The sequence below is a fragment of the Burkholderia pulmonis genome, assembly GCF_984667975.1.
This window is the reverse complement of the sequence record NZ_OZ480186.1, coordinates 3010948-3462394: the sequence shown is the minus strand read 5'-3', so window position 1 is coordinate 3462394 and position 451447 is coordinate 3010948. Positions and strand designations below refer to the sequence as shown.

Here is a 451447-nt window from a genome sequence, read left to right as displayed (position 1 = left end):
CTCGAATTGTTGCGTCAACAAGGTTACAGCGTCGACGCGAACTGACCGCGGCCGTCACGCGCGAATCGATCCTCCCCCGTTTGATCGGTGTCTTCCACACAACGTCAAACGCCTGTATGGGCACGCGTTTCGATAAGGAAAACCCTCGAATCGTCGGAAAATAGCGTTTCAAACGATTGACATCCCGTTCTGCCAATATCTATTCTTCGATCCACAAGTTGAAAAAATGAAAAGAATAGAAAAGTTCTACGGGGTAGCAGAAAACAAAGCGCGGGGTTAGCGCGTTGCCGGCACGTGGTGCACACGTGCCGGCCGCGGAAGTGTCTGCATGTACGGCGGGGCCAATCATCGTCGGACAACAAGAATGCATGCAGGCCGACTTGCGAATAAGCAACGTTCCGTCGTCTGACCGGGGAATGCAGTAATCGGGCGGCGGCGGACGTTTTTTAATCCGGAATATTTTTCCGGTCACCGTCGAAAGACGGTTTTCGGGGAGCGAATCGACAGACGGCGAAGCCGCAGCGATTGCGCCAACGGAAAAGCGCCACGAGGGCGCTTTTTTCTTTTGTGCGGCGGGTTTCGTGCACGGCGTGCGGCCGACGCGCAGCGCGCGCGTCGCCTGTCCTATGCGCCTTCGTCGGCCTGCACCGTCCCGGGTGCGACCACGTCGACGCCGGCGGCCTCCAGCGCCGTGCGGATCCGTTTCGCGAACGCCAGCGCATGCGGGCCGTCGCCGTGCAGGCAGACGGTCTGTGCATTGAGCGGCACCCATTCGCCGCTCAGCGCCCGCACCTGCCGGTTGCGCACCATGTCGAGCGTGCGCGCGAGCACCGCGTCTTCATCGTCGATCAATGCGCCGGGCTGGCTGCGCGGCACGAGCGAGCCGTCCGCGCGGTAGCCGCGATCGGCGAACACTTCTTCCACCGCGGCGAGCCCCGCGTGCCGCGCGGCCGCGACGAACACGCTGTTCGCGAGCCCGAACACCGCGAGCGACGGATCGAAGTCGTGGATCGCGGACACCACCGCGTCGGCGATCATCGGGTCGCGCGCGGCCTGGTTGTACAGCGCGCCGTGCGGCTTCACGTGCGCGATGCGCCCGCCTTCGGCCTGGGCGATCGCCGACAGCGCGCCGAGCTGGTACAGCACGCCCGCATAGATGTCGCCGGCCGGCAGCTGCATTTCCTTGCGGCCGAAATTCTCCGGATCGTGAAAGCTCGGGTGCGCGCCGATCGACACGCCTTTCTGCACGGCCCAGCGCACGCAGTCGCGCATCGCATTCGCGCCGCCTGCATGCCACCCGCATGCGATGTTCGCCGACGTGACGAGGTCGAGCAGCGCCTCGTCCGATCCGCATCCTTCGCCGAGATCGGCATTCAGATCGATTTCCATATGTTCCTCGTCCACTGATTGCGTGGCGCGTCTTTCGTTACTGCTTCCGCCATTGTCACGCTGCGCGCGATTGGGCGCGGCGGCGCGCTTCTTCTCGCATGTCGATCGCGACGTCGATCTGCCGCAGATAGGCACGTTCGGCGGCGAGGGCGACGCGCGCGGCGTCGGGGGTCGTGCGCACGAAGCGGATCGGCAGGTTGAGCCGCGCCTGTGCGAGCTTCCACAGATCGGCGCGGATCACCGTGCCGATCTTCGGGTAGCCGCCGGTGGTCTGCGCGTCGTGCATCAGCACGATCGGCTGGCCGTTGGGCGGCACCTGGATCGTACCGGGCAGCACCGCGTGCGACAGCAGCTCGACCGGCCGCTCGCGCGCGAGCTCCGCGCCGGCGAGGCGATAGCCCATCCGGTTGCTGTTCGCGGTGACGAGCCATTCCTCGTCCCAGAACGCCTGCTGCGAATCGGCCGCGAACGATGCGTAGTCGGGGCCCGGCAGCACGCGCACGGGCATCGCCCACGGCGCATGCGCGGGGCGGTGGCGGCGCGGCGGCTCGTCGACCCGCACGAACGCGCACCACGCGGGCGCCTTCACGCCGAATTCGGGCGCATCGGCCGCAAGGCAGCCGGCGCCGGCCGGCGGCACGCCGACCGGCAGCCGGTCGCCGTCGCGCAGCGTGCGGCCGCCGAGGCCGCCGAAGCGCGAGGCGAGATCGGTGCTGCGCGAGCCGAGCATCGGCAGCACGTCGATGCCGCCCGCGATGCACAGGTAGCCGCGCATTCCGCGTTTCGCAGCCGGCAGCACGAGCGTCTGCCCGGCCTCGACCGGCAGGCTCCACCACGAATACACGCGCCGGCCGTCGAGCGTCGCGCCGAATTCGGTGCCGGTGATCGCGATGCGCGTGGCACGCGGGAAGCGGAACGTGGCGGGGCCGATCGTGATCTCGACGGCCGCCGCGTCGGGGCGGTTGCCGACGAGCCGGTTGCCGACCTCGAGCGCGAGGCTATCGAGCGCGCCGCCCTGCGCGACGCCGAGATGGCGTGCGCCGCGGCGCCCGAGATCCTGCACGGTCGACAGCGGGCCGGCCCGCACCACCTCGATGGTGCCCGGTGCGTTGCTCTGGGTCATCGTGCGTCGACTCCCGCAATGGTGAAGCGCACGCGGTCGCCGGGCAGCAGCAGGGTCGGCTGCGGTCGCGCCGGATCGAACAGCACGTGCGACGTGCGGCCGATCAGCTGCCAGCCGCCAGGCGACGTGGCCGGGTAGATGCCCGTCTGCGCGCCGCCGATGCCGACCGAGCCGGCCGGCACCTCGAGGCGCGGCGCGGCGCGGCGCGGCGTGTGCAATGACGCGTCGAGGCCGCCCAGATACGCGAAGCCCGGCTGGAAGCCGACGAAGAACACGACGTATTCGCCGGCCGCGTGGCGCGCGACGACCTCGTCGGCCGACAGGCCCGTATGCGCGGCGACGGCGGCCAGGTCGGGGCCGGCGGCACCGCCGTATTCGACCGGGATCTCGACTTCGTGGCCATCCGCATGCTCGACGTCGGCCGTCTCCCACGCATCGCGCAGCGCGGGCGTGAGCGATTCGGCCGTCGTGGCGAGCGCGTCGAACACGATGGTCAGGTTGTTCATGCCGGGGACGACGTCGATCACGTCGGGCCACGCGCGCGCGGCCTCGGCAACGGCCCAGACGCGGCGCTGGCAGTCGAGCGTGGCGGGCGGCGGCACCTCGCAGACGAGGGCGGCATCGCCGAGCGGATAAATGCGGGGTTGCGTCATCGGACTGGCACGGTTCGGACGGCAATGTTAGCGCACATTGTCAATAAAATATCGACAACTTCCCAATAAGCGTTTTCGCCTAGCTCGTATGCGGGGGCTTCTGGCGTACACTCGGCACACCCTGTCATCCGGCTTGCGCCGCCTTTCCATGAAGCGTCCTGCGACCAAGATCGTGTCATCCGAACACCTCGTTTCCGATTCGAGCGCGGAGCTGTCGGAGCTCGAATACGGGCTCATCATGGCGGGCAACGCATTCAACCGCTGGATGGTGCGCTGCATGTCGGCGGCCGGCGCGAAGGACATGACGGCGGTCGAGGTATCGCTGCTGCATCACGTCAGCCATCGCGAACGCAAGAAGAAGCTCGCCGACATCTGCTTCGTGCTCAATATCGAGGATACGCACGTCGCGACCTATGCGCTCAAAAAACTGATCGCCCGCGGCTATGTGAAGAGCGAGAAGAACGGCAAGGAAGTGTTCTTCTTCGCGACCGACGCGGGCCGCGACCTGTGCCTGAAGTACCGCGAGGTGCGCGAGCACTGCCTGATCGAGACGCTGAAGGACAGCGGCCTCACCAACCAGCAGATCGGCGACGCGGCGCAGTTGCTGCGCCACGCATCGGGCCTCTACGACACGGCCGCGCGGGCGGCGGCGTCGCTGTAAACGATTGCGGAAACCGTTGCGCGCGGTCATGCGCTGACGGGCGCGCGGAGACGACCGCGGCGCCGCGCGCCGCGTCATCCGGCGGCCGGATAGAGCGCGCCGTCGGTCACGATCCAGTGCAGCGCGAGATCGTGCGCTTCGGCCGGCAGCGCGTCGACGCGGCATGCTTCATAGGCGATGCCGACCGTCACGGGCAGCGCATCGCCCGGCCACGCGGCGAGCGTGCGGTCGTAGTAGCCGCCGCCGTAGCCGAGCCGGTAGCGCTGCGGATCGAATCCCACACAGGGAATCAGCAAAAGGTCGGGCACGACGACGATTCCCGACGCCGGTTCCGGAATCCGGTGATGCCCTTCCCGCATCGGCGTGTTCGCATCCCACGCATGGAACGCGAGCGGCGTGTGACGCTCGCCGATCACCGGCAACGCGGCGCGCCGGCCGGCGCCCGCCGCGCACCAGGCGAGCACCGCATCGCGCGCATCGAATTCACCCGGCAGCGGCCAGTAGAACCCGATCGTGCGCGGCGCCAGACGGTCGAGCAGCGCGCGCAGCCGCGCGTCGAGCGCGGCGTTCGCGGCGGGCTGCGACGCGGCGTCGCGACGTGCGCCGGACAGCATTTTGCGCAGCGCAACCTTCGGGTTCGGCACAGGGTTGCGTGCTATGCTTTCGCTCACTTCGTGCTCCATTCAAAACGATGTCCAACAGCCTTTTCCGAGTATATCGCGCGGTCGCGCTGACACTTTCGGCCGCCGCGCTCGTCGCGGGCACGGCCGCGTGCGCCGCACCGAACGACGACACGCTCGCCGGGGATGACCAGATCTTCGTGCAGCTTCGCGAAGCCGCACGCCGCAACGACGCCGCAAAGGCCGCGCAGCTCGCGTCGATGATCCCGAACTATCCGGTCCCGTCCTACGTCGAGTATTTCCAGATCAAGCCGCAGCTGTTCGATTCGACGGGCCGCGCGCGCGTCGATGCGCCGGATGCGCCCGTGCAGTCGTTCCTGCAGCGCTACGACGGCCAGGCGATCGCCGACCGCCTGCGCAACGACTACCTGCTCGTGCTCGGCGCGCGTCACGACTGGCGCAATTTCGACGACCAGTACAAGCGCTTCGTGCTCGACGACGACACGCAGGTCAAGTGCTATGCGCTCGAATCGCGGGCGACGCGCGGCGAGAATGTGGCCGATGCGGCGCGCGCCCTGCTCGTCGAGCCGAAGAACTACGGCGACGCGTGCGTCGACCTGATCACCGCGCTCACCGTCAACCAGCAGTTCACGAGCGACGACGTGTGGCAGCAGGCCCGCCTCGCGTACGAGCAGAACTACACGACGCTCGGCGGCAAGATCGTCGACGCGCTCGGCCCGCGCCCGGTCGGTTTCGACCAGGCGACGAGCGCGCCGCCGCTGTACCTCGCGCGCGGCGTCGGTCCCGACGCCGCGTCGCACCAGCTCGCGCTGATCGCGCTCGGCCGCATGGCGCGCAACGATCCGGACGCAGCCGCCGGCATGCTGACGACGGTTGCGCCGTCGCTGACCAAGCAGGAACAGGCGATCGCGTGGGGTGCGATCGGCTACCAGGGCGCGATCAAGCGCTCGCCGCTCGCGTCGGTCTGGTACGCGAAATCCGCGAATGCGCCGCTGTCGAATCCGGGCTACGAATGGCGCACGCGCGCCGCGCTGCTCGCCGGCAACTGGCCGATGGTGCGCTGGTCGATCGAGCAGATGCCGCCGTCGCTGCGCGACGATCCGGCCTGGATCTACTGGCATGCGCGCGCGCTCAAGCAGAGCGGCGACACGTTGCAGGCGAACCAGGAATTCGAGCAGGTCGCGGGCCAGTTCAACTTCTACGGGCAGCTCGCCGGCGAAGAGCTCGGCCAGCGTACGACGATCCCGCCGCGCACGAAGGTGAGCGACGCCGAGGTCGACGCGATGGGCAAGATCCCGGGCTTCGCGCTCGCGCAGCGCTTCTACGCGCTGAACCTGCGCCTCGAGGGCAACCGCGAATGGAACTGGCCGCTGCGCGGGATGACCGATCGCCAGCTGCTCGCGGCCGCCGAATACGGCAAGCGCGTCGAGCTGCTCGACCGCACGGTCAACACGGCCGACCGCACGAAGGCCGAGCATGACTTCACGCTGCGCTATCCGTCGCCGTACCGCAGTATCGTCGAGCGCTACGCGCAATCGACGGGCCTCGACATCGAGTGGGCGTACGGGCTGATCCGCCAGGAATCGCGCTTCATCATCAGCGCGCGTTCGTCGGTGGGCGCGGGCGGCCTGATGCAGCTGATGCCGGCAACGGCCCAGATGGTCGCGAAGAAGCTCGGCATGGGCACGATCACGCGGGCGCAGATGCACGACATCGATACCAACATCCAGCTCGGCACCTGGTATCTGGCGGACATCTACAACAACTTCGACAGCTCGCCGGTGCTCGCCACCGCCGGCTACAACGCGGGCCCGGGCCGGCCGCGCCAGTGGCGCCAGGTGTTGACGCAGCCGGTCGAAGGCGCGATCTTCGCGGAGACGATTCCGTTCAACGAGACGCGCGACTACGTGAAGAACGTGTTGTCGAACACCGTCTACTATGCGGCGCTGTTCGAGGGCAAACCGCAGTCGTTGAAGAAACGTCTAGGCATGATCTCGCCCTGATCCACACTCTTCACACTGCCGCGCGAGACGCGGCAGTGTTCTTTTGAGGTTACGAACATGGACCGCCAGACCGTCGCGCTGCTGGGCGGCACCGGCTTCATCGGCAGCCGGCTCGTCAATGCGCTGATCGACGCCGGCAAGCAGGTACGGATCGCCACGCGGCGGCGTGACCACGCGCGCCACCTGCAGATGCTGCCGGTCGAAATCGTCGAGCTCGACGCGCTCGATACGCGCACGCTCGCGCGCTTCGTCGCCGGCGCGCAGGCAGCGATCAACCTGGTCGGCGTGCTGCACGGCGGCCGCGGCACGCCGTACGGGCCGGGTTTCGAGCGCGCGCACGTCGCGCTGCCGGCCGCGCTCGCGACCGCCTGCACCGAGGTCGGCGTGCGGCGCCTCGTGCACATGAGCGCGCTCGGCGCCGATTCACGCGGGCCGAGCATGTACCAGCGCTCGAAGGGCGACGGCGAGGCCGCGCTGCATGCGATCGCGGCGACCGATTCGCTCGCGCTGACGATCTTTCGCCCGTCGGTCGTGTTCGGCCCCGGCGACGCTTTCCTCAACACGTTCGCCAATCTGCAGCGCACGGTGCCCGTGCTGCCGCTCGCGATGCCCGACGCGCGCTTCCAGCCCGTGTTCGTCGGCGATGTCGTGCGCGCGTTCGTCAATACGCTCGATCTCGCGGCCGCGCACGGCAAGACCTACGAACTCGGCGGCCCGACCGTCTACACGCTCGAACAGCTGGTGCGTTATTGCGGCACGCTGGTCGGCCGGCAGGCACGCATCGTGCGGCTGCCCGACGCGCTCGCGCGGCTGCAGGCGAGCGTGTTCGAATGCCTGCCGGGCGAGCCCGTGATCACGCGCGACAATCTCGCGACGATGTCGGTGCCGAACGTGCTGTCGGGGCCGCTCGCGCCGGAACTCGGGATCTCGCCCGCGAGTCTCGAAAGCATCGCGCCCGGGTATCTCGGCGAAGCCACGAAGCGCTCGCGGTTCGACTGGTTCCGCTCGCGCCGATAACGCCCGCGCGGAGCGCGGCCGTACTGCCCCTTTCTTTTCCTTTTCGCGTTTTCCGGAACATCGTCATGAAACTCGTCATCGGAGACAAGAACTACTCGTCGTGGTCGATGCGCCCGTGGGTGCTGCTCACCCATTTCGGTATCCCGTTCGACGAGATCGCGGTCGAGCTGCATCGCGACGACTCGACCGCGCGCATCCTCGAATACTCGCCGACCGGCAAGGTGCCGTGCCTGGTCGACGACCACGGCATCGCGATCTGGGATTCGCTCGCGATCGCCGAGACGCTCGCCGAGCGCTACCCGGACCTGCCGATGTGGCCGGCCGATCCGCTCGAGCGCGCCCATGCGCGCTGCGTGTCGGCCGAGATGCATTCGGGCTTCGCGGCGCTGCGCACGCATATGAACATGAACGTGCGCGCGTCGTTGCCGGGCCGCGGCGCGACGCCGGATGCGCTCGCCGATGTCGCACGCATCGATGCGTTGTGGAGCGCGTGCCTCGAGGCATCGGGCGGCCCGTTCCTGTTCGGCGAATTCGGGATTGCCGATGCGATGTACGCGCCCGTCGTGATGCGCTTCAACACGTACGAACCGGGCCTGTCGCCGGAAGCAGCCGGTTACGCGGCGCGCGTGACGGCGTTGCCCGCCGTGCAGCGCTGGATCGACGCCGCACGCCGCGAAACGACCGTGATCGCCGACTACGAGCCCCAGCCATGAACATCTACGCGGTAGGCGGAGCGATCCGCGACGAATTGCTCGGCGTGCCGGTGCAGGACCGCGACTACGTGGTGGTCGGCGCGACGCCCGAGCAGATGGCCGCGCAGGGCTTCCGGCCGGTCGGCAAGGATTTCCCGGTGTTCCTGCATCCGCAGACGCAGGAGGAGTACGCGCTGGCGCGCACCGAGCGCAAGACGGCGGCCGGCTATCACGGCTTCCAGTTCCATTACGCGCCGGACGTGACGCTCGACGAGGATCTCGCGCGGCGCGACCTGACGGTCAACGCGATGGCGCGCGAGGTGAGCCCGGAAGGTGCGCTGGTCGGGCCCGTGATCGATCCGTTCGACGGGCAGGCCGACTTGCGTGCGCGCGTGTTCCGGCACGTGAGCGACGCGTTCGTCGAGGATCCGGTGCGGATCCTGCGGATTGCGCGCTTCGCCGCGCGGTTCGCCGATTTCACGGTGGCGGACGAAACGCTCGCGCTGATGCGGCGGATGGTCGACGCGGGCGAGGTCGACGCGCTCGTGCCGGAACGCGTGTGGCAGGAAATCGCGCGCGGGCTGATGGAGGCGAAGCCGTCGCGGATGTTCGCGGTGCTGCGCGAATGCGGCGCGCTCGCGCGCATCCTGCCCGAGGTCGATGCGCTGTGGGGCGTACCGCAGCGCGCCGACTACCACCCGGAAGTCGATACCGGCGTGCACGTGATGATGGTCGTCGACTATGCGGCGAAGCAGGGTTATTCGCTGGCGGTGCGTTTTGCGGCACTCACGCACGATCTCGGCAAGGGGACGACGCCTGCGGACGTGCTGCCGCGCCACATCGGCCACGAGGGCCGCAGTGTCGACCTGCTCAAGCCGTTGTGCGAGCGGCTGCGGGTGCCGAACGAATGCCGCGATCTCGCGCTGGTGGTCGCGCGCGAGCACGGCAACCTGCATCGCGTGATGGAGATGGGCGCGGCCGCGCTGGTGCGGCTCTTCGAGCGCAGCGACGCGCTGCGCAAGCCTGCGCGTTTCGCCGAGCTGCTGCAGGCATGCGAATCGGATGCGCGCGGGCGGCTCGGGCTCGACGCGCAGCCGTATCCGCAGGCCGAGCGGCTGCGCGTCGCGCTCGCCGCCGCGCGCAGCGTCGATGCCGGCGCGATCGCGCGCGACATCGGCAACGATACCGGGCAGATCAAGGACGCCGTGCATCGTGCGCGGATCCAGGCCGTCGCGCAGGCGCTCGCGATCGGCGAATAGGCGCGGGAACGGCGCGCGGCGGGCGCGCCCCGTCAGCCGTTACGACTTCTTCTTGCGTTTCGGGGTGGCGGCGGCCGGGCGCTTGCCGGTGGCGGCGCGCGGCTTCGCCGACGCCTTCTTGCCCGTCGCGCCGGCTTTGGCAGGCCGTGCCGCATCGGCGTCGCGATCGCCGCGTCTGGGCGCCGGCGCGCGACGGCTCACGCGCGGCTCGCCGGGCGCGGATTGCCTGATTTCCATCGTCGCGGACACGAATTCCGCACAACTGTCGTCGAACAGCGGCAGTGTGCCGACCGCGATCAGCTCGGCCGGCCCGTCGCCGACGTTGGCCACGCGATGCCGCTTGCGTGCATCGAAGTGCAGCGAGTCGCCGGGCGCCAGCGGGTAATCCTTCTTGCCGACCGTGTAGCAGACGCGGCCGGTCAGCACGTAGACGAATTCGTCGCCGCCGTGCGCGACCCATTCCGAGCGGTAGCCTTCCATCATCTGCACCTTGAGCGCGTTGATCTGGCTGCCGTCGAACGTGGTGGAGAGCCGCTCGTACCACTGCGACGTGGCGTCGAGCGCATACGGCTTGCGGCTGCCTTCGTGCGAATCGGGCTGCGCCTGGCGCGGCTGGTCGATCAGCGTGCCGAGCGGCACGTCCAGCGCTTTCGCGACGTTGACGAGCGACGACAGCGAGATGCCGGTGAGATTGCGCTCGACCTGGGACAGGAACCCGACCGACAGTTTCGCTTCGGTCGCGACCGCCAGGAGCGTCTTCTTCGCTTCCCGGCGCAGGCGGCGAATGCGCTGGCCGATACGCATGATGTCTGAATCCATGAATCTCTTTCGTGGCAACGAGTCGGGAGGCGAGCGGAGGGGCAGTCGCCGGGACGTTGCTTTCCGCGCATGGCGCGAAGCACGGCCGCCGGGACGACGATGCCGGCGCATTGTACCGTGCGGTGTCGTCGGACGAATTGTCGTTGTGCCCGGATCCGCAGGCGATTCGCCGATTTTAGCCCTGCGAAAATTTTAGCTTGACCTCAATTTCGGCGTGTTCTAGATTCTGTCGCGCATCAAACAAAGTTAAGTGAGACAAAAATTTTTCAGGAGCCTGCCGCCTGAATGGCACGCCGCTCCCGCGCCGTGCCGGACCGAACGACGACCGTGCCACGGCGCCGTGCCGCGTCAGGCCTGCTTCGCGCCGGCACCCCGCCGCGCCGCCGGCCGCCGACAACAACGAATAACGGGCATCCGATGATCGACCGACTGAAATACAGCTTCTCCGGCCTTCCCCAGTACGACGCATCCGTTGCCGACACGCAGGCCGGCCTGTCGCGCCTGCTCGACGCCGCGCGGCTCGACGCGGTGGTGATCACGTCGCAGGATGAATACGTGACCGAATACCTGCCGCGCAGCAACAACCCGCGCTACGCGGTGTCCGGCTTCGACGGCTCGGCCGGCTGCGGGATCTTCCTGAGCGCGGCGACTGCGCAGGCGCTCGGCCTGCCGCCGTTCGTGCTGTTCGTCGACGGCCGCTATCACCTGCAGGCCGAGCAGCAGTGCGATCCGGCGCGCGTGCGCATCGAGAAGCTCGGAATGAACGTGACGATCTGGCAGGCGATGGCCGACTGGCTGGTCGCGCATGCCAGCTGGCTCGCGCGGGTCGGTTACGACGCGCTGCGCATCAGCGTCGGGCAGCGCGACCGGCTGTTCGAGCAGGCGCAGGCCGCCTCGCTCGACTGGACGAGCCTCGCCGATCGCGAGATCGACCGCGCGATCGCGCTGCCGGGCTGGATCGTCGAGCGGCCGATCTTCGAAGTGCCGGAAACGATGACCGGCCTGAGCGTCGCGCAGAACCTCGACACGCTGAACCGCCGTCTCGCCGCGCATACCGGCGCGGCCGACGGCAAGACCGCGTTCTTCACGTGCGCATCGGACGATCTCGCGTATCTGCTGAACAGCCGCGGCTATCACATCCCGAATGCGTCGTCGCACCTCGGCTTCCTGTTCGCGGTCGGCGGGCAGGTTGCGCTGTTCTTGCCGGAAGGCTGCGACCGCTGCGAGGTCGCACTCGATTCGTATCCGGCGCTGCACGTGATCCGGCGCGAGGTGGCGGCGCTCGAGCGCTTTCTCGCGCAGTTCGCGGTCGAGCACGTGTGCTACGGCTTCGAATCGGTGAACTGCGCGCTCGTCGACGCGGTTCAGCGCGTGTGGCCGCATGCGCGGCATGCCGATTTCAACCCGGTCGAGGCGATGCGGGCGAGCAAGACGCCGGCGGTGCTCGACCGGTTCCGCGACGCGTTCGCGCGCAGCTCGGCGGCGATCGCCGAGACGATGCGCTGGGCGAAGGGCGGCGAGCCCGGCGCACGCCACACCGAATACGACCTGGCGCGCACGATCAACGACGCGTACGGCGCGCGCTCGGCCGTTGCGCTGACGTTTCCGTCGATCGCGGCGAACGGCGCGAACAGCGCGTTCGCGCATTACACGGCGGCGAGCGCCGACGTCGAGCTGACCGAGGGCGAACTCGTGCTGCTCGACAGCGGCGCGTACTACGAAGCCGGCTTCGCGACCGACTGCACGCGTGTCGTGCTGCGCCGGACGCATCCGGATACGGTCGCGCAGCCGTGGCAGCGCGAGATCTACACGGTCGCGCTGAAGGCCTGCATCAAGGGGCTCGTCACGCGCTTTCCGGCCACCGCGAAGGGCGGCGACGTCGATGCGCTCGTGCGGCAGGTGTGCCGCGACCACGGCCACGATTTCGGTCACGGCACCGGGCACGGCGTCGGGATCCACGTTCACGAAGGCGGCGTGCGGTTCGCGCCGGGCGCGACGTACGGGCTGGTGCCGAATGCGGTGATTTCGGTCGAGCCGGGCATCTACCTGGCGGGCAAGGGCGGCGTGCGGATCGAGAATATCGTGATCGTCCGGCCGGACGACGCGCAGCCGGACACCGTGACGTTCGAGAACATCGTGGCGGTCGGCTACGACTGGGACCTGATCGATCTCGACCTGCTCGACGACGACGAGCGCGCGTACCTGCGCGACTACGAGCGGCTGTGCGTGGAACGCGGCACGCAGGTGACCGCGTGTCCGCTGTTGTAAGCACCGCCGCCCGCGACGGTCAGTTCAGCAGGCGCGTACGCACGAACGGCGCGATCTGCTCGGCGAGCCACGCGTGCGTGCGCGTCGTCGGGTGCAGCGTGTCCCAGAACACGAAGCGCGCCGGATCCCGACAGTCCGCACGCGGCGTCTGGGCGGCCATGTAGGTGAGCGACGACGGCTTCGGAATGTCGAGGCACGAGCGCTTCGCGTCGTCGAAGCCGTATTGGGCCGGGTGGCTCAGCAGGTCGTCGAACCGCGCGTACGCGTCGAACACCTCGAGCCGCAGCGTCGCGCCGTAGCGGGCGCGCAGCGCGGCGGCCGCGTCGACGAGGCGCCGGTTGTAGTCCTTCACCTGCGCGGCGACGCTCGCCGTGTCGGCACGGGTCGCGAACACCGGCGCGCGCGACACGTCCGGCAGCGTGACGAGCATGATCCGCGTCGCGCCGGCCGCGGCGAGCCGGTCAAGACTGTCGCGCACCGCATTCGCCGCCTGCTCGGGCGAGCGCCCGTAATTCACGAGATCGTTGCCGCCCGCGAACACCGCGAACAGCGTGTTCGCGGGCCGGTAGTCCGGCGCGCGCTCCATGTATTCGCGCCACGAGTCGATCTGCTGCACGAGGCCCGGCACGACGAGGTGCTGGTCGGTTGCCGCACCGCCGATCGCCCAGTTGTAGAACGGCAGCCGCAGCGTGTTCGCGAGATATTCGGCCCACACCGGGCCGTTGCTGAAGCGCCCCGCATGCCAGCTCGTGCCGTTCGGCAGCTTCCACTGGCTCGCGTTGAACATGTTCTGGGTGTCGGACAGGCTGTCGCCGAACACGATCAGCTTGTTGACGCGCGCGTCCTGCTGCGCGGCGTCGATGGTCCATACCGTGTAGTTGAACGACAGCGCGTTGTTGGCCGCGACCGCCTGCGTGAGGCCGGACTGGATGCCTTTCGCCGCCAGCGTCTTGCGGCACACGTCGGCGAGCGCGTCCTGCGACGTCGTGCTGTAGAACATGTTCTTCCACTGCGTGACGCCGTCCGCCCACCAGTAGCCGGACACGCGATACCAGTCGCCGCCGGCGGGGTCGCGCGCCCATTCGTAGGTCGCGGCCGGCTTCAGCGGATCCGCGTCGATCCGGTACCAGCAACGCAGGTACGTGTAGGTGTCGGCGCCGCGGCGCGATGCGCGCGGCATCGCGCCGGGCGTGCCCGATGCGGCCGGCGGCACGACGTCGGGGCCGGCCGGCGACAGCGACATGTCGCCCGTCGGCGTCGGCAGCGGCGCGGGGCCGGCGGCATGGGCGGCGGGGAGCGCCAGCGCGGCGCCCAGCGCCGCGACGGCGGAAACGGCGACGACGCGGGATGACAACGGAATGCGGAAATACGGCATGCGGCCCTCTTCTGATTGTTGTGGCAGGACGGCGGCGCGGGTGCGCGGCCGTGTATCGGAAGGGACCGTGGGTGCCGGGCTCGGGCCCGGTCTGTCGAAACGTGAAATGCCCCGAAGGGCGGCGAGAGGCGGTCGGTGCGGCGGCGGTGCCGCCGCCAGGTCAGCGCGTCAGCGCCGAGACGCGCCCGTCGGGGCCGTAGACGCCGGCCGGTGCGGGTGCGGAGCGCAGTACCGCGAGCGCGCGCTCGTTGTAGTCCATCCGGATCCGGATCAGCATCCCGTTGTTCGCGTTGGCCTGGCGTGCGCGTTCGGCGGACTGTTGCAGGAGTTGCCAGCGGCCGGCGAGGCGCGCATCGCGTTCGGCTGCCTGGTCCATGCCCTTCTTGCCGGCCGGAAAGCCGAGCGCGGAAAGCTGCGTGTCGCGCGTGCGTTCGAGCTGCGCGAGCCGGTCGATCAGCTCGCTTTTCTTCTCGACGATCCCGGGCAGCATCTCGAGCGGCTCGGCCGTCGTCAGCGCCTTTTCCTCGTAGGCGAGCAGGGACGCGAACGCTTCGATCGTCGCGTGTTCGTCGTTGACCGTGGCCAGCAGCTCTTCTCTCATCGCGTCATGCTCGTCACGCCGGCGCATGCAGTGCTGCGCGCGCCGGCAAACCGGGGGAACCGGCCGCGAGGCCGGCTTAGCTGCCCGGACGCTGCTGCTGCAGCAGTTCGCGGGCGGTGTTCAGTACGCCGTCGGCAATCTTGTTCGCATCGATCGTCAACGTGCCGTTGTTCAGCGCGTCCTTGATCGACTGGACCAGGCCCGTGTCGATATCGGCGTCGCCCGACGCGGATACGGAACGCAGCTGGCCGGACAGACCCGACAGGTTCACGCTCGTGTCGCCGCCGGTCGATCCTGCGTCGGCCGCCTGCGCGGACGACTGGGCCGTGCCGGACTGTGCACGGGTCGCGCCGTTGCCGGTTGGTGCGACGGGGCTCGGGTTCGGAGTGGAATCGATCTTCACGATGGGTTTCCTGTACGGTTTGACCCAGATAACGGCCGGGTCGGCCCGAACTTTAGCATCGCGAGCCCGAAATGCTCCGAATAAACAATTCTTTACATTCTTGCTGCGTATCCGTCCCTACAGCGGAATTTCCACGGTGCCGGCGTCCTTGACGATCGCCGTGACGATCTGCCCCGCGGCCATCCGCACCCGCACCGACTGGCCCGGCGCCGCATTCGCGAGCACGCTGCCCTCGGCCGAAATCGTGAAACCGGGGCCCGCCGCGACGACCCGTACCGTCTGGCCGGCCGACACCGATGCCGCGCTCTTCAGCATGTCCTGCCGCAGCGGCAGCCCAGCCGAGATGCGGGCGAGCGAGGTCGCGCCGATCGCCTGGGCCGGATCGGTGATCACCGCCAGCGGCATTACCGTCAGGTCGCCGTCGCGCGCGAGCAGGTCGGCCGCCGTGAGCGGCTCGCCGGGCGCGATCTGGCGCGCGGCGACGTAATAGGTCGCCTGCACGGCGACCCTCGCCTGCAGGTAGACGGTCCACGGTCGCTCGCCCGCGCAGCGCACGCCGACCGTCGTGCGGCCCCACAGGCGCGCGCCGGTCGGCAGGAATGGTTCGAGCGTCGTGCATGCGGCGAGCCCGCGCGGAAAGGCGGTCGTGACCGTCGCGGTGGTCTTGCCGGGCAGGCCGGCGATCTGCTGCTGCAGGAATGCGAGGGCCGCGCGCCGGATCGTCTCGGGATCCTGCTGGCCGGGCGGCGTCACGGGCGGGGTGGCCGAAGCCGCCGGCGCCGGGTTGGCCGACGCCGCCGTCGCGCGCGGCGCCGGCAGGGCTGACGCGGCGCGGGCCGCGGCCAGGCGGGCGGCGGCCGATGGCGGCGCCGGTCGTGCCGGCGATGCCGGCTCGGCCGTGCCGGCGACGACCGTCGCGATGGCGGCGGGATCGGTCGCGCGTGGCGGCGGCGCGCCGTAACCGGCGTTCGCGCGGGCGGCGGCGTAGGCGGGGGCCGGTGCGGGAACCGCCGGCGGCGGCGGGACGTTCGTCACGACCATCGCGCCGGCCGGCTGCGCGGCGTAGCCGGTGCCGGCCGCCGCGCTCGCCGCACCCGAAACCATGCCCGCATTCCCGCCGCTCGCCGCATTGGCGTGCGCGAGCGCGGTTTCGGCCGTCTCGCCGCGTCCGGGAATCACGATCATCCCGTCGTCAGCATGCGCGGCCGGGGCCGCGATCCACAGCGCCGCGGCGAGCGCAAACGCACGCCGGACGTGCGTGAGCCGCCCGTTCCTGTCGCGAAGTGCGTTGCCAGTCATCGCCGTGTCCCCGATCCGTTGATCCGCTTCGCATTCTAGGGAGCCGGGGCGTCGCGCAAACGATGAATAGAGGGGGCCTTTGCCGCGTTATTCGCCCGATTGCCGGTTGCGTCCCGCGCCTACCATCGCTGTCATGGAAAAAAGCCTCTCGGGTCGCCATCCGGTGCGAGGGGCGTGCAGCGCTTCATACGGAGAGACGCACACATGCTGGACAAACTCGATGCGGAATTCGCGTTCGGCCGACAGGCGCTCGACGTGCGCGCCTACCGGCAGGAACTGCTGTCGTCGAACATCGCGAACGCCGACACGCCCGGATACCAGGCCCGCGACGTCGATTTCGCGTCGACGCTCGCGCGCTCGCTGAAGCAGACGAACGGCGGCCTTGCGCCGAGCAACGCCGCGCAACTGCCGATGGCGCAGCCGGCCGGCGTGACGAGCGGCATGTCGATGGTGTCGACGGCGCCGGGCCACATGGCCGGGACCGTGAAGCTGATTCCGACGGGCGGCCCGTCGGACGACTACGGCAACGCGCAGTACCGGATGCCGCTGCAGCCGTCGCTCGACGGCAACACGGTCGATCTCGACGTCGAGCGCGTGCAGTTCGCGAACAACGCGCTGCACTACGAAACCGGGATGACCGTGATGACCCAGCAGATCAAGTCGATGATCGCCGCGATCACGACGAATTCGTAAGCGCCGCAACCGAAACCGAGCACAAGCACCAGGAGCCACCATGCCTTCGTTGATGAACATCTTCGGCGTCGCCGGTTCGGCGCTGTCCGCGCAATCGCAGCGCCTGAACGTCACGGCGTCGAACCTCGCGAACGCCGACAGCGCCACCGGCCCCGACGGCAAGCCGTACAAGGCCAAGCAGGTCGTGTTCGCGACCGACCCGATCGGCGGCGCGCGCACCGCGTCCGGCCAGGGCGTGGGCGGCGTGCGCGTGACGAAGGTGATGGACGATCCGTCGCCGATGAAGTCGACCTACGACCCGGCGAACCCGGCTGCCGACGCGAACGGCTACGTGCAGATGCCGAACGTCGATCCGGTGCAGGAGATGGTGAACATGATCTCGGCGTCGCGCTCGTACCAGGCAAACGTCGAGACGCTGAACACCGCGAAGACGCTGATGCTCAAGACGCTGACGATCGGCTCGTAAGCCGCCCGCCGCCCGACCTTACAGACCCGACAGTTCCGACAGAAGGCCACCCAGGATGACTTCCTCCAACACGACGATCGGCAGCAACGGCACCAGCGTGTCGAACCTGCCGACCGACACGATGAACACGAACAACGTGTCGTCGACCAACGGCACGTCGGCGAGCGACCTGCAGGCGACGTTCCTGAAGCTGCTCGTCACGCAGCTGCAGAACCAGGATCCGACCAGCCCGGTCGACAGCTCGCAGATGACGTCGCAGCTCGCGCAGATCAACACGGTGAGCGGCATCGCGCAGCTGAACACGTCGCTCACGTCGCTGTCGACGCAGCTCGCGGCCGGCCAGCAGACGCAGGCCGCGCTGCTGATCGGCACGAACGTGCTCGCGCCGGGCAATTCGGTCGCGGTGAAGAGCGGCGCGGCGTCGCCGTTCGGCGTGTCGCTCGCGAGCTCGGTGTCGAACCTGACGATCACCGTGAAGAACTCGGCGGGCACCGTCGTGAACACGATCAATGCGGGCGCGCAGTCGGCCGGCACCGTGCCGTTCAACTGGACGCCGACCGACGCGGCCGGCAATGCGCTGCCGGACGGCAAGTACACGGTCAGCGCGACCTACACCGACAGCAACGGCACGCCGCAGGTGGCCACGACGCTCGCGGCCGCCCAGGTACAGAGCGTGGTCAAGCAGGCCGACGGCACGGCGGGGCTCGTGCTGTCGAACGGCACGACGGTGGGGCTCACCCAGGTCGCGTCGATCTTCCCGAACACCAAGTCGTCCACGGCATCCACGTCCTCGTCCGGCGACACCTCTACCAACTGATCGAGCTTTCTCGAAACGGAGACCGAAATGGGTTATCAACAGGGTCTGAGCGGCCTCGCCGGCGCCTCGAACGCGCTCGACGTGATCGGCAACAACATCGCGAACGCGAACACGGTCGGCTTCAAGTCGAGCACCGCGCAGTTCGCCGACATGTACGCGAACTCGGTCGCGACGTCGGTCAACACGCAGATCGGCATCGGCACGGCACTGAACTCGGTGGAGCAGAATTTCGGCCAGGGCACGATCAATACGACGAGCTCGTCGCTGGACGTCGCGATCAACGGCAACGGCTTCTTCCAGATGTCGAACAACGGCGTGACGACGTACTCGCGCGACGGCACGTTCCAGCGCGACAAGAACGGCTACATCGTCGACTCGCAAGGCCGTAACCTGATGGGCTACGCGGCCAACGCGGGCGGCGTGATCAACACCGCGCAGACCGTGGCGCTGCAGGCGCCGACCAACAACATCGCGCCGACCGCGACGACCAAGATCGCCGGCCAGTTCAACCTGAACTCGCAGGACACGGTGCCGGCCAAGACGCCGTTCAGCGCGACCGACAACACGACGTACAACTACTCGACGTCGATCCAGGTGTACGACTCGCTCGGCGGCTCGCAGGCCGTCAATATGTACTTCGTGAAGTCGGCGGCCGGTACGTGGGAAGCGTACGCGGGCGTCCAGGGCGGCTCCACGACCGATCTCGGCACGGTCACGTTCAATTCGTCGGGCGGCATCCAGAGCACGACGACGGGCACGCCGCCGACGCCGACCACGTCGCTTGGCCAGTTCCAGTTCACGGTGCCGAACACCGACGGCTCGGCGACGCCGCAGAGCCTCACGCTCGACCTGACGGGCACGACGCAGTACGGCGGCAAGGACGGCGTGAACAACCTCGCGCAGGACGGCTATGCGAGCGGCACGCTGACGACCTACACGATCGGCACCGACGGCAAGCTGACCGGCAACTACTCGAACGGCCAGACCGCCGTGCTGGGCCAGATCGCGCTCGCGAACTTCAACAACCCGAACGGGCTGGTGAACCTCGGCGGCAACCAGTATGCGGAAAGCGCCGCATCGGGCGTGCCGCAGGTCTCCGCGCCGGGCAGCACGAACCACGGCACGCTGCAGGGCAGCGCGCTCGAGAACTCGAACGTCGACCTGACGTCGCAGCTCGTCAACCTGATCACCGCGCAGCGCAACTACCAGGCGAACGCGCAGACGATCAAGACGCAGCAGACCGTCGACCAGACGCTCATCAACCTGTAAGCGCGGATAACCGGCAGCCATGGACCGACTGATCTATACGGCGATGACGGGCGCGTCGCAGTCGCTCGACCAGCAGGCGATCGTCGCGAACAACCTCGCGAACGCGTCGACGACGGGCTTTCGCGCGCAGCTCGCGACGTATCGCGCGGTGCCGATGAATTTCGGCGACGGCAGCAACATCGACCCGACGACGACGCGGACCTACGTGCTCGCATCGACGCCTGGCGCGAATTACGCGCCGGGTCCGATCACGCGCACCGGCAATCCGCTCGACGTCGCGGTGCAGGGCGCCGGCTGGCTGTCGGTGCAGGCGGCCGACGGCAGCGAGGCGTACACGCGCGCCGGCAACCTGCACGTCGACGAGAACGGCCAGCTCGTCAACGCGAGCAACCTGCCGGTGATCGGCAACGGCGGCCCGATCTCGGTGCCGCCGAACGCCGAAGTGACGATCGGCAAGGACGGCACGATATCCGCGCTGATGCCGGGCGACCCGCCGACGGCGGTCGCGATCGTCGACCAGATGAAGCTCGTCAATCCGGATCCGGCCACGCTCACGCGCGGCAACGACGGGTTGTTCCGCACCGCCGACGGCAATCCGGCCGATGCCGACCCGAACGTGGTCGTCGCGCCGGATTCGCTCGAAGGCAGCAACGTCAACCCGGTGACCGCGATGGTCGCGATGATCGACAACGCGCGCGCGTTCCAGCTTCAGTCGAAGCTGATCCAGACGGCCGACCAGAACGAGCAGTCGGCGAACCAGCTGCTCAACTTCAGCTGAGCGCCCGCGCCAGCCCACGCAGGAGAATCGACAAGTGAACCGTTCGCTCTACATCGCCGCCACCGGCATGAATGCGCAGCAGGCGCAGATGGACGTGATTTCGAACAACCTCGCGAACACCAGCACGAACGGCTTCAAGGCGTCGCGCGCGGTGTTCGAGGATCTGCTTTACCAGACCATCCGCCAGCCCGGCGCGAACTCGACGCAGCAGACCGAGCTGCCGTCGGGCCTGCAGCTCGGCACCGGCGTGCAGCAGGTCGCGACCGAGCGCCTGTACACGCAGGGCGGCCTCACGCAGACCGGCAACTCGAAGGACGTCGCGATCAACGGCGCGGGCTTCTTCCAGGTGCTGATGCCGGACGGCACGAACGCGTACACGCGCGACGGCTCGTTCCAGACCAACGCGCAGGGCCAGCTCGTCACGTCGAGCGGCTACCAGATCCTGCCGGCGATCACGATCCCGCAGAACGCGAACTCGCTGACGATCGGCAAGGACGGCGTCGTGACGATCACGCAGGCGGGCTCGACCAATTCGGTGCAGATCGGCTCGCTGCAGATCGCGACCTTCATCAACCCGGCCGGCCTCGAGGCGCGCGGCGAGAACCTGTTCTCCGAGACGACCTCGTCGGGTGCGCCGAACGTGTCGCAGCCGGGCCTGAACGGCGCGGGCGTGCTCAACCAGACCTACGTCGAGGCGTCGAACGTGAACGTCGTGCAGGAACTGGTCAACATGATCCAGACGCAGCGTGCCTACGAGATCAACAGCAAGGCCGTGACGACGTCCGACCAGATGCTGCAGACCGTCACGCAGATGAAGAGCTAACCGGAAAGTCCCGTCGTCGCCATGAAGCAGGTTCGCCTCCTCCCGTCAGCCACCGTCCGCGCCGCGTGCGCGGTCGCGGTGGCGGCGCTCGCCGGTTGCGCGCAGATCCCGCGCGATCCGATCATCCAGCAGCCGATGACGGCGCAGCCGCCGTTGCCGATGTCGATGCAGGCGCCCGGCTCGATCTACAACCCCGGCTACGCGGGACGGCCGCTGTTCGAGGATCAGCGGCCGCGCAACATCGGCGACATCCTGACGATCATGATCGCGGAGAACATCAACGCGACCAAGTCGTCGGGGGCGAACACGAACCGGCAGGGCAACACCGACTTCAGCGTGCCGACCGCCGGCTTCCTCGGCGGGCTGTTCGCGAAGGCGAACCTGTCGGCGAGCGGCGACAACAAGTTCGCGGCGACCGGCGGCGCGAGCGCGGCGAACACGTTCAACGGCACGATCACGGTGACCGTCACGGGCGTGCTGCCGAACGGCAACCTCGTGGTCAGCGGCGAGAAGCAGATGCTGATCAACCAGGGCAACGAATTCGTCCGTTTCTCGGGGGTCGTCAACCCGAACACGATCTCGGGCGCGAACTCCGTCTACTCGACGCAGGTCGCCGACGCGAAGATCGAATACTCGTCGAAGGGCTACATCAACGAAGCCGAGACGATGGGCTGGCTGCAGCGCTTCTTCCTCAACATCGCGCCGTGGTGATGACGATGCAGACGACCCTGTTCAACCGCCTGTCGGCCCGCGCGCATGCCGCCGCGCGGCTCGCCGTCGCGTTCGCGGCCGTGGCGGCCGCGTGCGTGTTCGGCGCGGCGCCCGCCCATGCGGAACGCCTGAAGGATCTCGCGCAGATCCAGGGCGTGCGCGACAACCCGCTGATCGGCTATGGCCTCGTCGTCGGTCTCGACGGCACGGGCGACCAGACGATGCAGACGCCGTTCACGACGCAGACGCTCGCGAACATGCTCGCGAACCTCGGCATCTCGATCAACAACGGTTCGGCGAACGGCGGCCCGTCGTCGCTGAGCAACATGCAGCTGAAGAACGTCGCGGCCGTGATGGTGACGGCCACGCTGCCGCCGTTCGCGCGGCCGGGCGAAGCGCTCGACGTGACCGTGTCGTCGCTCGGCAACGCGAAGAGCCTGCGCGGCGGCACGCTGCTGCTCACGCCGCTGAAGGGCGCGGACGGGCAGGTGTACGCGCTCTCGCAGGGCAACATGGCGGTCGGCGGCGCGGGCGCCAGCGCGAACGGCAGCCGCGTGCAGGTGAACCAGCTCGCGGCCGGCCGGATCGTCGGCGGCGCGATCGTCGAGCGCGGCGTGCCGAACGCGATCGCGCAGATGAACGGCACGCTGCAGCTGCAGCTGAACGACATGGACTACGGCACCGCGCAGCGGATCGTGTCCGCGGTCAACTCGAACTTCGGCCCGGGCACCGCGACCGCGCTCGACGGCCGCACGATCCAGCTCGCGGCGCCGGCCGATTCGGCGCAGCAGGTCGCGTTCATGGCGCGGCTGCAGAACCTCGACGTGAGTCCGGACAAGGCCGCGGCGAAGGTGATCCTGAACGCGCGCACCGGCTCGATCGTGATGAACCAGATGGTCACGCTGCAGAGCTGCGCGGTCGCGCACGGCAACCTGTCGGTCGTCGTCAACACGCAGCCGGTGGTGTCGCAGCCGGGGCCGTTCTCGAACGGGCAGACGGTGGTGGCGCAGCAGTCGCAGATCCAGCTGAAGCAGGACAACGGCGCGCTGAAGATGGTGACGGCCGGCGCGAACCTCGCCGACGTCGTGAAGGCGCTGAACACGCTCGGCGCGACGCCCGCGGACCTGATGTCGATCCTGCAGGCGATGAAGGCGGCCGGCGCGTTGCGCGCCGACCTGGAGGTCATCTAAATGGCTGCGAATCTTCCGAACGCGAACGACCTCACGCAGCGTTTCGCGCTCGACGTGCAGGGTTTCGACGCGCTGCGCGCGCAGGCGAAGCAGTCGCCGCAGGCCGGCGCGAAGGCGGTCGCGGGCCAGTTCGACGCGATGTTCACGCAGATGATGCTCAAGAGCATGCGCGACGCGTCGCCCGACGGCGGGCTGTTCGATTCGCATACGTCGAAGATGTACACGTCGATGCTCGACCAGCAGCTCTCGCAGCAGATGTCGAAGCGCGGGATCGGCGTGGCCGACGCGCTGATGAAGCAGCTGCTGCGCAATGCGGGGCAGGGCGCGGGCAGCGACACGGCGGCCGACGTCGGCGGCCTGGGCGGCGGCGGCCTCGGCGCGTCCGGCAACGAAGGCAGCCTCGCCGCGATGAACGCGATGGCGAAGGCCTATGCGAACGCGGCGAACAACGGCGGGCTCGCCGGCGCACGCGGCTACTCGGCCGGCAGCGCGCTGACGCCGCCGCTGAAGGGCGCGAGCGGCGTGCAGGACGCCGACGCGTTCGTCGACCGGCTCGCCGGCCCCGCGCAGGCGGCCAGCGCGACGACCGGCATCCCGGCGCGCTTCATCGTCGGCCAGGCCGCGCTCGAATCGGGCTGGGGCAAGCGCGAGATCCGCGCGACGGACGGTTCGACCAGCTACAACGTGTTCGGCATCAAGGCGAGCAAGGGCTGGACGGGGCGCACGGTGTCGGCGCTGACGACCGAATACGTGAACGGTTCGCCGCGCCGCGTCGTCGCGAAATTCCGCGCGTACGATTCGTACGAGCACGCGATGACCGATTACGCGAACCTGCTGAAGAACAACCCGCGCTACTCGGGCGTGCTGAGCGCGAGCCGCAGCGTCGAAGGTTTCGCGCACGGCATGCAGAAGGCCGGTTACGCGACCGACCCGAACTACGCGAAGAAGCTGATCTCGATCATGCAGCAGATCGGCTGACGGGTACCCGCCACCGGTTCATTGTGTCTCTCGGACCGCGCCCGGCAGCCCGCCGCGCGCGGTTTCAACGTTTGCGCGAAAAAAATCGCCAATTCGATCTAAACTTTCGGTCAGCACTGCCGCTAAGTGTGAGAGACCTGTGACCGGGCCCCCGTTCTGGCCCGGTTTTACTGCGCTCCGGTTGCCCCGGGCGCCCATGACAAGAAAGACCGGCTAGCCATGAATATCGAAACGTCGACGGACCCCAGCCTGGATGCAGGCCACTCCGGGCCCGACTATGCCCGCCGCAATCCGCTGGAAATCGGCGTGCAGCTGCGCAACCTCGTGAATCGCGGCGATTTCCTGACCGTCCAGTACCCGGGCGGTCAGCTCGTCACGCGCCTGCTCGAGGTCGATGTCGGCGCGCGGACGTTCACGTTCGATTGGGGTGCGCTGTCCGAGCAGAACGCCGGCATCCTCGGCGCGTCGCACTGCACGTTCGCGGCCGCGCCGGAGGGCGTGCGCGTCGAATTCACCACGGGCACGCCGCGCGAGACGCGCTACGAGGGGCTGCCCGCGTTCGTCGCCGATTTCCCCGACGTGCTGGTCTGCATCCAGCGCCGCGAATATTTCCGCGTCGATGCGCCGATCGTCGATCCGTTCCTGTGCCGCGGCAAGCTGCCGGACGGCGAAAGCTTCCTGTTCGAGGTGCACAACCTGTCGCTCGGCGGCGTGGGGCTGCGCACGGCCGACGAACGCGTCGAGGCGCTCGAGGTCGGCACGCTGCTGCCGGACGTCGAGCTCGAGCTGACCGGCCACGGCAAGCTGTCGCTCGACCTGCAGCTGGTGTCGCAGCGTTCGACGCAGATGCCGAACGGGTCGCGGCGCTACCAGCTGGGCTTCCGTTACATGTCGCTGCCGGGCAGCGCCGAGAACACGCTGCAGCGGCTCATCACGCAACTCGAAATGAAGCGCCGCTCGCTCGCGCGGGCCTGACGCACACGCGCCGGCCGGCCCCGCGCGGGCCGCCCGCGCACCGCCGCCGGGGCCCCCCGCCGGCCGCTTCGACCGGCGACGCACGCCCGTGCGTCGCGCATGCATTTTTTCCTCAATTTTTTCAATTCGCGGCCGTTATACCGGGAGTCACGCAACCCGGCGGCCGCAGTGCGGCCGGCTCATCAGGATCGCGCATGTCCAATTCACTCATGAACCTCGGCGTCAGCGGCCTGAATGCCGCGCTCTGGGGCCTCACGACGACCGGCCAGAACATCAGCAATGCCGCGACGCCGGGCTATTCGGTCGAGCGTCCCGTGTATGCCGAGGCAAGCGGCCAGTACACGAGCAGCGGCTACATGCCGCAGGGCGTGAATACGGTCACCGTGCAGCGACAGTACAGCCAGTACCTGAGCGACCAGCTGAACGGCGCGCAGACGCAGAGCGGCGCGCTGTCGACGTGGTATTCGCTCGTCACGCAGCTGAACAACTACATCGGCAGCCCGACGTCCGGCATCTCGACCGCGATCACGAGCTACTTCACCGGGATGCAGAACGTCGCGAACAGCGCGTCCGACTCGTCGGTGCGGCAGACCGCGATGAGCAATGCGCAGACGCTCGCGAACCAGATCACGGCCGCCGGCCAGCAGTACGACGCGCTGCGCCAGAGCGTGAACACGCAGCTGACGAACACCGTCACGCAGATCAACGCGTACACCGCGCAGATCGCGCAGCTGAACCAGCAGATCGCGTCCGCGAGCAGCCAGGGCCAGCCGCCGAACCAGCTGATGGACCAGCGCGACCTCGCGGTGTCGAACCTGTCGAACCTCGCGGGCATCCAGGTCGTGCGCAACAACGACGGCTACAGCGTGTTCCTCGCGGGCGGCACGCCGCTCGTCGTGTCGAACACGAGCTACCAGCTCGGGACCGTCACGTCGCCGTCCGATCCGAGCGAGCTGACCGTCGTGTCGCAGGGCATCGCCGGCGCGAACCCGCAGGGGCCGAACCAGGCGCTGTCCGACGCATCGCTGTCGGGCGGCACGCTCGGCGGCCTGCTCGCGTTCCGCAGCCAGACGCTTGACCCGGCCGAAGCGCAGCTCGGCGCGATCGCGACCAGCTTCGCCGCGCAGGTCAACGCGCAGAACGCACTCGGCGTCGACCTGTCGGGCAAGCCGGGCGGGGCGCTGTTCACGACCGGCTCGCCGACCATCTACGCGAACCAGGGCAATACCGGCAACGCGGCGCTGTCCGTGTCGTTCGCGAACGCGTCGCAGCCGACCACGGGCGATTACTCGCTGGCGTACGACGGCACGAACTACACGCTGACCGACCGCGCGAGCGGCACGGTGGTCGGCACGTCGACGTCGATGCCGGCATCGATCGGCGGGCTGAACTTCTCGTTCTCGTCCGGCGCGATGAATGCCGGCGACAAGTTCACCGTGCAGCCGACGCGCGGCGCGCTGAACGGCTTCGGGCTCACGACGTCGAACGGCTCCGCGATCGCGGCGGCCGCGCCGTACGTGCCGTCGGCCTCGACGACGAACACCGGCAACGGCACGATCGGCGGGCTGTCGGTCACGAGCGCGACGGCCGCGGCCAACGCGCACAACTACACGATCACGATGGGCGGCACGTCGGCCGCGCCGACTTATACGGTCACCGACAACACGGTCGTGCCGCCGACGACGAGCGCCGCGCAGCCGTACCAGTCCGGCTCGCCGATCACGCTGACGGCAGGCGTCACGGTGACGGTGTCGGGCACGCCGGCCGCCGGCGACACGTTCAAGGTCGCGCCGAACACGGGCGGCACGAACGACGGCAGCAACGCGCTGGCGCTGTCGAAGCTCGTCAACTCGACGGCGTTCGGCAACGGTACGACCACGCTGACGGGCGCGTACGCGAACTACGTGAACGGCGTCGGCAACACGACGGCCCAGCTGAAGTCGTCGAGCGCCGCGCAGACCTCGCTGATCGGCCAGATCACGCAGGCGCAGCAGTCGGTGTCGGGCGTGAACCAGAACGAGGAAGCGGCCAACCTGATGCAGTACCAGCAGCTCTACCAGGCGAACGCGAAGGTGATCCAGACCGCGTCGACGCTGTTCCAGACCGTGCTCGGCCTGTTCAACTGATTTCGGGGATCGAAGCCATGCGGATTTCCACCACGCAGTTCTACCAGATGAACGTCGCGCAGATGAACGATCAGCAGGCGCAGCTCTCGCAGCTGTACCAGCAGATCTCGAGCGGCGTGAGCCTCGCGACGCCTGCCGACAACCCGCTCGGCGCGGCGCAGGCCGTGCAGCTGTCGATGACGTCGGCGACGCTGTCGCAGTACGCGTCGAACCAGAACACCGCGCTGTCGTCGCTGCAGGCGGAAGACCAGTCGCTCATCAGCGTCAACAACCTGCTGAACAGCATTCACACGGTCGTGATCCAGGCCGGCGACGGCTCGCTGTCCGACAGCGATCGCGCGGCGCTGTCGACGCAGCTGCAGGGTTATCGCGACCAGCTGATGACGCTCGCGAACTCGACGGACGGCGCGGGCAATTACCTGTTCGCGGGCTTCAAGACGGGCACGGCGCCGTTCTCGAACGCACCGGGCGGCGGCTCGACCTACAGCGGCGACACGGGTTCGCGGCAGGTGCAGATCGCCGACACGCGCTCGATTGCGCAGGGCGACAGCGGCGCGAGCGTGTTCCTGTCGGTGCCGATGCTTGGCAGCCTGCCGGTGCCGCTCGCCGGCGCGAGCAATACGGGCACGGGCACGATCGGCGCGGTGACGATCACGAGCCCGTCGGCTGCGACCAATACGCACCAGTTCACGATCGCGTTCGGCGGCACGGCCGCCGCGCCGACCTATACGGTCACCGACAACACCGTCGTGCCGCCGACCACGACCGCCGCGCAGCCGTATTCGAACGGTGCCGGGATCACGCTCGGCAACGGCCTGTCGGTGGCCGTGTCGGGCAAGCCGGCCCCCGGCGACACGTACACGGTCACGCCGGCGCCGCAGGCCGGCACCGACGTGTTCGGCGCGCTCGACACGATGATCGCCGCGCTGAAGGTGCCGATCAGCAGCAACACGACCGCCGCGACCGCACTCGCGAACGCGATGACCACCGGCACGACGAAGCTGAACAACATGATGACGAACGTCCTCACCATTCAGGCGTCGGTCGGCGGTCGCGAGCAGGAGGTCAAGGCGATGCAGACCGTGAACCAGACCGCCACGCTGCAGGTCAGCAGCAACCTGGCCGACCTGACGAGCACCAACATGGTGACGACGATCAGCCAGTTCCTGCAGATGCAGAACGCGCTGACGGGTTCGCAGAAGGCGTACGCGCAGCTGCAGAACCTGTCGCTGTTCCAGTACATCAACCCCTGACACACGACGCGCCGGCAACGATGTGAGCGCACGCTTGCGTCGCGGCCGGTGCGAGCCGCCCTCCGCGCATCGCGCGCGGACGGGCGCCTCACCGGGCCGCGCGGTCGCGCACCGGTTCCCGCACTCGGCCAGCCGCGCGCCGCGCTTGCCGGCCTCGCGTATCTGCCTGCTTGCCAGCCCCATTTCCGCTCCGTAAACTCGCGCCAGATTCCAGACCGGCGCCCCCTTGGCAGCCGGCGACCGACAGGAGCCCTTTTTCCCATGTCCGATTCCTATTTCCCGCGCTGGCGGGTGCAATCGACCGGCGCGGCGTCGCGCGTGGTCGGTACCGACGAGCGCCTGCCATGGCCGCAGATGGTCGCGATGGGCGTGCAGCACGTCGTCGCGATGTTCGGCTCGACCGTGCTCGCGCCGCTGCTGATGGGCTTCGACCCGAACCTGTGCATCTTCATGTCGGGCATCGGCACGCTGCTGTTCTTCGTGCTGGTTGGCGGCCGCGTGCCGAGCTACCTCGGGTCGAGCTTCGCGTTCATCGGCCTCGTGATCGCGGTGACGGGCTACGGCGGCAGCGGCCCGAACGCGAACATTCCGGTCGCGCTCGGCGGGATCGTCGCGTGCGGGGTCGTGTACGTCGCGCTCGGCGCACTGGTGCAGGTGATCGGCACGCGCTGGATCGAGACGCTGATGCCGCCCGTCGTGACCGGCGCGGTCGTCGCGGTGATCGGGCTGAACCTTGCGCCGATCGCGGTCAAGGGCGTGGCGGCTTCAACCTTCGACTCGGTGATGGCGCTCGTCACGGTGCTGTGCGTCGGCGGCGTCGCGGTGTTCGCGCGCGGGATGATGCAGCGCCTGCTGATCCTCGTCGGGCTCGCGATCGCCTACGCGATCTACGCGATCGCGACCAACGGCATGGGCCTCGGCAAGCCGGTCGACTTCTCGATCGTCGCGCATGCCGCGTGGTTCGGGATGCCGGCGTTCACCGCGCCGGTGTTCGATCCGCACGCGATGCTGATGCTCGCGCCGGTCGCGGTGATCCTCGTCGCCGAGAACCTCGGCCACATCAAGGCCGTCAGTGCGATGACGGGCACCAGCCTCGACCGCTACATCGGCCGCGCGTTCATCGGCGACGGGCTCGCGACGATCGTGTCGGGCAGCGTCGGCGGCACGGGCGTCACGACGTATTCGGAGAACATCGGCGTGATGGCCGTCACGCGGATCTACTCGACGCTGGTGTTCGCGGTCGCCGCGGTGATCGCGATCGTGCTCGGCTTCTCGCCGAAGTTCGGCGCGGTGATCCAGACGATTCCGGGCCCCGTGCTCGGCGGCGTGTCGATCGTCGTGTTCGGGCTGATCGCGGTGACGGGCGCACGGATCTGGGTCGTCAACAAGGTCGATTTCTCCGACAACCGCAACCTGATCGTCGCGGCCGTCACGCTCGTGCTCGGCGCCGGCGACTTCTCGCTGAAGATCGGCGGCTTCGGCCTCGGCGGGATCGGCACCGCGACGTTCGGCGCGATCATCCTGTACGCGATCCTGCGCAAGGAAAAGGAACCTGGCCCGGTGGTCTGACCGGGTGCGGGCGGCGCAACGCCGCCCGCCGGCGCCCTCACGCGCCGGTATTCGACTGCGCCTGCAGCCACGCGCAGAACTGCGCGACGAGCGGATCGTCGGCCGGCGCGCCGGGCGCGATCCACCAGTAGCTGCGCGTCGCGATGCGGGGGCCGGGCAGCGGCATCACGAGCCGGCCGCTCGCGAGTTCGTCGTCGATCAGCGGCAACGGACCGAGCGCGACGCCCAGCCCGTCGACGGCCGCCTGCAGCGCCAGGTAGAAATGGTCGAACGACTGCCGCTTGCGCCCCTTCATCGTCACACCCGCCGCCGCGAACCAGTCGCGCCAGCCTTCCGGCCGCGTATCCGAATGCAGCAGCACGTGTCGCGCGAGATCGTCCGCGCGCGCGATCGGCGCGCGCCTGAGCAGCGCCGGGCTGCAGACCGGGATCACGCTTTCGTCGAGGAAGTGGCCGCTCGCGCAGTTCGGCCAGTGGCCGGGGCCGCGGCGGATCGCGACATCGAAGCCGTTCAGCGTGTCGAGCGGCGCGTTCGACGTCGACAGCTTCAGCTCGACGTTCGGCACGTCGCGCTGGAACCGCGACAGGCGCGGCAGCAGCCATTTCATCGCGAAGGTCGGTAGCGCGTTGATGCGCAGCACGCGTGCTGCCCCCGTGTTGCGCAACTGCTCGGTCGCGTGCGCGATGCTGTCGAACGCCGCGCGCACGGTGTCCAGGTAGCGGCGGCCTTCGTCGGTGAGCTTCACGCGCTTGCCGTAGCGGTGGAACACCGGCTTGCCGAGCCATGCCTCGAACGCGGCGATCTGCCGGCTGATGGCACCGTGAGTCACATGCAGCTCATCGCCAGCGGCGCTGAAGCTTTCATGTCGTGCCGCGGCTTCAAAGGCCCGAAGCGCGGAAAAAGGCGGGAGATCGCGTGCCATGCTTGTGATTCTAGATCACAAGGGAGTGCCGATAAAATCGTTTTGCCGGAATCCTGAACGGCGGTAACCTCGGTTCACCGTTTGATGAGGATCCCCATGCAATCCGTTTCTTCGCCGCCTGCCGCGGCGCCCCGCAGCGTCGGCCTCGCCGAGCTGTTCACCGGTTTCCTGTCGCTCGGCCTGATGTCGTTCGGCGGTGCATTGCCGTTCGCGCGGCGCACCATCGTCGACGAACGCAAGTGGCTTTCCGCCGACGAATTCACCGATCTGCTCGGCCTGTGCCAGTTCCTGCCGGGCGGCAACGTGATCAACCTGTCGGTCGCGGTCGGCATGCGTTTTCGCGGCGTCGCCGGTGCGTTCGCCGGCATTCTCGGGCTGATCGCGGGCCCGACGCTCGTCGTCGTCGCGCTCGGCGTGCTGTATGCGAAGACGCAGAACGATCCGCACGTGCAGCACCTGTTCGCGGGGCTCGCCGCCTCGGCCGCCGGGCTGCTCGTCGCGATGGCCGTGAAGGTCGCGAAGCCGTTGCGCCACGCGCGCGCGGCGGCCGGCATTGCCGCGCTCGCGTTCGTCGCGATCGCGGTGCTGCGCATGCCGCTGCTGACCACGATGCTCGTGCTGACGCCCGTCAGCATATGGCTCGCGTCGCGTCGCCGCGAGCCGGGCACGCCGCAACCGGCGCGGGCTGCCGCGCGCGATACGCAGCCGGGAGGCCGGTCATGAGCGAGACGCTGGTCGCCATCGCGACGATCTTCAGCCAGCTGTCGCTGCTCGCATTCGGCGGCGGCAACACGATCCTGCCGGAGATGCAGCGGCAGGTCGTCGACGTGCATCACTGGATGAGCGCGCACGAGTTCACCGCGCTGTTCGCGCTGGCCCAGGCGGCGCCCGGGCCGAACATGATGATCGTGTCGCTGGTCGGCTGGCACGTGGCCGGCTGGGCCGGGCTGCTGGTCGCGTCGCTCGCGAAGTTCGGGCCGTCGTCGATCGTCACCGTGCTCGCGCTGCATGCGTGGGAACGCTTTCGCGACCGGCCGTGGCGCCGCTACGTGCAGCAGGGGATGATGCCGGTGACGGCCGGGCTTGTCGCGGCGAGCGCGGTGCTGATTTCCGAGGCGTCGAACCGCACCGCGATCCAGTGGGGCATCACCGCCGCCTGCGCGGTGCTCGCGTGGCGCACCCGCATCCATCCGCTGTGGCTGCTCGCGGGCGGCGCGCTGATCGGGCTCACGGGCATCGGGCAGTGAGCGGCCCGCGGCCGCGGGCTACCGCGATGCCGGCAGGTCGCTGTTCACGAGGCCGAGCAACCGGCCGCGTTCGCCGCCGACATCGTCCGTCGCATCCGGCCAGTCGACCACGAACCCCGCATCGAGCGCGTCGCGCATGATCGTGCCGTAATCGGCCTTCCCGAGCCTGCCGCCGCGCAACGCGTCGGCCACCTCGTGTTTCAGCTTCGGCGTGAACGACGGATAGGCGTCCACCAGCGCCGCATACTGGCGCGCATCGATCTCGCCCGATTCGCGGTTGAATGCCCAGACGGCCACCAGCACGATCGCGGCGAACGGGATGACCGTAAAGCGCAGGAAGAACTTCGCGAGTGTCATTCGAAGGCCCGGTGAAGAGAGGCGGGGAGGCGGCCGGGCCGCAGTCGGGCCCGGTATACTCGGCCGGTCCCGCGGCGATGCAACCCGCGCTGCCGGCCCGTTCCGGGCGGCAGCGATGCGCGGCGGGCGCCCGTCTCCCGACGACGAGCATTATATTGGCGCGCGGCACGCGGCGAAGCCCGGCCGCGCAGCGCCGGCGGTGTGTCGCACCCGCCGGCTGGATCGAATTTCGCACCGCCCGCCGCGCGCGGCCGGGCGGCGCGCACCACGGGAGGATCGATGGATCTCGACGGCGCCAGCCGCAATCTCACCGTCGCCGCATTGCTGACGCTGTCCGGCGGCTACCTCGACGCGTACACGTACGTCGGCCACGGCCACGTGTTCGCGAACACGATGACCGGCAACGTCGCGCTGCTCGGCATCAACCTGTCGGCCGGCGAATGGGCCGCCGCGCTGCATCACGTGCCGCCGCTCGTCGGCTTCGTGATCGCGGTGTTCGTCGCGCACCTGCTCGGTCTCGCCGCGCAGCGCGGCTGGATGCGGCATACGGCATTCGTGAGCCTGATCGTCGAGATCGCGTTTCTCGGCGTCGCCGCGAGCGGCCTCGTCGGCGCGTCGAGCGCATGGCTGATTCCGGGCATTTCGTTCGTCGCGACGCTGCAGACGCTGTCGTTCACCCATCTCGAGGAACTGTCGTACACGTCGGTGATGACGACCGGCAACCTGCGGCGCGCCGCGCAGAAGCTGTTCGTCGGGCTGATCCCGCGCTACGACGCGGGGGCGCTGCACGACTCGGCGCTGCTCGCGACGATCAGTTTCTGCTTCCTGGCCGGTGCGGTGGTCGGCGGCCTCGTGACGCGGCTCGTGCCGGACATCGCGCTGTGGGGCGCGGTGCTGCTGCTCGTCGGCGCATTCGCGGAGATCGTGCGGCGCGCGTGGCGCCGGCATACGGCCGACGGCGGGCCGGCGGCGGCATGACCGCGCATCCCGCGGGCGCCCCGGTGCGCCCGCCCCTTCCGCGGCGCCCGCCGCGCGATCCTTACAGACCCGACGCCTCGTAAGCTGTGCGGCCGCGAGCGGCCCGGCCGTGCCGGATGCCTGCCGGACGCCCGCCGGGCGTGCGTTGCCGTGCGTAACGTTGTGCGTGGGCGACAGTTCCGCCATTACCGCGCATTTCAATTTCTTTCAGCGATCGCACTCGTCATATGATTCAGGCCACATCGCGCGCGCCATGAACGTGTGCGATCGCCACCCGGCTGCGCACGCGGCCGGCCATGAATGGAGACACCTACAAAAAGGAAAGCTCATGAAGCAGACCACCCGACTCGCAGCCATCGCAGGGGGCGCCGCGCTCGCATTCGCCAGCCAGTACGCGGCCGCACAAAGCTCGGTCACGCTCTGGGGCGTCGCCGACGCCAGCATCCGTTACCTTACCAACGCCAACGCCAAGAACGACGGCCTGCTGTCGATGACCAACGGCGCGATCACGAACAGCCGCTTCGGCATCTACGGCACGGAAGATCTCGGCGGCGGCCTGAAGGCCGTGTTCAACCTCGAAAGCGGCGTGAACCTGCAGAACGGCGCATTCGCCGACAGCGGCCGCCTGTTCAACCGCGCAGCGTACGTCGGCCTGCAGAGCCCGTACGGCACGGTGACCCTCGGCCGCCAGAAGACGCCGCTGTTCGACCTGCTGTCGGATACCTACGATCCGCTGACGGTCGGCAACTACCTCGAAAACGCATGGCTGCCGGTCGCACTCGGCGGCGGCCTGTATGCGGACAACCAGATCAAGTACACGGGCAAGTTCGAAGGCCTGACCGCGAAGGCGATGTACTCGACCGGCACCAACTACGAATCGACCGGCGCCGGCGGCTTCTCGGGCCAGGTGCCGGGCTCGCTCGGCAAGGGCAATGCGTGGGGCGTATCGCTGTCGTACGTGATGGGCCCGCTCAGCATCGCGGCCGGCGCGCAGCAGAACAGCGACAACTCGGCGCGCAAGCAGACGATCTACCACGCGAACGTCGTGTACGCGTTCAGCAAGGCGAAGATCTACGCGGGCTACCTGCGCTCGAAGGACGACACGGGCTTTGTCGACAGCCTGCTCGCCCAGCAGACGATTCCGGTCGCGAAGGGCACGGGCCGGATCGACGACGGTCCGTTCGCGGGTGTGAGCTGGCAGGTCAGCGCGCCGCTGACGCTGACGGGCGCGTTCTACTACGACCACATGCGCAATGCGATGACCGCGAACGGCACGCTCGCGAGCGGCAACCGCTACGCGGTCGTCGGCATCGCCGAGTACGCGCTGAGCAAGCGCACCGAAGTCTACGGCACCGTCGACTTCAACAAGACGAGCGGCGCGGCGAACGTCGAGCTGCCGGGCCGCAGCAACCAGACGGGCATCGCGATCGGCCTGCGCAACATCTTCTGATCGACGGACGGTTCGTCCGGTCGCATTCCGAAAGGCGCCGCAAGGCGCCTTTCGGTTTTTGACGGACGCGTCGCGGGTTCGCGCAGGTTCGGTGCAGACAGGCAAGTCATGCCGCACGGTCATGACTTTTCGCCGAATCGGCAATTTTCAGCAAGGTTTCGTCTTCGGATAATGCGCCAGACAGCCGGATCGCCCGTCGCGGCGCGTGCCCGTGCGGCACGCAATCGCCATGCAATCGATTCGGACTCTGAAATAAAATGACCGGAGACGAAAACCATGAAAGCATTCGTTGCGGCGGGCGCCGCCGTGCTGGCCGCGTTCGCGTGCGCGCCGGCGTGCGCGCAGAGCAGCGTCACCCTGTACGGCGTCGTCGATACGGGCATCGAATTCGTGTCGCATGCCGATCCGGCGGGCGACAGCGTGGTGCGCATGCCGGGCATCACCGGCGAGCTGCCGTCGCGCTGGGGGCTGCGCGGCAACGAGGCGCTCGGCAGCGGCTGGCGCGCGAACTTCGTGCTCGAAAACGGCTTCAACCTGCGCAACGGTGCCGCGAACCAGGGCGGGCGGCTGTTCGGCCGGCAAGCCTGGGTCGGTCTCGACGGCCCGTACGGCAGCCTGAGCTTCGGCCGTCAATACACGATGACCTACTGGGCCATCACCGACGCCGATCTGCTCGGGCCGGACATCTACGGCGGCCTGGCGTCGTTTGACCAGTACCTGCCGAGCGCGCGCAGCGACAACACGGTCGCGTACAAGGGCGCGTTCGGCGGGCTGACCGTCGGTGCGACCTGGTCGTTCGGCCGCGATGCGGCCGGCACCGGCAATTCGCCCGGGCAGGGCACGTGCGCGGGCCCGGTGCCGGGCAGCGCGCAGACCTGCCGCGAATGGTCGGCGATGCTGCGCTACGACGCGCACGGCTTCGGCGTGGCCGCCGCGTACGACGAGCAGCGCGGCGGCCCGGGCGCGGCCGCGAACTTCTACGACGGCGTCGCGCCGATCCCGTTCACGCAGCCGGGCGACAAGGACGTGCGCATGCAGCTGAACGGTTACGGAGAATTCGGCGCGTGGCGCTTCGGCGGCGGCTGGCTCGGCCGCCGCGTGCGGCTCGTGTCTTCGGGCACGCCGAACGTCGGCTACGACCAGTTCTTCCTGACTGCGTCGTGGCGGGCCGCGCCGTTCCTGATCGTCGACGGTGGCGCATACCGGATCGTCAACAGCGAGCACGACGCGCGCGGCACGATCGGCGTGCTGCGCGGCACCTACCTGCTGTCGAAGCGCACGGCTGTCTACCTGCAAGGCGCGTATCTGTGGAACAGCGCGCACGCGCAGTACACGGTCAGCCAGGGCGGCGGCGGCACGACGCCTGCGCCCGGCATGACGCAGCTTGGCGTGATGGCCGGTATCCGGCACCAGTTTTGAGCCGGGCGGGCGGCCCGGGTGCGCGCTATTCGGCGTTTGCTTCATCAGGTTGCGTAATCCGTAAGCGATCCGTCGGCATACCAGAACATACTTTGACAATGCGCGCGCGTGCTTTCCGCTACGCTGCGTGCATGGTCCGCGTGTGCCGCAATGCTTGCGCGGGCGTCGTTCCGGCGCGCGCTTCGCGTGCGGCCGGCCTGGTGCGTAACTTGTGTATCCGGTGATGACAATCGCGGTCTGCCGGTTTTTTTCGTGGGACGATGCGCTCACGATTTTCTTGAAAGGGGATGACGATGGGTATCCTGGACACCGTGGGTGAAATCGCTGGCGCAGTCGCCGCCGTTGAAGGCGCGGAAAAGCTGGATCCGGATGCGGGCCTGCTGACCAAGGCGGCCGCGGCCGTCGCCGGTTTCAAGGGCGCGGAAGCGCTCGAAGGTCTCGTCGAAAAGAAGAAGGACGACGAGCAACCGGCAGACGACACGCAGGCGACGGACGGCAGCGACACGTCGCAGGCATGAGCATGGCGGCTGGTCCGGCCGTGGGCGCGCCCTTCGCGCGCCCGGGCGGACCGGTGCCGCGCAGCCGGCAGGTCGGGCATGCGGTCGATCGGTGACGCATGGCACACCCGGCAGCTGGTTTGACCGGCGAGAGGCAACGTCTCTCGCCGTTTTTTATTGGGCGCGCGCCTGGTTGGGCCGTGCGCCGCACGAATCCCCGAATCTTGCTATCGTGCCGTCATCCGAACTGCGATGAGGGAATGCGATGGATTTCGACTACGACCTGTTCGTCATCGGCGCCGGCTCGGGCGGCGTGAGGCTTGCGCGGATGTCCGCGTCATACGGTGCGCGCGTCGGCATCGCGGAAGAAGAGCAGATCGGCGGCACCTGCGTGCTGCGCGGCTGCATCCCGAAGAAGCTGCTCGTCTACGCATCGCACTATCCGCATGAAGTCGAGGACGCGAAGGGCTTCGGCTGGACCTTCGGCGCCGGCACGCTCGACTGGCCCGCGCTGATCGCGGCGAAGGACCGCGAAATCAACCGGCTGAGCGACATCTACATCAACCTGCTGCGGCAGTCGGGCGTCGACATGCACGCCGGCCGCGCGACGCTCGTCGATGCGCACACGGTCGCGATCGGCGGGCGCACGATCCGCGCGCGCCACATCGCGATCGCGACCGGCTCGCGTCCGTCGTTGCCGTCGCGGCCCGGCATCGAGCATGCGATCACGTCGCGCGAGGCGCTGTCGCTCGCGACGCTGCCCAGGCGCATCGCGGTGGTCGGCGGCGGTTATATCGCGGTCGAGTTCGCGGGCATCTTCAACGGCTTCGGCAGCCATGTCGACCTGTTCTACCGCGGCGAGAAAATCCTGCGCGGCTTCGACGACGACGTGCGTCAATTCCTGACCGACGAGATGACGAAGCAGGGCGTTGCGATCCACGCGCGCGCGGTGGTCGAGTCGATCGAGCGGGCGGACGACGGCACGCTGAGCGTGCGCGTCGGCGACGTGCGGCACGGGCCGTACGACGCAGTGCTCTATGCGACCGGCCGCGTGCCGAACGTCGACGGGCTCGGGCTCGAACAGGCGGGCGTGATGCTCGATGCGCGCGGCGCGATTGCCGTCGATGCGTATTCGGCGACGTCGGTTCCGTCGATCCATGCAATCGGCGACGTCACGTCGCGGCCGCAGCTCACGCCGGTCGCGACGCGCGACGGCGGGCTGCTTGCGCGTACGCTGTTCGGCGGGTCGCGCGTCGCGGCCGATCACGCATACGTGCCGTCGGCCGTGTTCAGCCAGCCCGAGGTCGCGACGGTCGGCCTGACCGAGGCCGATGCGCGTCACGCGCACGGCGAAGTCGACATCTACCGCACGTCGTTCAAGGCGCTGCGCCACACGCTGTCGGGCCGCGACGAGCGCACGATGATGAAGCTCGTCGTCGCGCGCGACAGCCAGCGCGTGATCGGCGCGCACATGGTCGGCCGCGACGCGGGCGAGATCATCCAGGGCATCGCGATCGCGATTCGCGCGGGGGCGACGAAGGCGCAGTTCGACGACACGATCGGCATTCATCCGACCGCGGCCGAGGAGTTCGTGACGATGCGACAGAAAGTGGCCGACTAGCGGGAACGGCACGCGCGCGTCTGCATGCGCGCGTGCGGCTCGATTACCGGATCACGCATTGGCCGGCGAGCCGTCCTGTTTCACGGTAAAGCCGAACGCGTTTCGGCGATTATTTTCGAGATATTGATAATGCCGAACAGGCATGCCGGGAATGCATCTTGATATTGCCGGATTGAACGCGGGTCGGGCATTGCGGTGCGCGGAAATCGGCATGCTCCGGATGATTCCCTTGCAAGCCTTCCCCCGTGGTGGTTTGCGCGCGATATTGCCGTGTATTTAATATAAGTACGAAAATCGTCAACTATTATCAAGAACCCCCGTCTCGATAATCAGGCTTGATATGATCGCGCAAAATCATATACGGGGCCGGCCATGCGCGATCAACAGCGCAGTAATCAGAATAACGGGGTAATCCACGTGCGCGAGGCAGTCGCGCATCGATTTTCCCGTCCGCTTTTTGCCGCAACCCATCCGTTGCGCGTACCCATCCATCCGATACCGCGATCGCCGGCCCGGCGATGACGGTGCACGCGCGCATCGCGCCGATGCGCGCGTATCCGCTCGCGCCGCAGCCGTTTCGAGCGCCGGTTCGCCAGCGAGCCGGCGCGCCCGCCCGGCGCCATTTTTCCATGCAAGGAGACCAGCAGTGAACATTCAGACACGACGCACCGTCCTCGTGGCGGCGGCGGCCGTCGCCGTGCTGTCCGGCTGCGCGACCGAATCGTCGCGCACGCTCGACGTGCCACCCGTCAGCAGCGCGCAGAAGCCGTATGCCGGCAAGCCCGTTGCGATCGCCGTCGGCAAGTTCGACAACCGCTCGAGCTACATGCGCGGGATCTTCTCCGACGGCATCGACCGCCTGGGCGGACAGGCGAAGACGATCCTCGTCACGCGCCTGCAGCAGAGCCGGCGCTTCAACGTGCTCGATCGCGAGAATCTCGACGAGATCAAGCAGGAAGCCGGCTTCATGAAGAAGGCGCAGGCCGTGAAGGGCGCGAATTACGTGGTGACCGGCGACGTCACCGAGTTCGGCCGCAAGGACGTCGGCGATCAGCAGCTGTTCGGCATTCTCGGCCGCGGCAAGACGCAGGTCGCGTACGCGAAGGTCAACCTGAACATCGTCGACACGACGACGTCGGAGGTCATCGCATCGAGCCAGGGCGCGGGCGAGTTCAGCCTGTCGAACCGCGAGGTGATCGGCTTCGGCGGCACGGCGGGCTATGACTCGACGCTCAACGGCAAGGTGCTGGACCTCGCGATCCAGGAAGCCGTGAACCACCTCGTCGACCAGGTCGACGCCGGTGCGCTGAAGGCGGCGCAGTAAGTCCCGCGCGCAGGACGGCGCGGACGAATCATTTCATTACCAGAAGAGACAAGACCATGAAACGGGGAATCTGGCTGCCGGCGACGGCGGCTGCATTGCTGCTCGCGGGCTGCGCGGCGCCGACCACGCCGCCGCTTTATCAATGGACCGGCTATCAGCCGCAGGTGTACGAATACTTCAAGGGGCAGCAATCGCCACAGCAGCAGATCGACGCGCTCGAAAAGGCGCTGCAGGAGATCCGCGCGCAGGGCCGCACGCCGCCGCCGGGTTTCCACGCGCATCTCGGAATGCTGTATGCGAGCGTCGGCAACGGGCAGCAGGCCGAACAGGAACTGCAGGCCGAGAAGCAGCTGTTCCCGGAATCCGCTGCGTACATGGATTTCCTGATGAAGAAGAAAGCCGGCGCATCGAACGCCGCGAATCCGGCGGCAGCCGGCCAGACGGTCGCCGCCCAGAAGCCTGCCGATTCGAACCCCGCCAAACAGTGACGCGCCCGCCATGTTCAAGACACTTTCATTCAAGCTGCTGTCCGTGCTGTCGATCGCCGCACTGCTGAGCGCATGCGCGCAGCCGGTGCAACGCCCCGATTACACGGCGTTCAAGAAGAGCCAGCCGCGCTCGATTCTCGTGCTGCCGCCGGTCAACGAAACCACGGACGTCGGCGCGACCTACGGCGTGCTGTCGCAAATGACGCAGCCGCTTGCCGAGTCGGGCTACTACGTGGTGCCCGTCGCGGTGATGGACGAGACCTTCAAGCAGAACGGCTTGACGAACGCGACCGATATCCAGGCCACGTCGCCCGCGAAGCTGCGCGAGATCTTCGGCGCGGACGCCGCGCTCTACTCGAAGGTCACGCAGTACGGCTCCGTGTATCAGCTGGTCGACAGCACGACGATCGTCTCGGCATCGGCGAAGCTTGTCGACCTGAAGAGCGGCGACGTGCTGTGGCAGGGCGAGGGCCGGGCGACCGGCAAGGAAATCGGCAACAGCATGAGCGTCAATGCGTTCGGGATCGTCGGCGCGCTGGTGCAGGCGGCCGTCAAGCAGGTCGCGCACTCGCTGACCGACGAAGCGCATGACGTGGCGGGGCTGACGAGCAGCCGGCTGCTGTCGGCCGGTCCGCCGAACGGGCTGCTGTACGGGCCGCGCTCGCCGAAGTACGGCACGGACTGACGCGCGACGGCCTTCTCGACGGCCTGACGTCAGCCCGGCCGGCCGCGCGAAAGCGCGGCCGTTCTGCCTCCGCGCGCCGATGCTTCGTGATGCTCAATGCACACCGAACGCGTCGAGCATCCGGTACCAGCCCATCGCGAGCACCAGCGCCGGCGTGCGCAGCGCCTCGCCGCCGGGGAAGTCCCGATGCCGGATCTTGTCGAACAGGTCGAAGCGGCTCGCCTGCCCGTCGATCGCCTCGGCGATCAGCTTGCCTGCGAGCGCGGTCGTGTTCACGCCGTGCCCCGAAAATCCCTGCGCGAAGTACATCGTCGGCGCGATGCGGCCGAAGTGCGGCGCGCGGTTCATCGTGATGTCGACGAAGCCGCCCCATGCATAGTCGACCTTCACGTCGGCGAGCTGCGGGAACGTCTTCAGCATGTCGGCGCGCATCGCTGCGGCGAGGTCGCGCGGCTCCCGCGTCGAATAGCTGACCTTGCCGCCCCATACGAGCCGCGTATCGGGCGCCGGGCGGAAATAGTCGAGCACGAAGCGGCTGTCGCAGATCGCCGCGCGCGCGGGCATCAGCGCGGCGGCGCGCGCTTCGCCGAGCGGTTCGGTCGCGATCACGTAGGTGCCCACCGGCATGATCTTCTTCGACAGTGCGGGGGCGAGCGTGCCGACGTAGGTGTTGCAGGCGAGCACGACGAAGCGCGCGCGCACGTTGCCGCCGCTCGTCTCGACGACGTGGCCGCCGGATACGTCGCGCACGCGCGTCACGCAGCTGTCCTCGTGGATGCGCACGCCCGCATCGGTTGCCGCGCGCGCGAGGCCGAGCGTGTAGTTGAGCGGATGCAGGTGGCCGCTGTCGGGGTCGTACAGGCCGCCGCAATAGCGCGCCGACTGCACGTAGTCGCCGAGTTCGTCGGCTTCGACGAAATGGAAGCGGTCGTAGCCGAACCGCTTCGCGGCTTCGTCGCGCCAGCGCTTCAGCGAATCGGCGTCGCGCTCGGTGTTGGCGGCGGTCAGGTAGCCGGGCACCAGTGCGCAGTCGATGTCGTGCTGCGCGATGCGCGACTTCACGAGCGACAGCGTTTCGAGCCCCATGTCCCAGATCCGCTTCACGTCGCCTTCCGGCATGAATTGCCCGAACGTGTCGATGTCGCACGCAAAGCCGCCGATCAGCTGGCCGCCGTTGCGGCCGCTCGCCGCCCATCCGACCCGCGACGCTTCGAGCACGACGACCGAATGGCCGCGTTCGGCGAGGTTGAGCGCGGCGGACAGGCCCGTGAGGCCCGCGCCGATCACGCATACGTCGGCGTCGGTCGTGCCGGCGAGCGGCGCGTGGCGGGTCGTATCGTTGGCGGTCGCCGCGTAGTACGACGCGACGTGCGGCTGGTTGGCGAATGTCTGCATGGTAGGAGAAAGGAGTGAGAGGGCTCAGAACAGTTCGCGCACGCGGTGGTACAGCATCCCGAGTTCGAGCGCGGGTTGCCACCACGCGTCGCCGCCGGGAAAGCGTCGGTGACGCACGCGTGCGAACAGATCGAACGCGCGCGTGTCGCCCGCGATCGCGCCGGCGACCGCGCGGCCGGCGATGCCGGTGAGCGCGACGCCGTGTCCGCTGAAGCCCTGGACGTAGAAGAAGTTCGGATCGATCGCGCCGAAGTCCGGCGCGCGGTTGCGCGTGACGTCGACGAAGCCGCCCCACGCGTGCTCGACGCGCACGTCGCCGAGCTGCGGGAACACGCCGACCATGCGCTGCCGGATCGCTTCGGCGAGCACGGCGGGCGATGCGCCGGCCGAGTTCGCGCGGCCGCCGAACAGCATCCGGTGATCGGCCGACAGCCGGAAGTAGTCGAGGAAGAAGTTGTTGTCGCACACGGCTTCGCGTCGTGCGATCAGTGCATCGGCGCGTGCCTGGCCGAGCGGCTCGGTCGCGATGATGTACGACGCGATCGGCGCGATGCGCGCGGCGGTCGCGGCCGGCAGCACGCCGCCGGGCCCCGCGTTGCAGCACGACACGACGAAGCGGCAGCGCACTTCGCCCGACGGCGTGCGCACGATGGGTCGCGCGCCGCGCACGATATCGAGCGCCGGTGTGTGCGCATACAGCGCGACGCCTTCGCGCCGTGCCGCATCGGCGAGGCCGAGGCAGTACTTGAGCGGATGCAGGTGGCCGGACAGCGGATCGTGAACGCCGGCCAGATAGCGCGTCGACGCAATGCGTGCGTGGATCTCGCCGGTGTCGAGCCACGCGAGCGACGGATGGCCCCAGCGCGACGTGGCCGCGTTCATCCACGCGTGCAGGTCGTCGATGCGGCGCGGCTTCGTCGCGACCGTCAGGTAGCCGCGCGTGAAGTCGCAATCGATCCCGTGGCGCGCGATGCGCTCGGCGATCAGCGCGACACCGTCGAGCGACAACGACCACGCGGCACGCGCGCCGTCGGCGCCGAGCTGCTGCTCGATCACTTCGTCTTTCGCGAAGCCGGTGATTGCCTGGCCGCCGTTGCGGCCCGACGCGCCCCAGCCGGGCCGGTGTGCATCGATCACGGCGACGGACAGCCCGCGTGCGCGACAGTCGAGCGCCGTCGACAGGCCCGCGAAGCCGGCGCCGATCACGCAGACGTCGACGTCGATCGCGTCCTCGAGCACCGGGTCGTCAACCAGGGGCCGCGTGGCCGTTGCTTCGTAGTACGAGTCGCGCGCGAGCGCATCGGCGCGGCGGGTGAAAGACTGCGTCATGAAACCGACTCCCTCGAAAAGGCTGCCACCTGCGCGCAGCCGCCCGGAAAACGGCGCGGGACGCCGTGCGCGCGGCACGGCGTCCCGCGTGTGCTGCGTCAGAACGAATAGATGAACTGCGTCGCGAGCAGATCGTTGGACTTGCCGTACGACCCGTCGTTGCGCAGGAACACCCGGTTGTTCGCCCAGTCGTGCCGGTATTCGACCTTCACGGTGATCTGCTGGGTCGGATAGAACAGCAGGTCGAGCGCGACATCCTGGCGGATGGCGCCCTTGCAGTCGAAGCCGAGACCGCCGTTCGCCTGCGACGTCGCCACGCAGTTCGCGTCGACGCCGAAGCCGTTGTTCGGATCCATCCCGTTGCCGTTCAGACCGATGCCGCCGCCGCCGCCGCCGTTCTTGCTGTTCACGAGGGCATCGTAACGCAGCGTCACGCCCATGCGGCCGACCACCGGTGCATTGAACTTGCGGTGCGCGAGCAGCGACAGGCCGTACCACTGCGCGAGGCCGCCGTTGAATGCCGCATGCTGTTGCTGGCCGTAGTCGACTTCCGCGTTGTACTGGATGTCGGCGAGCGTGTAGGTCGCGTCGGCTTCCGCGAAGAAGAACGTGCCGTAGCCGCTCGGCGCTGCGCCGCCGGGGCCGTAGTGCACGACGCCGTTCTTGTCGATCGAGCTCGACAGCGTCTGCCGCCCGATGTTGAACGACCCGCCGAGGTCGAGTGCGCTCGACCACGTGTAGTCGGCACGCGCGGTGAAGGTCGGCACCTTGTTGCTCGTCGTGATCGGATCGCCGAGCGCATTGGTGCCGGTCGTCGTGACCGAGCCGTACGTGCGGTACTGCTCGTTGCCGACGAAGAACTTCCACGCCCAGTTGCCCTTCGTGTAGTTCGCACCGGCGCCGACGTAGCTGCCCGGATCGGAGAAGTCGTACAGCAGGTTGTGCGTGAGCGTGAGCATCTGGTTCGACTGCTGCACCTCGTAGCCGCCGAAGCTCGGGATCAGGCCGGCGACCAGCGTCGTTTCGGCGGTGATCGGCACGTTGATGACTGCCGTGTTCAGCAGGTTGTCGGTGATCGAGCCGCGCGAGTTCTGCAGCAGCGTGATGCCGTTGCCGCGGTTCGGCATCAGCGTGATCTCGGCCGACGGCGCCATCGGGCCGACACCGAACGTCTTCTTGATGTCGAGGTAGAGGTCGCCGAACGTGCTGTTGAAGTAGTTGTACGCGTTCTCGTGGTTCGCGAACAGGAACGACGACGTGCCGGCCGCCCGGTTGTACATGTAGGTCGGATCGATGTAGCCCGTGACCGACAGGCCGGCGAGCGGGCCGGTGTTGGCCGCGTCGGTCAGCGAGTCGACCTTCAACTGCTGGTTCGCGATCTGCTGCTTCATTTCGCCGACTTCATCGTTGGTCAGCGTGGCCTGCGCCTTGCCGTAATCCGGCGAGCTCGGGTCGACGGCCACCGCGACGGCCTTGCCGCCGCCGGCGGTAGCGGCGCCTGCACCGGACGTCGCGACCGTCGCGCCACCCGGCTTCGCGGCGAGCTGGGCCTGCATCGCCTTCATCTGTTTCTGCAGCGCCGCGACCTGCGCCTGCAGCGCCTTGATCTCGGCGGAGGTGGAACCGGCCAGCGCGATGCCCGGCAACGCGCCGGCCACCAGCAGGCAGATCAGTTTCTTCTTCATTGCGGATTCTCCTTGTCGTGCGCCTGTCAAATCGGGATCGAATCGCGCGCCCCCCCTGGGGCAGCGCGTCTTGCTTGTCTGCAGTGCTTGTTATCTTTGAAGCAGGAGGGTGGACGTCACGCTGCCGCGAACGCCGCCTTCAAGTCAGCCATGCGGCGTCGTTCGCGCGCGATCATCATCCGGTTCACGACGATCACGCCGATCGTCACGGCCGTGATGAACAGCGTCGCCAGCGCGTTCATCTCCGGGTTCAGCCCCAGCCGCACGCGCGAGAACACCACCAGCGGCAGCGTCGTCGATCCCGGCCCCGACAGGAACGCCGACAGCACCAGGTCGTCGATCGACAGCGTGAACGACAGCAGCCACCCCGACAGCAGCGCCTGCGAGATCAGCGGCAGCGTCACCACGAAGAACACCTTCAGCGGCGTCGCACCCAGATCCAGCGCGGCCTCCTCCAGCGACTTGTTCATCTCCTTCACGCGCGACTGCACGATGATCGCCACGTACGACACGCACAGCATCACGTGACCGATCCAGATCGTCACCATCCCGCGACCCTTCGGCCACCCGAACATCTGCTCCAGCGCCACGAACAGCAGCAGCAGCGAGATGCCCTGGATCACCTCCGGAATCACCAGCGGCGCGTTGATCATCCCCGTGTACAGCGTGAAGCCACGGAAGCGGCCGAAGCGCGCGAGCACGAAGCCCGCCCACGTGCCGATCACCACCGACGCGGTGGCCGTCAACAGGCCGATCTTCAGCGACAGCCACGCGGCCGTCAGCAGCTCGTCGTCCTGCAGCAGCGCCGCATACCACTTCAGCGAGAAGCCCGACCACACCGTCACCAGCTTCGACTCGTTGAACGAGTACACGATCAGGCTGATGATCGGGATGTACAGGAACAGGAAGCCGAAGGCGAGAACGCCCGTCGACAGCGGTTTGCTCGGCTTGATCATTTCGCGTCCTCCAGTTCCTTGACCTGGTAGTACTGGAACAGCGCCATCGGCACCAGCAGCAGCATCACCATCGCGACCGTCACCGCGGACGCCATCGGCCAGTCCATGTTGTTGAAGAATTCATCCCACATCACGCGGCCGATCATCAGCGTGTCGGCGCCACCGAGCAGCTCCGGAATCACGTACTCGCCCACCGCCGGGATGAACACCAGCAGGCTGCCGGCGATGATCCCGTTCTTCGACAGCGGCAGCGTGATGCGCGTGAACGCGACCCACGGCTTCGCCCCGAGGTCGTATGCGGCTTCGAGCAGCGTCAGGTCCATCTTCACGAGGTGCGCGTACAGCGGCATCACCATGAACGGCAGGTACGAATAGACCATCCCGATGTAGACGCCCGCATCGCTGTGATAGAGGCGCAGCGGCGTGTGGATGATGCCGAGCGCGATCAGCGTGTGGTTCAGCAGGCCGTCGTCCTTCAGGATGCCGATCCAGGCGTACACGCGGATCAGGAACGAGGTCCAGAACGGCAGCATCACGGCCATCATCAGCACGTTGCGGCGGTTCGGTTCCGAGCGCGCGATGTAGTACGCCATCGGGTACCCGATCAGCAGGCACAGCACCGTCGACACGGCGGCCATCTTCAGCGAGCTGAGGTAGGTCGCGATGTACAGGTCGTCCTGCAGCAGGAACGCGTAGTGCGACAGCTGCAGCGCGAAGTGCACGACGCCGTCCTTGAACTCGACGAGCGACGTGTACGGCGGGATGCCCATCACCTGGTCGGCGAAGCTGATCTTCAGCACCAGCACGAACGGCAGCGCGAAGAACACGGCGAGCCACAGGAACGGCACGCCGATCGCGACGCTGCGGCCCGACGGCAGGAAGCGCGACAGCACGGCGAAGCGGCCCGGGCGCGACCGGCCGGCGCCGGCGCTCGCGGCGCCGGTCGACACCGGCGTGGAGGGCGTGGAAGCGGAGGTTCTCATCGTGTCGTCCTCATTGCGTCAGCACGACGCCGCTGGCGGGCGACCACGACACGAACACGTCGTCGTTCCACGCCGGCGCATCGTCGCTCATCAGGTGCGAGCTCGACAGGTTCGACACGACCGTCTTGCCGCTCGGCAGGCGCACGTGGTACAGCGAGTAGCTGCCCATGTACGCGATGTCGGTCACCACGCCGCGCGCCCAGTTGTGTTTCGAGCCCGGCTTCTCGCGCGACACGTGCACGCGCTCCGGGCGCACCGAGATGCCGACCGGCATGCCGAGCGGGCCGGTGATGCCGTGGCTCACGTGCATGCGTGCTTCGAGGTCGTCGCTCTCGACGAAGATGTGATCGGGTTCGTCCTCGACCACGCGGCCTTCGAACAGGTTGGTCGATCCGATGAATTCGGCGGAGAAGCGGCTGTTCGGAAACTCGTACACCTCGCCCGGCGCGCCGATCTGCACGATCTTGCCTTCGCTCATCACCGCGAGGCGGCTGGCCATCGTCATCGCCTCTTCCTGGTCGTGCGTGACCATCACGCAGGTCACGTCGACCTTCTCGATGATGTTCACGAGTTCGAGCTGGGTCTTCTGACGGATCTTCTTGTCGAGCGCGGACATCGGCTCGTCGAGCAGCAGCAGCTTCGGGCGCTTGACCAGCGAGCGGGCCAGCGCGACGCGCTGCTGCTGGCCGCCGGAGAGCTGGTGTGGCTTGCGCTTCGTGTACTTGCTCATCTGCACGAGCGCGAGCGCATCGGCCACGCGCTCCCTGATCTCGTTCTTCGGCGTGCCTTCCTGCTTCAGGCCGAACGCGACGTTCGATTCGACCGTCATGTGCGGGAACAGCGCGTAGGACTGGAACATCATGTTCACCGGGCGGCGGTACGGCGGCAGCGACGCGAGGTCCTCGCCGTCGACGAAGATCTTGCCGGAGGTGGCCGTCTCGAGCCCGGCGAGCATGCGCAGCAGCGTCGACTTGCCGCAGCCGGAGCTGCCGAGCAGCGCGAACAGCTCGTTCTTCGCGATCGTCAGGTTCACGTTGTCGACGGCCGTGCTGTCGCCGAATTTCTTCACGACGTTCTCGATTCGGACGAATGCGTCGTTTTGCGTACGGGCCGCAGCGGCCGGTTGGGTCTGTCGTGCAGCAGCGGAAGAGGGTATCGATTGCATGGGAGTCACCATTCGTTCTTCACGGATTGCAGGCGTGAGCGTCCCCGCACGAGGCGCGCAACGCGACTCGCGGACAACGGCTCGTGCCGGATGGAACAAGGCGCGCGGTACGCGCGGGCGGACGGAGGTCCGCGGATCTCAGGCGGGCAGGCGTACCGCGATGCCTGCGCCGCCGTGATGCATGACGGTCAGTGGCCCGTCTTCAGCTGGGCCCACAGACGGTTCTGGAGGCGCAGGATGTCGGCCGGCATCGGCTTCATCAGCACCATCTTCTTCAGCACGTCTTCAGGCGGGTAGACGGTCGGGTCCTGCGCGACGGACGGCGTGACGAACGGGTGCGCGGCCTTGTTCGCGGTCGGGTAGAACACCGTGTTGGTGATCGCCGCGTTGACCTTCGGGTCGGATACGTAGTTGATCCACTTCATCGCGGCTTCCGGGTGCGGTGCGTCCTTCGGGACCACCATCACGTCGAACCACAGCAGGCCGCCTTCTTTCGGGTTCGAGAACTTGATGTCGTACGAACGCTTCGCTTCGGCGGAGCGGCGGTGCGCGATGCCGACGTCGCCCGACCAGCCGAGCGCGACACACACGTCGTTGTTCGCGAGGTCGTTGATGTAGCCGGACGAGTTGAATTGGGTAATGTACGGGCGGACTTTCTTCAGGACTTCGAATGCAGCCTGGTAGTCGCCGGGGTTGGTGCTGTTCGGGTTCTTGCCCATGTACTGCAGCGTCGCCGCGAACACGTCGACCGCCTGGTCGAGGAACGATACGCCGCAGCCCTTCAGTTTCTCCATGTTGGCCGGGTCGAACACCAGCGCCCAGCTGTCGACCGGCGCCTTGTCGCCGAGTGCCTTCTTCACTGCCTGTACGTTGTAGCCGATGCCGTCCGTGCCGTAGGCCCACGGGACGCCGTACTGGTTGCCCGGATCGGCGTCGGCGATCATCTTCATCAGCAGCGGGTCGAGGTTCGCGAGGTTCGGGATCTTCGACTTGTCGAGCTTCTGGTACACACCTGCCTGGATCTGCTTGGCCATGTAGTTCGACGTCGGCACGACGATGTCGTAACCCGAGCTGCCGGCCAGCAGCTTCGCCTGAAGCGTGTCGTCGCTGTCGTAGTTGTCGTACTTGACGTGGATGCCCGTCTGCTTCTGGAAGTTCGGGATCGTGTCCGGTGCGATGTAGTCGGACCAGTTGTAGACGTTCAGGTCCTCGGCATGTGCCGATGGACTGGCGACTGACGTGAACGCTGCCGCGGCGGCAAGGGCGGCAACAGAACAGGCTTGGCGAAGAAAGCAGGCACGCATGGTGATTCCCCTGGTTATGGCGGCATGCGGCGCCTGCCGCACGCCTGTAGGCAAGGCCGTTACGAAATACCCAGTTGCTGGGCGGTAGCATCGACGGCTTTCTTTGCCTTCGACACGAGTTCATCGATTTCCGGACGCGAGATCACGAGCGGCGGCGACAGCAGCATCCGGTCGCCGGTCGCACGCATGATCAGGTTGCCGTTGAAGCAGAAGTCGCGGCAGATCGTGCCGACGTCGCCGCCGTTCGCGAAGCGGCGGCGATCGGCCGGCGATTCAGCGAGCTGCAGGCTCGCGACGAGGCCGTGACCATGCACCTCGCCGACGATCGGGTGATGCGCGAAGGTCTCGCGCATCAACGCCTGGAAGTACGGGCCCGTGTCGTTCTTCACGCGCTCGACGATGCCTTCGTCACGCAGCAGCTTCAGGTTCGCGACCGCGACGGCTGCCGCCACCGGGTGACCCGAATACGTGAGGCCGTGATTGAATTCGCCGTTGTCGATGATCGGCCGCGCGACGCGCTCGTGAATGCCGACCGCGCCCATCGGCACGTAGCCCGACGTGAGCCCCTTCGCCATCGTGATCAGGTCCGGCTCGAAGCCGAAGTGCTGGTGTGCGAACCATTCGCCGGTGCGGCCGAAGCCGCCGATCACTTCGTCGGCGACCAGCAGGATGTCGTACTTGCGGCAGATCCGCTGGATTTCCGGCCAGTACGTCGACGGCGGGAAGATCACGCCGCCCGCGCCCTGGAACGGCTCGCCGATGAATGCGGCCACGTTCTCCGCGCCGAGTTCGAGGATCTTCGCTTCGAGCTGCTGCGCGCGGGCGAGGCCGAACGCTTCCGGCGTCTCGCCCGGCTGCGCTTCGCCGAAGAAATACGGCTGGTCGATGTGCACGATGTGCTCGACCTTCGACGGCATCTGCTCGTGCATGTAGCCCATCCCGCCGAGCGTGCCGCCCGCGATCGTCGAGCCGTGATAGCCGTTCTTGCGCGAGATCACGTATTTCTTTTGCGGCTTGCCCTGCACGCGCCAGTACTGGTGCACGAGGCGCAACACCGTGTCGTTGCCTTCCGAGCCGCTGTTGCAGTAGAAGAAGTGGTTGAAGCCGGCGGGCGTGACTTCCGCGAGCATCGCCGACAGCTCGATCACCGGCGGGTGCGTGGTCTTGAAGAAGGTGTTGTAGAACGGCAGTTCCTGCAGCTGGCGATACGCGGCGTCGGCGAGTTCCTTGCGGCCGTAGCCGACGTTCACGCACCAGAGGCCGGCCATCCCGTCGATCACCTTGTTGCCTTCCGAGTCCCACAGGTAGACGCCGTCGGCCTTTACGATCACGCGGCTGCCGGCGCGGTTCAGCGCGCCCATGTCCGAGAACGGGTGGATGTGGTGCGCGGCGTCGAGCGCGCGGTATTCGGCGGTCGAGCGTGCCTGCGCCGCGCGCGGCGCGGCGGCCGGCGCGGCCGGCTGGATCCAGGCAGATTCGTTGCGGTACGTCATGTTTCCTCCGTGATTCCGTATTCGGTTGTGTGCGCGCTCAGACGTGCAGCAGCAGATGGCGGCGTTCCCACGAGCTGATCACGCGGAAGAACGCTTCGTATTCGGTTTCCTTCAGCGCGAAATACGCCTTCAGGAACTTGTGGCCGAGGATCTCGCCGAGCGGCTCGCACGCGGCCATCAGCGTCAGCCCTTCCTCGAGGTTGCGCGGCAGCTGGTACGGCAGGTCGTAACCGTCGCTGACGAGCGGCTCGGTCGGCTCGAGGCGCTGCGTCATGCCGAGGTAGCCTGCCGCGAGCGTCGCGGCGAGCGCGAGGTACGGGTTGCAGTCGACGCCCGGGATGCGGTTCTCGATGCGCCGTGCCGACGGGCCCGAGTGCGGAATGCGGAAGCCGACCGTGCGGTTGTCGTAACCCCACTGCACGTTGATCGGCGCGGCCATGAAGCGCGACAGGCGGCGGTACGAGTTGATGTACGGCGCGAAGATCGGCATCAGCGCCGGCGTGTACTTCTGCAGGCCCGCGAGGTAGTTGTAGAACATCGACGTCGCGCCGCCGGTTTCCTGCGACGTGAACAGGTTCTGGCCCGTTTCCTCGTCGACGATGCTCTGGTGCACGTGCATCGCCGAGCCCGGTTCGTCTTCCATCGGCTTGGCCATGAACGTCGCGTACATGTTGTGACGCAACGCGGCTTCGCGCACCGTGCGCTTGAACAGGAACACCTGGTCGGCCAGCGACAGTGCGTCGCCGTGCATGAAGTTGATCTCCATCTGCGCGGCGCCGACTTCGTGGATCAGCGTGTCGATGTCGAGGTTCTGCGCTTCGCAGTACTCGTAGATGTCCTCGAACAGCGGATCGAACTCGTTGACGGCCTCGATCGAATACGACTGGCGGCCCGTTTCGGGGCGGCCCGTCCGGCCGACCGGCGGACGCAGCGGCAGGTCGGGGTCCTTGTTCATGTCGACGAGGTAGAACTCGAGTTCCGGCGCGACGACGGGCTTCCAGCCCTTCGCCTTGTACAGGTCGAGCACGCGGCGCAGCACGTAGCGCGGCGAGATCTCGACCGGCGAGCCGTCGAAGTGCACGCAATCGTGGATCACCTGTGCGGTCGGGTCGATGGCCCACGGGATCAGGCGGATCGTCGACGCGTCGGGCACGCACACCATGTCGGGGTCGGTCACGCCGGTCAGCGAGCCGTCTTCCGGGTATTCGCCGGTGACGGTCTGCACCATCACGGCTTGCGGCAGGCGCATCGACTCGCCGGACGTGAACTTGTTGCGCGGCGTGATCTTGCCGCGTGCGATACCGGCCATGTCGGGAATGATCGCCTCGACTTCGGTGATCCGGTGTTGTTTCAGAAAATCTTCGATGTCATGCATGTTTGTTCTCGTTGGTTGGGTCGGCGCGCTCAGGCGAGCGCGGCGGCGGCCGCGGTGCGCGTGCGGGCGGCACGGCGGGCGCGGCAGGCGTCGCCGAAGGCGCGGAAGATCGCGCTCGACAGCGGGTCCTGCGCATGGCGCCATTCCGGATGCCATTGCACGGCGAGGGCGAAAGCCGGTGCATCGACGACGCTGAAGGCTTCGACGAGACCGTCCGGCGCGACGGCTTCGACGGCGAGGCCGGAGCCCAGCTGGGCGATGCCCTGCTTGTGCAGCGAGTTCACGTGCACTTCGTCGCGGCCGCCGGCGAGCGCGTGCAGCTTGCCGCCGGGCGTCAGGCGCACGACGTGCGCGGGGCCGTATTGCGTATCCATCGGCGCGTGGTCGTCTTCGCGGTGATCGGCGAAGCCGGGCACTTCGTGCACGCGCTGGTGCAGCGTGCCGCCGCAGACGACGTTCAGCTCCTGGAAGCCGCGGCACACGGCGAGCACGGGCACGCCTGCGACGATCGCCGCGCGCAGCAGCGGCAACGTCGTCGCATCGCGTGCCGGGTCGTGCAGCGTGCCGGGCGCGCTCGGTTCGCCGCCGTACAGGTGCGGCTCGACGTTCGAGTAGCTGCCGGTAAACAGCAGCCCGTCGACCGTGTCGAGCACGTCGTCGACCGACTGGCGATCGCCGAGCGCGGGCAGCACCATCGCGAACGCGTGCGCGCCGTCGACGATCGCGGCGACGTATTTGTCGCCGACCGTATGCGACGCGTGTGCGCCGATCCGGGTGAGGTCGGCGGTGAGGCCGACGAGGGGTTTCCTTTCCATGACGTCAATCAGTAATCCGTAGGGCTGTGGCGTGCGCCGGGCTGAATGCGGCAAAACGCAGGCACGACACGACCCCGCAGCCTGGCGCAAAGCGCGAGGCCGCTGGTGAATGGGCGCAACGGGATGGCGTGGCGATCCGCGCTGCGCGCGACGATCAGGCCGTCGTTCGTTGCATTGCGATACGCGACGCGGCAACGAATGCGCGAACGCGTTCCGTCACCGCACGGACGATGCGGTTGGCGAATCGGCAAGCAAAACGAACGACGTGAAGAAAGGAGAGGCGCTACGGCAGCAGCGACGCCACTTCGTCGGTATCGACGGCGACGAATGCGCGTGCGGAAACGGCGTTGTGACGCCGAACGGAACGGCGGGACAGGATGGTGTAGATCGACAGGTGAAGCAGGCGAGGACTATGCCAGCCGCAACTGCCATCGGAAGCGGGAACGGCGCTGCGCAAACTTCGCACATCGCCTCGATCCCACCTCACCAGAGGGCCACGGACTCTCACGATTACACTCGACTGGTTTGTTGAAAGTATTGAACACCCGACTGTTTCGACGCGCTGGGCGTTTAAAATAATCAAGGCGCCGGTCCTGCATCATTCACATTGACGGGCATCAATTGTTGCGTTGCGATAACGTTTTTTGATGCCGATGAAAGCTTGATGACGCTGACCTGAGAGCCAGCATATACGAGCCAAAAACGGCGTCAAATGTTTTTTAACGGTCCTGCATCAGGGGTTTCCCGAGCAATGCGAACAAAAGATTCGCAAAAGGAATAATCGACACGGTGTTCATTATTTCGAACGGCTTTCAGGGTTTTCCCCGCTGATGGACGGCATAAAGTGATTAGAATATTCAACGGCTGTCCACTGCGTCGTTTCACTTTGTCATCGCACTTATCGTGTCCGAAACCGAATCGATGTCCACCGAAGTCGCCGAGCGCCTGCGTTTCGTGCGCAACAAGCATGGCCTGTCGCAGCGCGAACTCGCGAAGCGCGCCGGCGTCACCAACGGCACGATCTCGCTGATCGAACAGGGCCGCGTGAGCCCGTCGGTCGGCTCGCTGAAGAAACTGCTCGAATGCATCCCGATGAGTCTTGCGGAATTCTTCACGTTCGAGCTCGTCGAATCGCGGTCGGTCGTATCGCGTCGCGACGCGATGCCGAACCTGGGCAACGACACGCTCGCGTTTCACCTGGTCGGCGCGAGCGTGAAGGATCGCAACATGTGCATCCTGCGCGAGATCTACCAGCCGCAGGCCGACACGGGGCCCGAGATGCTCGTGCACGCGGGGCACGAGGGCGGTGTCGTCGTGTCGGGCCGGCTCGAGCTGACCGTCGACGGCGCGACGTGGCTGCTCGACCCCGGAGACGGCTACTACTTCGAAAGCCGTTTGCCGCACCGTTTTCGCAATCCCAGCGCGGATCTGATCTGCGAGGTCGTCTCGGCCAATTCGCCGGCGACCTTCTGACCGCGCGTCACCGCATTCGCTGACGGCCGGCCGCGCGCCAGGCACGCGGCGTGCCGCATCGCGAATGTCACAACATTGAGGCATCCTGATGAACAAGTTGACTTTGGCTGACTGGCAGGACAAGGCGGCGTCGCTCGAGATCGAAGGGCGCGCATTCATCGACGGCGCATCGCGCGATGCGCACGGCGGCAAGACGTTCGACTGCGTGAGCCCGATCGACGGCCGCGTGCTGGCGAAGGTAGCCGACTGCGGCGAAGCGGACGTGAACGCCGCCGTCGCGGCGGCACGCCGCGCGTTCGACGCAGGCGTGTGGGCCGGCCTGAACCCGCGTGCGCGCAAGGCCGTATTGTTGCGCTGGGCCGCGCTGATGCGCGAGCACCTCGACGAGCTGTCGCTGCTTGAAACGCTCGATGCGGGCAAGCCGATCGGCGACACGACGACGGTCGACGTGCCGGGCGCCGCGTACTGCGTCGAATGGTTCGCCGAAGCGATCGACAAGGTTGGCGGCGAAGTCGCGCCGGCCGATCACCATCTGGTCGGGCTCGTCACGCGCGAGCCGGTCGGCGTGGTGGCCGCTGTCGTGCCGTGGAACTTCCCGATCCTGATGGCCGCCTGGAAATTCGGCCCCGCGCTCGCGGCCGGCAACAGCGTCGTGCTGAAACCGTCGGAGAAATCGCCGCTGACCGCGATCCGCGTCGCACAGCTCGCATTCGAAGCCGGCATTCCGGCCGGCGTGTTCAACGTCGTGCCGGGCGCGGGCGAACCGGGCAAGCTGCTCGCGCTGCATCGCGACGTCGACTGCATCGCGTTCACGGGCTCGACGGCAGTCGGCAAGCTGATCATGCAGTACGCGGCGCAGTCGAACCTGAAGCGGGCGTGGCTCGAGCTCGGCGGCAAGTCGCCGAACATCGTGCTGTCCGACTGCCCCGATCTCGATCGCGCGGCGCAGACCGCGGCCGGCGCGATCTTCTACAACATGGGCGAGATGTGCACGGCCGGCTCGCGGCTGCTCGTGCATCGCGACATCAAGGACGCGTTCATCGAGAAGCTCGTCGCGGCTGCCCGCGCGTACGTGCCCGGCAATCCGCTCGATCCGTCGGTGTCGATGGGCGCGATCGTCGACGGCATCCAGCTCGAGCGCGTGCTCGGTTACATCGACGCAGGGCGCAGCGAAGGCCGGCTCGTGACCGGCGGTGCGCGTGTGAAGCAGGAGACGGGCGGCTTCTACGTCGAGCCGACGGTGTTCGAGGTGAAGCCCGATGCGAAGATCGCGCGCGAGGAAATCTTCGGGCCCGTGCTGTCGGTGATCGTGTTCGACGATGTCGACGAGGCCGTGCGGATCGCGAACGACACGGAATACGGGTTGGCCGCGGCCGTGTGGACGTCGAACCTGACGACCGCACACGACGTGTCGCGCCGGCTGCGCGCGGGCACCGTGTGGGTGAACTGCTACGACGAGGGCGGCGACATGAACTTCCCGTTCGGCGGCTACAAGCAGTCGGGCAACGGCCGCGACAAGTCGCTGCATGCGCTCGAGAAGTACACCGAGCTGAAGTCGACGCTGATCCGGTTGCGCTGACGCGCAGCCGGACGCGGGCGCGTCGCCGTGCGGCGGTGCGCCCGCAGTCGTCGTCGCGCGTTATGCGGTGCGCAGCGCCGGGTGGAAGCCGGCGGCTTCGATGATCGACTGCACGCGTTCGGCGCCTTGCGCCGATTCGACCTTGACGATCTTCGCCGCGACGTCGATGTCGAGCTTCGCGGCGGGATCGGCTGCCGTCACCGCGCGCGTGATCGCATTGGCGCAGCCGCCGCAGGTCATGTCCTGGACTTCGAATTCCATCGTGTTCTCCTGAGTTGACGATTGACGAACACCGTCAGCATGAAGTTTGCCACGGTGGGAAGGTCAAGCATATTCGTGCGGTGTTCGGGTGCGTCGTGACGGCGTGCGGGGAAGGGCGATGCGCGCGGCCGGCAGCGGGGTGGCCGCCGTGCCGAGACGGGAAGGGTGAGGCGGGTTCGTGCCGCGCGGACGCGCGATCAGCGGTGGTTGTCGATCCACGCGCGGGCCCATTCGAGCCCCGCATTGCGGGCGTCGTCTTCGGTGTCGAATACGCCGAGCACGCCGGACGCTTCGACGAGCCGGTTGTTCTGCGTGATCGTGCCGCTTGCCGCGAAACGATCGGGCTGCATGATTTCGTCCTGCTGCAGGATCGCGTGGCCCCAGATCTGGTAGCCGTGGTAGGTCTGCGCTTCCATTATCGAGTCACCTCCGCGAAGCGGTTGTGCGTGCCGACGCGCAGCACGTTGCCGTCCGGTGTGTATTGACGCGGAATGTCGGAGAAATTGAGTGCGTGCGTCGCGTCCGGCGCAGCGGGTTGCATCACCGTGAGCCGGCCGGGCGCGGGTTGCGCGACCGGGCGCGGGGCGACCGGCGTTTCGGTCGCGGCTGCGGCCGGGCGATGCGAGCCGGCTTTCACGGCCTGCGCGACGCGGCGCTTGTGCGGCTTCGCGGCGGCTTTCGGCGTGGCGCTCGCGTGCTTCTCCGCGCTCTTGCCGGCGTGCACGTCGGCGCCCGTGTGCGCGGTCGGCGTACGGGCATCCGGCGTACGGGTGGCCGGCGTACGCGCCTCGGGCGGGTTCCAGACCTCGACGTAATGCTCGGCAGCCCAGCCCGTCGATGCGAACGTCAGCGCCAGCAAACCGCATCCAAACAGTCTTACCATTGTTGCTCCGTCAAATTCCTTGAGGCCTGTGTCGCGGTATCCGGTGCGGCCCGCGGGTCGGCCGTGCATGCGTATTCGGGCAAGCCGGCTCAGGAGAACACCTCGAGCCCGTGTTTCTCGACGATCTGGAGCATTCGCGCGGCGATGCCGCTGGGTCGCTTGTCGCCCTGTTCCCATTGACGGATCGTCGACGTTGTCGTGTTCAGGTAGAGCGCGAACACGCTCTGACTGACATTGACGGATTTGCGGATGCGGGCGATGGCTTCCGGATCGAACTGCGGGGCGGCATCGATGCAGAGATCGTCGTATTCCCGCATCGTCTTCTTGTCGATCAGTTGCGCGCGATAAAGACCCGATGCCGCGCTGTGGATCGCTTCCGTCGCGTCGCTCTTGAATCGACTCTTAGCCATTGCAAATCTCCACCCACTCTTTCAGTGCGACCAGCGTCGCGATGTCGCTGTCGGTGTGTCGACCCACATCCGCGGCGAGCTTTCTGAAAACGCGCAGCTCGCATGCGTCGATGTTGTCGCGATCGCATTTCGCGAACAGGAACACGAACACCCACGTATGCCCGATCTTGCCCAGCACGATCCCGCGCCGGCGATTCCCGTCCAGACGCTTCTTCCAGACGTTGCCGCCAAGATCGATGCCCTGACCGCGGGCCAGTTCCCGCACCGTGCGGCAGAGTTCGGCATCGGCGATGCCCGCTTTTCCGGCTGCCTTGTGAAACCACTTCGTCTTGAAGACGCGTCGTACGGAAGCAGACATGTCGAGCAGGTCGAGTTAGCACAGGATTATATACCACTAGGTGGTATAAGTTTCGACCTGGCCGTATGGCTTGCTTCGTGCCGATGCGACATCCGGGCGGGCCTTTGAGGACCCACCCGGCAAACCGGCCTTACTCCACCGTCACCGATTTCGCGAGGTTCCGCGGCTTGTCGACGTCGGTGCCGCGCGCGCACGCGGTGTGATACGCGAGCAGCTGCAGCGGCACGACGTGCAGGATTGGCGACAGCTGGCCGTAGTGCTCCGGCATCCGGATCACGTGCAGCCCGTCGTCGTTGACGATCTGCGTGTCGGCGTCGGCGAACACGTACAGCTCGCCGCCGCGCGCGCGCACTTCCTGCATGTTCGACTTCAGCTTCTCGAGCAGCGTGTCGTTCGGTGCGACCGTGACGACCGGCATCGCTTCCGTGACGAGCGCGAGCGGCCCGTGCTTCAGTTCGCCGGCCGGATAGGCCTCGGCGTGGATGTACGAGATTTCCTTCAGCTTCAGCGCGCCTTCCAGCGCGATCGGGTAGTGCAGCCCGCGGCCGAGGAACAGGGCGTTTTCCTTGCGCGCGAATTCTTCCGACCACGCGATGATCTGCGGCTCGAGCACGAGCACGCTGTTCAGTGCGGCCGGCAGGTGGCGCAGCTGCTTCAGGAATTCGGCTTCCTGTGCGGCGTCGACGTGCCCGCGCAGCTTGCCGAGCGTCGCGGCCAGCACGAACAGCGCGACGAGCTGCGTCGTGAACGCCTTCGTCGACGCGACGCCGATCTCGGTGCCCGCGTGCGTCAGGAACTGCATTTCGGTCAAGCGGACCATCGCGCTCGTCGCGACGTTGCAGACGGCGAGCGTATGCGTGTGGCCGAGCGACTGCGCATGCTTGAGCGCCGCGAGCGTATCGGCCGTCTCGCCCGACTGCGAGATCACGAGCACGAGCTGGCGCGGGTTCGGCACCGATTCGCGGTAGCGGTATTCGCTGGCGATCTCGACCTGGGTCGGGATCTTCGCGATCGATTCGAGCCAGTACTTCGCGGTGAGGCCGGAGTAGTAGCTCGTGCCGCATGCGAGGATCAGCAGGCTGTCGATTTCCGCGAACGCGGCAGGTGCGGCGTCGCCGAACAGCGTCGCGTCGAAGGCTTCCGTCTGCGGCACGGTATCGCTGATTGCGCGCGGCTGCTCGAAGATTTCCTTCTGCATGAAGTGACGATACGGGCCGAGCTCGACCGCGCCGCCATACGCGCTGACGACGCGGATTTCGCGTTGCACGGTGGCGCCGTGTCGGTCGACGATCGTCACGCCGTCGAGCGACAGCTCGCACACGTCGCCTTCCTCGAGGAACGTGAAGTGGTCGGTGCTGCCCGCGAGCGCGAGCGCATCGGACGCGAGGAAGTTCTCGCCGTCGCCGTGACCGACGACGAGCGGCGAACCCTGGCGTGCGCCGATGACGGTGTGCGGCTGGTCCTTGTGGATCACGGCGATCGCATACGCGCCGTGCAGCTGGTGCACGGCCTCGCGCACCGCGTCGAACAGGTTGCCGCGATACAGGCTGTGCACGAGGTGGGCGATCACTTCGGTGTCGGTCTGCGACACGAATTCGTAGCCCTTCGCGCGCAGCGCTTCGCGCAGCGGCTCGAAGTTCTCGATGATGCCGTTGTGCACGAGTGCGAGCGCGCCCGACGAGAAGATCGGGTGGGCATTGTGCGTGACGGGCGCGCCGTGCGTGGCCCAGCGCGTGTGCGCGACGCCGGTCGTGCCTTCGAGGTGCGACTCGCGCACCTGCGTGTCGAGATCGGCGACGCGTGCGACGCTGCGCGCGCGCTTCGGTGCGTCCGGCTCGAGTACGGCGACGCCGCACGAGTCGTAGCCACGGTATTCGAGGCGCCGCAACCCTTCGATCAGCACCGGAACGATATTACGCTGCGCAACTGCGCCGACAATGCCGCACATGAAATCTACCTTCTCTGTGGAAGCGGATGCCGTAGGGCATCCGCATGATGTTAAGTTTTCTTCTTGACCGGGCGGACGTAACCGCTCTTCGCGGTCTGGGTCTTCTCGTTCAACGCGAGCAGGCCGTCGGCCACGTCCTTCCAGACCGTCGTGCCGGCGGCGATCGTCACGCCGCGGCCGACGCGCACGGGCGCGACGAGCTGCGTGTCGGAGCCGACGAACACGTCGTCCTCGATCACGGTGCGGAACTTGTTCGCACCGTCGTAGTTGCAGGTGATCGTGCCCGCGCCGATGTTCACGCGCGCGCCGATGTCGGCGTCGCCGATATACGTGAGGTGGTTCGCCTTCGAGCCGTGGCCGATTACCGCGTTCTTCACCTCGACGAAGTTGCCGACGTGCGCTTCGTCCGCGAGCTGCGCGCCCGGGCGCAGCCGTGCGTACGGACCGATCACGGTGTTCGCGCCGAGCGACGCGCCGTCGATGTGCGTGAACGCGTCGATGCGCGTGCCGGCGCCGACCGACGCGTTGCGGATCACGCAGTTCGCGCCGATCGTCACGTTGTCGGCGAGCGTCACGTTGCCTTCGAACACGCAGTTCACGTCGATCGATACGTCGCGGCCGCAGCGCAGCGTGCCGCGCACGTCGAGGCGCGCCGGATCGGCGAGCGTGACGCCGTCGACGAGCAGCGTGTCCGCGACATTGCGCTGGTGAATCCGCTCGAGTTCCGCGAGCTGCGCCTTGCTGTTCACGCCGAGCGTTTCCCATTCCTCGTCGGGCTGCGACGTGACGACCTCGAAGCCGGCCTCGATCGCGAGTTCGACGACGTCGGTCAGGTAGTACTCGCCCTGCGCGTTTTCGTTTTTCAGCGCACCGAGCCACATCGACAGCTGGGCCGTCGGCGTGACGATGATGCCCGTGTTGATCTCGGCGATCTTCAGCTCTTCCGGCGATGCGTCCTTCTGCTCGACGATGCGGGTGACGAAGCCCGACGCATCGCGCACGATGCGGCCGTAGCCGGTCGGGTCGTCGAGCGTGACGGTCAGAATTCCGTAGCGGCCTTCGCGTGCGGCGTCGACGAGGCGTTGCAGCGTCGATGCGCGCGTGAGCGGCACGTCGCCGTACAGCACGAGCGTCGGTTGGGCGGGATCGAGGAGCGGCAGCGCCTGGCGCACCGCGTGGCCGGTGCCGAGCTGCTCGGCCTGCACCGCGAACTGGACATCGGGGGCGGCGACGGCGGCCTGGACCTGCTCGGCACCGTGACCGACGACGACGACGAGCCGGGACGGCTGCAGCGTGCGCGCGGTGTCGATGACGTGGGAGAGGAGCGGCCTGCCGGCCAGGGGGTGAAGCACTTTCGGCAGCGCGGAACGCATGCGCTTGCCGGTGCCTGCCGCCAAAATCACGATATTCATGGCGCCAGCTTGTCAGAGGAGTTCGAAGCCGTCCATTTTAGCATGCGGCCCCCGCCGTTCCGGGCCTGTCGCGGCGGGGCGACAGCGCCGGAAAAGGGGCCGCCGGCCCCTGTTCCGGCGGGGTTCGGGCCCCGCTTACAGGTCGTCGAACTGGACGATCGAGATTGGCTTGGCGCCGCCCGGCGCCGCGGTGTCGTCGCCCGATGCGCACGGTTCCTCGTCGAACGCGATGTCGCCTTGCGGATCGGCTTCGCCCGTCGCGCGCAGCGACTGGAACGGATACAGCGTCGTGTCCATCAGGTGCGACGGCACGACCTTCGCGAGCGCGTTGAACATGTTCTCGACGCGGCCCGGGAAGCGCTTGTCCCATTCGCGGATCAGCGCCTTCATTTCCGCGCGCTTCAGGTTCGGCTGGCTGCCGCACAGGTTGCACGGGATGATCGGAAATTCGCGCAACTCCGCGTATTTCTCCAGATCGGTTTCCTTCACGTACGCGAGCGGGCGGATCACGATGTTCTTGCCGTCGTCCGACTGCAGCTTCGGCGGCATCCCCTTCAGCTTGCCGCCGTAGAACATGTTGAGCAGCAGCGTCTGCACGATGTCGTCGCGGTGGTGGCCGAGCGCGATCTTGGTCGCGCCGAGCTCGCCGGCCACGCGGTACAGGATCCCGCGGCGCAGCCGCGAGCACAGCGAGCAGGTGGTCTTGCCTTCGGGCACGAGCCGCTTGACGATGCTGTAGGTGTCCTGGTTCTCGATATGGAACGGGATGCCGACCTGTTTCAGGTACTCGGGCAGCACGTGCTCGGGGAAGCCCGGCTGCTTCTGGTCGAGGTTCACCGCGACGATGTCGAAGTCGATCGGCGCGCGCTCGCGCAGGCGCAGCAGCACGTCGAGCATCGCGTAGCTGTCCTTGCCGCCCGACAGGCACACCATCACCTTGTCGCCCTGCTCGATCATGTTGTAGTCGCCGATCGCCTGGCCGACCTGGCGCACGATCCGCTTGAACAGCTTGTTGTTCTCGTACGCCTCCTTCTGCTCGCGACGCGTCAGCGCCTGGCGGCCGGCCGGGGCGGCGGTTTCGTCCAGCGCGGCGGCATCGGCCGCCGTGTCATTCATGTGGGGGGCGTTCATGCGCGCTCCTCGTCCTTGATGCGAAAGACTTCGACGCCGACGGCGTCGCAGTCCGGATAGGCGTCCGGTTTCTCGGTACAGACGCGTACCGCGCGCACGGCATCGTGCGCCAGCAGGCGCGCGGCGATCGCGTCGCACAGCGTTTCCTGCAGGTGGATGTGGCCGCGCGCCACGCATTGCGCGACGCTCTGCTTCATCAGGTCGTAATCGACGACTTCATGCAGCCGGTCGTCGACGGGGGTGGACAGCGCGAGCGGCACGAACAGGTCGACGTTGATGACGACGCGCTGCTCGCCGCGCTTCTCGTGTTCGAAAGCCCCGATGTTGATGTGCACCTCGTAGTCGCGCAGGTAGAGCCTGCGGCAATCCGCGAGGCGGGGGTGCAGGAGAGCGGAAAACATGGTCGTTCCAGTCAAATTGGCGTGCGCGCACGCAAAGCGGCGCGGGCGGCGGCTGTCAGGCCGCGCGATCCGCGCAGTTCATTCATTCGGGCCGGCGGCGGGCGGCACGAGGTGCTCGCCGCCGTCGACGGTCAGCGTCGCGCCCGTGACGCCGGGCGCGCTCGCGAGATAGCAGGCGGCCGCCGCGATGTCGTCCGCATGCGGCGCGTGGCCGCGCACGAGCGCCGCGACCCGCACCTTCGGCGCGAGCGCCAGCGCCAGCGCCGACGTCGCGCGGTTCAGCGCGGCCTGCATCAGCGCGTGCGACAGCTGCGCCGGTGCCGGGTGAAACAGGGCCTGATCCAATACGTGGATCGCGCATGCGCGCTGCGCTTCGTGCTCGCGCGCGGCGTCGGGCGTCGCGTCGGCGAGCGCGCGGGCCAGTGCGAGCGGCGCCGTCACGTTGCGCGCGAGCGCGCCGGCGAGCGACGCGCCGTCCACCGTGTGGGCGTCGTCGGTGCCTGCGCTGGCGCTGACGAACACCGCGCACGCGGGCCGGCCGAGCGTCGCGCCGCACGCGGCGACGAGGGCGGCCGCATCGGCTTCCAGGGACAGATCGGCGTCGAGCACGGCCGCGCGGCGGCCGTGCGCCGCGACTTCGGCGACGAGCGCGTCGGCCGCCGCGCGCGGCGCGCCTTGGCAGCGCTGCAGCGCGACGTCCCAGCCGCGGCGGGCGAAACCCGTCGCGAGCGCGCGGCCGATCGACGCGGCGTCGGCCGCGCTGCCCAGGGCGCCCGTGACGAGCACCACGCGTTGGGTCGACGTATCGGCTGAAACGGTCATTTACAATGCCGGGATGAACCCGAAAGCTCACGAACCCGCTAGTTTACCTGCTCCCGGCCCTGACGCGCTCGCGCAGTCCGAAACCCTTGGCGCGCAACTGCGCGACGAGATCGCGGCGGCCGGCGGCTGGCTGCCGTTCGACCGCTTCATGGAGCGCGCGCTGTATGCGCCGGGCCTCGGCTATTACAGCGGCGGCGCGCGCAAGTTCGGGCGCCGCGCCGACGACGGCAGCGACTTCGTCACCGCGCCCGAGCTGTCGCCGCTGTTCGCGCAGACGCTCGCGCAACCGGTCGCGGAAGCGCTTGCGGCGAGCGATGCGCGCTGCGTGATGGAATTCGGCGCCGGCACGGGCAAGCTCGCGGCCGGGCTGCTCGCGGCGCTCGACGCGCAAGGCGTCGAACTCGACGAATACCTGATCGTCGACCTGTCCGGCGAGCTGCGCGAACGGCAGCGCGACACGATCGAGGCCGCCGCGCCGGCGCTGGCCGCGAAGGTGCGCTGGCTCGACGCGCTGCCCGAGCGGTTCGAGGGCGTCGTGGTCGGCAACGAGGTGCTCGACGCGATGCCGGTGCGGCTGTTCGCGAAGGCGGGCGGTGCGTGGCACGAGCGCGGTGTCGCGCTCGACGCGCAGCAGGCGTTCGTGTTCGACGACCGGCCCGCCGATGCAGCCGGCCTGCCGCCGGTGCTCGCGGGGCTCGATGCGGACGACGGCTACGTGACCGAAACGCACGAGGCCGCGCTCGCGTTCACGCGCACCGTCTGCACGATGCTCGCGCGCGGCGCGGTGCTGCTGGTCGACTACGGTTTCCCGGCGCACGAGTACTACCACCCGCAACGCGATCGAGGCACGCTGATGTGCCACTACCGCCACCACGCGCACGACGACCCGTTCCTGTACCCGGGCCTGCAGGACATCACCGCGCACGTCGAATTCACCGGCATCTACGATGCGGCCGTGTCGACCGGCGCCGACCTGCTCGGCTACACGTCGCAGGCGCGCTTCCTGTTGAATGCGGGCATCACCGACGCGCTGGCCACGATCGATCCGTCCGACATCCGCGCCTTCCTGCCGGCCGCGAACGCGGTGCAGAAGCTGATCTCGGAGGCCGAGATGGGCGAGCTGTTCAAGGTGATCGCATTCTCGCGCGGCATCGACGGCACGCTCGACGCATTCGCGCGCGGCGACCGCTCGCACGCACTCTGACGGAGCCCGGCATGCTGCGCTGGCTGTTGACGACGTTCATCGCGGTGATGATCCTGACGCGCTGCTGGCCGTGGCTCGGCAAGCTCGGCATCGGGCGGATGCCGGGCGACGTCACGCTGACGCTCGGCGGGCGGCGTTATCCGTTCCCGTTCATGTCGACGCTCGTGCTGACGATGCTGGTATCGATGGTGGCGCGGCTGCTCTGAGCCGCGCCGGAATGGGGGGCGTTACAGCTCGATCTCGCCGAGGATCCGGTGCGCGAGCGCCTTCGCCTCGTCGAACGCTTCCTCCTCGCTGGGGCTCGTCGAGTGGACGTCGTAGCGCGTGTTCTCGGTGTCGTCACCGTCGTCGCGCGCGAGGATCACGTAACCCTGGAACTGCCCGTTGCCCGCATGCTGGGTATGCGCCTTGGCCGTGTAGATGCCTTTCGTGAACGTGTTCGTGTCCATCGTGCTCTCCCGCAAAAGGACACTTCATCGTAGCACTGCGGCGCAATATGGTCAGCGTCGCTTATCGGTGACCGAACACCGTCCGGCCACCGTCTTTCCCCTCAGCGCTCGATCAGCGCGACGACTTCGTCGAGCGTCGGCGCATGCGCGCCCGTATGCCGGCATGCGGCGGCGCCGGCCGCCAGCGCGAACACGAGATGCTCGCGCCACGTGCGCTGCGGCGCAGCCATCAGGCTGAACAGCATGCCGCCGATCGACGCGTCGCCCGCGCCGACGGTGTCGGCCACCTCGACGCGCGGCGGGCCGGCCTCGTGCACGTCGCCGTCCGCGTAGAGCGTCGCCGCCTGCGCGCCGCGCGTGACGAGCACGGCCGCGCGCGGGTTCAGCGCGCGCACCGCCGCGATCGCGTCGGGGCCGTCGCCGCCGAACAGGTGCCGCAGGTCTTCGTCGGACACCTTGATCAGATCGGCGAGCGCGGCCATCTTCTCCAGCGTCGGCCGGTACGCGGCCGTCATCAGGTTCCGCACGTTCGGGTCGAAGCTGATCTTCACGCCGCGGGCGTGCAGGTCGGCCGCGAGCGCGGCCAGCGTGCCGGCCAGCGGTTCGCGCACGAGGCTGATGCAGCCGAAGTGCGCCCATTTCACGTGATCGCTCCAGCCGGCCGGCAGCCGGGCGGGATCGAACGCAAGATCGGCACTCGCTTCGCCGATGAAGAAGTAGGCGGGCGGCCGCGTCTCGTGGACGATCGCGAGCAGCGGCGGCCGTGCGACGCGCTGCAGGAAGCGCAGGTCGAGCCCGGCCGCTTCGCTCGTGCGCCACAGCGCGTCGGAGAAGCAGTCTTCGCCGATCGAGCCGGCCAGCGCGCTCGGTACGCCGAGCCGTGCGACCGCGCGTGCAACGTTCCAGCCGGCGCCGCCCGGCACCGACGTCCATTGCGCGTCGCCCGCGCGGACCATGTCGGTCAGGATGTCGCCCGCCGACACGAACGCCGGAAACGTGCCGCCGCTCATTGCGTCGGCTCGCTGCGCTGCGTGCGCCCGAGGGTCGCGAGCACGTCGTAGCACGCGCCCATCGTGTGATAGTCGGTCTTGCCGGCCGGGCTTTTCTCGTCGCTGTACTTGCGGTTGTCGCAGGTGAGGATCCGGTACCACGCGCCGTAGCGGTGATCGACGAAATGCGTCCAGCTATAGCGCCAGATCTCGTCGTACCAGTCCCAGAAACGCTCGCTGCCGGTGCGCGCGCCGAGCATCGCGGCCGCCGCGAAGGTTTCCGCCTGCACCCAGAAATACTTGTTGTGGTCGCAGATCGTGAAGTCGGGGCCGAAGCCGTAGTACAGGCCGCCGTGATCGGCGTCCCACGCGTGCGTGAGCGCCGCGTCGAACAGCTCGGCTGCGCGCGGCACGAGCCAGTCGAGCGGGCGGTGCCGCTCGAGGATCAGCAGCAGCTTCGCCCATTCGGTCTGGTGCCCGGGCTGGAAGCCCCACGGACGGAAGATGTTCGAGCTGTCTTCCTTGTTGTAGTCCCAGTCGACCGACCAGTCCGCGTGGTAGTGCTCCCACACGAGCCCGCCCGACAGCGCGGCCTGGCGCTGCGTGATGTGAGTCGCGAGCTTTTCCGCGCGGTCGAGGTACGTGAGGTGGCCGGTCGCCTCGTAGGCCGCGAGCAGCGCTTCCGTCATGTGCATGTTCGCGTTCTGGCCGCGGTACGACGACACGATCCAGTTCGGTGTCGCATCGTCCGCATACAGGCCCGCGGCTGCGTCCCAGAAGCGGTGCTCGGCCAGCTCGAAGGTCGCGGCGATCAGCGGGCGCGCCTCGTCGATGCCGGCCATCGTCGCGTGCGCGGCCGCAAGCAGCACGAACGCGATCCCGTAGCAGTGGCGCGTGCCGTCGAGCGTCGCGCGCTTCGCGCCGTCGCGCCAGTCGAGTTCCCAGTCGTAGCCCTGCAGTTCGTCGTCCCAGTGCGCGTCGCGCAGGAAGCGCAACCCATGGCGCGCATATTCCAGGTGACGCGGGTCGCCGAAATGCCGGTACGCCATCGCGTAGTTGAAGACGAACCGGCAGCTGCTGACGAGGTGGCGCGACGTACGGTTGTAGATGCTGCCGTCGTCGCGGAAGTAATGGTAGAAGCCGCCCGTCGGGTCGAACGCGTTGGTCGCGTAGAAACGCAGCGTGTCCTCGATGTGCGACAGCAGGAACGACGGGGCGCGGAAGCTTTCGACGAACGGTGCGGCTTGCGTGTGGGCGGCCGGCGCGGCCGTGCAGGGTTGGACCGGGGGCATGTTCATGATGCGGTGACCGTGGCGGTATCGAGTGCCGGGGAGCCGGCGGGCTGGCTGCTGGCCCGCACGATCAGCTCGACGGGCAGGGAAATCTCGGTGCGCTCGGGCGAGTCGGCGAGCAGCAGCTCGACGCCGCGGCGGCCGAGCGCTTCCTTGTCGACCGACAGCGTCGTGAGCGGCGGGCTGGCATGCGCGGCGGCCGGGATGTTGTCGAAGCCGACGATCGCGATGTCGTCCGGAATCCGCAGGCCGCGCGCGGTACAGACGCGCTGCGCGGCGAGCGCGGCGGCGTCGTTGTACGCGAACACGGCTTCGGGGCGCGGGCCCGGTGCGTCGAGCAGTTGCTCCATCGCACGCGCGGCGCCCGTGTCGGGGTCGAGCCCGGCGTCGATCGTCACTTCGTAGGCCGGATCGAACAGCCGTCCGGCCTCGAAGAACGCACGCCGGTAGCCGATCGCGCGCTGCGCGATGCTGTAGTGCGCGGGCGAGCCGCCGATGAACGCGATCCGCGAGCGGCCGGTGGCGAGCAGGTGGCGCATCGCGAGCGCCGCGCCCGTCGCGTTGTCGATGTTGACCGAGCGCAACCCGGGCGCCCACAGGTCGATCAGCACGAGCGGCCGGCCGGTCGCGGCGAGCGCCTCGATCGTCTCGGGCTCGATGAAGCCGGCGACCGCGATCGCGTCGGGCGCGTGCGGGCGCATCTGGCGCAGCACGTCGTCGTTCGGGCCGACCGTGAGCAGCGTCGGCACGATGCCGCGCTCGCGGCACGCGTCCTCGACGCCGTGCAGCACGTGCGAGAAGAACGGGCTGGCGGGAAAGCGGTTGTGCTGGCGGTGCAGCAGGAAGGTGAGCCGGCGGATGCGCGGCCGCAGCTGCGCGGGATCGTAGCCGAGGTGCTGCGCGATCTCGACGATGCGCGCACGCGTTGCTTCGGACAGGCCCGGCTGGTTTTTCAGCGCGCGGGAGACGGTGCCGATCGAGACCTCTGCCGCCCGCGCCACATCGCGAATGGTCGTACCCATCGTTCGGGGTCCGGTTTGTTTAGGGTGAAAGCGATTGTATAGTAAAACGTATCGCGGAATTCGGGCCGGATAGCCGGGGAATACCCGCGAATAATGGGTTTTTAAGCGCTAATCTGCGAAAACGACGTTACTAAAAATACTAAACAAAACGCGAAAAAGGCAAGGTGGACGTGCAGGTCTCCGGCGGCGCGCACGGCGGACGGGAAAGGCGCGAAAGCGGTGCGGGAGCGGGCCGGCTGCGCACGCGGAGGCCGCGCGCTTCGCGGCGGGCGCGTGCGACGGGAAGCCGTTACGGCTTCGCCGAACCGTGCGGCAGAGGGGCATTCGCTCCGTCGCGCGGCGTGCCGCCGTCTCGGCCCTTCCCCGCCGGCTGTCCGCCGCTCAGCCCGCCGCCGCGACCGGCGGCTCGCCGCGCTGTCGCAGCGCGGCGCGGCCCGCATCGAGATCGACGACCGCGAGCCCGTCCGGCTGCTGTTTCGCGCGCCGCTTCGCGAGCGCCGCGACCGACGCGATCTCGTCGCTGCCGTAGCGCTTCGCGCCGTGCGCGCCGGCCGGCACGCCGACCGCGCCGATCGCCATCGTCACGAAGCCGAAGAACGCAGGGTTGCCGTGGCGGTCCTCGCCGCGCAGGCCGCCCGCCTGCCGATCGGCCTGCGTGTAGAAGAGCTGCGCGCCGTCGTTGAAGCGCGCGATCGCGTCGGTGGCGCGCTCGCGCCAGTCGTCGCGCTGGAACAGCACGAGGAAATCGTCGCCGCCGACGTGGCCGAGAAAGTCGCGCTGCGGGTCGCACACGCCGGCCAGCACCGTCGCGGCGAACTTCAGCACCTCGTCGCCCTGCCAGTAGCCGTACTGGTCGTTGAACGGCTTGAACTGGTTCAGGTCGACGTAGCACGCATGAAAGCCGGCGTCGCGCTGGAGCAGGCGGTCGATGTGCGCGCTGATCGGAATGTTGCCGGGCAGGAATGTCAGCGGATTCGCGTAGCGCGCGGCCTCGATGCGCATCTCGGTCACCGCGCGCACGAGGCTTTCGCCGGTGCCGAGCCCGACGTAGCGGCCGTGCTCGGTGATCACGAAGCCGTCGGCGAGATAGCGCTGGTCGTGGCTCGAGAGCAGCATCGCGAGCTGCTCGAACGTCGTCGCGTTGTCGATCATCAGCGGCGCGTCGTTCGCGAACTGCAGGCACGGCTTCTTCCCGAACACCTCGCGGTGGTACGGCAGCGCGAAGCGGTCGATGAAGCCGCGGCGATTCACCAGCGCGACGGGCCGCCCGCGTTCGACGAGCGCGACCGCATGCAGGTCTGGCATCCGGTTGAACAGGTCGAGCACGTCGTTGCTGGTCGCGTCGCGCGGCAGCGCGGGGGCGGGAACCAGCATCTTCCCGGCGATCGTGCCGGCCGGCCGCACCGAGCGCGTCGCGCCGGGAAACACCGCGATGTGCGGCGCGCGGATCGCATCGCGCGCGGCCGGCGCGACGACCCGCGACGGCTGCGCGTTCGGCCGGCCGAGCAGGAAGCCCTGCACGCAGCAGATGCCCATGTCGCGCACGACGATCAGGTCGCACTCGTTCTCGATGCCTTCCGCGATCAGTTGCGCGCCGCTTGCCTGCGCAAAGTGCTGCATCGCCTTCACGGCTTCGAACTTGAGCGGGTCGCGCGCGATGTCATGGATGAAGAAGCGGTCGATCTTCACGACGTCCGGGTGCAGGCGCAGCCACAGGTTCATGCTCGCGTTCGCGGTGCCGTAGTCGTCGAGCGCGAACTGGATGCCGGCGTCGCGCAGCGACGCGACCGCCGGCCCGATCTGCGCGACGTCCGGTATCGCGTTCTGCTCGGTCAGCTCGATCACGATGCGCTCGGCGGCGACCCGCGCGCGGCCGAGGAGCTGCCGCGCGCGTTCGCGTTCGCTGGCGAGCTTGAGGATCGTGCCCGCGCTGAAATTGAGGAACAGCTTGCCGTCGCAGCCCAGCGCCGCGAACGCGTCGAGGCAGGTGAGGGCGGCGGCCTGTTCGAGCGCGATGGTTTCGCCGTCGCGCGCGGCCTGCGCGAACAGCGCGGCGGGCGATTCCAGGTCGGTGCCGCGCGGGCCGCGGATCAGCCCTTCGTAACCGACGACCGTCCCCGACCCGAGGTCGACGATCGGCTGGAAAACGGCGGCGAGCGCGCGATCCTCGATCAGGCGCGTGGTGCTGGCGACAGCGGAATCGGAGTGGGGCGCGGGCATGGGCGAGGGCAGCCGAATCGACGGGACGCCCGGCTTAACGGCACCGCTCGCGGAGAATTGAATGAAGATTTTGTGACGCGGTGGACACCGCTGGTGCATCGCGCCGGCCGCACATCGGAGCGCATCCGGCGGGTAAGGTGAAGTGCGGAAGTGCGGAAGTGCGGAAGTGCGGAAGTGCGGAAGTGCGGAAGTGCGGAAGGCGGAAGGCGGAAGGCGGAAGGCGGAAGGCGGAAGGCCGCCATCCCGGCGGCCGTCGCACCTCGGGCGCGTCAGCGCTTGCCTGCGCTCAGCGCGCCGGGCGCGGAGGTCGCGTCGCCCTCGTCGTGTTCGCCGCTCATGTCGCGCGCGCCCCAGCGCTGCGCGAGCGCCGCGCACGCCATCAGCTGGATCTGGTGGAACAGCATCAGCGGCAGCACGACCGCGCCGACCGCATTCGCCGAGAAGATCACCTTCGCCATCGGCACGCCGGCGGCGAGGCTCTTCTTCGACCCGCAGAAGATGATCGTGATCTGGTCGGCGCGGTTGAAGCCGAGCCGCTTGCCGACGAACGCGGTCAGCAGCAGCGCGATCACGAGCAGCACGAGGTTGACGACGAGCAGGCCGCCGAGCGCGCGCGCCGGGATCTGGTGCCACAGGCCTTCGTTGACGGCCTCGCTGAACGCGACGTAGACGACCAGCAGGATCGAGCCCTGGTCGACGAAGCGCAGCACGCCGCGGTTGCGGTCGATCCAGCCGCCGATCACGGGCCGCAGCAACTGGCCGGCGATGAACGGCACGAGCAGCTGCATCACGATGCTGCCGACGGTGCTCCACGGCGACGCGGCGCCGCCCGACTGCGACGTGATGATCAGCCCGACAAGCGCCGGCGTGACGAAGATCCCGAGCAGGCTCGATGCGGAGGCCGCGCAGACGGCGGCCGGCACGTTGCCCTTCGCGATCGACGTGAACGCGATCGACGACTGGACCGTCGATGGCAGCGTGCACAGGAACAGCACGCCCGCATACAGCGTCGGCGTGACGAGCGGCTGCAGCACGGGCTTCAGCGCGAGGCCGAGCAGCGGGAACAGCGCGAACGTGCTGAGCAGCACGACCGCGTGCAGCCGCCAGTGGGTCGCGCCCGCGACGACGGCTTCGCGCGACAGCTTCGCGCCGTGCAGGAAGAACAGCAGGCCGACGGCGATGTTGGTTGCCCAGTTGAATGCGTGGGCGGCCTGGCCGCGGCAGGGCAGCAGGCTCGCGAGCACGACGGTGCCGACGAGCGTGAGCGTGAAGTTGTCGGGAAGAAAACGGGGACGGGCCATCTGGAACTCGATTCGGAAGCGACGAGGGCGCGCGTCGCGCGCGCGGATGACGCTATTGTCCCGGTTGGTGATTCACCACACAAATTCATTGTGAGAATCGATTGATGAGTCAAGTGCATGATTCGACGGCCGTCGCACTCGCCCCGGGATGCGCAAAACGGCAGAAGAATGTTCTGTCGCGATCGCGCCCTGCAGTGAAAAAACCTAGCAGTAACATGGTGTTACACCGATGCCCGCGACATAACACTTTTGGGCTCGACACCGTTTCGGAGCGCTCATAAATTACTGCTGAAAGCCTTGGGTCGGCCGAAAGGAACCGGCGGCGGGCATGGACAGGCACTGAACGATGACGGAACGGGTGAAACGGAAGATCGGACGATGGGTGGCAGGCGTGCTCGGCGCGCTGCTGATGCCGCTCGCGCTCGCCCAGCCGCCACACGGCGGCCACGGCTTCGGTGGCGGCGACATGCACGCGTACGGTGCGTACGGTCAGCATGCCGGCGGCGCGCCCGTCTGGCGCCGCGCGCCGCCGCCCGCCGGCGTGCGCCCCGGCGGCGTGAGCGGCTCCGGCTCCCGCTGGGGGTTGCGGCCGACGCCGTCGTACGGCCACTACGCCGCACAAAGCCCGTATCGTCCGATCAGCGCCGACGCGCGCCAGATGCCGCGCCCGCCGGGCGGCGGCAACGTGCCGCTGCGCGCCGGGTCGATCCGCGCGGACGTCGCGCGCTACAACGAGGAGCGCGGCGGCCGCCCGATGCCGCCGCCCCGCTCGCAGGAAGAGCCTGCGCACTCGCCGTTTTTTTCCCCGTTCTACCGAAACTGAGCGCCCCGGCGCTCGCCCCCCTGCCGGCTGATGCGAATTCGCCACAGTCGCGCGCAGATTTCCGCTGATTTTCCCGCCACATTGCGCTATCTTTCGCGCCCGGCTCGCGTGTGCCCCGCCGCCGCCCCGCCGTGCGACCGCGTTCGCGCCGGGCTGCCGCCATGCATCCGGCCATGTATCCATTCCGCGAAGTTAATGCTGCCGCTATACCAGCAATAAGTGTGCGCAATTTTGACCGGACGAATGATCCGTAAAGATGGCTGCGCCCCATACGACGCAAGCACTCGGCTCCAAAAAACAACGCTCGCGCCACTTATCGACAATTCGACAAAATCTGGAGATCCCATGAAAGCATTCGCTCGCCGTGCGTCGCGCACATCCGTCAAGCTGATCGCCGCAGCCGCCTGCGTGGCGGCCACCGCTCCCGTCCATGCACAGTCGAGCGTGTCGCTCTACGGTCAGGTCGACGAATGGGTCGGCGCAACCAAGTTCCCGGGCGGCAACCGTGCGTGGAACGTGGGCGGCGGCGGGATGTCGACGTCGTACTGGGGGATGCACGGCGCCGAGGATCTCGGCGGCGGCTACAAGGCGATCTTCACGATGGAGAGCTTCTTCCGCGCGCAGAACGGCCAGTTCGGCCGCTTCCAGGGCGACACGTTCTTCGCGCGCAATGCGTATGTCGGCATCAGCTCGCCGTACGGCACGGTGACGGCGGGCCGCCTGACGACGCACCTGTTCCTGTCGACGATCCTGTTCAACCCGTTCTACGACTCGTACACCTTCTCGCCGATGGTGTACCACGTGTTCCTCGGCCTCGGTACTTACCCGACCTACCCGAGCGACCAGGGCGCGGTCGGCGATTCGGGCTGGAACAACGCCGTGTCGTATACGTCGCCTTCGTTCGGTGGCCTGAACTTCGGCGCGATGTACGCGCTCGGCAACCAGGCCGGCGACAACGGTTCGAAGAAGTGGAGCGCGCAGTTCAACTACGCGAACGGCCCGTTCGCGGCGACTGCCGTGTATCAGTACGTGAACTTCAACAACGCCCCGCAGGATCTGGGCGCACTCGTCGCCGGCATGAAGAGCCAGGGCATCGCGCAAGTCGGCGCGACCTACGACCTGAAATACGTGAAGCTGTTCGGCCAGTACATGTATACGAAGAATGACCAGGTCGCGGGCAGCTGGCACGTGAACACCGCGCAGGGCGGCGTGTCGGTGCCGATCGGCGTGGGCAGCGCGATGGCGTCGTATGCGTACTCGCGCGATGCGGGCGGTCTCGACCAGACGCGCCAGACCTGGGCGGTCGGCTACGACTATCCGCTGTCCAAGCGCACGGACGTCTACGCGGCGTACATGAACGACCACATCAGCAACCTGTCGTCCGGCAACACGTTCGGCGCAGGCATCCGCGCGAAGTTCTGACGGCCACGCGCGACCGGTGCGCCGGCCGTGCGCATCAATCGCGCGTTCCGGCTGCATGTTTTCCCGCCCGCAACGGCGCCGCCACCCGCGGCGCCGTTTTGCCTTTCTTGACCTTTCTGTTTCCTCGCCTTTGTTACCCTATCTCGTAATTGGACCATTCCCCGTCATTACGAGCTAGTTCGATGGATACCCTCGTCAGCATGAATGTGTTTCGCTACGTCGTCGAAGTGGGCAGCTTCGTCGGCGCGGCCGAACGCATGCAGATGTCGGCTGCGATGGCGAGCAAGCACGTGATGCATCTCGAGCAGCAGCTCGGTGCGCGGCTGCTGCATCGCACGACACGACGCGTTGCGCCTACCGAGGCGGGACGCGAATACTATGAGCGCCTCGTGCAGGCGCTGTCCGAACTCGATGAAGCCGGGCAGGCCGTCGGCGCCGCGAGCGTGGTGCCGCAAGGCAGGCTGCGCGTCACGTCGCTGTCCGCGTTCGGGTTGCGGCACGTGATGCAGGCCGTCACCGATTACGCGGGCCGGTTCCCGGACGTGACCGTCGACATGACGCTGTCCGATCGCGTGGTCGACCTGATCGAAGAGGGCTACGACGTTGCGGTGCGGGCGGCGCCGAACGGACTGAAATCGTCGTCGCTGGTCGCGCGGCAGATCGCGACCGCGCACATCCTGCTGGTCGCGTCGCCCGAGTATCTCGAGAAGCACGGCACGCCCGAGACGATCGCCGATCTCGCGCACCACAATTACCTGCGGCGCGACTCGAATTCGACGATGCTCGATTCGCTGGTGATCGATGCGGCCGCCGCGTCGCGCGTGAGCCTGAACGGCAACATGATCGTGAATCATCTCGAAGGGCTGCGCGCAGCCGTGCTCGCCGGCGCGGGCATCGCGCTGCTCGGCACCGAGGTGGTCGGCGACGACATCGAATCCGGCCGGCTCGTGCCGGTGCTGCTCGATTCGGTGCCGCCGCACGAGGCGCCGATCTATGCGGTGTACGCAAGCCGTCGCCACGTGTCCGCGAAGGTGCGTTCGTTCGTCGACTTCCTCGCGGCGCGCTTCGAAGGGCAGTCGCTGTGCCCGTCGATCGAATCGCACTTGCGGGTGCTGCCGATCACGCGGATGAAGCGCGCGGTCTGACCGATGTCTCCCGCGTTGGCGGGGCGATAAAAAAGCGCGAACCGCTGCGGTTCGCGCTTTTTGTTTTGTCCGACGGCTGGTGCGTCGATGGCGGCCCCGACGGCCGCCGTATCCGTCAGCGCGGGATGCCGAGCCGTGCCTTCGCGTCGTCGTACTCGCGTTTCAGCCGCTCGACGAGCGCGCCCACGCTCGGCAGGTCGTCCATCAGGCCGACGCCCTGGCCGGCACCCCAGATGTCCTTCCACGCCTTCGTCTTGTCGCTGCCGAAATTCATCTTGGTCTTGTCGGATTCCGGCAGTGCGTCCGGATCGAGGCCGGCCTTCTCGATGCTCTCGCGGATGTAGTTGCCGTGCACGCCCGTGAAGAGGTTCGTGTAGATGATGTCCGACGATTTCGCGTTCACGATCGCATGCTTGTAGTCGTCGATCGCGTGCGCTTCCTGGGTCGCGATGAAGCGCGTGCCCATGTACGCGAAGTCGGCGCCCATCGCCTGCGCGGCGAGGATCGAGCCGCCGTTCGCGATCGAGCCGGACAGCACGATCGGGCCGTCGAAGATCTTGCGGACTTCGCCGACGAGCGCGAACGGCGACGTCGTGCCCGCGTGGCCGCCGGCGCCGGCCGCGACGAGGATCAGCCCGTCGACACCGGCTTCGAGCGCCTTCTGCGCGTGGCGCAGGTTGATCACGTCGTGCAGCACGATGCCGCCGTAGCTGTGCACCGCGTCGACGATCTCGCGTGCCGGTGCACGCAGGCTCGTGATGAAGATCGGCACCTTGTGCTCGACGCACACGCGCACGTCGTGCTCGAGCCGCGCGTTCGACTGGTGGACGATCTGGTTGACCGCGATCGGGCCGATCACCGCATCGGGGTGTTTCGCCTTATGGTCGGCCAGCTCCGACTGGATCTGCGTGAGCCACTCGTCGAGCAGTTCGGCCGGGCGCGCATTGAGCGCGGGGAACGAACCGACGATGCCCGCCTTGCATTGCGCGAGCACGAGTTCGGGGTAGCTGACGATGAACATCGGCGACGCGATGACGGGCAGCGTCAGGTTCTGCAGGACAGTGGGCAATGCCATGTGAAGTCTCCAGTCTCCAGGGGCGGTCGATGCCCGCGCGATCGCGCCGGCATCGACGGCAAGCGTTGCGGTCGAACGGTGATTCGAGTGTAGCTGCGGAACGCGTTCGTTCATATTAATACGAACGGTCGTGCGATTCTACGCGAGCTTAACAAATTGCGCGGTGTGGCGGCAATCGAGTGAGTGTTCTCTTTCTAGGGTTTCTGGCGGTTACCCCGCTGTGAAGACGCGCGAGCGCTCCTAAAATAGCCGCCATAACAAACCAACGAGAAATAAACCATGTCGTTTGAGGCGTTTGCACCGTTTCGCGTGACGGTGCAGGACACCGACATATTCGGTGTCAAAGGAGGCGCGGGTCCGCCGCTTCTGTTGCTGCACGGACATCCGCAAACCCACATGATCTGGCATCGCGTTGCCGCGACGCTCGCGAATCACTTCACGGTGATCGCCACCGACCTGCGCGGTTACGGCGCATCCGGCCGGCCGCCGAGCGACGCGCAGCACGTCCCGTATTCGAAACGGGCGATGGCGGCGGACCAGGTTGCCGTGATGCGGCATTTCGGCTTCGAGCACTTCCATGTGTGCGCGCACGATCGCGGCGCGCGGGTCGCGCACCGGCTCGCGCTCGATCATGCGGACGCGGTCGAGCGGATGATGCTGCTCGACATCGCGCCGACGCTCGCGATGTACGAGAAAACCGATCGTGCATTCGCGACCGCGTACTTCCACTGGTTCTTCCTGATCCAGCCGGAGCCGCTGCCCGAAACGCTGATCGGCGCGCATACCGATGCGTACATCGAGCGCGTGATGGGCAACCGGTCGGCCGGGCTCGCGCCGTTCGCGCTCGAAGCGCTCGACGCATACCGGGCCGCGCTCGCGCAGCCGGGCGCCGTGCACGCGATGTGCGAGGACTACCGCGCATCGGCGACGATCGATCTCGAGCACGATCGTGCGGATCTCGAGCGCGGCAACAAGGTTGCGTGCCCGCTGCGCGTGCTGTGGGGCGAGCACGGGGTCGTCGGCCGCTGCTTCGATCCGCTCGACGAATGGCGGCGCGTCGCGCGCGACGTCAGCGGCCGCGCGCTCGACTGCGGGCACTACATTCCGGAAGAGGCGCCCGTCGCGCTGATCGACGAACTGCTCGCGTTCTTCGAGGCGCGCGACCCGGCTGCGTGAGCGCGCTTGCGGGCGGCGCGTGCTGCCTGCCGCTCAGCGGTGCGCGTCGTCGTCTTCGACGAGCGGCGGCAGCCGGCGCGGCACGGGTGTCGATTTCACGATCGCGGTGCTCGTCTCCGCGCGCTCCGTCACCTTCGACAGGATGTCGTCGAGGTGCCCGATCGTGCGCAAGTAGAGCCGGCAGATGAAGCAGTCGTCGCCGGTCACCTTGTCGCATTCGACGAATTCGGGAATCCGCCGCAGCAACTCCTCGACCAGATGCAGCTGGCCCGGCAGCGGCTTCACGCGGACGATCGCCTGCAGCGTGTAGCCGAGCGCGCGCGGATCGAGATCGACGGTGAACGCGGCGATCACGCCTTGCGCCTCGAGCCGTCGCACGCGGTCGGCGGTCGCGGGCGCCGACAGCCCGATCTGCCGGGCGAGTTCGCTGGTCGCGATGCGCGCATCCTCGGCAAGCGCGGCGAGGATTGCACGGTCGGTCGCGTCGAGCGACGCGACGGCGGGCGGGGAAAGGCGTTTCGGCATGATCGCTTTGCTTTCGAAGGTGAATCGGTCGATTCACTTCAGTTTAGCCATGGTTGTCGCGAAAGCAAGTTTCTAGAATCGAAGTCATCCACTCTCTTCAACGGAGTTCATGATGGCCTCGAATGAAATTCGCCGTGGCGCCGCCGAGATGATCGTCGCGATGCTGATGTCCGGCACGATCGGCTGGCTCGTGATGTCGTCGCGGCAACCGCTGACGAACGTCGTGTTCTTCCGCTGCCTGTTCGGCGCCGCGACGCTCGCGATCGTCTGCGCGGGGTTCGGCTTTCTGCGCCGCTCGCTGTTCTCGCCGCGGATGCTCGCGCTGGCGACGCTCGGCAGCGTGGCGATCGTCGCGAACTGGCTGCTGCTGTTCGCCGCCTATTCGCGCGCGTCGATCTCGATGGCGACCGCCGTCTACAACACGCAGCCGTTCATGCTCGTCGCGCTCGGCGCGATCGTGTTCCGCGAGCGGATCACCGCGTCGACGGTGGCGTGGCTCGCACTCGCATTCGCCGGGCTCGTGTTCGTGGTGCGCGTCGAGCCGGCCGTGCTGGCGGTGCCCGGCGAATATCTGGAGGGCGTCGCGCTGTCGCTCGGCGCCGCGTTCCTGTACGCGATCTCGTCGATCGTCACGAAGCACCTGAAGGGGACGCCGCCGCATCTGCTCGCGCTGCTGCAGGCCGGCCTCGGCATCGTGATGCTCGCACCGTTCGCGCACTTCGACACGCTGCCCGCGACCGCCGCGCAATGGTTCGACCTGATCGTGCTCGGCGTGGTCAATACAGGTCTGATGTATGTGTTGCTGTACGGCGCGATCCAGAAGCTGCCGACCGCGATGACGGGCGCGCTGTCGTTCGTCTATCCGGTCGTCGCGATCGTCGTCGATCACGTTGCGTTCGGGCAGACGCTCGCGTGGACGCAGGTGTTCGGCGCGCTGCTGATCCTGCTCGCGGCGGCCGGCGTGAATCTCGGCTGGCGCATCGTGCCCGCACGCCGCGCGGCGGTCGGCAACTGAAACGGTCGTGCGATTCGGCGCCGCTGCGCCGGCTCGTCGCGGCGCGCCGGACGCGCATGTCGGGAATGAGGATTGCGCGCGCGGGCATGAAAAAGGGCCGCGCGCGCATGCGTGAAAAATGCTGTAAGAAGTTGTAGGGAAACACCCGATGCAACGCGGCCGCGTCGCTCGTATGATGCGGGCTGTGACGTTGATCACGTTCACAGGATTCCGATCTCGATGCCGTTCGCCCGTGAGGCTGAACGGCTTTTTTTTTTATGTCTCGCTTCCGGCGAGCAGGCGCCGCCGCGCGTCGAGCCGCGCGAGCAGCGCACGTCTCGCGTCGTCGTCCGACGTACGCCATTCCTTGATCTCGCCGCGCGTGCGCAGGCAGCCCGCGCACCAGTCGGTGCGCGGATCGATCCGGCAGACGTCCGTGCACGGCGACGCGACCGTGGCGACCGGCACCGTCACGTCGCTCATGCGTCGTCCCGCAACGCAACGTCCGCGACCGGCGCGCCCGTCAGCGACACGAGTTCGTGCGGCGACAGGTTGAACACCGCGTGCGGATGGCCCGCCGCGGCCCACAGGCTGTCGAGCGCGAGCAGGTCGGCATCGATCAGCGTGACGGGTTCGACGAGATGGCCGATCGGGCAAACGCCGCCGATCGCATAGCCGGTGTTGTCGCGCACGAACTTCGCATCCGCGCGACCGACCGCGCCGACCTGCGCGGCGACCTTCTTTTCATCCACGCGGTTGACGCCGCTCGCGACGACCAGCACGGGCGCGCCGTCCGACTGCCGGCGAAACAGGATCGACTTCGCGATCTGCGCGACCGAGCAGCCGAGCCCGGCCGCGGCTTCGGCCGACGTCTTGCCGGTTTCGGCGAGCATCACGATGCCTTTCGCATGGCCGCGCTCGCGCAGCAGCAGCGCGACGCGTCGCGCGGAGTCGGGGAGGGAATCGAATGAAGCGGGTGTCGTCATGTCGAGGAATCCGTGGAGGGGCGCGGTCAGACGCAGTTCGCGGCGTCGGCCGCGCTCCGCGCCTTGGCGAGCAGTGCGCGGCCGGCGCGCGATACGTTCGCGCGACCGATCGCGTTCGAGATGAAGTCGCCGGCGGCGACGACTTGCGCGAGATCGATACCGGTGTCGATGCCGAGGCCCTGCATCAGGTACAGCACGTCCTCGGTCGCGACGTTGCCGGTCGCGCCCTTCGCGTACGGGCAGCCGCCCAGGCCCGCGACCGATGCGTGGAAGATCTCGATCCCTTCGAACAGCGCGGCGTAGATGTTCGCGAGCGCCTGGCCGTAGGTGTCGTGGAAGTGGCCCGACAGGCGTTCGCGCGGGAACACGCGCGTGACGGCCGCGAGCACTTCGCGCGTGCGCTTCGGCGTGCCGACGCCGATCGTGTCGGCGATGTCGATCTCGTCGCAGCCGAGCGCCGCGAAGCGTTCGACGACGTCGACGACCGACGCGACCGGCACCTCGCCCTGGTACGGGCAGCCGAGCGTGCACGACACGCTGCCGCGCAGCCGCAGGCCCGCGTCCTTCGCGGCCTTCGCGACGGGCTCGAAGCGCGCGATGCTCTCGGCGATGCTGCAGTTGATGTTCCGCTGCGAGAACGCTTCGCTCGCCGCGCCGAAGATCACGACTTCGTCGGCGCGTGCGGCGACCGCGTTCTCGAAGCCTTTCAGGTTCGGCGTCAGCACCGAGTACACGGTGCCCGCGCGGCGCTCGATGCCGGCCATCACGTCGGCGCCGTCGGCCATCTGCGGCACCCATTTCGGCGACACGAACGATGCGGCCTCGATATTGCGGAAGCCGGCGCGCGACAGGCGGTCGACGAGCGCGATCTTCACGTCGGTCGGCACGAAGGTCTTCTCGTTCTGCAGCCCGTCGCGCGGGCCGACTTCGACGATCTTGACGGCGGTGGGGAACGTCATGGTTGTCTCCTGGGGTCTCTTTGGGGCGGAATTCAGTAGCCGCGCGTGTAGTCGACGACGCCGCTGATCGCTTCGCCGCGCTCGAGTGCGCGGATCTTGCCGGCGATCTGCCCGACGGCTTCTTCGCGCAGCGTCTCGGCCGAACTGTGCGGCGTGATCGTGATGCGCGGCGCATGCCAGAACGCATGGTCTTCCGGCAGCGGTTCGTGATGGAACACGTCGAGCGTGGCCGCGGCGATCCGGCCGCTCGCGAGCGCGTCGAGCAGGTCGGCTTCGACGAGATGCGCGCCGCGCGCGACGTTGACGAGGTACGCGCCGGGCGCGAGCCGCGCGAACGTGCGCGACGACAGGATGCCGTCGGTGTCGGGCGTGCTCGGCAACAGGTTGACGAGCACCTTCGCCCCGTCGATGCATGCGTCGAACGCGCCTTCGCCGGCGAAGGTCGCGATGCCGTCGAGCTGCTTCGCACTGCGGCTGTAGCCGCGCACGGGCAGGCCGAGGGCGGCGAGTGCGCACGCGACCTGGGTGCCGAGCACGCCGAGGCCCAGGACGGCGACGGTGAAGCGTGCACGCGCATGCGGTTCGAGCGGCTGCCAGCGGCGCTCGCGCTGTTGCAGGTCGTATTCGTCGAAGCGGCGCAGGTAGCGCAGCACCGCATGCGTCACGTATTCGACCATCTGCTGCGCCATGCCCGAATCTTCGAGCCGCACCAGCGGCACGTGCGCGGGCAGCGTGCCCGGATGCGCGCGATCGAGCGCGAGCAGCGCATCGACGCCCGCGCCGAGGTTGAAGATCGCGCGCAGGCCGTCGCGCGGCGCGAAGAATTCGCGCGGCGCCCGCCACACGAGCGCGTAGTCGGCGGCGGCCGTATCGCCCGGCTGCCACACACGCAACTCGGCTTCCGGCAGCGCGTGCGCGATCTCGTCGCGCCACGCGACGGCTTCCTGGTGCGGGGAATGGAACAGGATCTTCATTGCGTGACGGTGCGCGCGCCGGCGAGGCGCGTCACGGGAGCGGTGAGCGGAGCCGGGCGCAGCGCGCCGGCGGACGTAGCGGACATCGGGCGTCTCCTGACGACCGGCCCGGCGCGTCGGCGCCCGGACCGGTTCCGTGTGAAGCTGACGGGAAGCCCACATTCTACGGTTTCGCGGCGCATCGCGCCGTCGTGCGGGGCGTGCGCCCGGCGTGGTCCGCCATCGGGCAACCGGCTGGCGGCCGGCCGCGCGAAAGCAAAGCACAAAATATTGGTTCGGCCGCCGCGTACGCCGCGCCACAATCGAACCTCGTCTTCAAGCAAGCGAGGGCAATCATGCGCGCATGCAGCAAATCGGCGTGGCCGCCGAGGCTCGTCACCGTTCCGGGCCTGCACGGCAGCGAAGGCGCTCACTGGCAGACCTGGCTCGAGCGGCAGTTTCCGCGTTCGCTGCGCGTCGAGCAGGACGACTGGGACGCGCCCGATCTCGCACGCTGGGCGCAATCGGTGCGCGCGCTGCTCGATCGCGAGCGCGGCCCGTTCGTGCTCGCCGCACACAGCTTCGGCTGCCTCGCGACCGCGCATGCGCTCGCGCAGGGGCCGCATGCGGGTAACGTCGCGGGCGTGCTGTTCGTCGCGCCGGCCAGCCCGAAGAAATTCACGTTTGCCGGGCCGTTCGACGCACGCCGGCTCGCGGTGCCGTCGATCGTGATCGGCAGCGAGACCGATCCGTGGATGCCGCTCGCCGACGCGCGTACGCTCGCGCAGCGCCTCGGCAGCGCGTTCGTGAACCTCGGCGACGCCGGGCACATCAACACGGCGGCCGGCTTCGGACCGTGGCCGCGCGCGAAGTACTTCATCGACACGCTGGTTCACTGCGCGGCGCCGTTGCGCTTTCGCGATGCGGACGACGGCTTCGAGGCCGCGCTCGTCGACCGCGCGCTCGCGCACGCGGTCTGACGGCGAGGCCTGGCGGGTTACGCCGTCGCGCTTACGACGCGGAGACGGGTTTGACGGCGGCCGGGTCCGAATAGCTCGGCCGGCCGTTCTCGACGTGGCCCGCGAAGCGGCGCGAGAACGTGCCGTTCGCGCCGTCGCTGACCGTCACGTCATACCAGTGGTGGCTCGACGCGAGCGCCCACTGCTCGACCTGCTCGTTGCCGCCGTGCAGCGTGACCTGCCGGGACGGCGTGCCATACGCGTTGTCGGTCAGCGTCAGCGTGACGTGGGCCCCGCCGTGGTTGCGCAGCTTCAGGTACAGGTTCCCGTTCGCGATGTCGTAGCCGGCCTTCACCTCCGGCTGGGCCGGGTTGCGGTGATGCGCGGCCGTGGCCGACACGTTGCCCGAGAACACGCGCACGAAGCCGTTCGGCCCGTACACCGAGAACGCATACGCGCCGTTCGTCACCGTCAGGTCGAAGTCCGCATGCAGCACGCGACGGGCGCCGACCGTATAGCGCCACGGGCCGTCGGTACGGTTCGTCGCATACACGTGGAAGTGCGCGCCCTGGTTGCCGCGGTTCGCGAACTCGATGCGCAGGGTGGTCCCGCCGTAGAGGCTCGCGTTCACGTGCAGTTCGTACGGCAGTGCACGCGCGGGCCGCACGCCAGGCTCCTGCGGATCAACCGGCGACGGTGTCGCGGGCACGGTCGGCGCGGGCTGCGACGTGCACTGCTGGTCCGCGATCGTGCGGTACTGGCTGGTATCCGGCAGCGGCGGGAACGATGCGTCCGACGAGCGGAAGTCGAACGCGGCGGTGAGGTCGCCGCACACGGTGCGGCGCCACGGCGTGATGTTCGGTTCGTCGATACCGAAGCGCTCGCCGATGAAGCGGATCACCGACGTGTGGTCGAACACCTGCGAACACACGAAGCCGCCCTTCGTCCACGGCGACACGACCGTCATCGGCACGCGCGGCCCGAGGCCGTACGGCAGGCCGTCGGCCGTGTAGCTGCCGCCGCGGCCGGGGTTCACGACCGTATGCAGCTCGCCGTCGGTCGTCACGGTCGACGCGCCCTGCGCGGCCGACGTCGGCGGCTGCGGCGGCACGATGTGGTCGAAGAAGCCGTCGTTCTCGTCGTACATGATGAACAGCACGGTCTTGCGCCACACGTCCGGGTTCGACGTGAGCGCATCGAGGATCTGCGACGTGTAGTTCGCGCCGTACGCGGGCGTGTATTTCGGATGCTCGGAGAACGCGGCGGGCGGGCACAGCCACGACACCTGCGGCAGCCGGTCGTTGATCACGTCGTCCTTCAGGTTGTCGAGCGTGCGCACCGTCTGCGCGCGCTGGTACAGCGACGAACCGGGTTTCGCGTTGATGAAGTTCGCGAAGTTTTGCAGCACGTTGGTGCCGTAGTTGCCGTTGTACGGATCGTTGCCGGTCGTCCCTTGCTGATAGATCTGCCACGACACGCCGTGTGCTTCGAGACGCTCGGGAAAGGTCGTCCACGACAGCAGCTGGTACGCGGGCGGCCCGTCGCCGTCGACATAGTCGCTGTTGTCGAGCAGCGGGCCGCCGAACTTCCCGGTCGGGTCGACCGTGCCCGTCATCAGGTACGAACGGTTCGGGTGCGTCGGCCCCGGCAGCGAACAGAAGTAGTTGTCGCACACGGTGAACGCATCGGCGAGCGCGTAGTGGAACGGGATGTCCTCGCGCACGTGAAAGCCCATCGTCATGTCGGTCTTGTTCGCGGGCCACTGGTCGTAGCGGCCGCCGTCGATCGCCGCGTGCGTCTTGTACCACGAGTGATCGAGGTCGCCCACGCACTGCGCGCTCGTCGTCAGCGTGTTCAGCCGGAACGGCAGTACCGGCTTGCCCGGATCGGCCTTCGACGGCTGGTACCACACCGGCTTGCCGTTCGGCAGCGGAATCGGGAAGCGGTCGTTGTAGCCGCGCACGCCGCGCAGGTGTCCGAAGTAGTGGTCGAACGAACGGTTTTCCTGCATGAACACGACGATGTGCTCGACATCGCGGATCGTGCCGGTGCCGCGCGCGGCGGGAATCGCGAGCGCGCGGCGGATCGATTCGGGAAAGGCGTTGAGCGCAACGGCGGCGCCCGCGGATTGTGCGACGGTATGCAGGAAACGGCGGCGGCTCGATGACGTCATGTTGTTCACCTCGGTTCTGCGGTCGGGGGACGGAAGCGGCGGGATCAGCCCGGCGACGATGCGGCGGCACTCGACGCGGCCGCGTTCATCGCGGGCCTGGCGTCGTCGTCGTCATCGGGCGGGTAGTGCACGACGGGTGGCGCAAGCGGTGCGGCATCGGACGCAGCGGCATTCGCGGTGGCGTCGCTGTTGAACGCGCTGGCGGAACTGCTCGATGCGCCGGCCTGCTGCGTGCTGTCGGCCGCATTGGCGTCGTGCGGTGCGTCGTCGCTGCAGGCGGCGACGAAAACGGCGGCACACAGAACCACGGCGACGAAAACGCGACGCATGACTTCTCTCCTGGCAGGCTGATCGGGAAACGTTTTCGAGTATGCCGACGCGATGCGACGTTTCGGTGAATCGTTTGCGATCGGAGGGGGATCGCGGAATGCTTTCGTCAAGCCGACCAAATGCTTTCGGATGGGTTCGGGCGCCGCCGGCCGTTGTCGGTCAGCGCCGCGGCGTCCTGCGTCGCACTTCGCTGCGCAGCCAGTCGAGCCAGATGCGGATCGCCGCTTCGTGAGGATGGCCGGGGCGCCACACGACGTAGTGCGCATACACGTCGGTGATGCGCACCGTCGACACGCGCACGAGCGTGCCGTCCGCGAGCTCGGGCTCGATCAGCGAGCGGCGCGCGAGCGCGACGCCGCGGCCTTGCAGCGTCGCGTCGATCAGCGCGTTCGCATCGGTGAAGCGCGGTGCGCGCGCGGATTCGGTGAGGTCGAGCCGCGCGGCCTGGAGCCACGGTTCCCACGGCTGCGCGGGATGGCGCAGCAGCGTCGCGCGGACGAGATCGGCCGGCGTGCGCGGCGCGACGCCGTCGCGATTGCGGTACGCGGGGCTCGCGACCGGGAAGACGGTTTCGTTCATCAGCTTCTCGGCCATGACGCCCGGCCACGTGCCGGGCCCGTAGCGCAGCGCGACGTCGATACGGTCGCGCTTGCGCAGCGGTGCGAGCGCGACGTCCGGGTGCAGCGCGATCGCGATGTGCGGATGGGCGGCGGTGAAGCGCGGCAGGCGCGGGGCGAGCCAGCGCTCGGCGACGCTGGGCAGCACGCTGACGTTCAGCGTCACGTCGCAGGTGCGTGGACGGTTGCGCACCGCGAGTGCCGGTTCGAACGCGCGTTCGAGCACGCTCAGGCCCTGCCGGACCTGCAGCGCGAGTGCGTGTGCGGCGTGCGTCGGCGTCGCACCGTTGCGTTCGCGCGTGAAGAGCGGATAGCCGAGCTGCGCTTCGAGCGCGCGGATGTGCTGGCTGACGGCACCTTGCGTGAGCGCGAGTTCATCGGCCGCGCGCGTGAAGCTCTGCAGCCGCACGGCGGTCTCGAACGCGCGCAGCGTCTGCAGCGGAGGGAGGTGGATGCGTCGCATGCGGGTATTAGTAACACTAATGTCCGAGCACGACAATTCATCGTTTGCGGCACACCGGTACGCGTTCCTACACTCGGTCCCGTCTTCCACAGCCTCGTCGGAACCCTCACCATGAACGCATATCGTCTCTATCTTTCGCCGGGCGCCTGCTCGCTTGCCGCCCACATCGCGCTCGAGGAAACCGGCGCGCCGTTCGACGTCGAGATCGTCTCCGTGCAGAAGCAGCAGAACCTCGATGCGCGCTATCTCGCGATCAATGCGAAGGCGCGTGTGCCTGTGCTCGCGATTCCGGGCGAACCGCGCGTGCTGACCGAAACGCCGGCGATCCTCACGTATCTCGCGCGTCGCTTTCCGGATGCGCAACTGCTGCCGCTCGGCGATCCGCTGCGCGAGGCGCGCTGCCACGAATGGCTCGCCTGGCTGGTCGGCTGGGTGCATGGCGTTGGCTACGGCGCGCTGTGGCGGCCGGGCCGCTTCATCGACGATCCGGCCTTGCATGGCGCGATCAGGGTGCACGGGCGCGGCACGATCGAAGCCGCGAATGCGTCGATCGAAGCCGCGCTCGCCGACGGTCGCACGTGGGCTGAACCGGGCGCGCATTCGATCGTCGATCCGTTCCTGCTGGTGCTGTATCGCTGGGGCGTCGCGATCGGGCTCGACATGGCGCAGCATCCCGCATGGACCGCGCATGCGCAGCGCGAGGCCGAACGGCCGGCCGCGCGGCGCGCGCTGGCACGCGAGGCGGCCTGACGGGCGTGCGGGTGTCGTGACGGTGGCCGCGACACCCGCGCGAAGCGCAGAGGGCCGAAACGCAGGCCGCTATTTCGCGACGAACAGCGGATAGGTTGCGCCCGCGACCAGTGCAGCCGCGAGCCACACCACGCTCCACGAGCTGACGGCGAGCAGCGGCGGAATCGCGAGCGGCGTCGCGAACAGCCCGAGGTAGACGACCGTGTTTGCCATCCCGAGCGCGGTGCCCGCGTGGTTCGCGCCAGCGAGCGTCGCGAGTTCCGTGTACGCGACGCCGTGCCATGCCGACACGCAAATGCCGGCGAACACGAGAATCGCGACGATCGCGGCGAGCGGGACATGCGGGCTGCCGGCCGTCGCCGCGGCGAGCAGCGTGAACGACCCGGCCGCGACGAAGACGGAACCGCGCAGGTAGGCGCGCCGATTGCCGTGCCGGTCGGTATGGCGGCCGCTCCACACGCGCATCACCATCGCGCCGAGCTGCAGCGCCACCATCGCCGCACTGATGCCGGCGAGCCCGAGCCGGCCGAAGTCGTGCAGGAACACCGTCGCGAACGTGAGCACCGCGAACTGCGGCGCGCACAGCAGGCCGATGCCGAGCACGATGCGCCACACGGGGCCGCTCGCGAGCGGGTTACGCGCAGGCGCGGCGGACGGCTGCCGCTCGACCGGACGATGTGCGGCGAGGCGTACCGCGGCCGGCTCGGCGGGCGGCTCGTGCAGCCAGCGCCAGGTCAGGGCGGCCGATCCCGCGCACAGCAACATCAGCGCGCCGAACACCGCGGCGAAACCGAGATGCGACGCGAGCGACGGCAGCAGCGCCGCGCCGACGCCGCCGCCGAGCGGCACGGCCGTCTGGCGGATGCTCATCGCGAGCCCGCGCTCGCGCGCGCCGAACCAGCGCATCACCGCGCGCCCGCTCGAGCCGTTCACGCTGCCGCCGAGCAGGCCGACGCAGCACATGGCCGCGACGACCCGCATCAGCGGCGGCACCGCGTGCGCGGTCGGGACGATCGTGCACACCATCAGCGCGAGCATCGCGGCCGTCGCGACGAGCCCGGTCAGCAGCACGCGGCGATCGCCGAAGCGATCGGCGGCCATCCCCCACGGCAGCTCGGACAGCGCGACGCCGAAACCGAGCGCGCCGAGCACGAGGCCGAGCGCGCCGTTGTCGAGGTGATAGGCCGTGCGCATCCACACGGCGGTGGTCGGAATGCCGGCCGCGGCCGCCGAGAAGCTCATGTTCGCGGCGACGCCGGCCGCCAGCACGCGCCAGCGATGGGCCGGGCCGCGCACGTCGCGGGCAGGCGAAGAGGGGGAAGCGATGCACGAGGTATCCATGACGGCGGGCCCGGTTGGAAATTGACATCCACAGTCTGGCGGCCTACATTCATCCTGAAAATCGGAAAGTTTTTGATTAATCGTTCGATAAAACAGGATGATTGAAATGCCCGGACAAGACATTCCGCGCAGCGGCGGTGAGGCGCTCGCGGTGGCCGATGCCACGCTGGCGCGGCCCAACTTCGACGTGGCGGCGCTGCGCAGCCTCGTCGCGGGCGTGGATCTCGGCAGCTTCGCGAAAGCGGCCGACCGCGTCGCGCGCTCGTCGTCGGCGGTGAGCGCGCAGATCCGCAAGCTCGAGGAGCAGGCCGGCACGCCGCTGTTCGTGAAAGCCGGGCGCGGGCTTGCGCTGACGGACGCCGGCAACGCGATGCTGCGCTATGCGCGGCGGATGATCGAGCTGAACGACGAGGCGGCGGCGGCCGTGCGCGGCGTGAATCTCGACGGCTGGGTCCGTGTCGGGCTGCAGGAGGATTTCGGCGAAGCGATCCTGCCCGACGTGCTCGGGCGGTTCGCGCGCGCGCATCCGAAGGTGCGGATCGAGGCGCGCGTGGCGCGCAATGCCGACCTGCTCGACCGGCTCGATGCGAACCAGCTCGATCTCGCGCTCGTGTGGGGCGATCCGGCGTCGGCGGCGCTCGTGTCGCGGGCGGGAATCGACAGCGAAGTGATCGCGCAGGTGCCGATGCAATGGGTCGGTACGGCGGGGGCCGGTGGTTTCGGCGTGCCGGACGGCGGCGCTGACGAGGGGGCCGAAAGCGGTGCGGGCGAAACGGGCGGCCATCCGGTGCGCATGCCGGGCGAGCCGTTGCCGCTCGTCGTGTTCGACCGGCCGTGCCGGTTCTTCGGCGCGGCAGCCGATGCGCTCGATCGCGCGGGCGTGCCGTGGCGCGTCGCGTTCACGACCCCGAGCCTTGCCGGGCTGTGGGCGGCAGCGGCGGCCGGCCTCGGGCTGACGGTGCGCACGCACTACGGGCTGCCGGCGTCGGTGCGCGTGCTCGACGCGTCGTCGTACGGGCTGCCGGCGCTGCCGGGCCTGCCGCTGATCCTGCTGCGGCGCACGTCGTCGGCGACACCGACGGTCGACCGGCTCGCGCGGATCGTGACGCAGGCGGTGCGGGATGCGACGGAGGACGTGGTGCTGGCGGCCTGACGGAGCGTTCGCGATGGTCTCGCCGGGCTGTCGCCCGGTATCCCCTCTGCCGATCGGCTGAATGGATCGATCGGGTGAACCTGACTACAGTGATGATCATCTTGAACGGAGGTCGTCATGCAAAAAGAGAACATTCCCGGCGCCGGCGCGATCGATCCGTCGCAACGGGCGGATGTTTCGATCGGTGGAGGGGGGGCAGTCGAACAGTGCGCACCCGCTTCGCGGCCTATTCGGTTCGGCGTCCTGCAGGGGCAGGTCCGGATCGCAGATGATTTCGATGCGCCGCTGCCCGATTACCTGCTGGGTGCTTTTGAAGGGCGGTGATGCGACTGTTGCTCGATACCCACATCTTCTTGTGGATCGTGACCAACGATCCCAGGCTCAGCACACGGGCGCGCAGACTGATCTCGGCTGCCGACGAACGTTTCGTCAGCAGCGCGAGCATCTGGGAGGCCGCCATCAAGGCAGGCCTGGGGAAACTCGACATCGACATGGGCAAGCTGATTCGCGCAATCGGCGCGAGCGGGGTTCGCGAGTTGCCGGTTCGGGCCGTGCATGGGGCTGCGGTGCGCGATTTGCCTCACCACCATCGCGATCCATTCGATCGATTGCTGGTCGCGCAGGCACGGCACGAGCCGCTTCAACTCGTGACGGCCGACGCGTATCTCGCACGGTACGGAATGCCTTTGGTTCTGACAGTTTGAAATAATCCGTCGGATCGGAATTCATCTGTCGTCAGCGACATGCGCGATGTAGCGGCCTATGCCGCTGCAACGCTTGGCTCAATGGCTTCGAGCGCCGAGCAGATCGCGGCCAACCGCTCCCGCAACGCGTCGCTGGCCGGCACGAACGGCAACCGCAACCCGTCCTCGCACCACCCTTGCGCCGCCAGCACGGCCTTCACCGGCGCCGGATTCGGCTCTGCGAACAGCGCCGCGACGAGCGGCTGCAGCGCGACCGACATGCGGCGTGCTTCGGCGAGCCGCCCGTCGCGCAGCAACGCGTGAATGCGCACGTGCCACTCGGGCAACACGTGCGCGCTGCTCGCGATCGCGCCATGCGCGCCGGCGCACATCGCCGCGAAGTTCTGGTTGTCGTCGCCGGACAGGATCGCGAGTGGCGTGTCGTGCACGAGCCGGCTCATCCGGTCCAGCGTGCCGCCGCATTCCTTGATCCCGGCGACGCGCGGGTCGCGTGCGAGCGCCTGCAGCGTGTCCAGTTCGACGTTCACGCCGGTGCGGTACGGGATGTTGTAGACGAGCACCGGCATGTCGGCCGCCTCGACGATCGCCTCGACATGCAGCCGGATACCGTCCTGCGTCGGTCGCACGTAGACGGGCGGCGTGACGAGCAGCCCGTCGGGCCGCAGTGCCGCGAGTTCGCGTGCGCGGGCGGCGGCGAAATGCGTGGCGCTCGCGGTCAGTCCGACGACGATCGGCAGCCCGGGCGCCGCGTCGCGCAGCGTCGCGAACACCGCGTCCTGTTCGCGCGCGTCGAGCAGCACGCCTTCACCGGTCGTCGCGCCCGCGACGAAGCCCGCGATGCCCGCGGCCGCATAGTGGCGGGCGAGCCGGGCGAGCGCCGCATGATCGACTTCGCCGTGGTGGAACGGCGTGATGATCGGCAGCCAGATACCTTCGAAACGTGTGTTCATGCAAAGCCTCATGGTGGAAACGGAGTGGGAAGGAACCGTTCCGCCGGCGGAGTGCCGGAGCGAGGCGTGCGTGCAAGGAGAATGAAACGACCTGCGGGCATCCCGTCCGGCATTCGCCTGACGGGACGCGACGTCCCCGTCAGTCGAGGAGTCGTTTTTTCAGTTTCAGCCCGGCCGCGCGCGTACCTGCCGCGATGGCGGCGAGGATCGGGAGCGAGCGCAGGGTAGCGGACATGGGTGAACCGTGAGTGGGCTGAGCGGCGATCTTAACACCGGACCGGCGGCGTGCGCGAGCATCGGCCGCCGTTTAGCAGGATTCGAGATTTGCTTTCCACGACTGATTGGAAAGCGCGCCGCGCCCGGCCGCTAGAATGCCCGCTTACGTTTCGATGACAGCGCGTACACGTGCCGTCACGCACATTCACTACCACTGGAAACGGGGCATATCACGATGGCAAGCATCAAGGGGATCGGCCGCTGGCTGCACACGGGCGCGGCGGCGGCGCTGGTCGTGGCGGCGACGGCCGCGCACGCGGACACGTCGATCCTGAACGTGTCGTACGACGTGACGCGCGAGTTGTACAAGGACATCAACACGGGCTTTGCCGCCGCCTACAAGCAGAAGACCGGCGAGACGGTCGCGATCAAGCAGTCGCACGGCGCGTCGAGCGCGCAGGCGCTGTCGGTGCTGCAGGGGCTGCAGGCCGACGTCGTGACGATGAACCAGCCGAACGACATCGACCTGCTCGCCGAGCGCGGCCAGCTGCTGCCGAAGGACTGGCGCGCTCGCTTCCCGGACAACAGCTCGCCGTATTCGACGACGATGGTGTTCCTCGTGCGCAAGGGCAATCCGAAGGCGATCAAGGACTGGAGCGATCTCGCGAAGCCGGGTGTCCAGGTGATCATCGCGAACCCGAAGACGTCCGGTAACGGCCGCTACGCGTATCTTGCCGCGTGGGGTTTCCAGAAGCAGAAGGGCGCGACCGACCAGCAGGCGCTCGATTTCGAGAAGGCGATCTTCCGCAACGTGCCGGTGCTCGATTCGGGCGGCCGCGGCGCGACGACGACTTTCACGCAGCGCGGCATCGGCGACGTGCTGGTCACGTTCGAGAACGAAGTGGCGCTGATGGACACGGGCGCGTCGGGCGCGCAGTTCGATGCGGTGTATCCGTCGGCGAGCATCCTCGCGGAGCCGCCCGTCGCCGTCGTCGACAAGGTCGTCGACAAGAAAGGCACGCGCAAGGTCGCGCAGGCGTATCTCGACTACCTGTACACGCCGGAAGCGCAGGAGATCGTCGCGCAGCACCATCTGCGCCCGCGCGACGCGAACGTGCTGAAGAAGCATGCAGCGGAGTTCAAGGCATTGAAGACGTTCAGCGTCGAGCAGGTTTTCGGCAGCTGGGCGAACGCGCAGAAGACCCATTTCGCCGACGGCGGTACGTTCGACCAGGTGATCGTCGACCGGAAGTGACCGCGGCGCGGAGCTTGCGGGTCCGCATGATGACGACGCAGCCGGCCGCTTGAGCGGCCGTTTTTTTTCGACCGCGCGGCGGATGTCCGTTCCGCACCGGCCCGCATTCCCGGCCGCCGTCGCGCGTGCTACGCTCATCGCCTCCCTGCAACCGGCCCGCGCGATGAACGTCGATTCGTCCTCCTCAGCCTCCCGCGGCCGTGGCCGCAAGATCTGGTCGGGTACCCGCCAGGTGATCGCGTACGGGATGCCGCCGCTCGGCTGGCGCGATTTCTACCATCGCGCGCTGACGGTGAGCTGGCCCGTGTTCTTCCTGTCGCTCGCGGTGCTGTTCCTGCTGCTCAACGGCGGTTTCGCGACGCTTTACCTGCTCGGCCACGCGCCGATCGCGAACCAGTCGCCGGCCGGCTTCGGCGGCGCGTTCTTCTTCAGCGTCGAGACGCTCGCGACCGTCGGCTACGGCGACATGCATCCGCAGACCGTTTATGCGCACCTCGTCGCGACGTTCGAGATCTTCGTCGGGATGTCGAGCATCGCACTGGCCACGGGGCTCGTGTTCGCGCGCTTTTCGCGCCCTCAGGCGAAGATCCTGTTCGCGCGCTATGCGATCGTGCGGCCGCTGAACGGCCGGATGACGCTGATGGTGCGCGCCGCGAATGCGCGCCAGAACGTGATTGCCGAGGCGCAGGCGAAGTTGCGGCTGATGCGCGTCGAAGGCTCGCACGAGGGCTACTTGCTGCGCAAGATTCACGACCTGCCGCTTGTGCGCAACGAGCATCCGATCTTCCTGCTCGGCTGGAACCTGATGCACGTGATCGACGAATCGAGCGCGCTGTTCGGCGAGACGCCCGAATCGCTCGCCGCGCGCGACGCGTCGCTGCTGATCACGATCGAGGGTTCGGACGAAACGACTGCGCAAATCATGCAGGCGCGTCACTCATGGGCGCATGGCGAGATCCGCTGGCGTCACCGCTACGTCGACCTGATGCACGACGAGGACGGCATCACGCACATCGACTACACGCATTTTCACGAAGTCGTGCCGATCGACGCCGACACCGGCGAGCACGGTGCGCCGGGCGTGGTGGCCGATACGGGCGCCGTGGCGCCGGGGCCGGCCGCGCAGGCGTGATCGAGGGGCGGGTACCGCCCCTCGTGCATCACGCGTGCAGCAGACGCGCCGCTTCGCGCTGTTCGATCGCGACCGCGCGGCGGAACGCGTCGCGGTCTTCGGCGCGCGCGATGTAATCGCCGAGTACGCCTTCGTGCGGCAGCAAGTGCGCGTCGAACGCGATCTTCAGCGTGCTGGCGAGCAGCAGGTCGGCTGCGGTGAAACGGTCGCCGACGAGCCAGGGGCTGTGGGCCAGCGCTTGCGCGAGCGCGCGCTGCACGCGTGCGATGTTGCCCCAGCCGAATGCGACCGGATTGCCGGACGCGCCGGTGAATTTCTCGGCCATCGCCGGTTCGAGGCAGGTCGGCGTGAAGAACATCCACTGGAGGAAACGGCCGCGCAGCGGATCGTCGGGCGCAATGCCGAGCCCGGCACCCGGGCAACGGTCGGCGAGATAGAGCAACACCGCGCCCGATTCGGCGAACGGCGCGCTGCCGTCGTCGAGCGCGGGCAGCTTGGCCATCGGGTTGACCTGCACGAACGCGTCGCTGCCCTGTTCGTGCGAGCGCAGGTCGATCGGCACGAGTTCGTACACCACGCCGATCTCTTCGAGCATCCACAACGCCCTGAACGCCCGGGTTTTCGGCCAGTAGTAGAGCTTCATCGCGCCTCCGCGTCTGGGTGCTGGTGTCGGTCCCGTGGATGCTCAAGCGTACCCGAGCGCAGGCGGTTCGGACAGGGGCGCCCGGCCAGGGGGCGGTTGTTCGTGCCTGATCTGGCGTGTCGTGCCGACGACGAATCAGGCGAAACATCCGGAAATGCCTTTGGTGACGGTGGGTGTATGAATAACTAGTAATTCAATTACTAGTTATGAAAATAATGGGTGATCCGGGCGTGAATCCGATATCACTACAATGTGCTGCGCCGCTTGCGCCGTGCCCGATAAGCGGCAACGCAATCGTTCGGCCGTGCGTCGCCGACGCGTCGCGCAACGCCGTCATCCCTGGAGACAGTCACGCATGGCAAACGACGATCGCACGACGATCATTCCGAGAAGAACGCCCGAATCGGCGGCCATGGTGGCCGAGGTCAAACGAGCGATGGCGATCACCGCGCGACTCAACCGTCTGACGTTCGACGATGCGGCGGACGTGCGCATATTGTTCGGAGAACTGATCGGGACGCAGATGGACGACAGCTTCGTATTGATCCCGCCGTTCCATGCGACGGGCGGTACCGGCATGAAGCTCGGGCGCAACGTGTTCGTCAACCAGAACTGCACCTTCTATGACCTTGGCGGGATCGAGATCGGCGACGACGTGATGATCGGGCCGAACGTCAGCCTCATCACGTCCGGCCATCCGGTCGAGCCTTCGCGGCGCCGCGATTGCGTTGTCGCAAAGCCGATCGTGATCGGGCGGAACGTGTGGATCGGCGCGGGCGCGACGATCATCGGCGGTGTGACGGTCGGCGAGAATTCGGTCGTAGCGGCCGGGGCCGTCGTCACTCGTGACGTTCCGCCGAATACGCTGGTCGGCGGCAATCCGGCAAAGGTCATCCGGTCGATTGCGGAATAACGGCGCCCGGGAGTGAATGTCGTTGCGATGGGTTTCGTCGGACGGGTGTGGACAACCGGGCCTCACGGCCACTCGAAACGCTGTGCATTTGAGCGGTGAGGGCGCCGCCGAGGCCTGCTGGACAAGCCTTTGCGGCTTTCCCCGATTTCCCCCGAAAGTGGCACACCGGTGCGCGCGCCGATTGGCAGGTGAGGATTTCGTCGCGCGCCGGGTTGTGGATATCCGCGCGTCGAAACGACTCGGCACGCTGTGGATTTCACCGGTGAGGGTGGCCGGATGCCGCGCGATACATGCAGCGGGGTGTGGACAACTCGCCGCGAAATGAAGCGAAATGCTGTGAAATTCAACGGTGAGCGTCGCGCCCGATCGCGCGGCGAGCCCGGTCTGGCGCGGGTTTCCGGCCTTTTCCGCGATTCGGGGCGCCGCGCATTCTAGCCGAATGCGCGCGCGCGCGACGATACCGGGAGGCGGTCGCGACACGGATTTCCGGTTCCCGAGGTCACTCGAAAGGCCGTGCATTCTAACGGTGAGTGGCGGCGCGTGGTCCGCCGCGCGCGGATTTCGATGTGCATCTCCACCTGCTCAGGCGATTTGGCGCGTCGTGCAATTCAATGCTGAGCGTGAGCCCGCGAACGGCGTGCAGCCGGCGACGATGAGCCCGATCGACCGCCAAAGTCGCGTGAAGCATCGTTCATTCCAGCCACTCGGCGTGCCGTGCGATTCTATGCCGGGCGCGAATCCGCGCTAGGCACGCCGCCGGCGACGATGAGGCCGATCGACCGCCAAAGTCGCGTGAAGCGTCGTTCATTCCAGCGATCTGGCGCGTCGTGCAATTCAATGCCGATCGCGAATCCGCGACAGGCGCGCAGCTTTTGAGGATGTGACGGATCGGCCGCCGAAACCGCGCGAAACGTCGCTCATCTCAGGCGCGATTGCGAGCTTGCGAACCAGGAACATGCGCGTACGCGTGTGGATATCCGGTCGTCGAAACGACTCTCGGCACTGTGTATTCCGACGGTGAGTGTCGGTGTCCGGCCGGGTGAGGCGCCGCTTCCGGCATGGATTGCCGGTCGACGATGCGCTTCAGGGCGCGCATCCTCCGGCGATCGGAGAACGGTCGGGCATGTGGATATCCAGCCCTCCAATCCACTCGGAGCCCTGTGTTTTTCAGCGGTGAGCATGAAGGAGGCGTCGCGCAATGCGCGCATTCCGGCGTCGATATCCGCCTGACAAAACCCACTCTCGATCCTGTGTAATCGAACGGTGAGGGTGAGCGGCGGATCGACGAAAGTCGCCGGTCGGATGTGGATATCCGCCGCACAAACTCACTCGCCGCACTGTGCATTTCAACGGTGAGTATCGACATCCGGGCGAGCCGAATGCCGTTTCCGGGTGTGGACATCCCCGCCTCGACGCCACTCGAAACGCTGTGCAGTCGAACGGTGAGCGCGCCCGTCCGATCGGCCGAAGAGCGCGGCGTTGTGGACATCCGGCACTATCGATCAATCGGAACGCTGTGCATTTCAACGGTGAGGGTCACCGCCCGATACCCCGGAAACCCTTGTCGCACGGGGTTCGAGCGCCGACAGCAGGGCAGGCGGCGAGCCCTCCGGCCTGTATCGGCCGTTACACCCGTCCACCCGGCCGCGCCGCACCCCGCCAATCCCGCTCCCGCCACCCGGCGCGAAAACTCTCTCAAATCCCTGCAAAAACCTGCGCAGTTTTTCTCACTGGAGCCTCGTTCGAGCAAGATGAGAAAAAACATTCTCGGCTGCGCACGAAAAAATAGAGCCATTCGCTGCCGCCGGTCACACGTCGCCCGACGCCCCGCCGCGCAGCCCAGAACAGCACAATCCGGAGACATCCCCCATGACCGCCCGCCTGCCCGTCGACGGCACGCCTGCCCTGTCCGACTACCGCCTGACCGACAACCTGACCGCGACGCGCGGCCGGATCTTCCTGACCGGCACGCAGGCGCTGGTCCGCCTGCTGCTGCTGCAGCGTACGGTCGACACCGAACAGGGGCTCAACACGGCCGGCTTCGTCAGCGGCTATCGCGGCTCGCCGCTCGGCATGGTCGACCAGCAGCTGTGGAAGGCGAAGAAGCTGCTCGACACCAGCGGCGTGCGCTTCCTGCCCGCGATCAACGAGGAACTCGGCGGCACGGCCGTGCTCGGCACACAGCGGGTCGAAGCCGATCCCGAGCGTACGGTCGAGGGCGTGTATGCGATGTGGTACGGCAAGGGCCCGGGCGTCGATCGCGCCGGCGATGCGCTGAAGCATGGCAACGCGTACGGCTCGTCGCCGCACGGCGGCGTGCTCGTCGTCGCCGGTGACGACCATGGCTGCGTATCGTCGTCGATGCCGCACCAGAGCGACTTCGCGATGATGGCCTGGCACATGCCGGTCGTGAACCCGGCGAACATCGCCGACATGCTCGAATTCGGCCTGTATGGCTGGGCGCTGTCGCGCTACTCGGGCGCCTGGGTCGGCTTCAAGGCGATCTCGGAAACGGTCGAGTCGGGCTCCACCGTCGATCTCGATGCGCTGCAGACGCGGTGGCCGGCACCGGAGGGCTTCACGCCGCCGGCGGGCGGCCTGCACAACCGCTGGCCCGACCTGCCGAGCCTGACGATCGAGGCGCGCCTTGCCGCGAAGCTCGATGCGGTCCGCCATTTTGCGCGCACCCACAGCATCGACAAGTGGATCGCACCGGGTACGCATGCGAACGTCGGCATCGTCACCTGCGGCAAGGCGCACCTCGACCTGATGGAAGCGCTGCGCCGTCTCGACCTGACCGTCGCCGATCTCGACGCGGCCGGCGTGCGGATCTACAAGGTCGGCCTGTCGTATCCGCTCGAGATGACGCGGATCGAGACCTTCGTCGACGGTCTCGCCGAAGTGCTGGTGATCGAGGAGAAGGGCCCCGTCATCGAGCAGCAGATCAAGGACTACCTGTACAACCGTACGGAAGGCGCGCGCCCGCGCGTGCTCGGCAAGCACGACGCCGTCGGCGCCTGCCTGCTGTCGGAACTCGGCGAGCTGCGCCCGTCGCGCATCCTGCCGGTGTTCGCCGAATGGCTCGCGCGGCACAAGCCGGCGCTCGATCGCCGCGAGCGCGTCGTCGATCTCGTCGCGCCGCAAATCCTGTCGAACGAGGCGGACGCGGTGAAGCGCACGCCGTACTTCTGCTCGGGCTGCCCGCACAACACGTCGACGAAGGTGCCGGAAGGCTCGATCGCGCAGGCCGGCATCGGCTGCCACTTCATGGCGTCGTGGATGGAGCGCGACACGACCGGGCTGATCCAGATGGGCGGCGAGGGCGTCGACTGGGCCGCGCACGCGATGTTCACCAACACGAAGCACGTGTTCCAGAACCTCGGCGACGGCACCTACTTCCATTCGGGCATCCTCGCGATCCGCCAGGCAGTCGCCGCGAAAGCGAACATCACGTACAAGATCCTCTACAACGATGCGGTCGCGATGACGGGCGGCCAGCCGGTCGACGGCAGCATCTCGGTGCCGCAGATCGCCCGGCAGGTCGAGGCGGAAGGCGTGTCGCGCTTCGTCGTCGTGTCCGACGAGCCGGAGAAGTACGACGGCCATCACGGGCAGTTCCCGGCAGGCACGACGTTCCATCACCGCAGCGAGCTCGACACGGTACAGCGCGAGCTGCGCGAGACGCCGGGCGTCACGGTGCTGATCTACGACCAGACCTGCGCGGCCGAGAAGCGCCGCCGCCGCAAGAAAGGCGAATTCCCCGACCCGGACAAGCGCCTGTTCATCAACGACGCGGTGTGCGAAGGCTGCGGCGACTGCGGCGTGCAGTCGAACTGCCTGTCGGTCGAGCCGCTCGAGACGCCGCTCGGCCGCAAGCGCCGCATCGACCAGTCGTCGTGCAACAAGGATTATTCGTGCGTGAACGGCTTTTGCCCGAGCTTCGTGACGGTCGAAGGCGCGGCGCTGAAGAAGGCCGCCGGCGCCGCGTTCGACGAAGCGGCGCTTGCCGCGCGCGTCGACGGGCTGCCGGTGCCGGCGACGCATCTCGACGCGGCGCCGTTCGACATGCTCGTGACGGGTGTCGGCGGCACCGGGGTCGTGACGGTCGGCGCGCTGATCAGCATGGCCGCACACCTCGAAGGCAAGAGCGCATCGGTGCTCGACTTCATGGGTTTCGCGCAGAAGGGCGGCTCGGTGCTGTCGTTCGTGCGGATCGCGTCGAGCGACCGGTGGCTGAACCAGGTGCGCATCGACACGCAGCAGGCCGACGTGCTGCTCGCGTGCGACATGGTCGTCGGCGCCAGCGCCGAGGCGCTGCAGACGGTGCGTCACGAGCGTACGCGGATCGTCGTCAACACGCACCGGATCCCGAACGCATCGTTCGTGCAGAACCCCGACGCGAACCTGCATGCGGACGCGCTGCTCGAGAAGATGCATCACGCGGCCGGCGACGGCTACCTGTCGAGCTGCGACGCGCAGGCGCTCGCCGCGAAGTTCCTCGGCGATTCGATCGGCGCGAACATCCTGATGCTCGGCTACGCATGGCAGCTCGGCCTCGTGCCGGTGTCGCTCGCCGCGATGATGCGCGCGATCGAGCTGAACAACGTCGCGGTGCCGATGAACAAGCTTGCGTTCTCGATCGGCCGGATGGCGGCCGGCGACGCGGCAGGCCTCGATGCATTGTGGAACGCGCGTCACACGGTGGCCGCGCACGCCGCGCCGGAAACGCTCGCGGAGCTGGTCGCCGATCGCGAAGCGCGGCTCGACGCATACGGCGGCGCGCGTTACGTCGAACGCTACCGTGCGCTCGTGAACGCCGCACGCGCGAAGGGCGACGACGCACTGACGCGCGCGGTTGCGACGACGTTCTATCGGCTGCTCGCGGTGAAGGACGAATACGAGGTCGCGCGGCTGTACACGGACGATACCTTCCGCACGGCGCTCGAGGCGCAGTTCGAAGGTGTGCCGGGACAGACGTATCGCGTGAAGTTCAACATGGCGCCGCCGACGGTCGCGAAGGCCGGCAGCGACGGCAGCACGCCGAAGAAGCGCGTGTTCGGCCAGTGGATGTGGCCGGTGCTCGGCATGATGGCGCGTGTGCGCAGCCTGCGCGGCACGTGGCTCGATCCGTTCGGCCGTACCGTCGAGCGCAAGATGGAGCGCGCGCTCGCCGACGACTACGAGACGACGCTCGCGCGTGCGTTCGCCGCGATGACGGCCGGCAATGCGGCACAGGTCGCGCAACTGGCCGACCTGCACGCGCGCGTGCGCGGCTTCGGCCACGTGAAGGTGCGCAACCTGGCCGGCGTGAAGCGCACGGAGCGCGAGCTCGCGCTGCAGCTCGGCATCGATGCGGCGACGAGCGCGGCCGTGCAGCATGCGCTCGACGAGATGAAGGGCGCAGGCATGCTGAAGGGGATTCCGGTCGTCGTCGCGAAGTAACGCGTACGCGAGCGGATGTGAAAACGGCGACGCATATGCGTCGCCGTTTTTTATGCGCGGCAGCCGGGCGTCGATCGCTGCCGGCTCGTCAGAGAATGCCTTTCTTGCGCGTCGACAGCGCGGTTTCCGACAGGTCGATCTCGCGGATCAGCTTCGTCAGCGTCTCGTCGGAAATCTTACTGTCGCTGCGCAGCCGGTACAGCGCCGAGCGTTCCGCGCGCACGGCCGCGATCCGCATCTGCAGTTCCATCGTTTCGGCCTGCTTCGCTTCCGCGCGCGGCGTGGGGCCGTCCTCGGCGAGCGCGGAGAGCCGGCGGCGGTACTGGTCCATCACGCGGGCGGAGATGTCCGCGCAGCGTGCGGCGCCCGATTCGTCGAGATCGACCGAAATCGCATCGTGCGACGCGTCGATCGCGCGGATCGCGGCCTGCGCGGCGGCCGAGCGCGCGGAGCGCTCCTCGTCGCCGAGCGGGTTGCGCGTCGAGCGCACGCCGCGCAAAAGCAGCGGCAGCCCGATCACGGCGACGATCAGCGAGCCGAGGATCACGGCCGATGCGACGAAGATCGCGGTGTCGCGTCCGGGCAGCGGCGCACCGTCCGACAATGCGACCGGGATCGACAGCACACCGGCGAGCGTGACCGCGCCGCGCACGCCGCCGACCGTCATCACGGCGATCGTGCGCACACCGGCCATCGTGCCCGCGAGGCCCTGGCGCGCGGCGCGGCGGCTCGCGAACCAGCGCAGCAGCCACACCCACGTGAAGCGGATCGCATACAGCGCGAGCATCATCGCGCACACGTTGAAGATCATCCGGCCCACCAGCGCGTCGCTCGTATGGTGCGCATCGACGAGCGCACGGCCGATGATGTGCGGCAACTGCAGCCCGAGCATGATGAACACCATGCCGTTGAACACGAACTCGATCATCGCCCACGTGCTTTCGGCACGCACGCGCGACGCGACGGTGCTTTTGCGCGAGAAGCTCGTGTAATTCATCATCATCCCGGCCGACACGGCCGCGAGCACGCCCGACAGGTCGAGATGTTCGGCGAACAGGTAGGCCGCGAACGGCACGAGCAGCGTCATCACGATGCCGGGGGCCGGATCGCCTTCCTGCTCGGCGTTCAGGAAACGCGCCGACAGCGCGCTGAACACCCACGACACGATCGCGCCCGTCGCGAGCCCGCCGGCGGCGACGATCACGAACGTGACCGACGCGGCGCGCAGCGAGAACACGCCCGTCAGCGCGGCCGCGATCGCGAACTTCAGCGCGACGAGGCCCGACGCGTCGTTCATCAGCGCCTCGCCTTCGAGGATGTGCATCAGCTGCGGCGGGATCCGGCCCTTGCCCGCGATGCCCGACAGCGCGACCGCGTCGGTCGGCGACAGCACGGCCGCGAGCGCGAACGCGATCGGCAGCGGCAACTCGGGAATCAGCCAATGCGCGAAGTAGCCCACTGCGAGTACCGTCATGAACACGAGCCCGAATGCGAGCATCAGGATCGCGCGGCGCTGCAGGTACAGCTCGCGTTTCGGAATCCGCCAGCCGTCCGCGAACAGCAGCGGCGGAATGAACAGCAGCATGAAGATCTCGGGGTCGAACGTGACGTGCAGGTTCAGCTTCGGCCATGCGAGCATCGCGCCGAACGCGATCTGCATCAGCGGCAGCGGCAGTTGAAACGGCAGATTGCGCGTGACGGCGCCGGACAGCGCGACGGTCAGCAGCAGGATGAGGACTGTGAAGACGATTTCCATCGATACGGCGAATACGGGGAATGAAACGATCGTACGGAGTGTAGCGTGCTGACGTGACGGCTGCGCTCGAGTGGCCGGTGCGCGCGCACGAAAGTGGTGCATCGGGCGTGCGCCGTGATGGTGCGAAGACCCTGCGCAGCCGCATGGCGCACGGGTTGTCGGTACCTTGCACGGAGCTTGCTTGAAGGTGGACAGCCGTCCGGCATCGACCGGGCAACCGAGGGTCCAACCATGACATTGCGCGCGCTGTCCGTTTTGCCGGGCAGCGCGTTCGAACGCATCACGAGGAGGAAGGCATGACGATCGTTCAACAGGAGCGTCCGTCCGCCGCGTCGCCGTATCGGTTCGAACGGGAGATGAGTTCCGGCTTCGAACGTCTGGCCACGCAGCATCGCGACCTGACGCTGACGACCGTGTTCCAGCCGATATTCAGCCTGTCGCACCAGCGTGCGGTCGGCTACGAGGCGCTGCTGCGGGCGCACGATGCGCTCGATCGCGCCGTATCGCCGCTCGACGTGTTCGGCGAGGCCGCGCGCCAGGGCGAACTGCTGCAGCTCGACCGGCTCGCGCAGGCGCTGCATCTGGAAAACTTCGCACTGCTCGGCGCCGAGCGCGAGTGGTTGTTTCTCAACGTCCATCCGGGCGTGCTCACCGACCCGTTCCAGGCCGCCGCGCTGCTCGCGAACCTGAAGCGGCTCGGCATGCCGCCGCGCCGCATCGTGCTCGAAGTGCTCGAACAGCGCGCGGACGACGTCGAGCGGCTCGCGGAGGCCGTGCGCGAATTCCGCACGCACGGGTTCCTGATCGCGCTCGACGATTTCGGCGCGGGCCACTCGAACCTCGAACGGATCTGGCAACTGAACCCGGACATCGTGAAGCTCGACCGGATCATGCTGTCGCACGCGGCGCACCGCACCGGGCTCACCGCGATCCTGCACGGGCTCGTCACGTTGCTGCACGAGGCCGGCAAGCTCGTGCTCGTCGAAGGGATCGAGACCGAGCACGAGGCGCAGATCGCGCTGTCGTGCGAGGCCGATTTCGTGCAGGGCTATTACTTCGGCCGCCCGGCGCCGGGATTGCCCGACAGCGCGATGGCGAACGGCTGCATCGGCGAGCTGACCGAGCGCTTTCGTCAGCAGACCGAAGCGCGCGAGCGGCGCGATGCGCAGCGGCTCGCACCGTACCTGCGCGCGTTCGAGCGTGCGGCCGAGCGTCTCGCGGCCGGCGAGCCGCTCGATGAGGTGTGCTGGAACTTCCTCGCGCTCGACGCGGCCGCGCGCTGCTTCCTGCTCGACGCGCACGGCCGGCAATCGGGCCGCAACGTCGTGCTGCGCGCCGATCGCGCGCTCGCCGAGGCGCGCTTCTCGCCGCTGGCGGATGCGCAGGGCGCGAACTGGCTGCGGCGGCCGTACTTCCGCTCGGCAATCGCAGAGCCGGGGCGCGTGCAGGTCACGCGGCCGTACCTGTCGATCAACGAGGCGCAGCCGTGCGTGACGCTGTCGGTCGCCGTGCGCGTCGGCGATACGCAGCGCGTGCTGTGCGGCGATATCGACTGGATCGACGACGAAGCGGACGCGGGCTAGCGACGGGCGAATCATACGTGGCGACCGGGGCGCGGCGGGGCGGGGCGGCCGTTGCGTTCGTCACGCCCTTCCCCGACAATGGCGCGGCCGCGGCCGTCGTGACCGCGATCGCGCCGTCCCGGGGGCCAACCATGGCGGCGAATAAAAAGGAAAACACAATGAAAAGACCGATTTCGCTGACCATCCTCGCGTGGATCATCATCGTGACCAACGCGATCACGTGCGTCTATACGCCATTCTCGATCGGCATGCCGACCACCCAGGCGCTGCTGTCGCACTACCTGCTGCCCGTCTGGGCGACGCTCGGCATCAGCGTGATCATCGAAGCCGCGAACGTCGTGATCGGCATCGCGATCCTCAAGGGGCGCGAGTGGTCGCGCAAGGCGTATATCGCAACGTCGGTGTTCAGCTTCGCGTTCTCGTTCGTCAACATGCCGCCGTCGATGTTCGCGGTGCTGATTCCGGGCTTCCTGCTGTTCGCGGTGTTCGTCTACCTGCTGTTCCGGCGCCCCGCGACCGCGTATTTCCGCCAGGCCCTCGCGTGAGGAGCATGCGCAACGCGCTGGCGATCGTGCTGTTCACGATCGCCGGCTTCTGCGTGATCGCCGCGCAGATGTTCGCGTTCATGAGGGTCGGCCATGCGGGTGTGGCCGTCGTATTCGGCGCCGTGCTGTTCGCGGTGTCGGCCGTGCTGCTGGCTGCGGGCGCGTTTGCCGGTGCATTCCGGCCGCGGGCGCGCGGTGCCGGCATCGCGCTGCTCGTCGCGACCGCGACCACCGCGCTCGGGATGATCGGCTGGGCGACGCTCCTGCTCGCGCCGGGGATCGTCGACGTGATGCAGCAGCAGGGCGTGCACGTCGATGTGCGGATGTTCCGGTTCGCACCCGGTATCGCCGTGACCGGCCTGTCCGCGCTCGTCGGCGTGTGGCTCGCGCGGCGCGGCTGACGAGCGGGGGCGCCGGCACGCTGGCGTCCGTCACGCGGCTCGGCTAGGATGCGCGAATTGTCCAGACGATTCGCGGGCCGCCCATGAACCGAAACGCCGCTTCTTCCGTCCTCCTCGAAGTGATCGCCACGACCGTCGGCGATGCGAAGGCCGCTGCCCGCGCGGGCGCCGACCGCCTCGAGCTCGTGACCGCGATCACCGAAGGCGGCCTGACGCCGAGCGTCGGCCTGATCGAGGCCGTCGTGGCCGCCGTGCCGATTCCCGTGAACGTGATCGTGCGCCCGCACAGCCGGTCGTTCGTCTATGACGCCGACGACCTGCGCGTGATCGAGCGCGACGTGCGTGCGGCCGTCGCGGCCGGCGCGAACGGTGTCGTGTTCGGCGCGCTCGATGCGCGCGGCGACGTCGATCTCGGCGCGCTGGCCCGCATCGCGGCCGCCGCGGACGGCCGCGCGCTCACGTTCCACCGCGCGTTCGACGTCGCGCGCGACCTCAACGCTGCATTCGATGCGCTGCTGCGCGTGCCGGCCGTGACGTCGGTGCTGACGTCGGGCGGCCATCCGTCCGTCCTCGACGCGGTCGCGACCGTGACGCGGCTGGTGCGGCAGGCGGCGGGCACGACCTGCACGGTGCTGGCCGGCTCGGGGCTCACGATCGACGCAGTCGGCGATTTCGTCCGTGCGACCGGTGTGCGCGCGGTGCATTTCGGTTCGGGCGTGCGGCCGCGCGGCGAGGTGCTGGCGCCCGTCGACGAACAGCGCGTCGAGCGCGTGCGCGCGGCGCTCGACGGCGCGGCGGCGCACGTGTGACGCATTCGGCGGCGGCGGCCGCCGCACGCACCGTGCACGACACACTGCAACATCAAGCGGGGGAGAGGGCCACATGACCGACGCAACACACGACACACAGGATGGCGCGGACGATGACGCGGCGCCGGGCTGGGACGCGATCGACGGCGCACTCGCGCACCTCTATCCGGGCCAGGAGCCGAAGCACTTCGGCACGCTGGTCAAGTGGCGGCTCGGCGGCCCCGATCCGCTCGACGGGATCAGCGTGTGGAAACGCGCGGACCCCGTCCCGCACTGGCACTTCGTCACGTACGGGCTGAGCGAGCTGTATGCGAAGGAGTCCGACGATCCGGACGTCAGCGGCTTCGGGTTCGAGCTGACGATGCGCGTCGCGTGCGCGGCCGGCGAAGACGAGTCGCCGCGCTGGGTGTTCAGTTTCCTGCAGAACCTCGCGCGCTACGTGTTCCAGAGCGGCAACGCATTCGACGACGGCCACTGGATGACGGCCAACGGCCCGATCGCGCTCGATACCGGCACGGCGCTCTGCTCGATGGGTTTCGCGTTCGATCCTGAACTGCCGGAGATCGACACGCCGCACGGCAGTCTCGCGTTCCTGCAGATCGTCGGGCTGACGCTCGACGAGGAGCGCGCCGCGAAGCGCTGGCGGACGCGCGCGCTGCTCGACACGCTGCTGCCGTACATGCCGCTCTGGGTGACCGATCTCGGCCGCGCGTCGCTGCTCGAGCGTGCGGACGTGCGCGCGCAGGTCGACGCCGGCACGCAACGCGACGGCTCGGCAAGCGGCTACCTGTTCACGGACGTGCTCGGATGGGAAACGCGCAAGCGGTTGCTGCGCGCGCCCGTGATCGAGATCACCGTCGGCGCGAAGCAGGTCGACGAACTCGCCACGTTGCTGCCGCTGCGGTTGCCGTTCGACCGGCCGTTCAACCTGGTCGGCCACGACGGCGCGGCGCGGTTCGTGCGCGGCGACGCGAACGCCGTGACCGACGAAGACGGCACGCTGACGCTGCGGCTTACCGACGCGACGGTGCAGGCGCTGGCCCGTACGCTGAAGCCGCTTGCCGGCGAGTATGCGATCGACGGGCTCGACGGCGTGCGCTGGCGGGTGGCGAAGACGGTGATCCGCGACGCGCAGGGCAACCCGGTGCAGACGATAGGGTAAGTCGCCGCCGCGTCACGTATTCCGCACGAACCAGGTCCGTTTCGCGGTGCCGAGCAGCGCCCGATAGACGACCCACGACACGACGAAGGTCGCCGGCGCCGACAGCGATGCGGCAAACCCGGTCGCCTGGTTCAGCGCGAGCCCCGCGAACGCGCCGGCGAACCACGCGGTCAGCCCGCCCGGGTTGAATACGGGCACGTGCGCGTCGCGGCATTCGACGTCGTCGCCGACGAGCTGCCCGTAGCGTGCCGACAGGATGTGCGCGAGCGCGACGCCGACCCATGCGACGACGAAGATGCCCTGGTACGCGAGCGCCTGCAGGATCCGCGAGAAGATGTCGGCCATCATCAGCGCGTAGACGACTGCGCCGACCACGAGCGCCCACACGAACTTCGGCGCGCGCAGCCCGGCGACCTTCTGGAAGAACGCCTGCATGTTGACGGTCGCGAGGTAGTAGTTCGCGGTATTGATGCGCGACTGCGTGACCCACACGAACAGCAGCCCCCACACGCCCATCAGCTTCAGCAGCGCGAGCACGACCGACACTTCCGACAGCGTGCCGAGCCCGGGAATCGTGCTGACGAGATAGATGCCGGCCGCGCCGTTGACGAGGAACGTGACGAGATAGAACGGCATCCCGAAGTTGAAGCGGCCGTGATAGCGGGCGTCCTCCTTGCGGCCGAAGCGCGCGTAGTCGAACGTGAACATCATCAGCACCCACACGCCCATGTAGTAGACGAAGCACTGCCACCAGCCGCCGGCCGGCGCGCCGCCCGCCGGCCCGAAATCGAGCCACGCGGCGTGATAGCCGTATTCGGCCGTCGCGAGCCCGACCGCCGCGAGCAGCCCGAGCAGGTAGAACGGCAGCAGCACGCCGTTGAACTTGTCGAGCCAGTGCTGCACGCTGCCGAACACGAGCGGCACGCTGTAGCAGACGACGATCAGCGCGGCCCACTTGTAGTCGAGCGCCGGAAACTGGTGATGCGCGGCGACCGCGATCACCGAGCCCTCGAACACCGCGTAGTAGATCGCCGTCGCGAAGAAAATCAGCGTCGCGAGCGCGGCGCCCGCGCTGCCGAACAGCACGCGCGAGAACAGTGCGACCGACAGCCCGGTGCGGATCGCATAGCGGCTGATGATCGAATTGACGATGCCGTACGACACCACCGACAGTGCCATTCCGATCAGCGCGTTGCGCGCGCCGTAGGTGAGCGCGAGCGTCGCGCCGACGACGATGTAGAACACCGCGCTGCAGACGGCCCACCACGCCATCGTCAGCGAAAAGGGCGGCATGCGCGCGTGATCGGGAATGGCGAGCGTCGACAGGTCGAGATCCTCGTCGGTGCGGGCCTGAGCCAGGTTGGCCATGAGCGTGCTCCTCGATGAAGCAAAACAGCGGACGACGTCTGGGCCGCGGCACATGCGATCCGCAGGGTTGCCCCGACGTCGGGCGGGCAACCGGTCCGGCAGAAACGGCGCGCAAGCGTCCCCGCCGCGCCGCGCGCGGGCGCACGGGAGGGAAACGAAAGCGAAGGATGAAAGAGGCGGGCGGCGAACGGCGCCCGGCACGCTGGCCGGGCGTCCGGCGCTCAGTCCTGCAGCACGGCGCGCAGCAGCGCGAGGCGTCGCTGGTACTCGCGGCGTGCCGCGAGCGCATCGGCCATCGTCACGCGCACGAAGCGCGCGCGATGGTTCGGCTGCATCTGGCCGATCAGGTCCAGGTCGGCGCTGATGACCGTGCCGATCGTCGCGTAGCCGCCGCCCGACACCGCGTCGCGGTGCAGGATGATCGGCTCGAGCCCGGCCGGCACCTGGATCGAGCCGATCGGATAGCACGCGTCGACGATGTTCGACGGGTCGGCGCCCGCGCCGAACGGCTGTTCGCGCGGCCTGAACTGCAGCGGGCGCCCGTTCTTGTAGCGGTAGCCGATGCGGTCGGCTTCGGGCGCGACGGTCCATTCGTCGTCGAAGAACGTGTGCGCCGATGCGTCGGTGAGCCGGTAGTGGTACAGGCCCGTCAGCACGCGCAATTCGACCTGGCTGTCGAGCGGCCGGACGACCGCCGCCGGCAACTCGCGTCCTTCGCGATGCATGCCGCGCGCGGCGCCGATCGGCAGTCGGTCGCCCTTCTGCAGGCGCCGGCCCGCGTGGCCGCCGATCGCGCCGAGCGCGTAGGTCGAGCGGCTGCCGAGCACGACCGGTACGTCGATGCCGCCCGCGACGGCCACGTAAGCCCGCGCACCGCCCTTCACGTAGTTGAACGACAGCACGCTGCCCGCACGGATGTGCAGCGCGATGTTGCAGCACTGCCCGACGCCGTCGATCTTCGGCGTCATCTCGGCGCCGGTGACGGCAACGAGCGCGTCCGTATGGAACAGCAGCTCCGGGCCGAGCAGCGTGCATTCGAGCACGGCCGCTTCTTCGGGATTGCCGACCAGCAGGTTCGCCGCGCGCGACGCGTACTGGTCGAGCGCGCCCGACGGCGGGATGCCGACGTGGTAGTAGCCTTGCCGGCCCATGTCCTGGACCGACGTCGCGAGGCCGGGCTTGATGACCTCGATCAGGTTGTGCGCGTCAGCTGGCATGCAGCACCTCGACGAGAGAACGGTTGACCGCATCGGGATCGCGCCGGAACGCGTCGAGCGAGAATTTCACGGGGCGCACGCGCAGCGAGAACGTGCCTGCCTCGACGGCCGCCACCGCCGCGTCGTATGCATCGCGATCGATCGGCTGGAATTTCACGATGTCGCCGGGCCGGAAGAACACCATGAAATCGTGCAGGTAGTCGAGCCGCTGCGCGGGATCGAAGATCGGCGCCGGCGTCACGCCGAACATCTGGTAGCCGCCCGCGCCGCGTACCGAATAGATGCAGCCGAAGCAGCCGCCGTGGCCGACCGTCAGCTTCGGCGTGTCGGTGCGCGGCCGCAGGTATTTCGGCACCTCGAGCTGGCGTTCGCGCTCGACCATCTGGTACATGAACGGCAGGCCCGCGACGAAGCCGACCATCGACACGAACCACGGCGAGCCCGAATGCGCGGCGATGAATTCGTCGACGTCGCGCTTGCCGTTGATTCGCGCCGCATATTCGAGATCGGTCGACGACGGATCCTGGTGACGCTCGCGAAACCGCATCAGCGTCTCGTGCGTCCACGGGTCGTTGTAGAGCACCGGCACCTCGACGATGCGCGTGTCGAGTTCGAGCGGCGCGTCGCCGACCTCGGCCTCGACCGTCTTCAGCAGCGCGACGAGCGCGTCGGGCTCGATCACGTCCGGGTCGTAGCGCACCTGGTAGGACGCGTTCGCCGGGCAGATTTCGGTGATGCCCGGCACCGCGCGCCGCTGCAGCTCGCGCGTGATCGCCGTGCCCTTGAAGAACGCGTCGAGCGACATCGCCTCGCTGATCTCGACGAACACGAACTCGTCGCCGCCGAACGTATAACGGGTCGTCACAGGGCCTCCCCGACGCGCGCGGCGTCCGCGGTTGCGTGCTGCCGGGCGGCGGCCGTCGCGACCTCGCGCCATTGCGGCATCCATGCTTCGAGAAAATTCGTGTGATAGCGGCCCGCGCGCACGTCGTCGTCCGCGAGCAGCGCGACGTGCAGCGGCGCGGTGGTCTTCAGGCCGCCGACGTGCAGCTCGCCGAGCGCGCGCGACAGGCGCCGCAGCGCGGCCGCGCGGCTTTCGTCGTGCACGATCAGCTTCGCGAGCAGCGAATCGTAGAACGGCGGCACGACGTAGCCCGGATAAAGCAGCGAATCGACGCGCACGCCGGGGCCGGTCGGCCACACCAGTTCGTCGATCCGGCCGGGATTCGGGCGGAAATCCTGCAGCGGATCTTCCGCGTTGATCCGGCATTCGAGCGCCGCGCCGCGCATCGCGATGTCCGGCTGCGCGAACCGCAGCGGCTCGCCGTCGGCGATGCGCAGCGTCTCGCGCACGAGATCGATGCCGGTGATCGCCTCGGTCACCGGATGCTCGACCTGGATGCGCGTGTTCATCTCGATGAAGTAGAACTCGCCGCGCGCGTCGTCGAACAGGTATTCGAGCGTGCCCGCGCTGCGGTAGCCGACTTCGCGCGCGAGGCGCGTGGCCGACGTGCACAGCGCGTCGCGCTGCGCCGGCGTGAGCGACGGCGACGGCGCTTCCTCGAGAATCTTCTGGCGGCGCCGCTGCAGCGAACATTCGCGCTCGAACAGATGGACGACGTCGCGGCCGTCGCCGAGCACCTGCACCTCGATGTGCCGCGCCCGTGCGATGAAGCGTTCAAGATAGACGCCGCCGTCGCCGAACGCGGCCTGCGCCTCGCGCTGCGCGAGCGGCAGTTCGGCGTCGAGCTGCGCGGCGTCGTGCGCGACGCGGATGCCGCGCCCGCCGCCGCCCGCGGCCGCCTTGATCATGATCGGATAGCCGATGCGCGCGGCGACCGTGCGAGCCTCGTCGAGCGACTGCACGACGCCGTCGCTGCCGGGCACCGTCGGCACGTTCGCGCGCCGCGCGGTGTCGCGGGCGCGCGCCTTGTCGCCCATCGTCGCGATGACCTGCGAGTCGGGGCCGACGAAGATCAGCCCGGCCGCCTCGACCTGCGCGGCGAACGCGGCGTTCTCGGACAGGAAGCCGTAGCCGGGATGGATTGCGTCCGCGCCGCATTGCCGCGCGGCATCGAGGATCGCGGCGGGATTCAGGTAGCTCTTCGCCGCATGCGACGATCCGATGTGGATTGCTTCGTCGGCCATGCGCGCGGCGAGGCTGTCGCGGTCCGCGTCGCTGACCACGGCGACCGCGCGCATGCCGAGCTCGCGCGCCGCGCGGATCACGCGCACCGCGATTTCGCCGCGGTTCGCGACCAGCACGGTCTTGATCCGCGACGGGCGATAGAACGTGTCGGGGGAGGTGGCCGGTTTCATCGCGTCACCCCTCGATCCGCATCACTACCTGGCCGGCATCGACCGGCTCGCCGTCCTCGACGAGCAGCTCGACGACGCGGCCGGCCGCATCGGCCTCGATCTCGGTGAACTGCTTCATCACTTCGACGAGGCCGACCACGGCGCCGGCGGCGACCGTCGCATCCACCGCGACGTAGTAGTCCGCGTCGGGCGACGGGCGCCGGTAGAACGTGCCCGGCAACGGGCTGACGATATCGTGCAATGCCATCTTGCGTCTCCTTGAATCGGGTTCAGTGATGGGCGGCGAGCGGTCGCGGGCCGGCGGTCCGGATGCCTTCGCGCACCAGCGCGTGGCGCGTTTCGCGGACGAGGTCGAGCGCGCCCGGCGTGTCGCTGTGGATGCAGACCGAATCGAAATCGATGTCGATCTCGTCGCCGTCGACCGTGCGCACCTTGCCGTCGATGCATGCGCGCAGCACCTTGTCGGCGACCTGGTGCGGATCGAGCCGGCCCACGCGGCGCGTGAACACGATCGAGCCGCTGCGGTCGTAGTCGCGATCGGCGTAGAACTCGCGGATCACCGGCTGCGCGTACTCCATCGCCACGCGATAGGTGACCGATGCTTCCATGCAGTACAGCCACAGGCCCGGGTCGACGCGCTGCAGCGTCTCGATCAGCAGCCGCGAGAACGCTTCGTTGCCCGCCGCATGCATGTAGAGCGCGCCGTGCGGCTTGATGTGCTGCAGGCTCACGCCGTTGAGCCGGGCGAACTCGCGCAGCGCACCGAGCTGGTACAGGATGTCGTTGACGAGCGCCTGCGGCGTTTCGGTGATCGTGCGGCGGCCGAAGCCGGCCAGGTCGCGAAAGCCCGGATGCGCGCCGATCCCGACGCCGGCGTCGCGTGCGAGCTGCACCGTGCGCGCCATGATGTTCGGATCGCCGGCATGAAAGCCGGTGGCGATGTTCGCCGAGCTGATGAGCGGCATGATCTGCTCGTCGACGCCGTCGCCGATCGTCCACGGGCCGAAACCTTCGCCCATGTCGGAATTCAGGTCGACACTGTGCTTCCTCATACGGTTCGTTCCTCCAGGTTCTCCGGCTTGGCCTGCGCCGGAGCGCGGGCCTGGACCGTGTTGAACGCAGGTTAGCCGTGCGGGGTGCGTCAAAATAGTTCTATTTTTATATACGACCGTATCGATTTTTCAGATATCGGCCGAGTCGGCCGCGCAGCGCCGCCACAGGCCGATGTGCGCGGGTCGGGCGGCCCCGGATTGCCGCCGGCGGGGCGGTTGATATGATGTTTGCCGTGTGCCCATCAGTTTTCCACCGGACATGGCCCTGACCCTCAGACAGCTGAAGTACTTCGTCGCGACCGCCGAGCTCGGACAGATCTCGCAGGCCGCGATCCAGCTCACGATCTCGCAGTCGGCGGTGACGAGCGCGATCAAGGAGCTGGAAGACAGTCTCGGCACGCAGCTGTTCCTGCGCACGTCGGCGGGCGTGACGCTCACCGATACCGGGCGGCGCTTCCTCAATCACGCGTACACGATCCTGTCGTCGGTCGACGAGGCGATGCGGATTCCGAACCTCGAAAGCACGCTGACCGGCACGCTCGCGATCGCCGCGAGCTACACGGTGCTCGGCTACTTCCTGCCGCATCACGTGCTGCGCCTCAATACGCTCTATCCGCGCCTGACGATCCACCTGCACGAGCTGAACCGCGAGTCGATCGAGGAAGGGTTGATCGCGGGCCGCTACGACATGGCCGTGCTGCTCACGTCGAACGTGTCGAATCCCGAGCTCGTGCTGGAGCCGGTGATCCATTCGGTGCGCCGGCTGTGGGTCGGCGCGCATCATCCGCTGCTCAGGCGCGAGAGCGTCACCTTCGCGGAGGTCGCGCACGAACCGTTCGTGATGCTGACGGTGGACGAGGCCGGGCAGACGGCGCTGCGCTACTGGAACGAGACGCCGTACCGGCCGAACGTGATCCTGCGCACGTCGTCGGTCGAGGCGGTGCGCAGCATGGTCGCGAACGGCAGCGGCGTCGCGATCCTGTCCGACATGGTGTATCGCCCGTGGTCGCTGGAAGGGCGGCGGATCGAGACGATCGTGCTGCGCGACCCGGTGCCGCCGATGAGCGTCGGCCTCGCGTGGCGCAAGAACATCGAGCTGAGCCCCGCGATGCACGCGGTGCGCGACTACTTCCGGCACACGTTCATGGAGCCGCGCACACTGGGCGGCGCGACCTGAGCGCGCGGCGAGCCCGCATGAAAAAAGCCGGGACGCATCCCGGCTTTTTCCGTATGGCGGGCGACCCCGCCGTGCGTTGCGCTTACGCGCCGGCCGACATCGCGTCCGCGTCGCTCGCGCGGATACCGAGGCGTTCGAACAACGCACGATCCTTCTGCGATTGCGGGTTGCTGGTCGTCAGCAGCTGGTCGCCGTAGAACATCGAGTTCGCGCCGGCGAGGAAGCACATCGCCTGCAACCCGTCGTCGAGCTGCTCGCGGCCGGCCGACAGGCGCACGACCGCCTTAGGCATCGTGATGCGCGCGACCGCGATCGTGCGCACGAACTCGAACGGGTCGAGCGGCGCGGTGCCTTCGAGCGGCGTGCCTTCGATCGCGACCAGGTTGTTGATCGGCACCGAATCCGGATACGGGTTCAGGTTCGCGAGCTGCGAGATCAGGCCCGCGCGTTCGCGGCGCGATTCGCCCATCCCGATGATGCCGCCGCAGCACACGTTGATGCCCGCGTCGCGCACGCGGTCGAGCGTGTCGAGGCGGTCCTGGTACGTGCGCGTCGAGATCACCTGGCCGTAGAACTCCGGCGACGTGTCGAGGTTGTGGTTGTAGTAGTCGAGGCCCGCGTTCGCGAGCTGCTGCGCCTGTTCGTCCTCGAGCATGCCGAGCGTCATGCAGGTCTCGAGGCCGAGTTCCTTCACGCCCCGCACCATCTCGGTCAGCGCCGGCATGTGGCGCTCCTTCGGGTTGCGCCACGCGGCGCCCATGCAGAAGCGGCTCGCGCCGTTCGCCTTCGCCGCGCGCGCGGCGTCGAGCACCGTGTCGACGTCCATCAGCTTCTCGGCCTTCAGGCCCGTGTCGTGGTGCGACGACTGCGAGCAGTAGCCGCAATCTTCCTCGCAGCCGCCCGTCTTGATCGACAGCAGCGTCGACAGCTGCACCGCGTTCGCGTCGAAGTGCTCGCGATGCACCTGCTGCGCGCGGAACAGCAGGTCGTTGAACGGCAGCGCGAACAGCGCGACGACGTCGGCGACGCGCCAGCGCTGCGAGGCCGGTGCAGCCACGGGAATCGCGTCGGGTTGCACGGCGGCGGTCTGGGCTTGGGTCATTTCGTTTTCCTGTCCTGGGCGGGATTGGGGGATCGGTAGGGTCAACGCTGCGCGGCGCGCAGCGTCTCGACGAGCGCGGAGATGTCGAGCATCGCCGCGGCGGATTCGGGGGCGGCCGGGCTCATGTGCGGAATGCGGCCGAGCAGCGGTGCGCCGTGCTCGCGCGCGAGCCAGTCGCGCATCGTTGCGATGTTCTCGTTGGGGAACGACATGGCCGGGTCGACGTGGTTCGCCACCCAGCCGGCGAGCTTGAGGCCGCGTGCGGCAATCGCGTCGGCGGTGAGCAGCGCGTGGTTGATGCAGCCGAGCCGCACGCCGACCACGAGCACGACCGGCACGCCGAGCGCGACCGCGAGATCGGCCATGTCCCGCGTGTCGTTCATCGGCACGCGGAAGCCGCCGGCGCCTTCGACGACGACGATATCCGCGCGCGTCAGCGCTTCGCGGTGGCACGCGACGATCGTGTCGATGTCGAGCGTCACGCCTTCCTGCGCGGCGACGATGTGCGGCGCGGCCGGCGCCTTCAGCAGGAACGGCGTGCGCAGCTCGGGCGGCAGCACCACGTTCGCGGCCGCGTCGAGCTGGTCGGCATCCTCGTTACGCCAGACGCCGTCGCGTTCGTACGCACCGGCCGCGACGGGCTTCAGCGCGGCCGCGCGCAGGCCGTGCCGTGCGAAGCCGTGCAGCATCGCGGCCGACACGAAGGTCTTGCCGATTTCGGTGTCGGTGCCGGTGACGAAAAGGGACAGGGGGGCCGTCATGCTGCGTCCTTGCTTGCTTCCGTCAGCGCGGTGTCGAGCCGCGCGAGATCGTCGAACGAATGGGCGGCCGACAGCGACACGCGCAGCCGCGACGTGCCGGCGGGCACCGTCGGCGGCCGGATCGCGGGCACCCACAGGCCGTGTGCGTCGAGCGCGCGCATCGCTGCGAGCGTCGCGTCGTTGCTGCCGATCACGAGCGGCTGCACGGCCGTGTGCGAATCGACCGGCTGCCAGCGCGTGTTGCGCAGCAGTGCGCGCGTACGCTCGATCAGCGCGGCGAGATGTGCGCGTCGCGCGTCGCCTTCGTCGCCCGCGATCACCTTCAGGCTTGCCGATACCGCATGCGCGACGGCCGGCGGCGCGGCCGTCGTGAAGATGTAGCTGCGCGCGCGCTGGATCAGCCATTCGATCACGGTTTCATGCGCGATCACGAACGCACCGGCGACGCCCGCGGCCTTGCCGAGCGTGCCGACGTACACGAGATGCGGCGAACGCAGTGCAGCGGCGGCCAGTGCACCGCGACCCTGCGGGCCGAGCACGCCGAAGCCGTGCGCGTCGTCGACGACGAGCCATGCGCCGTGGCGTTCGGCCAGCGCGACGAGTTCGGCGAGCGGCGCGATATCGCCGTCCATGCTGAACACGGTGTCGCTCACGATCAGTTTCGTTTCGGCATCCGATGCGTCGAGCAGCGCGGCGAGCGCGGCCGTATCCGCATGCGGATAGACCTGCACGTCGGCACGCGACAGCCGCATGCCGTCGATCAGCGAGGCATGGTTCAGCGCATCGGAGAAGATCGTCGCGCCTTTGCCGGCGAGCGCCGTGATCGCGGCGAGGTTCGCCATGTAGCCGGTGCTGAAGTACAGCGCGCGCGGCGCATCGGAGAAGCCGCCCGAGAAGCTCGCGAGCTCGTCTTCGAGGGTTGCATGGGCGCGCGAATGCCCGCCGAGCAGGTGCGAGCCGCCGCTGCCGGAGCCGTAGCGCTGCGCGCCTTCGGCGAAGGCGGCGACGAGCGCCGGATGCGCGGCGAGGCCGAGGTAGTCGTTGCTCGCGAAGCCGACGATCTCGCGGCCGTTCACGGTCATGCGCGCATCGCACGCGGTGTCGGCGATGCGGCGCACGCGGCGCAGCCCTTGCGCGTCGAGATCGGCGAGGCCGCGTTGCAGGGTGTCGAGCAGGCTCATCGGCCGATTTCCTCCAGCGTGGCGTCGAGCGTGTCGCGCGTGCGCTGCGCGAGCCACGCGATGTCGTCGTCGCTCATCACGTACGGCGGCATCAGGTATACGGTCGTGCCGATCGGGCGCAGCAGCAGCTCGCGCTCCAGCGCGCGCTCGAAGAAGCGCCGCGAGAAGCCGCGCGCGGCGTCGCCGTCGAGCGCGACGTCGAACGCGAACAGCGTGCCGCGCTCGCGCAGGTGGCGTACTTGAGGATGTGCGTCGAGCGGTGCGAGCGCGGCGCGCAGCGTCGCCGATTTGCGCACGTTGCTCGCGAGCACGTCGTCGCGCGTGAACAGGTCGAGCGTCGCGACCGCCGCGCGGCACGCGAGCGGGTTGCCGGTGTACGAATGCGAGTGCAGGAAGCCGCGCGTCGTGTCGTCGTCGTAGAACGCCGCGTACACGTCGTCGCGGGTGAGCACGAGCGACAGCGGCAGGTAGCCGCCGCTGATGCCTTTCGACAGGCACATGAAATCGGGCCAGACGCCGGCCTGCTCGCACGCGAAGAAGGTGCCCGTGCGGCCGCAGCCGACCGCGATCTCGTCGGCGATCAGGTGCACGCCGAATTCGTCGCACAGCGCGCGCAGCCCGCGCACGTACGACGGATCGTGCATCGCCATGCCGGCCGCGCACTGCACGAGCGGCTCGACGATCAGCGCGGCGATCCGGTCGCTGCGTTCGGCGAACAGGCGCCGCACGTCCGCGAGCGCGCGGCCTGCAACGTCGGCGGGCGTTTCGCCCGGCAGCGCGCCGCGCGCATCGGGCGACGCGACGACGTGCGCATGGCGGATCAGCGGATCGTACGCATCCTTGAACAGCGCGACGTCGGTCACGCCGAGCGCGCCGATCGTCTCGCCGTGATAGCTGTTCGCGACGCAGACGAATTCCTGCTTGTTCGCGCGGCCGCGGTTGCGCCACGCGTGGAAACTCATCTTCAGCGCGATCTCGACCGCCGACGCGCCGTCCGACGCGAAGAACGCATGGCCGAGCGTGCGCGAGGTGAGCGCGTGCAGCCGCTCGCCGAGCTCGATCGCGGGTTCGTGCGTGCAGCCGGCGAGCATCGCGTGTTCGAGCGTGTCGAGCTGGTCCTTCAGCGCCGCGTTGATGTCCGGGTTCGCATGGCCGAACAGGTTGACCCACCACGAGCTGATCGCGTCGAAGTAGCGGCGGCCGTCACGGTCGTACAGCCACACGCCCGCGCCGCGCGCGACGGGGACGAGCGGCAGGCGCTCGTGGTGCTTCATCTGGGTGCAGGGGTGCCAGACCGCGCGCAGGCTGCGCGCGACCCAGTCGTCGGTGGCTGGCGTACTCAAGGCGACTCCGGGGGTAAAACGGCCGAGCGGCATCGACGGGATGCCGCGCGGCGGGATTCGAAACGCGCTGAGATTAGCGTGTTCCGCGGCCCGTTGCACTAGCGGTTACAAACCCCGCAAAGCCTTGCCGGGCGGGAGTTCGGCGCAGTTCCGGGGTGCTCGGAACGGAACGCGGCGGAAGCGGGGAAATGGCCGTAGATGACGACGTTCGAGTGACGCCCCCCGACAGAAAAAAATCGCGGGACGGCGCGCGGCGCAATCGTGAAAAATCGGGGATCGAAGGGAAATGCGGGCGAGCGGGGCGACGTCATGCGCGAAGGGCGGCCGATGGGGCGGTGGAATCAGACGCAAAAACGGGCGGCCGGAACGGCATGTGACGGCGTGCCGCGAGATGCGCGCCAACAGGAGAAAAACGAAGGAAGGATCGTCAGCCGGGACGGCGTGGGCGGGTGATCCGCCGCGCGTCAGCGCGAAGCCAGCGCGCGCGTATCGGTGTCGCGCGGGGTGTCGTCGCCGTTGTCGGCCGTCTGCGTCGTGTTCGTGTTCCACACGACGCGGTCGTTGACCGCATACAGCCGGCACGCGCCTGCGCCTTGCTTCGCGCAGTTGTCGAGCGCGAGCGCCATCGGATCGTCGCCGCCTTCGGCCCACGACCACGCGCCTTCCGACGACACCGCGAACGCGCGGCTCGGATGCTGGTTCAGGAAGCGGCGATAGCCTTCGCGGCCGGCTTCGTCGACGTACGGCACCGCGCCGACCGCATCGATCGATGCATAACCGGTGGCCTTCGGCTCGTGCGGGTTCGCGACTGCGTAGCGCACGCTGGTCGGCAGGTTCAGTTGCGCGAGGAACGCATTGACGGCCGGCCACCACACGGGCACGCCGTCGCGATCGACGATCAGCCGGTGCGCGTCGTCCTTGTAGCGGCCGAAATCGATGAACTGGGCCTGCGTGCCGTGCGACACGTATGCGTCATGCATCTGCGCGACGAGCGCCGGCGTCCACACCGAATCGTTGTCGCCGTACAGCCACAGCGACCGCACGGCCGTATGGGCGCCGTACTGGTCGAACGCGTCGACGAGATTGTGCTGCCAGCCGTCGCACAGGTCCTGGCGCAGCCCGCCGGAGAAGTTGATGATGCCGCGTACGCCCGGTGCGGCTTCGGTGCCGTATGCGACCGATACGAGGCCGCCGTGCGACGTGCCGGCGACGACGATGCGCGACGCATCGACGTACGACTGGCGCGACATGTAGCGCACCGTCGCATCGACATCGGCAGCCTGCGCGAGGCCGTTCTTGCCGACGTCGCAGCCTTCCTGCTGGTACGTGCCGCCCGAGCCTGCGAAGCCCTGGCGGTTCGGCGCGATCACCGCATAGCCGCGACGCACGAATTCGCGCGCGAACGCGAGCGGCCGGCTGCGCGGCTGCAGATGCAGATCGCCGGTGTTCTTGCCGTGATTGAAGACGACGAGCGGGAACGGGCCGGGGCCGTCCGGCTTGAAGAGCGTCGCCTCGAGCGTAACGGAGCCCGAAGCATCGGCCGGGATGCGGAGAATCTGTTCGTTGAGATCGGCCGCGACCTGCGGCAGGTTCGAGTCGCCGTAATCGAAGCGCTCGGCATGGGCGAGCGACCCGCTGGTGCCCGCACCCGTATTTGCGTTCGGCAGCGTACCGGCCTGAGCGGCCGACAGCGCACAGGCCGCCATCCATCCCACCAATACCTTGCTGAACGCCATTCGTAAGCCCTGCCATGCAACATGACCAATCCGAGGTCATCGTAGCCCGACAAAATCGGGTTGTGCAATGCGGGAATTACCCGGCGTCTGACACAGCAACTATTTGTCAGCGTTCACTTACTTCGCCGTCGACATAGCGCCAGAAACCATGCTCGTCGCGCTCGAAACGGCTCGTCTCGTGAAGCCGGTAAGCGCGTCCGCCGACCTTGTAGCGGGCCACGAATTCGACCTCAGCGTGGCCAGCGTCGAGCGGGACGTGGCGTTTGACGGCGAGGCCGAGCCAGCGCGGTGCGTCGGGCGCATCGGGGTCGGTGTCGAGATCGGGCGGGCAGGTGCGCGCGGCCCACGTCGCGCGCAGGTAGTCGGTCGCGCCGAGCACGTACGCGCTATACCGCGAGCGCATCAATTCGAGCGCGGTCGGCGCGGCTGCGCCGCCTTCGATGAAGCGGCCGCAGCAGGCCGCATAGCGCGGCGCCGGGGCTTTGCCGGCGGGCGCGGGGGACGCGCCGCCGCACGGGCACGCGTCAGGTCGGTTCGAAATCATGCGAAACGGGAATTAACGACGATCGGTTGTCGGTTCGGCTCACCAGCTCAGCTCGATGCCGTCGTACTGGAAGAAACGGCCGTTCGCCTGCGACACGTCCGACCCGGATTCGGCGATCACGCGGCGCATGCCGGTCACGCTCGTTTCCGGATCGATCGCGGCCTGCGCGCCGCCCATGTCGGTGCGTACCCAGCCGGGATGCAGCGAGATGCACGCGGCATGGCGGGTCTGTAGCGACGCGATGCGCAGCGCATCGTTCAGCGCGGCCTTGCTCGCGCGATACAGCCAGCCGGTCGTGCCGGTCGCCTCGGCGATGCTGCCCATCCGGCTCGACACGACGGCCAGCACGCCGCGTGCGTCCTCGACGAGCGGCAGCAGGATCGGCAGCAACTGCATCGGTCCACGCACGTTCGTATGCATCACCGCGTCGAAATCCTCGGCGGTGATTGTCTCGACGCCTTCGGTGCGCGGCCCGTACACGCCGGACACGAGCACGGCCGCATCGAGCCGCTCGCCGTCGAGCTTCCAGCCGAGCGCCGCGATCTGCTCGGGCTGCGCGATGTCGAGCGCATGCGCCTGCGCGCCGAGCGCACGCAGCGCATCGAGCGACGCTTCGTCGCGCGCGGTCGCGATCACGTTCCAGCCGTCGCGCCGGTATTGCCTGACGAATTCGCGGCCGAGGCCGCGCGATGCGCCGACGATCAATACGGTTTTCATGCCCGTCGCTCCTTTCCATGGCGCCGCCGCGGCGGTGCCGGTGTCAGATCCGTTCGATGCAGGTCGCGGCCGCGCGGCGGCGGCCGCCTGGCGGCTTGCGCGTTACTTCGCGTCGTCGCACGGCTTCAGCGTCGCTGCGACCGACTGCGCGACGCCTTCGAGCCGCGCGGCGTCCGCCGCGATCATGTCGTTGTCCGGCGCGTGCTCGCCGCCGGCGGTGAGCGCGGCCACGCAGCGCTTGTAGGTTTCGTCGAGCGTCTCGAAGTTCGACACGGCCATCCCGAGGTTGCGCATCCGGCCGTCGTGCACGCCGTACACGAGCCCGTGCACGGTGAGCGACTGGCCGCGTGCCCACGCGTCGTTGACGATCGTCGTGCGGCACACGTTGACGACCTGCTCGATCGCATTGAGCTCGATCAGGCGGCGATAGCGCGCTTCGCCGACAGGCCAGTCGTCGAGCAGGTCCGCATGGCGCTCGCGCACGTCCTGCACGTGATGCAGCCAGTTGTCCGCGAGGCCGACGCGCCGGTTGAGCAGCGCCGCGTTCACGCCCGAGCAGCCGTAGTGGCCGACGACCATGATGTGCTTCACGCGCAGGATATCGACCGCGAACTGGATCACCGACAGGCAGTTCAGGTCGCTGTGCACGACGACGTTCGCGATGTTGCGGTGCACGAACACTTCACCCGGCGGCAGGCCGATGATCTGGTTCGCGGGCACGCGCGAATCCGAGCAGCCGATCCACAGATATTCCGGCGCCTGCTGGTCGGCGAGGCGCGCGAAGAATTGCGGATCGTCTTCGAGCTTGCGCTTGACCCAGGCTTCGTTGTTGTCGAACAGATGTGAAAGCGGATTGTCTTGGGTGTTCATCGGTGTGGCTTCCGTTGGCGGAAATCGGGTCGATATCGGGTTCGGTGTCACCGGCGTCAGGCGGCGCGCTGCGCGTCGCCTTGGCCGTCGTTCTGGTCCGTTGCGCCGAAGCGCGCAGGGTAGCGCACGCAAAAGCGCAGCGCTGCGTCGTACGGATAAAAATCGGGCAACTCGCCCTGCATCAGCTTGTCCTTGCTCGCCTGCCACAGCGCGGGATCGAAAAAGTCCGCGTGGTGTTTCATGAACACGCTGCGCACGCGCGGGTCGCCGAGCAGGAACGGTCCGTAGGTCTCCGGAAAGATGTCGTGCGGGCCGACGGTATACCACGGTTCGCCGGACAGCTCGTCTTCCTCGTTGCGCGGCGGCGGCACGCGGCGCACGTTGCAGTCGGTCAGGTACTCGATCTCGTCGTAGTCGTAGAACACGACGCGGCCGTGGCGCGTGACGCCGAAATTCTTGTACAGCATGTCGCCGGGGAAGATGTTCGCCTTCATCAGCTCCTTCACCGCGTTGCCGTATTCCTTCACGCCGTGCTCGACGTCCGCGTCGCTGCCGTTCTGCAGGTACAGGTTGAGCGGCGTCATCCGGCGCTCGATGTACAGGTGCTTGATCACGAGGTTGCCGTCCTCGTATTCGAGCAGCGACGGCACTTCCTTCTCGAGTTCGCGCACGAGCGCGTGGTCGAGCCGCGCGAGCGGCAGCGCGACGCTCGAATACTCGAGCGTGTCGGCCATCCGCCCGAGGCGGTCGTGGCGCTTCACGAGCTGGTACTTCTCCATGATCTGCGCGCGCGTCGTTTCCTTCGGCGGCGGGAAGTGATCCTTGATGATCTTGAACACGTACGGGAACGACGGCAGCGTGAACACGAGCATCACGAGGCCCTTGATCCCGGGCGCGATGATGAAGCGGTCGCTCGAATGCGACAGGTGGTGCAGCAGGTCGCGGTAGAACAGGTTCTTGCCCTGCTTCTGCAGGCCGACCGACGTGTAGATCTCGGCCCTCGGCTTGCCCGGCATGATCGTGCACAGGAACTCGACGTACGCGGACGGCACGCCCATGTCGACGAGGAAATACGAGTGCGAGAAGCTGAAGATGATCTGCAGCAGGTCGCGGCGCAGCAGCACGGTGTCGAGCGCGAGCAGGCCGGGACGCAGGTGGCGGATCGGCACCGCGAACGGCAGCACGCGGTCGGCGTTGATGATGCGGCCGATGATGTACGCGCTCTTGTTGCGGAAGAACAGCGACGACAGCACGTGGATCTGGAAATTCGGCGCTTCGTCGAAGTGGCCGAATTCGTCGTCGATCGCCTGCATCACGCAGCCGATGTCGCGCGGGAGATCCTCGAACGCCGGCTCGAGCTGGAAGTTCGTGACGATGCGCTCGAGCGTGGTGGCGAGGCCGTCGGTGCCCGGGTAGTACGCGCGGTAGGTCGGTTTCGCGGCCGGCTCGTCGTTCTCCAGATACTCGGTCGAGATCGCCGGGCGCACGAAGATGAAATCGTTGCTGAAGTACGAGCGGTGCAGGATCTTGCAGCACACCGAATTGAAGAAGGTTTCCGCGCACTCCGGCTGGCGGTGCGACGTGAGCAGGCCGATGTAATGCAGCTTGATCTGCTGCCACACCTCGTCGTCGATGTTTTCCGCGTCGTATTCGTCTTCCAGCACCTCGACGCATTCCTTCACGCGATCGTCGTACGACGTGATCCGCTCGCGCGCGAGCCGCTGCAGCCCGTGCCAGTCGCAGCGCTCATAGAGCGTCTTCGCCTCGACCGCCGCTTCACGGAAGATCCGGTAGTGGCGATCGAAGTATTCGAGCATCGTCTGCGCGACGTCGAAACCGATCTGCGACGACAGCAGTTTGGGGAAGTGATTCATCGCGTGCAGGCTCGTTCGGGAGGGGCTGTAAGCACTCGCCATTTTAGCGCCCAAGTCGGCGTTTCAATGACTTTCGGGGTGACGCGCTGGCGGCCGCCGATCGGTGCGTTGTTCGCCGTTGAGTGCCGTTCGGTGCATCTTCGCGTAAAGATACGGGTACGGAACCGATTCTGGCACGAACTTTTTTTGACCGGCCCGCGGCCGCCGGGCGCGCGTTTCGCGCGGCGGCGATAGAATCGACGCACCGCCCGCCGTGCCAGCCGCCGGCGCGCATTCGCACCGATAACGACGAGACGCCCCACCGATGAACGCACTGGAACACCAACTCGACTACCCCTTCGCCGATACGTTGCCCGCCGCGGGCGACACGTTCGAGGTCGCGCCCGGCGTGCGCTGGCTGCGCATGCCGCTGCCGTTCTCGCTCGACCACATCAACCTGTGGCTGCTGCGCGACGAGATCGACGGGCAGGCCGGCTGGACGATCGTCGATTGCGGAATCTCGTCGGATGCGATCCGCGCGCACTGGGAACAGATCTTCGACACGCATCTCGACGGCCTGCCCGTGCTGCGCGTGCTCGTCACGCACTGCCACCCCGATCACTTCGGCCTCGCGAACTGGCTGTGCGAAGGCGGCGACCAGGGCCGCTGGAACGTGCGGCTGTGGATGACGCTCGGCGAATACATGTTCGGCTGCCTGATGGCGGCCGGCAACGGCTCGAACGCGGGCGGCGCGGCCGCCGCCGATCACTTCGCGCGCCACGGGCTGACCGATCCGGCCGCGCTCGACAAGCTGCGCAACCGCCGCAACTACTACTCGGATCTCGTGCCGGCCGTGCCGCCGCGCTATCGGCGCCTGCGCGAAGGCGACGCGGTGACGATCGGCGCACGCACGTGGCGCGTCGTCACCGGCTTTGGCCATTCGCCTGAACATTGCGCGCTGCACAGCGACGCGGACGGCGTGCTGATCTCCGGCGACATGGTGCTGCCGCGCATCTCGACGAACGTGTCCGTATTCGACCTCGAGCCGGAAGGAAACCCGCTCGCGCTGTACCTGCAGTCGCTCGGCCGCTACGAGACGATGGCGCCCGACACGCTCGTGCTGCCGTCGCACGGCAAGCCGTTCCGCGGCGTGCGCACGCGCATCGCGCAACTGCGCGAACACCACGACGCGCGGCTCGCGGAAGTCCGCGTCGCATGCGCGGAGCAGCCGACGAGCGCGGCCGACATCGTGCCGATCATGTTCCGCCGCCGCGAGCTCGACATCCACCAGATGACGTTCGCGCTCGGCGAGGCGCTCGCGCACCTGAACCTGCTGTGGCTCGCGGGCGAGCTCGTGCGCGAGCAGGGCGACGACGGCGTGTTGCGGTTCCGCACCGCCGGCTGACCACGCTTCGTTGTCCTTACACGACGGGTTCGTAGCGCCACCCGTCGTGATGCCATTGCATCGTGTGCGTCGGTGCGAGCGCCGCGAGAAACGCGGTGTCGTGCGACGCGACCACGATCGCGCCCGGGAAGCCGGCCAGCGCCGCTTCGATCGCGCGCACCGATTCGAGATCGAGGTGATTGGTCGGCTCGTCGAGCAGCAACAGCTGCGCGGGCGTGCCGCGCCACAACGCGCATGCGAGCGCGGCCTTCAGCCGTTCGCCGCCGCTCAGCTGCCGCGCCGGCTGCGTCGCGCGCGTCGCGTCGAGCTGCAGCAGCGCGAGGCGGCTGCGCAGGTCGCCTTCGGCGAGCGGCGTATCGAGCAGGCCCAGTTGCTCGACGATCGAGTGGTCCGGATCGAGCAGCGCGAGCCGCTGGTCGAGATACGCGGCGCTCACGTGCGTCGTGCAGGCTCCCGAGCGGGGCGCGAGTTCGCCCGCGAGCATCCTCAGCAACGTCGATTTGCCACAGCCGTTCGGGCCCGTCAGCGCGATGCGCACGGCGCCGCTCGCCGACCACGTGATCCCGTTGGGGTCGCCCGCGACACGCCACGGCAGTTGCGCGCGTTCGAGCGTGAACAGCTGGCGGCGCGCGCTGACTTCGGTACCCGGCAGCGACACGAGCACCGGCGCATCGGTTTCGACGCGCGCGGCCGCTTCCTGCACGCGTTCGTCGAGCGTCGCCTTGAAGTCGTTCTGATGGCGCCGGACCGTTCCCATGATGCCGCGCGCCGCGCCCTTGCGGCTCTGACGCGCTCCCGACGACAGATTGGCCGTCTTCGCGTCACGCAGCGACGCGGCTGCATGGCGCTGGATCGTGTCGTGTTCCTGTTCGAGCCGGCGCCGCACGCGCCCGCGCTCGGTACGCGCATGGTCGAGCGCCGCCAGCGCGGCGTCCTGCTCCGCGTCGCGCTGAGCGCGGTACAGCGCATAGTTGCCGCCGTAAGCGCGCGCACCGTGCGGCGTCAGCTCGACGATGCGCTGCACGCCGGCGAGCAGCGCCCGGTCATGGCTCACGATGACGATGCCGCCGCGCCAGCCTTCGAGCGCCGCGCGCAGCCACGCGCGGCCACGCGCGTCGAGATGGTTGGTCGGTTCGTCGAGCACGAGCAGGCCGGCACCGGACAGCAGCGCGCCGATCAGCGCGACGCGCGCGAGCTGGCCGCCGCTCAGCGCATGCGCGGGCGTGTCGGCGTGCACGTCGTGCAGGCCGGCCGCGTCTAGCGCCGTGCGCAGGCGTTCCGCGAGATCCCAGCGATCGCCGATCAGGTCGAAGTCGTGCGGCTCCGCGCGGCCGTCCGCGAGACGCGCGAGCGCGCCGAGCGGCGCATCGAGCGCGGCGATCTGCGCGACGGTCCGCGCAGCGGCTGAGTTGTCGTCGTCATGCTGCTGCGCGACGTAGACGACGGGCGCGTGCCGTTCGATCGTCCCCGCACTTGGCGCGCGGCGGCCCGCGATCAGTTGCGCGAGCAGGCTCTTGCCGATGCCGTTGCGGCCGACGATGCCGGTCGGCGTGCGATCGATGGACAGGTCGAGCGAATCGAACAGCGTGACGCCGTCGTCGAAGCGGAAGGAAACGTGATGAAGCGCGACGAGCGCGCCGGTGGGCGTGGCTGCAGCCATAAGCACCTCCAAAAATGCGTGAAGACCTTCGCGCGCGGCGTGCGTGGCACGGGCGGCGAAAACATTTCGGGAAGGCTTAGTTGTTCACTTTGGCTGGCGTCCGGTATGAGGAATAGGCGCGCAGTGTAGCAAGCGAAGCGCGCGGGCCGCAAGCGGCCGCCGCACGCACCGTCGCTTGCGCGCGACGCGCGGCGGGCCCGCCATGGCATCGTGACGGGCGTGATGTCCCGACGGTCGGGCGGCCTCGCGTGCGGGCCGTTCAGGTTCGTTCACGCGCGTGCGCGCAAGTGCGATCGCGTCGCGCGTCGACGTATGCGTGCGCGGGTGTGTGTCAGTTCGCGGCGCGGCCCGCTGCCGTTGCCCGGCGTTCGAGGAGCGCATGGAACGCCTGCCGGATGCGTTCGACCGCGGCCGTCTTGTACAGGAATTGCGCGTTGTTTCCGTGCACCAGCATGCTCGCATTGACCTCGAACACGACGACCGCGCCGTCCCGGTCGAGCCCGCAGTCGATGCCGAAATAATCCAGCCCGATCGCATCGCGGATCGCCTGCAATCCGTTGCGTTGCGCGGTGCCGAACACGTGCCACGGATTGTCGAGGAACGCGCGCTCCTCGTCCTGCATCCACGCGTGGCGCGCCATGTCGGTGGTCGCGTGGTGGACCTTCCACTGGCGGTCGATCGCGAGGTGATACGGCAGGATCTCGTCGTCGACATAGATGAACCGGTACTTGCGGAAATGGCCGTCGGCGGACCGGTAGTCGACGTACGGCGTCAGGTAGAAATGCGCCGCATCGAACCGGTCGATGAACGCGAGCAGTTGTGCCGCGTCTTCGATCCGTTCGAAATCGTCGCCGCCGTGCGTGCCGGCCGGTCTCGCAAGCAGCGGAAACGGCAGCGCCGGCGACGCGCCAGACAGCATCGCGCGCAGCCCGGCCTGGTGGTGAAGCGACGTCTGCGGCACGCGGCAGCCCGGCATCTTCGCCAGTTGCCGCGCCATTGCATCGCGACTCGTTTGCGCGATCACGGCCGGTGAATTCACGACGGGACGGCCGATGCCCGTGACGAGCGCTTGCGCCGGCGCGAGCAGCGCCTGCCCGCGATCAACGTCGGATATCAGGTTGACGACGACGTCCGCATGGCGGCGCAGCCGGTCGACGTCGTACGCCATGTCGGGCAGCAGCGTGATGACGTTGCTTTCGAAGCGGGCCTGCTCGATCAGGAACTCGAACGGTGTGTTGCCGGCGCCGGGCGCGAACACGAACAGCGCGCGGAAGGCCGGCGGCGCGAGGGTGGCCGGAACGGTGATCAGCGGCTTCAGTTTCAACGCGCGGCGGAAGCTCGCGTCAGCTTCGGGAGCGAGGCCCAGCGCCTGCTGGAGATTCGCGACGGTATGCGCGAGCGCGGCGTCGTCCGGATCATGTTCGAGCGCGCGCTGGAAATGCGCGAGCCCGCGTGCGTGGCGGCCTGCGCAGGTCTCGGCGAGGCCGAGCTGACGACTGACGGCGGGGTGGTCGCCGGGGCGCTCCAGCAGCGGCGTGAGCCAGCCGATGGCTTCGTCGAAGCGGTCCTGCCTGATCAGCACCCTGGCGAGTTCGAAGCACGCGTCCCAGCAGCCGGGCTCGAGCGCAAGCACGTCGCGGTAATGGCGTGCGGCCTCGTCGAGGTGGCCTGATTGTCGGCAAGCGAAGGCGAGTGAAAGAGCGGTATCGATGCGCATGACGGCGGCGCGCCGCGCGCGGCCGGATGACGCGGCGCGTGCAGGGCGATTGGGCGAACGTCGGGAAAATCCCGGCCTGAACGAACGCCCGAACGATAGCAGCGCGCCGATCCGTTCCGATCGCACCCCCAATCCGGAAAATTACCGGCGATTACGACGCGCCGTCGGCGTAATTCGTCGTAACGCGACGCCGTCGAACGGTGCCGTTTTCGCCTTTATTCGACCGATTGAACGGCGCGGGCCTGCGGCACGCTGCGATGACGCTCGCAAGGCGGTGCATCGCGGCGGGTGTCCGTTCATCCAACCCAGAGGAAAGTCATGTCCATTTCCAGCATTTCGGCCAGCGCCGGCACGTCCCCGGTCTCGCAGGGCGGCACCGCCCAGCCTGCGGGCAGCAGCACGCCCACGTCGTCTCCGGCGCGGGTGAGGCACGCGCACGGCCATCACCATGCGGCCGAGGCCGCGTCGTCCGACTCGACCGACGGCACGACGTCGTCGACCGGCAGCACGACCGACGCGGCGAGCAGTACCGCGCCGACCGTATCGCTCACCGGTGCCGCGCTCGGCAGCCTGATCAACACCAGCGCGTAACGACACGGTCGACCTGGAGGACGCGGGCGGCACGGCAGCGCCCGCGGAAAGCGTCGCGTCGCCCCGCGGCCGCGCGGGTTGCGCGGTCCGCGTGACACGGTCAACCGGGCCGCACCCGCGCATCGGCATGCGTGTCGGCGCCGCGCGGGAAGCGCGACGCCGGCGACGCGACGGGCGTTCGCTGCTGACCCGTTACTGCACGGCGACGGCCGTGAAGTTCTGTCGCCCGAACGGGCTCACGTGATAGCCGCTCACGTTCGTGCGCGTGAGCGCGGCAGCGGTCGGGTAGCCGAGCGGGATCCACAGCGCCTGGTCGTGGATGATCTTCTGCGCGGCTTCATACAGCTTCGCGCGCTTTGCCTGGTCGGCGGTCGACTTGCCGTCGGCGATCAGCTTGTCGAGCTGCGCATCGCAGAAACGCGCGAAGTTGATGCCCGACTTCACCGCGTTGCAGCTGAACAGCGGCGACAGGTAGTTGTCCGGATCGCCGTTGTCGCCGGCCCAGCCCATGAACAGCATGTCGTGCTGGCCGAGCTTCGCCTGCTTGATCAGTTCGCCCCATTCGATCACTTTCACTTCGGCCTTCACGCCGATCTTCGCGAGGTCGGCCTGCAGCAGTTCCGCGCCCACCTTCGGGTTCGGGTTCAGCACGCTGCCGGTCGGGCGCGTCCAGATCGTCGTCGAGAAGCCGTTCGGGAAGCCGGCCTGCGCGAGCAGCTGCTTTGCCTTCGCGGGATCGTACGGATACGGCGCGATGTCCTTCGCGTAGCTCCACGTGTTCGGCGGATACGGGTTGTTCGCGGCCGTCGCGGTGTTGTCGAACACGACCTTCAGGTAGGTCGCGCGGTCGAACGCGAGGTTCAGCGCCTCGCGCACCTTGTCGCTGTCGAGCGGCTTCTTCTGCGTGTTCAGCGCGACGAACGCGGTCATGAACGCGGGCGTCTGCACGACCTTCAGCGCGCTTTCGCCCTTCGCGGCGAGCACGTCCTGCGGCTTCGGCGACAGCGCGATCTGGCATTCGCCGGCCTTTACCTTCTGCAGGCGCACCGACGGGTCGGGCGTGATCGCGTAGATCAGCCGGTCGACCTTCGGCTTCGTGCCCCAGTACGTCGGGTTCGCGTCGTAGCGGATCAGCGCGTCCTTCGTGTAGCTCTTCAGCACGAACGGGCCCGTGCCGATCGGTTTCGCGTTCAGGTCGGCCTGCTTGCCGGCCTTCAGCAGCTGGTCCGCGTATTCGGCCGAGTAGATCGATGCGAAGCCCATCGTCAGGATCGGCACGAAGGTCGCGTTCGGCTCGTTCAGCACGAATTTCACCGTGCTGTCGTCGACCTTCGTGACCGACTTCACGAGCTTCACGAGGCCCATCGACTGCGCGTGCGGGAAGCCGCTCGCGCCGGCCACCTTGTGCCACGGGTTCGAATCGTCGAGCATCCGCGTGAAGGTGAACACGACGTCGTCCGCATTCAGCGTGCGACCCGGCTTGAAGTAGTCGGTGGTCTGGAACGCAACGTTCGGGCGCAGGTGGAACGTGTACGTGAGGCCGTCGGCGCTCGCTTCCCATTTGTCGGCGAGCGCGGGCACGACCTTCTTCGCGGCTTCGTCGTAGGACACGAGCGTGTTGAAGATCACGTCGGCCGATGCGTTGGTCGTGACGAGCGAGTTGTACTGCACGACGTCGAAGCCGTCCGGGCTCGATTCCGTGCAGACGGTGAGCGGCTTGGCGGCGGCGAGGCCGGGGGCGGCAAGGGCGGCGGCGACGGCGGCCGCGGCGAACAGCTTGACGTGCATAGGATCTCCCACGTGGCTTGTGTTTTTTGCTGGGTGACGGAATGCGGGCGCGGCCCGGAAGCGGGCGGGGCGGCGCGGCTGGCGAATAGCATACCGTCAAAGCGCGGAACGCGTGAAAAAAGGCGCCGGAACGCGGGGAATTGACCGAAAAACGGCTGCGTTCGCGACGGAACGGGTGCTGATGCGGCGGAAAGGGCGACGCAGGCGGCGGGAGAGCCGGGCGGCGGAGAAAGGGAGGGGCGCGTCGAAGCGCGAGACTGGCGCGGCGAAACCGGTGCTGGGGAGCTGCAGAACCGACGCCTCAACGCATCGGTGCAGCGATACGGCCCGGCGCACGTCGCGCAGGGCCGCCTCGACGGATCGTCAGTGCGCGCCGGCCTTCGGCTTGCGCGGCGCCTTTTCGAACAGGCGGTCGTACAGCCAGCGCGGCAGCACGTGCAGCACCTTCGCGACGACGCCCATCTGCCACGGAATCACGCGGAACGCGTGCTGCCGTGCAATTGCCTGCGCCGCGCGTGCGGCGAAGCGGTCGGCGTCCATCAGGAACGGCATCCGGTACGGGTTGTGCGCGGTCATCGGCGTGCGGATGTAGCCGGGCGCGATCGTCACGACGCCGACACCGGCCGGGCGCAGTTCGACGCGCAGCGATTCGAGATACTTGATCGCGGCCGACTTCGACGCGCTGTATGCGCCGGAGCCGGGCAGGCCGCGCACGCCGGCGACGCTCGCGACACCGACCAGCGTGCCGTGGCGCGCGGCCGTCATCGGGCCGACGAACGGCTCGAACGTCGCGACCATCCCGTAGTAGTTGATGTCCATCACGTCGCGGAACGCCGCGAGATCGCCCTGGCCCGTGACGGCGCCCTGGCTGATGCCTGCGTTCGCGATCACGACGTCGGGGCAGCCGTGCGTCGCGATGAACGATGCGGCGGCCGTCGCGAGCGCATCGGCGTCGCGCACGTCGGCGGAATAGACGGAGATGGACAGCTTCGGGAAACGCTGCGCGAACGCATCGAGGGCATCGGTGCGTCGCGCAACGAGTGCGAGCGTGGCGCCCTGGCGGGCGTATTCCTCGGCCATCGCGAGGCCGAGGCCGCTCGACGCGCCGGTGATGAAGACCTTCAGCGGAGTAGTCATGCCGGCGCGTGGACGGGGATCAGAGCTTCTTGTCCTGAACCTGCTTCACGAGGAAATCGAGCACCTGGGCCGTGCCCGGGATGCTGTTCGTGTAAGCGGGACCCGTCTTGTACTTGCCCTGGACGACGACCGTCGGCACGCCGTCGATCGCGTAATCCTTCAGCAGCTTGGCCGACTGGTTCACTTCGCCCTGCACGCTGAACGAGTTGTACGCGTCCATGAACTGCTTCTTGTCGACGCCTTGCGTGGCCAGGAAGTCGGCCTGCGCCTGCGGCGTCAGCAGGTAGTTCTTCTGCTTGTGGATCGCGTTGAAGATCGCCGGCGTGACCTTCTCGGAGATACCGAGCGCGGACACCGCGTAGTACAGCTTCGAGTGCGGGACGAAATCGTCACGGAAGGCGACCGGCACGCGCTTGAAGTCGATGTTGTTGCCCTGCTTCTTCACCCAGGCCTCGATCGTCGGCTCGAATTCGTAGCAGTGCGGGCAGCCGTACCAGAAGAACTCGATCACCTCGACCTTGCCGGCCGGTGCGGACACCGGCTGCGGCGACTTCATCACCTCGAAGTCCTTGCCGGCGACCGGTGCGGCGGGCGAAGCCTGGGCGAGGCCGGCGGCCAGGCCCAGGGACAGAAGGAGCGTGCTAAGCAGTTTTTTCATGTTGTGAACGTCGAATCAGTTGCTCGGGTTACGGAACGTAGCGGGTTCTGCGTGGGCTCGGCCGGTTGGCTTACTGCTTCGTGAAGCGGATCACCGCCGTGTCGACACCTGCATCGGACAGGCGCTGACGGGCCGAGTTCATATCGTCGAATTTCGAGAACGGGCCGACGCGCACGCGGAAATAGGTCACGCCGCTGACGTCGCGCTTCGACACCTTCGACTCGAAGCCCTGGAAGCCGAGGCGCGCGCGCTGCTGCTCGGCGTCGCCTTCGGTCTTGTACGCGCCAACCTGCAGGAAATAGCCGGTGTTCGCGTCGGCTGCGGTCGGCGGCTTCGCTGCCGCGGCGGCGGCCGACGACGTCGGCTTCGGCGTGTTCGCGGCCAGCTGCTGTTGCTGCTTCTGGGCGGCGGCCTGCTGCGCCTGCTTCTGCGCGGCGAAGCGGGCGAGATCGTCTTCGCCTCCTTGCTGCTGTTGCTGCGCCTGCTGCGTCTTCTTCGGCGGCGGCGTGTTGTCGGCCGGTTTCGGTGCGACGGCGACGCCGTTGCCCGACGACGTGTTGTTCGACGCGGTGGTGTTGTTCGAGCTGCCGGTGTTGTTCGAACCGCTCGACCCGTTGGCCGACGGCGGCACTTCGACGATCTGCGGCTCGGGCAGCAGGCCGCCCTGGGTCTGGTTCGCGGCCTGGCCGGGCGCGGTGTTCGGCGGCGCGGGCTGCGCGGCCTGCGGTACCGGCTGGCCGGGCGTCTTGCCCTGCAGCGCGCGGTTCGGGTCGAACTGCTGCGGCTGGCTCGCGCCGTTGTCGGCCGGCGGCGGCGCGACCTTCGACACGAACGGCGACGGCGAGCGCGTGATGTAGAGCGCTACCACCACGGCGATCGCGAGGCCGACGATCAGGCCCAGCACGATTCCAAGAAATGTCCCTCCGGCTTGTTTCGATTGCTTCGAAGTTCGGCGTGGTTGTGCCATTGCTTGAGTCACCTGCAAAAAGAATCGTGAAAAGGCCGCGGCGGGCACCCGGCGACGGGCGCTGTCGCGGCCATTTGCTGCCCGGTTCGGGCCGCTTGCATCCTTACATCTTGGCGGGCGCGGACACGCCGAGCACCGCCAGACCGTTCTCGAGCACCTGCCGGGTCGCGGCGAGGAGCGCGGCGCGCGCATTGCGCGGCGCTTCGTCGTCGACCAGCACGCGCTCCGCATTGTAGAACGAGTGGAATTCGCCAGCGAGATCGCGCAGGTAGAACGCAACCGCGTGCGGGGCCAGCTCGTTCGCCGCGTGCGTGAGCATGTCCGGGTACTCGGCCAGCTTCTGCATCAGCGCCGCCGCCTGCGCGCTCGTCAGTTGCGACAGGTCGGCGCCCGGCAGCTGCGCGACGTCGACGTTGTAGCGCGACTTCAGCTCGTTGAGCACCGAACAGATCCGCGCATGCGCGTACTGGACGTAATAGACCGGGTTTTCGTCGTTCTGTTTCAGCGCAAGGTCGATATCGAACACGAACTCGGTATCGGCCTTGCGCGAGATCAGGAAGAAACGCACCGCGTCGCGGCCGCGCGTGATGGTCGCCTCGTCGATCAGGTCGGGGGCCGCTTCCTGGCCCGCCGCCGCGCCGCCCGACCATTCGATCAGGTCGCGCACCGTCACGTAGCTGCCCGCGCGCTTCGAGATCTTCACTTCCTGGCCGTCGCGCATCACGGTGACCATCTTGTGCAGCACGTAGTCGGGATAGCCCTTCGGGATCCCGATGTGCAGCCCCTGCAGGCCGGCGCGCACGCGCGCGATCGTGCCGTGGTGGTCCGAGCCCTGGATGTTGATCACCTTCGTGAAGCCGCGCTCCCACTTCGTCACGTGGTACGCGACGTCCGGCACGAAGTACGTGTACGTGCCGTCCGACTTGCGCATCACGCGATCCTTGTCGTCGCCTTCGTCGGTCGTGCGCAGCCACAGCGCGCCGTCCTGCTCGTAGGTCATGCCGGCCTTGATCAGCGCGTCGACCGTCTTCTCGACGCGGCCTTCGCTGTACAGCGACGACTCGAGGTAGTACTGGTCGAACTTCACGCCGAACGCCTGCAGGTCCATGTCCTGTTCGCGACGCAGGTAGGTGACCGCGAACTTGCGGATCGCGTCGAGATCCTCGACGTCGCCCGTGCCCTTGACCGGCTCGCCGTCAGACGCGGCAACCGTTTCGCCGGCCAGGAAGTCGCGCGCGATGTCGGCGATGTATTCGCCGTTGTACGCGGCTTCCGGCCAGCCCGCGTCGCCCGGCTTCAGGCCGCGCGCGCGCGCCTGCGTCGAGATCGCGAGGTTGCCGATCTGCACGCCTGCGTCGTTGTAGTAGAACTCGCGGTGCACCGCGTAGCCCTGGCTCGCGATCACGTTCGCGAGCACGTCGCCGAGCGCGGCCTGGCGGCCGTGGCCGACGTGCAGCGGGCCGGTGGGGTTCGCCGACACGAATTCGAGCAACACTTGCTTGCCTTTCTCGCGATCCGACGTGCCGAACGTGCGGCCCTGGTCGAACACGGCGGCGATCACCGCCTGCTTCGCGGCGGCCGCCAGGCGCAGGTTGATGAAGCCGGGGCCGGCGATCTCGGCGGCTTCGACGAGGCCTTGGGCCGCCGGCTGGGCGGTGAGCGCGGCGACGATCTGCTCGGCGAGCTGGCGCGGGTTCGTGCCGAGCGGCTTCGCGAGCTGCATCGCGACGTTGCACGCGACGTCGCCGTGCGCGGCAACCTTCGGGCGCTCCAGCGTGATGGCCGGGGCGACGAACGTGGCGTCGGCGCCTTTCAGCGCGTGTGCGACCTGCTTGACGCTATCCGCGAGCAGGGCTTCGAGGGTCTGTTTGTGTGCTGGCAGCATGCTGGTAGAAGGCTTCGTTGGTGGCGGCCGGAAACGCCGGCCCGCCGGCGCGCTTTTTAAGCGCGCGTTTCAGGGATCGCAGAATTTTAACAGGTGCTAATATGCCGCTCAGGCGGCCCGTGTCCGCGAGGCCGGACGCCGGTCTGCCGGCGTTCCCCAACCGCGCCGCGCAGGCACAACAAGATGAAAAGGGAATTGTCATGATTACGTTCAAGAGCAAGGCGGCACAGGATCTCGACGTGCTGAAGGATTTCGCCGTATACGTGCTGAGCCTCGTCGGCAAGCAGTTGGGCGAGCGTGGTGTCATTACGCACGACGAACTGGACCACGCGATCGCGAAGCTGGAAGGCGCGGTCGCGCAGGCGAAGCAGGAGCGCGCCGAGCACGCCGGCCATTTCCACGAGGACGATGCCGACCACGCGCATCACGAACTGCCGCCGAACCTGGCCCAGCGCGTCGCGCCGTTCCTCATGATGCTGCGCGAAGCGAAGGCCGGCCAGGCCGACGTGCACTGGGGTTTCTGAGCTTTCTTGCCCGGCGGATCGAAAGATCGGCCACGCAAGGAAAAGCCCGCTTTCGAGCGGGCTTTTTATTTTGTCTGACAAATAGGGCGTTCAGTCGCCCGGTTGAATCGATCAGAGCTGCGGCGCGAGCGCGCGGCGCGCGTCGTCGAGCGACAGCGCCATGCGCTGCGCATAATCCTCGAGCTGATCCTGCCCGATTTTCCCGACCGAGAAGTAGCGGCTGTCCGGATGTGCGAGGTAGAAGCCCGACACGCTCGCGGCCGGCAGCATCGCCAGCGAGTCGGTCACGCTCATGCCGATCTCGTCCGCGTGCAGCACGTCGAACATGTCGCGCTTCACGAGGTGGTCGGGGCAGGCCGGGTAGCCGGGCGCCGGGCGGATGCCCGCGTACTTTTCCGCGATCAGCGCGTCGTTGTCGAGCGTCTCGCCGCTCGCATAGCCCCACAGCTCGCGTCGCACGCGCGCGTGCATCGCTTCCGCGAACGCTTCCGCGAAGCGGTCGGCGAGCGCCTTCAGCATGATCGCGCTGTAGTCGTCGTAGTCGGCCTCGAACTGCTTTTCCTTCACGTCGACGCCGAGGCCGGCCGTGACCGCGAACATCCCGATATAGTCGGCGACCCCCGATTCCTTCGGCGCGATGAAGTCGGCGAGCGAGCGGTTCGGCCGCATCACGCCGTCGACCACCGGGCGCACGCTCTGCTGGCGCAGGTTGCGCCACGTGAGCAGCACTTCCGAGCGCGACTCGTCGCTGTAGATCTCGATGTCGTCGTCGTTGACGGTGTTCGCCGGCAGCAGCGAGATCACGCCGCTCGCGGTCAGCCAGCGGCCCTGGATCAGGCGTGCGAGCATCGATTTCGCGTCGGAGAACACGCGTCGCGCCGATTCGCCGACGATTTCGTCGTTCAGGATCGCCGGGTACGGGCCCGCGAGGTCCCAGGTCTGGAAGAACGGGCCCCAGTCGATGTAGTTCGCGAGCTCGTTCAGGTCGTAGTTCTTGATGACGCGGCGGCCGATGAACTTCGGCTTCACGGGCTGGTAGCCGGCCCAGTCCACCTTGGTCTTGTTCGCGCGCGCCTCGGCGAGCGTGACCATCGGCTGCTGCTTGCGGTTCGCGTGCTGGTCGCGGATGCGTTCGTAGTCGGACTTCAGCTCGTCGAGGTACTTCGTCGCGCCTTCGTCGGACAGCAGGCTCGACGCGACCGACACCGAGCGCGACGCGTCGGGCACATAGACGACCGGGCCTTCGTAGTGCGGCGCGATCTTCACGGCCGTGTGCACGCGCGACGTCGTCGCGCCGCCGATCAGCAGCGGGATCTTCTTCACGCGGAAGTAGTCGTCGCGCTGCATTTCGGACGCGACGTAGGCCATTTCCTCGAGGCTCGGCGTGATGAGGCCCGACAGCCCGATGATGTCCGCGCCTTCGACCTTCGCCTTCGCGAGGATCTCGTTGCACGGGACCATCACGCCCATGTTGACCACTTCGAAGTTGTTGCACTGGAGCACGACCGACACGATGTTCTTGCCGATGTCGTGCACGTCGCCCTTCACGGTCGCGATGACGATCTTGCCCTTCGCGCGCACGTCGCCGCCCGCTTCCGCGAGCAGGCGCTTTTCTTCCTCGATGAACGGGATCAGGTGCGCGACGGCCTGCTTCATCACGCGCGCCGACTTCACGACCTGCGGCAGGAACATCTTGCCCTGGCCGAACAGGTCGCCGACGATGTTCATCCCGTCCATCAGCGGCCCTTCGATCACGTTGATCGGACGGCCGCCGGCCGCGTCGATCTTCGCGCGGACTTCTTCGGTATCCTCGACGATGAAGTTCGTGATGCCGTGCACCAGCGCATGCGAGAGCCGCTTCTCGACCGGCTGGTTGCGCCACTCGAGGTTCTCTTCCTTTTTCGCGCCCCCGGCCTTGAACTTGTCGGCGATCTCGAGCAGGCGGTCGGTGGAATCCGCGCGGCGGTTCAGGATCACGTCCTCGACGCGCTCGCGCAGCTCGGCGTCGAGATCGGCGTACACGCCGAGCTGGCCCGCGTTCACGATGCCCATGTCCATTCCGGCCTGGATCGCGTGGTACAGGAACACGGTGTGGATCGCCTCGCGCACCGAGTCGTTGCCGCGGAACGAGAACGACACGTTCGACACGCCGCCGCTCACCTTCGCGTACGGCAGGTTCTGCTTGATCCAGCGGGTCGCCTCGATGAAGTCGACCGCGTAGTTGTTGTGCTCCTCGATGCCCGTCGCGACCGCGAAGATGTTCGGGTCGAAGATGATGTCTTCCGGCGGGAAGCCGACTTCGTTCACGAGGAAGTCGTACGAGCGCTTGCAGATCTCGGTCTTGCGCTCGTAGGTGTCGGCCTGGCCCGTCTCGTCGAATGCCATCACGACGGCGGCCGCGCCGTAGCGGCGGATCAGGTTCGCGTGGTGGCGGAACGCGTCCTCGCCTTCCTTCAGCGAGATCGAGTTCACGATCGCCTTGCCCTGCACGCACTTGAGGCCGGCCTCGATCACGTCCCACTTCGACGAGTCGATCATGATCGGCACGCGCGCGATGTCCGGCTCGGAGGCGATCAGGTTCAGGAAGCGCACCATCGCCGCCTTCGAATCGAGCATCGCCTCGTCCATGTTGATGTCGATCACCTGCGCGCCGTTCTCGACCTGCTGGCGCGCGACGGCGAGCGCCTCGTCGAACTGGCCGTTGAGGATCATCCGTGCGAACGCCTTCGAGCCGGTGACGTTGGTGCGTTCACCGACGTTGATGAAGAGCGTCCCGGGTGTGACGTTGAACGGCTCGAGGCCGGCAAGGCGCATCATGTGATCGGTCATGGCGGTGCGGATTCTGGTGATGAGGGACGTGGGGCGGTCGGGTCAGGCGTTGTCGCTGTACTGGTTCGGCCAGCGGCGCGGCTTTACGTCGGCGAGCGCCTTCGCGATTTCGGCGATGTGCTCGGGCGTCGTGCCGCAGCAGCCGCCCGCGAGGTTCACGAGCCCGGCCTGCGCGAATTCCTTCAGCAGGCCCGACGTGACGTCCGGCGTTTCGTCGAAGCCCGTGTCGCTCATCGGGTTCGGCAGGCCCGCGTTCGGGTAGCACGACACGTAGGTGTCGCACAGCTTCGCGAGCTCGGCGATGTACGGGCGCATCAGCGCCGCGCCGAGCGCGCAGTTCAGGCCGAACGTGAGCGGCTTCGCATGGCGCAGCGAATTCCAGAAGGCCTCGACGGTCTGGCCCGACAGGATCCGGCCCGATGCATCGGTGACGGTGCCCGAGATCATGATCGGCAGGCGTTCGCCGGTATCCTCGAACAGTTCGTCGAGCGCGAACAGCGCGGCCTTCGCGTTCAGCGTGTCGAAGATCGTCTCGACGAGGAACAGGTCGACGCCGCCGTCGAGCAATGCCTTCGCCTGCTGGTAATAGGACGTGCGCAGCTCGTCGAACGTGACGTTGCGCGCGCCCGGATCGTTGACGTCCGGCGAGATGCTCGCCGTCTTCGGCGTCGGCCCGATCGCGCCCGCGACGAAGCGCGGCTTGTCGGGCGTTGCATATTTCACGGCCGCTTCGCGTGCGAGCTTCGCCGATTCGACGTTCATCTCGACGACGAGTTCTTCCATCCCGTAGTCGGCCTGTGCGACGGTCGTCGCACCGAACGTGTTGGTCTCGACGATGTCGGCGCCGGCCGCGAAGTACTGGTCGTGGATCTCGCGGATGATCTGCGGCTGCGTGAGCGACAGCAGCTCGTTGTTGCCCTTGATGTCGCGCGCGAAATCCTTGAAGCGCTCGCCGCGATACGCGGCTTCGTCGAGCTTGTAGCGCTGGATCATCGTGCCCATCGCGCCGTCGAGGATCAGGATGCGCGATTTCAGCAGCGCGGGCAGGGCGGCGCCGCGCGTGTAGGGCGCGTCGAGCGGGACGGAAGCGGCGAGAGGAGTCGCAGACATGGGCGAGAGACCGGCGAAGACGGGAAAACCGTCATTGTATCCGGTGCGCCTGGGCGCCGCCCGGCCTCGCGCCGCGCCGGCCGGGCGGCCCGCCAAATGAAAACCCCCGCCGGCGAACCGGGCGGGGGCGTGATCGGAGTGCTCGCGGCGCCGCGTCGGTGCGCGGCGAATGGCCCGGCCGCGCAAGGCGCCGGACCGCGGGTCGTCAGTGCAGCACGACGGGCATCATCATCAGGCTGTCGAATTGTCCGAGGAATTCGTCGACTTCGTCGAGCGACGGCTCATCCTCGATCAGCTGCTTCACGTGCGCGCGGAATCGTTCGGCAAGTTCGCCGTCGATGAAGATCTCGCGTTGCGCGTTCTTGTCGACGATTTCGTATCCGCCGGCATTCATCAGGTGATGGCCGGCCTGCGGCGCAAATTCGACGACGCAGTAGTTGGGGCTGTTGTAGATCATTTGCATGGCGGCACTCCTCTTCGCAGTGGCATCTGGCCTTGTTGTCCCCTAGGTGGGGCGAGCCTTGCCGGTTTCAAGGGGCTTGCGCTGCACACCCCGGTCCCGTTTGCGTGGGGTGTATCGGTTAGAAGCCGATGTCTATGAAACGTTTCTTATTGTCTGCCGGTGGACTGAAATAGTTGTTAAAGAGTGTCATCGGCCATTTCGAGGAAATCTGTAATCGGTCGAAATTGCCGATCCGTGCGCGTTCACTGTGTGACAGCCGGCGACGCAGGCGGTTGCACGTCGGCAGGTGGCGCGGGTTGTGCCGGTTCTGCGGGCGCTGCGGCCGATGCATCGTGTGGCGTTGTGCCGGCAGGCGCATGTGTCGTGCCGCCTGTCGACGCGGCGTCGGCAGGCACATCCGGTGCCGCAAGCCGACCATGCCATAGTAGCTCGATCTGCGCTCCGTTCGGTTCGGTTTGCACGAGCCGCGCGGGCAGCCAGCCGAGCGACGGCGCGAGCCACATGTCGATGCGGCGCGTGTCGCCGTCACGGCGCGGCAGGCGCATGAAGTGCCGCGCCTCGATGATGCCGGCCTGCGTCTGCACCTGCTCGTCGCCGATCACGGCGATCGGCCAGGTCTCGCCGCTGTTGTTGTCGATCACGAAGAACTGCTGCGTGACACCCGGCTTGTACGCGGCGGGATTGCCGCGCACGAGCCCCGACAACTGCATCAGCATGCTGAAGCGGTCCTGCACGCCGTCGGGCAGCGGGGCGTTGTTCGGTGTGCGCGTAAACACGACCTGGTGGATCTCGCGATTGAAGATCGCGATGTCTTCGGGCCGCTTGCCGCGTTTCTCGACGTACCGGTCGGGTGCGACGCCGAACGCGTCGATGCGGCCTTCGCTGCGATAGGTGAACGGGCCGACGAACGGCACGGGCATCGACACCGACAGGTCGTAGGTGTGACCGTCGGTGCGCCAGCGGATCGTGCCGATCATGTTCTGCATCCCGTTGTAGAACGTGTCGTACTGCAGGTCGCCGGACGGCGGCGCGGCGAACTTCACGCCGCTCGTCGCGGGGCCGGGCGTCGCCGCGCTGCTGGCGCCGGCGGCCGATGCGGCGTGCGCGCCCGACGCGCCCGGTACGCCGCTCGCAGCGGATGCGGCGGCCGGCGGCGGTTCGCCGTGCTCGGCCGTCTGCGTCGAGGTCAGGACCGGCGCGGGCGACGGCGCGGGTTTCGGCGCGGCAGCCCTGGGCGCCGCCGGTGCGGCGTCGGCCGGATGTTCGGCCGGCTTCGGCGCGGGCTGGCGCTCGATCGGTTGCGGCTTCAGCAGTTCGATCTGCACGGGAATCGCGGCGGGCGGCGGCGGCGTGAACGACTCGCGGTTGCGCATCAGCCAGAGCGCGGCGAGCGCGTGCAGCACCAGCACGACGACGAGCGCGATGCCCACCCGCAGCCAGCGGCGGGGCAGGGCGTGACTCGGGCGGATGTCGGCAGGCTGCATGGGCATCGGAACAGGATCGGGCGGTCGCGTGATGTCGGGCGCGCAAGCGCGCCACAGGAATCGGACCGTCGGATGCGCTACGCGTTCGCGATGCGTGACGTCGGGGTGAACCGGGGGCGTCAGGCGTCGCGTGCGTCGGGACTATAGCCGAGTTCGTAAGACAGTTTTTGCGCGCAGGCCCGCAGCGCGGTGTCGATCTCGCCGCCCCACGCGATGTCGAACGAGCCTTCCTGGCCGAGCGCGACGATCGCGAGCGCGAGTTCGCCGACCGCATCGAACACGGGCATGCAGAACGCGTGGATCGTCGGCAGCAGCATCCCTTCGACGCGCGCGGCTTCGTGCAGGCGCACGTCGGCGAGCACCGCCTCGACTTCGTCGAGCGTGCGCGGGCCGCCGTGGTGCGGCGAGCGGCGCGTATCGGCGAGTTCGCGCTCGAGCATCGCGGCGGTCTTGCTGCGCGGCAGGTACGCGGCGAACAGCAGCCCGGTCGCGGAGCCGAGCAGCGGCATCACGTCGCCGAGCTTCAGCGACGCCTTCGCCGGGTGGCTCGATTCCATCCAGTGCACGACCGTCGGCCCCTGGTTGCCCCACACCGCGATGCCGACCGTCTGGTCGAGCCGGTCGCGGAATTCGGTCAGCGCGATCCGCGCGAGCTTCACGCCGTCGACGCGCGCGAGCCGCGCGAGGCCCATCTGCAGCGCGAAGCCGCCGAGTTCGTAGCGGCCCGAGACGGGGTCCTGCGACACGACGCCGAGCCGCGCGAAGCTGACCAGGTAGCGGTGCGCCTTCGCAGGACTCATGCCCGCGCGCTGCGCGAGGTCGCGCAGCATCATCGCGCGCGGCTCGCTCGTCAGCACGTCGAGCAGTCGGAAGCCGACCTCGATCGACTGGATGCCGGAGCGGACCTTTTCGCCGTGCTCGCCGGAGGAGGCGTCGTCAGTGTCGGAGTCGGCGAGATCGTCGTCGGGGAGCGGGTTGGCGGGCATGGGCAGCGGTGCGCGAGAATGCGGCAGGAATCGGGGTGAAAACGGCATGCGCGATCGTCGCGCGCCGCATGGATTCACCATCGTAAAATAGATTCCCTCCATCGTCACTACAACGGCAGATACCCCCATGAAACTTGCATCGCTGAAGGACGGCACGCGCGACGGCCAGCTGATCGTCGTGTCGCGCGACCTGCACACCGCGGCGATCGCCGATGCGATCGCGCCGACGCTGCAGCGCGTCCTCGACGACTGGGCGTTCTACGCGCCGCAGCTGCGCGACCTGTACGACGCGCTGAACCAGGGCCGCGCGCGCAACACGTTCGCGTTCGATCCGGCCCACTGCATGGCGCCGCTGCCGCGCGCGTTCCAGTGGGCCGACGGCTCCGCGTACGTGAACCACGTCGAGCTCGTGCGCCGCGCGCGCGGCGCTCAGATGCCGCCCGAGTTCTGGACCGATCCGCTGATGTACCAGGGCGGCAGCGACGATTTCCTGGGGCCGCGCGACGATGTCGTGTGCCCGTCCGAGGAATGGGGCATCGATTTCGAGGCGGAAGTCGCGGTGATCACCGGCGACGTGCCGATGAGCGTGTCGCCCGACGCCGCGCTGAAGGCCGTGCGGCTCGTCACGCTCGTGAACGACGTATCGCTGCGTAACCTGATTCCGGCCGAACTCGCGAAGGGCTTCGGCTTCTTCCAGAGCAAGCCGGCCACCGCGTTCGCGCCGGTCGCCGTGACGCCCGACGAGCTCGGCGACGAATGGCGCGAGGGCCGCGTGCACCGGCCGATGATCGTCCACTGGAACGGCAAGAAGGTCGGCCAGCCCGATGCCGGCACCGACATGGTGTTCCACTTCGGCCAGCTGGTCGCGCATGCGGCGAAGACGCGCAACCTGCGTGCCGGCTCGATCGTCGGCTCGGGTACGGTGTCGAACAAGGATGCGAAGCGCGGCTACTGCTGCATCGCCGAGAAGCGCTGCCTCGAGACGATCGAGCACGGCGCGCCGCAGACCGAATTCATGCGTTACGGCGATACCGTGCGCATCGAGATGTTCGACGCGGCCGGCAAGTCGATCTTCGGCGCGATCGAGCAGTCGGTCGCCCCGCCCGACGGCGCGGCTTAATCCGCGCGGGGCGCGCACGTACCGCGAAACCCGGCTCCGGCCCGCGCGCCGGGTTTCGCCCGATGTTTGCCCGCGCGGGCTTGGCTACACTCGATTCAAGAGCCTCGAACAAGGAGCGGCACATGGCCGATCTCGCCGCATATGGCGGTTACGAAGCACTGAAGGTGACGCGCCGCGACCACGGCGTGCTCGACATCGTGATGAGCGGCGAGGGCGCGAACCGCAGCGGCCTCGCGACCGCGAACGCGCGCATGCATCGCGAGCTCGCCGATATCTGGCGCGACGTCGACCGCGATCCCGACACGCGGGTCGCGGTGATCCGCGGCGAAGGCAAGGGCTTTTCGGCGGGCGGCGATCTCGCGCTCGTCGAGGACATGGCGAACGATTTCGACGTGCGCGCCCGCGTGTGGCGCGAGGCGCGCGACCTCGTCTACAACGTGATCAACTGCAGCAAGCCGATCGTGTCGGCGATGCATGGCCCGGCCGTCGGCGCGGGCCTCGTTGCCGGGCTGCTCGCCGACATCTCGATCGCCGCGAAGGATGCGCGCATCATCGACGGCCATACGCGGCTCGGCGTCGCGGCCGGCGACCACGCGGCGATCGTGTGGCCGCTGCTGTGCGGGATGGCGAAGGCGAAGTACTACCTGATGCTGTGCGAGCCCGTGAGCGGCGAGGAGGCCGAGCGGATCGGGCTGGTATCGCTCGCGGTCGAGCCGGCCGACCTGCTGCCGAAGGCGTACGAAGTGGCCGAGCGGCTCGCGCACGGTTCGCAGTCGGCGATCCGCTGGACCAAGTACGCGCTGAACAACTGGCTGCGCACGGCCGGGCCGACCTTCGATACGTCGCTCGCGCTCGAATTCATGGGTTTTTCGGGGCCGGACGTGCAGGAAGGCATCCGTTCGCTGCGCGAGCGGCGCCCGCCCGCGTTCCCCGGTGACGCGCCGTTCTGACGCGCGCGCTATGATCGAACCACGCGCGGCTGCGCGACGCATGGCGGCCGCCTCGCTCCCCCAGTCAACCAGGATGCCCGTATGACGACCGATGCTTCCGGCGCCAACCCGTTCGCCGGCTTTGCCGGCTTCAAGCCCGCCGACATGATGGACCGGATGTGGGACATGATCCGGATGTCGCCGTTCGGCGGGATGGCCTCGTTTCCGGGCGCCGCCCAAGGCCTGCCGCCGTCGCTGTCGAGCATGTCCGACATGATGTCGCCGCTCACGAACGTCGAGGAACTCGACAAGCGGATCACCGATCTGCGCGCGGTCGAGCAGTGGCTGAAGCTCAATCTCGGGATGCTGCAGTCCGCGATCCAGGCGCTCGAGGTCCAGCGCGCGACGCTCGCGACGCTGCGCGCGTTCGGCGCGTTCGCGCAAAGCTCGATGTCGGCGGCCGAGGAAGCGGCGGCCGCCGCCGCGCAGGCGGCGAAGGCCGCGCCGTCGGGCGATGCGTCGCCGGCGCAGGATGCCGCGGATGCGCCGGCTGGCGACGCCCAGGCGTTCGACCCGGCCGGCTGGTGGAACCTGCTGCAGTCGCAGTTCAACCAGCTCGCCAGCCTCGCGATGACGCAGCCGGGCATGCAGTCCGCTGCGCCGGACGAAGCGCCGCCGGACGCGGCAGCCCCGCCGGAGCAGGCCGCGAAGCCGGCGCCGGCGGCTGCCGCGCCGCGCAAGCCCGCCGCGAAGCGCTCGAAGCCGTCCGGTTCGGCCGCGGCGCGCGCCGCCGCCGCTTCGTCGCCCGAGACGCGCCCGCCGAAGCGCTCGACGTGACGCGGCGCAGGTAGCAGGTCGATCATGCGGCTCGCGCTCGTTCTGATGGGGGGCGGTGCACGCGCCGCTTACCAGGTCGGCGTACTGAAGGCGCTGGCGGAGATCGCGCGCGAGGCCGATCCGCAGCGGCACACGCTGCCGTTCGCGGTCATCTGCGGCTCGTCTGCCGGGGCGATCAACGCGACGTCGATCGCGAGCCACGCGGACGATTTTTCTCACGGCGTGCGGCGTCTGCTCGAATTCTGGGAGCCGCTGCGCGCCGACTACGTGTACCGCAGCGACTGGCTCGGCATTGCGGCCGCCGGCGCGCGCTGGCTCGCGGCGATGACGTTCGGCTGGGCGGCCCGCCGCTCGCCGCGCGGGCTGCTCGACAACACGCCGCTCGCCCACCTGCTGCAGCGCGAACTGAGCTTCCACCGGATCGAGCAGATGCTCGAGGCACGCCTGCTCCACGCGCTGTCGGTCACCGCGCTCAGCTATTCGAGCGGCCGGCACCTGACGTTCTACCAGGCGGCGCAGCCGATCCAGGCATGGCGGCGCGCGCAGCGCACCGCGCGGCTCGTCGACCTGTCGGCGTCGCACCTGCTCGCGTCGTCGGCCATTCCGTTCGTGTTCCCGGCCGTGCCGCTCGTGCTCGACGGGCAGATCGAGTACTTCGGCGACGGCTCGATCCGGCAGATCGCGCCGCTGTCGCCGGCGATCCACTTCGGCGCCGACCGGATCGTCGTCATCGGCGCGGCCGACCCGCGGCCCGAGATTCCCGCCGCGAACGGGGCCGGGCTGGTGCGCGGCTACCCGACGCTCGCGCAGATCGGCCAGCAGGTGCTCGCGAGCGTGTTCCTCGACTCGATCGGGTCGGACATCGAACGCATCGAGCACATCAACCGGATGATCGAGCACCTGCCGCACCAGGTCGAGATCGACAGCGGCTGGCGGCATGTCGACGTGCTGGCGATCGCGCCGTCCGAGCGCATCGAGCTGATCGCCGCGAAACACCTGAAGCAGATGCCGGCGACGATGCGCGGGCTGCTCGGCGCGATCGGCGGCAGCCAGCCGGCCGGCGCGTCGTTCGCGAGCTACCTGCTGTTCGAGGAGGCGTTCACGCGCGAACTGATCGAGCTCGGCTATCTCGACGGGCGTGCGCAGCGCGACACGCTCGCCGGCTGGATCGCGCAGGCGGACGGCGGCAGCGCGCCGGCGGCCGGCATGCCGCCGGAAGACGGTCTCGCTGCCGGCAAAATACGGGTCTGACGCGCGCAAGGAAATGTAAGGTTGCGTTTTCGCGACGGTTGGCCGCGACCGATCGCCGCACTGCGGCTGGCGGCGCACGGCCGGGCTGGCGTCTCGGAACCGTCATGGACGCGTGATATCATGGCCGCCGCCGTATACACCATATCGAGCAGCCCGCCGATCCGGCATCCGCACGGGACCTTTCGGGGAACCCGCCTGGGGCAGGGGACGGGCGCGCCAACGAGCCGGCCAGCGCCGGCCCCCACTCAGGCAAGCCCGGCCGGTTTCGTTCGAACGGAGCGAGGCTGCGGCATGCCGCAACGGCGGCGCGCGGCCGCCTGGCTGCCGGACGAGGAATCAGCGTCCGGTTGGCCGGTTTCCCGCGTAAAATTAGAGTCTTGGCTGCAAAAAGCGCGTTCGGCGCGCTTGCGCGGCAACAGTCACGTTTAGAGAAGTCGCATTGCGCAGAACAGGGGTGGGACCATCATGAACACGATGCTTTATCCGGAACTTTACAGGTCGCTCGAAGCCGTCCGCTGGGACATGGAGAAGGACATTCCGTGGGACAAGTTCGACGCTTCGTTGCTCACCGACGAGCAGGCGAAGACGATCAAGATGAACGCGATCACCGAATGGTCGGCGCTGCCCGCGACGGAGATGTTCCTGCGCGACAACCAGCACGACAGCGACTTTTCCGCGTTCATGAGCGTGTGGTTCTTCGAGGAGCAGAAGCATTCGCTCGTGCTGATGGAATACCTGCGCCGCTTCAAGCCGGAGATGGTGCCGACCGAAGAGGAGCTGCACGCGGTGCGCTTCCAGTTCGATCCGGCGCCGCCGCTCGAGACGCTGATGCTGCACTTCTGCGGCGAGATCCGCCTGAACCACTGGTACCGCTGCGCGGCCGACTGGCACACCGAACCCGTCATCAAGCAGATCTACGAAACGATCTCGCGCGATGAAGCCCGTCATGGCGGCGCCTACCTGCGCTACATGAAGAAGGCGCTGAACAACTGCGGCGACGTCGCCCGTGCCGCGTTCGCGAAGATCGGCGTGCTGATGGCGTCGGCGCGCCGCACCGAGAAGCCGCTGCACCCGACCAACCTGCACGTGAACCAGGCGCTGTTCCCGCGCGACACCGTGCAGTCGCGCCTGCCCGATCCGGAATGGCTCGAGCGCTGGCTCGACGAGCAGATCCGTTTCGACGGCGAGTGGGAAAAGAAGGTCGTCGAGCGGATCCTGCACAACCTGTCGATCCTGTTCGAGCGCACGTTCGCGACCGCACAGGAACTGAACCGCTACCGCAAGGAAGTCACCGGCCGCCTGCAGGCCGAAAGCGGCCCGTCGTCGGCCGCGCAGCCTGCCTGAGGCCGACAGGCGCCGCCGCCCGCGCGAATCGCGCCGGGCCCGTGCGGCGCCGTGTCGTGTCCGTTGCATGAAGCCCGCCAGGCCAGTCCGGCGGGCTTTTTATCTGGCGCCGCCGTCGCGCGCGCCGTTATTCATTCCATCCGACCTTCACCATGTCCGCCACTTTCGAACGCAAGCTGATCACCCGTGATGCCCTCGTCGCGCTGCGCGCCTCGCTGCCGTCGCCCGTCGTGTTCACCAATGGCGTATTCGACATCCTGCATCGCGGTCACGTCACGTATCTCGCCGATGCGAAAGCGCTCGGCGCGTGCCTGATCGTCGGCGTGAACAGCGATGCGTCGGTGCGCATGCTCGGCAAGGGCGACGACCGGCCGATCAATCGCGAAGAGGATCGCGCGGCACTGCTCGCGGCGCTGGAAAGCGTCGACTGGGTCGTGACGTTCGGGGAAAAGACGCCCGTGTCGCTGATCGAGGCCGTCCGTCCGGACATCCTCGTGAAGGGCGGCGATTACGACATGGATGCGCTGCCGGAGTCGGCGCTCGTGCGCGGCTGGGGCGGCCGTGCGCTGGCGATTCCGTTCGAGCACGACCGCTCGACCACCGCGTTGCTGAAGAAGGTGCGCGCGCAGCAGTCCTGAGCGCGGCTCCGCGCCGTCAGGGGGCGGACGCCGCGAGCGGCGCGGCCGTGACGGCCGGCGGCGCGATCGGGCCGCCGACGACGGGCTGGTCGGTCGCCTGCGCGAGCGGCGTCACGCGCAGCGCGTCGGGCTGCACCTGCCGCGACAGCACGCCGGGTTCGCGCGGGCCGGCCGACGGCAGCGGCCCGAACACGCCGCGCGCCACCACGAACGCGAGCATGTTGGCGAGAAAGAGGACAGCGATCAGCCAGCGCAGCATCGTCGAAACTCCTTGTCGTCATCGACGTGGTTCACGTCATTCAGTCGAGCCGGCCGCATGGCCGGCTTTTTCATGGCATCCGCCGACCGTGCGGGCCGCCGGCGCGATGCCGGTGCCTTTGCCTTCCCGTCAATCCTGCGCCGCTTCCGCGGCAATCAGCGCGAGCCCGGACAGGATCAGCGCGTCATGCCGCGTATGCGGGACCGTCAGCGCACGCGCGACGTCGTCCGCCGCGCCGCCGGCCAGCACGAGCCGCACGGGCGCCTGCCATGCATCCGCGAGGTCGTGCCAGGCGCGCTCGATCAGTCCGGCCTGCGCGAACAGGCAGCCGGCCGACAACGAGCGCGGCGTATCGACCTGGAACGGTTCGGCCTGCGTGAGCGCGAGCAGCCCGCTCGCGATGTCGGTGGTCAGCGTCGGCAACTGCGCGGTGTGGGTGCCGAGCGCGCGCATCATCAGCGCCCAGCCGGGCGCGATCAGCCCGCCCGTGAAGCGGCCGTCCGCGCGCAGCGCCTCGAGTGTCGTCGCGGTGCCGAACGTCGCGATCAGCAGGTGCTCGCCCGGAAACGCCGCGTGCGCGCCGATCAGGCCGGCCCAGCGGTCGCTGCCGAGCTGATCGGGCGTCGTATAGCCGTTCGTCACACCGCACTGCGCGGGCTGCGAGCGGATCGTCGTGCGCGGCAGGCCCGGCCAGCGCGCATCGAGCAGCGCGTCGATCCGTGCGGCCGCGTCGGCGCCCGCGACGTTCGAGATCCACGCGCCGCGCGGCCGCGGCAGCTGTGACCAGTCGGGGTCGATGCCGCCGTCGCGCGTGTGGCCGAATGCGCCCGTGCCGACGAGCGTGCGCTGCGCATCGGCGAGCGCCCACTTGATCCGGCTGTTGCCGGCGTCGATCAGCAGGTACGGCTCGTTCATTGCGCTTCGCGCAGCGACACGTCGCCGGCCGCGATCGTCTGCACGCCGTTCGGCGTGTCGAGCAGCAACTGTCCGGTCGCATCGATGCCGGTCGCGATGCCGCGCACGCGTTCGACGCCCTGTTCGAGCAGCACGACTTCGCGACCCGCGTACGCGTGCAGCGCATGCCAGCGCGGCAGGAACGGCGCGAGGCCGTCGGTGCCGAACTGGGCGAGCGCGGGCGTGAGCGCGTTGAGCGACGCGGCGAGTGTATCGGTGAGGTTGGCCGATGCGCACGCGATCGACAGCGCGGCGGGCGGCAGCCCGCTCGCGAGCGTCGCTTCGCGCGCACGCAGCGCGTCGACCTGCGCGGCGACGGCTTCCGCGCCGCGCACGTTGATGCCGAAGCCGATCACGACGGCGGTGGCGTCGGCGGTGGTCCAGACGGTTTCGATCAGGATCCCGGCGAGCTTGCCGACGATGCGCGGCGTGCCGTCGTCGTCGGCCGCCAGCAGCAGGTCGTTCGGCCATTTGAGCGCGACGCGCATGCGGGCGTCGAGCGGCAGCGCGGCCAGCCCTTCGGCGAGCGCGACGCCGATCGCGATGCTGAGGCCGCCGAGCGCATCGATGGCGCGCGGCACGATGCAGCCGACCGAGCACAGCAGCGCATTGCCGGGCTGCGCGAACCACGGGCGGCCCTGCCGGCCGCGGCCGGCCGTCTGTTCGAACGCGACGCGCACGAGCGGCGCGGGCAACGCGTTCGCGCTGCGCGGCAGCGCCTTGAGTCGCGTCGCGACGTCGGCGTTGGTCGAGCCGGTGGCGGCGACGATGTCGAGCGGCCACGCGCGCGGCGTGGCGTCCAGATGGGCCTCGAGCCGGTTGCGCGCGATGTGCGCGTCGCCGGATTCGGGCGTGTCGGAGGAGGTGGGGGCGTTCATGGCGCCTATTGTAGCGACAGGGGGCGTCGGCGCGCGCCGGAGACGGGTGCGCGCCGCCCGGCACGGCGCCGGGGCGCCGTGGCGCGGCTCAGTGCTTCTTTTCCATCTGCTCGAGCGCCTTGATGTCCTCTTCGGACGTCATTTCGCAGGCGAGCAGCGTCTTGCCCTTCAGCGCGGGGCCCTGGCGGGCCGACACGAGGATCAGCGCGCCGCCCGGGCCGCGGACGGACAGCCGGCGCGAATAGCCGACGGACGATGCGCCCAGCAGGTGGCCTTTCTCGAGCGTGAGCTGGTAGCGCTCGGCGAGCCGGTCGGCGACTTCGCCGTCGACGAGCACGCCGATCCCGGTGCTGACGAATACCACGTGCTGCGTGGTGAAGCCGTCGCGGCGGATCGGCTCCGGTAGGCGATAGACCGCGGCGCCCAGCATCGACTCGTCCGGCTTCGGGTCGGCCGCCTTCGCGGTGTTGTAGATCGAATCCATCAGGTCCGATGTAAACGGCGGTTTGCAGAGCGCGGCGTTGAAGATGTCGTAGTGGGCGGGCGTGGCGGCGAGTGCCGCGAGCGGGGTGGCCGTGACCGAAATGACGGCCACGCCGAGGGCGGCGCGAAGCCGGGACAGGCGATCGAGCATGATGCAGTTCTCTCAGGTTTTATTGTGAGGCTGCATGTTAAGGCATTGCCGCGCGCGCATCGACGGGCGTGCTCGAAACGACGCCCTGCGATCGATGCTCGGCGTGCGAGGCGCGGGTCTTGAGTGTCATGCAGCCGCGGTCCGGCCAGATCACACTCGCGTGCGACCTGGCCGAACGGCCGTTACGGCGCGACGACCGGGTGCTTCAGCGCGTGCGCGGTCTCGATCCACTGCGCGTGGAACTCGTCCGCGTCGGGCTTGAGCCCGAGTTCGCCGTTGCGATAGGCCATCGCGAGCGTCTGCACCGCTTCCGGCAGCTCGTGCTCGGCGGCGCGGCGATACAGCGCCAGTGCGCGCGCGTCGTCGCGCGGCACGCCGCTGCCGTCGCGGTACGCGTTCGCGAGCATGAAGTCCGCGGCCGGGATGTCGGCTTGCGACGCGACCTCGAACCAGTGCGCGGCCTGCACGGGATCGGCGGCGACGCCGTAACCGCTGCGGTAGATCAGCCCGAGATAATACGCGGCGGCCGGGTCGCCCTGTCCGGCAGCCGCGCCGAGCAGCGCGCGGGCGCGTGCATAGTCTTTCGGGACGTCGCTGCTGCCGAGCAGTATCGCCTTGCCGAGTGCGAGCTGCGCGCGCCGCGCGGCCGGTGCGTCGGCCTTGCCGTCCGCCGTCGCGGCCGTTTCCAGCCAGCCGCGCCCTTCGTCGCGCAGCCCCGGTTCGCGTGCGTCGACGAGCGCGATGCCGAGCGCCGCCTGCGCTGCGCCCGAGCCGCGGCGCGCGAGCGTGCGCAACTGGGCCAGTGCATGCGGCTCGGTCGCCTGCGTGACCATCGCCTGCCATTCCTCGAGCTGCGCGGCGCTCGGCGCGGGGCCGGCACCGCGCAGGCCCGCCGTCGCGACGACGGCCGCGACGGTCACGGCCGCCGCCGCGAGCAGCGCGGCCGGCGGGAGTTTCGCGCGCAGCATGCGCCGCGCGGCGGCGGCCAGGCCGGTTTCGGCCGGCCGCATCGTCCGGATCGGTTGCATCGCGTGTCTCATTGCGTCAGGTCGATCTCGTAGGTGGCGAGGTTCTTGCCCGAGCCGTCGTCGGCCGCGACCTGCGTGATGCCGGTCAGGCCGGCCGCCGCCGCGTCGCCGAGGCGGTTCGGGGCGGACGCGAACTGCACGTGCGCGACCGAGCTCGCGAGCTTCGTGAAGCGCCAGCTGCGCTGCGCGCCGTCGGCCGCGCGCGTGATCTTGCCGCGCTGCTTCACGAACGCGATCAGCACGTCGCGGTTCGCATCGGGCGACGCGAAGATCGTCTTGCTGCCGTCGAGGCCCGGGAAGTTGCCGCCGCCGCTCGCGCGGTAGTTGTTGGTCGCGACGATGAACTGCGCGTTCGGGTCGATCGGCGCGCCCTTGTACGTCAGGTTCTTGATGCGGCTGCCGAGCGGCTGCGCGACGTCGATTTCATACGCGAGATCGGCCGACGTGAACATGTCGAAGTTGTAGCCGGGGAACGTGCTGACGAGCGGCTGCACGGTCGCCTTCGTCGGGTCGATCCGGTTGAAGCGCTTCGCGGCCGTCTCGAGCCAGTTCTTCACGTCGGCGCCGCTCACCTTCACCGCGTACACGGTGTTCGGATACAGGTACAGGTCGGCCGCGTTGTTGATCGCGAGCGCGCCCGGCGCGACGTCGGTGTAGTCGGTGCCGCCGCCGAAGCCGCTCTTGAACGGCGCGCTGACCGACAGCACCGGCAGCGACGCGTACTGCGGCAGGTTTGCCTGCACGTAGGTCTTCACGTAGTCGGCCTGCGCCTCGTTGACGATCTGGATCGCGCCCGGATCGCCGACATCCGCGAAGTACGAGTTCATCCGGTAGTCGGTCGAGCCGATCGGCGTCTTCACGTAGTCGATCGTCGCCTGGTGCTCGGCCGCGATCGCGGCGGAGACCGACGGGTCGGCCGCGACGTAGCTCTTGTCGGCGTTCTGGGTCGAGCGCGCCTCGACGGTCGTTTGCGACTTGTCGACGCTCCACGCCTTGCCGTCGAACTTCAGGCCGAGCTTGATCACGCCGAGGTGCTTGCCCCAGTAGTTGGCCATCACGGTCGGCACGCCGTTGACGGTGCCCTTGACCTTGTCGACGCCCGGCAGGTTGAACTGCGACACGGTGCTGTTCGCGTCCGGGAACACCTGGTGCGAGTGGCCGATCAGCATCGCGTCGATGCCGGTCACCTTCGACAGCCACCAGCTGCCGTTCTCCATCGTCGGCGAGTACGTCGAGTTGTCGAGGCCGCCGTGCGAGATCGCGACGACGAGATCGGCGCCCTTCGCGCGCATTTCCGGAATGTACTTCTCGGCCGCTTCCTTCAGGCCGGTCGTGTAGACCTTGCCGTCGAGCCAGCGCTTGTCCCAGTTCATGATCGCGGGCGGCGTGAAGCCGATGATGCCGATCTTCACCGGCGCGCTGACGGTCTTGCCGTCCGGCGTCGTCGCCGTCACCGTGCGCGTCAGGATCGTATACGGCGTGAACAGCGGTGCGTTGGTCTTCGCGCTGATGACGTTCGCGAGCACCTGCGGGAAGTTCGGGCCCGCGCACTTCTTCTGCTGGGCCGGCGCCGGCAGGCCGTCGATCTCGAACGTGTTGCCGGTCACCTGCGACAGGTACGGCAGCCCGTAGTTGAATTCATGGTTGCCGATCCCGCCGCCGTCGAATTTCGCGGCGTTCATCACCTTGTAGATCGCGAGCGTCTGGTCGCAGCCGACCGGCTTCACGAGCGCCTGGTAGTCCGACAGCGCGGTGCCCTGGATCGTGTCGCCGTTGTCGAGCAGCAGCGTGTTCGGAAACTGCGCGCGCGCCTGCGCGATCAGCGTCGACACGCGCTCGAAGCCGAGCGAATTGTCGGCGGCGAGCTTGAAATAGTCATACGACAGCACGTTGGTGTGCAGGTCGGTCGTCTCGAGCAGCGCGAGCGTGGCCGTCGTGCCGACGGGCGTCTGGGCCTGCGGCTGCGACGGCGGCGTGGCGGTGACGTCGTCGCCGCCGCAGCCGGCGAGGGCGAAGGCGAGGCTGGCGAGCGCGGCGGCGGCCGGTACGTGGCGGCGGGAAAGCGGGGGGAAACGCATCGGTTGTCCTGTTCGGTGTTCTGTTTTATGAAACGCGAGGGATGCAGCGAATGGCGGCGCGAGGCGCCGACGGCCTGATGTGCGGCGCGTGAGAGTATCGAAAGGAAACGTGACGGAAGAATGAAAGGTCGCGACGCCGGCAACGGGCCGCGGCGCGCGGCGGCGTCGGGCGGGCCCGTGCCCGCTGCCCCGGGCCCCGCGCGCCCGGCTGCGCGCCCTCACGGAAATCCTCACGTCGCGGCGCCGGGCGGTTCGCTACAATGGCCGCTGTCATCCTTTTGCAAACAACCTGCCCTTGGACTTCGAGACTCCTCCCGGCCTGTCGGTCGACGCCGGCGGTCAGGGCCAGACGGTGCGCCTCTACGGCCAGTGGACCGCGCTCGCGCTCGCGCGCAATCGCGGTGCAGTCGCACGCCGCATCGCGAGCATCGCGACCGGGCGCGTGAGCGAATGGGATCTGTCCGGCATCGAGCGGCTCGACCACGTCGGCGGCCAGGCGCTGTGGCGCGTGTGGGGCCGCAAGCTGCCGGCCGGCGTCGCGTTGAGCGCCACGCAGCGCACGATCTTCGAGCGCATCGAACGGCTCGACAGCGAGCGCGAGGCGCCCGAGCGCGTGGTGCGCGTCGATCCCGTCACGCGGCTCGGCCAGGCGATCTTCGCGTTCGGCGAACACCTGAAGGGCGGCATCGCACTGTTCGGCCTCGTGATCCTGGATGCGCTGTCGGTGCTGCGCCGCCCGCAGACGATGCCGTGGAAGGAAACCTCGGCGAACATCTACAGCGCCGGCGCGCAGGCGCTGCCGATCACCGCGCTCGTTGCGTTCCTGATCGGCATCGTGCTCAGCTACCTGTCCGCGCAGCAGCTGCAGATGTTCGGCGCGAACCGCTACATCGTGAACATCCTCGGGCTGTCGGTGATCCGCGAGCTCGGCCCCGTGCTGTCGGCGATCCTCGTCGCGGGCCGCTCGGGCTCGGCGATCACCGCGCAGATCGGCGTGATGCGCGTGACCGAGGAACTCGACGCGATGCGCGTGATGGGCATCCCGCACGGGCTGCGCCTGATCCTGCCGCGCGTGCTCGCGCTCGGCGTCGCGATGCCGCTGCTGGTGATGTGGACCAACATCGTCGCGCTGACGGGCGGCGCGCTTGCCGCGAAGCTGGTGCTCGGCATCGACGTCAACTATTTCGTGCGCTCGCTGCCGGGCGTCGTGCCGATCGCGAACCTGTACATCGGCGTCGGCAAGGGCGTCGTGTTCGGCATGCTGATCGCGCTGGTCGCGTGCCATTTCGGCTTCCGGATCAAGGCGAATTCCCAGAGCCTCGGCGAAGGCACGACCACGTCGGTCGTGTCGTCGATCACGGTCGTGATCCTCGCCGACGCGGTGTTCGCGATCCTGTTCCAGAACGTGGGGCTCGGATGAACGCATCGAACGACCCGATCGCGCATGCCGCGGCAACCGGCGCCGCGACGGCCGATGCCGGCGACCTCGTGATCGAGGTGCGCAACCTGACCAAGCGCTACGGGCGCAACATCATTCACCAGAAGCTCGACTTCGACGTGCGGCGCGGCGAGATCGTGGCGATCGTCGGCGGCTCGGGCTCCGGCAAGACCACGCTCGTGCGGCAGATCCTCGGCCTCGAGCGGCCGACGTCGGGCACGATCAAGGTGTTCGGCGAGGACACTGCGACGATCGACGCCGCGAGCGCGCGGATGATGCGCACGCGCTCGGGGATGCTGTTCCAGCAGGGCGCGCTGTTCTCGTCGATGACGGTGTTCGACAACGTGGCGCAGCCGCTGCGCGAGCTTGGCCGTGTGCCGCCGGACCTGCTGCACGATATCGTGATGCTGAAGCTCGAGATGGTCGGCCTGCCGTGCAAGCACGCGTCGAAGATGCCGGCCGCGCTGTCGGGCGGGATGGTGAAGCGGGTCGGCATCGCGCGCGCGATCGCGCTCGAGCCCGAGCTGCTGTTCCTCGACGAGCCGACGGCCGGCCTCGATCCGCAGGCATCGGACGAATTCGTCGAGCTGATCGCGACGCTGCACCGCACGCTCGGGCTGACCGTCGTGATGGTGACGCACGACCTCGACACGATGGTCGCGCTGTCGACGCGCGTCGCGGTGCTGGCCGACCGCAAGGTGCTGGTCGCCGCGCCGGTCGAGGAGGCCGCGAACGTCGATCATCCGTTCATCCACGAATATTTCCTGGGGCTGCGCGGGCGCCGCGCATTGCAGGCGCTGCCGCCCGAGCGGCGCGCGAAGCTGCCGAAGGCGGCCCTCGAACCGGCGCTGTCGAGCGTCGAGCTGTAGGCAAGGCAAGAAGGAAGGAACCCGCGAATGGAAAACAAATCACATGCGTTCTGGGCCGGCCTGTTCACGATCGCGTTGACGCTCGCGATCGCGGGCACCGTGTTCTGGTTCAACGTCGACCGCACCGTGCGCGTGCCGTACGACCTGCTCGCGCGCACCAACGTGACGGGGCTGTTCCCGGACGCGGCCGTGCGCTTTCGCGGGCTCGACGTCGGCAAGGTGCAGTCGATCGGCTTCGATCGCACGCATCCGGGCCAGATCCGGATCCGCATCCTCGTCGATCACGATGCGCCGATCACGCAGTCGACCTACGGCAGCCTCGGCTTCCAGGGCGTGACGGGCATCGCGTTCGTGCAGCTCGAGGATACGGGGCGCGATCTGGCGCCGCTGCCGTCGTCCGAGAAGACGATCGCGCAGATCCCGATGCGGCCGAGCCTGTTCGACCAGATCCAGGAGCGCGGCGACGTGCTGCTGCGGCAGCTCGAACTGGCCGCGAAGAGCGCGAACGCGCTGATGTCGCCTGAAATGCGCGAGCAGTTGCGCGCGACGGCCGAAAGCTTGCAGCACGCGGCCGACGGCGCCGCCACGCTGACGAAGCAGCTCGGCCCGGCTGTCGCCGCGTTGCCGGGGACGATGCGCGACGTGGATCGCACGATGGCGTCGGCGAACACGCTGCTGCAGCCGAACGGGCCGCTCGTGTCGAACCTGAACAAGGCCGGCACGGCCGCCGAGCAGGTCGGCGTCGCGCTGAACGACCTCAACGCGCGCGTGCAGTACGACACGCTGCCGCGCTTCAATGCGCTGGCCGGCAGCGTCGGCGACGCGTCGCGGCAATTGAAGGACGTTGCCGGTGAACTCGGCCGCAACCCGCGCAGTCTGTTGTTCGGTTCGCCCGGCGCGGCGCCGGGGCCCGGCGAAGCGGGCTTCGTCTGGCCGGGTGCCACGGCCGGGAAGTGACATACGGCAGCAGTTGATCGATCGTCCGGCTGCTTGTGGCCGGACCTGACGTCCATCGAAACCGGAAACATCATGCAGGAACACGCCATGCCACGAATCCTTGACCGCGCGCTGCGTCCCGCCGCGGCCGCGCTTGCCGTGCTGACGCTCGCGCTGGCGGCCGGCTGCGCCGGCAACAGCGCGGTGCTGTCCAATGTCCGCTACGACCTCGGGCCTGCGTCTTCGGTCGTGACGGCCGGTTCGGGCCCCGCGCTGAAGGTGCTCGACGTCGCCGCCCCCGACGCGCTCGACTCGGACAAGTTCGCGTACCGCCTCGCGTATGCGGATGCGCAGCACGTGGCCGTCTATCGCGACAGCCGCTGGACCGCGCCGCCCGCGCAACTGCTCACGCAGCGGCTGCGCGGCGCGCTGTCGTCGCGCGGCGCGGTGCTCGAAGGGTCCGACGGCGTGCGCGCGCCGACCCTCAAGGTCGACCTGAACGAATTCGAGCAGGTGTTCGACGGGCAGTCGCAGAGCCACGGCGCGGTGACCGCGCGCGCGACGCTGACGCTCGACGGCAAGGTGCTCGGCCAGCGCACGTTCGTCGCGCGGGCACCGTCGAGCACGCCCGACGCGGCTGGCGGCGCCCGCGCGCTCGCAACGGCGAGCGACGAACTCGTGTCGCAGATCGCCGCGTGGGTCGGCATGCAGGCGTACGCGGGCACGCCGTGACGCACACCGCGCAGCCGCGATGAACGCGACCGGCGCGCATCGCGCATCGCCGCTCGCGCGGCAGGCCTTTGCCGCCTACGCGGCGCTCATCGTCTACGCATCGCTGTATCCGTTCGAAGGCTGGGTATCGCTCGGCATCGGGCCGTTCGACTACCTGTTCGCACCGATGCAGCGCTACGTGACCGCGTTCGACGTGGTCACGAACGTGCTCGGCTACCTGCCGTTCGGCGCGCTCGGCGTGCTCGCGCTGCACCCGCGCTGGCGCGGCGTGGCCGCGACGCTGATCGCGGGCGGGCTCGGCGTGCTGCTGTCGGGATCGATGGAAGCGCTGCAGACCTACCTGCCGACGCGCGTCGCGTCGAATCTCGATCTTGGCGCGAACGCGCTCGGCGCGCTGCTGGGCGCGGCGCTCGTCGCGCCGGCCACGGGCGCGCTGCTCGACCGCGGCGCGCTGCGCCGGCTGCGCTTCGCGTGGTTCGAGGCCGACGGCGCGACGCCGCTGCTGCTCGCCGCGCTGTGGCCGTTCGCGATCCTGTTTCCGTCGCCGTTCCTGTTCGGCATTGGCGACTGGCCGGCCGCGCTGTGGGAGCGCGCCGACGCGTCGATGCAGGACGCGCTGCTCGCGTGGCTGCCGGCCGCGTGGCAGGTCAGCGAATGGCCGGAACGGGTCGACGGCTGGTTGTCCGATTCCGCGTGGGAGGCCATGCTCGGCGGGCTGATGCTGTTCGCCGCGCTCGCGATCGCGTCGCTCGCGATGCGGCCGAACGCGCCGCGCATCCGGCTGCTGATCGCGCTGGTGGCCGCCACGCTCGTGCTGAAGGCGGCCGCGACGTTCATGCAGTCGGCCACGGGCCTCGTCGTCGTGTGGGCGACGCCCGGCGCGCGGCTCGGCATCGAGCTCGGCTTCGCGGCCGCGCTCGTCGCGCTGCGCGTGCCGGCGACCTGGCGCGCGACGCTCGCGGTGCTCGCGCTGCTGGCCGGCGTGGCGCTCGTGAACCTGCTGCCGGTCAATCCGTTCTTCGATTTCACGCTGTCGGGCTGGCGGCAGGGCCGCTACGTGCACTTCAACAGCATCGCGCGCTGGCTCGCATGGATCTGGCCCTATGCTGCGCTGATCTGGCTCGGCCAGCGCGTCGAGCACGCGTGGCTGCCGGCCGCGCTGCGCCGCTGACGCGGGGCGAGCCGAAGCGGCGCGGCGGCGACCGTATCACGGGCAGCCGCGTGCGCCGGTCGCTATAATCGTCCGCATCCTCCGTTGCCGCTTCGCGCAACGGCACTCCATCGCCCCTCTTTCCGCACGGCCTCGCGCCGGGCCGCTCGTCACCATCATGGATTCCTACTACCAGCACCACGTCTTCTTCTGCCTGAACCAGCGCGAACCGGGCGCCGAGCGCCCGAGCTGCGCGCAATGTGACGCGCAGACCATGCAGGAATATGCGAAAAAGCGCGTGAAGGAACTCGGCCTCGCGGGCCCCGGCAAGGTGCGCATCAACAAGGCCGGCTGCCTCGACCGCTGCGAGGAAGGGCCGGTGATGGTCGTGTATCCGGAGGGCACGTGGTACACGTACGTCGACCAGGCCGACATCGACGAGATCGTCGAATCGCACCTGCGCGACGGCAAGGTCGTCGACCGCCTGAAGATCTGAGCGGGCCGGCCGAATGAACGTTCATACGCAGAAGTCGCTGATCGCGGGCCCGGTCGGGCAGATCGAAATCGCGGTCGACCTGCCCGACGCCGTGCGCGAAGACGGCGCCGCGCCGCGCGGCATCGCGCTCGTCGCGCACCCGCATCCGCTGTTCGGCGGCACGATGGACAACAAGGTCGCGCAAACGCTCGCGCGCACGCTCGTCCAACTGAACTACGTGGTCTACCGGTCGAACTTCCGTGGCGTCGGCGCGACCGAAGGCGTGCACGACAACGGCACCGGCGAGGCCGACGACCTGCTCGCGGTGCTCGCGCACATGCGCGCGCAGCCCGCCTATGCGGATCTGCCGCTCGTGCTCGCGGGCTTCTCGTTCGGCACCTTCGTGCTGTCGCACGTCGCGAAGCGGCTGCGCGACGCGGGCGAGACGATCGAGCGGATGGTGTTCGTCGGCACGGCCGCGAGCCGCTGGCAGGTGGCCGACGTGCCCGAGAACACGCTCGTGATCCACGGCGAAACCGACGACACGGTGCCCATCGCGTCGGTGTACGACTGGGCGCGGCCGCAGGAGCTGCCGGTCGTCGTGATCCCCGGCGCCGAGCATTTCCTCCATCGCAAGCTGCACGTGCTGAAGCGCATCATCGTCGACGCATGGCGCTGACCGGCAAGCGGCTGCCGGCGTAAGCGGCCGCCGGCGGCCCGTCCCGCGCACCGGCGCCCGGCCGGATGCGCACCCCTTCCCGACACCTCGCGCGACATCGCGCCGCATCGCGCGGCGCAACCCGACTTGCACACCGCCTGCGCGCGCCTTTCGCGCGGCTTCGAACGCGCTTGCCCGCGGCATGCCCGCGCTATGCTCCAGGAGCCGGTATGCGGCCGTCCGGCGCCCGGTTCGCGAAAACGCCGTTCGCGGCCACGTATAATGGCCGCATTCCGCGTCGCCCGCGGCCCGGCTGGGCCCATGCGGCGCTCGTTTCGCCGCCTGTCCGCCCGCTCGCGACGGCCGCGAACCGAACGCGTCCGCACGAGTCCAACCGGCGCGTTTCGCGTCGCCCGACGATTGTCGGGCGAGTGCCCGAAACGCCCGCCGCCTTGCCGTTCAACCCTGCGCGTTTCGCACCGCACTTTCTGCCATCAGCCTGAATCGATCATGCGTCTGTCTCCCCAAGGCCTCAAGTCCCTCGCTTCCTCCATCGCCTTCGGCACCGTCGCGCGCAACGTTGCGCTCGGCGTGATGCTGCCTGTCGCGCTCGCGTCGACGATCGTCGTCGCCGAGGCGAAGCCGGCCGCCAAGGCCAAGGCCGCGCATGCGGCGCCGGCCGCCGAGCAGTTCACCGGCGCGCCCGCGACCTACATGCCGGGTGCGGTGCCGCCGCCGGGCGTGAATGCGCGCTCGTGGGTGCTCGTCGATGCGAGCAGCAACACGGTGCTCGCGTCGGGCAATGCGGACGAACGCGTCGAGCCGGCATCGCTGACGAAGCTGATGACCGCGTACCTCGTGTTCGAGGCGCTCGACAAGAAGAAGATCTCGATGGAGCAGATCGTCACGCCGAGCGACGCGGTGCGCCGCGTCGGCCGCGACGAGTCGCGCATGTTCATCGAGGCGAACAAGCCGGTGTCCGTGCATGACCTCGTGTACGGGATGATCATCCAGTCGGGCAACGATGCGGCGATCGCGCTGGCCGAACTCGTCGGCGGCAGCGAAGGGCAGTTCGTCACGATGATGAACGACGAGGCGGCGCGCCTCGGCATGAAGGGCACGCACTTCGCCGACGTGAACGGCATGCCCGACCCGAACCACTACACGACGGCCGGCGACCTCGCGAGGCTGTCGGCGCACCTGATCCGCGATTTTCCGCAGTACTACAGCATCTTCTCGGAGAAGGAATTCAAGTACAACAACATCCGCCAGGGCAACCGCAACCGTCTGCTGTGGCTCGACCCGACGGTCGACGGCCTGAAGACCGGCCATACGCAGGCGGCCGGTTACTGCCTGATCGCGTCGGCGAAGCGCCCGATCCCGGGCGTCGACGGCCAGCGCCGCCTGGTGTCGGTGATGATGGGCGAGCAGAAGGAAGGCGAGCGCACGCAGGACAGCATGAAGATGCTGAACTACGGCTACAGCGCGTTCGATTCGGTGCGCCTGTTCAAGGGCGGCCAGGCGATCTCGACGCCGCGCATCTACAAGGGCAAGGAAAACACCGTGCAGGTCGGCGTGAAGGGCGACCAGTGGGCGACCGTGCCGCGCGGCCTCGGCGACAAGGTCAAGACCGAAGTCGACATCAACGCGCCGCTGATCGCGCCGCTCGCGGAAGGCCAGCAGGTCGGCACCGTGAAGATCGTCACCGACGGCAAGACGCTGTCCGAATTCCCGGTCGTCGCGCTGCAGGCCGTGCCGGAAGCGGGTATCTTCGGCCGTATCTGGGATTCGATCCTGCTGATGTTCAGCAAGAAGAAGTAAGCACGACGGGCCTTTGTTTTCACGACTTCATCCCCATCTGTCATAGCTATGAGCCAAGCCGAATTCGAACCGATCGTCTACCTCAGCGTCTCGTCGCAGGAGGAACTGGTGCCGCTGTCCGAAGCCCGTGTCCCGGTGCTCGACCGCGGGTTCATCTTCGGCGACGGCGTGTATGAAGTCGTCCCCGTTTATGCGCACGACGGCGCGCACGTGCCGTTCCGGATCGAACAGCATCTGGAGCGGCTCGCGCGCAGCCTGAAGAAGATCGGCATCGACAACCCGCACGATGCGGCCGGCTGGCGTGCGCTGATCGAGCGCGTGGTCGCGGCGAACGCCGAAGGCCTCGGCGACGGCAACGCGCTCGTCTACCTGCAGGTGACGCGCGGTGTCGCGAAGCGCGGCCACGCGTTCCCGGCGAACGCGGTGCCGACGGTGTTCGCGATGGCGAGCCCGCTGCGCCTGCCGCCGGAAGAGGAGCGCGCGAAGGGCGTGCGCTGCGTGACGGCCGAGGATCGTCGCTGGCTGCATTGCGACATCAAGTCGATCTCGCTGCTCGGCAACGTGCTGATGGCCCAGCATGCGGCCGAACGCGATGCGTTCGAGACGCTGCAGCTGCGCGACGGCAACCTCACCGAAGGTTCGTCGTCGAACGTGTGGATCGTGAAGAACGGCGAGCTGATCGCACCGCCGCGCAGCAACAAGATCCTCGAGGGGATTCGCTACGCGCTGGTCGAGCAGCTGGCCGACGAATGCAATATCCCGTTCGTCGCGCGCGAGATCAGCGAAGTGGAGCTGCGTGCCGCCGACGAGATCATGATCACGTCGGCCACGAAGGAAATTCTGCCTGTCACGTCGCTCGACGACCTGCCCGTGCAGGGTGGCAAGCCGGGCCCCGTGTTCGCGGCGTTGTATGACGCGTACCAGCGTGCGAAGGCACGCGAGTTTGAACAGTTTGACCTAACCCGGAGAAAATGATGAGCGAACCGACCAAAACCATCGAGGTCACCGGCGCGATCGATACCCGGAAGGAGTCGCTGCTGGAGTTCCCGTGCGATTTCCCGATCAAGATCATGGGCAAGGCGCACCCCGAGTTCAGGGACACGATCTTCAAGGTCGTCGCCGTTCACGACAACGAGATCGATGTCGAGAAGATCGAGGAGCGCGCGTCGAGCGGCGGCAATTACACGGGCCTCACGATCACCGTGCGCGCGACGAGCCAGGAACAGCTCGACAACATCTACCGCGCACTGACCGGCCATCCGATGGTCAAGGTCGTCCTCTGAGCGCGGTCTTCCATCCGCCTTCCAGCGCGCACTCGGCGGGGGTCTTCCCCGCCGCGCGCCGCGCGTCCAGTTCGTCACACAGCCGCTGATATTCGTCGACCTGCTCGAACAGCCAGGTCCTGAATGCCTGCACGCGCGGCGTGCCCAGGAGCGGTGGCGGACACACGAAAAAATAGTGCCACGGGCTCTGCCCGTCGATGTCGAACAGGCGCACGATGCGCCCGTCGAGCAGGTCGTGCACCGCGAGCGAGCGGCGCACCAGCGCGATGCCCTGGCCGTCGATCGCGGCCAGCAGCAGGTTCGACGAATCCTGGTACAGCACCCCCCGTTTCGGCTCGGTCAGCGTATCGAGCCCGGCCGCGTCGAACCACGGCCGCCACAGCTCGTCGTCCGAGCGCAGCAGGTTGTAGTGCACGAGATCGGCGGGCGTCTGCGGCAGCTTGCCGCCGTTCAGCGTCGGCGCGCACGCCGGAAAGAACACCTCCTCGAACAGCGGCTCGACGTGCAGCCCCGGATAGCTGCCGGAGCCGAAGCGGATCGCGAGGTCGACGTCGTCGCGCGCGAAATCGGTGAGCGAATTGGTCGACTGCAGCTCGACGTCGATTTCCGGGTGCCGCTCGATGAACGTGCCGATGCGCGGCGTGATGAAGCGCGCCGCGAACGACGACAGCATCGACACCACGAGCCGCCGGTCGCGGTCGCTCGAGCGCACCTCGCGTGTCGCGTCGGCGATCACCATCAGCGCGGTACGGATCTGCTGCGCGTAGCGCATGCCGGCGTCGGTCAGGCACAGCCGCTTGCCGTTGCGCGTGAACAGCTGCACGCCGAGCTCTTCCTCGAGCGCGCGAACCTGGTGGCTGACCGCGCCGTGCGTGACGAACAGCTCGTCGGCGGCGCGCGAGAAATTCTCGTGACGGGCAGCGGCTTCGAACGCGCGAACCGCGTTCAGCGCAGGTAGCTGGCGGAGGTCCATTTGCTAATTTTCCTCACATCGACGTGAAAATTGGTCGTTTTGTCGGACGCCTTGAAATGACTACGATTGTAGCCATCGAAGCACTTATTGGCGGAGTCGATCATGCAAGAAATTTCCTCAAGCATCACCTTCGAAATCCCCGCGGGCGAAACCGTGCCGATGAAGGTGCAACGCAGCACGCGGCTGATCGTTCAATGTGGGCCGGTCTGGGCGACGCGCAGCAACGACGTCGACGACTACTTCCTGGCCGACGGCGAGACGCTGAAGCTGCGTCGCGGCGAGCGGCTGTGGCTCAGCGCGGAAGGCCGCGAGGGCGCGCATGTCGCATTCTCGGTGTCGCGGCCGCCCCGGGAAGTGGCGCTCGGCGGGCTGGCACGGCTGCGCGAACGCGTGACCGCGCTGATTCATGACGGCTGGCGCACGGTCTGACCATCATTTCCTCCGACGGATACTGACCATCCGTCCCCTTCCACGGCCGGCGAGACGCACGGGTTTTCGGTAAACTACCGCCCATGTCCGTTTCGCCGGTTTCCATCGTGTCCACGCCTGTCGCCGTTCCCGCATCGCCCGCCGAATCGCCGGCCCAGCCGGTCACCGTGCGCTGGCGGGGCCTCGAGGCCTACGAGACGAGCTTCGACGCGATGCGTGCGTTCACCGACACGCGCACGACCGACACCGGCGACGAGATCTGGGTGGTCGAACATCCGCCCGTCTACACGCTCGGCCAGGCCGGCGACCCGGCCCACCTGCTGGTGGCCGACAGCGGCGTGCCGCTCGTGAAGGTCGATCGCGGCGGACAGATCACCTACCACGGCCCCGGCCAGATCGTCGTCTACCTGCTGCTGGACCTGCGCCGGCGCAAGCTGATGGTGCGCACGCTCGTGACGAAGATCGAGGAGGCCGTGATCGAAACCCTCGCGGCGTATAATCTCGCTTCGGTCCGCAAGGCGGGCGCGCCCGGGATCTACGTGGCGTCCGGCGTGCACGAGGGCGCGAAAATCGCGGCCCTCGGCCTGAAGATCCGCAACGGCTGCAGCTATCACGGGCTGAGCCTGAACGTGAAGATGGATCTGCGCCCGTTTCTTGCGATCAACCCGTGCGGCTATGCCGGACTGGAAACTGTCGACATGGCGAGCCTCGAGGTTGCCGCCGACTGGAACGACGTCGCCCACACGCTGGTGCACCGTCTGATCGCCAACCTCGACGGCGCATCCGCGGCCGCCGACAAGCCGCAGGCACTGGAACAATCGAATGACTGACGTTACCGCTTCTCCCGCACCGGCCGATTCGGCCGCGACCGCTGCCTACGATCCGACCGCCAAGCAGAAGGCGCAGGCGAAGACGGCGCGCATCCCGATCAAGGTCATTCCGATCGAGAAGCTGAAGAAGCCCGAGTGGATCCGCGTGAAGGCGGCCACCGGCAGCTCGCGCTTCAACGAGATCAAGACGATCCTGCGCGAGCACAACCTGCACACCGTGTGCGAGGAAGCGAGCTGCCCGAACATCGGCGAATGCTTCGGCAAGGGCACCGCGACGTTCATGATCATGGGCGACAAGTGCACGCGCCGCTGCCCGTTCTGCGACGTCGGCCACGGCCGTCCCGATCCGCTCGACGCCGATGAGCCGAAGAACCTCGCGCGCACGATCGCCGCGCTGAAGCTCAAGTACGTGGTGATCACGAGCGTCGACCGCGACGACCTGCGCGACGGTGGCGCCGCCCACTTCGTTGAGTGCATCCGCGAAGTGCGCGAGCAGTCGCCGGACACGCGCATCGAGATCCTGACGCCGGACTTCCGCGGCCGTCTCGACCGCGCGATCTCGATCCTGAACGCCGCGCCGCCCGACGTGATGAACCACAACCTCGAAACGGTGCCGCGCCTGTACAAGGAAGCGCGTCCGGGTTCGGACTACGCGCACTCGCTGAAGCTGCTGAAGGACTTCAAGGCGCTGCACCCGGACGTCGCGACGAAGTCGGGCCTGATGGTCGGCCTCGGCGAGACGGAAGAGGAAATCCTGCAGGTGATGCGCGACCTGCGCGCGCACGACGTCGACATGCTGACGATCGGCCAGTACCTGCAGCCGTCCGAGCACCACCTGCCGGTGCGTGCGTACGTGCATCCGGATACGTTCAAGATGTACGAGGAAGAAGCGTACAAGATGGGCTTCACGCACGCGGCCGTCGGCGCGATGGTGCGTTCGAGCTATCACGCCGATCTGCAGGCGCACGGCGCCGGCGTGGTCTGAGCGTCGCGATCCCGCTGCTGTCCCATGCAGTCGAAAAAAGCCCGCAGCGATGCGGGCTTTTTTGTTGGTGCGTCGGCCATCCGCGCCGCGGCATGACAATCGCCACCCGACCGGACGCGCAATCCGGTCGAACGTGGAAAGCAAAGCTGAAACGGCATCGATAGCTTCGCAGGATAAGTTGGCTCCCGCCGTGCGCAAAGCTCCTATAGTCGGCTCTCCCGCAGCAATGCCCGCATTCCGAAGGAGAGCCGCATGTCCCGTTTCAGCTTCATCCGCCGCGCCGTCGTCGCGCTGACCGCCTTTGCCGCGCTCGGCGCGGCGCACGCCGAATCGCGCGAAGTCGTGATCGCGTACCAGGACATGGTCGTGCCGTGGCGTTACGCGCAGGCGAGCGGTGAAGTCGAAAAGGCGACCGGCTACAAGGTCACGTTCCGCAAGCTCGACAGCGGCGCCGACGTGATTCGCGCGCTTGCATCGGGCTCCGTGCAGCTCGGCGAAGCCGGGTCGAGCCCGATCGCGGCCGGCCTGTCGCAGGGGCTCGACATCTCGCTGTTCTGGGTGCTCGACAATATCAACGATGCCGAGGCGCTCGTCGCGCGCAACGGCTCGGGCGTGACGAGCGTCGCCGCGCTGAAGGGCAAGAAGATCGGCGTGCCGTTCGTGTCGACGTCGCATTTCCATACGCTCGTCGCGCTGCAGGCCGCGGGCGTCAATCCGAACGACGTGAAGATCGTGAACCTGCGTCCGCCCGAAGTCGCGGCGGCATGGGCGCGCGGCGACATCGACGCGACCTACATCTGGGATCCGGTGCTCGCGAAGGTCAAGCAGTCGGGCACCGTGCTGACGACGTCGGGCCAGGTTGCGAAAGAAAGTGGCAAGGCGACCTTCGACGGCTTCGTCGTGAGCCGCAAGTTCGCTCGCGACAACCCCGAGTTCGTCACGCGTTTCGTAAAGGTGCTCGCGGCCGCCGATGCCGACTACCGCGCGCATGCGGCGGCGTGGAAGGTCGGCTCGCCGCAGGTCGCCGCGGTGGCGAAGGTGTCGGGCGCGAACGCGCAGGACGTGCCGGCCAGCCTCGCGCTCTACGCATTCCCGACGGCGGCCGAACAAGCGTCGCCGACGTGGCTCGGCGGCGGCGCGCAATCGGGCGCCGCGAAGTCGCTCGCGGCCACGGCCACGTTCCTCAAATCGCAGGGCACGATCCAGACGGTGCTGTCCGACTATTCGGCCGGCGTCGATCCGCAGTTCGTGCAGAAGGCCGCGCGCTGAGCGCGGCGATCATCGCGGAGTCCTGAGCATGAGCACGCTGGAAGTCCGTCAGGTATCGGTCGCCTATCCGGGCGAGCGCGGCAGGCCGACGACGCAGGCGCTCGCGCGCGTCGACCTGCGCATCGATGCCGGTGAATTCGTCGTCGCGCTTGGCGCATCCGGGTGCGGGAAGACGACGCTCCTGAACTGCATGGCCGGCTTCGTCGCGCCGACGACGGGCGACGTGCGCGTCGACGGCGTGCCGGTCACGGGCCCCGGCGCCGATCGCGGCGTCGTGTTCCAGAAATACGCGCTGCTGCCGTGGCTCGACGTGCTCGACAACGTCGCGCTCGGGCTGCGCTTCGCGCGCGTGTCGAAGGCCGAGCGCGAGGCGCGGGCGCGGCAGATGCTCGCGCTCGTCGGGCTCGACAACCATGCGCATGCACGCGTGTACGAGTTGTCGGGCGGGATGCAGCAGCGCGTCGGCATCGCGCGTGCGCTCGCGAGCGACCCGCGCGTACTGCTGATGGACGAGCCGATGGGCGCGCTCGACGCGATGACGCGCGGCACGATGCAGGCGCTCGTGCTCGACGTGTGGGCACGCACCGGCAAGACGGTGTTCTTCATCACGCACGACGTCGAGGAGGCGCTGTTCCTCGCGACGCGTCTCGTCGTGATGACGCCGGGCCCCGGCCGCATCGCGGAAACCTTCGAGCTGCCGTTCGCGCGCCGCTACGTCGAATCGCGCGATGCGCGTGCGGTGAAATCGTCACCGGACTTCATCGCGTGGCGCGAGCGGCTGATCACCTACCTGCATCGCGACGAGGCGGTTGCGGAGCCTGCGTGATGAGTGAACTCGCGCGGCACGGCGTGGCCGTCGGGCGCGGCCGGAACAGTACTTTGCACAGGCAGGACAGCATGAGCACACAGGATTCGTGGACGGCAGACCGAGCGGCCGCAGGTTTCGAACAGGGCGATCGCACGCGGCCTCGGGCCGAGGCGCGTCGTGCGCCTTCGTCGCGTCGTTACCGGCTGCCGGGCGAAGGGAAGACCGCAGGGTTGAGCGTCGCGACGATCGCGGTGCTGGCTGCGCTGTGGTGGGTCGCGACGCACCGGCAATGGCTGCCGCCGCTGTTCCTGCCCTCGCCGGAAGCCGTGTGGGCGGCCTTCGTCGATGCGTGGCATGGCCGGATCCAGGGCGGGCTGCCGCTGTCCGAACATCTGCTGTGGAGTGCGGCGCGCGTATTCGGCGCGTTCCTGCTGGCGACCGCGATCGGCGTACCGGCCGGCATCCTGATGGGCGTGAGCCGCGTCGCACGCGGCGTGCTCGATCCGCTGCTGGAGTTCTACCGGCCGCTGCCGCCGCTCGCGTATCTGCCGCTCGTCGTGATCTGGTTCGGCATCGACGAAACGGCGAAGCTCGTCGTGATTTTCCTCGCGTGCTTCGCGCCGATCGCGATGGCCGCGCGCGCCGGCGTGCGTGCGGCGACGGTCGAGCAGATCAACGCCGCTTATTCGCTCGGCGGCAGCTTCGCGCAGATCGTGCGCCACGTGGTGCTGCCGGCCGCGCTGCCGGAGATCCTGACGGGGCTGCGGATCGCGATCGGCTTCGGCTGGACGACACTCGTCGCGGCCGAGATGGTCGCGGCGACGGCCGGGCTCGGGCAGATGGTGCTCAACGCGTCGAGCTTCCTGCGCACCGACATCGTCGTGATGGGGATCCTGATCATCGGCGCGATCGCGTGGCTGTTCGACCTCGCGATGCGGTGGGTCGAGCGGCGGATCGTGCCGTGGAAGGGGCGAGGCTGAGTCACGCAGGCGGTGCGGGCGTTGCACGCGCGCCCGCCGGTGACGGCCGCACTCAATCCCCCATCGCGACGCCTTCCCGGCGTGGATCCGCGCCGCCGAACCACACCGTCTGACCCTGCACGTTCAGCCGCTGGATGCCCTGCAGCCCCGAATTCATCTCGACGACCTGCACGTCGTGCCCGCGGCCCTTCAGCCCGTCGACGAGCGCATCCGACACGCGACCGCGCTCCAGTTGCGTCGGCCCGTTCATCGACCCGAAGTTCGGCAGCGCGATCGCCTGCTGCATCGTCATCCCCCAGTCGAGCACGCCGACCAGCGTCTTCGCGACGTGATTGATGATCGCGGGGCCGCCGGCCGAGCCGACGATCATCGTCACCTGCTTCGTCTTCTGGTCGAACACGAGCTCCGGCGACATCGCCGAGCGCGGCCGCTTGCCCGGCTGCACGCGATTCGCGACCGGCCGGCCGTTGTCGTTCGACACGAACGAGAAATCGGTGAGCTGGTTGTTCAGCATGAAACCGCGCACCATCAGCCGCGAGCCGAACGCATCCTCGATGCTCGTCGTCATCGACAGCGCCTGCCCGTAGCGGTCGACGATCGCGATGTCGGACGTCGACGGCAGTTCCGGGCTGCGGTCGTCGGCCATCGCGAGCGTCGCGCCCTGCGGCGTGCCGGCCTGCGCGACGCCCATGCTGTTGTCGCCGATCAGCCGCGCGCGCTGCGCAAGATAGGTCTTGTCGGTGAGGCTCGCCCAGCTGCCGCCCGGCAGCGGCACGAAATCGGGATCGGCGACGTAGCGTGCACGGTCCGCATACGCGAGGCGCCCGGCTTCGCTGAACAGGTGCGCGGCAAACGGCGTCGGCTCGTAGCCGACATCGTTGCGCACTGGTTTCTGCGCGCCGATCTGCTGCCAGTCGGGCATCGCCTCGAGGATGCCGAGCATCTGCGCGATCGCGAGGCCGCCCGACGACGGCGGCGGCATCCCGCACACGACCGAGCGCCGGTAGTCGGTGCACAGCGGCGTGCGCACCTTCGCCTTGTAGCGCGCGAGATCCTGCAGCGACAGCAGGCCCGGGTTGGTCGGGTGCTTGCGCACCTTCGTGACGATGTCGCGCGCGATCGCGCCGCTGTAGAACGCGTTCGCGCCGTGGTCGGCGACCTGGCGCAGCACGGTCGCGAGCGCGGGGTTCTTCAGCACCGTGCCGGCCGCCTTTGGCGTGCCGTCGGCGTTGTAGAAGTACGCGCGCGCGGCCGGGTCGTTCTGCAGGTACCGGTCGTTCGCGATCAGCATCGCGAGCCGCGGGCTGATCGTGAAGCCGTGCTCGGCGAGCCGGATGGCCGGCTGGAACAGCCGGCGCCACGGCAGCTTGCCGTGCGCGCGGTGTGCGGCGTCGAGCATGCGCAGCACGCCCGGCGTGCCGACCGAGCGCCCGCCGACGACGCCTTCGTAGAAACCCATCGGCTGGCCGGTCGGCCCGTAGAACAGCCGGTCGGTCGCGGCGGCCGGCGCGGTTTCGCGGCCGTCGTACGCCTGCGTCGCTTTGCCGTCGAAGTACAGCATGAACGCGCCGCCGCCGATTCCCGATGATTGCGGCTCGACCAGCGCGAGCACCATCTGCGTTGCGATGGCCGCGTCGATCGCGGTGCCGCCGGCTTTCAGCATCTCGTAGCCGGCCTGCGTCGCGAGCGGGTTCGCGGCCGCGATCATGAAGCGCTGCGAGGTCCAGCCCGGCTTGTCGGTCCAGCCGGACGACAGTTCGGGCGCGTGAACGCCGGGCAGCGGGACGGCCGCGCCCGACGCGGCGGCGACCGGGACGACGGCACCCGACGGCGCGGACGGGGACGTGCAGCCGGCGTTGAACGCGACCAGCGCGACGGCGGCGAGCAGCGTCCAGGGACGCGAATGCGGACGAATCCGGTCGAACATTGAACCCTCGGCAGCAGTGAATTCGAAGGAGAAGGCGACGTTGGCGCAGGCGCCGCGCGGCTGCCCGCCCCGGCGCGCTATTGTCACCGCGCGGCCGGCGGGTTGTCACCCGACAGGAAACCCTGACGCATCCCGTCGGGCCCGCCCCGGCCGGTCTTCCCGGCCTGTTCGAGGATGAACTCTATGAATGTCGACGTCGCGCGCGTGTGGTGCCGGTTCGGCATGTAGAGCATGTACATGTGCGTGCCGAAGATGCTGAGCCGGTACGCGTCGAGCGACGTGACGACGGTGCCGCGCCGCATGTCGTCCTGCATCACGTAGTCGGGCACGATGCCGACGCCGATCCCCGCGAGGATCGCCTGGCGCAGGAACAGGAAGTTCTCCGAAATCAGCGTGGGTTCGAGCAGCACCTCGTGGCGCTCGTCGCCGAGATACGCGGCGATCCGCAACTGGCGGCCCATCACGGTCGCGGTGACGACCGGCGCGGCGGCCAGCGCGCCGAGGCTCGACGGCATCCCGTGCGCGGCCGCGAACGCGGGCGACGCGCACGCGACGTAGCGCACCGCGCCCATGTCGCGCGCGACGAGGTTCTGCGGCGGCTCGGACATCACGCGGATCGCGATGTCGACTTCGTCGCGCATCAGGTCTTCCACGCGGTTCTCGAACACGACGTCGAGCACGATGCCCGGGTGCAGCCGCTTGAACGCGAGCAGCCATTCCGACATCACCATCTGCCCGTAGCCGCTCGGTACCGACAGCCGCACGCGGCCCTGCAGGTCCTGGCCGAGCGTCGTCACCGATTCCTGCGCGGCGAGCAGTTCGTTGCGGATGCGCCGGCCGTGCTCGTACAGCTTCAGCCCGATCTCGGTCGGCTCCATGCGCCGCGTCGTGCGCCGCACGAGCTGCTGGCCGATCGAGCGCTCGAGCTGGTTCAGCCGGTAGCTGACGTTCGCGCGGCTCATCTTGAGCCGTTGCGCGGCCTTGCTGAGATTGCCTGCGTCGAGGATCTCGACGAGCAGCGTCAGCGCGTTCAGGTCCATGCCGTATCTCCTGATCCGTCCCGTTTAACGGTCGGAAATCATCCAGTGTCAAATCACACTTGACAGCTTGTAAAGGCGGGAGGGAATTGTCAATGAATCTGGATCAATCGAGAATCGGGTCATGCCTGGTGCACAGATCGCCGTGGGGTTGGAGTAGGCGCTGAAGCGCCGACTCTGGCCATTCACGGCATGGGGCTCGAGTAAGCGCTAAAGCACGTAGTCGGGCCGACCGCCGAGGGGGGGAGTAGGCGCTGAAGCGCCTACTCCAACCATCCACGGCATGGAGCCTGAGTAAGCGCTAAAGCGCTAACTCGGGCCGACCGCCGAGGGGTTGGAGTAGGCGCTGAAGCGCCAACTCCCACCATCCCCGGCATGGGGCCCGAGTAAGCGCTAAAGCGCTAACTCGGGCCGACAGGAGAAACCATGAATTCCCCCGCCATTCCCCAAACCGGCACGGTCACGCGCGAGCGGCGCGACAAGGTGCTCGTCGTCACGATCGACCACCCGCCCGTCAACGCGCTGTCCGCCGACGTGCGGCACGGCCTCGCCGATGCGATCGACGCCGCGCAGGCCGACGACGCGATCCGCGCGGTGCTGATCGTCGGCGCCGGCCGCAACTTCATCGCGGGCGCCGACATCCGCGAATTCGGCAAGCCGCCGGTGCCGCCGTCGCTGCCCGACGTGTGCGAACGGATCGAGTCGGGCGGCAAGCCGGTCGTGGTCGCGCTGCACGGCGCGACGCTCGGCGGCGGCCTCGAAGTCGCGCTGGCCGCGCATTACCGGCTCGCGGTGCCCGGCGCGAAGCTCGGTCTGCCGGAAGTCACGCTCGGCCTGCTGCCCGGCGCGGGCGGCACGCAGCGCGCGCCGCGACTGATCGGCGCGAAGGCCGCGCTCGACCTGATGCTGACGGGCCGCCATGCGAGCGCCGAAGAAGCGCTCGCGCTCGGCCTCGTCGATCGCGTCGCGCACAGCGACGACACGCTCGCCGAAGGGCTTGCGTACGCGCAGGAACTCATCTCGCTCGGCGCGCCGGTGCGCCGCACGCGCGACGCGCAGGGGCTCGCCGATCGCGCGGCCGCGCAGGCCGCGATCGACGCGGCACGGGCGGAACTGCCGAAGAAGTCGCGCGGGCTGTTCTCGCCGGCGAAGATCGTCGACGCGGTCGAGGCCGCGCTCACGCAGTCGTTCGACGCGGGCGTGAAGTTCGAACGCGGCCTGTTCCTGCAGTGCATCGACAGCCCGCAGCGCGCGGGCCTCGTCCATGCGTTCTTTGCAGAGCGCGAAGCGGCGAAGGCGCCCGAGGCGCGCCGCGCGAGCGCGCGGACGGTCGAGCGGATCGGCGTGGTCGGCGGCGGCACGATGGGCGCAGGCATCGCGGTCGCGGCGCTCGACGCCGGGCTGCCGGTGACGATGATCGAGCGCGACGACGCATCGCTCGCGCGTGGCCGTGCGCACGTCGAGAAGGTGTACGACGGCCTCGTCGCGAAAGGGCGGATGACGCCGGCCGCGCATGCGGCGCGGCTCGCGCGCTTCAAGGGCAGCACGTCGTACGACGCGCTCGCGCAGGCCGACGTCGTGATCGAGGCCGTGTTCGAGGACATGGCCGTGAAGAAGGCCGTGTTCGCCGAGCTCGCGCGCGCGTGCAAGCCGGGTGCGGTGCTCGCGACCAACACGTCGTATCTCGACATCGACGAGCTGGCCGCGAGCATCGACCGGCCGGCCGACGTGATCGGCCTGCATTTCTTCTCGCCGGCCAACGTGATGAAGCTGCTCGAGATCGTCGTGCCGGCGCGCGTGAGCGCGGATGTCGTCGCGACGGCCTTTGCGCTCGCGAAGCAACTGAAGAAGACGCCGGTGCGCGCGGGCGTATGCGACGGCTTCATCGGCAACCGGATCCTCGCCGTCTACCGGACGGCGGCCGACTACCTGATGGAAGACGGCGCGTCGCCGTACCAGATCGATCGCGCGGTGCGCGAATTCGGCTTCCCGATGGGCCCGTTCCAGGTCGTCGATCTCGCGGGCGGCGACATCGGCTGGGCGACCCGCAAGCGCCGCGCGGCGACGCGCGATCCGAATGCGCGCTACGTGGAGATTTCCGACCGGCTGTGCGAGCGCGGCTGGTTCGGGCAGAAGACCGCGCGCGGCTACTACCTGTACCCGGACGGCGCACGCGTTGGCGCGCCCGATCCGGAAGTCGAAGCGATCGTCGCGGAAGAACGTGCAAAGAAGGGCGTCACGCCGCGCACGTTCACCGACGACGAGATCCTGCGCCGCTACCTCGCCGCGATGATCAACGAAGGCGCGAACGTCGTGCACGAGAAGATCGCGCTGCGCCCGCTCGACGTCGACGCGGTGTTCCTGTACGGCTACGGCTTTCCGCGCTATCGCGGCGGCCCGATGCACTACGCGGACACGGTCGGCCTCGCGAACGTGCTCGCCGATATCCGCGCGTTCGCGAAGGAAGATCCGCTGTTCTGGAAGCCGTCGCCGCTGCTTGTCGATCTCGTCTCGCGCGGCGCGGATTTCGCGAGCCTGAACCGCATCGACTGAACGCCAACCGCATTCGCAACGGACACAAGATGGATCTCAATTTCACTCCCGAAGAGGAAGCCTTCCGCACGGAAGTGCAGCGCTTCCTGCAGGCCGAACTGCCCGAACGCATCGCGCGCAAGGTGAAGGGCGGCCTGCATCTCACGCGCGACGACATGCGCGAATGGCACGCGATCCTCGACGCGCGCGGCTGGCTCGCGAGCCACTGGCCGAGCGAGTACGGCGGCCCCGGCTGGAGCGTCGCGCAGAAGTTCTTGTTCGACAACGAATGTGCGCTCGCCGGTGCGCCGCGCATCGTGCCGTTCGGCGTGAACATGCTCGGTCCCGTGCTGATCAGGTACGGCAACGAAGCGCAGAAGCGCCACTGGCTGCCGCGCATCCTCGACGGCACCGACTGGTGGTGCCAGGGCTACTCGGAGCCGGGCGCCGGGTCCGATCTCGCGGCGGTGAAGACGAGCGCGGTGCGCGACGGCAACCACTACGTCGTGAACGGCCAGAAGACGTGGACCACGCTCGGCCACTACGCGAACATGATCTTCTGCCTCGTGCGCACCGCGACCGACGTGCGCAAGCAGGAAGGCATCAGCTTCCTGCTGATCGACATGAACACGCCGGGCGTCGAGGTTCGCCCGATCATCACGCTCGACGGCGAGCATGAAGTGAACGAGGTGTTCTTCACCGACGTGCGCGTGCCGGTGGAGAACCTCGTCGGCGAAGAGAACCGCGGCTGGACCTACGCGAAATTCCTGCTCACTTACGAGCGCACCAACATCGCCGGGATCGGTTTCTCGACGGCCGCGCTCGACCGGCTGCGCGCGGTGGCCGCGAAGGTCACGAAGAACGGCCGGCCGCTCGCGGACGATCCGTTCTTCGCGGCGCGCATCGCGCGCGTCGAGATCGAACTCGAGAACATGCGCACGACCAACCTGCGCGTGCTGGCCGCGGTCGCGGGCGGCGGCGCGCCGGGCGCGGAAAGCTCGATGCTGAAGATTCGCGGCACGCAGATCCGCCAGGAGATCACCGCGCTGATGCGGCGCGCGATGGGGCCCTACGCGCAGCCGTTCGTCGACAACGCGCTCGATGCGGACTACGCCGGCGAGCCGGTCGGCCCCGACGAAGCCGCGAGCGCCGCGCAGCAGTACTTCAACAACCGGAAGCTGTCGATCTTCGGCGGCTCGAACGAGATCCAGAAGAACATCATCGCGAAGATGATGCTCGGGCTGTAACGAGGAGCGCGACGATGGATTTCCAGCACACAGAAGACCGCCGGATGCTGGCGGATACGTTGAACCGCTTCATCGCCGAACAGTACGCGTTCCCGGTGCGCGATCGCATCGCGCAGTTGGCCGAAGGCTTCGACCGCGCGATGTGGCAGCGCTTTGCCGAGCTCGGCACGGTCGGCGCGCTGTTTGCCGAAGCCGATGGCGGCTTCGGCGGCGCGGGTTTCGACATCGCGGTGGTGTTCGAATGCCTCGGGCGCGGGCTCGTCGTCGAGCCGTTCCTCGGGGCATTGCTCGCGGGCCGCGCGCTGGCGCTCGCCGGGGGCGATGCGCATCGCGACAGGCTCGCCGCGCTGATCGACGGCAGCGCGAGCGCCGCGTTCGCGCACGACGAGCCGGGCTCGCACTACGAACTGACGACCGTGCGCACGCGCGCCGAACGCTCGGGCGACGGCTGGGTGCTGACGGGCGCGAAGGGCGTCGTCGACCAGGCCGCGCAGGCGGCGTTCTTCGTCGTCAGCGCGCGCGTGTCGGGGCAGGACGACGACGCGGCCGGCATCGGCCTGTTCGTCGTGCCGGCCGATGCGCCGGGCGTGTCGCTGCGCGACTACCGGAAGATCGACGGCGGCCGCGCGGCTGAGGTGCGCTTCGAGCGCGTCGCGCTGCCGGCCGATGCGGCGCTCGGCGCACACGGCGGCGAAGCGGGCGCCGAGCTGCTCGAACGCGTGCTCGGCTACGGGCTGCTCGCGCTGTCGGCGGAAGCGCTCGGCGCGATGGATGTCGCGAAGGAGCACACGCTCGAGTACCTGCGCACGCGCAAGCAGTTCGGGCTGCCGATCGGCAGCTTCCAGGCGCTGCAGCACCGGATGGCCGACCTGCTGCTCGAAGTCGAGCAGGCGCGCTCGGCGGTGATCAACGCGGCCGCGCAGCTCGAGGCGCCGCGCGTGGTGCGCGAACGCGCGCTGGCCGCGGCGAAGACCACCATCGGCCGGATCGGCACGCTCGTCGCCGAGGAGAGCATCCAGCTGCACGGCGGGATCGGGATGACGTGGGAGCTGCCGCTGTCGCACTACGCGAAGCGCCTCGTGATGATCGATCACCAGCTCGGCGACGAGGATCACCATCTCGCGCGTTACATCGCGCTGTCGAAACAGTAAAGGCGCACAGCGCGAATGGAGGAGACAACGATGACGAACGAACCGCGCGCATTGCCGCTGGCCGGCGTGAAGGTACTCGATTTCTCGCGCGTGCTCGCGGGCCCGTGGTGCGCGATGGTACTTGCCGATTTCGGTGCGGAAGTGATCAAGGTCGAGCATCCCGCGCGCGGCGACGATACGCGTGACTGGGGGCTGCGGATCGGCGACACCGAAACCACGTATTTCAACAGCGTGAACCGCAGCAAGCGGTCGATCTGCGTCGACCTGCAGACGGAAGCGGGGCAGCGGATCGCACGCGAGCTGGCCGCGCAGGCCGACGTGGTGATCCACAACTTCAAGTTCGGCGGCGCGGAGAAGCTCGGCCTCGGCTACGAAGCGCTGGCCGAACTGAACCCGCGCCTCGTGCACTGCGCGATCTCCGGCTACGACCGTTCCGGCGCCGAGGCCGCGCGGCCCGGCTACGACCTCGTCGTGCAGGGCGAGGCCGGGCTGATGGCGCTGAACGGCGAGGCCGGCCAGCCGCCGCTGAAGTTCGGCGTCGCGGCGGTCGACCTGTTCACCGGCATGTATTCCGCGCAAGCGATCCTCGCCGCGCTGTACGAACGCCATGCGACCGGGCGCGGGCGGCGCATCGAGATGGCGCTGTTCGACTGCGGGCTGATGATCACCGCGTACTACGGGCTCGACGCGCTGCTGATGGGCGAGGATCCGCCGCGCTACGGCAACGCGCATCCGTCGATCGTGCCGTACGGCGTGTTCGACGCGGCCGACGGCCCGCTCGTGATCACGGTCGGCAACAACACGCAGTTCGCGCGCTTCTGCGACGCGATCGAGCGGCCCGACCTCGCGGCCGACGCGCGCTACAAGACCAACCTCGGCCGTTCTGAAAACCGTGCAGACCTGCTGCCCGAGATTCGCCGCGAACTCGCGCGGCGGTCGCGCGCGACGCTGCTCACGGCGCTCGCCGACGCGGGCATTCCGTGCGGTGAAGTGCTCGGGCTGCACGAGGCGCTGTCGTCGGAGCGCGCGGCGAGCGCCGGGCTCGTCACGCGGCAGCCGCATCCGGTCGCGGGCGGCGTCGACGTGCTTGCGCCGCCGTACCGCTTCGACGGGGCACGGCTGCCGGTGCGCGGTGCGCCGCCGGTGCTCGGCGCCGATACGGAGGCGGTGCTCGGCGGCTGGCTCGGGATGTCGGCCGACGAGGTCGCGCGGCTGCGGGCGGATCGCGTCGTGTAATTCGATTTGCCGCCACGGCGCGGGCGGGGCAGTCGACGCGCCGACCATCCACAAGACACTCCCTCGCGACGACGAGCGGAGACAGGAGACAACATGGAGCTTTCCGTCATCGAATCGGTCACGGCGCGCCGCGACTACCAGCAGCTCGTGCGCGCACGGCGCCGCTTCAGCTTCACGCTCACGGCACTGATGATCGCCACGTACTACGGCTTCATCCTGCTCGTCGCGCTCGCGCCGCACGTGCTCGCGACGCCGCTGTACCGCGGCGCGACGACGACGGTCGGGATCGCCGCGGGCGTCGCGATCATCCTGGTCGCGATCGGCCTGACCGCGTGCTACGTGCTGCGCGCGAACCGTACGTTCGACCGCCGCGTCGACGCGATCCTGCAGCGTTCGTGACGGAGGCCGGCATGCGACACATCTCACGCGCGCTCGGCGCGCTGGCGGCTCTCGCTTCCTCCGCCGCCCATGCAACGTCGGTCGCGGGCCCGATGCCCGACAAGGTCGAACTGAACCCGGTCGCGATCGGGATGTTCTTCGCGTTCGTGTTCGCGACGCTCGCGCTCACGCGCTGGGCCGCGCGGCGCACCCGCTCGACGCGCGACTTCTACACGGCCGGCGGCGGCATCACCGGGCTGCAGAACGGGCTCGCGATCGCCGGCGACTACATGTCGGCCGCGTCGTTCCTCGGGCTGTCAGGCATGGTATTCATGTTCGGCTTCGACGGGCTGATCTACTCGATCGGCTTCCTGGTCGGCTGGCCGTTCGTGATGTTCCTGATCGCCGAGCCGCTGCGCAACCTCGGCAAGTTCACGTTCGTCGACGTCGTCGCGTACCGTTTCGCGCAGCGGCCGATCCGGCTGCTGACGTCCGCGAACGCGCTGACGATCGTCGTGCTGTACCTCGTCGTGCAGATGGTCGGTGCGGGCAAGCTGATCCAGCTGCTGTTCGGGCTGTCGTACGGCACGGCCGAGCTGATCGTCGGTGTGCTGATGGTCGTCTACGTGTTCTTCGGCGGGATGACCGCGACCACCTGGGTGCAGGTGATCAAGGCCGTGCTGCTGCTGTGCGGCGCGACGGTGCTCGCGTTGCTCGCGCTCGGGGAATTCGGCTTCAGCGTCGACGAGATGTTTCGCCGCGCGGTGGCCGTGCATCCGGGCGCGCTGTCGATCATGGGGCCCGGCAAGCTGATCCGCGATCCGGCCAACGCGCTGTCGCTCGGCATCGCGCTGATGTTCGGCACGGCCGGCTTCCCGCACATCCTGATGCGCTTCTTCACCGTGCCGAACGCGAAGGAGGCGCGCAAGTCGGTGCTCTACGCGACCGGCTTCATCGGCTACTTCTACCTGCTGACCTTCGTGATCGGTTTCTCGGCGATCGTGCTCCTCGCGCAGCATCCGGAATTCTTCCGGCTCGGCGCGAACGGCACGTTCAACCTGACGCACGACCTGCTCGGCGGCTCGAACATGGTCGCGGTGAAGCTCGCGCAGGCGGTCGGCGGGAACTGGTTCTACGGGTTCATCGCGGCCGTCACGTTCGCGACGATCCTCGCGGTGGTCGCGGGCCTGACGCTCGCCGGCGCGACGACGATCTCGCACGACCTGTACGCGCAGATGTGGGCGCGCGGCAAGCCCGACGAACGCCTCGAGATGCGCATCTCGCGCGCGGCGACGATCGTGCTGTCGGCCATCGCGATCGCGCTGTCGATCCTGTTCGAGCACGTGAACGTCGCGTTCATGGTCGGGCTCGTCGCGGCGGTGGCCGCGAGCGCGAATTTCCCGGTGCTCGCGATGTCGATCTTCTGGCGCGGGATGACGACGCGCGGCGCGGTGCTCGGCGGCGGCCTCGGCCTCGTGTCGGCGGTGGCGCTCACGGTGCTGTCGAAGTCGGTGTGGGTCGACGTGCTGCACCACGCGCACGCGCCGGTGTTCCTCGACAACCCGGCGCTCGTGTCGGTGCCGCTCGCGTTCATCGGGATCGTCGTCGGCTCGCTCGCGGATCGCGGCGAGCGCGCACGGCGCGAGCGCGCTGCGTTCGAGCAGCAGGAGTTCTACGCGCAGACGGGCGTGCTGGCGAGCCGCGCCGTGCAGCATTGATTCATCGGGAGAATGTGCAAATCCGTCCGGATCGCCGGACGGATATTTTCCGGAAATCCGGAATCCCGGATTTCCTTGCCTGCCGCATTATGAGAAATACAATAAAAACAATGGCTTGAGGGCGTCCGGAAACCTGGCATCGACCTTGCAATATAAAACGCACGGCCGTCCCCCGGCCTGACTATTAAACCAAGGAGACAATCGATGACCAATGCCTTCCTCCCCCTCCGGATGTCCTGAGGCATCGCTTGTTGCGGCACGGCAGCCGCGCAGGCGAATGGCTCCCCCTGACATTCGCCTGCGCGCGTGACGCCGTTTCCACCGGCTCATCTACTTCAGCAGGAACCATCGTGAAGAAGAAACCCTTCTACAAAGTGCTCTATGTGCAGGTGATCTTCGCCATCATCGTCGGCGTGATCCTCGGCCACTACTACCCGGCGCTCGCCACCGACATGAAGCCGCTCGGCGACGGCTTCATCAAGCTGATCAAGATGGTGATCGGCCCGATCATCTTCTGTACGGTCGTCACCGGCATCGCCGGCATGGAGGACATGAAGAAGGTGGGCCGCGTCGGCGGCAAGGCGCTGCTGTACTTCGAGATCGTGTCGACCTTCGCGCTGCTGCTCGGCCTCGCGGCCACGCACCTGCTGCGTCCGGGCGTCGGCTTCAACATCGATCCGGCGACGCTCGACGGCAAGGCCGTCGCGTCGTACGCGGCGAAGGCGCACGGGCAGTCGACGGTCGACTTCCTGATGCACATCATTCCGAACACGATGGTCGATGCGTTCGCGCAGGGTGAAATCCTGCAGATCCTGCTGATCGCGCTGCTGTTCGGCAGCGTGCTCGCGCACCTCGGCGAGCGCGGCAAGGTCGTCACCGACTTCATCGACGGGCTCACGCGCGTCCTGTTCGGCATCGTGCACATCGTCACGAAGCTGGCCCCGATCGGCGCGTTCGGCGCGATGGCGTTCACGATCGGCAAGTACGGCGTCGGCTCGCTGGTGCCGCTGCTCAAGCTGATCGGCACGTTCTACCTGACGTCGGTCGTGTTCGTGCTCGTCGTGCTCGGCACGATCGCGCGCTTCACGGGCTTCTCGATCATCCGCTTCGTGTCGTACATCAAGGAAGAGCTGCTGATCGTGCTCGGCACGAGCTCGTCGGAAGCCGCGCTGCCGCAGCTGATGGAAAAGCTCGAGAAGGCGGGCTGCTCGCGTTCGGTCGTCGGCCTCGTCGTGCCGACCGGCTATTCGTTCAACCTGGACGGCACCAACATCTACATGACGATGGCCGTGCTGTTCATCGCGCAGGCGACCAACATCGAACTGACGTGGATGCAGCAGCTCACGCTGCTGGCCGTTGCGATGCTCACGTCGAAGGGCGCGAGCGGCGTGACGGGGGCGGGCTTCATCACGCTCGCCGCGACGCTGGCCGTCGTGCCGACGATCCCGCTGTCGGGCATGGTGCTGATCCTCGGCATCGACCGCTTCATGAGCGAATGCCGCGCGCTGACCAACATCGTCGGCAACGGCGTCGCGACGGTCGTCGTGTCGGCATGGGAGAAGGAGCTCGACCGCAACAAGCTGCGCCAGGCGCTGAAGGGCGGCAGCGAAGTCACGCCGACCGAGACGGCCGGCGTCTGACGCGATGAAGGAGCAGGCGGCGGCACCGCCCGCCGGCGGCGCGCCCCGCGGCGGCCGGGGCATCGATGCGGAGGCCTATGACACAATAGGCGATCCGCATCGCCAGGAAGCCTCGACCGTGACGCGCCGCCTGCTCATCCTCGTCGTGCTTGCCGCCGCGCTCGTCGCGGCGTGCGCACTCACGTGGACGATCACCTGGCGGCGCGGCGTCGCCGAGCTGCAGCGCAATGCAGCCGTGCGCATCGACCGCACCACCAACGCGCTCAAGAGCACGCTCGACCGCTACGAATCGCTGCCTTATCTGCTCGGCAGCCATCCGTACGTGCAGGACCTGCTCGCCGAGCCGAAGCGCGCCGACTACACCGCGCGCGTCAACCGCTATCTCGAAGATCTCAACGAACACGCGCACGCGACCGTCACCTACGTGATCGGCGCGGACGGCCTGTGCGTCGCCGCCAGCAACTGGCGCGCGCCCGACAGTTTCGTCGGGATCGAATACCGCTTCCGCCCGTATTTCCTCGACGCGATGAACGGCCAGGTCGGCCGCTTCTTCGGGATCGGCACGATCTCGCGCGATCCCGGCTACTACATCTCGCAGCCCGTGTGGCGCGACGGCAAGATCGCGGGCGTCGTCGTCGTGAAGCTCAACCTCGAATGGTTCCAGGGCGCCGATGCGTCCGAGGCACTCGTCGTCGCGGACGATCACGGCGTCGTGTTCCTGTCGTCGGTGCCCGCGTGGAAGTACCACACGCTGCGCCCGCTCACGGGCCCCGTTGCCGCGTCGATCTACGAAACGCGCCAGTACGCGCAGCAGCCGGTCACGCCGCTGCCGCTGCGCGTCGAGCAGACGCTCGGCGCCGATGCGGAGATCGTGCGCCTCGGCCCGGGCCTGCGCGCCCCCCGCTTCCTCGCGAGCAAGCGCCGGATCGGCGAGCCCGACTGGCTGCTCGTCACGCTCGCGCCGATCGCGCCGGTCGATGCCGATGCGCGCAACGCGACGATCGTCACCGGCTTCGGCTTCGTGTCGGTCGCACTGCTCGCGTTTTACTGGCGGATGCGCCGTGCGCGCGTGCGTGAAATGATCCGCGGCCGCGCGCTGCTGCAGCAGGCGTACGCGGAGCTGAACCGGCGCGTCGAGGAGCGCACGGCCGACCTGTCGGAAGCGAACGAGCAATTGCAGAAGGAAGTCGGCGACCGGATCCGAGCGGAGCAGGAGCTGCGCGCCGCGCACGACGAACTGATCCAGGCGAGCAAGCTCGCCGCGCTCGGCCAGATGGCGGCCGGCATCACGCATGAACTGAACCAGCCGCTCGCGGCGCTGCGCAGCTTCTCGGACAACACGCGCGTGCTGCTCGATCGCGGCGAGCAGTCGGCCGCACGCGAGAATCTCGAGGCGATCGCCGCGCTCACCGAGCGGATGGGCAAGATCACGAACCAGCTGAAGCTGTTCGTCGGGCGCGCGAAGCCGCGCAACGAGCAGGCGCTCGTCGTGCGCGCGCTGCGCAGCGTGCTGTCGCTGCTCGGCGAGCGCATGAGCGGTGTCGCGCTCACGCTGACGCTGCAGGACGCGACCGTGTCGCCCGCACACGATGAACCGCTCGACCTGGCGCGCGACTATCCGGCACTGGTTGCGCGCTGCGAGGATCTGCGCCTCGAACAGGTGCTGATCAACCTGCTCGGCAATGCGCTCGACGCGGTGGCCGGCGTCGCGGCGCCGGCGATCGAGGTGACGATTGCCGTGTCGGCCGCGACGCTCGCGGTCGAAGTGCGCGACAACGGCTCCGGCATTGCGCCCGATTTGCTGCCGCGCCTGTTCGAGCCGTTCTTCACCACGAAGGAAATGGGGCGCGGGCTCGGGCTCGGCCTTGCGATCTCGTCGTCGATCGCGAGCGACGCGGGCGGCGCGCTGACCGCGCGAAACGCGCCGTCGGGCGGTGCGCTGTTCGTCTTGACGCTGCGGCGCGCACGCAAGCATCATCCGGACTCGGTGTCCGAGCCGGCGGGTTCGCATTAGGGCCGGTCGGCTGCACGACCGGCATCAACGCAGCCGCGCGCGAGACCGCCGCGTGGCCTGTCAGGAGCAAGTGAGTACGATGGCCAACCGGCTGCAAGTGATCTATATCGAAGACGATGCGCTCGTTCGCCGGGCGAGCGTGCAGAGCCTTCAGCTGGCGGGCTTCGACGTCGTCGGCTTCGAATCGGCAGAAGCGGCCGAGAAGGCGATCGTCGCGGATACCGCCGGCGCGATCGTCAGCGACATCCGGCTGCCCGGCGCGAGCGGGCTCGACGTGCTCGCGCAGTGCCGCGAGCGCGTGCCCGACGTGCCGGTGATCCTCGTCACCGGGCACGGCGACATCTCGATGGCCGTGCAGGCGATGCGCGACGGCGCGTACGACTTCATCGAAAAGCCGTTCGCGGCCGAGCGCCTGATCGAGACGGTGCGCCGCGCGCTCGAGCGCCGCGAGCTCGTGCTCGAGAACCACGCGCTGCGGCGCGAGCTGGCCGGGCAGAACGTCGTCGCGCCGCGCATCATCGGCCGCAGTCCGGCGATCGAGCAGGTGCGCAAGCTGATCGCGAACGTTGCGCCGACCGATGCGTCGGTGCTGATCAACGGCGACACGGGCGCCGGCAAGGAGCTGATCGCGCGCAGCCTGCACGAACTGTCGCCGCGCCGCGACAAGCCGTTCATCGCGGTGAATTGCGGCGCGCTGCCCGAGCCGATGTTCGAGTCGGAGATGTTCGGCTACGAGCCCGGCGCGTTCACCGGCGCCGCGAAGCGGCGCGTCGGCAAGCTCGAATACGCATCCGGCGGCACGCTGTTCCTCGATGAAATCGAAAGCATGCCGCTCGCGCTGCAGGTGAAGCTGCTGCGCGTGCTGCAGGACGGCGTGCTGGAGCGGCTCGGCTCGAACCAGCCGATCCGCGTGAACTGTCGCGTCGTCGCGGCCGCGAAGGGCGACATGAGCGAGCTCGTCGCGGCCGGCACGTTCCGGCGCGACCTGCTGTACCGGCTCAACGTCGTGACGATCGCGCTGCCGCCGCTCGCCGAGCGCCGCGAGGACATCGTGCCGCTGTTCGAACATTTCATGCTCGATGCGGCCGTGCGTTACGGGCGGCCCGCGCCGGTGCTGACCGACCGGCAGCGCGCGAGCCTGATGCAGCGCGACTGGCCCGGCAACGTGCGGGAGCTGCGCAACGCGGCCGACCGCTTCGTGCTCGGCGTGGCCGACATGTCGCAGGAGACGGGCGCGGGCGGCGACGAGGCCGACAACGACCAGACGCTGAAGGAGCGCATCGAGCAGTTCGAGCGCGCGGTGATCGCCGAGGCGCTGAACCAGACGGGCGGCGCGGTCGCCGCGACGGCCGACCGGCTGCATGTTGGCAAGGCGACGCTGTACGAGAAGATGAAGCGCTACGGGCTGTCGGCGAAAGGCGAAACCGAGCGCTGAAAAGCAAACGGACCGTAGAACCGGGTGGTCCGGTCGTACGGTCCGTTGGTGCGGGAAGGGCGCTGCGCGCGACCCTTCGGGCCGGATCTTGCGGCGCTCAGGCCGCGTTGCTGCCGAGTGCCTTCTTGAGCAGCGCGTCGAGTTCCGCGAACTGCGGGGCGCCGACGTAGCGCTTCAGGATCTTGCCGTCCTTGTCGACGACGAAGGTCGTCGGCGTGAGCTGCACGTTGCCGAACTGCTTCGCGACGCTTCCGTCGTCGAGCGCGACCTTGAACGGCAACTGGCGCGTCTGCGCATAGTTCGCGACGTACATCGGCGGATCGTAGTTCATCGCGACCGCGACGAATTCCAGCCCCTGGCCCTTGAAGCGATTGTAGGTATCGACCATCTGCGGCATTTCCTGCATGCAGGTCGCGCAGCTCGTCGCCCAGAAGTTCACGAGATAGACCTTGCCTTTCAGGTCGCCGGCGGTCGAGACCTTCTGGCCCGACAGCAGCGTAAACGTCGCGTCCGGCACGCTGGACTTGCCGTTGAACGCGAAGAAGCCGGCGATGGCGACGGCGACGACGACAGCGGCCGCGACGATGTAGCGGACGGGGCCGGTGCTGCGGCGGGCGGGAGGCGTGGTGTTCATCTGGTGCTCTCGGAGTCGGTCGATGACGCGGATCGATGCAAAGGACGTCGAAATTCGGCGCTCATTTTAACGCGAATGCGGCGCGCGTACCGGTGGCCGCCACACATCCCGGTTTTCAGGTTCGGCGGATAATGCCCGTTTTGCCTGCCCCGATCCACGCCATGCCGAAGGAAGTCATCGATTCGTTGCGCCCCCTTTTTCGTCCGCTGCGACACTTCGCCGCGCTCGCCTGCGTGAGCGCCGCGCTGGCCGCGTGCTCGCCGTCGTTCGACTGGCGCACGCTGCACAACGACGCCGGCTACACGATCGACCTGCCGGCGAAGCCGACCGTCGAGGATCAGCCGGTGGCGATCGGCGGCACGACGATGCCGATGCGGATGCAGGCCGCGCACGTCGACGGCGCGGTGTTCGCGGTCGGCACGCTGACGCTGCCCGACGATCGCGACGACACGCGCCGCGCCGCGCTCGAATTCCTGCGCGCGGGGCTGTCGCGCAACCTCGAAGGCGCGCCGCAGACGGCGTCGGTGCCCGTGCCGCTCGCGGCCGGCGGCACGGTGAACGGGCTCGAGCTGCGCATCGCGGGGGCCGCCGCCGGCGGCGATCGCGCACGCAAGACGATCGTCGCGCGGCTCGCCGCGCGCGGCCGGCATGCGTACCAGGCGGTCGTGATCGCCGACGGGCCGCTCGCGCAGGAGCAGCTCGACCAGTTTTTCGGTTCGTTCAAGCTCGATTGACGGCGGCCGGCGAGGGCGCGCGGACACTTTGTGACAACTGAAAGTTCGTTCGCAGCTTTCGACGCTAGTCGCCGGATTTTTCGAGGTTTTTTCGGCTATCCACAGCGCATGTGGATAACTTTGTTGAAAAGTTTCCCGAATTTCCCGCTGAGCCACGCCGGACGGCGCTCCGGCCCGTTTGGCTGCCTGTTCGCCGTTTGAGAAAGATCAATAAAAACAACGGGATACGAATTCCTTCATGCAAAGGCCCCGGCAAGCCGGGATCCGGGGCCGGATTGGAGAAATTGTGCATAAGTCAAGTCTTGACAGCCGGTTTTTGTCCCCCGGGGGCGTTCAGAGCGCGGTGAGCGCGCGCCGGTAGCGGATCGCCTCGGCGATCTGCGCGGCCGTCGGCAGCGGGTCGCCGGCCAGGTCGGCGATCGTCCGGGCGACCTTCAGCACGCGGAAATAGGCACGCGCCGACCAGCCGAAGCGCTCGCCGGCCTCGCGCAGCAGCCGCTCGCCTTCGTCGGTCGGCCGGCACAGGTCGTCGGTCTCGCGGCCGCTCAGCATGTGATTCGTCTTGCCCTGCCGGTCGAGTTGCAGCGCGCGCGCCTGCGCGACCCGCGCGGCCACCGTCGCGCTTGACTCGCCGGGCGCCGACGCGCGCGACGCGAGTTCGGCCGGCGACAGCGCGGGCAGGTCGATCTGGATGTCGATGCGGTCGAGCAGCGGCCCGGACAGCTTGCGCAGGTAGCGCGCGGCGACGTCCGGCGAGCAGCGGCAGCGCCCGGACGGATCGCCGTGCCAGCCGCACGGGCACGGGTTCATCGCGGCGATCAACTGGCACGCGGCCGGGAAGTCGGCCTGCTGGGCCGCACGCGAGATCGTGATGCGGCCGGCTTCCAGCGGCTCGCGCAGCATTTCCAGCACGTGCCGGTCGAATTCCGGCAGCTCGTCGAGGAACAGCACGCCGAGGTGCGCGAGCGTGATTTCGCCCGGCTGCGGCGGGTTGCGGCCGCCGACCAGCGCGGCGGCGCTCGACGAGTGGTGCGGTGAGCGGAACGGCCGCCGGCGCCATTGCGCGGGCGAGAAGCCGAGGCGGCTCGCGGAAAGCAGCGCCGCGGACGCCAGCGCCTCGTCGTCGGTCAGCGACGGCAGGAGCCCGGGCAGCCGCGCGGCCAGCATCGACTTGCCGGCTCCCGGCGGCCCGACCATCAGCATGTGGTGGCCGCCCGCGGCGGCGACTTCGAGCGCGCGCCGGGCGCCGCGCTGGCCGACCACGTCCGCGAGGTCCGGCGCGGTCGGGGCGGGCACGCCGTCGAGGCAGGGCGCCGCAACCGGCGTGAGCCGGCCGTCCGGCGCATCGGCGAGGTGCGCACACAGCGCGGGCAGGTCGCGTGCACCGAATACGGTCACGCCGGGCACGAGCGCGGCCTCGGCGGCGCTGTCGAGCGGCAGGTACAGCTCGGGCGGGCGCGACGTCGCCGCGGAATCGGACGATGCGCCGGCATCGAGGCCCCGGCAGCCGCCGAAGCCCGCTCCGGACTCTCCCGCGCGCCAGTCCCGTGCGGCGCCGCACGCCATCGCGAACGCGCCGCGCATCGGCCGCAGCGCGCCCGTCAGCGACAGCTCGCCCGCGAATTCGCGGCCGGCCAGCGCGTCGGCCGGGATCTGGCCGTTCGCGGCGAGGATGCCGAGCGCGATCGGCAGGTCGAACCGGCCCGATTCCTTCGGCAGGTCGGCCGGCGCGAGGTTGACGGTGATCCGGCGCACCGGGAATTCGAATCCGCAGTTCTGCAGCGCGGCGCGCACGCGCTCGCGGCTTTCGCGGACTTCGAGATCGGGCAGGCCGACGATCGAGAACGACGGCAAGCCGTTGGCGAGATGGACTTCGACGGTAACGTCCGGCGCGCGGCCGGAGGCGGGCGCGCGACTGCGCACCACGGCGAGGCTCCTGCAAACGGGCGGACGACGGCCGTTCGGGGCCGCATGCCGCGGAAATCGGAGGAATCGGTGCGCGCTTGCCGGCGTGGCGCGGGGAAAGAACGAGGGACTGCGGAACGACGAACTGCGAAAAATGATGGACTGCGAAGAGCGGGTGCTGCGGGGAACGACGGACTACCGGGAACGACGGAACGGCTTCGGGGCGGCGGGCGCGGGCCGCACGAGGCGGCCCGCGCCCGGACCTTGCGGCCGGGTGGAGCGTCAGGCTTGCGGCGCGGCGAGCTTCTGCTCGAGTTCCGCAACGCGCTTTTCGAGTTCCTCGAGGCGCACGCGGGTGCGGGCGAGCACCTGTGCCTGCGTGTCGAATTCCTCGCGCGTGACGAGATCGAGCTTCGAGAAGCCTTGCGACAGCATGGCCTTCACGTTGCGCTCGACGTCCTTGGCCGGCGAGTTTTTCAGCAGGTCGCTGACGCGCGACTGCAGATCGTTGAAAACGTCGCTGGGTTGCTTCATGTGATTACCCTTCCTTGCACAAAAAATGTGCATCTTCAGTTGCGTACGTGCCCATGATGCACGCATGACCGGAAATGGTGCGCCGGGGGCGCGAATTCCGGGCATGGCACCCGCATGGGTGAATGCCCCGGCGATCCGGGACGTGCGTGCACTCTAGCAATGATCCTTTCGCCGCGCCAGCAAACCGGGCCACGTTGGCCATTCGGCCGGGCTTTCGCACCTTACATCACGGGATGCGACCCCGTTCCGGAGCCCTTCGAGACGGCGTTCGGACCAACATGGCATGCGAGTTGCTGAGAAGAGTCCGTTACAAACATTCCAACCAATTCGACGGGACAACCCAGCGAGAGGACTTCATGAAACTCATTACCGCAATCATCAAGCCGTTCAAGCTCGATGAGACGCGCGAGGCGCTGTCGGCGCTTGGCGTCTCGGGCATCACGGTGACGGAAGTGAAAGGGTTCGGGCGCCAGAAGGGGCACACCGAGCTGTATCGCGGCGCCGAATACGTGGTCGATTTCCTGCCGAAGATGAAGATCGAGGCAGCCGTGTCCGACGATCTCGTCGACCAGGCGGTGGAAGCGATCGAGCGGGCCGCGCGCACCGGCAAGATCGGCGACGGCAAGATTTTCGTCACGCAGATCGAGCAGGTGATCCGGATTCGCACCGGGGAGACCGGCGCCGACGCGCTGTAACTAGAACAGACAAGACAAGCGACAAGAGGAAACCCAAGATGCGCAAACTTCTGATGTCCCTGCTGATGGCCGGCTCGCTGATCGCGGCCGGCGTCGGCTCCGCGCTCGCCGACGACGCGGCGTCCGCCGCGGCTGCGTCCGCGCCCGCCGCCACGGCGTCCGACGCATCGGCTGCCGCCGCGCCGGCCGCGTCCGCGCCGGCTGCCACCGACGCGTCCGCCACGGCTGCTGCCGCCGCCGCACCGGCTTCGGGCGCCGCCGACGCATCGGCCGCCGCCGCCGCGTCCGCGCCGGCCGCACCGGCTGCGCCGACCGCCCCGTTCTCGGTCGATTCGTCGAAGATCAGCGCGGGCGACACCGCGTGGATGCTGACGTCCACCGCGCTCGTGCTGTTCATGACGATCCCCGGCCTCGCGCTGTTCTACGCGGGCATGGTCCGCAAGAAGAACGTGCTCGCGACCGTGATGCAGAGCTTCGCGATCACCGCGGTGATCACGGTGCTGTGGACGGTGATCGGCTACAGCCTCGCGTTCACGCCGGGCAACGGCTTCATCGGCGGCCTGTCGCGCGCGTTCCTGCACGGGATGAACTACATCCACGGCGACAAGGCGACGACGCTGACCGTCAGCCACCTGGCGCCGACGATTCCGGAATCGGTCTACTTCGTCTACCAGATGACGTTCGCGATCATCACGCCGGCCCTGATCTGCGGCGCGTTCGCCGACCGGATGAAGTTCTCGGCGATGCTCGTGTTCATGACGCTCTGGTCGCTGATCGTCTACGTGCCGATCGCGCACATGGTGTGGGAGCCGACCGGCTGGCTGTCGTCGGACGGCGTGCTCGACTTCGCGGGCGGCACCGTCGTGCACATCAACGCCGGTATCGCGGGCCTCGTGTCGTGCCTGATGCTCGGCAAGCGCGTCGGCTTCGGCCGTGAATCGATGGCGCCGCACAACCTCGTGCTGACGATGATCGGCGGCTCGATGCTGTGGGTCGGCTGGTTCGGCTTCAACGCGGGTTCCGCGGTCGCGGCCGACGGCCGTGCCGGTTTCGCGATGCTGACGACGCAAGTCGCGACGGCCTGCGCGGCGCTCGGCTGGATGTTTGCCGAATGGCTCACGCACGGCAAGCCGTCGGTGCTCGGCATCGTGTCGGGCGCGGTCGCGGGCCTCGTCGCGATCACGCCGGCCGCCGGCTTCGTCGGCGTGACGGGCGCGCTCGTGATCGGCATCGCCGCCGGCGTGGTGTGCTTCTGGTCGGCCACGTGGCTCAAGTCGAAGCTCGGCTACGACGATTCGCTCGACGCGTTCGGCGTGCACGGCGTGGGCGGGATTCTCGGGGCGTTGCTGACCGGGGTATTCGCGGTCAAGGACATCGGCGGCGCCGACGGCAGCGTACTGCTGCAGGCGAAGGGCGTGCTGATCACGCTGGTCTACAGCGGCGTGCTCAGCTTCATTCTGCTGAAGCTGATCGACCTGACGATCGGCCTGCGCGTGACCGAAGAGGAAGAGCGCGAAGGCCTCGACGTGGTCCTGCACGGCGAGCATGTCGAATAAGTCGTACGGATGAACGGCGGGCCGCCGCGACGACGGCGCCCGCCCCGAATGAGCGCAGCGACTTCGGCCCGCCCACCCGGCGGGCTTTTTTTCTCCTGTCACCCGCTGCCGTAGCGCATAACCCTGCGCGCTATCGGGTCAATAGCCGAAAACTTCCTCGAAACCCTTGCGAAGCCGGGAACAATCCCCAAATGGGCAGGGCAATTGCTCTACAATCTTCATTCTCCCGCTCGCGAGTGATTCATGGTTCCCCACCTCGTTACCGCGTTGAACGGTCCGCTGCTCGAACTCGAGCAGAAGATCCTCGACGCGACGCCTGCGATCGAACGCTGGTTCAGGCTCGAATGGCAGGAACACACCCCGCCGTTCTATTGTTCGGTGGACCTGCGCAACGCCGGCTTCAAGCTGGCTCCCGTCGATGCGAACCTGTTTCCCGGCGCATTCAACAATCTGCCGTCCGAAGTGCTGCCGCTCGCCGTGCAGGCCGCGATGGCCGCGATCGAGAAGATCTGCCCGGACGCGAAGAACCTGCTCGTGATTCCCGAGCTGCCGACCCGCAACGCGTTCTACCTCGAAAACGTCGCGCGCCTCGCGACGATCATGCGCCAGGCCGGCCTGAACGTGCGCTTCGGTTCGCTCGACCCGAGCATCACCGACATGACGCCGATCACGCTGGCCGACGGCCAGAAGATCGTGCTCGAGCCGCTCGAGCGTTCGCAGCGCCGCCTCGGCCTGAAGAATTTCGATCCGTGCTCGATCCTGCTGAACAACGACCTGTCGGCCGGTATCCCGGCCGTGCTGGAAAACCTGCACGAGCAGTACCTGCTGCCGCCGCTGCACGCGGGCTGGGCCGTGCGCCGCAAGTCGACGCACTTCTCGTGCTACGACGACGTCGCGAAGAAGTTCGCGAAGATGGTCGGTGTCGATCCGTGGATGGTGAATCCGTATTTCGCGCACGTGGAAGGCGTCGACTGGCAGGCGCATGAAGGCGAGCAGGCGCTCGCCGACGCAATCGACGGCGTGCTGAAGAAGATCGCGCGCAAGTATCGCGAATACGGGATCAGCGAGAAGCCGTATGTCGTCGTGAAGGCCGACGCCGGCACCGCGGGGCGCGGCGTGATGACCGTGCACGACGCGGCCGAGATCGGCCGCATGACGAAGGCCGAGCGCGCGCAGATGGCCGAGTCGAAGGCCGGCCTCGCGGTGCGCGACGTGATCGTGCAGGAAGGCGTGTACACGTTCGAGCGCGTCGGCGACGAAGTGGCCGAGCCCGTCGTGTACATGATCGACCGCTACGTGGTCGGCGGTTTCTACCGCACGCACGGCGGCCGCGAGCGCGACCAGAACCTGAACGCGCCCGGCATGCACTACGTGCCGCTCGGCTTCGAGCACACCGCGCTGCCGGATGCCGGCGCGAAGCCGGGTGCCGCGCCGCCGAACCGTTTCTACATGTACGGCGTCGTCGCGCGGCTGGCGCTGATCGCGTCGTCGATCGAACTGGAAAAGACCGATCCCGAAGCCATCCAGGTGTAACGGACCTTCGCTACGTACAGGACCCGCATGGACATTCTTTTTATCGCCGACCCGCTCGAGCACTTCAAGATCTACAAGGATTCGACCTACGCGATGATGGCGGAGGCCGCGCGGCGCGGGCATGCGGTGTACGCATGCGAGCCGCGCCACCTCGCGTGGACGGGCTCGGCCGTCGAGGCCGACGTGCGGCGCATCACGTTCGTCGGCGAACTGGACGACCTGCATCGCGAGACCTGGTTCGACGCGGGTGCGGTCGACGCGCGCCGCCTCGAATCGTTCGGCGCGGTGCTGATGCGCAAGGATCCGCCGTTCGACATGGAATACGTGACGTCGACCTGGCTGCTCGAGCTGGCCGAGCGCGCGGGTGCGCGTGTGTTCAACAAGGCGCAGTCGATCCGCGATCATTCGGAGAAGCTCGCGATCGGCGAGTTTCCGCAGTTCGTCGCACCGACGCTCGTCACGCGCGACGCGAAACGGCTGCGTGCATTCCACGCCGAGCATGGCGACGTGATCCTGAAGCCGCTCGACGGGATGGGCGGGATGGGCGTGTTCCGCGTGAAGCCGGACGGCATGAACCTCGGTTCGATCGTCGAGATGCTGAGCCATGACGGCACGCGCTCGGTGATGGCGCAGAAGTTCATCCCCGAGATCAAGGCCGGCGACAAGCGCATCCTGCTGATCGGCGGCGAGCCCGTGCCGTACTCGCTCGCGCGGATTCCGCAGGGCAGCGAGGTGCGCGGCAATCTCGCCGCGGGCGGGCTCGGTGTCGCGCAGCCGCTGACGGCGCGCGATCGCGAGATCGCCGGGACGCTCGGCCCCGTGCTCGCGTCGCGCGGGCTGCTGCTGGTCGGCCTCGACGCGATCGGCGACTGGCTGACCGAGGTGAACGTCACGAGCCCGACGTGCTTCCGCGAGATCATGGAGCAGACGGGCTTCGACGTCGCCGCGATGTTCATCGACGCGCTGGAGCGCGCGGCCGCGTAGGCCGCTTTCCGCGCAACCCCGGCGGCGGCCGCGCAGGTCCCCCGTCGCCGGAGCAGCTTGACCGGCCTGCTACAATGCCCGCTTGCCCGGTGCCGTGATCGGCGCACCGAAGGCCCGGCGGTCGGGCCGATACTGTTGCAAGGCTGAACATGAAACGTTCCCTACACTCGCTACGCTCTTTGCCCCGCCGCGGGGTATCGGCCCGCCAGGGGCGGCCGGGAGCGATCTGACATGGCCGGGATCCTGATCATCGCGCACGCTCCGCTGGCCACCGCGCTGCGGGACTGCATCGCGCACATCTACGGCGGCGTGCCCGCCCGCATCGGCTGTATCGACGTGATGGCGGACAACGATCCGGCCCAGGTGATGGCGTTCGCGCACGCGGAACTCGCGCGGCTCAAGGAAGACAACGGCGTGATCGTGCTGACCGACATGTACGGCGCGACGCCCGCGAACATCGCCGGCCAGCTCGCTAAAATCGACAACGTGCGCGTACTGGCGGGCGTGAACCTGCCGATGCTCGTGCGGGCCGTCTGTTACCGCACCGTGCCGCTCGACAAGCTGGTCGACAAGGCGCTGTCCGGCGGCGCGAAGGGCGTCCACGAGGTGTCGTCCGGCACGCCGCCGCCGCCGACGGAAACCGGCTGCGGCCAGTGCGCGCCGATTCCGCCCGAACCGCAGCCGCGCACCGAATCGCACTGATTTCCCGTTTTCCGTTTTAGACAGCACCGCCGACGCGCGCCGCCGGCGGCCCCGACCGACCCGACCGAGAATCATGCTTCAACAAGAAACCACCATCGTCAATAAATTGGGGCTCCATGCGCGCGCATCGGCCAAGCTTACGCAACTGGCCGGCAACTTCCAGTCGGAAGTCTGGATGACGCGCAACGGGCGCAAGATCAATGCGAAGAGCATCATGGGTGTGATGATGCTGGCGGCCGGCATCGGCAGTACCGTGACGATCGAGACCGAAGGGTCCGACGAACGGGAAGCGATGGATGCGCTGCTGAAGCTGATCGCCGACAAGTTCGGCGAAGGCCAGTGATCGCCACGCGGGATCGTTGCCGTTTCCAGTGAGAATGCCGCGGATTTCGCGGCATTTTTTTCATCGGAAGCATTGATGCGGAATGCGCAATGCTGCGGTGCATGCAGTCAGCGGGGAGTCGCGGAATTTATAATCGCTAACCGGGGTCATAAGCGCATCGCAGCAGTGTGCCGCGGCTTTACTTGTACAGAGGAGGTGCGCGTGTCCTTCACGCTGCATGGCATTCCCGTCTCACGTGGTATCGCGATCGGGCGAGCGTACCTGATCGCGCCGGCGGCGCTCGACGTCGCCCATTACCTGATCGAGGCCGACCAGATCGACGCCGAGGTCGAGCGATTCCGCACGGCGCTCGACGTCGTGCATCACGAACTCGAAGCGCTGCGCGCCGACCTGACCGACGACACGCCGAGCGAAGTCGGCGCGTTCATCGACGTCCACGCAATGATCCTGGGCGACGAGATGCTCGTGCAGGAAACCATCGACCTGATCCGCACGCGCCGCTACAACGTCGAATGGGCGCTGACCGAGCAGCTCGAACTGCTCACGCGCCACTTTGACGATATCGAGGACGAATACCTGCGCGAACGCAAGGCCGACATCGAGCAGGTGGTCGAGCGCGTGCTGAAGGCGCTTGCCGGCGCGCCGTCCGCGTCGCAGGCGCTCGGCCGCGCGGCCAGGAACGGCACGAACGAGATGATCGTTGTCGCGCACGACATCGCGCCGGCCGACATGATGCAGTTCAAGACGCAGTCGTTCCAGGCGTTCGTCACCGACCTCGGCGGGCGCACGTCGCACACGGCGATCGTCGCGCGCAGCCTCGGCATTCCGGCCGCGGTCGGCGTGCAGCACGCGAGCGCGCTGATCCGCCAGGACGACCTGATCATCGTCGACGGCGACCAGGGCATCGTGATCGTCGATCCCGCGCCGATCGTCCTCGAGGAATATTCGTACCGCCAGTCCGAGAAGCAGCTGGAGCAACGCAAGCTGCAGCGTTTGAAGTTCTCGCCGACGCAAACGTTGTGCGGCACCAAGATCGAGCTGTACGCGAACATCGAGCTGCCCGACGACGCGAAGGCGGCCGTCGAGGCCGGCGCGGTCGGCGTCGGCCTGTTCCGTTCCGAGTTCCTGTTCATGCATCAGAAGGAGATGCCGGAAGAGGAGGAGCAGTTCGCCGCGTACAAGCGCGCCGTCGAGTGGATGAAGGGCATGCCGGTGACGATCCGCACGATCGACGTCGGCGCGGACAAGCCGCTCGAGGCGCTCGACGAAGGCTTCGAGACGGCGCCGAACCCGGCGCTCGGCCTGCGCGCGATCCGCTGGAGCCTGTCCGAGCCGCAGATGTTCCTCACGCAGCTGCGTGCGATCCTGCGCGCGTCCGCGTTCGGCCAGGTGAAGATCCTGATCCCGATGCTCGCGCACGCGCAGGAAATCGACCAGACGCTCGATCTGATCCGCGAGGCGAAGCGCCAGCTCGACGACGCGGGGCTCGCGTACGATCCGAACGTGCAGCTCGGCGCGATGATCGAGATTCCGGCCGCGGCGATCGCATTGCCGCTGTTCCTGAAGCGGTTCGATTTCCTGTCGATCGGCACGAACGACCTGATCCAGTACACGCTCGCGATCGACCGCGCCGACAACGCGGTCGCGCACCTGTACGACCCGCTGCATCCGGCCGTGCTGCACCTGATCGCCTATACGTTGCGCGAAGCGAAGCGTGCGGGCGTGTCGGTGTCGGTGTGCGGGGAGATGGCCGGTGACCCGGCGCTCACGCGGCTGTTGCTCGGGATGGGGCTCACCGAGTTCTCGATGCACCCGAGCCAGTTGCTGGTCGTGAAGCAGGAGATCCTGCGCGCGCACCTAAAGGCGCTCGAGAAGCCGACGGCCGACGTGCTGGCCGCATTCGAGCCGGAAGAGGTGCAGGCGGCGCTGCAGCGGCTGTCGGTTGCCGAGCCGCGTGCGGACGCGGCCGCGTAGGCGTTTTCGCTGCCGCTAACCGTGGCGGAGCGTCACGCATGCGCGGTCCCGCGCATGCCCGTCGCGCGTCAGTGCCGGCCCCCGCACACGGGGCAGTCGGCCTGGCGCGCGATCTTCATCGTCGTCCATTCCATCCGCAGCGAATCGAGCATCATCAGCCGCCCGTTGAGCGTCTTGCCGATGCCGCCGATCACGCGCAGCGCTTCGGCCGCCTGCATCGCGCCGATGATCCCGACGGTCGGTGCGAACACGCCCATCGTCGAGCACGCGACTTCCTCGAACGGCTGGTCTTCCGGGAACACGCACGCATAGCAGGGCGCGTCCGCCTCGCGGAAGTCGAACGTGCTGATCTGGCCGTCGAAGCGCAGCGCGGCGCCCGACACGAGCGGCACGCCGTGCGCGACGCACGCGCGGTTGATCGCATGCCGCGTCGCGAAGTTGTCGGTGCAGTCGAGCACGACGGTCGCGTGCGGCACGTGCGTGTCGAGCCATGCGTCGTCGACGCGCTCCGCGACCGCGTTCATCTTCACCTCGGGATTCAGTTGAGCGAGCGTGTCGCGCCCCGATTCGACCTTGCTGCGGCCGACCGATGCCGTCACGTGCAGGATCTGCCGCTGCAGGTTCGTGAGGTCGACCGTGTCGGCATCGACGAGCGTGATCGTGCCGACGCCCGATGCCGCGAGGTACATCGCGGCGGGCGAGCCGAGGCCGCCCGCGCCGACGACGATCGCATGCGCATCGAGAAAGCGCTGCTGCGCCTCGATGCCGATTTCGTCGACGAGGATGTGACGGGAATAGCGAAGGAGTTGATCGTCGTTCATGGGGAATCGTGGGCGAGGCGGGCGGACGTTGCGTTATTTTAGGCGCGCATGAAAAACGGGCCATCGCGGTCTTCCCGCGATGGCCCGTCGGATGCCGGCCGGCGCTTACTGCGGTGCCGACGCGGGCTTCGGTGCGGAAGCCGGCTTCGCGCTGGCGCCCGATGCCTTGGAGGCGGTGGCAGCCTTGCCGGCCGGGCTCTTCGTCGTGCTGTCGGCGAGCATCGACTTCGATTCCTGGACCGGCTTGCCTTCGAGCTTGTTGAGCGCCTGCTGCATCATGAAGTCGTCGGCGCTGCCGAACTCGATCGGCTTGCGATCGCGATCCTTCTGGCGCTGCTCCGGCGTCTTCTTGTCGTTCTGCTCTTCAAGAATGCGCAGCTGATCCATCCGGCGCTGCTCGCGCTCTTCCTGTTCCTTCTTCTCGTTCGGATCCTGCGTGTTCGCGAGGTGGTTCGAGTAATCGACCTCGCGCGTCACGAGCACGTCGTCCGGATCGCCGTCCGCGTACTGATCGACCGGCACGTCCGGCGTGATGCCCTTGTTCTGGATCGAGCGGCCGCTCGGCGTGTAGTAGTACGCGGTGGTCAGGCGCAGCGCGGTGTCGGCCGTCATCGGGCGGACCGTCTGCACCGAACCCTTGCCGAACGTCGTCTTGCCCATGATCTGCGCGCGCTTCGAATCCTGCAGCGCACCGGCGACGATTTCCGACGCGGACGCCGAATAGGCGTTCGTCAGCACGATCATCGGCACGGTCTTGAAGACCGGCGGCAGGTTCTTCAGCGGATCGCCGTCGAAGGAAGGCAGGCGATAGTTGTCGTACGTATCGCGGTAGACCTGCTTCGAATCGGGGATCTGACCGTTGGTCGACACGACGACCGAGTCGGGCGGCAGGAACGCGCCGGCCACGCCGACCGCGCTCTGCAGCAGGCCGCCGCCGTTGTTGCGCAGGTCGAGGACGAGGCCCTTCAGGTTCGGCTGCTGGCGCGCGATGTCCTGCAGCTTCGCCGCGAGGTCGGGCGTCGTGCGCTCCTGGAAGCTCGTGATGCGGATGTACGCATAGCCCGGATCGAGGATCTTCATCTTCACGCTCTGGACCTTGATGATCGCGCGCGTGACCGTGACCGGGAACGTGCGGTCGTCGCTCTTGCGGAAGATCGTCAGCGTGACCTTGGTGCCCGGCTCGCCGCGCATCTGCTTGACGGCCTTGTCGAGCGTCATGCCGCGCACCGGCTTGTCGTTGATGCGCGTGATCAGGTCGCCCGGACGGATGCCGGCGCGGAACGCGGGGGTGTCCTCGATCGGCGAGATCACCTTGACGAGGCCGTCTTCCTGCGAGATCTCGATGCCGAGACCCGCGAAGCGGCCCTTCGTCTGCTCCTGCAGCTCGTCGTAGTCGGTCTTGTCGAGGAACGACGAGTGCGGGTCGAGGCTGGACACCATGCCCTTGATCGCCGCCGTCAGCAGCTTCTTGTCGTCGACCGGCTCGACGTACTCGCGCTTGATCTGGCCGAATACTTCCGCGAACAGGCGGAGCTGGTCGAGGGGAAGCGGCGCCGTGGCGGTCTGCTCGGCCGATGCGGAAACCTGCAGCGTGGCGAACACGCCCGTGGCGAGGCCCGCGGCAATCAGGCCGATGTTCTTCAATTTCATTCGCATAGAGATCTGGTGCGGTCGGGAAGCGCGTGGCGGTAGCGGGGATGTAGCGGACAAGTATAACTGTTCGTCCGATGACTCAGTGGAACGGCGCGAAAAGCGTCGCAAGGAGCCCGGAGCCGGCCCGGCCGGGCACCGCCGGATGCGCTGCGGGTTCGAAAGCGGATTCGACAGCGCCGGGGCCGCGAAGGTTCGCGCGGTGCGCCGGACGATGGCCGGGCACGCCGCGCCGGACGCGGCTTGCCCGGCGCGACGGGCGTCAGCCTGCCTTGCCCTGCTTCGCGACGGCGGCCTGCGCCTGCGCGATCGCGTCCTGGTCGCCGAGGTAATAGTGCTTGATCGGCTTCAGGTTCTCGTCGAGTTCATACACGAGCGGCACGCCGTTCGGGATGTTGAGGCCGACGATGTCGCTGTCCGAGATGCCGTCGAGGTACTTGATCAGCGCGCGCAGCGAGTTGCCGTGCGCGGCGATCAGCACCTGCTTGCCGGCACGGACGGCCGGCGCGATCGACTCGTTCCACAGCGGCAGCACGCGTGCGACCGTGTCCTTCAGGCACTCGGTGAGCGGCAGCTGCTCGCGCGGCACCTTCGCATAGCGCGGGTCGTTGAACGGCGCACGCTCGTCGGTCGGCTCGAGCGCGGGCGGCGGCGTGTCGTAGCTGCGGCGCCACACGAGCACCTGCTCGTCGCCGAACTTCGCGGCCGTTTCCGCCTTGTTCAGGCCCGACAGCGCGCCGTAGTGACGCTCGTTCAGGCGCCACGAGTGGACGACCGGCAGGTACATCAGGTCCATCCGGTCCTGCACGTGCCACAGCGTGCGGATCGCGCGCTTGAGCACCGACGTGTACGCGATGTCGAACGTGTAGCCGGCCTCCTTGAGCAATTCGCCGGCCTGGTAGGCCTCGTTGCGACCCTGTTCGGTCAGGTCGACGTCGACCCAGCCGGTGAAGCGGTTTTCCTTGTTCCACGTCGATTCGCCGTGGCGGATGAGAACGAGTTTGTACATGGATCTTGCGGTCGGTAGTGATAGGGAAGCGGGGCGCGTCGCACGGGACCCGACCGGGGCCCGCCATCGCGCAAGACGGTTATTTTATAATGGCGGGATTGTCCTTATCCGATTTCTCTTTTTCCGGCGGAATTCCGTGACGTTCTTTACCGATTACACGAACCTGGCCCTTATCGCGATCCTGGTGGTATCCGGCGGCCTGCTGGCCTGGCCGGCACTGCGCCGAGGCCGTGGCGGCCTGTCGGCCGCAGAGGCGACGCAACTCATCAACCGCCGCAACGCGATCGTGATCGACGTGCGCGCCGCGTCCGATTTCGCTGCCGGCCACCTGCCGTCGGCGCGTCAGGTCGCGGCGGGCGAGATCGGCGCGAAAATTGCGCAGGTCGCGAAGAACAAGAGCACGCCGGTGTTGCTCGTCTGCCAGAACGGCCAGCAGTCGCAGAAGGCGGCGCGCGAGGTCGAGGCGGCGGGTTACGCCGAGGTGCACGTGCTCGAAGGCGGCGTGGCCGCCTGGCAGCAGGCCGGGATGCCGGTCGTCAAACAAGGAGTGGCGAAGTGAACAAGGTTTTGATGTACAGCACGCAGGTGTGTCCGTATTGCATGCAGGCCGAGCGCCTGCTGAAGCTGCGCGGTGTCGAGCAGATCGAGAAGGTGCTGATCGACCGCGATCCGGCCCGCCGCGAGGAAATGATGACGCGCACGGGGCGCCGCACGGTGCCGCAGATCTATATCGGCGACACGCACGTCGGCGGTTACGACGATCTGTCGAAGCTCGACCGCGAAGGCGGGCTCGTTCCGCTTCTGCAAGCGGCCTGATTAGGGCAGAATGGCCGCCGGCCGCGCCGCGGCTTGGGCGCGCAGGATTCATCCGTGGCGGCCGGCGAGAAGCCGGGCCGCTCCGTCACCACTTTTAGGGAAACACCATGTCCGACGTCGAAAACCAACCGTTCTTCAACATCCAGCGCGTCTACCTGAAGGATATGTCGCTCGAGCAGCCGAATTCGCCGGCGATCTTCCTCGAGCAGGACATGCCGTCGGTTGAAGTCGAAGTCGACGTCAAGGCCGACCGCCTCGCGGAAAGCGTGTTCGAAGTCGTCGTGTCGGGTACCGTCACCGCGAAGGTGAAGGACAAGGTCGCGTTCCTGATCGAAGCGAAGCAGGCCGGCATTTTCGACATCCGCAACATTCCGGACGAACAGCTCGACCCGCTCGTCGGCATCGCCTGCCCGACGATCCTGTTCCCGTACCTGCGCTCGAACATCGCCGACGCGATCACGCGTGCGGGCTTCCCGCCGATCCACCTGGCGGAAATCAACTTCCAGGCGCTGTACGAGCAGCGTCTCGCGCAGCTTCAGCAGCAGGCCGGCGCCGCAGCAGGCGCGCCGAACGGCACGACGCTGAACTGACGTTTCACTCGGACCGGTGCTGGGTATGAAAGTAGCCGTTCTCGGCGCCGGTGCCTGGGGCACCGCGCTCGCGGGTCATCTGGCCGCGCGGCACGATACGCTTCTGTGGGCGCGCGACGCCGCGCTCATCGCCGGGCTGCAGGCCCGGCACGAAAATTCCCGCTATCTGGACGGCATCGCGCTGCCTGACGCGTTGCGCTACGACGCCGATCTCGGCGCCGCGCTCGCGCATGGCGCCGCGGACGACGCGCTGTGCGTGATCGCCGCGCCCGTGGCCGGGCTGCGCACGCTGTGCCACGCGATGCGCGACGCGGGCTGCGTGCCCGCGCACGTCGTCTGGGTCTGCAAGGGCTTCGAGGCCGACACGCATCTGCTGCCGCACCAGGTGATCGCGGCCGAGCTGCCCGAACAGCAGAGCAACGGCGTGCTGTCGGGCCCGAGTTTTGCGCGCGAGGTCGGGCAGTCGCTGCCCGTCGCGCTGACGGTGGCGAGCGCGTCGGCCGAATGCCGCGAGCGCACGCTCGCTGCGTTCCATCACGGTGCGATGCGGATCTATACGGGCGACGACGTGGTCGGCGTCGAGGTCGGCGGCGCGGTGAAGAACGTGCTGGCGATCGCGACCGGCATTGCCGACGGCCTCGGCCTCGGGCTGAATGCGCGCGCCGCGCTGGTCACGCGCGGCCTCGCCGAAATGTCGCGGCTCGGCGTCGCGCTCGGCGGCCGCGCGGAAACCTTCACCGGCCTCACGGGCCTGGGCGACCTGATCCTCACCGCGACGGGCGACCTGTCGCGCAACCGCACGGTCGGCCTGCAACTGGCGGCCGGCCGCACGCTGAACGATATTCTCGGCGCGCTCGGCCACGTGGCCGAAGGCGTGCGTTGCGCGCAGGCCGTGCTGGCGCTCGCACGGGCGCAGTCGATCGAAATGCCGATCACGGAAGCCGTGTGCGGCGTGCTGTTCGACGGCATCGCGCCGCGCGACGCGGTCAGCGGCCTGCTGCGGCGCGACGCGCGCGCGGAGTAGTACGAACCGGCCGGGCCTGGTGCGGTCGCATCGGGCGCGCGGCGCCAAAGCGGACTACGCTTGAACAGTCTCCGGCGCTTCGGGAGGTCGTCATGCTGCAGATCCATTCCACCACGCTCGATGCGCAGGTCGTCGACATCACGACGCTCGATGTCGACGCGATCGTCAACGCCGCGAACGGCTCGCTGCTCGGCGGGGGCGGCGTCGACGGTGCGATCCACCGCGTGGCCGGCCCCGGCCTGCTCGCCGAGTGCCGCACGCTCGGCGGCTGCGACACGGGCGACGCGAAGCTCACGCGCGGTCACGGATTGCCGGCGCGCTACGTGATCCATGCGGTCGGGCCGGTCTGGCACGGCGGCGGGAGCGGTGAGGCGGAACTGCTCGCATCGTGCTACCGGCGCGCGATCGAGCTGGCCGAGGAAGTCGCCGCGACGTCGATCGCGTTCCCGGCAATCATCTGCGGAATCTACCGTTATCCGGCAGAAGAGGCGGTCGGCATTGCCGTCGGTACCGTCGCCGAGATGCTGCCGCAGGCGCCGAACCTTGCACGCGTGGTGTTCGCGTGCTTTTCCCCCGACATCTACGACCTGTATCGCGCGCGGCTCGCGCGAACCTGACGCCTCGCGCGCCGGGGGTGGCGCGCGACGAGCGTCAGGCGCCGCCTTCGAAGCCGGCCTGGCGCCATGCCTCGAACACGACGACCGCGACCGTGTTCGACAGGTTCAGGCTGCGGTTGTCCGGCCGCATCGGCAGGCGCACGCGCTGCTCGTTCGGGAAGCGTTCGAGCAGGTCGGCGGGCAGGCCGCGCGTTTCCGAGCCGAACACGAACCAGTCGCCGGGCAGGAACGCGTGATCGTGGAAGCGGCCCGAGCCGCGTGTCGTGAACGCGAACATCCGCGCGGGATCGGGCGCTTCGGACGCGACGAACGCGTCCCAGTCGCGGTGCACGCGCATCTGCGCATACTCGTGATAGTCGAGGCCGGCGCGGCGCATCCGCGCATCGTCGAGCGGAAAGCCGAGCGGCTCGATCAGGTGCAGATGCGCACCGGTATTCGCGCACAGGCGGATCACGTTGCCGGTGTTCGGCGGAATTTCGGGGGCGACGAGGACGACGTTGAACATGTTTCGGTTTGGCTGGGCCGGCCGGGGCGGCGCAACGTGCGCGTTCCCGGCCGGCCGGTTCGTGGCGGCCACGGCCGCGTTCGGGCGGCCGGCCTCTCTATCTAATTAATCCCTGGCGGTGCGCAGCGCAACCAGATTCGTCACGCGCGCGGCGCCCGCCGCCTTCAGTGCGTGCGCGGCCGCCGCGAGCGTTGCGCCGGACGTCATCACGTCGTCGACGAGCGCGACGTGGCGGCCGGCGATGCCGCCCGCCACCGCGAACGCCGCCATCACGTTGTCGCGCCGTGCGCGCCGGTCGAGCCGCGATTGCGGCGCGGTGTCGGCGATGCGCGCGAGCAGTGCCGCATCCGCACGCACGCCAAGCCGGCGCGCGAGCGGACGTGCGATCGCCCACGCCTGGTTGTAGCCGCGGGCCACGAGCCGCCGGTGCGACAGCGGCACCGGGGCGACGAGGTCGAAGCCGCCCGCGCCGCGCGTATCGACGACCAGCCGCGCGAGCCGGGCCGCGAATTCGGCGCCGAGCGCGAGCCGCGCATGAAACTTCAGGCCGCGCGCGAGCCCGTCGAGCGGCGCGCGGTAGTCGGCGAGCGCGAGCGTCGCGTCGAACGGCGGCGGTGTCTTGCAACACGCGTCGCACCGGTATGCGGCCGCACGGCGCGCATGGGGCTGCCCGACGCCGAGCGGCAGCGCGCAGACGTCGCAGCGCAGTCGCGCTTCATTCCAGTACGCGGCGTCGCAAGCGCCGCAGATCACGGCGTGTGACAAATTGCCGCACAGCGCGCAGCGATTCGGTAACGCGACCGCGACGACGTGCGCCGACAGCGCGCGAACCTGCGACAAAACGACGCGCATCGTGCGTCCGGCGGAACTGCGGATCATCGCAACACTCCTGACACCCCGCCTCAATGAAGCTTCCGGGGCGAGCGAGTATACTTCGGGCTCTTCGCCAGTGTGCCCGACATGTCCCCAGCTTCGACTTCCACCGGCCGTCCGGCCAATGACGCCCGGCGCTTGCGGCGGATCTTCGACCGCCGCGCCGCCACGTTCGACGCGGTCGCGTTCCTGCCGCGCGAGATCGCGCAGCGGATGAACGAGCGCCTCGAATACATCAAGGTGAGCCCAGCGTCCGTGCTCGATGCGGGCTGCGGCCCGGGCGACGACCTGCCGGCGCTGCGCGCGCGCTTTCCGGAAGCACCCGTGTTTGGCGTGGACCTGTCCGGCGCGATGCTCGCGCAGGCCGGCCAGCGCGAGGTCGAGCAGACCAGCTGGCGCCGCTGGCTGCCGGCGTCGCTCGGCCGGGCGCTGGGCCAGCGCGGCCCGCGCGTCGCGCAGGCCGACTTTGCCGCGCTGCCGTTCCCGGGCAGCGCATTCGACCTGATCTGGTCGAATCTCGCACTCCACTGGCATTCGCGCCCCGACGCGGTGCTGCCCGAATGGCAGCGCGTGCTGCGCGTCAACGGCCTGCTGATGTTCAGTACGCTCGGCCCCGACACGCTGCGCGAGCTGCGCGCGGCCTGCGCGGACGCCGAAGCGGCGCTCGGCATCGCGCCGCCCGCCGCGCGCGTGATCGATTTCGTCGACATGCACGACCTCGGCGACATGCTTGTCGAGAGCGGCTTCGAGATCCCCGTGATGGACCAGGAAGTGCTGACCGTCACCTACAAATCCCCCGATTCCCTGCTGGCCGACGTGCGCCGCTGGGGCGCCTATCCGTTCGAGCGCACGGCGCCGCAGCACGCGACGCGGCGCTTTCGCGCGGCGCTCGGCGACGCGCTGGAGGCCCGCCGGCGCGCGGACGGCACGATTCCGCTGACCTTCGAGGTGATTTACGGCCACGCATGGAAGGCCGTACCGCGCACGACTGCCGAAGGGCATGGGATCGTGCGCATCGAGGACATCGGAAAGGGGCGTCCGAAGAATCGGTAAAGCGGTAAAGAGGGGTTTTGTTATGTCTGAAATTAGCGGCGCAAAGCGGGGTCGAATTAGCGGCAAAAACGGCCGGAAAGCTTGTCGCGCTTGGCTTGGCGGGCGATAGGCGCTTGCTTGTGGATGCCATTGAACCCGCCTATAATGCGTCAGCTTGTCGTCCCGGGGTCCCCGCAATACGGGCCGACGAGTCCGATGCAGGCATGCATCGCATGCCATTCGCGTGAGGCGGCGATGGAAGCAGCGAGGGTTTTGGCGGAGACGACGAACGGCGAACCGGTCCTCGAAGACTGGCTCATGAAACGCAATTGTTCGGTGTCGCCGCGCCAGTTCGTGCTGTTTTACGCGTCGCTCGCGGGCTTCTCGCTGGTGATCGCGACGTTGCTGATGTGGAGAGGGGCCTGGCTCGTCATGCCCTTCACCGGAATCGAGTTGCTGGTGGTGGGTGTCGCATTTGCGATCTATGCTCGCCATGCGGTCGATTACGAGCGCATCAGGCTGTTTCCGCATCGGCTCGTGATCGAGCGGATGGATGCGGAGCGGCTGACACAGATCGAATTCAACCCGCGCTGGGTGCGGGTCGAGCCGGGTGCGACGCCACGCGATCCGATTCGACTGGTATCGCGCGGGCAGACCGTCGTAATCGGGCAGCATCTCGCGCAGTACAAGCGTGCGCAGTTCGCCGACGAACTGCGCGTGTCGCTCAGGCGCTGCGGCTGACGAGGCGCGGGCACTGGCCGGAAACGGGCCGGTAGCTTGCGACGGGGGAGGGTTTGAATGGAAATTTTGGGTAAGGATGCTATGAAAACAATCAAGCGAGCCCTCATGGGCGTGCTGGCATGCAGCGGATTGCTCTTTGCCGGTGCCGCCCTGGCGGTCGGTGATAGCCCGGGCGGCCCCCGCGTCAACGAGATCAACTTTCAGCCGCCGGTCACGAAGATCGCCGAGGAGCTCTACGATCTCCACACGATGATGCTGATCCTGTGTACGGTGATCTTCGTCGGCGTGTTCGGCGTGATGTTCTATTCGATCTTCGCGCACCGCAAATCCAAGGGCTACAAGGCCGCCAATTTCCATGAAAGCACGACCGTCGAGATCATCTGGACGATCGTGCCGTTCGTCATCGTCGTGCTGATGGCGCTGCCGGCGACGAAGGCCGTCGTCGCGATGAAGGACACGACCAACGCCGATCTCACGATCAAGGTCACCGGCTACCAGTGGAAGTGGGGCTACGACTACGTGAAGGGCCCGGGCGAGGGCATCGGCTTCCTGTCGACGCTCAGCACCCCGCGTGACGAAGTGATGGGCAAGAAGCCGATCACCGACACCTATCTGCAGGAAGTCGACAACCCGCTCGTCGTGCCGGTCAACAAGAAGATCCGCATCATCACGACCGCGAACGACGTCGTCCACTCGTGGTACGTGCCCGCGTTCGGCGTGAAGCAGGATGCGATCCCCGGCTTCGTGCGCGACACGTGGTTCAAGGCCGACAAGGTCGGCACGTTCCGCGGCTTCTGTACCGAACTGTGCGGCAAGGAACACGCGTTCATGCCGGTCGTCGTCGAAGTGCTGTCGGAAGACGACTACGCGAAGTGGGTGACCGCGCAGAAGGCCAAGATGGCCAGCGCGTCGGTCGATCCGAACAAGGTCTACACGATGGCCGAACTCGTCGCGCACGGCGAGGAAGTCTACAAGTCGAACTGCGCGGCCTGCCACCAGGTGAACGGCAAGGGCCTCGGCGCATTCCCGGCCATGGACGGCAGCCCGATCGTGAACGGCCCGATCGCCGGCCACGTCGAGCGCGTGCTGCACGGCAAGGGCGCGATGCCTTCGTGGGCCTCGCTGTCGGACCTCGACATCGCGTCGGTCATCACGTACGAACGCAATTCGTGGGGCAACCACAGGAACGACCTGCTGCAGCCGAAGCAAGTGGCTGACGCGCGCAACGGCAAGATGCTGGAAGACACGGCGGGCGCGGCAGCGGCCCCGGCTGAAGCGGCTTCGGCACCGGCGCAAGCCGCGTCGGGCGCCGCCGAGCAGCCGGCGGCATCGGCCGCGCTGTCGACGATCTACTTCGAGACGGGCAAGAGCGGGCTGCCGGCCGACGCGAAAGCGGCGATCGCGGCCGCGGCCGACTATGCGAAGGCGCATCCGGACGCGAAGCTTGCGCTGTCGGGCTTCACCGACAAGACGGGCTCGGCCGACGCGAACGCCGAACTGGCGAAGCATCGCGCACAAGCCGTGCGCGACGCGCTGAAGGCAGCAGGCGTGGCGGAAGACCACATCATCATGAAAAAGCCGGAAACGATCACGGGCGGGGCTGACGCTAAGGAAGCCCGGCGGGTCGAGATCGGTCCGGCGGCTTGACGTGTCGCTGAGTTAGTCGACGTATTCGCATTAGGAGATTCTCATGTCTAGCATCGGGCACGACGTAGCCGCGGACCACGCGCACGACGACCACGCGCACGGAGCCCCGCACGGCTGGCGTCGCTGGCTGTTCGCCACCAACCACAAGGACATCGGTACGCTGTACCTGTTGTTCTCGTTCATCATGTTCCTGTCGGGCGGCGTGATGGCGCTCGGCATCCGTGCCGAGCTGTTCGAGCCGGGCCTGCAGATCATGCGTCCGGAGTTCTTCAACGAACTCACGACGATGCATGGCCTGATCATGGTGTTCGGCGCGATCATGCCGGCGTTCGTCGGCTTTGCGAACTGGATGATTCCGCTGCAGATCGGCGCATCCGACATGGCGTTCGCGCGGATGAACAACTTCAGCTTCTGGCTGCTGCCGGTTGCTGCCGTGCTGCTGGTCGGCTCGTTCTTCGCGCCGGGCGGCGCGACGGCCGCCGGCTGGACGCTGTACGCACCGCTGTCGACGCAGATGGGCCCGGGCATGGACTTCGCGATCTTCGCGGTCCACTTGATGGGCGCATCGTCGATCATGGGCGGGATCAACATCGTCGTGACGATCCTGAACATGCGCGCACCGGGCATGACGCTGATGAAGATGCCGATGTTCGCGTGGACGTGGCTGATCACGGCGTACCTGCTGATCGCGGTGATGCCGGTTCTGGCAGGCGCGATCACGATGGTGCTGTTCGACCGTCACTTCGGCACGTCGTTCTTCAACGCGGCAGGCGGCGGCGACCCGGTGATGTACCAGCACATCTTCTGGTTCTTCGGCCACCCCGAGGTGTACATCATGATTCTGCCGGCGTTCGGGATCGTGTCGCAGGTGATCCCGGCGTTCGCACGCAAGACGCTGTTCGGCTATAGCTCGATGGTGTACGCGACGGCTTCGATCGCGATCCTGTCGTTCATGGTCTGGGCGCACCACATGTTCGCAACGGGCATGCCGGTCACCGGCCAGCTGTTCTTCATGTACGCGACGATGCTGATCGCGGTGCCGACGGGCGTGAAGGTGTTCAACTGGCTCGCGACGATGTGGCGCGGCTCGATGACGTTCGAAACCCCGATGCTGTTCGCGATCGGCTTTCTGTTCGTGTTCACGTTCGGCGGCCTGACGGGCCTGATGCTCGCGATGGCGCCGCTCGACATCCAGTATCACGGCACCTACTTCGTGGTGGCGCACTTCCACTACGTGCTGGTGGCCGGGTCATTGTTCGCGCTGTTCTCGGGCTGGTACTACTGGGCGCCGAAGTGGACGGGCTGGATGTACAACGAGACGCGCGGCAAGATCCACTTCTGGGCGTCGATGATCTTCTTCAACCTGACGTTCTTCCCGATGCACTTCGTCGGTCTCGCGGGCATGCCGCGCCGCTATGCGGACTACCCGGCGCAGTTCACCGACTTCAACCAGGTCGCGACGATCGGCGCATTCGGCTTCGGCCTCGCGCAGGTGTACTTCCTGTTCGCAGTCGCGCTGCCGGCCTACCGTGGCGGCGGAGAGCTGGAAAAGGCGTCGGACAAGCCGTGGGATGGCGCGACGGGCCTCGAGTGGACGGTGCCGAGCCCGGCTCCCTTCCACACGTTCGAGCAACCGCCGCACGTCGAGTAAGTTTCACAGTGCGCTCCGCCGCTGCCTGCCGTGCAGGCAGGCGCGGCGGGCGCCGAACCGAAGCCTCTAGATGAACCGGAATCCACAAGAAAGACGAACGCCCGAGCAGATCCGCGCGGGCAACAAGCGGCTCGGCCTCATCCTGCTCGTCATCGCCGCCGTTTTTTTTGTGGGTGTCGTGATCAAGCAGTGGTGGCTGTCCACTCACTGATGCTGTAACTGACGCAGTAGCGAGGAAGTAGTCGTATGTCGAAGCCGGAAGAGGGCGCCGTCGATCGCGCGTTCAATCGTTCGATGCTGGTGAAGCTCTTCGTCGTGGCCGGGCTGATGTTCGGTTTCGGCTTCGCGCTGATCCCCATGTACCGGGCGATCTGCCAGGTCACCGGCATCAACAACCTGGTGCAGCGCGATGTCAGCGAGCGCGAGGCGAAGAATTCGCAGGTCGACACCAGCCGTACGGTGTCGGTCGAGTTCGATGCAAATGCGCGCGGGCCGCTCGGCTTCAAGCCGGAGCACAACAGCCTCGACGTGCACCCGGGCGAACTGACGACGATCGTGTACGACGTGACGAACGGGCAGGGCCGGCCGGTCGTTGCGCAGGCGATTCCGAGCTACGCGCCGAAGCAGGCGACGGAGTTCTTCAAGAAGATCGAGTGCTTTTGCTTCACGCAGCAGACGCTGGCCGCGAACGAGTCGCGCAAGATGCCGGTGGTGTTCGTGATCGATCCGAAGCTGCCGAAGGACGTGAAGACGATCACGCTGTCGTACACGTTCTTCGAACTGAATACGCCGGCCGCGCCGGCACCGGTGCCGCGCAGTACGGCGGCACAGGATGCGGCGAAGCCGGACGCATCATGACGACGGAGGCGGGGCGATGACGGAGGTCAAGCGGGGCGGATCGTTCGGCCAGGCGCTGAAAGCCGTGTTGTGGTCGTTCTTCGGGGTGCGCAAGCGGCGCGACCTGGAGGCCGACGCGACGCAGCTGAATCCGCTGCACGTGCTGATCGTCGCGTTGCTCGCGGCCGGCGTGTTCATCGGCGTGCTGATCCTGATCGTGCGTGCCGTCGTGGGCTGACGCCCGCGGCCACGAAAGAATGCAGTGCGCAGCGCCACGGCGCTGCGTGCAGAAAAGCGCGGCGGCAGTCGGGCCGCGCAAGAAATAAAGCCGGAGCGGTTTCCGGTACACAAATTGGACAGAAGTGGAGAATCAAGCATGAGCGGTCAAAACCAGACCCCGTACTATTTCGTGCCGCATCCGTCGCACCATCCGATCAGTGCAGCCATCGGCCTGCTGGTCATGCTCGGATCGGCGGCGCTGTGGATCAACGGTCACGACTGGGCGCCGTTTACGGCGCTGCTCGGCCTGCTGTGGTTGCTCTTCACGCTGTATCACTGGTTCGGCGACGCGATCGCCGAATCGGAAGGCGGTCATTACGGCAAGAACGTCGACAAGTCGTACCGCTGGAGCATGAGCTGGTTCATCTTCTCCGAAGTGATGTTCTTCGGTGCGTTCTTCGGCGCGCTGTTCTATGCACGTGAAATCGCGCTGCACCAGCTCGGCAGCCTCGACTACAAGCTGATCTGGCCGGACTTCTCCGCCGTGTGGCCGAACGAAGGCCCCGCCGCGCTCGCCGGTCACTTCAAGACGATGGGCCCGTGGCCGATCCCGACGCTGAACACCGCGTTCCTGCTGTCGTCGGGCGTGACGCTGACGATTTCGCACCACGCACTGCGCGACGATCATCGCAAGAAGGCGATCGCCTGGCTGGCCGCGACGCTCGTGTTCGGTATCTGCTTCCTGTTCCTGCAGGGCTTCGAGTACTACCACGCGTACAACGAACTGAACCTGACGCTGAACTCGGGCGTGTACGGTTCGACGTTCTTCCTGCTGACCGGCTTCCACGGCTTCCACGTGTTCCTCGGCGGCACGATGCTCGCGGTGGTGCTGGTGCGGATGATCCGCGGCCACTTCAAGCCCGATCACCACTTCGCATTCGAAGGCGCCGCGTGGTACTGGCACTTCGTCGACGTCGTCTGGCTCGGCCTGTACGTCGTCGTCTACTGGCTGTAAATGGAAAAACGGCCCGCGCAGCAATGCGCGGGCCGTTTTCATTGGTGTCGTGGGCGCGGCGGCGACGCTGCGAGCGACACCACCCTGGCGCCGCCGCGACTCAGTCAGGCGGCGCTTTTGCTTGGTGGCGCGGTAGTGCGGCGAAATGTCACATCGGCCGCCGCGACAAAGGGATCAACGCCCGACCGGCAGGCCGGTCGAATGGATCCAGCCCATCCAGTTCGCGAACAGGATGAGCAGGAACAGCGAGACCGACAGCCCGACGCGGGTGGCGAGCGACCAGACCATGCGCTTCGTATGGCCGCGGTCGTGCATCATGAAGTAGAGCGCCGAGCCCATGCTGGCAACGATGAGGACGAAGGCGATGGGAACGAGTATGTGCATGACACCAACCGGACGGCGGCAATTCGAAAGGAAGAGGATAATTATCGCACTTCGCTTTCGCGAATGTGCCGGGCGGGCCGCATGATGAAGATCCGCTGGCTGCCCGCGCTGCTGATCCTCGTCGTCGTCGCCGTCACGATCCGCCTCGGCTTCTGGCAGCGCGACCGCGCGCACCAGAAGGAAGCGCTGCAGGCGAGCATCGAGCGCTACGAGCAGGCGGTGCCCGTCGATGTCGGCGCGCAGCCGATGCCGCTCGCGTCGATCGAGTTTCATCGCGTGCGTGCAAAGGGCCAATTCATGCCCGAGCAGGCGGTGTTCCTCGACAATCGGCCGTATAACGACCAGCCGGGTTTTTACGTCGTGATGCCGTTTAAACTCACGGGCGGCGGCGTCGTGCTCGTGAATCGCGGCTGGCTGCCGCGCAATATTTCCGATCGCACGGCGATCGAGCCGTTCGCGACGCCCGCGGGCGACGTCGAGATCGTCGGCATCGCGCGCGCCGACGCGTCGCGTGCGTTCGAGCTTGGCGAAGGCGGATCGGCCGCGCACCAGAAGATCCGGCAGAACCTGGACGTCGCCGCGTATGCGAAGGAAACGGGGCTGCCGCTGCAGCCGTTCGTGATCCAGCAGACGAGCGACGACGGCGACAAGCTCGTGCGCGACTGGCCGGCGGCGACGACCGGCGTCGAGCGCAATTACGGTTACATGTTTCAGTGGTGGGCGATGGCGGCGGCCGCGCTCGGCTTCGGCCTGTATGCCGCGCGGCGCGCGGCGAAGAAGTCGGCCGGCGCGTGAGCGCCATGCCAGGACGCGGCGCCGGCGCCGCGGGTTCGTTTCGAGAGGTCTGATTTGTCCATGCAATCTTCCCGTCAGGGTCCGGCCGCTGCGCCGATCTCGCCGGCTGCCCGCAAGCGCGGCCGCTGGATGCTCGTGCTGCTGGGTCTCGTGTGCGCCGCACCGATGGTCGCGTCGTACTTCACCTATTACGTGATCAAGCCGAAGGGCGGGTCGACGAACTACGGCACGCTGATCGAGCCGCAGCGCCCGATCCCGGCCGATCTGCAGGTCACCGACGAAACCGGCAAGGCCGTGCCGCTGTCGTCGCTGCGCGGCGTGTGGCTGTTCGTGATGACCGACCCCAGCGCGTGCAACGACGCCTGCGCGCGGAAGCTCTATTTCATGCGCCAGATCCGCGTCACGCAGGCAGGCGAGCGGCACCGGATCACGATGGTGTGGCTGCGCAGCGATGCGGGCGCGATGCCGCAGAAGGTGCTGGACGCGTATCCGGACACGCGCCGGCTCGTCGCCGATCCGGCCGCGGTGGCCGCGTGGCTGCCGGCCGACGCCGGCACGAAGGACAGCGACCACATCTACATGGTCGACCCGAACGGCAACCTGATGATGCGTTTCCCGAAAGACCCGAATCCCAGCAAGATCAAGTCGGACGTGACGAAGCTGCTGAAGTGGTCGAGCATCGGTTAAGGCAAGAGAACGAGGCACCATTCCGATGTCGTATCTACTGCAACTCGGCCTGATCGGCTTCTGCATCGCGCTGCTGCCGCTGTCGTACGTGTGGGTGAAGGCCGACGACAACAAGTTCCGCAAGCTCGTGTGGATCACCACGTTCCTGACGCTCGATCTCGTGATGTTCGGCGGCTTCACGCGGCTGACCGATTCGGGGCTCGGCTGCCCGGACTGGCCCGGCTGCTACGGCACGTCGTCGCCGTTCATCGCGCACGCCGCGATCACGGCGGCGCACCAGGCGATGCCGACGGGGCCCGTCAGCATGACGAAGGCGTGGATCGAGATGACCCACCGCTATTTCGCGATGGCGATCGGCGTGCTGATCATCGCGCAGGTCGTGATCGCGTGGACCGCGCGGCTGCGCCGCCGCCCGCTGCACGTGTCGCCGTGGTGGCCGACGAGCCTGCTGCTGCTGATCGTCGTGCAGGGCGTGTTCGGCGCATGGACGGTCACGATGAAGCTGCAGCCGGTGATCGTCACGACCCACCTGCTGCTCGGCCTCACGCTGCTCGGCACGCTCGGCTGGCTCGCGGCGCGGCAGACGCCGCTGCCGTCGCATGACCCGGAGGCCGGCCGCTACCGCGCGGCCGCGCTCGCGGCGCTCGTGCTGCTCGTCGTGCAGATCGCGCTCGGCGGCTGGGTGAGCACCAACTATGCGGTGCTCGCGTGTACCGATTTCCCGACCTGCAACGGCCAGTGGATTCCGCCGATGGACTTCGGGCAGGGCTTCCACCTGTGGCGCGCGCTCGGGATGACGAAGGACGGCGATGCGATCACGCAGGACGCGCTGGTCGCGATCCACTGGACCCACCGCACGTTCGCGTTCGTCGTGGTCGCGTACCTGGTCGCGTTCGCGCTGAAGATGCGCCGTTTCGAATCGCTGCGGCGGCCCGCGAACGGCGTGCTGCTGGTCGTGCTGCTGCAGTTCGTGACGGGCCTGACCAACATCGTGCTGCAGTGGCCGCTGCCGGTCGCCGTCGCGCACAACGGCGGGGCCGCGATCCTGCTGCTGCTCGTCGTCATGTTAAACTTTCGAATCCTTTCAAGCCGCCCCGGCCGTGTCGCGCAGCCTGCGCGCGACGCCGCCCCGGCGTGACCGCCCCCATGCAAAGCACCCTTTCCCAATCGCCCGGTAGCCGCTTTTCCCAGTACATGGCGCTGACGAAGCCGCGTGTCACGCAGCTCGCCGTGTTCTGCGCGGTGATCGGCATGTTCCTCGCGACACCGGGCATGGTGCCGTGGCATGTGCTGATCGGCGGCACGGTCGGCATCTGGCTGCTGGCCGGCGCCGCGTTCGCGATCAATTGCCTCGTCGAACAGAAGATCGACGCGATGATGCGCCGTACCGCGTGGCGTCCGTCCGCGCGCGGCGAGATCACCTCGCCGCAGATCCTGCTGTTCTCGGCCGTGCTCGGCAGTGTCGGCGCATGGACGCTCTATACGTTCACGAACCCGCTGACGATGTGGCTGACGATCGCGACGTTCGTCGGCTACGCGGTGATCTACACGCTGCTGCTCAAGCCGATGACACCGCAGAACATCGTGATCGGCGGCGCGTCGGGCGCAATGCCGCCGGCGCTCGGCTGGGCCGCCGTCACCGGCGCGGTGCCGGGCGACGCGTGGATCCTCGTGCTGATCATCTTCGTGTGGACGCCGCCGCATTTCTGGGTGCTCGCGCTGTACCGCCGCAAGGATTACGAGAACGCGGGGCTGCCGATGCTGCCCGTCACGCACGGCGAGAAGTTCACGCGGCTGCACATCCTGCTGTACACGGTGATCCTGTTCGCCGTCACGCTGATGCCGTTCGTCTCCGGGATGAGCGGGGTCGTCTACCTGGCGAGCGCGGTGGTGCTCGGCGCGGTGTTCCTCGCGTATGCGTGGAAGATCCATCGCGACTATTCCGACGAACTCGCCCGCAAGGCCTTCCGCTACTCGATCGTCTACCTGTCGCTGCTGTTCGCCGCGCTGCTCGTCGATCACTACGCACGCCCGCTGCTCGGCGTGTAACCGCACGGTTTGAACGCAATGCTCCAATCAAGGTTCGGGCGCCGCGCGCGCCAAGGCTGGATGCTCGCGTGCGCATTCACGGCAGCGCTGCTGCTCGCCGGATGCGACAACGCGCCGAAATTCCAGAATCTCGACATCACCGGCAACACGCAGTTCGGCAGCGACTTCTCGCTGCCCGACACGACCGGCAAGGTGCGCACGCTCGCCGATTTCAAGGGCCGTGCCGTCGTGATGTTCTTCGGTTATACGCACTGCCCGGACGTGTGCCCGACCACGATGGCCGAGCTGTCGGAAGCGCTGAAGCAGCTCGGGCCCGATGCCGCGAAGCGCGTGCAGGTGCTGTTCGTCACCGTCGATCCGGAACGCGACACGCCGGCGCTGCTCGGCCAGTACGTGCCCGCGTTCGATCCGTCGTTCATCGGCCTGCGGCCGGCCGACGAAGCGGCGCTGAAGAAGGTCACGAAGGATTTCCGCGTGTACTACGCGAAGGTGCCCGGCAAGACGCCCGGCAGCTATACGATGGATCACACGGCGGCGAGCTACGTGTTCGACCGCGACGGCAAGCTGCGCCTGTTCGTGCGCGACGGCCAGGGCCCCGGCCCGTGGGTCCACGACCTGAAGCTGCTGGTCGACTGACCGGCAGCCGCCGGGCGCCCGGCCCGGCGATCGCGTGACGGCCGTCCTGCGCCGTCACGTTTTCCCTCTCCCGACATTGTTTGCATGCGCTGCCCGCCGGGCGGCGCGTCGCCATGCGTGCGCGTTACGGCAGCGCCGGCACGTTGAAGCCGGAAGCGGCGCGCGTGATCCGGAATTCGGTCACGCGATATGTGGCGAGCCCTTCGGTGACGAACGGGTCGGTCTCGAGGATCGCGTCGAGTTCGTCGCGATCGATGCGGGCCGCGAGGATCACGCCGCCGTCGCGCGGCACCTTCGGCCCCGCCGCGATGAAGATGCCCTTGTCGAACTGCGGCTGCAGATACGCGCGGTGGCGTTCGAGCGCGTCGTCGATGCGCTCGAGCGACGCGGTGTATTGGATGTCGATGACGTACATGGATGGCCCTGGAATGGAGCCGGCGCCTCGGGTGCCGGCCAGCCGGTCTTTTTAGCACAGCGGATGCGGGCTGTCGCGCCGGCTGCCCGCGTCCGGGGCGGCGCTGCCGGTCGATCGTCCGTTCGTCGCGATGGCGCGTATTCAAGTTGTAAGCCTCGTTGCCGTAAATAAAAGGGCAACCGTGTGCGCGCGGCAGGCCGTTCGCGCGTCGGATGCATCGACATCGACAGAGGCACGCAGATGAGCAGAATGAGTTTGAACCGCAAGCTGTGGCTCGCGCTTGCGCTGGTATGGATCGGTCTCCTGGGCGTCGGCGCATGGAGCGCGTACGAGACGCGCGCGACGATGCTCGCCGAACGCAAGGCAGGCATCGCCAATCTCGTCGACTCGGCGGCCGGCATCGTGAAGGCGTATCACGCACTCGCGCAGAACGGCACGCTGCCCGAGGCCGACGCGAAGCGTGACGCGCTCGCGAGCCTCGCCGCGATGCGCTACGGCGATTCGGGCTACGTGTTCGTGATGGATTCGAAGCCGGTCGTGCTGATGCACCCGACGCTGCCGAAGCTCGTCAACACGCAGGTCGGCGACTATCTCGATCCGGACGGCAAGCCGCTGTTCGTGACGATCCTGAACGCCGCGAAGGCGACCGGCAGCGGCTTCGCCGAATATCGCGGGCGGCTGCCGCACAGCGAGACGGCCGTGCCGAAGATCAGCTATGTCACGCGGTTCGCGCCGTGGGACTGGAACATCTCGAGCGGCGTGTTCCTGAAGGACATCGACACCATCTACTACCGGACGCTGCTCGGCCACCTCGCGGTGGTGTTCGTGATCGGCTTCGTGATCAGCGCGGCGATGCTGGTGATCATCCGCAACGTGCGCGGCAGCCTCGGCGGCGAGCCCGACGAAGCGGCCGCGCTCGCGACGCGCATCGCGCAGGGCGACCTGACGCAGCCGGTACCGGTACGCGCGGGCGACCGCACGAGCATGATGGCCGCGATGCACGACATGCAGGCTCGGCTGCAGGCGACGATCGGCGGGATCCGCCAGTCGGCCGAGTCGATCGCGTCGGCGAGCCGCCAGATCTCGGCCGGCAACGACGACCTGTCGCAGCGCACCGAGGAGCAGGCCGCGTCGCTCGAAGAAACGGCCGCGAGCATGGAGCAGCTGACCGCGACCGTGAAGCAGAATGCGGACAATGCGCGGCAGGCGAGCGGGCTCGCGAACAGCGCGTCGGACATTGCGCGCACGGGCAGCGACGTCGTGAACCGCGTGATCGGCACGATGGGCGAGATCGACGACAGTTCGCGCAAGATCGCCGACATCATCGGCGTGATCGAGGGCATCGCGTTCCAGACCAACATCCTGGCGCTGAACGCGGCGGTCGAGGCCGCGCGCGCGGGCGAGCAGGGCCGCGGCTTCGCGGTGGTCGCGGGCGAGGTGCGCTCGCTCGCGCAGCGCAGCGCGACGGCCGCGAAGGAGATCCGCGAGCTGATCGTCGATTCGGTCGAGCGCGTGCGCAACGGGTCGACGCTGGTCGGCCAGGCCGGCACGACGATGGGCGAGATCCTGCAGGCGGTCGCGCGCGTGACCGACATCATGGGCGAGATCGCGGCCGCGTCCGAGGAGCAGGCGAGCGGCATCACGCAGGTCGGGCGCGCGGTCACGCAGATGGACCAGGTGACGCAGCAGAACGCGGCGCTCGTCGAGGAGGCCGCCGCGGCCGCCGCGTCGTTGCAGGAGCAGGCCGCGCGGCTGCGCGATGCGATCGGTGCGTTCCGGGTCGCCGATACCGGCGGGCGGTTGCCGCGCCGGGCCGGCGAGCGGTCGGCCGAACCTGCATTCGGCGCGAAGGCGGCCGGCGAAGCAGTGACGATGTGATGCGTGCCGGCCGCCGCGCGACACTTGAACGCAACTAACGGCCAAATCGCGCATCGGCCGCCGGCACCGCTGCGGTGCATACCCATATGAGCGGGATGTATTTCACTTCCCGCCGATCCTGTGACACCATTTGCCCCTCTCTGCGAGTCGGGGCATACCCGTATCGCGCCCCATTTCCAGTAAGCAAGAAAGCGAGAAACAGATGAAGCGTCGCAGTCTCCTGAAGGTATTTTCCGTGCTGGCCACCGGCGCAGCGCTGACGCTGTCGGCAGGCGCGCACGCCGAAGACAAGGTGATCAAGGTCGGCACGGTCGCCGGCCCGGATTCGGAAGTGTGGCAGCTCGTGCAGAAGGTCGCGAAGGAGAAGGAAGGCCTGAACGTGAAGGTCATCGAGTTCAACGACTACGTGCAGCCGAACGCGGCGCTCGACTCGGGCGACCTCGACGCGAACAGCTTCCAGCACCAGCCCTACCTCGACAGCCAGGTGAAGCAGCGCGGCTACAAGATCGTCAGCGCGGGCCTGACCTACATCTCGCCGATGGGCGTGTATTCGAAGAAGTTCAAGTCGCTGAAGGACCTGCCGCAAGGCGCGAAGCTCGCAGTGCCGAACGATCCGTCGAACGAGAACCGCGCCCTGCTGCTGCTGCAGACGCAAGGCGTGATCAAGCTGAAGTCGGGCGCCGGCACGGGCGGCAACAACGCGACGGTGCTCGACATCGCCGAGAACCCGAAGAAGCTGAAGATCTCCGAGCTTGACGCGGCGCAACTGCCGCGCGTGCTGTCGGACGTCGACGCCGCCGTGATCAACACGAACTATGCGCTGGCCGCGAACCTGCAGCCGACCAAGGACGCAATCGCGCTCGAATCGCTGACGAGCCCGTATGCGAACCTGATCGCCGTGCGCGCGAAGGACAAGGATCAGCCGTGGGTGAAGAAGCTGGTCAAGGCGTACCAGTCGCCGGAAGTGAAGGAATTCATCAAGAAGCAGTTCAAGGGCTCGATGGTCGCGTCGTTCTGAGCGACGCACACCGGTCGGACCGCTGAACGAAAAGGGCCTGCATCGCGCAGGCCCTTTTTCATGGGCGCCCGGTCATCAGCGCCTGCTCACATCTCGCCACGCCGCGAGCAGATCGACATGATCTGCTGGATCGCATAGCTGTCGCGCACGCCCGGTAGCGACTGCACGACGCACTCGTGAAAGCGCCGCTCGCGCGGCAGCAGCATCGCGTTGTTGCGGTACAGCGCATCGCACGAGCGCTGGATCAACTGGGCCGCTCCGCCATTGCGGCTTTCGCGTAGCGCGTTGAGCATGCAGTCGTCGTATTGCGCACTGCCGTCGTCCAGCGCGAATGCCGCGCCCGGCAGCGCCAGCGCGACGGTCGCGAATACGACGGCTCGAATCCCCCGTTTCATCTGCCCTCCGATGGTGTGGACTGGGTCGGCCGACAGCATAACGTAAAGCCGCGAGCACGGCTGACGCGTTGGCCGACGCGGGCCGGAGCCGCCGCCGGCCGGGGCTGTGCGCGCATTCTCCGGCTCCGGCGAGTGCCGCGATCCGGGGTACCGGGCGAAAGCACGGAGTCAGGCGGTGGTCTGCGGAAATGGTATTCTCATGCGTTCGCCGCTGCACGCTTTCCCGGAGCGTGCGCGGGCCGATCGCCGGCGTGTCTGACGTACGGCGGCGCCCGCCCGACGGCGGCGGGAATCCATCATCCAGAACCGACACAATACGGGGGAGACTCACCCATGAAGCGATTCAAGACTTTCGCGATCCGTTCGATCACGGCCGGCGTCGCCGCATTCGCGCTGGCAGGTGCCGCGCACGCACAGACCGTCAAGGTGCTGTCGATCGTCGATCATCCGGCGCTCGACGCGATCCGCGACGGCGTGCGCGCCGAGCTGAAGGCGGAAGGTTACGGCGACGACAAGCTCAAGTGGGAATACCAGAGCGCGCAGGGCAACACGGGCACGGCCGCGCAGATCGCGCGCAAGTTCGTCGGCGACCAGCCCGACGTGATCGTCGCGATCGCGACGCCGGCCGCGCAGTCGGTCGTCGCCGCGACGAAGAGCGTGCCGGTCGTCTATTCGGGCGTCACCGATCCGGTCGCCGCGCAGCTCGTGAAGGGCTGGGGCCCGTCGGGCACCAACGTGACGGGCGTGTCGGACAAGCTGCCGCTCGATCGCCAGGTCGCGCTGATCAAGCGCGTCGTGCCGAATGCGAAGACGGTCGGCATGGTCTACAACCCGGGCGAGGCGAACTCGGTCGTCGTCGTGAAGGAACTCAAGGAGATCCTCGCGAAGCAGGGCATGACGCTGAAGGAAGCGGCCGCCCCGCGCACCGTCGACATCGGCCCGGCCGCGAAGAGCCTGATCGGCAAGGTCGACGTGATCTACACGAACACCGACAACAACGTCGTGTCCGCGTACGAAGCGCTCGTGAAGGTCGCGAACGAAGCGAAGATCCCGCTCGTCGCCGGCGATACCGACAGCGTGAAGCGCGGCGGCATCGCGGCGCTCGGCATCAACTACGGCGACCTCGGCCGCCAGACGGGCAAGGTCGTCGCGCGCATCCTGAAGGGCGAGAAGCCGGGCGCGATCGCGTCGGAGACGAGCAGCAACCTCGAGCTGTTCGTGAACACCGGCGCGGCCGCGAAGCAGGGCGTCACGCTGTCGCCGGATCTCGTGAAGGAAGCGAAGACGGTCATCAAGTAAGCGGCCCGACCGCCGCGCTTGCAGGCCCGATCCGGGCCTGGACGACATCGCCGGACGGGCGGCTCCCACCCGGGGCCGCCCGTTCGCTTCGCCCGGCCGTACACGTCCGGCCGGGAAGCAACAGGATTTCCCATCATGTCTCTGTTCTCGTTTCTGGGCGCACTGGAGATCGGCCTGATCTTCAGTCTCGTCGCCCTCGGGGTGCTGATCTCGTTCCGCATCCTCAACTTCCCCGACCTCACCGTCGACGGCAGCTTTCCGCTCGGCGGCGCCGTTGCCGCGACGCTGATCTCGGCCGGCTACGACCCGTTCAGCTCGACCTGTCTCGCGATCGTCGCGGGCGCAATGGCCGGTTTCATCACCGGCTGGCTGAACGTGCGCCTGAAGATCATGGATCTGCTCGCCAGTATCCTGATGATGATCGCGCTCTATTCGGTGAACCTGCGGATCATGGGCCGGCCAAACGTGCCGCTGATCACCGAGCCGACGATCTTCTCGGTGCTGCAGCCCGACTGGATGCCCGACTACGTGCTGCGTCCGGCGCTGCTCGCGATCGTCGTCGTGGTCGCGAAGCTCGGCCTCGACTGGTTCTTCTCGTCGCAGCTCGGCCTCGCGATGCGCGCGACCGGCGCGAACCCGCGGATGGCGCGTGCGCAAGGCATCGCGACCGGCCGCGCGACGCTCGCCGGGATGGCGCTGTCGAACGCGCTCGTCGCGCTCGCCGGCGCACTGTTCGCGCAGACGCAGGGCGGCGCGGACATCTCGATGGGGATCGGCACGATCGTGATCGGGCTGGCCGCGGTGATCATCGGCGAGACGCTGCTGCCCGCGCGCCGGCTCGTGCTGACGACGCTCGCGGTCGTGCTCGGCGCGATCGTCTACCGCTTCTTCATCGCGCTCGCGCTGAACAGCGAATTCATCGGCCTGAAGGCGCAGGACCTGAACCTCGTGACGGCCGCGCTCGTCACGATCGCGCTGGTGCTGCCGGCGACGCGCAAGAAGCTGTTCGCGCGCAAGAACGGAGGGGCATGACATGCTGTCCGCACAAGATCTCAAACTCACGTTCAATCCCGGCACGCCGATCGAGACGCGCGCGCTGCGCGGGCTGTCGCTCGAGATTCCCGACGGCCAGTTCGTCGCGGTGATCGGCTCGAACGGCGCCGGCAAGTCGACCTTCCTCAATGCGGTCAGCGGCGACCAGCGCGTCGATTCGGGGCGTATCTCGATCGACGGCACGGACGTCACGCGCAAGGCCGCGTGGGACCGCGCGCACCTGGTCGCGCGCGTGTTCCAGGATCCGATGGCCGGCACCTGCGAGGCGCTGACGATCGAGGAGAACATGGCGCTCGCGACCGCGCGCGGCGTGCGGCGCGGTTTTCGCGCCGCGCTCGACCGCCCGTCGCGCGAGCTGTTCCGCGACAAGCTGCGACTGCTGAACCTCGGCCTCGAGAACCGGCTGACCGACCGGATCGGGCTGCTGTCCGGCGGCCAGCGGCAGGCCGTGAGCCTGCTGATGGCGTCGCTGCGGCCGTCGCGGATCCTGCTGCTCGACGAGCACACGGCCGCGCTCGACCCGAAGACGGCCGCGTTCGTGCTGGAGCTGACCGCGCGCATCGTCGCCGAGAGCAAGCTGACGACGATGATGGTCACGCACAGCATGCGGCAGGCGCTCGACTACGGCGACCGCACGGTGATGCTGCACCAGGGGCAGGTCGTGCTCGACGTGTCGGGCGACGCGCGCAAGGGGCTCGATGTGCCGGACCTGCTGCAGATGTTCGAGAAGGTGCGTCACGAGCAACTCGACGACGACGCGCTGCTGCTCGGCTGACGGGTAGCAGACGGGCCGGCGCGCCGCAGCATGATGCACGCGCCGGCCGACTCTCTGTTTTCCTCTGACGAAAACCGGTTTTGCACCGGTGCTGTGCGACACGGGCGCATTGCCATATACTGTATATCCATACAGTTGTGGGTGGCGTCATGCTCGCATCCTCCGTTTCTCCCGAATCCCTTCATCCGTCGCTCTGGCGCGGCTCGCAGCTCGCGCGCGGCGGCCCGCGCACGATCGAGACCGGCTTCGCGCCGCTGTCGGCCGAGCTGCCGGGCGGCGGCTGGCCGGTCGGCGGCCTCGTCGAACTGCTGGCCGCGCAGCCGGGCTGCGGCGAAATGCGGCTGCTCGCACCCGCGCTTGCCCGCACCGTCAGCGCCCGGCGTCCGCTCGCGCTCGTCGCGCCGCCGCAATCGCCGCATGCCACCGCGCTCGCCAGTCTCGGCGTGCCGGCCGATGCGCTGCTGTGGCTGCGCGCCGGCAGCCGCACGGATGCGCTATGGGCCGCCGAGCAGGCGCTCAGGACCGGCTGTTGCGGCGCGCTGCTGCTCTGGCAGGACGCACGGCCCGATGCGCTGCGGCGCCTGCATCTCGCGGCCGCGCGCACGGGCGACACGCTGTTCGTGATGCTGCGCCCGCTGTCGGCCGAACGGCAGCCGTCGCCGGCCGTGCTGCGTGTCGCGCTGTATCCCGTGCCGGGCGGCGTGTCGCTCGACATCGTCAAGCGTCGCGGGCCCGCGCGCAGCGAGCCGCTCGTGCTCGACCTGCCGTCGCCCATCGTGGAGAGCCGCTATGCGCGTCTTGCTCGGCATCCATCTGCCGCGCCTGCCGCTCGACGTGTGCGTCGCGCCTCCGTCTGACGGCGAGGCCGACGGCGCCGGCCGTGCGGTGCTCGAGCAGGGTGTCGTGCTGATCGCCGATGCAATCGCGCAGCGGCAGGGCGTGCGCGCGGGCATGAAGCGCGGCGGCGTGCTGACGCTCGCGCCCGAGACGCAGCTCGTCGAACGCGATCCCGCGCGCGAGGCCGATGCGCTGCGCGCGGTCGCGCTCGCGTTGCTGCGCTTCTCGCCGTGCGTCGCGCTCGACGACGAAGCCACGCTGATCGTCGACGTCGGTCCGAGCCTGCGCCTGTTCGGCGGGCTGCCGTCGCTGTGCCGCCAGGTGCGTGCGACGCTCGCGGCGCTCGGCTATGCGGCGCGCCTGTCCGCTGCGCCGACCGGGCGCGGCGCGTGGCTGCTCGCACGCACGTCGGCGCGTGCGCGCGTCCGGCGCCGTATCGCGAGCCCGGCTTCGCTCGTTCGTTCGCTCGACCGCCTGCCCTGCGTGCTGCTGCCCGATGCGCGTCCGTATGCGGGCTGGTTCGACGGCCTCGGCTGCCGCACGCTCGCCGATCTGCGCGGCCTGCCGCGCGCGGGGTTGCAGCGCCGTTGCGGCCCCGCGTTGCTGGCCGCGCTCGACCGCGCGTACGGCGACGCGGTCGAGCCGCTGGCGTGGATGGCGGTGCCGCCCGTGTTCGACGTCCGGCTCGAATTGCCGGAGCGCGTCGAATATGCGGAAGCCGTGCTGTTCGCCGCGCGCCGGCTCGTCGTGCAGCTGTGCGGCTGGCTGGCCGCTCGGCAGTTGTCGCTGGCCGCGATGACGTTCGATCTCGAGCACGAGCGCGGCCGCCAGGCCGTGCCGCCGACGCCGCTCGAGCTCGCGTTCGCCGCACCCGTGCGCGACGAGGTGCATTTCATGCGGCTGCTCGGCGAGCGGCTCGCGCGCGTCGAGTTGCCGGCCGCGGTGATCGCGGTGCGTCTGAAGGCCACGCGCGTCGAATCGGTCGCGCCGCCGGCCGACGATCTGTTTCCCGAGCCGGGCGGCACGCGCGAGACGCGTGAGCGGCTGTTCGAGCTGCTGGTCGCGCGGCTGGGGGCGGAGAACGTGCTGCGCGCGGCGCCCGTCGCCGATCACCGGCCCGAGGCCGCGAACCGCTGGCTGCCGCTCGATGCGCCGGCCGGCAAGCCGGCCGGCGGGCCGCCGGCGGTGCCGCCGAGGCCTGCGTGGCTGCTGGCCGAGCCGTTGCCGTTGCTGATGCGCGGGGAGCGGCCGGTATTTCGTACGCCGCTGAGGATGATGTCGTCGGCGGAGCGGATCGAGGCCGGGTGGTTCGATGGCCAACTCGCCGCACGCGATTACCACGTCGCGCAGGACGAAGCCGGTGCGTGCTACTGGGTGTTCAGGGAGCGGGCGGGAAGCGAGTCCGAACCGCACTGGTTCCTGCACGGCCTGTTCGGGTGAACAGAGATGGTTGCGGAATTCAGCTGGCTGCCCGATTACGCGGAGTTGTTCTGCCGTTCGAACTTTTCGTTCCTGCATGGCGCGTCGCATGCGGAAGAACTGGTCGAGCGTGCAGTCGACCTCGGCTATCGCGGGATCGCGATCACCGACGAATGCTCGCTCGCCGGCGCGCCGCGCATGCATGTCGCCGCGAAGGCGAAAGGGCTGCCGCTCGTCATCGGCTCGTATTTCGACGTCACGCCGGATGACGTCGCGCCCGGCCACGATCCGGGCCCCGGTGCGTTCGGGCTCGTGTTGCTTGCGCAGAACCGCGAAGGGTACGGCAATCTGTCCGAGCTGATTTCATGGCGGCGGATGGCATCGCCGAAGGGCACCTACAAGCTGACGTCGCGGATGCTGTCGGCGCCGCCCGCGGAGTTTGCTCACCTGCGCGGCATGCCTGATTGCTTCGCGATTCTCGTGCCCGCGTACCCGGTGCGTGCGGACGTGCTCGATGCGCAGGTCGCGTGGTTTCGCACGACGTTCGGCGAACGTGCGCGGCTCGGGCTCGTGCAACTGCAGCGCGCGCTGGACGGGGCGCAGCGCGAGGAGATCCGTGAGGCGGGCGAGCGTCGAGGCGTGCGACTCGTCGCGCTGGGCGACGTGACGATGCACCGGCGCTCGTGCAAGGAACTGCAGGACGTGATGACGGCGATTCGCGTCGGCATGCCGGTTTCCGAGTGCGGGTATGCGCTCGCGCCGAATGCGGAGCAGCATCTGCGTTCGCGTGGGCGGATCGCGAAGCTGTTTTCGCCGGAAGAGATCGCGGAGACGTGTGCGATTCTCGATGCATGCGATTTCGAACTCGACTCGCTTCGCTACGAGTATCCGGACGAAATCGTGCCGGAAGGGCATACGCCGACGAGCTATCTCAAACAGGAGACGCGGGGCGGCGCACTTCAACGTTACGCCGGAAAGATACCCGGGCACGTGCAGGAACGGATCGACTACGAGTTGGCGTTGATCGAGAAGCTGCGCTACGAACCGTTCTTCCTGACTGTCTACGACATCGTCAAATACGCGCGCAGCCGGAACATCCTGTGTCAGGGCCGAGGCTCGGCTGCGAACTCGGTCGTCTGTTACTGCCTCGGCATCACCGAGGTGAATCCCGAGCAAAGCACGATGCTGTTCGAGCGCTTCATCAGCGCGGAACGCGGCGAGCCGCCCGACATCGACGTCGATTTCGAGCATCAGCGTCGTGAGGAAGTGATCCAGCATATCTACGAAAAATACGGACACAACCGCGCAGGACTCGCCGCTGCGGTCTCGACGTACCGCCCGCGTGGCGTGCTGCGTGAAACCGGCAAGGCGCTCGGCGTCGATCCGATGCTGATCGATCGCGTCGCGAAAGGGCATCGCTGGTTCGACGGCAGCCGCGACCTGCTGCAGCAATTCTCGACGATCGGGCTCGATCCGCAGACGCCGCTCATCCAGGCGTGGGCCCAACTCGCCGCGCGGCTGCTCAACTTTCCGCGCCACCTGTCGCAGCACTCGGGCGGCTTCGTGATCAGCCGCGGCAAGCTCACGCGGCTCGTGCCGGTCGAGAATGCGGCAATGGACGGGCGGCGCGTGATCCAGTGGGATAAAGACGATCTCGAATCGCTCAAGCTGATGAAGGTCGACGTGCTCGCGCTCGGCATGCTGTCGGCGCTGCATCGCGCATTCGACATGCGCACCGCGTGGCGCGGGCCGCCGGAGCCGGATGGTGAGCCGTTCACGCTGAAGCACATCCCGCAGGATGACGAAGCGACTTACGACATGATCTGCCGTGCCGACACGGTCGGCGTGTTCCAGATCGAATCGCGCGCGCAGATGTCGATGCTGCCGCGCCTGCGACCGCGTACTTACTACGATCTGGTGATCGAGGTTGCGATCGTGCGGCCGGGGCCGATCCAGGGCGGGGCGGTGCACCCCTATCTGAAACGGCGTCAAGGCATCGAAAAGGTCAGTTATCCAAAGGAAGACCTGAAGCCTGCGCTTGAACGTACGTACGGCGTGCCGATCTTCCAGGAGCAGGTGATGCAGATCGCGATGATCGCGGCAGGCTTCACGCCCGGCGAGGCGGATGAACTGCGGCGCGCGATGGCCGCTTGGAAGCGCAAGGGCAATCTCGAGCAGTATCACCGCAAGATCGTCGACGGGATGCGGGAGCGCGACTATCCGCCCGAATTCGCCGAGCAGATCTTCGAGCAGATCAAGGGCTTCGGCGATTACGGCTTCCCCGAAAGCCACGCGGCCAGCTTCGCGAAACTCGCGTACGCGAGCAGCTGGCTCAAATGCCACGAACCGGCGATCTTCCTTGCCGCGCTGCTGAACAGCCAGCCGATGGGTTTCTACCCGCCGTCGCAACTCGTGCAGGATGCAAAACGCCACGGCGTGCAGGTCCTGCCGATCGACGTGACGCAAAGCAACTGGGAAGCGTCGCTCGAAGCGCTGCCCGGCCAGTTGCCGCCCCACGGCCAGCCAGCCGTGCGGCTCGGCCTGTCGCTCGTGCGCGGCCTTGGCGAAACCGCCGCGCGCCGCATCGAAGCCGCACGCGCGGCCGGCCCGTTCGACAACGTCGACACGCTCGCACGCCGCGCGCAGCTCGAACGCCGCGACCTCGAAGCGCTCGCCGCCGCGAACGCGCTCGCGACGCTCGCCGGCCATCGGCGCGACGCGTTGTGGCAGGCCGTCGCGGCAGCGCCGGAGCGCGACCTGCTCGCCGCCGCGCCGATCGACGAGGCGGAGAAACCCGCGCTCGGCGCGCCGTCGGAAGCCGACGACATCCTCGCCGACTATCACACCACCGGCCTCACGCTGAACCGCCACCCGGTCGCGCTGCTGCGGCCCGCGCTGCGTGCGCGGCGGCTGTCGTCCGCGGCCGAACTGCACGACCGGCCCGACGGCCGGCTCGCGCGTGCGTGCGGGCTCGTGACCGCGCGGCAGATGCCGGGCACCGCGAAAGGGGTGATGTTCATGACGCTCGAGGACGAAACGGGCTGCGTGAACCTGATCGTCCGGCCCGAGCTGCTTGCGCGGCAGCGCCGCGAAACCCTCGATTCGCGGCTGCTCGCGGCGTCCGGCGTGTGGCAGGTCGCGAGCGACGTGAGGCACCTCGTCGTACAGCATTTCGAGGATCTGACGCCGCTGCTCGGCGGCCTGCGCACGTCGAGCCGCGAGTTCCACTGATACGCGCGTCGCACCAGCCCCCCGCCGTCGATGCATACCAGTCTCTCCAACTGGTTCTATTCCGGTTTCATATTCGTGCCCGAAACCCGGCCAAACCGTGTACTGGAACTGTCCCCTTGCATACCAATTCGGGTAAATCCCTATCTGGTACTGCGTTGTAAACAAAGGATTTGTTGGCACTAAAACGCTTGTCGGACAAGGCTTTCGGCGATTTTCACGACGCTAATACCAGTTCGTTGACTGGTATTATGGTGGTTATATAATGCGTTCACTTTCGACGGCTCGAGGTCGTCGTCCGACACCCGGAGGCACATGGAAACCGGCTGGTCCGAACTGGCGCCCGATCCCCTCAACGACACGCCGCTCTATCTGCAGCTCGCCCGCAACCTGGCGAGCGCGATCCACGGCGGCGCGTGGCGGGCCGGCGAGTCGCTGCCGTCGGAGCGGCTGCTGTCGGTGTCGGTCGGTGTATCGCGGATCACGGCCCGCCGCGCCCTGGCGCTGCTGGTCGAGCAGGGCTTGATCAAGCGGGCGCGCGGGGCGGGCAGCTTCATCACGCCGCGCGTGGCCGATCCGCTGTCGCGTCTCGTCGGCTTCACCGCGAAGATGCAGCAGCGCGGCTTCGTGCCCGATTCGGTGTGGCTGTCGCGCACGCTGCGCGCCGCGAGCCGCGACGAGATCACGCGGCTCGGCCTCGCGCCCGGCGCGACGGTCGCGCGGCTCGAGCGGCTGCGCCGCGCGGACGGCATCGTGATGGCCGTCGAGCACTCGACGCTGCCGGCCGCGGTGGTGCCCGATCCGCAGGCGCTCGGCGCGTCGCTGTACGAATACCTCGACGCGCGTGGCATGACCGTCGTGCGCGCGCTGCAGCACTTTCGCGCGGCGAACGCGACGCACGCGATCGCGAAATGGATGGCGGTGAAGCCGGGCTCGGCACTGCTGGTGATCACGCGGATCGGCTACGGCGCCGACCAGCGCGCGATCGAAGTGAGCGAAACGTATTGCCGCGACGACTACTACGATTTCGTCGCCGAACTGAAACGCTGACGCGCGAGACTGCCTGTGCGCGGCATGCGTGAAGCAACGACACGAATGTGCAAATCACGACGCGGATGCACGCGTCACCAGATCATCAAGAGAACGTCATGCTGACTGGAAACATCCTTACCCCCGACGGCTGGATCTACGGATCGCTCGATAGCGAGAACGGCCGCATCACCACGCTCGACGGCAAGCCCGTCGATCCCGCGAAGAACGACGCGCCGTACATCCTGCCCGGCTTCATCGACCTGCACGTGCACGGCGGCGGCGGCGCAGACGTGATGGAAGGCGGCGACGCGATCGAGACGATCGTCCGCACGCACGCGCAGTTCGGCACGACGAGCCTGCTCGCGACGACGATGACCGCGCCGCGCGACGAACTGATGCAGGTCGTCGCGAACCTCGGCAACGTTGCGCGCACGCGCACGCCGGGCGGCTCGCGCGTGCTCGGCGTGCACCTCGAGGGGCCGTACATCAACCCCGGCAAGCTCGGCGCGCAGCCCGACGCGGCCGTGTCGGCCGTGCTCGACGAAGTGCTGAAGTACCTGTCGATCGCGCCGATCCGCGTCGTTACGCTCGCACCGGAAATCGCGGGCCATATCGAGATCATCGGCGAGATGGCCGCGCGCGGCGTGCGCGTGCAGCTCGGCCACTCGCTCGCGACCTACGACGATGCGGTTGCCGCGCTCAAACACGGCGCATGCGGTTTCACGCACCTGTTCAACGCGATGTCGCCGCTGCACCACCGCAACCCGGGCCTCGTGGGCGCGGCGCTTGCTCACGCCGAATATGCGGAAATCATCCCCGACCTGCTGCACGTGCATCCGGGGGCGATTCGCGCCGCGCTGCGCGCGATCCCGCGCCTGTACGTCGTGACCGACAGCACGTCGGCCACCGGCATGCCCGACGGCGAATACCGGCTCGGCAGCCAGCACGTGACGAAGTGCCTCGGCGGCGTACGGCTCGCCGACGGCACGCTCGCCGGCAGCACGCTGACGATGGACCAGGCGCTGCGCAACCTCGTGTCGCTCGGCCTGCCGATCGCCGACGTGTCGAACCGGATGTCGCGCTACGCGGCCGACTACCTCGGCGTCACCGATCGCGGCCGCCTCGAGCGCGGCGCATGGGCCGACCTCGCGGTGTTCGACCGCGACCTGAACCTCACCGCGACCTACGTCGAAGGAGAATCGATTGTCGAATATGCTTAAGGAAGCGCGCGAGTCCGCCCAGGTCGTCGCCGCGCAGATCGCCGACACCTCGCGCGTCGAAGCGCTTGCCGGCCAGTTGCTCGATCACCCGCCGGCCGTCGCGCTGACGGTCGCACGCGGCAGCTCGGATCACGCCGCGAGCTATTTCGCGAGCCTGACGATGAGCCGCCTCGGCGTGCCGGTCGCGTCGCTGCCGATGTCGGTGGCGACGCTGCAGCAGGCGCCGCTGAAGGTGCAGGACCAGCTCGCGATCGCATTCTCCCAGTCGGGCAAGAGCCCCGACCTCGTCAACACGATGGCCGCGCTGCGCGAAGCCGGCGCACGCACCGTCGCCGCCGTGAACGTGCTGCCGTCGCCGCTCGCCGATGCATGCGAGCACCAGTTGCCGCTGCTTGCCGGCCCGGAACTGTCGGTTGCCGCGACGAAGAGCTATATCGCGATGCTGTCGCTGTCCGCGCAGATCGTCGCGTACTGGCAGCGCGACGCCGCGCTGATGACCGCGCTGCGCGGCCTGCCCGACGTGCTCGCGCAGGCCGGCCGGCTCGACTGGTCGCAGGCCGTTGCCGCGCTTGCAGGCGTCGAGCGGATGATCGTCATCGGCCGCGGTCTCGGCCTTGCGATCGCGCAGGAAGCCGCGCTGAAGCTGAAGGAAACGTCCGGCATCCAGGCCGAGGCGTTCTCGAGCGCCGAAGTCCGTCACGGCCCGATGGAGCTGATCGACCGCGACTACCCGCTGCTCGTGTTCGCACCGCCCGGGCCCGAGCAGGCCGGCCTGCTGCAGCTCGCCGAAGACATGCGCGCACGCGGCGCGGCCGTGCTGCTCGCGGCGCCCGCCGGTACGCCCGGCGCGACGCTGCCGCTCGCGCCGTCCGCCCATTCGGCGCTCGACCCGATCGCCGCCATTCTTTCGTTCTACGTGATGGCGGCGGATCTCGCCGTCGCGCGCGGCCGCAATCCCGACACGCCGCGCCACCTGAACAAAGTCACCGAAACGCACTGATAGCCGAGAACGCCGATGAGACGCGCCGAGGAGTCCCAGTTGAAGAGTTCCACCCACGATCAGATCGTCCTGCTTAGCCCCTTGACGGGGCCGATCGTCGCGCTGGCCGACGTGCCCGATCCGGTGTTCTCCGGCGGGATGTTCGGCGACGGCATCGGCGTCGACCCGCTAGCGGGCAAGCTCGTTGCGCCGTGCGCGGGCGTCGTGTCGCATCTCGCGCGCACGGGCCACGCGGTGACGATCACGACGCCGCAAGGCGCGGAAGTGCTGCTGCACATCGGCATCGACACCGTCGAGCTGAACGGGCAGGGCTTCATCGCGCACGTCGAGGCCGGCGCACGTGTCGAAGCCGGCACGCTGCTGATCGAGTTCGACCAGGACGCGGTGGCGCGCAGTGCGCATTCGCTCGTGTCGGTGATCGCGATCGCGAACTCGGATGCGTTCGAGGTCGTCGACCGCGCGAGCGGTTTTGCCACGGCCGGCGAAACGCCGCTGCTCGCCTTGCGCGGCAAGGGCGAAGCGGCCGTGCAGGCGGCCCAGGCCGGCGCGGCGGCGCAACACGAAGTGCGCCGTGAAATCGTGCTGACGCAGCCGGGTGGCCTGCATGCGCGGCCCGCCGCCCGTGCGCGTGAATCCGTGCGCGGCTTCGATGCGACCGTCGACGTGCTGTTCGAAGGCCGCAAGGCATCGATCGCGAGCGTCGTCGGCCTGCTCGGCCTCGGGGCCGGCGAAGGTGCGACGGTCGAGCTGGTCGGCCGCGGCGCGCACGCGCAGCAGGCCGTCGAGGCGGTCGAGCACGAGCTGCTGCGCGAAGCGCACGGCGAAGCCGAGGAAAAGCCGGCGCGGCTGAGGTCGCCGGCACCGCAAACGGTCGCGCGCAACACCGGCGCGCCGATCGACCCGAACACGCTTGCCGGCGTATGCGCGGCGCCCGGCATCGCGGTCGGCACGCTGGTGCGTCTCGACGATGCGGAAATCGTGCCGCCCGAGCAGGCCGCCGGTACGCCGGCCGCGGAAAGCCGCCGGCTCGACCAGGCGCTGAAGACGGTCGACGCCGAACTCGACGAAACGGTGCGCAACGCATCGGCGCGCGGCGCGGTCGGCGAAGCGGGCATTTTCGCGGTGCATCGCGTGCTGCTCGAGGATCCGACGCTGATCGACGCGGCACGCGACCTGATCAGCCTCGGCAAGAGCGCGGGCTTCGCGTGGCGCGCAACGATCCGCACGCAGATCGACACGCTGTCGAAGCTCGACGACGCGCTGCTCGCCGAACGCGCGGCCGATCTGCGTGACATCGAGAAGCGCGTGCTGCGCGCACTCGGCCACACGAACGGCGCGGCACGTGTGCTGCCCGACGAGGCCGTGCTCGCGGCCGAGGAATTCACGCCGTCCGACCTGTCGTCGCTCGATCGCCAGCGCGTGACCGCGCTCGTGATGGCGCGCGGCGGCGCGACGTCGCACGCGGCGATCATCGCGCGGCAGCTCGGCATTCCGGCGCTGGTTGCCGTCGGCGATGCGCTGTACGCGATTCCCGACGGCACGCAGGTCGTCGTCGATGCGAGCGCGGGCCGGCTCGAACATGCACCGACCGCACTCGACGTCGAGCGCGCCCGGCACGAGCGCCAGCGCCTGGACGGCGTGCGTGAGGCGAACCGCCAACTGGCGGGCGAAGCGGCCGCGACGGTCGACGGCCGCGCGATCGAGGTCGCCGCGAACATCGCGACGCTCGACGATGCGAACACGGCGGTCGACAACGGCGCGGACGCGGTCGGCTTGCTGCGCACCGAGCTGATGTTCATCCATCGCCAGGTCGCGCCGACGGTCGTCGAACACCAGCAAAGCTACCAGTCGATCGTCGACGCGCTGCAGGGCCGCACCGCGATCATCCGTACGCTCGACGTCGGCGCGGACAAGGAAGTCGACTACCTGACGCTGCCGCCCGAACCGAACCCGGCGCTCGGCCTGCGCGGCATCCGTCTCGCGCAGGTGCGCCCGGATCTGCTCGACGACCAGTTGCAGGGCCTGCTCGCGGTGAAGCCGTTCGGTGCGGTGCGCATCCTGCTGCCGATGGTGACCGACGCGGGCGAACTCGTGCGGCTGCGCAAGCGTATCGACGAATTCGCACGTGCGCAGGGCCGTACCGAGCCGATCGAGGTCGGCGTGATGATCGAAGTGCCGTCGGCCGCGCTACTGGCCGACCAGCTCGCGCAGCACGCGGATTTCCTGTCGATCGGCACCAACGACCTGACCCAGTACACGCTCGCGATGGACCGCTGCCAGGCGGACCTGGCCGCGCAGTCCGACGGCCTGCATCCGGCCGTGCTGCGCCTGATCGACATCGCGGTGCGCGGCGCTGCGAAGCACGGCAAGTGGGTCGGCGTGTGCGGTGCGCTCGGTGGCGATCCGCTCGCGGTGCCGATCCTGGTGGGGCTCGGCGTGACCGAACTGTCGGTGGACCCGGTATCGGTACCGGGCATCAAGGCGCGTGTGCGCCGCCTCGATTACCAGCTGTGCCGTCAGCGCGCGCAGGATCTGCTCGCGCTCGATTCGGCACAGGCGGTAAGGGCAGCAAGTCGCGAGGTCTGGCCGCTCGACTGAACGTCGGCGGCAGGCTCGTGACCGTTTCACTACGAAAGCAATCAGCTCAACGACGATTAATGACGAGACAAGGATTGGAGGACTGAATGAACGGGAATCCGTTTCTGAAAATACAGGGCCTGGGCCGGGCACTGATGCTGCCGATCGCGGTATTGCCGGTCGCCGGCATCCTGCTGCGACTCGGCCAGCCGGACGTGTTCAACATCAAGATGATCGCCGACGCCGGCGGTGCGATCTTCGACAACCTGCCGCTGCTGTTCGCGATCGGCGTGGCGGTCGGTTTCGCGAAGGACAATAACGGCGTGGCTGCGCTCGCGGGCGCGATCGGCTACCTGATCGAAACCGCGATCATGAAGGACATCGATCCCAAGCTGAACATGGGCGTGCTGTCCGGGATCATCGCGGGTGTCGTCGCGGGCTTGCTGTACAACCGCTACAAGGACATCAAGCTGCCGGACTACCTCGCGTTCTTCGGCGGGAAACGGTTCGTGCCGATCATCACGGGGCTGGTCTGCGTGATACTCGGCATCGCGTTCGGGTACATATGGCAGCCGATCCAGCATGCGATCGACGCGGCCGGCCAGTGGCTGACGACGGCGGGCGCGATCGGTGCGTTCGTGTTCGGCTTCCTGAACCGCCTGCTGCTCGTCACGGGCCTGCACCACATCCTCAACTCGCTCGCATGGTTCGTGTTCGGCAACTTCACGCCGCCGGCCGGCGGCGACATCGTGCACGGCGACCTGCACCGCTTCTTCGCGGGCGACCCGACCGCGGGCACCTTCATGGCCGGCTTCTTCCCGATCATGATGTTCGGCCTGCCGGCGGCGTGTCTCGCGATGCTGCACGAAGCACCGAAGGAGCGTCGCGCGATGGTTGGCGGCCTGCTGCTGTCGATGGCGCTGACGTCGTTCCTGACCGGCGTGACCGAGCCGATCGAATTCAGTTTCATGTTCCTCGCGCCGGTGCTGTACGTGATCCACGCGGTGCTGACGGGGCTGTCGCTCGCGATCTGCCAGATCCTCGACGTGAAGCTCGGCTTCACGTTCTCGGCCGGCGCGATCGACTACGTGCTGAACTACGGGCTGTCGACGAAGGGCTGGATCGCGATCCCGCTCGGGATCGCCTACGGCGTCGCGTACTACGGGCTGTTCCGTTTCTTCATCCGCAAGTTCAACATGGCAACGCCGGGCCGTGAGCCGGCATCGGCCGACGCGGCTGCGGAATCGTACGCATCGGGCGGCTTCGTCGCCCCGGCTGCGGGTGCCGCGGCTGCCGCACCGCGCGCGCAACGCTACATCGCCGCGCTCGGCGGCGCGGGCAACCTGTCGGTCGTCGACGCATGCACGACGCGCCTGCGCCTGACCGTCGTCGATCCGGAGAAGGTATCGGAGCCGGAACTGAAGTCGATCGGCGCACGCGGCGTGCTCAAGCGCGGCGGCAACAGCGTGCAGGTGATTATCGGACCGGAGGCGGACATCATCGCCGACGAGATGCGTTCGGCGATCGGCAGCGGCGCGGCCGGTGCTGCATCGACCGCGACGGCTGCCGCCGCGCAGCCCGTCACGGGCGCGGCCGCCGGCCCGCTCGATCCGGAACCGACCCGCTGGCTCGCGGTGTTCGGCGGCGCGACCAACGTCGCATCGCTCGACGCGGTGGCGACCACGCGCCTGCGCGTCGTCGTGCGCGATCCGTCGGCAGTCGATCGCGATCGCCTCGCTGCGCTCGACGTCGCATGGGTGTCGCTCGACACGTTCCACATCGTCTGCGGCAACGCGGCCGCACGCTATGCCGAACAGCTCGGCGCGCGCCTGCCGCCGTCGGGCGGCGGAGCCGCCGTGCAACCGGCGTGATGCGATGAAGCCGGCCGGATCCGCGTGGCGGGTTCGGCCGGGCGGTAAAACGAAAACGGCTTGCGATGCGTCGCAAGCCGTTTTTCTTTGGGGCGGGGGATGCGCGATGCGTTGGTCCGCATCGCGCACCGCTCGACTGCGTGCTGCTTCAACCGATCACGGATTGGTCAGCGTGAAGGTCGGCTTCCGGTAGCCGATGCCGGCGCGGTCGAGCTTCGGCAGTTCGCGTTGCGTGAGCAGCGTCGCGAAGCCGGCCCAGTCGCGCTGCAGCGCAGCCATGTCGACGTGGTGCGTGTCGCCGCGCTTGAAGCGCACGCCGGCCGCATACGGCAGCTCCCAGTCGGCCCGGTGCCACGCGCGCTCGGCGAGTGCGAGCAGCCGCGGATAGGCCATGTACTCGAGGAAGGTGTCGTTGCGCATCACCTCGCCCCACGCCTGCCCCTGCATGCCTTCGATGCGCGGCGCGGGGCCCGTGCCGGTCACCTCGAACGTGTTGCCGTCACGGTCGCCCATCACTTCCGCGTTCTGCGGCAGGTTCTCCGGCGCGAGCGAGAACACCTTGTACTCGTCGGTGGCGTGCGAGCCCCAGTAGTAGCCGCGCTCACGCGGGTTCAGCGTGTACGGGAAGTCGAAGTACAGGTAGTCGGGCAGCGCGAGCACCGTCAGGTAGCCCTTGCCGCTCAGGTCGCGCGCGCTGTCCGACGCACCCCAGAAGATCGTGTCCCACAGCGACACCATCACGTGGCGCGTGCTGAAGTCCTGCGGCCCGTTCGCATGCTTGATGCCGTCCTGCCACGCGGCCATCGTGTCGATCCCGTTCGCGTTGACCGCCGCGCTCACCTGTTTCGCGAAACGCGTCGGCAACTCGTCGATCGACTTGATCTCGCCGCGCTGGAGCAGCGCCGTGCACGCGGGCGAACGCGCCCACGGCTTGTCCTGCGCGGCGAGGTCGATGCGCCCCTTGTTCGGGTCAGTGCCGTTCAGCGGCTGGAAGCCCGCGCCGAGGAAGATGTTCTTCGCCTCGTCGCCGCCGTAGTGCCAGATGTGCAGCGGCGCCTGCGCGTCCGCATGCATCGCCGCGATCTCGCGGATCACCTTCGACGCGAAATTGAGCGCGCCCGGCACACACGGGTTCAGGTCGCTGCGCCGGTCGTAGAACTGCACCGTCGTCAGGTTCGTCGTGTCCTGCGGATCGAGCAGCCGGTACGCGTTCGCTTCCTGTTCGCGGCCGGCCGCATGCAGCCGCCGGTAGCGTGCCTCCATCGTCACGACGGCCGCCCGTGCATGCGCGGGCATGTCGATCTCGGGGATGATCTGCACGAAGTGCGCGGCCGCGTAGCGCACGAGCGACACGTAGTCGTCGCGCGTCAGGTAGCCGCCGCCCGAACGGTTGTCGGGGCCGGAGCCGAGCTGCGGCAACAGGCAGCGCGTCTCGCTCGGGTCGTGGCAGCGGCGCGAGCCGATCTCGGTCAGCTCGGGCAGGCCGGGAATCTCGATGCGCCAGCCTTCGTCGTCGGACAGGTGCAGGTGCAGGCGGTTCAGCTTGTACGCGCTCATCTGGTCTATCAGGCGGCGCAGCGTCGCCGGGTGCTTGAAGTTGCGCGCGAGGTCGACGTGCATCCCGCGATGCGTGAAGCGCGGCGCATCCTCGACGAGCATCGCCGGGATCGGGCCGCCGCCGGCCGGCGCGAGCGAGTAGAGCGTCTGCACGCCGTAGTAGAGGCCGGCGCGATCGTAGCCTTCGATCAGCACGCCGCGCGGCCCGATCGCGAGCCGGTAGCCGCCCGGCGTCGCGATGTCGGCCGGCAGACGGCGAGGCGCGACGGCGCCGCGAACCGGTACGGGCACGCCGTCGAGCCCGAGGGTCGCCGCGCGCTCGCGCAGCGCCGCGACCTGCGCGTCCGGCAGGTCAGGCAGCGCGAGTTCGACGCCGCGCAGGTCGAGCGTGCCGGGCAACGGCTGCTCGCGCTTCACGCTCGGCAGCGCGCGGCTCGCATCGGGCCGTGCGGCCACGGGCGGTGCATTGCCGGTCGAGTTGTTCTGCGCGTCGGCCGGCAGCGACTCGACGTAGCGCAGTTCGTTGTCGGTGTCGTTGTAGCGGAGCACGGCCGGCGGCGCGCCGTCGACGACGACGTACGGGCGCGGAATCACGTCGCTGTAACGCAGCAGCCAGTATTCGGCGACGAACGGCAGCTCGATGCGTTCGCCGGGTGCGAGCCGCACCGAGCCGGGCTGCGGCGTCAGCTCGTACAGGTCGCCGGTGAGCCGCCGCAACGCGAAGCCCGGGCGGTCGATTCGCAGCAGGCGGCGGATGCTGTGCAGGTAGAGCTTCCAGCCGCCGTCGGCGATCACCTGGTGGCCGCGGTTCTGCAGGATCAGGCGGCCCGTCGCGCAGGCCGCGCCGTCGGCGCCGAGATCGGCGCACGGCACGCCGGCCGTGGCCGCGTGGTTGTTGTCGACGGCGACGCGCAACGCGAGGCCGTTCGACAGCAGTGCCGCGAGACTGGCCGCCTGTGCGGCCGGCTGCGCGGTGCCGGCGGTCGCGACGGCGGCGGCCGGCGTCTGTTGCGCGGAGATCGCGGCAGGCGACAGCACCGCGATCAGCAGGCCGGCAATGAGGGATGGCAAGGTACGCTTCATTCGAACTCCTGAAAAAAAGGGGGCGTAGCGGCGTCGTGAGGCGACGTCGCTGCGATCGGGTCTTTCAGTGGAGCTGCGGGAGATACCAGCACGCGGGGCGATGCGACTGCACCGCGCGCAATCTGCACGCGGGGGCGTGCGTTACGGAACGGGAGGCGGGCAGGCGTGCCGATCGGCTCGGCGGAGTGGCGTGCGCGGATTCATCGGCAACGCGCGGCAATGGCCGCGGCGACGACGCGGCCGCAGCCGGTTGCATTCGTCCGGCCATGCACGATCGCGACGGCGAACGCCGCTGCGCGCAAAGGTCGACACGGCGCGCAGGCGCGCGCCACACACGGGATTCGCATGTCTCCCCCACCCAGAAGGAATCGGCCTGTCAGCGGCCGTGTCCAAAGATATTACGAAACCTTTTATTGGTATTCAAGTGGTATCAATCTGGCGCTAAATTGGCATCGGTGCGAGGCCCTTGCCAGGATGGCCGGGGCGAAAAAAAACCTCGCGAGAGGCGAGGTTCGTTCCGGACGGCGGCGGCACGATCGGCCGCCCGCGTCGGGCGGTCAGTCGCGGCGTGCGCGCACGGGTGCTTCCTGCGTCTTCTGCCGCGCTTCGAGCCACATCGCGTTGACGATGCCGAACGACAGCGCGACGCCGATACCGAGAATCCAGCTGAAATACCACATGATCCGACTCCTTGCGAAACGGTGGGCGAGGGCGCGTGCGCGCCCCGGCCCGGTTCAATGCATCAATACATCGAGTGCTTGTTCTCTTCGAGCGTCTGGTGCGTGACCTTGCCGCGCATCACGCGGTACACCCAGCTCGTGTAGATCAGGATGATCGGCAGGAACACGATCACCGCGAACAGCATCACCTGCAGCGTCATGTGGCTCGACGTCGAATCCCATACGGTCAGGCTGCTGCGCGGGTCGAGCGACGACGGCATGATGAACGGGAACATCGAGAAGCCTGCGGTCAGGATCACGCCGACGATCATCAGGCCCGTGCAGAAGAACGCCGTCTTCTCCTGCTTCGAGCCGGCGAGCAGCAGCGCGAGCACGCCGCCCGCGATCCCGACGACGGGCGCCGCGATCATCCACGGGAATTCGCTGTAGTTCGCGAGCCACAGGCCCGAGCCGGCGGCGACGTCCTTGAGCAGCGGGTTTGCGACGGTGTCGGTCGGTGCGGCGTGGGTGATGTGGAAGCCGCCGATATACGACGCCACCAGCACGCCGGCCAGCACGAACAGCACGACCGCGAGGAACGATGCCGCGCGCAGTGCAATCGACGCACGGCGCGCGATCACGCCGTCGGTCTTCATCTTGATGAACGCGGCGCCGTGCGCGACGAGCATCGTGAGGCTGACGAGCCCGCACAGCAGCGCGAACGGGTTCAGCAGCGCCCAGAAGCTGCCGTAGTAGGTCACGCGCAGGTCGCTGTCGAACTTGAACGGCACGCCCTGCAGCAGGTTGCCGAACGCAACGCCGAACACGAGCGCCGGCACGAAGCCGCCGATGAACAGGCCCCAGTCCCAGCCCGCGCGCCAGCGCGGGTCCGGCCGTTTGCTGCGGTAGTCGAAGCCCACCGGCCGGAAGAACAGCGCGAACAGCACGAGCAGCATCGCGAAGTAGAAGCCGGAGAACGACGCCGCGTAGACGAGCGGCCAGGCGGCGAACATCGCGCCGCCGGCCGTGATCAGCCACACCTGGTTGCCTTCCCACGTCGCGCCGACGGTGTTGACGATGATGCGGCGCTCTTCGTCGGTCTTGCCGAGGAACGGCAGCAGCGCGGTCGCGCCCATGTCGAAGCCGTCGGTGACGGCGAAGCCGATCAGCAGCACGCCGACGAGCAGCCACCAGATCAGCTTGAGAGTTGCATAGTCCATAGCGATTCCTTGTTCCGTTTCAGGTGCGTGCTCACGCCGGGGCGCGCTCGCTGGCGGCCGCGATTTCGTGGTGATAGCGGCCGGTATGCAGCGACGACGGGCCGAGGCGCGCGTACTTGAACATCAGCTTGATCTCGATGACGAACAGCGCCGTATAGAACAGGATGAAGCCCGCGAGACTCAGGTACAGGTCGCTCGGCTGCAGGCTCGACGCGGACAGGTGCGTCGGCAGCACGCCGGCGATCGTCCACGGCTGGCGGCCGAGCTCGGCGACGATCCAGCCGAATTCGATCGCGATCCACGGCAGCGGGATCGCCCACACCGCATAGCGCAGGAACCAGCGACGGTTGTCCTGCAGCAGTTCGCGGCGTGCGCAGAACCAGAACGCGGCAATGAACGTCGCGACGAACAGGAAGCCGAGGGCCACCATGATCCGGAACGAGAAGAACACGGGCGCGACCGGCGGGATCGTCTTCTTCGCGGCCGCCTTGATCTGCTCGGGCGTCGCATCGACCACGTTCGGCGTGAACTGCTTGAGCATCAGCCCGTAGCCGAGATACTGCTTGTGCTGGTCGAACAGCGCGCGGGTCGCGTCGCTCGTGTCGCCCTGCTTGATCTTCTGCAGCGCGCCGTACGCGACCATCCCGCTCTGGATGTGCTCCTCGCTGTGCTTCGCGAGCTCGCGCAGGCCGATCACCGGTTCGTCGATCGAGCGCGTCGCGATCAGGCCGAGCGCGTACGGGATCTTGATCGCGTAGTCGGTGCGCTGTTCTTCCTGGTTCGGAATGCCGATCAGCGTGAACGACGCGGGCGCCGGCTGCGTTTCCCATTCGGATTCGATCGCGGCGAGCTTCATCTTCTGCACTTCGCCGGTCGTATAGCCCGATTCGTCGCCGAGCACGATCACGCACAGCGTCGCCGCGAGGCCGAAGCCGGCCGCGACCGCGAACGAGCGCAGCGCGAAGTCGACGTCGCGCTTCTTCAGCAGGTACCACGACGACACGCCGAGCACGAACATCGCCGCCGACACGTAGCCGGCCGACACCGTGTGCACGAACTTCACCTGCGCGACCGGGTTGAACAGCACGTCGAACAGGCTCGTCATCTCCATGCGCATCGTCTGGTAGTTGAACTCGGCGCCGACCGGATTGTTCATCCAGCCGTTCGCGACGAGGATCCACAGCGCGGACAGGTTCGAGCCCAGCGCGACGAGGAACGTGACCATCAGGTGCTTGACCTTCGACAGGCGGTTCCAGCCGAAGAAGAACAGGCCGACGAACGTCGATTCGAGGAAGAACGCCATCAGGCCTTCGACCGCGAGCGGCACGCCGAAGATGTCGCCGACATAGTGCGAGTAGTACGACCAGTTCGTGCCGAACTGGAATTCGAGCGTGATGCCGGTCGTCACGCCCATCGCGAAGTTGATCCCGAACAGCTTGCCCCAGAACTGGGTCATGTCCTTGTAAACCTGTTTGCCGGTCATCACGTAGACGGCTTCCATGATGACGAGCAGCCAGGACAGGCCGAGCGTCAATGGCACGAACAGGAAGTGGTAGAGCGCCGTGATGCCGAACTGCAGACGTGACAGATCGACGACTTCACTACTTATCATGGTGGTCTCCCTCGGTAGATGCAGGCGCCGGTACCGAGAGCAGCTTCTCGGCGACGGCGGCAGGCGGAAGCGACATGTGCTCGGCCTGCGGATGATTGAAGAATGCGTATTTGAGCGACATCAGGAGGATCAGCTTGACGATCAGCACCAGGGTGATGTCGCGGGCGAGGGTCGGCCCGCGTGCCCACGCGGCGATGCGCGCGCGCCAGCCGATCGTGCCGGCCGGCCGCGGGGGAGGCGGCGGCGCAGGCTCTTTATTGATCGAGATCAAGGCGATTATCCTGAATCGATTTAGGTCGGATTTGGGGCGACTTTACGTCGGATTTATGACGGCCGTGAAGCTGTTTTAATCCTTTTGCGCCTGACCTGCCAATTTTAAAAGGTCGGCTTTCCGATGCCGAGTGCTGCGCTGCGGCAGACCGTCGCGAAGTGCGGGGCAAAAGTTGAGGCAGATCAAGGTTATGCGGAAGGGGGCCGCAAACGGCCTAATACCTGATGAAACAGGTCAATTAATCGACGGAGAAACGGGCGGTGAAACGGCCGGAGAAACAGCGGGTGAAATGGGCCGGGAAACGTACGCGGAAGTGCGTGAAAGGACGTGAAAGGACGTGAAAAAGACGGGCGAAAAAAAACCGCTGCCGGTCGGGCAGCGGTTTTCGATGAAGCGCTCTAAATCGCCAGGGATTTATGCGTATTCGGCGAGGGCGGTGCGCATCTTTTTCATCGCGCTCGCTTCGATCTGGCGGATGCGTTCCGCGGACACCCCGAACTCGGCGGCGAGATCATGCAGTGTCGAGCCGCCCGAGCCGTCGTCGTCGACGTGCAGCCAGCGTGCCTCGATGATGCGGCGGCTGCGCGCGTCGAGTGCCTCGAGCGCTTGCGCGATGCCGTCCGTCTGCAGCATGTCGCGCTGACGCGCGGCGAGCACGGCGGTCGGCTCGTTGTGCGAGTCGGCCAGGTAGGCGATCGGCGCGTACGACTCCTCGCCGTCCTCGACCTGCCCTTCAAGCGCGATGTCGCCGCCCGACAGGCGCGTTTCCATCTCGGTCACGTCTTCGCGCTTGACGTTGAGCTCCTGCGCGAGGCCGTCGATTTCCTCGGGCGTCATCGCCTGCATGCTCTTCTTGTGGCTGCGCAGGTTGAAGAACAGCTTGCGCTGCGCCTTCGTCGTCGCGACCTTCACCATGCGCCAGTTGCGCAGGATGTACTCGTGGATTTCGGCCTTGATCCAGTGGATCGCATACGACACGAGACGCACGTTCTGCGCCGGGTCGAAGCGCTTCACGGCCTTCATCAGGCCGATGTTGCCTTCCTGGATCAGGTCGCCGTGCGGCAGGCCGTAGCCGAGATAGTTGCGCGCGATCGACACGACGAGACGCAGGTGCGACAGCACGAGGCGGCGCGCCGAATCGAGGTTGTTGCCTTCGCGGAATTCGGTGGCGTACTGGCGTTCCTCTTCGGCGGTCAGCAGCGGGATGCGGTTGACGGCCTGGATGTACGCGTCGATGTTGCCGAGCTGGCCGGGCAACATCGATTGGGCTGCGAGCGCCAGCGAGCCTGCCGATGCGGCCTTGGCCGGCGTCGGGCTCAGGGTGTTCGGGAGGGTCAGGGCGTTGCTCACTAAAAAACTCCTTTGGAATCAGGGACAAACCCCCGGTCTCGAATGAGATTCCGTGGGCCATCTTAGCACTCCCGCAAGACGAGTGCTAATTCCTTAGAGCGGGCGTGGACATCCGAGTTCCCCGTTTTTCTATCAAACAAGTCGAGTCGATAGTCTACTCTGCGACAGGAATGGCGACGCGAAGTTCCGTAAGCCGTTGTTTCTGATGGGAATCAGTAGACGATTTCGATTTTTGTCGTTTTGGAAGCAAGCCATTTCGCTTCGTGATGCCGATCCGGAAAGTCCTTTACCATACCATTCAGTTCGCTCGGGCCAGGCTGTCGCGGCAGGCCCCATTCAACCCAAAAAGTTGGAGTGTCAGAATGAACAATAAGAAGAATCGCCGGCCCCGCAGCCGGCTTGTGCTGCATGCGATGCTGGCAGCGTCTCTTCTGGGCGGATCGGGTGCGGCGTTCGCGGATCGATGGGGGATCCAGGCAGGCGGCGGTTTTTCGGATCGTCACGGGATCGACAAGGGCGATCTCGGCGTCGTGTGGGATCCGGGCTGGAACTGGTGGGAAATCGGCGGCTGGCACTTCGCGTTCGTCGTCGAAGGACACGTCGGCTACTGGCACACGGGCGGCAACGTCCACAGCAGCATCGGCGAATTCGGGGTGACGCCGATGTTCCGCTTCATCAAGAGCGCGGGGGAGATTCGCCCGTTCATCGAGGCCGGCGGCGGCGCCCGGCTGCTGACGCACCCGACCATCTCGAACAATTTCTCGCTGTCGACCGCATTCCAGTTCGCACCGACCGCGGGTGTCGGCGTGCAGTTCGGCCAACGGCAACAGTATCAGGTCGGCTACCGTTTTGAACATGTGTCTAACGCGGGTATCAAAGAGCCGAATCCTGGTATAAATTTCCACCAGTTCTACGTGCAGTACAACTTCTGATCCGCACGCCCGCGCACGGCGGGCGCGTTGCCGAGGAGTCAGGCGATGGCGAAGGTGGTCGATGCGATCCGCGCGCTCGAGCGCGATCGGTTCCGGGCGATGGTGGACGGGGACGGCGAGGCGCTCGACGCGCTGCTGTCGGACAAGGTGTTCTTCGTTCACACCAATGGCAAACGCGAAACCAAGCAGCAGTTCATCGACGCCATCGTCGCAGGCCGCCGCCGCTATCGCCAGATCGAGATCCAGTCGCAGGACGTGCTGCCCGTCGGCGACGACACCTGCGTCGTCACCGGGCGCGCGTTGATCGAGATGGAAACGAACAACGGCGGCCTGGTCTTCCCGATCGCCTACACGTCCGTCCACACGCACGAGCAGGGCCGCTGGAGCCTGTTCGCGTGGCAGGCGACGCGGTGCGCGACCGAGACATGAGCGCGGTGGCGCTCCTTTTCATGTCCTGACCGATGCGGCCTTCTGGGCCGCTTTTTGCTGCCTCGTGCGGCGCGGATCGCGCGGCGCACGGGCGGTCACGCACCGCTCGCTGACGTTTCAACCCTGAGGCGAGCTCCGGCGGTCAAGCTGCCGCGCGGCGGTCCGCGCAGTGCCAGGCCGAACGGTTGATCGCGCTGACGACGGCATCGAGCGCCGCGCTCGCCGCGTCGGCATGCAGGCCGACACCGTGCCGCAGCTGCGCATCGCCGACCCGGCAGCCGACCGATACGGCGATCCGGCCGTCCGTCGTGCGCGCGTGCTCGCACGACGCGACGTCGATCGCGATGCCGGCGGCTGCCGCAAATGCCGCGGCGAAACGTCGCACGGCATCCTCGGGCGTCGCATCGTCGGCGGGCGCCGCCGCGATCTCGCGGCTCTGCCAGCGTGCGCCGCTGCCGTGGCGTGCGGCCGGCCCGTCGGTCTCGAAGAATTCGCGTGCGAACAGCGCGCAGATCGCGTTGCCCGTCACTTCCTCGCCCGATGCGTCGGCGAGCGTCTGCACCGCATGGCTGAATTCGATCTGCACGCGGCGCGTCGGCGTGAAGCCCATCCCGCGCTCGAGCAGGAACGTCGCGCCGCCCTTGCCGGACTGGCTGTTTACGCGGATCACGGCGTCATAGCTGCGGCCGAGGTCGGCCGGATCGATCGGCAGGTACGGCACTTCCCACACCGCGTCGGGGCGTTGCTGCGCAAAACCCTTGCGGATCGCGTCCTGGTGCGAGCCCGAGAACGCGGTGAACACGAGGTCGCCTGCGTACGGGTGGCGCGGATGCACGGGAATCTGGTTGCAGCGTTCGACGATGCGGCGCACGGCGTCGATGTCGGAGAAATCGAGGCCCGGGTCGATGCCCTGCGTGTAGAGGTTCAGCGCGAGCGTGACGAGATCGACGTTGCCGGTGCGCTCGCCGTTGCCGAACAGGCAGCCCTCGATGCGATCGGCGCCCGCAAGCAGCGCAAGCTCGGCCGCCGCGACCGCGGTGCCGCGATCGTTGTGCGGATGCACGGACAGCACGATGCTGTCGCGATACGCGAGGTTGCGGTCCATCCATTCGATCTGGTCGGCGAACACGTTCGGGCTCGCGGCTTCGACGGTGGCCGGCAGGTTGACGATCATCTTGTGATCGCGGGTCGGGCGCCACGTCTGCGCGACCGCGTCGCAGATCTCGCGCGCGAACGTCAGCTCGGTCATGCTGAAGGTTTCCGGCGAGTACTGGAAGGTCCACTGCGTGTCGGGGCGCGCGGCCGCGTGTTCCTTGATGATGCGTGTGCCGTCGATCGCGAGCGCCTTCACGTCGTGCTTCGACATCCCGAACACGATGCGGCGGAACGACGGGCAGACCGCGTTGTACAGGTGCACGATCGCGCGCGGCACGCCTTCGAGCGCGTCGAACGTGCGAGCGATCAGGTCTTCGCGCGACTGCACGAGCACCTCGATCGTCACGTCGTCGGGAATCCGCTTGTCGTCGATCAGCTTGCGGACGAAATCGAAGTCGGTTTGCGACGCCGACGGAAAACCGACTTCGATCTCCTTGAACCCGATGGCGACCAGCATCTCGAAGAATTCGAGCTTCTGCTCGATGCTCATCGGTTCGATCAGCGACTGGTTGCCGTCGCGCAGGTCGGTGCTCATCCACACGGGCGCACGCTCGATGGTGCGGGACGGCCAGCGGCGGCCATTGAGGCGGACGGGCTCGAACGGACGGTACTTGTCTTGCGGATTGCGCTGCATCTTCTGGACCTCGGGTCTCAAGTCGCGAGCGAAGACGGGCGGCATGGGCGACGGTTGGCGCTGCCTCGCACCGCCGCGCGCAATGGCGCCGCGGATGCGGATGATCTTCGCGAATCGGCCGACGGATAGACGGACGAATGCTGACGACTTCGGTTGTAAAAACTACGAGAGGGGTACGGCGAGGAACTGCTGGGAGGGACCGTGCGGACAGCACACGGCGCTACGACAGCCTTAGGCTAGTCGTAGCGATAGCGGCCGCGCTAGGCGGCCGGAGGTAATTCGGAGGGTGTTCGGAAAGGAACGCATGGCGACCACTCTATGCCAGGATGCGGCAGTGTGTCAAATGGTCGGGATAAAGGGGCGGGTCGCCGCCCGTGCCGTCAGCGCGCGATGCGGGCGATCTGCACGATCGTCGCGACCTGCCGCGACACCGTGTCCGGCACCGGCACCTCGCCGCGCAGCACGGCATCCGTCCATGCGGCCGTCGTCGCCGCATCGCGCGATTCGGGCAGCGCGACGGGTGGCGCATCGGTCGACGAACGCTCGGCCTCGATCAGCGTGTCGCACACGCCGTCGTGCAGCCAGTCGACCTGCACCTGGCGCCGCGTGTCGGCAACGGCTTCGCCTTCGGTGCCGCGCGCGAGCAGCGCACCGCCGAGCGCGGCGTCCGGATGGTCGCGAAACAGTTGCGCGAGGCTGTCGCGGTACGGCGGATGCGTGTAGTTGACGAGCCGCAGCCCGACCGGCGCGAACGGCTGCAGGATCTTCACGAGCGTGTGCGTCGAGTTGCGTACGCCGAGCACGCCGCGCATCGACAGCAGGTGCGCGATGCGCGGCGCCAGGATTTCGATCGGCGCGAACGCGACGCGGCGCTCGGCGAGCGTGTCCTCGATCGCGTCGTGCGACGTCGACGGCGCGAGCGACAGCGCCGAGAAAATTTCCGCGCTCGTCACGCGGCCCGGATCGCGCTCCACGCCATGCACGAGCACCGGCACGCCTTCGCGTGCGAGCAGCAGCGCGAGCAGCGGCACGAGGTTCGGCTGTTTGCGCGCGCCGTTGTAGCTCGGGATCGAGACCGGGCGGAACGCGGCGTCCTGCACGTGCACGGGCTCGAACGATGCCTGCGCGGCGGCGAGCATCGCGGCCAGTTCGTCGGCGGATTCGCCCTTCAGCCGATAGGCGATCAGGATCGCGCCGAGTTCGACGTCCGACACGCGCGCGTCGAGCATCGCGCGATACAGCTCGAACGTGTCCTCGGCGGACAGCGCGCGTGCGCCGTGCGGGCCGCGGCCGATTTCCTTGATGAAGCGGGCGCAAGGGAACGGAGCGGTGGCGGGATCGTGGGAAGCGGTCATCGGGGCGTGGGGCGGGCGGCCGGCGTCGGGCTGCACGGTGAGCGGTGAGGAATGCCCCGAGTATCGCACGGGCGCGGCCGCGCATCGTGCCGCGCTACACTCTGGTTCCCGGCGGCGCGCGCACCGGCTGTGCCGCGCCCGTGCCGTTGCCGGCCGAATACGACCAAGAGAGACATCCCATGAAGCTCTACAGCTATTTCCGCAGCTCCGCGTCGTACCGCGTGCGGATCGCCCTGAACCTGAAGCAGTTGCCGTTCGACTATGCCCCCGTGCACATGCTGCGCGACGGCGGCGAGCAACTGAAGGACGCCTACCGTGCGCTGAATCCGGATGCGGTCGTGCCGACGCTGATCGACGGCGACGCGACGCTGCAGCAGTCGCTCGCGATCATCGAGTATCTCGACGAAACCCATCCCGAGCCGGCGCTGCTGCCGAAGCAGCCGATCGATCGTGCGTATGTGCGTGCGGTCGCGCTGCAGATCGCGTGCGAAATCCACCCGCTCAACAACCTGCGCGTGCTCAAGTATCTGAAGCACACGCTGAAGGTGCCCGAGGAAGCGAAGAACGCGTGGTACCGGCACTGGATCGAGGCCGGCTTCGAAACGCTCGAGACGCGTCTCGCGAACGATCCGCGCACCGGCAAGCTGTGTTTCGGCGACACGCCGACGCTTGCCGACGTGTGCCTCGTGCCGCAGGTGTTCAACGCGAACCGTTTCTCGATCGATACCACGCGCTTTCCGACGATCCAGCGGATCGTCGATCATGCCGCGACGCTCGACGCGTTCAAGGCAGCCGAACCCGGCGTGCAGCCCGACGTGGAATGAGCGCGGCGCGCCCCGGGTGACGAGAGGGCGCGCATGAAAAAGGGCGCCCGAAGGCGCCCCGTGCGATGCGTGCCGGCGCTGTTCAGCCGAGCAGCGCGTCCGCGAATTCCACCGCGCTGAACGGCTGCAGGTCCTCGACCTTCTCGCCGACGCCGATGAAGTAGACGGGCACCGGGCGTTGCCGCGCGATCGCGGCGAGAATCCCGCCCTTCGCGGTGCCGTCGAGCTTCGTGACGATCAGGCCCGTGAGGCCGAGCGCGTCGTCGAATGCCTTCACCTGCGTGAGCGCGTTCTGGCCGGTGTTCGCGTCGATCACCAGCAGCACTTCGTGCGGCGCACCGTCGTGCGCCTTCGAGATCACGCGCTTCACCTTCTTCAGCTCTTCCATCAGGTGGAGCTGCGTCGGCAGGCGGCCGGCCGTGTCGGCCATCATCACGTCGATCTTGCGCGCACGCGCGGCGCTGACCGCGTCGAAGATCACTGCGGCCGGATCGCCGCTTTCCTGCTGCACGACCGTCACGTTGTTGCGTTCGCCCCAGATCGCGAGCTGTTCGCGTGCGGCCGCGCGGAACGTGTCGCCCGCAGCCAGCAGCACCGACTGGTCGAAGCTCTGCAGGTGCTTCGCGAGCTTGCCGATGCTGGTCGTCTTGCCGGCGCCGTTCACGCCGGTGATCATCATCACGAGCGGCTGCGCGCGGCCGAGCATCAGCGATTTCTCGAGCGGCGTCAGCAGCTCGACGAGCAGGTCGTGCAGTGCATCCTTCACCTGCTGCGGGTCGGTCAGCCGGCCCGTGCGCACCTTTTCGCGCAGCGCGCCGAGCAGGTACTCGGTCGCATCGACGCCCGCGTCGGACATCAGCAGCGCGGTTTCGAGCTCCTCGTACAGATCCTCGTCGATCTTCGTATTGACGAATACGCCGGTGATGTTCGAGCCCGTCTTCGCGAGCCCCGTTTTCAGCCGCGCGAGCCACGACTTCTTCGCGGTTGCATCCTGCAGCGGCGGCGGGACGATCTCGACCGTCTCGACGACTTCGTCGCGGCCGTCGTTGGTCGGCGTGACCGTCATCACGACGGCCGGTGCGGCCGGTTGCGCGGGCGCCTGCGGCAAATCAGCCGCGGGCGGGGCCTCGAGCGCGGGCGCTTCGGACGGCTCGTCCGCTTGCTGCGCGTCGGCCGATTGCGATTCCGCCGGATCGGGCTCCTGCGATTTCTTGAATCGTTTGAAGAAACTGAACATGGTCTGACGTCGGGAAGAGGGCGGGCCCGCCGAGAGGGCGGAGCGCCGGACGGGCCGTTCTGCGTTCGCGCGGGCGCGGCGCACGACGGCCGAAACCGTGCATTTTATCAGTGCGGCGTGGCGCTCGCGTCAGTGCGCGCCGCCGCTGTGGTAACGTGCGCCTGTTTGGCGGTGCGCCTCCGCGCGCGCCCGGTCCCTCCGTTGTCGATATTCCGTATGTCCCGTTCCTCTTCCGGCCGCCCGGCGGCCTCTCATGCCCGCGGCAAGCCGCACACGATCCGCATCATCGGCGGTGACTGGAAGCGCACGCCGCTCGCGGTGCTCGATCTCGACGGCCTGCGGCCGACGCCCGACCGCGTACGCGAGACGCTGTTCAACTGGCTCGGCCAGGATCTCGAAGGCCGCCGCTGCCTAGACCTGTTCGCGGGCACCGGCGCGCTCGGCTTCGAGGCCGCGTCGCGCGGCGCGGCGAGCGTCGTGATGGTCGAGCGCCACCCGCGCGCCGCGCAGCAGCTGCGTTCGATCAAGGACAAGCTCGGCGCCCGCTCGGTCGAGGTTGCCGAGGCCGACGCGCTGCGGCTCGCGGCCGGGCTGACGCCGGGCGCATTCGACGTCGTGTTCCTCGATCCGCCGTTCGGCGAACCGGCCGTGCTCGATCGCTCGATCGCGCTGGCGGCGCCGCTCGTCGCGGCGGGCGGCGCGCTGTACGTCGAAACGGGGGCGGAACTCGACCCGGCCGCGCACGATGCGCTCGCAGGCTGGCAGGTGGTGAAGCACGGCAAGGCCGGTGCGGTTCACTATCATTTGCTGCGGCGCGAAAATGATGAATAATGCGCGTTCCATACGAGGCGGCGCGCCGCAAAGGCGACGCATGCCCATCCCGGCAGCGGCGCGTGCATCGCACGGCTGCCATCCCGTTTGCGTGATGACAGGAGGAGCGACATGGTAGTCGCCGTGTATCCCGGTACGTTCGATCCGCTGACGCGCGGGCACGAAGACCTCGTGCGGCGTGCGTCGAGCATTTTTGATACGCTGGTTGTGGGCGTTGCCGACAGCCGTGCGAAAAAGCCGTTTTTCTCGCTCGAAGAACGTCTGACGATTGCGAACGAGGTGCTCGGCCATTACCCGAACGTGAAGGTGATGAGCTTCACCGGCCTTCTGAAGGATTTCGTCCGCGTCAACAACGCGCGCGTGATCGTGCGCGGGCTGCGCGCCGTGTCCGATTTCGAATATGAGTTCCAGATGGCAGGGATGAACCGCTATCTGCTGCCCGACGTCGAGACGATGTTCATGACGCCGTCCGACCAGTACCAGTTCATCTCGGGGACGATCGTGCGGGAAATCGCGCAGTTGGGCGGCGATGTCAGCAAGTTCGTGTTTCCGTCCGTCGAGAAGTGGCTGACCGAGAAAGTCACGGCGATGGGAGGCCCTGCCGCGTGATGCGGTGCCGGCCGGTTTCGCCGTGAAGCCGGCCGCGGCCTGAAGAAGTGAGATCAGTATGGCTTTGATGATTACCGACGAGTGCATCAATTGCGACGTGTGCGAGCCCGAGTGCCCGAACGGCGCGATTTCGATGGGCCCGGACATTTACGTGATCGACCCGAACAAGTGCACCGAGTGCGTCGGCCATTTCGACGAACCGCAGTGCCAGCAGGTGTGTCCGGTCGAATGCATTCCGCGCGATCCGCAGCATGACGAATCGCACGCGCAATTGATGGAGAAGTATCACGCGTTGGTCGCCGTGAAGGGCGACGACGCGTCGTGACCTTGCGGTGACGCGCGCACGTTGATGGGCGAGCGCGCGCCCCGCTTTCAGATCGGCGCCGCCCGGCGCCGCTTCTTCCGAATCAGGCCAGCAGTTCGCGCAACGCCGCGACGAGCGCATCGCATTCGGCATCGGTGCCGACGGTGATGCGCAGATGCTGGTCGATCCGCGGCAGCCGGAAGTGCCGCACGAAAATTTCCCGTTCCTTCAGCTTCGCCGCGATTGCGCCCGCATCGTGCGCGGGATGGCGCGCGAACACGAAATTCGCCGCCGACGGCACGATGTCGAACCCGAGTGCGCCGAGCGCGTGCGTGAGCCGCGTCCGGCTGTCGACCACGCGCCGGCAGGTCGCGTCGAAATAGTCGGTGTCTTCATACGCGGCCTGCGCGGCGACTTGCGCGAGCCGGTCGAGCGGATAGGAGTTGAAGCTGTCCTTCACGCGGTTCAGCGCGTCGATCAGTGCCGCATCGCCGAATGCGAAGCCGACGCGCATGCCCGCGAGCGAGCGCGCCTTCGACGTGGTGTGGACGACGAGCAGGTTCGGGTGGCGGTCGATCAGCGTAATCGCCGACTGCGCGCCGAAATCGACGTACGCCTCGTCGATCACGACGACCGACGACGGATTCGCGGCTGCGATCCGCTCGACGTCCGCGAGCGGCAGTGCGCGCCCGGTCGGTGCATTCGGGTTCGGAAACAGCACGCCGCCGGCGTCGTCGAGATAGTCGTCGACGCGGATCGAGAAATCGTCCGCGAGCGGCACGATCGTGGTCTCGACGCCGTACAGGCGTGCATAGGTCGGATAGAAGCTGTACGTGATGTCCGGAAAGCGCAGCGGCCGGTCGTGCTTGAGCAGCGCCTGGAATGCGTGCGCGAGCACCTCGTCGGAGCCGTTGCCGACGAACACCTGCTCGGGCCTGATACGGTGATGGGCTGCCACCGTCTCGCGCAGTGCGCGCGCGACCGGGTCCGGATAGCGGCGCAGCGTATCGCCGGTCGTGCCGAGTTCGCGCGCGATCGCCGCGACGACGCGCGGTGACGGCGGGTAGGGATTCTCGTTGGTGTTCAGCTTGACGGGGTGTGCGAGCGCGGGCTGCTCGCCCGGCACGTAAGGCACGAGTTGCTGAACGACGTCGCTCCAGTAACGGCTCACCGCTTGGCTCCTGTCGGGCAAAACGTCGAGATTACCGCATGTGCGCGTCGCGGTGGGGCGGGCGGAACCGCCCGGCGATGCCGGACGGCCCGATGTACCGGGCCGGTGCGGGACGCGCTCAGTTGCGATGCAGCTGCATCGTCGCGCGGTCGAGTTCGCCCTTGACGACCATCGGCATCACGGCGAGCGCGCGTTCGATCGATGCGTCGATCACGTCCTGCTCCTCGCGGCGCGGCGGCTTCAGCACGAAGTTCGCGACGTCGGGCTTCGCGCCGGCGCGTGCGCTTTCCGGAATCAGGTCGCGCGGATGGCCGATGCCGATCCGCAGCCGCCAGTATTGCTGCGACGACAGGTGCGCGGTGATGTCCTTCAGGCCGTTGTGGCCGCCGCTGCCGCCGCCGAGCTTCAGCTTCACGGTACCGGGCGGCAGGTCGAGCTCGTCGTGCGCGACGAGGATCTGGTCGGGCAGGATCTTGAAGAATTGCGCGAGCGCGACGACGGACTGCCCGGAGCGGTTCATGTAGGTCTGCGGCTCGAGCAGGTGGACTTCCTCACCGTGCAGGCGCGCTTTCGCATAGAAGCCGTGGAAGCGGCGTTCGTCGCGCAGCGTCGTGCCGGCTTCGCGGGCGAGCTGGTCGATCAGCCAGAAGCCGGCGTTGTGGCGCGTCGCGGTGTATTCCGCCCCGGGATTGCCGAGGCCGACGATCAGTTTGATCATGACGTTTCGAAGGCGGCAACGGCCGCCTGGGCGCAGAAAAAGAAAAACCCGCCGGGCAAGCCGCGGCGGGTTGCGTCGACCGTTTCGTAAAACGGATCGATGAGGTGCGCAGGCAGCCGCTTAGGCAGCCGGCGTTTCGCCTTCGGCTGCGTCCGACACGGCACCAGCCGGGATCGTTGCCGATGCGACGACCGGGTTTTCCGCGTCGACGTGAGCGACCAGTGCGACGCCCTTCGGCAGCGTGATGTCCTTCGCGTGCAGCGATTGACCGGCTTCGATCTTCGACAGGTCGACTTCGAGGAACTCCGGCAGGTCAGCCGGCAGGCACTCGATTTCGATTTCCGTCGCGACGTGCGAAACGATCGCGCTCGACAGCTTCACGGCCGGGCTGACTTCAGCGTTCAGGAAGTGCAGCGGAGCCTTCGTGTGCAGCTTCTTCTTCGCGTCAACGCGCTGGAAGTCCACGTGCAGCACCAGTTGCTTGAACGGGTGGTATTGCACGTCGCGCAGCAGGACCTGTTGCGACTGGCCAGCCACTTCGAGGTCGAGGATCGACGAGTGGAAAGCTTCCTTCTTCAGGGCGTGCCACAGGGCGTTGTGATCGAGTTCGATCTTTTGCGGGGCTGCTTCGCCACCGTAAACGATACCCGTGGTCTTACCAGCGTTGCGCAGGCGGCGGCTCGCACCCGTACCTTGCTCTTGGCGCTCGAAAGCGACGACTTTCATATGATTCTCCAATGGCTGCCCGCGACCAGGCAGTAAAACGGGGCCGTCAAACAGCGGCCCCTGATGAAACGGCGGGGTTTCGTCTATCCCGTCCGATTGTGCAAAAAGCGAAGCGTTGCCGCTTCGCTTTCCGCGCATACCTTGTTCAGTCGATTCGCGATCAGGATTCCGCGAACAGCGACATCACCGAATCGCCGCGGCGGATCCGCGAGAACGTCTCGGCCAGCAGGCTCGCGCTCGTCAGCGAACGGATCTTCGAGCATGACAGCGATTCGGCCGACAGCGGGATCGTATCGGTGACGACCAGCTCGTCGAGTGCCGATGCGGCGATGCGATCTGCGGCGCCGCCCGACAGCACGGGGTGCGTCGCGTACGCGAACACCTGCTTCGCACCGCGGTCCTTCAGCACTTGCGCGGCCTTGCAGAGCGTGCCGGCCGTATCGACCATGTCGTCCATGATCACGCAGGTGCGGTTTTCGACTTCACCGATGATGTTCATCACTTCGGCGATGTTCGCCTTCGGACGACGCTTGTCGATGATCGCGAGATCGCAGTTGAGCTGCTTCGCGAGTGCCCGGGCACGCACCACGCCGCCGACGTCCGGCGACACGACGAGCAGATCCGAGTAGTTCTGCTTGCGCAGGTCACCCAGCAGGATCGGCGTTGCGTAGATGTTGTCGACCGGGATGTCGAAGAAGCCCTGAATCTGGTCGGCGTGCAGATCCATCGTGATGATCCGCTCGACGCCGGCGATTTCCAGCATGTTCGCGATGACCTTCGCCGAGATCGCGACGCGCGCCGAACGCGGGCGTCGATCCTGACGGGCATAGCCGAAGTAGGGGATGGCTGCAGTGATCCGGCCGGCGGATGCGCGCTTGAGCGCATCGACCATGATCATCAGTTCCATCAGGTTGTCGTTCGTCGGTGCGCACGTGGATTGCAGGACGAAGACGTCCTTGCCGCGCACGTTTTCCTGGATCTCGACCTGGATCTCGCCGTCGGAGAAACGGCTGACCATTGCTTTGCCGAGGGGAATACCAAGGATATTGACGACTTCCTGGGCGAGCGCGGGATTCGCGTTGCCAGTAAAGACCATCAGGCCATCATGGCTGTGGCTGCTCATCGTGCACCTGCTTCAGGCTTGGGCGGGAAATGCGGGAAAATTTTTGGCAGGGGAGGAAGGACTCGAACCCTCGCATGCCGGAATCAAAATCCGGTGCCTTGACCAACTTGGCGACTCCCCTACACTTAACTGACAACTTCACCGAACTTGTGTAGGCCGTTCGGCAAAGTAAAACTTCATGACGCGAAAGCGAAGAGCGGATGCTCGTTCAGACTCTCGGCAACTGCGCCATTCCAGCTGGCGGGCAGTTTGGCTTTCGCCGCTTCTGCCTCGTGTTTGCTGTGAAACGCTGCAAACACGCTTGCTCCGGAGCCGCTCATCCTCGCGGGGGTCACATCATACAACCATTTGACCGCCTGCGCAACTTCCACGTACTTCCTTGTTACAACTTCCTGCATATCGTTCCGGCCGAAGCTGTCTGGCCATCCCGCATCGCTGGTTTGCTGTGCAAGAAAGTCAGCAATTGTGACGGGCTTCGTATTTCTTGTCAACAACTCATCTGAAAATATTTCAGCGGTCGGGACATGAACGCTTGGCGTCACAACCAAGAACCAGCGAGTCGGCAATTGTACCTCAGCTAATTCTTCTCCGATACCCTCTGCGAACGCATTTTTTCCAAAAACAAAAAACGGGACGTCTGCGCCGAGCTTGACCGCGAGCGACTGGAGTTCGGCGCGCGGCAGGTCGAGCTGCCACAGGCGGTTCAGCGCGAGCAGCGTCGTCGCCGCGTCGGAGCTGCCGCCGCCGAGGCCCGCGCCCATCGGCAGGCATTTGTCGATCTCGATGTCGACGCCGTGCGCGGTGCCCGTATGCGCTTTCAGCAGGTTGGCCGCGCGCACGACGAGGTCGATTTCCTCGGGCACGCCGGGCACGTCGGTGACGCGTGCGACACGGCCGTCGTCGCGCCGCGTGAAGTGCAGCGTGTCGCCCCAGTTCAGCAGCTGGAACACGCTCTGCAGATCGTGATAGCCGTTCGGGCGGCGGCCGGTGATGTGCAGGAACAGGTTGAGTTTCGCGGGCGCAAGGCAGTTGCGCAGCGAGCGGGTCGAATCGGTCATGCGTATGTCTGGGCTGGGCTGGCGCTCACTGATCGAGCACGAGCTTGATGTCGAGCGGCGGTGTCGCGCGCACGAGGTTGACGCGTTTGACGCCCGTGGCCGGGGCTTCCGCGTAGGCGAGGTAGTCGATCGTCCAGCCGTCCTGGCGGATCTGCTTGACGCGCGTGCCGTCGGCCGGGTCGCGCACGGTTTCCGCCGGTGTCGCGGGCGCGGCCGTCGGCAGCAGCCAGTAGCGCAGGCCCTCGAGCGGCAGTTCGAAGCCGAGCGTTTTCTGCATCAGGTCGCCGACGTCCGTCGCATATTGCGTCGGACGGTTCGGCAGCTCGAGCGATGCCGCGTGCGGCGTCGATTTCACGACCGCGAGCGTCTGGCCGAGCGGGCTGCGCAGTTCGAGCGACAGGTCGTCGCCGTGCTCCTGCCAGTCGAAGTTGCCGTACACGTTCTGCTGCTTGCCGAGACGATCGTCGTACTGCACCGCGAAGCGGCCATGGTAAGCATGCGTCGCGGCCGTTTGCAGCACCGCGCCCGCCGGCGCGCTGGCCGACGGCGGCGTGCTCGCGCAGCCGGCGAGCGCGAGCGCCGCGCCGGCTGCGGCCAGCGTGCGCTGCGCGCGGGAGGACAGGGAAAACGTCGGGAACATCTGCATCAGAGGCCGTTGATCTGCAGGCGTTTCAGCGTCTGCACGAGCGTGTCGTTGTCCGGTTCGAGCTTCTGCGCGTCACGCCACGCGCTGCGCGCGTCGTCCTGCGCGCCGCTCTTCCACAGCACTTCACCGAGGTGCGCGCCGATTTCGGCGTTCGGCTGCAGATCGTATGCGCGCCGCAGCACCTTCGCCGCGCCGGCCGTATCGCCCATCCGGTACTTCACCCAGCCGAGGCTGTCCATGATGTACGCGTCGTTCGGCGCGAGCGCCATGGCCTTGTCGATCAGCTTGCTGGCCTCCGGCAGGCGCTGGTTGCGGTCGGCGAGCGAATAGCCGAGCGCGTTGTAGGCCTGCGGGTTGTCGGGCTGCGTCCGGATCAGCTCGCGCAGCTGCTTTTCCATCGTCGTGTAGTGGCCGGTCTTTTCGGCCGCCATCGCGTAGTCGTAGCGCAGGTCGGGATCGTCCGGGAAGTCCTGGACCGCCTGCCCGAGCCGTGCCTCGGCTTCCGGATAGCGCTTCGCGGTGAACAGGATCGACGCGTCGGTGCGTGCGACCACGGCCGCGTCGCGCGGATCGGTGATCGGCAGGTCGTCGAGCACCTTGCGCGCCTCGTCGGTCTTGCCCTGTTTCTGCAGCAGCTGTGCGCGGGTGATCTGCGCGGGCAGGTAGTGCTGGCTCGTCTGGTCGACCTTGTCGAGCCACTGCGATGCCTGCGCGTCGTTGTTCTGGTCGATCGCGATCTGCGCGAGGTAGATGTAGCCCTGGCCGACGTCGAGGTTCGGCTGCTTGTCGCCGAGCTGCACGTACTGCTTCAGGTACGTGGTCGCTTCGTCGAGTTTCTTCTGCTGGATCTTGATCAGTGCCAGCGCCATCAGCGGCGTCGGATCTTTCGAGTCGAGCTTGCGCATCGTCTCGAACTGCTTCTGCGCGTCGTCGAGGCGGTCGTCGGCGAGATACAGCTGCGACAGCGCCAGCCGTGCATCGCGCGACTTCGGATTCTGCTGAACATACTTCTCGAACGACGCGATGCCTGCCGCGCGTTCGGCCGGCCCCATCTGCGACAGCATCAGCGCCGCCGGCAGGTAGTCGGGGCGGATCTGCAGCGCCTGCTTCAACGATTGTGCGGCGCCGTCCTTGTCGTCGACCGCGAGCTGTTGCCGCGCGATCGCGAGCTGGGCCTCGGGCCGGTTCATGTCGTTCTTCAGCATGTCCTTCAGCACCGCGAGGCCGCCGACGCGGTCGGGACCGCGCACGAGCAGCGCCTGCAGCGCGAGGATTGCCGGGCCGCGCGTCTCGCCGGTCGCGCGGGTCAGCTCGCGCGCGAGCATCGGCTGCGCGTCGGCCGGCTTGCCGGCGAGTACCAGCAGCGCGGCGTCGACCTGCGATGCCCGGTTCGAATCCGGTGCGTACTGGCGCCACAGGTTCGCGGCGGACAGCGCGTCGGCCGGGCTCTGTGCACCCAGCGCGATCTCGGTTGCACGCTGCGCCATGCGCGGATCGCGCGTGTCGCGGGCAAGGGCGAGGTAGGTCTGGTAGGCCGGTGCAGGCTGGTTGCGCTGGAGCGCAACCTCGGCGGCCAGCACCTGGTAGACGACCTGGCTCGTCAGCGGCACGCCGGGTAGATCCTTCTTTTCGTCCGGCATCACGTGCTCGAACGCGCCCTGCGAGTCCGCGTCGTCCGATGCCGGATCCTGCGCGTGAGCGGGGAAGGCGGTGAGGGTCCAGGCGGCAAACAGCGCGGCGCCGAGTGCACGGCGGACCGGGAAGACGCGCGCGCCGCGCACGGCGGCGGGGCGCTTCTGAAGCAGCTTCGAGGGCAGGGTCATGGAAATCCGTTCGATGTTTCAACCGATTGTAACGCGCTCGCTACAATACACGCACGATCGTGAATCCAGTCTCAGACCCGCAAAATATGCCAGAGTTGCCAGAAGTCGAAGTCACGCGCCGGGGCATCGAGCCCTTTGTCGCGGGCCGCCGCGTCGAGCGTGTCGACGTCCGTACCGCGATGCTGCGCTGGCCCGTGCCGGCGGGGCTCGCCGAGCAGTTGCGCGCGCGCGAGGTGATCGCCGTCGAGCGTCGCGGCAAGTACCTGCTGTTCGAGGTCGACGCGGGCTGGTTCATCGTCCATCTCGGGATGACGGGCACGCTGCGCGTGCTACCCGCGGCCGGCGTGCCGGTCGCCGCGAAACACGACCACATCGACTGGATCTTCGACGAGTTCGTGCTGCGGTTCCGCGATCCGCGCCGATTCGGCGCGGTGCTGTGGCATCCGCGCGAAGCGGGCGACGTGCACGCGCACCCGCTTCTCGCGAGCCTCGGTGTCGAGCCGTTCTCGCCGGCGTTCACCGGCGCGTTGCTGCACGCGCGTACCCGCGGCCGCACGGTGTCGGTCAAGCAGGCGCTGCTCGCCGGCGACATGGTCGTCGGCGTCGGCAACATCTATGCGTCGGAGAGCCTGTTTCGCGCGGGCATCCGGCCGACGACCGCCGCCGGCAAGGTGTCGCTGCCGCGTTACGAGCGGCTGGCCGACGCGGTACGCGCCACGCTCGCCGACGCGATCGAGCGCGGCGGCAGCACGTTGCGCGATTTTGTCGGCAGCAACGGCGAAAGCGGCTATTTCCAGCTCGACTGCTTCGTCTACGACCGTGCGGGCCAGCCGTGCCGCGTGTGTGGCACGCCGATCCGCCAGATCGTGCAGGGCCAGCGGTCGACCTATTTCTGTCCGACCTGCCAGCGTTGAAACCTTTTTTCACGATTAGATAACTTGAAGCCGCCCCGCATCGCCCCCGCTCCGTTCCCCGTCACGCCGCTGCACCGCACGTTCGCCACCCGCCTGGTCGCGTGGCAGCGCGAGCATGGCCGCCACGACCTGCCGTGGCAGAACACCCGCGATCCGTACCGGATCTGGCTGTCGGAAATCATGCTGCAGCAGACGCAGGTGTCAACCGTCATTCCGTATTACGCGCGCTTTCTCGAACGCTTCCCCGACGTCGCCGCGCTCGCGGCCGCGCCGACCGACGACGTGATGGCGCTGTGGGCGGGGCTCGGCTACTACTCGCGCGCCCGCAACCTGCATCGCTGCGCGCAGGCTGTCGTCGCCGAGCACGGCGGCGCGTTTCCGGCGACGCCCGACGCGCTGGCCGAATTGCCCGGCATTGGCCGCTCGACGGCCGCGGCGATCGCATCGTTCGCCTATGGTGCGCGCGCGACGATCCTCGACGGCAACGTGAAGCGCGTGCTGGCGCGGGTATTCGGTGTCGAGGGCTTTCCGGGCGAGAAGCGTGTCGAGAACGACATGTGGGCGCTCGCCGAGTCGCTGCTGCCCGATGCCGCGAACGCAGCCGACGTGAGTGCGTATACGCAGGGGCTGATGGATCTGGGCGCGACGCTGTGCGTGCGCGGCAAGCCCGATTGCGCGCGCTGCCCGTTCGCGGGCGACTGCGTCGCGCAATCGACGGGCCGCCAGCGTGAATTGCCGGCCGCGCGGCCGAAGAAGGCCGTGCCGACGCGCAAGACCTGGATGCTCGTGCTGCGCGACGGCGATGCCGTGCTGCTGGAGCGGCGGCCGCCCACCGGCATCTGGGGCGGCCTGTGGAGCCTGCCGCAAGCAGACGGGGACGCCGCGCTCGCGGAGCTTGCGCGCGGCTTCGGTGGCGGCGGCACGGTGCCGCTCGCGCCGCTCACGCACACGTTCACGCATTTCCGGCTCGAGATCGAGCCGCGGCTGAGCGATCTGGCGGACGGCGGCGGCCTGCCGTCACCGGCACGGGACGCGGATACCGCATGGGTGCCGCTGAGCCGGCTCGACGCGTACGGCGTGCCGGCGCCCGTGCGCAAGCTGCTCGACGCGCTGAGCGGGCCGCTGCTGTAACGAACGGGGAAGGGCGCGCGCCCGGAAACTCGGACTGCCACGGGTTTTCCGTCGCGCAGGAAGGGGCGTCGGGCGGCCAGGCGCGCCGCGCCGGTGCGTCTTACAGCCAGCCGTGCCGGTCGAGCACGTGGTGCACGGCGTCGATGCGCGCGCCGACGTCCGGAAACTCCATCAGCTTCTGCCGTGCGCGCAGGTCGAGCGGCAGCAGTTCCGCGAGACGGTTCGATACCCAGCTCGGATCGTCGAGGCGGAACGGTTCGCCGAACGGCATTTTCTCCGGATCGGACTTCTTCAGCGCGTTGATGATGCGCTCGAGCACCTCGGCGCATGAGCCGAACTGCGCGAGCGTCTGCTCGCCTTCGAGCGGGATGTCGTCGGGCAGTGGCTCCGCAATGCCGACCAGCAGCCCGTTGCCCTCGACGCGATACGACAGCAGCTCGAAACGCTGCGTGCCGACCGCCTGCAGGAACAGCATCCCGAATTCGCCGGTATCGCACTCAGTGATGTGCGCCATGCAGCCGATGGTTTCGGGCACCGACACGGCACCGTCCTGTGCGACTTCTGGCCCGCTCTTCAGCAGGCACACGCCGAACGGTGCGTTGTCGCGCAGGCACGCGCGGGACATGTCGAGATAGCGCGCCTCGAATACCTTGAGCGGGAGCAGCCCTCCCGGAAACAGCACCGTGTGCAGCGGAAACAGCGGCAGGTCGATCAGGCTGGTCGATAGGGAGGACATGGCGCGCTGACGAAGGAGCGGGCGTCGCTAGGGTCGGCTGACCTCGGAGACAAGCCGCGACGACGCGTCGACATCCACTGGCGCGTCACGATGCCGCACGATCACGTTCGCTTCGCGCGCAAGGCGCGCGGCGAGCGTTTCCGCGATGAACACCGACCGGTGCTGGCCGCCCGTGCAGCCGATGGCGACGGTCAGGTAGCTGCGGTTGTCATCACGGAAGTGCGGCAGCCATTTCATCAGGAACGCATGGATGTCGTCGATCATCTGGTGGACGATCGGCAGTGCGTCGAGAAAGGCGATGACCGGTTGGTCGAGCCCGGTGAGCGGGCGCAACTCGTGGTCGTAGTACGGATTCGGCAGCGCGCGCACGTCGAACATCAGGTCGGCGTCGAGCGGCACGCCGCGCTTGAAGCCGAACGATTCGAACATCACCATCAGGTCGTTGTTCTTCTGCTCGATGAAGCGCTTGACCCAAGTGCGCAGCGCGTTCGCGCGCAGCGTGCTGGTATCGATCTGGTGGCCGAATTCGGCGAGCGGCGCGACGAGCTCGCGCTCGCGCTCGATCGCTTCCTCGAGCGACGACAGCAGGCCGATGTCCGCATCGTGCGACAGCGAGCCGGACAGCGGATGGCGGCGGCGCGTTTCGGAAAAGCGCTGGATCAGCGACTGGGTGCTCGCGTTCAGGAACAGCACGCGCACGTCGTGCTCGCGGGACAGCTCGCGGATCAGGCCGGGCATTTCGTCGAGCGACGCGCTCGAGCGCGCGTCGATCGCGACCGCGAGCCGGCGCTGGCCGTCCTGTGCGAGGTAGCGGGCGAGTTCGGGGAGCACGTGCGGCGGCAGGTTGTCGACGCAGTAATAGCCTGCGTCCTCGAGCGCGTTCAGCGCGACGGACTTGCCTGAGCCGGAGATGCCGGTGATAAGGACGATGCGCATGGGAAGCAGTGAATCCTGACGTTTCATCATAGCACCGGCTCGACGCGTCGGCGTTGCGTGGCCGGCGCGTGCGGGTTACACCAGTTTGCCGGGGAACTGACTGTCGGGATCTTGCATCGCGAGTCGTTGCCGATCCATGAAATCGCGCAATGTGTCGATTCCGCGCAACTGCAGGATCGTGTTCCGGACGGCCGCCTCGACCAGCACCGCGAGGTTGCGGCCGGCCGCGACCTGGATCGTGACCTTGCTGATCGGCAGCCCGAGCACGTCGACGGTCTGGCTTTCGAGCGGCAGGCGCTGGAATTCGCCGTCGGGGCGACGCACGAGCTGGACGATCAGCTTCAGCTTCATTTTCCGCCGCACGGCGGTTTCGCCGAAGATCGTCTTGATGTCGAGCAGGCCGAGGCCGCGCACTTCGAGCAGGTTCTGCAGCAGCGGCGGACAACGCCCTTCGACGAAATCGGGGCCAAGTCGGACGAAATCGACCGCGTCGTCGGCGACGAGGCCGTGTCCGCGGCTGATCAGCTCGAGGCCGAGTTCGCTCTTGCCGAGGCCCGAATCGCCGGTCAGCAGCACGCCCATCCCGAGGATGTCGATGAATACGCCGTGCAGCGTCGCGCGCGGCGCGAGGATGCGCGACATGTACAGCCGCAGGCTGTCGATTACCGCGGCGGCCGACATCGGCGTCGTAAACAGCGGGGTGGACGAGCGCGTGCAGCGCAGCACGAGTTCGGGCGGGGCCGCGGCGCCGCCGGCGACGACGAGGAACGGCGGTTCGAGTGCGATCAGCTCGGCCATGTGGCGCGAGCGGTCTTCGTCGGTCTGCCGCTGGTAGTAGTCGATCTCGGCTTCGCCGAGCACCTGGATCCGGTTCGGGTGGATCAGGTTCAGGTGGCCGACGAGGTCGGCGCTCGACGTTGCATTGCCGACCGTGTCGGCGGAAAAGCCGCGTTCCCAGCCTTCATGCCCCGTCAGCCAGCTCAGTTTCAGCGTGGCTGCGTTGTCGTCGAAGATGCTCTGGGCGTTGATGCTGGACGTATCCATGACTCTCGTCACTCCAATGGGCCGGTGCAGGCGCGCGGCGACGGACGTCGCCATGCCGGGCGGCCCTGGACGGCGGCAGATGCCGCCTCGTACCGGAAAAATTCCGCCCGGATCAACTCAAGGTTGCCACTGAGTGAGCAGGCGATGCAACTCGGCGATATCCGTTTCGTTGTGCAGACGCTCGCGCGCGTCGCGATCGGACAGCAGTTGCGCGATTTCCGACAGGATCTCGAGGTGCTGCTGGGTGGCTTGCTCGGGCACGAGCAGGAAGATCAGGAGGCCGACCGGCTGGCCGTCGGGCGCTTCGAACGGGATGGCTTCGGCGAGGCGGACGAACGCGGCGAGCGGGTGCTTGAGACCCTTGATGCGGCCGTGCGGAATCGCGACTCCTTCGCCGAGCCCGGTCGAGCCGAGGCGCTCGCGCGCGAACAGGTTGTCCGTGACGGTGCTGCGGGCGATGCCGTTCTGATTCTCGAACATCAGCCCGGCTTGTTCGAAGACGCGTTTCTTGCTGGTGACTGAGAGGTCGATGACGACGTTCTCTATGGGCAGGATTTTGGCTAGGCGATTCATGTTGGCAGGCGATTGGGCGGCCTGGGGTCTCCTTGCTGCGGCAGACTGATTTTCCATGTTCGGCGATATCAAGGCATGTGGCATCGGCAACCTGCAACGCAGCTACCGCACCCAACGCCCCCCGGCGATAACCGAAACATTATAGAGCACAGCCGCGTGCGTGGCGCAGCCCGGACCGACCGGTTGCACCGTTGCGCGGAGTCGCAAAAAAAACGCCCGGCGAACCGGGCGGCGTGCGTGTTGCGGTGAAGTTTACTGCGGCGGCAGTTCGATCTGGTCGATCGACGGTTGAAGCTTGATCGGGTCGTGCGCGTGCGTTTGCAGGCGCTCCATGTGCTTGACGACCTGGCGATCCAGCTTGTCGATCAGCAGATCGATCGCGGCGTACAGGTTACCGTTCGCGCTTTCGACGAAGATGTCCTTGCCCTTCAGGTGCAGATTGATTTCCGCGCGCTGCTGCTTGTCCTTTTCCTTGTGGTTGTCGACCGAGAGGATCACAGTGCCATCGATCACCTGATCGCTATGCCGTAGCACCCGGTCCAGCTTGGTGATCACGTATTCGCGAATTGCAGGCGTGACTTCGAGATGATGTCCACTGATCTTCAGGTTCATAGTGCTTCTCCAAGCGAGTGACCACCCGGCCGCATCGAGGCGGCGCTCCGGTCGACTTGCCCCTGCCGCACGAGGCGGCGTATCGCGGACAGGTCGCCCGGCCAGTTCCCCGTGTGCGCGGTGGCCGGAACACGCCTGCCGCCGGGCAGGCAGCAGGCTTAAAGAGACTTGCGCAGATTCACTGCCGGGATCTTGAGGGCTTCGCGATATTTCGCAACCGTGCGGCGCGCGACCACGAAACCCTGTTCTGCCAGCAGCTCGGCAATGCGGCTGTCCGAAAGTGGCGATTTTGGGTCTTCAGCTCCTATCAGTTGCTTGATGAGGGCTCGGATGGCGGTCGACGAGGCGGCGCCACCGGTGTCGGTCGAGACGTGAGATCCGAAGAAGTACTTAAATTCAAGCGTCCCGAACGGGGTCAGCATGTACTTCCCGGTTGTCACACGGCTGACAGTCGACTCGTGTAGGCCCAGCGTATCAGCTATTTCCCGCAAAACCAAGGGGCGCATGGCAATTTCACCGTGCGCAAAGAAATTCTTCTGACGCTCGACAATAGCCTGCGCGACACGCAGGATCGTGTCGAAGCGCTGCTGGATATTCTTGATCAGCCAGCGTGCTTCCTGGAGCTGCTGCTTCAGCGATCCGGCCGACGGATCGCCGCGGCTGTTGCGCAGGATGTTCGCGTACAGGTTGTTGATCCGCAGGCGCGGCATGACCTCCGGATTGAGCTCCGCGACCCACCCTTGGCCGGCCTTTTTCACGATGATGTCGGGCACGACGTAGTCCGCTTCGGCCTTGCCGTACGCGGCGCCGGGGAACGGCTCCAGCGAGCGGATCAGCGCATGCGCGTCGCGCAGCGCGTCGTCGCTCGCCTTCAGGTGCTTGCGCAACCGTGTGAAGTCGCGGGCCGCGAGCAGTTCGAGATGCTGCGACACGATCTCGAGCGCGAGTGTGCGCGTCGGGGACGGATCGAGGCGCAGCAGCTGCAGCTTCAGGCATTCGGACGCCGAGCGCGCACCGACGCCGGGCGGGTCGAAGCTGTGCAGCAGCGCGAGCGCCGCGCTCAGTTCGTCGCAGTCGATCTCCAGCTCGGGCGGCAGGTCGGCGAGCACTTCGTCGAGCGTGGCCGTCAGGTAGCCGTCGTCGTCGAGCGATTCGATCAGGAACATCACGAGCGCACGATCGCGCGGGCCGGCCTGCGTGACGCGCAACTGCGCGGACAGGTGGTCGCGCAGCGACGTTGCGGCTTCCTGCACCTGCAGCGGCGGGAGGTCGTCGTCGTCGGACGCGCCGCTCGAGCGGCCGAATTCGTCGAGATTCCATTGCGGGCCGTCGTTGCCGTCGCCGGACGCATAACCGTCGTATTCGTCGGCGCCGGCCGGCTCGTCGCGTTCCGCGCGTTCGCCGGACGTGCTGCTACCGTTTGTCGCACCCGGCTCGGTGTTCGATGCGGGCGGCGTCTGCGCAATCAGCGATCCGTCCGCCGCGACGCGCAGCGGGCTCGCGATCCACTCGTCGTCGTTCTCGAGCAGCGGGTTCTGCGCGACGGCCATCGCGACTTCCTGCTGCAATTCGAGCGTCGACAACTGCAGGAGCCGGATCGACTGCTGCAGCTGCGGCGTCAGCGCCAGATGTTGCGACAGGCGGAGTTGAAGGCTGGCTTTCATGGCAAGGAGGGAGTCATACCGGCAGTTTGCCACGACCCAGGCGCGTTGAGCCATCCGCGATTACGCGCGGCGCGCCGCCCGGCCGCGGGCATGGCCGCGAAGCAGGGCGCGGCCCCGCGCGGCCATGCCGGGCGGGGTGCAGCCAGCCACGAGGGAGGAGTTACATGCGGAAGTGTTCGCCGAGGTACACGCGGCGCACGCTTTCGTTTTCGATGATTTCGCTCGGTGCGCCGGCGGCCAGCACCGAACCGTCGCTGATGATGTACGCGTGGTCGCAGATGCCGAGCGTTTCGCGGACGTTGTGATCGGTAATCAGTACGCCGATGTTGCGCTGCTTCAGGAACTTGACGATCTTCTGGATCTCGAGCACCGCGATCGGGTCGACGCCGGCGAACGGTTCGTCGAGCAGGATGAAGTTCGGGTTGGTCGCGAGCGCGCGCGCGATTTCGACGCGTCGTCGTTCGCCGCCCGACAGCGACAGCGCGGGGTTTTCGCGCAGGTGGCCGATCTGCAGCTCGTCGAGCAGCGCTTCGGTGCGCGACGAGATCGCGTCCTTCGACAGCCGCTTGCCGTCTTCGCCGTACTGCAGCTCGAGCACCGCGCGGATGTTTTCCTCGACGGTCAGCTTGCGGAACACGGACGCTTCCTGCGGCAGGTACGACAGGCCGAGCGATGCGCGCTTGTGGATCGGCAGCAGGCTGATCGAGCTGCCGTTCAGCGAGATTTCGCCCGCGTCGAGCGGCACGAGGCCGACGATCATGTAGAACGACGTCGTCTTGCCGGCGCCGTTCGGGCCGAGCAGGCCGACGACTTCGCCGCTCTTCACGTCGAGCGACACGTCCTTGACGACCGTGCGCGAGCCGTAGCGCTTCTTCAGGTTGCGGACGACGAGCGAGCTCGTGGTGCCGGCCGGCTGGCGGTTCGGTAGCGCGTTCATTGGTCGGGCGCTCCCTGGATCGTGGTCGACGGCGACAGCTTTGCCGGCGCACCGTTCAGCGGCGCGGGGCCGCCGTTCTTCGGCGACAGCATCGCGCGCACGCGGCCGTTCGGGTTGCCCGGCGCCGCGACGTCCTTGCCGCCCTTCGCGGTGTAGAAGTCGCGCTGGCCGTCGTACGTGATCACGCTGCCGTGCACGGTATCGGCGATGGTCGACGTGCCCTGCAGGCGGCGCACGGTCGCGGCGGTCGTCAGCGTGGTGAGATCCTGCTTGCCGTCGTAGTCGATGCGCTCGGCGTCGCCGTCGATGTATTCGTCGAGGCCTTCGCGCTTCTGGCGGAACGTCGCGTGCTTCTTGCTGCTGCCGAACGAGGTCGCGTACTGATAGCCTTCCGGGTCCTGGCGCACTTCGACGCGATCGCCCTTGATGATGATCGTGCCCTTCGTGATCACGACGTTGCCGGTCGCGACCGTCACCTGCTTCAGGTCGTCATAGGTCAGGTTGTCGGCCTCGACGTTGATCGGCTTGTTCTGGTCGGCCTTCTCGGCATGGGCGAGCGGCGCCAGCCCGACCAGCGGGAGCGCCACGAGCGTCGCGGCAAGCGCGGCGCGGACGGCGCGCGCAGCGCCGCCGGAAATCAGTCGAGGGAACGATTCGTTCATGCAGTCACGTGAGGGATGCGTCACTTGGGTTGACCTTTCGAGCCGCCGGACGTGTCCGCCGCGGCGATCGTGCCGCGCACGTTGCCGTAAAGCTCGATGACCCGGGTGACGTTGTTGTACTTCATGCCGTCGGTCGCGTTGACGAGCGACAGGCCGCGCTGAAGTTTAACCGGCTTTTCGGTCTGGATCACATCGTCATTGACGAAGATCCGGAAATGCTGGGAATCGGCCTGCATCTGGGGATCGCCGCCGCCGGCCGCGCGCAGGATGCGTGCATTGTCGTACAAATCGACGATCGACACGTCGCCGTTGACGGTGCCGCGCTTCGCGGTGGTCGTCACGACCGGCTTGCCGGGCTGAAACGCGCGCATGGCCGGATCGGTCAGGTCGCTGCTTTCGGTGTCTTCGTAATGGATCAGCTTCGCGGCCGTCAGCCGGTACTGGGTCGAGCCCGACTGGTCGAGTTCGGTGACCGAGAAGTTGTCCGCGAAATAGTCGGGCGTGTGGCGCTTCGGCTGCACGATGCCTTCGCCGGGCGGCGGCAGCGTGGCCTGCAGCAGCCACCAGGTGATGCCTGCGAGCGCGGCGACCGCGGCGAGCGGCAGCAACTGGGTCCAGCGGAAATGCGTGTTCATCCGTCAGGCTCCGCAGGCCGCTGCGAGCAGCGCGTCGTAGCGGCGCTGCGCGCGCAGGATCGCGTCGCACACTTCGCGCACGGCGCCGTGGCCGCCGCGGGCCTCGGCCACCCAGTGCGCGCGGGCGATCACCTCGGGGTGCGCGTTCGCGGGGGCGGTCGCGAAGCCGCAGCGCAGCATCACGGGCAGGTCGGGCCAGTCGTCGCCCATGTAGCCGCACGCGTCGGCGCTCAGGCCGAGCGACGCGATCAGGTCGGCGAACACGGTGAGCTTGTTCTCGACGCCCTGGAACAGGTGCGCGATCTTCATTTCCTTCGCGCGCGCCGCGACGATGTCCGAGCGGCGGCCCGTGATGATCGCGGTCGCGATGCCGGCTTCGCCGAGCAGCTTCACGCCGTGACCGTCGAGCGAATTGAACGACTTCATCGTGTCGCCGGCCGCGGTAAACAGCAGGCCGCCGTCGGTCAGTACGCCGTCGACGTCGAAAATCATCAGCTTCACGCGGCTCGCGCGTTCGGCCGCAGTCAGCGCTGCGCTCATCAGATCACCTTCTTCGAAAACAGGTCGTGCATGTTCAGCGCGCCGATCAGCGCGCCGTCGGCATCGACGACCAGCATCTGGTTGATCCGGTGGCGCTCCATCAGTTCCACGGCCTCGACCGCGAGATGATCCGGCGCGATCGTGCGCGGGTCGCGCGTCATCACTTCGGTGATCGGCAGCGCGCGGAAGTCGCCGTCGCGGGCGAGCACGCGGCGCAGGTCGCCGTCCGTGAAGATGCCGACGACCTTGCCGCCGGCGTCGACCACGGCCGTCATGCCGAGGCGCTTCGCGGTGATCTGGAACAGCGCGTCCGACAGCGTCGCGTCGAGCCCGATGGACGGGACGTCGTCGCCCGAGCGCATCACGTCGCGCACGTAGGTGAGCAGGCGCCGGCCGAGCGCGCCGCCCGGGTGCGAGCGCGCGAAATCGTCCGACCCGAAGCCGCGCGCGTCGAGCACGGCGACGGCGAGCGCATCGCCGAGCGCGAGCGCGGCCGTCGTGCTCGCGGTGGGCGCAAGGTTCAGCGGGCACGCTTCCTTCGAGACCGCGGCGTTCAGGTTCACGTCGGCGAGCGTGCCGAGGCTCGACTCCGCGCGGCCGGTGATCGCGATCAGCTTCGCGCCGATCCGCTTCACGAGCGGCAGGATCGCGACGAGTTCTTCCGATTCGCCGGAATAGGAGATGCCGATGAAGACGTCGTCGGAGGTGACCATCCCGAGGTCGCCGTGGCTGGCCTCGGCGGGGTGGACGAAGAAGGCCGGCGTACCGGTGCTGGCCAGCGTGGCTGCAATCTTGCGGGCGATATGCCCCGATTTGCCGATACCCGACACCACGACACGACCGCGGCAGCCGAGCAGCAGCGCGACGGCCTGGACGAAGCCGCCGTCGAGCTGGTCGCGCAGCGCGCGCACGGCGTCCGCCTCGATGTCGAGCACGTCGCGGGCGAGCGCGAGCGCCCGGTCATCATTGATTTTCGCTATCATGCGCGGAGTATAGCAAAGGCGTTTGTTCGCCGCGCCGGGCCTTCGGACTCGTCCGATGTCGCCTGTCCACCGCCACCACCCGCGCCCGCATTGCCGTGGCCCCGACGAACGAGGACGCTTCGCCTGTGATTTCCCCGCTCGAAATGACCCTGCTGCTGCTGCTGGCCTCGGTGGTGGGCGTCGTCGTATTCCGTTCGTTGAACCTGCCGCCGATGCTCGGCTACCTGACCGTCGGCATCCTGGTCGGCCCGCACGCGTTCGGCATCGCGGCGGACCTCGAACGCGCCGAGCATCTCGCCGAATTCGGCGTGGTGTTCCTGATGTTTTCGATCGGCCTCGAATTCTCGCTCGCGAAGCTGAGGTCGATGCAGCGGCTCGTGTTCGGGCTCGGCCTGATGCAGGTGGTCGCGACGTTGTTGCTCGCGGTCGTGCTCGGCGCGCTGTTCGAGCGCTGGGTGCACATCACGTGGCAGGGCAGCATCGCGCTCGGCGGCGCGCTCGCGATGTCGTCGACGGCGATCGTGTCGAAGATGCTCGCCGAGCGGCTCGAGATCGAGACCGAGCACGGCCGCAACATCTTCGGCGTGCTGCTGTTCCAGGATCTCGCGGTCGTGCCGCTGCTGATCGTGATCGCCGCGTTCGGCGCCGAATCGTCGAAGGATCTCGCGATCACGCTCGGCTTCGCGGCCGTCAAGATCGTGATCGCGCTCGCGCTGCTGCTGATCGTCGGCCAGCGCTTCATGACGCGCTGGCTCAACGTCGTCGCGCGGCGCCGCTCGCAGGAACTGTTCGTGCTGAACCTGCTGCTCGTCACGCTCGGCGCCGCGTTCATCACCGACCGCTTCGGCCTGTCGCTCGCGCTCGGCGCGTTCATCGCGGGGATGCTCATTTCCGAGACGCCGTTCCGCCATCAGGTGGAGGAGGACATCAAGCCGTTCCGCGACGTGCTGCTCGGCCTGTTCTTCGTGACGACGGGGATGCTGCTCGACCCGCGCGTGATCTGGGAGCACCCGCTCCTCGTGCTCGGCTTCTTCGTCGGGCAGATCCTGTTCAAGGGGACGATGATCGCCGGGCTTGCACGGCTGTTCGGCGCGACGCCGGGCGTCGCGATGCGCACCGGCATCGGCCTCGCGCAGGCCGGCGAATTCGGCTTCGTGCTGCTGAACCTGATCCTCGACCGGCATCTCGTCGATTCGACGCTGCTGCAGGCGATTCTCGCGTCGATGCTGCTGTCGATGCTCGCCGCGCCGTTCCTGATCCAGAACGCCGACCGCATCGTGATGCGCCTGTCGTCGACCGAATGGATGCAGCAGTCGCTGCAGATGACGCGGATCGCGACGCAAAGCCTGAAGCAGCGCGGCCACGTGATCATCTGCGGCTACGGCCGCGCGGGCCAGAACCTGGCGCGCATGCTCGAGCAGGAAGGCATTTCGTACGTCGCGCTCGACCTCGATCCCGATCGCGTGAGCGCGGCCGCGGCGGCCGGCGAATCGGTCGTGTTCGGCGATGCGGCGCGGCGCGAGTCGCTGCTCGCGGCCGGTATCCACCGCGCGGCGGCCGTCGCGATCACCTATGCGAACACGCCGTCCGCGCTGCGCGTGCTGCATCACGTGCACGAGCTCGAGCCGACGCTGCCGGCGATCGTGCGTACCGTCGACGACGCCGATCTCGAGAAGCTGCTCGCGGCCGGCGCGACCGAGGTGATTCCGGAGATCGTCGAGGGCAGCCTGATGCTCGCGTCGCATACGCTGGTGCTGGTCGGCGTGCCGATGCGCAAGGTCGTGCGGCGCGTCGAGGAAATGCGCGACGAGCGCTACAGCCTGCTGCGCGGCTATTTCCGCGGCGCGGACGACGCGGACGACGACGATCACGAGCAGGTGCGGCTACAATCGGTGCCGGTCGATGCGCGCGCGGACGCGGTCGGGCGTTCGCTGGAAGAACTCGGGCTGTATGCGCTCGGGCTGGAAGTCACGGCGATCCGCCGGCACGGCATCCGCGGCGTCGAACCCGATCCGCAGACCAAGCTGCGCGCGAGCGATATCGTCGTGCTGCGCGGGTTGCCGGAGGCACTCGCGCTCGCGGAGGAGCGGTTGTCGCGCCATCGGCGCGATCCGCCGGCCGCGGCTGCCTGAGTCGCGATTCACAACCTGACCCGTATTTGTCAGAAACGGTGCCCGATCTTCGCGCACCGTTTTTTTCGGAGAGTTTCATGCCGCATTCGTCGTCGGGCGCACCGCTCGATCCGGTCGCCTTCATCCACAGCCAGATCCGCACGGTGCCCGACTGGCCGCAGCCGGGCGTGCAGTTCCGCGACATCACGACGCTGCTGCAGAGCCCGAAGGCGCTGCGTATCCTCGTCGACCTGTTCGTCGAACGCTATGTCGATGCGAAGCTCGACTACGTTGCCGGCCTCGACGCGCGCGGCTTCATCATCGCGCCGATCGTCGCGTACGAGCTGAGCGTCGGCTTCGTGCCGATCCGCAAGGTCGGCAAGTTGCCGTACAAGACGCGTTCGGAATCGTACGACCTCGAATACGGCAGCGCGACGGTCGAGATCCACGAAGATGCGTGCCGCCCCGGCGACCGCGTGATCATCATGGACGACCTGATCGCGACCGGCGGCACGATGATGGCGGGGCGCAACCTGCTGCAGCGGCTCGGCGCGGTGGTCGTCGAAGGCGCGGCGATCATCGACCTGCCCGATCTCGGCGGCTCGGCGCTGCTGCGCAAGGCCGGACTGCCCGTCTATACCGTTACCGAATTCGGCGGTCACTGAACGCCGGCCCGCCCGGGCTTGCCGCCCGGGTTCCCCGCATTGGTTCACGTTTTGCAGCGAGGTCACGATGCCCAATTTCATGCTGTTTCTCGCCACGTCGATCGCGATCACGTTCGCGCCCGGCCCCGACAACCTGCAGGTGCTCGCACGCGGCATCTCGCAGGGCCGTGCGGCCGGCTTCGTCGCCGCGCTCGGCTTCACGGCGGGGATCCTGTTCCACACGACGCTCGCGGCGCTCGGCGTCGCGGCCCTGCTGCGTTCGTCGCCGGTCGCGTTCCAGATCCTGAAGCTCGCGGGCGCCGCGTACCTCGTGTGGATTGGCATCAAGGCGCTGCGCAGCCAGGGGCTCTCGAATGCGCACGCGCGCCCGCCGCAGCCGCTCGGCACGATCTTCCGGCAGAGCGTGGTCGGCAACCTGATGAACCCGAAGGTCACGCTGTTCTTCGTCGTGTTCCTGCCGCAGTTCGTCGATCCGCACGGCACGCAGAGCGTGACGCTGCAGATGTTCGAGCTCGGCGCGCTGTTCATGCTGCAGACGGCCGCGGTCTTCTCGCTGTTCGGCGTCGGCGCGGGCATGATCGGCGCCTGGCTGAAGCGCCGCCCGAAGGCCGGCGTGTGGCTCGACCGGATCGCCGGCGCGACCTTCATCGCGATCGGCATCCGCGTCGCGCTGAAGGACTGACCGCGATGACGTTTCCGTGCATCGCGGCCGCGCGCCGTTTCGATCCGGCCGCGCACCTGCGTTTCGAGATCGCCGGTCAGGCGGTCGGCTGGGTGCGCCGCCAGGACGTCGCGAAGCTCGCGCGCTGGCCCGACGTGTTCGAGCTGGGCAGCGAGCGCGTCGTGCTGTCGGCGCGTTACGATTCGGTCGATGCGCGCAGCATGGCGCTTGCGAGCGCGATCGGCGCGCTGGCGGCCGAAGGGGCGATTCCCGGCTGGCGCGACGAGATCTACGCGATCCGCAACCGTTTCGACGATCCGCCGCTCGCGTACATCGAGCGCGCCGCGTCGCGTTTCTTCGGCACGCAGACCTATGCGGTGCACCTGAACGGCATCGTAGAATATGCGGTTACGCCGGGCGAGCCGCCCGCCGCGGCCGTGCCGAAAATGTGGCTCGGCCGCCGCAGCGAGACCAAGGCGACCGACCCCGGCATGCTCGACAACGTCGTTGCGGGCGGCATCGGCTGGGGGCTGGGCGTTCACGAGACGCTCGCGAAGGAGTGCTGGGAGGAAGCCGGCATTCCGCCTGAACTGGCGGCGCGCGCGATCGCGGGCCGCGCGGTGCAGGTGCTGAACTCGCTGCCGGAAGGCACGCAGTCCGAACTGATCTTCGTGTACGACCTGCCGCTGTCGCACGATTTCGCGCCGCGCAACCAGGACGGCGAAGTGGCCGAGCACCTGCTGGCCGGCGTGCCCGAGGTGATCGGCTGGCTGCGCGAAGGCCGCGCGACGATGGACGCGAGCCTCGCGACGCTCGACACGCTGCTGCGCCACCGCTGGATTCCGGCGGCCGACGCGGCCGGTATCGACGCGCTGTTCGCACCGGCCGCGTGACGCGCGGCCCGGCGGTGCGAACGGGCATTTTGACGAATACGGAAACAAAGGGAGTAGCGGTCATGCCGACCGATCACAGCTTTATCTTGAAACTGTCGTGCCCCGACCGGCACGGCATCGTCCACGCGGTCTCGGGCTTCCTGTTCGAGCGCAGCAACAACATCCTCGACTCGGCGCAGTTCGGCGACAGCCGCACCAGCGAGTTCTTCATGCGCGTGCACTTCGAGCAGGACGGCAACGGCGCGGATGCCGCGACGGCGCTCGACACGCTGCGCAAGGAGTTCGCCCCGCTCGCCGAGCAGTTCGCAATGCGCTGGGAGCTGCACGACGCGGCCGTGAAGCCGCGCGTCGTGATCATGGTGTCGAAGATCGGCCACTGCCTGAACGACCTGCTGTTCCGCTATCGCACCGGCCAGCTGCCGATCGAGATCCCGGCGATCGTGTCGAACCACAAGGAGTTCTACCAGCTCGCCGCGAGCTACAACATCCCGTTCCATCACTTCCCGCTGATCGGCGGTTCGACCGATGCCGCGAAGGCCGCGCAGGAAGCGCGCGTGCTGGAAGTGATCGACGAGCACCAGGCCGACCTCGTCGTGCTTGCGCGCTACATGCAGATCCTGTCGCCGAACCTGTGCAAGCAGCTCGCCGGGCGCGCGATCAACATCCACCATTCGTTCCTGCCGAGCTTCAAGGGCGCGAAGCCTTACTACCAGGCGTTCGACCGAGGCGTGAAGCTGATCGGCGCGACCGCGCACTACGTGACGACCGATCTCGACGAGGGCCCGATCATCGAGCAGGAAGTCGAGCGTGTCGACCACAGCATGACGCCCGACCAGCTGACCGCGATCGGCCGCGACGTCGAATGCGTGACGCTGGCGCGCGCGGTGAAGTGGCACGTCGAGCACCGGATCGTGCTGAACGGGACGAAGACGGTCGTGTTCCGCTGATTCGCGGGGCGCCGGAGGGCCGGCCCCCGGATGGCCGTCCCCGGATGGCCGTCCCCCGCAAACAAAAACGCCGCGCCCTTGACGGGACGCGGCGTTTTTTATTGCCGTCGGCGAGCGGGCGGCTTCAGTTCAGATCAGCCGCAGCAGGTACAGCTCGCGCTTCAGGTACGCATAGAAGATCGGCGCGGCGATCACGCCCGGCAGCCCGAACGCGGCTTCCATGATCAGCATCGCGAGCAGCAGCTCCCATGCGCGCGACTCGATCTGGCCGCCGATGATCTTCGCGTTCAGGAAGTATTCGAGCTTGTGGATGACCACGAGGAACGCGAGCGACGCGATCGCGGTGCCCATGCTGACCGACAGCGACACGGCGACGATCAGCGTGTTCGAGATCAGGTTGCCGATCACCGGCAGCAGGCCGACGATGAACGTGACGAGCACGAGCGTTTTCGACAGCGGCAGGCGTTGGTGGAAGATCGGCAGCGCGACGAGCAGGTAGATGCCCGTGAATGCCGCGTTGATCGCCGAGATCTTGATCTGCGCGAACACGATCCGGCGGAATGCGTCGGAGAAGCGCGACACGCGCGTGACGAGCGCGGTCGACAGCGGCCGGCGCACCTTGCCGTGCTCGACGCCGATCGCGATCATCGCGCCGATGATCATCCCGAACAGCACGTGGCCGAAGCCGCGCGCGACGCTCTTGCCGCTTTGCTGGAGCTGGTCCATGTGCGAGTGCATCAGCACGGCGGCCTTCGTCTTCATCTGCTCGACGTCGACGGGCAGCAGGTTCGCGATCCAGGCCGGCGTGCGTGCGCGGGTCTGCTCGACGATCTGCATCAGCTGGTCGAGCAGGCTCTGCAGGTTCGGCACCGTATGTTCGAAATGCTCGATGATGCCGATCGTCAGGCCGGTGAGGCCGCCAACGATCACGATCGACAGCAGCACGACGGCGACCCAGCGCGCGCGCATGCTCGTGGTATGGCGCTCGATCACGGGTGCGATCGTGTGGATCAGCTGGTAGACGAGCAGGCCGGCCAGCAGCCCGCCGAGCAGCTTGAGCTCGATCACGAGCCACATGGCGATGATCGAGAAGACATAGCTGCCGATCTCGAGCGCCGACAGCTTGGGCAGGCTGAAGTCACTCGTCAGCCGCACGCTGCGCAGGTGCGGTTCGCGATTCTGCGCATCGCGAGACGAGTCGGTTTGCTTCTCCATCGTGGATTCCTGTCGTTCGTGTGTCATGCCGCGGAATGCGCGGCAGAGCCGTGTTCGCCCGGCGCCGCACCGGATTGGTGCGTGCGGCGAACCTTACGACCGTAAAGTATAGCTGCCATTATGGTCCGCAACGGGGCCGTTTGGCGCGTGGTGTAAACGCAGAGGGAAAACGAGGGGAGGGGGTGCGCGGCGCGGCGGGATGCGCGCGCGGCCGGGTGGCCGCGCGCGGCAAGGGAGGAACTGTCAGCCGGCCGCGACCTTGCGGGCCGTGCGCTTGAGCAGCGGCGCGAGGTACTTGCCGGTGAAGCTGGCCTTCGTCTTCGCGACCTGCTCGGGCGTGCCCTGCGCGATGATCTGGCCGCCGCCGGCGCCGCCCTCGGGGCCGAGGTCGATCACCCAGTCGGCCGTCTTGATCACGTCGAGGTTGTGCTCGATGATCACGACCGTGTTGCCCTGGTCGCGCAGCCGGTGGATCACTTCCAGCAGCAGCGCGATGTCGTGGAAGTGCAGGCCGGTGGTCGGCTCGTCGAGGATGTACAGCGTGCGGCCGGTATCGCGCTTCGACAGCTCCAGCGACAGCTTCACGCGCTGCGCCTCGCCGCCCGACAGCGTCGTGGCCGACTGGCCGAGCCGGATATAGCCGAGGCCGACGTCGAGCAGCGTCTTCAGCTTGCGCGCGATGACCGGCACCGCGCTGAAGAACTCGTACGCGTGCTCGACCGTCATCTCGAGCACTTCGCTGATGTTCTTGCCCTTGTACTGCACTTCGAGCGTTTCGCGGTTGTAGCGCTTGCCGTGGCACACGTCGCACGGCACGTAGACGTCCGGCAGGAAGTGCATCTCGACCTTCAGCACGCCGTCGCCCTGGCACGACTCGCAGCGGCCGCCCTTCACGTTGAACGAGAAGCGGCCCGGATCGTAGCCGCGCTCCTTCGACGTCGGCACGCCCGAGAACAGCTCGCGGATCGGCGTGAAGAGGCCCGTGTAGGTGGCCGGGTTCGAGCGCGGCGTGCGGCCGATCGGCGACTGGTCGACGTTGATCACCTTGTCGAAGTGCTCGAGGCCCTCGATCGCCTCGTGCGGCGCCGGCTCGGCCGACGAGCCGTACAGGTGGCGCGCGACCGCGTGATACAGCGTGTCGTTGATCAGCGTCGACTTGCCGGAACCCGACACGCCGGTAATGCAGGTCAGCAGCCCGACCGGCAGCTCGAGATCGACGTGCTTCAGGTTGTTGCCGGACGCGTCGACGATGCGCAGCATCCGCTCGGGATCGGGCGCGAGCCGCTCGTCCGGGTACTCGATCATGCGCTTGCCGACGAGGTACTGGCCCGTCAGCGACTGCGGGTTCGACTGCACCTGCTTCGGCGTGCCTTCGGCCACGATTACGCCGCCGTGCTCGCCCGCGCCGGGGCCCATGTCGACGACGTAGTCGGCCGTGCGGATCATGTCCTCGTCGTGCTCGACGACGATCACCGAATTGCCGAGGTCGCGCAGGTGCTTGAGCGTCGCGATCAGGCGGTCGTTGTCGCGCTGGTGCAGGCCGATCGACGGCTCGTCGAGCACGTACATCACGCCCGTCAGGCCCGAGCCGATCTGCGACGCGAGCCGGATGCGCTGCGCCTCGCCGCCCGACAGGGTCTCGGCGCTGCGCTCGAGCGACAGGTAGTCGAGGCCGACGTTGTTCAGGAACGTCAGGCGCGCGACGATTTCCTTGATCACCTTGTCGGCGATCTCGCGCTTCGCGCCTTCGAGCGTCAGCCCGTCGAAATAGCCGAGCGCATCGCGCAGCGGCCAGCCGCTGATTTCATAGATGCCGCGCGCGTAGTCGCCGGTGCCGATCCGCACGTGGCGTGCCTCGCGGCGCAGGCGCGTGCCGTCGCACGACGGGCACGGCTGGTTGTTCTGGTACTTCGACAGCTCTTCGCGCACCGCGACCGAATCGGTCTCGCGGTAGCGGCGCTCGAGATTCGGGATGATCCCTTCGAACACGTGCTCGCGGATCGTCGTGCGGCCGCGCTCGTTGATGTACGAGAACGGGATCGTCTGCTTGCCCGAGCCGAACAGCAGCACCTTCCGGATCTTTTCGGGCAGATCCTCGAACGCGGCGTCGATGTCGAATTCGTAGAACGCCGCGAGACTCTGCAGCATCTGGAAGTAGAACTGGTTGCGGCGGTCCCAGCCCTTCACGGCGCCGGCGGCCAGCGACAGCGACGGGTGCGCGACGACCCGTTTCGGGTCGAAGAACGTGATCTGGCCGAGGCCGTCGCATTCCGGGCACGCGCCCATCGGGTTGTTGAACGAGAACAGGCGCGGCTCGAGCTCCTGCAGCGAGTACGAGCAGATCGGGCACGCGAACTTCGAGCTGAACAGGTACTCGCGGTCGGTATCCATCTCGAGCGCGATCGCGCGGCCGTCGGCGAGGCGCAGCGCCGTCTCGAACGATTCGGCGAGCCGCTGCTTCATGTCCGGGCGCACCTTCAGGCGGTCGACGACGACGTCGATCGTGTGCTTGTCGTTCTTCTTCAGCTTCGGCAGCGACTCGACCTCGTAGATCTTCGCGACGCCTTCGTTCGCGGCGCCGCCGCCCGAGCGCACGCGAAAGCGCACGAAACCCTGGGCCTGCATGTCCTCGAACAGCTCGGCATGCTCGCCCTTGCGATCCGCGACGACGGGCGCGAGGATCATCAGCTTGGTTTCCTCGGGCAGCGCGAGCGCCGCGTCGACCATCTGCGACACGCTCTGCGCCTCGAGCGGGATGTCGTGGTCGGGGCAGTACGGCGTGCCGACACGTGCGTACAAAAGTCGCAGGTAGTCGTGGATTTCCGTGACCGTGCCGACGGTCGAACGCGGGTTGTGGGACGTCGCCTTCTGTTCGATCGAGATCGCGGGCGACAGGCCCTCGATCAGGTCGACGTCCGGTTTCTCCATCAGTTGCAGGAACTGGCGGGCATACGCGGACAGGCTTTCGACGTAGCGGCGCTGGCCCTCGGCATAAAGGGTGTCGAACGCGAGCGACGACTTGCCCGACCCGGACAACCCGGTAATCACGATCAGCTTGTGGCGCGGCAGGTCGAGATTGACGTTTTTCAGGTTGTGGGTGCGTGCCCCACGGATACGGATCTGTTCCATGAACCTGGCGAAAATGGAGGGAACCAAACCTGCTACTATAACGGCTTTTCGAGACCGTCGTTTACGGCCCCCAGCCTTTACAGCAGGTGGCAGCAAGGCGACGCCCGCACCGGGGAGAGCGGTCGCGCCGCACGGTTCCGGGTGGCCCGCAGGCCGCCTGCATCCCGCCCCGACGTGTCGCCCGCCAGGCTCCCGGGCCGCCGGTCCTGATCTTCCGCCGCCCGCTGCCGGGCGGACATTCCGATCATTCGAAATTCATTCCCGATGTCCAATCCGTCTGCCACGTCTTCCCGCATGACTGCGCCCGAACTGCGCGCGACCACGTCGCTCGCGGCGATCTTCGCGCTGCGCATGCTCGGCCTGTTCATGATCATGCCGGTGTTCTCGGTCTACGCGAAAACCATCCCGGGCGGCGACAACGTGCTGCTCGTCGGTCTCGCGCTCGGGGCCTACGGCGTCACGCAGTCGCTGTTCTACATCTTCTACGGCTGGGCGTCCGACAAGTTCGGCCGCAAGCCGGTGATCGCCACGGGCCTCGTGATCTTCGCGATCGGCAGTTTCGTCGCGGCGTCCGCGCACGACATCACGTGGATCATCGTCGGCCGCGTGATCCAGGGGATGGGCGCGGTGTCGTCCGCGGTGCTCGCGTTCATCGCCGACCTGACCTCCGAGCAGAACCGCACGAAGGCGATGGCCATGGTCGGCGGCTCGATCGGCGTGTCGTTCGCGGTCGCGATCGTCGGCGCGCCGATCGTATTCCACTGGGTCGGGATGAGCGGGCTGTTCGCGATCGTCGGCGTGCTGTCGATCCTCGCGATCGGCGTCGTGCTGTGGATCGTGCCCGATGCGGCGAAGCCCGTGCACGTGCCGGCGCCGTTCGCCGAGGTGCTGCACAACGTCGAACTGCTGCGCCTGAACTTCGGCGTGCTGGTGCTGCACGCGACGCAGACGGCGCTGTTCCTCGTCGTGCCGCGCCTGCTGGTCGACGGCGGGCTGCCGGTCGCGTCGCACTGGAAGGTGTACCTGCCGGTGATGGGGCTCGCGTTCGTGATGATGGTGCCGGCGATCATCGTGGCGGAAAAACGGGGCAAGATGAAGCCGGTGCTGCTCGGCGGCATCCTGGCTATCCTGATCGGCCAATTGTTGCTCGGCAGCGCACCGCATACCATCCTGATTGTGGCGGGGATTCTGTTCGTCTACTTCCTCGGGTTCAACATCCTGGAAGCGTCGCAGCCGTCGCTGGTGTCGAAGCTCGCGCCGGGTTCGCGCAAGGGTGCGGCCACGGGGGTTTACAACACCACGCAGTCGATCGGGCTCGCGCTCGGCGGCATCGCGGGCGGCTGGCTGCTGAAGCACGGCGGCGCGAACACGGTGTTCTACGCGTGTTCGGGGCTCGTGGCCGCGTGGCTTATAATCGCGGCCAGCATGAAAGCGCCGCCGCGCAAGGCCTGAACCTTATTTCGGGCAGGCACCGGCAGCGCGCCGGCTTGCCCGGTGGGCCGTCCCGGCGACATGCGTGGGCGGCCCGGCATCGAATTTACTGGAGAAACACATGGCATCCGTCAACAAGGTCATCCTCGTCGGCAATCTCGGCGCCGATCCTGAAGTCCGTTACCTGCCGAGCGGCGACGCGGTTGCGAACATCCGTCTCGCGACGACCGACCGCTACAAGGACAAGACGAGCGGCGATTTCAAGGAAATGACCGAGTGGCATCGCGTCGCGTTCTTCGGCCGTCTGGCGGAAATTGTCAGCGAATACCTGAAGAAGGGTTCGTCGGTCTATATCGAAGGCCGTATCCGCACGCGCAAGTGGCAAGGCCAGGACGGCCAGGATCGTTACTCGACCGAAATCGTGGCCGAACAGATGCAGATGCTCGGCGGCCGCGGTGCGGGCGGCGGCGGCGGCGGTGGTGGTGACGAAGGCGGTTACGGCGGCGGCTACGGTGGTGGCGGTGGTCGCGGCGAACAGATGGAGCGCGGCGGTGGCGGCGGCGGTCGTGCCAGCGGCGCGGCGCGTGGCGGTGCAGGCGGCGGCGCGCAAAGCCGTCCGAGCGCACCGGCCGGCGGCGGCTTCGACGAGATGGACGACGATATCCCGTTCTGATCGGCAAACAGGCATCCCGCATCACGATGGGCCCGAATGTCCGAGTCAAGCAAGCCGCTTGGCCCGGGTCTTCGGGCCTTTCTTCGTTTACGTCGTTCCTGTTCCCGTACGTCGTACCCGTACCCGTACCCTGGACAAAGCATGGCTGACGAACTTCCCGACCTCATCGCCGACCATCTCGACATCCTGTTCTGCGGGATCAACCCCGGCCTGACCGCGGCCGCGACCGGGCATCACTTCGCGGGAAGAAACAACCGCTTCTGGCGCGTGATCCATCTCGCGGGCTTCACGCCGGCCGAAATTTCGCCGCAGGACGATCGCGCGATCCTCCGGTACGGCTGCGGCTTGACGGCGGTGGTGAAGCGGCCGACCGCGAGCGCCGATCAACTGTCGCGCGCGGAATTCGTCGCAGCGGCCGCCGGATTCGAGCAGAAGGTCGCGCGTTACGCACCGCGTTTCGTCGCCTTTCTCGGCAAGGCCGCGTATTCGGCGCTGTCGGGGCAACGCGAAGTGGCGTGGGGATTGCAGCCGGCCCGCATCCAGCATGCGCGCGTCTGGGTGCTCCCCAATCCCAGCGGGAGAAATCTCGCATTCGGGCTGGACGACCTGGTCGAGGCGTACCGTGAGCTTTATCTGGCGACGATGACGGAGGGGCAGGATGCGGCGCGGTAAGGCGGCGCCCGTCTGGCCGGGCACCGTGCTGCCGCGCGCGTTCTTCGACCGCACGGCGACCGACGTCGCGCCGCAACTGCTCAACAAGATCCTCGTGGCAGCAGATGGAAGGGCCGGCCGCATCGTCGAAGTGGAGGCCTACGCCGGCGCGATCGATCCGGCGGCGCACACCTATCGCGGCAAAACGCCGCGCAACGCGACGATGTTCGGGCCGCCGGGGCACCTCTACGTCTATTTCACATATGGCATGCACTGGTGCTGCAACTGCGTGTGTGGCCCGGACGGCGCGGGCACCGGTGTGCTGATCCGTGCAATCGAGCCGCTGCACGGGCTCGACCGGATGCGCGCGGCACGGCCGCCGCAGACGCGCGATCGCGACCTGTGCCGCGGGCCGGCGCGGCTGACCCAGGCGATGGGGATCGGCGGCGCGCAGGACGGCGTCGACCTGGTCGGCGCGCACGAAGGGTTCGCGATCGTCGACGACGGCATGGCGCCGCCCGCGAATCCGGCTGCCGGGCCGCGCATCGGCATTCGCGTCGGCACGGCTTTCCCGTGGCGGTGGCATGTGCCCGGCAACCGGTACGTGTCGGGGGCGCTGCCGCGCGTGTGACGCGTGCGGTGCACAGTCGCACGCATTTCGACCTGCGTCACGCGGCCGCCACGATTGACCGGCTAAGCTGGTCTTTTCGACGTTTCGATCGAGGAGACACCATGCGGCGGGTCGTATTCAACCAGAAGGGCGGCGTGGGCAAATCGACGATCGTCTGCAACCTGGCGGCGATCAGTGCGAGCGAAGGGCTGCGCACGCTCGTCATCGACCTCGATGCGCAGGCGAATTCCACGCGCTACCTGCTCGGCGACGCCGCGGCCGATGCGCAACCGGGTGTGGCCGGCTTCTTCGAAACCGCGCTGACCTTCAACTTCCGTCCGGTCGACGTCGCGTCGTTCATCCATCCGACCCCGTTCGAAGGGCTCGACGTGATGCCCGCGCATCCGGATCTCGACACGCTGCACGGCAAGCTCGAATCGCGCTACAAGATCTACAAGCTGCGCGATGCGCTGAACGAGCTCGACACCTACGATGCCGTGTACATCGACACGCCGCCCGCGCTGAATTTCTATACGCGCTCGGCGCTGATCGCGGTCGAGCGCTGCCTGATTCCGTTCGACTGCGACGATTTCTCGCGCCGCGCGCTGTACACGCTGCTCGAGAACGTGAAGGAAATCCAGCAGGACCACAACGCGGCGCTCGAGGTGGAAGGGATCGTCATCAACCAGTTCCAGCCGCGCGCGAGCCTGCCGCAACGGCTGGTCGACGAGCTCGTCGACGAAGGGCTGCCGGTACTCGCGTCGAGGCTGTCGGCGTCGGTGAAGATCCGCGAATCGCATCAGCAGTCGACGCCGGTGATCCATCTCGAGCCGGGACACAAGCTCGCGCAGGAATTCCGCGCACTGCACCGGGAACTGGCCGGCTGATTCCGCATCCGCCCGCATCGACCGAGGCCGCTTCACGCGGCCGTTTTTTATTGCGACCCGCAATTCGTCCGATCATTGATTCCGTCATTAATAATCACGATAACGATTTCATAATAAATCAAGAAAAAACGATTACATAAGTGACCGCTCCATTTTCAATGACGGCTGGTTTTCTAATAAACGGAATAATGGATTGGTAAATGTTGCGCGACGTCACGATGCGCTATGCTGTAAAAAGGTAAAAAGACATTGCGGGACAGAGCGAACCGGCATTTCCATCTGCGATGTCAGCGTGTCATAAGCTTCAGCGGCTGTTAGAACATGAAATAAGGGTTTACACCTAGTATTAATGCCATTTAATTGACAATTAATCGATCTAGAATGGCCTCCTTCAACTTCTCGCACTCGAATAAGTGACGGGTTGTCAATAAGGAAGCAAGTTTCCGGTCAAGCTTCCATTTTTCTTTACGTCGTCTCTCGCATTGCTAACAGGAGCGTGCCCGATGTCCGTATTTGCCCCCGAAAAAATCGCCGCCGATTATCAAACCGGTATCGCCGCGTGGTTTGCGATTGCCCGTCCGGCGATCCATGGTTTCGAGGCTGTCGTCGAACTCAACCTGCAAGCGGCCCGGACGGCGCTCGAGGAATACGAAGACAAGCTGAAGAACGCGTTCAACAGCAACAATCCGGCCGCGGGTTTCGCGCAGCAGATCGCCGCGCCGCAGGAAGCCGCCGGCAAGGTCGTGTCGTACGGCCGTCATCTGTTCGACATCGCGGTGTCGACGCAGTCCGAATGGGCGAAGGTCGCGCAGGCGCAATACGAACAGAACGACAAGCGCCTGAAGGACGCGCTCGGCGAACTGTCGAAGCATGCGCCGGCCGGCTCGGCACCGGTGGTGGCCGCGCTGAATTCGGCGCTGTCGGCGGCGACGGCTGCGGCCGACTCCGTGCGCGCAGCGACGGGCCAGGCGATCGAAGCCGCGCAGAGCGGCTTCGATGCGGTCAGCGAAACGGCCGCGCGCGGCGCCAAGCAGACGGCTGCCGCCGCCCGCAAGGACGCAGCGGCTGCGCGCGAATCGGCTGCGTAACGGCATGACCGCGTGTCGCGTGCGAGCGCGACACGCTTGATCGGCGCCGGATGGCGCGGGCCCCGTGTGTGCCACGCAGGGGCCGGCGAACGTCCGGTTTGCCGCGAGACGCCGGTGCACGGATACCCGTGCCGGCGCGTCGCGCTGTCGGTGCGAACCGGCGCGGCGTGCCGAATGGCGTATGGAGGCGCGCGACCGTGATCGCGCCGGATGGCCCGACGCGCGCCATCGCCCGTTGCAGCCGGCGCGTGCCGGCGTCACAACGACGAACCGATTTCGATGCAGGAATTGAACATGACGGACGTAGTGATCGTATCGGCCGCGCGGACCGCGGTCGGCAAATTCGGCGGCTCGCTTGCGAAGATTGCGGCGCCCGAGCTGGGCGCGACGGTGATCCGCGCGGTGCTGGAGCGTGCGGGCGTGAAGCCCGATCAGGTCAGCGAAGTGATCCTGGGCCAGGTGCTGACGGCCGGCTCGGGGCAGAACCCGGCGCGGCAGTCGCTGATCAAGGCCGGGCTGCCGACGGCAGTGCCGGGGATGACGATCAACAAGGTGTGCGGCTCGGGCCTGAAGGCGGTGATGCTGGCGGCGAACGCGATCGTCGCGGGCGACGCGGACATCGTGATCGCGGGCGGCCAGGAAAACATGAGCGCGTCGCCGCACGTGCTGCCGGGCTCGCGCGACGGGTTCCGGATGGGCGACGCGAAGCTGGTCGACACGATGATCGTCGACGGCCTGTGGGACGTGTACAACCAGTACCACATGGGCATCACGGCGGAAAACGTCGCGAAGGAATACGGGATCACGCGCGAAGAGCAGGACGCATTCGCGGCGCTGTCGCAGAACAAGGCGGAAGCCGCGCAGAAGGCCGGCCGCTTCAACGACGAAATCGTGCCGGTGGCGATTCCGCAACGCAAGGGCGAGCCGCTGCAGTTCGCGACGGACGAATTCGTGCGTCACGGCGTGACGGCGGAATCGCTGTCGGGGCTGAAGCCGGCGTTCTCGAAGGACGGCTCGGTGACGGCGGCGAACGCGTCGGGGCTGAACGACGGCGCGGCGGCGGTGCTGGTGATGTCGGCGCAGAAGGCGGCGGCGCTGGGCCTGACGCCGCTGGCGCGGATCAAGGCGTACGCGAACGCGGGTGTCGATCCGAGCGTGATGGGCATGGGCCCGGTACCGGCGTCGCGCCGGTGCCTGGAGCGCGCGGGCTGGACACCGGGCGACCTGGACCTGATGGAGATCAACGAGGCGTTTGCGGCGCAGGCGCTGGCGGTGCACAAGCAGATGGGCTGGGACACGTCGAAGGTGAACGTGAACGGCGGAGCGATCGCGATCGGTCACCCGATCGGTGCGTCAGGCTGCCGGATCCTGGTGACGCTGCTGCACGAGATGGTCAAGCGGGATGCGAAGCGCGGGCTGGCGTCGCTGTGCATCGGCGGCGGGATGGGCGTCGCGCTCGCGGTCGAGCGCGCGTGAAGCAGGTCTGACGACACGGTTCGCTGCGGCGCTGGCCGGCATCGCGGCGAACCACGCGGTATTCGCGCATGACAAGCAGCCAATAACTCGCGCGAGTTGCCGATGCGTGCCGTGCCCGCGACGCGGGCGGCTGCGCATCGAAGCGGTGGGGCGGCAGCAGATGCGACGCCGCCGCCCCGCTTTCATCGATTACTTTTTTTGTCGGTAATTTATAGGATGACTAAGCGAATTGCAGTTGTGACTGGTGGAATGGGCGGTCTTGGCGAAGCGGTCAGCATCAGGTTGAACGACGCGGGCCACCGGGTAGTCGTCACGTATTCGCCGAACAACGCCGGTGCGGACCGCTGGCTGACCGAGATGCATGCGGCCGGCCGCGAGTTCCATGCGTACCCGGTGGACGTGGCCGATCACGATTCGTGCCAGCAATGCATCGAGAAGATCGTGCGGGACGTCGGCCCGGTCGACATTCTCGTGAACAACGCGGGCATCACGCGCGACATGACGCTGCGCAAGCTCGACAAGGTCAACTGGGATGCGGTGATCCGCACGAACCTCGACTCCGTGTTCAACATGACGAAGCCCGTCTGCGAAAGCATGGTCGAGCGCGGCTGGGGCCGCATCGTCAACATCTCGTCGGTGAACGGCTCGAAGGGGTCGGTCGGCCAGACCAACTACGCGGCCGCGAAGGCCGGCATGCACGGCTTCACGAAATCGCTCGCGCTCGAGATCGCGCGCAAGGGCGTGACGGTGAACACGGTGTCGCCGGGTTATCTCGCGACGAAGATGGTGACGGCGATCCCGCAGGACATCCTCGACACGAAGATCCTCCCGCAGATTCCGGCGGGCAGGCTCGGCAAGCCCGAGGAAGTCGCGGCGCTGGTGGCCTACCTGTGCTCGGAGGAGGCCGGCTTCGTGACGGGCTCCAACATCGCGATCAACGGTGGCCAGCACATGCACTGATGCACGGCGGCCCGCACGGCGTTCGCGCACGTGACGGGCCGCGTTCCGCCATACCCAGTACCGGAGCGGCGGCCTGCACGCTGCTTCGGCCTCGTATTCCGGAGAATGCATGGGCGACACCTGGATGGGAATCGCGATCGGCGGCTCGGCACTGGCCGTCGCGCTGACGATGGCGATCTCGCTCTACTGGCTCGAGCGGCGCCGCGCGCGGCTGCTGCGAAACTTCGATCATCGCGATTGCTGGCTCGTCGCGTACGGCAGGTGCTTCGCGCGCAGGCCGGTTCGGCAGGCACGCCGGATGCGCGGCGCGCGTTGACGGCGGTACCGGCGCGGCGCGATCGATGAACGGTCACGCCCCGCGCGCATGCCGTCGGCAATGCGCGCGGGACGCGTGATCACTCGTTCCTTTCGCTCTTTCCGGTCGACTCGCCCGAGTCGTTCTTGTGGAAGATCCGTTTCGTCGTGCGCTTGGTGGCATCCCAGCCTTCGCGCGACACATGGGCGACGCCGTGCCCGACCGCCTTCGCGGCGCTCGCGGTCGCGTGGCCGAAGCTGCGCGCCGCTTCGCCGGTCTTGTGCGCGGCTTCCTTCGAATCGCGCTTGATGTCCTGTTTCACTTCCGACATGTCCGCGTGCGCGATCGGGCTGATCAGCGCCAGAACGAGCGCGGTACCAATGAACTGACGAACTTTCACGGCCTGGTTTCCTTGGGGGTTGCCTCTTCAGCGAGGATTCGGGGTGCCGGCAGGCGCCGGCTGAAACGTGCCGGCCGCCGATGCGTCAAGCATCACCGCGGCGCGGCCGGACAGCAGCACGCGGTCGCCGCAGCGCAGCGCGAAGCCGTACAGCACCGAGCGGCCGTCGCCGCTCACACGTTCCGCGTCGACGGTGAGCGGCTGCTCGAACGTGTCGAGCCGGTCGACGAACACGTCGACGTTGCGCACGCTCGCGAGATAACCGACGCGCGGGCGTGCTTCATGCGCGCCGAGCAGCGCGCCGTGCACGGCCATCGCCTGCGCCGCGTATTCGATGCCGCAGACCGATGCGAGCCGGCCGTGCGAGCGCAGCGGGTTGTGCGGATCGCGGTGGCTCGTCGCGGTGCAGCGGATGCGTTCGGTATCCCACGCATCGACCGAATCGAGCATGCACATCGTGCCGGCGTGCGGAATGTGCGCGGCGATCCATGCGTGGTCGAGCGGGGGCGCAAGCGGAAGCGTCGCGGTCATCACGCACGCTCCGCGAAGGATTCGGGCATCGCGACGTCGATCTGCACGCGCGTATCGGCCAGGTAGTCGAGCACGACGCGCGCCGAGCGCCGCGCGGCCAGCGCGTCGAGCAGCGGCAGTACACGTGCGGCCGGGTTGCCGCCGCGCAGCGCGTCGAGTTCGGCATTCGCGAGTGTCGTGGCGGGGGCGTCGGTGAGCTGCACGTCGATGCGGGCGAGCGCGTGTTCGCTTGCGTCGGGCGCGAGCACGAGCGCGACGCCGAACGCGTCGCCGATCGGCCGCACCGCGCGCAGCGGTTCCGGGTAGTCGGTGTCGTATGCGATCAGGAGGCTCGGCACGCGATCGACGACGACCTGGCACAGGCTCTCGAGCAGGCCGGCGCAGAAGCTGCCGTCGTGCGCGCACAGCACGTTCGACGTCGCCATCGCGCGGGTCGCGATGCTCCAGTAACCGGCGGGCGCGTTGTGCACGGAGTTGTGAAAGCGCGTCGGCGACAGCTGGCGATCGTCGCCGGCAAGCGTCTCGCAGATCGCGTGGCAGTTCGGGCCGTCGCCGCCGGATGCGCTGAACACGGTCGCGAGCGTGGCGGCGTCGCGACCGCTCGCGGCCACCGCTTCGTGGCCGACCGCGAGCGCCGCGCGTACGACGGGGCCCGTGCGGCGCCGCTCGGCCGACGGCAGCCCGGCCGGCGGCGGCAGGTCGGTGCGGGCGGGGGCATAGGGCACGCGGCCCGCGAGCACGTCGGCCGCGTGCGGCCAGTCGGTCAATCCCGGCCCGACGAGGCCGATGCTTTCGATGAAGGCGGTGAGTGTCATGGCGGGCCTCAACGGCGTGCGTGGTCGGCACGGCCGAGGATCAGGCTGCAATTCGTGCCGCCGAAGCCGAACGAATTGGACAGGACCGCGCGCACCCGTGTCTCGCGGCTGGCGAGCACGTAGTCGGCGGCGAGTGCCGGATCGGGCTGCGTCGTGTTGACGCCGGCCGGCACGAACTGCTCGCGCAGCGCGAGCGCGGCGACGACCGCTTCGAGCGCGCCGGCCGCGCCTAGCGTATGGCCGGTCGCGCCCTTCGTCGAGCTGCACGGCGTGCTCGCGAACAGCGCGCCGATCGCGCGGCTTTCGGCCGCGTCGTTGCTCGGCGTCGCGGTGCCGTGCAGGTTCACGTAGTCGATGTCGTGCGCGCCGAGGCCGGCGGACGCCAGCGCCTGCTCGATCGCGGTGCGCGCGCCGAGCCCGTCCGGATGCGGCGATGACATGTGATGCGCGTCGCTCGATTCGCCGATGCCGAGCAGCAGGATCGCATCGTCGTCGAGCGCGGTGGGCGGCTCGGGCACGCGCTCGACGAGCGCGAACGCGGCGGCCTCGCCGATCGAGATGCCGTCGCGCGCGACGTCGAACGGCCGGCATGGCCGGCGCGACAGCAGTTCGAGCGAATTGAAGCCGTACAGCGTCGTCAGGCACAGCGAATCGACGCCGCCGACGACGGCCGCGTCGATCAGCCCGGCCTCGATCATGCGGCGCGCGGAGCCGAACACCTTCGCGCCCGACGAACACGCGGACGAGATCGCCATTGCCGGCCCGCGCAGCGCGAAATACGCACGGACGAACGCAGCCGGCGAATACGGGTTGTGCGTGTGCGCATAGCGGAAGTCGGCAGGCAGCGCGCCGCTGGCGGGATCGCGATGCCGGTACGCGCGTTCGGTTTCGAGGATGCCGGCCGTGCTCGTGCCGACGAACACGCCGACGCGTGCGGCGCCGTAGCGCGCGACAGCCGCTGCGACACGTGCGTCGAAGCCGTCCTGCACGAGGCCGAGTTGCGCGAGACGGTTGTTGCGGCATTCGAAATCGGCGAGGTCGGCGCGCACGGGTTGCGCATCGACGCCGTCCACCGCGCCGATCCACGTGTCGAGATCCGCGCGCTCGAAGTTGCACGGCACGAGCCCGCCGCGCGCATGGCGCAGCGCATCGAGGGTCGCGTCGAGGCCGCGGCCGATGCAGCTGGTGGCGGTGAAGTGCGAGAGCAGGAGAGGTTTCACGAGGGTCGCATCCGGTGGCCGGAACGGGCGCCGCAGCAGGGCTGGCAGGCGCGCCGTTCGAGGTCAGATTTTATCAAACGGGGGGCCGGGAATGCCCGGCTGGCCGGGCGGTTCGGGCGCGAGCGCCGCGCGCAGCGTGGTCCAGTGCAACTGCGCATCGGCGGCGGCGCGCAGCACCGCCTGCAGCACGTCGAGGACGACCGGTTCGCCGCGCGGATCGCGCGCCGCGTGACCGTCGTGCACCAGCAGGATGTCGCGCGCATCGAGGCCGTGCAGCAGCCGGCGCGTAACGGTCGCGGCATCGCGTGCGCGCGTGTCGAAGCCGCGCCGCGTCCAGCTCGCCAGCTGCAGGCCGAATTCACACAGCACCGGTTCGAGAAACGGATTGCGCAGGCCGGCCGGCGCACGGAAGAACAGCGGGCGCGTGCCGGCAATCTCGGTCAGCGTCTGCTGCGCGGCCGCGATCTCGCGTCGCAGCGCGGCAGGCCCGGACAGCGAGAATGTATGCCGGTGCCGCTGGCTGTGGTTCTCGACCGCATGGCCGCGCGCGACGATCGCCTCGATCCAGCGGGGATGGCGGCGCGCGAGATCGCCGATGCAGAAGAACGTCGCACGCGCGTCGTAACGGTCGAGCAGGTCGAGCACGCGCGGCGTGACGTCCGGATCCGGGCCGTCGTCGATCGTCAGTGCGATGCGGCGGCCCGCGCCCGCCGGCAGGCGCGTCCAGTTCGGGCCGAGCAGCGAGCTGCGCGGCCACAGGCCGGCGGCGGTCAGCGCGAGATGGGACGCGACCACGCCACCGACGGCCCATGGCCACGTGGCCGGTTGCGCGATGACGGCGGCGGCCGCGCCCGCATGCAGTGCGGCGGCGCCTGCGATCAGCGGCGTCGGTTTCCAGCGGCGCGTGTCGCCTGCGTGGCGGGGCGGAATGGCAGACGGTGCGTTCATGCCGTTCGCTCTGGATGACGCTTGCCGGCGGCCTCGGCACGCGGCGCGAGAATCGCCGCGAACGCGAGCGCGAGCATCGCGCCGGGGCCGACGGTCAGCCCGAAGGTTTCGAGCAGCGGCACGCGCGACAGCGCGAGCAGCCCGAAGCCGGCGACCGTCGCGAGGTTCGCGATCAGCAGCGACACGAGCGTGTAGGGCGTCACAGGCTGCGCGTCGTCGCGCTTGCAGAAGAACAGTGCGTAATTCGAGCCGACCGCGACGATCAGCAGCATTCCGACGAGATGCAGGATCGTCAGCTGCACGCCGGCGAGCGCGAAGCCGGCCGTCACGACCAGCACGGCCGCGACGAGCGGCGCGAGTGCGCGCACGACACGGCGCGGCGAACGCAGCGCGATCAGCAACAGCACGGCGATCGCGGCGAAGCCCGCGAGCGACAGCCGGATGTCCTCGTGCACGTAGCTCACGTACAGGCGATCGGCTTCGGCCTTCATGTCGACGAACAGCGCATCGGGCACATCCGCGCGTGCGACGGCCGCGCGAATCGGTGCGGCATCGAGTCCCGATGCGGGCTGCTGTGCGGCGCGCGCGGCGTCCGGTGCACGAAGCGGCAGCATCGCACTCCAGCGGCCGTCACGTTCGGTCAGCAGCGCGTCGACGGCGAGCGCCATCGACGTGCCGCGCAAATCCGCGCGCGTCAGCAGCGGCGCGTGACGCGCGGCGTCGACGTCGGCAAGGAACGGCGCAAACAGGTCCGGCTTCACCGCGATCGACTGGTTCGCGACGGCGTCGCGCATCCGGGCGGCGAGCACGGCGGAATCCGGCAGGCTCGCCTGGCGCGCGCGCTGCGCGGCATCGCTCGGCAGGTAGCGGGCTGGGCTCTCGAAACCGGCGAGCGCACCCTGGTCGACGAGCGGCTGCAATTGCGCGGCCACTTTCTCCGCGCCTTCGAGTGCGGCCTGTTGGGTCGATGCGGAAATCACGACGAGGTAGCGCACGTCGGGTGCGCCGACATCGGCGCGCAGCCGCGCGTCGAGGGCCTGCGCTTGCGCCGGCACGGGGCTGAGCGCCGCGAGCTCGCGGCTCCACAGGCCGTCGCGATGCAGCACGAGCGTCGCGCACGCGGCAACCACGAGCACCGCGAGCGGCCAGCGCAGCCGCGGCGCGGCGTCGGCCGCACGCGCAAGCACCGCGCCGACGCGCGACACGTCGCGGATCGCGACATGTTCTCCGCGCAGATGCGGCAGCACGAAGCGCGTGACGAGCGCCGCGGCCGTCAGCCCGACGATCGAATACAGCCCGAGCTGCACGAGGCCCGGGAACCCGGAGAACAGCATCGACGCGAACCCGCACACGGACGTCAGCACGCCGAGCCGGATCGTCGGCCAGTACGCGGCGACCCACGCACGGGTCGCGTCGGCCGGGCGGGCGCCGCGCGTGCCGGCCTGCGCCGATTGCACGAACAGGTAGATCGAATAGTCGACGGCTTCGCCGATCAGCGTCGTGCCGAAGCCGAGCGTCAGTCCGTGGACCGTGCCGAACGCGACGCTGACCGCCGCGATCCCGGCCGCGACACCCGTCAGCACCGGCAGCAATCCGAGCGCGAGCGTGCGTGGCGAACGGTACAGCGTGAGCAGCAGCGCGACGATCAGCACGACGCTCGCCGTCGACAGGCGTTCGACGTCGTGCCGGATCGTGTCGCGTGCGTCGACCGAGAATACGCCGGGGCCCGTCATTGCGAGCGTGGTCGCGGCGGCATTCGGGACGGCCTGCTTCGCCGCGGCGAACGCTCGGAGAACGGTGTCGATCGCGTGTGCCTGCGCGTCGGTATCGGACCCGGCGGCAGCCGTCTGCACGACGAGTACCGCGCGCGTGCCGTCGCGCGACGCCCATACGCCGTCGCGGCTCGCCGGTTCGGCCGCGCTGTCGAGCTGGTCGACGAGCGCGGTGACTTCGCCGGTCGGGTCGCGTGGCAGCATCGCCTTGGCGACGAGGCCGGCCGACGAGCTCAGCAGGTCGAGGCTGTCGCCGAGGGCCTGGTGCAGGCCGGCGGCGCTGAAGCGCTGCGGCGTGACGGCGGGGCTCAGCAGGTAGCGGTGATCGAAGACGAACGCGCGATCGCGCGCATCATTCGCGGCTTCGCCGTTGTGCACGGCCGCGAATTGCGGATCGGTGCGCAGCGCGCCGGCGACACGCCGCGACAGCGCGGCGCGCGTGGCCGTATCGCCGCCGTCGATCGCGACGAGGATCAATCGCGACACGATGCCGTCGCGCAACTGGTCGACGAGCACGCGCTGCCCGGCGCTCGGCGCACTCGGCAGGAACGCGGACAGGTCGGCCGTGAAGTGCGCGCGCCCGATCGCGACGCCGCACGCGACGAGCGCGAGCAGCCACACGAGCACCGCGCGCTGCCGCCATGCATGCAGGCGGCGGGCAACGGGCGTCGGGCGCGTGCGCTCGTCCATCAGTTCGTGCTCGTTGCGACGGGTTGCAGGCGCATCACGGAATGATCGCCGTCGGCCTGCTGGATCGCTACGCGGCGGAGCGCGTCGCGCGTGCCGTCGAGCGTGATCGTGCTGACGACCTTCAGCATTCGCGAATCGAGCGGCGTGAGCGTCAGCGTCCAGTCGTCGCCGCGCCCGGAAAGGGCGACCTTGTACACCTGCTCGAGCGCGAAGCGGTTACCGGCGAGCGTCGCGCGGATGCTGTCGATGAATGCGCCGAGTTCCGGATAGCGCGCGAGCGCGAGCGTGTACTTGCGGTTGTTGCGCTCGACGGTGAGCATGTCGCCGTCGACGACGAGGTGTTCGGGCTTCGGACTCAGCGTGTGTTTTTCGAGATGATCGGGCGCGACAAACATGAGTTCGCCGGACGATTCGACCGGCTGCGTGGCGATCGACAGGTACTTGGTTTCGGTGAACGTCGCGCGTCCCGACTTGTGTTGTGCGAGCGTCGACATCAGCCGGTCGAGGGTCCATGCCGTTCCGGTGTCGGCCGCGTGTGCGGGCGCGGCCAGCGCGATCGCGGCGGCGGTCGCGGCGAGCACGCCGGCGGCGCGGTGCAGCGAGAACGGAAACAGGCGGCGGCGAACGGCGGTCATGCGTCGGAATCCCTCGTGGCGGGCAGGTCGGCACCGGCGTGCGCCGTGTCGCGGCGTGCGGCCGCGGCATCGCCGCCTTGCCAGAAATCGAAATAGTTGAACCAGTTGTACGGCGCCGCGCGGCAGTATTTTTCGAGCAGCGCGACGTAGCGTGCGAGTGCCGCGTCGACGGCCGCCGCGCGTGCATCGCGCCGCACGTCGGAGAAATCGGCGAGCGTCTCGAAGTGCACATCGTAGCGGTTGCCGTCGCGATAGAGGCCCGTCATGAAGATCACCGGGCGCTTCAGCATCGCGGCCATGTAAAGCGGCCCGAGCGGGAACGCGGCCGGCGCGCCGAGCAGCGGCAACCGCCGCAGCGACGCGGCCGCATCGTCGAGCAGCGTGCGGTCGGCGAGCATGCCGACCATGCAGTTCGCGTCGAGGCGCTCGCGCACCTTCAGCATCGAGTCGACCTGCCCGAGCGGGATCACTTCCGGCTTCGCGGCCGGGTTCACCGCGGCGAGCGTCGCGTTGATCTTGCGTGCGTTCTTCTCGTACATCGTGACGACGACGCGCAGGTCCGGGTGCGTGCGGCCGATCGCGCGCACGACCTCGAAGCTGCCGAGGTGCGCGCCCATCAGGAACGCGCCGCGGCCGCCCGCGAGCGCATCGTCGACGAGCGTCTCGCCGTGCAGCCGGATGTCGAACAGGTCGAAACGCCCGTTCATCAGGTAGACGCGGTCGTGGATCGTCGCGGCGAACGTGAACACGTGCCGGTACACGTCGCGCCAGCGCGCGGGGCGGCCGAGCACGCGGCGCAGGTAGTCGCGCGACGCCGCGCACGCGACCGGCGAGAACAGCACGAAATACGTCGCGATCAGGTGCAGCACGATGCGCGCGCGCTGCCGGCCGAAGCGCAGCGAGATCCACGTCATCGCGCGCAGCAGGCCGGCATTGCTGCGCTCCTGGCGTTCGGCCCACGCGGTGCGCTTCATGGTTGCGCGCCATCCGGCGCGGCCGGCGGCGCGGACAGCACGCCGGTCGCGACTTCGCGCGCGCCGGCGCGCAGCGTGAAGCGGATCGCGCCGCTGGCCGCGACGTCGTACGCGAGATCGAGCGCTTCGCCCGGTGCGACCGGGCTCAGGAATTTTGCGGACCCGAGCCGCCACGTATGCAGCGGACGGTTCAGCGCCGCGCCGATCGTGTGGATCGCATGATCGAGCAGCACGACGCCCGGCACGACCGGATGGCCGGGGAAGTGGCCGGGCAGTGCCGGATGGTCGACGGGAATCGTGAACGTGCGTGCGGGCGCGACGGCCGCTTCAGGTCCGGGCGTCGGCGCGGACGTCGCGCGCGCATGCCCGGCGACGAGCGCGGCGAGCACGTCGCGCGGCAGCTTGCCCGTTTCGTTGCGCGGCAGCGCATCGACGAACACGAGCGGGCGCGGCATGAATGCGGGATCGATCCGCTCGCGCAGCGCGCGCTGCAAGCCGGCGGCCGTGAGCGTCGGCGCGACGACGAGCGCGACGAGGCGCGTGACCGGTTCGAGGCTCGCGTCGCCATGCACGGGCGCGGCTTCGTCGGGCATGAAGAACACGCCGTCGACCACCTGCGGAATCGCGTTGAGCTGATGGTTCAGGTACGCGAGCGACGTGCGCTTGCCGGCGATGTTGACGAGGTCGGCCTTGCGGCCGTGCAGCAGGAACCGGCCGTCGCCGAGCAGTTCGAGCGCGTCGCCCATCGGCACGGGCGCTTCCACGTGCCCGCCCGATACCCAGACGGTCGGCCCGCTGTCGTCGCTGCCCGGTTCGTCGCGGGCGTCGAGGCGGATGTCAGGGAACAGCGCCCACGCCGCGCCTTGCGACGTGCGCCGCGTCGCGACCTGGCCGGTTTCGGTACTGCCGTAGATTTCGACGAGCGGCGCATCGAGCGCGGCCTCGGCTTCGCACGCGAGCTTTTCCGACAGCGGCGCGGTGGCCGACAGCACGAGCGCCGCCTGCGGCAGCGCGTGACCTGCGGACAGCAGCGCACGCAGGTGGATCGGCGACGTGACGAGCACGCGCGGCTGCGGGATCGCGTCGAGTTCGTCGCGGATGTCGACCGGGTAGAACGGCTGCCGGTTGCTGAATGCGAGGCCGCCGATCAGCGCGAGCAGCACCGTCGACTCGAAGCCGTACATGTGCTGCGGAGGCACCGTGCCGATCAGCGTGGCCGCCCGGCCGTCGAGCAGCCCGAGGCGATCGGCCGCCGCGCGCACGCAGCCGACCAGGAAGCCCCAGGTCTTGCGGTGCGGCACTGGAGCTCCGGTCGAGCCGGACGTGAACACGTAGGCCATGATCCGCGCCGCATCGATCTGCGGCACGACGAACGGTGCGTGGTCCGCAAGCTCGCCGGGGGCGGCATCGGGATACGCGAAGCGCGGCAGGTCGATCGTGCAGTCGGGCGCATCGTGCAGGCAGAACGCATCGGGCGCGAACGTCGCGAGCTGGCGGACCATTTCCGGCGTGTGCGTCGACGGCAGCAGGCTGATCTTGCCGGCGACGAGCGCGGCGCACAGGCTGACCGCGAAGCGATAGCGGTCGCGGCACACGTTGAACACGTGCCCGCCGGCGGGTAGCGCGGCGGCCACGCGTGCGACGTCGGCGACGAATGCGCGGACGGTGACGGGCGTGCCGTCGCGCCAGGCGATCGTCTGGTCCGGCGAGGAATGGAATACCAGCGGGTGAGTCGGCATAAATCGGTAAAAACGGGAACGAAGGCCGGTGCGGCCGTGTGGCGCCGCGCCGGTCATGAATTCATCGTGACGTCTGCGACGCGTGCGTCGTCGCGCGATAGGCACGCACCGCATCGACCATCCGCGGCCGTGGCTCGTGCGGCAGCGCGAAGCGCCGGCACGCGTGCTCGGCGGCGAACATCAACGCGACGAGCGGCAGCGACAGGTAGTTCGCGAACGTCGACCACGTGACGATCGGCGCGGTCGCGAACAGCAGCGTCGACACGGCGGCGATCGCGACGAAGAACAGCGTCCACGCAAGCGTGATCTGCCGCGTGTAGCGCGCGACGGCCGGCGTGACCGTGCCGTGGATCATCGCCGCGAAGCGCGTGCACAGCGGCACCTCGCCGGCCGCGAGCGTGCGGCCGAACAGCAGCGCCATCGCGATGTTGAAGCTCGCGTGCTCCAGATACAGCCCCCATTCGAAGTGCTGCGCGAGCGGCGCGCGTGCCGCCCACAGGGCAGCCGCGGCCAGCAGCCATGCCGGCACGAACACTGCGCGATGCGGCGAACGCAGTGCGATGCCCAGCGCGAGCAGCAGCGGCGGCACGAGCGCCATCGCCAGGCCGAAGCCGTGCGCACCCGGCGTCGCGGCCGCGTAGTGCGCGCCGGCCTGGTAGGCCGCCACGGCGCCGACCGCGGCCATGCCGCGCTCGACGGGCAGCAGCCTGCTCATCGGCGGCCTCCGTGCGTGTGGCGCGGGCACCTGCCGGCGGCCGCGGCACGGCGGCTGACGGACGGGCGAACCGGAATGGAGCGGTGGGACAAATGCGGCATGACTGGAGACATCGGGCGAATCGTGGCCGGACGCGGTGGTCGGGCCATCAAACATCATATGAATGGCGGCCGGGACGCGAGTCCGGGCCGGTGGTCGGGCACGCTCATTTTAGGGCCGCCGCATCGCGTGTTCGGGGCGGGCGCGGCCGGGTTTTGTAACCGATTGTATGGCACCGGACGAACGGTTTCGCGGGGTCGGTCCATTTCCATCCGAAGCGGCTCAAGCGTCTCGTGCGTTCGCGTGCCGAAACGGGCCGCAGCGCCGGGTCGCCAGTCTGTAACCATTCACGGTATACGCCCTGATGCCCTTCATCTAGAATCCGCGTAACTTTTACAAACGATCCCCAAATAACGCAGGCGGGGAAGCCGGCAGACGCCGGAGGGACGGAGATTTGCACGCGCCGGGCGTGCACGACAGTTGCCGTTTCCGGGCGCCTCCCGCTGCCATGGGCCGCCTGCCCGCACGCATGATGAACGCACTGGAACAAGAGCTCGCCACGCTGATCATCGGCGAACTGAATCTCGAAGACGTCCCGCTCGATACAGTGACGGCCGATACCCCGCTGTACGGCGAAGGTTTCGGGCTCGACTCCATCGATATCCTGGAAATCGCGCTGCTGATCTCGAAGAAGTACGGCTTCGAACTGCGCTCGGACAATCCGGACAACCAGAAGATCTTTGCGACGCTCGGCGCGCTGGCCGCCTACGTCGCCGCGCATCGCACGAAGTGACGGTGGTGCGCAGTGAATGACGGCGAACGGCGGCGATCGAAGAACGATTTGCCGCCGCGTCGATCGAGGTGAAACGCGATGAACGGAGCAATACGATGCGGGCGCTCGTGACGGGCGGCAGCGGCGCACTCGGGCAGGCGATCTGCACGGCGCTCGCGCAGGCCGGCCATGAAGTATGGGTGCATGCGAACCGCCATCTCGCGCAGGCGGAGGCGGTTGCGCAGCAGATCGTCGCGGCCGGCGGCATTGCGCACGCGATCGCGTTCGACGTGACCGACGCGGATACGACGCTCGCGGCGCTGAAACCCTTCATCGACGAGTCGCCGGTGCAGATCCTCGTCAACAACGCTGGCATTCACGACGATGCGCCGATGGCCGGCATGTCGCGCCGGCAGTGGCACAGCGTGATCGACGTGACGCTCAACGGCTTTTTCAACGTCACGCAGCCGCTGCTGTTGCCGATGATCCGCACGCGGCGCGGACGGATCGTCAACATCGCGTCGGTGGCCGGCGTGACCGGCAATCGCGGGCAGGTCAACTACGCGGCCGCGAAGGCGGGCCTGATCGGCGCGACGAAGTCGCTGTCGCTGGAGCTCGCGTCGCGCGGCATCACCGTGAACGCGGTGGCGCCCGGCATCATCGAATCGCCGATGGCCGAACAGGCGTTTCCCGCCGAACGCATCAAGCAGCTCGTGCCCGCGCAGCGCGCGGGCCGGCCCGACGAAGTCGCGGCGATGGTCGCATACCTGGTGTCCGACGCCGCGGCCTATGTGACGGGGCAGGTGCTGTCCGTCAACGGCGGGCTCGTGTGACGAAGCAAGCCGCATTGGCCTGACGTAACGCAACGCGGCACAGGGCCGCGTTGCCGCGCGGCCTGCGCCGCATAGTGAGGAAATCGAAGTGTCCGTGCATCCAGTCGACGCCGAACGGCGCCCGCATTCGTTGTCGTCCGCCATCGCGCCGTGCGCGCACGGCGGCGACCGCGCGTTGCGGCTCGTCCAGATGAGCCATGCACGGCTCGTCGCGTTGCTGGGCGATGCGCGTGTCGACCACGCGTTTCCGGGCGTGTTGGGTGCGGTGTGCATCGGCGCGGCCGGATCGCATGCCGAGGCGGCGGAACGGATGCTCGCCGACACCGCGCCGGACTTGCCGGTTGCGCCGGTGCAGATGGCGCTGCTCGGCGCCGATGTCGCACGGGCCGATGCAGTCTGCGAATTCTGGCAATGCGATGCGCGCGACCTGCGCAGCGAACGGCACGGCGCGCTGCACTACCGCTACAGCGAAACGGCGGGCCTCGTGTTCGGCAGCCTCGTCGTGCACGAGACGGATGCGCAGCACGACGGCACTACGCCGCTCGAACGCGCGACGTTCGATGCCTACCGCACGGTGTTCGACCTGCTCGATACGCTCGGCATGCCGCATCCGCTGCGGATCTGGAACACCGTGCCCGCGATCAATGCGGTGCAGTTCGGGATCGAGCGCTATCGTCAGTTCAATATCGGCCGCCAGCACGCGTTCGACGCGTGTCGTCGCGCACTGACGGGCGGCGTGCCGGCCGCGTGCGCGCTCGGTTCGGTCGTGCCGGTCGCGGGCGATGCGCCGCCGGCCGCGCCGCTCGCGATCCATTTCCTCGCGAGCCGCACGCCGGCCGATTCCGTCGAGAACCCGCGCCAGGTCAGCGCGTATCACTACCCGGCACAGTACGGCCCGCGTGCGCCGACGTTCGCGCGCGCCGCCGCATGGACCGAGGACGCCGCCGCGCCGGTGCTGTTCGTGTCGGGCACCGCGAGCATCGTCGGGCACCGTACCGTCCATCACGGCGACGTCGTCGCGCAGACGCGCGAGACGGTCGCGAACCTCGCGGCCGTGCTCGAGCAAGCCGCGCGGCAGGGGCACGGGCCGTTCTCGCTTGCCGACCTGAGCTATCGCGTCTACGTGCGTGACGCAGGAGATGCCGCGGCGATTGCCGACATCGGGCGCGTGCTGCGCGACGCGGCCGGCCCTCGCGTGCGGCCGCTGTTCGTCCACGCGGACGTGTGCCGCGACGACCTGCTGGTCGAGATCGAGGCCAGCGCGGGTCATGCAATGGAGTGGCTGTGATGAAGCGCGAGAGCCTCACAATCCGGCAACCGGTCCCGCGCGCGGGCGGTGTCGACGAAGCCTGCCGGCGTTCGCCGGCAAGTCATAAACTTTTGTCAGGATCCCTGTCTTCGCAATCGGCTGTTTCCATGTCCAAGTTGCACGCCTCGTCCACCCATCTCGTCCTGATTCCGAGCTACAACCCGGGCGCCAAGGTCGACACGACCGTGCGCAATGCCCGCGCACAGTGGAATCCGGTGTGGGTCGTCGTCGACGGCAGCACCGACGGCAGCGCCGAGCGGCTGCAGGCGATGGCCGAACGCGATCCGGGATTGCGCGTGATCGTGCTGCCTGAGAACCGCGGCAAGGGCGCGGCGGTGCTCGCGGGGCTCGACGCGGCGGCCGCGAGCGGCTTCACGCACGTGCTGACGATGGATTCCGACGGCCAGCATCCGGCCGACCTGATTCCCGCTTTCATGGCGGCGTCGCAGGCCACGCCCGACGCGATGGTGCTCGGCGTGCCGAAGTTCGACGCCAGCGCGCCGCAGTTGCGCGTACAGGGGCGCCGCCTGTCGAACGCGTGGGCCGACCTCGAGACGCTGTGGGCCGGGATCGGCGATTCGCTGTACGGCTTTCGCGTGTATCCGGTCGGGCCGCTCGCCGCGATCATGCGGCGCCAGCCGTGGATGCGCGGCTTCGACTTCGATCCCGAAGCGGCCGTGCGGCTGTGCTGGGCCGGCGTGCGCCCGATCCGCATCGATGCGCCGGTGCGCTATTTCGGTCGGCACGAGGGCGGCGTCTCGCATTTCCACTATGGCCGCGACAACGCGCTGCTCGCGTGGATGCACCTGCGCCTGTTCACCGGCTTCGCGGTGCGGCTGCCGATGCTGGTCGCGCGGCGGCTGGCGCGGCGCGGCGACCAGACCGCCTGAACGCCGGCCCGTCGGTTGCCCATGCCGATCGACGGCCGGGCGTCGCGATTGCCCCGATTTTCTTCGTCAATCCTGTATCGGCTCGCCGCTTCATTTCAATCCGGTCAGTAATGAACATGTCATCATATGTAAACATCTGGTAATTTTCTGCCGGATTATGCAAAATCGCCGCTCCCAAATACAACTATCGAGGGATTCCGGGATGCAACTCAAGAAAGCGGTGGCAGCGTGTGGCGTGGCGTTCCTGTTGAGCGCGTGCGGCGGGGTACAGAGCCTCGACGCGAACAGCCTGACGTCGGCGGGGACCAACCTGTACAAGGCGGCGACGCTGTCGGACAGCGACATCGCCGCGCTGTCGAACGAATCGTGCAAGTCCAGCGACGCCGAATCGAAGATCGCGCCGGCGAACAGCGCGTACGCGAAGCGCCTGACGAAGGTGATGAAGGGCTTCGGCGACATGACGCTGAACGGCCAGAAGGTCAACTACAAGGTCTACATGACCAAGGACATCAACGCGTGGGCGATGGGCAACGGCTGCGTGCGCGTGTACAGCGGCCTGATGGACATGATGAACGACGACGAGTTGCGCGGCGTGATCGGTCATGAAATGGGCCACGTCGCACTGGGTCACTCGAAGAAGGCCATGCAGACCGCGTACGCGGTGAGCGCGGCCCGCAGCGCGGCCGGCGCGGCATCGCCGGGCGTGGCGGCACTGTCGAGCTCGCAGCTCGGCGACATCACCGAGAAGTTCATCAACGCGCAGTTCTCGCAGACGCAGGAAAGCGCGGCGGACGACTACTCGTTCGACCTGATGAAGCAGAAGGGCATGAGCCAGAAGGGCCTCGTCACCGGCTTCCAGAAGCTCGCGCAGATGGACGGCGGCCAGAGCTCGATGATGAGCTCGCACCCGTCGTCGGCGAGCCGTGCGCAGCACATCCAGGATCGCATCACGAAGGGCAGCTGATCGCGCAGTCGATCGCCGGCCCGCACCGGCGACCGGCAAGCGAAACGAAAAACCCCACGCTCGTTCGGGCGTGGGGTTTTTGTTTGTCGGTCGGCCAACTGCTGCTTACGGCACCATCCCCGGCAGCACGTATGCCTGCACGAGCGTGATCGGGATGCTGCGCGAGCACATCTCGATCAACGTGGCGGGCATGACGACGGAGGACGAACAGGCGTCCGAGCTGCTGTTGCTGCAGCACCGCGTCGTGTGCGAAGCGATCTGCGCGCAGCGGCCCGAAGAGGCGCGCACCGCGATGCAGACGCATATCGACTACGTGCGCAGCCATTTCGAGCGCAATGGCGATGCGCAGTGAGATTGCTCGGACCACGTCGGTGTGCGACCCATCCGGCGCGGGAATCCGGTGTGCCTGGTCATCGCACCCCGGCAAGCGGCCGCCCGCGGGTTGCCACGTGCGGCCCGCGCGATTGACCGGTTCATCGACCGCCCACTAGAATCGGCCGGAACCGCGCGCCAGCCGCGCGCCGCGGCGAATGCGGACCGTTGTCCGCCAGTCGAGGAAGCTTCCGTGCTCACGTCTTTCATCCGGCGCACGCAGGCCGCGCTGTCGTGGCGGGCCGCATGCGGCCCGGCCCGCGCGCTGGCCGTCTGCGTGCTGCTGTCGCTCGTTGCCGCGTGCGCGACGCACCCGCCTGCCACCACGCTCGATCGCCCGGTCTCCCATGCATTGCCGCCCGATACCGCGACGCCGCTGCGCGACGCGCTGGCTGCGCCCGAGGCCGCGCATCCTGGCCAGTCGGGCTTCCGGTTGCTGGCCGACGGCGCGCAGGCGCTGCAGATGCGCATCGCGCTCGCACGCGCCGCGACGAAGACGCTCGACATGCAGTACTACATCGCGACCGAGGACACGACGGGCAAGCTGCTGCTCGCCGCGGCGCTGTACGCGGCCGATCGCGGCGTGCGCGTGCGGATGCTGGTCGACGACCTGAACTTTCGCGACATCGACCGCATCATGGCCGCGCTGAATACGCACCCGAACATCGAGATCCGCGTGTTCAACCCGTTCGGCGCGTCGCAGCAGGGGATGGTCGAGCGCACGGCCAACTTCTTCACGCGAATCGACAGCTTCACGCGCCGGATGCACAACAAGGCGATGATCGCGGACAACCAGCTCGCGATCGTCGGCGGCCGCAATCTTGGCGACGAGTACTTCAGCGCGAGTCCGACGCTGCAGTTCCGCGATCTCGACGTGCTCGCCGCCGGCCCCGTGACGAACGACATCTCCGCGAGCTTCGACACGTACTGGTCGAGTGCGAGCAGCTACCCGCTGCGCGTGCTGAATCATCAGACCTTCGATTCGAAGGAGCTCGATGCGATGCGCGACGAGCTGCGCAACCACTGGCGCCAGAACGCCGATCCGTACAACGCGAAGCCGCTGAACGCGACGCCGCTCTCGCAGCAGATCGCACGCGACGAGCTCGGGCTCGTGTGGGCGCCGGCCGAGTTCAAGGTCGACGCGCCCGACAAGGTCGCGAAGCCGACCGACGCGTACGTGAGCCCGCCGATGCAGCGGCTCGTCGAGCTGACGCGCGGCGCGCAGCAGGAATTCCTCGCGTTCTCGCCGTACTTCGTGCCGCACGACGCGGGTGTGAAGATTCTCGGCGACGCGACGGCGCGCGGCGTACGCGTCGCGATCCTGACCAATTCGCTCGCCGCGACCGACGCGGTTGCCGTGCAGGCCGGCTACGGGCCGTACCGCGTGCCGCTGCTGCAGCACGGCGTCGAGCTGTACGAATTCAAGGCGCAGCCGGGGCGCCAGCGTCCGCGCCTGTTCGAAACGCGCTCGCGCGCGAGCCTGCACGCGAAGGCGTACGTGATCGACCGGAAGATCCTCGTGATCGGCTCGATGAACCTCGATCCGCGTTCCGCGCACCTGAATACCGAACTCGCGCTCGTGATCCGCAGCCCGGTGCTGGCGGAGCAGGTCGCGACGATCTTCGCGCGCGCGACGCAGCCGGACGAGAGCTATCGCGTGAGCCTCGTCACGCCGGCAGGCGGCGGGTCGCCCGAACTCGAATGGACGGGCACCGACAACGGCCAGGCGACGACCTATCACGTCGATCCGCACGCGGGCCTGATGCGCAACCTGATGACCGGTCTCTTCATGCTGCTGCCGGTGGACGACCAGCTTTAAGGGGACGGAAGCGCTCCGGCTAAACCCGTGTTACCGGAGCGCAGGGAAGGTGATATGGTTGTGCGCGCAACCATCATGGCAGCGTGGCGGTGCCGGCGGACGGCCCGCGCCGCGTGCGCCGCACGCACCCGCAACCGGAGTTCCCCATGCAACGTGTACCGAACCAGCCGTTCACGCGTCCCGCCCGCTTCTCCGAAGCCGAATGGCAGGCGCGCGTTCAGCTCGCGGCCGCCTACCGCATCTTCGACACCCTCGGCTGGACCGAGCTGATCTACAACCACATCTCGCTGCGCGTGCCGGGCGAGGACGGCCATTTCCTGATCAATCCGTTCGGGCTCCATTACCGCGAGGTGTGCGCGTCGAACCTCGTGAAGATCGACATCGACGGCAACGTGATCGGTCATTCCGACTGGCCGATCAATCCGGCCGGCTTCACGTTCCACAGCGCGATCCACGCGGCGCTGCCCGATGCGCACTGCGTGATGCACGTGCACACGACGCCGACGATGGCCGTGTGCTGTTCGCGCGGCGGACTGTCGTTCTCGAATTTCTATTCGGCGCAGCTGTACGGGAAGGTCGCGTATCACGACTTCGAAGGCATCACCGTGCATCTGGAGGAAGGGCGGCGCATCGTCGAGAGTGCGGGCGGACGGCCCGTGCTGCTGCTGCGCAACCACGGCCCGGTGACGATCGGCGCGACGCTCGCGCAGACGTTCTCGCTGATGTGGCTGCTCAATCGTGCGTGCGAGGTGCAGGTCGCCACGCACGCGATCGGCGATGCGCTGTCGATCGCGCCGCCCGTGCTCGAAGGATGCGTGCGCGATTCGCTGAATTTCGATCCGAAGCACGGCGCGGGGCAGGACGCGTTCGACGCGCTGCAGCGCATCGTCGATCGCATCGACCCCGGCTATCGCGCGTGACATCAGGCGGGGGCGCGGCGGGACAGGCAAAAAAACGCGGCCGGGCGGCCGCGTGAATACTCGCAGACTCCTTCGGACGAAGGAAACAAGCAACTGTGAAACGAAGTGTAGCGAAAGGCCGCGTGCGGATTCAGCCGTCGGGTTGCAAAGGTCCGTTCCAGGTTGAAGCAGGCTGACGCGGTGCGCGTTGCCGGGTGCGGCGATTCGCAGCATGGCCGTTTGGCCGGCTCCCGGACGGGCGGGCGATCGACTACCATCCTGTCTGGCGCCCCCGTTCGGGCGACATCCAACGTCGTACAAGGAGAGTCCATGCTCAAGCTGCGTTTGCTCCAGGTCGCGTTACTCGCGGGCGTGCTGGCCGCCGGCAGCGCCGCTGCCGAAACGGTGCGCCTGTCCGCCAATCTCCAGCCGTCGAGCGAAGTGCCGCCGACGGCAACCAAGGGCTCGGGCGCCGTCGACGCCACCTACGACACGACCACGCACATGCTGCAGTGGACGGTCACTTACGAACACCTCACGGGGCCGGCCACGGCCGCGCATTTCCACGGGCCCGCGCCGGTCGGCCAGAATGCCGGCGTGCAGGTGCCGATTCCGAAGGACGAGCTGGCGAGCCCGATCAAGGGTTCGAAGGAACTCACCGACGCGCAGGTCACCGACCTGATGGGCGGCAAGTGGTACTTCAACGTCCATACGAAGGAGCACCCGTCCGGCGAGATCCGCGGCCAGGTGATGCCGGCGAACTGAGCGCCGGCGTTTGATATAGAGGCACCTGTCGAGCGGTGCGGGAACGTTCGCACGTACCATCGTCACACTGCGATCACGGAGTGCGTCCGATGAGTTGGCAAAGCAAGTTCGCCTGCTGGCTGCTGCGCTGGCAGTTCCGTCCCGAAACCACGCGCGAGGTGCTCGACCCCGCGCGTGCGCGGCGCTTTACCGACTTGCGGATGGTCGTGCCGCGCCGTGCGCCGTCGGGCTACCGGCTGCGCCAGTGCCATGGCGCGGGCGACGCGCCGCTGCGCGGCGAATGGCTCGAACGCACCGATGCGAGCGCGGGGCGCGGGCCCGGCCGCACGCTGCTGTACATCCACGGCGGCGGCTACTATTTCTGTTCGACGAAGACCCACCGGCCGCTCGTGTTCGGCCTGACGAAGCGCGCGGGCGTGCGCTCGTTCTCGCTCGACTACCGGCTCGCGCCCGAAAACCGCTTCCCGGCCGCGCTCGACGATGCGCTCGCTGCGTACCGGCAACTGCTGGCGCTTGGCACGCCGCCCGAGTCGATCGTGCTCGGCGGCGATTCGGCGGGCGGCGGCCTCGCGCTCGCGACGCTCGTCGCGCTGCGCGACAACGGCGAGCCGCTGCCGGCCGGGGCGATCCTGTTCTCGCCGTGGACCGACCTCGCGGCCACCGGCGCAACGTTGCGCACCAACGACGGCCCCGATCCGATGTTCGCCGGCGCGGCGTTGCCGAAGGCCGCGAAGCTGTATCTCGGCGACGAGCCGGCGACGAATCCGTACGCATCGCCGCTCTACGCGGATTTCACGGGCCTGCCGCCGCTGTATATCCAGGTCGGCAGCACCGAGGTGCTGCTCGACGATTCGCGCCGTGTCGCGGAGAAGGCGAAGGCAGCCGGCGTGCAGGTGGAGATCGAGGTGTGGCCGGACATGCCGCACGTGTGGCAACTGTACGCGCCGATGGTGCCGGAAGCGCGCGACGCGCTCGACCGCGCGGCCGCGTTCCTGCGCCGCGTCGCGGTCGAGCGAGCGGCTCAGCGCGCCGGCGAGGCGTCGATTGCCTGATAGGCGGCCTTGACGGCCACCGAGCCGTACTTGCGCTCGAGCCGGCGCACGGTGAAGTGGCCGTGCGCCATTTGCTGGAAGTGGTCGATGAACAGCGTGTTGACGGTCGCGCCGAGTACCGCGCCGATCGCCGGGATCGACTTCGCGGCCATCTGCTCGGTCACCTGCACCGAGAAGCGCGAGGCCACCGTCTGCACGAGCTTGAACACGGCCGCCGAGCTGTGTGCGGCGATGCCTTTCGTCGTGATGTCCGACGACGCCTTCGAGATCGCCTGCGCGAGTGCGCCGCGCAGCACGAAATAGCCGAGATCGGCGTCCTCTTCCTGCTTGTCCGGGTTGCCGCCCATGCCGAGCACGGCGAGGCATTGCAGCTGCGTATCGACCGACGCCAGGTCCTCGCCTTCGCTACGCGCGATGTCGCATACCGAGCGGAAGATCAGCGTGGTCGTCACCGGCAGCTCGACCGGCAGCGCGAGAAAGCCGAATGCGCCGCCCGCCGCGCCGGTCGTCGCGACCGCGAGCTTGTGCAGCAGGTTGCTCGGTTTCTCGGGCTCGGCGTCCGGCGTTTGCGGCTTGCCAAGCGTGCGCAGCGCGATGTTCAGGCACTTGCGCAGCGCGAGCTGCGTCGCATCGTTGATCTTGCCGGTCGCGAAATCCGGCAGCCGCGCGATCATTTTCTCGACCGGCGCGCCGAGCACGCCGGTCAGCTTCATCGTCAGCGACGGGCTTTCCAGCACCTGCTTTGCGCGCCGCAGCGCGTCCCGATCCTCCTGCGACAACGGGGTCGCAGGGGTGATTGAAATCGGTTCCATTTCTCTCCTTGGCGTGAACAGGCCCTAAACCGCCGTCAACTTAGATTACTCCGTCGTGCTAGAATTTTGAGATTGTTTGACTCGTCAAAAGTTGCATCAGCAAAAAATGGCCGTCCACACTGCTGCCCACCATTCGAGCGGGCAAGTCCTGCCGTTCCGCGAATCGCTGCTGGCGATGATCGGGATCTCGTTCGTCACCATGCTCGTCGCGCTCGACCAGACCGTCGTCGGCACCGCGCTGCCGACCATCGTCGCCGAACTCCGCGGTTTCGACCTGTACGCCTGGGTCGCGACTTCCTACCTGCTCAGTTCCGTGATCACGGTGCCGATCTTCGGCCGGCTCGGCGACTATTACGGCCGCAAGCCGTTCGTCATCGCGTCGATCGTCGTGTTCACCGCCGCGTCCGTGCTGTGCGGGATGGCCAACGACATGCTGTACCTCGTGCTCGCGCGCGGGCTGCAGGGGATCGGCGGCGGGATGCTGGTCGGCACCGCGTTCGCGTGCATTCCGGACCTGTTTCCCGATTCCGTCGTGCGGCTGCGCTGGCAGGTGCTGATGAGCTCCGCGTTCGGCATCGCGAACGCGGTCGGCCCGTCGCTCGGCGGCGTGCTGACCCAGTCGTTCGGCTGGCGCTCGGTGTTCTACGTGAACCTGCCGGTCGGCCTGCTGTCGCTGCTCTTCGTGTGGCGCTACCTGCCGCATCTGCGCCACGTCGAGCACGATCGCAAGATGCGGCTCGACTGGCCGGGCGCGCTGTTGATCGCGCTGTCGCTCGGCGCGCTGCAGCTGTTCGTCGAATGGCTGCCGAAGTACGGCGTCTTCAGCTGGGCGTCGCTGCTGCTCGTCGTCGCGGTCGGGGCCGGCGTCGGCCTGTGGCATTGGGAGAAGCGCTGCCCGCAGCCGATTCTGCCGTTCGACATGTTCGGCAACCGCGCGCTGTCGGCGCTCTTCGTGCTCGCGATCCTCGCCGGCTTCTCGATGTTCTCGTTGCTGTTCTACGCACCGCTGCTGTTCCAGGGCGGTTTCGGGATGTCGCCGAAGGAAGCCGGGCTCGTGATCACGCCGCTCGTCGTGTTCATCACGATCGGCAGCATCATGAACGGCCGCGTCGTCACGCGTATCCGCAACCCGAACGCGATGCTGCACGTCGGCTTCGTGCTGTTCGCGATCGCATGCGCGGGGATCGTCGTGTCGACCCACACGACGCCGACCTGGATGCTGATGGCGCTGATGGTCTCGGGCGGCATCGGGCTCGGTTTCGTGCTGCCGAACCTCACCGTGTTCGCACAGCAGACGGCCGGCCGCGAGCACCTCGGCATCGCGACGGCGCTGCTGCAGTCGCTGCGGATGGTCGGCGGGATGATCGGCACCGCGTTGACGGGCACGCTCGTCAACCAGATGTATTCGGGCGGCGTGCGCAATGCGCTGTCGGCCGACCATGCGATGCAGTGGCATGCGCAGCTCGCCGATCCGCAGATCCTGATCGATCGCGCGGCGCAGGGCGGTCTCGTCGCGGAGCTGACGCGTGCCGGGCATAATGGCGCGCTGCTGCTGGAAGCGGCCCGCGAATCGCTCGTCGGTGCGATTCACCTGGGCGTCGCGATGGCGGCCGTCATCGCCGTGGTGTCGGTGTGGCAGTGCCGCCGCGTGCCGCCGATCGCGCTGCGGCGCAAGATCGAGCCGCACGTCGCGGCCGATTGACGGATCAAGCGATTCAACGACTCAACGATTCACCGGAAACGAAATCAGCGCATGGAAGAACAGGACCGCGTCGCGATCTTGCAGCAATTCGGACGCACATATCGCGCGTTCATGACCGCGTTCGAAGCGCACGTCGGGCAGCCGATGCCGCGCTGGCGCATCATGGTCGCGCTGCACACGATGGGCGGGCATTCGTCGCAGAAGAAGCTCGTCGAAGTGCTGCGCATCGATCCGGGCGCGCTCACGCGTCAACTGAAGTCGCTCGATGCGCTCGGCTGGATCGAGCGCGAATCGGACGCGCGCGACAACCGCGTGACCAACGTGACGCTGACGGACGAAGGCCGCGCGGCCTTCGATGCGTGCCTGCCGCGCCGCCAGGCATTTCTCGAGCAGACGATGGCGCAGCTGCCGGACGATGTGCTGAATGCGCTGTCGGGCGCGCTTGCGATGCTGGAAACGCGGATCGCGGACGCCGGCTCGGCACCGGCCGTGCGCTGACGCGCAGGGCAGGGCGACGCGTTCGCGCCGCCTGCCGCCGCTTCATCTCATCTCATCCCGAATCAATCCGGATTTACAGCTCGATACGCGTACCGAGCAGCACGAGGAATTGCGCGAGCCAGGCGGGATGCGCAGGCCACGCGGGCGCGGTGACGAACGGCGCGTCGGTCACGGCCGCGTCGACCGGAATATCGGCATATTCGCCGCCGGCGAGCTTCACCTCGGGCGCGCACGCCGGGTAGGCGGAAATGCGCTTGCCGCGGATCACGTCGGCGGCCGCGAGCAGTTGCGCCGCGTGGCAGATCGCGGCGATCGGCTTGCCGGCTTCGGCGAATTCGCGCACGAGGGAGATCACCTTCGGATCGAGTCGCAGGTATTCGGGCGCACGGCCGCCTGCGATCGCGAGTGCGTCATAGCGCGACGCATCGACGTCGTCAAACGCGGCATTCAGCGTGAACTGGTGGCCGGGCTTCTCGGTGTAGGTCTGGTCGCCTTCGAAATCGTGGATCGCGGTCTTGATCTTGTCGCCCGCGCGCTTGCCCGGGCAGACTGCATCGACGTGGTGGCCGACGGCCTGCAGCGCCTGGAACGGCACCATCGTTTCGTAGTCTTCGGCGAAATCGCCGGTCAGGAACAGGATCTTCTTCGCGGCCATGGCTTTCTCCAGTGATGCAGCGTTGAAGGCCCGTTCGCGCCGTGCATCACGGCCGCGAGGGGCCCCGAGGACGAAAGCGCAGTGTACTCCGGCAGATTGAAGCGCGCGTGACGGCCACCCCGCGCGAGCGGCGGGGCGGCGCGCGCAGGGCGCGTCAGAAGAACGTTTCGACGACTTCCGTCACGCTGAACTTCGGATCGAGCACGAGCACCTGGCGCCACTTGTCGAACGTCAGGCACGGATGCGAGATGTCGAACGCGACCATGTCGCCGACCTTCACGTCCGCACCCGGCGGGATCTGCAGGTACGCGTGCTGGTCCATCATCCCGGTGACGGCCCAGCCTTCGGTTGCGGCAACGTCGCGCGGCGCGGTGTCGCGGCCCGGGCGGAAGTGGCGCGCCGGCTCCGGCAGGCCCGCGTCGAATGCCGCGTCGCGCTTGCCGAGCGCGATGATCGCGCGGTCGGCTTCCGGCACCGACTGCACATATGCCCACAGCTGCAGCGCCGGCAGCAGCCCTTCGCCCATCGAGCGGGCGATCGGGTTGCGCGCGAACACGTCGGTCTGCGCCTTCTTGTAGACGCCGACATCGTGCGTCAGGTAGCAGCCCGGACGCAGCACGACTTCCGCGAAGCCCGCGTCGGACGCCTTCCTGAATTCTTCCGCGACCACGTCGTACCATGCCGAACCGGCGCCGGACAGGATCGCCGGCGTGCGCGCGAAGCGGCCCGCTTCGGCGAGTTCGCGCGTGAGCGCGACCGCTTCCTGCAGGAACGTGCGGATCTCGCCTTCCTCTTTCAGCACGCCTTCGTAGAGTTCGATGCCGGCCAGCTTGAGCGTGTCCGGATAGCGCGCGAGCGCGGCCAGCACGGCCTCGCGCTGCGCGGCGTCGCGTACGCCCGCGCGGCCGCCCGGCACGCCGAGCTCGATCAGCACGTTCAGCGATTTTTTCGCGGCGCCGAAGAAGCGGCCGAGCTGGTCGACGCTTTCCGCGGAATCGACGAGACAGAAGAATTCGAAATCGGGATCGGACAGCAGCCCGGCGATGATCGTCATGTTCTGGCGGCCGACCAGCTGGTTCGCGAGCAGCACGCGGCGCACGCCGCCGTGATACGCGGCCTGCGTCTGGTGCGCGGTCGCGAGCGTGATGCCCCACGCGCCGGCATCGAGCTGGCGGCGGAACAGTTGCGGCGCCATCGTCGTCTTGCCGTGCGGCGCGAACTGGACGCCGTATTTCTGGACGAACGCCTGCATCCAGTTCAGGTTGTGTTCGACGCGATCCTCGTACAGCACGGCGGCCGGCAGGCTGACGTCTTCCGAGAGCAGGTTCCATTCCAGCCGGCCTGCGTCGCCGAGCGGCACGCTCGCGCTCGGCAGATTGCCCAGACCCTTGCCGAACGGGTCGATCGTCGCTTCCTGATAGTTTGTAACTTTCATGTCATCCCGCTCCATCATCACTATGCATTGCACCGAAGTTGACACGCCGATGGTACAGAAAGTAGCATCGGCGCGGTGATGTTATTTAGTAACATCAAGCTTCATACCTTTATCCGCAGATGAATACGCCCGCATCCCCGTCCACTCCGCTCGCGGCCCAGCCCCAGCCGGCTCAGGCCGCTCCGCCGGTCCTCGACATCGTCGCGCGGATCGCCGAATGCGCGCCCGAGCTGCGCGAAGCCGAGCGCAAGGTCGCCGCGTTCATCCTTGCCGATCTGGCGCGCGCCGCCCATGCGAGCATCGGCGCACTCGCGCGCGATGCGGAGGTCAGCGTCGCGACCGTCACGCGTTTCGCGAAGGCCGTCGGCTGCCGCGACGTGCGTGAACTGAAAGTGCTCGTCGCGCAGGCGGCGGCCGTCGGCCAGCGCTTCCTGGTGCCGTCCGACGACGCGCCGGCCGACGACGCGAGCCCTGCGTCGATGGTCTACGACGAGATTCGCGTGGCGCTCGCGCACAACCACCAGCTGCTGCGCAACACGTCGTTCGAGGAAGCGGCCGACCTGCTCGCCGATGCGAAGATGACCTACGTGTACGGGCAGGGCGGCGGCTCGACCGCGCTCGCCGACGAGCTGCGCTTCCGGCTCGTGCGCTTCGGCCGGCCGGTCGCGAGTTATCAGGACAGCGTGCTGCAGCGGATGGTGGCCGCGACGTTGTCGCGCGACACCGTCGTCGTCGCGCTGTCGGTGAGCGGGCGCGTGCCCGAACTGCTCGAGAGCTGCCGGCTCGCGAAGCGCTACGGCGCGAAGCTGATCGCGATCACCGCGCCGGCGTCGCCGCTCGCGAAGCTCGCCGACCACCTGATCCCGGTCGTCGCGTTCGAAACCGATTTCATCTACAAGCCTTCGACATCGCGCTACGCGATGATGATGGCGATCGACGTGCTCGTCACCGGAGTCGCATTGCGGCTCGGCGATGCGGGCCGGGAATCGCTGCGCCGTATCAAGCACGCGCTCGACGCGCACCGCGGCGGCGGAGACCGTCAACCGGTAGGAGACTGACCATGCATTCGCATCCCGAAGCGGCCGATACGCTGATCGTCGGCGCGCAGCTGTACGACGGCACCGGCGCACCGCCCGTCACGCGCGACGTCGCGATCCGCAACGGCCTGGTCGCGGCGATCGGCAACCTGTCGAACTGGCTGGCCGAGAACGTCGTCGACGCGAATGGCCGCGCGCTCGCGCCGGGCTTCGTCGACGTGCACACGCACGACGACACGCACGTGATCCGCGCGCCGGAAATGATTCCGAAGATCTCGCAGGGCGTGACGACCGTGATCGTCGGCAACTGCGGGATCAGTGCGTCGCCGGTGACGCTCGCCGGCGATCCGCCCGACCCGATGAACCTGCTCGGCGAGCGCGGCGCGTTCCAGTACCCGACTTTCGCCGATTACGTCGCGGCCGTGAATGATGCGCATCCGGCCGTGAACGTCGCGGCGCTCGTGGGCCACACGGCGCTGCGCAACAACCAGATGGACCGCCTCGACCGCGCGGCGACCGACGCGGAGATCGCCGGGATGCGCGTGCAGCTCGAGGAGGCGCTCGCGAACGGCGCGCTCGGCCTGTCGTCGGGCCTCGCGTACGGTTCCGCGTTTGCTGCGCCGACCGAGGAAGTGATGGCGCTCGCCGAGCCGCTCGCGAAAGCGGGCGCGCTGTACACGACGCACATGCGCACCGAATTCGATGCGATCCTCGACGCGATGGACGAGGCGTATCGCGTCGGCCGCCATGCGCAGGTGCCGGTCGTGATTTCGCACCTGAAATGCGCGGGCCCGTCGAACTGGGGGCGCAGCACCGAAGTGCTCGCGTCGCTCGAAGGCGCGCGCCGCTACCAGCCGGTCGGCTGCGACTGCTATCCGTACAGCCGCAGTTCGTCGACGCTCGACCTGAAGCAGGTGACGGGCGACATCGACATCACGATCACGTGGTCGGAGCCGCACCCGGAAGTCGCGGGCAAGCTGCTGAAGGCGATCGCGGCCGACTGGGGCGTGACCGAGCAGGAAGCCGCACAGCGCATTCGCCCGGCCGGCGCCGTGTACCACAACATGTCCGAGGACGACGTGCGCCGGATCCTGTCACACCCCGCGACGATGGTCGGCTCCGACGGCCTGCCGAACGATCCGCTGCCGCATCCGCGGCTGTGGGGCGCGTTCCCGCGCGTGCTCGGCCATTACGTGCGCGACACGAACCTGCTGCCGCTCGAGGAAGCGATCCGCAAGATGACGTCGCTGTCCGCGCGCCGCTACGGGATCGCGAAGCGCGGCGAAGTGCACGTCGGCTATCACGCCGATCTCGTGCTGTTCGATCCGGCGCGCGTGATCGATGCCGCGACGTTCGAGAAGCCGCAGCAGCCCGCGCACGGGATCGATGCCGTGTGGGTGAACGGCGTACTGACCTACGAAAACGGCCAGCCGACCGGCGAGCGTGCCGGCGGTTTCGTCGCGCGCGGCGAGCGCGTGGCGGCGAGTGCCGACGCCGCGTTCTGAGCGCGGCAGTTGTTCCGATCTTCCGCGCGTGCCGTTGCCGGCGCGCGCATCCGCAACCGAAATGTGAGGAGTGAAACGATGAAGCGATATGGCGTGGGCGAAGCGAAGGGGACGGGTGGCCAGGTGATGCCGTTCGCGCGTGCGGTCGAGGCCGACGGCTGGCTGTACGTGTCGGGCCAGACGCCGATGGTGAACGGCGAGGTCGTCGAAGGCGGCATCGTCACGCAGTCGAAGCAGACGATCGAGAACGTGATCGCGATCCTGAAGGAAGCCGGCTACGGTCTCGAGCACGTCGTGCGCTGCGGCGTGTGGCTCGACGACGCACGCGATTTCGCGTCGTTCAACAGGGTGTTCGTGTCGTACTTCGGCGAGCATCCGCCGGCACGCGCGTGCGTGCAGTCGAGCATGGTCATCGACTGCAAGGTCGAGGTCGACTGCATCGCGTACAAGGCGCCGGCGAAGTAACGCGCCGACGGCGAGTCGATACGCGACGGGCCCTGCGCATTCATGTGCGCAGGGCCCTTTTTTTATGTGCTGGGCCTGGCTTGAAGGGCCGGGCCGTGCCGCATGACCGCAACTGACGCAACGCATCCCGCCCTTTCGTGTAACGTGCCGCATGACTTTACCGAGAGGGAAAACATGGAATGGGCTGCCCTGGTGCCGGAGCTGATCTGCTCGAATTTTTCGGCAAGCGTGCGCTTCTATCGTGACGTGCTGGGATGCCGGATTCGCTTCGAGCGTCCCGAAGACGGCTTCGCGTATCTCGAGATTGGGGGCGCTCAACTGATGCTCGAGCAGCAGGGCCCCGAGAGTTGGCTGACGGGGCCGCTGACGCCGCCGTTCGGGCGGGGGATCAATCTGCAGATCGAGGTCGATTCGCTCGACCCCATCCTCGGCCGGATCCGCGCCGCCGGCGTGGCGCTGTTCGTCGAGCCGCGCACGTCCTGGTATCGGGAGGACGACATCGAGCATGGCCAGGTCGAGATGCTGGTGCAGGACCCCGACGGCTACCTGCTGCGGCTGGTGGAGATCCTCCCTGCGCGGCCGCTGCAGGGCTGATCCCGTGCCGTCCGCCCGGGATGCCTGCAACCCGACGCCTCAACGTCGGGATAGGAGGTCGTTACTGCCGCGCAGTCCGCGCGTTGTCCGGCATCGGCTGGTTGTAGTTGGTGCGGAACGGGTTGATGTCGAGCCCGCCGCGGCGCGTATAGCGCGCATACACCGCCAGCTTCACCGGTTTGCACGCGTGCATGATGTCGAGGAAGATCCGCTCGACGCACTGCTCGTGAAACCCCGTGTGATTGCGGAACGAGATGATGTAACGCAGCAGGCCCGCGTGGTCGATCTGCGGCCCGACGTAGTGGATCTGCACGCTGCCCCAGTCGGGCTGGCCCGTGACCGGGCAGTTCGAGCGCAGCAGGTCGGACACGAGCGTCTCCTCGACCGGTGCTGCGTTTTCGGCGGCCGACAGCAGCGACGGATCGGGTTCGTAGATGTCGGTGTCGAGGTCGAGCCGGTCGAGCGACAGCCCGTCGAGCTCTTCCATCTCGAGCTTGCCGAAATCGTGCGCCGACACGAGCTGCACCGACACGGTCGCGCCGCACGCGGCCGACACGTCGCGCTTCAGCACGTCGCGCACCGCGTCGATCGAGTCGAACTTCGACTGCGCGAACGAGCCGAGATACAGCTTGAACGACTTCGATTCGACGATGGCCGGCGATTCGGCCGGCACGTAGAACGTCGCGACCGCGACCTGCGGCTTGCCGCGCGCGTTGAGCCACGACAGCTCGTACGCGTTCCAGATATCGGTGCCGAAGAACGGCAGCGCCGACGTGATGCCGAGCTGCTCGCGCGCGCCGGCGCGCGGGATCGGGAACAGCAGCGACGCGTCGTACTGCGCCGCGTAGACGGTCGCCTTGCCGAGCGGGGAATGTTCGGGATTCATCGTGTGATGCCTTACGACAGGAAGAGACGGTAAGCCGGGTTGGCGCTCTCTTCGACATACGGATAACCGAGTGCCGCGAGGAAGCGTTCGAATTCGGCGCGATCGGCCTGCGGCACCTGCAGCCCGACGAGGATCGAGCTGTAGTCCGCGCCCTGGTTGCGGTAGTGGAACAGGCTGATGTTCCAGTCCGGGGCCATCGACGACAGGAACTTCATCAGCGCGCCCGGGCGCTCCGGGAATTCGAAGCGGAACAGGCGTTCGTCGAGCGCGAGCGGCGAGCGGCCGCCGACCATGTAGCGGATGTGTTCCTTCGACAGCTCGTCGTGCGTCAGGTCGACGCTCTTGAAGCCGTGCGACTCGAAGTTCGCGGCGATCTCCGCCGATTCGCCGCGGCGCTTGATCTGCACGCCGACGAAGATGTGCGCGGATTGCGCATCGGCAATCCGGTAGTTGAACTCGGTGACGTTGCGGTCGCCGACGAGCGAGCAGAAGCGCTTGAAGCTGCCGCGTTCCTCCGGGATCGTGACCGCGAACACCGCTTCGCGCGCTTCACCCACTTCCGCGCGCTCGGCCACGAAGCGCATCCGGTCGAAGTTCATGTTCGCGCCGGAGGTGACCGCGACGAGCGTCTGGTTCTCGATCCCTTCGCGTTCCGCGTACAGCTTCGAGCCGGCCACCGCGAGCGCGCCGGACGGTTCGAGCACGCTGCGCGTGTCCTGGAACACGTCCTTGATCGCCGCGCACAGTGCATCGGTGTTGACCGTCACGACGCCGTCGAGGAATTCGCGGCACAGCCGGAAGGTTTCCTCGCCGACGAGCTTCACCGCCGTGCCGTCCGCGAACAGGCCCACTTCGCTCAGCTCGATGCGCTCGCCGGCATCCAGCGATTGCGCCATCGCGCACGAATCCTCGGCCTGCACGCCAATGACCTTGATCTCCGGGCGCACGGCCTTCACGTACGCGGCGACACCGGACGCGAGCCCGCCGCCGCCGATCGGCACGAAGATCGCGTGGATCGGGCCCTGGTGCTGGCGCAGGATCTCCATCGCGATCGTGCCCTGGCCGGCGATCACGTACGGATCGTCGAACGGGTGGACGAACGTGAGGTCGCGCTCCTGCTGCACCTTGACCGCGTGCGCATACGCATCGCTGTACGATTCGCCCGCCTGGATCACCTCGACGCTCGGCCCGCCGTGCGTGCGCACCGCGTCGACCTTCACCTGCGGCGTCGTGACCGGCACGACGATCACGGCCTTGATGCCCATCCGGGCCGCCGAAAATGCGACACCCTGCGCGTGGTTGCCGGCCGATGCCGTAATCACGCCGCGCGCGAGCGCGTCCGCCGGAATGTGCGCCATCTTGTTGTACGCGCCGCGCAGCTTGAACGAGAACACCGGCTGGTTGTCCTCGCGCTTCAGGTAGACGGCATTGCGCAGCCGGGCCGACAGGTTGCGGGCGGGTTCGAGTTCCGTCTCGATCGCGACGTCGTAGACGCGCGCGGTGAGGATTTTCTTCAGGTAATCGTGGGATGCCATGGACGCTCGCGTGCAGTGCGGATGCTGACGGTAAAGGATCAATGATAGCGCCAAGGGTCCGCCCGCATGCAAGCGGCATGCCGGGCGAGCGGTCGCGGAGCCGTGCGGCGCGTGCGTTCGCGGCGCGGAACGTCCCTTTTTTACCGGCTTAACCGTACGGTTACCGACCGGACGGGCGGCGAATGATCGCACGAAACCGCGCCGAACCCCGTCCGGCGCGGCTCGCGGCGATAGCCCCACGACCTGTCCGGCGTGTCACGGATGGCCCGATCATGGGTTAGAATTCCGTTTTGAATCAAGGATCGGAAGATGCAGAGGCACCCTCGGATCGCACCGTTGAAGCCGACGCCGCGCGCAGCCAGCCCCGCGGCCGAACGGCATGCGCGCCGCGCGCGATCGTGCTGATCGTTCCGAGTGCCGCCAGGCCCTGTCGCCGGCCAGGAGGGGCGAGTCGCCCGCTCCGGCCCCATGAAGGACAGCCGCGCGCCTGGTAACAGAACAGATTTCCCCAAGATTGCGCCCACGCGCTTGCCGACGCCCGTGCACGGTGTATCGGCCCTCCGAGTCGTCCGAACATGAACGCACCACAAGTTTTCGATCCGCATGGCGCGGCTGCTGCCGTCGCCGCCGACCCCGCGCCCCGCTTGCGCGAGATTCCCTACAACTACACGTCCTTCTCGGATCGCGAGATCGTGATCCGCCTGCTCGGCGAAGAGGCGTGGTCGGTGCTCGACGAACTGCGTGCCGAGCGCCGTACGGGTCGCTCGGCACGGATGCTGTATGAAGTGCTCGGCGACATCTGGGTCGTGCGTCGCAACCCGTACCTGCAGGACGACCTGCTCGACAACCCGAAGCGCCGCGCGCTGCTGATCGAGGCGCTGAACCACCGCCTGACCGAAATCGGCAAGCGCCGCAGCGCGGATCTCACCGCGCACCGCGACGATGCGGGCCGCGAGCGCGCATCGCGCGTCGAGATGCTCGAAATTGCCGCGCAGCGCGCGGTCAACGAGTTCGCCGACGAATTCGAGAAGATGGCCGACCTGCGCCGCCGCGCGACCAAGGCGCTCGGCCGCTGCACGCAGAAGGACAACATCCGCTTCGACGGGCTGTCGCGCGTGTCGCACGTGACCGACGCGACCGACTGGCGCGTCGAATACCCGTTCGTCGTGCTGACGCCCGATACCGAAGCCGAGATCGCGGCGCTGATCAAGGCGTGCTTCGAGCTCGGCCTGACCGTGATCCCGCGTGGCGGCGGCACCGGCTATACGGGCGGCGCGGTGCCGCTCACGCCGTTCTCTGCTGTCATCAACACCGAAAAGCTCGAGCAGCTCGGCGCGGTCGAGCTGACCGAACTGCCGGGCGTCGCGCACAAGGTGCCGACGATCTTCTCCGGCGCGGGCGTCGTCACGCGCCGCGTGACGGAAGCGGCCGAGGCGGCCGGCTACGTGTTCGCGGTCGATCCGACCTCGCTCGACGCATCGTGCATCGGCGGCAACGTCGCGATGAACGCGGGCGGCAAGAAGGCCGTGCTGTGGGGCACCGCGCTCGACAACCTGGCCTGGTGGCGGATGGTCGACCCGGACGGCAACTGGCTCGAAGTCACGCGCCACGAGCACAACCAGGGCAAGATCCACGACATCGCGGTCGCGCGCTTCGAGCTGAAGTGGTTCGACGGCGCATATGCACCGGGCGAGAAGCTGCTGAAGAGCGAGATGCTCGAGATCGAAGGCCGCCGGTTCCGCAAGGAAGGGCTCGGCAAGGACGTGACCGACAAGTTCCTGGCCGGCCTGCCGGGCGTGCAGAAGGAAGGCTGCGACGGGCTCATCACGTCCGCGCGCTGGGTGCTGCACAAGATGCCCGCGCACACGCGCACCGTCTGCCTCGAATTCTTCGGCCAGGCGCGCGAGGCGATCCCGAGCATCGTCGAGATCAAGGATTACCTGTTCGAGACGTCGAAGCAGGGCGGCGCGATCCTCGCGGGCCTCGAGCACCTCGACGAGCGCTATCTGCGCGCGGTCGGCTATGCGACCAAGAGCAAGCGCAACGCATTCCCCAAGATGGTGCTGATCGGCGACATCGTCGGCGACGATGCCGATGCGGTCGCGCACGCGACGTCCGAAGTGATCCGGATGGCGAACGGCAAGAGCGGCGAAGGCTTCGTTGCGATCAGCGCGGAGGCGCGCAAGCGCTTCTGGCTCGACCGCAGCCGCACGGCCGCGATCGCGAAGCACACGAATGCGTTCAAGATCAACGAGGACGTCGTCATCCCGCTGAACCGGATGGGCGAGTACACCGACGGCATCGAGCGGATCAACATCGAGCTGTCGCTGAAGAACAAGCTGCAGCTCGTCGACGCGCTCGAAGTATTTTTCCGCGGCGGCAACCTGCCGCTCGGCAAGACCGACGACGCGAACGAGATCCCGAGCGCCGAACTGCTCGAAGATCGCGTGCAGCAGGCGCTGGAGCTGCTCAAGCGCGTGCGTGCGCGCTGGGAATTCGTGCGCGACCGGCTCGACCAGCCGCTGCGCGAGGCGCAGCACTACCTCGTGCAGCTCGGCTACGAAGCGCTCGCCGAGAAATTCGCGGATCGCGCGGACGAGCAGCCGGGCGCGACCGTGTTCCACATCACGCAGGACCGTACGGTCCGCATCTCGTGGAAGCAGGAGATCCGTGCTGAACTGCGCGCGATCTTCAATGGCGGCGCGTTCAAGCAGATCCTCGACGAAGCGCAGGCGATCCACAAGCGCGTGCTGCGCGGCCGCGTGTTCGTCGCGCTGCACATGCACGCGGGCGACGGTAACGTCCACACGAACCTGCCGGTCAACTCCGACAACTACGAGATGCTGCAGGACGCACATGCGGCGGTCGCGCGCATCATGAAGCTTGCGCGTTCGCTCGACGGCGTGATCTCCGGCGAGCACGGGATCGGCATCACGAAGCTCGAGTTCCTGACCGACGACGAGATCGCCGAATTCCGCGCGTACAAGCAGCGCGTCGACCCGAACGGCCGCTTCAACAAGGGCAAGCTGCTCGACGGCGCCGATCTGCGCAACGCCTATACGCCCAGCTTCGGGCTGATGGGCTACGAGTCGCTGATCATGCAGCAGTCCGACATCGGCGCGATCGCCGATTCGGTGAAGGACTGCCTGCGCTGCGGCAAGTGCAAGCCCGTGTGCGCGACCCACGTGCCGCGCGCGAACCTGCTGTACAGCCCGCGCAACAAGATCCTCGCGACGTCGCTGCTGGTCGAGGCGTTCCTGTACGAGGAGCAGACGCGCCGCGGCGTGTCGATCAAGCACTGGGACGAGTTCAACGACGTGGCCGACCACTGCACGGTGTGCCACAAGTGCGCGACGCCGTGCCCGGTGAAGATCGACTTCGGCGACGTCACGATGAACATGCGCAACCTGTTGCGCAAGATGGGCAAGAAGAAGTTCAACGCCGGCAATGCGGCTGGCATGTTCTTCCTGAACGCGACCAATCCGCAGACGATCAACGCCGCGCGCACGGTGATGATGGGGGTCGGCTACAAGGTGCAGCGCTTTGCGAACGACATGCTGAAGAAGGTCGTGACGAAGCAGACGCAGCACCCGCCCGCGACGACCGGCAAGCCGCCCGTCGTCGAGCAGGTGATCCACTTCGTCAACAAGAAGATGCCGGGCAACCTGCCGAAGAAGACGGCGCGCGCGCTGCTCGACATCGAGGACAACAAGATCGTGCCGATCATCCGCAACCCGAAGTCGACGACCGTCGATTCGGAAGCGGTGTTCTACTTCCCGGGCTGCGGCTCCGAGCGCCTGTTCTCGCAGGTCGGGCTCGCGACGCAGGCGATGCTGTGGGAGGCCGGCGTGCAGACGGTGCTGCCGCCGGGCTACCTGTGCTGCGGCTATCCGCAGCGCGGCTCGGGCCAGTACGACAAGGCCGAGAAGATCGTCACGGACAACCGCGTGCTGTTCCACCGGGTCGCGAACACGCTGAACTACCTCGACATCAAGACGGTCGTTGTGTCGTGCGGCACCTGCTACGACCAGCTCGCGGGCTACGAATTCGACAAGATCTTCCCGGGCTGCCGGATCATCGACATCCACGAGTTCCTGCTCGAGAAGGGGATGAAGCTCGACGGCGTGTCGGGTACGCGCTACATGTATCACGACCCGTGCCACACGCCGATCAAGACGATCGACCCGGTGAAGCTCGTCAACGAGCTGATGGGCTCGGAAAAGGACGGCTACAAGATCGAGAAGAACGAGCGCTGCTGCGGTGAATCGGGCACGCTCGCGGTCACGCGCCCGGACATCTCCACGCAGGTCCGCTTCCGCAAGGAAGAGGAGATCCGCAAGGGGGCCGAGAAGCTGCGCGCGATCCCGGTCGTGGCCGGCGATGCGCCGGCGCCGGCCGCCGCGGCCGCGAACGGCCCGGACGTGAAGATCCTGACGAGCTGCCCGTCGTGCCTGCAGGGCCTGTCGCGCTACAGCGAGGACGCGAACCTCGAAGCCGACTACATCGTGGTCGAAATTGCGCGTCAGGTGCTCGGCGAGAACTGGATGGCCGATTATGTCGCACGTGCGAACAATGGCGGGATCGAGCGCGTGCTGGTCTAATGCGGGCATGACGACCGCCCGACCGGGCCGGGAATGAGCGGGCGCCGGCAGCAATGCCGGCGCCTGTCCACATGGGAGCGACGATGGAATGCGTGTTTTGCCGTGAAGACGGCGGCGAGGTGCTCTGGCAGGACGATGCGCTGCGCGTCGTCCTCGCGACGGGCGAGCACGAGTATCCGGGCTTCTGCCGGGTGATCTGGGGCGCACACGTGGCCGAATTCTCCGATCTCGGCGAGCCCGAGCGGGCCCACCTGATGCGCGTGGTCTACGCGGTCGAGCGTGCCGTGCGCCGCGTGATGCAGCCGAACAAGGTGAATCTCGCGAGCCTCGGCAACATGGTGCCGCACGTGCACTGGCACGTGATCCCGCGCTTTTCCAACGACGCCCATTTCCCGCAGCCCGTCTGGGCGCCGCGCCAGCGCAGCGTGTCCGAGGCGCTGTTGCGCTCGCGCGCCGCGCAGGCCTCGCTGCTGCACAATGCGGTGCGCGAGGAAATTCAACGCATGACCGATTCGAGGCAGCCATGAGCGGTTTGACTTCCACGACGCCGATTCCGTCCGGCGTCGTCGTGCACGCGGTGTCGCGCGTGCTCGAATTGCAGTACGCGAACGGCGACAGCTACCGGATTCCGTTCGAGCTGATGCGCGTCTATTCGCCGTCGGCCGAGGTGCGCGGCCACGGGCCCGGCCAGGAGACGCTGCAGACCGGCAAGCGCGAAGTGACGATCACCGCGCTCGAAGGCGTCGGCAACTATGCGCTGCAGCCGACGTTCTCCGACGGTCATTCGACCGGCATCTACTCGTGGGATCTGCTGTACGAGCTGGCGACGCAGCAGGACGCGCTGTGGCGCGACTATTTCGACAAACTGAAGGCGGCGGGCGTCGAGCGCGACGCACCGATGCAGGCGGCCTCCGCGCCGCACGGCCACTGCCACTGAAATCGACGGCGCCCGCTCGGCGCCGTCTTGCCATTTACTGAGGATCAACGCGATGAGCAAAACCCACTTCGGCTTCGAAAGCGTCGAGGAAAACGAGAAAGCGAAGAAAGTGGCGGGTGTGTTCCATTCGGTCGCGAGCAACTACGATCTGATGAACGACCTGATGTCGGCGGGCATGCACCGCGCGTGGAAGGCGTTCACGATCGCACAGGCGAACGTGCGCCCCGGTTTCAAGGTGCTCGATATCGCGGCCGGCACCGGCGACCTGACGAAGGCGTTCAAGAAGGCGGCCGGGCCGACGGGCGAGGTGTGGCACACGGACATCAACGAATCGATGCTGCGAGTCGGCCGCGACCGGCTGCTCGACAAGGGGTTCGTGACGCCGTCGCTGCTGTGCGACGCCGAGAAAATTCCCTTTCCGGACAACTACTTCGATGTGGTCACGGTCGCGTTCGGGTTGCGCAACATGACGCACAAGGATGCCGCGCTGGCCGAGATGCGCCGCGTGACGAAGCCCGGCGGCCGCGTGATGGTGCTGGAATTCTCGAAAGTATGGGATCCGCTGAAAAAAGCGTACGATCTGTATTCTTTCAAAGTATTACCGTGGCTTGGCGACAAGTTCGCGAAAGATGCTGAAAGTTACCGGTATCTTGCTGAATCTATCCGGATGCACCCCGATCAGGACACGCTGAAGACGATGATGGAACAAGCGGGCCTCGATGCCGTCAAATATTACAATTTGTCAGGTGGCGTGGTAGCTTTACACCTTGGAACCAAGTACTAAGGGGTTCTTTCCATACATTCGCCTTACATCTGGAGAAGCTGATGTCCGAAACGCGTTCGTTGTTCAACCGTAGCAAGCCGTCGAAGCCGTGGGCTCGACGGGTCGGCACGTTGCTGATGGTCGGCCTGCTCACGGCCGGCACGTTCGCATCGCTCGACGCCGAAGCCAAGCGCGTGGGCGGCGGGCGCAGCATCGGCCGCCAGAATTCCACCGTCACGCAGCGCCAGGCCACGCCGCCTGCGCAGCAGCCGATGCAGCAGGCCGCGCCGTCGCAGGCGCAGCGTGCGAACCCGGCCACGCCCACGCCGGCCGCGCAGCCGAACCGCTCGCGCTGGCTCGGGCCGATCGCTGGCCTCGCGGCCGGTCTCGGCATCGCGGCGCTGCTGTCGCACTTCGGCCTGGGTGGCGCATTCGCGAGCATGATGGCGAACGTCATCGTGATCGCGCTGCTCGCGATGGTCGGTATCTGGCTGATCCGCAAGTTCATGAACCGCCGTCGCACGCAGGAGCCGGCATACTCGGTCGGCGGCTCGGCGTCGTCGTCGGGCGGCTACTCGCAGAGCCCGTCGTTCCAGCAAAGCAATGCCGGCAGCAACTATGCGGGCAGCGGCAGCAGCTATGCGAACGAAGCGCAGGGCGTGTTCGGCGGCGGTGCCGCGGCCGCCGGCGCGGCAGCGGCTGCTGCGGCGCCGCTCCAGGTGCCGGCCGGCTTCGACACCGAAGCGTTCCTGCGCAGCGGGAAGGTCTACTTCGTGCGCCTGCAGGCGGCGTGGGACCAGGGCAACCTGGCCGACATCCGCGAGTTCACGACGCCCGAAATGTTCGCGGAGATCAAGATCGACCTCGATTCGCGCGGCAACGACGCGAACCAGACCGATGTCGTGCAGCTCGACGCGGAACTGGTTGCCATCGAGGATCGCGGCATCGAGCAGTCGGCGAGCGTACGCTTCCACGGCCTGATCCGCGAATCGGCAAGTGCGTCGGCCGCGCCGTTCGACGAGGTGTGGAACCTGTCGAAGTCGGGCAGTCAGGGTTGGCTGCTCGCGGGCATCCAGCAGATCAACACGCACTGAGCGTGCCCGGCGGCCTGCGCCGCCGGCACCCGGGCGACGGCGGCCGCACTGCGACCGCTTGCCGCCCGGGTGTGCGGTCAGGCGCGGTCTGCCGACGATCCGACGTTACAATAGAAACCCGCGTGGGCGCCCGGCCTGCGCGGGTTTTTTCTTTTCCAGCCCGATGACCTTTGCCGCCAAGCCTTTTGCTGCTGCCGTCAATCACCTGCTCGCGCGCGAATCATGGGCGCGCGACCGCCTGATTCCCTATGCGGGCAAGACTGCCCGGATCGACGTGCCTCCCGTTACGCTCACGCTGCTGGTGCAGCCCGACGGCTATCTGTCGGCCGTCGACGCGCACGAGGCGCAACAGGTCGACGTGTCGATCGCGCTCGCCGGCGATACGGTCGCTGCGTTCCTGCAGGGCGGCCAGGCGGCCGTGATGAAGCACGTGAAGATCGAGGGCGACGCGGAGTTCGCGACGCAGATCGCGAAGCTGGCCGAACACCTGCGCTGGGAACCTGAAGAAGATCTCGCGAAGCTGGTCGGCGACGCGGCGGCATTCCGGATCGCGACGGTCGTGCGCGATGCCGGTGCCCGCGCGCGCCGCACCGGCCGCAACGTGCTCGATTCCGTCGCCGAATACTGGCTCGACGAGAACCCGCAAGTCGTCCGGCGCACGTCGCTCGGCGGCTTCGACGCCGAACTGGCGCGCGCACGCGATGCGCTCGCACGGGTCGAAAAGCGGGTCGAGCGACTCGAACAAAAAATCGGCGCGCGCGCGGGCTCCGGCCCGCGCGGCGCGCACTGAGGGCAGCAGGGCATGCGCATTTTCCGTTTCATCAAGATTGTCTACACCGTCATCCGCTTTGGCCTCGACGAAGTGATGCTGTCCCGGATCGACGACCGGCGCGTGAAGCTGCTGCTGCGGATCACGACGATCGGCCGCCGCTATTCCGATCCGCCGGCCGTGCGGCTGCGTCACGCGCTGGAAAGCCTCGGCCCGATCTTCGTGAAGTTCGGCCAGGTGTTGTCGACGCGCCGCGACCTGCTGTCGGTCGATTTCGCGAACGAACTCGCGAAGCTGCAGGACCAGGTGCCGCCGTTCGAATCCGCCGTCGCGATCGCGATCATCGAGAAGTCGCTCGGGGCGCCGGTCGACGAGCTGTTCGACGAATTCGAGCGCGAGCCGGTCGCGAGCGCGTCGATCGCGCAGGTGCATTTCGCGAAGCTGAAGCAGGGCGTGCACGCGGGCAAGGCCGTCGCGGTGAAGGTGCTGCGCCCGAACATGCTGTCCGTGATCGACTCCGATCTCGCGCTGATGCGCGACATCGCCATCTGGACCGAGCGCATGTGGGCCGACGGCCGCCGCCTGAAGCCGCGTGAAGTCGTTGCCGAATTCGACAAGTACCTGCACGACGAGCTCGACCTGATGCGCGAAGCGGCCAACGGCAGCCAGTTGCGCCGCAACTTCGCGGGCCTCGACCTGCTGCTCGTGCCCGAGATGTTCTGGGATTTCTCGACGTCGCAGGTGCTCGTGATGGAGCGCATGACCGGCGTGCCGATCAGCCAGGTCGAGACGCTGCGCTCGGCCGGCGTCGACATCAAGAAGCTTGCGCGCGAAGGCGTCGAGATCTTCTTCACGCAGGTGTTCCGCGACGGTTTCTTCCATGCGGACATGCACCCCGGCAACATCCAGGTGAGCCTCGATCCGAACACGTTCGGCCGCTACATCGCGCTCGATTTCGGGATCGTCGGCGCGCTGTCCGATTTCGACAAGAACTACCTCGCGCAGAACTTCCTCGCGTTTTTCAAACGCGACTACCACCGCGTCGCGACGCTGCACCTGGAATCGGGCTGGGTGCCGCCCGAAACGCGGGTGGAAGAGCTCGAAAGCGCGATCCGTGCGGTGTGCGAGCCGTATTTCGACCGCGCGCTGAAGGACATCTCGCTCGGCCAGGTGCTGATGCGCCTGTTCTCGACGTCGCGCCGCTTCAACGTCGAGATCCAGCCGCAGCTCGTGCTGTTGCAGAAGACGATGCTGAACGTCGAAGGGCTCGGCCGCTCGCTCGACCCCGAACTCGACCTGTGGAAGACCGCGAAGCCGTACCTCGAGCGCTGGATGACCGAGCAGATCGGCCTGCGCGGCTGGTACGAGCGCTTCAAGGTCGAGGCGCCGCAGTGGAGCAAGACGCTGCCGCAACTGCCGCGCCTGATCCATCACGCGATGGCGGCACGCCACGATGCGCCGCGCGCCGCGAGCGAGGACCTGATGCGTCAGATCCTCATCGAACAGAAACGGACGAACCGGCTGCTGCAGGCGTTGCTGATCTTCGGCCTGGCCGTCGGCGTCGGGGCGCTCGTCGCGCGCGTGCTGCTCGCGCTCGCGTACGGCGCTTGACCGCAAGGAGCACGACGATGTCCGATCCGAAGCAACCGGCCGCACCGACGGCCGCCGATTTCGCGACGCGCGACCCGGGCAACGCATCGTTCTGGGACGAACGTTTCGAGCGCGGCGTGACGCCGTGGGAATTCGGCGGCGTGCCCGAAGGCTTTCGCGTGTTCGCGCATCGGCTCGAGCCGTGCACGGTGCTGATTCCCGGTTGCGGCAGCGCGCAGGAAGCCGGGTGGCTCGCGCAGGCCGGCTGGCCCGTGCGTGCGATCGATTTCGCCGCGCAGGCGGTGGCTGCCGCGAAGGCGCAGCTCGGCGCACATGCGGAGGTCGTCGAGCAGGCCGATTTCTTTACGTACCGGCCGCCGTTCGACGTGCAGTGGGTGTACGAGCGCGCGTTCCTGTGCGCGCTGCCGCCGGCGATGCGTGCCGGCTATGCGGCGCGCATGGCCGAGCTGCTGCCGGCGGACGGATTGCTGGCCGGGTATTTCTTCCTAATGGCGAAACCGAAGGGGCCGCCGTTCGGAATCGAGCGTGCGGAACTCGATGCGTTGCTCGCGCCGCACTTCGAACTGATCGAGGATTTGCCGGTGACCGATTCGCTGGCCGTGTTCGAAGGGCACGAGCGCTGGCTCACGTGGCGCCGCCGCTGATGCGCGGGCGTCGCAGCCATTGCCGGAACGCGCCAGGGTTTCGGCTATAATTCAAGGTTTTGCAAGCCGTTTCCAGTTTCTGCGGGAAAAATATCATGCCGATCTACGCCTATCGATGCGAAGCGTGCGGTTTCGCGAAGGACGTGCTCCAGAAGATGAGCGACGCGCCGCTGTCGCAATGCCCTGAATGCGGGAAGGATGCCTTTCGCAAGCAGGTTACCGCCGCCGGCTTCCAGCTGAAGGGCTCGGGGTGGTATGTCACCGATTTCCGCGGCGGTTCGGGCGGCACCAGCGCACCGGCGTCGGCGTCGGGCGACGCGCCGCCGGCAGCATCTGCGGCGGACGCCGCACCCGCCGCGGCCGCGCCGGCCGCAGCGAGCAGTTCCGAAAGCACGACGACGAGCGCTGCGCCGGCACCGGCCGCAGCGCCCGCCGCCAGCAGTTGACCGTCGCAGCCCGGCCGGGCTGCGACCAACCCGCGCCGCCGGCGCGGTTCATTGACGGCAGATGATGAAAAAGACGACCCTGAAATCGGTGTTTCTGACCGGCCTGCTGGTTCTCGTCCCGCTCGCGATCACGCTGTGGGTGCTCGGCCTCATCATCGGCACGATGGACCAGACGCTGCTCCTGCTGCCCGAATCGTGGCAGCCCGAGCGGATGCTCGGCTTCCATCTGCCGGGGATCGGCGCGGTGCTGACGCTCGCGTTCATCTTCGTCGTCGGGCTGGCGACGCAGAACTTCATCGGCCAGAAGCTCGTCACGTGGTGGAACGCGGTCGTGCGTCACATCCCGGTCGTCGGGCCGATCTACACGAGCGTCAAGCAGGTGTCGGACACGCTGCTGTCGAGCAGCGGCAATGCGTTCCGCAAGGCGCTGCTGATCGAATACCCGCGCCGCGGCTCGTATACGATCGCGTTTCTGACCGGCGCGCCCGGCGGCGACGTGGTCAATCATCTGACGGAAGAGTACGTGAGCGTGTACGTGCCCACGACGCCGAACCCGACGTCGGGTTTCTTCCTGATGCTGCCCAAGAGCGAAGTCATCGAACTCGACATGTCGGTCGATGCCGCGCTCAAGTACATCGTCTCGATGGGCGTCGTGGCGCCTCCGGCGCCGGTACCGGCGCCCGCCCGCCGCCCCGTCGAGCCGCCGCTGTAAGTAAAGAATCATCGCCCGGGCCGCGCGTCGCGGCGCCCGTTGATCAAACCGAACGAAAGCAAACATCATGTCGATGCGTACTGAATACTGCGGTCTCGTGACCGAACACCTGCTGGGCCAAACCGTGTCGCTGTGCGGCTGGGTGCAGCGCCGCCGCGATCACGGCGGTGTGATCTTCATCGACCTGCGCGATCGTGAAGGCCTCGTGCAGGTGGTGTGCGACCCGGATCGCGCCGAGATGTTCGCGACCGCCGAAGGTGTGCGTAACGAGTTCTGCGTGCAGATCAAGGGCCTCGTGCGCAACCGTCCGGAAGGCACGGTCAACGCCGGCCTGAAGAGCGGCAAGATCGAAGTGCTGTGCCACGAACTGAACGTGCTGAACGCGTCGGTCACGCCGCCGTTCCAGCTCGACGACGACAACCTGTCGGAAACGACGCGCCTCACGCACCGCGTGCTCGACCTGCGCCGTCCGCAGATGCAGCACAACCTGCGCCTGCGCTACCGCGTCGCGATCGAGGCACGCAAGTACCTCGACGAGCAGGGCTTCATCGACATCGAAACGCCGATGCTGACGAAGAGCACGCCGGAAGGCGCGCGTGACTACCTCGTGCCGTCGCGCACGAACGCGGGCCAGTTCTTCGCGCTGCCGCAGTCGCCGCAGCTGTTCAAGCAGCTGCTGATGGTCGCGAACTTCGACCGTTACTACCAGATCACCAAGTGCTTCCGCGACGAAGACCTCCGCGCCGACCGTCAGCCGGAATTCACGCAGATCGACTGCGAAACGTCGTTCCTCGGCGAACAGGAAATCCGTGACCTGTTCGAAGACATGATCCGTCACATCTTCAAGACGACGATCGACGTCGAACTCGACGCGACCTTCCCGGTCATGCCGTACTCGGAAGCGATGGCGCGTTTCGGTTCGGACAAGCCGGACCTGCGCGTGCAGCTCGAATTCACCGAGCTGACCGACGCGATGAAGGACGTCGACTTCAAGGTGTTCAGCACGCCGGCCAACGCGAAGGACGGCCGTGTCGCGGCACTGCGCGTGCCGAAGGGCAGCGAACTGTCGCGCGGCGACATCGACAGCTACACGGAATTCGTGCGCATCTACGGCGCGAAGGGCCTCGCCTGGATCAAGGTCAACGAGAAGGCGAAGGGCCGCGACGGCCTGCAAAGCCCGATCGTCAAGAACCTGCACGACGCATCGATCGCGGCGATCCTCGAGCGCACCGGCGCTGAAGACGGCGACATCATCTTCTTTGCGGCCGACCGCGCGAAGGTCGTCAACGACAGCCTCGGCGCACTGCGCCTGAAGATCGGCCATTCGGAATTCGGCAAGGCGAACGGCCTCGTCCAGGCCGGCTGGAAGCCGCTGTGGGTCGTCGACTTCCCGATGTTCGAATACGACGACGAAGATGCACGCTACGTCGCGGCACACCACCCGTTCACGAGCCCGAAGGACGAGCACCTCGAGTACCTCGAGACCGACCCGGGCCGCTGCTTCGCGAAGGCGTACGACATGGTGCTGAACGGCTGGGAAATCGGCGGCGGCTCGGTGCGTATCCATCGCGAGGAAGTGCAGAGCAAGGTGTTCCGCGCGCTGAAGATCGGTGCGGAAGAAGCCCAGCTGAAGTTCGGCTTCCTGCTCGACGCGCTGCAGTACGGCGCGCCGCCGCACGGCGGTATCGCGTTCGGTCTCGACCGCATCGTCACGATGATGGCCGGTGCCGATTCGATCCGCGACGTGATCGCGTTCCCGAAGACGCAACGTGCGCAGGATCTGCTCACGCAGGCGCCGAGCCCGGTCGACGAGCGCCAGCTGCGCGAACTGCACATCCGTCTGCGCCAGCCGGAGCAGCCGAAGGCGTAACGCGTTTTCGCACCCGGTCGTGTGTGCGGTCACGCGCACACGACACCGATGAAAAAGGCGCCGCGATGCGCCTTTTTCATTTTTTGCGGTACAGTCGCAGCACTTGCCGCACGTTCGGAGCACATGGCCGGCGCATGGCCCTGTGCCGCATGAAACAAAGATGACGAAGCCGCCGAAAATCCCCGAATCCGTTCTCGTCGTGATCTACACGCCCGACCTCGATGTGCTCGTGATCAAGCGTGCCGACCAGCCCGATTTCTGGCAGTCGGTCACCGGCTCGAAGGACGCGCTCGACGAGCCGCTCGCGGTCACCGCCGCGCGCGAAGTGGTCGAGGAAACCGGCATCGCCGTCGGCACGCCGGACGTGCCGGCCACCGCGCTCGTCGACTGGCGCCACCGGATCGAATACACGATCTATCCGCAATACCTGCACCGCTACGCACCGGGCGTCACGCGCAACGTCGAGCACTGGTTCGGCCTGTGCGTGCCGCGTCGCGTCGACGTGACGCTGTCGCCGCGCGAGCATGTCGACCATGCGTGGCTGCCGTTCCGCGAGGCGGCCGCACGCTGCTTCTCGCCGTCGAACGCCGAGGCGATTCTGCAACTGCCCGCGCGCGTGGCCTTGTCCCGCGCGCCGCACGGCTCGTCCGCATGACGGCGGAGGCCCGCAAGCGCTTCGCGCAATTGCGGCAGATGTTCCTGCAGGAACGCGGTTCCGCATCGCGGCTCGCGTTCACGTCGGGCAACACCGTGCGGCTGTGCGAGGGTGGCGGCGCTTTTTTCAACGCGCTGATCGAGCGGATCGATGCAGCCCGCGAGCAGGTGATGCTCGAAACCTATATCTTCTGCGACGACGCGGCGGGGCGCCCGGTGTCGGATGCGCTGATCCGCGCGGCGCAGCGCGGCGTACGCGTGCGCGTGATCACCGACGGCATCGGCACCGCGCGGCTGCCGCTGTTCGATACGTGGGCCGAGGCCGGCGTCGAGCACTGCGTCTACAACCGCTTCCTGTTCGGCCGCTTCGGCTTCTCGCGCACGCATCGCAAGCTCGCGGTGATCGATCATGCGGCCGCGTTCTGCGGCGGCATCAACATCATCGACGACTACGCGCAGAACGGCACGACGCTGCCGTTTCCGCGCTGGGACTTCGCGGTCGAGATGGCGGGGCCCGCGGTGTCCGACGTGCGCGCCGCGTTCGAGTTGCAGTGGCACCGGATCCGTTTCGGCCACAAGCCGTATGCGCAATACGCGGCCGGTCTGCACGGCGGTGAAGCATTCCCGGACATGTTTCGGCGCTGGATGCGCAGCCACCGGTGGATCAAGGCCGGCGCACTCAGGGTCGTGACGGAGCCGAGCGTCGCGTTCGTTGCGCGCGACAACGTCGTGAACCGTCGCGCGATCGAGAAGGCGTATCTCGCGGCGATCGGCCAGGCGCGCCAGCGGATCCTGCTCGCGAATCCGTACTTCATGCCGGGCCGCAAGCTGCGGCGTGCGCTGACGGGCGCCGCACGCCGAGGCGTCGACGTGCGGATCCTGATCGGCCGCAAGGAGTTCGCGGCGCTCGATACGGCCGTGCCGTTCCTCTACCATGCGCTGCTGCGTGCAGGCGTGCGCGTCGCCGAATACGACAAGACGATGCTGCACGGCAAGGTCGCCGTGATCGACGACAACTGGGCGACGGTCGGCTCGTCGAACCTGGACGCGCTGAGCCTGATGCTGAACAATGAAGCGAATGTCGTGCTGGTGCGCTACGATGAGGTGACGAACGAACTCCGCGACGCGATCGCGGCCGCGTTCGCCGATGGCCGGGAGATCGACCCCGCGCGCTTCGCCGCGCGCCCGCGCATCGAGCGCCTGCTGAACTGGCTCGCGTACACCGCGTATCGTCTCGTGATGAAGGCACTGACGGTCGGCGGTTACGACTGACGCAGACTAAGCATTCGCTTCAAAAAATCTGTCCGCACGTTCGTGCGGAAAAGCCGCTCCGGTCCCGCCGGAATCGCGCAAAATAGCGGCTCGGTTAGACACCGGTTTCTAATAATTTCCTTGTTTCGCGAGCGGCCGCACTCAATAATAGTACGGCCGTTCGATTTTATTCGAACCCCCGAACGGTTACAGAAATAGCTATGCGAAAAGGCGAACAGACGCGTGCCGCGATACTTGAAGCTGCTTTGGACCTCGCCAGCCGTGACGGGCTGGAGGGGCTGACGATCGGCCTGCTGGCCGAGCGCATGCAGATGAGCAAGAGCGGTGTGTTCGCGCACTTCGGATCGCGTGAAGACCTGCAGGTCGAGGTCGTCCGCGAGTATCACCATCGTTTCGAAAACGAGGTGTTCTTTCCGAGCCTGCGCGAACCGCGAGGCTTGCCGCGCCTCCGGGCGATGCTGGCCCGCTGGACGGAGAAGCGCATCCAGGAGGTGACGACGGGATGCATCTACATCAGCGGTGCCGTCGAGTACGACGACCGGCCTGACAGCCCCGTGCGCGAGCAGTTGATCGCGAGCGTGACGGCCTGGCGTGCCGCGATGCTGCGTGCCATTTCGCAGGCGAAAGACGAAGGCCATCTGCGTGCGGATACCGATCCGGACCTGATGCTCTTCGAGTTGTACAGCTTCACGCTCGGCCTGCATCACGACGCGCGCTTCCTGCATTCGCCGGACGCCGTGCGCCTCACGTGGGCCGCGCTGGAAAAGACGATTGTTTCGTATCAGAGCGAGAGCCGTTAGCGGCGCGTGACCCGCCCGCCAGGAGCTCGAGCCGTTTTGCCCACCTTTGGAGAGAGTCATGGGACAGTACGCCGCGCCGCTGCGCGACATGCAATTCGTGTTGCACGAGCTTCTGAACGTCGAAGCCGAAGTCAAGCAAATGCCCAAGCATGCGGACCTCGACGCCGACACGATCAACCAGGTCCTCGAGGAAGCGGGCAAGTTCTGCTCCGAGGTACTGTTCCCGCTGAACCAGGTCGGCGACCGCGAAGGCTGCACGTATGAAGGCGACGGCGTCGTGAAGACCCCGACCGGCTTCAAGGAGGCCTACCAGCAATACGTCGAGGCCGGCTGGCCGGCGCTCGGCTGCGATCCGGACTACGGCGGCCAGGGCCTGCCCGCGTTCGTGAACAACGCGCTCTACGAAATGCTGAACTCGGCGAACCAGGCATGGACGATGTATCCGGGCCTGTCGCACGGCGCATACGAATGCCTGCACGCACACGGCGCGCCGGAACTGCAGCAGCAATACCTGCCGAAGCTCGTGTCGGGCGAATGGACGGGCACGATGTGCCTGACCGAGCCGCATTGCGGCACCGACCTCGGCATCCTGCGCACCAAGGCCGAACCGAACGGTGACAACTCGTACTCGATCAGCGGCACGAAGATCTTCATCTCGAGCGGCGAGCACGACATGTCGAAGAACATCGTCCACCTCGTGCTCGCGCGCCTGCCGGAAGCGCCGCAGGGCACGAAGGGGATCTCGCTGTTCATCGTGCCGAAGTTCATCCCCGACGCAGCGGGCGAGCCGGGCGAGCGCAACGGCATCAAGTGCGGCTCGATCGAGCACAAGATGGGCATCCACGGCAACTCGACGTGCGTGATGAACCTCGACGGCGCGAAGGGCTGGCTGGTCGGCGAGCCGAACAAGGGTTTGAACGCGATGTTCGTGATGATGAATGCCGCGCGCCTCGGCGTCGGCATGCAGGGCCTCGGCCTCACGGAAGTCGCGTACCAGAACTCGCTCACGTATGCGAAGGAGCGCCTGCAGATGCGTTCGCTGACGGGCCCGAAGGCACCGGACAAGCCGGCCGACCCGATCATCGTGCACCCGGACGTGCGCCGCATGCTGCTCACGCAGAAGGCTTATGCCGAAGGCGCGCGCGCATTCACGTACTGGTCGGCGCTGCAGATCGACAAGGAGCTGTCGCATGGTGACGAAGCGGTGCGCAAGGAATCGGCCGACCTCGTCGCGCTGCTCACGCCGATCATCAAGGCGTTCCTGACCGACAACGCGTTCGAGTCGACCAACCACGCGATGCAGATCTACGGCGGCCACGGCTTCATCTCCGAGTGGGGCATGGAGCAGTACGTGCGCGACGCGCGGATCAACATGATCTACGAAGGCACGAACTCGATCCAGTCGCTCGACCTGCTGGGCCGCAAGGTGCTCGGCGACATGGGCGCGAAGCTGAAGAAGTTCGGCAAGCTCGTGACGGAATTCGCGGAAGCCGAAGGCGTGAAGCCGGAGATGGCCGAGTTCATCAACCCGCTCGCCGACATCGGCGACAAGGTGCAGAAGCTGACGATGGAAATCGGCATGAAGGCGATGCAGAACCCCGACGAAGTCGGTGCTGCCGCCGTGCCGTACCTGCGTACCGTCGGCCACCTGGTGTTCTCGTACTTCTGGGCGCGCATGGCACGCCTCGCCCTCGACAACGAAGCGTCGGGCGACCCGTTCTACAAGTCGAAGCTCGCGACGGCCCGCTTCTACTTCGCGCGTCTGCTGCCCGAAACGGCGTCGACGATCCGCGCCGCGCGCGCCGGTTCGAAGACGATGATGGAAGTCGACGAATCGCTGTTCTGATGCGAGTCCGGGCGGTGCGCGCCGCGCGCCGCCCGGACGCAACGGTTCCTGGTACTCACTTCTCCGTGCAGCCCCACATCCCGCGCTGCACGACACTATCCGGAGACATCCCGTGAGCAATTTCCTGATTCGCAAGGTCGCCGTGCTGGGCGCCGGCGTGATGGGCGCGCAGATCGCCGCGCACCTCATCAACGCACGCGTGCCGGTGCTGCTGTTCGACCTGCCGGCCAAGGAAGGCCCGAAAAACGCGATCGCGCTGAAGGCGATCGAGAACCTGAAGAAGCTGTCGCCCGCACCGTTCGGCGTGAAGGACGATGCGAAGTACCTCGAGGCAGCGAACTACGAAGACGACATCGCGAAGCTGGCCGAATGCGACGTCGTGATCGAGGCGATCGCCGAGCGGATGGACTGGAAGCACGACCTGTACAAGAAGGTTGCGCCGCACATCGCGCCGAACGCGATCTTCGCGACCAACACGTCGGGCCTGTCGATCACGAAGCTGTCCGAAGGTTTCTCGGACGAGCTGAAGTCGCGCTTCTGCGGCGTGCACTTCTTCAACCCGCCGCGCTACATGCACCTCGTCGAGCTGATCCCGACCGAGCATACGCGTCCGGAGATCCTCGACCAGCTCGAAACGTTCCTGACGAGCATCGTCGGCAAGGGCGTCGTGCGCGCGAAGGACACGCCGAACTTCATCGCGAACCGCGTCGGCATCTTCTCGATCCTCGCGGTGATCACCGAGGCCGCGAAGTTCGGCCTGCGCTTCGACGAAGTCGACGACCTGACGGGCAGCCGCCTCGGCCGCGCGAAGTCGGCGACGTTCCGCACGGCGGACGTGGTCGGCCTCGACACGATGGCGCACGTGATCAAGACGATGCAGGACAACCTCGCCGACGATCCGTTCTTCCCGGTCTACCAGACGCCCGCCGTGCTCGCCGAGCTGGTGAAGCAGGGTGCGCTCGGCCAGAAGACGGGCGGCGGTTTCTACAAGAAGGAAGGCAAGGCGATCAAGGTGCTCGACGCGAAGACGGGCACCTACGTCGATTCGGGCGCGAAGGCTGACGAAACGGTCGCCCGCATCCTGAAGCGCCCGCCGGCGGAACGCCTGAAGCTGCTGCGCGAGACGGACCACCCGCATGCGCAGTTCCTGTGGTCGATCTTCCGCGACGTGTTCCACTACATCGGCGTGCATCTCGAGTCGATCGCCGACAACGCGCGCGACGTCGACCTCGCGATCCGCTGGGGCTTCGGCTGGAACGAAGGCCCGTTCGAAGGCTGGCAGGCTGCCGGCTGGAAGCAGGTCGCCGAGTGGGTGCAGGAAGACATCGCCGCCGGCAAGGCACTCGCGAACGCGCCGCTGCCGTCGTGGGTGCTCGAAGGCGCGGTCGCCGAGAAGGGCGGCGTGCACACGGCCGAAGGCTCGTGGGCGCCGGCTGCGAAGCGCTTCGTGCCGCGTTCGGACCTCGCGGTTTACGACAAGCAGGTGTTCCGTGCGCCGCTGCTCGGCGAAACCGGCGCCGATCCGAAGACGTACGGCAAGACGCTGTTCGAGACCGACGCCGTGCGTGCATGGGTCGACGACCGTGCGGGTGAAGACGACGTCGTGATCGTGTCGTTCAAGTCGAAGATGAACACGATCGGACCGAGCGTGATCGACGGCCTCGTGCAGGCGATCGAACTCGCGGAGAAGGACTACAAGGGCGTGGTGATCTGGCAGCCGACGTCGCTGAAGCTCGGCACGCCGGGCGGCCCGTTCTCGGCCGGCGCGAACCTCGAAGAGGCGATGCCCGCGTTCATGATGGGCGGCGCGAAGGGCATCGAGCCGTTCGTGAAGAAGTTCCAGGAAGGCATGCTGCGCGTGAAGTACGCGAACGTGCCGGTCGTTGCAGCCGTGTCGGGCATCGCGCTCGGCGGCGGGTGCGAGCTGATGCTGCACAGCGCGAAGCGTGTCGTGCACGTCGAGAGCTATGTCGGTCTCGTCGAAGTGGGTGTCGGCCTCGTGCCGGCGGGCGGCGGCCTGAAGGAAGCGGCGCTGCGCGCAGCGGATGCCGCGACGGCCGCGAACGCGACCACCGACATCCTGAAGTTCGTCACGAAGTCGTTCGAGAACGCAGCGATGGCGAAGGTCTCGGCGTCCGCGCACGATGCGCGTGCGATGGGCTACGTGAAGCCGTCCGACACGATCATCTTCAACGTGTTCGAGCTGCTCGACACCGCGAAGAAGGAAGTGCGTGCGCTGGCCGCCACCGGCTACCGCGCACCGCTGCGCGCGAAGGACGTGCCGGTCGCAGGCCGCTCGGCGATCGCGACGATCAAGGCATCGCTCGTCAACATGCGTGACGGCCGCTTCATCAGCGACCACGACTACCTGATCGCGAGCCGCATCGCCGAAGCCGTGTGCGGCGGCGACGTCGAAGCCGGCAGCCTCGTCGACGAGCAGTGGCTGCTTGCGCTGGAGCGTCGCGCGTTTGTCGAACTGCTCGGCACGCAGAAGACGCAGGAACGGATCATGGGCATGTTGCAGACCGGCAAGCCGGTGCGTAACTGAGTGAGCGAGCGGATAAGGAGCTTCAAATGAGCAAACAACTGCAAGACGCATACATCGTCGCCGCCAGCCGCACCCCGATCGGCAAGGCCCCGCGCGGTGTCTTCAAGAACACGCGCCCCGACGAGCTGCTGGTCCACGCGCTCAGGTCGGCGGTCGCGCAGGTGCCCGGCTTCGACACGAAGCTGATCGAAGACGCGATCATCGGCTGTGCGATTCCGGAAGCCGAGCAGGGCCTGAATGTCGCGCGCATGGGCGCGCTGCTCGCCGGCCTGCCGCAGACGGTCGGCGGCGTGACGGTCAACCGTTTCTGCGCATCGGGCATCACCGCACTCGCGATGGCGGCCGACCGCATCCGCGTCGGTGAATCGGACGCGATCTTCGCGGGCGGCTGCGAATCGATGAGCATGGTGCCGATGATGGGCAACAAGCCGTCGATGTCGCCGCACATCTTCGATCGCAATGAGGACTTCGGCATTGCATACGGGATGGGCCTGACGGCCGAGCGCGTCGCCGAGCAGTGGAAGGTGAGCCGCGAAGACCAGGATGCGTTCTCGGTCGAATCGCACCGCAAGGCACTGGCCGCGCAGCAAGCGGGCGAGTTCAACGACGAGATCGCCGCATACACGCTCACCGAGCGTTTCCCGAACCTCGCGACCGGCGAAGTCGACGTGAAGACGCGCGAGATCGCGCTCGACGAAGGTCCGCGTGCGGATACGTCGATCGAAGGCCTCGCGAAGCTGCGCACGGTGTTCGCGAACAAGGGCTCGGTCACGGCCGGCAACAGCTCGCAGACGTCGGACGGCGCGGGTGCGCTGCTTGTCGTGTCGGAAAAGGTGCTGAAGGAATTCAACCTGACGCCGCTCGCACGCTTCGTGAGTTTCGCGGTGCGTGGCGTGCCGCCGGAAATCATGGGCATCGGCCCGAAGGAAGCGATTCCGGCCGCGCTGAAGGCTGCCGGCCTGAAGCAGGACGATCTCGACTGGATCGAGCTGAACGAAGCGTTCGCCGCGCAATCGCTGGCGGTGATGCGCGATCTCGGCCTCGACCCGTCGAAGGTCAACCCGATGGGCGGCGCGATCGCACTCGGCCACCCGCTCGGCGCGACCGGCGCGATCCGCGCGGCGACCGTCGTGCACGGCCTGCGCCGCCGCAACCTGAAGTACGGGATGGTCACGATGTGCGTCGGCACCGGCATGGGCGCCGCGGGCATCATCGAACGCCTGTAAGCGGGACGCGACGAAAAGCGACGACGGTGCGCGGGCCACGAGCTCGCGCACCGTTTTTCATTCCGATAGAGGAAAGTCAAAGGAGACGGTTGTGGCCGAAATTCAAGTGGAACGCGCCGATGGCGTGATGACGATCACGATCGCGCGCCCGGCGAAGAAGAACGCGCTGACGGCGGCGATGTACCAGACGATGGCCGATGCGCTCGCCGACGCGCAGGAAGACAAGGCGATCCGCGTGATCCTGCTGCGCGGCAGCGACGGCAACTTCAGCGCGGGGAACGATCTCGAGGATTTCCTGAAGGCGCCGCCGAAGGACGATACCGCGTCGGTGTTCCAGTTTCTCGCGCGGATCAGCAGCGCGAGCAAACCGGTCGTGGCCGCGGTGCCGGGCCTCGCGATCGGCGTCGGCGTGACGATGCTGCTGCACTGCGATCTGGTCTACGCGTCCGACACCGCGACGTTCTCGCTGCCGTTCGCGCAGCTCGGACTGTGCCCGGAAGCCGCCTCGAGCGTGCTGCTGCCGCGCCTGGCCGGCCATCAGGTCGCCGCCGAGAAGCTGCTGCTGGGTGAGGCGTTCGACGCGCTGGAAGCGCACCGGATCGGCATCGTCAATCGCGTGCTGCCGGCTGCCGAGCTCGACGCGTTCGCGGCGAAACAGGCCGCGAAGCTGGCGGCGCTGCCGGCGGCATCGCTGCGCGTGACCAAGGCGCTGCTGAAGGATACGGGCGGCGTGGCGACGCCCGCGCGGATGGCCGAGGAAGCGCGCCACTTCGCCGCGATGCTGCGCGCGCCGGAAGCGCGCGAGGCGATGACGGCATTCTTCGAGAAGCGCAAGCCGGATTTCCGTCAGTTCGACTGATGGATCAAGGGACGCCGGCGGTGGATTGCCGGCGTTCGCCCGTATTCTCAATCAGGCCGTGCCGTAGTCGACGTGGCCGGTTTCGCGGCAGAAGCTGACGAGCCGCAGGCCGGCCGCCTTCGCGATCCCGATCGCGAGCGACGACGGCGCGGAGATGGTGGCGACCAGCGGAATGCCGACCCGAGCGGCCTTGCGCACGAGCTCGTAGCTTGCGCGGCTCGACAGGAACACGAAGCCGTCGGTGGTGTCGGCGCGCGACAGCACGAGCGAGCCGATCAGCTTGTCGAGCGCGTTGTGGCGGCCGACGTCCTCGAATGCCGTCCGGATCGTGCCTGTTGCGTCGCACCACGCGGCCGCATGCAGGCCGCCGGTGAGTTTCGTGAGCGCCTGGTGCGCCGGCAGCCCGTGCGCCGCGCGCGCGAGCGCGTCGGGCGCGAGGCGCGCGAGAAAGCCCGTGTCGGGCACGCGCTCGGGCGCGAGGTCGAGCAAGTCGATGCTTTCGATCCCGCACACGCCGCAGCCCGTGCGCCCCGCGAGCGCGCGGCGCCGGTCCTTCAGCGCGGCGAACGCCTGCTGGACGACTTCCAGATGCACTTCCGCATGCGGCAGCGCTGCGTCGGCATGCAGGATCACCTCGATGTCCTTGATGTCGCTGCCGCGTGCGACGATCCCTTCCGAGATCGCGAAGCCGACCGCGAACGCTTCGAGGTCGCACGGCGTACACATCATCACCGCATGCGAAATGCCGTTGAAGACGAGGGCGACCGGCCATTCCTGGCCCACGTAATCGTGCGCGGTTTCGACGGCGCCGCCGCGCGTGCGGCGCACGGACAGCTCGATCGCGCCGCGCGGGTCATCGCACAGTTCGTCGGATTGGGTCGGATTCACGAGCACTCCCGTTGATTCGAAGCACGGCCGGCGACAATCGTGCCGCCGCCCGCGCGCAGAGGTTCTAAAATACCTCAGGCAGGCCGGCCGCGCCGGCATCCGCCACGTCAGGTAACGACCATGGGACTCAGCGACGCTCCGTTGCTCTTCAACTTCGAACACGATTCGTCGGAAAACTTCACGTACATCCCGATGATCGTGCGTTTCAATCTCGACCGTTTCGGTCTGCGGATTTCGCTCGAACAGTGGCAGTTGCTGCCGCTCGAGGATCGCAAGCTGCTCGCGCGCTTTCCGGCCGACGACGACACCGCGATCGAGCCCAACTTCGATCACGCGCTGTTCGAAATGCTGCGCACGCACGCCGATCTGGAACCGTCATGGTTCCAGCCGGACGAGCAGCCGACCTGGCGCGCCGTCGACACGGTGCCGGAGATGCTCGTGCAGCAGAGCGCGCTGGCCGGGCTGACGGCGCCCGCGCTTGCGCAATGGCAGAGGCTCGCGCCGTTCCAGCGTTACGTGCTGGTGAAACTGTCGCGCAAGCCGAAGCTGAATCACGATTTCCTGCCCGCGATGCGGGAGTTCGGGCTGACGGCCACGCACTGACGACGGGCCGCCTGCCGCGCCGAAGCGCGGCGCTCGCCGTCAGAGCGGCGGCAGTTGCCGCGGCTTGCGGTCCGGGCCCGTTGCGACGTACGTGAGCGTCGCTTCGGTCACCTTCACGATTTCGCCCATCAAGCGCATGCGCTGCGCGTACACCTCGACGTCGACCGTGATCGACGTGTTGCCGGTGCGCGTGATGGTCGCGTAGAAGCTCAGCAGATCGCCGACGAATACCGGCTGCTTGAACACGAACGAGTTGACCGCGACCGTCGCGACGCGACCGTTCGCGCGCTGGCTCGCGGGGATCGAACCGGCGATGTCGACCTGCGACATGATCCAGCCGCCGAACACGTCGCCGTGGACGTTCGCGTCGTGCGGTTGCGGGACGACGCGCAGCGCGGGCTGCATCTGCGGGAGTTCGAGGGTCGAATCGGTCATGGTGATACTTTCATCCTGTAATAAATAGGCCGCCACGCGCAGGCTGGCCGGCGAGGCCGCCGGCAGCGGCGCGAAGCGGCTTCTGCGACAATACAACGTTCGCAAATTGTACGAGAAAGCGCGCGAGCCGGCCGCCGATACACGCGTCCGGCACCGCCGCATCACCGATCCCCCATGCGCCGACTTCCTGCTTCCGGCGAGCCCGCGCCGGCTTCGACCGGGCCCCGCAACGACTGGCAGACCATCCGGTCGCTGCTGCCGTACCTGACCACCTACAAATGGCGCGTCGCGCTCGCGCTCGCCTGCCTGATCGGCGCGAAGGTCGCGAACCTCGGCGTGCCGGTCGTGATGAAGCGCATCGTCGACCACCTGTCCTACGTGCAGCAGATCACCGCGATCGGCCGTGCCGAACAGTCGGCCGGCGTCGTCCTCGCGGGTGGCGTCGGGCTGCTGGTCGTCGCGTATGCGCTCGTGCGGCTGTCGACGTCGCTGTTCACCGAGCTGCGCGAGATCCTGTTCTCGAAGGTCACCGAGAGCGCGGTGCGCCAGCTCGCGCTGCAGGTGTTCCGGCACCTGCACGGGTTGTCGCTGCGGTTTCACCTCGAGCGTCAGACGGGCGGCATGTCGCGCGACATCGAGCGCGGCACGCGCGGCATCCAGCAACTGATCTCGTATTCGCTGTACAGCATCCTGCCGACGCTCGTCGAGGTCGGGCTCGTGCTCGGCTTCTTCGTGGTCAAGTACGAGGCCTATTACGCGTACGTGACGTTCGCGGCGCTGGTCACGTACATCGTGTTCACCGTGAAGGTCACCAACTGGCGCACGCACTTCCGCCGCACGATGAACGAACTCGATTCGCGCGCGAACTCGCGGGCGATCGATTCGCTGATCAACTACGAGACGGTGAAGTACTTCGGCAACGAGGAGTGGGAGGCGCAGCGCTACGACGAGAACCTGAGGCGCTACCGGACGGCCGCGATCCGCTCGCAGAACTCGCTGTCGGTGCTGAACTTCGGCCAGCAGGCGATCATCGGCACGGGGCTCGTGTTCATCCTGTGGCGCGCGACGCAGGGCGTGCTCGCGGGCAAGCTGACGCTCGGCGATCTCGTGCTGATCAACACGTTCATGCTGCAGCTCTACATCCCGCTGAACTTCCTTGGGGTCGTCTATCGCGAGCTGAAGCAGAGCCTCACCGACATGGACCGGATGTTCGGGCTGCTGTCGGCGCCGAAGGAGGTGGCCGACCGTCCCGATGCGTCGCCGCTCGCGGTGGCCGGCGCGCAGGTGCGCTTCGAGCACGTGAATTTCGCGTACGAGCCGTCGCGGCAGATCCTGCACGACGTCACGTTCACGATCGAAGCGGGCACGACGACCGCGGTGGTCGGCCACAGCGGTTCAGGGAAATCGACGCTGTCGCGCCTGTTGTTCCGCTTCTACGATCTCGACCGGCAGGCGGGCGGCGCGATCCGGATCGACGGCCAGGACATCCGTGACGTCGCGCAGGATTCGCTGCGCGCGTCGATCGGAATCGTGCCGCAGGACACCGTGCTGTTCAACGACTCGATCTACTACAACATTGCGTACGGACGGCCGACCGCGACCCGCGACGAAGTAATCGCGGCAGCGCGCGCCGCACACATCCACGATTTCATCGAAAGCTTGCCGAAGGGCTATGACACGCCGGTCGGCGAGCGCGGGCTGAAGCTGTCGGGTGGCGAGAAGCAGCGCGTCGCGATCGCGCGCACGCTGCTGAAGGACCCGCCGGTGCTGCTGTTCGACGAAGCAACGTCGGCGCTCGATTCGCGGTCGGAGCGCGCGATCCAGCACGAACTCGACCAGATCGCGCGGCATCGCACGACGCTCGTGATCGCGCACCGGCTGTCGACGGTCGTGCACGCGCAGCAGATCCTCGTGATGGACCACGGACGGATCGTCGAGCGCGGCACGCACGACGAACTCGTGCGCGCCGAAGGGTTGTATGCGCAGATGTGGGCGCTGCAGCAGCAGCGCGCGGCAGCCGGCGGCGAAGAGGCCGAGACCGCGTAACGGGCAGGGGCGGGGGTCGTGCCGAGCTGCGCGCCTTGGCGTGCAGCGGGGAAGGCCGCGCGACGGGACGTCGTGCGCGATCGCCCGTCGTGCGGTCAGCCGGCGGCGCGCAGCCGTGCGTCTAGCTCGCCGAGCTGGGCGGGCGTGCCGACGTTCTCCCAGATACCTTCGTACAATTCGCCGCTCGCGCGGCCGGCTTCGATGGTCGCCTTGAAGTACGGCGACAGCGCGCGGTGCGAGCCGGGCTCGATGTCGCGGAACATCCGCGTGTCGTACAGGCCGATGCTGCCGAACGTGACGCGCGGCGCGCCGGTGAGCGACAGCTGCCCGTCGTCGCGGAGCACGAAGTCGCCGGCCGGATGGAACGGCGGGTTCGGCACCATGACGAGGTGCATCGCGGGCGCGTCGAGCGTGGCCATGTGCGCGGCGCGGGCCGCGAGCGTCCGGTAGTCGAATGCGCAGAACACGTCGCCCGCGACCGCCGCGAACACGGCCGGCTGCCCGTCGCGTTCGAGCAGCGGCAGCGCCTGCGCGATGCCGCCGGCGGTTTCCAGCGCCTCGCCCTCGGCCGAATACATGAGCCGCACGCCCCAGCGCGAACCGTCGCCGAGCACGGCTTCGATCTGGTCGCCGAGCCACGCATGGTTGATCACGATCGTCTCGATGCCCGCACGCGCGAGCGCCTCGATCTGCCACACGATCAGCGGCTTGCCGCCGGCCGCGAGCAGCGGCTTCGGGCAGGTATCGGTCAGCGGGCGCATCCGTTCGCCGCGTCCGGCGGCGAAGATCATCGCCGTGGTCAGGGTATTGCTCATGGTCGGCCGGGTATCAGGATTCTGGAGGGCGTCAGAACGTATAGCCGACATCGGCCGGCGCATTGCCCTCGAGCTCGTCGAGCAGCTTCGCGAACGGCACGAGCGGGCGGTAGCGCAGTGCGACCTTGCGTGCATACGCGATGAAGCGCGGCAGGTCGTTCAGGTAGTGCGGCTTGCCGTCGCGGTAATTGATGCGCGCGAACAGGCCGAGGATCTTGATATGGCGCTGCAGCCCCATCCATTCGAGCTGGCGGTAGAACTCGCCGAAATCGGGATCGACCGGCAGGCCGGCCTTTTTCGCCTTTTCCCAGTAGTACGCGAAGCAGTCGAGCTCGAACTCCTCGTCCCAGCTGACGAATGCGTCGCGCAGCAGCGACACGACGTCGTACGTCAGCGGCCCGTAGACGGCGTCCTGGAAGTCGAGCACGCCGGGATTCGGCTCGCAGATCATCAGGTTGCGCGGCATGAAATCGCGCAGCATGAAGCCCTGCGGCTGCGCGTGCGCGCTGGCGACCAGCAGCGCGAACGTGCGGTCGAGCGTGCCGCGCATCGCGTCGGTGACGGGCCTGCCGAGGTGGCGGCCGACGAACCATTCGGGCAGCAGCTCCATTTCGCGGCGCAGGAACGCTTCGTCGAACGGCGGCAGCGCGTCGGGCTTCGACGTGAGCTGGAAGCGGATCAGCGCATCGAGCGCATCGCGCATCAGCGGCCGCGCGGCGGCCGGGTCGGCCGGGTCGAGCACCGAGATGTACGACGTGCGGCCGAGGTCCGTCACGAGCATGAAGCCGGCGTCGAAATCGTGGGCCAGCACGTCCGGCACGTGGTCGCCTGCCGCGGCGAGCAACTGCGCGACCTGGACGAACTCGCGGCACTTCTCGGGCGGCGGCGCATCGACGGCGATCAGCGTGCCGCCGGGGCTCGCGGCCGACGCGACACGGAAATAGCGGCGGAAACTGGCGTCCGACGACGCGGGCGCGAGGGTCGACAGGTCGAGGGCGTAGCGCCCGGCGAGCGGGTGCAGCCACGCGGTGAGCGCTTCGAGGCGGGCGTCGGGCTGGGATGCGGCGGATGGGGGCGTCATGAAACTCGGAGGAGGGGGGAACGTCTTGCCATATAATACCCCACGACTTTTTTGACGCGCCCCGCGTCAGCTTCCGCCGTGCAGGCCCGCTGCCTGTCGCGCCGTCCGCCCGAACGCCTCCCCGGTTTGCGCTCAGCCGCAGTCGCGGTGCGACGGCGCGGCCCGCCGTGCGCGAATGTGCCGTGCAGGCGCGGTTGACAAGGGGCGATTCGCCAAACGATAGATGCCGCCCAAACCGCTATTCCCGAATGTTTTCCCCGGTGACGGGGCGCCGCGCAAACGGCGGCTCGCGCTCGCGCTCCTGGCCGTGCCCGGCCTCGTGCCGGCCGTGTCGTACGCGCAGCTGTCGGGTGCGGCTGCGCAGCCGCAGCCGCTCGACTCGCCGTGGGATCTGCGTCTCGCACCCCAGCTCGAGGATCATCCGCTGAAGGACGGCGCGAAGCCGGCTGCCTTCGTGATCGCCGACCACACGAGCGGCACGGCCGAGCAGGACCTGGCCGCGAAGGGCTCCGCCGAGCTGCGGCGCGGCGACGTCGTCGTGAAGGCCGATGCGATCCACTACGATCAGGATACCGACATGGCCGATGCGTACGGCCAGGTCAAGGTGGTCAATTCCGGCACGTCGTTCGCGGGCCCCGAGGCGCACCTGAAGATCGAGGCGAACCAGGGCTTCATGACGGCGCCGAAGTACCACTTCAACACGACGGGCGGGTCGGGCAGCGCAGAGCGCGTGGACATGGTCGACGACGAGCGCTCGGTGTTCGTCAACGGCACCTACACGGCGTGCCAGTGTTCGACGAACCCCGCGTGGTACATCAAGGGCAGCCGCTTCGACTTCGATACGGGCGCCGACGAGGGCACCGCGCGCAACAGCGTGCTGTTCTTCCAGGGCGTGCCGATCTTCGCGAGCCCGTGGATGGCGTTCCCGCTGTCGGGCGAGCGGCGCAGCGGCCTGCTGCCGCCGACGTTCACGATGAGCTCGAACAACGGCTTCGAGCTGACGCTGCCGTACTACTTCAACATTGCGCCGAACCGCGACCTGACGCTCACGCCGCGCATCATCTCGCGGCGCGGGGTGATGACCGAGGCGACGTTCCGCTACCTGTCGCCGACGTATTCGGGCACGTTTACGGCCAATTACCTGCCGGATGACCGGCTCGCGCACCGCAACCGCTACGCGATCTACTGGCAGCACCAGCAGAACTTCGGCGGCGGCTTCGGCGGCTACGTCTACTACAACAAGGTCTCGGACACGCTGTATCCCGAAGACCTTGGGTCGATGAACCAGTTCATCAACGGGACGCAGACGCTGTACCAGCAGGAAGCGGGCCTCACGTACAACAAGGGCCCGTGGTCGGTGCTCGCGCGCTACCAGCACTGGCAGACGCTGCTGCCGTCGATCGCGCCTTACGGCCGAGAGCCCCAGTTGAACGTGAAGTACGCGAAGTACAACGCCGGGGGCTTCGATTTCGGCGCGGAAGCCGACTATTCGCGGTTCCGCATCACGACGGCCGATGCGACCGAAGGCGACCGGGTCGTCTTCAACCCGTACATCTCGTACGGCGTGTACGGCCCCGGCTACTTCGTCGTGCCGAAGGTGCAGTACCACTTCGCGTCGTACGACCTGAGCTACCTGTCGTCGACCACGCCGAACAGTCCGAAGCGCTTCACCGAGTCGATCCCGACCGTGAGCTTCGACACGGGCCTGATCTTCGACCGTTCGGTGCGGCTGTTCGGCCAGGACTTCATCCAGACCCTCGAGCCGCGCCTGTACTACGTGTACACGCCGTACCGCGACCAGTCGAATGCGCCGCTGTTCGACACCGCGGAATCGGACTTCGGCCTCGCGGAGATCTACCAGCCGAACACGTTCGTCGGCAACGACCGGATCGCCGACGCGAACCGGATCACGGCCGGCCTGACGTCGCGCTTCATCGATCCGCGCACCGGCGACGAACGTGCGCGCTTCGTGATCGCGCAGCAGTACTACTTCGCCGATCAGCGCGTCACGCTGAATTCGGGCCAGACGGCCGCGCAGGCCCGCCACTCCGACCTGATCGTCGGCGCGGCGCTGAAGCTCGGCTCGGGCTTCATGTCCGAGACGGCGTTCCAGTACAACCAGAACAACAACCAGCTCGTGAAGTCGAGCGTCGGTTTCGGCTACAGCCCGGGCGAGCGCCGCGTGATCAACGTCGGCTATCGCTATACGCGCTCGAACACGACGCTCGACAACCAGCCGATCAACCAGTTCCTGGTGTCCGCGCAATGGCCGCTCACGCGCCGCCTGTATGCGATCGGTCGTTTCAACTACGACCTCGCCGGCGATCGCGTGATCGACGGTCTGCTCGGCTTACAATACGACGCGGATTGCTGGGCGGTCGGGGTCGGGGTGCAGCGGATTGCGAACGGCATCAATTCGTCGGGACAGCAGAATTCGTCGACGCGAGTCATGATGCAGTTGACGCTCAAGGGCTTGTCGACCGTCGACAACGGGCTCGTGTCCGCATTCCGCGCAGGGGTGCCGGGCTACACGCCGTTGCCGCCGCCGCCGCCGCCGATGTCCCGCTTCAGCAACTACGAATAACGCCGGCTTGTCTGCACCGGTCAGCACGATTTCAATGGAGTTTCAGTGGCAATGAAGAAAACCCTTCGTTTCGCGGCAGTCGTGTCCAGCCTCGTCGCGTCCGCCGTGCTGCTCACCGCCGCGCCGGCCGCGGCGCAGGCACTCGGTTCGCAAGGTGCGCAGCTCGCCGACGAAGTCGTCGCGGTCGTCAACAACGACGTGATCACGAGCCGCGAACTCGACCAGCGTGTCGGCCTGATCGCACGCCGGCTGCAGCAGCAGAACGCACCGGTACCGGCGGCCGACCAGCTGCGCGCGCAGGTGCTGAACCAGATGGTGCTCGAGCGAATCCAGGTGCAGAAAGCCAAGGACGACGGGATCCGCATCGACGACGCGACCGTGCAGTCCACGCTGCAGCGTCTCGCGCAGGCGAACGGCATGACGCTCGACCAGTACCGCGCGCGTCTCGAGGCGCAGGGCGTGCCCTGGAGCATCTTCACGAGCGACGCACGCACCGAGCTGATGCTGTCGAAGCTGCGCGAGCGCGAGGTCGACGGCAAGATCACCGTGTCGGACGCCGAAGTCGCGAACTACATCGCGAGCCAGCGCGGGCCGAACGCGTCGCAGCAGCAGGACCTGCGCTTCCAGCACATCTTCATCAAGGCGCCGACCAACGCGCCGCAGGCCGACATCGAAGCCGCGCAGAAGAAGGCCGACGCGCTGCTGCAGCAAGCGAAGTCGGGCGCCGATTTCGAAAAGCTCGCAAAGAACAATTCGGAAGCGAACGACGCGAAGAAGGGCGGCGACCTCGGCTTCAAGGCGCCGAGCGCGCTGCCGGCCGAGGTCGTCGACGCCGCGTCGAAGCTGCGTCCGGGCGAGGTCAACCCGACGCTGATCCGCGTGCCGGACGGCTTCGAGATCGTGCGTCTCGTCGACCGCCGCCAGAGCCAGGGTGCGACCGCGGCCGCGCCGAAGATCGTGCAGACGCACGTGCGCCACATCCTGCTGCGCGTGGGTGAAGGCAAGTCGGAAGGCCAGGCGCGCCAGCAACTGCTCGACATCCGCAACCAGGTCGAGGCCGGCGGCGATTTCGCGAAATTCGCGCGGACCTACTCGCAGGACGGTTCCGCGTCGCAGGGCGGCGATCTCGGCTGGATCAGCCCGGGCGAGACCGTGCCGGAATTCGAGCGTGCGATGAACAACCTGCAGGACGGCCAGATCAGCCAGCCGATCCGTACCGAGTACGGCTACCACCTGATCCAGGTGCTGGGCCGCCGCGACGCGGAAGGCTCGGTGCAGCAGCAAATGGACATCGCCCGTCAGGCGATCGGCCAGCGCAAGGCCGAACAGGCATATGCCGACTGGCTGCGCGAGCTGCGCGATTCGTCGTACGTGCAGTACAAGATCGGCGGCGTCGGCCCGGCAAACTGAGCGAGCGTCAGATGACCACGCCTGCGCTGCAGATCGCGATCACGACCGGCGAACCCGCGGGGGTCGGCCCGGAGCTGACCGTGCAGGCGCTGCGTGACGCGGCGCAGCGCTGGCCCGACGCGCATTTCACCGTGCTCGGCGATGCGGCGCTGCTCGACGCGCGGGTCGCCGCCGTCGGTGCCGACCGGGCCACGCTGGCCGGCGGCGCGCAGGTGTCGGTCGCGCACCATGCGCTCGCCGCACCCGTGCAGGCGGGCCGGCTTGACGCGGCGAACGGCCGTTACGTGCTCGGGCTGCTCGACACGGCAATCGACGGCGCGCTGGCCGGCCGGTTCGACGCGATCGTGACCGCGCCTTTGCAGAAGAGCACGATCAACGATGCAGGCGTGCCGTTTACCGGCCACACCGAATATCTCGCGGAGCGCACGCATACCCCGCGCGTCGTGATGATGCTGGCCGGTACCGGCGACAAACCGCTGCGCGTCGCGCTCGCGACGACGCACCTGCCGCTGAAGGACGTATCGGCCGCGCTGACGATCGACGGGCTCGTCGAGACGCTCGCGATCATCGATCGCGACCTGCGGCGCGATTTCGGTCTCGCCGCACCGCGTATTCTTGTAACGGGCCTCAACCCGCACGCGGGCGAGAACGGGTATCTCGGCCGGGAGGAGATCGACGTGATCTCGCCGGCGCTGGCCCGCGCGAACGCGCAGGGCATCGACGCGCGCGGCCCGTATCCGGCCGACACGCTGTTCCAGCCGCGCCATCTGGCCGATGCCGATTGCGTGCTCGCGATGTTTCATGACCAGGGCCTGCCCGTGCTGAAGTTTGCGACGTTCGGCGAGGGCATCAACGTGACGCTCGGGCTGCCGATCATCCGAACCTCGGTCGATCACGGCACCGCGCTCGATCTGGCCGGCACGGGCCGCGCGGATCCGGGCAGCATGATCGCCGCACTCGATACGGCCGTCACGATGGCGCGCCACCGACGCATGGCCTGACGCGGCCCGGTTTCACCTCATTCGTCGTATTTTTCGTTTTACTCAGTCGATGTCGAACAGCAGACAGCACCAAGGCCATTTCGCGCGCAAGCGCTTCGGGCAGAACTTCCTCGTCGATCACGGCGTGATCGACTCGATCGTGTCGACGATCGGCCCCGCGCGCGGCCAGCGCATGGTCGAAATCGGCCCGGGCCTCGGCGCGTTGACCGGGCCGCTGATCGAGCGTCTCGCGACGCCCGAGTTGCCGCTGCACGCGGTCGAGCTCGACCGCGACCTGATCGGGCGCCTGCAGCAGCGCTTCGGCGCGCTGCTCGAACTGCACGCGGGCGACGCGCTCGCGTTCGACTTCCGTTCGCTCGCGGCGCCTGGCGACAAGCCGTCGCTGCGGATCGTCGGCAACCTGCCGTACAACATTTCCAGCCCGCTGCTGTTTCACCTGATGACGTTCGCCGATGCGGTCATCGACCAGCATTTCATGCTGCAGAACGAAGTCGTCGAGCGGATGGTTGCGGAGCCGGGCACGAAGGCGTTTTCGCGGCTGTCGGTGATGCTGCAGTACCGCTACGTGATGGAAAAGATGCTCGACGTGCCGCCGGAGTCGTTCCAGCCGCCGCCGAAGGTCGATTCGGCGATCGTCCGGATGATTCCGTACGAGCCGCACGAACTGCCGGACGTCGATTCCGTGCTGCTCGGCGAAATCGTCACCGCCGCGTTCTCGCAGCGCCGCAAGATGCTGCGCAACACGCTCGGCGACTACCGCGGGACGATCGATTTCGATGCGCTCGGCTTCGATCTCGCACGCCGGGCGGAGGACGTGAGCGTGGCCGAATACGTCGGCGTCGCTCAGGCGCTCGCGGCGGTGCGCAAGGCCGGATAACGCGCGGCGCGAACCGGACCGGATGTGCCGAAGAGGCTGCCTTGCGGGGCAGCCTTTTTTGTTGCGCGCGTGCCTTTCGTCGTCGTCACGCCCGCCGGCGCGGCGGCGCGTTGACGAGCGCGATGCCGGTCAGCACGAGCGCGGCCGCGGACATGAAGCGCCAGCCAACCGATTCGCCGAGCAGCAGCACGCCGAACGCGACGCCGAACAACGGCGACAAGAACGTGAAGACGGACAGCCGCGATGCGCTGTAGCGCGTCAGCAGCCAGAACCACGACAGGTAGCTGACGAACGCGACGATCACTGACTGGTAAGCGAGGCTCGCCACCGCGACCGGTGTCACGTGCGCGAACGACACCTGGCCGAACAGCGCGGCGAGCGCAATCAGCACGACCGCCGATACCGCGAGCTGGTAGAACAGCGTCTTGCTCGCGCTGGTGCGCGCGAGCGCTGTCGAGCGCACGACGACCGTCGTCGCGGCCCACATCGCGCCGCCGAGTATCCCGAGCGCGTCGCCGGCAAGCCCGGCCAGGACCGATGCGCCGGGTGCGCGCGGTTTCAGGAAGCCGTCCGCGAACGCGAGCGCGATGCCGGCGAATGCCAGGCCGACGCCGACCCATTGCGTGCGCTGCAGCCGTTCGCCAGGTGCGAACAGGTGCAGGCCGAGCGCGGTGAAACACGGCGCCGTGTACAGGAAGATCGCCATGTGGGACGCGCTCGTCAGCGTCAGCCCGAAGAACACGCAAATGAACTCGCCGGCGAACAGCGCGCCGGCCGCGAGGCCCGCGCCGAACGTACCGTCCGCCCGGAACAGCGGCGTGCCGCGCGTGCGGGCCCAGCCCCACAGCAGCGCCGCGGCGATCACCGAGCGCAGCCCGGCCTGGAACATTGGCGCGATCGCGGCGTTCGTGCTCTTGATCGCAACCTGCTGGAAGCCCCAGATCGCGCACAACAGCAGCATCAGGCCGACGGCGCGCGTATCGAGGGCGCGACGCACGGGGGTGGCGGCAACGGTGCTCATCGACACGCCTCGCACGGCGAGGTGAGGCAGGCGGCGCGTCCGGCGCGCTCGAATCGGCGGTTTCGCACGGCAGTGTGGCTTCAGGGAGGGGTGGGTGGTCGCGTTCGGGCGATGGCGTGCGCGCCCGTTTTTGGTGCGAGGTGGAAGGATGTTACCCGATCGGTGCGGTAGCCGGGCGGGCCGAATCGTGCCGGTTTCCGCCGTTGTGTTCGTGATCGTCGCTCCGATGCGCGGCATCGGCCGTCCGGCTAGGCGCCCCCAGCTAGGCGCCCCCGGCGGGTTTCACCCGACTCTGGTAGAGTTCCCGGTTCTGGAAAGTCCCCACAGGAGTACAACACATGCGTTTGCTGCATACGATGCTGCGAGTCGGCGATCTCGACCGCTCGATCAAGTTCTACACCGAATTGCTCGGCATGAAGCTGCTGCGTCGCGAGGATTATCCGGAAGGCAAGTTCACGCTCGCGTTCGTCGGCTACGAAGAAGAGAGCACGGGTACCGTGATCGAGCTGACCCATAACTGGGATACGCCGTCCTACGATCTCGGCAACGGCTTCGGCCATCTGGCCGTGGCGGTCGAGGATGCCTACGCGGCCTGCGAGAAGATCAAGGCGCAAGGCGGCAAGGTCACCCGCGAAGCCGGCCCGATGAAGCACGGCACGACCGTGATCGCGTTCGTCGAGGATCCGGACGGCTACAAGATCGAGTTCATCCAGAAGAAGGCGCACTGAGCGCCGGATGAACCGGGCTGCGATGCGCGACGTGCGCCTCAGCAGCAAAAAAGGGCGATGCGGGGTGACCCGCATCGCCCTTTTTCATGGGCGGTACATCCGTGTCCGTCGCGTCAAAGCGACGGCAGCAGCTCGGGCGGGTGATGCTTGAGTGTGTGCCGCGCTTCGCGGAACTCGGGGAAGATCGATTCGACGGTCTGCCAGAAGGCCGGACTGTGGTTCATCTCGCGCAGATGCGACAGCTCGTGCGCGACGACGTAGTCGACGATCGACATCGGGAAATGGATCAGCCGCCAGTTCAGGCGGATCTTGCCGTCGCTCGAGCAGCTGCCCCAGCGCGTCGCGGCCGACGACAGCGCATACATCGAATACGTGACGCCGAGCTTTTCCGCGTAAACCGCGAGGCGTTCGCCGAAGATGCGCTTCGCTTCACCCTGCAACCAGCCCTGCACGCGATCCTTGATCTGCTGCATGTCGGCCTGCACGGGCAGCGGCAGCGACAGCCGCAGTGCCTCGGCGTCGAATGCGACAGCGCCCGCGCCGAGCGCGATCGTCACAGTCTTGCCGAGATACGGAAGCTCCGCGCCGTCGCGCCAGTCGATCTGCGGCAATGCGCGCTGCTCGGTGCGGGTTTTCCACTCCGCGAGCTTCGCGAAGATCCAGCGTTGCTTCTCGGAGATGGCGGCTTCGATGTCGGCGAGCGTGACCCAGCGCGGCGCGGTGATCGACAGCCCGCTGCCGTCGATCGTGAAGCCGATCGTGCGGCGGGCCGAGCGTTTCAGCCGGTACTCGAGCACACGGCTGTCGAGCGCGAACGTGCGCACGCGCGAGCGGTCGGGCGCCGGACCCGGATCGGGTGGCGCGGCGGGCGCCGTTTCAGGGGGCGCCGGCGGCGTGGCAGGCGCCGAGGGTGCGGCGGCCGGCCCGTCGAAGAGCGGCAGATCCATCTGGCGATGATCGAGAGCCACGACGGCAGGCCGTGGCCGCGGACGCTGTTTCATCAGTTCGCTTCTTTTTGTCGTACGCAACGGCTGCAATCCGGGGGCGTCAGGCGCGCGCGGCATCGCGCGTGCCGGCATCGCCCGCCTGGCGATACGAATCGGGATCGATGCGGCGCATTTCCGCTTCGATCCATGCTTCGACCTGCGAGTTCAATGCATCGGGCGTCAAACCGTCGCTGGGGATCGGCTTGCCGATCGACACGGTGACGACGCCCGGGAATTTCGTGAACGAGTTGCGCGGCCACACCCGACCTGCATTGTGCGCGATCGGCACGACCGGCGTGCCGGTTTCGATCGCGAAGCGCGCGCCGCCCGTCTTGTACTTGCCCTGCTTGCCGACCGGCGTGCGCGTGCCTTCGGGGAACATGATCATCCATGCGCCTTCCGACAGACGCTTCTTGCCCTGGCGGATCACCGAATTGAATGCGTTCTTGCCTTCCTTGCGGTTGATGTTGACCATGTGCAGCAGCCCGAGCGCCCAGCCGAAGAACGGCACGTACAGCAGTTCGCGCTTGAACACGTAGCAGAGCGGCCTCGGCATCAGCGCCGGAAACGCGAGCGTCTCCCACGCGGACTGGTGCTTGGACAGCAGCACGGCCGGGCCGTCGGGCAGGTTTTCCCACCCTTCGATCCGGTAGCGGATGCCGTTCAGCCAGCGCACGACCCACAGCGTCGACTTGCACCAGCCGGCCGCCATCCAGTAGCGCGCGTCGGGGCGCATGAACGGGAACGCGATGAAGCACGCGGTGGCGTACGGCACCGTGTACAGGATGAAGTAGATCAGCAGCAGCAGGGAGCGGACGAAGCGCATCGGCGTGAGTCTGGCGTTAGGGAGGATGCGCGCGGCAGCCGCATCACTCGTGTTCGTGTGAAAGAAAATCGAGCGCAAACGCGCGCAGGTCGTCGTGGACCTTCGTGCCGGGCGGCAGATTGCCCGCGGCGAGCGTCTTCTTGCCCTTGCCGGTCAGCACGAGGTGCGGCTGGAAGCCGACCGCGACGCCGGCCTGCAGGTCGCGCAACGAATCGCCGACGACCGGCGTGTGATCGGGATCGATCTCGAAGCGTTCCGCGATCATCTGCATCATGCCGGGTTTCGGCTTGCGGCAGTCGCAGTGATCCTCGGCCGTGTGCGGGCAGAAGAACACCGCGTCGATGCGCGCGCCGACCGCAGCCGCCGCGCGATGCATCTTCAGATGCATCTCGTTGAGCGTGGCCATGTCGAACAGCCCGCGACCGATGCCGGACTGGTTGGTCGCGACGACCACGCGATAACCTGCGTGGTTGAGCCGGGCGATCGCCTCGAGGCTGCCGGGCAGCGCGATCCATTCGTCGGGCGTCTTGATGAACGCATCCGAATCGACGTTGATCACGCCGTCCCGGTCGAGGACGACGAGCTTTCGGTTGGGGCTGGTCGGCATCGTTCGGCCCTTATGCGGCGAGCTTCGAGATGTCGGCGACGCAGTTCATCTGCTGGTGCAGCGCGGACAGCAGCGCGAGACGGTTCGCGCGCAGTGCCGGATCTTCCGCGTTGACCATCACGTCGTTGAAGAACGTGTCGACCGGTGCGCGCAGCGCGGCGAGCGCCGACAGCGCGCCCGTGTAGGCCCGCGCCTCGAGCTGCGACTGCACGTGCGGCGTCACGGCCGCGAGCTGTTCGTGCAGCGCCTTCTCGGCGGCCTCGACGAGCAGCGCCGGCTGCACCGGGCCGTTCGCGCCGCCTTCCGACTTCTTCAGGATGTTCGAGATCCGCTTGTTCGCGGCCGCGAGCGCTTCGGCTTCCGCGAGGCGCGTGAATTCGCGCACCGCGTCGAGGCGGGCGACGAGATCGTCGATGCGCGTCGGGTTCAGGCTCAGCACCGCGTCGATTTCGCCGGCCGAATAGCCGCGCTCGCGCAGCAGGCCGCGAAGGCGATCCATGAAGAACGCGAAGATCGCATCGGTCGATTCGGCAACGCCCGGCACGCTTTCGAAGCGTGCATGGGCCGTGCGCAGCAGCGCCACCAGGTCGAGCGGCAACTGTTTCTCGAGCAGCAGGCGCAGCACGCCGAGCGCGTGGCGGCGCAGCGCGAACGGATCCTTTTCGCCGGTCGGCGCGAGGCCGATGCCCCAGATGCCGACGATCGTTTCGAGCTTGTCGGCGAGCGCGACGGCGGTCGAGACCGCCGTGGTCGGCAGCGCGTCACCCGAGAAGCGCGGCTGGTAGTGCTCGGCGCACGCGAGCGCGACGTCGTCGGCTTCGCCGTCGTGGCGCGCGTAGTACGTGCCCATCGTGCCCTGCAGTTCCGGGAACTCGCCGACCATGTCGGTCAGCAGGTCGGCCTTCGCGAGGCGCGCGGCGCGCTTCGCGTGCGCGGTGTCGGCGCCGATCGCCGGGGCGATCTCGCCGGCCAGCGCTTCGAGGCGCTCGACGCGCGCCAGCGCCGAACCGAGCTTGTTGTGATAGACGACGTTCGCGAGCTGCGGCACGCGGTCGGCGAGCGGCTTCTTCTTGTCCTGCTCGAAGAAGAACTTCGCATCGGCGAGGCGCGGGCGCACGACGCGCTCGTTGCCTTCGATGATCTCGCCCGGCGTCTTCGTCTCGATGTTCGACACGATCAGGAAGCGCGAGCGCAGCTTGCCGGCGACGTCGGTCAGCGCGAAATACTTCTGGTTCGTCTGCATCGTGAGGATCAGGCATTCCTGCGGGACCTGCAGGAATTCGTCCTCGAAGCGGCACGGGTAGACGACCGGCCATTCGACCAGCGACGTGACTTCGTCGAGCAGCGATTCGGGCATCACGACGGTGTCGCCGTTCGCGTGTTCGTTCAATTGCGTGTGGATCGTCTCGCGGCGATCGGCGAAGTGCGCGATCACGCGGCCCTTGTCGCGCAGCGTGTCGGCGTACGCGCGCGCATGCTGGATCGCGACGAGGCCGTCGGACAGGAAGCGGTGGCCGAGCGTGGTGTCGCCGGCATCGATGCCGAACGCGGTGACGGGCACGACGCGATCGTCGTGCAGCACCGTCAGCCGATGCACCGGGCGCACGAACTTCACGTCCGAGCCGTCCGGGCGCTGGTACGTCATGAATTTCGGGATCGGCAGCTTCGCGAGCGCTTCGTCGAGCGCGGCCTGCAGGCCGTCGGCGAGCGTGGCGCCGGCCGCCGAGTAGTTGATGAAGAACGCTTCGGCCTTGCCGTCCTGCGCGCGCTCGAGATCGGCGATCGACAGGTTCGGGTGGCCGAGCGCCGCGAGCTTTTTCGCGAGCGGGGCCGTCGGCTTGCCTTCGGCGTCGAGTGCGACCGACACGGGCAGGACCTTTTCGCGGACTTGCCGGTCAGGTGCGACGGCGCGCACGTTCTGCACGACGACGGCGAGGCGGCGCGGGGTGGCGTAGCGTTCGAACACGAGTTCGCCTTCGACGAGGTCGCGCGCCGCGAGGCGTTGCGCGAGACCTTCGGCGAATGCGTCGCCGAGGCGCGCGAGGGCCTTCGGCGGCAGCTCTTCGGTCAGCAGTTCGACGAGCAGGGGGGCGGGATGATTGTGCGTCATGATTGGAATGAATCTCGTCTCGTCAGTCCTGATCGATCTTGCGTTCGACCTTGAGCGGCGGCGCCCATGCCGGTTGCGCGGCGTCCTGGGCGTCGGTGGTGAGGCCCGGCACGCCCGGCGGGTTGCCGAGCATCGGGAAGCCGAGCTTTTCGCGCGAGTCGTAGTAAGCCTGCGCGACGAGACGCGACAGTGCGCGGATGCGGCCGATGTACGCTGCGCGTTCGGTGACCGAGATCGCGCCGCGCGCGTCGAGCAGGTTGAACGTGTGGCCGGCCTTCAGCACGAGTTCGTACGCGGGCAGCGCGAGCTGCGCGTCGATCATCTTCTTCGCTTCGGCTTCGTAGCTGTTGAAGAACGTGAACAGCAGGTCGACGTTCGCGTGCTCGAAGTTGTAGGTCGACTGCTCGACCTCGTTCTGGTGGTACACGTCGCCATACGACAGGCGGCGCAGTTCGGGGCCGTTCGGGCCTTGCTCTTCCCATTCGGTCCACACGAGGTCGTACACGTTCTCGACCTTCTGCAGGTACATCGCGAGGCGCTCGAGGCCGTACGTGATCTCGCCGAGCACCGGCTTGCATTCGAGGCCGCCGACTTCCTGGAAGTACGTGAACTGCGTGACTTCCATCCCGTTCAGCCACACTTCCCAGCCGAGCCCCCACGCGCCGAGCGTCGGGTTTTCCCAGTCGTCCTCGACGAAGCGCACGTCGTTCTGCTTCAGGTCGAAGCCGAGCGCGGCGAGCGAGCCGAGGTACAGGTCGAGGATGTTCTCCGGCGCCGGCTTGAGCACGACCTGGTACTGGTAGTAGTGCTGCAGGCGGTTCGGGTTCTCGCCGTAGCGGCCGTCCTTCGGGCGGCGCGACGGCTGCACGTACGCGGCACGCCACGGCTCGGGGCCGATCGCGCGCAGGAACGTGTGGACGTGCGACGTGCCCGCGCCGACTTCCATGTCGATGGGCTGGAGCAGGGCGCAACCCTGCTTGTCCCAGTAGGACTGCAGCGTCAGGATGATTTGCTGAAACGTAAGCATGAAGAGCCTTCGTGGCGCTGGCGCTCCGTTGCGGGCGGCGCTCCGGGCGGGGCCCGGAGGGTCGGCTCGCGCGGCGGCGCGGCTTGTTAGTGTGCTGAAACGCGTAATTTTACCGGATCGGCGACCGGATGCGGCCGGAACGCAGGCGAGGCCGCATCCGCCGGCTTCCCGCGGCCCGCGCATGCCCGGCCCGCGCGCGCCGCGCGGCCGTGCGCGGTCTGCCGCGACGCGCATGCCGCGCCGCTTCGCGCGGGCGTTAAGATGCGCGTATTGCGGCGCGCGCTTCGCGTGCCGCGTCACCGCTTGCCGACGCCGATTGCATGGACGAACCGACCGACATCCTCATTCCGCTGCTTCCGCCGTTCCTCGCGCTGCTCGGGCAGGCCGCCGACGCGCAGGCGCGCGGCGAGCGCGCCGCGCACGATCTGTGGCTCGCGGCTGCCACCCATCTGCATGCCGTCGACACCGCGGCGATCGCGCAACTCACGGCCGCGCTCGTCGCACGGCAGCGCACGGCCGATGCCGTGGCGCTCGCCGAGTGTGCGGCGCGCGTGCAGCCCGGCGCGGGCGCCTACTTCAATCACGGCTATGCGCTGCAAATGGCGGGCCGTCACGCGGATGCCGTCGCACCGTACCGCGCGGCGCTGGCGATCGATGCCGGCCGGCCGTCGCTGCGCAACAACCTCGCGATCGCGCTGCGGCTGTCGGGCGGCGGCGATCGTGCCGAGGAAATCGGGCTGCTGGATGCCGCGGTGAAGCACGATCCGCAAGACGTGCAGGCATGGATCAATCTCGTCGTCGCGCGGATCGCGACGCACGACCTCGACGGCGCGCTCGCATGCGCCGCGCGGCTGGCGGACCTCGCGCCCGACAACGCGCTCGCGATGAACAACATCGCGATGGCGATGAAGGAGGCGCAACGCTGGGACGATGCCGAGCGCTATGCGACACGTGCGTGCGAACTGGCGCCGTACGACGCGTCGCACCGCTTCAATCTCGCGATCATCCAGCTCGTGCGCGGCAACTACGCGGCCGGCTGGCGCGGCCACGAAGCGCGCTGGGAGGGCGCGGGCGAACTGCGCGGCCGCCTGCCGGCGCTGCCGGGCCCGCGCTGGCAGGGCGAGCCGCTCGCCGGCAAGACGCTGCTGGTGTGGGGCGAGCAGGGGCTCGGCGACGTGCTGCAGTTCTGCCGCTTCGTCGCGTCGCTCGCCGAACGCGTGCATCGCGAGGGCGGCCGGCTCGTGTGGAATACGTTCCCGCAGGTCGGCACGCTGATGCAGCGCAGCCTCGGCGCACATGTGGACGGTTTCGGCGCGGGCGGCGGCGTCGAGGTGCTGCCGGCTTTCGATTACGAAGTGCCGCTGATCGGCCTGCCGCTGCTGCTCGGGATGGAAGCGTCGACGCTCGCGTCGTCGGTGCCGTACCTGCGGGCCGACCCGGATGCGCGCGATGCGTGGCGCAAGCGGCTCGCGGGCGATGCCCGGCTGAAGGTCGGGCTCGTGTGGACGGGCAGTACGGGCCATCAGCGCAATCCGTTCCGGCGCGTCGGGCTCGAACGCTATGCTGACGCATTCCGCGGGATCGACGGCGTCGCGTTTTATTCGCTGCAGCCGGGTGCGGATGCGGATGTTGCCGCTGCTCGCGCGGCCGGCTTCGAGGTCGAGGACTTCACGGCGGAACTGACGAGCTTCGACGATACGGCCGCGTTCATCGGCGCGCTGGATCTCGTGATTACCGTGTGCACGTCGGTCGCACATCTGGCCGGCGCGCTCGGCGCGCGTACCTGGGTGCTGCTCGACGTGAATCCGCACTGGCCGTGGCTGCTCGAGCGCAAGGACAGCCCGTGGTATCCGACCGCGACGCTGTACCGGCAACCGGCGTTCGGCGCGTGGGATCCGGTGATGGAGACGGTGGGCGGCGACCTGCGAAGCCTGGCTGCGCAGCGGGCTCAACCGAACCGGCAGGCCTGAGCAGCCGGCCGGTTCGCGGTCGCGGGCCGCCTTACGCGGCGGCCCGCTGCGTCATGCCGCGTGATCGTCGTTGTTCCGGCGGTTGCGCCGGCGCAGCCCCGGCCCGAACGTGAAGCCGAACGCGAGCAGCACGAACGACACCGCGAGCACGATGTTGTTGCCGCTCGTCACGTACGGCGTGAAGCCGCTCGTGCCCTCGATCCGCACGTCGAGCGAGCCGATCGTGAACGGTTTCAGCTGGCCGAGCACACGGCCGTGCGCGTCGATCGCGGCCGTCATCCCGGTGTTGGTCGAGCGCAGCATCGGCCGGCCCGTTTCCAGCGAGCGCATCCGCGCGATCTGCAGGTGCTGGTCGAGCGCGATCGTGTCGCCGAACCACGCGAGGTTCGTCACGTTGACGAGCACGCCGGGCGGCTGCGGGTTGTCGCGGATCGTCGCGGCGATTTCCTCGCCGAACAAGTCCTCGTAGCAGATGTCGGCCATCACGGGCTGGTTGTGCACCATGAACGGCTTCTGCACGGGCGCGCCGCGCGCGAAGTCGCCGAGCGGCATCTTCATCAGGTCGACGAACCACCGGAAACCCCACGGGATGAATTCGCCAAAGGGCACGAGGTGGTGCTTGTCGTAGTGATAGATGTCGCGCGAGTGCGGCGTCACGCCGTACAGGCTGTTCGTGTAGTCGACGTAGTGGCCGTCGGCGGTCACCGACGCGCCGACCGCGCCGAACAGCACGGCCGAGCCCGTCGTGTCGCTGAACTTGCGGATCGCGACGGCGAACGGCTCGGGCAGCTCCTGGATCATCACCGCGATCGCGGTTTCGGGCGTGACGATCAGGTCGGCCGGCTTCGCGAGGATCATCTGCTGGTACATCTTGATCGCCGCGTCGATGCCTTCCTGCTCGAACTTGATGTCCTGCTTCACGTTGCCCTGCAGCAGCCGCACGGTGAGCGGCGCGTTCGCCGGCACGGTCCACGCGACCTGCGACAGCCCGAGGCCGGCCGCGACGAGCGCGACGGCGACGCCGGCCGGCGCGGCGATGCGCACGCGTGCGTTGCCGCCGGAGCCGCCGGCACCACGGTCAAGCGCGGGCGACGGGCGCGCGGCGACGAGCGCCTGCACGACCAGCGCGGCGAACAGCGCGAGCACCCACGCGATCCCGTACACGCCGACCACCGGCGCGAAGCCCGCGAACGGGCCGTCGACCTGCGGGTAGCCGCTCGCGAGCCACGGAAAGCCGGTGAACACGGTGCCGCGCAGCCATTCGCCGAAGGCCCACGCGCTCGCGAAGGCGAACGCACCGTGCCAGGTCGGCGAGAACGGCCGCGGGTCGGGCTCGCGGCGATGCCACGCATGGCCCGCGCAGAACGACCACAGCCCGGCCGAGAACGCCGGGTACAGCGACAGGTACAGCGCGAACAGCACGAGTGCACCGCCCGCGAGCGGCGCGTCCATCTCGCCGTACACGTGCATGCTGATGTAGAGCCACCAGATGCCGCTGATGAAATTGCCGAAGCCGAACGCGCCGCCGGTGAGCGCGGCGCCGCGCCAGCTCGACGTGCGCGTCAGCTGCGCGAAAAACCAGACGAATACGGCGAGCTGCAGCCAGCCGCCATGCGGCGTCGGGGCGAAGCTGAGCGTATTGGCCGCGCCGGCGAGCAGTGCGGCCGGGTAGTGCCAGCGTGGCAATGCGCGGCCGGGCGTCGGCGCGAGAAGGCCGCCAGCCGGGCGGGACGGGATCGGATCGTCCATGTGAAGCGGAAGTGGGCGAGCGGTTGAAGGAAACGCGGCTGGCGCGGAACGGTCAGTCTTCGTGCGAGGTTTCGGCGCGACGGCTGGCGAGCGGGTTGCGGCGCACCAGCAGCACATGAACCTGGCGCGCATCGCCGCGCTGGATTTCGAACACGAGGTTGCCGAGCTGCAGCTTTTCGCCGCGATGCGGCACGCGTCCGAAATGATGGGTGATCAGGCCGCCGATCGTGTCGACTTCGTCGTCGGGGAAATCGGTGCCGAACACCTCGTTGAACTGCTCGATCTCGGTGAGCGCGCGCACGCGGTAGCGGCCGTCCGGCCCCGAGATGATGTTGCCGGCTTCCTCGTCGAAGTCGTATTCGTCCTCGATGTCGCCGACGATCTGTTCGAGCACGTCCTCGATCGTGATCAGGCCCGCGACGCCGCCGTATTCGTCGACGACGATCGCCAGGTGGTTGCGGTTCACGCGGAAGTCGTGCAGCAGCACGTTCAGGCGCTTCGATTCCGGAATGAACACGGCCGGGCGCAGCATCCCGCGCACGTCGAACTCTTCTTCGGCGTAGAAGCGCAGCAGATCCTTCGCGAGCAGCACGCCGATGACGTTGTCGCGATTCTCTTCGTACACGGGGTAGCGCGAGTGCGCCTTTTCGAGGACGAACGGGATGAAATCCTCGGGCTTGTCGGCGATGTTGATCGCGTCCATCTGCGCGCGCGGCACCATGATGTCGCGGGCGCACAGATCGGATACCTGGAACACGCCTTCGATCATCGACAGCGAATCGGCGTCGATCAGGTTGCGTTCGTGGGCGTCCTGGAGGATTTCCAGCAACTCGCCGCGGGATTCGGGCTCGGGCGAGATGAAGTCGGTCAGGCGCTCGAGGAGCGAGCGCTTTTCTTGCGGTTTGTCGGTTGGCTTACGACTGGGATACGAATCGTTCATGGTGGTGCGCCCGGGTCATGCCGGAGCGCGCGGTCACGGAGTAGGCAAGGATACACCAAGGGCACGACGCGACCGTGTCACCCCGGCCACACGGCCAGGATGGGCGGCTCGCGCGGGCCCCGCTCGGGAACGGTCGCGCCGGGCGCGACATCGTCCTTGGGTCCATCCTATCTCAGAAAGGGGCGGTGGCGCAGCGGCGGCAATAAACGGGGGCGGAGAGGGCGGGTCGGTTCGACGCGGGAAGCGGCGCGTGACGGCGGCATTCTGCCGCACGCGGGTGCCGCCGGCGCGCGGTTCAGAACCGCATGCCGGCCGAGCAGCCGCCGCCGGCCGCGCCGTTGGTCGCGGCGCCGCCGCAGCCGAGGATCCCGCAGCCGGACAGCGCGACGCTTGCGGCGACGATCAGCGTGGCGATCCGGTAACGCGACCAGCGTGACGGTTTCATTGGCGGTGTCCTCGTTCGAATGCGCGGGCGGGCGTCGGGTCGCATCACCGGCATCGCGCGAGCAAGCCTTCCAGCGCGCGGTCGGGGATGCCGCTCGCGCGCAGCGCGTCGACCGTGCGGCTCACGTAGTCGAGCGTCGTGCCGTAGCGGCCGGCCGCGCAGCCGAACACTTCCTTCACGACCGGGTCGGTCAGCTTGCCCGTATAGGTCGGTACGTCGCGGCGCATCACGAACGCGAGCGCGTTCACGCGTTCGCCGGTCTCGAGCGAGCACGGCAGCCATGCGGGCCGGTACGAGCCCATCGGCATTTCGCGCTTCCACAACGTCTCGAGATGCGGTTGCGCGGTCGGCCCGGAGAGCCGGAATGCGATGCCCGAGCACGAGCCGCCGCGATCGAGCGCGAGCACGAGGCCCGGGCGCTCGGGCGTGCCGCGGTTCACGCGCGACCACAGGTAGAGCCCGCGATGGTAGCCGTGCACCTTGCCGCGCACGGCGGCGACGGTCGGCAGGCCGGGATTCCAGATCAGCGAGCCATAGCCGAACAGCCAGAGGTCCTGCCGGCTGTCCCAGTCGCGCATCGTGTGCGCGAGCGAGGCCGCGAGCTCGTCTTCCGTCAGCAACCGTCCCTCGCCGATCGACGGCGGGTAGGCGGGCGGGAGCATCGCGGCGTTGCGCATCGTGCGGACGGCTTACTGGTACGGGTTCGGGAAACCCAGCTTCGCGAGGATGTCGACTTCGAGCGCTTCCATTTCGGCCGCGTCCTCGTCGCTCGTCTCGTGGTCGTAGCCCTGCGCGTGCAGTGCGCCGTGCACCAGCAGGTGTGCGTAGTGGGCCGTGAGCGGCTTGCCCTGTTCGTGCGCTTCCTTCTCGACGACCGGGCAGCACAGCACGAGGTCGCCGATCACGGTGCCGTCGGGCGCCGCGTCGTACGCGAAGGTCAGCACGTTGGTCGGGTAGTCCTTGTGGCGGTAGCCGGCGTTCAGCGTACGGCCTTCGTCTTCGCCGACGAAGCGCACGGTGAGCTGCGCGTTCGCGAACAGCGCCGGCTCGATCCATTCGGCGATCAGCTTGCGCTTGGGGCAAGTCTTGCGCACGTCGCTCGTGATCTCGTCGCCGTACTGTACGGACAGGTCGAGTTCCAGCGCACGCGGTTCGTCTTCGGGATCGTCTTCGCGTGGCGCGAGCTCGGCGCCGACGTGCAGCGTCACGCTGTCGTAGTGCTCGGGCTGCAGTGCGAGCTTCGCACGCATCGCCGGATCGTTGTGCTGCGCGACGATCGCGACAGCCGCGTCGCCCGAGCTGCCCGACAGGTCGAACATCAGGCTGCGGCCGTCCGGGAAGTCGATCCGCAGCCCTTGCGCGCTGACGGTCCGGGCCTTGCCCTTCGCGTCGAACAGCGAGAGGCGGGGGGATTCGGTCGCGGCGGATTCGGCGCGGCCGGACTTGCGGGAACGGGAGGATTTCATGACGCGTGCGGCGATTGGGACGCGTTGAGGATACACCAAACGGCCGATCGCACCCGCATGCGCACGGGCGAAAAAAAGCCCGGCGCGCCGTGTGGCGGGCCGGGCCGTGAGGCCTGGGCGGCGCGGGCGCCGCCGGTCAGCCGTCCTGGTGCTGTGCGTGAAATTCGTCGTACGCCTCGACGATGCGCGCGACGAGCGGATGGCGCACGACGTCCGCGCTCGTGAAGCGCGTGAGTGCGATGCCGCGTACGCCGCCGAGCACCTGCTGCGCCTCGACGAGGCCGCTCTTGTGACCGCGCGGCAGGTCGACCTGGCTCGTGTCGCCGGTCACGACGGCCTTCGAGCCGAAGCCGATCCGCGTGAGGAACATCTTCATCTGTTCGGGCGTCGTGTTCTGCGCCTCGTCGAGGATGATGAACGCGTGGTTCAGCGTGCGGCCGCGCATGTACGCGAGCGGCGCGATCTCGATCATCTGGCGCTCGAACATCTTGGCCGTCTTGTCGAAGCCGAGCAGGTCGTACAGCGCGTCGTACAGCGGACGCAGGTACGGGTCGACCTTCTGCGCGAGATCGCCCGGCAGGAAGCCGAGCCGCTCGCCGGCCTCGACGGCCGGGCGCGTCAGCACGATCCGCTTGACCTGGTCGCGCTCGAGCGCGTCGACCGCGCATGCAACCGCAAGGTAGGTCTTGCCGGTACCGGCCGGCCCGATGCCGAGCGTCACGTCGTGCGACAGGATCTGCTTCAGGTACTCGCGCTGCGCAGGCGTGCGGCCGCGCAGGTCGGCGCGCCGCGTGTACAGCTTCGGCCCGGGCTCTTCTTCCGGCTCGCTGGCGTCGAGCTGCACGACGGGCTCGTCGAACGGATGGTCCGGGTCGCCGCGAAAGCGCACGTCGAGCGTGTCCTGGCGGCCGTTGCCGGACGTGTGGCGCACTTCGACCAGCGCGAGCTGGATGTCGTCGACCGACAGCGGATCGCGCGAGCGGTTGTAGAAGTTTTCGAGCGCGGCGAGCGCGAGCTTGGCGCCGCGCCCGCGGATCGTGATCCGGTGGCCGCGCCGCGAGAGCGTGACGTCGAGCGCCTGCTCGATCTGCCGCAGGTTCTCGTCGAGCGGGCCGCAGAGGTTGGCGAGGCGCGCGTTGTCGTCGCGCGGGGCGGTGAATTCCAGTGCTTGGACGGTCTTCAAAGTAGCGTCGGGCTCCTGTTGAGCGTCAATCAGTGAGTGGCCGCGCTCGCGTCGTCGCTGACGAGCACGAGCTCGCCGCGCAGCGAGTGCGGGTACGCATGGTTGATCTTCACGTCGATCATCTGGCCGATCAGGCGCGGGTGCGACGCGAGCGGCGCCGGGAAATTCACGACCCGGTTGTTCTCGGTGCGGCCCGCGAGTTCGTTCGGGTCCTTGCGCGACGGGCCCTCGACGAGGATCCGCTCGACCTTCCCGACCATCGACTGGCTGATGCGCGCGACGTTCTCCTCGATGGTCGCCTGCAGATGTTGCAGGCGTTTGAGCTTCACTTCGCGCGGCGTGTCGTCGTGCAGGTTCGCGGCCGGCGTGCCGGGGCGCGGGCTGTAGATGAACGAGAAGCTCGTGTCGTAGCTCATCTCGTGCACGAGCGCCATCATCTTGTCGAAATCCTCCTCGGTCTCGCCGGGGAAGCCGACGATCATGTCGGTCGACAGCGACAGGTCGGGGCGGATCGCGCGCAGCTTGCGGATCACCGACTTGTATTCGAGCACCGTGTAGCCGCGCTTCATCGCCATCAGGATGCGGTCGGAGCCGTGCTGCACCGGCAGGTGCAGGTGGTTCACGAGCTTCGGCACCTTCGCGTAGGTGTCGATCAGGCGCTGCGTGAATTCCTTCGGATGCGACGTCGTGTAGCGGATCCGCTCGATGCCGGGGATGTCGGCGACGTATTCGATCAGCGTCGCGAAATCGGCGATCTCCGACGAGCCGGCCGCGAGCGCGCCGCGGTAAGCGTTCACGTTCTGGCCGAGCAGCGTGACTTCGCGCACGCCCTGGTCGGCGAGGCCGGCCACTTCGGTCAGCACGTCGTCGAGCGGGCGCGACACTTCATCGCCGCGCGTGTACGGCACCACGCAGTAGCTGCAGTACTTCGAGCAGCCTTCCATGATCGACACGAACGCGCTCGGCCCTTCGACGCGGGCGGGCGGCAGGTGGTCGAACTTCTCGATTTCCGGGAACGAGATGTCGACCTGCGCGCGGCCGCTTTCGCGACGCGCGTCGATCATCTGCGGCAGGCGGTGCAGGGTTTGCGGGCCGAACACGAGATCGACGTACGGTGCGCGCGACACGATCGACGCGCCTTCCTGGCTCGCGACGCAGCCGCCGACACCGATCAGCAGGCCGGGCTTCGCTTTCTTCAGCTCGCGCGCGCGGCCGAGGTCGGAGAACACCTTTTCCTGCGCCTTTTCACGCACCGAGCACGTGTTGAACAGGATGATGTCGGCGTCTTCCGGCGTGTCGGTCTTTTCGAGGCCTTCGGCGGCATGGAGCACGTCCACCATCTTGTCCGAGTCGTACTCGTTCATCTGGCAGCCGAAGGTCTTTACGTAAATTTTCTTGGTCATGGGGATTCGCCGTTCGCAGTGGTTGACCTGGGGGCGTCGTCAAGGGTGAATCGGGACGGCCGTGCGCGGCACGCGAATCGCGCGCATCGGGCAGGAAAAGCCGTCGGAAAAGCCTTCCATTATAGCTTTTCGCGCCACGCCGGACGGGCGGCGGGTTGCGGGCGCGCGACGCCGCCATCAGGTTCCGACCCCTCGACGGCAGTGCACCGGCGGTCAGCGGCATGCGTTCAGCAGGTCGTCGAGCGCGGCCTCCTCGTGCGCGAAGCGTTCGGCGAGGAAGTCGAGCAGCACGCGCACGCGCGGCGCCATGTAGCGCTTGCTGTGATAGATCGCGTGCAGCGGCGCGTCCTGGTGCCGCCAGTCGGGCAGCAGCACGCGCAGCCGGCCCGCGCGGACGTCGTCGGCGATGTCCCACAGCGATTTCAGCGCGATGCCGTGGCCGCGCAGCGTCCATTCGCGCGTGAGGCCGCCGTCGTTGGTCTCGAACGCGGTCGACACGGGCACCGTGTGGATCTGCACGTCGTCGCCGCGCGTGAAATGCCAGGTGTTCATCGGGCCGGACGCGATCGTGATCACGTTGCACGGAAAGCGGGCCAGATCGTGTGGATCGGCCGGCATGCCGTGGCGTTCGACGAACGACGGCGCCGCGCACAGCACGCGCCGGTTGGTCGCGAGCCGGCGGGCGATCAGCGCGCCGTCGGGCGGCGCGGCGAAGCGGATCGCGAGGTCGATCTCGTCCTGCCACAGGTTCGACGACGAATCGGACGCCGTCAGCGCGAACGTGACGTCGGGATGCAGCGTCGTGAATTCGTCGAGCCAGTCGAGCAGCTGGTTGCGGCCGAAATCGGACGTCGACGACAGCCGCACCTTGCCGCTCACGACGTTGCGGCCTTCGTGCAGCATCGCGTCCGCGTCGTCCAGCGCCTGCCGGCAGCAGTTCAGGTACAGCTTGCCCTCGTCGGTGAGCCGCAACTGCCGGGTCGAGCGCTCGAACAGCCGCGTCGCGATCTTCGCCTCGAGCTTCGCGAGGCGCGCGCTCGCGGCGGCCGGCGTGAGGTTCAGCTTGCGCCCGGCGGCCGACAGGCTGCCCAGTTCTGCAGCTTCGACGAACAGCCGGATATCGCCCAGTCGGTCCATGCGATTTTCCAGGAATTTTTGAAACTGGTTCAAATGCCACGCCAATTATCAAATATAGGCGTCTTCGGGACAATGCGCGCACATCCCGCTTCTTGTGCGGTGCGGCACCGACCGGGCGCCGCGTCCGCCGCCTTCCGGAGAACCTCATGCCCATTCCGTTACTGGCGCTCGCGATCAGCGCCTTTGCCATCGGCACCACCGAATTCATCATCATGGGCCTGCTGCCCGAAGTCGCGCACGACCTCGCCGTGTCGCTGCCGTCGGCCGGGCTGCTCGTCACCGGCTACGCGCTCGGCGTCGCGGTCGGCGCGCCGCTGCTCGCGGTGCTTACGAGCCGCATGCCGCGCAAGGCCGCGCTGCAGCTGCTGATGGCGATCTTCATCGTCGGCAACGTGCTGTGCGCGACCGCGTCCGGCTACGCGATGCTGATGGTCGCGCGCGTCGTCACGTCGTTCGCGCACGGGTCGTTCTTCGGGATCGGCGCGGTGGTCGCCGCGTCGCTCGTGCCGGCCGACAAGCGCGCGAGCGCGATCGCGCTGATGTTCACCGGGCTCACGCTGTCGAACGTGCTCGGCGTGCCGTTCGGCACGTTCGTCGGCCAGTTGCTCGGCTGGCGCGCGTCGTTCTGGATCGTCGCCGCGCTCGGGGTGCTCGCGCTCGGCGGCGTGGCCGCGCTGGTGCCGAACCGCCACGACAGCGGGCCGGTCGGCCTTGGCCACGAAGTGCGCGTGCTGAAGGAGCCGCAGGTGTGGCTCGCGCTGCTGATGACGGTGCTCGGCTTCGGCGGCGTGTTCGTCGTGTTCACGTATATCGCGCCGATTCTCGAGACCGTGTCGGGCTACTCGCCGCGCGCGGTCGCGCTGATCCTCGTGCTGTTCGGCGCGGGGCTCACGATCGGCAATACGCTCGGCGGCAAGCTCGCCGACCGTGCGCTGATGCCGTCGCTGATCGCGATCCTCGTCGCGCTGATGGCCGTGATGGCCGTGTTCGCGAAGACGAGCCACCTGCCGGTCGCGGCGGCCGTCACCGTGTTCGTCTGGGGGATCGCCGCGTTCGCGACGGTGCCGCCGCTGCAGGCGCGTGTGGTCGAGAAGGCCGCGAGCGCGCCGCATCTCGCGTCGACGCTCAACATCGGCGCGTTCAACGTCGGCAATGCGGGCGGCGCGTGGCTCGGCGGCCTCGCGCTGGAACACGGTTTCTCGCTCGATGCGCTGCCGTGGGTTGCCGTCGCGGTGACGTTCGCGGCGCTCGTCGTCACGTGGCTCGCGATGCGGCTCGACGCGCGCGGTCCGGCACGCGGTGCGGCGCCGGCGGCGCAGTGAGCATTGCCGGCGCGGGCGGATGGCGACGCAATAGCGGCAGGAAAAGGTTCGCGAGAAACGCATTCCTCCGCGATGCTGATAACGGTGTGAAGATAACTTCGTTTGCCCGCGCAAGGCCGGGTGATAGCGTTTCGATACGCGCCATGGCTGGCGCAACGCGATTCCGATCCCGGCTTACCCCATACGCAGGGCCGCGCGGCGGCCCGGAGGCAATGCTATGTCTTCATCCCTGGCGCTCGTGCGCGACGTGTCTTCCTTCGAGTCCGGCAACGCCGCCGACGTGCGCGCGTCCGCATCGCTCGACCTGCTCGAGCAGGTCGTCGGCGTGAACCTCGCACGCTTGCGCGCCGAGCGGCAACTGTCGCTCGATGCGCTCGCGCGGCTGTCCGGCGTGTCGCGCGCGATGCTCGCGCAGATCGAATCGGCGCGCAGCGTGCCGTCGATCAAGGTGCTCTGCAAGATCGCCGCGGCGCTGAAGGTGTCGGTCGCCGCGTTCCTGCGCCGCCATGCGGTGAACGGCTTCGAGCACCTGGCGGCCGAACGCGCATCGCGCGTCGTCAGCTCGAACGGGCGCTTCTCGGCGCGCGCGCTGTATCCGGAAGGCGAGCCGGCCGCGGCCGAATTCCACGAGCTGCGGATCGCCCCGCTGCATACGGAGCCCGGCGCGCATCGCGCCCCCGGTACGACGGTGAACCTCGTCGTCAGCGAAGGCACGCTCGAAGTCAGCGTGCACGACCGCCGCCAGCTGCTCGCAACCGGCGACGCGATCGTGTTCGATGCGGACCAGCCGTACAGCCTGCGCAATCCGGGCGACAGCGAAGCGCGCGCGTTTCGTGTGACGGTGAGCCCCGAAGTGCCGCCGCGCTGGCTCGTGCCCGACGCCGCGCATGCGGCCCACTGACCGCGCGATCCGCAACAGCCGGGTGGATTTTCCGGCTGTCGCGGGATGGCTGCCCGTCCGTCGGCCGTTCGGACGATGCGGTTAGACGGGGTCGTCAGTAAGGTTTTAGGTGTGGTTCGCTGCGCTTCGCGTGCGGCTGCGGTATGCTTGGCCCGCCGGTGACGGGGAACCCCCGTCCGGCAATCAGTGCGTCTTCAGGGCGGGGCGAAATTCCCCACCGGCGGTAGGCTGGCGTAAGCCGGCGAGCCCGCGAGCGCCCGTGCTTTTGCGCGGGGTCAGCAGATCTGGTCGAATGCCAGAGCCGACGGTCACAGTCCGGATGAGAGAAGATGTGCAGATAGTCATGTCCGTCAGGGCCGCTTCGCGATGCGTGCGAAGCGGGTTGTCGTTCTGTCTGTTTGCAATGCCCTGGAACGTTTTTCGCCCAAATCGTATTTGCGAGGAGCGTTTCACATGTCCTTGATGTCCATCACGTCGGCACCGGCCGACGCCTTTGCCGATCTCCCGTTGCTGGATTCCGAACCGGTGCCGCCGCGCATCGCCGCTGCGCTCGAAGCGATGCGCGCAGGCCGCGCGGTCGTGCTGCAGGACGACCACGACCGCGAGAACGAAGCCGACCTGATCGTCGCCGCCGAGCGCATCACGCCCGAGACGATGGCGCTGCTGATCCGCGAGTGCAGCGGCATCGTGTGCCTGTGCCTGACCGACGATACGGTGCGCGCGCTCGAGCTGCCGCCGATGGTGCAGACCAACGAGAGCCGCAACGGCACCGCGTTCACCGTGTCGATCGAAGCACGCGAAGGCGTGCACACCGGCGTATCGGCAGCCGATCGCGTGACGACGATCCGCGCGGCGATCGCGGAAGGCGCGAAGCCGCACGACATCGTGCGCCCCGGCCACGTCTTTCCGTTGCGTGCGCAACCGGGCGGCGTGCTCGCGCGCCGCGGTCACACCGAAGGGACGGTCGACCTGTCGATCCTCGCGGGCCTGAAGCCGGCCGGCGTGCTGTGCGAGCTGATGAATCCGGACGGCACGATGACGCGCGGCGACGACGTCGAGCGTTTTGCGCAACGCCACGGGCTGCCGATGCTGACGATCGCGGAACTCGTCGAGTTCCGCGAGGCGCTGGCGGCCGCGCGCGAACGCTGCTGCGAACCGGCTTGAGCAAGAGGAAAACGGGCGCGTTCGCGCGCCCTGGGTGCGGCGTGCGCGAACCGGCGCGCGCCAGGCCGGCCTGAACCGGCCGGCATGACAATCAGGACTGCACGTCGCCGAATTCGCCGCGCATGCCGGCTTCGACGAGCGACGGCAGTTCGTCCATCTTTCGCATGATCCGCGTGATGCCCATCGCGCGCAGTGCATCCGCGTAGTTGTCGGGGATGTGGCTCGCGCCGACGAACGCGATCGTCTTCATCCCGGCCGCACGCGCGGCATTCAGCCCAGACACGCTGTCCTCGACGACGACGCAGCGCGCCGGCTCGACGCCGAGCGTGTGTGCCGCATGCAGGTACACGTCGGGGTAGGGCTTCGGCCGCGCCACCTGTTCCGAACTGAATACACGCTCGCCGAAGATCTCGGTGAGCGACGCGCGCTTCAGCGAGTTGCGCACGCGCACGAGCCGGCTGTTCGACACGACGGCCGCCGGCAGCGTGACCTGCAGCAGCGCGTCGCGCACGCCGGAAATCGGCGCGAGCGATTGCGCGAGCGCGACCTCGATGTTGTGCTCGATGGTCTCGATGAAGTTCGCGGGCATCTCGATCCCGAAGCGGGATTCGATTCCGGTAAGGAAGCGCGACGTCTGCTGGCCGAATGCCGATTTTGCGGCAGCCTCGAAATCGAGGTTCGGGAACGTGGCGGACAGCGTGTCGAGCAGCACGCGGTCGGCGATGACTTCGCTGTCGACGAGCACGCCGTCGCAGTCGCAGATGAGGTGATCGAGCATGGTGACGAAAATGCGGGAGACCGGCGACGCCGATCAATTCGCCATCATACGTGCTTTCGCGCGCGCGCCGCGTGACGCTTCGGCAAATTTTCCCGATGCGATCATGCGGCTGCCGTCTGCCGCGCACGCATGCGGTCGATCGCGCGACGGCGGCGGCCGGTTGGCCGCGCCACCGCCGTCGGTTGCGTCACAGCTCGATCACGCGCCCCGTTTTCCACGACGTCGTCGCGGCCTCGGCCAGCTCGAGCGCGGCGAGTCCGTCGTCGATCGTTGTCCTGACCGGCGTGCCGTCGCGCAGTGCGTCGACGAAGTGCGCGATCTCGGCCGCGTACGCATGCCGGTAGCGCTCGAGGAAGAACGGTTCCGGCACGTCCGTCGCGATGCCGCCGGCGAGCCACGCGCTCACCTCGGTCGGCCGCACGTTGCCGGCCTGCAGCATCCCGTGGCTGCCGAGCAGCTCGAAGCGCTGGTCGTAGCCGTAGGCCGCGCGCCGCGACGTGTTGATCTGGCACAGCAGCCCGCGTCGCGTGCGGATCGTCACGGCGGTCGAGTCGATGTCGCCCGCTTCGTGCACGGCCGCATCGGTCAGGCAGCTTCCGGTCGCATGTAGCGTCTGCGCTTCGTCGCCGAGGATCCAGCGGAACACGTCGAAGTCGTGGATCAGCATGTCCTTGAAGATGCCGCCCGAGCTGCGCAGGTAGTCGGCCGGCGGCGCGCCCGGGTCGCGGCTCGTGACGACCAGCATTTCCGGCGCGCCGATCTCGCCGCGTTCGACGCGTGCCTTCAGCGCTGCGAACGTCGGGTCGAAGCGACGCTGGAAACCGATCATGCAGGTCACGCCGGTGCGCCGCACGACGTCCGCGCACGCGCGTGCGCGTTCGACGGTCAGATCGACCGGCTTTTCGCAGAACACGGCCTTGCCCGCGTTTGCGGCGGCGGCGATCAGGTCCGCGTGCGTGTCGGTGCTCGACGCGATCACGACGGCCTGCACCGACGGATCGCCGAGCGCGCGCTCGACGTCGGCGACCTGCGCGCCGTGCGTGTGCGCGAGTGCTTCGGCCGACGGCGCATGCCGGTCGATCACGTACCTGAGCTTCGCGCCCGGGTGGCGGGCGAGATTCGCCGCGTGGATCTTGCCGATCCGGCCCGCGCCGAACAAGGCGAATTCGATCATTCCGTTCTCCTGTTGATTCGATGGTTCTTCCGGCGCGCGGTTGATGTCGGCCGCGCGCCGTGACGGCGCTCAGTGGTTCGCGAGTTCGCCGCGCACGTAGTCGATGCTCGACCGAAGCCGGTCTTCGATGTCGCCGGCTTCGGCGATCTCGCTTGCAAACGGCTCGAACGAGAACGCGCCACGGTAGCCGCGCGCAAGCAGTTCGCGCAGTTGCCGGATATTGCCGAGCCGGTCGGCGCCGCCGACCAGCACGCGATGGCCGTCGCGCATCCGGTCGACCGGCAGGTCGGCTTCCTCGACGCCCGAGATGTGTACGAGGCCCGTGAGGTTCGGGAAAAAGATGTCCTCGCCGGACAGGTGGTGGTGGAACGTGTCGTGCACGAGCCGGAAGACCTGTTCGCCCGCCGCGTCGTAGATGCCCTTCACCGCGTCGGACTTGCGGCGCAGCGCGCATTCCTCGAAACCGAGCGGCTCGATGAAGCCGAGCAGGTTGCGCGCTTCGAGGATCGGCTTCAATGCCTTCAACGCCTTCACGAGATCCGCATGGCGCGCGTCTGCGCGACGCGTGTCGCTGCGGCTGTTGGTCGGGCACAGCACCAGCGCACGCGCGCCGCATTGCGCCGCGTAGTCGGCCAGCACGGTCGCCTCGTCCGCGCGTTCGGGATTCCATTGCTCGAAGCGCTGCAGCGCGTTGATCGTCAGGATCGTCACGCCGCCGGCTTCGGCCGTCGCGCGTACCGCCGCGGCCGGCGTGCCGTCGTCGATCTCGACGCCGTCGAGATCGTTGCGGATCTCGATCGTGTCGACGCCGAGGCGCCGGCACAACGCGACGTAGCGGTCGAGCGGCAAGCGCGGCGCGCTCATCCGGTTCAGCGAAAAGTGGAAAGCTTGCGTCATCGTTCTGTCCTTGGGGCTTGAATGGGGCGGGTTCCGAATCAGGTGCCGGTGTGCACGGCGAGTGCGTGCCACGTGTCGCGCAACCACCGCGCGCACGCAACGTTGTTGTCGAAGATCGAATAGCGTGCGCCGCCGCCGTAGTCGGGAAACGGGATGAACTCGCAACTGATCTGTTCGAGCGGCGCCGGCCGCGCGCGAACCTGCGCGTGAAGCAACTGGCGCAGCGCGGCTTTCCACGTGTCGAGCGCGGTCGCACGCCATTCGCCGTGATACGCGCCCGGCGCGGGCGCGACGAACGGGTACTGGATGCCGCGCCCGGGCCGGCCGTCCGCGCGGCGCATCCAGCGGTTGTCAGGATTGTTCGGCGTCACGCTGCGCGCATGGGCATGCCGGACCCAGCCGCGCGCGATCCAGTCGGAGTAGAGGGCTGCCGGTGAAGCCGGGTCGAGCATCGCGCGGCCGCCGTCGGCCGGGTCGCGCAGGCCCGACGCATCGAGTTCGGTGCGATTGCCGATCTTGAACAGCAGGTGCGAATGATCGAGCGTGATCCGGAACGGCGCGCCCGCCTGTTCGACATGCCGGGCGACGCACGCAACGCGCGGGAAAGCCTCGCTCCACATGTCGACGTGCACTTCGAGGCTCGGCAGGCAGCCGACCGGCTCGCCGCGTTCGTACGTCCGCAGGTAGAAATCGGCAACCTCGCGGTCCGACAGCGGATGGCCGTCCGCGTGATGCGCGTACAGCTGGCAGTTGAGCACCGCGCTGCCGAAGCGGGCGCCCGCGTCGACGATTTCGGCGACGTGCGCTTCGTCGCGGCCCGCGCGCCAGATGCCGCCGATCACGCGAATCGGCAGCGCATGGCGGTCGACCAGCGCGAAATATGGCGACAGGTCTTCACCGCGTACCGGGTTCTTTTCGATGTAATCGAACACGCCGGCCTCGGCGACCATCCGGAAGCGTGCGGCGGGTGCGGGCAACGGCAGGCCGTCGTGTTCGAGCACGCCGTCGAGGTTCACGCCGATGAGGATCGGTTCAGCCATCGTCTCCTGTCCGTTGTCGTCCTGTCGATGGCTGTCCAATGTACGGATGCGCGGCGCGCGCTGCATGACAAACGTTGACGAAAAATCGCCAATGCGGCGGTCGATTTTTAGGCCGTGCGCCGGCGGCGCGACGCGCGGCGGGATTCAGGGCTGCAGATACGGGCTCGTCCTCACGTTCGCCGGGCAGAACAGGCGGAATTCGACCGGGTCGCCCGGCGGCGGCTGGTCGACGATCCCGCAAGCATGCAGCACGTGCTGCAGCGCGGAAATCGCCTGGCCGTCCGGATCCTGGTCGATCGCGAGATCCATCGCGCCGGCTTCGATGAAGGTGCGGTGCAGGTCGATCATCTCGTGGCCGATCCAGACGACGCGGCCGACCGCGCCCGCCTTGCGCAGTGCTGCTTCGATGCCGGCCGAGCCGGCGCCGCTGTTGTAGATCGCGACCACGTCGTCGTGCGCCTGCAGCGCCTTCGTCACCGCGCGGTAGCAGCGGTCGTCCTGGTCGAGCGTCTCGACCGGTTCGTCGTCGCAGCGGACGGCGGCGAACGCGTCGGCGAGCTGGTCGCGGCAGCCGGCCATCCGGTCGGCGTGCGCGCGATAGCCCATGCGCCCGCCGAGCAGCAGGACGCGGCCGGGGCGTGCCGCCAGGCGGCCGATGGTGTAGCCGGCCGTACGCCCGGCGCGGTAGTTGTCGATGCCGGCGAAGTGCGCGCGGTCGATGCCGCCGATGTCGGTGACCATCGTGACGATGGTCTCGCCGCGCGCGATCGCGCCGGCCAGTGCGTCGCGCACGCGGGCCGTGTCGCGCGCGGTGACGATCAGCGCCGCGCGCCGGTACGCGGGCCGCTCGATCAGCGCGGCGGCGCGTTCGTCGTCCGCGGCGGGGAGGATCGTCCGGTGCACGACCACGCGCCGGTCGAGCATCTGCAGCGAGCGCTGCAGCGCCTGCTGCAGCCGCAGGAAGAACGGCGCGTCGGTGTCCGGCAGCAGCACGTCGACGTGGATCAGCCCGTGCCGGGTGTCCGGCAACTGCCTTGGCACGCCGAGCTGCCGGGCGGCCGCCACCACGCGTTCGCGTGCCTGCGCGGACACGCTGCCGCGCTCGTTCAGCACGCGGTCGACGGTGGTCGTGCTGACGCCGGCGAGCGCCGCGATCTCGTCGAAGCGCGCGCTGCGCTTGCGCCAGCGCGGCCCGGATTCTCCTGCCATGGTCGTCTCCATCGTTGGGGGCGCCATCGATCGCGTGGCGTTGCCGGAAACGCTAAAGCGATGGCGAAATTTCGTCAACGTTTCGATTGAGCCGCCGGGGCCGCGGGCCTAATTTTGATTCCATCGCGAAGCGCTCGTTGCGCTTTCCTCGCACAAGAAACCAGGGAGACAGAAGTGGCTCGACCCGACGACCCGACGCGTGACCGCACGGCTGCGCGCCGTCAGGAATACAGAATGATCGGCGGCGCCGGCGAGCGCGCGCACGCGGCGGGGCTCGTCAACGCCGCGTGGTACCGGTGCGCGGTGCCGCGGCCGCTGATGAAGCAGCTGATGCAGCGCGGCGATGCCCGGGCGATTCGCGACACGCTGATCTGGTACGCGGCGATCGCGATCAGCGGCGTACTCGCGTGGCTGGCGTGGCACGCCCATTCGGCGTGGGCGATCCCCGCGTTCTTCGTGTACGGCACGCTCTACTGCAGCCCGGCCGATTCGCGCTGGCACGAATGCGGGCACGGTACCGCGTTCCGCACGCGCTGGATGAACGACGCGCTGTACCAGGTCGCGTCGTTCCAGGTGTTCCGCCGCGCGACCGCCTGGCGCTGGAGCCATGCGCGCCACCACACCGATACGCTGGTCGTCGGGCGCGATCCCGAAATCGCCGCGCCGAAGCCGACCGACTGGCTCGCACTCGTGCTGAACGTCGTCGCGCTGAAGCATGTGGCGGGCGAATTGCGCAAGATGATCGCGGTGTCATTCACCGGCCGGCTCGACGACGAGGAGCGCACTTACGTGCCCGCCTCGGAATGGCCGAAGGTCGTGCGCGAGTCGCGCATCCATCTCGCGGTCTACGCGCTCGTGACGGGTGCCGCGTTGTACTGGCATACGATCCTGCCGCTGCTCTACATCGGGCTGCCGAGCCTCTACGGCGCGTGGCTGTACCTGTACTTCGGCCTCACGCAGCACGCGGGCATGCCCGAGAACGTGCTCGATCACCGGCGCAACTGCCGGACCGTGATGATGAACCCGGTGTTCCGCTTCCTGTACTGGAACATGAACTATCACGTCGAGCACCACATGTTCCCGATGGTGCCGTTCCATGCGCTGCCGCAGCTGCACGAGGCCGTGAAGGCCGACATGCCGCCGCCTTACCGCAGCACGCTGGCCGCCTATGCCGAGATCGTCCCGGCGCTGGTCCGGCAGACGCGCGACCCGTCCGATTACGTCGTGCGGCCGGTGCCGGAAGCCGCGCGGGCATGACCTCATCGAATACGCCAACGAAGGAGACACACCTCATGACGCAATGGATCGACACCGGCGCGCTCGACGACATCGACGACGAAGACGTCGCACGCTTCGACCATGCAGGCCGCACGTACGCGATCTACCGGATCGACGGGCAGGTCTATGCGAGCGACGGCCTGTGCACGCACGAACAGGTGCATCTCGCGGACGGGTTCGTCATGGATCACGTGATCGAATGTCCGAAGCACAACGGGCGTTTCGACGTGCGCGACGGCCGGCCGCTGTCGGCGCCCGCGTGCGAGAAGCTGCGCACGTACCGCGCGAGGATCGAAGACGGTCGCATCCTGATCGAGGTATGACGCGATGGCCAACGACCGGGTGATGGCGATCGTCGGCGCCGGCCATGCGGGCGGTCGCGCGGCGCAGGTGCTGCGCGAATCCGGCTGGCGCGGTCGCATCGTGCTGATCGGCGCGGAGGCGCACCTGCCGTACGAGCGGCCGCCGTTGTCGAAGGGCGTGCTGACGGGCGAGCGCAGCGCGGCGCAATGCGGGCTGCGCGATCCTGGCGCCTGGGCGGCGGATGGCATCGAGCCGGTTGTCGCGACGGTCGAGCGCATCGATCCGCGCGCACGCGAAGTGCGCGTGTCCGGTGGCCGCGTGTTCGGCTACGACGCACTGTTGCTGGCAACCGGCGGCCGTGCGCGCCGCCTTGTGATTCCGGGCGGGGCGCTCGACGGCGTATTTGCGTTGCGCACGCTCGACGATGCCACCGCACTGGGTACGCGGCTCGTGCCCGACGCGCGGATCGTGCTGATCGGCGGCGGCTTCATCGGTCTCGAGGTCGCGGCATCGGCACGCCGGCGCGGTTGCCGCGTGACCGTGCTCGATGCGGCGCCGCGGCTGCTCGGGCGTGCGGTGCCGGAAGCGATTGCGACGCGCGTGCATGCGCTTCACGACGAGCAGGGCGTGGCGATCCGCCTGAACCGGGCGCCCGTTGCGATCGAGCGGACCGCGGGCGGTGCGCTGGCGGTCGTGCTCGACGACGGCGACACGCTGATCGCCGATACGGTCGTTGCCGGTATCGGCATCGAGCCGGCAGACGAGCTGGCACGCGACGCGGGCCTCGCGGTCGCACGGGGAATCGTCGTGAACGCGCAGCTCGAGACGTCGGCGAAGGGCATTTACGCAGCCGGCGATGTCGCGGTGTTTCCGGGCGCGTTATCGGGGCGGCCGGTTCGGCAGGAGACGTGGCACGGCGCGGAGACGCAGGCGCGTGTCGCCGCCCGCAACATGCTCGGCGCCGGCGAGCTGTATCGCGACACGCCGTGGTTCTGGTCGGATCAATACGACGCGCAGTTGCAGGTGGCCGGGGAGCCGGCGCTCGGCGAGCGGTCGGTTGCGCGCGTCCTCGGCACCGATGCGGAAATCCATTTCCATTTCGACGACGGAGCACGGCTGGTCGCCGCGAGCGGTTTCGGTCGCGCGTCGGGGTTCGCCAAGGAAATGCGGATGGCGAGAATGCTGGTGGAGCGCGGGATCGACGTGACGCCGGCTGCTGTCGCGGATGTCGACGTGAAGCTGAAGTCGCTGATGACGGCCGCGAGCGACCGGTAGCGGAAGGGAGGAGGCAGGGGAAGTGACGCGCGCGACGTCGACCGCCGCGCGCGTCGTTCAGGCCGCGATCAGATCGTGGCGTGCAGGTGCAGATACAGGCCGGCTGCCGCGGCGCCGCCGAGCAGCGGGCCGACGACGGGCACCCATGCATAGCGCCAGTCGCTGTCGCGCTTGCCCGGGATCGGCAGCAGCGCGTGCATGATGCGCGGCGACAGGTCGCGCGCAGGGCTCATCGCATAGCCGGTCGGGCCGCCGAGCGAGATGCCGATACCGAGCACGAGCAGGCCGACGGGCAGCGCGTCGAGTGCGCCGAGGCCGACCTGCGGCGACGCGAGGTACAGCACGCCGAGGATCAGCACGAACGTGCAGATCGCTTCGGTCAGCACGTTGTGCGTGACGCTGCGGATCGCGGGTGCCGTACAGAACACCGCGAGCTTCAGGTCCGCATCGACTTCCTTCGCGAAGTGCTGGCGATACGCGAGCCACACGAGCAGCGCGCCCGCCATCCCGCCGAGCATCTGCGCGAGGATGTAGCCGCCGACTTTCGACCACGCGAACTTGCCCGCGAGCGCGAGACTGATCGTGACGATCGGGTTCAGGTGCGCGCCGCTGAACGACGCGGTCACGTACACGGCGACGAAAACGGCCATCGCCCAGCCCATCACGATCACGATCAGGTCCGCGCCTTTGCCCTTGGTCTTTGCAAGCAGCACGTTTGCGACCGCGCCGTTGCCGAGCAGCACGAGAATCGCGGTGCCGATGAATTCTGCAATATAAGGTGACATGGTTGTCTCTCGAATGTCACGGCGGACTCGCGCGTTGCGCGGTCCGCCGGTGTTGTTGTATTTCGTATGGATTTCTTGAGGTTATTGGGCGTCGTCGGCCCATGCCTTCGCAGCACGTACCGCACGCTGCCAGCCGGACATGCAGCGTTCGACCTGCTCCTTCGGCATCGACGGCGAGAAGCGGCGATCGAGCTGCCACTGGTCGCGCACTTCGTCGAGGTTCTTCCAGTAGCCGATCGCGAGGCCCGCGAGGTAGGCCGCGCCGAGCGCGGTCGTCTCGGTGATCTGCGGACGCACCGCGTCGACGCCGAGCAGGTCGGCCTGGAACTGCATCAGCAGGTTGTTCGCGCTCGCGCCGCCGTCCACGCGCAGTTCGCCGATGCTGATGCCCGAATCGGCTTCCATCGCGGCCAGCACGTCGAGCGACTGGTACGCGATCGCATCGAGCGCCGCGCGTGCGAGGTGCGCGGAGGTCGTGCCGCGCGTGACGCCGAACACCGAGCCGCGGGCCCGTGCGTTCCAGTGCGGCGCACCGAGGCCGGCGAACGCGGGCACGAGGTACACGCCGTCGGTATGCGGCACGCTCGCGGCGAGTGCTTCGATTTCCGCTGCCGTCTTGATGATGCCGACGCCGTCGCGCAGCCATTGCACGACCGCGCCCGCGATGAAGATGCTGCCTTCGAGCGCGTACTGCACGTCGTCGCCGATCTGCCAGGCGATCGTCGTGACGAGGTTGTTCTTCGACTCGATCGGCTTGTCGCCGGTGTTCATCATCAGGAAGCAGCCGGTGCCGTAGGTGTTCTTCACCATGCCCGACGTCGTGCACATCTGGCCGAACAGCGCCGCCTGCTGGTCGCCCGCGATGCCCGCGAGCGGGATCTTCGACGCGAACACGGTGGTCTTCGTGTGGCCGTAGATTTCCGACGATGCCTTCACTTCCGGCAGCATGCTGCGCGGGATGTCGAGCAGTTCGAGCAGCTCGTTGTCCCATTCACGCGTGTGGATGTTGAACAGCATCGTGCGCGATGCGTTCGTCACGTCGGTCACGTGCAGTTCGTGCTTCGTGAAGTTCCACACGAGCCAGCTGTCGACGGTGCCGAACGCGAGCTTGCCCTGTTTGGCCTTCTCGCGTGCGCCCGGCACGTTGTCGAGGATCCAGCGGATCTTGGTGCCGGAGAAGTACGAGTCGATCGGCAGGCCGGTCTTCGCGCGCACCTTGGCTTCGAGACCCTGCTTCTTCAGCGAGTCGCAGAAGTCGGCCGTGCGGCGATCCTGCCAGACGATCGCGTTGTAGACGGGCTGGCCCGTCTCGCGATCCCAGACGATGGTCGTCTCGCGCTGGTTCGTGATGCCGATCGCGGCGATCGACGTGCCGTTCAGGCCCGTGCGCGTGACGGCTTCCGCGGCGACGCCGGCTTGCGTCGACCAGATTTCCTGCGGGTCGTGCTCGACCCAGCCGGGTTGCGGGTAGATCTGTTCGAATTCCTTCTGGGCGATCGATACGATATTGCCCTGGCGATCGAACAGCATCGCGCGGGAACTCGTGGTGCCCTGGTCAAGCGCGAGGATGTACTGGTCCTGCATGTCTCTCATCTCCATCCGTGAATTGGCGTAGTTGTGATGCGCGCCGCATGTGGGGCGGCGCGTCGGTGAGTCAACGTCGGTGAAGCAACTGCAACTGCATTCGGATCAGGCGTGCTGCGCGTGCGCGGCGGCGAACCACGCGTCGACCGCGGCCGTCACCGCGTCGAGCGTGCCCGGCGCGACATGCAGGCCGAGCTTCGAGCGGCGCCACAGCACGTCCTGCGCGCAGGTCGCCCATTCGGCGTCGCGCAGGTAGCGCAGTTCGGCGTCGTGGATGCCCGGTGCGATTTCGGTGCCGAGATCGGCGAGCGACTTCGCGCCGTCGACCACGCGCTCCGCGCGCGTGCCGTATGCACGCGCATAGCGGCGGGCGAGTGCGGCGGGCAGCCACGGATGGCGTTTCGCGAACGCGCCGGCGAACACGTCGAACTTCGCGTTCGCGATGTCGCCGCCCGGCAGCGCGACGCCGGCCGTCCAGGTCTTCGCGTCGCTGCCGAGCGCGCGGCACAGCATGTCGCCGGCTTCTTCGGCGAGCTTGCGGAACGTCGTGATCTTGCCGCCGAACACCGACAGCAGCGGGGCGCCCGCGCCGTCGTCGAGTTCGAGGCGGTAGTCGCGCGTGACGGCCGACGCGTTCGCCGCGTTCTCGTCCTCGAGCAGCGGGCGCACGCCGGAATAGGTCCAGTGCACGTCGGCCGGCGAGATCTTGCGCTTGAAGTAGCGGTTGATCGAGTCGCACAGGTACTGCGTCTCGTCGCGATCGATCGCGACCTTCGCGGGATCGCTCGTGTATTCGACGTCGGTCGTGCCGATCAGCGTGAAATCGTGTTCGTACGGGATCGCGAAGATGATCCGCTTGTCCGGGTTCTGGAAGATGTACGCGTGATCGTGGTCGAACAGGCGGCGCGTGATGATGTGGCTGCCCTTCACGAGCCGCACGCTGTGATGCGCGCCGCGCCCGAGCGCACCGTGCAGCACTTCACCGACCCACGGGCCGGCCGCGTTCGCGACCGCGCGCGCGTGCACGACACGGATCGAACCGTCGGCGTGCTGCAACCGCGCTTCCCATTCGTCGCCGCGGCGTTCGGCGGAAACGAGCTTCGTGCGCGTCAGGATCTCGGCGCCGCGCTCCTGCGCATCCATCGCGTTCAGCACGACGAGGCGTGCATCGTCGACCCAGCCGTCGGAATACACGAAGCCGCGCTTGATCGAATCGATCAGCGGTGCGCCGGCCGCATGGCGGCGCATGTCGATGCCGCGCGAGCCGGGCAGCAGTTCGCGTTTCGCGAGGTGATCGTAGAGGAACAGGCCGATGCGGATCAGCCAGGCCGGACGCAGGTTAGGCATGTGCGGCATCACGAAGCGCAGCGGCCACATGATGTGCGGCGCCGCGCGCAGCAGCGTCTCGCGCTCCTGCAGCGCCTTGCGCACGAGCCCGAACTCGTTGTACTCGAGGTAGCGCAGGCCGCCGTGAATCAGCTTCGTGCTGGACGACGACGTGTGCGACGCGAGGTCGTCCTGCTCGCAGAGCAGGACCGACAGGCCGCGGCCGGCCGCATCGCGCGCGATCCCCGCGCCGTTGATGCCGCCGCCGACGACGAGCAGATCGTAGCGATTCGGTTGGGTCACCTGCTGTCCTTATCGTCTGTTGAAATAGGGTGAACATAAAATGTTCGAATTCGAAATTTAACGAACGAAATCGAAAAAGTAAAGTTCGATAAAGCGGGGCCAGTAGCGCGCGGCGCGATCCCGGACGATACTGGCGGAATCGACCGTTTCGCGAGGTGAATCATGCGTATTGGGATGTGGGCCGGCGTGGGCGCCGTCCTTCTGGCGGGATGCAGCGCGGGCATGCCGCCGCTCGCCGGTAACTGGCGGGCGCCGTCGTTCGTCGACCTGCAGACGTCGTGCGGCGGCACGGCGCGCGACTGGGGCGCGGATGCGCAGCCGGTCTACTCGACGCTGTACGACGCGTACGTGGCCAAACGGTATCGCGGGCTGACCGAAGCGAACTACTGCGCGTTCGTAAACGAACTTTCGACGCACTATGCGGCGCCTGACGCGGCAACGCGTGCCGGCTGGGTCACGTATTTCAACGGTGCGCGCGCCCAGGCCATCAGCTGGCGGGCGGCAGTCGATCCGACGCTGCGCGGCGGCTGAGCCGGCTGCGGCGAACGGGCGGGGGAAGCGGGAGCGACCGCCCAGCCGGAATCGGCTGCGCGGTCAGATCAGGTCAGGAACGGCGGAAATTCAAGAATAGCGGTACTTGATGGATCGCAGCGCGGCGTCGCCGGTCTCGGTCACGCAGTACTTGCGCCCCGAGCCGAGCCCTTCCAGGCGAACGAGCTGCTGTTCGAGCAGGATGTCCAGTTCATCCCGATCCATGTCGCGCTGATCAGGCGCGTCCTTCACTAGCAATAGCGTGGCGAATTCATGCGGACTCAGCATCGTTCTCTCCATGGCAATCGGGCTGCCCGCGCGGCCGGCGCACACGCCGACGCGCGATACCCCGCGGGGTATGGCTTGGGGGGAAAAGCTGCATTCGCCGGCCTGCAATTCGCACCGCCCTGGCACAGGCGGATCGGGCAAACGGGCCGGGGAACTGGAGTCTAGTCGAGCGCGCAGGCAACGACAAATCGTGCCCCGTTAATTTTCCGATTGACAGGAAGATGCGCCGCAAGCGGTTCGCGCGCGGCGCCAACTTCTTGATTTCACTTGAAGTTTCAGGTGCGGTGCAGCATCGCAACCGTCATTCCGCGACGTACACCTGGGTGCCGGCGGCAGCGACCGTATCGGCCATCTCCGGCGGCAGCGGCTTGTCGGTGAAGAGGGCGTGCACCTGGCTCAGGTGGCCCTGGCGCACCAGCGCCGGGCGGCCGACCTTCGAATGGTCGGTCACGAGGTAGACCGTGCGCGCGTGCTGCATGATCGCCTCGGCCACGCGCACTTCGCGCGTGTCGAAGTCGCGCAGCGTGCCGTCGGCCTCGATCGCCGACGTGCCGATGATCGCGTAGTCGACCTTGAACTGGCGGATGAAGTCGATCGCGAGCTCGCCGACGATACCCTTGTCCCACGGCCGCACGATGCCGCCCGTGATCAGCACCTCGCAGTCGGGGTAGCCGCTCATCATCGACGCGACGTTCAGGTTGTTCGTGATCACGTGCAGCCCGTGATGGCGGTTCAGCGCACGCGCGACTTCCTCGGTGGTCGTGCCGAGGTTGATGAACAGCGACGCCTGGTCGGGGATGTGCGACGCTGCAAGCGCCGCGATGCGCCGCTTCTCGTCGTGGAACATCCGCTGGCGCGCGGTGTACGACACGTTCTCCGAACTGGTCGGCAGGCTCGCGCCGCCATGGTAGCGGCGCAGCAGGTTCAGGTCGGCGAGCCAGTTCACGTCGCGGCGGATCGTCTGCGGCGTCACCGCGAAGTGCGCGGCGAGATCGTCGACGGTCACGAAGCCGTCGCGCTGCACCCATTCGAGCAGTTCCTGCTGACGCGCGTTGAGGGTGAGGCGGGGATCTCGGGTCATGGCTCGATGGTCGTGTCGTGAGACGGAGCGGATATTGTAAGGGCGGTAACGGCGTTCGGCCGGTCCGGCCCGCACGGCGCACCATGATTCATGCGCCAATCGCATGGATTCATTTGATAAATGAATTTGTACGATTGTGCTGATCGCGCTGCAATAATGGATTGCCCGCGCACGCGGGCGTGTTCATTCGGCTTTCGACGAGGTGGCATCGATGACTGGCTTCAACTGGCACAACCCGTATCCGACGACCCGCATCCCGGTGTTCGCGCGCAACGTCGTATCGACGTCGCACCCGCTCGCCGCGCAGGCCGGGCTGCGGATGCTGTGGAAGGGCGGCAACGCGGTCGACGCGGCGCTGGCCGCGGCGGCGGCGATCACCGTCGTCGAGCCCGTGTCGTGCGGGCTCGGCGGCGACGCGTTCGCGCTCGTGTGGGACGGCGAGCGGCTGTCCGGGCTGAATGCGTCGGGTGTCGCGCCGGCCGCGTGGGACGTCGACTATTTCCGCAAGCGCCACGGCGAGGACGCGCACGGCATCGCGAACAAGCCGACGCGCGGCTGGGACACGGTCACCGTGCCGGGCGTGATCGCGGGCTGGGAGGCGCTGCACGCGAAGTTCGGTTCGCTGCCGTTCGCGGACCTGCTCGAGCCGGCGATCGAGATCGCGGAGCGCGGTTATGCGGTGCCGCCGATCGTCGCGCACAAGTGGGCGGCGGCCGTCCCCGAACTGCAGGGCCTGCCGGGTTTCGCCGAGACCTTCATGCCGCGCGGCCGCGCGCCGCTCGTCGGCGAACGCATGTGCCTGCCCGGTCATGCGCAGACGCTGCGCACGCTCGCGAAGGACGGCGCCCGTGCGTTCTACGAAGGCGCGCTCGCGGAGCGCATGGCAGCCTTCGCGCGCGAAGGCGGCGGGGCGCTGACCGAAGCCGACCTGCGCGCGTACCGGCCGGAATGGGTCGAGCCGATCGGCAAGCGGTTCGGCCGCCACACGATTCACGAGATCCCGCCGAACGGGCAGGGCATCGCCGCGCTGATCGCACTCGGGATCGCCGAGCATGCGGGCGTGACCGAATGGCCGCTCGATTCGGTCGACTCGCAGCATCTGCAGATCGAGGCGATGAAGCTCGCGTTCGCGGACGTCTATCGTTACGTCGCCGATCCGCGCGCGATGGACGTCACGCCCGAGCAGATGCTCGACGATGCGTATCTCGCCGAGCGTGCAAAGCTGATCGATCCGGCGCGCGCGACGCATTTCGGCGCCGGCCGGCCGCATTCGGGCGGCACGGTCTACCTGTCGGCGGCCGACGAGCGCGGGATGATGGTGAGCTTTATCCAGTCGAACTACATGGGTTTCGGCTCGGGGCTCGTCGTGCCGGGCACTGGCATCGCATTGCAGAACCGCGGGCACGGCTTTTCGATGGATCCGGCTTCGCCGAACGTCGTCGCGGGCGGCAAGCGGCCGTTCCACACGATCATTCCGGCGTTCGCCACCGAAGAGGTCGACGGCCGCACCGAGGCCGTGATGAGCTTCGGCGTGATGGGTGGCGACATGCAGCCGCAAGGCCATCTGCAGACCGTCGTGCGGATGCTCGGCTACGGGCAGCAGCCGCAGGCTGCATGCGATGCGCCGCGCTGGAAGGTCAACCGCGACTTCACGCTCGACGTCGAATCGACGATGAATCGCGCGACCGTCGACGCATTGGCTGCACGCGGTCATACGATCAAGTCGATCGACGATCCTTACATGGATTTCGGTTCGGGGCAGTTCATCTGGCGTCTCGACCGCGACGATCGCGAGCGCGGCTACGTGGCCGCGAGCGACAGCCGGCGCGACGGCCTGGCGGCCGGTTTCTGACGGATCGCTTCCAGCGTTCGCTTGCAATTGTTGCGCATGACGGGCGGCCGAACGGCCGCCCGTTTCGTTTGGTGCGGCACGCACCACCAAACGCGCGCAAGCGGTTTGAAGGACTCGTCTAACGAACGGCAACAGATGCCGTGGAACTGCGCTTGTCGGGTATGGTCAGTGCTCTGGAGCACGAACATCAAAGTCCGGCTAAGATGCCAGCATGGTTCGGCCGGACCAATTCACTATAAACGACGTAAAACGCCGCCTGCGGGAAGGCTGGCGCCTGTGCCGAAGGCATGGGCCGGCCCCCGCGCGACGACTGGGAGCGCACCACCATGGACACCAAAACGACGCATGTGATGCCGTGGCGTATCGAGGACATCGACCTGAACCGGATCGATCGTCAGCGTGCCGCCGCGAACGAGGATCTGTTGCTGTTGCTGTGCGCGTCGTCGTTCATCGAAAGCGGCTCGGATCTCTACACGAGCAACCTGAGCGAATTTTTCAATGACGATCCGGAAGTCTCCGCATGGCTCAACAATGCATGGGAGCACGAAGAATTGCAGCACGGCCGCGCGTTGAAGGCGTACATCGCGCACGTGTGGCCGGAGTTCGACTGGGATACCGCCTTCGCGAATTTCTTCGCCGAGTATTCGAAGACCTGCTCGATCGAGGCGTTCGAGAAGACCCGTGCGCTCGAAATGGTCGCGCGCTGCGTCGTCGAGACGGGCACGGCCACGCTCTATCGCGCGATCAACGAGTGCTCGGACGAGCCGGTGCTGAAGGAAATCACCGACAACATCCGCACCGACGAAGTGCGTCACTACAAGCACTTCTTCAAGTTCTTCAAGAAGTACAACCAGGTCGAAGGCAACGGCCGGCTCGCCGTGCTCGGTGCGCTGGCGCGCCGCGTGATGGAAATCAAGAACGAGGATTCCGAGATCGCGCTGCGCCACGTGTTCGCGATCCGCTATCCGGACCGCGTCGGCGACAACCAGTACAACCGCGAGCGCGCCGCTCGCATCAATTCGCTCGTCCGTCGCAACCTGTCGGCCGACATGTGCGTGAAGATGCTGCTCAAGCCGCTCGACCTGCCCGCGAAGATCCAGCCGGGCCTCCACTATCCGCTCACGAAGATCACGCGGCACGTTTTCCTGCGCTGATCGCCGCGACACGGCCCGTCGCGCGTATGCTGGTGCATCCTCATCCGGGCCGCACCAGGGCCACGCCATCATGACCGATACTCATCGCCACGCACTCGAACAATGGACGTTCGACGCGTGGCCGCCGGCCGTCGTCTCGCTGTTCGACGGCACCGCGCCCGAGCGCCACGCCGACCTCGCCGCGTCGCTGATCGTCGCGACCGAGGACGGCCAGTTGCGCACGACGCTGCTCGGCGTCGGCGAGATCTATGCACACGATGCGCGTACGCTGCTGATCGCGTTGTGGCCGCAGTCGCGGGCGGCGCGCGCGATCGCGCAACGGCGCACGGCCGCGTTGACGCTCGTCGCGGACGGTGCGTTCTTTCAGGCGCAACTGGAGCTGGTGCCGCTCGAAGGCGACTTCGGCGGACTGGCCGGATTCGCTGCGACGATCGCGCATGGCGATGCGCAGCGGGTCGGCTATGCGCGTCTCGCGACTGGCGTCACGTTCACGCTGGAAGGGGAGCGCGCCGCGGTGCTCGCGCGCTGGCAACGCCAGATCGAGCACCTGCAGCGCGCGGCCGCGCGGCTTCAGTGACCGCGCTGGCCGCTGCGCGACGAACGGTTGCGGTTCGGATGCGCAGCATTGCCGTTTGCCGTGCGAGCGCCGTTGCCGCCGCCGGCCGGACGTCCGCCGTTGCCGCCCGTGCCGCCTTGCGTGCGCGGCTTCGCGGCCTTCTGCTGCGTGGCTTTCGGTTGCGCGTTGCCGTCGCGTTTCGCGGCCGGCTGGCCTGAGCCGCCGGCACGCGGCTGGCGATTGCCGCCGCCACCGCCGCTGCCGCCGCCGCGCGGCTGTTGCTGCCCGCGACGCTGCTGGATCGGCTCCGGCTTCACGTTCGGATCGGGTTCGAAGCCCGCGATCACTTCCTGCGGAATCTCGCGCTTGATCAGCCGTTCGATGTCGCGCAGCAGCTGCTTCTCGTCGACGCACACGAGCGACACGGCTTCGCCGGTCGCGCCTGCACGGCCCGTGCGGCCGATCCGGTGCACGTAATCTTCCGGCACGTTCGGCAGGTCGAAGTTGACGACGTGCGGCAGCTGGTCGATGTCGATCCCGCGCGCGGCGATATCGGTCGCGACGAGCACCTGCAGCGTGCTGTTCTTGAACTCGGCCAGCGCGCGCGTGCGGGCCGACTGGCTCTTGTTGCCGTGGATCGCCATCGCGCTGATGCCGTCCTTCGTCAGCTGTTCGGCGAGCCGGTTCGCGCCGTGCTTGGTGCGCGTGAACACGAGCACCTGGAACCAGTTGTGTTCGCGGATCAGGTGCGTGAGCAGCTCGCGCTTGCGATCGCGGTCGACCGGGTGGATCTTCTGCGCGACGCTTTCGGCGGTCGTGTTGCGGCGGGCAACCTCGATCAGCGCGGGCGAGTCGAGCAGGCTGTCGGCGAGCGCCTTGATTTCATCGGAGAAGGTAGCCGAGAACAGCAGGTTCTGGCGCTCCGGCGGCAGCTTCGCGAGCACGCGCTTGATGTCGTGGATGAAGCCCATGTCGAGCATCCGGTCCGCTTCGTCGAGCACGAGGATGTCGAGATTCGACAGGTCGATGGTCTTCTGCTGCATGTGGTCGAGCAGGCGGCCCGGCGTCGCGACGACGATGTCGACACCGCGCTTGAGCGCATCGATCTGCGGATTGATGCTGACGCCGCCGAACATCACGGTCGAGCGCAGCTTCACGTACTTGCTGTACGCACGGACGCTTTCCTCGACCTGTGCGGCGAGTTCGCGCGTCGGCGTGAGGATCAGCGCGCGGACCGCGCGCTTCGCGCCGCGATTGTCGGCGTAGAACGTGTGCAGGCGCTGCAGGATCGGCAGCGTGAAGCCGGCGGTCTTGCCGGTGCCGGTCTGCGCGCCGGCGAGCAGGTCGCCGCCGCCGAGGACGGCAGGGATCGCCTGCAGCTGGATGGGAGTCGGCGACGTGTAGCCGAGCTCATTGACCGCCTTGACCAGCGGTTCGGCCAAGCCGAGAGATTCGAAAGACATAGTTACCACTCTTGAGTTTTATGATCGGCGACGCGTCGCGCGGCCCGCGCGGAAAAGCTGCATCGCAAAAATGCAAAAGGGCGCGGCCGCGGTTTCCCGCAGCCGCGCCCCGTTTGTGTCAGCCGCTTCTTAGTCGAGCGGCGCGGAACGCAGGTCGCTCACCTGTTGCGGCGAGATCGGCGTACCGTTGTTACCCCAAGACATCCGGATATACGTGACAACCGCCGCGACTTCCTGGTTCGACAGCGACTGCGCGAACGGCGGCATCCCGTAAGGACGCGGATTCTTGAACGTGCTCGGCGGATAGCCGCCATTCAGCACCATGCGGATCGGGTTGACTGCCGATTCCATCATGATCGAGTGGTTGCCCGCGAGCGGCGGATACGCCGGCGGCTTGCCCGAGCCGGTTGCGGCGTGGCAGGTCGCGCAGTTGTCCGCGTAGATCTTCTTGCCCTGGTCGAACAGCGCGTTGCCGAACTGCTTTGACGGCTCGTACTGCATGTTCTTCGGCGCTTCAGCCTTCTGCGGGATCGACTTCAGGTACGTCGACATCGCGCGCGTATCTTCGTCGCTCATGTACTGCAGGCTGTTGTGGACCACGTCCGCCATCGGGCCGAATACCGCGCCCTTGTTCGACACGCCGGCCTGCAGCAGGTCGGACAGCTCCTGCACGTGCCAGTCGCCGAGGCCGAGTTCCTTGTCGTTCGTCAGCGACGGCGCATACCAGTTCTGCAGCGGAATCAGGCCGCCGGCAAACGCCGACGAGCTCACCGGGCCGCCCATCATGTTGATCGACGTGTGGCACATCGAGCAGTGGCCGAGGCCTTCGACGAGGTACGCGCCGCGGTTCCATTCGACCGACTTCGTCGGATCCGGCTTGTACTCGCCTTCCTTGAAGAACAGCGTGCGCCAGCCGATCAGCAGGTTGCGGTTGTTGAACGGGAACTTCAGTTCGTGCGGACGGCTCGGCACCGACACCGGCGCGACCGAGCGCAGGTACGCGTAGATCGCGTCCGAATCCGCGCGCGTGACCTTCGTGTAGCTCGCGAACGGGAAGCCAGGATACAGCAGGCTGCCATCCTTCGAGCGACCCGTGTGCATCGCGCGGTAGAAGTCGTCCGACGTCCACTTGCCGATACCGTTCTGGTCGTCCGGCGTGATGTTCGGCGTGTACATCGTGCCGAACGGCGTCGCCATCGGCAGGCCGCCCGCGAACGACTTGCCGCCGCGCACGGTGTGGCACGCGATACAGTCGCCGACGCGCGCGAGGTATTCGCCCTTCTTGATCAGCGCGGCCTGGTCGGCCGGCGTGGCGGCCACGGCGGCAGCGCCGTGCAGCGTGTCGTTGCCCGGCCACAGGACCGGCACGAGGGCGGCAGCCGCGACGATCGCGACGGCCGAGAGTGCAAACAGGGACTTGCGTTTCATTGTGTCTGTCTCCCTTGCCTTATTGCGGTTCGCTGCCGCAGGCGAGCGGAGTCTTCATCGAACGCGCCGGTGCCGGCACGGGGTTGGCGGGCGCCGGTTGCGCAGCGAGCCACGCGGTCACGGCCGTCACGTCTTCGTCGGAAAGCTTCGAAGCGATGTCGTGCATGCAATCCGGTGCCTTCGCGTGGCGGTTGCCCGAGCGCCATGCGCCGAGCTGTGCGCTCAGGTAATCGGCGTGCAGGCCGACGAGGCCCGGGATCGCCGGCTGCATGCCGGTCAGGCCCGCGCCGTGGCAGGCCACGCAGGCCGGCAGCTTGCGGGACGGGTCGCCCTGCGTGACGATCTGCTTGCCGCGTGCGAGCGTCGCGGCCGGCAGCGTCGGCTTCGCCGGCGTCGGGTACGGCGGACGTTCGGCCGAGAAATGCTCGGCGATTTCGCGCAGGTAGTCGTCGTTCAGGTACGTCAGCAGGTAGTTCATCGGCGGGTACTTGCGCCGGCCGTCACGGAAGTTGACGAGCTGGTTGTACAGGTACTCGGCCGGTTTGCCGGCAAGACGCGGGAAATAATCGTTGTCCGTGCCCTGGCCGTGGACGCCGTGGCATGCGGTACAGCCGCGCACGCGCTCGGCCATGGTATCGGGTGCCTTGAGCGGCGCCTGCTGGGCGTGCGCTTGCTCCGTGGGCTTGGTCTGCGCTTGAGCAGCGCTCATAAGGCCCGCGCCGCCGATCATCAGAACGGCGAGAAGCGGACGGAAGAGGCGTCTTGAAGACACACGAGACTCCATGTTTATTCGTCGGGGACCTGTCCGGGCTACGATCGGCTCGGCGCGTGGACGGCAGGACAGCAGGGCTGCTGCGACGCGGCATTCTATCATCGATGGGTAATGACGGCTATTTGGCAAAAGAACATCGGTTCCTGTCTGTTTGCGACTTGCGACAATTTGACGCGCATTAGCGCGTCGTCGTGTGAACCGGCGTGCGTTTTCACCATCGAAGACCGTACACTCGCGGGTCGCGCGGCGCCGCCTCCGCCGCAGGTCCAGTCATTTCTCCCGTTTCCGGATTCATCGATGACGTTTTCTACCGTGCCGTTGCCTTCCTCACGCTGTCCGTTCCGTTGCCGCCGCGCTGCCGGCCCGTCGCTGCCGGGAGGGTGTGCGCGATGAAGTTCGACAGCTTGTGGATCGGTCAGGTCGCGCTCGCGGCGCTGATGGACGCCGCGTTCGCGATGGCGGTCGGCTCGGCGCTGCTCAAGGCGTGGCTCGGCAAGGACGGCGCGCGGCCGGTCATCGCGCCGTCGCATCCCGCGTGGCTGCGTGCGCAACATTCGCTGGTCGCGGCGGCGCTGGCGCTGGTGCTCGCGGATCTCGGCTGGCTCGTCTACGAGGCCGCGACGATGAGCGGTGCGGGGCTCGGCGGCGCGTTCGCCGCGATTCCCGTCATGCTGACGCAGACGCACACGGGCTTCGCATGGAGCGTCGCGTTCGCCGGTGCCGTGGTGCTCGCGTTCGTTGCGCTGGCCAAGCCGGACGGCCCGGTCGCGCATGCGCTGCTGTGGCTCGCGGTGATCGTCGTCGCGGCCGGCAAGGCGTCGCTCGGCCATGCGGCCGATACCGGCGCGCTGTCCGCGGCGGTCGGCGTGCAGACGCTGCATCTGCTCGCCACCGCGGTGTGGGGCGGCCTCGTGCTCGCGGGCGGGCTCGCGGTGCTGCCGGCGCTCGGTTCGTCGGTCGCGCGCGGCGCGTTGATCCGCATCGGCCAGCACCTGTCGCGCACGTCGATCGTCGCGGTCGTGTTCGTGCTCGGCACGGGGGTGCTCAATGCGATCCGCGGGCTCGGCGGTTCGCTCGCGCCGCTCGACGGCAGCACGTGGGGCCGCGTGTTGCTGCTGAAGCTGCTGCTCGTCGCGCTCGCGCTCGTGCTCGGCGGGCTGAACCGTTTCTCGGCGCTGCCGCGCCTGCGTCGCACCGCGTCGACCGAGGACGCACACACGTTCCGCAACATCCTGCACCTCGAAGGGATGACGATGATCGGCGTGTTCATCGCGGCCGCCGTGCTGTCGTTCAGCGTGCCGGGGTTCGCGGCGCTCGGCTGACCGCGGGTTCTGCGCGGGCAGGAGGTGAAGCTCCCGCCGACGCCCCGCGGATCGCGGAAGCAAAAACGGCCGCCTGTCGGGCGGCCGTGTCGAAGCCGGTGCGCGGCACGATCGTCGCGCATTCCGTCTCACCTCATCATCACCATTCCGCGACGCTGCCGTCCGCGTGGCGCCACACCGGGTTGCGCCAGCGGTGGCCCGTCTTCGCCATCTCGCGCACCTTCTCCTCGTTCACGTCGATGCCGAGCCCCGGGCCCTGCGGGATCCCGACGAAGCCGTCCTCGTAGCGGAATACCTCGGGGTTGCGCAGGTAGTCGAGCAGGTCGTTGCCCTGGTTGTAGTGGATGCCGAGGCTCTGTTCCTGGATGAACGCGTTGTAGCTGACCGCATCGAGCTGCAGGCACGCGGCGAGCGCGATGGGCCCAAGCGGGCAGTGCAGCGCGAGCGCGACGTCGTAGCTCTCCGCGAGCGTCGCGATCTTGCGGCACTCGGTGATGCCGCCCGCGTGCGACGCGTCGGGCTGGATGATGTCGACGTAGCCGCCCGCGAGGATGTGCTTGAAGTCCCAGCGCGAATACAGCCGCTCGCCGAGCGCGATCGGCGTGTTGGTCTGGTTGACGATGTCGCGCAGTGCCTCGGCGTTCTCCGACAGCACCGGCTCCTCGATGAACATCAGCTTGTACGGGTCGAGCTCCTTCGCGAGCACCTTCGCCATCGGCTTGTGCACGCGGCCGTGGAAGTCGACGCCGATCCCGACGTGCGGGCCGACCGCGTCGCGCACGGCCGCGACGTTCGCGATCACCTGCTCGACCTTGTCGTAGGTATCGACGATCTGCAACTCCTCGGAACCGTTCATCTTCACGGCCTTGAAGCCGCGCTCGACGACCGCGCGCGCGTTGTTCGCGACGTCGCTCGGCCGGTCGCCGCCGATCCACGAGTACACCTTGATGCGATCGCGCACCTGGCCGCCCAGCAGTGCGTGCACGGGCACGCCGTGATGCTTGCCCTTGATGTCCCACAGCGCCTGGTCGACACCGGCGATCGCGCTCATCATGATCGGGCCGCCGCGGTAGAAGCCCGCGCGGTACATCACCTGCCAGTGATCCTCGATCAGCAGCGGATCGCGGCCGACGAGGTAGTCGGCCAGTTCCTGCACGGCAGCCTCGACCGTGTGCGCGCGGCCCTCGACGATCGGCTCGCCCCAGCCGACGATGCCCTCGTCGGTTTCGATCTTGAGGAACAGCCAGCGCGGCGGGACGACGAAGGTTTCGAGGCGGGTGATTTTCATGACGCGAGTCTCCATGGTTGACCGGCGCGGCCGCCCAGGCGCGGCGCACGGTCGCGTGCTTTCGCGGTTATCCTAGCGTAGTCGAATAAAAAATAGTATTAATAGCATTATTGTGCAGATAGTGGGCAGCCGGCCTGCCGGCTCAACGGAGAACGATCATTCAACGCGACCTGCATGGACAGACGGCCTTCCGGCTCGCGACGGCGATCCTGCGCGGCGACTATCCGCCCGAATCGCTGCTGCCGAGGGAGCCCGACCTGATGGAGATGTACGGCGTGAGCCGCACGGTGATGCGCGAGGCGCTGCGTACGCTGACGTCGAAGGGGCTGGTCGAATCGCGGCCGAAGGTCGGCACGCGCGTGCGGTCGCGCCGTGCGTGGAACCTGCTCGATGCCGACCTGCTCGACTGGTACGCGCGCGTCGCGCCGCCGCTCGCGTTCGCGCTGAAGCTGCAGGAGATGCGCGAGATGATCGAGCCGTATGCGGCCGCGCTGGCCGCGCGCACGCATACGCCAGAGGCGTACGCCGCGATCGAGGGCGCGGCGCGTGCGATGGCCGCCGCGCGCACTGTCGACGAGTGGGTGCGCGCCGACCTGCGCTTTCACCTGAGCGTGCTCGAGGCCGGCGGCAATGAGTTGCTGGTGCCGCTCGGCGCGCTGATCGACCGCACGCTCGAGGCGCAACTGCACCTGAACGCGCGCCGGGCCGACGTCTACAACGCGTCGCTGGCCGAGCACGTGGCCGTCAGCGACGCGATCCGCGTGCGCGACGAGGACGGTGCGCGCCGCGCGATGGCGACGCTGCTCGCGGTGACGCGCGCACGGATCGAGATGTCGTGACGGAAAGGGGCGGGCGGCGAAGCGCCGTCACGCGTTCGCGCAGCCGCCCGGCTTGACGATGCGTTCCGTCGACGCCGGGTACTTCGCGAGCAGGCTCGCCGAGCGCCGCGGGCGGGCGACCAGGTCGCCGCCGCAGTTCGGGCAGCGGCCCTTCAGCACGTCGTCGGCGCAGGTTGCGCAGAACGTGCATTCGAACGTGCAGATGCGTGCCTCCGCCGAATCGGGCGGCAGGTCCTTGTCGCAGCATTCGCAGCCGGGGCGCAGTTCGAGCATGACGGTTTTCCTTGGTTGGACAGGGTCGGGACGGGCGCCGCCGGGCATTGCGTGCGGCGCATGCGAGCGTTACTGTACGCGTTTGGATCGGCCTGGCCAACGGCGTCCCGCCCGGGTGCCGTCGATGCGCACGGGCCGCACCGGGAGACGACCATGCTTTATCGCGGAAGCTGTCACTGCGGCGACGTGAAGTTCGAGGCGGAAGGCGACCTGCAGGGCGTGATGGCGTGCAACTGCTCGATCTGCCAGCGCAAGGGCGCACTGATGTGGTTCGTGCCTCGCGATCACATGACGCTGCTCACGCCGGAAGAAAATCTCGCGACCTACATGTTCAACAAGCACGTGATCAGGCACCGCTTCTGCAAGCGCTGCGGGATTCACACGTTCGGCGAGGGCGCGCAGCCGGACGGCACCGCGATGGCCGCGATCAACGTGCGCTGTGTCGAGGGCGTCGATCTCGACGCGCTGCCCGTCACGCACTACGACGGCCGCTCGCACTGAGCGGCACACCGGCGCGTCCGCCCGCGCGCCGCGATCAGGACGGTTGCACGGCAGCCGCGCCCGGCGCAGGCGTTTCCGCTTGCGGCGCGGGGCCCGCGGTGCGCGTGCCGGCGTCGGCCGGGCGTTCGATCAGCGGCGCGAGCGCCGGTGCCATCGACTTCAGCAGCTGGACGGCCATCGCGCTCGTGAAGTCGTAGCGGGCCGCATACGGCTCGTGTGCGGTCGCGGTCAGGACCCCGAAGAACCGGTCGCCGATCACGAACACGAACGTACCGCTGCGGTTGACCTTGCGCGACTCGATCAGCCGCGCGCCGCGCGCATAGACGTTGAAGCGCTGGTCGCCCGTCCCCGTCTTGCCGTACACGTCGAGCGTCTTGCCGTTCGGCAGCGTGAGCCCGCCCGCGAGGCGGCGCGCGGTGCCGTTGAGCACGACGTCGCGCAGCAGCGTGTGCGCCACGTTGACGATTTCCGGCGACAGCATCGGCTGAGGCTGTGCGGCCGCGCGCACGAAGCGCGTTTCGTACGGCGTGCCCTTCGCGAAATCGAGCCGCGTGATCGTCTCGGTCGGCGCCTTCTGGCCGCCGTTCGCGACCAGGCCGATCAGTTTCGCGAGCGCGTCGGGCTGGTCGCCCGATGCGCCGATCGCGGCCGCGTAGGACGGCGTGACTTCCGCGAACGGGTAGCCGAGCGCGCGCCACGCCTTCGTGATCTCCGCATACGCGCGCAGCTCGACCATGCGGCGGATGCGCCGGTCCTGCGTCCCGTGGTAGCGCGTCTTGTACAGCCACGAGTACGTGTAGAAGCGCGCGTCGCGGCTGTCGCGCTGGACGTCGGCGAGCGACGCGGCCGGGTGGGCGCGCAGGTAGTTCAGTGTCCACAGCGCGAGCGGATGCACGCTCGCGATGTAGCCGCGGTCGTTGAGGTTGAAGCGGTCGATCGCGTACTTCGCGTAGAGCGCGGCGAGATCGTCGTCGGACAGCGTCGCGGCCGGCGTTCCCTTCAGTTGGGCGCGCATCTGCGCATCGAACCAGGCGAGCGATTCGTTCGGCGCGACGCTGCGCAGCACCGTCGCGATCTTCGGCGGCGACTTGCGCACGTCCTGCAGCATCAGCGCGAGTGCGTCGTCGGGCGCCTTGCCCGCATAGCGCGTGTAGTAGCGCTTCACGTAGACCTGGCTTTCGCCGTCGACGAACTGCTCGAGGTAATGCTTGCGCTGTTCGGGATCGCCGAGCCACGACGACGACGGGCCCGCCGCCTTCAGCATTTCGTAGTGGACGATGTCGCGCATCAGCCGTACGAACACGAGGTTCACCGAGTGCTCGAACGCCGCGTGCAGCGTCATGATGCGGCCGTTGTCCGACTTGTCGAAGTTCGAGAACACCTGCGCGCCGCCGCCCGTGTAGAACACGTCGGGGCTTGCCGAATACTTGCGTTCGACCGCCGCGTCGAGCATCGCCTGCAACGAGCGGTCGCGCGTATGCGACAGGTAGTCGAGCGCCCAGTGCGACAGCCCGTCGATCGGGTCGGGTTTCACGCGTGCGAGCTCCGCATTCGACAGGTTCGCATAGCGCGCGTGCAGGTCGGACACGATCTGCAGGTACGTGATCAGCGTGCGCAGTTTCGCGGTCGAGCCCAGGTTGATGCGGCCGCCGCGATTCACGTCGAACGGTTCGTTCACGCTGTCGGTCTGCACGCGCAGCAGGTTCGCGCCGTTGCGATGTTCGTACAGCGTGAAGCTGTACGTGAGGTGCGACGGGTCGTCCTTTGGCGCGAGCATCTCGAAGCCGTACAGGCCGGCTGCCTGCGCGCCGTCGCGCGTCGACGCCTGCGCGAGCCGCTGGGCGACGGCCTGCTGCACGCCGTTGTCGAGCGTGCTCGTCGCCTGCAGGTCGAGCTGGTCGAGCTGGTACAGGTCGCTGATGCCGAGTGCCGACAGCAGCGACGCACGCGCGGACGTCACGGCCTTGCGCGACACGAACGACTGCACGTGCGCGGCGGCCGGCGGCGCACTGCGTTCGATCTGCGCGGCGAGCGCGGCATCGCGCAGCGCGGGCGAGATCACGCCGCCGCTCGACAGCAGCCGCAGGTAGCTGTCGGTCAGCTTCTGCAGTGCCGGATAGCCGCGGTTGAGGAAGTACGACGGCGCGCGCTGCGCGATGATCAGCGACAGCACCTCGCGGAACGTCTTGCCCTGTTCGTCGACGTTGTCGCCGGTGGTCGGCGCGGACAGGATGCGGTTCACGTCGTTGAAGTCGCGGCCGTACCACGCGGCGAGACCGTCGCCGATGCCGGTGATTTCGCCGATATGCGGGCGGGCGGCGAGCGGCACCGAGTTCAGGTAGCGCACGACGATCGTGCGGCGCGCGAGCATCGTCTGCGGGCCGTTCAGGTACGCGCGAACCGACGCGGACGCGATCTGCCGCAGCTTCTCGGGCGGCGTCGCGGTGCGGCCTTCGGGCGAATGGCGGAACTTCTCGATCTGCGTCGCGAGCGTGCTGCCGCCCGGGCGCGCCTGGTGGCGATTGACGACGTGCAGCGCCTGGTCGGCGAGCGCGCGGCTGAAGCGCCCCCAGTCGATTGCCGGGTTGCGGTTCGGCTCGCTCGCGTCGAGCAGGTAACGATCCTCGATGAACAGCAGCGAATCGGTGATCACGCGCGGCACCGTGTCGAAGTCGGGATAGACGCGCTGCGGGAACACGGTCGCGAACAGCGGCGAGCCGGTCGAATCGAACAGCATCAGGCCCGCCTGGTCTTTCTCTTCGTAAGGGAGGAACAACCCGCGATCGCCGAGCGACAGCATCCGCTGCGAATCGCGCGCCTGCTTGCTCACGACGAAGCCGCGTGCGAGCAGGCGCTGCTGGAACGACGGAATCATCGCGTAGCCGAAGCGCTGGTCGTACGGGCCGTTCGCGGGGAAGCGGATGTGATCGCTCGGGCCCGTTTCGACCGTGTAGCCGACGTCGCGGGTGAGCTCGGACAGGTAATGCGCCTGCATCCGGGATGTTTCGATCTCGGTCTGCACGAGCCGCGCCACGATCGCCACCGCGATCAGCAGTGCGGCGAGCAAAGACCACTTGACCCACGTCCAGACCGATGCGAGACCGGTCACGCGCGGCAGGATACGATTCAGCGGCCGATTCATGGCGGCGTCTCCCTGAGGGCGCGGGTTGTCCGGCCGCACCCCATTAAGGATTAGTGTAGTCCTCCGCAGCGGGCTGCCAAGGGCGGTCGACTACCGAGATGCGCGGATGCAACGCGCGTGCCTGCGATGCCCGGCAGCTTGCGTTGCGGTGCGGTGGTGCGCGCCGTCGCGGCGTAACGTTTGCGCGTTTCGCGCGGCAACCGCCGCATGGCAGGGGTGTCGGTCGACAGGTCCGCGCGGCCGGGCCGGCAGACGATGCACGGGTTTCGTGCGTCGCCGCATGGTCGCAATTCGGGCCGGAACCCGTACGCGAAACGGCTGTTGCTGCCCGGCGCCGCTACGGGTTTCCGCGATAGCCGCGCGCGTCGGCGACGGGTAGGATCGCCGGATGTGCGGCCCATTTCCGCTCACGCCCGGAGTCCCATGACGATCCATCCCGTCGCGCTTGGTTGCACGGCCATCCTCGGGCTGCTGCTGTTCGGGCTCGGGCTCGTCGTGTCCGTCACGCGCTTTCGGCACACCACCGGATCCGGGTGCGCGCCCGACCCGACGAACGGGCTGCACAAGGTCGTGCGGGCGCACGGCAACACGGCCGAATACGCGCCGTTTCTCGCGGTGCTGTTTCTCTATTTCGGCGCGCACGATCCGTCGCGCGCGATCCTGGCGCTGATCGTCGCGGCAACCGCGTGCCGTTGCCTGCTGGTGATCGGCCTGCTCGCGTGGCCGACGATGGCCAACCCGAATCCCGTACGTTTCATCGGCGCGCTCGGCACGTATCTGTGTGGCGCCGCGCTGTGCATCGCGCTGTTCGTCTGAGCGGCGCCGCTACCGCCACAGCGGCTTTGCGCGGTCGTGCCGGCGCGCTGCCTCGACGAAGCAGTGGATCAGGTAGTCGCAGGCCAGCGTGTTCAGCGCATCGCGGCGCGTGAGCACGCCGGAGCGCGGATCGGCATGCGGCACAGGTTCTGACGGGCGCGGGGGCATCCGGCGGGCGATCGCCGCGGGCGGTGATATGCTCGCGGAAGGCCCGCGACCGACGGGCGGATTCCGATTGCCCGTGCGCGGCCGTATTGCCCGTTGCGCGGCGTTTCCGAGGGAAGAAGACATCATGAGCCGCAAATTCATTCTGAAGGGCGATACGACCGACCACGGCGGCGTCGTGCTCGAAGGGATCGCCAATTCGTCGTTCGACGGACGCGAACTCGCGTATCTCGGCGCGCCGGTGTTCTGCGCGACGTGCAAGTCGCCGGGCGTGATCGTGTCGGACGGCGGCGAACGGACGATGACGGTGATGGGCAAGGTCGTCGCGCTCGAACACGACCTGTGCCAGTGCCTGTGCACGCCGCAGCCGAAACTGATCGCGTCGCAGGCAACGGGGACGATCACGGGGTGAAGCCCGACGCGCGTCGTCGGTGTATGGCAGCTACCTGCCGTCAGACGCTGCCTTCCGTTTCGATCACGAGGACGCGCGCTACGCCGAGCGGATGTGCGACATGCTCGGTACCTGCCGTCGCGTGGAAGACGTCGCCCGTCTCGAGCACCGTCGCGTGCTCGACGCCTGCCTCTCGGTAGCGCATTTCGACGCGGCCATCGAGCACCGTGAATACCTCCTCCCCGTCGTTCACGTGCCAGCGATACGGTGCATTGGTCCAGTGCAGCCGGACCGTGATGCCGTTCAGGTTCGCGATGTCGAGTGCGCCCCATGCACGCTCCGCCGTGAATTCTGCACTCCGGATGATGTTCATCGGGGTGTTCTCCGGCGAGCGCATTCAGCGCGACATCTCGCGCAGCGCCTGTTCGATGATCTGCTTGCGCTTCGCGAAGCCGGCCGCCGATCGCTCGGTGACGCGTTTCAGGACCGACGCCGGCGCCGTGTCGGGCGAGCCGGCGTCGAACGGCGGCGCGGGCGCGTATTCGAGCTGCAGCTGGATCGCCTGCGCCTCTTCGTCGCCGACCAGTTCCGCGGCGATCGTCAGTGCGAAGTCGATGCCTGCCGTCACGCCGCCGCCGGTGATCAGGTTGCCGTCCCGCACGACGCGCTCGCGAACGGGCACCGCGCCCAGCGGTTCGAGCAGCGAGTGGAAGGCCCAGTGCGTCGTCGCGCGCCGCCCGCGCAGCAGGCCGGCCACGCCGAGCACCAGCGCACCCGTGCAGACCGACGTCACGTAGCGCGCGGTGGCCGCGCGTTGCTGCACGAAAGCGATCGTGTCGGCATCGAGCAGCAGGTCGTTGACTCCGATCCCGCCCGGAATGCAGATCACGTCGAGCGGCGGGCAGTCGTCGAACGTGCAGGTCGGCGCGAGCGCGAGGCCGCTGCTCGACGCGACCGCGTCGCGCGATTTCCAGACAAGGTGGACGGTTGCGTCGGGCAGCGACGCGAGCACGTCGTGCGGGCCGGTGAGGTCGAGTTGCTGGACGCCCGGAAACACGAGAAAGCCGATGTGCAGGGTCATGCGAAAACTCCGAGTGGAAGTGACAGGCGCCGTCGCCGGCACGGGATGGACAGATCGATTCTAGGCGCGTAGTGTTTGGCGAAATTGCCATATCACCCACGTTTTCAGCCAATCGCCATGCCTGCCGCCCCGCGCTCGATTCTGGTCCTCGCGTTCCACCGTGCGCAGTTGCTCGACGTGACGGGGCCGCTGCAGGTGTTCGCGTCCGTCAACGAGCTCGCGCTGGAGCGCGGGCAGCCGGCGCCCTATGCGCCGCGCGTCGTTGCGGTTGAAGCGGGGCCTGTCGAGACGTCGTCGGGCCTCGTCGTGATGGCCGAGTCGCTGCGTTCGGCCGCGCGCCAGCCCGATACGCTGATCGTCGCCGGCGGCAAGGGCGTGCATGCGGCATCGAAGGATGCACAGGTCGTGCGCTGGGTGCGGCAGCAGGCCGGGCGCGCGCGGCGCGTGGCGTCGGTCTGCACCGGTGCGTTCCTGCTCGCGGAGGCCGGCCTGCTCGATGGACGGCGCGCGGTCACGCACTGGGCGCGCTGCGACGAATTCGCGGCGCGCTACCCGAACGTGCGCGTCGAATCCGACCCGATCTTCATCCGCGAAGGTGCACTGTGGACGTCGGCCGGCGTGACGGCCGGCATCGATCTCGCGCTCGCGCTGGTCGAGGAGGATCTCGGGCGCGCGATCGCGCTCGACGTCGCGCGCGAACTCGTCGTGTTCCTGAAGCGCCCCGGCGGACAGGCGCAGTTCAGCGCGATGCTGTCGATGCAGCGCACCGACGACCGGTTCGGCGAGCTGCACGCGTGGATGGCCGAGCACCTGACGGCCGACCTGTCGGTGCCCGCACTGGCCGAGCGCGTACGCATGAGCGAGCGCAGCTTCGTACGCCACTATCGCGCCGGTACCGGTCGCACACCGGCGCGGGCGGTCGAGCAGATCCGCGTCGAGGCCGCGCAGCGCCTGCTCGGCGAAACGGCATGGCCGGTCAAGCGGATCGCCGCGCGTTGCGGCTTCGGTTCGGAGGAGACGCTGCGGCGCAGTTTCGTGCGTGTGCTGGGCGTGTCGCCGCAGGGCTATCGCGAGCGCTTCGTGCGGTGAGTCACGGGGCGTGACCGGGGCCGGAGCGGTTGCTGTCCGATTCGTCCGAAACTGAACGAAAACCGGTCGGTTTCCAGTCCGAAATGCCGAAACTATTCAGGATCGGAGAACAATAGACGGGGGCTTGTGCCGGGCCTGCCGCGCGCTCTATTCTGTTCCGTTGGCGATTCGATGGGGGATGCAGCATGGACCGAATCCAGGCAATGGAAGTTTTTACTCGTGTGGTCGACGCGAACAGCTTTACGCGGGCAGCCGACACGCTCGCGATGCCGCGCGCGTCGGTGACGACCATCATCCAGAATCTCGAGGCGCTGCTCGGCGTGCGCCTGATGCACCGGACGACGCGCCGGTTGTCGCTGACGCCGGAGGGCGCCGCGTACTACGAGCACTGCATGAAGATCATCTCGGAAATCGCGGAAGCCGACGCGAGTTTCCAGGCCGGCAACCGCAAGCCGAGCGGCGTGTTGCGCGTCCACATGCCGAGCTCGCTCGGGCGGCGCATCGTGCTGCCGTCGCTGTCGATTTTCCGGCAGCGCTATCCGGACATCACGCTCGAGCTGGGGTTGTCCGACCGCTACGTGGATCCGGTCGAGGAGGGCATCGACTGCATGATCCGGATCGGGCCGCTCGAGGATTCGTCGATGGTCGCGCGGCGCATCGGGATGCTGAAGCGCGTGACCTGCGCGTCGCCCGATTACCTCGCGCGTCACGGCGAACCGCACGAGATCGCCGATCTCGCCGAACACCATGCGGTGAATTTCCGTTCTAGCCACGGCGCGCGCGCGGTTCCGTGGGTGTTCATGATCGACGGCAAGCCGTTCGAGGTGCGGATGAACGCGAGCGTGACGGTCAACGATTCGGATGCCTACGTGACCTGCGGGCTCGAAGGTTTCGGGATGATCCAGCCGACGCTGTTCATGGTGCTGCCGAACCTGCTCGACGGCTCGCTGGTGGAGGTGCTGCCGGACTGCAATCCGAAGCCGAAGCCGATCTCGATCGTCTATCCGCACAACCGGCATCTGTCGCAGAAAGTGCGTGTTTTTGCCGACTGGATCGCGGAGGTGTTCGAGTCGACGCCGGCGCTGGAGGGCGGGGAGGACTGGCGCGGACGGGTGGGGGCGCAGGGGGCGACGTTGCAGAGGGGCGCGGTGGCGGCGTAGTGCAACGCGTGGCATGCGACCTGCGCATCGATGCGCAGGTGCGCTGCGCTGGTGAGGCGGCCGGGTGCCGACTTGGCGGCGCAATGAGGCGAATCGTCCGGCGCGCCGCCGGCTTTCCGGTTGCTGCGAAAAATCTGCATCGAGGCAATCCGGCCCGGGGCGGCCGGGTTCCTGATAAACCCGACAGTTATCTTTTAATCGACGGATTCGTTAAATTCGCGCGGTGGCTTTTCGCCTCCGGCGAACGGCGCGGCAAGGTTGGCTGTCGAGCTGAAAAATAATCAACGACTACCGGGGAAACGATGTCGAGGTCCATGACGTTCATTCGACGCCTGGCGTGCGTGGCGTGCACGCTGGCGCTCGGCGCGTGCTCGAACGACTGCGGCAATTTGCTTTCCGGCAGTCATTCCACGTCGTGCACGATTGCCTGGGGTGCGGCAATGGTCGCTGTCGCGCCCGTTGCACTGGTGTCCGGCGCCATCGATGATCACCGGCAGAATGCGCGCGAGGAGGAAACCTGGCGGCGTTGGAAAGCGGGGGATCCGCCGGTCGTTGCACAGTGCGTCGTGGACTGTCGATTGCCGTTGCACGTGACGCAGTCCGACTCGGGCGAGTATGAGCAGCTTTTCGCGCACAGTCTCGACGAGATCATCGCGTGGTGGGGCGAGCACCCGACGCCCGGCCAGCTCCCGGTCGTGGCCGTGGCGTACAAATACAAGGGGCAGCGCCTGATGCAGTCGGATCCCGCTGCGGCTGAAGCCTATCTGCGCAAGGCGGCCGTCATGGTGGCCGAGCCGGCCATGGCCGAAGGCCTCGAATCGGACTACTTTCCGATGGGCGTCGTACTGAACAACAAGCGGTACTACGAGAAGGCGGCACAGGGAGTCCAGGAAAGCCTGATGATCCTGCGGTTCAAGAGCGACGGCGCCAGCGCTTTCAGGTGTCAGCCCATTGCGGCATGGCCGCCGAGTTACCCGGTGAATCTGGATGATGCGTGCGATCGCGCCTATCAGCGGCTTTACGATCCTGATTTCAAGACGATTTCCTATCAATATCAGCGTATCGACAATGTCTATGAACCGGTTCAGCCGAAGTAGCGCGCGGGGCACGGATCGGCTGTGTCCCGTCTGGCAATCGGGGGCGACTGGCACGGGTTCGATGAAATGACGGCGCGCGTCATCGCGGCATTGTTCGGTTCGACGCTGGCCGGCGTGACCCATGTGCAGGCGCCGGCATCGGCCAACGTAGAGAATCCGGATTCTCGCGCTGCGGCCATTCAGCGTGCCTTCAGCCCGGCTGTTCGTATCGATGAGTACAAGTCGCGCATCGATTTCGATCGGAATTTCGCTACGGACGAGGGCCGGATGATTGTCGCTTCGACTGGCGCAGGTTCGCGAAGGAGCGCATTCCCGGCCTCATGGCATTGAAGATCGACAACGACGAATTGCGCGTCGATGAAACGGCCCGCTCAAGGATATCCGCGAGTACGTATTCAACGGGCGGTTCGTGTCCGGTTCCCCGGCCGATGCGGTTCGCGTCTTGGTCAACGTTTGCAGGCGCTGGCAGAGGCGCATACGGCCAACGCGATGTAATCGGGGAGAGGGCTCTCTGCGAGAAGCAGCGCTGGAGCTGCGACGCAATGAAAAAAGCCGCTGTTTCTTTCGAAACAGCGGCTTTTCGCATTTGGTGGCGAATCAGGGATTCGAACCCCGGACCTGCGGATTATGATTCCGTCGCTCTAACCGACTGAGCTAATTCGCCGTGAAGAATCAAATTATGTAGATATACCGTCGGGCTGTCAACAGCTTTTTCCACCTTCCGTGAAAAAAGCGGCCAGCCGGCCCGTGGCGACCTGACGGCAGGGCGGGTTGCGGGCCGCCGGAACGCCCGTCCGGCAACCGCTCCCCGCCCGCCCGGCAAACATCAATCCTGCGCGTAGATGTCCGAGTCCTTCGTCTCCTTGACGAACAGCAAGCCGATCACGAACGTGGCCAGCGCGATCACGATCGGATACCAGAGGCCCGAATAGATGTTGCCCTTCGCCGCGACGATCGCGAACGCGGTGGCCGGCAGGAAGCCGCCGAACCAGCCGTTGCCGATGTGATAGGGCAGCGACATCGACGTGTAGCGGATCCGTGTCGGGAACATCTCGACCAGCATCGCGGCGATCGGGCCGTAGACCATCGTCACGTAGATCACGAGGATCGTCAGGATCACGATCGTCATCGGCCAGTTGAGCTGCGCCGGATCGGCCTTCGCCGGGTAGCCGGCTCCCTTCAGCGTCGACGCGAGCGTCTTGTCGAACGCCGCGCCCTGCGCCTTCGCGTCGGTCGCCTTGCCGTCGTAGGTCTGGATCACCGTGTCGCCGACCTTGATCTCGGCCATCGTGCCGGCCGGCGCCGCGACGTTCTCGTAGTTCAGGCCGGCCTTCGCGAGCGCGCCCTTCGCGATGTCGCACGAGCTGGTGAACTTCGACGTGCCCACCGGGTTGAACTGGAACGAGCAGGTATCCGGATCGGCGACGACCGTGATCGGCGCCTTCTGCGTCGCGAGTTCGAGCTGCGGGTTCGCGTAGTGCGTGAGCGCCTTGAACAGCGGGAAGTACGTCAGTGCCGCGATCAGGCAGCCCGCGAGGATGATCGGCTTGCGGCCGATCTTGTCCGACAGCGAACCGAAGAACAGGAAGAACGGCGTGCCGATCAGCAGCGCGATCGCGATCAGGATGTTCGCGCTGGCCCCGTCGACCTTCAGCGTCTGCGTGAGGAAGAACAGCGCGTAGAACTGGCCCGTGTACCACACGACGGCCTGGCCGGCCGTCAGGCCGACGAGCGCGAGGATCACGATCTTCAGGTTCTTCCACTGGCCGAACGCTTCAGTCAGCGGCGCTTTCGACGTCTTGCCTTCCGCCTTGATGCGCAGGAACACCGGCGATTCGTTCAGCTGCATCCGGATCCACACCGACACGGCGAGCAGCAGGATCGACGCGACGAACGGCACGCGCCAGCCCCAGCTGCCGAACGCTTCCTCGCCGATGAACGTGCGCACGCCGAGGATCACGAGCAGCGACAGGAACAGGCCGAGCGTCGCGGTCGTCTGGATCCAGGCGGTGTAGAAGCCGCGACGGTTCGCCGGCGCGTGTTCGGCGACGTAGGTCGCCGCGCCGCCGTACTCGCCGCCGAGCGCGAGACCCTGCAGCAGCCGCATCGCGATGAAGATCACGGGCGCGGCGATGCCGATCGACGCATAGCCGGGCAGGAAGCCGACCACGAACGTCGAGATGCCCATGATCACGATCGTCACGAGGAACGTGTGCTTGCGGCCGACGAGGTCGCCGAGCCGGCCGAACACGATCGCACCGAACGGCCGCACCGCGAAGCCGGCGGCAAAACCGAGCAGCGTGAAGATGAACGCGGCGGTCGGATTGACGCCGGAGAAGAAGCTCTTGCTGATGTAGGCCGCGAGCGAGCCGGCCAGGTAAAAGTCGTACCACTCGAACACGGTGCCGAGCGACGACGCGAAGATCACCTTCTTCTCTTCGCCCGTCATCGGCGAGTGCGAAATTTGCCCGCCTAACGTTGCCATGAATCGTCTCCAAGTCCCTTGATATAGATGTGCGGCCGCCTTGGGTGGGCGGGCCTGTCGACGATTATTGGCACGGAAACTTACGGCGTACTGACTCGCGCCTACAAAACGACTGCGCGTTAACCCGCGCCGAATCGGCCGCTTCTCGTGTCGATTGTGGCGCGAACATCCGGTAAATCGCCGGTTTCGACGCAGTTGCGCCGCGCTGCGGCGGCGCGCGTCAGGGTTAATCCGGGGCGGTGCCGGCCATCGGCAGGCTGATGCGCACGAGCGTGCCGGCGAGGCGTGGCGTGCGCTGGTAGACGTGATCGTCGAGCGTCAGCGTGCCGCCGTGTTGCGTGGCGATCTCGCGCACGATCGCGAGCCCGAGGCCGCTGCCGTCGCCTTCGCGGCCGAGGATCCGGTAGAAGCGCTCGACGACGCGCTCGCGTTCGGCGGCCGGGATGCCGGGGCCTGTGTCTTCGACTTCGAGGTGAACGAACCGCGCTGCCGGATCGGCATGCACGCGCACGGTGATGCGGCCGCCTTCGGGCGTGTAGCGGATCGCGTTGTCGATCAGGTTGCCGAGCATCTCGCGCAGCATCACCGGATTGCCGTCGACCTCGAGCGGTGCGTCGTCGGGCGGCCCTTCGTAGCCGAGGTCCATCCGCTTCGCGAGCGCGGCCTGCACCCAGTCGCGCACGGCGCGCCGCGCGAGCGCGGCGATCTCGACCGGCTCGAACGTGAGCCCGCTCGCGCGGTTTTCGGCGCGCGCGAGCGCCAGCAGTTGCGTGACGAGCCGCGCGGCCTGTTCGGAGCTCGTCGCGATCTGTTCGAGCGAGCGCTGCACGTCGGGCGGGACGGGGTGGCGCAGCGCGAACTCGGCCTGCGTGCGCAGGCCCGCGAGCGGCGTCTTCATCTGGTGCGCGGCGTCGGCGATGAAGCGTTTTTGCAGCGCCATGTTCTGTTCGAGGCGCGCGAGCAGGTCGTTGAACGACGTGACGAGCGGCTCGATCTCGGGCGGCGCGCGCTGCGCCTCGACGGGCGACAGGTCGTCGGGCCGCCGGGCGCGGATGTGCGCCTGCAGCGCATTGAGCGGCGCGAGCCCGCGCGACAGCCCGAACCAGACGAGCAGGATCGCGAGCGGCAGGATCACGAACTGCGGGAGGATCACGCCCTTGATGATGTCGTTCGCGAGCGCGTTGCGCTTGTCGAGCGTCTCGCCGACCTGCACGAGCACGGGCTGCGTGCCGCTCGACTGCGGCAGCGCGACCGTCGTATAGGCGACGCGCACGTCGTTGCCGCGCAGCAGGTCGTCGCGGAACACGACGACGCCGGGCGGCGGGCGGTCCTCGTCGCGCGGCAGCGGCATGTCGGCCTCACCGGCAACCAGTTCGCCGCGCGTGCCGAGCACCTGGAAGTAAACGCTGTCGACGTTGTCCGCGCGCAGGAAATCGCGCGTCTGTTCCGGCAGCGTCAGCTCGGCGACGCCGTTGACCGGATGAATCTGCCGCGCGAGCACGTACGCATTGGTTTCGAGCGCGCGGTCGAACGGGCTGTTCGCGATCGTCTTCGCGACGAGATAGGTGACGGCGATGCTCATCGGCCACAGCAGCAGCAGCGGCGCGAGCATCCAGTCGAGGATTTCGCCGAACAGCGAGCGCGGGCGCGGCGTTTCGGGCGATTCGATTTCGTCGGGCGGCGCGAACGGGTTTTCGTAGCGCGCGTCGCGCGCATCGTCGGCGGCCGACGACGATGCGCCGGTCGGGTGGCGGGAGTGGGCCGGCGTGGCCATCGCGGCGACGCCCGGTGTCAGCGCAGCGGCGTGCCGGCCAACGCGGGCTGGGGCGCTGTCGTGTCCGCCGGCGCGGCGGGCGCGACCTTCTCGAGGCAATAGCCGAGGCCGCGCACGGTCGAGATCCGCACGCCGCTCGGTTCGATCTTCTTGCGCAGCCGGTGCACGTAGACTTCGATCGCGTTGTTGCTGACTTCCTCGCCCCATTCGCACAGGTGATCGACGAGCTGCTCCTTCGACACGAGCCGGCCGATCCGCTGCAGCAGCACCTCGAGCAGGCCGAGCTCGCGCGCGGAGAGATCGAGCACGTGATCGTTCGCATACGCGATGCGGCCGACCTGATCGAACGCGAGCGAGCCGTGGCGCACGACGGTCGGGCCGCCGCCCGCGCCGCGCCGGGTCAGCGCGCGCACTCGTGCCTCGAGCTCGTTGAGCGCGAACGGCTTGGCCATGTAATCGTCGGCGCCGAGGTCGAGCCCCTTCACGCGTTCGTCGACGCTGTCGGCGGCCGTCAGGATCAGCACGGGGAGGTTGGAATTGCGGGCGCGCAGGCGCTTGAGCACGTCGAGCCCGGACATTTTCGGCAGCCCGAGATCGAGGATCAGCAGGTCGAAAGTCTGCATCGACAGGGCGGTATCCGCATCGACGCCGCTCTTCACGTGATCGACGGCATAGCCCGACTGGCGGAGTGACCGGGTGAGGCCGTCCGCGAGTATGCTGTCGTCTTCGGCGATGAGAATTCGCATGTTGCTGACCGATGGCCGGCAGGGCGTTCGCGCCGGCGCGGCTGTCTCCGAAGTGATTCGTGTACAACGCAGCCTGCATTGCGGGCTTGCATAAAACACTGTTTTTTTATACAGTGTCTGCATTCGTGGCGGCGCTTGAAAGCGGGCGCGCCTCTTACAGACGCTGCTCATCATAGCAAAGGACGATTCATGGAAGATAGCAAGAAGGGCTCCGGGATGACCGCCGAGAAGAGCAAGGCGCTGGCGGCCGCACTCGCGCAGATCGAGAAGCAGTTCGGCAAAGGGTCGATCATGCGGATGGGCGACGGCGACGCAGCCGAAAACATCCAGGTCGTCTCCACGGGCTCGCTGGGTCTTGACATCGCACTGGGCGTCGGTGGCCTGCCGCGCGGCCGTGTGGTCGAGATCTACGGTCCGGAATCGTCCGGTAAAACCACGCTCACGCTGCAGGTCATCGCCGAACTGCAGAAGCTGGGCGGCACCGCAGCGTTCATCGACGCCGAGCACGCGCTCGACGTTCAATATGCCGCGAAGCTCGGCGTGAACGTGCCGGAGCTGCTGATCTCGCAGCCGGACACCGGCGAGCAGGCACTTGAAATCACCGACGCGCTGGTGCGCTCGGGCTCGATCGACATGATCGTCATCGACTCGGTCGCGGCGCTCGTGCCGAAGGCCGAAATCGAAGGCGAGATGGGCGATTCGCTGCCGGGTCTGCAGGCCCGCCTGATGTCGCAGGCACTGCGCAAGCTGACCGGCACGATCAAGCGCACGAACTGCCTCGTGATCTTCATCAACCAGATCCGGATGAAGATCGGCGTGATGTTCGGCAACCCGGAAACCACGACGGGCGGCAACGCGCTGAAGTTCTACTCGTCGGTGCGTCTCGACATCCGCCGGATCGGCTCGATCAAGAAGAACGACGAGGTGATCGGCAACGAAACCCGCGTGAAGGTCGTCAAGAACAAGGTGTCGCCGCCGTTCCGCGAAGCGATCTTCGACATCCTGTATGGCGAAGGCATTTCGCGTCAGGGCGAGATCATCGATCTCGGCGTGCAGGCGAAGATCGTCGACAAGGCGGGCGCCTGGTACAGCTACAACGGCGAGAAGATCGGCCAGGGCAAGGACAACGCGCGTGAATTCCTGCGCGAGAATCCGGAAATCGCACGCGAGATCGAGAACCGCATCCGCGAATCGCTCGGTGTCGTCAGCATGCCCGATGGCGTAGCCAACGAAGCCGAGGCGCTGGACGAAGAAGAGTAATGGTTGTGCGCCGAGGTCAGGCTGGCGAGCCGGAGGAGAGCGACGCGCCCGAAGGGGCGGGTCGCTCCGGCCGGCGAGCCGGATCCTCGGGCGCCGACCGACGGGGCGCAGGCAGCCATGCCGCGAACCGCACCGCGACGAGGGCATCCGACGATGCCCTCGTTTCGTTTGAGATTGCCGCACCGGACGATCCGTTCGCCGACGATGAATCGTTCGACGCACACGACCGCTCCCGCCGTCGCGTGTCCGGTGTCAGCTTCCCGGGCGATCGCGCAGGCGATGTATCGGCGCCGGCGAGGGAAGACGTCTATACACGCAGCAGCCAGCATCCGCGTCGCACGCGCCGTGCGTCCGGCGCTTCTTCCAGTACTTCGTCGGGTGACGCTCCGGGCGCGACCGAACGCAAGTCGTCGAAGCCGCAACGTTCCTTGAAGGGGCGCGCGCTCGGCTATCTGTCGAGGCGCGAATACAGCCGTACGGAGCTCGCGCGCAAGCTCGCGCCCTACGTCGGCGAAGACGAGTCCGTCGACCCGGTGCTCGATGCGCTGGAACAGGAAGGCTGGCTGTCCGACGCGCGCTTTGCCGAGAGCCTCGTGCATCGCCGCGCATCGCGCGTCGGCGTCGCGCGCATCGTCAGCGAACTGAAGCGTCATGCGGTCGGCGATACGCTCGTCGAGGAAGTGAACGCGCAGTTGCGCGAGACCGAATGGACGCGTGCGCAGGCCGTCTGGCGCAAGAAATTCGGTGCACTGCCGCAAACGCCGGCGGAACGTGCGAAGCAGGCGCGCTTTCTCGCCGCACGCGGCTTCTCGAGCGCGACCATCGTGAAGTTGCTGAAAGTCGGCGACGATTTCCCGATCGACGATTGACCGGCCCGGTCGCGCGCGTGGCGCGCGATTTTGCTGCAATGCAACCACTTCCGGGCAGGCGGGAATACCCGCCGTCGCGTCGAACTGTCTCAAATACCCAATATGCTAAAATCCATGGGTTTTCCTCTTCGGCCTCAACCTCCAGCATGCCGCTATCCGAGCCCGTGCCCCGTCAGTTGCGACATCGACGCGCAATCCGAGCGGAAGCCTACGAGCGCGGCGATGGCTTGTGGGACATTGAAGCCTGCCTGACCGACCACAAGCCGCGCGATGTCGCGCTTGCGTCGGGCATCCGGCCCCAGGGCCTGCCGATCCACGAACTCTGGCTGCGCGTGACCATCGATCGTGACCTCAATGTCGTCGACGCCGAAGCGTCGTCGGAATGGGTGCCCTATCCCGGTCACTGTCAATCCGCTCCTCCTGCCTATCGGGCCCTTATCGGGCTCAATCTCTTCCGCAATTTCCGCCGCAACGCGAACCGGCTGCTCGCCGGCGTCGCAGGCTGCTCCCATCTCACCGAACTGTGCGCCGTGCTGCCGACGGCAGCGATCCAGGCGTTCGCCGGTGATGTGTGGAATGTGCGCGAAGAGGGCGGTGAAGGGCCGGATCACGACGGCGTGCACGCCGAACCGCCGTTCCAGCTCGGCCGCTGCCGTGCGCTGCGATTCGACGGCGAGGTCGTGCGGCAGTACTACCCGCGGTGGTATGGCCCGCTCCGGCCGGATATGCCCGGTGATGGCAGCACGAAGGAATGAACGGAAATCATTCGAAGAAGCGTCTTAAGCGACTTTTCATCCAACTCTCAGACTGAAGGGAATCACGCATGAAGATTCACGAGTACCAGGGTAAGGAAATCCTGCGGAAATTCGGAGTCGCGGTACCGCGCGGCAAGCCGGCGTTCTCGGTTGACGAAGCCGTCAAGGTGGCAGAAGAGCTCGGCGGCCCGGTATGGGTCGTGAAGGCTCAGATTCACGCGGGTGGCCGTGGCAAGGGCGGCGGCGTGAAGGTGGCGAAGTCGATCGAGCAGGTTCGCGAATACGCGAACCAGATCCTCGGCATGCAGCTCGTCACGCACCAGACCGGTCCGGAAGGCCAGAAGGTCAACCGTCTGATGGTCGAAGAAGGCGCCGACATCAAGCAGGAACTGTATGTCAGCCTCGTCGTCGATCGCGTGTCGCAAAAGATCGTTCTGATGGGTTCGAGCGAAGGCGGCATGGACATCGAAGAAGTTGCCGAAAAGCACCCGGAACTGATCCACAAGGTCATCGTCGAGCCGTCGACCGGCCTGCTCGATGCCCAGGCAGACGACCTCGCCGCGAAGATCGGCGTGCCGGCTGCTTCGATCCCGCAAGCGCGCGCGATCCTGCAAGGCCTGTACAAGGCATTCTGGGAAACCGATGCATCGCTGGCGGAAATCAACCCGCTGAACGTTTCCAGCGACGGCAAGGTCATCGCACTCGACGCGAAGTTCAACTTCGACTCGAACGCGCTGTTCCGTCACCCGGAAATCGTCGCGTACCGCGATCTGGACGAAGAAGATCCGGCTGAAATCGAAGCGTCGAAGTTCGACCTCGCGTACATCTCGCTCGACGGCAACATCGGCTGTCTCGTGAACGGCGCAGGCCTCGCGATGGCAACGATGGACACCATCAAGCTGTTCGGCGGCGAGCCGGCGAACTTCCTGGACGTCGGCGGTGGCGCGACGACCGAGAAGGTCACGGAAGCGTTCAAGCTGATGCTGAAGAACCCGGGTCTGAAGGCGATCCTCGTGAACATCTTCGGCGGCATCATGCGCTGCGACGTGATCGCGGAAGGCGTGATCGCCGGTTCGAAGGCCGTGAACCTGAACGTGCCGCTCGTCGTGCGCATGAAGGGCACGAACGAGGACCTCGGCAAGAAGATGCTGGCCGACTCGGGCCTGCCGATCATCGCCGCGGACAGCATGGAAGAAGCTGCGCAGAAGGTCGTCGCGGCTGCCGAAGGCAAGTAAGCGCGCGCTAATGAACACGCAAGGCGGCGCGGTTCGCACGCGACGCCAATCGAACAGAGGTCAAAATACATGTCGATTCTGATCAACAAGGACACGAAGGTCATCACGCAGGGCATTACCGGCAAAACCGGTCAGTTCCATACGCGCGCCTGCCGTGAATACGCAAACGGCCGCGAAGCATTCGTCGCGGGCGTGAACCCGAAGAAGGCCGGCGAAGATTTCGAAGGCATTCCGATCTACGCAAGCGTCAAGGAAGCGAAGGCAGAAACCGGCGCGACCGTGTCGGTCATCTACGTTCCGCCGGCAGGCGCAGCCGCTGCGATCTGGGAAGCGGTCGAAGCCGATCTGGATCTCGCGATCTGTATCACGGAAGGCATTCCCGTCCGCGACATGATCGAAGTGAAGGACCGCATGCGCCGCGAAGGGCGCAAGACGCTGCTGCTCGGGCCGAACTGCCCGGGCACGATCACGCCGGACGAACTGAAGATCGGCATCATGCCGGGTCACATCCACCGCAAGGGCCGCATCGGCGTCGTGTCGCGTTCGGGCACGCTGACGTATGAAGCCGTTGCACAGCTGACGGCACTCGGCCTCGGCCAGTCGTCGGCAGTCGGTATCGGCGGCGACCCGATCAACGGTCTGAAGCACATCGACGTGATGCAGATGTTCAACGACGATCCGGATACGGATGCGGTCGTGATGATCGGCGAAATCGGTGGTCCGGACGAAGCCAATGCGGCTGAGTGGATCAAGGACAACATGAAGAAGCCGGTCGTCGGCTTCATCGCTGGCGTCACGGCGCCTCCGGGCAAGCGCATGGGCCACGCCGGCGCGCTGATCTCGGGCGGTGCGGATACGGCCGAAGCGAAGCTGGAAATCATGGAAGCGTGCGGCATCACCGTCACGCGCAACCCGTCGGAAATGGGCCGTCTGCTGAAGAAGGCGCTGTAATATTTCCACTGGGTTCGTCCTGCAGAAAACGCCGGCTTTGCCGGCGTTTTTTGTTATGCTCGCGCAATGAATTCGTAAGCACCGGGCATGCGTCGTGCATGTACCGACGATGAACCGGGCCGCCCGCGAGGCGGCCGCTGTCCTCTCCTCACCGCCATGCTCGAATTCCTCGCGTCGCTGCACTGGGGCGCCATTCTCCAGATCATCATCATCGATATCCTGCTCGGCGGCGACAACGCGGTCGTGATCGCGCTCGCCTGCCGCAACCTGCCGGCGAACCAGCGTCTGCGCGGGGTCCTCTGGGGCACCGCCGGGGCGATCGTGCTGCGTGTCGCGCTGATCACGTTCGCGGTCGCGCTGCTCGACGTGCCGTTCCTGAAGCTCGGCGGCGGGTTGCTGCTGCTGTGGATCGGCATCAAGCTGATGGCGCCGGCGACCGACGCGCACGACCACATCAAGCCGGCCAGCCGGCTGTGGGACGCCGTGAAGACGATCGTGATCGCCGATGCGGTGATGAGCCTCGACAACGTGATCGCGATTGCCGGCGCGGCTGAACAGGCCGATCCGTCACACCGGATCGCGCTCGTGATTTTCGGGCTCGTCGTCAGCGTGCCGATCATCGTGTGGGGCAGCACGCTGGTGCTGAAGCTGCTCGACCGTTTTCCGGTCGTCGTGGCGCTCGGTGCCGCGCTGCTCGGCTGGATCGCCGGCGGGCTGATCGTGAACGACCCGGTCGGCGATCGCTGGCCGGTGCTCGATATGCCGGAGGTGCTCTACGGTGCGAGCATCGCGGGCGCGCTGTTCGTCGTCGCAATCGGCTACGCGCTCAGGAAACGCGGCGGCGCGCCGCACGCGCACTGACTGGCCATCCGGCCGACTGCCGGTTTCGCGGCCCGCTGGCTACGATCGAGACGCCTGCCTTTACCGGCAGGCGTTTCTCGTTTCCGGAGCCTGTCATGTTCGAAGCCTTTTCCGTTTCCCTGTTCCGTCGCGTTGCCGCCGATCTGCGGCGCGCGAACCGGCCGTCGCCGCGCTGGCGGCCGGCCGGCTTCACGCTGATCGAGCTGATGATCGTGCTGGCGATCGTCGGTGTCGTCGCGGCCTATGCGATTCCCGCGTACCAGGATTACCTCGCGCGTTCGCGCGTCGGCGAGGGGCTGGCGCTCGCGTCGTCCGCACGGCTCGCGGTGGCCGACAACGCGGCGAGCGGCGCGAGCCTCGACGGCGGCTACAGCCCGCCGGCCGCTACCCGCAACGTCGAATCCGTTGCGATCGACGGCGATACCGGCCAGATCACGGTCGCGTTCAGCACCCGCGTCGCCGCCGCGGGCACGAATACGCTGGTGCTCGTGCCGTCCGCGCCCGACAAGGCCGACGCGCCTGCCGCGCGCGTGGCGCTTAAAAAGGGCGCGATGCAGGCCGGCACGATCGCATGGGAGTGTTTCGCCGCGGGCAAGGACGCATCGTCGCTGCCGGCGCCGGGAGCCGGGCCGTTGCCGGGCGATGCCGCGACGCTGCCGGCGAAATATGCGCCCGCGGAGTGCCGCGCGTAGGCCGGCGAAGCAGGCGGCGGGCTGCGCGTGCGACGTGTCGCACGCCGCTTCGGCCGGTGGGGGCCGCCGCTCGGCGTCAGGTCGAGGGGCGAAGCCCCCGCACAGAGGAGGGAAAGTTTTGTATAGTGCGCCGGTTGCTGACATCCGGTTCGCTCATGCCTTCTACTTTTTCCCGTTCGTTGTCGCTCGTTGCGCTGGCTGTCGCCCTGATCGTGCCGTACGCGATCACGAATCACACGTATCCGATCCCAACCTTTTATTCCGAGTTTTCCGCGCTGGTGCTGTATCTGCTGGTGGGGCTGTCGGTCGTGCTGCTGACGCTCGGCGGCCGCCGGGATCAGCCGTTTGCCGCGCCGGCCGCGTTCGTCGTGCCGCTCGGGTTTGCCGTGGTGCTGATCGCGCAGGTCGCGCTGATTCCGCTCAAGGTGCCGTCGATGAACTGGCTGGCGGTTGGCTATCTCGCCGCCGCGCTGGTCGCGATGCAGGCCGGTTACGCGCTCGCGCGCGACGGGCTGGCCGAAGCCGTTTCGCGGATGATGGCCGGTGCACTGCTCGTCGGCGGCTTGTTCGCGGTCGGCACCCAGTTCGTGCAGCTGTTCCACCTCGAGTCGGCCGTCTCGCCGTTCGTCGTGGTGTACAACGTCGCGGTCGACCGTCGTCCGTACGGCAACATGGCGCAGGCGAACCATCTGGCCAGCTACATCGCGTTCGCGCTCGCGGGTGCGCTATATCTGGTGCAGACGCGCCGGCTCGCGGTCTGGGCGTGGCTCGCGCTGTCGATCGTGCTGTCGATCGGTCTCGCGCTCACGGTGTCGCGCGGGCCGTGGCTGCAAGTCGCGGTGATGGTCGTCGCGGGTTTCTGGATGGCGTGGATCGAATCGCGACGCGCGCAGGGCAATGCGCGTGCGTGGCTGATACCGGCCGTGCTGGCGGTCGCGTTCATCGCGGTGAACGTCGCGGTGCGCTGGGCCAACGTGCACTATCACCTGAACCTCGCGGAATCGGCGGCCGACCGGATGCGCGATGCGGGGCAGATCGCACCGCGCCTCGCGTTGTGGAAGTACGGGCTTGCGATGTTCCGCGAACATCCGCTGCTCGGCGTCGGCTGGGGCGAATTCCCGTCGCATCAGTTTGCGCTCGTGCGCGCGCTCGGCGGCGTCGAGATCGCGAACAACTCGCACGACATCTTCATCGACCTGCTCGCGAAGACCGGCCTCGTCGGCCTCGGCGTGCTCGCCGTCACGCTCGTGATGTGGTTCGTGCGTGCCGTGCGCGCGCCGCAGTCGAGCATGCGCGTGTTCGGTTTCGCGCTGATCGGCATTCTGCTGATGCACGCGCTGGTCGAGTATCCGCAGCAGTACATGTTCTTCCTGCTGCCGGCGATGTTCGTGATCGGGCTGCTCGACGTGAAGTCGCTGCGCATCCTGCCGGGCCGCGCGGCATTCGGGCTGTTCGCGGTGCTGTCGATCGGCGGCGTGCTGGCGGCCGTGCCCGTGCTGCGCGACTACCAGCGCGCGGAAGTGCTCTATTACGGCAGCGATCCGGCCGCGCAGTACCGCGATGCGCCGTCGCTGCTGTTCGGCGCGTGGGGCGAGTACGGTGCGGCGACGTTGCTTCCGATTTCGCCGGACGATTTGCCGGCCAAGCTCGCCGCGCATGAGCGCGCGATCGCGCTGCTGCCCGGCGAGACGGTGTTGCGCCGTTATGCAGTGCTGCAGGCGCTGGCCGGCCGTGAAGCCGATGCGCTCGACACCGTCGCGCGCCTGCACGTGTTCGCGAAGGAGTTGAAGGACTGGCCGCAACAGCTGGCCTCGCTGTACAAGCTGTGCGATCAGCGGCCGACGCTGAAGGCGTTCAAGGCGGCCGTCGTCGCGAAGTACGGCGAAGCGCCGGCCGATTCGGACGACGACTCTGACGACGACGATTCGGATTGACGCGCGCAACGCCGCCGGAACGGGGAACGCCGGCGTTGATGGCGTTGCAGCGAGAGGGAGGCCGGTGTCCGGCAGAGTGGCCTCGCGCGTGGCGCGCGAATCCGGTCGGGCATCGATTACCTCGCGGATTGCGCGGATTCCGGTCGAATGACGGTGATTCGCGTCAATCATTGTCAAATCGCCGCCGCTGACCAGGCGGCGCGTGCACAATGCGCGAAAGCGCTCGCGTGCCTGCCTGTACGGGACGTAGCAGGCGCGAATACGGAAAACGTTCCCGGTTATCCGGGAAGTCCGCCGGGCAGGATCGCGGCCGAGCATCGATCGGCCGCGCGGCCGTCACGGGGCGCCGGTCCGATGGCCGCGGCGCGGTACGACACATGCGATGCGGCCGGGGGAAGGCTTCCGGTGCGCGGCGCGCGCGTCAAGAACAGTGCTGAAGAACGATATTCGACCATGGCCATTCGCTCGACCTACCTGATCCTGCCCGCCGTCGCGATGCTGTTTTCCGGCTGCGCGATGTTGTCGTCGTCGCAGGAAAGCAAGCTGACCTGCCACATTCCGCGCGCCGTCTATCCGGATACCGCGAAGCCGCTCACGCGCCCGGCGACCGTGCTCGTGCGCGCGCTGATGACGACGTCGGGCGAAGCGCAGAACGTCACCGTGACGACGAGCAGCCGCAATGCGGTAGCCGACCGTGCGGCCGTCGAAGCGATGACGCACGCAAGCTGCGTGCAGACGGGCGCGACTGCGAACCCGTTCCTGCTGACCCAGCCGTTCGTGTTCGAGCCGCAACGCGGGCAGTGACGCGCGCGCCGGACGTCGGCAATTCGCTGCTGGTATTGATGTGTTTTTCTGAGTGTCCGTCGTTCGAACGGGGAATCGCCACGGCCGATGATTCTCCGCGAAGCGTGAAGCGCGCGATCAGCCCGCGACGTCTTCCGCCTTCCAGTCCCCCGACTTCCCGCCGCGCTTTTCCCGCACGCTCACATCCGTGATCACCATCCCGCGATCGACCGCCTTGCACATGTCGTAGACAGTCAACAGCCCGACCTGCACGGCAGTCAGCGCTTCCATCTCGACGCCGGTCCGACCGAACGTCTCGACCTGCACGACGCAATGGACGCCCGGCAGCGCGTCGTCGAGTTCGAAGTCGACGGCCACACGCGTCAGCGCGAGCGGGTGGCACAGCGGGATGAGGTCGGCCGTGCGCTTGGCGCCCTGGATCGCCGCGATGCGCGCGACGCCAAGCACGTCGCCTTTCTTGGCCTTGCCGTCGCGAATCAGCGCGAAGGTGTCCGGCAGCATCCGGATCGTGCCGCGCGCGATCGCGATGCGCCGGGTTTCCTGCTTGTCGCCGACGTCGACCATGTGCGCATGGCCGGCGGCATCGAAATGGGTGAGTCCTGACATGTCTTGCTCCGTCTCAACGGGCGCTTATCATAGCAGCGGCGCTCGCGTCGCCGGGGGCGCAGATGACGCACGCGCGGCGCGGGACAGTCGCCGCGGCGCCGGTACAATGACCCGAATATTCAGACCAAACGCCGCGATGCGCGCCGCTCGTGCGGGACGGCGTCGCTTTCATCCTGCCATGCGTGTCAAACAGTTGCTTGCCGTGTCGCTGTCGGCGGCGCTCGCGCTGCCGCCGGGCGGCTATGCGCAGAGCGCGTCCGCACCACCGCTCGAGCCGGCGGCCGGCGGCCCGACGTCGATTTCCACCGTGCCGTCCGGCATCGCGACCGACGTGTTCGGGACGTACGGCGGCGCGGAGAGCCGGTTCTCGGGCGCAGTCGGCGCGTCGGCGCCGGTTGCGAGCCTGCGCGCACCGCTTCGCGCGCTGGAACTGCCGGACCTCGGCGACGGCTCCGGCGGTTCGCTGACGCCGCGGGCCGAGCGCCGGCTCGGCGAGCGCGTGATGCGCGAAGTAAGGCGCGATCCCGATTACCTCGACGACTGGCTCGTGCGCGACTACCTGAACGCGATGGCCGCGCGGCTCGCGGCCGCCGCCGCCGCGCGCTTCATCGGCGGCTACATGCCGGACTTCGACCTGTTCCCGGTGCGCGATCCGCAGATCAACGCGTTCTCGATGCCGGGCGGCTTCATCGGGATCAACAGCGGGCTCGTCGTCACGACGCAGACGGAATCCGAGCTCGCGTCGGTGGTCGGCCACGAGATGGGTCACGTGCTGCAGCGGCACATCGCGCGGATGATCGGCGCGAGCGAGAAGACCGGCTACACGGCGCTCGCGACGATGCTGCTCGGCGTGCTGGCCGGCGTGCTCGCGCGCAGCGGCGATCTTGGCAGTGCAATTGCGGTGGGCGGGCAGGCGTACGCGGTCGACAACCAGCTGCGCTTCTCGCGTTCGGCCGAGCGCGAAGCCGATCGCGTCGGCTTCCAGTTGCTCGCGGGGGCAGGCTACGACCCGTACGGGATGCCGGGCTTCTTCGAGCGGCTCGACCGTGCGTCGATGGGCGATGCGGGCGTCCCGGCCTATGCGCGCACGCACCCGCTGACCGGCGAGCGGATCGCCGACATGGAGGATCGGGCGCGCCGCGCGCCGTACCGTCAGCCGCGCCAGTCGGCCGAATTCGGATTCGTGCGCGCCCGGCTGCGCGTCCTGCAGAACCGGGCGCCGACCGACATCTCGGCCGAGGTCCGCCGGATGCAGTTCGAGATCGACGATCGCACGGCGCCGAACGTCGCGGCGAACTGGTACGGCATCGCGCTCGGGAACACGCTGCTCGGCGAATACGACGCGGCCGGCAAGGCACTCGCGTCGGCCCGCGCCGCGTTCGATGCACGCGAGCGGCGCGAGGGCGATCCGGAAACGAGTTCGCCCAGCCTCGACGTGCTGGCCGCCGACATCGCGCGCCGCGCGGGCCGGATCGACGACGCGGTACGGCTCTCGGAGCTCGCTCAGCGGCGCTGGCCGGCGTCGCACGCGGCGATCGTCGCGCATCTGCAGGCGCTGATCGCCGCGCGCCGCTTCACCGAAGCGCAGACGCTTGCCCGCGCGCAGGCGAAGGCCGATCCCGAGCAGCCGGACTGGTGGGATTACCTCGCGAAGGCGAGCGACGGCAAGGGCGACGTGCTCGCGCGGCGTCGCGCGCTTGCGGAGAAACTGGCGCTCGACGGCGCGTGGCCGTCGGCGATCCGGCAACTGAAGGAAGCGCGCGATGCGAAGGACGTGTCGTTCTACGAGCAGTCGATCATCGGCGCGCGGCTGCTGGAATTCGAAGCGCGCTACAAGGAAGAGCGCGACGACGAGAAGAACGGCCGCGGGTAGCGGCCATTGCGCGGCGCACGCGGGCGGTGCCGCGGCGGGTCAATTGCCGCTGTCTGTCGCGTCGCGTGCGTGGCGCGCCGGGCTCGCGATGTAGCCGAACTTCGCGGGCACGTCGGCGCACGTAATGTGGCCGAGCGGCAATGCGTGGCTGTCGCGCCAGCGCAGCACGGGCGGCTCGGCATCGAAATCCGCGTGATCGGCGAACAGCCCGAGGTCGTGATCGTGCAGCGCGGCGACGCGCGGCGGCGTGCCGGCCGCGTGGAACAGGACGCCGCCCCCATCGTCGAGCCAGGCTTCGTCCGGTTCGAACGCGGCGCCCGTCTGGTCGGTGAGCGTGAGCTTCCCGTCGCGCTCGGCGAGCCGCACGACCCACGGCGTATAGGCGAGCTCGACGTATACGCGCTGCGGCCCGTTCTGGAAGAACCACTGGCCTTGCGCGTCGGATTCGTAGTTGCGGCCGATGAACGCGTTCAGCGCCGCATGCCGGATCGGCGAGCCGAGTTCGCCGGCCGCCTGCGCCGCGTCGTCGCGCAGCCGCCATTCGCCGCGCCGGTCGAGCAGCAGCCAGCCGGTGCAGTGCGGCACGTTCGGCCATTTGGCGAGCGCCTGCCTGACGATGTCATCCATGGTCGACGAATTTCGAGCAATAGCCGAACACCCGCGCCGACAACCAGTCGAGGCGGCCGGGGAACGGCCCGGTCATGAATCCCGCATGTCCGCCCGCCGCCGGCTGGTCGAGCTCGACGGCTGGCGAGACGTCGGCCGGGCCGGGCAGCGCGGATTCCGGCAGGAACGGGTCGTTGCGGGCGTTGAGGATCAGCGTCGGCACGTCGATCGCGGGCAGCAGCGGTCGCGTCGTCGCTTTCGTCCAGTAATCGTCGGCGTCGGCGAAACCGTGCAGCGGCGCGGTCACGATCTCGTCGAAATCACGCATCGTCACGGCCTGCAGCATCGCGTCGCGATCGAACAGCCCCGGGTACTGATCGAGCTTCGCGAGCGCCTTGCGCTTGAGCGTCTTCAGGAAGCTGCGCGTGTAAACCATCGCGAACCCCTGCGACAGCGCGCGCCCGCCCGCGTGCACGTCGATCGGCGTCGAGATCGCGGCGGCCGCGCGCACGATCGACGTATCGCTGCGATGCTCGCCGAGCCAGCGCAGCAGCACGTTGCCGCCGAGCGACACGCCGGCCGCGACCAGCGGCCCGCGATGCTGTCTGGCGAGCCGGCGCAGGATCCAGTCGACTTCGGCACTGTCGGCGAGATGGTAGAAGCGCGGCTGGCGGTTGATCTCGCCGCTGCAACTGCGGAAGTGCGGCACGACGGCGTGCCAGCCCTTCGCGCGTGCGGCGGCCATCATCGCGAGCGCGTAGTGCGAGCCGGAGCTACCTTCGAGGCCGTGGAACAGCACGAACAGCGGCGCGTCGGGTGCCGGCGCCGCGCTGTCGAGATGCGCGACCCAGTCGAGATCGATGAAGTCGTGGTCGGGGGTTTCCCATCGCTCTCGCCGGTAGGCGACTACCGGACGCCGCGCGAACAGCGCGGGCACGATGGTTTGCGCGTGGCTATTGGGCAGCCAGCGCGGTGCGCGATAGCGCAGTGTGTCGTCGTCGGGGGCCGGAGCCCCGGTCAGCGGCGAGGTGGGCGGAGAAGCCGTACTCATGATCGCCCCGCGTATGCGTTGCTTCGTCTTTTCGTCAGTGCAGCGGGCCCTGACCGTGACGGATCTTGGCGGCGAACTGCCCGGCCGCCTGTTCGGGAATCGGGCTCGCGTGGATGTGCGCGATGCGCCATTCGCCGCGTTCGTGAATCATCACGTACGTCGCGAAAACCATGTCGGGTTCGGCCGTCAGGTCGGCCTGCTGATGCGCTTCGGCGATCGTATAGACGACCGTGCCGAGGCTGTCGTACACGCGGATGTCGAGCGGCTCGATCGTCACCGGGCGCGTGGCAAGCCGGTTGGCGAGCCCGCTGCGGATCTGGTCGAGGCCGTGCAGATGCTCGCCGTCCGCCCAGACGCAGCTGGCGAAATCCTCGTCGATCCACAACGCCAGCAGCGCGTCGAGATTGGCATCCGCGATGGCCTGGTAGTAGGCGTTCAGCGTATCGGCAGCGGCTTCGAAGAGGCGGGCAAAACGTGGCATCGGGGTGGTCTCTCGCGCGCGTCGCGCGCCGTATTCAGCACGGCGGCCCGGATGGAGCCGCCGCACACCGGTGAATCGGATTGCCCGGCGCGCCGTGCGACGCTGCCGGCCAGGGTCAGCGCTGCCCGACGAGCATGCCGCGCAAATCGCCGAATACCTGCTCGGGACCGAGTTCGCGCAGGCAGTTCAGATGGCCGAGCTGGCACTCGCGTTCGAAGCAGGGACTGCATTCGAGATGCAGCCATTGTACCTTCGCCAGGTCCGACAGCGGAGGGGTGTGGCGCGGATCGGTCGATCCGTACAACGCGACGAGCGGCCGGCGCAGCGCGGCGGCGACGTGCATCAGCCCCGAATCGTTGGTGACCACCGCGTTCGCGCGCGCGATCAGCGCGCACGCCTCGGACAGCGACGTCTGCCCGCACAGGTTGCGCACGTTCGGCGCGTGGTCGGCGATCGCCTGCGCGGCCGCCGCATCCTTCTGCGAGCCGAGCGCGACGATCTGCGTGTACGGGAACGACTGGTGCACGATCGTCGCGAGCGTCGCGAAGTGCTCGGGCGGCCAGCGCTTGGCCGGGCCGTATTCGGCGCCGGGGCAGAACACGACGAGCGGCTTGCGCGTATCGAGATTGAAGCGCGCGGATACGCGCGCCGTCTCGTTCAGGTCGGCGTCGAGGCGCGGCGCGGGCAGCGTCTTCATCGACTCGGGCAGCTTCGCGCCCGGCGCATACGCAAGCGCCGCGTAGTGGGTCGTCATCGGCGGCCGCTCGCCCGACTTGTCGGGATTCGCGTGCCGCACGTTCAGCAGCCCGTAGCGGTGCTCGCCCGTGTAGCCGATCCGCAGCGGGATGCTCGCGAGCCACGGGATCACGGCGGACTTCAGCGAATTCGGCAGCACATAGGCCGCGTCGTAGCCGACGTCGCGCAGATCGCTCGCGAGCTGCCAGCGGCGCAGCAGCTGCAGCTTGCCGTGCGCGAGATCGGTCGCGTAGACATCGTGGATCTCGGGCATGCGTTCGAGCACGGGCGCGACCCACGAGGGTGCGACGGCATCGATCGCGATGCGGGGATGGAGCTTTTTCAGCAGCGCAAAAAGCGGCTGCGCCATCAATGCGTCACCGATCCAGTTCGGTGCGATAACCAGCGCTCGACGCATCAGGTCGACTTCCGATGTCGTAATGAATCACGGCACGCTTCGCGCCGCGTTCGGGTTGCCAGAATGGAGAAGGGCGGCGCGCCGGGCTTCCGGCTGCGCCGCCTTGCGGGTCGGCGGGCCAGGAGGCCCGGCCGGCCGGGCTCAGTGGCCCTTGACGACCTCGCCGTCGCGCAGCTTGTAGCGCGTGCCGCAGTACGGGCAGCGCGCTTCGCCGTGCGACACGTCGATGAAGACGCGCGGGTGCGCGCTCCAGCGTGCCATGGCCGGGTTCGGGCAGTAGGCGGGAAGATCCTTGGCCGTCAGCTCGACCAGCGGCATTTCCTTGATTTCACTCATGAGACTTTCTCTTATCACTCTTTTGTGGGGCGGTCGGTGGCGCGGCGCGCTCAGACCTTCGTCAGCCAGTGCGCGTACTTCGCGTTCTTGCCCGACACGATATCGAAAAACGCCGACTGGAGCTTTTCCGTGACGGGGCCGCGCGCGCCGCTGCCGATCGTGCGGTTGTCGAGCTCGCGGATCGGCGTGACTTCAGCGGCCGTGCCGGTGAAGAACGCTTCGTCGGCCGTGTAGACCTCGTCGCGCGTGATGCGCTTCTCGATCACGTCGATGCCGGCGTCCTTCGCGAGCGTGATGACCGTGTCGCGCGTGATGCCGTCGAGGCACGACGACAGGTCGGGCGTGTACAGCTTGCCGTTGTTCACGAGGAAGAAGTTCTCGCCCGAGCCTTCGGACACGTAGCCGTCGACGTCGAGCAGCAGCGCTTCGTCGTAGCCGTCGGCCGTTGCTTCCTGGTTGGCCAGGATCGAGTTCACGTACCAGCCCGACGCCTTCGCGCGCACCATCGACACGTTCACGTGATGGCGCGTGAACGACGACGTCTTCACGCGGATGCCCTTCGCGAGGCCGTCTTCGCCGAGGTACGCGCCCCACGGCCATGCCGCGATCGCGACGTGGATCGTGTTGCCCTTCGCGGCCACACCGAGCTTTTCCGAGCCGACCCAGATGATCGGGCGCAGGTAGCACGACTCGAGCTTGTTCTCGCGCACGACTTCGAGTTGCGCGGCGGCGAGCGTTTCGTGGTCGAACGGCACGTCCATCTGGAAGATCTTCGCCGAATTCAGCAGACGTTTCGTGTGTTCGGGCAGGCGGAAGATCGCGGTGCTGCCGTCGGCCGCCTTGTACGCGCGCACGCCCTCGAAGACGCCCATGCCGTAGTGCAGCGTATGGGTCAGGACGTGGATCTTGGCGTCGCGCCAGTCGATCAGCTTGCCGTCCATCCAGATCTTGCCGTCGCGGTCGGCCATTGACATAGATTTCTCCTGGGATGCGGTTGTATGCAGCGTTGAGCCGGAAAGACGCTTATTTTAGCGTCATTTGGCGGCGATCCGGTCGGTCGGCGCGGGGCCGGCGCTATAATCGTCCGGTACCGATTCCAATAACGACGGGACGTACCGGCAGGAGACGCCGGCGCCCCGACGAACCGCCCGCCGCGGCCCGCTTTCCCATGCCCGCTCGATTGTCCGCCACCGACCGCTTCGCGCTGATCCAGGGCGCGCGCGACTATTCCCCGACACTGATGGCGATCCTGTCGTGGGGCCTCGTCACCGGCATCGCGATGAGCAAGTCGGTCATGACGCTCGGGCAGGCGAGTGCGATGTCGGTATTCGTCTACGCGGGCTCGTCGCAGCTCGCGGTGCTGCCGCTCCTCGCGGCCAAGCTGCCGATCTGGACCGTGCTGCTCACGGCCGCGATGGTCAACACGCGCTTCGTGATCTTCAGCGCCGGGCTTGCGCCCCATTTTTCCTACCTGCCGCTGTGGCGGCGTCTCGCGATCGGCTACTTCAACGGCGACGTGATCTACCTGCTGTTCCAGAAACAGGGCTTCGCATACGGGCACGTGCCGGGCAAGGAAGCGTATTTCTGGGGGATGGCGCTCGCGAGCTGGGTGTCGTGGCAGGTGTCGTCGCTCGCCGGCATCCTGCTCGCGAGCTTCTTCCCGGCGAGCTGGGGGCTGGAACTGGCCGGCACGCTCGCGCTGATCCCGATCATGGTGTCGGCGGTCGCGAACCGTTCGACGCTCGCGGCCGTCGCGGTCGCCGGCATCGTGTCGCTCGTTGCTTTCGACCTGCCGTACCGGCTCGCGCTGCCGCTCGCCGTGCTCGCCGCGCTCGCGGCCGGCTGTACGGCCGACTTCTTCGTCGAACGGGCCGACTGGCGGCGCATCCGCACCGAAACCGTGCACGAAAGGGAAATCGAATGAGCGCGACGGAGATCTGGATCGTCATCATCGGGATGACGGTCGTCACGGCGGTCACGCGCGCGCTGTTCCTGATCGGCGGCGAGCGCACCGTGCTGCCCGAACGCGCGCAGCGCGCGCTGCGCTACGCGCCGGCCGCCGCGCTGGTCGCCGTCGTGCTGCCCGACGTGCTCGAAACGCCGTCCGGCCTGTCGTTCGCGCTGTCGAACCACCCGTTCTACGCGGCGCTCGCCGGCCTCGGCTGGTTTTTGTGGCGGCGCAGCATGCTCGGCACGATCGTCGTCGGGATGCTCGTCTTCACCGCGCTGCGCCTGATTTTCTGATGCGCTGCCGTTCCGGCCCGCCGTGCACCGGCTGCCTGTGTCCATGCATTGCTGCATTGCGGCAATGTAACCGGCGCGGCGCGCGATCCCAAATAGGCGGAATTCGCCGCCCGCGGGTCAGTCTGCCGGGTGGATCGGCTAGAATGCCCGTTCGAGATTTTTTACCCGTGCGCGTCATGCGAACCGCCAGCCACGGCCGCATCCGGCGCCCTTTCGCGGCTGCCCGCGCACATCCAGCGTGAATCCCCTTTCCCCATCCACTACTTCAATCTGTTCAACATGAGCCAAGTCAAGCGTCTCACCGACCTGATCGCCGCCGGCCAGCTCGCCGGCAAGCGGGTGTTCATCCGCGCCGACCTGAACGTCCCGCAGGACGACCAGGGCAACATCACCGAGGACACGCGCGTGCGCGCGTCCGTGCCGGCCATCCAGGCCGCGCTCGACGCCGGCGCGGCCGTGATGGTCACGTCGCACCTCGGCCGCCCGACCGAAGGCGAATTCAAGCCGGAAGACTCGCTCGCGCCGGTCGCGAAGCGCCTCGCCGAGCTGCTCGGCCGTGACGTGCCGCTGGTGTCGAACTGGGTCGAGAACGGCGTGAACGTCGCGCCGGGCCAGGTCGTGCTGCTCGAGAACTGCCGCGTGAACAAGGGCGAGAAGAAGAATTCGGACGAGCTCGCCCAGAAGATGGCGAAGCTCTGCGACGTGTACGTGAACGACGCGTTCGGCACCGCGCACCGCGCGGAAGCGACCACCCACGGGATCGCGAAGTACGCGCCGGTCGCGTGCGCGGGCCCGCTGCTGGCCGCCGAACTCGACGCGCTCGGCAAGGCGCTCGGCAACCCGGCACGACCGCTGGTGGCGATCGTCGCCGGCTCGAAGGTGTCGACCAAGCTGACCATCCTCAAGTCGCTGGCCGGCAAGGTCGACCAGCTGATCGTCGGCGGCGGCATCGCGAACACGTTCATGCTCGCGGCCGGCCTGTCGATCGGCAAGTCGCTCGCGGAAGCCGACCTCGTCAACGAGGCGAAGGCGATCATCGACGAAGCGCGCGAGCGCGGCGCATCGGTGCCGATCCCGACCGACGTCGTCACCGCGAAGGAATTCTCGCCGACGGCCGCGGCCACGGTGAAGCAGGTCGCCGACATCGAGCCGGACGACATGATCCTCGACATCGGCCCCGATACGGCCAAGGCGCTCGCGAGCCAGCTCGAGACGGCCGGCACGATCGTGTGGAACGGCCCGGTCGGCGTGTTCGAGTTCGACCAGTTCGGCAACGGCACCAAGACGCTCGCCGAAGCGATCGCCAAATCGTCCGCGTTCTCGATCGCGGGCGGCGGCGACACGCTCGCGGCCATCGCGAAGTACGGCATCCACGACCAGGTCAGCTACATCTCGACGGGCGGCGGCGCCTTCCTCGAGTTCCTCGAGGGGAAGAAGCTGCCGGCGGTGGAAGTGCTCGAAACGCGGGCGGCCTGAGCGTGGCGGCGCGCGCAGGGGTGACGAAGGCCGTGCGTTCCGCGAAAGCGGAGCAGCCGGCCGGCGCGGGCAAGCGCAAACGCGCGCCCGCGCGGGCGAACACCGCCCCGCGCGCACCGGCGGCTGCCGGCGACGCGGCCGCACAGCACCACGAAATTCAGAACAAAGCGATGCCGGGCGCAAGCACCGGCACGCCCCCCGGAACGGCCGCCGCTGGGCCTGCCGCTTCCGGCTCTCGCAGCGTTTCACCCAGCGCATCCACCTTGATCCAGATGAGGAGTTTCATGCAGCGCGCCACCAAGATAGTCGCCACGATCGGCCCGGCTTCCAGTTCGCCGGAGATTCTGCTGCAGATGATGCAGGCGGGCCTCGACGTCGTGCGGCTCAATTTTTCGCACGGCACGGCCGACGATCACCGCCAGCGCGCCGAGATGGTGCGCGAGGCCGCCCGCAAGGTTGGCCGCGAGATCGCGATCATGGCCGACCTCCAGGGCCCGAAGATCCGCGTCGGCAAGTTCGAGAACGGCAAGACGACGCTCGAGCCGGGTCAGTCCTTCATCCTCGATGCGGGCTGCGAACTCGGCAACGACGAGCGCGTCGGCCTCGACTACAAGGAACTGCCGCGCGACCTGCGGCCGGGCGACCTGCTGCTGCTGAACGACGGCCTGATCGTGCTGACCGTCGAGCGCGTGCTCGGCGACGAGATCCACACGACCGTCAAGGTGGGCGGCGAGCTGTCGAACAACAAGGGGATCAACCGCCAGGGCGGCGGCCTGTCGGCGCCCGCGCTGACCGCGAAGGACATGGAAGACATCCGCACGGCAATGTCGCTCGGCGCGGATCTCGTCGCGGTGTCGTTCCCGAAGAACGCGACCGACATGGAAATGGCGCGTCAGCTCGCGAACATCGCGGGCGCGCCCTATGGCATCAAGCCGAAGATGATCGCGAAGATCGAGCGCGCGGAAGCGATTCCGGCGCTGCAGAGCATCCTCGACGCATCCGACGGCATCATGGTCGCGCGTGGCGACCTCGCGGTGGAAGTGGGCAACGCGGCCGTGCCGGCGCTGCAGAAGCGGATGATCCGGATGGCGCGCGAGTCGAACAAGCTCGTGATCACCGCCACGCAGATGATGGAATCGATGATCTACGCACCCGTGCCGACCCGCGCGGAAGTGTCGGACGTCGCGAACGCGGTGCTCGACGGCACCGACGCGGTGATGCTGTCGGCCGAGACGGCCGCCGGCAAGTACCCGGTCGTCACGATCGAGACGATGGCGGCCGTGTGCGTGGAGGCGGAAAAGTCGGAAGAGGTCGAGCTGGACAAGGATTTCCTCGACCGCACGTTCACGCGGATCGACCAGTCGATCGCGATGGGCGCGCTGTTCACCGCGTACCACCTCGGCGCCAAGGCGATCATCGCGCTGACCGAATCGGGCGCGACCGCGCTGTGGATGTCGCGTCACTACACGCACGTGCCGATCTTTGCGCTGACGCCGCGCGTCGGCAGCGAGCGCACGATGGCGCTGTACCGCAACGTGACGCCGCTGCACGTCGACTTCAACAGCGACCGCGACTCGGCGCTGCAGGCCGCGCTCGAGATCGTCGTCAAGCAAGGCTACGTGCAGCACGGCGACATGGTCGTGCTGACGGTCGGCGAGCCGATGGGGCAGGCGGGCGGCACCAATACGCTGAAGATCGTGCGGGTCGGCGAGCACTATTGAGCGCCGGCTGAGCACCGGGCCGGCCTCGTGGCCGGCCGTCCGGATCGGTTGAACATCGATCCGGCACCGTTTTTCACGCGAAAGCCGCGTGGGGTCCGAAGCCCCGCGCGGCTTTTTTTCTCTTTTTTGCCCGCATTGTGCCGTGCGAACGTAACAAATTGCGAGTCGGCGCCACCGGGCGGTCGGAATCGGAGGCGCTTCGCGATAAAATGCGGCTATTCGACGCTCAGCCGCGCCGCGCTGCCCCGGTCCAGACCGGGGCGGGAGCCGCGCCGGCGTCAGGGCGCACCGGTTTTCATTCCAAGGAGTTCCACAATGCCTCTCGTATCAATGCGTCAATTGCTGGACCACGCGGCAGAGCACGGTTACGGCCTGCCGGCCTTCAACGTGAACAACCTGGAGCAGGTCCAGGCGATCATGGCGGCGGCGGACCAGGTCGGCGCGCCCGTGATCATGCAGGCATCGGCCGGCGCGCGTAAGTACGCGGGCGAGCCGTTCCTGCGCCACCTGATCGAAGCGGCAGTCGAGTCGTACCCGCACATCCCGGTCGTGATGCACCAGGATCACGGCCAGTCGCCGGCAGTCTGCATGGGCGCGATCCGCAGTGGCTTCACGAGCGTGATGATGGACGGTTCGCTCGAAGCCGACGGCAAGACGGTCGCGTCGTACGAGTACAACGTCGACGTGTCGCGCAAGGTCGTCGAGATGGCGCACTCGATCGGCGTGACGGTCGAAGCCGAACTCGGCGTGCTCGGCTCGCTCGAGACGATGAAGGGCGACAAGGAAGACGGCCACGGCGCGGAAGGCACGATGACCCGCGAGCAGCTGCTGACCGATCCGGAGCAGGCCGCCGACTTCGTGAAGCTCACGCAGTGCGATGCGCTCGCGATCGCGATCGGCACGTCGCACGGCGCGTACAAGTTCTCGAAGAAGCCGACGGGCGACATCCTGTCGATCCAGCGCATCAAGGAAATCCACGCACGCATCCCGAATACGCACCTCGTGATGCACGGTTCGTCGTCGGTGCCGCAGGAACTGCTGGCCGAGATCCGCGAATTCGGCGGCGACATGAAGGAAACCTACGGCGTGCCGGTCGAGGAAATCCAGGAAGGCATCAAGCACGGCGTGCGCAAGATCAACATCGACACCGACCTGCGTCTCGCGATCACCGGTGCGATCCGCCGCTACCTGTTCGAGAACCCGGGCAAGTTCGATCCGCGCGACTACCTGAAGCCCGCGCGCGAAGCGGCGAAGCAGGTCTGCGTCGACCGTTACCTCGCGTTCGGCTGCGAAGGCCAGGCCGGCAAGATCAAGCCGGTGTCGCTCGACAAGATCGCCGAGCAGTACAAGTCCGGCGCGCTTGCGCAGGTCGTGCGCTGAGACTGTAGTACGATTGCCCCGCCCGGTGCTGCCGCCGGGCACGGGCTGGCCGCCCGGTCGCCGGACCTGATCCGGCCCCGGCAGCCGTTCCGTCCGGCCGAACAAGGGCCGGCCGGCAACCGCCCGGGCCCCGTCGCCCGCCGGTTCGCCGACGTATTGCAAGACCGCCGTTCCCGCCTGCCGCGGGGAACGGCGTTTCCCTTTTTGTTTGGCTCCTTATCTGCGAAAAGACGATGTCTACCCTCTACGAATCCACGCTCCGCTCGCTGCCGCTCCTCGGTCGCGGCAAGGTCCGCGACAACTACGCGGTCGGCAACGACAAGCTCCTGATCGTCACGACCGATCGCCTGTCGGCATTCGACGTGGTGATGGGCGAGCCGATTCCGAACAAGGGCCGCGTGCTGAACCAGATGGCGAACTTCTGGTTCGACAAGCTCGCGCACATCGTGCCGAACCACCTGACGGGCGACGCGCCGGAAGCGGTCGTCGCGGCTGACGAAGTCGAGCAGGTGAAGGGCCGCGGCGTGGTCGTCAAGCGCCTCGAGCCGATCATGATCGAAGCGGTCGTGCGCGGCTACCTGGCCGGCAGCGGCTGGAAGGAATACCAGGCGTCGGGCGCCGTATGCGGCGTGCAGCTGCCGGAAGGCCTGCAGAACGCGCAGAAGCTGCCCGAGCCGATCTTTACGCCGGCCGCGAAGGCCGAGATGGGCGAGCACGACGAGAACATCACGTTCGAGGAAACCGAGCGCCGCATCGGCACCGAGCTGGCCGCGACGATCCGCGACATCTCGATCAAGCTGTACAAGGAAGCGGCCGACTACGCGGCGACGCGCGGCATCATCATCGCCGACACGAAGTTCGAATTCGGCCTCGACAACCACGGCAAGCTGTACCTGATGGACGAAGCGCTGACCGCCGATTCGTCGCGCTTCTGGCCGGCCGACCAGTACGAAGTCGGCACGAACCCGCCGTCGTTCGACAAGCAGTTCGTGCGCGACTGGCTCGAGGCGCAGCCGTGGGGCAAGACGGCGCCGGCGCCGGCACTGCCGGCCGACGTCGTCGAGAAGACCGCCGCGAAGTACCAGGAAGCGCTCGAGCGCATCACGGGCCAGTCGCTTGCCTGATCGAGGAAAGGAAGACATGAGCGAAGTCCAGACTGCCCACACGCACAGCGCACCGCTCGTCGGCGTGCTGATGGGTTCGAGTTCCGACTGGGACGTGATGAAGCATGCGGTCGCCATCCTGCAGGAATTCGGCGTGCCGTACGAAGCGAAGGTCGTGTCCGCGCACCGGATGCCCGACGAGATGTTCGACTATGCGGAGAAGGCGCGCGAGCGCGGGCTGCGCGCGATCATCGCGGGCGCCGGCGGCGCCGCGCACCTGCCCGGCATGCTGGCCGCGAAGACCACGGTGCCCGTGCTCGGCGTGCCGGTCGCGAGCAAGTACCTGAAGGGCGTCGATTCGCTGCACTCGATCGTGCAGATGCCGAAGGGCGTGCCGGTTGCGACGTTCGCGATCGGCGAGGCCGGCGCCGCGAATGCCGCGCTGTTCGCCGTGTCGATCCTGTCCGGCCACTCGGTCGACTACGCGAACCGGCTCGCCGCGTTCCGCGTGCGCCAGAACGAAGCCGCGCACGCAATGGTGCTGCCGCCGCTGGAATGACGGCGCACCGGCGGCCGCGCGTCGCGGCTGCCTGACCTCCCCACTGCGGCGGGCAGCGCCCGCCGCGACCGACCACTGACATGACCGCAACTCCTGATTCCGTTTCCCCGATCCTGCCCGGCGCGTGGCTGGGCATGGTCGGCGGTGGCCAGCTCGGCCGCATGTTCTGCTTTGCCGCCCAGTCGATGGGCTATCGCGTCGCCGTGCTCGATCCCGATCCGACGAGCCCCGCCGGCGCGGTCGCCGACCGCCATCTGCGCGCGGCGTACCACGACGAAGCCGCGCTCGCCGAACTGGCCGACCTGTGCGAAGCGGTGTCGACGGAGTTCGAGAACGTGCCGGCCGCGAGCCTCGATTTCCTCGCACGCACGACGTTCGTTGCACCAGCCGGCCGCTGCGTCGCGGTCGCGCAGGACCGGATCGCGGAGAAGCGCTTCATCGAGGCGTCGGGCGTACCCGTCGCACCGCACGTCGTGATCGAATCGGCGGCGGCGCTTGCCGCGCTCGACGATGCCGCGCTCGATGCGGTGCTGCCGGGCATCCTGAAGACGGCGCGCCTCGGCTACGACGGCAAGGGCCAGGTGCGTGTGGGCACCGCGCAGGAAGCGCGCGACGCCCACGCGGCACTCGGCGGCGTGCCGTGCGTGCTCGAGAAGCGCCTGCCGCTGAAATACGAAGTGTCGGCGCTGATCGCGCGCGGCGCGGACGGCCGGTCGGCCGCGTTCCCGCTCGCGCAGAACGTGCACCACAACGGCATCCTCGCGCTGACGATCGTGCCGGCGCCGGCCGCCGATGCCGCGCGCGTCGCAGAGGCGCAGCAGGCCGCCGTGCGGATCGCCGACACGCTCGGCTACGTCGGCGTGCTGTGCGTTGAGTTCTTCGTGCTGGACGACGGTTCGTTCGTCGCGAACGAGATGGCGCCGCGCCCGCACAACTCCGGCCACTACACGGTCGATGCGTGCGCAACGAGCCAGTTCGAGCAGCAGGTGCGCGCGATGACGCGCATGCCGCTCGGCAACCCGCGCCAGCATTCGCCGGCCGCGATGCTGAACATCCTCGGCGACGTGTGGTTTCCGAACGGTGCGACCGACGCCGTCACGCCGCCGTGGGACACGGTTGCCGCGATGCCGACCGCGCACCTGCACCTGTACGGCAAGGAAGACGCGCGCGTCGGTCGCAAGATGGGCCACGTGAACTTCACGGCCGAGACGCGCGACGAAGCCGTTGCCGCGGCCACCGCGTGCGCGCAGCTGCTGCGCGTGCCGCTCGACTGAGGCGCCAGCCGATGTCCATCGATCTCCCGAATGCCGTGACGCCTGCCCAGCTCGACGCGGCTGCCGCGCTGCTCGACGCGGGCCAGCTCGTCGCGTTCCCGACCGAGACCGTCTACGGGCTCGGCGGCGACGCGGCGAACCCCGAAGCCGTCGCGCGCATCTACGCGGCGAAAGGGCGGCCCGCGAATCATCCGGTGATCGTGCACCTGCCGCCCGGCGGCGATCCCGGCTACTGGGCCGCTGACCTGCCGGCCGACGCGCAGGCGCTGATCGATGCATTCTGGCCCGGCCCGCTGACGCTGATCCTGAAGCGCCATGCGCGCATTCCGGATGCCGTGAGCGGCGGACAGGATTCGGTCGGGCTGCGCTGCCCGTCGCATCCGGTCGCGCAGGCGCTGCTGGCCGCGTTCAGCGCGCGGCGCGGCGGCCACGGCGGCGTGGCTGCGCCGTCCGCGAACCGGTTCGGCCACGTGAGCCCGACGACCGCGCAACACGTGCGCGACGAATTCGGCGACACCGTGCACGTGCTCGACGGCGGCGCGTCCGAAGTCGGCATCGAATCGACGATCCTCGACCTGTCGCGCGGCTTCCCGGCGCTGCTGCGCCCGGGCCACGTGACGCCGCAACAGATTGCCGACGTGCTCGGCCGCACACCGAAGCTGCCGGATGGCAGCGATGCGACCGCGCCGCGCGCGTCGGGCACGCTGAAAGCGCATTACGCGCCGCGCACGCCGCTCGCGCTGCTGCCGTTCGACGCGCTCGAGCCGCTGCTCGCAGCCGCGCAAACCGACGGCGAGCGCGTCGCGCTCGTCGCCCGCGCGTCGCGCGCGGGGCGCTGGGCGCAGGCCGACGGCGTGCATTTCATCGCGGCGCCGGAAGATCCGCAAGCTTACGCGCGCGACCTGTACGGGATGCTGCGCGCGCTCGATCGCGCGCAGGTTGCGCGCATTCTCGTCGAGAAGCTGCCCGAGACCGTCGAGTGGATCGCGGTCAACGATCGGCTCGGCCGCGCGGCGGCCGCATTCGAAGCACGCGACTGACGCAGTTCGCTGCCGCTGAAATAAAAAACGCCCGACCGGCAAACCGGTCGGGCGTTTTCGTTGGGGCGCGTGGCCGGCGGCTTACTTGCCGACGCCCGACTTCGCGATCTGCTGTTCGACGTACTGCGCGAACAGGCTGTGCAGGTGCGTCGTCGGGTGGACCGTATCGGCGAACATGTAGGTCTGGTCCGCGTTCGGGACCGTGTAGGTCTGCGGCGAGCAGAACAGCGACGAGCCGAATGCCGTTGCGTTCGCGACGCCGTACTGCGTGGCGGCCTGGACCATCGCCTTCAGGTTGCACGCGGTGTCGGTGTTCGACACGGTGAAGCCGTTTGCCTGGTAGTTCGCGAGGATGCCGTCCTGCCACGTGAACGTGTCGAGCAGCACGTACTTGGTCGTGTCGACCTTGAGCGCCTGCAGCGTTGCGGCGAGCGTGCCGTTGAACAGCATCGACAGTTGCGTGAGGGTCGTCTGCGTGCCGCCCTGGAGCGCGAGCGGCGTGCCGCCGATATCCGGCACGTTCGATACGAACACGTGCGTCGCGCCGGATGCGACGATCTGCTGGACGAGGCCCGCGAGCTGTTGTGCGGCGGCGCCGATGTTCTGCTGCAGTTGCGTCGGCGTGATGGCGCCTGCCTGCAGGGCCGCGACCTGATAGAAGATGTCGTTCGCGCCGCCGTTCAGCAGCACGATCTGGTTCGCGTTGAAGCTGCCGTGCTGTTGCAGGTACTGCGTGAGCTGGCTCGCGATCGGCGTCGTCGTCGCCTGGGCGTAGTCGGGGTTCGGCACGGTGGCGTCCGCGTGGCCGATGCCGGGCTGCTGCGTCACGCGCGAGCCGCCCTGCGCGTAGCCGAGGCCGCCGGTGGCCTGCAGCGGGATGCCGAAGCCGCCCTGGTTCGCGGGCTGCAGTGTGTCGCCGTAGTATTGCGCGACGTTCTGCGTCCACACCTGGCCGGGGTTGGTCGTGAAGCGCCCGCCGCCGAAGCCGAGCTTGATCTGCGAGTAGGTGCCCGCATCGGACAGGCTGTCGCCGAACGACACGATCTGCATCTTCACGCCCGACGGCGGCGTGTTCGATGCGCTGCTATTGTTGTTGTCGTCACCGCCGCCGCACGCGGCGAGCAGCGCGAGCGCGGCGCCGGCGATCGCGACCTGCGCGGTGCGCAGCACGCGCTGACGGGTGCGGGAAGGTGCGTGTTGTTGTGTCTGCATCGTTCGATCTCCTCGTAGATATGGCCTGATGTGTTTCTCATCTGCCGCGTGCCTGCTCGGTTCCGGGCTGCGCGGCGGCCGTTGGCTAAAACGGTTTATTGGTCACGCGCAGCCGCCAGCGGAACGGTGCGCGGATCCTGGTTCACGGCCTCGGCAATCTGCGCATGATAAGCGCTCGCCCATTCGGGCGGGCCGAAAATCGCGCGCAGCTTGTTGTGCCATCCGTCGACGCGCAACGCGTCGGACACCATCGAACCCCACTCGTGGAACGTCGCGACGAGCGGGTTGTTCGAGCCGAGCCGCTCGACGATCCCGTACTGCGGCGGATCGTCGGGCGTTTCCTCGACGTAGCTGCCGAACAGGCGATCCCAGATCACAAGGACGCCTGCGTAATTGCGGTCGATGTAGCGCGGGTTGCGCGCATGGTGCGCGCGGTGGATCGACGGCGTGTTCAGCACGTATTCGAGCCAGCCGAGCTTGCCGATCGCCTGCGTGTGCACGAAGAACTGGAACGCGAGGTTGATCAGCACGATGCCGACGACCTGTTGCGGCGGAAAGCCGGCGAACGCGAGCGGCAGCCAGAACACCCACATGCCCGCGACCGGGTACATCAGGCTCTGGCGGAACGCGGTCGAGAAATTCATCCGCTCGGACGAGTGGTGCACGACGTGTGCGGCCCACAGCCAGCGCACGCGATGGCTCGCGCGATGGAACACGTAGTAGAGGAAGTCCTGCGCGACGAACAGCACCGCGAACGACAGCCAGCCGTCGTGCCACGTGTAAAGACGATAGTGCCGGTAGCAGTACGCATAGACGGGGATCACGAAGATCCACGCGATCTTGTCGGCGCCCTGGTGCATCAGCGCGAGGGCCGCGTTGCACAGCGTGTCGCGCCATGCATAGACATGGTCCTGCGCACGTGTGCGGGCGAGGTGCCAGGCCTCCCACGCGATGCAGAGCAGGAAGACGGGCGCCAGCGCGAGCAGAAGCAATTCGACGTCGAATCGCATGGGCGTGTCTCCTTCTTTCCCCTGCAAGCCATGAGGCCGGGCGTGTGGCCCGTTGTATGTATCGGTCAGGCCAACAGCCTACGCAATCGCCACGCGCAAGGCGAGGGGGGAGCGTAGAGGGTTCCCTCTGAGGACAGGGTTTCTACGGAAGCCGCGTGGCACGGGGCCGGGCGGTATGGCCCTGTTTTGTGGGGGGAGTCGGGGCGCGGGGCGTCGTGTGGCGGTGGCGGGGGGCGTTTCAAACCGCGCAGCGCGAAATTCCGGGTGCGGGGTTGGTGGAGAACCGCGCGGGCCGCCCGTCAGGGCGACCCGAAGCGCGGTCGGCGGGCGGTCAGTGCGCGCCTGCGTAGATCCACTCGAGCAGCGAGTCGTGCGCGGCGCGCGCGGCTTCCGCGTGATCATTGTTGATGAAGCTGACGACGATGTAGCTCTGGCCGTCGGCGCCGGCGACGTAGCCGGCGATCGCGCGCACGTCGCGCAGCGTGCCGGTCTTGATGTGCGCATTGCCGAGCACGCCGGCGTTGGTGAGGCGGTTCTTCATCGTGCCGTCGATGCCGGCGATCGGCAGCGAATCGACGAACGCCTGCGCGACGGGGCTCGCATTCGCGGCCTGCAGCAGCGCGGCGAGCGACAGGGCGCTCACGTGCTCTTCGCGCGACAGCCCCGAGCCGTTCTCGAGCACGAGGTCGGGCATCGCGATGCCGTTCTTCTGCAGGAACGCCTGGATCACGCGGCTCGACTGTTCGGGCGTGGCGGGCGGCTTGCCGCTGACCGCGCCGATCGTCAGGAACAGGTTGCGCGCCATCACGTTGTTGCTGAACTTGTTGATGTCGTAGACGATGCTGCCGAGCACCGGGCTGTAGTGCACGGCGAGCGGCCGCGCGGTGGTCGGCACCTTGCCTTCGCTCACGGGCCCCGTGATCGTGCCGCCGTCCTGCTGCCACAGCGCGAGGAAGCCGCGCGCGAAGAACGTCGTGTGATCGAGGATCGCGAGGTTGGTCGTGTGTGCGCCGCAACGCAGCGGGTAGTCGCCCGCGAACGAGGCGGTCATGATGCCGCCGCCGGCCGTCAGCGTCGGGCGCGCGGCCGATGCGGCCGCACTGCACGAGCCGGAGCCTTCGACGAGCTGGTTGTCGATCGACAGGTCCGCGAGCGGCGGCAGCACGTCGACGGCCACCTTGCCGTCTTCGCCCGGCGTGACCGTGAACGACACCGCCTTGAACGCGTACAGCAGCGGATCGGGGCCGACGTTGTACGGTGCGCTGGCGTCGTCGTCGAACGACGGCAGGTCGCGCGTCGACGTCGCGAAATAGCTCTTGTCGAGCACGAGGCCGCCGGCCACGCGCTTGACGCCGGCCTTGCGGAGCTTGTCGACGAGATCGATCAGCTCTTCGGGCACGAGCTTCGGGTCGCCGGTGCCCTTGATGTACAGGTTGCCCTGCAGCGTGCCGTCGGGATCGATCGTGCCGTCCGTATAGGCGGTCGTGCGCCAGCGATAGTCGGGGCCGAGGATCGACAGGCCCGAGAAGGTCGTCACGAGCTTCATCGTCGATGCCGGCAGCATCGGCCGGCTCGCATTCCACGCGATCAGCGGCTCGGGATTGCCGACGCGCTCGACGACGACGCTCATCGCCGAAGCCGGCACCTTCGCGCGCTGCAGCGCGACGAGCACGGACGCCGGCAGGCCCGCCGCACGTGCGGCAGGCGACACGACGGCGGTCTTGCGTGCTTCCTTGTGGGATTTCTTGCGGGCTTGCGCGGACGGTGCGAACGCGAGGGCCGTGCAGGTGGCGACGACGGCTGCTGCGCGCAGGCAGACGCGGGCGCGGGGGGCGAACCGGACGGAAAGATCGGAAATCGGCATGGGCGAATACGGGAAAAGCAGGGGCTCGGGCAGGGCGCGCAGGGGCGCCGAAGCGCACATTGTAGAGACAAGTCGGAACAGGTCCCTTGCAATCCGCCTTACTGTTGCATTGCAGGGTGCCGCGCACGTGATTCGCGGCGCTACAATGGTCGGCGTGTTTGACTCGCCCCATGGATGCCAGTCCCGATGCGGATACTGCTTGTCGAAGATGATCGAATGATTGCCGAAGGCGTGCGCAAGGCGCTGCGCTCGGACGGCTTTGCGGTCGACTGGGTGCAGGACGGCGACGCGGCGCTCACGGCGCTCGGCGGCGAGACGTACGACCTGCTGCTGCTCGATCTCGGCCTGCCGAAGCGCGACGGCATCGACGTGCTGCGCACGCTGCGCGCACGCGGGCTGTCGCTGCCGGTGCTGATCGTCACCGCGCGCGACGCCGTCGCCGATCGCGTGAAGGGGCTCGACGCGGGCGCCGACGACTACCTCGTCAAGCCGTTCGACCTCGACGAGCTGGGCGCGCGGATGCGCGCGCTGATCCGCCGCCAGGCCGGGCGCAGCGAGTCGCTGATCCGCCACGGCGCGCTGACGCTCGATCCCGCTTCGCACCAGGTGACGCTCGACGGCGTGCCCGTCGCGCTGTCCGCGCGCGAGTTCGCGCTGCTCGAGGCGCTGCTCGCGCGGCCGGGCGCGGTGCTGTCGAAGAGCCAACTCGAGGAAAAGATGTACGGCTGGGGCGAGGAGATCGGCAGCAACACGGTCGAGGTCTACATCCACGCGCTGCGCAAGAAGCTCGGCTCGGACCTGATCCGCAACGTGCGCGGGCTCGGCTACATGGTCGTCAAGGAAAGCTGACGCGTGAGGTCGATTCGTCATCAATTGCTGATCTGGCTGCTCGCGATCGTCGTCGCGGGCGTGGGCATCGCGGGCTGGCTCATCTACCGGCAGGCGCTCGCCGAGGCGAACGAGCTGTTCGACTACCAGCTGCAGGAAATTGCCGCGGCGCTGCCGTCGGAGCCGTTCTCGCAGGTGTTCGGCTCGCGCACCAACGGCGACGAAGGCATCGTGATCCAGATCTGGAACCGCAACGGCGTGCTGATGTATTTCTCGCATCCGCGTGCGCCGATCGCACCGCGTGCGGAGCTCGGCTTCTCGACCGAGCGTACCGATCGCGGCGAATGGCGCGTGTACGGTGCGATCGTCGGCGACAACGTCGTACAGCTCGCGCAGCCGCTGTCGGTGCGCAACCGGCTGGCGGCGAACGTCGCACTCCGCACGCTGTGGCCGTTGATCGTGCTGCTGCCGTTCCTCGGCGCGGCCGTATGGGTGATCGTCGGGCGCGGGCTCGCGCCGCTCGGCCGCGTGACGCGCGCGGTCGAGGCGCGCCGGCCGGAAGCGCTCGATCCGCTGCCCGATGCGCGCCTGCCGCTCGAGGTGCAGCCGCTCGTGCGGGCGCTGAACGGGCTGCTCGCGCGGCTGTCGGCGGCGCTCGACACGCAGAAGGCGTTCGTCGCCGACGCCGCTCACGAATTGCGCACGCCGCTCGCGGCCGTGCAGATCCAGGCGCAGCTCGTTGCCCGCGCGAAGGACGATGCGTCGCGCCGCGAGGCGGTCGCGGATCTCCAGGACGGCGTGTCGCGCGCGACGCGTCTCACGGAACAACTGCTCGCGCTTGCACGCGCCGAGCCGGATGGCGCGACGATGCGCGAGCCGGTCGACCTGCACGCGCTGCTCGCCGAATGCGTAGCTGCCCATGCACCGCTCGCGCAGCGGCACAACATCGATCTCGGTTTCGAGGAGACGCGCGAGGCGAGCGTCGTCGCGGACGTCGGCGCGCTGCGCGTGATGTTCGGCAACCTGCTCGACAACGCGGTGAAGTACACGCCGGACGGCGGCCGTATCGACGTGTCGCTGACGAGCGATGCGGCCGGCCGCGCGTGCGTGCAGATCGGCGACAGCGGGCCCGGCATTCCGGCGGACGAGCGCGAGCGCGTGTTCGACCGCTTCTATCGCGACAGCACGGCGCGCGCGCGCACCGACGTGTCCGGCAGCGGCCTCGGGCTCGCGATCGTCAAGCGCGTGGCGGCGCAGCAAGGCGCGACGGTGGCGCTCGGCGATGCGGCCGCGGGCGGTCTGCTGGTCAGCATCGTGTTCCGCGACGCCGAGATGCCGGCCCGGGCGCCGCAGTCGTCCGAATCCGTGTGAAGAACGCCGCCGGGCGGGCCCCGGCGGTCGCTTAAGCCCCGCTTAAGGCTGATTAAGCCTCCTTTAAGTCAGGGTCGTTACGCTCCGTCCTAACAAAGAGGAGGTCCTACGATGAACACCCGATTCCTTGCGCGCGGCGCCGTCGCGGTCGCCGTGGCGGCCGCCCTGTCGGCCGGTTATTACGCCGGTACCCGCCGCGCCGATCCGCAGATCATCACGCCCGCGCAGGCTGCCGCGTTGATGCCGGCCGAAGCGGCCGCCAAGACCGGTATTCCCGATTTCTCCGGGCTCGTCGAGACCTACGGCCCGGCGGTCGTGAACATCAGCGCGAAGCACGTCGTGAAGCAGGTGTCGCGGCGCGTGCCGCAGCCGCAGCTGCCGATCGATCCGAGCGACCCGTTCTACCAGTTCTTCAAGCACTTCTACGGCCAGGTGCCGGGCATGGGCGGCGACGCGCAGCCGGACGACCAGCCGAGCGCGAGCCTCGGCTCGGGCTTCATCATCAGCTCCGACGGGTACATCCTCACCAACGCGCACGTGATCGACGGCGCGAACGTCGTCACGGTCAAGCTGACCGACAAGCGCGAGTACAAGGCGAAGGTCGTCGGCTCCGACAAGCAGTCCGACGTCGCGGTGCTGAAGATCGATGCAAGCAGCCTGCCGACCGTGAAGATCGGCGATCCCGCGCAGAGCAAGGTCGGCCAGTGGGTCGTCGCGATCGGTTCGCCGTACGGCTTCGACAACACGGTCACGTCGGGCATCATCAGCGCGAAGTCGCGCGCGCTGCCGGACGAGAACTACACGCCGTTCATCCAGACCGACGTGCCGGTGAACCCCGGCAACTCGGGCGGCCCGCTGTTCAACCTGCAGGGCGAGGTGATCGGCATCAACTCGATGATCTATTCGCAGACGGGCGGCTTCCAGGGCCTGTCGTTCGCGATCCCGATCAACGAGGCGATCAAGGTGAAGGACGAGCTCGTGAAGACCGGCCACGTGAGCCGCGGCCGCCTCGGCGTCGCCGTGCAGGGGCTGAACCAGACGCTCGCGAGTTCGTTCGGGCTGCCGAAGCCGGACGGTGCGCTCGTCAGCTCGGTCGACCCGAACGGTCCGGCCGCGAAGGCCGGCCTGCAGCCGGGCGACGTGATCCTGTCGGTCAACGGCTCGCCGGTCGCCGATTCGACGTCGCTGCCCGCGCAGATCGCGAACCTG

Annotated in this window: 424 protein-coding genes, 2 tRNA genes, 1 pseudogene and 1 riboswitch (2 of these 428 running past the window's edge); of the genes and pseudogenes, 232 read left to right on the top strand and 195 right to left on the bottom strand. The window is 67.8% G+C overall.

The window, feature by feature from the left end:
- Positions 1-45: the 3' portion of a TraB/GumN family protein gene (locus tag AC5LXK_RS16100; protein WP_493389694.1), read on the top strand. The gene continues 1101 nt to the left of window position 1, outside the view; the window shows 45 of its 1146 coding nt (coding positions 1102-1146); its start codon lies beyond the left edge, outside the window; the stop codon is at positions 43-45.
- Positions 46-624: 579 nt separating this feature from the next.
- Here AC5LXK_RS16100 and pxpA read toward each other — a convergent pair.
- Genes pxpA through pxpB form a run of 3 tightly spaced genes read right to left on the bottom strand, consistent with a single transcriptional unit; the run spans position 625 to position 3165 of the window.
- On the bottom strand, positions 625-1389 hold the full coding sequence (gene pxpA, locus AC5LXK_RS16095; protein ID WP_493389693.1) for a 5-oxoprolinase subunit PxpA: 765 nt from the start codon (positions 1387-1389) through the stop codon (positions 625-627).
- Positions 1390-1444: 55 nt separating this feature from the next.
- Positions 1445-2512: a 5-oxoprolinase subunit C family protein gene (locus tag AC5LXK_RS16090; protein ID WP_493389692.1), complete on the bottom strand. Its 1068-nt coding sequence runs from the start codon at positions 2510-2512 to the stop codon at positions 1445-1447.
- The gene (gene pxpB / locus AC5LXK_RS16085) at positions 2509-3165 is read right to left on the bottom strand and encodes a 5-oxoprolinase subunit PxpB (protein WP_493389691.1); all 657 of its coding nucleotides are present in this window, start codon (positions 3163-3165) and stop codon (positions 2509-2511) included. The genes AC5LXK_RS16090 and pxpB overlap by 4 nt, the downstream gene beginning before the upstream one ends.
- A gap of 148 nt (positions 3166-3313) precedes the next feature.
- Here pxpB and AC5LXK_RS16080 point away from each other — a divergent pair, with 148 nt between their 5' ends.
- Positions 3314-3826: a winged helix DNA-binding protein gene (locus tag AC5LXK_RS16080; protein WP_493389690.1), complete on the top strand. Its 513-nt coding sequence runs from the start codon at positions 3314-3316 to the stop codon at positions 3824-3826.
- A gap of 74 nt (positions 3827-3900) precedes the next feature.
- On the opposite strand, the gene AC5LXK_RS16075 is transcribed toward AC5LXK_RS16080, so the two are convergent.
- Complete coding sequence (locus AC5LXK_RS16075) at positions 3901-4509, bottom strand: 5-formyltetrahydrofolate cyclo-ligase (protein WP_493389689.1); 609 nt, start codon at positions 4507-4509, stop codon at positions 3901-3903.
- Between the two features lie 8 nt (positions 4510-4517).
- Here AC5LXK_RS16075 and AC5LXK_RS16070 point away from each other — a divergent pair, with 8 nt between their 5' ends.
- The 4 genes from AC5LXK_RS16070 (at position 4518) to AC5LXK_RS16055 (ending at position 9438) form a co-directional block, all read left to right on the top strand.
- Positions 4518-6470, top strand: a complete 1953-nt coding sequence (locus tag AC5LXK_RS16070) for a lytic transglycosylase domain-containing protein (RefSeq protein WP_493389688.1) — start codon at positions 4518-4520, stop codon at positions 6468-6470.
- 57 nt (positions 6471-6527) lie between these two features.
- Positions 6528-7487 (top strand): complex I NDUFA9 subunit family protein, encoded by a 960-nt coding sequence (locus AC5LXK_RS16065; protein WP_493389687.1) that lies wholly within the window; start codon positions 6528-6530, stop codon positions 7485-7487.
- Positions 7488-7552: 65 nt separating this feature from the next.
- Positions 7553-8200, top strand: a complete 648-nt coding sequence (locus AC5LXK_RS16060; protein WP_493389686.1) for a glutathione S-transferase family protein — start codon at positions 7553-7555, stop codon at positions 8198-8200.
- Positions 8197-9438 carry a multifunctional CCA addition/repair protein gene (locus tag AC5LXK_RS16055; protein ID WP_493389685.1) on the top strand — a complete coding sequence of 414 codons (1242 nt, stop codon included), beginning with the start codon at positions 8197-8199 and terminating at the stop codon, positions 9436-9438. The genes AC5LXK_RS16060 and AC5LXK_RS16055 overlap by 4 nt, the downstream gene beginning before the upstream one ends.
- A gap of 39 nt (positions 9439-9477) precedes the next feature.
- On the opposite strand, the gene AC5LXK_RS16050 is transcribed toward AC5LXK_RS16055, so the two are convergent.
- Positions 9478-10257, bottom strand: a complete 780-nt coding sequence (locus AC5LXK_RS16050; protein WP_493389684.1) for a helix-turn-helix domain-containing protein — start codon at positions 10255-10257, stop codon at positions 9478-9480.
- A 417-nt stretch (positions 10258-10674) separates the two neighbouring features.
- On the opposite strand from AC5LXK_RS16050, the gene AC5LXK_RS16045 reads away from it, so the two are divergent.
- The gene (locus AC5LXK_RS16045; protein WP_493389683.1) at positions 10675-12525 is read left to right on the top strand and encodes a M24 family metallopeptidase; all 1851 of its coding nucleotides are present in this window, start codon (positions 10675-10677) and stop codon (positions 12523-12525) included.
- Positions 12526-12544: 19 nt separating this feature from the next.
- Here AC5LXK_RS16045 and AC5LXK_RS16040 read toward each other — a convergent pair whose 3' ends face one another.
- The 4 genes from AC5LXK_RS16040 to flgA form a co-directional block, all read right to left on the bottom strand.
- The gene (locus AC5LXK_RS16040; RefSeq protein WP_493389682.1) at positions 12545-13900 is read right to left on the bottom strand and encodes an SGNH/GDSL hydrolase family protein; all 1356 of its coding nucleotides are present in this window, start codon (positions 13898-13900) and stop codon (positions 12545-12547) included.
- 160 nt (positions 13901-14060) lie between these two features.
- Positions 14061-14501 (bottom strand): flagella synthesis protein FlgN, encoded by a 441-nt coding sequence (locus tag AC5LXK_RS16035; protein WP_493389681.1) that lies wholly within the window; start codon positions 14499-14501, stop codon positions 14061-14063.
- A gap of 76 nt (positions 14502-14577) precedes the next feature.
- Positions 14578-14904, bottom strand: coding sequence for a flagellar biosynthesis anti-sigma factor FlgM (gene flgM / locus AC5LXK_RS16030; protein ID WP_493389680.1), 327 nt, complete (start codon positions 14902-14904; stop codon positions 14578-14580).
- A 117-nt stretch (positions 14905-15021) separates the two neighbouring features.
- A complete protein-coding gene (gene flgA, locus AC5LXK_RS16025; protein ID WP_493389679.1) occupies positions 15022-16203 on the bottom strand; it encodes a flagellar basal body P-ring formation chaperone FlgA in 1182 nt (393 codons plus the stop codon).
- 204 nt (positions 16204-16407) lie between these two features.
- Here flgA and flgB point away from each other — a divergent pair, with 204 nt between their 5' ends.
- The 13 genes from flgB (at position 16408) to AC5LXK_RS15960 (ending at position 29851) form a co-directional block, all read left to right on the top strand.
- Positions 16408-16896 (top strand): flagellar basal body rod protein FlgB, encoded by a 489-nt coding sequence (gene flgB, locus AC5LXK_RS16020; protein WP_493389678.1) that lies wholly within the window; start codon positions 16408-16410, stop codon positions 16894-16896.
- Positions 16897-16936: 40 nt separating this feature from the next.
- Complete coding sequence (gene flgC / locus AC5LXK_RS16015) at positions 16937-17362, top strand: flagellar basal body rod protein FlgC (protein WP_034190310.1); 426 nt, start codon at positions 16937-16939, stop codon at positions 17360-17362.
- Between the two features lie 55 nt (positions 17363-17417).
- Entirely contained in the window at positions 17418-18179 is a 762-nt protein-coding gene (locus tag AC5LXK_RS16010) for a flagellar hook assembly protein FlgD (RefSeq protein WP_493389677.1), read from the top strand.
- A 27-nt stretch (positions 18180-18206) separates the two neighbouring features.
- Positions 18207-19448 (top strand): flagellar hook protein FlgE, encoded by a 1242-nt coding sequence (gene flgE / locus AC5LXK_RS16005; protein WP_493389676.1) that lies wholly within the window; start codon positions 18207-18209, stop codon positions 19446-19448.
- A 19-nt stretch (positions 19449-19467) separates the two neighbouring features.
- A complete protein-coding gene (gene flgF / locus AC5LXK_RS16000) occupies positions 19468-20226 on the top strand; it encodes a flagellar basal-body rod protein FlgF (protein ID WP_493389675.1) in 759 nt (252 codons plus the stop codon).
- Positions 20227-20260: 34 nt separating this feature from the next.
- The gene (flgG, locus tag AC5LXK_RS15995) at positions 20261-21049 is read left to right on the top strand and encodes a flagellar basal-body rod protein FlgG (RefSeq protein ID WP_493389674.1); all 789 of its coding nucleotides are present in this window, start codon (positions 20261-20263) and stop codon (positions 21047-21049) included.
- Positions 21050-21070: 21 nt separating this feature from the next.
- Positions 21071-21760, top strand: coding sequence for a flagellar basal body L-ring protein FlgH (flgH, locus tag AC5LXK_RS15990; protein WP_493389673.1), 690 nt, complete (start codon positions 21071-21073; stop codon positions 21758-21760).
- 5 nt (positions 21761-21765) lie between these two features.
- Positions 21766-22950, top strand: a complete 1185-nt coding sequence (locus tag AC5LXK_RS15985) for a flagellar basal body P-ring protein FlgI (RefSeq protein ID WP_493389672.1) — start codon at positions 21766-21768, stop codon at positions 22948-22950.
- Positions 22951-23928, top strand: a complete 978-nt coding sequence (flgJ, locus tag AC5LXK_RS15980; protein ID WP_493389671.1) for a flagellar assembly peptidoglycan hydrolase FlgJ — start codon at positions 22951-22953, stop codon at positions 23926-23928.
- A 219-nt stretch (positions 23929-24147) separates the two neighbouring features.
- Positions 24148-24903 (top strand): flagellar brake protein, encoded by a 756-nt coding sequence (locus AC5LXK_RS15975; protein WP_069621009.1) that lies wholly within the window; start codon positions 24148-24150, stop codon positions 24901-24903.
- Positions 24904-25097: 194 nt separating this feature from the next.
- A complete protein-coding gene (gene flgK, locus AC5LXK_RS15970; protein ID WP_493389670.1) occupies positions 25098-27029 on the top strand; it encodes a flagellar hook-associated protein FlgK in 1932 nt (643 codons plus the stop codon).
- A 17-nt stretch (positions 27030-27046) separates the two neighbouring features.
- Positions 27047-28282 (top strand): flagellar hook-associated protein FlgL, encoded by a 1236-nt coding sequence (flgL, locus tag AC5LXK_RS15965; protein ID WP_493389669.1) that lies wholly within the window; start codon positions 27047-27049, stop codon positions 28280-28282.
- Positions 28283-28543: 261 nt separating this feature from the next.
- Positions 28544-29851, top strand: coding sequence for a solute carrier family 23 protein (locus tag AC5LXK_RS15960; protein ID WP_493389668.1), 1308 nt, complete (start codon positions 28544-28546; stop codon positions 29849-29851).
- Positions 29852-29888: 37 nt separating this feature from the next.
- Here the strand turns inward: AC5LXK_RS15960 and AC5LXK_RS15955 are convergent, their stop codons facing one another.
- The gene (locus AC5LXK_RS15955; RefSeq protein ID WP_493389667.1) at positions 29889-30773 is read right to left on the bottom strand and encodes a transcriptional regulator GcvA; all 885 of its coding nucleotides are present in this window, start codon (positions 30771-30773) and stop codon (positions 29889-29891) included.
- A 96-nt stretch (positions 30774-30869) separates the two neighbouring features.
- Between AC5LXK_RS15955 and AC5LXK_RS15950 the strand changes: the two genes are divergently transcribed.
- Entirely contained in the window at positions 30870-31496 is a 627-nt protein-coding gene (locus tag AC5LXK_RS15950) for a chromate transporter (protein WP_493389666.1), read from the top strand.
- Entirely contained in the window at positions 31493-32020 is a 528-nt protein-coding gene (locus AC5LXK_RS15945; protein WP_493389665.1) for a chromate transporter, read from the top strand. The genes AC5LXK_RS15950 and AC5LXK_RS15945 overlap by 4 nt, the downstream gene beginning before the upstream one ends.
- Before the next feature lie 18 nt (positions 32021-32038).
- On the opposite strand, the gene AC5LXK_RS15940 is transcribed toward AC5LXK_RS15945, so the two are convergent.
- Positions 32039-32377 (bottom strand): hypothetical protein, encoded by a 339-nt coding sequence (locus tag AC5LXK_RS15940; RefSeq protein WP_493389664.1) that lies wholly within the window; start codon positions 32375-32377, stop codon positions 32039-32041.
- Between the two features lie 279 nt (positions 32378-32656).
- Between AC5LXK_RS15940 and AC5LXK_RS15935 the strand changes: the two genes are divergently transcribed.
- The 8 genes from AC5LXK_RS15935 to AC5LXK_RS15900 all read left to right on the top strand — a co-directional run bounded on the left by AC5LXK_RS15935 (position 32657) and on the right by AC5LXK_RS15900 (position 40839).
- Complete coding sequence (locus AC5LXK_RS15935) at positions 32657-33355, top strand: YoaK family protein (RefSeq protein WP_493389663.1); 699 nt, start codon at positions 32657-32659, stop codon at positions 33353-33355.
- A 328-nt stretch (positions 33356-33683) separates the two neighbouring features.
- Positions 33684-34805: a porin gene (locus AC5LXK_RS15930; protein WP_493389662.1), complete on the top strand. Its 1122-nt coding sequence runs from the start codon at positions 33684-33686 to the stop codon at positions 34803-34805.
- A 276-nt stretch (positions 34806-35081) separates the two neighbouring features.
- Complete coding sequence (locus tag AC5LXK_RS15925) at positions 35082-36224, top strand: porin (RefSeq protein ID WP_493389661.1); 1143 nt, start codon at positions 35082-35084, stop codon at positions 36222-36224.
- Between the two features lie 293 nt (positions 36225-36517).
- Positions 36518-36742, top strand: a complete 225-nt coding sequence (locus AC5LXK_RS15920) for a hypothetical protein (protein ID WP_493389660.1) — start codon at positions 36518-36520, stop codon at positions 36740-36742.
- A 244-nt stretch (positions 36743-36986) separates the two neighbouring features.
- Entirely contained in the window at positions 36987-38342 is a 1356-nt protein-coding gene (gene gor / locus AC5LXK_RS15915) for a glutathione-disulfide reductase (protein WP_493389659.1), read from the top strand.
- Positions 38343-38994: 652 nt separating this feature from the next.
- A complete protein-coding gene (locus tag AC5LXK_RS15910) occupies positions 38995-39666 on the top strand; it encodes a CsgG/HfaB family protein (protein WP_493391234.1) in 672 nt (223 codons plus the stop codon).
- A gap of 56 nt (positions 39667-39722) precedes the next feature.
- Positions 39723-40154, top strand: coding sequence for a DUF4810 domain-containing protein (locus tag AC5LXK_RS15905; protein ID WP_493389658.1), 432 nt, complete (start codon positions 39723-39725; stop codon positions 40152-40154).
- A gap of 10 nt (positions 40155-40164) precedes the next feature.
- Complete coding sequence (locus AC5LXK_RS15900) at positions 40165-40839, top strand: DUF799 domain-containing protein (protein WP_493389657.1); 675 nt, start codon at positions 40165-40167, stop codon at positions 40837-40839.
- Between the two features lie 93 nt (positions 40840-40932).
- Here AC5LXK_RS15900 and AC5LXK_RS15895 read toward each other — a convergent pair whose 3' ends face one another.
- From AC5LXK_RS15895 to AC5LXK_RS15845, 11 genes are all read right to left on the bottom strand, one after another.
- The gene (locus AC5LXK_RS15895; RefSeq protein WP_493389656.1) at positions 40933-42234 is read right to left on the bottom strand and encodes an NAD(P)/FAD-dependent oxidoreductase; all 1302 of its coding nucleotides are present in this window, start codon (positions 42232-42234) and stop codon (positions 40933-40935) included.
- 24 nt (positions 42235-42258) lie between these two features.
- Complete coding sequence (locus tag AC5LXK_RS15890; protein ID WP_493389655.1) at positions 42259-43563, bottom strand: NAD(P)/FAD-dependent oxidoreductase; 1305 nt, start codon at positions 43561-43563, stop codon at positions 42259-42261.
- Between the two features lie 98 nt (positions 43564-43661).
- Positions 43662-45248: a DUF3138 family protein gene (locus AC5LXK_RS15885; protein WP_493389654.1), complete on the bottom strand. Its 1587-nt coding sequence runs from the start codon at positions 45246-45248 to the stop codon at positions 43662-43664.
- A gap of 116 nt (positions 45249-45364) precedes the next feature.
- Entirely contained in the window at positions 45365-46204 is an 840-nt protein-coding gene (locus AC5LXK_RS15880; RefSeq protein ID WP_493389653.1) for an ABC transporter permease subunit, read from the bottom strand.
- Complete coding sequence (locus AC5LXK_RS15875; RefSeq protein WP_493389652.1) at positions 46201-47187, bottom strand: ABC transporter permease subunit; 987 nt, start codon at positions 47185-47187, stop codon at positions 46201-46203. Before AC5LXK_RS15875 ends, AC5LXK_RS15880 begins: the two co-directional genes overlap by 4 nt.
- Positions 47188-47197: 10 nt before the next feature.
- On the bottom strand, positions 47198-48352 hold the full coding sequence (locus AC5LXK_RS15870) for an ABC transporter ATP-binding protein (protein WP_493389651.1): 1155 nt from the start codon (positions 48350-48352) through the stop codon (positions 47198-47200).
- Positions 48353-48540: 188 nt separating this feature from the next.
- Entirely contained in the window at positions 48541-49656 is a 1116-nt protein-coding gene (locus tag AC5LXK_RS15865; RefSeq protein WP_493389650.1) for a polyamine ABC transporter substrate-binding protein, read from the bottom strand.
- A 59-nt stretch (positions 49657-49715) separates the two neighbouring features.
- The gene (locus AC5LXK_RS15860; protein WP_493389649.1) at positions 49716-51149 is read right to left on the bottom strand and encodes an aspartate aminotransferase family protein; all 1434 of its coding nucleotides are present in this window, start codon (positions 51147-51149) and stop codon (positions 49716-49718) included.
- A 37-nt stretch (positions 51150-51186) separates the two neighbouring features.
- Complete coding sequence (locus AC5LXK_RS15855; protein ID WP_011353443.1) at positions 51187-52524, bottom strand: glutamine synthetase family protein; 1338 nt, start codon at positions 52522-52524, stop codon at positions 51187-51189.
- 29 nt (positions 52525-52553) lie between these two features.
- Positions 52554-53339 carry a gamma-glutamyl-gamma-aminobutyrate hydrolase family protein gene (locus AC5LXK_RS15850; protein ID WP_493389648.1) on the bottom strand — a complete coding sequence of 262 codons (786 nt, stop codon included), beginning with the start codon at positions 53337-53339 and terminating at the stop codon, positions 52554-52556.
- Between the two features lie 283 nt (positions 53340-53622).
- On the bottom strand, positions 53623-53805 hold the full coding sequence (locus AC5LXK_RS15845; protein ID WP_006488040.1) for a hypothetical protein: 183 nt from the start codon (positions 53803-53805) through the stop codon (positions 53623-53625).
- A 455-nt stretch (positions 53806-54260) separates the two neighbouring features.
- Here AC5LXK_RS15845 and AC5LXK_RS15840 point away from each other — a divergent pair, with 455 nt between their 5' ends.
- Together AC5LXK_RS15840 and AC5LXK_RS15835 are read left to right on the top strand one after the other, a co-directional pair.
- Positions 54261-54812, top strand: coding sequence for a cupin domain-containing protein (locus AC5LXK_RS15840; protein ID WP_493389647.1), 552 nt, complete (start codon positions 54261-54263; stop codon positions 54810-54812).
- An 88-nt stretch (positions 54813-54900) separates the two neighbouring features.
- A complete protein-coding gene (locus AC5LXK_RS15835) occupies positions 54901-56391 on the top strand; it encodes an aldehyde dehydrogenase (RefSeq protein WP_174994730.1) in 1491 nt (496 codons plus the stop codon).
- Between the two features lie 60 nt (positions 56392-56451).
- Here the strand turns inward: AC5LXK_RS15835 and AC5LXK_RS15830 are convergent, their stop codons facing one another.
- From AC5LXK_RS15830 to AC5LXK_RS15785, 10 genes are all read right to left on the bottom strand, one after another.
- Positions 56452-56652 carry a heavy-metal-associated domain-containing protein gene (locus AC5LXK_RS15830; protein ID WP_021162112.1) on the bottom strand — a complete coding sequence of 67 codons (201 nt, stop codon included), beginning with the start codon at positions 56650-56652 and terminating at the stop codon, positions 56452-56454.
- Between the two features lie 197 nt (positions 56653-56849).
- The gene (locus AC5LXK_RS15825; protein ID WP_176049487.1) at positions 56850-57068 is read right to left on the bottom strand and encodes a DUF6566 family protein; all 219 of its coding nucleotides are present in this window, start codon (positions 57066-57068) and stop codon (positions 56850-56852) included.
- Positions 57068-57535 carry a hypothetical protein gene (locus AC5LXK_RS15820; RefSeq protein ID WP_493389646.1) on the bottom strand — a complete coding sequence of 156 codons (468 nt, stop codon included), beginning with the start codon at positions 57533-57535 and terminating at the stop codon, positions 57068-57070. The genes AC5LXK_RS15825 and AC5LXK_RS15820 overlap by 1 nt, the downstream gene beginning before the upstream one ends.
- Before the next feature lie 89 nt (positions 57536-57624).
- Positions 57625-57945, bottom strand: coding sequence for a helix-turn-helix domain-containing protein (locus AC5LXK_RS15815; RefSeq protein ID WP_493389645.1), 321 nt, complete (start codon positions 57943-57945; stop codon positions 57625-57627).
- A complete protein-coding gene (locus AC5LXK_RS15810; RefSeq protein ID WP_493389644.1) occupies positions 57938-58303 on the bottom strand; it encodes a type II toxin-antitoxin system RelE/ParE family toxin in 366 nt (121 codons plus the stop codon). The genes AC5LXK_RS15815 and AC5LXK_RS15810 overlap by 8 nt, the downstream gene beginning before the upstream one ends.
- A gap of 130 nt (positions 58304-58433) precedes the next feature.
- Positions 58434-60251 carry a glutamine--fructose-6-phosphate transaminase (isomerizing) gene (gene glmS / locus AC5LXK_RS15805; protein WP_493389643.1) on the bottom strand — a complete coding sequence of 606 codons (1818 nt, stop codon included), beginning with the start codon at positions 60249-60251 and terminating at the stop codon, positions 58434-58436.
- Between the two features lie 50 nt (positions 60252-60301).
- Positions 60302-61663: a bifunctional UDP-N-acetylglucosamine diphosphorylase/glucosamine-1-phosphate N-acetyltransferase GlmU gene (glmU, locus tag AC5LXK_RS15800; RefSeq protein WP_493389642.1), complete on the bottom strand. Its 1362-nt coding sequence runs from the start codon at positions 61661-61663 to the stop codon at positions 60302-60304.
- A 135-nt stretch (positions 61664-61798) separates the two neighbouring features.
- Complete coding sequence (ttcA, locus tag AC5LXK_RS15795) at positions 61799-62794, bottom strand: tRNA 2-thiocytidine(32) synthetase TtcA (RefSeq protein ID WP_493389641.1); 996 nt, start codon at positions 62792-62794, stop codon at positions 61799-61801.
- Positions 62791-63195, bottom strand: coding sequence for a dihydroneopterin aldolase (locus AC5LXK_RS15790; protein WP_047899203.1), 405 nt, complete (start codon positions 63193-63195; stop codon positions 62791-62793). The genes ttcA and AC5LXK_RS15790 overlap by 4 nt, the downstream gene beginning before the upstream one ends.
- A gap of 78 nt (positions 63196-63273) precedes the next feature.
- Entirely contained in the window at positions 63274-64017 is a 744-nt protein-coding gene (locus AC5LXK_RS15785; protein WP_493389640.1) for an SDR family oxidoreductase, read from the bottom strand.
- Between the two features lie 13 nt (positions 64018-64030).
- On the opposite strand from AC5LXK_RS15785, the gene AC5LXK_RS15780 reads away from it, so the two are divergent.
- Together AC5LXK_RS15780 and AC5LXK_RS15775 are read left to right on the top strand one after the other, a co-directional pair.
- Positions 64031-65221, top strand: a complete 1191-nt coding sequence (locus AC5LXK_RS15780; protein WP_493389639.1) for a class I SAM-dependent methyltransferase — start codon at positions 64031-64033, stop codon at positions 65219-65221.
- A gap of 11 nt (positions 65222-65232) precedes the next feature.
- Entirely contained in the window at positions 65233-65427 is a 195-nt protein-coding gene (locus AC5LXK_RS15775; RefSeq protein WP_011546377.1) for a DUF2905 domain-containing protein, read from the top strand.
- Between the two features lie 21 nt (positions 65428-65448).
- Here AC5LXK_RS15775 and AC5LXK_RS15770 read toward each other — a convergent pair whose 3' ends face one another.
- The 6 genes from AC5LXK_RS15770 to AC5LXK_RS15745 form a co-directional block, all read right to left on the bottom strand.
- Positions 65449-65670: a hypothetical protein gene (locus tag AC5LXK_RS15770; RefSeq protein WP_011353424.1), complete on the bottom strand. Its 222-nt coding sequence runs from the start codon at positions 65668-65670 to the stop codon at positions 65449-65451.
- 101 nt (positions 65671-65771) lie between these two features.
- The gene (locus tag AC5LXK_RS15765) at positions 65772-66680 is read right to left on the bottom strand and encodes a carbohydrate kinase family protein (RefSeq protein WP_493389638.1); all 909 of its coding nucleotides are present in this window, start codon (positions 66678-66680) and stop codon (positions 65772-65774) included.
- Entirely contained in the window at positions 66677-67957 is a 1281-nt protein-coding gene (locus AC5LXK_RS15760) for an AGE family epimerase/isomerase (protein WP_493389637.1), read from the bottom strand. The genes AC5LXK_RS15765 and AC5LXK_RS15760 overlap by 4 nt, the downstream gene beginning before the upstream one ends.
- Positions 67954-68973 carry a LacI family DNA-binding transcriptional regulator gene (locus AC5LXK_RS15755; RefSeq protein WP_493389636.1) on the bottom strand — a complete coding sequence of 340 codons (1020 nt, stop codon included), beginning with the start codon at positions 68971-68973 and terminating at the stop codon, positions 67954-67956. Before AC5LXK_RS15755 ends, AC5LXK_RS15760 begins: the two co-directional genes overlap by 4 nt.
- Positions 68974-69354: 381 nt before the next feature.
- Positions 69355-71193, bottom strand: a complete 1839-nt coding sequence (locus AC5LXK_RS15750; RefSeq protein ID WP_493389635.1) for an EAL domain-containing protein — start codon at positions 71191-71193, stop codon at positions 69355-69357.
- A 269-nt stretch (positions 71194-71462) separates the two neighbouring features.
- A complete protein-coding gene (locus tag AC5LXK_RS15745) occupies positions 71463-72494 on the bottom strand; it encodes a bile acid:sodium symporter family protein (RefSeq protein WP_493389634.1) in 1032 nt (343 codons plus the stop codon).
- A gap of 346 nt (positions 72495-72840) precedes the next feature.
- On the opposite strand from AC5LXK_RS15745, the gene AC5LXK_RS15740 reads away from it, so the two are divergent.
- The 3 genes from AC5LXK_RS15740 (at position 72841) to AC5LXK_RS15730 (ending at position 75884) form a co-directional block, all read left to right on the top strand.
- Positions 72841-73317, top strand: a complete 477-nt coding sequence (locus AC5LXK_RS15740; RefSeq protein ID WP_493389633.1) for a peptide-binding protein — start codon at positions 72841-72843, stop codon at positions 73315-73317.
- 345 nt (positions 73318-73662) lie between these two features.
- Positions 73663-74739, top strand: a complete 1077-nt coding sequence (locus AC5LXK_RS15735; protein WP_493389632.1) for a porin — start codon at positions 73663-73665, stop codon at positions 74737-74739.
- A gap of 182 nt (positions 74740-74921) precedes the next feature.
- The gene (locus AC5LXK_RS15730; RefSeq protein ID WP_493389631.1) at positions 74922-75884 is read left to right on the top strand and encodes a LysR family transcriptional regulator; all 963 of its coding nucleotides are present in this window, start codon (positions 74922-74924) and stop codon (positions 75882-75884) included.
- 115 nt (positions 75885-75999) lie between these two features.
- On the opposite strand, the gene AC5LXK_RS15725 is transcribed toward AC5LXK_RS15730, so the two are convergent.
- Positions 76000-76959 carry an NAD(P)H-dependent flavin oxidoreductase gene (locus AC5LXK_RS15725; protein WP_085042742.1) on the bottom strand — a complete coding sequence of 320 codons (960 nt, stop codon included), beginning with the start codon at positions 76957-76959 and terminating at the stop codon, positions 76000-76002.
- Between the two features lie 279 nt (positions 76960-77238).
- Between AC5LXK_RS15725 and AC5LXK_RS15720 the strand changes: the two genes are divergently transcribed.
- Positions 77239-78135 carry an alpha/beta fold hydrolase gene (locus AC5LXK_RS15720; RefSeq protein WP_493389630.1) on the top strand — a complete coding sequence of 299 codons (897 nt, stop codon included), beginning with the start codon at positions 77239-77241 and terminating at the stop codon, positions 78133-78135.
- Between the two features lie 33 nt (positions 78136-78168).
- On the opposite strand, the gene AC5LXK_RS15715 is transcribed toward AC5LXK_RS15720, so the two are convergent.
- A complete protein-coding gene (locus tag AC5LXK_RS15715; protein WP_493389629.1) occupies positions 78169-78660 on the bottom strand; it encodes an Lrp/AsnC family transcriptional regulator in 492 nt (163 codons plus the stop codon).
- 112 nt (positions 78661-78772) lie between these two features.
- On the opposite strand from AC5LXK_RS15715, the gene AC5LXK_RS15710 reads away from it, so the two are divergent.
- Positions 78773-79675, top strand: a complete 903-nt coding sequence (locus AC5LXK_RS15710) for a DMT family transporter (protein WP_493389628.1) — start codon at positions 78773-78775, stop codon at positions 79673-79675.
- 255 nt (positions 79676-79930) lie between these two features.
- Here the strand turns inward: AC5LXK_RS15710 and AC5LXK_RS15705 are convergent, their stop codons facing one another.
- From AC5LXK_RS15705 to AC5LXK_RS15690, 4 genes are read right to left on the bottom strand one after another with little or no spacing between them, the layout of a single operon-like run.
- Entirely contained in the window at positions 79931-80137 is a 207-nt protein-coding gene (locus AC5LXK_RS15705; protein WP_287737065.1) for a DUF1289 domain-containing protein, read from the bottom strand.
- Positions 80134-80640: a YbaK/EbsC family protein gene (locus AC5LXK_RS15700; protein ID WP_493389627.1), complete on the bottom strand. Its 507-nt coding sequence runs from the start codon at positions 80638-80640 to the stop codon at positions 80134-80136. Before AC5LXK_RS15700 ends, AC5LXK_RS15705 begins: the two co-directional genes overlap by 4 nt.
- A 26-nt stretch (positions 80641-80666) precedes the next feature.
- Positions 80667-81599, bottom strand: coding sequence for a hydroxymethylglutaryl-CoA lyase (locus AC5LXK_RS15695; RefSeq protein ID WP_493389626.1), 933 nt, complete (start codon positions 81597-81599; stop codon positions 80667-80669).
- Between the two features lie 32 nt (positions 81600-81631).
- Positions 81632-82573, bottom strand: coding sequence for a 2-hydroxyacid dehydrogenase (locus AC5LXK_RS15690; protein WP_493389625.1), 942 nt, complete (start codon positions 82571-82573; stop codon positions 81632-81634).
- 335 nt (positions 82574-82908) lie between these two features.
- On the opposite strand from AC5LXK_RS15690, the gene AC5LXK_RS15685 reads away from it, so the two are divergent.
- Entirely contained in the window at positions 82909-83532 is a 624-nt protein-coding gene (locus AC5LXK_RS15685) for an RBBP9/YdeN family alpha/beta hydrolase (RefSeq protein ID WP_493389624.1), read from the top strand.
- Between the two features lie 31 nt (positions 83533-83563).
- Here AC5LXK_RS15685 and AC5LXK_RS15680 read toward each other — a convergent pair whose 3' ends face one another.
- From AC5LXK_RS15680 to AC5LXK_RS15670, 3 genes are all read right to left on the bottom strand, one after another.
- Positions 83564-85684 (bottom strand): phosphocholine-specific phospholipase C, encoded by a 2121-nt coding sequence (locus AC5LXK_RS15680; protein ID WP_493389623.1) that lies wholly within the window; start codon positions 85682-85684, stop codon positions 83564-83566.
- 44 nt (positions 85685-85728) lie between these two features.
- Positions 85729-86013, bottom strand: a complete 285-nt coding sequence (locus tag AC5LXK_RS15675) for a hypothetical protein (protein ID WP_493389622.1) — start codon at positions 86011-86013, stop codon at positions 85729-85731.
- 160 nt (positions 86014-86173) lie between these two features.
- Positions 86174-87094, bottom strand: a complete 921-nt coding sequence (locus AC5LXK_RS15670) for a LysR substrate-binding domain-containing protein (RefSeq protein WP_493389621.1) — start codon at positions 87092-87094, stop codon at positions 86174-86176.
- A gap of 111 nt (positions 87095-87205) precedes the next feature.
- Between AC5LXK_RS15670 and AC5LXK_RS15665 the strand changes: the two genes are divergently transcribed.
- Positions 87206-87844, top strand: coding sequence for a glutathione S-transferase family protein (locus AC5LXK_RS15665; protein ID WP_493389620.1), 639 nt, complete (start codon positions 87206-87208; stop codon positions 87842-87844).
- A gap of 69 nt (positions 87845-87913) precedes the next feature.
- Here the strand turns inward: AC5LXK_RS15665 and AC5LXK_RS15660 are convergent, their stop codons facing one another.
- Complete coding sequence (locus AC5LXK_RS15660; RefSeq protein WP_493389619.1) at positions 87914-89185, bottom strand: MFS transporter; 1272 nt, start codon at positions 89183-89185, stop codon at positions 87914-87916.
- 106 nt (positions 89186-89291) lie between these two features.
- Here AC5LXK_RS15660 and AC5LXK_RS15655 point away from each other — a divergent pair, with 106 nt between their 5' ends.
- The 3 genes from AC5LXK_RS15655 to AC5LXK_RS15645 all read left to right on the top strand — a co-directional run bounded on the left by AC5LXK_RS15655 (position 89292) and on the right by AC5LXK_RS15645 (position 91042).
- Positions 89292-90338 carry a LysR substrate-binding domain-containing protein gene (locus AC5LXK_RS15655; protein WP_493389618.1) on the top strand — a complete coding sequence of 349 codons (1047 nt, stop codon included), beginning with the start codon at positions 89292-89294 and terminating at the stop codon, positions 90336-90338.
- A 117-nt stretch (positions 90339-90455) separates the two neighbouring features.
- On the top strand, positions 90456-90662 hold the full coding sequence (locus AC5LXK_RS15650) for a hypothetical protein (protein ID WP_493389617.1): 207 nt from the start codon (positions 90456-90458) through the stop codon (positions 90660-90662).
- Complete coding sequence (locus tag AC5LXK_RS15645) at positions 90662-91042, top strand: type II toxin-antitoxin system VapC family toxin (protein ID WP_493389616.1); 381 nt, start codon at positions 90662-90664, stop codon at positions 91040-91042. The genes AC5LXK_RS15650 and AC5LXK_RS15645 overlap by 1 nt, the downstream gene beginning before the upstream one ends.
- 56 nt (positions 91043-91098) lie before the next feature.
- Here the strand turns inward: AC5LXK_RS15645 and dapA are convergent, their stop codons facing one another.
- Entirely contained in the window at positions 91099-91992 is an 894-nt protein-coding gene (gene dapA, locus AC5LXK_RS15640; protein ID WP_493389615.1) for a 4-hydroxy-tetrahydrodipicolinate synthase, read from the bottom strand.
- 451 nt (positions 91993-92443) lie between these two features.
- On the opposite strand from dapA, the gene AC5LXK_RS15635 reads away from it, so the two are divergent.
- Both AC5LXK_RS15635 and AC5LXK_RS15630 read left to right on the top strand, forming a co-directional pair.
- A complete protein-coding gene (locus AC5LXK_RS15635) occupies positions 92444-93463 on the top strand; it encodes a sulfate ABC transporter substrate-binding protein (protein WP_493389614.1) in 1020 nt (339 codons plus the stop codon).
- Between the two features lie 163 nt (positions 93464-93626).
- The gene (locus AC5LXK_RS15630; protein WP_493389613.1) at positions 93627-94595 is read left to right on the top strand and encodes an ion channel; all 969 of its coding nucleotides are present in this window, start codon (positions 93627-93629) and stop codon (positions 94593-94595) included.
- A gap of 28 nt (positions 94596-94623) precedes the next feature.
- Here AC5LXK_RS15630 and AC5LXK_RS15625 read toward each other — a convergent pair whose 3' ends face one another.
- Positions 94624-95238 (bottom strand): glutathione S-transferase family protein, encoded by a 615-nt coding sequence (locus AC5LXK_RS15625; RefSeq protein WP_493389612.1) that lies wholly within the window; start codon positions 95236-95238, stop codon positions 94624-94626.
- Between the two features lie 355 nt (positions 95239-95593).
- On the opposite strand from AC5LXK_RS15625, the gene AC5LXK_RS15620 reads away from it, so the two are divergent.
- Together AC5LXK_RS15620 and AC5LXK_RS15615 are read left to right on the top strand one after the other, a co-directional pair.
- A complete protein-coding gene (locus AC5LXK_RS15620; protein WP_493391233.1) occupies positions 95594-96151 on the top strand; it encodes a sugar O-acetyltransferase in 558 nt (185 codons plus the stop codon).
- 1869 nt (positions 96152-98020) lie between these two features.
- On the top strand, positions 98021-101593 hold the full coding sequence (locus AC5LXK_RS15615) for an indolepyruvate ferredoxin oxidoreductase family protein (RefSeq protein WP_493389611.1): 3573 nt from the start codon (positions 98021-98023) through the stop codon (positions 101591-101593).
- Between the two features lie 88 nt (positions 101594-101681).
- Here the strand turns inward: AC5LXK_RS15615 and AC5LXK_RS15610 are convergent, their stop codons facing one another.
- Entirely contained in the window at positions 101682-103349 is a 1668-nt protein-coding gene (locus AC5LXK_RS15610; protein WP_493389610.1) for a Na+/H+ antiporter, read from the bottom strand.
- A 296-nt stretch (positions 103350-103645) separates the two neighbouring features.
- Here AC5LXK_RS15610 and AC5LXK_RS15605 point away from each other — a divergent pair, with 296 nt between their 5' ends.
- The 5 genes from AC5LXK_RS15605 to AC5LXK_RS15585 all read left to right on the top strand — a co-directional run bounded on the left by AC5LXK_RS15605 (position 103646) and on the right by AC5LXK_RS15585 (position 107849).
- The gene (locus tag AC5LXK_RS15605; RefSeq protein WP_493389609.1) at positions 103646-104932 is read left to right on the top strand and encodes a sensor domain-containing phosphodiesterase; all 1287 of its coding nucleotides are present in this window, start codon (positions 103646-103648) and stop codon (positions 104930-104932) included.
- Between the two features lie 158 nt (positions 104933-105090).
- Positions 105091-105477: a hypothetical protein gene (locus tag AC5LXK_RS15600; RefSeq protein ID WP_493389608.1), complete on the top strand. Its 387-nt coding sequence runs from the start codon at positions 105091-105093 to the stop codon at positions 105475-105477.
- A 5-nt stretch (positions 105478-105482) separates the two neighbouring features.
- Positions 105483-105878, top strand: coding sequence for a hypothetical protein (locus AC5LXK_RS15595; RefSeq protein ID WP_493389607.1), 396 nt, complete (start codon positions 105483-105485; stop codon positions 105876-105878).
- A gap of 83 nt (positions 105879-105961) precedes the next feature.
- Positions 105962-106687, top strand: coding sequence for a copper homeostasis protein CutC (locus AC5LXK_RS15590; protein ID WP_493389606.1), 726 nt, complete (start codon positions 105962-105964; stop codon positions 106685-106687).
- Between the two features lie 73 nt (positions 106688-106760).
- The gene (locus AC5LXK_RS15585; RefSeq protein WP_493389605.1) at positions 106761-107849 is read left to right on the top strand and encodes a suppressor of fused domain protein; all 1089 of its coding nucleotides are present in this window, start codon (positions 106761-106763) and stop codon (positions 107847-107849) included.
- 12 nt (positions 107850-107861) lie between these two features.
- On the opposite strand, the gene AC5LXK_RS15580 is transcribed toward AC5LXK_RS15585, so the two are convergent.
- The 6 genes from AC5LXK_RS15580 to AC5LXK_RS15555 all read right to left on the bottom strand — a co-directional run bounded on the left by AC5LXK_RS15580 (position 107862) and on the right by AC5LXK_RS15555 (position 113805).
- On the bottom strand, positions 107862-109217 hold the full coding sequence (locus AC5LXK_RS15580) for a purine-cytosine permease family protein (RefSeq protein ID WP_222907328.1): 1356 nt from the start codon (positions 109215-109217) through the stop codon (positions 107862-107864).
- 221 nt (positions 109218-109438) lie between these two features.
- Positions 109439-110434 (bottom strand): 5-oxoprolinase subunit C family protein, encoded by a 996-nt coding sequence (locus tag AC5LXK_RS15575; protein ID WP_493389604.1) that lies wholly within the window; start codon positions 110432-110434, stop codon positions 109439-109441.
- The gene (locus AC5LXK_RS15570; protein WP_493389603.1) at positions 110424-111299 is read right to left on the bottom strand and encodes a 5-oxoprolinase subunit B family protein; all 876 of its coding nucleotides are present in this window, start codon (positions 111297-111299) and stop codon (positions 110424-110426) included. The genes AC5LXK_RS15575 and AC5LXK_RS15570 overlap by 11 nt, the downstream gene beginning before the upstream one ends.
- The gene (locus AC5LXK_RS15565; protein WP_493389602.1) at positions 111296-112753 is read right to left on the bottom strand and encodes an acetyl-CoA carboxylase biotin carboxylase subunit; all 1458 of its coding nucleotides are present in this window, start codon (positions 112751-112753) and stop codon (positions 111296-111298) included. Before AC5LXK_RS15565 ends, AC5LXK_RS15570 begins: the two co-directional genes overlap by 4 nt.
- A gap of 4 nt (positions 112754-112757) precedes the next feature.
- Positions 112758-113000 carry an acetyl-CoA carboxylase gene (locus AC5LXK_RS15560; RefSeq protein ID WP_493389601.1) on the bottom strand — a complete coding sequence of 81 codons (243 nt, stop codon included), beginning with the start codon at positions 112998-113000 and terminating at the stop codon, positions 112758-112760.
- 22 nt (positions 113001-113022) lie between these two features.
- The gene (locus AC5LXK_RS15555) at positions 113023-113805 is read right to left on the bottom strand and encodes a 5-oxoprolinase subunit PxpA (RefSeq protein WP_493389600.1); all 783 of its coding nucleotides are present in this window, start codon (positions 113803-113805) and stop codon (positions 113023-113025) included.
- A gap of 259 nt (positions 113806-114064) precedes the next feature.
- Between AC5LXK_RS15555 and AC5LXK_RS15550 the strand changes: the two genes are divergently transcribed.
- Positions 114065-114982 carry a LysR family transcriptional regulator gene (locus tag AC5LXK_RS15550; RefSeq protein ID WP_493389599.1) on the top strand — a complete coding sequence of 306 codons (918 nt, stop codon included), beginning with the start codon at positions 114065-114067 and terminating at the stop codon, positions 114980-114982.
- Positions 114983-115064: 82 nt separating this feature from the next.
- Here AC5LXK_RS15550 and bioB read toward each other — a convergent pair whose 3' ends face one another.
- The 9 genes from bioB to aceK all read right to left on the bottom strand — a co-directional run bounded on the left by bioB (position 115065) and on the right by aceK (position 125110).
- Positions 115065-116084 carry a biotin synthase BioB gene (bioB, locus tag AC5LXK_RS15545; RefSeq protein WP_493389598.1) on the bottom strand — a complete coding sequence of 340 codons (1020 nt, stop codon included), beginning with the start codon at positions 116082-116084 and terminating at the stop codon, positions 115065-115067.
- Positions 116085-116125: 41 nt separating this feature from the next.
- Positions 116126-116845, bottom strand: a complete 720-nt coding sequence (bioD, locus tag AC5LXK_RS15540) for a dethiobiotin synthase (RefSeq protein WP_493389597.1) — start codon at positions 116843-116845, stop codon at positions 116126-116128.
- A complete protein-coding gene (bioF, locus tag AC5LXK_RS15535) occupies positions 116842-118026 on the bottom strand; it encodes an 8-amino-7-oxononanoate synthase (RefSeq protein ID WP_493389596.1) in 1185 nt (394 codons plus the stop codon). Before bioF ends, bioD begins: the two co-directional genes overlap by 4 nt.
- Positions 118023-119369 (bottom strand): adenosylmethionine--8-amino-7-oxononanoate transaminase, encoded by a 1347-nt coding sequence (gene bioA, locus AC5LXK_RS15530; RefSeq protein ID WP_493389595.1) that lies wholly within the window; start codon positions 119367-119369, stop codon positions 118023-118025. The genes bioF and bioA overlap by 4 nt, the downstream gene beginning before the upstream one ends.
- 464 nt (positions 119370-119833) lie before the next feature.
- Positions 119834-121105 (bottom strand): dienelactone hydrolase family protein, encoded by a 1272-nt coding sequence (locus AC5LXK_RS15525; protein WP_493389594.1) that lies wholly within the window; start codon positions 121103-121105, stop codon positions 119834-119836.
- 106 nt (positions 121106-121211) lie between these two features.
- On the bottom strand, positions 121212-121649 hold the full coding sequence (locus AC5LXK_RS15520; RefSeq protein WP_493389593.1) for a YchJ family protein: 438 nt from the start codon (positions 121647-121649) through the stop codon (positions 121212-121214).
- Between the two features lie 39 nt (positions 121650-121688).
- Positions 121689-122366, bottom strand: a complete 678-nt coding sequence (locus tag AC5LXK_RS15515) for an SDR family oxidoreductase (protein WP_175847367.1) — start codon at positions 122364-122366, stop codon at positions 121689-121691.
- A gap of 102 nt (positions 122367-122468) precedes the next feature.
- A complete protein-coding gene (can, locus tag AC5LXK_RS15510) occupies positions 122469-123236 on the bottom strand; it encodes a carbonate dehydratase (protein WP_493389592.1) in 768 nt (255 codons plus the stop codon).
- Between the two features lie 56 nt (positions 123237-123292).
- A complete protein-coding gene (gene aceK, locus AC5LXK_RS15505) occupies positions 123293-125110 on the bottom strand; it encodes a bifunctional isocitrate dehydrogenase kinase/phosphatase (protein WP_493389591.1) in 1818 nt (605 codons plus the stop codon).
- A gap of 304 nt (positions 125111-125414) precedes the next feature.
- On the opposite strand from aceK, the gene AC5LXK_RS15500 reads away from it, so the two are divergent.
- The gene (locus tag AC5LXK_RS15500) at positions 125415-126494 is read left to right on the top strand and encodes an MBL fold metallo-hydrolase (protein WP_493389590.1); all 1080 of its coding nucleotides are present in this window, start codon (positions 125415-125417) and stop codon (positions 126492-126494) included.
- A gap of 16 nt (positions 126495-126510) precedes the next feature.
- On the opposite strand, the gene AC5LXK_RS15495 is transcribed toward AC5LXK_RS15500, so the two are convergent.
- Both AC5LXK_RS15495 and AC5LXK_RS15490 read right to left on the bottom strand, forming a co-directional pair.
- The gene (locus AC5LXK_RS15495; RefSeq protein ID WP_493389589.1) at positions 126511-128154 is read right to left on the bottom strand and encodes an ABC-F family ATP-binding cassette domain-containing protein; all 1644 of its coding nucleotides are present in this window, start codon (positions 128152-128154) and stop codon (positions 126511-126513) included.
- 331 nt (positions 128155-128485) lie between these two features.
- Complete coding sequence (locus AC5LXK_RS15490; protein WP_493389588.1) at positions 128486-129871, bottom strand: ATP-grasp domain-containing protein; 1386 nt, start codon at positions 129869-129871, stop codon at positions 128486-128488.
- A 318-nt stretch (positions 129872-130189) separates the two neighbouring features.
- Here AC5LXK_RS15490 and AC5LXK_RS15485 point away from each other — a divergent pair, with 318 nt between their 5' ends.
- On the top strand, positions 130190-130462 hold the full coding sequence (locus AC5LXK_RS15485) for a hypothetical protein (RefSeq protein WP_493389587.1): 273 nt from the start codon (positions 130190-130192) through the stop codon (positions 130460-130462).
- 192 nt (positions 130463-130654) lie between these two features.
- On the opposite strand, the gene AC5LXK_RS15480 is transcribed toward AC5LXK_RS15485, so the two are convergent.
- The 5 genes from AC5LXK_RS15480 to argS all read right to left on the bottom strand — a co-directional run bounded on the left by AC5LXK_RS15480 (position 130655) and on the right by argS (position 136897).
- Positions 130655-132250, bottom strand: coding sequence for an ABC transporter substrate-binding protein (locus AC5LXK_RS15480; RefSeq protein ID WP_493389586.1), 1596 nt, complete (start codon positions 132248-132250; stop codon positions 130655-130657).
- A gap of 363 nt (positions 132251-132613) precedes the next feature.
- Positions 132614-133387: an SDR family oxidoreductase gene (locus tag AC5LXK_RS15475; RefSeq protein ID WP_493389585.1), complete on the bottom strand. Its 774-nt coding sequence runs from the start codon at positions 133385-133387 to the stop codon at positions 132614-132616.
- A 19-nt stretch (positions 133388-133406) separates the two neighbouring features.
- Entirely contained in the window at positions 133407-134045 is a 639-nt protein-coding gene (locus AC5LXK_RS15470) for a thiol:disulfide interchange protein DsbA/DsbL (protein ID WP_493389584.1), read from the bottom strand.
- Positions 134046-134115: 70 nt separating this feature from the next.
- Positions 134116-135012 (bottom strand): SPOR domain-containing protein, encoded by an 897-nt coding sequence (locus tag AC5LXK_RS15465; RefSeq protein WP_493389583.1) that lies wholly within the window; start codon positions 135010-135012, stop codon positions 134116-134118.
- 103 nt (positions 135013-135115) lie between these two features.
- Positions 135116-136897, bottom strand: a complete 1782-nt coding sequence (gene argS, locus AC5LXK_RS15460) for an arginine--tRNA ligase (protein ID WP_493389582.1) — start codon at positions 136895-136897, stop codon at positions 135116-135118.
- A 200-nt stretch (positions 136898-137097) separates the two neighbouring features.
- On the opposite strand from argS, the gene AC5LXK_RS15455 reads away from it, so the two are divergent.
- Positions 137098-137421, top strand: coding sequence for a DUF1840 domain-containing protein (locus tag AC5LXK_RS15455; RefSeq protein WP_493389581.1), 324 nt, complete (start codon positions 137098-137100; stop codon positions 137419-137421).
- A gap of 111 nt (positions 137422-137532) precedes the next feature.
- Here AC5LXK_RS15455 and metH read toward each other — a convergent pair whose 3' ends face one another.
- From metH to AC5LXK_RS15430, 5 genes are all read right to left on the bottom strand, one after another.
- The gene (gene metH, locus AC5LXK_RS15450) at positions 137533-140250 is read right to left on the bottom strand and encodes a methionine synthase (RefSeq protein ID WP_493389580.1); all 2718 of its coding nucleotides are present in this window, start codon (positions 140248-140250) and stop codon (positions 137533-137535) included.
- 42 nt (positions 140251-140292) lie between these two features.
- Positions 140293-141360, bottom strand: coding sequence for a homocysteine S-methyltransferase family protein (locus tag AC5LXK_RS15445; protein ID WP_493389579.1), 1068 nt, complete (start codon positions 141358-141360; stop codon positions 140293-140295).
- Between the two features lie 205 nt (positions 141361-141565).
- Positions 141566-141823: a BTH_I0359 family protein gene (locus tag AC5LXK_RS15440; protein WP_006477667.1), complete on the bottom strand. Its 258-nt coding sequence runs from the start codon at positions 141821-141823 to the stop codon at positions 141566-141568.
- Between the two features lie 242 nt (positions 141824-142065).
- A complete protein-coding gene (locus AC5LXK_RS15435) occupies positions 142066-143313 on the bottom strand; it encodes a DUF3108 domain-containing protein (protein WP_493389578.1) in 1248 nt (415 codons plus the stop codon).
- Positions 143314-143426: 113 nt separating this feature from the next.
- Positions 143427-144293, bottom strand: coding sequence for an IclR family transcriptional regulator (locus tag AC5LXK_RS15430; RefSeq protein WP_493389577.1), 867 nt, complete (start codon positions 144291-144293; stop codon positions 143427-143429).
- A 127-nt stretch (positions 144294-144420) separates the two neighbouring features.
- Here AC5LXK_RS15430 and AC5LXK_RS15425 point away from each other — a divergent pair, with 127 nt between their 5' ends.
- From AC5LXK_RS15425 to rfaE2, 6 genes are all read left to right on the top strand, one after another.
- Complete coding sequence (locus tag AC5LXK_RS15425) at positions 144421-145413, top strand: fumarylacetoacetate hydrolase family protein (RefSeq protein ID WP_493389576.1); 993 nt, start codon at positions 144421-144423, stop codon at positions 145411-145413.
- Between the two features lie 122 nt (positions 145414-145535).
- On the top strand, positions 145536-146363 hold the full coding sequence (locus AC5LXK_RS15420) for an enoyl-CoA hydratase/isomerase family protein (RefSeq protein ID WP_006495425.1): 828 nt from the start codon (positions 145536-145538) through the stop codon (positions 146361-146363).
- An 81-nt stretch (positions 146364-146444) separates the two neighbouring features.
- Positions 146445-147179, top strand: coding sequence for a PhaM family polyhydroxyalkanoate granule multifunctional regulatory protein (locus AC5LXK_RS15415; protein ID WP_493389575.1), 735 nt, complete (start codon positions 146445-146447; stop codon positions 147177-147179).
- 24 nt (positions 147180-147203) lie between these two features.
- Complete coding sequence (locus AC5LXK_RS15410) at positions 147204-148430, top strand: patatin-like phospholipase family protein (protein ID WP_493389574.1); 1227 nt, start codon at positions 147204-147206, stop codon at positions 148428-148430.
- Positions 148431-148895: 465 nt separating this feature from the next.
- The gene (locus AC5LXK_RS15405) at positions 148896-149774 is read left to right on the top strand and encodes a ferritin family protein (protein ID WP_011353352.1); all 879 of its coding nucleotides are present in this window, start codon (positions 148896-148898) and stop codon (positions 149772-149774) included.
- Positions 149775-149926: 152 nt separating this feature from the next.
- Positions 149927-150412: a D-glycero-beta-D-manno-heptose 1-phosphate adenylyltransferase gene (gene rfaE2 / locus AC5LXK_RS15400; protein ID WP_012329309.1), complete on the top strand. Its 486-nt coding sequence runs from the start codon at positions 149927-149929 to the stop codon at positions 150410-150412.
- A 16-nt stretch (positions 150413-150428) separates the two neighbouring features.
- Here rfaE2 and AC5LXK_RS15395 read toward each other — a convergent pair whose 3' ends face one another.
- From AC5LXK_RS15395 to AC5LXK_RS15370, 6 genes are all read right to left on the bottom strand, one after another.
- Positions 150429-150671, bottom strand: a complete 243-nt coding sequence (locus tag AC5LXK_RS15395; protein ID WP_493389573.1) for a hypothetical protein — start codon at positions 150669-150671, stop codon at positions 150429-150431.
- A gap of 129 nt (positions 150672-150800) precedes the next feature.
- Positions 150801-151586 carry a type III pantothenate kinase gene (locus tag AC5LXK_RS15390; RefSeq protein WP_493389572.1) on the bottom strand — a complete coding sequence of 262 codons (786 nt, stop codon included), beginning with the start codon at positions 151584-151586 and terminating at the stop codon, positions 150801-150803.
- Positions 151583-152503 (bottom strand): biotin--[acetyl-CoA-carboxylase] ligase, encoded by a 921-nt coding sequence (locus tag AC5LXK_RS15385; protein ID WP_493389571.1) that lies wholly within the window; start codon positions 152501-152503, stop codon positions 151583-151585. The genes AC5LXK_RS15390 and AC5LXK_RS15385 overlap by 4 nt, the downstream gene beginning before the upstream one ends.
- A gap of 88 nt (positions 152504-152591) precedes the next feature.
- A complete protein-coding gene (locus AC5LXK_RS15380) occupies positions 152592-153137 on the bottom strand; it encodes a hypothetical protein (RefSeq protein WP_493389570.1) in 546 nt (181 codons plus the stop codon).
- 182 nt (positions 153138-153319) lie between these two features.
- A complete protein-coding gene (locus tag AC5LXK_RS15375; RefSeq protein WP_493389569.1) occupies positions 153320-154165 on the bottom strand; it encodes a tetratricopeptide repeat protein in 846 nt (281 codons plus the stop codon).
- An 8-nt stretch (positions 154166-154173) separates the two neighbouring features.
- Complete coding sequence (locus AC5LXK_RS15370; RefSeq protein WP_493389568.1) at positions 154174-156243, bottom strand: bifunctional 2',3'-cyclic-nucleotide 2'-phosphodiesterase/3'-nucleotidase; 2070 nt, start codon at positions 156241-156243, stop codon at positions 154174-154176.
- Between the two features lie 295 nt (positions 156244-156538).
- Between AC5LXK_RS15370 and AC5LXK_RS15365 the strand changes: the two genes are divergently transcribed.
- The 10 genes from AC5LXK_RS15365 (at position 156539) to AC5LXK_RS15320 (ending at position 165605) form a co-directional block, all read left to right on the top strand.
- Entirely contained in the window at positions 156539-157663 is a 1125-nt protein-coding gene (locus tag AC5LXK_RS15365) for an MlaE family ABC transporter permease (RefSeq protein ID WP_493389567.1), read from the top strand.
- The gene (locus AC5LXK_RS15360) at positions 157660-158550 is read left to right on the top strand and encodes an ABC transporter ATP-binding protein (RefSeq protein WP_493389566.1); all 891 of its coding nucleotides are present in this window, start codon (positions 157660-157662) and stop codon (positions 158548-158550) included. The genes AC5LXK_RS15365 and AC5LXK_RS15360 overlap by 4 nt, the downstream gene beginning before the upstream one ends.
- Positions 158551-158577: 27 nt before the next feature.
- Entirely contained in the window at positions 158578-159507 is a 930-nt protein-coding gene (locus tag AC5LXK_RS15355) for an MlaD family protein (protein WP_493389565.1), read from the top strand.
- 72 nt (positions 159508-159579) lie between these two features.
- Positions 159580-160218 carry an ABC-type transport auxiliary lipoprotein family protein gene (locus tag AC5LXK_RS15350; RefSeq protein ID WP_425127632.1) on the top strand — a complete coding sequence of 213 codons (639 nt, stop codon included), beginning with the start codon at positions 159580-159582 and terminating at the stop codon, positions 160216-160218.
- A gap of 19 nt (positions 160219-160237) precedes the next feature.
- A complete protein-coding gene (locus tag AC5LXK_RS15345; protein ID WP_493389564.1) occupies positions 160238-161389 on the top strand; it encodes a VanZ family protein in 1152 nt (383 codons plus the stop codon).
- 157 nt (positions 161390-161546) lie between these two features.
- Positions 161547-161864, top strand: coding sequence for a (2Fe-2S) ferredoxin domain-containing protein (locus AC5LXK_RS15340; RefSeq protein ID WP_011694422.1), 318 nt, complete (start codon positions 161547-161549; stop codon positions 161862-161864).
- Between the two features lie 13 nt (positions 161865-161877).
- Positions 161878-162522 (top strand): alpha/beta hydrolase, encoded by a 645-nt coding sequence (locus tag AC5LXK_RS15335; RefSeq protein ID WP_175885710.1) that lies wholly within the window; start codon positions 161878-161880, stop codon positions 162520-162522.
- 489 nt (positions 162523-163011) lie between these two features.
- On the top strand, positions 163012-164322 hold the full coding sequence (locus AC5LXK_RS15330; RefSeq protein ID WP_493389563.1) for a D-alanyl-D-alanine carboxypeptidase family protein: 1311 nt from the start codon (positions 163012-163014) through the stop codon (positions 164320-164322).
- Positions 164323-164370: 48 nt separating this feature from the next.
- Positions 164371-165297 (top strand): D-amino acid aminotransferase, encoded by a 927-nt coding sequence (locus AC5LXK_RS15325; protein WP_493389562.1) that lies wholly within the window; start codon positions 164371-164373, stop codon positions 165295-165297.
- On the top strand, positions 165297-165605 hold the full coding sequence (locus AC5LXK_RS15320; protein ID WP_174953043.1) for an HP0495 family protein: 309 nt from the start codon (positions 165297-165299) through the stop codon (positions 165603-165605). Before AC5LXK_RS15325 ends, AC5LXK_RS15320 begins: the two co-directional genes overlap by 1 nt.
- Here the strand turns inward: AC5LXK_RS15320 and AC5LXK_RS15315 are convergent.
- The gene (locus AC5LXK_RS15315; RefSeq protein ID WP_493389561.1) at positions 165589-166578 is read right to left on the bottom strand and encodes a transcriptional regulator GcvA; all 990 of its coding nucleotides are present in this window, start codon (positions 166576-166578) and stop codon (positions 165589-165591) included. The two genes, AC5LXK_RS15320 and AC5LXK_RS15315, sit on opposite strands and share 17 nt — an antisense overlap.
- A gap of 102 nt (positions 166579-166680) precedes the next feature.
- On the opposite strand from AC5LXK_RS15315, the gene AC5LXK_RS15310 reads away from it, so the two are divergent.
- The 6 genes from AC5LXK_RS15310 to AC5LXK_RS15285 all read left to right on the top strand — a co-directional run bounded on the left by AC5LXK_RS15310 (position 166681) and on the right by AC5LXK_RS15285 (position 171879).
- Complete coding sequence (locus AC5LXK_RS15310) at positions 166681-167007, top strand: DUF2917 domain-containing protein (protein WP_493389560.1); 327 nt, start codon at positions 166681-166683, stop codon at positions 167005-167007.
- Between the two features lie 83 nt (positions 167008-167090).
- Entirely contained in the window at positions 167091-167837 is a 747-nt protein-coding gene (gene lipB / locus AC5LXK_RS15305) for a lipoyl(octanoyl) transferase LipB (protein ID WP_493389559.1), read from the top strand.
- Complete coding sequence (gene lipA / locus AC5LXK_RS15300; RefSeq protein ID WP_107311207.1) at positions 167830-168822, top strand: lipoyl synthase; 993 nt, start codon at positions 167830-167832, stop codon at positions 168820-168822. The genes lipB and lipA overlap by 8 nt, the downstream gene beginning before the upstream one ends.
- Before the next feature lie 252 nt (positions 168823-169074).
- Complete coding sequence (tauA, locus tag AC5LXK_RS15295) at positions 169075-170091, top strand: taurine ABC transporter substrate-binding protein (protein WP_493389558.1); 1017 nt, start codon at positions 169075-169077, stop codon at positions 170089-170091.
- 28 nt (positions 170092-170119) lie between these two features.
- Positions 170120-170917, top strand: coding sequence for a taurine ABC transporter ATP-binding protein (locus AC5LXK_RS15290; protein ID WP_493389557.1), 798 nt, complete (start codon positions 170120-170122; stop codon positions 170915-170917).
- The gene (locus AC5LXK_RS15285; protein WP_493389556.1) at positions 170917-171879 is read left to right on the top strand and encodes an ABC transporter permease subunit; all 963 of its coding nucleotides are present in this window, start codon (positions 170917-170919) and stop codon (positions 171877-171879) included. Before AC5LXK_RS15290 ends, AC5LXK_RS15285 begins: the two co-directional genes overlap by 1 nt.
- 52 nt (positions 171880-171931) lie before the next feature.
- On the opposite strand, the gene ggt is transcribed toward AC5LXK_RS15285, so the two are convergent.
- Both ggt and AC5LXK_RS15275 read right to left on the bottom strand, forming a co-directional pair.
- Positions 171932-173806 carry a gamma-glutamyltransferase gene (gene ggt, locus AC5LXK_RS15280; protein WP_493389555.1) on the bottom strand — a complete coding sequence of 625 codons (1875 nt, stop codon included), beginning with the start codon at positions 173804-173806 and terminating at the stop codon, positions 171932-171934.
- An 83-nt stretch (positions 173807-173889) separates the two neighbouring features.
- Positions 173890-174846 (bottom strand): LysR family transcriptional regulator, encoded by a 957-nt coding sequence (locus AC5LXK_RS15275; RefSeq protein WP_493389554.1) that lies wholly within the window; start codon positions 174844-174846, stop codon positions 173890-173892.
- Between the two features lie 423 nt (positions 174847-175269).
- Between AC5LXK_RS15275 and AC5LXK_RS15270 the strand changes: the two genes are divergently transcribed.
- The 9 genes from AC5LXK_RS15270 to AC5LXK_RS15230 all read left to right on the top strand — a co-directional run bounded on the left by AC5LXK_RS15270 (position 175270) and on the right by AC5LXK_RS15230 (position 188194).
- On the top strand, positions 175270-177396 hold the full coding sequence (locus tag AC5LXK_RS15270; RefSeq protein WP_493389553.1) for a 3-hydroxyacyl-CoA dehydrogenase NAD-binding domain-containing protein: 2127 nt from the start codon (positions 175270-175272) through the stop codon (positions 177394-177396).
- Positions 177397-177425: 29 nt separating this feature from the next.
- Positions 177426-178622, top strand: coding sequence for an acyl-CoA dehydrogenase family protein (locus AC5LXK_RS15265; RefSeq protein WP_493389552.1), 1197 nt, complete (start codon positions 177426-177428; stop codon positions 178620-178622).
- Between the two features lie 14 nt (positions 178623-178636).
- Positions 178637-179773, top strand: a complete 1137-nt coding sequence (locus AC5LXK_RS15260) for an acyl-CoA dehydrogenase family protein (RefSeq protein ID WP_493389551.1) — start codon at positions 178637-178639, stop codon at positions 179771-179773.
- 30 nt (positions 179774-179803) lie between these two features.
- Positions 179804-181009: a CaiB/BaiF CoA transferase family protein gene (locus AC5LXK_RS15255; RefSeq protein WP_493389550.1), complete on the top strand. Its 1206-nt coding sequence runs from the start codon at positions 179804-179806 to the stop codon at positions 181007-181009.
- A 93-nt stretch (positions 181010-181102) separates the two neighbouring features.
- Complete coding sequence (locus tag AC5LXK_RS15250) at positions 181103-181408, top strand: DUF485 domain-containing protein (RefSeq protein WP_493389549.1); 306 nt, start codon at positions 181103-181105, stop codon at positions 181406-181408.
- A gap of 11 nt (positions 181409-181419) precedes the next feature.
- Positions 181420-183105 carry a cation acetate symporter gene (locus AC5LXK_RS15245; protein WP_493389548.1) on the top strand — a complete coding sequence of 562 codons (1686 nt, stop codon included), beginning with the start codon at positions 181420-181422 and terminating at the stop codon, positions 183103-183105.
- A 350-nt stretch (positions 183106-183455) separates the two neighbouring features.
- Positions 183456-184745 (top strand): dicarboxylate/amino acid:cation symporter, encoded by a 1290-nt coding sequence (locus tag AC5LXK_RS15240; RefSeq protein WP_493389547.1) that lies wholly within the window; start codon positions 183456-183458, stop codon positions 184743-184745.
- 4 nt (positions 184746-184749) lie between these two features.
- Positions 184750-186759 carry a sensor histidine kinase gene (locus tag AC5LXK_RS15235; protein ID WP_493389546.1) on the top strand — a complete coding sequence of 670 codons (2010 nt, stop codon included), beginning with the start codon at positions 184750-184752 and terminating at the stop codon, positions 186757-186759.
- 79 nt (positions 186760-186838) lie between these two features.
- Positions 186839-188194 carry a sigma-54-dependent transcriptional regulator gene (locus tag AC5LXK_RS15230; protein WP_493389545.1) on the top strand — a complete coding sequence of 452 codons (1356 nt, stop codon included), beginning with the start codon at positions 186839-186841 and terminating at the stop codon, positions 188192-188194.
- Positions 188195-188291: 97 nt separating this feature from the next.
- Here AC5LXK_RS15230 and AC5LXK_RS15225 read toward each other — a convergent pair whose 3' ends face one another.
- Positions 188292-188828: a TlpA disulfide reductase family protein gene (locus AC5LXK_RS15225; RefSeq protein ID WP_493389544.1), complete on the bottom strand. Its 537-nt coding sequence runs from the start codon at positions 188826-188828 to the stop codon at positions 188292-188294.
- 161 nt (positions 188829-188989) lie between these two features.
- Between AC5LXK_RS15225 and AC5LXK_RS15220 the strand changes: the two genes are divergently transcribed.
- The gene (locus AC5LXK_RS15220; protein ID WP_493389543.1) at positions 188990-189562 is read left to right on the top strand and encodes a hypothetical protein; all 573 of its coding nucleotides are present in this window, start codon (positions 188990-188992) and stop codon (positions 189560-189562) included.
- 333 nt (positions 189563-189895) lie between these two features.
- Here AC5LXK_RS15220 and AC5LXK_RS15215 read toward each other — a convergent pair whose 3' ends face one another.
- Both AC5LXK_RS15215 and AC5LXK_RS15210 read right to left on the bottom strand, forming a co-directional pair.
- The gene (locus tag AC5LXK_RS15215) at positions 189896-191488 is read right to left on the bottom strand and encodes a YifB family Mg chelatase-like AAA ATPase (RefSeq protein ID WP_493389542.1); all 1593 of its coding nucleotides are present in this window, start codon (positions 191486-191488) and stop codon (positions 189896-189898) included.
- Positions 191489-191749: 261 nt separating this feature from the next.
- Positions 191750-192001 (bottom strand): accessory factor UbiK family protein, encoded by a 252-nt coding sequence (locus tag AC5LXK_RS15210; protein ID WP_006489451.1) that lies wholly within the window; start codon positions 191999-192001, stop codon positions 191750-191752.
- 356 nt (positions 192002-192357) lie between these two features.
- On the opposite strand from AC5LXK_RS15210, the gene AC5LXK_RS15205 reads away from it, so the two are divergent.
- From AC5LXK_RS15205 to ptsP (AC5LXK_RS15175), 7 genes are all read left to right on the top strand, one after another.
- Positions 192358-192696, top strand: coding sequence for a P-II family nitrogen regulator (locus AC5LXK_RS15205; protein WP_038711752.1), 339 nt, complete (start codon positions 192358-192360; stop codon positions 192694-192696).
- 38 nt (positions 192697-192734) lie between these two features.
- Positions 192735-194252 (top strand): ammonium transporter, encoded by a 1518-nt coding sequence (locus AC5LXK_RS15200; protein WP_493389541.1) that lies wholly within the window; start codon positions 192735-192737, stop codon positions 194250-194252.
- A gap of 243 nt (positions 194253-194495) precedes the next feature.
- Positions 194496-195785 (top strand): glutamate--cysteine ligase, encoded by a 1290-nt coding sequence (gene gshA, locus AC5LXK_RS15195; protein WP_493389540.1) that lies wholly within the window; start codon positions 194496-194498, stop codon positions 195783-195785.
- A gap of 27 nt (positions 195786-195812) precedes the next feature.
- On the top strand, positions 195813-196769 hold the full coding sequence (gene gshB / locus AC5LXK_RS15190) for a glutathione synthase (protein ID WP_493389539.1): 957 nt from the start codon (positions 195813-195815) through the stop codon (positions 196767-196769).
- A gap of 231 nt (positions 196770-197000) precedes the next feature.
- Positions 197001-197471: a PTS sugar transporter subunit IIA gene (locus tag AC5LXK_RS15185; RefSeq protein ID WP_493389538.1), complete on the top strand. Its 471-nt coding sequence runs from the start codon at positions 197001-197003 to the stop codon at positions 197469-197471.
- A 73-nt stretch (positions 197472-197544) separates the two neighbouring features.
- Positions 197545-197814 (top strand): HPr family phosphocarrier protein, encoded by a 270-nt coding sequence (locus AC5LXK_RS15180; RefSeq protein ID WP_031401331.1) that lies wholly within the window; start codon positions 197545-197547, stop codon positions 197812-197814.
- Between the two features lie 201 nt (positions 197815-198015).
- Positions 198016-199788 carry a phosphoenolpyruvate--protein phosphotransferase gene (gene ptsP, locus AC5LXK_RS15175; protein ID WP_493389537.1) on the top strand — a complete coding sequence of 591 codons (1773 nt, stop codon included), beginning with the start codon at positions 198016-198018 and terminating at the stop codon, positions 199786-199788.
- Positions 199789-199856: 68 nt separating this feature from the next.
- Here ptsP (AC5LXK_RS15175) and AC5LXK_RS15170 read toward each other — a convergent pair whose 3' ends face one another.
- The 3 genes from AC5LXK_RS15170 to gpmA all read right to left on the bottom strand — a co-directional run bounded on the left by AC5LXK_RS15170 (position 199857) and on the right by gpmA (position 203268).
- Positions 199857-200609: a HesA/MoeB/ThiF family protein gene (locus AC5LXK_RS15170; RefSeq protein WP_493389536.1), complete on the bottom strand. Its 753-nt coding sequence runs from the start codon at positions 200607-200609 to the stop codon at positions 199857-199859.
- A 105-nt stretch (positions 200610-200714) separates the two neighbouring features.
- Positions 200715-202265, bottom strand: coding sequence for a S41 family peptidase (locus AC5LXK_RS15165; protein WP_493389535.1), 1551 nt, complete (start codon positions 202263-202265; stop codon positions 200715-200717).
- A gap of 256 nt (positions 202266-202521) precedes the next feature.
- Positions 202522-203268 carry a 2,3-diphosphoglycerate-dependent phosphoglycerate mutase gene (gpmA, locus tag AC5LXK_RS15160; RefSeq protein WP_309290630.1) on the bottom strand — a complete coding sequence of 249 codons (747 nt, stop codon included), beginning with the start codon at positions 203266-203268 and terminating at the stop codon, positions 202522-202524.
- A gap of 136 nt (positions 203269-203404) precedes the next feature.
- On the opposite strand from gpmA, the gene AC5LXK_RS15155 reads away from it, so the two are divergent.
- The 5 genes from AC5LXK_RS15155 (at position 203405) to AC5LXK_RS15135 (ending at position 206315) form a co-directional block, all read left to right on the top strand.
- Positions 203405-203827, top strand: coding sequence for a rhodanese-like domain-containing protein (locus AC5LXK_RS15155; RefSeq protein ID WP_059233118.1), 423 nt, complete (start codon positions 203405-203407; stop codon positions 203825-203827).
- Positions 203824-204084 carry a glutaredoxin 3 gene (grxC, locus tag AC5LXK_RS15150; protein WP_006477722.1) on the top strand — a complete coding sequence of 87 codons (261 nt, stop codon included), beginning with the start codon at positions 203824-203826 and terminating at the stop codon, positions 204082-204084. The genes AC5LXK_RS15155 and grxC overlap by 4 nt, the downstream gene beginning before the upstream one ends.
- 107 nt (positions 204085-204191) lie before the next feature.
- Complete coding sequence (secB, locus tag AC5LXK_RS15145) at positions 204192-204674, top strand: protein-export chaperone SecB (RefSeq protein WP_011353285.1); 483 nt, start codon at positions 204192-204194, stop codon at positions 204672-204674.
- A 25-nt stretch (positions 204675-204699) separates the two neighbouring features.
- Positions 204700-205698, top strand: coding sequence for an NAD(P)H-dependent glycerol-3-phosphate dehydrogenase (locus AC5LXK_RS15140; protein ID WP_493389534.1), 999 nt, complete (start codon positions 204700-204702; stop codon positions 205696-205698).
- Positions 205699-205790: 92 nt separating this feature from the next.
- Positions 205791-206315, top strand: coding sequence for an O-acetyl-ADP-ribose deacetylase (locus AC5LXK_RS15135; RefSeq protein WP_493389533.1), 525 nt, complete (start codon positions 205791-205793; stop codon positions 206313-206315).
- A gap of 34 nt (positions 206316-206349) precedes the next feature.
- Here AC5LXK_RS15135 and trmL read toward each other — a convergent pair whose 3' ends face one another.
- Complete coding sequence (trmL, locus tag AC5LXK_RS15130; protein ID WP_176049603.1) at positions 206350-206820, bottom strand: tRNA (uridine(34)/cytosine(34)/5-carboxymethylaminomethyluridine(34)-2'-O)-methyltransferase TrmL; 471 nt, start codon at positions 206818-206820, stop codon at positions 206350-206352.
- Between the two features lie 105 nt (positions 206821-206925).
- On the bottom strand, positions 206926-207699 hold the full coding sequence (locus AC5LXK_RS15125; protein ID WP_493389532.1) for a phosphoribosyltransferase family protein: 774 nt from the start codon (positions 207697-207699) through the stop codon (positions 206926-206928).
- An 81-nt stretch (positions 207700-207780) separates the two neighbouring features.
- On the opposite strand from AC5LXK_RS15125, the gene AC5LXK_RS15120 reads away from it, so the two are divergent.
- The 8 genes from AC5LXK_RS15120 (at position 207781) to AC5LXK_RS15085 (ending at position 214835) form a co-directional block, all read left to right on the top strand.
- Positions 207781-208746 (top strand): methyltransferase domain-containing protein, encoded by a 966-nt coding sequence (locus AC5LXK_RS15120; protein ID WP_493389531.1) that lies wholly within the window; start codon positions 207781-207783, stop codon positions 208744-208746.
- Positions 208747-208941: 195 nt separating this feature from the next.
- A complete protein-coding gene (locus AC5LXK_RS15115; protein WP_493391232.1) occupies positions 208942-209466 on the top strand; it encodes a DUF2244 domain-containing protein in 525 nt (174 codons plus the stop codon).
- Between the two features lie 57 nt (positions 209467-209523).
- Positions 209524-211113, top strand: coding sequence for a cytochrome c oxidase subunit II (coxB, locus tag AC5LXK_RS15110; RefSeq protein ID WP_493389530.1), 1590 nt, complete (start codon positions 209524-209526; stop codon positions 211111-211113).
- Positions 211114-211156: 43 nt separating this feature from the next.
- Positions 211157-212764 carry a cytochrome c oxidase subunit I gene (gene ctaD / locus AC5LXK_RS15105; RefSeq protein WP_493389529.1) on the top strand — a complete coding sequence of 536 codons (1608 nt, stop codon included), beginning with the start codon at positions 211157-211159 and terminating at the stop codon, positions 212762-212764.
- Positions 212765-212834: 70 nt separating this feature from the next.
- Positions 212835-212975, top strand: a complete 141-nt coding sequence (locus AC5LXK_RS15100; protein WP_006760728.1) for a cytochrome oxidase small assembly protein — start codon at positions 212835-212837, stop codon at positions 212973-212975.
- Positions 212976-213010: 35 nt separating this feature from the next.
- Positions 213011-213622 (top strand): cytochrome c oxidase assembly protein, encoded by a 612-nt coding sequence (locus AC5LXK_RS15095; protein WP_493389528.1) that lies wholly within the window; start codon positions 213011-213013, stop codon positions 213620-213622.
- 16 nt (positions 213623-213638) lie between these two features.
- A complete protein-coding gene (locus tag AC5LXK_RS15090) occupies positions 213639-213839 on the top strand; it encodes a DUF2970 domain-containing protein (protein ID WP_021163748.1) in 201 nt (66 codons plus the stop codon).
- A 138-nt stretch (positions 213840-213977) separates the two neighbouring features.
- Positions 213978-214835 carry a cytochrome c oxidase subunit 3 gene (locus AC5LXK_RS15085; protein WP_027789064.1) on the top strand — a complete coding sequence of 286 codons (858 nt, stop codon included), beginning with the start codon at positions 213978-213980 and terminating at the stop codon, positions 214833-214835.
- A 174-nt stretch (positions 214836-215009) separates the two neighbouring features.
- Here AC5LXK_RS15085 and AC5LXK_RS15080 read toward each other — a convergent pair whose 3' ends face one another.
- Positions 215010-215219: a twin transmembrane helix small protein gene (locus AC5LXK_RS15080; RefSeq protein ID WP_493389527.1), complete on the bottom strand. Its 210-nt coding sequence runs from the start codon at positions 215217-215219 to the stop codon at positions 215010-215012.
- Positions 215220-215303: 84 nt separating this feature from the next.
- Between AC5LXK_RS15080 and AC5LXK_RS15075 the strand changes: the two genes are divergently transcribed.
- Genes AC5LXK_RS15075 through AC5LXK_RS15055 form a run of 5 tightly spaced genes read left to right on the top strand, consistent with a single transcriptional unit; the run spans position 215304 to position 219386 of the window.
- A complete protein-coding gene (locus tag AC5LXK_RS15075; protein WP_493391231.1) occupies positions 215304-216014 on the top strand; it encodes an SURF1 family protein in 711 nt (236 codons plus the stop codon).
- A 60-nt stretch (positions 216015-216074) separates the two neighbouring features.
- The gene (locus AC5LXK_RS15070; RefSeq protein ID WP_493389526.1) at positions 216075-216701 is read left to right on the top strand and encodes an SCO family protein; all 627 of its coding nucleotides are present in this window, start codon (positions 216075-216077) and stop codon (positions 216699-216701) included.
- Between the two features lie 25 nt (positions 216702-216726).
- Positions 216727-217839, top strand: coding sequence for a COX15/CtaA family protein (locus AC5LXK_RS15065; RefSeq protein WP_493389525.1), 1113 nt, complete (start codon positions 216727-216729; stop codon positions 217837-217839).
- 8 nt (positions 217840-217847) lie between these two features.
- Positions 217848-218750, top strand: coding sequence for a heme o synthase (gene cyoE, locus AC5LXK_RS15060; RefSeq protein ID WP_493389524.1), 903 nt, complete (start codon positions 217848-217850; stop codon positions 218748-218750).
- Between the two features lie 18 nt (positions 218751-218768).
- Positions 218769-219386, top strand: a complete 618-nt coding sequence (locus AC5LXK_RS15055; protein WP_423393085.1) for an SCO family protein — start codon at positions 218769-218771, stop codon at positions 219384-219386.
- A gap of 124 nt (positions 219387-219510) precedes the next feature.
- Here the strand turns inward: AC5LXK_RS15055 and AC5LXK_RS15050 are convergent, their stop codons facing one another.
- Entirely contained in the window at positions 219511-219801 is a 291-nt protein-coding gene (locus tag AC5LXK_RS15050) for a YciI family protein (protein ID WP_493389523.1), read from the bottom strand.
- Positions 219802-220041: 240 nt separating this feature from the next.
- Between AC5LXK_RS15050 and AC5LXK_RS15045 the strand changes: the two genes are divergently transcribed.
- Together AC5LXK_RS15045 and AC5LXK_RS15040 are read left to right on the top strand one after the other, a co-directional pair.
- Positions 220042-221679 (top strand): methyl-accepting chemotaxis protein, encoded by a 1638-nt coding sequence (locus tag AC5LXK_RS15045; protein WP_493389522.1) that lies wholly within the window; start codon positions 220042-220044, stop codon positions 221677-221679.
- Between the two features lie 202 nt (positions 221680-221881).
- Complete coding sequence (locus AC5LXK_RS15040) at positions 221882-222697, top strand: MetQ/NlpA family ABC transporter substrate-binding protein (RefSeq protein WP_493389521.1); 816 nt, start codon at positions 221882-221884, stop codon at positions 222695-222697.
- Positions 222698-222783: 86 nt separating this feature from the next.
- On the opposite strand, the gene AC5LXK_RS15035 is transcribed toward AC5LXK_RS15040, so the two are convergent.
- A complete protein-coding gene (locus AC5LXK_RS15035) occupies positions 222784-223092 on the bottom strand; it encodes a VF_A0006 family four-cysteine protein (protein WP_493389520.1) in 309 nt (102 codons plus the stop codon).
- Positions 223093-223425: 333 nt separating this feature from the next.
- On the opposite strand from AC5LXK_RS15035, the gene AC5LXK_RS15030 reads away from it, so the two are divergent.
- From AC5LXK_RS15030 to nagE, 11 genes are all read left to right on the top strand, one after another.
- Positions 223426-224391 carry an ABC transporter substrate-binding protein gene (locus tag AC5LXK_RS15030; RefSeq protein WP_493389519.1) on the top strand — a complete coding sequence of 322 codons (966 nt, stop codon included), beginning with the start codon at positions 223426-223428 and terminating at the stop codon, positions 224389-224391.
- A gap of 135 nt (positions 224392-224526) precedes the next feature.
- Positions 224527-225423 carry an ABC transporter permease gene (locus AC5LXK_RS15025; RefSeq protein WP_493389518.1) on the top strand — a complete coding sequence of 299 codons (897 nt, stop codon included), beginning with the start codon at positions 224527-224529 and terminating at the stop codon, positions 225421-225423.
- Position 225424: 1 nt separating this feature from the next.
- On the top strand, positions 225425-226219 hold the full coding sequence (locus AC5LXK_RS15020) for an ABC transporter ATP-binding protein (protein WP_493389517.1): 795 nt from the start codon (positions 225425-225427) through the stop codon (positions 226217-226219).
- Between the two features lie 149 nt (positions 226220-226368).
- On the top strand, positions 226369-227076 hold the full coding sequence (imuA, locus tag AC5LXK_RS15015; RefSeq protein ID WP_493389516.1) for a translesion DNA synthesis-associated protein ImuA: 708 nt from the start codon (positions 226369-226371) through the stop codon (positions 227074-227076).
- Entirely contained in the window at positions 227009-228496 is a 1488-nt protein-coding gene (locus tag AC5LXK_RS15010; protein ID WP_493389515.1) for a Y-family DNA polymerase, read from the top strand. The genes imuA and AC5LXK_RS15010 overlap by 68 nt, the downstream gene beginning before the upstream one ends.
- A gap of 6 nt (positions 228497-228502) precedes the next feature.
- Positions 228503-231706, top strand: coding sequence for an error-prone DNA polymerase (locus AC5LXK_RS15005; RefSeq protein WP_493389514.1), 3204 nt, complete (start codon positions 228503-228505; stop codon positions 231704-231706).
- A gap of 312 nt (positions 231707-232018) precedes the next feature.
- Positions 232019-232753 carry a GntR family transcriptional regulator gene (locus tag AC5LXK_RS15000; protein ID WP_493389513.1) on the top strand — a complete coding sequence of 245 codons (735 nt, stop codon included), beginning with the start codon at positions 232019-232021 and terminating at the stop codon, positions 232751-232753.
- Positions 232754-232851: 98 nt separating this feature from the next.
- Positions 232852-233955 carry an N-acetylglucosamine-6-phosphate deacetylase gene (nagA, locus tag AC5LXK_RS14995; RefSeq protein WP_175847444.1) on the top strand — a complete coding sequence of 368 codons (1104 nt, stop codon included), beginning with the start codon at positions 232852-232854 and terminating at the stop codon, positions 233953-233955.
- On the top strand, positions 233948-234955 hold the full coding sequence (locus AC5LXK_RS14990) for an SIS domain-containing protein (protein ID WP_493391230.1): 1008 nt from the start codon (positions 233948-233950) through the stop codon (positions 234953-234955). The genes nagA and AC5LXK_RS14990 overlap by 8 nt, the downstream gene beginning before the upstream one ends.
- A gap of 15 nt (positions 234956-234970) precedes the next feature.
- Positions 234971-237553: a phosphoenolpyruvate--protein phosphotransferase gene (gene ptsP / locus AC5LXK_RS14985; RefSeq protein ID WP_493389512.1), complete on the top strand. Its 2583-nt coding sequence runs from the start codon at positions 234971-234973 to the stop codon at positions 237551-237553.
- 86 nt (positions 237554-237639) lie between these two features.
- On the top strand, positions 237640-239403 hold the full coding sequence (gene nagE, locus AC5LXK_RS14980) for an N-acetylglucosamine-specific PTS transporter subunit IIBC (RefSeq protein ID WP_493389511.1): 1764 nt from the start codon (positions 237640-237642) through the stop codon (positions 239401-239403).
- A 156-nt stretch (positions 239404-239559) separates the two neighbouring features.
- Here the strand turns inward: nagE and AC5LXK_RS14975 are convergent, their stop codons facing one another.
- The 6 genes from AC5LXK_RS14975 to rpoH form a co-directional block, all read right to left on the bottom strand.
- Positions 239560-242043, bottom strand: coding sequence for a beta-N-acetylhexosaminidase (locus tag AC5LXK_RS14975; protein WP_493389510.1), 2484 nt, complete (start codon positions 242041-242043; stop codon positions 239560-239562).
- 557 nt (positions 242044-242600) lie between these two features.
- Positions 242601-242723, bottom strand: coding sequence for a cytochrome bd-I oxidase subunit CydX (gene cydX / locus AC5LXK_RS14970; protein WP_006477761.1), 123 nt, complete (start codon positions 242721-242723; stop codon positions 242601-242603).
- A gap of 62 nt (positions 242724-242785) precedes the next feature.
- Complete coding sequence (gene cydB, locus AC5LXK_RS14965) at positions 242786-243922, bottom strand: cytochrome d ubiquinol oxidase subunit II (RefSeq protein ID WP_493389509.1); 1137 nt, start codon at positions 243920-243922, stop codon at positions 242786-242788.
- A gap of 31 nt (positions 243923-243953) precedes the next feature.
- Positions 243954-245534, bottom strand: coding sequence for a cytochrome ubiquinol oxidase subunit I (locus AC5LXK_RS14960; protein WP_011353249.1), 1581 nt, complete (start codon positions 245532-245534; stop codon positions 243954-243956).
- A complete protein-coding gene (gene cydP / locus AC5LXK_RS14955) occupies positions 245524-245811 on the bottom strand; it encodes a cytochrome oxidase putative small subunit CydP (RefSeq protein ID WP_201752315.1) in 288 nt (95 codons plus the stop codon). The genes AC5LXK_RS14960 and cydP overlap by 11 nt, the downstream gene beginning before the upstream one ends.
- 408 nt (positions 245812-246219) lie before the next feature.
- On the bottom strand, positions 246220-247155 hold the full coding sequence (gene rpoH / locus AC5LXK_RS14950; protein WP_493389508.1) for an RNA polymerase sigma factor RpoH: 936 nt from the start codon (positions 247153-247155) through the stop codon (positions 246220-246222).
- A gap of 362 nt (positions 247156-247517) precedes the next feature.
- On the opposite strand from rpoH, the gene pagL reads away from it, so the two are divergent.
- The gene (pagL, locus tag AC5LXK_RS14945; RefSeq protein WP_493389507.1) at positions 247518-248087 is read left to right on the top strand and encodes a lipid A 3-O-deacylase PagL; all 570 of its coding nucleotides are present in this window, start codon (positions 247518-247520) and stop codon (positions 248085-248087) included.
- A gap of 45 nt (positions 248088-248132) precedes the next feature.
- The gene (locus AC5LXK_RS14940) at positions 248133-248516 is read left to right on the top strand and encodes a nuclear transport factor 2 family protein (protein ID WP_493389506.1); all 384 of its coding nucleotides are present in this window, start codon (positions 248133-248135) and stop codon (positions 248514-248516) included.
- A gap of 142 nt (positions 248517-248658) precedes the next feature.
- Here AC5LXK_RS14940 and leuA read toward each other — a convergent pair whose 3' ends face one another.
- Positions 248659-250305, bottom strand: a complete 1647-nt coding sequence (leuA, locus tag AC5LXK_RS14935) for a 2-isopropylmalate synthase (RefSeq protein WP_493391229.1) — start codon at positions 250303-250305, stop codon at positions 248659-248661.
- A gap of 380 nt (positions 250306-250685) precedes the next feature.
- Positions 250686-251660, bottom strand: a complete 975-nt coding sequence (ybiB, locus tag AC5LXK_RS14930) for a DNA-binding protein YbiB (protein ID WP_493389505.1) — start codon at positions 251658-251660, stop codon at positions 250686-250688.
- A 179-nt stretch (positions 251661-251839) separates the two neighbouring features.
- Here ybiB and maiA point away from each other — a divergent pair, with 179 nt between their 5' ends.
- A complete protein-coding gene (gene maiA / locus AC5LXK_RS14925; protein ID WP_493389504.1) occupies positions 251840-252484 on the top strand; it encodes a maleylacetoacetate isomerase in 645 nt (214 codons plus the stop codon).
- 82 nt (positions 252485-252566) lie between these two features.
- Here maiA and ftsY read toward each other — a convergent pair whose 3' ends face one another.
- Positions 252567-253721 (bottom strand): signal recognition particle-docking protein FtsY, encoded by a 1155-nt coding sequence (gene ftsY, locus AC5LXK_RS14920; RefSeq protein ID WP_493389503.1) that lies wholly within the window; start codon positions 253719-253721, stop codon positions 252567-252569.
- Positions 253722-253937: 216 nt separating this feature from the next.
- Between ftsY and rsmD the strand changes: the two genes are divergently transcribed.
- The 3 genes from rsmD to AC5LXK_RS14905 all read left to right on the top strand — a co-directional run bounded on the left by rsmD (position 253938) and on the right by AC5LXK_RS14905 (position 255486).
- Complete coding sequence (rsmD, locus tag AC5LXK_RS14915) at positions 253938-254552, top strand: 16S rRNA (guanine(966)-N(2))-methyltransferase RsmD (protein WP_493389502.1); 615 nt, start codon at positions 253938-253940, stop codon at positions 254550-254552.
- A 111-nt stretch (positions 254553-254663) separates the two neighbouring features.
- A complete protein-coding gene (coaD, locus tag AC5LXK_RS14910; RefSeq protein ID WP_006477773.1) occupies positions 254664-255161 on the top strand; it encodes a pantetheine-phosphate adenylyltransferase in 498 nt (165 codons plus the stop codon).
- A 58-nt stretch (positions 255162-255219) separates the two neighbouring features.
- Positions 255220-255486: a YfhL family 4Fe-4S dicluster ferredoxin gene (locus AC5LXK_RS14905; protein WP_493389501.1), complete on the top strand. Its 267-nt coding sequence runs from the start codon at positions 255220-255222 to the stop codon at positions 255484-255486.
- An 82-nt stretch (positions 255487-255568) separates the two neighbouring features.
- On the opposite strand, the gene hisC is transcribed toward AC5LXK_RS14905, so the two are convergent.
- From hisC to AC5LXK_RS14865, 8 genes are all read right to left on the bottom strand, one after another.
- Positions 255569-256636: a histidinol-phosphate transaminase gene (gene hisC, locus AC5LXK_RS14900; protein WP_493389500.1), complete on the bottom strand. Its 1068-nt coding sequence runs from the start codon at positions 256634-256636 to the stop codon at positions 255569-255571.
- Between the two features lie 118 nt (positions 256637-256754).
- Positions 256755-257354 carry an aminoacyl-tRNA hydrolase gene (gene pth / locus AC5LXK_RS14895; RefSeq protein WP_006477776.1) on the bottom strand — a complete coding sequence of 200 codons (600 nt, stop codon included), beginning with the start codon at positions 257352-257354 and terminating at the stop codon, positions 256755-256757.
- Positions 257355-257474: 120 nt separating this feature from the next.
- On the bottom strand, positions 257475-258080 hold the full coding sequence (locus AC5LXK_RS14890) for a 50S ribosomal protein L25/general stress protein Ctc (protein WP_493389499.1): 606 nt from the start codon (positions 258078-258080) through the stop codon (positions 257475-257477).
- 160 nt (positions 258081-258240) lie between these two features.
- On the bottom strand, positions 258241-259203 hold the full coding sequence (locus tag AC5LXK_RS14885; RefSeq protein WP_493389498.1) for a ribose-phosphate pyrophosphokinase: 963 nt from the start codon (positions 259201-259203) through the stop codon (positions 258241-258243).
- A 44-nt stretch (positions 259204-259247) separates the two neighbouring features.
- Positions 259248-259324: transfer RNA gene (locus tag AC5LXK_RS14880), tRNA-Gln, on the bottom strand.
- Positions 259325-259379: 55 nt separating this feature from the next.
- Positions 259380-260261 carry a 4-(cytidine 5'-diphospho)-2-C-methyl-D-erythritol kinase gene (ispE, locus tag AC5LXK_RS14875; protein WP_493389497.1) on the bottom strand — a complete coding sequence of 294 codons (882 nt, stop codon included), beginning with the start codon at positions 260259-260261 and terminating at the stop codon, positions 259380-259382.
- A gap of 25 nt (positions 260262-260286) precedes the next feature.
- Positions 260287-260907: a lipoprotein insertase outer membrane protein LolB gene (gene lolB / locus AC5LXK_RS14870; RefSeq protein WP_493389496.1), complete on the bottom strand. Its 621-nt coding sequence runs from the start codon at positions 260905-260907 to the stop codon at positions 260287-260289.
- Positions 260907-262730, bottom strand: a complete 1824-nt coding sequence (locus AC5LXK_RS14865) for a tetratricopeptide repeat protein (protein ID WP_493389495.1) — start codon at positions 262728-262730, stop codon at positions 260907-260909. Before AC5LXK_RS14865 ends, lolB begins: the two co-directional genes overlap by 1 nt.
- Before the next feature lie 86 nt (positions 262731-262816).
- Here AC5LXK_RS14865 and mutM point away from each other — a divergent pair, with 86 nt between their 5' ends.
- Together mutM and mutY are read left to right on the top strand one after the other, a co-directional pair.
- Positions 262817-263644 (top strand): bifunctional DNA-formamidopyrimidine glycosylase/DNA-(apurinic or apyrimidinic site) lyase, encoded by an 828-nt coding sequence (mutM, locus tag AC5LXK_RS14860; protein WP_176049640.1) that lies wholly within the window; start codon positions 262817-262819, stop codon positions 263642-263644.
- A gap of 24 nt (positions 263645-263668) precedes the next feature.
- Positions 263669-264775: an A/G-specific adenine glycosylase gene (gene mutY / locus AC5LXK_RS14855; RefSeq protein WP_493389494.1), complete on the top strand. Its 1107-nt coding sequence runs from the start codon at positions 263669-263671 to the stop codon at positions 264773-264775.
- Between the two features lie 100 nt (positions 264776-264875).
- Here the strand turns inward: mutY and AC5LXK_RS14850 are convergent, their stop codons facing one another.
- The 11 genes from AC5LXK_RS14850 to kdsD form a co-directional block, all read right to left on the bottom strand.
- Positions 264876-265511: an LON peptidase substrate-binding domain-containing protein gene (locus AC5LXK_RS14850; RefSeq protein WP_493389493.1), complete on the bottom strand. Its 636-nt coding sequence runs from the start codon at positions 265509-265511 to the stop codon at positions 264876-264878.
- A gap of 27 nt (positions 265512-265538) precedes the next feature.
- Complete coding sequence (gene rapZ / locus AC5LXK_RS14845; protein WP_493389492.1) at positions 265539-266447, bottom strand: RNase adapter RapZ; 909 nt, start codon at positions 266445-266447, stop codon at positions 265539-265541.
- 75 nt (positions 266448-266522) lie between these two features.
- Positions 266523-267491 carry an HPr(Ser) kinase/phosphatase gene (gene hprK, locus AC5LXK_RS14840; protein WP_011353227.1) on the bottom strand — a complete coding sequence of 323 codons (969 nt, stop codon included), beginning with the start codon at positions 267489-267491 and terminating at the stop codon, positions 266523-266525.
- A gap of 117 nt (positions 267492-267608) precedes the next feature.
- The gene (locus AC5LXK_RS14835; protein ID WP_493389491.1) at positions 267609-268121 is read right to left on the bottom strand and encodes a PTS sugar transporter subunit IIA; all 513 of its coding nucleotides are present in this window, start codon (positions 268119-268121) and stop codon (positions 267609-267611) included.
- 195 nt (positions 268122-268316) lie between these two features.
- Positions 268317-268676 carry a ribosome hibernation-promoting factor, HPF/YfiA family gene (gene hpf, locus AC5LXK_RS14830; protein WP_006477786.1) on the bottom strand — a complete coding sequence of 120 codons (360 nt, stop codon included), beginning with the start codon at positions 268674-268676 and terminating at the stop codon, positions 268317-268319.
- 158 nt (positions 268677-268834) lie between these two features.
- Positions 268835-270340, bottom strand: a complete 1506-nt coding sequence (locus AC5LXK_RS14825) for an RNA polymerase factor sigma-54 (RefSeq protein WP_493389490.1) — start codon at positions 270338-270340, stop codon at positions 268835-268837.
- A 160-nt stretch (positions 270341-270500) separates the two neighbouring features.
- Complete coding sequence (gene lptB / locus AC5LXK_RS14820; protein WP_059233172.1) at positions 270501-271277, bottom strand: LPS export ABC transporter ATP-binding protein; 777 nt, start codon at positions 271275-271277, stop codon at positions 270501-270503.
- Positions 271274-271939, bottom strand: coding sequence for a lipopolysaccharide transport periplasmic protein LptA (gene lptA, locus AC5LXK_RS14815; protein ID WP_493389489.1), 666 nt, complete (start codon positions 271937-271939; stop codon positions 271274-271276). Before lptA ends, lptB begins: the two co-directional genes overlap by 4 nt.
- Before the next feature lie 20 nt (positions 271940-271959).
- Positions 271960-272574, bottom strand: a complete 615-nt coding sequence (lptC, locus tag AC5LXK_RS14810; protein WP_493389488.1) for an LPS export ABC transporter periplasmic protein LptC — start codon at positions 272572-272574, stop codon at positions 271960-271962.
- A 3-nt stretch (positions 272575-272577) separates the two neighbouring features.
- Entirely contained in the window at positions 272578-273114 is a 537-nt protein-coding gene (locus AC5LXK_RS14805) for a KdsC family phosphatase (protein ID WP_493389487.1), read from the bottom strand.
- Positions 273114-274097, bottom strand: coding sequence for an arabinose 5-phosphate isomerase KdsD (gene kdsD, locus AC5LXK_RS14800; protein ID WP_493389486.1), 984 nt, complete (start codon positions 274095-274097; stop codon positions 273114-273116). The genes AC5LXK_RS14805 and kdsD overlap by 1 nt, the downstream gene beginning before the upstream one ends.
- Positions 274098-274222: 125 nt before the next feature.
- Between kdsD and AC5LXK_RS14795 the strand changes: the two genes are divergently transcribed.
- The 5 genes from AC5LXK_RS14795 to purU all read left to right on the top strand — a co-directional run bounded on the left by AC5LXK_RS14795 (position 274223) and on the right by purU (position 279374).
- Positions 274223-276229: a monovalent cation:proton antiporter family protein gene (locus AC5LXK_RS14795; RefSeq protein WP_493389485.1), complete on the top strand. Its 2007-nt coding sequence runs from the start codon at positions 274223-274225 to the stop codon at positions 276227-276229.
- A gap of 77 nt (positions 276230-276306) precedes the next feature.
- Entirely contained in the window at positions 276307-276873 is a 567-nt protein-coding gene (locus AC5LXK_RS14790) for an adenine phosphoribosyltransferase (RefSeq protein ID WP_493389484.1), read from the top strand.
- A 67-nt stretch (positions 276874-276940) separates the two neighbouring features.
- Positions 276941-277555 (top strand): LysE family translocator, encoded by a 615-nt coding sequence (locus tag AC5LXK_RS14785; RefSeq protein ID WP_493389483.1) that lies wholly within the window; start codon positions 276941-276943, stop codon positions 277553-277555.
- Positions 277556-277560: 5 nt separating this feature from the next.
- Entirely contained in the window at positions 277561-278427 is an 867-nt protein-coding gene (locus AC5LXK_RS14780) for an NUDIX hydrolase (protein WP_493389482.1), read from the top strand.
- A 62-nt stretch (positions 278428-278489) separates the two neighbouring features.
- Positions 278490-279374 carry a formyltetrahydrofolate deformylase gene (gene purU, locus AC5LXK_RS14775; protein WP_493389481.1) on the top strand — a complete coding sequence of 295 codons (885 nt, stop codon included), beginning with the start codon at positions 278490-278492 and terminating at the stop codon, positions 279372-279374.
- A 129-nt stretch (positions 279375-279503) separates the two neighbouring features.
- On the opposite strand, the gene AC5LXK_RS14770 is transcribed toward purU, so the two are convergent.
- Both AC5LXK_RS14770 and uvrA read right to left on the bottom strand, forming a co-directional pair.
- Positions 279504-280589 carry an AI-2E family transporter gene (locus tag AC5LXK_RS14770; protein ID WP_493389480.1) on the bottom strand — a complete coding sequence of 362 codons (1086 nt, stop codon included), beginning with the start codon at positions 280587-280589 and terminating at the stop codon, positions 279504-279506.
- 243 nt (positions 280590-280832) lie between these two features.
- Entirely contained in the window at positions 280833-283718 is a 2886-nt protein-coding gene (gene uvrA, locus AC5LXK_RS14765; protein ID WP_493389479.1) for an excinuclease ABC subunit UvrA, read from the bottom strand.
- Between the two features lie 264 nt (positions 283719-283982).
- Here uvrA and AC5LXK_RS14760 point away from each other — a divergent pair, with 264 nt between their 5' ends.
- The 9 genes from AC5LXK_RS14760 (at position 283983) to AC5LXK_RS14720 (ending at position 291810) form a co-directional block, all read left to right on the top strand.
- Positions 283983-285170 carry an MFS transporter gene (locus tag AC5LXK_RS14760; protein WP_493389478.1) on the top strand — a complete coding sequence of 396 codons (1188 nt, stop codon included), beginning with the start codon at positions 283983-283985 and terminating at the stop codon, positions 285168-285170.
- Positions 285171-285270: 100 nt separating this feature from the next.
- Entirely contained in the window at positions 285271-285822 is a 552-nt protein-coding gene (locus AC5LXK_RS14755) for a single-stranded DNA-binding protein (protein WP_493389477.1), read from the top strand.
- Between the two features lie 141 nt (positions 285823-285963).
- Positions 285964-286494, top strand: coding sequence for a G/U mismatch-specific DNA glycosylase (gene mug / locus AC5LXK_RS14750; protein WP_493389476.1), 531 nt, complete (start codon positions 285964-285966; stop codon positions 286492-286494).
- A complete protein-coding gene (locus tag AC5LXK_RS14745; RefSeq protein ID WP_493389475.1) occupies positions 286481-287104 on the top strand; it encodes a DNA-3-methyladenine glycosylase in 624 nt (207 codons plus the stop codon). The genes mug and AC5LXK_RS14745 overlap by 14 nt, the downstream gene beginning before the upstream one ends.
- A gap of 101 nt (positions 287105-287205) precedes the next feature.
- Complete coding sequence (locus AC5LXK_RS14740) at positions 287206-287970, top strand: ParA family protein (RefSeq protein ID WP_122168431.1); 765 nt, start codon at positions 287206-287208, stop codon at positions 287968-287970.
- Positions 287971-288473: 503 nt separating this feature from the next.
- Complete coding sequence (phaP, locus tag AC5LXK_RS14735) at positions 288474-289058, top strand: TIGR01841 family phasin (protein ID WP_493389474.1); 585 nt, start codon at positions 288474-288476, stop codon at positions 289056-289058.
- A gap of 294 nt (positions 289059-289352) precedes the next feature.
- Positions 289353-290534 (top strand): acetyl-CoA C-acetyltransferase, encoded by a 1182-nt coding sequence (locus tag AC5LXK_RS14730; protein WP_493389473.1) that lies wholly within the window; start codon positions 289353-289355, stop codon positions 290532-290534.
- Between the two features lie 216 nt (positions 290535-290750).
- Positions 290751-291494, top strand: a complete 744-nt coding sequence (gene phbB / locus AC5LXK_RS14725) for an acetoacetyl-CoA reductase (RefSeq protein WP_069747032.1) — start codon at positions 290751-290753, stop codon at positions 291492-291494.
- A gap of 109 nt (positions 291495-291603) precedes the next feature.
- Positions 291604-291810 (top strand): hypothetical protein, encoded by a 207-nt coding sequence (locus AC5LXK_RS14720; RefSeq protein ID WP_493389472.1) that lies wholly within the window; start codon positions 291604-291606, stop codon positions 291808-291810.
- A gap of 79 nt (positions 291811-291889) precedes the next feature.
- Here AC5LXK_RS14720 and AC5LXK_RS14715 read toward each other — a convergent pair whose 3' ends face one another.
- The 10 genes from AC5LXK_RS14715 to AC5LXK_RS14670 all read right to left on the bottom strand — a co-directional run bounded on the left by AC5LXK_RS14715 (position 291890) and on the right by AC5LXK_RS14670 (position 302228).
- On the bottom strand, positions 291890-292189 hold the full coding sequence (locus tag AC5LXK_RS14715; protein ID WP_493389471.1) for a hypothetical protein: 300 nt from the start codon (positions 292187-292189) through the stop codon (positions 291890-291892).
- 27 nt (positions 292190-292216) lie between these two features.
- Positions 292217-292720 carry a hotdog family protein gene (locus AC5LXK_RS14710; RefSeq protein WP_493389470.1) on the bottom strand — a complete coding sequence of 168 codons (504 nt, stop codon included), beginning with the start codon at positions 292718-292720 and terminating at the stop codon, positions 292217-292219.
- On the bottom strand, positions 292720-293535 hold the full coding sequence (locus AC5LXK_RS14705; RefSeq protein ID WP_493389469.1) for a beta-ketoacyl synthase chain length factor: 816 nt from the start codon (positions 293533-293535) through the stop codon (positions 292720-292722). The genes AC5LXK_RS14710 and AC5LXK_RS14705 overlap by 1 nt, the downstream gene beginning before the upstream one ends.
- 8 nt (positions 293536-293543) lie before the next feature.
- Positions 293544-294755 carry a beta-ketoacyl-[acyl-carrier-protein] synthase family protein gene (locus AC5LXK_RS14700; RefSeq protein WP_493389468.1) on the bottom strand — a complete coding sequence of 404 codons (1212 nt, stop codon included), beginning with the start codon at positions 294753-294755 and terminating at the stop codon, positions 293544-293546.
- Between the two features lie 63 nt (positions 294756-294818).
- Entirely contained in the window at positions 294819-295703 is an 885-nt protein-coding gene (locus AC5LXK_RS14695) for a polysaccharide deacetylase family protein (protein ID WP_493389467.1), read from the bottom strand.
- Positions 295700-298165 (bottom strand): MMPL family transporter, encoded by a 2466-nt coding sequence (locus AC5LXK_RS14690; RefSeq protein WP_493389466.1) that lies wholly within the window; start codon positions 298163-298165, stop codon positions 295700-295702. Before AC5LXK_RS14690 ends, AC5LXK_RS14695 begins: the two co-directional genes overlap by 4 nt.
- A complete protein-coding gene (locus tag AC5LXK_RS14685; protein WP_493389465.1) occupies positions 298165-298800 on the bottom strand; it encodes an outer membrane lipoprotein carrier protein LolA in 636 nt (211 codons plus the stop codon). The genes AC5LXK_RS14690 and AC5LXK_RS14685 overlap by 1 nt, the downstream gene beginning before the upstream one ends.
- On the bottom strand, positions 298797-299774 hold the full coding sequence (locus AC5LXK_RS14680; RefSeq protein WP_493389464.1) for a lysophospholipid acyltransferase family protein: 978 nt from the start codon (positions 299772-299774) through the stop codon (positions 298797-298799). The genes AC5LXK_RS14685 and AC5LXK_RS14680 overlap by 4 nt, the downstream gene beginning before the upstream one ends.
- Positions 299771-301513, bottom strand: coding sequence for an AMP-binding protein (locus tag AC5LXK_RS14675; RefSeq protein ID WP_493389463.1), 1743 nt, complete (start codon positions 301511-301513; stop codon positions 299771-299773). Before AC5LXK_RS14675 ends, AC5LXK_RS14680 begins: the two co-directional genes overlap by 4 nt.
- A 61-nt stretch (positions 301514-301574) precedes the next feature.
- Positions 301575-302228 (bottom strand): COG4648 family protein, encoded by a 654-nt coding sequence (locus AC5LXK_RS14670; RefSeq protein ID WP_493389462.1) that lies wholly within the window; start codon positions 302226-302228, stop codon positions 301575-301577.
- 547 nt (positions 302229-302775) lie between these two features.
- Between AC5LXK_RS14670 and AC5LXK_RS14665 the strand changes: the two genes are divergently transcribed.
- The 10 genes and pseudogenes from AC5LXK_RS14665 (at position 302776) to AC5LXK_RS14620 (ending at position 311942) form a co-directional block, all read left to right on the top strand.
- Positions 302776-303060 carry a phosphopantetheine-binding protein gene (locus tag AC5LXK_RS14665; RefSeq protein ID WP_124453521.1) on the top strand — a complete coding sequence of 95 codons (285 nt, stop codon included), beginning with the start codon at positions 302776-302778 and terminating at the stop codon, positions 303058-303060.
- Positions 303061-303155: 95 nt separating this feature from the next.
- Positions 303156-303872 (top strand): 3-oxoacyl-ACP reductase FabG, encoded by a 717-nt coding sequence (gene fabG, locus AC5LXK_RS14660; RefSeq protein WP_493389461.1) that lies wholly within the window; start codon positions 303156-303158, stop codon positions 303870-303872.
- Positions 303873-303966: 94 nt separating this feature from the next.
- Positions 303967-305160, top strand: coding sequence for a chorismate transformation FkbO/Hyg5 family protein (locus AC5LXK_RS14655; protein WP_493391228.1), 1194 nt, complete (start codon positions 303967-303969; stop codon positions 305158-305160).
- Positions 305161-305288: 128 nt separating this feature from the next.
- Complete coding sequence (locus AC5LXK_RS14650) at positions 305289-306071, top strand: glycosyltransferase family 2 protein (protein WP_493389460.1); 783 nt, start codon at positions 305289-305291, stop codon at positions 306069-306071.
- Between the two features lie 202 nt (positions 306072-306273).
- Positions 306274-307035, top strand: coding sequence for a metalloprotease LoiP (gene loiP, locus AC5LXK_RS14645; RefSeq protein WP_493389459.1), 762 nt, complete (start codon positions 306274-306276; stop codon positions 307033-307035).
- Between the two features lie 139 nt (positions 307036-307174).
- Positions 307175-307387 (top strand): annotated as a pseudogene (locus tag AC5LXK_RS14640) (GntR family transcriptional regulator); the annotation flags it as partial.
- A gap of 213 nt (positions 307388-307600) precedes the next feature.
- On the top strand, positions 307601-309226 hold the full coding sequence (locus tag AC5LXK_RS14635; protein ID WP_493389458.1) for a phospholipase D family protein: 1626 nt from the start codon (positions 307601-307603) through the stop codon (positions 309224-309226).
- Positions 309227-309372: 146 nt separating this feature from the next.
- On the top strand, positions 309373-310146 hold the full coding sequence (locus tag AC5LXK_RS14630) for a class II aldolase/adducin family protein (protein WP_493389457.1): 774 nt from the start codon (positions 309373-309375) through the stop codon (positions 310144-310146).
- A 309-nt stretch (positions 310147-310455) separates the two neighbouring features.
- Positions 310456-310890: a CHRD domain-containing protein gene (locus AC5LXK_RS14625; RefSeq protein ID WP_493389456.1), complete on the top strand. Its 435-nt coding sequence runs from the start codon at positions 310456-310458 to the stop codon at positions 310888-310890.
- Between the two features lie 89 nt (positions 310891-310979).
- The gene (locus AC5LXK_RS14620) at positions 310980-311942 is read left to right on the top strand and encodes an alpha/beta hydrolase (RefSeq protein ID WP_493389455.1); all 963 of its coding nucleotides are present in this window, start codon (positions 310980-310982) and stop codon (positions 311940-311942) included.
- On the opposite strand, the gene AC5LXK_RS14615 is transcribed toward AC5LXK_RS14620, so the two are convergent.
- Entirely contained in the window at positions 311912-312754 is an 843-nt protein-coding gene (locus AC5LXK_RS14615) for an EcsC family protein (protein ID WP_493389454.1), read from the bottom strand. The two genes, AC5LXK_RS14620 and AC5LXK_RS14615, sit on opposite strands and share 31 nt — an antisense overlap.
- Positions 312755-312860: 106 nt before the next feature.
- Here AC5LXK_RS14615 and AC5LXK_RS14610 point away from each other — a divergent pair, with 106 nt between their 5' ends.
- Positions 312861-314456, top strand: a complete 1596-nt coding sequence (locus AC5LXK_RS14610) for an MDR family MFS transporter (protein WP_493389452.1) — start codon at positions 312861-312863, stop codon at positions 314454-314456.
- 51 nt (positions 314457-314507) lie between these two features.
- Complete coding sequence (locus AC5LXK_RS14605) at positions 314508-314954, top strand: MarR family winged helix-turn-helix transcriptional regulator (protein ID WP_493389451.1); 447 nt, start codon at positions 314508-314510, stop codon at positions 314952-314954.
- Between the two features lie 73 nt (positions 314955-315027).
- Here AC5LXK_RS14605 and AC5LXK_RS14600 read toward each other — a convergent pair whose 3' ends face one another.
- A complete protein-coding gene (locus tag AC5LXK_RS14600) occupies positions 315028-315609 on the bottom strand; it encodes a DJ-1/PfpI family protein (protein WP_039360134.1) in 582 nt (193 codons plus the stop codon).
- A gap of 154 nt (positions 315610-315763) precedes the next feature.
- Positions 315764-317044 (bottom strand): amino acid deaminase, encoded by a 1281-nt coding sequence (locus AC5LXK_RS14595; RefSeq protein WP_493389450.1) that lies wholly within the window; start codon positions 317042-317044, stop codon positions 315764-315766.
- 119 nt (positions 317045-317163) lie between these two features.
- On the opposite strand from AC5LXK_RS14595, the gene AC5LXK_RS14590 reads away from it, so the two are divergent.
- From AC5LXK_RS14590 to AC5LXK_RS14575, 4 genes are all read left to right on the top strand, one after another.
- Positions 317164-318102 carry a MurR/RpiR family transcriptional regulator gene (locus AC5LXK_RS14590; protein ID WP_493389449.1) on the top strand — a complete coding sequence of 313 codons (939 nt, stop codon included), beginning with the start codon at positions 317164-317166 and terminating at the stop codon, positions 318100-318102.
- 2 nt (positions 318103-318104) lie between these two features.
- A complete protein-coding gene (locus AC5LXK_RS14585; RefSeq protein ID WP_493389448.1) occupies positions 318105-319586 on the top strand; it encodes an N-acyl-D-amino-acid deacylase family protein in 1482 nt (493 codons plus the stop codon).
- Between the two features lie 78 nt (positions 319587-319664).
- A complete protein-coding gene (locus AC5LXK_RS14580; RefSeq protein ID WP_493389446.1) occupies positions 319665-320051 on the top strand; it encodes a RidA family protein in 387 nt (128 codons plus the stop codon).
- A gap of 174 nt (positions 320052-320225) precedes the next feature.
- The gene (locus tag AC5LXK_RS14575) at positions 320226-320645 is read left to right on the top strand and encodes a bleomycin resistance protein (protein ID WP_493389445.1); all 420 of its coding nucleotides are present in this window, start codon (positions 320226-320228) and stop codon (positions 320643-320645) included.
- 61 nt (positions 320646-320706) lie between these two features.
- Here AC5LXK_RS14575 and queF read toward each other — a convergent pair whose 3' ends face one another.
- Both queF and ilvA read right to left on the bottom strand, forming a co-directional pair.
- Positions 320707-321531 (bottom strand): NADPH-dependent 7-cyano-7-deazaguanine reductase QueF, encoded by an 825-nt coding sequence (gene queF / locus AC5LXK_RS14570; protein WP_493389444.1) that lies wholly within the window; start codon positions 321529-321531, stop codon positions 320707-320709.
- 11 nt (positions 321532-321542) lie between these two features.
- Positions 321543-323066, bottom strand: a complete 1524-nt coding sequence (gene ilvA / locus AC5LXK_RS14565) for a threonine ammonia-lyase, biosynthetic (RefSeq protein WP_493389443.1) — start codon at positions 323064-323066, stop codon at positions 321543-321545.
- 575 nt (positions 323067-323641) lie between these two features.
- On the opposite strand from ilvA, the gene AC5LXK_RS14560 reads away from it, so the two are divergent.
- From AC5LXK_RS14560 to AC5LXK_RS14475, 18 genes are all read left to right on the top strand, one after another.
- A complete protein-coding gene (locus tag AC5LXK_RS14560) occupies positions 323642-327667 on the top strand; it encodes a DUF3683 domain-containing protein (RefSeq protein ID WP_493389442.1) in 4026 nt (1341 codons plus the stop codon).
- Between the two features lie 83 nt (positions 327668-327750).
- A complete protein-coding gene (locus tag AC5LXK_RS14555) occupies positions 327751-328194 on the top strand; it encodes an HIT family protein (RefSeq protein WP_059465769.1) in 444 nt (147 codons plus the stop codon).
- Complete coding sequence (locus tag AC5LXK_RS14550; RefSeq protein ID WP_493389441.1) at positions 328191-328604, top strand: gamma-butyrobetaine hydroxylase family protein; 414 nt, start codon at positions 328191-328193, stop codon at positions 328602-328604. The genes AC5LXK_RS14555 and AC5LXK_RS14550 overlap by 4 nt, the downstream gene beginning before the upstream one ends.
- Before the next feature lie 52 nt (positions 328605-328656).
- Positions 328657-329388, top strand: a complete 732-nt coding sequence (gene ubiE / locus AC5LXK_RS14545) for a bifunctional demethylmenaquinone methyltransferase/2-methoxy-6-polyprenyl-1,4-benzoquinol methylase UbiE (RefSeq protein ID WP_493389440.1) — start codon at positions 328657-328659, stop codon at positions 329386-329388.
- 41 nt (positions 329389-329429) lie between these two features.
- Entirely contained in the window at positions 329430-330461 is a 1032-nt protein-coding gene (locus tag AC5LXK_RS14540; RefSeq protein WP_493389439.1) for a Tim44 domain-containing protein, read from the top strand.
- A gap of 163 nt (positions 330462-330624) precedes the next feature.
- Positions 330625-331251: a ubiquinone biosynthesis accessory factor UbiJ gene (locus tag AC5LXK_RS14535; RefSeq protein WP_493389438.1), complete on the top strand. Its 627-nt coding sequence runs from the start codon at positions 330625-330627 to the stop codon at positions 331249-331251.
- Positions 331252-331263: 12 nt separating this feature from the next.
- Positions 331264-332841, top strand: a complete 1578-nt coding sequence (gene ubiB / locus AC5LXK_RS14530) for a ubiquinone biosynthesis regulatory protein kinase UbiB (RefSeq protein WP_493389437.1) — start codon at positions 331264-331266, stop codon at positions 332839-332841.
- Between the two features lie 17 nt (positions 332842-332858).
- A complete protein-coding gene (locus tag AC5LXK_RS14525; RefSeq protein WP_493389436.1) occupies positions 332859-333485 on the top strand; it encodes a class I SAM-dependent methyltransferase in 627 nt (208 codons plus the stop codon).
- A 95-nt stretch (positions 333486-333580) separates the two neighbouring features.
- Positions 333581-333931, top strand: a complete 351-nt coding sequence (locus AC5LXK_RS14520; protein WP_493391227.1) for an FmdB family zinc ribbon protein — start codon at positions 333581-333583, stop codon at positions 333929-333931.
- A gap of 61 nt (positions 333932-333992) precedes the next feature.
- A complete protein-coding gene (locus tag AC5LXK_RS14515; RefSeq protein WP_040128152.1) occupies positions 333993-334643 on the top strand; it encodes a DUF502 domain-containing protein in 651 nt (216 codons plus the stop codon).
- A 67-nt stretch (positions 334644-334710) separates the two neighbouring features.
- Positions 334711-336513: an aspartate--tRNA ligase gene (gene aspS, locus AC5LXK_RS14510; protein WP_493389435.1), complete on the top strand. Its 1803-nt coding sequence runs from the start codon at positions 334711-334713 to the stop codon at positions 336511-336513.
- A 160-nt stretch (positions 336514-336673) separates the two neighbouring features.
- Positions 336674-337168, top strand: a complete 495-nt coding sequence (gene nudB, locus AC5LXK_RS14505) for a dihydroneopterin triphosphate diphosphatase (RefSeq protein ID WP_059233229.1) — start codon at positions 336674-336676, stop codon at positions 337166-337168.
- Positions 337165-338439, top strand: a complete 1275-nt coding sequence (gene clsB / locus AC5LXK_RS14500) for a cardiolipin synthase ClsB (RefSeq protein ID WP_493389434.1) — start codon at positions 337165-337167, stop codon at positions 338437-338439. Before nudB ends, clsB begins: the two co-directional genes overlap by 4 nt.
- A gap of 200 nt (positions 338440-338639) precedes the next feature.
- Positions 338640-339239, top strand: a complete 600-nt coding sequence (locus tag AC5LXK_RS14495) for a TetR/AcrR family transcriptional regulator (RefSeq protein WP_114178027.1) — start codon at positions 338640-338642, stop codon at positions 339237-339239.
- 58 nt (positions 339240-339297) lie between these two features.
- Positions 339298-341085, top strand: coding sequence for an acyl-CoA dehydrogenase C-terminal domain-containing protein (locus AC5LXK_RS14490; RefSeq protein ID WP_493389433.1), 1788 nt, complete (start codon positions 339298-339300; stop codon positions 341083-341085).
- A gap of 112 nt (positions 341086-341197) precedes the next feature.
- Entirely contained in the window at positions 341198-343633 is a 2436-nt protein-coding gene (locus tag AC5LXK_RS14485) for a 3-hydroxyacyl-CoA dehydrogenase/enoyl-CoA hydratase family protein (RefSeq protein ID WP_493389432.1), read from the top strand.
- 26 nt (positions 343634-343659) lie between these two features.
- Positions 343660-344859: an acetyl-CoA C-acyltransferase gene (locus tag AC5LXK_RS14480; protein ID WP_493389431.1), complete on the top strand. Its 1200-nt coding sequence runs from the start codon at positions 343660-343662 to the stop codon at positions 344857-344859.
- Positions 344860-344950: 91 nt separating this feature from the next.
- Positions 344951-345718: an enoyl-CoA hydratase gene (locus tag AC5LXK_RS14475; protein WP_493389430.1), complete on the top strand. Its 768-nt coding sequence runs from the start codon at positions 344951-344953 to the stop codon at positions 345716-345718.
- Between the two features lie 51 nt (positions 345719-345769).
- Here AC5LXK_RS14475 and fdhD read toward each other — a convergent pair whose 3' ends face one another.
- Positions 345770-346612 carry a formate dehydrogenase accessory sulfurtransferase FdhD gene (fdhD, locus tag AC5LXK_RS14470; RefSeq protein WP_493389429.1) on the bottom strand — a complete coding sequence of 281 codons (843 nt, stop codon included), beginning with the start codon at positions 346610-346612 and terminating at the stop codon, positions 345770-345772.
- Positions 346613-346726: 114 nt separating this feature from the next.
- On the opposite strand from fdhD, the gene AC5LXK_RS14465 reads away from it, so the two are divergent.
- On the top strand, positions 346727-347209 hold the full coding sequence (locus AC5LXK_RS14465) for a nitrate reductase associated protein (protein WP_175847531.1): 483 nt from the start codon (positions 346727-346729) through the stop codon (positions 347207-347209).
- Between the two features lie 39 nt (positions 347210-347248).
- Here the strand turns inward: AC5LXK_RS14465 and AC5LXK_RS14460 are convergent, their stop codons facing one another.
- Positions 347249-347644 (bottom strand): acyl-CoA thioesterase, encoded by a 396-nt coding sequence (locus AC5LXK_RS14460; protein WP_493389428.1) that lies wholly within the window; start codon positions 347642-347644, stop codon positions 347249-347251.
- A 174-nt stretch (positions 347645-347818) separates the two neighbouring features.
- Between AC5LXK_RS14460 and AC5LXK_RS14455 the strand changes: the two genes are divergently transcribed.
- Complete coding sequence (locus tag AC5LXK_RS14455; protein ID WP_493389427.1) at positions 347819-349690, top strand: ABCB family ABC transporter ATP-binding protein/permease; 1872 nt, start codon at positions 347819-347821, stop codon at positions 349688-349690.
- A gap of 95 nt (positions 349691-349785) precedes the next feature.
- On the opposite strand, the gene murU is transcribed toward AC5LXK_RS14455, so the two are convergent.
- Together murU and AC5LXK_RS14445 are read right to left on the bottom strand one after the other, a co-directional pair.
- A complete protein-coding gene (murU, locus tag AC5LXK_RS14450) occupies positions 349786-350505 on the bottom strand; it encodes an N-acetylmuramate alpha-1-phosphate uridylyltransferase MurU (RefSeq protein ID WP_493389426.1) in 720 nt (239 codons plus the stop codon).
- A gap of 31 nt (positions 350506-350536) precedes the next feature.
- The gene (locus AC5LXK_RS14445) at positions 350537-351586 is read right to left on the bottom strand and encodes an aminoglycoside phosphotransferase family protein (RefSeq protein ID WP_493389425.1); all 1050 of its coding nucleotides are present in this window, start codon (positions 351584-351586) and stop codon (positions 350537-350539) included.
- Positions 351587-351809: 223 nt separating this feature from the next.
- Here AC5LXK_RS14445 and AC5LXK_RS14440 point away from each other — a divergent pair, with 223 nt between their 5' ends.
- Genes AC5LXK_RS14440 through rsmA form a run of 4 tightly spaced genes read left to right on the top strand, consistent with a single transcriptional unit; the run spans position 351810 to position 357458 of the window.
- Positions 351810-354170 carry an LPS-assembly protein LptD gene (locus tag AC5LXK_RS14440; RefSeq protein ID WP_493389424.1) on the top strand — a complete coding sequence of 787 codons (2361 nt, stop codon included), beginning with the start codon at positions 351810-351812 and terminating at the stop codon, positions 354168-354170.
- Positions 354171-354221: 51 nt separating this feature from the next.
- The gene (locus tag AC5LXK_RS14435; protein ID WP_493389423.1) at positions 354222-355580 is read left to right on the top strand and encodes a peptidylprolyl isomerase; all 1359 of its coding nucleotides are present in this window, start codon (positions 354222-354224) and stop codon (positions 355578-355580) included.
- Positions 355581-355591: 11 nt separating this feature from the next.
- Entirely contained in the window at positions 355592-356581 is a 990-nt protein-coding gene (gene pdxA, locus AC5LXK_RS14430; RefSeq protein ID WP_493389422.1) for a 4-hydroxythreonine-4-phosphate dehydrogenase PdxA, read from the top strand.
- 49 nt (positions 356582-356630) lie between these two features.
- Positions 356631-357458, top strand: a complete 828-nt coding sequence (rsmA, locus tag AC5LXK_RS14425) for a 16S rRNA (adenine(1518)-N(6)/adenine(1519)-N(6))-dimethyltransferase RsmA (RefSeq protein ID WP_493389421.1) — start codon at positions 356631-356633, stop codon at positions 357456-357458.
- An 85-nt stretch (positions 357459-357543) separates the two neighbouring features.
- Here rsmA and AC5LXK_RS14420 read toward each other — a convergent pair whose 3' ends face one another.
- On the bottom strand, positions 357544-358479 hold the full coding sequence (locus AC5LXK_RS14420; protein WP_493389420.1) for a DMT family transporter: 936 nt from the start codon (positions 358477-358479) through the stop codon (positions 357544-357546).
- A gap of 338 nt (positions 358480-358817) precedes the next feature.
- Here AC5LXK_RS14420 and gloA point away from each other — a divergent pair, with 338 nt between their 5' ends.
- A complete protein-coding gene (gene gloA, locus AC5LXK_RS14415) occupies positions 358818-359207 on the top strand; it encodes a lactoylglutathione lyase (protein WP_193099031.1) in 390 nt (129 codons plus the stop codon).
- A gap of 113 nt (positions 359208-359320) precedes the next feature.
- Here gloA and AC5LXK_RS14410 read toward each other — a convergent pair whose 3' ends face one another.
- Genes AC5LXK_RS14410 through glyQ form a run of 5 tightly spaced genes read right to left on the bottom strand, consistent with a single transcriptional unit; the run spans position 359321 to position 364763 of the window.
- Positions 359321-360208, bottom strand: coding sequence for a M48 family metallopeptidase (locus tag AC5LXK_RS14410; protein ID WP_493389419.1), 888 nt, complete (start codon positions 360206-360208; stop codon positions 359321-359323).
- Positions 360209-360254: 46 nt separating this feature from the next.
- Positions 360255-361019 carry a lysophospholipid acyltransferase family protein gene (locus tag AC5LXK_RS14405; RefSeq protein WP_493389418.1) on the bottom strand — a complete coding sequence of 255 codons (765 nt, stop codon included), beginning with the start codon at positions 361017-361019 and terminating at the stop codon, positions 360255-360257.
- A gap of 43 nt (positions 361020-361062) precedes the next feature.
- On the bottom strand, positions 361063-361626 hold the full coding sequence (gene gmhB / locus AC5LXK_RS14400) for a D-glycero-beta-D-manno-heptose 1,7-bisphosphate 7-phosphatase (RefSeq protein ID WP_493389417.1): 564 nt from the start codon (positions 361624-361626) through the stop codon (positions 361063-361065).
- 10 nt (positions 361627-361636) lie between these two features.
- Positions 361637-363736 (bottom strand): glycine--tRNA ligase subunit beta, encoded by a 2100-nt coding sequence (glyS, locus tag AC5LXK_RS14395; protein ID WP_493389416.1) that lies wholly within the window; start codon positions 363734-363736, stop codon positions 361637-361639.
- A 22-nt stretch (positions 363737-363758) separates the two neighbouring features.
- The gene (glyQ, locus tag AC5LXK_RS14390; protein ID WP_081051793.1) at positions 363759-364763 is read right to left on the bottom strand and encodes a glycine--tRNA ligase subunit alpha; all 1005 of its coding nucleotides are present in this window, start codon (positions 364761-364763) and stop codon (positions 363759-363761) included.
- Between the two features lie 320 nt (positions 364764-365083).
- On the opposite strand from glyQ, the gene AC5LXK_RS14385 reads away from it, so the two are divergent.
- A complete protein-coding gene (locus AC5LXK_RS14385) occupies positions 365084-366733 on the top strand; it encodes a glycosyltransferase family protein (RefSeq protein WP_493389414.1) in 1650 nt (549 codons plus the stop codon).
- 51 nt (positions 366734-366784) lie between these two features.
- Here the strand turns inward: AC5LXK_RS14385 and lnt are convergent, their stop codons facing one another.
- From lnt to AC5LXK_RS14345, 8 genes are all read right to left on the bottom strand, one after another.
- Positions 366785-368482 (bottom strand): apolipoprotein N-acyltransferase, encoded by a 1698-nt coding sequence (lnt, locus tag AC5LXK_RS14380; RefSeq protein ID WP_493389413.1) that lies wholly within the window; start codon positions 368480-368482, stop codon positions 366785-366787.
- A gap of 52 nt (positions 368483-368534) precedes the next feature.
- Positions 368535-369422, bottom strand: a complete 888-nt coding sequence (locus AC5LXK_RS14375; protein ID WP_059504489.1) for a CorC family transporter — start codon at positions 369420-369422, stop codon at positions 368535-368537.
- Between the two features lie 295 nt (positions 369423-369717).
- Positions 369718-369867 (bottom strand): hypothetical protein, encoded by a 150-nt coding sequence (locus AC5LXK_RS14370; RefSeq protein ID WP_174993177.1) that lies wholly within the window; start codon positions 369865-369867, stop codon positions 369718-369720.
- Positions 369868-369911: 44 nt separating this feature from the next.
- On the bottom strand, positions 369912-370544 hold the full coding sequence (locus AC5LXK_RS14365; protein WP_493389412.1) for a gamma-glutamylcyclotransferase: 633 nt from the start codon (positions 370542-370544) through the stop codon (positions 369912-369914).
- A 12-nt stretch (positions 370545-370556) separates the two neighbouring features.
- Positions 370557-371333: an rRNA maturation RNase YbeY gene (ybeY, locus tag AC5LXK_RS14360; protein ID WP_493389411.1), complete on the bottom strand. Its 777-nt coding sequence runs from the start codon at positions 371331-371333 to the stop codon at positions 370557-370559.
- Positions 371334-371469: 136 nt separating this feature from the next.
- On the bottom strand, positions 371470-372516 hold the full coding sequence (locus tag AC5LXK_RS14355; RefSeq protein WP_493389410.1) for a PhoH family protein: 1047 nt from the start codon (positions 372514-372516) through the stop codon (positions 371470-371472).
- Positions 372517-372545: 29 nt separating this feature from the next.
- On the bottom strand, positions 372546-373919 hold the full coding sequence (gene miaB, locus AC5LXK_RS14350) for a tRNA (N6-isopentenyl adenosine(37)-C2)-methylthiotransferase MiaB (RefSeq protein WP_493389409.1): 1374 nt from the start codon (positions 373917-373919) through the stop codon (positions 372546-372548).
- Between the two features lie 213 nt (positions 373920-374132).
- On the bottom strand, positions 374133-375056 hold the full coding sequence (locus AC5LXK_RS14345) for a LysR family transcriptional regulator (protein WP_493389408.1): 924 nt from the start codon (positions 375054-375056) through the stop codon (positions 374133-374135).
- A 146-nt stretch (positions 375057-375202) separates the two neighbouring features.
- Here AC5LXK_RS14345 and AC5LXK_RS14340 point away from each other — a divergent pair, with 146 nt between their 5' ends.
- From AC5LXK_RS14340 to ribB, 3 genes are all read left to right on the top strand, one after another.
- Entirely contained in the window at positions 375203-376378 is a 1176-nt protein-coding gene (locus tag AC5LXK_RS14340) for an MFS transporter (protein WP_493389407.1), read from the top strand.
- Positions 376379-376595: 217 nt separating this feature from the next.
- Entirely contained in the window at positions 376596-377279 is a 684-nt protein-coding gene (locus AC5LXK_RS14335; protein WP_493389406.1) for a helix-turn-helix domain-containing protein, read from the top strand.
- A gap of 186 nt (positions 377280-377465) precedes the next feature.
- Positions 377466-377614, top strand: a riboswitch (FMN riboswitch).
- Between the two features lie 118 nt (positions 377615-377732).
- Positions 377733-378443, top strand: coding sequence for a 3,4-dihydroxy-2-butanone-4-phosphate synthase (ribB, locus tag AC5LXK_RS14330; RefSeq protein ID WP_493389405.1), 711 nt, complete (start codon positions 377733-377735; stop codon positions 378441-378443).
- Positions 378444-378534: 91 nt separating this feature from the next.
- Here ribB and AC5LXK_RS14325 read toward each other — a convergent pair whose 3' ends face one another.
- From AC5LXK_RS14325 to AC5LXK_RS14305, 5 genes are all read right to left on the bottom strand, one after another.
- On the bottom strand, positions 378535-379221 hold the full coding sequence (locus tag AC5LXK_RS14325; RefSeq protein ID WP_493389404.1) for an HAD family hydrolase: 687 nt from the start codon (positions 379219-379221) through the stop codon (positions 378535-378537).
- 187 nt (positions 379222-379408) lie between these two features.
- Positions 379409-380395, bottom strand: coding sequence for an inositol 2-dehydrogenase (gene iolG / locus AC5LXK_RS14320; RefSeq protein WP_493389402.1), 987 nt, complete (start codon positions 380393-380395; stop codon positions 379409-379411).
- 69 nt (positions 380396-380464) lie between these two features.
- Positions 380465-381292 (bottom strand): TIM barrel protein, encoded by an 828-nt coding sequence (locus AC5LXK_RS14315; RefSeq protein WP_493389401.1) that lies wholly within the window; start codon positions 381290-381292, stop codon positions 380465-380467.
- A gap of 38 nt (positions 381293-381330) precedes the next feature.
- Entirely contained in the window at positions 381331-382332 is a 1002-nt protein-coding gene (locus tag AC5LXK_RS14310) for a xylose isomerase (protein WP_493389399.1), read from the bottom strand.
- Between the two features lie 144 nt (positions 382333-382476).
- The gene (locus AC5LXK_RS14305) at positions 382477-383541 is read right to left on the bottom strand and encodes a LacI family DNA-binding transcriptional regulator (RefSeq protein ID WP_493389398.1); all 1065 of its coding nucleotides are present in this window, start codon (positions 383539-383541) and stop codon (positions 382477-382479) included.
- Positions 383542-383715: 174 nt separating this feature from the next.
- Between AC5LXK_RS14305 and AC5LXK_RS14300 the strand changes: the two genes are divergently transcribed.
- Genes AC5LXK_RS14300 through AC5LXK_RS14290 form a run of 3 tightly spaced genes read left to right on the top strand, consistent with a single transcriptional unit; the run spans position 383716 to position 386397 of the window.
- Positions 383716-384798 (top strand): fatty acid desaturase family protein, encoded by a 1083-nt coding sequence (locus AC5LXK_RS14300; protein ID WP_493389397.1) that lies wholly within the window; start codon positions 383716-383718, stop codon positions 384796-384798.
- 35 nt (positions 384799-384833) lie between these two features.
- A complete protein-coding gene (locus AC5LXK_RS14295; RefSeq protein ID WP_493389396.1) occupies positions 384834-385142 on the top strand; it encodes a non-heme iron oxygenase ferredoxin subunit in 309 nt (102 codons plus the stop codon).
- Positions 385143-385146: 4 nt separating this feature from the next.
- Complete coding sequence (locus AC5LXK_RS14290; RefSeq protein ID WP_493389395.1) at positions 385147-386397, top strand: NAD(P)/FAD-dependent oxidoreductase; 1251 nt, start codon at positions 385147-385149, stop codon at positions 386395-386397.
- A 68-nt stretch (positions 386398-386465) separates the two neighbouring features.
- Here the strand turns inward: AC5LXK_RS14290 and AC5LXK_RS14285 are convergent, their stop codons facing one another.
- From AC5LXK_RS14285 to glpD, 3 genes are all read right to left on the bottom strand, one after another.
- Positions 386466-387182, bottom strand: a complete 717-nt coding sequence (locus tag AC5LXK_RS14285) for an MIP/aquaporin family protein (protein WP_493389394.1) — start codon at positions 387180-387182, stop codon at positions 386466-386468.
- 81 nt (positions 387183-387263) lie between these two features.
- Positions 387264-388766, bottom strand: a complete 1503-nt coding sequence (glpK, locus tag AC5LXK_RS14280) for a glycerol kinase GlpK (protein WP_493389393.1) — start codon at positions 388764-388766, stop codon at positions 387264-387266.
- Between the two features lie 105 nt (positions 388767-388871).
- Entirely contained in the window at positions 388872-390395 is a 1524-nt protein-coding gene (glpD, locus tag AC5LXK_RS14275; RefSeq protein WP_493389392.1) for a glycerol-3-phosphate dehydrogenase, read from the bottom strand.
- A gap of 162 nt (positions 390396-390557) precedes the next feature.
- On the opposite strand from glpD, the gene AC5LXK_RS14270 reads away from it, so the two are divergent.
- The gene (locus AC5LXK_RS14270; protein WP_493389391.1) at positions 390558-390926 is read left to right on the top strand and encodes a hypothetical protein; all 369 of its coding nucleotides are present in this window, start codon (positions 390558-390560) and stop codon (positions 390924-390926) included.
- A 90-nt stretch (positions 390927-391016) separates the two neighbouring features.
- Here AC5LXK_RS14270 and AC5LXK_RS14265 read toward each other — a convergent pair whose 3' ends face one another.
- On the bottom strand, positions 391017-391214 hold the full coding sequence (locus AC5LXK_RS14265; RefSeq protein ID WP_006477892.1) for a hypothetical protein: 198 nt from the start codon (positions 391212-391214) through the stop codon (positions 391017-391019).
- A 301-nt stretch (positions 391215-391515) separates the two neighbouring features.
- Positions 391516-392295, bottom strand: a complete 780-nt coding sequence (locus AC5LXK_RS14260) for a DeoR/GlpR family DNA-binding transcription regulator (RefSeq protein WP_006493999.1) — start codon at positions 392293-392295, stop codon at positions 391516-391518.
- Positions 392296-392506: 211 nt separating this feature from the next.
- Between AC5LXK_RS14260 and AC5LXK_RS14255 the strand changes: the two genes are divergently transcribed.
- The 3 genes from AC5LXK_RS14255 (at position 392507) to AC5LXK_RS14245 (ending at position 395878) form a co-directional block, all read left to right on the top strand.
- Entirely contained in the window at positions 392507-394147 is a 1641-nt protein-coding gene (locus AC5LXK_RS14255; protein WP_493389390.1) for a gamma-glutamyltransferase family protein, read from the top strand.
- 326 nt (positions 394148-394473) lie between these two features.
- Positions 394474-395301, top strand: coding sequence for a ferritin-like domain-containing protein (locus AC5LXK_RS14250; protein WP_493389389.1), 828 nt, complete (start codon positions 394474-394476; stop codon positions 395299-395301).
- Between the two features lie 70 nt (positions 395302-395371).
- The gene (locus AC5LXK_RS14245; RefSeq protein WP_493389388.1) at positions 395372-395878 is read left to right on the top strand and encodes a hypothetical protein; all 507 of its coding nucleotides are present in this window, start codon (positions 395372-395374) and stop codon (positions 395876-395878) included.
- Here AC5LXK_RS14245 and AC5LXK_RS14240 read toward each other — a convergent pair.
- The 3 genes from AC5LXK_RS14240 to AC5LXK_RS14230 form a co-directional block, all read right to left on the bottom strand.
- Complete coding sequence (locus tag AC5LXK_RS14240) at positions 395872-397320, bottom strand: DEAD/DEAH box helicase (protein ID WP_493389387.1); 1449 nt, start codon at positions 397318-397320, stop codon at positions 395872-395874. The genes AC5LXK_RS14245 and AC5LXK_RS14240 overlap by 7 nt on opposite strands.
- A gap of 129 nt (positions 397321-397449) precedes the next feature.
- The gene (locus AC5LXK_RS14235; RefSeq protein WP_493389386.1) at positions 397450-398748 is read right to left on the bottom strand and encodes a c-type cytochrome; all 1299 of its coding nucleotides are present in this window, start codon (positions 398746-398748) and stop codon (positions 397450-397452) included.
- Between the two features lie 19 nt (positions 398749-398767).
- A complete protein-coding gene (locus tag AC5LXK_RS14230) occupies positions 398768-399532 on the bottom strand; it encodes a c-type cytochrome (RefSeq protein WP_493389385.1) in 765 nt (254 codons plus the stop codon).
- 377 nt (positions 399533-399909) lie between these two features.
- Between AC5LXK_RS14230 and AC5LXK_RS14225 the strand changes: the two genes are divergently transcribed.
- Positions 399910-400842 (top strand): copper resistance D family protein, encoded by a 933-nt coding sequence (locus AC5LXK_RS14225; protein ID WP_493389384.1) that lies wholly within the window; start codon positions 399910-399912, stop codon positions 400840-400842.
- A gap of 139 nt (positions 400843-400981) precedes the next feature.
- Here the strand turns inward: AC5LXK_RS14225 and dgoD are convergent, their stop codons facing one another.
- Positions 400982-402130, bottom strand: a complete 1149-nt coding sequence (gene dgoD / locus AC5LXK_RS14220) for a galactonate dehydratase (protein ID WP_493389383.1) — start codon at positions 402128-402130, stop codon at positions 400982-400984.
- A 134-nt stretch (positions 402131-402264) separates the two neighbouring features.
- Here dgoD and AC5LXK_RS14215 point away from each other — a divergent pair, with 134 nt between their 5' ends.
- A complete protein-coding gene (locus AC5LXK_RS14215) occupies positions 402265-402969 on the top strand; it encodes a FadR/GntR family transcriptional regulator (RefSeq protein ID WP_493391226.1) in 705 nt (234 codons plus the stop codon).
- A 27-nt stretch (positions 402970-402996) separates the two neighbouring features.
- Here the strand turns inward: AC5LXK_RS14215 and AC5LXK_RS14210 are convergent, their stop codons facing one another.
- Positions 402997-403242 (bottom strand): DUF1272 domain-containing protein, encoded by a 246-nt coding sequence (locus tag AC5LXK_RS14210; protein WP_493389382.1) that lies wholly within the window; start codon positions 403240-403242, stop codon positions 402997-402999.
- Between the two features lie 153 nt (positions 403243-403395).
- Here AC5LXK_RS14210 and AC5LXK_RS14205 point away from each other — a divergent pair, with 153 nt between their 5' ends.
- Positions 403396-403743: a GFA family protein gene (locus tag AC5LXK_RS14205; protein ID WP_493389381.1), complete on the top strand. Its 348-nt coding sequence runs from the start codon at positions 403396-403398 to the stop codon at positions 403741-403743.
- Positions 403744-403777: 34 nt separating this feature from the next.
- On the opposite strand, the gene AC5LXK_RS14200 is transcribed toward AC5LXK_RS14205, so the two are convergent.
- A complete protein-coding gene (locus AC5LXK_RS14200; protein WP_493389380.1) occupies positions 403778-406885 on the bottom strand; it encodes a transglycosylase domain-containing protein in 3108 nt (1035 codons plus the stop codon).
- Between the two features lie 423 nt (positions 406886-407308).
- On the opposite strand from AC5LXK_RS14200, the gene AC5LXK_RS14195 reads away from it, so the two are divergent.
- The gene (locus tag AC5LXK_RS14195; protein WP_493389379.1) at positions 407309-407701 is read left to right on the top strand and encodes an MAPEG family protein; all 393 of its coding nucleotides are present in this window, start codon (positions 407309-407311) and stop codon (positions 407699-407701) included.
- A 9-nt stretch (positions 407702-407710) separates the two neighbouring features.
- Here AC5LXK_RS14195 and AC5LXK_RS14190 read toward each other — a convergent pair whose 3' ends face one another.
- Positions 407711-407845, bottom strand: coding sequence for a hypothetical protein (locus AC5LXK_RS14190; RefSeq protein WP_493389378.1), 135 nt, complete (start codon positions 407843-407845; stop codon positions 407711-407713).
- A gap of 148 nt (positions 407846-407993) precedes the next feature.
- Between AC5LXK_RS14190 and AC5LXK_RS14185 the strand changes: the two genes are divergently transcribed.
- Positions 407994-408278 carry a PAAR domain-containing protein gene (locus tag AC5LXK_RS14185; RefSeq protein ID WP_493389377.1) on the top strand — a complete coding sequence of 95 codons (285 nt, stop codon included), beginning with the start codon at positions 407994-407996 and terminating at the stop codon, positions 408276-408278.
- Between the two features lie 40 nt (positions 408279-408318).
- Here the strand turns inward: AC5LXK_RS14185 and AC5LXK_RS14180 are convergent, their stop codons facing one another.
- Both AC5LXK_RS14180 and AC5LXK_RS14175 read right to left on the bottom strand, forming a co-directional pair.
- Positions 408319-408630: a cupin domain-containing protein gene (locus AC5LXK_RS14180; RefSeq protein ID WP_493389376.1), complete on the bottom strand. Its 312-nt coding sequence runs from the start codon at positions 408628-408630 to the stop codon at positions 408319-408321.
- A gap of 24 nt (positions 408631-408654) precedes the next feature.
- Complete coding sequence (locus AC5LXK_RS14175) at positions 408655-409338, bottom strand: DJ-1/PfpI family protein (protein ID WP_493389375.1); 684 nt, start codon at positions 409336-409338, stop codon at positions 408655-408657.
- Positions 409339-409455: 117 nt separating this feature from the next.
- Here AC5LXK_RS14175 and AC5LXK_RS14170 point away from each other — a divergent pair, with 117 nt between their 5' ends.
- From AC5LXK_RS14170 to AC5LXK_RS14155, 4 genes are all read left to right on the top strand, one after another.
- The gene (locus AC5LXK_RS14170; protein WP_493389374.1) at positions 409456-410427 is read left to right on the top strand and encodes a GlxA family transcriptional regulator; all 972 of its coding nucleotides are present in this window, start codon (positions 409456-409458) and stop codon (positions 410425-410427) included.
- A gap of 185 nt (positions 410428-410612) precedes the next feature.
- Entirely contained in the window at positions 410613-411587 is a 975-nt protein-coding gene (locus AC5LXK_RS14165) for a LysR family transcriptional regulator (RefSeq protein WP_493389373.1), read from the top strand.
- A 314-nt stretch (positions 411588-411901) separates the two neighbouring features.
- Positions 411902-412684 (top strand): hypothetical protein, encoded by a 783-nt coding sequence (locus AC5LXK_RS14160; RefSeq protein ID WP_493389372.1) that lies wholly within the window; start codon positions 411902-411904, stop codon positions 412682-412684.
- Between the two features lie 21 nt (positions 412685-412705).
- Complete coding sequence (locus AC5LXK_RS14155; protein WP_493389371.1) at positions 412706-413014, top strand: hypothetical protein; 309 nt, start codon at positions 412706-412708, stop codon at positions 413012-413014.
- Between the two features lie 257 nt (positions 413015-413271).
- Here AC5LXK_RS14155 and AC5LXK_RS14150 read toward each other — a convergent pair.
- The 4 genes from AC5LXK_RS14150 to AC5LXK_RS14135 all read right to left on the bottom strand — a co-directional run bounded on the left by AC5LXK_RS14150 (position 413272) and on the right by AC5LXK_RS14135 (position 417689).
- Positions 413272-413348 (bottom strand) — tRNA-Met (locus AC5LXK_RS14150).
- Positions 413349-413510: 162 nt separating this feature from the next.
- Positions 413511-415169 (bottom strand): MFS transporter, encoded by a 1659-nt coding sequence (locus AC5LXK_RS14145; RefSeq protein ID WP_493389370.1) that lies wholly within the window; start codon positions 415167-415169, stop codon positions 413511-413513.
- Between the two features lie 226 nt (positions 415170-415395).
- Positions 415396-416943, bottom strand: coding sequence for a sensor histidine kinase (locus tag AC5LXK_RS14140; RefSeq protein ID WP_493389369.1), 1548 nt, complete (start codon positions 416941-416943; stop codon positions 415396-415398).
- A gap of 17 nt (positions 416944-416960) precedes the next feature.
- Positions 416961-417689: a response regulator gene (locus AC5LXK_RS14135; RefSeq protein WP_493389368.1), complete on the bottom strand. Its 729-nt coding sequence runs from the start codon at positions 417687-417689 to the stop codon at positions 416961-416963.
- Between the two features lie 189 nt (positions 417690-417878).
- Between AC5LXK_RS14135 and recA the strand changes: the two genes are divergently transcribed.
- The 9 genes from recA to AC5LXK_RS14090 all read left to right on the top strand — a co-directional run bounded on the left by recA (position 417879) and on the right by AC5LXK_RS14090 (position 427050).
- Positions 417879-418949 (top strand): recombinase RecA, encoded by a 1071-nt coding sequence (recA, locus tag AC5LXK_RS14130; RefSeq protein WP_493389367.1) that lies wholly within the window; start codon positions 417879-417881, stop codon positions 418947-418949.
- On the top strand, positions 418949-419818 hold the full coding sequence (gene recX, locus AC5LXK_RS14125; RefSeq protein ID WP_493389366.1) for a recombination regulator RecX: 870 nt from the start codon (positions 418949-418951) through the stop codon (positions 419816-419818). The genes recA and recX overlap by 1 nt, the downstream gene beginning before the upstream one ends.
- A 146-nt stretch (positions 419819-419964) precedes the next feature.
- Positions 419965-420573 (top strand): DUF2889 domain-containing protein, encoded by a 609-nt coding sequence (locus tag AC5LXK_RS14120; protein ID WP_493389365.1) that lies wholly within the window; start codon positions 419965-419967, stop codon positions 420571-420573.
- A gap of 68 nt (positions 420574-420641) precedes the next feature.
- Positions 420642-421808, top strand: coding sequence for an ADP-forming succinate--CoA ligase subunit beta (sucC, locus tag AC5LXK_RS14115; protein WP_493389364.1), 1167 nt, complete (start codon positions 420642-420644; stop codon positions 421806-421808).
- Positions 421809-421877: 69 nt separating this feature from the next.
- The gene (sucD, locus tag AC5LXK_RS14110) at positions 421878-422759 is read left to right on the top strand and encodes a succinate--CoA ligase subunit alpha (protein WP_493389363.1); all 882 of its coding nucleotides are present in this window, start codon (positions 421878-421880) and stop codon (positions 422757-422759) included.
- Positions 422760-422915: 156 nt separating this feature from the next.
- Entirely contained in the window at positions 422916-423620 is a 705-nt protein-coding gene (locus tag AC5LXK_RS14105; RefSeq protein WP_493389362.1) for a TerC family protein, read from the top strand.
- Positions 423621-423715: 95 nt separating this feature from the next.
- A complete protein-coding gene (locus tag AC5LXK_RS14100) occupies positions 423716-424312 on the top strand; it encodes a pilin (protein ID WP_493389361.1) in 597 nt (198 codons plus the stop codon).
- 155 nt (positions 424313-424467) lie between these two features.
- A complete protein-coding gene (locus tag AC5LXK_RS14095) occupies positions 424468-426246 on the top strand; it encodes a PglL family O-oligosaccharyltransferase (RefSeq protein WP_493389360.1) in 1779 nt (592 codons plus the stop codon).
- Between the two features lie 453 nt (positions 426247-426699).
- Positions 426700-427050, top strand: coding sequence for a TonB family protein (locus AC5LXK_RS14090; protein WP_493389359.1), 351 nt, complete (start codon positions 426700-426702; stop codon positions 427048-427050).
- 117 nt (positions 427051-427167) lie between these two features.
- On the opposite strand, the gene moaC is transcribed toward AC5LXK_RS14090, so the two are convergent.
- Entirely contained in the window at positions 427168-427656 is a 489-nt protein-coding gene (moaC, locus tag AC5LXK_RS14085; protein ID WP_493389358.1) for a cyclic pyranopterin monophosphate synthase MoaC, read from the bottom strand.
- 178 nt (positions 427657-427834) lie between these two features.
- Here moaC and AC5LXK_RS14080 point away from each other — a divergent pair, with 178 nt between their 5' ends.
- A complete protein-coding gene (locus AC5LXK_RS14080) occupies positions 427835-429529 on the top strand; it encodes a M48 family metalloprotease (protein WP_493389357.1) in 1695 nt (564 codons plus the stop codon).
- 39 nt (positions 429530-429568) lie between these two features.
- Here AC5LXK_RS14080 and AC5LXK_RS14075 read toward each other — a convergent pair whose 3' ends face one another.
- The 6 genes from AC5LXK_RS14075 to AC5LXK_RS14050 form a co-directional block, all read right to left on the bottom strand.
- Positions 429569-430156, bottom strand: coding sequence for a DUF2946 family protein (locus AC5LXK_RS14075; RefSeq protein WP_493389356.1), 588 nt, complete (start codon positions 430154-430156; stop codon positions 429569-429571).
- The gene (locus AC5LXK_RS14070; RefSeq protein WP_493389355.1) at positions 430149-431186 is read right to left on the bottom strand and encodes a hydrolase; all 1038 of its coding nucleotides are present in this window, start codon (positions 431184-431186) and stop codon (positions 430149-430151) included. Before AC5LXK_RS14070 ends, AC5LXK_RS14075 begins: the two co-directional genes overlap by 8 nt.
- 34 nt (positions 431187-431220) lie before the next feature.
- Positions 431221-431667 (bottom strand): nuclear transport factor 2 family protein, encoded by a 447-nt coding sequence (locus tag AC5LXK_RS14065; protein ID WP_493389354.1) that lies wholly within the window; start codon positions 431665-431667, stop codon positions 431221-431223.
- A 115-nt stretch (positions 431668-431782) separates the two neighbouring features.
- Positions 431783-432820 carry a lipopolysaccharide heptosyltransferase II gene (gene waaF, locus AC5LXK_RS14060; RefSeq protein ID WP_493389353.1) on the bottom strand — a complete coding sequence of 346 codons (1038 nt, stop codon included), beginning with the start codon at positions 432818-432820 and terminating at the stop codon, positions 431783-431785.
- A 141-nt stretch (positions 432821-432961) separates the two neighbouring features.
- Positions 432962-433156: a zinc-finger domain-containing protein gene (locus AC5LXK_RS14055; RefSeq protein ID WP_006749970.1), complete on the bottom strand. Its 195-nt coding sequence runs from the start codon at positions 433154-433156 to the stop codon at positions 432962-432964.
- A 50-nt stretch (positions 433157-433206) separates the two neighbouring features.
- Positions 433207-434130: a branched-chain amino acid transaminase gene (locus AC5LXK_RS14050; RefSeq protein ID WP_493389352.1), complete on the bottom strand. Its 924-nt coding sequence runs from the start codon at positions 434128-434130 to the stop codon at positions 433207-433209.
- A gap of 194 nt (positions 434131-434324) precedes the next feature.
- Here AC5LXK_RS14050 and AC5LXK_RS14045 point away from each other — a divergent pair, with 194 nt between their 5' ends.
- The 3 genes from AC5LXK_RS14045 to AC5LXK_RS14035 all read left to right on the top strand — a co-directional run bounded on the left by AC5LXK_RS14045 (position 434325) and on the right by AC5LXK_RS14035 (position 436876).
- Entirely contained in the window at positions 434325-435080 is a 756-nt protein-coding gene (locus AC5LXK_RS14045) for an AzlC family ABC transporter permease (RefSeq protein WP_493389351.1), read from the top strand.
- On the top strand, positions 435077-435400 hold the full coding sequence (locus AC5LXK_RS14040) for an AzlD domain-containing protein (RefSeq protein WP_493389350.1): 324 nt from the start codon (positions 435077-435079) through the stop codon (positions 435398-435400). Before AC5LXK_RS14045 ends, AC5LXK_RS14040 begins: the two co-directional genes overlap by 4 nt.
- Positions 435401-435679: 279 nt before the next feature.
- A complete protein-coding gene (locus AC5LXK_RS14035) occupies positions 435680-436876 on the top strand; it encodes a phosphoglycerate kinase (RefSeq protein WP_493389349.1) in 1197 nt (398 codons plus the stop codon).
- 157 nt (positions 436877-437033) lie between these two features.
- Here AC5LXK_RS14035 and AC5LXK_RS14030 read toward each other — a convergent pair whose 3' ends face one another.
- Complete coding sequence (locus AC5LXK_RS14030) at positions 437034-437162, bottom strand: hypothetical protein (RefSeq protein ID WP_021164118.1); 129 nt, start codon at positions 437160-437162, stop codon at positions 437034-437036.
- Here AC5LXK_RS14030 and pyk point away from each other — a divergent pair.
- The 6 genes from pyk (at position 437161) to AC5LXK_RS14000 (ending at position 443953) form a co-directional block, all read left to right on the top strand.
- Positions 437161-438597: a pyruvate kinase gene (gene pyk, locus AC5LXK_RS14025; RefSeq protein ID WP_493389348.1), complete on the top strand. Its 1437-nt coding sequence runs from the start codon at positions 437161-437163 to the stop codon at positions 438595-438597. The genes AC5LXK_RS14030 and pyk overlap by 2 nt on opposite strands.
- Positions 438598-438912: 315 nt before the next feature.
- A complete protein-coding gene (gene fba, locus AC5LXK_RS14020) occupies positions 438913-439977 on the top strand; it encodes a class II fructose-bisphosphate aldolase (protein ID WP_047898922.1) in 1065 nt (354 codons plus the stop codon).
- A 233-nt stretch (positions 439978-440210) separates the two neighbouring features.
- Positions 440211-441101 carry a phosphoribosylaminoimidazolesuccinocarboxamide synthase gene (locus AC5LXK_RS14015; RefSeq protein ID WP_175032501.1) on the top strand — a complete coding sequence of 297 codons (891 nt, stop codon included), beginning with the start codon at positions 440211-440213 and terminating at the stop codon, positions 441099-441101.
- A 16-nt stretch (positions 441102-441117) separates the two neighbouring features.
- Positions 441118-441639 (top strand): 5-(carboxyamino)imidazole ribonucleotide mutase, encoded by a 522-nt coding sequence (purE, locus tag AC5LXK_RS14010; protein ID WP_069257477.1) that lies wholly within the window; start codon positions 441118-441120, stop codon positions 441637-441639.
- Positions 441640-441719: 80 nt separating this feature from the next.
- The gene (locus AC5LXK_RS14005) at positions 441720-442913 is read left to right on the top strand and encodes a 5-(carboxyamino)imidazole ribonucleotide synthase (protein ID WP_493389347.1); all 1194 of its coding nucleotides are present in this window, start codon (positions 441720-441722) and stop codon (positions 442911-442913) included.
- A gap of 11 nt (positions 442914-442924) precedes the next feature.
- Positions 442925-443953 carry an L-threonylcarbamoyladenylate synthase gene (locus AC5LXK_RS14000; RefSeq protein WP_493389346.1) on the top strand — a complete coding sequence of 343 codons (1029 nt, stop codon included), beginning with the start codon at positions 442925-442927 and terminating at the stop codon, positions 443951-443953.
- An 81-nt stretch (positions 443954-444034) separates the two neighbouring features.
- Here AC5LXK_RS14000 and AC5LXK_RS13995 read toward each other — a convergent pair whose 3' ends face one another.
- From AC5LXK_RS13995 to dacB, 3 genes are all read right to left on the bottom strand, one after another.
- Positions 444035-445165, bottom strand: a complete 1131-nt coding sequence (locus AC5LXK_RS13995) for an SGNH/GDSL hydrolase family protein (RefSeq protein ID WP_493389345.1) — start codon at positions 445163-445165, stop codon at positions 444035-444037.
- 95 nt (positions 445166-445260) lie between these two features.
- On the bottom strand, positions 445261-446175 hold the full coding sequence (locus AC5LXK_RS13990; RefSeq protein ID WP_493389344.1) for a sterol desaturase family protein: 915 nt from the start codon (positions 446173-446175) through the stop codon (positions 445261-445263).
- Between the two features lie 331 nt (positions 446176-446506).
- Positions 446507-448039 (bottom strand): D-alanyl-D-alanine carboxypeptidase/D-alanyl-D-alanine endopeptidase, encoded by a 1533-nt coding sequence (dacB, locus tag AC5LXK_RS13985; RefSeq protein WP_493389343.1) that lies wholly within the window; start codon positions 448037-448039, stop codon positions 446507-446509.
- Positions 448040-448225: 186 nt separating this feature from the next.
- On the opposite strand from dacB, the gene AC5LXK_RS13980 reads away from it, so the two are divergent.
- The 3 genes from AC5LXK_RS13980 to AC5LXK_RS13970 form a co-directional block, all read left to right on the top strand.
- Positions 448226-448888, top strand: a complete 663-nt coding sequence (locus tag AC5LXK_RS13980; RefSeq protein WP_059233314.1) for a response regulator — start codon at positions 448226-448228, stop codon at positions 448886-448888.
- 3 nt (positions 448889-448891) lie between these two features.
- The gene (locus AC5LXK_RS13975) at positions 448892-450238 is read left to right on the top strand and encodes an ATP-binding protein (RefSeq protein ID WP_493389342.1); all 1347 of its coding nucleotides are present in this window, start codon (positions 448892-448894) and stop codon (positions 450236-450238) included.
- Between the two features lie 111 nt (positions 450239-450349).
- Positions 450350-451447, top strand: the 5' portion of a protein-coding gene (locus tag AC5LXK_RS13970; RefSeq protein ID WP_493389341.1) for a DegQ family serine endoprotease. It continues 387 nt past the right edge of the window; only the first 1098 of its 1485 coding nucleotides appear in the window; it begins with the start codon at positions 450350-450352; the stop codon falls past the right edge of the window.

Bases quoted from the DNA above. Each gene is read 5' to 3' on its own strand.
- pxpA (WP_493389693.1), bottom strand. From the start codon at position 1,389: ATGGAAATCGATCTGAATGCCGATCTCGGCGAAGGATGCGGATCGGAC.
- AC5LXK_RS16090 (WP_493389692.1), bottom strand. From the start codon at position 2,512: ATGACCCAGAGCAACGCACCGGGCACCATCGAGGTGGTGCGGGCCGGC.
- pxpB (WP_493389691.1), bottom strand. From the start codon at position 3,165: ATGACGCAACCCCGCATTTATCCGCTCGGCGATGCCGCCCTCGTCTGC.
- AC5LXK_RS16080 (WP_493389690.1), top strand. From the start codon at position 3,314: ATGAAGCGTCCTGCGACCAAGATCGTGTCATCCGAACACCTCGTTTCC.
- AC5LXK_RS16075 (WP_493389689.1), bottom strand. From the start codon at position 4,509: ATGGAGCACGAAGTGAGCGAAAGCATAGCACGCAACCCTGTGCCGAAC.
- AC5LXK_RS16070 (WP_493389688.1), top strand. From the start codon at position 4,518: ATGTCCAACAGCCTTTTCCGAGTATATCGCGCGGTCGCGCTGACACTT.
- AC5LXK_RS16065 (WP_493389687.1), top strand. From the start codon at position 6,528: ATGGACCGCCAGACCGTCGCGCTGCTGGGCGGCACCGGCTTCATCGGC.
- AC5LXK_RS16060 (WP_493389686.1), top strand. From the start codon at position 7,553: ATGAAACTCGTCATCGGAGACAAGAACTACTCGTCGTGGTCGATGCGC.
- AC5LXK_RS16055 (WP_493389685.1), top strand. From the start codon at position 8,197: ATGAACATCTACGCGGTAGGCGGAGCGATCCGCGACGAATTGCTCGGC.
- AC5LXK_RS16050 (WP_493389684.1), bottom strand. From the start codon at position 10,257: ATGGATTCAGACATCATGCGTATCGGCCAGCGCATTCGCCGCCTGCGC.
- AC5LXK_RS16045 (WP_493389683.1), top strand. From the start codon at position 10,675: ATGATCGACCGACTGAAATACAGCTTCTCCGGCCTTCCCCAGTACGAC.
- AC5LXK_RS16040 (WP_493389682.1), bottom strand. From the start codon at position 13,900: ATGCCGTATTTCCGCATTCCGTTGTCATCCCGCGTCGTCGCCGTTTCC.
- AC5LXK_RS16035 (WP_493389681.1), bottom strand. From the start codon at position 14,501: ATGAGAGAAGAGCTGCTGGCCACGGTCAACGACGAACACGCGACGATC.
- flgA (WP_493389679.1), bottom strand. From the start codon at position 16,203: ATGACTGGCAACGCACTTCGCGACAGGAACGGGCGGCTCACGCACGTC.
- flgB (WP_493389678.1), top strand. From the start codon at position 16,408: ATGCTGGACAAACTCGATGCGGAATTCGCGTTCGGCCGACAGGCGCTC.
- flgC (WP_034190310.1), top strand. From the start codon at position 16,937: ATGCCTTCGTTGATGAACATCTTCGGCGTCGCCGGTTCGGCGCTGTCC.
- AC5LXK_RS16010 (WP_493389677.1), top strand. From the start codon at position 17,418: ATGACTTCCTCCAACACGACGATCGGCAGCAACGGCACCAGCGTGTCG.
- flgE (WP_493389676.1), top strand. From the start codon at position 18,207: ATGGGTTATCAACAGGGTCTGAGCGGCCTCGCCGGCGCCTCGAACGCG.
- flgF (WP_493389675.1), top strand. From the start codon at position 19,468: ATGGACCGACTGATCTATACGGCGATGACGGGCGCGTCGCAGTCGCTC.
- flgH (WP_493389673.1), top strand. From the start codon at position 21,071: ATGAAGCAGGTTCGCCTCCTCCCGTCAGCCACCGTCCGCGCCGCGTGC.
- AC5LXK_RS15985 (WP_493389672.1), top strand. From the start codon at position 21,766: ATGCAGACGACCCTGTTCAACCGCCTGTCGGCCCGCGCGCATGCCGCC.
- flgJ (WP_493389671.1), top strand. From the start codon at position 22,951: ATGGCTGCGAATCTTCCGAACGCGAACGACCTCACGCAGCGTTTCGCG.
- AC5LXK_RS15975 (WP_069621009.1), top strand. From the start codon at position 24,148: ATGAATATCGAAACGTCGACGGACCCCAGCCTGGATGCAGGCCACTCC.
- flgK (WP_493389670.1), top strand. From the start codon at position 25,098: ATGTCCAATTCACTCATGAACCTCGGCGTCAGCGGCCTGAATGCCGCG.
- flgL (WP_493389669.1), top strand. From the start codon at position 27,047: ATGCGGATTTCCACCACGCAGTTCTACCAGATGAACGTCGCGCAGATG.
- AC5LXK_RS15960 (WP_493389668.1), top strand. From the start codon at position 28,544: ATGTCCGATTCCTATTTCCCGCGCTGGCGGGTGCAATCGACCGGCGCG.
- AC5LXK_RS15955 (WP_493389667.1), bottom strand. From the start codon at position 30,773: ATGGCACGCGATCTCCCGCCTTTTTCCGCGCTTCGGGCCTTTGAAGCC.
- AC5LXK_RS15950 (WP_493389666.1), top strand. From the start codon at position 30,870: ATGCAATCCGTTTCTTCGCCGCCTGCCGCGGCGCCCCGCAGCGTCGGC.
- AC5LXK_RS15945 (WP_493389665.1), top strand. From the start codon at position 31,493: ATGAGCGAGACGCTGGTCGCCATCGCGACGATCTTCAGCCAGCTGTCG.
- AC5LXK_RS15940 (WP_493389664.1), bottom strand. From the start codon at position 32,377: ATGACACTCGCGAAGTTCTTCCTGCGCTTTACGGTCATCCCGTTCGCC.
- AC5LXK_RS15935 (WP_493389663.1), top strand. From the start codon at position 32,657: ATGGATCTCGACGGCGCCAGCCGCAATCTCACCGTCGCCGCATTGCTG.
- AC5LXK_RS15930 (WP_493389662.1), top strand. From the start codon at position 33,684: ATGAAGCAGACCACCCGACTCGCAGCCATCGCAGGGGGCGCCGCGCTC.
- AC5LXK_RS15925 (WP_493389661.1), top strand. From the start codon at position 35,082: ATGAAAGCATTCGTTGCGGCGGGCGCCGCCGTGCTGGCCGCGTTCGCG.
- AC5LXK_RS15920 (WP_493389660.1), top strand. From the start codon at position 36,518: ATGGGTATCCTGGACACCGTGGGTGAAATCGCTGGCGCAGTCGCCGCC.
- gor (WP_493389659.1), top strand. From the start codon at position 36,987: ATGGATTTCGACTACGACCTGTTCGTCATCGGCGCCGGCTCGGGCGGC.
- AC5LXK_RS15905 (WP_493389658.1), top strand. From the start codon at position 39,723: ATGAAACGGGGAATCTGGCTGCCGGCGACGGCGGCTGCATTGCTGCTC.
- AC5LXK_RS15900 (WP_493389657.1), top strand. From the start codon at position 40,165: ATGTTCAAGACACTTTCATTCAAGCTGCTGTCCGTGCTGTCGATCGCC.
- AC5LXK_RS15895 (WP_493389656.1), bottom strand. From the start codon at position 42,234: ATGCAGACATTCGCCAACCAGCCGCACGTCGCGTCGTACTACGCGGCG.
- AC5LXK_RS15890 (WP_493389655.1), bottom strand. From the start codon at position 43,563: ATGACGCAGTCTTTCACCCGCCGCGCCGATGCGCTCGCGCGCGACTCG.
- AC5LXK_RS15885 (WP_493389654.1), bottom strand. From the start codon at position 45,248: ATGAAGAAGAAACTGATCTGCCTGCTGGTGGCCGGCGCGTTGCCGGGC.
- AC5LXK_RS15880 (WP_493389653.1), bottom strand. From the start codon at position 46,204: ATGATCAAGCCGAGCAAACCGCTGTCGACGGGCGTTCTCGCCTTCGGC.
- AC5LXK_RS15875 (WP_493389652.1), bottom strand. From the start codon at position 47,187: ATGAGAACCTCCGCTTCCACGCCCTCCACGCCGGTGTCGACCGGCGCC.
- AC5LXK_RS15870 (WP_493389651.1), bottom strand. From the start codon at position 48,352: ATGCAATCGATACCCTCTTCCGCTGCTGCACGACAGACCCAACCGGCC.
- AC5LXK_RS15865 (WP_493389650.1), bottom strand. From the start codon at position 49,656: ATGCGTGCCTGCTTTCTTCGCCAAGCCTGTTCTGTTGCCGCCCTTGCC.
- AC5LXK_RS15860 (WP_493389649.1), bottom strand. From the start codon at position 51,149: ATGACGTACCGCAACGAATCTGCCTGGATCCAGCCGGCCGCGCCGGCC.
- AC5LXK_RS15855 (WP_011353443.1), bottom strand. From the start codon at position 52,524: ATGCATGACATCGAAGATTTTCTGAAACAACACCGGATCACCGAAGTC.
- AC5LXK_RS15850 (WP_493389648.1), bottom strand. From the start codon at position 53,339: ATGGAAAGGAAACCCCTCGTCGGCCTCACCGCCGACCTCACCCGGATC.
- AC5LXK_RS15840 (WP_493389647.1), top strand. From the start codon at position 54,261: ATGTCCACCGAAGTCGCCGAGCGCCTGCGTTTCGTGCGCAACAAGCAT.
- AC5LXK_RS15835 (WP_174994730.1), top strand. From the start codon at position 54,901: ATGAACAAGTTGACTTTGGCTGACTGGCAGGACAAGGCGGCGTCGCTC.
- AC5LXK_RS15830 (WP_021162112.1), bottom strand. From the start codon at position 56,652: ATGGAATTCGAAGTCCAGGACATGACCTGCGGCGGCTGCGCCAATGCG.
- AC5LXK_RS15825 (WP_176049487.1), bottom strand. From the start codon at position 57,068: ATGGAAGCGCAGACCTACCACGGCTACCAGATCTGGGGCCACGCGATC.
- AC5LXK_RS15820 (WP_493389646.1), bottom strand. From the start codon at position 57,535: ATGGTAAGACTGTTTGGATGCGGTTTGCTGGCGCTGACGTTCGCATCG.
- AC5LXK_RS15815 (WP_493389645.1), bottom strand. From the start codon at position 57,945: ATGGCTAAGAGTCGATTCAAGAGCGACGCGACGGAAGCGATCCACAGC.
- AC5LXK_RS15810 (WP_493389644.1), bottom strand. From the start codon at position 58,303: ATGTCTGCTTCCGTACGACGCGTCTTCAAGACGAAGTGGTTTCACAAG.
- glmS (WP_493389643.1), bottom strand. From the start codon at position 60,251: ATGTGCGGCATTGTCGGCGCAGTTGCGCAGCGTAATATCGTTCCGGTG.
- glmU (WP_493389642.1), bottom strand. From the start codon at position 61,663: ATGAATATCGTGATTTTGGCGGCAGGCACCGGCAAGCGCATGCGTTCC.
- ttcA (WP_493389641.1), bottom strand. From the start codon at position 62,794: ATGAACGCCCCCCACATGAATGACACGGCGGCCGATGCCGCCGCGCTG.
- AC5LXK_RS15790 (WP_047899203.1), bottom strand. From the start codon at position 63,195: ATGTTTTCCGCTCTCCTGCACCCCCGCCTCGCGGATTGCCGCAGGCTC.
- AC5LXK_RS15785 (WP_493389640.1), bottom strand. From the start codon at position 64,017: ATGACCGTTTCAGCCGATACGTCGACCCAACGCGTGGTGCTCGTCACG.
- AC5LXK_RS15780 (WP_493389639.1), top strand. From the start codon at position 64,031: ATGAACCCGAAAGCTCACGAACCCGCTAGTTTACCTGCTCCCGGCCCT.
- AC5LXK_RS15775 (WP_011546377.1), top strand. From the start codon at position 65,233: ATGCTGCGCTGGCTGTTGACGACGTTCATCGCGGTGATGATCCTGACG.
- AC5LXK_RS15770 (WP_011353424.1), bottom strand. From the start codon at position 65,670: ATGGACACGAACACGTTCACGAAAGGCATCTACACGGCCAAGGCGCAT.
- AC5LXK_RS15765 (WP_493389638.1), bottom strand. From the start codon at position 66,680: ATGAGCGGCGGCACGTTTCCGGCGTTCGTGTCGGCGGGCGACATCCTG.
- AC5LXK_RS15760 (WP_493389637.1), bottom strand. From the start codon at position 67,957: ATGAACATGCCCCCGGTCCAACCCTGCACGGCCGCGCCGGCCGCCCAC.
- AC5LXK_RS15755 (WP_493389636.1), bottom strand. From the start codon at position 68,973: ATGGGTACGACCATTCGCGATGTGGCGCGGGCGGCAGAGGTCTCGATC.
- AC5LXK_RS15750 (WP_493389635.1), bottom strand. From the start codon at position 71,193: ATGCCCGCGCCCCACTCCGATTCCGCTGTCGCCAGCACCACGCGCCTG.
- AC5LXK_RS15745 (WP_493389634.1), bottom strand. From the start codon at position 72,494: ATGGCCCGTCCCCGTTTTCTTCCCGACAACTTCACGCTCACGCTCGTC.
- AC5LXK_RS15740 (WP_493389633.1), top strand. From the start codon at position 72,841: ATGACGGAACGGGTGAAACGGAAGATCGGACGATGGGTGGCAGGCGTG.
- AC5LXK_RS15735 (WP_493389632.1), top strand. From the start codon at position 73,663: ATGAAAGCATTCGCTCGCCGTGCGTCGCGCACATCCGTCAAGCTGATC.
- AC5LXK_RS15730 (WP_493389631.1), top strand. From the start codon at position 74,922: ATGGATACCCTCGTCAGCATGAATGTGTTTCGCTACGTCGTCGAAGTG.
- AC5LXK_RS15725 (WP_085042742.1), bottom strand. From the start codon at position 76,959: ATGGCATTGCCCACTGTCCTGCAGAACCTGACGCTGCCCGTCATCGCG.
- AC5LXK_RS15720 (WP_493389630.1), top strand. From the start codon at position 77,239: ATGTCGTTTGAGGCGTTTGCACCGTTTCGCGTGACGGTGCAGGACACC.
- AC5LXK_RS15715 (WP_493389629.1), bottom strand. From the start codon at position 78,660: ATGCCGAAACGCCTTTCCCCGCCCGCCGTCGCGTCGCTCGACGCGACC.
- AC5LXK_RS15710 (WP_493389628.1), top strand. From the start codon at position 78,773: ATGGCCTCGAATGAAATTCGCCGTGGCGCCGCCGAGATGATCGTCGCG.
- AC5LXK_RS15705 (WP_287737065.1), bottom strand. From the start codon at position 80,137: ATGAGCGACGTGACGGTGCCGGTCGCCACGGTCGCGTCGCCGTGCACG.
- AC5LXK_RS15700 (WP_493389627.1), bottom strand. From the start codon at position 80,640: ATGACGACACCCGCTTCATTCGATTCCCTCCCCGACTCCGCGCGACGC.
- AC5LXK_RS15695 (WP_493389626.1), bottom strand. From the start codon at position 81,599: ATGACGTTCCCCACCGCCGTCAAGATCGTCGAAGTCGGCCCGCGCGAC.
- AC5LXK_RS15690 (WP_493389625.1), bottom strand. From the start codon at position 82,573: ATGAAGATCCTGTTCCATTCCCCGCACCAGGAAGCCGTCGCGTGGCGC.
- AC5LXK_RS15685 (WP_493389624.1), top strand. From the start codon at position 82,909: ATGCGCGCATGCAGCAAATCGGCGTGGCCGCCGAGGCTCGTCACCGTT.
- AC5LXK_RS15680 (WP_493389623.1), bottom strand. From the start codon at position 85,684: ATGACGTCATCGAGCCGCCGCCGTTTCCTGCATACCGTCGCACAATCC.
- AC5LXK_RS15675 (WP_493389622.1), bottom strand. From the start codon at position 86,013: ATGCGTCGCGTTTTCGTCGCCGTGGTTCTGTGTGCCGCCGTTTTCGTC.
- AC5LXK_RS15670 (WP_493389621.1), bottom strand. From the start codon at position 87,094: ATGCGACGCATCCACCTCCCTCCGCTGCAGACGCTGCGCGCGTTCGAG.
- AC5LXK_RS15665 (WP_493389620.1), top strand. From the start codon at position 87,206: ATGAACGCATATCGTCTCTATCTTTCGCCGGGCGCCTGCTCGCTTGCC.
- AC5LXK_RS15660 (WP_493389619.1), bottom strand. From the start codon at position 89,185: ATGGATACCTCGTGCATCGCTTCCCCCTCTTCGCCTGCCCGCGACGTG.
- AC5LXK_RS15655 (WP_493389618.1), top strand. From the start codon at position 89,292: ATGCCCGGACAAGACATTCCGCGCAGCGGCGGTGAGGCGCTCGCGGTG.
- AC5LXK_RS15650 (WP_493389617.1), top strand. From the start codon at position 90,456: ATGCAAAAAGAGAACATTCCCGGCGCCGGCGCGATCGATCCGTCGCAA.
- AC5LXK_RS15645 (WP_493389616.1), top strand. From the start codon at position 90,662: ATGCGACTGTTGCTCGATACCCACATCTTCTTGTGGATCGTGACCAAC.
- dapA (WP_493389615.1), bottom strand. From the start codon at position 91,992: ATGAACACACGTTTCGAAGGTATCTGGCTGCCGATCATCACGCCGTTC.
- AC5LXK_RS15635 (WP_493389614.1), top strand. From the start codon at position 92,444: ATGGCAAGCATCAAGGGGATCGGCCGCTGGCTGCACACGGGCGCGGCG.
- AC5LXK_RS15630 (WP_493389613.1), top strand. From the start codon at position 93,627: ATGAACGTCGATTCGTCCTCCTCAGCCTCCCGCGGCCGTGGCCGCAAG.
- AC5LXK_RS15625 (WP_493389612.1), bottom strand. From the start codon at position 95,238: ATGAAGCTCTACTACTGGCCGAAAACCCGGGCGTTCAGGGCGTTGTGG.
- AC5LXK_RS15620 (WP_493391233.1), top strand. From the start codon at position 95,594: ATGGCAAACGACGATCGCACGACGATCATTCCGAGAAGAACGCCCGAA.
- AC5LXK_RS15615 (WP_493389611.1), top strand. From the start codon at position 98,021: ATGACCGCCCGCCTGCCCGTCGACGGCACGCCTGCCCTGTCCGACTAC.
- AC5LXK_RS15610 (WP_493389610.1), bottom strand. From the start codon at position 103,349: ATGGAAATCGTCTTCACAGTCCTCATCCTGCTGCTGACCGTCGCGCTG.
- AC5LXK_RS15605 (WP_493389609.1), top strand. From the start codon at position 103,646: ATGACGATCGTTCAACAGGAGCGTCCGTCCGCCGCGTCGCCGTATCGG.
- AC5LXK_RS15600 (WP_493389608.1), top strand. From the start codon at position 105,091: ATGAAAAGACCGATTTCGCTGACCATCCTCGCGTGGATCATCATCGTG.
- AC5LXK_RS15595 (WP_493389607.1), top strand. From the start codon at position 105,483: ATGCGCAACGCGCTGGCGATCGTGCTGTTCACGATCGCCGGCTTCTGC.
- AC5LXK_RS15590 (WP_493389606.1), top strand. From the start codon at position 105,962: ATGAACCGAAACGCCGCTTCTTCCGTCCTCCTCGAAGTGATCGCCACG.
- AC5LXK_RS15585 (WP_493389605.1), top strand. From the start codon at position 106,761: ATGACCGACGCAACACACGACACACAGGATGGCGCGGACGATGACGCG.
- AC5LXK_RS15580 (WP_222907328.1), bottom strand. From the start codon at position 109,217: ATGGCCAACCTGGCTCAGGCCCGCACCGACGAGGATCTCGACCTGTCG.
- AC5LXK_RS15575 (WP_493389604.1), bottom strand. From the start codon at position 110,434: ATGCCAGCTGACGCGCACAACCTGATCGAGGTCATCAAGCCCGGCCTC.
- AC5LXK_RS15565 (WP_493389602.1), bottom strand. From the start codon at position 112,753: ATGAAACCGGCCACCTCCCCCGACACGTTCTATCGCCCGTCGCGGATC.
- AC5LXK_RS15560 (WP_493389601.1), bottom strand. From the start codon at position 113,000: ATGGCATTGCACGATATCGTCAGCCCGTTGCCGGGCACGTTCTACCGG.
- AC5LXK_RS15555 (WP_493389600.1), bottom strand. From the start codon at position 113,805: ATGAGGAAGCACAGTGTCGACCTGAATTCCGACATGGGCGAAGGTTTC.
- AC5LXK_RS15550 (WP_493389599.1), top strand. From the start codon at position 114,065: ATGGCCCTGACCCTCAGACAGCTGAAGTACTTCGTCGCGACCGCCGAG.
- bioB (WP_493389598.1), bottom strand. From the start codon at position 116,084: ATGACCCAAGCCCAGACCGCCGCCGTGCAACCCGACGCGATTCCCGTG.
- bioD (WP_493389597.1), bottom strand. From the start codon at position 116,845: ATGACGGCCCCCCTGTCCCTTTTCGTCACCGGCACCGACACCGAAATC.
- bioF (WP_493389596.1), bottom strand. From the start codon at position 118,026: ATGAGCCTGCTCGACACCCTGCAACGCGGCCTCGCCGATCTCGACGCG.
- AC5LXK_RS15525 (WP_493389594.1), bottom strand. From the start codon at position 121,105: ATGGCGTTCAGCAAGGTATTGGTGGGATGGATGGCGGCCTGTGCGCTG.
- AC5LXK_RS15520 (WP_493389593.1), bottom strand. From the start codon at position 121,649: ATGATTTCGAACCGACCTGACGCGTGCCCGTGCGGCGGCGCGTCCCCC.
- AC5LXK_RS15515 (WP_175847367.1), bottom strand. From the start codon at position 122,366: ATGAAAACCGTATTGATCGTCGGCGCATCGCGCGGCCTCGGCCGCGAA.
- can (WP_493389592.1), bottom strand. From the start codon at position 123,236: ATGAACACCCAAGACAATCCGCTTTCACATCTGTTCGACAACAACGAA.
- aceK (WP_493389591.1), bottom strand. From the start codon at position 125,110: ATGAATCACTTCCCCAAACTGCTGTCGTCGCAGATCGGTTTCGACGTC.
- AC5LXK_RS15500 (WP_493389590.1), top strand. From the start codon at position 125,415: ATGAACGCACTGGAACACCAACTCGACTACCCCTTCGCCGATACGTTG.
- AC5LXK_RS15495 (WP_493389589.1), bottom strand. From the start codon at position 128,154: ATGGCTGCAGCCACGCCCACCGGCGCGCTCGTCGCGCTTCATCACGTT.
- AC5LXK_RS15490 (WP_493389588.1), bottom strand. From the start codon at position 129,871: ATGCGCATCGATACCGCTCTTTCACTCGCCTTCGCTTGCCGACAATCA.
- AC5LXK_RS15485 (WP_493389587.1), top strand. From the start codon at position 130,190: ATGTCCATTTCCAGCATTTCGGCCAGCGCCGGCACGTCCCCGGTCTCG.
- AC5LXK_RS15480 (WP_493389586.1), bottom strand. From the start codon at position 132,250: ATGCACGTCAAGCTGTTCGCCGCGGCCGCCGTCGCCGCCGCCCTTGCC.
- AC5LXK_RS15475 (WP_493389585.1), bottom strand. From the start codon at position 133,387: ATGACTACTCCGCTGAAGGTCTTCATCACCGGCGCGTCGAGCGGCCTC.
- AC5LXK_RS15470 (WP_493389584.1), bottom strand. From the start codon at position 134,045: ATGAAAAAACTGCTTAGCACGCTCCTTCTGTCCCTGGGCCTGGCCGCC.
- AC5LXK_RS15465 (WP_493389583.1), bottom strand. From the start codon at position 135,012: ATGGCACAACCACGCCGAACTTCGAAGCAATCGAAACAAGCCGGAGGG.
- argS (WP_493389582.1), bottom strand. From the start codon at position 136,897: ATGCTGCCAGCACACAAACAGACCCTCGAAGCCCTGCTCGCGGATAGC.
- AC5LXK_RS15455 (WP_493389581.1), top strand. From the start codon at position 137,098: ATGATTACGTTCAAGAGCAAGGCGGCACAGGATCTCGACGTGCTGAAG.
- metH (WP_493389580.1), bottom strand. From the start codon at position 140,250: ATGACCGATCACATGATGCGCCTTGCCGGCCTCGAGCCGTTCAACGTC.
- AC5LXK_RS15445 (WP_493389579.1), bottom strand. From the start codon at position 141,360: ATGTCTGCGACTCCTCTCGCCGCTTCCGTCCCGCTCGACGCGCCCTAC.
- AC5LXK_RS15440 (WP_006477667.1), bottom strand. From the start codon at position 141,823: ATGCAAATGATCTACAACAGCCCCAACTACTGCGTCGTCGAATTTGCG.
- AC5LXK_RS15435 (WP_493389578.1), bottom strand. From the start codon at position 143,313: ATGCCCATGCAGCCTGCCGACATCCGCCCGAGTCACGCCCTGCCCCGC.
- AC5LXK_RS15430 (WP_493389577.1), bottom strand. From the start codon at position 144,293: ATGCCCGCCAACCCGCTCCCCGACGACGATCTCGCCGACTCCGACACT.
- AC5LXK_RS15425 (WP_493389576.1), top strand. From the start codon at position 144,421: ATGAAACTTGCATCGCTGAAGGACGGCACGCGCGACGGCCAGCTGATC.
- AC5LXK_RS15420 (WP_006495425.1), top strand. From the start codon at position 145,536: ATGGCCGATCTCGCCGCATATGGCGGTTACGAAGCACTGAAGGTGACG.
- AC5LXK_RS15415 (WP_493389575.1), top strand. From the start codon at position 146,445: ATGACGACCGATGCTTCCGGCGCCAACCCGTTCGCCGGCTTTGCCGGC.
- AC5LXK_RS15410 (WP_493389574.1), top strand. From the start codon at position 147,204: ATGCGGCTCGCGCTCGTTCTGATGGGGGGCGGTGCACGCGCCGCTTAC.
- AC5LXK_RS15405 (WP_011353352.1), top strand. From the start codon at position 148,896: ATGAACACGATGCTTTATCCGGAACTTTACAGGTCGCTCGAAGCCGTC.
- rfaE2 (WP_012329309.1), top strand. From the start codon at position 149,927: ATGTCCGCCACTTTCGAACGCAAGCTGATCACCCGTGATGCCCTCGTC.
- AC5LXK_RS15395 (WP_493389573.1), bottom strand. From the start codon at position 150,671: ATGCTGCGCTGGCTGATCGCTGTCCTCTTTCTCGCCAACATGCTCGCG.
- AC5LXK_RS15390 (WP_493389572.1), bottom strand. From the start codon at position 151,586: ATGAACGAGCCGTACCTGCTGATCGACGCCGGCAACAGCCGGATCAAG.
- AC5LXK_RS15385 (WP_493389571.1), bottom strand. From the start codon at position 152,503: ATGAACGCCCCCACCTCCTCCGACACGCCCGAATCCGGCGACGCGCAC.
- AC5LXK_RS15380 (WP_493389570.1), bottom strand. From the start codon at position 153,137: ATGCTCGATCGCCTGTCCCGGCTTCGCGCCGCCCTCGGCGTGGCCGTC.
- AC5LXK_RS15375 (WP_493389569.1), bottom strand. From the start codon at position 154,165: ATGCAACCGATCCGGACGATGCGGCCGGCCGAAACCGGCCTGGCCGCC.
- AC5LXK_RS15370 (WP_493389568.1), bottom strand. From the start codon at position 156,243: ATGCGTTTCCCCCCGCTTTCCCGCCGCCACGTACCGGCCGCCGCCGCG.
- AC5LXK_RS15360 (WP_493389566.1), top strand. From the start codon at position 157,660: ATGAACGCATCGAACGACCCGATCGCGCATGCCGCGGCAACCGGCGCC.
- AC5LXK_RS15355 (WP_493389565.1), top strand. From the start codon at position 158,578: ATGGAAAACAAATCACATGCGTTCTGGGCCGGCCTGTTCACGATCGCG.
- AC5LXK_RS15350 (WP_425127632.1), top strand. From the start codon at position 159,580: ATGCAGGAACACGCCATGCCACGAATCCTTGACCGCGCGCTGCGTCCC.
- AC5LXK_RS15345 (WP_493389564.1), top strand. From the start codon at position 160,238: ATGAACGCGACCGGCGCGCATCGCGCATCGCCGCTCGCGCGGCAGGCC.
- AC5LXK_RS15340 (WP_011694422.1), top strand. From the start codon at position 161,547: ATGGATTCCTACTACCAGCACCACGTCTTCTTCTGCCTGAACCAGCGC.
- AC5LXK_RS15335 (WP_175885710.1), top strand. From the start codon at position 161,878: ATGAACGTTCATACGCAGAAGTCGCTGATCGCGGGCCCGGTCGGGCAG.
- AC5LXK_RS15330 (WP_493389563.1), top strand. From the start codon at position 163,012: ATGCGTCTGTCTCCCCAAGGCCTCAAGTCCCTCGCTTCCTCCATCGCC.
- AC5LXK_RS15325 (WP_493389562.1), top strand. From the start codon at position 164,371: ATGAGCCAAGCCGAATTCGAACCGATCGTCTACCTCAGCGTCTCGTCG.
- AC5LXK_RS15320 (WP_174953043.1), top strand. From the start codon at position 165,297: ATGAGCGAACCGACCAAAACCATCGAGGTCACCGGCGCGATCGATACC.
- AC5LXK_RS15315 (WP_493389561.1), bottom strand. From the start codon at position 166,578: ATGGACCTCCGCCAGCTACCTGCGCTGAACGCGGTTCGCGCGTTCGAA.
- AC5LXK_RS15310 (WP_493389560.1), top strand. From the start codon at position 166,681: ATGCAAGAAATTTCCTCAAGCATCACCTTCGAAATCCCCGCGGGCGAA.
- lipB (WP_493389559.1), top strand. From the start codon at position 167,091: ATGTCCGTTTCGCCGGTTTCCATCGTGTCCACGCCTGTCGCCGTTCCC.
- lipA (WP_107311207.1), top strand. From the start codon at position 167,830: ATGACTGACGTTACCGCTTCTCCCGCACCGGCCGATTCGGCCGCGACC.
- tauA (WP_493389558.1), top strand. From the start codon at position 169,075: ATGTCCCGTTTCAGCTTCATCCGCCGCGCCGTCGTCGCGCTGACCGCC.
- AC5LXK_RS15290 (WP_493389557.1), top strand. From the start codon at position 170,120: ATGAGCACGCTGGAAGTCCGTCAGGTATCGGTCGCCTATCCGGGCGAG.
- AC5LXK_RS15285 (WP_493389556.1), top strand. From the start codon at position 170,917: ATGAGTGAACTCGCGCGGCACGGCGTGGCCGTCGGGCGCGGCCGGAAC.
- ggt (WP_493389555.1), bottom strand. From the start codon at position 173,806: ATGTTCGACCGGATTCGTCCGCATTCGCGTCCCTGGACGCTGCTCGCC.
- AC5LXK_RS15275 (WP_493389554.1), bottom strand. From the start codon at position 174,846: ATGGACCTGAACGCGCTGACGCTGCTCGTCGAGATCCTCGACGCAGGC.
- AC5LXK_RS15270 (WP_493389553.1), top strand. From the start codon at position 175,270: ATGAATTCCCCCGCCATTCCCCAAACCGGCACGGTCACGCGCGAGCGG.
- AC5LXK_RS15265 (WP_493389552.1), top strand. From the start codon at position 177,426: ATGGATCTCAATTTCACTCCCGAAGAGGAAGCCTTCCGCACGGAAGTG.
- AC5LXK_RS15260 (WP_493389551.1), top strand. From the start codon at position 178,637: ATGGATTTCCAGCACACAGAAGACCGCCGGATGCTGGCGGATACGTTG.
- AC5LXK_RS15255 (WP_493389550.1), top strand. From the start codon at position 179,804: ATGACGAACGAACCGCGCGCATTGCCGCTGGCCGGCGTGAAGGTACTC.
- AC5LXK_RS15250 (WP_493389549.1), top strand. From the start codon at position 181,103: ATGGAGCTTTCCGTCATCGAATCGGTCACGGCGCGCCGCGACTACCAG.
- AC5LXK_RS15245 (WP_493389548.1), top strand. From the start codon at position 181,420: ATGCGACACATCTCACGCGCGCTCGGCGCGCTGGCGGCTCTCGCTTCC.
- AC5LXK_RS15235 (WP_493389546.1), top strand. From the start codon at position 184,750: ATGAAGGAGCAGGCGGCGGCACCGCCCGCCGGCGGCGCGCCCCGCGGC.
- AC5LXK_RS15230 (WP_493389545.1), top strand. From the start codon at position 186,839: ATGGCCAACCGGCTGCAAGTGATCTATATCGAAGACGATGCGCTCGTT.
- AC5LXK_RS15225 (WP_493389544.1), bottom strand. From the start codon at position 188,828: ATGAACACCACGCCTCCCGCCCGCCGCAGCACCGGCCCCGTCCGCTAC.
- AC5LXK_RS15220 (WP_493389543.1), top strand. From the start codon at position 188,990: ATGCCGAAGGAAGTCATCGATTCGTTGCGCCCCCTTTTTCGTCCGCTG.
- AC5LXK_RS15210 (WP_006489451.1), bottom strand. From the start codon at position 192,001: ATGAAGCAACCCAGCGACGTTTTCAACGATCTGCAGTCGCGCGTCAGC.
- AC5LXK_RS15205 (WP_038711752.1), top strand. From the start codon at position 192,358: ATGAAACTCATTACCGCAATCATCAAGCCGTTCAAGCTCGATGAGACG.
- AC5LXK_RS15200 (WP_493389541.1), top strand. From the start codon at position 192,735: ATGCGCAAACTTCTGATGTCCCTGCTGATGGCCGGCTCGCTGATCGCG.
- gshA (WP_493389540.1), top strand. From the start codon at position 194,496: ATGGTTCCCCACCTCGTTACCGCGTTGAACGGTCCGCTGCTCGAACTC.
- gshB (WP_493389539.1), top strand. From the start codon at position 195,813: ATGGACATTCTTTTTATCGCCGACCCGCTCGAGCACTTCAAGATCTAC.
- AC5LXK_RS15185 (WP_493389538.1), top strand. From the start codon at position 197,001: ATGGCCGGGATCCTGATCATCGCGCACGCTCCGCTGGCCACCGCGCTG.
- AC5LXK_RS15180 (WP_031401331.1), top strand. From the start codon at position 197,545: ATGCTTCAACAAGAAACCACCATCGTCAATAAATTGGGGCTCCATGCG.
- AC5LXK_RS15170 (WP_493389536.1), bottom strand. From the start codon at position 200,609: ATGAACGACGATCAACTCCTTCGCTATTCCCGTCACATCCTCGTCGAC.
- AC5LXK_RS15165 (WP_493389535.1), bottom strand. From the start codon at position 202,265: ATGCGAATGAAATTGAAGAACATCGGCCTGATTGCCGCGGGCCTCGCC.
- gpmA (WP_309290630.1), bottom strand. From the start codon at position 203,268: ATGTACAAACTCGTTCTCATCCGCCACGGCGAATCGACGTGGAACAAG.
- secB (WP_011353285.1), top strand. From the start codon at position 204,192: ATGTCCGACGTCGAAAACCAACCGTTCTTCAACATCCAGCGCGTCTAC.
- AC5LXK_RS15140 (WP_493389534.1), top strand. From the start codon at position 204,700: ATGAAAGTAGCCGTTCTCGGCGCCGGTGCCTGGGGCACCGCGCTCGCG.
- AC5LXK_RS15135 (WP_493389533.1), top strand. From the start codon at position 205,791: ATGCTGCAGATCCATTCCACCACGCTCGATGCGCAGGTCGTCGACATC.
- trmL (WP_176049603.1), bottom strand. From the start codon at position 206,820: ATGTTCAACGTCGTCCTCGTCGCCCCCGAAATTCCGCCGAACACCGGC.
- AC5LXK_RS15125 (WP_493389532.1), bottom strand. From the start codon at position 207,699: ATGATCCGCAGTTCCGCCGGACGCACGATGCGCGTCGTTTTGTCGCAG.
- AC5LXK_RS15120 (WP_493389531.1), top strand. From the start codon at position 207,781: ATGTCCCCAGCTTCGACTTCCACCGGCCGTCCGGCCAATGACGCCCGG.
- AC5LXK_RS15115 (WP_493391232.1), top strand. From the start codon at position 208,942: ATGCAGGCATGCATCGCATGCCATTCGCGTGAGGCGGCGATGGAAGCA.
- coxB (WP_493389530.1), top strand. From the start codon at position 209,524: ATGGAAATTTTGGGTAAGGATGCTATGAAAACAATCAAGCGAGCCCTC.
- ctaD (WP_493389529.1), top strand. From the start codon at position 211,157: ATGTCTAGCATCGGGCACGACGTAGCCGCGGACCACGCGCACGACGAC.
- AC5LXK_RS15100 (WP_006760728.1), top strand. From the start codon at position 212,835: ATGAACCGGAATCCACAAGAAAGACGAACGCCCGAGCAGATCCGCGCG.
- AC5LXK_RS15095 (WP_493389528.1), top strand. From the start codon at position 213,011: ATGTCGAAGCCGGAAGAGGGCGCCGTCGATCGCGCGTTCAATCGTTCG.
- AC5LXK_RS15090 (WP_021163748.1), top strand. From the start codon at position 213,639: ATGACGGAGGTCAAGCGGGGCGGATCGTTCGGCCAGGCGCTGAAAGCC.
- AC5LXK_RS15085 (WP_027789064.1), top strand. From the start codon at position 213,978: ATGAGCGGTCAAAACCAGACCCCGTACTATTTCGTGCCGCATCCGTCG.
- AC5LXK_RS15080 (WP_493389527.1), bottom strand. From the start codon at position 215,219: ATGCACATACTCGTTCCCATCGCCTTCGTCCTCATCGTTGCCAGCATG.
- AC5LXK_RS15075 (WP_493391231.1), top strand. From the start codon at position 215,304: ATGAAGATCCGCTGGCTGCCCGCGCTGCTGATCCTCGTCGTCGTCGCC.
- AC5LXK_RS15070 (WP_493389526.1), top strand. From the start codon at position 216,075: ATGCAATCTTCCCGTCAGGGTCCGGCCGCTGCGCCGATCTCGCCGGCT.
- AC5LXK_RS15065 (WP_493389525.1), top strand. From the start codon at position 216,727: ATGTCGTATCTACTGCAACTCGGCCTGATCGGCTTCTGCATCGCGCTG.
- cyoE (WP_493389524.1), top strand. From the start codon at position 217,848: ATGCAAAGCACCCTTTCCCAATCGCCCGGTAGCCGCTTTTCCCAGTAC.
- AC5LXK_RS15055 (WP_423393085.1), top strand. From the start codon at position 218,769: ATGCTCCAATCAAGGTTCGGGCGCCGCGCGCGCCAAGGCTGGATGCTC.
- AC5LXK_RS15050 (WP_493389523.1), bottom strand. From the start codon at position 219,801: ATGTACGTCATCGACATCCAATACACCGCGTCGCTCGAGCGCATCGAC.
- AC5LXK_RS15045 (WP_493389522.1), top strand. From the start codon at position 220,042: ATGAGCAGAATGAGTTTGAACCGCAAGCTGTGGCTCGCGCTTGCGCTG.
- AC5LXK_RS15040 (WP_493389521.1), top strand. From the start codon at position 221,882: ATGAAGCGTCGCAGTCTCCTGAAGGTATTTTCCGTGCTGGCCACCGGC.
- AC5LXK_RS15035 (WP_493389520.1), bottom strand. From the start codon at position 223,092: ATGAAACGGGGGATTCGAGCCGTCGTATTCGCGACCGTCGCGCTGGCG.
- AC5LXK_RS15030 (WP_493389519.1), top strand. From the start codon at position 223,426: ATGAAGCGATTCAAGACTTTCGCGATCCGTTCGATCACGGCCGGCGTC.
- AC5LXK_RS15025 (WP_493389518.1), top strand. From the start codon at position 224,527: ATGTCTCTGTTCTCGTTTCTGGGCGCACTGGAGATCGGCCTGATCTTC.
- AC5LXK_RS15020 (WP_493389517.1), top strand. From the start codon at position 225,425: ATGCTGTCCGCACAAGATCTCAAACTCACGTTCAATCCCGGCACGCCG.
- imuA (WP_493389516.1), top strand. From the start codon at position 226,369: ATGCTCGCATCCTCCGTTTCTCCCGAATCCCTTCATCCGTCGCTCTGG.
- AC5LXK_RS15010 (WP_493389515.1), top strand. From the start codon at position 227,009: ATGCGCGTCTTGCTCGGCATCCATCTGCCGCGCCTGCCGCTCGACGTG.
- AC5LXK_RS15005 (WP_493389514.1), top strand. From the start codon at position 228,503: ATGGTTGCGGAATTCAGCTGGCTGCCCGATTACGCGGAGTTGTTCTGC.
- AC5LXK_RS15000 (WP_493389513.1), top strand. From the start codon at position 232,019: ATGGAAACCGGCTGGTCCGAACTGGCGCCCGATCCCCTCAACGACACG.
- nagA (WP_175847444.1), top strand. From the start codon at position 232,852: ATGCTGACTGGAAACATCCTTACCCCCGACGGCTGGATCTACGGATCG.
- AC5LXK_RS14990 (WP_493391230.1), top strand. From the start codon at position 233,948: ATGCTTAAGGAAGCGCGCGAGTCCGCCCAGGTCGTCGCCGCGCAGATC.
- ptsP (WP_493389512.1), top strand. From the start codon at position 234,971: ATGAGACGCGCCGAGGAGTCCCAGTTGAAGAGTTCCACCCACGATCAG.
- nagE (WP_493389511.1), top strand. From the start codon at position 237,640: ATGAACGGGAATCCGTTTCTGAAAATACAGGGCCTGGGCCGGGCACTG.
- AC5LXK_RS14975 (WP_493389510.1), bottom strand. From the start codon at position 242,043: ATGAAGCGTACCTTGCCATCCCTCATTGCCGGCCTGCTGATCGCGGTG.
- cydX (WP_006477761.1), bottom strand. From the start codon at position 242,723: ATGTGGTATTTCAGCTGGATTCTCGGTATCGGCGTCGCGCTGTCGTTC.
- cydB (WP_493389509.1), bottom strand. From the start codon at position 243,922: ATGGACTATGCAACTCTCAAGCTGATCTGGTGGCTGCTCGTCGGCGTG.
- AC5LXK_RS14960 (WP_011353249.1), bottom strand. From the start codon at position 245,534: ATGATAAGTAGTGAAGTCGTCGATCTGTCACGTCTGCAGTTCGGCATC.
- pagL (WP_493389507.1), top strand. From the start codon at position 247,518: ATGAACAATAAGAAGAATCGCCGGCCCCGCAGCCGGCTTGTGCTGCAT.
- AC5LXK_RS14940 (WP_493389506.1), top strand. From the start codon at position 248,133: ATGGCGAAGGTGGTCGATGCGATCCGCGCGCTCGAGCGCGATCGGTTC.
- leuA (WP_493391229.1), bottom strand. From the start codon at position 250,305: ATGCAGCGCAATCCGCAAGACAAGTACCGTCCGTTCGAGCCCGTCCGC.
- ybiB (WP_493389505.1), bottom strand. From the start codon at position 251,660: ATGACCGCTTCCCACGATCCCGCCACCGCTCCGTTCCCTTGCGCCCGC.
- maiA (WP_493389504.1), top strand. From the start codon at position 251,840: ATGAAGCTCTACAGCTATTTCCGCAGCTCCGCGTCGTACCGCGTGCGG.
- ftsY (WP_493389503.1), bottom strand. From the start codon at position 253,721: ATGTTCAGTTTCTTCAAACGATTCAAGAAATCGCAGGAGCCCGATCCG.
- rsmD (WP_493389502.1), top strand. From the start codon at position 253,938: ATGTCCCGTTCCTCTTCCGGCCGCCCGGCGGCCTCTCATGCCCGCGGC.
- coaD (WP_006477773.1), top strand. From the start codon at position 254,664: ATGGTAGTCGCCGTGTATCCCGGTACGTTCGATCCGCTGACGCGCGGG.
- AC5LXK_RS14905 (WP_493389501.1), top strand. From the start codon at position 255,220: ATGGCTTTGATGATTACCGACGAGTGCATCAATTGCGACGTGTGCGAG.
- pth (WP_006477776.1), bottom strand. From the start codon at position 257,354: ATGATCAAACTGATCGTCGGCCTCGGCAATCCCGGGGCGGAATACACC.
- AC5LXK_RS14890 (WP_493389499.1), bottom strand. From the start codon at position 258,080: ATGAAAGTCGTCGCTTTCGAGCGCCAAGAGCAAGGTACGGGTGCGAGC.
- AC5LXK_RS14885 (WP_493389498.1), bottom strand. From the start codon at position 259,203: ATGAGCAGCCACAGCCATGATGGCCTGATGGTCTTTACTGGCAACGCG.
- ispE (WP_493389497.1), bottom strand. From the start codon at position 260,261: ATGACCGATTCGACCCGCTCGCTGCGCAACTGCCTTGCGCCCGCGAAA.
- lolB (WP_493389496.1), bottom strand. From the start codon at position 260,907: ATGCAGATGTTCCCGACGTTTTCCCTGTCCTCCCGCGCGCAGCGCACG.
- AC5LXK_RS14865 (WP_493389495.1), bottom strand. From the start codon at position 262,730: ATGACCCTGCCCTCGAAGCTGCTTCAGAAGCGCCCCGCCGCCGTGCGC.
- mutM (WP_176049640.1), top strand. From the start codon at position 262,817: ATGCCAGAGTTGCCAGAAGTCGAAGTCACGCGCCGGGGCATCGAGCCC.
- AC5LXK_RS14850 (WP_493389493.1), bottom strand. From the start codon at position 265,511: ATGTCCTCCCTATCGACCAGCCTGATCGACCTGCCGCTGTTTCCGCTG.
- rapZ (WP_493389492.1), bottom strand. From the start codon at position 266,447: ATGCGCATCGTCCTTATCACCGGCATCTCCGGCTCAGGCAAGTCCGTC.
- hprK (WP_011353227.1), bottom strand. From the start codon at position 267,491: ATGGATACGTCCAGCATCAACGCCCAGAGCATCTTCGACGACAACGCA.
- AC5LXK_RS14835 (WP_493389491.1), bottom strand. From the start codon at position 268,121: ATGGAAAATCAGTCTGCCGCAGCAAGGAGACCCCAGGCCGCCCAATCG.
- hpf (WP_006477786.1), bottom strand. From the start codon at position 268,676: ATGAACCTGAAGATCAGTGGACATCATCTCGAAGTCACGCCTGCAATT.
- AC5LXK_RS14825 (WP_493389490.1), bottom strand. From the start codon at position 270,340: ATGAAAGCCAGCCTTCAACTCCGCCTGTCGCAACATCTGGCGCTGACG.
- lptB (WP_059233172.1), bottom strand. From the start codon at position 271,277: ATGAACGCGCTACCGAACCGCCAGCCGGCCGGCACCACGAGCTCGCTC.
- lptA (WP_493389489.1), bottom strand. From the start codon at position 271,939: ATGAACGAATCGTTCCCTCGACTGATTTCCGGCGGCGCTGCGCGCGCC.
- lptC (WP_493389488.1), bottom strand. From the start codon at position 272,574: ATGAACACGCATTTCCGCTGGACCCAGTTGCTGCCGCTCGCCGCGGTC.
- AC5LXK_RS14805 (WP_493389487.1), bottom strand. From the start codon at position 273,114: ATGAGCGCAGCGCTGACTGCGGCCGAACGCGCGAGCCGCGTGAAGCTG.
- kdsD (WP_493389486.1), bottom strand. From the start codon at position 274,097: ATGATAGCGAAAATCAATGATGACCGGGCGCTCGCGCTCGCCCGCGAC.
- AC5LXK_RS14790 (WP_493389484.1), top strand. From the start codon at position 276,307: ATGCCGCATTCGTCGTCGGGCGCACCGCTCGATCCGGTCGCCTTCATC.
- AC5LXK_RS14785 (WP_493389483.1), top strand. From the start codon at position 276,941: ATGCCCAATTTCATGCTGTTTCTCGCCACGTCGATCGCGATCACGTTC.
- AC5LXK_RS14780 (WP_493389482.1), top strand. From the start codon at position 277,561: ATGACGTTTCCGTGCATCGCGGCCGCGCGCCGTTTCGATCCGGCCGCG.
- purU (WP_493389481.1), top strand. From the start codon at position 278,490: ATGCCGACCGATCACAGCTTTATCTTGAAACTGTCGTGCCCCGACCGG.
- AC5LXK_RS14770 (WP_493389480.1), bottom strand. From the start codon at position 280,589: ATGGAGAAGCAAACCGACTCGTCTCGCGATGCGCAGAATCGCGAACCG.
- uvrA (WP_493389479.1), bottom strand. From the start codon at position 283,718: ATGGAACAGATCCGTATCCGTGGGGCACGCACCCACAACCTGAAAAAC.
- AC5LXK_RS14760 (WP_493389478.1), top strand. From the start codon at position 283,983: ATGTCCAATCCGTCTGCCACGTCTTCCCGCATGACTGCGCCCGAACTG.
- AC5LXK_RS14755 (WP_493389477.1), top strand. From the start codon at position 285,271: ATGGCATCCGTCAACAAGGTCATCCTCGTCGGCAATCTCGGCGCCGAT.
- mug (WP_493389476.1), top strand. From the start codon at position 285,964: ATGGCTGACGAACTTCCCGACCTCATCGCCGACCATCTCGACATCCTG.
- AC5LXK_RS14745 (WP_493389475.1), top strand. From the start codon at position 286,481: ATGCGGCGCGGTAAGGCGGCGCCCGTCTGGCCGGGCACCGTGCTGCCG.
- AC5LXK_RS14740 (WP_122168431.1), top strand. From the start codon at position 287,206: ATGCGGCGGGTCGTATTCAACCAGAAGGGCGGCGTGGGCAAATCGACG.
- phaP (WP_493389474.1), top strand. From the start codon at position 288,474: ATGTCCGTATTTGCCCCCGAAAAAATCGCCGCCGATTATCAAACCGGT.
- AC5LXK_RS14730 (WP_493389473.1), top strand. From the start codon at position 289,353: ATGACGGACGTAGTGATCGTATCGGCCGCGCGGACCGCGGTCGGCAAA.
- phbB (WP_069747032.1), top strand. From the start codon at position 290,751: ATGACTAAGCGAATTGCAGTTGTGACTGGTGGAATGGGCGGTCTTGGC.
- AC5LXK_RS14720 (WP_493389472.1), top strand. From the start codon at position 291,604: ATGGGCGACACCTGGATGGGAATCGCGATCGGCGGCTCGGCACTGGCC.
- AC5LXK_RS14710 (WP_493389470.1), bottom strand. From the start codon at position 292,720: ATGACCGCGACGCTTCCGCTTGCGCCCCCGCTCGACCACGCATGGATC.
- AC5LXK_RS14705 (WP_493389469.1), bottom strand. From the start codon at position 293,535: ATGACACTCACCGCCTTCATCGAAAGCATCGGCCTCGTCGGGCCGGGA.
- AC5LXK_RS14695 (WP_493389467.1), bottom strand. From the start codon at position 295,703: ATGAACGCACCGTCTGCCATTCCGCCCCGCCACGCAGGCGACACGCGC.
- AC5LXK_RS14690 (WP_493389466.1), bottom strand. From the start codon at position 298,165: ATGGACGAGCGCACGCGCCCGACGCCCGTTGCCCGCCGCCTGCATGCA.
- AC5LXK_RS14685 (WP_493389465.1), bottom strand. From the start codon at position 298,800: ATGACCGCCGTTCGCCGCCGCCTGTTTCCGTTCTCGCTGCACCGCGCC.
- AC5LXK_RS14680 (WP_493389464.1), bottom strand. From the start codon at position 299,774: ATGAAGCGCACCGCGTGGGCCGAACGCCAGGAGCGCAGCAATGCCGGC.
- AC5LXK_RS14675 (WP_493389463.1), bottom strand. From the start codon at position 301,513: ATGCCGACTCACCCGCTGGTATTCCATTCCTCGCCGGACCAGACGATC.
- AC5LXK_RS14670 (WP_493389462.1), bottom strand. From the start codon at position 302,228: ATGAGCAGGCTGCTGCCCGTCGAGCGCGGCATGGCCGCGGTCGGCGCC.
- AC5LXK_RS14665 (WP_124453521.1), top strand. From the start codon at position 302,776: ATGGGCCGCCTGCCCGCACGCATGATGAACGCACTGGAACAAGAGCTC.
- fabG (WP_493389461.1), top strand. From the start codon at position 303,156: ATGCGGGCGCTCGTGACGGGCGGCAGCGGCGCACTCGGGCAGGCGATC.
- AC5LXK_RS14650 (WP_493389460.1), top strand. From the start codon at position 305,289: ATGTCCAAGTTGCACGCCTCGTCCACCCATCTCGTCCTGATTCCGAGC.
- loiP (WP_493389459.1), top strand. From the start codon at position 306,274: ATGCAACTCAAGAAAGCGGTGGCAGCGTGTGGCGTGGCGTTCCTGTTG.
- AC5LXK_RS14630 (WP_493389457.1), top strand. From the start codon at position 309,373: ATGCAACGTGTACCGAACCAGCCGTTCACGCGTCCCGCCCGCTTCTCC.
- AC5LXK_RS14625 (WP_493389456.1), top strand. From the start codon at position 310,456: ATGCTCAAGCTGCGTTTGCTCCAGGTCGCGTTACTCGCGGGCGTGCTG.
- AC5LXK_RS14620 (WP_493389455.1), top strand. From the start codon at position 310,980: ATGAGTTGGCAAAGCAAGTTCGCCTGCTGGCTGCTGCGCTGGCAGTTC.
- AC5LXK_RS14615 (WP_493389454.1), bottom strand. From the start codon at position 312,754: ATGGAACCGATTTCAATCACCCCTGCGACCCCGTTGTCGCAGGAGGAT.
- AC5LXK_RS14610 (WP_493389452.1), top strand. From the start codon at position 312,861: ATGGCCGTCCACACTGCTGCCCACCATTCGAGCGGGCAAGTCCTGCCG.
- AC5LXK_RS14605 (WP_493389451.1), top strand. From the start codon at position 314,508: ATGGAAGAACAGGACCGCGTCGCGATCTTGCAGCAATTCGGACGCACA.
- AC5LXK_RS14600 (WP_039360134.1), bottom strand. From the start codon at position 315,609: ATGGCCGCGAAGAAGATCCTGTTCCTGACCGGCGATTTCGCCGAAGAC.
- AC5LXK_RS14595 (WP_493389450.1), bottom strand. From the start codon at position 317,044: ATGAAAGTTACAAACTATCAGGAAGCGACGATCGACCCGTTCGGCAAG.
- AC5LXK_RS14590 (WP_493389449.1), top strand. From the start codon at position 317,164: ATGAATACGCCCGCATCCCCGTCCACTCCGCTCGCGGCCCAGCCCCAG.
- AC5LXK_RS14585 (WP_493389448.1), top strand. From the start codon at position 318,105: ATGCATTCGCATCCCGAAGCGGCCGATACGCTGATCGTCGGCGCGCAG.
- AC5LXK_RS14580 (WP_493389446.1), top strand. From the start codon at position 319,665: ATGAAGCGATATGGCGTGGGCGAAGCGAAGGGGACGGGTGGCCAGGTG.
- AC5LXK_RS14575 (WP_493389445.1), top strand. From the start codon at position 320,226: ATGGAATGGGCTGCCCTGGTGCCGGAGCTGATCTGCTCGAATTTTTCG.
- queF (WP_493389444.1), bottom strand. From the start codon at position 321,531: ATGAATCCCGAACATTCCCCGCTCGGCAAGGCGACCGTCTACGCGGCG.
- ilvA (WP_493389443.1), bottom strand. From the start codon at position 323,066: ATGGCATCCCACGATTACCTGAAGAAAATCCTCACCGCGCGCGTCTAC.
- AC5LXK_RS14560 (WP_493389442.1), top strand. From the start codon at position 323,642: ATGAACGCACCACAAGTTTTCGATCCGCATGGCGCGGCTGCTGCCGTC.
- AC5LXK_RS14555 (WP_059465769.1), top strand. From the start codon at position 327,751: ATGGAATGCGTGTTTTGCCGTGAAGACGGCGGCGAGGTGCTCTGGCAG.
- AC5LXK_RS14550 (WP_493389441.1), top strand. From the start codon at position 328,191: ATGAGCGGTTTGACTTCCACGACGCCGATTCCGTCCGGCGTCGTCGTG.
- ubiE (WP_493389440.1), top strand. From the start codon at position 328,657: ATGAGCAAAACCCACTTCGGCTTCGAAAGCGTCGAGGAAAACGAGAAA.
- AC5LXK_RS14540 (WP_493389439.1), top strand. From the start codon at position 329,430: ATGTCCGAAACGCGTTCGTTGTTCAACCGTAGCAAGCCGTCGAAGCCG.
- AC5LXK_RS14535 (WP_493389438.1), top strand. From the start codon at position 330,625: ATGACCTTTGCCGCCAAGCCTTTTGCTGCTGCCGTCAATCACCTGCTC.
- ubiB (WP_493389437.1), top strand. From the start codon at position 331,264: ATGCGCATTTTCCGTTTCATCAAGATTGTCTACACCGTCATCCGCTTT.
- AC5LXK_RS14525 (WP_493389436.1), top strand. From the start codon at position 332,859: ATGTCCGATCCGAAGCAACCGGCCGCACCGACGGCCGCCGATTTCGCG.
- AC5LXK_RS14520 (WP_493391227.1), top strand. From the start codon at position 333,581: ATGCCGATCTACGCCTATCGATGCGAAGCGTGCGGTTTCGCGAAGGAC.
- AC5LXK_RS14515 (WP_040128152.1), top strand. From the start codon at position 333,993: ATGATGAAAAAGACGACCCTGAAATCGGTGTTTCTGACCGGCCTGCTG.
- aspS (WP_493389435.1), top strand. From the start codon at position 334,711: ATGTCGATGCGTACTGAATACTGCGGTCTCGTGACCGAACACCTGCTG.
- nudB (WP_059233229.1), top strand. From the start codon at position 336,674: ATGACGAAGCCGCCGAAAATCCCCGAATCCGTTCTCGTCGTGATCTAC.
- clsB (WP_493389434.1), top strand. From the start codon at position 337,165: ATGACGGCGGAGGCCCGCAAGCGCTTCGCGCAATTGCGGCAGATGTTC.
- AC5LXK_RS14495 (WP_114178027.1), top strand. From the start codon at position 338,640: ATGCGAAAAGGCGAACAGACGCGTGCCGCGATACTTGAAGCTGCTTTG.
- AC5LXK_RS14490 (WP_493389433.1), top strand. From the start codon at position 339,298: ATGGGACAGTACGCCGCGCCGCTGCGCGACATGCAATTCGTGTTGCAC.
- AC5LXK_RS14480 (WP_493389431.1), top strand. From the start codon at position 343,660: ATGAGCAAACAACTGCAAGACGCATACATCGTCGCCGCCAGCCGCACC.
- AC5LXK_RS14465 (WP_175847531.1), top strand. From the start codon at position 346,727: ATGGGACTCAGCGACGCTCCGTTGCTCTTCAACTTCGAACACGATTCG.
- AC5LXK_RS14460 (WP_493389428.1), bottom strand. From the start codon at position 347,644: ATGACCGATTCGACCCTCGAACTCCCGCAGATGCAGCCCGCGCTGCGC.
- AC5LXK_RS14455 (WP_493389427.1), top strand. From the start codon at position 347,819: ATGCGCCGACTTCCTGCTTCCGGCGAGCCCGCGCCGGCTTCGACCGGG.
- murU (WP_493389426.1), bottom strand. From the start codon at position 350,505: ATGAGCAATACCCTGACCACGGCGATGATCTTCGCCGCCGGACGCGGC.
- AC5LXK_RS14445 (WP_493389425.1), bottom strand. From the start codon at position 351,586: ATGACGCCCCCATCCGCCGCATCCCAGCCCGACGCCCGCCTCGAAGCG.
- AC5LXK_RS14440 (WP_493389424.1), top strand. From the start codon at position 351,810: ATGCCGCCCAAACCGCTATTCCCGAATGTTTTCCCCGGTGACGGGGCG.
- AC5LXK_RS14435 (WP_493389423.1), top strand. From the start codon at position 354,222: ATGAAGAAAACCCTTCGTTTCGCGGCAGTCGTGTCCAGCCTCGTCGCG.
- pdxA (WP_493389422.1), top strand. From the start codon at position 355,592: ATGACCACGCCTGCGCTGCAGATCGCGATCACGACCGGCGAACCCGCG.
- rsmA (WP_493389421.1), top strand. From the start codon at position 356,631: ATGTCGAACAGCAGACAGCACCAAGGCCATTTCGCGCGCAAGCGCTTC.
- AC5LXK_RS14420 (WP_493389420.1), bottom strand. From the start codon at position 358,479: ATGAGCACCGTTGCCGCCACCCCCGTGCGTCGCGCCCTCGATACGCGC.
- gloA (WP_193099031.1), top strand. From the start codon at position 358,818: ATGCGTTTGCTGCATACGATGCTGCGAGTCGGCGATCTCGACCGCTCG.
- AC5LXK_RS14410 (WP_493389419.1), bottom strand. From the start codon at position 360,208: ATGAAACAGCGTCCGCGGCCACGGCCTGCCGTCGTGGCTCTCGATCAT.
- AC5LXK_RS14405 (WP_493389418.1), bottom strand. From the start codon at position 361,019: ATGCGCTTCGTCCGCTCCCTGCTGCTGCTGATCTACTTCATCCTGTAC.
- gmhB (WP_493389417.1), bottom strand. From the start codon at position 361,626: ATGCCGACCAGCCCCAACCGAAAGCTCGTCGTCCTCGACCGGGACGGC.
- glyS (WP_493389416.1), bottom strand. From the start codon at position 363,736: ATGACGCACAATCATCCCGCCCCCCTGCTCGTCGAACTGCTGACCGAA.
- glyQ (WP_081051793.1), bottom strand. From the start codon at position 364,763: ATGCTTACGTTTCAGCAAATCATCCTGACGCTGCAGTCCTACTGGGAC.
- AC5LXK_RS14385 (WP_493389414.1), top strand. From the start codon at position 365,084: ATGGACGAACCGACCGACATCCTCATTCCGCTGCTTCCGCCGTTCCTC.
- lnt (WP_493389413.1), bottom strand. From the start codon at position 368,482: ATGGACGATCCGATCCCGTCCCGCCCGGCTGGCGGCCTTCTCGCGCCG.
- AC5LXK_RS14375 (WP_059504489.1), bottom strand. From the start codon at position 369,422: ATGAACGATTCGTATCCCAGTCGTAAGCCAACCGACAAACCGCAAGAA.
- AC5LXK_RS14370 (WP_174993177.1), bottom strand. From the start codon at position 369,867: ATGAAACCGTCACGCTGGTCGCGTTACCGGATCGCCACGCTGATCGTC.
- AC5LXK_RS14365 (WP_493389412.1), bottom strand. From the start codon at position 370,544: ATGCGCAACGCCGCGATGCTCCCGCCCGCCTACCCGCCGTCGATCGGC.
- ybeY (WP_493389411.1), bottom strand. From the start codon at position 371,333: ATGAAATCCTCCCGTTCCCGCAAGTCCGGCCGCGCCGAATCCGCCGCG.
- miaB (WP_493389409.1), bottom strand. From the start codon at position 373,919: ATGACCAAGAAAATTTACGTAAAGACCTTCGGCTGCCAGATGAACGAG.
- AC5LXK_RS14345 (WP_493389408.1), bottom strand. From the start codon at position 375,056: ATGGACCGACTGGGCGATATCCGGCTGTTCGTCGAAGCTGCAGAACTG.
- AC5LXK_RS14340 (WP_493389407.1), top strand. From the start codon at position 375,203: ATGCCCATTCCGTTACTGGCGCTCGCGATCAGCGCCTTTGCCATCGGC.
- AC5LXK_RS14335 (WP_493389406.1), top strand. From the start codon at position 376,596: ATGTCTTCATCCCTGGCGCTCGTGCGCGACGTGTCTTCCTTCGAGTCC.
- ribB (WP_493389405.1), top strand. From the start codon at position 377,733: ATGTCCTTGATGTCCATCACGTCGGCACCGGCCGACGCCTTTGCCGAT.
- AC5LXK_RS14325 (WP_493389404.1), bottom strand. From the start codon at position 379,221: ATGCTCGATCACCTCATCTGCGACTGCGACGGCGTGCTCGTCGACAGC.
- iolG (WP_493389402.1), bottom strand. From the start codon at position 380,395: ATGATCGAATTCGCCTTGTTCGGCGCGGGCCGGATCGGCAAGATCCAC.
- AC5LXK_RS14315 (WP_493389401.1), bottom strand. From the start codon at position 381,292: ATGACGCAAGCTTTCCACTTTTCGCTGAACCGGATGAGCGCGCCGCGC.
- AC5LXK_RS14310 (WP_493389399.1), bottom strand. From the start codon at position 382,332: ATGGCTGAACCGATCCTCATCGGCGTGAACCTCGACGGCGTGCTCGAA.
- AC5LXK_RS14305 (WP_493389398.1), bottom strand. From the start codon at position 383,541: ATGGCAGGAGAATCCGGGCCGCGCTGGCGCAAGCGCAGCGCGCGCTTC.
- AC5LXK_RS14295 (WP_493389396.1), top strand. From the start codon at position 384,834: ATGACGCAATGGATCGACACCGGCGCGCTCGACGACATCGACGACGAA.
- AC5LXK_RS14290 (WP_493389395.1), top strand. From the start codon at position 385,147: ATGGCCAACGACCGGGTGATGGCGATCGTCGGCGCCGGCCATGCGGGC.
- AC5LXK_RS14285 (WP_493389394.1), bottom strand. From the start codon at position 387,182: ATGTCACCTTATATTGCAGAATTCATCGGCACCGCGATTCTCGTGCTG.
- glpK (WP_493389393.1), bottom strand. From the start codon at position 388,766: ATGCAGGACCAGTACATCCTCGCGCTTGACCAGGGCACCACGAGTTCC.
- AC5LXK_RS14270 (WP_493389391.1), top strand. From the start codon at position 390,558: ATGCGTATTGGGATGTGGGCCGGCGTGGGCGCCGTCCTTCTGGCGGGA.
- AC5LXK_RS14265 (WP_006477892.1), bottom strand. From the start codon at position 391,214: ATGCTGAGTCCGCATGAATTCGCCACGCTATTGCTAGTGAAGGACGCG.
- AC5LXK_RS14260 (WP_006493999.1), bottom strand. From the start codon at position 392,295: ATGACCCGAGATCCCCGCCTCACCCTCAACGCGCGTCAGCAGGAACTG.
- AC5LXK_RS14255 (WP_493389390.1), top strand. From the start codon at position 392,507: ATGACTGGCTTCAACTGGCACAACCCGTATCCGACGACCCGCATCCCG.
- AC5LXK_RS14250 (WP_493389389.1), top strand. From the start codon at position 394,474: ATGGACACCAAAACGACGCATGTGATGCCGTGGCGTATCGAGGACATC.
- AC5LXK_RS14245 (WP_493389388.1), top strand. From the start codon at position 395,372: ATGACCGATACTCATCGCCACGCACTCGAACAATGGACGTTCGACGCG.
- AC5LXK_RS14240 (WP_493389387.1), bottom strand. From the start codon at position 397,320: ATGTCTTTCGAATCTCTCGGCTTGGCCGAACCGCTGGTCAAGGCGGTC.
- AC5LXK_RS14235 (WP_493389386.1), bottom strand. From the start codon at position 398,748: ATGAAACGCAAGTCCCTGTTTGCACTCTCGGCCGTCGCGATCGTCGCG.
- AC5LXK_RS14230 (WP_493389385.1), bottom strand. From the start codon at position 399,532: ATGGAGTCTCGTGTGTCTTCAAGACGCCTCTTCCGTCCGCTTCTCGCC.
- AC5LXK_RS14225 (WP_493389384.1), top strand. From the start codon at position 399,910: ATGAAGTTCGACAGCTTGTGGATCGGTCAGGTCGCGCTCGCGGCGCTG.
- dgoD (WP_493389383.1), bottom strand. From the start codon at position 402,130: ATGAAAATCACCCGCCTCGAAACCTTCGTCGTCCCGCCGCGCTGGCTG.
- AC5LXK_RS14210 (WP_493389382.1), bottom strand. From the start codon at position 403,242: ATGCTCGAACTGCGCCCCGGCTGCGAATGCTGCGACAAGGACCTGCCG.
- AC5LXK_RS14205 (WP_493389381.1), top strand. From the start codon at position 403,396: ATGCTTTATCGCGGAAGCTGTCACTGCGGCGACGTGAAGTTCGAGGCG.
- AC5LXK_RS14200 (WP_493389380.1), bottom strand. From the start codon at position 406,885: ATGAATCGGCCGCTGAATCGTATCCTGCCGCGCGTGACCGGTCTCGCA.
- AC5LXK_RS14195 (WP_493389379.1), top strand. From the start codon at position 407,309: ATGACGATCCATCCCGTCGCGCTTGGTTGCACGGCCATCCTCGGGCTG.
- AC5LXK_RS14185 (WP_493389377.1), top strand. From the start codon at position 407,994: ATGAGCCGCAAATTCATTCTGAAGGGCGATACGACCGACCACGGCGGC.
- AC5LXK_RS14180 (WP_493389376.1), bottom strand. From the start codon at position 408,630: ATGAACATCATCCGGAGTGCAGAATTCACGGCGGAGCGTGCATGGGGC.
- AC5LXK_RS14175 (WP_493389375.1), bottom strand. From the start codon at position 409,338: ATGACCCTGCACATCGGCTTTCTCGTGTTTCCGGGCGTCCAGCAACTC.
- AC5LXK_RS14170 (WP_493389374.1), top strand. From the start codon at position 409,456: ATGCCTGCCGCCCCGCGCTCGATTCTGGTCCTCGCGTTCCACCGTGCG.
- AC5LXK_RS14165 (WP_493389373.1), top strand. From the start codon at position 410,613: ATGGACCGAATCCAGGCAATGGAAGTTTTTACTCGTGTGGTCGACGCG.
- AC5LXK_RS14160 (WP_493389372.1), top strand. From the start codon at position 411,902: ATGACGTTCATTCGACGCCTGGCGTGCGTGGCGTGCACGCTGGCGCTC.
- AC5LXK_RS14145 (WP_493389370.1), bottom strand. From the start codon at position 415,169: ATGGCAACGTTAGGCGGGCAAATTTCGCACTCGCCGATGACGGGCGAA.
- AC5LXK_RS14140 (WP_493389369.1), bottom strand. From the start codon at position 416,943: ATGGCCACGCCGGCCCACTCCCGCCACCCGACCGGCGCATCGTCGTCG.
- AC5LXK_RS14135 (WP_493389368.1), bottom strand. From the start codon at position 417,689: ATGCGAATTCTCATCGCCGAAGACGACAGCATACTCGCGGACGGCCTC.
- recA (WP_493389367.1), top strand. From the start codon at position 417,879: ATGGAAGATAGCAAGAAGGGCTCCGGGATGACCGCCGAGAAGAGCAAG.
- recX (WP_493389366.1), top strand. From the start codon at position 418,949: ATGGTTGTGCGCCGAGGTCAGGCTGGCGAGCCGGAGGAGAGCGACGCG.
- AC5LXK_RS14120 (WP_493389365.1), top strand. From the start codon at position 419,965: ATGCCGCTATCCGAGCCCGTGCCCCGTCAGTTGCGACATCGACGCGCA.
- sucC (WP_493389364.1), top strand. From the start codon at position 420,642: ATGAAGATTCACGAGTACCAGGGTAAGGAAATCCTGCGGAAATTCGGA.
- sucD (WP_493389363.1), top strand. From the start codon at position 421,878: ATGTCGATTCTGATCAACAAGGACACGAAGGTCATCACGCAGGGCATT.
- AC5LXK_RS14105 (WP_493389362.1), top strand. From the start codon at position 422,916: ATGCTCGAATTCCTCGCGTCGCTGCACTGGGGCGCCATTCTCCAGATC.
- AC5LXK_RS14100 (WP_493389361.1), top strand. From the start codon at position 423,716: ATGTTCGAAGCCTTTTCCGTTTCCCTGTTCCGTCGCGTTGCCGCCGAT.
- AC5LXK_RS14095 (WP_493389360.1), top strand. From the start codon at position 424,468: ATGCCTTCTACTTTTTCCCGTTCGTTGTCGCTCGTTGCGCTGGCTGTC.
- AC5LXK_RS14090 (WP_493389359.1), top strand. From the start codon at position 426,700: ATGGCCATTCGCTCGACCTACCTGATCCTGCCCGCCGTCGCGATGCTG.
- moaC (WP_493389358.1), bottom strand. From the start codon at position 427,656: ATGTCAGGACTCACCCATTTCGATGCCGCCGGCCATGCGCACATGGTC.
- AC5LXK_RS14080 (WP_493389357.1), top strand. From the start codon at position 427,835: ATGCGTGTCAAACAGTTGCTTGCCGTGTCGCTGTCGGCGGCGCTCGCG.
- AC5LXK_RS14075 (WP_493389356.1), bottom strand. From the start codon at position 430,156: ATGGATGACATCGTCAGGCAGGCGCTCGCCAAATGGCCGAACGTGCCG.
- AC5LXK_RS14070 (WP_493389355.1), bottom strand. From the start codon at position 431,186: ATGAGTACGGCTTCTCCGCCCACCTCGCCGCTGACCGGGGCTCCGGCC.
- AC5LXK_RS14065 (WP_493389354.1), bottom strand. From the start codon at position 431,667: ATGCCACGTTTTGCCCGCCTCTTCGAAGCCGCTGCCGATACGCTGAAC.
- waaF (WP_493389353.1), bottom strand. From the start codon at position 432,820: ATGCGTCGAGCGCTGGTTATCGCACCGAACTGGATCGGTGACGCATTG.
- AC5LXK_RS14055 (WP_006749970.1), bottom strand. From the start codon at position 433,156: ATGAGTGAAATCAAGGAAATGCCGCTGGTCGAGCTGACGGCCAAGGAT.
- AC5LXK_RS14050 (WP_493389352.1), bottom strand. From the start codon at position 434,130: ATGTCAATGGCCGACCGCGACGGCAAGATCTGGATGGACGGCAAGCTG.
- AC5LXK_RS14045 (WP_493389351.1), top strand. From the start codon at position 434,325: ATGCCCGCTCGATTGTCCGCCACCGACCGCTTCGCGCTGATCCAGGGC.
- AC5LXK_RS14040 (WP_493389350.1), top strand. From the start codon at position 435,077: ATGAGCGCGACGGAGATCTGGATCGTCATCATCGGGATGACGGTCGTC.
- AC5LXK_RS14035 (WP_493389349.1), top strand. From the start codon at position 435,680: ATGAGCCAAGTCAAGCGTCTCACCGACCTGATCGCCGCCGGCCAGCTC.
- pyk (WP_493389348.1), top strand. From the start codon at position 437,161: ATGCAGCGCGCCACCAAGATAGTCGCCACGATCGGCCCGGCTTCCAGT.
- AC5LXK_RS14030 (WP_021164118.1), bottom strand. From the start codon at position 437,162: ATGAAACTCCTCATCTGGATCAAGGTGGATGCGCTGGGTGAAACGCTG.
- fba (WP_047898922.1), top strand. From the start codon at position 438,913: ATGCCTCTCGTATCAATGCGTCAATTGCTGGACCACGCGGCAGAGCAC.
- AC5LXK_RS14015 (WP_175032501.1), top strand. From the start codon at position 440,211: ATGTCTACCCTCTACGAATCCACGCTCCGCTCGCTGCCGCTCCTCGGT.
- purE (WP_069257477.1), top strand. From the start codon at position 441,118: ATGAGCGAAGTCCAGACTGCCCACACGCACAGCGCACCGCTCGTCGGC.
- AC5LXK_RS14005 (WP_493389347.1), top strand. From the start codon at position 441,720: ATGACCGCAACTCCTGATTCCGTTTCCCCGATCCTGCCCGGCGCGTGG.
- AC5LXK_RS14000 (WP_493389346.1), top strand. From the start codon at position 442,925: ATGTCCATCGATCTCCCGAATGCCGTGACGCCTGCCCAGCTCGACGCG.
- AC5LXK_RS13995 (WP_493389345.1), bottom strand. From the start codon at position 445,165: ATGCAGACACAACAACACGCACCTTCCCGCACCCGTCAGCGCGTGCTG.
- AC5LXK_RS13990 (WP_493389344.1), bottom strand. From the start codon at position 446,175: ATGCGATTCGACGTCGAATTGCTTCTGCTCGCGCTGGCGCCCGTCTTC.
- dacB (WP_493389343.1), bottom strand. From the start codon at position 448,039: ATGCCGATTTCCGATCTTTCCGTCCGGTTCGCCCCCCGCGCCCGCGTC.
- AC5LXK_RS13980 (WP_059233314.1), top strand. From the start codon at position 448,226: ATGCGGATACTGCTTGTCGAAGATGATCGAATGATTGCCGAAGGCGTG.